Genomic DNA, 461,373 nt, shown 5'->3' on the forward strand with positions numbered 1-461,373 from the left:
TGCAGTCTGTAAATTTAATCCAGGAACCATTCCCTGTAGGGCCTGTCCTAAGTTTTGCACGGGTCTGGATTCGAGTTGCTTTGCGCTTACTGTAGAGACGGAACCGGTTAAATTTATTTTTTTCTGTGTTCCATAGCCGACAACCACGACTTCATCCATGGCTGAAGAGTTTTCTTCCATGATGAAATTCATCTGAGAACCCGCTGGCTTTTCTGAAGTAGTATGGCCTACATAGCTAAAAACGAGTATTGATCTAGCGTCTTTAACAGATAATTTAAAGGTCCCATTTTCACTGGTTGTGGTCGCGTTGCTTGTTCCTTTCTCTTTGACAGTCACACCGGCTAAAGGTTTGTTGTTTGCATCTGTGATACGACCTGAAGCAATGGTTTGCTGTTGAATAGATACAGTTGGCGTTGTCTTTGTGTTTTCGTTTTTTGGCGTGATTAAGAGTGTTTTTCCATTCAATTCGTAATCAAAGGGTTGATTTGCAAATAATAAAGTCATCGCCTGTTGCAACGAAAGCTTGTTGAAGTCGATAGAAATCAGTTTAGCATGATTAATTAATTCGGTATTGTATACCAAGTTATACCCGGTTTGTTTACGGATACTGGATAATATTTCTTTTAAGCGTGCATTTTTTACATTTATGCTAATCTCTTGAGAGAAGACATTAGCAGAGACTTGTAAACCTGCGATAATTAATAAAGTTGTTATTTTCATTTTCAGGAAAAAACCATGACATAATATTGTAGAGATCCGATTCAAAAAAATGAATAACAATTCCCTACAATGCATCAGAATATTCATACATTTGTTCATTAGGTTAGTGATTAGTAGTATTTTAAGTTTGTTTCATTACCCTTTTTGATAGGGTCCAGCTGCATGGCCGTGCGGCTGGATTTCTTTTTTAGATTGTTGTTTAGTTGTTTTTTATCATAAGCTTTTTATTAATTGGTTGAATCGGTTATTGTTTTACAGCATGGATCATCTGCTCATTATACTGAAATGTAACAGGTCCAGTTTTTTCCAACATTTTTAGTACATCTGAAAGTCTTACATGCTTTGATATCTGCAGGGTATAGTGCGTATTGGGAAGTGAGTTGTAATCTACTTGTACATTATACCAGCGCGATATAGCACGTAATATGGTAGACAATTTTTGATCTTCAAAATGAAAATCACCATTTTTCCAAGCCATTATTGCTGCTATATCAGCCTCACTTTGTTTAGAAATACCAGAGGTATTATTGGTCGTTACACTAAAGTTTGGCTTCATCAATATGGTTTGGTTTTTATTATTTAGAGCGCTTATTTCGACCTGACCTTCTAGGAGCGTGGTTTGTGAATAGGCTTCATCTTGATAGGAATTGACATTAAAATGAGTTCCTAATACGCGTATTTCTTGCATTTCGTTCTGTACGATGAAAGGGACAGTTTTCTTTGCGACTTCAAAATAAGCCTCTCCTTTCAAGTGAACTTTTCTTTGTTTTTTAAAGTCGACATTATAGGTTAAAGAGGATTCCGAATTTAACCAAACATGTGTACCGTCAGGAAGTATAACTTGATATTGCCCACCTCGAGGTGTCTCAATCGTATTATTGCCCATAGCATTTGTGTTCTGTTCATTTCCAATGATATAGACAAGCTGTCCACTCTTATTTCTTTGGATCGTCAAACCTTGTTCTCTTGATATGGTGTGTGCATGGATGTCAGCCTCCTCCAAGGAGATAACTTTTCCATTTGCCAATCTTAATATCGCCTTATTTTTACCAGGCAATACATTTTCAGCATTATTCGCGATTTGCTGGTACGTTGTTTCATTCCATCTTTGATAATTATACGTGATACCCGACAGTGTGATCAATACAGCTGCTGCTATGGCCGCCCAGTGCCTCCAGTTGTAAACCTTTACTTGATGAGTTCCGATACGATTTTCTATCTTTGATAAGATTTCAAGCCTAAGATCCTCAGTAAAAAAAGAATCATCCAAATGTTCATGATGGCGATATGTCGCATGAAATTTGGATAATAGTTCCTCCTCTTCAATAGATGTTTCGCCATTGAGGTATTTATCTAATAAGGTTAGAAATTCTTGTTTTCTCAAAATTTAAGGTTATTTATATATAAGAGTAAATAAGGGATGGCTATCCCTAGTCAATTATTTATTTTTTTTATCGATTGATTAAAAAAAGTATAAATAGCTCTATACTGAGTGTTTTTCCCAATTGACTACGCAAGTAAACTAATGCATTGGCAATGTGATATTCGACAGTTTTAGTACTTATAGCCAATTTTTCTGCAATTTCTTTATGAGTGAGATGCTCCAAGCGGCTCAATTTAAATACTTCTTGGCAACGTGAGGGTAGCTCTTCTATGATCTGGTCTATTTGCTGTTGCAATTCTTTATATTCCATGAGTTCCTCATTGGAATTATCTTCCAACGTATCAATAAAATCCAATATATCATCATTAATAACCTGTTTTCTAAGCTGCCGCAGTACTTCATATTTAACAGCTGCATAGAGGTATGATTTTAAAGATAGTTTTATGAAAAGTTTTGAACGGATTTCCCAAAGATTAACAAATACCTCTTGTATGACATCATTGCATTTTTCATGATCTTGGAGTATCCGAAAACTAGATTGATATAGATATTTCCAATACCTATTATAAATTTCAGTAAGTGCCGAATGTTTGCTCTCCCTTAACTGAGCTAATAGCTCGGCATCCCCATTTGGAGTATTTTTCATAAAATTTGGTAGACTAATGGTACAAGATATATAATTACCTTGCTAAAAACAAATTATGTATGACATAAATTGTTTTTAATTTATCTCGGATATCTATTTGATAGTTAGTTTTTTATGGCAGGTTTAGGTTTTTATGGATGATTATAAGATAAGAAGACAGAAAGTTACCTTCAGTAGGATGTGTATTGGTGGGAGAAAGCTGGGAATTGATGGAAGGAGAATATGAGCTTCGGCGTTTAAAAAAGGCCTAATCAATTGATCAGGCCTTTTCTATAGAAGATTAAATTAAGATTAGTTTGCAGTCAATGCTACCGCATTTAATGGTCTTGATGTACCATCGGGACCTACAGCGACGATATTATCAAAGATAACACGGGTGCCCGGTGTGATACCGTTTAAGGCAGATGCCATGCTGGAGCTCAATTGATTGCCTGAAGTAGACAATACAATCGCATCAGCACGAGGCTTTGCGATAATCATCGTAAATTTAGTCACTTTAAAGTTAGCGTCAAAATCAAAATTATCCAATTTTGCAAAGATGGCATTCTGTGCTTTTAGGGCTACGGTAGCCATGGAACCACCGGTTTTGCCTGCAAATTTTGCAATGGGATCGGGGATACGTTTGACACGGAATTCTGTCGTGCTCAAAGTCTGCATCTTACCAGGTGCTACTTCTGCGGCGATCGAGATCCGTGCGGTACCTGGCGATGATACCCGCGCAATGTATTTACCGCCCGATCCAGATAGGCTTCCACCGGTCATACTCACTTTTACTTTATCTGTCGGCGTACCAGCTGCTGAAACCGATAATGGATTGTCCACGCCGATATACAAGACATTCATCTTGTCGGGAGATACCACTGCGGATGGACGTGCGACCTGATAGGTCTGTGTCGCCGTGCGGTACTCTTTCATCGAACCATCCGTCTGTTTCACCTGTATCACGCCTGTCCAAGAAAAGATGCCTTCTTTGCTTGTCGATACATGGTAAACTCCCTTTCCATCGACAATCTGTAATGGCGATCCATTGACACTGATGGCCGGTTGGGATTTGGAATCTGAAGCGGTCAGAAATACTTCAGCTTGATAAGGTTGTCCTTGTACCAAGTAGGAGGTAGGTGCTACTGCAACAGCTGCAAATTTGTCTAAGTTAACAACCGCCTGATCCATTTTTCCCAAGATTAATTTCACCACATCCGATTCCGCATTTTGAGCGTCCGTCTGGATTTTGGTTAAGATCGTCATGGCTGCAGTCAGGGGTGTGCCGCTTCCGAAATTAATCTCTTCCCAAGTTTTCTTGCCATTGACAGATTTTTCAGGATCTTTTGCCTCTAATGAAAAAGAAACACTTTTTTGTTCTTCAGGACTTAATAAGGCCAAGAGTTTTGCCCGGGTCTCATTAATTTTATCCTTAAGCACGGTTCCTTTTTTCTCATTGATCATGAGATTGGGCGATATATCTTCGTTTTCTCTTTTGACAAGATCTCCTTTTTCTGGATCAATGCCGCCACCTTGTTTGGTGAAGTCTTCTTTTAATGCATTGATATAGGTATTCAGCTCACCGATAATGGATTGTGCTTTTTTAGCTTTATCATAGATGGGTTTTGCACGGGCAGGCTCCTCTTTCAATTTGGTACTTTCAAATGCCGCAAACAATTGCTGTACAGCCGTGTTGACATTGGAGCGTGATGTTTCGAGACTATTGTTGATGTTCTTAAATGCATCCAAGATGGTATCGGGTACATTCAATGCAAGTAATGCAAGTAGTACCAGATAAAGAATGCTGATCATTCTCTGTCTTGGAGTTTCTCTTCCTAATGCCATTTTTAGTGATTTATATGATACATGGATGATTAAACTCGTGGCTGGTTCATAGCACTTAACATATTGCCATAGATGGCATTTAAAGCGTTTAGGTTTTTGGCCAACTTGCCCACTTCTTCTTTGAATGCCTTGGAATCATCTAACGATTCATTGAAGTTTTGCATGGTATAATTTAAATTCTCGTAAAATTGGTTCATCGATTTTAAGTGCGAAGCAGAATCTTGAAGTTCGCGCTCGTACATCCCGTTTAACTGCTGCAAATTGGTGGTCAACTTACTCACTTGCTCGTGGTAACTGGTCGTATCTGCAGAAGAATGGGACATCTGTACCAAATTGGCCGATGCCTGCTCAAAAGCGAGACTCATGCTATCAAATTTGGATGTTGCTAATTTCAGTTTTTGAGTAAAATCTTCCGTTGCTAGGGAAACATCAGAAATTTTATTGATCGCCGACATCTTCTCACTGAAATCACGTAATCCTCTTCCTAAATTGCCGATACTGGTCTCGTCAATATTTGCATCTGCAAACATTTTATCCAAAGCGACAGTTGCTGATGGACCGGTAGGGCTATGGACAATCGGGGCACCACGTACTGGAAGTTCTCCCGTATAATTTTCATCCAATTCGGGATAGACGCGGCTCCAGTCTGGTTCTGGTGCAGGTGGATTGAAACCCATTAGAAAAAATAAGATAGCTTCAACTCCCAATCCGATTCCGATCATATAGTTGGCATAAGATCCTCCAATATGCAGGATCTTAAAAAGTACGCCGATGATCACGATACTTGCTCCCCAAGAAATGGCGACGTTCAACCATTTCGAATTGTCTTTTTTCTTACTCATAGTTTTTAATTTTTAAGCTGATTATGCGAAATTGATATTATAAAAGTAACAATTGTTGATGTCATTTGTTAGGGCAATTTTCAAGCCTAAATTGCGGATCCCATAAAAAGTAGATTATTTTTTTATATAAAAATTCTCATATAAGAAGATCTTCCATGATTATTGCTGAATAGGAATGCTTTTATTCAACACAAGTAAGATGGTTAAAAATCTCCGTATAAAGACTTAAAGCTTGACCGGAGACCTATACTAAACACCCCTGATTGATGCGTGACCGGTGTATCATAATGGATCTTTTGATAACGCTGTGTATAGCCGACTTCAAGACGGAGGCTATATTTTGGATTGAGTACATAGGCTGCTTTTGCATCTGCGTATATAACCTGACTTTCTATACCTTGACCAATGTGATTTCCATAACGCTCTGGAAATGTAAGATAGGACTGAAAAATGTTACCTCCCATATTTGTGCCATCTTCAGGGTCTAAACCTTTTTCATTGTAATTAAGCTGCGCTGAAAAGTCAAACCGTTTCCACGAGTAATTCGCAATTCCTATTATTTCTCTAAAATTTGCACCTAAAGGATGTGCTAAAGGTTCTGCATGATTACTGTAATTGGATCCTGTATTAAAATGGGCATAGGTATAAGGCCGAGTAGTATTATATTCTATTAAAAAGTTTAAGTTTTTCACAGCAAATAAATTATGACCTCTCACACCAAATTGTGCGGCCCATTTGTTATGTATATATCCTTTTCCTCCGAAAAATTCCTTAGCGGTGAATTCTCCTAGTAAAAATTGGCCATAAGCTGTAATGTTTTGTAAAACCTTATATTTAGAATTCAATCCTAGAAACATTTTATCCGGAGAACCACTACTATTTGATTCAACAGGACGTAAAAACATCACCGGATTGATGTAGGTGAAATCAAAACCTCGGGTTCCTGCGGCATCACGATTCGTCCAAGTTATGGCTTGGAAAAAACCAATGGATAAGCGATTGGTCGCATTGTAATCAATGTATTGGAAGACACCCCACTTTTTGCCATCACCATACCGATTGGTTGCAAATAGCTCTTCTGGACGTTTATGGGTTGGATCGTTCATATATGCCCATATAGAAGTGTATTGCACATTGCCAATGGTACCACTTAATTTTAAATGGGTATAATTTGTGGAAAAATCGGAAAGTAATAAGGAACGGTATCCGTCACCAATAAAGTTTTTGTCGTATGCAGCAGTAGCCTGAAAATGTTTGCTAAAGGCATAGGTTAGACTTGCAGTGGTATTCCACCAGTCTTTTTTATTTCCAGAACGATCATCAAAGGATCCCTGTCCAGTAACAACTTCACTCTCATTGATATAGTCGTCTAGGTATTGAGGGAATACCGCTTGATTTTTCGTTAAATTGGTATAGAAAGTTAATTTTTTTCCATAGGTAGCTCCAGCTTGAAATCCAAGAGAATTCATCCAAGTGCGACGTTTATCGCCTAAGCGGTCTTTTCCTAACGTGATATCGGGTAAAAAGTCGACGTAAATACTATAATCGTCCTGATCTACCTGCATGAGGTGCTCATTAAAAAGCTTGCGCAACAATAGATTGTCTGATGAAATACGTTGATTGGACTGTATGGAATCAAAGGTGACGAGCAGTTCATCAGTAAAAAGGTAGGGTTTGGAAGATGTATGTAATCTCGTATGTGGTGAATACAGCACAGCATTCATTTTCTGGGAAAATGAATAAGAATAGGGCTGATTCTTTACTTGTGCCTGTACATCATGCTGAATGAATAGGGCTTGTCCGATTAGACCAGCTAATGCGATATATTTTAAAGTACATTTTTGTGTCATGAGCGTTGAAAAACGAGGAATAACAAATTTTATACCACGACTACAAAATAAAGCTTAAAAATTTATATAGTTGAATTTAAAGTTATAATTATATGAATCTATTAGCTTCGATGTAGGGTTTAACATCACTGTTTTAATTTTTATTGAATCATTCCCATCTGTGTACTGTTCATAGAAAGTTTTTGATAATAAACTTTCTAAGGGCTTATTTCTATGGACGCTGTGCTTAGCAACTGTGCTATATACATGAACGAGTTGTTATGATTAGGAACTAGGACTGGAGATGAGCGGTGTTGCACAGGTACAGTATCGTATCATAGTTTCAGAAGATGCGAATATCACCTCGATCGTCTATTGCGACCAGCACCAAACAGAAACATGGACCGGAAATTTTGGTTCTTCATGGACCAGGGAGCTAGTCAGCAACAACGAAGAGCAAACCATCATGCTTGTAAAGGCGGATGGACTATCGGAAGAATCGATGTTAAAATCCCATATGATCAAAGAAGACACAGTGCTCAAAGTGAGTTGCGTGTCTGGTAAATATTTGACTATTTAGCTGGTATTGAAATACTTGTAAGAAGCGTAGATCACTTTTTAGTCCTTTAACTTATTGCTAGGCTTCGAATTACTGCGTATTCTCTTTTTTATGTTTATCCTTACAGTATTTAAAAATTATTAACCTATATAGCCACCACTGCATAAGCTAATTGAAAAGGAGTTTTGCTTAAAACTAAGCTAAAATGATGATAAAAACTGCTCAGTACATATTTGAGTTTTTGCACGCTCTTGATGCTTATTCAACATCTTATTGCTCAATCCGTGCAAGGACTGATCACACCTCTGAATATCTTGATTATTTGAAGGGAAAGAATTGGCATGGTGGTTAATCCTATTTCACGACTCGGATATCAATCACTGTGAATAGTCTGATCGCTCTAGGGATTAATATTGTGAAAGTATTTGGTCCGTAACATGGTTTCCGTGGTGATGCAAAGACTGGATTGATGGAAAGCGAATGGATTTTTCAATAATTATTGGATGTACAGCAATTATGGCTTTAGAAGTTATATACTCAATGTAGAAAAAAAGAAGGCTGAGCATGAAAAAGCGATTGCCGTTGAGTTAGAGTTTAAAAAAATGGGTCTACTTAGCCGATATTGCTCAAGGTACAGGGCTTCCCACTGAAGAAGTCGAAAAATTATAAAATGATGCTATAATATACAGAGAGCCGATTGGGATGACCATTTGGCTTTTTTGCTATAGCTTCATCTGCTTTTTACTTTCATTGGTACCATTTCAACCCTTATCACTCACTTTCATCTCCATGAGCTGGGTTGGGTCATAAGTCAATTACTGGACGATCACCAACTCCCTAGAATTTTTTTTATACGGTCATGATACGGCTTGAAAGCAATTCATCATGTTGATATTATGGTTTTTACAAGCTCTTTCTTACCTTTATTCTGTTCTGCTTGGTCAACCCTCTTTTCTTTCGGAAACGTAACCAAGTTAAGGTTTAAGCCATGCTCCGTGGTCGTCAGAACCATGCCGGGGAGAGTGAGGAAATGATTTTATCTTTTTTAGCCGCTTCATCTTCATGAATGTGCTAATCAATCCCGCACACACGATTTAAATATCTTTTCTCGGCTTCCTTCTTTATATAAAACTATTCGAGTCGAAACTTGGTGATAGGTGCTATGGTCTAAAAGCCAATTGAAATGGCATCTTTTTATTTTGGCATATTAACTCCAATACATGAGCAGCTGCCCTACAGCCTGCTGATGTAAGTTGTTAGGGTTTTTCATTGATTTCGTTGTTAGTGGGTTAGAGCGTTAGATGGTTAGTTATCCACCGATTGTGAATAAATGTTGTGGATTTGTGAGTTGGAGGTTACGGCTATAGGGAAATGTTAATATTTTGTGGATAACTTGTTTATTTATGTGGATAACTATACTGCAACTCATCCAGGTGTATATTGGCATAAATTTAAAATTCTGTTTTTTGTCCAGTTATGAACAATTGATGTGTATTCATAAGCTCCATGTGGAAAAATGGAGTGTTTGTTCTTTTGTGGAATACGTTTTCCACATTTTTTCGTCACTTGTTCATTTCGTCACTTGTCACTCGATTATTAAAAGAAAAATTAGTGTATAATAATAATTGCACGCGGAATAAATAAAAATATTTCTGAATAGGTGTTTTTATAATGCGAACCTAGGCTTTTTAGGAGGTTAAATATTTTAAGGCTTTTTAAAGCTTGTATATCGAGATGTGATGTGTTTTGGGAAATTATTTTCATCAACTGCGATCGTATGTTGAATTTAGGGTAAATGCAAGGGTCCTAAATAAACGATTATCGGCGCCAGATAATCGATGGTATTACTAATTATTAATGAAAAATCATGAAAAAATAGCATGTATCCTGATCCAGATCAACCCACCTAAAGGTATTCCTGATAGGGCTGGCTGATTAATAGTTTTAATTCAAAAGAACGATAAAACTTTTAACGATCCTGATGGCGTAAGTTTTCGATAGATGATGAAAAATATCGACATCGGATCAGTATAAATTTGTATTGATCTAAAAAATAAGTATATTAATGATTTGTTAAGATAATTTCGTGTTGTCTGTAAACCTATTTTAAACTTTTTGTTATGCTCGAAAAACGTATCGTCTATCGCTTTCCCTGGTATGCTGTACTCGTTCTGATAACGGGTTATAGCGCTGTATTCTATCAGGTCAACTGGGATAGCTTTGTTGATCTCCCTTTTCTACAATTTTTGTTTATTGCCATCGGATATAGCGTTATATTTCTAGCGGTCAGGTACTTTATGGTCGACAAGTACGGATATTTTCGGTCTGTTGTACAGATTCTGTGTGCTCTACTTGGCTTATACATACTGTATGTGCTGCTGATCGTGGCGCTATTGTTTTTACTGTCGAGACCATGGACGAGTTCGATCTATAATCCTGACCTCCCTATTTCTCTTGTGCAGGTGGCGCTGGGTGTGGCCGTTTTCTTTTTTAAATATAGTGTGTACGCTTTTATCCTGGTTTGGCTGGAGTCCTTCCAGCATGTTTGGATATGGATGGAAAAGCGGTTGTGCCTGGTGAAAAAGCTGCAGATCCGTAAGACAATATACCGTCGCGATGCCTCTAAAGGGGAGCTGCGTGCACTGGTCCGTGACGAGGTTGCGCACCTGTTGCGCAATTTGCTGCAACAGCTATATGCGTGGAATAACACGGTTTCTCAAACGAAAAAGCAACATGTGGATCGATTGCTGCACTATGTACTCGACGGCTTGTCGGATGAAAGGAATCATGTTGTGACACTGGAACAGGAAATGGAAGCGGTAGAAAGGCTTAACCAGATCTACCCCGGAAAGCAGGTGAGGCTGCAGTACCCGGATCGCTTGGCAGGCCATCTGGTACCCCGATTTATGCTGGTATCCCTTCTGCAAAACTGCCAGAAATATGCTCTGTATGATGGCTCGGCGTTGTTGGAGGTCCAGTTGAGCAGAAGCAGGATGGATATCCGAGTGTATAATAAAATCGCTCCAGCGCAAAATTGGGACAGCATGACGGGTGGAACGGGTATGAACAGGTGGCGCGATATGGTCAAGCATTTTTATGCCGGTGCCGCTGAGGTGGTAAATCAGGTACAGGAAGATCGTTATCTACTGACGATCACGATTGACTACACGAAATAAATTTGATAAATTATGCTGAAGAAAATTAGAGTAGGAATAATCGACGATGATCAAACCGCTATTGATTTTTTAAGTGCCTATATCGCCAAGACCGATGGGCTGGTAAAAGCTTTTGAAACCGTTGATCCACAAAAGGGATTGACAAAGGTGAAGACCGGTACCATCGATCTATTGATCGTGGATATGATGATGGCCAATCTTTCGGGTATAGAATTAATTGCGCAGATCAAAGAACTGCAACGGCCAAGCCGAAAATCCAGCCTAGGGATGCAGGTAATCATCTGCTCGGGCACCAATAAATATGCTGCCGAAAGCTATCATTATAATGTGACGGATTATATGTCCAAACCGGTTGAATATTCACGTTTTATAGAGGCTATTGATAAAGCCAAGCAACATTGGAAAATCAGGCATCCCATGCTGATACGCGATGAGCAGATTTTCCTGGTCAAGGTCGGTCATCAATACCACCAAAAAATGGTACGGATAGATGAAATTATATGTTTGGAAGCGGATGGTATGGATTGTAAGTTGTGGTTTGCAGATGACAAACTGGTCGTCGGAAAGCCCATGTCCTACGTCGTAGAGCGCTTACCTCGTGAACGCTTTATTCGATGTCACCGCTCCTTTGTGGTCAACACGGATTATATCGTTGATATTTTCACCAAGAAAATTAAGATGCGGTATTTGGCAAAGGAGGTGCTGGTCGGTGACCGAAGGATCTATAAGGAATTCAGTTTGTGGGAAATGTCCAATAAATTGTGATGAAACTCAATTCTAGGACAGTTCTTCGAGTGGATACCAGGCTCGTGAAGTCTTCGGATTGAATCGTACTGAAATAGGAGTGTTCAATCTTCACGGTGCGCCCACCAGGGAGTGCCTTAATCGTTTATGTTCTTGTATGATGCCCAGTCGCTATGTCCAAAATCAAGCTTATCGAACAGATGCAGGAGATTATGGCTCAGTATGTACAAGAGCAGCTGCAGGAAGACCTTAAACATTATCCTATTGAAGTTTTGCTGAATGAAATTATTCAACGTTTTCCTTTACAAAAGCACTCCGACGATATACATGCGCTGTTGAAGCAGCTGACTGATATCACGGTCAGATATCTAAACATCCCCGGTGTCATGATCAATGAGGTACCCGAACATGTCGATACAAAATGGGTCATGCAGACCCTGGGCATTACATCTTCCACTTTTTATCGATCGGTCAACAAAATCTTACTTTTTCCGGTCATCACAATCGGAAGCCGCCCGTATTACTTAAAGTCTGATGTCATTTTTCTATTTAACAGATCCAGAGGAAAGGGACCCTATATTTTTGGAAAGTTTGCTCGAATAGCAAGAAAGCAACAGTAGAGGACGATCAAAGTCCACACAATCTGTGATCACTTCTTGTGAATCTGTAGCCACCTCTTTCAAAGAAGGCGTCACTTCTTTGAAAGAGGTGGCTGCTTCTTTGAAATTTAGAGGTACTTCTTTGAAACAAGTGAATGCTGTAGGCTGACTGAATCTATTGCCGCACAAGATGTGACCACATGTTGGCAAGATCAAAGCCCTTCTTGCCAAGATGGGATCACTGCCGGTCAACAAGTCGTTGGTTTTTCCTAACAAGGGACTACTTGTTAGGAAGAAGTAGTCCCTTGTTCAAAAGTTGTTGTCGTAAATGGTCTCGAAGTGGTACCTTGTTTTGCAGAAGTGATCACATGTTCTAAAGATAGGGGCACATGTTTAAAAGACTTGGTGGATGGTTTAAGATATGCAGCACGTGGGACAAACATCTAACTACTTCTTTCCAAGATGTGATCACTTGTTATCAAGATGTGATTACTTGTTTTGATGAAATGATCCAAACTTTAAAAGATGGTCCTCCTGAATATCAAGAAGTGATCCCTGTTTGCTATCAATTTTTAGTTTGATCATCTATTAGCGCTCATTTAAATGCTAAATAAATGAGTATTTTTAATGTTTTCATCTTTATATGTTCCTTATAACCAATACTTAATAATTATGGCAAAGTCAAACCGACATCTCGGGAAATACGTTGACCCCAATACAGACTATTCGTTGACGTTTACTTTTTAATTGTACTCATGAACTCAGCCGACTGATGTCGTCCCCGGTTTTGGGTGGAAATTTTATTTTGGTAGAGAAGAAAACAAAATTTTATTGATTGAATTTCTTAACAGCTTATTCGAAGAACAAAAAAGTAAATTCGTAAAAACGAATAGATGATGAGGCTTTGAGTAAACCAGGACATGCTGTAACTGTAAAAAGTTACAGCGTGTTTTTTAATAATTTGTCATAAAAAAGGCCTTCCCCGGTAAAGGGGAAGGCCCTGTGTATATGAGGTAGGTATTAGTCTCCTTCGGCCAATGAATTGGCCTGTGTGCTCCAGCCCGGATTTTGATAAATAGAAGAACTCTGATAATCACTTGATCCTGGAGTTTCTGTGGTTAATCTAAAATGTGTTGTTGAAATGGGATTCAAATATTTATTTTGATTCCACGTGTAACCATTAAAAGCGATGTTGCCACTATTTACCCGATAGGGAAGTAAATATTTACCATCATTTTTGGAGGATACATTGGCACCATTGTTCCCAAATTCTATTAAATTAACCTTGCCGATACCGTGGCTAGGTTCGGTATATAATTTATAATTTTCATCCCAAAGATTGAATCCTGCAACCATAAATTGTTTGACTCCATCTAATGCCCGCCATCTTTTGAGATCATTCCAGCGCATCGCTTCTGCTGTAAACTCAACTCGTCTTTCGCGACGAATATTGTAAAGCGTAGGAGAGATGAGGGTAGCTGCCGAATATTTAGCCCAATCTTCCTCTTTTGAGAGATCGGTATTGGCAATTGTTTTATTATAGTCAACATCCACGTTACTCCTTTTGCGAACTGCTTGCCAATACTTGGTACTATTGGCATCTAATGAACCGTCCAGTTCATAATTAGCTTCGACATAATTTAAGTACGCTTCTGTTGCTCTGAAGACGACACTGGCTATGGTACTGGTTTTGGTAGGGGGTTTGCGCGGCATCGGGGGTAAGTCCTTTTTTTAGCGAATAACCAGTAGGGTTTCTATTTTCATTTTGACCGATAACAATTGGAGGTCTGTAATAATATCCTTTTCCATCGATACTCCATTCGTTAAATGATGGATCATTGGCTAACAAATCACCGGTTTTTAAAATATTGTACCCTAGTCGAGGGTCTCGATCCTTAAATACAGCTTCGTAAGAGGCATCTCCAGCATACCCTGAATTGGAAGCATAAATAGGAATGCTTTATCCAGATTAGCTAAAATAAAACGTGCGACCTCATTCCTTGGTCTACGTCTGCTGAGTTGTCTAATTTTGTTATAATCTTCAGGAACTTCTTCTGTAATAATGGGGAAATCACCTAATGCAACGAGTTTGTTAAAATATAGATAGGCTCTAAAGAAGTACATCTCACCCAAATAATGTTTGATATGGGTTAAGCTTCCTGTAATTTGTCCGTTTTCTATCCGAGGGGTCACGGTATTGATAAAATAATTGACCGATCTGATTCCTGAAAAGTTCCAATCTCCTCCTGTATCACCAACACGCGTCTTAATTGTTATTGAACAATTTCCGCTTGTTCACTGCTTATGGTAAAGATACGATTTGCAAATTTCCGGATTAACATGTTTCAAATGGGTTCAATTTGACCGTATTGGAACCACGACATAGAAAAATAAGGAGCATAAGTTTTTAAATATCAGATAGCGAAAGTCGTTGGGTAAACCCATCGACTTTTTTGTGTGTAAAACCAAAAATTTAGGCTTCAAAAAAATGTGTCTTTAAGGTATTCAAAAGTTTATTTTTTTTTATATTTATTGTTAAGTTTGAATATATAAACGAAATCATAATAAGCCCTGTGAAGATTACAATATTTGAATATCCTCCGTACTTAAATTATATAAATAATGGCTAAGGGAGATCAATATACGGCGACTAGCAGCATGTGGTTGAGGCAGATCACAAAAGAGAAAAAAGACCTAGCATCAATTTATATTTATGCCATTCTGAGCGGTCTTGTTCAGTTGAGTATTCCACTCGGCATCCAAGCGATCGTCAGTTTTGTTCTGGGAGCTACCATGGTCACATCTTTATACTTACTCATTGGTTTTGTCGTCTTAGCAACTTTTTTGATGGGTGTTTTTCGAATTAAAGTGATGCAGATCATCGAAAAAATACAGCAGAAAATTTTCGTCGAATATGCGATTGCATTTGCACAGAAGCTTCCGAAAATAGACCTCTCCGCAACAAAAAAATACTACCTCCCCGAATTGATAAACCGTTTTTTTGATACTCAGAATTTACAGAAAGGAATTTCTAAAATATTGTTGGAGATACCGACAGCATTGATCCAGATCGTCTTTGGGATTATCCTGTTGTCTTTTTATCACCCTTGGTTTCTGGTATTTGGGGCTGTCGTTATCATCATCGTCGTTAGCATTTTTTATTTTACAATTGATTCTGGCATTCAATCCAGTATTGAGGAAAGTAGTAAAAAATATGAAGTGGCTTCCTGGCTTGAAGATATCGCGGGCGCAATAAAAACATTTAAGATTATTTCAAAAACCAATATGCATCTCGCAGGCGCAGATCAGCGTGTGGTCCAATACCTCAATCATCGGACTTCCCACTTTAAGGTGCTGTTGATTCAATATAAATCGATCATCGGTTTTAATGTGATCATTACTTTGGTGATGTTGGCTATTGGAACCTATTTGCTGGTCAATCAAAAGCTCAATATCGGGGCCTTTGTCGCTACCGAAATTGTGGTCATTATGATCATGTCTGCGGTTGAAAAGTTGATCAAAAGCCTCGAAAGCTATTACGATATGATCGCTTCGCTCGTGAAATTAAATAAAGTAACCGGACTGTTGGAAGAGCCCAATGGAGAAATCATACTAGAGGGGCAAAGCAGTGGTCTTGAGGTGTTGTTTAAAGACGTCAGTTTAAATTTCGGCGATAGCAGACCCATTTTTACAAATCTCAATTTTTATGTTCCATCCAATAGTCTCGCTGTCATATCAGGAAAGGTGGGAGCAGGTAAATCCATGCTTCTGAATATGATCGCCGGATTTTATGACGCAACTTCTGGTAATATACTTTTTGATAAAATACCCATCAAAAATATCGATAAAATCGCCTTGCGTAATCGAATTGGCTTATATATGGAAGATATGACGATCATTAAAGGTACGCTTCATGAAAACCTGGTACTGGGACGTGAAAACATCAGCACTGAGGATATTCTGAGACTTTCTGAAGCCATTGGTATCGAACACCTCTCTGATCAATTTAGCAATGGTTTCTATACTTTATTGAGTGAGACGGATACCGAAATATCTTTTAGTGCAAGAAAAATGATTTTGATGCTCAGAGCGCTTTTGGGTAATAATCGTCTCCTGCTACTGGAAGACCCGCTGGATGGAATGGATGATATATTCAGAACTAAATTGTTGCAATATCTCCATCGGATCAAAGCGCATACAACGATTATTATCGTATCAAAAGAAAGAGATATTATGGAGATTGCCGACCAGCACCTCTACTTACGCAACCGTACGATTGAAATTAAGTAAAGCGACCTTCTACCCATGAAACTAACATCATTCGATAACATATACCATATCCATCAGCAGTCTAATGTAAAGAGATGGTTTGTCATCTTAGCGTTGATCTGCTTGGTCATACTATTTCTCCCCTGGACACAAAATATCAAAGTGAAAGGTACAGTGACAACACTTTATCAGGATCAGCGACCGCAACAGCTTCATTCGCCGATACCGGGTAAGATCATTAAATGGTATGTGAAAAATGGGGATTTTGTACAAAAAGGAGATACCATCCTACAGTTGTCAGAAGTAAAGGAAGACTATATGGATACCTTGCTCGTGCAACGTACGGAGCAACAGGTAAACGCAAAAAAAGGGGTACGCGATTATTACGAAGCTAAAGTGGGGACCACGGCAGACCAGCTGAAGGCACTTGCCTCAGGAAGAGAATTGAAATTGGCTCAACTCAAAGTGAAGGTCAGCCAGTTGAATAATAAGCGACAAGCAGAGGAGGCTGAGCTTCTGGCGATGACCAATGAGCTGCGGTTAAGTGAAGATCAATTTAATCGACAGAAAAAAATGTATGATGAAGGGCTGGTATCACTTACCCAGTTTCAGCAGCGTAATATCGCCTATCAAAACGTGCTGGCTAAAAAAACAGCTATCGATCAAAAATTGGCGCAGACGAGGCAGGAAATCGTAGCGGTGGAGATCGAACAAAATGCCACGATACAGGATTATACGGAAAAATTAAGTAAGACGGAGGGTGATCGATTAACGAGTATGGGACAGATCGAGGGAAGTACGGGAGAAATTGCAAAACTTGAAAATCAGGTCGCCAATTATAAAGCAAGACAAGGGTTATACTATGTGGTCGCTTCACAGCATGGTCAAATTGTGCAACTGAATAAGGGCGGTATCGGAGAGATTTTAAAGGAAACAGAAAGTATTGGTACAATTGTACCGAGTGAGGTCAATTATGCGGTCGAGATTTTTGTTAAGCCTGTAGATCTGCCTTTGCTTAAGGTAGGACAGCGCGTGATGTGTGTGTTTGATGGTTTTCCGGCGATCGTCTTCTCAGGCTGGCCTACAACAAGCTATGGTACATTTGCAGGTCAGGTGATTGCGGTAGAAAGTAATATCAATGCCAGTGGTCTTTTTAGGGCTTTAGTTGTCGAAGCGAAAGGCCAAAAACCATGGCCTCCACAGATCAAGGTGGGAGCAGGGGTGCAGGGGATCGCGATCCTCAATGATGTACCGATTTGGTATGAGCTATGGCGAAATATCAATGGATTTCCGCCCGATTATTATACCGTTAAAAATGAACAAAAAGCAACGACTGATGAGGCGACCAAATAGTTTTATTTTACTATTGATCCTCTGCTGTTTTGGACCTATTTCTTACGGTCAGGATACCTTACGTTTATCGTACAACGAGTTTTTGGCGATTGTCAAAAATTACCATCCTTTAGCTTTTAAATACCGCTTGCAGAATCGAATGGCTGAAACTGATGTCTTGCAGGCGCGAGGAAATTTTGATCCCGTACTGGATGCAAAAATTGGTGACAAAACTATAGATGGTCTCGATTATTATAAACAACGCAACATCAGTTTGGGTATTCCGACTTGGTATGGTATTGAAGTGAATGGTAGTTATAACCATCTGGATGGAGAGAAACTCAATAATAGCGATACCAAAGGTGGATTATACCAGATCGGCGTGACCGTGCCCTTAGCTAAAAATTTATTATACGACAAACGCAGGGCACTTTTAGAACAGGCACAGATTGCCAGACGTATGACCGAAGCTGAGCAACTGTTACTGACCAATGAGCTGCTGATGAACGCGGAGAATACGTATTGGGAATGGGTAAAACACTATGAAAACTATCTCTTGCAGCATGAAACAGTAAATATCAATAAAGAACGTTTAGATCTCGTAATTAAAACTTTTCAACATGGAGAGCAAGCTGCGATAGATACCACCGAAGCATGGTCTCAACTGCAAAGTTTTGAAATGCAGCAACAAGATGCCTTGCTTCAATTTATAGGTGCTACACAGCAACTTTCGATTTATCTTTGGCAGGAAAATCAGCAGCCAATTTCGATTGCAACAGCACTTGTCCCTGCTGAACGATTAGATAAAAATAATCTTTATAGCTCTTATGCAGAAATGCTTGCGGAGGCTGATGGACAGCTTCTACGGGATCATGCCGCATTACGATACTACGATGAAAAGGCGCGAATCCTCGAAAGCGAACGTAGACTGAAACTGCAAAGCCTATTGCCTAAGATTGATTTTACTTATAACTTCTTGCGAAAGGAAGGTTATAGACATCATTATTTCCCACTTTTTGACAATAATTATCAGTATGCTTTAAAACTAGAAATCCCTATTTTTTTAAGACAGGCTAGAGCGGATTATAAAAACGCAAAATTTAAAATTCATCAAAATGATTTAGACCTTAAATTTAAAAGTCAGGAACTCACGACAAAAATTGCTGGTTATAGAAATGAGGTCATCAACTATTGGAGGCAGATCGATATTGCTACAAAAAATATCGATAATTACAGAAAATTACTGCAAGCCGAACAAACCCGATATTTGAACGGAGAAAGTTCGCTCTTCTTGATCAATAGCCGTGAAAATAAGCTCATCGATGCTCAGGAAAAAATATTGGAATTGAGACTCAAATTTCTGAAAAGTTATAGTAAACTAAAATGGACCAATACGAATTTTATGAAGACTGGCGATTAGCCGTTTGAAAGAAGCCCCAAGGCAGTGGAGAGCCCCCCAAAAAGTTTATGATCTAGCAGTTTGATTTGTTATTTTGATGAGCTCGATATGCAATCGGGATCATAACATTTTATGTGTTCTATCCTTTTTTTAGAATTTCTGAAAGGCATTTGAATACCACATTTAGTTATATGTCCAATTTCTAGAATTAAATTGAGGTCTGCTGAATAAACCACTCGATCACTTGCTGCTCAATCAATCCGTTACTCCGTCGATTGTATGATGATCACGGCTTGGAGGATCAGAATGATCTCCGGATCTATAGGACTCGGTAAAACTGCAAGATTTTCCGATAATGGTTATGCTGTATTCGTAGCCTTTGTCACTTGTGAATGAGCAGGTACCAGATGATATATCTTCTGCTGTGAAATGACTTTCGTCTAGCCGCTCACCGTCAGGCCAATGGATCTTGACCAGTTTATCATGTTCAATAGCTACATCTAGCGTATAACAATTACTGCTGGCTGTATTGGGATGATGATACTCAACAGTAGCACAATACGTTCCATTAGGGAAGGTATAGTCCTTTGATTTTGATCCCTTATTTTCATGTGCTGAATCATGCTTATGTTCGTTCTGCTTAGCGGAATGAGCATCGGGATCTCCCGCCTGACAAGAAATGAAGAATACCAGTATGATCATATAGATAACAATTTTCATGATGTTACATTTGATATAGTAAATAACTCTTGGCCCTACGCATGTTTTTGCGATAAAGTTTCATCGATTATGGCAGTATTTTGCTATGCAGTAAGATAACGATTCGTATGAGCATGCGCAATTATAATTTGAAAAATCCTTCTTTTTTTTATTTCCGTAAATAGAATGATCTTCGCATGAACTTATTCCCGTTACTCCCTGAAATTATATTCAAACTAGCGATTTTTGTTTTTATATACATCTAACATCATGAAAATTACCGATATTATGAAATAATGGACAAATGGATGGGATGCTGAAGTCAGAGTTACATTAAAGCGTAGTTAGTTAGTTAGTTAGTTAGTTAGTTAGTTAGTTAGTTAGTTAGTTAGTTAGTTATAGTCGATATGTTGTAGGAAGTGAATAGCTTTTTGATAGTCGCGTTTATTGTAAAATAGATTTCCCAGGTACAGTAAACCAAGGGTGTCTCCAGGTTTTATTGCTAGTGCTCTGCTAAAATCGCCGATCGCTTGATCTATTTGCCTTGATAGGAAATAATTTGACTTATTTTCATATTTATAATTCTATCTTGAAAAATGAGGAATACCACCCCATAAAAAATTCTCAACCGGGCAGTAACGACGTGTAAGTTAGCACATGGTGGATGTTTTGTCTTTAATGGAGCTCCCAGTAAATTTTGATTGATTTTAAATTTCAAAATATAGGGTAAAAATCATGTAAGTGGTAGGTAGGCTGGAACTATTGACCAAGATATCGTGATGCATACATGCCCAATTTGGACCAGCACTAAAATAGAGATATACAAGTACAGTTCAAAATAAGAAAAGCTCTTTCACCTGCTTGAAAGAGCTTTTACAATGAAATATACGCTATAAAGCTAACTATAGCTAATATAAAGATATACTAAATCAATTAGATCTGATCAAGAATATTAAAATTCCGTGTTTCTACCCGAAGTTATCCAGTATTTTGTACGTCAATATGGTGTTCATCATACGTTTTTTAAAAGAGCAAAATAATGAGGAGCCCAGGCTCGCCGATTTCCAGTAACCCTTGTAGCGACTCAATTGGATCCTTTATAATTTAAAATTGTCTATTAAATTTTAATGGTCGTGTTTCGGAAGTGGTGTAACGGGTAGAAGATGATTCATGTATCTATGTGATAAAAGTGCAAATAATGAGGTCAGGTTATTATTTTAACGATTACTGATAAGAGATCCATAAAAACGGCCTGATCATGTGATCAGGCCGTTTCTAGCAATAAGGATATTATTTTATATCCCAGAAGATTCTTCCTTCTGTTTTATTCTGTTCGAGATATAACGGGTTAGCAATCAATTTATTTAAAGCATCATTATAATTATTATTTGCTGCGTTTGGTACTGGTAGGGTAGATCTGCGAGGAATTAAAAATGTAGTGCCTCCAGATTTTATTCTTATTTATAATAGCTGATCTTGCTATAATGGTCGATAGGTATCTTCTTCATAATCAATACTTATAAAAAGGTGCGTTTTCTTGCGTATTTTATTTTTTATGCTTATCCTTACAGTACAATAGAATAGTAAACCATTTATTTTAACAATTATAAACCCTTATAGCCCCATTAAAGTCCTGTTTAAAAACGGACGGAAAGGGTATAACTAAGCTTACATGATGATGAAAACCGGTCAATATATCTTTGGATTTTGCATACTATTGCTGCTTGTCCAACCTCTTTTTGCGCAAATCCGTACAGGTGCGGATCAAACTTCTGAATATCTCGACGATTTGAAAGGGAAAAGAATTGGTATGGTGGTCAATCCTACTTCACGAATCGGAGATCAATCCAGTGTGGATAGTCTGATCGCACTTGGGGTCAATATCGTGAAAGTATTTGGTCCGGAACATGGCTTCCGTGGCGATGTCGGCGCAGGGGTAAAGGTGACAGATGCCATCGATCCGAAGACCGGGGTCAAAATCGTTTCTTTATATGGTAAGACCAATAAGCCGACTAAAGAGATGCTGGAAGATGTGGATCTGATGATTTTTGATATTCAAGATATCGGTGTTCGCTATTTTACGTATATCGGAACCATGCACCGTGTTATGGAAGCTTGCGCCGAGCAGGGGAAAGAGCTGTTGATCTTAGATCGACCTAACCCTAATGGATACTTTATCGACGGACCTATTTTGGATATGGCGTTCAAATCAGGAATCGGCATGCATCCTGTGCCTGTCACCCATGGTATGACCGTCGGGGAATATGCGCAGATGATCAATGGGGAAGGCTGGCTGGCAAATGGCGTGCAGTGCAATATCAAGATTGTGCCAGTGGCAAACTATAGCCACGACACGGAATATATCCCGCCTGTACACATGTCTCCGAATATCAATACCTATCAGGCTGTTTTGTTATATCCGTCGACTTGTTTGTTTGAAGGTACGGTGCTCAGTGAGGGAAGAGGGACTCTATTTCCATTTACCGTTATTGGTGCGCCTGAATTAAAAGGTAAATATAATTTTTCGTTTACGCCAGTCCGTATACCGAATATGAGTGCCACCCCCATTCACCTCAATAAACTATGCTATGGTTTGGATTTAAGAACAGTCGATCTACAAAAATTAAGAGCGTCCAAGCAAATCGACCTTTCGTGGTTGATCGAGACCTATCAGAACTATCCGAATCAAAAAATATTTTTTGATCATAAGCAAAGTAAAGAAATTGTCGTATTTGATAAGTTAGCGGGGGGACCTGCGCTAAGGGAGGCTATTATTGCGGGTCAGTCTGCGGATGAAATTCGTAAAAGCTGGGAACCAGGACTAGCGACCTATAAAGAAATGAGAAAGAAATATTTAATTTATAAGTAATGTTAGCCCTTTACGATACTTGGTCACTTCGTAACTCTGTCACTATTTGTAGAGTTAGTAGGTTAGATAGTGAGTGGGTTTGATAGTTAGTAGGTTAGATAGTTTATGTCAGTTCCAGTTTTAAGATCCTTATGGGTTGGAATAATTGTTTTATTTTGCACACAGCTGTATGGACAGGTGCAGGATAAACGCATTAGTGGAAAGGTTGTTGATGAGAACCGATCGCCTATATCATTGGTTACGATCAGCCTGTATGATCACACTGAAAAGTTAGTTTTGAGTACTGCAACAGATCGTTTGGGGAAATTTCAGATGAAATTTGATCAAACAGGACGCTATTTTGTAAAAGTGAGTCATATGGGCCATCAAGAACAGCAGTCTGCAGTTTTTGATGGGGCAACGATCGATCTGGGGACCATTATGCTTAAGCCAGTGGCCAGTACATTGGCAGAGGTGACTGTGGAAGGAAAGAAAAAACTGATCCAAATCGACGGTGGTACACTTATTTACCATGTCGACGGCACGATTGGAGGACAGGATGTTTCTGTTTTGGAAGCATTGAAAAGAGCTCCAGGTGTCTATGTTGAAAATGAAAGTGACATTACGCTCCATGGAAAAAGTGGGGTGCAGATTTTGTTGGATGGTCGTCAGACTTTTCTTTCTGGAAAAGAATTGACAGATCTGTTAAAATCATTGTCATCCAATAATCTCAAGTCCATTGAAATCATCAATAGCCCAACGGCTAAATACGATGCTACCGGATCAGCAGGTATTATCCATATTAAAACAAAAAAAAATCAAGTAACAGGGCTTAATGGTACGATCAGCAGTACTGTAGCGTATGGTATCAGTGCTAAACAGCTGCAAAATGTCGCGCTCAATTACCGCAAAGACAAATTAAATGTATACGGTAATTATAGCCATACTTTGGGCAATTACAACTATTTATACGGCACAAATCGTCAGCAAAATGGAAAGGCCTATGATAGCCATACGGATGATGTGGATAAACGCCAGAAAATGTCTACGCAGGTGGGGGTGGATTATAATCTGAACGATAAAAATACCATCGGTTTTATGGCAAACGGTAATTTTATCTTTGGAGGGGGGATCACCGATACCCGGACAGCAATCAGTACCCTGCCGTCCTTCGTGATGGAAGAAACCCTAGATGCTATCAATGATTATTATGGACAAGGTACTGCTCGTTATCATGTTAACTTCAACTACAGATACGAAGATACGCTGGGCAGGAGTTTGAATATCGATGCTGATTATGGTTTTTTTGATAAGTGGAATAAAAATTTACAATCCAATACCTACCGCGATGCGCAACAAAGCATTTTTCAGGAAAATCTATATCGGACGCTCAATGGAATCGATATCGATCTAAAAGGAATCAAAATAGACTATGGTACGAAGCTCTGGCAAGGTAAGTTGGAAACAGGTTTGAAGTATTCGAATGTGGGTTCTCGAAACAATTCGAGGTTTTATCATGTAGGTGCTGCCGCTGATAGTTTGGATAATCGACGCTCCAATGATTTTCATTTTGATGAGCATATCTCCAGTGCTTATGTCGATTATAAACGAACGCTAGGAAAATGGTCGCTCCAGGGTGGATTGAGATTAGAAAATTCGCGTTCAACAGGCACGTTATTTTACAAAGAGAACGGTGCGGATCTGGACGATCAAATTAATCGTAATTTTACCAACCTCTTTCCATTTTTTTCTGCTACCAGACCGTTTGGTGAACAGCAGACCCTTTCTTTGTCCTATGCCAAACGGATCGAAAGACCAGCTTATGCCGATTTGAACCCGTTTATCTATATGCTGGACGAATTATCTTTTTGGCAGGGAAATCCGTTTTTAAGTCCATCGCTCACCCATCGCTTTACAGCTTTATACTCTTTAAAAAGTGCCACGGTGATCTCCTTTAATTTTACTTATACGGATCAGTTGAATGCGAAGGTAACGGATACGCTCGATAGCGATAAAATGGTGATGATCAGCAAGAATGTAGGTGCTCAAAAACACTGGTCGCTATCGCTGACACAGAATTTTGCACCTAAACCGTGGTGGGATCTTACTTTTAATGGTCTTTTTTATTATATCCAAAATGATATTTCTTTTGATCAGTATAGAAATCTGAACTTGCAACAGGCAGCAGGTCGTGTGAGTTTAATACAATCTTTTAAGCTGCCTTATAAGATGAAAGCCGAACTGGCGGCTGTCTATCATTCAAGACGTCTCAGTGGTGCCAATACGCTGAGCAGGGCTGTTAGTCAGGTTGATATTGCTTTTCAGAAAACGATGCTACAGGATAAAGCGACGGTCAGGTTTGCGATCAATGACATCTATAAAGGGAATCAAAGTAAGTACACGCAAAATTTCCCTGGATTTGTTTCGAATAGCTATGGTTACTACGAGTCCAGGCAGGTGCGGTTGAGTTTCAGTTATCGATTCAGCAGTGGAACGGCAAAAGCACAACGCGCACGGAAATCGGCATTGGAAAGTGAAAGTGGAAGAATTCCCTAATTATATCACATCAGTTGATGATTTATTCAAGCTATGTTGCTAAATCGATCAAGATAGCACCTATTTTGTTACATTTCTAATTTTTGATATTTTTTAAAAATTTTGACGTTTAATGCCTAATTATACCTGTTTTTCTTACTTTTCATGTACTTTTTAGCTTAAAATTGAAATAACATTTCATTTATTTTTTGTACATTAGTCTAATATGGAATTAGCAAATATTACAAAAGAGCGGCTTGTAGAAGCTCAAAAAAATGGATATACTGCAATTATTACGAAGTACAATTCAAATCCTTTGGATCCCATCTGGATCTTTGAAAAGGTAAAAAAAGATCAATTTTTTCAATTTTCGGAAGACCTTCAGGACACGTATCAACTATGTTACCCCATCTCGGATGCTATTGAAACGGTAGAAGAATATCCGTTTATAGGAAAATTAAAATTACCGGATTAAAGATGGCGCATGAGGTCGGCCTGATATGAGGGGATGATGAGATTAAATCATAAAAAATAATATCAATATCAAGACGACGAACAATAGAATAGCCTTCTAATAAAAAACCCGCAACATCGAGCTGTTACGGGTTTTCTTTATATAAACCCTATTATGAATAGAAAACTATGCATAATGGAAGATAATAAAAAATATGATCACTAGCAAATATAGTGAAACATATTAGGATTTTCGGGTCCTCACAATTGATCTTTTTTGTACGCTGATCTTTTAAATACATGCTCTCTAGCCAGTACTTGACATAAAGCCTTGCTGATGAAAATAGCATAAGTGATTTGAAATGGGGTTGCGAACTTTTGGTTGATGGCAAAGATGATGTTAAAGCGATCGGTGGCTGTGGTTATGTGCCTGGATGAGTCCGAACTACAGAGTTATTTTATAAAACGGATAGCACGATTTTTAGAAACCAACGACCGCAAATTGGTCGGATGGGACAAAATTTTGGAAGGTGGATAGCCTAAAAATACTCGATCAATACCTTAGCGCGGGTATATGCTAATGATCCCTACCCTCGGGCACTGACGGCAGTGCAACGCAAATATGTAAAAGGCATACAGCTGGCGCTGTGGAATGAATTTATTCCAAATCGAAAACAATTGGAATATATGCTGCTGCCGCGGCTTCCGCCCGCAGCGGAAGTGGCGTGGTCAAAACCGGAAAATAAAAATTTCGAAAAATTTATTGAACGCTTGAATCTGGGACATTTTCAGTCTTGGAGCTGGAAAGGTTGCACCCCCATTATTATACACGTTAAATTCGCCTTTTCTCCCATTTCTATTTTGATAAGCGGTGTATTTTTTGTTAATTTTGAGTTGTGTCATACATAACACTAACAACCTAATTTGCTATATATGAAGTATTTTTTATTATTATGTTCCACTTTTTTCATGTTCTGTTTGGGCCACGCGCAGAGCCGTACAGAAATTCTCCTGGATAAAAATTGGAAATTCTCCCGAACTGAAGATCCTACTTTCACACAACCTGCCTTTGATGATCAAAAATGGCAGTCTGTGCGCATTCCTCATGATTGGGCTATTTATGGGCCATTTTCATCAATAAATGACAAGCAAGTCATGGCTATTGCCCAAGATGGACAAAAGGAGGCTTTGGAACACGCTGGACGTACTGGCGGTCTGCCTTTTGTTGGCGTTGGACAATATCGGACGCAATTTAGATCACCTGAATTTACGAAGGGTAAAAGAGCTCAGCTGGTATTTGATGGTGCTATGAGCAATGCCCAGGTATATATCAACGGGCGGAAAGTAGGCTATTGGCCGTATGGCTATAATACTTTCCATTTTGATGTGACGGAATTTCTTTATGCAGACGGTACTGAGAATACATTGGCGGTTCATCTGGAAAATCTCCCCCAATCATCACGTTGGTATCCTGGAGCCGGATTGTACCGCAATGTGCATTTAATCATTACAGACGAAACGCATATCCCGGTGTGGGGTACGCAGGTGACTACTCCTGTTATTAAAAAGGAATATGCCGAAGTACACATCAAAACAAAAATGAAAACGAGTAATCCGCAGACAATTCGTTATGTGCTAAAAACAGCTATATTAAATCCAGATGGTGATACCGTTGGCCGTATTTCAACCGATCTATCGGCCTATGATGATCAGGTTTTTACGCAACAGATCAGAGTCGATCGTCCGTCACTGTGGGATCTAGATCACCCTCATCTGTACCGTGCTGTATCGCAGCTGTATGGTGATGCACAGCTGAAAGATGAAGTGGAGACCCCATTTGGTATCCGTAGTATGGCGATTGTTCCTGATCAGGGCTTTTTCTTAAATGGAAAGCACCTGAAATTTCAAGGGGTATGTAACCACCATGATCTTGGGCCGTTGGGGTCTGCTGTCAATGAAGCTGCCATACGTCGACAAGTGCGTATAATGAAGGATATGGGTGCAAATGCCATTCGAACTTCACATCATATGCCTGCTCCGGAACTGGTTCGTATCTGTGACGAAATGGGCATGATGCTGATGATCGAAACTTTTGACGAATGGAAAATACCGAAAATGAGCAATGGATACAATCGTTATTTTGATGAATGGGCGGAAAAGGATTTAGTAAATGTTATTCATCATTATCGCAATAATCCATCTGTGGTGATGTGGTGCATCGGAAATGAAGTGGAAGAGCAGAGTGTCAAGACGGGGGCTAGAGTGTCGCGTTTCTTGCAGGATATCTGCCACAGAGAAGACCCTACGCGTCCCGTGACAAACGGTATGGATAGACCCGATGGCGTTTTATTTAACGGGATGGCAGCATCTTTGGATGTCGCAGGATTTAATTACCGCCCGCATCGTTATCAGGAAGAATACGAACGTCTCCCGCAGCAGATTATTTTAGGAACAGAAACAGCATCTACCCTGAGTTCAAGAGGAATATATAAGTTTCCTGTACAACGAAGATCGATGGCAAAGTACGATGACCATCAGGCATCTTCCTACGATATGGAGCATTGTGGCTGGTCTAATCTGCCTGAAGATGATTTTATTCAGCACGAAGATCTACCTTATACGATCGGCGAATTTGTTTGGACAGGATTTGATTATCTGGGCGAGCCGACTCCTTATTATACGGACTGGCCAAGCCATAGTTCCTTGTTTGGTATTGTCGATTTGGCCGGTATCCCTAAAGATCGTTATTATTTGTACAGAAGCCATTGGAATAAAACGGCAAATACCTTGCATATACTGCCGCACTGGACATTTCCGGGACGGGAGGGTCAGGTGACCCCTGTATTTGCCTATACCAATTATCCGACAGCTGAACTCTTTATCAATGGGAAAAGTCAAGGTAAAATAAGTAAAGACACTTCGGTCACACTCTTTAATTCAAATGATAAAACTGTTGATAGACAAAAACGGTATCGCTTGATGTGGATGGATTGTAAGTATGAACCAGGCACAATAAAAGTAGTTGCTTATGATCGAGACGGCCGTGTCGCAGAGCAGGTGGTCCATACAGCCGGCAAGCCTCACCGTATTCAGCTCAAGGCAGATCGTAAAAACCTGAAAGCTGATGGAAAGGATTTATCTTTTATTGAGGTCAGTATGGTTGATAAAGATGGAAATTTGTGTCCAGATGAAACACGTGAAATACAATTTAAAGTGAAAGGTTTGGGCCAATTTAAGGCTGCAGCTAATGGAAATCCAGCCAGTCTGGAGTCTTTTCAATCGCCGTTTATGAAATTGTTCAGTGGCCGACTGACAGCTATCGTCGAATCTTCGGAACACCGTGGGAAAATCATCTTCGAAGCCTCTGCGAAGGGTGTTAAATCTGCTAAGCTGGAGCTGATATCCGAATAGATAGATCACCTGCAGTAGCGATTTGAATGGAGGTCAAACCGCAGCGTTCTAGACTTGTGCTCACACTTTTATGCCTACCGAAAGCCTGATTTATTGATCAGGCTTTCGCTTGATAGGAACTGATCACTCCGGCAGTCCCTCATGCGCTGAATAAAGGAATAATGAGCCCATAATCACGATGATGTGCTAAATCAATAAAATATTTCGAAATAGCTGTTTTATACTGCACAAGTAGCTATTTAAACGGTTAACGAATTAATCGTATTTTTTGCAGCTGCCACCGGGCATGCTAATTTGTAGGAAGTAATTATTTTCATCAAGTGCGATCGTATGCTGAAGTTAGCGGGCAACCACTTCACTAAAAGTCTTGATTCAGTGTTCTCGATATGCAACCGCTATGACAAACAAACCCTCTTCTTTCCAAGATGTGATCACTTGTTGTCAAGATGTGATCCAAACGTTAAAAGATAGACCTCCTGAACGTCAATAAGAGATGACTTTATGGCATCAATTTCTGATTTTATAGAAATTGTTGTCCCACATTTGCCGTTTCTTGTCCCACATTTTGATTTGCTTTCCCATTTTGTCCCACATTTCGATTTGTACTCCGATTCGCTTTTATGTTTGCTTCATGATGTTCGTCCGGAAGGGCATCAGTTATCATTTATTTATTCATGGAGCAAGAGCTCAAAAAAGTAATGACTATGAGAAAGAAAAAAGTAATCTTAGACTACTCACAAATTAATGATGATGGGTTTAACACGTTGGTTGGAAAAGTACTGGACTGCCTGAAAGATCATGTGGTCCTGGTTGATTTGCCTGTAAGTTTGGAAGATCTTCAAAGTCAAGCAGATGATTTTAAGGTAAAGTGGCAGAAAGCAAGCCGCGGCGGCAGTGTGTTGGAAATTGCAGAGAAGAATGATAGTAAAAGGATCGTGGCGGATAGTCTTAAAAAGACGGCATTCTACGTTAATATGGTAGCCGATGGATCGCGTTCCATCTTATTGAGTTCGGGTCTTATCTTGGAAAGTGATGCTAAAACAGCACAGATCCCGGTGCAAGTGCAAGGTGCTGCACTTGTCGATGGTAGACAGAGCAATCAAATGCAAGTCAAATTTAAGCCGATCAAAGATGCTTTGTTGTACGAGTACCAGGTGACGAGTGATTTAGATCAGTTTGATCAACCTGTATGGGGGGAAATCTTTCAGACGAGTACGAGCTATGCTAATATTTTCTCTCCGGTAAAGCCAGGTTTTACCTATCATTTAAGGATACGTGCGCGTAATCGAAGAGGTATCGGGGATTGGTGTGAGCCCGTTCGTCTAACAGCACGCTAAACGATTGATATGGCGAAGATGCTGGTCAAGCGAATCAGACAGGGGAACAACAGTACCCTGTCTGAAATCTATGTCGACGATGTGATGATTAGCTATGGTCTAGAAGATGCGGTAAGGGAACGTAAAATAAAAGGTGAGACTGCGATTCCTGCTGGTGAATATCCGCTTATATTAAATACCTATGGCGCCATGAATGCGCGATATAAACGTAAATTTCAGGCCGTACATCAAGGTATGGTGGAGATCAAAGAGATCCCGAATTACAGCTATGTATACATCCATATCGGAAACAATATCGGTGATACGGCAGGTTGTCTGCTGGTCGGACAAAGCTGGGAGTTGATCGAAGGCGATTATGAACTTCGACGTTCAAAAAAAGCCTATATCGCTCTTTATCAAAAGCTGATCAAGCTCATGGCGAAGGAACAGGTTTTTATAGTGATCAGTAACGAAGTGAACAAGTGACGGAGTGATCTATTCATAAACTCCTGCTTAACTATCTAACTATCTAACTATCTAACTATCTAACCCTCTAACTATCTAACCCTCTAACTTTAAAATAACAATGAAAAAAATTATCAAAAAAATAAGTGGAGCTATCCAGGTGATTTTGCTTGCTCCGATCCAATTGCCAGGTAAATTTATCCATATCATCAAGTATATTGGTCTTGGACTTGGTATAATCGAATCGGTCATTACGGACAAAGATGAACAGGTGCAAAATAGCGAGGAACCAGACTGTAAAACTACGCCTGCACAATTGCTTTCTGATGGTGATGATTTAGTGCCTTCTGCTAAGGAGAGTTGCGAATCTAAAAATGTATCCGGTCGTGTGATACGATACGATCTGGAAACTGGCAAGGAGGTGTCGGATGAAACCGAATGATATCCGGCTATCGGCATGGGGAGGTACGATATGCTCCATATGGGGAAGTTTTACTTTTGGCGACCTGTTACAGACCATAATCTTAGCGGCTGTGGGGACGCTCGTTAGTTTTGTGACCAGTCGTTTACTGGGGAAATTGACCAGGCGTAAGTAGCCAATCCATACTTTTGTCGTTAATTTAACTACTCAAGAGCCGTTCTGATAGTGTAACGGCTCTTTTTTGTTGATTCTCATGTGGATGTAATCGATAGATACTCATGGAGATCATCCGCGTAGGAAATATTGGGACTTCTGCGTAACCTTTGTTTTCAAAATATTGGTCGATATCTCCCGACATACGGTGCATAGGAATGTCATAGCAAGCAGCAATCGCTTGCTCTTTTTGTAAGATCGGCTGGAGTCCAGAATTTGTAAAGGAAGTATATTGTGCTGCAATGACGTGGTTCATTTTGGTATTATGGCGTTCGGTCTGGTCGACCCGAACAGCCCATTTTATGCGCAACGCCTGTGGAGGCAGCTGATCGTCTCTAAGAAAGCTAAAGCTATCGAAAATCAATCCTGCTACGGTATGGCTTTTCGTCCAGGAATGTAGTTTTGACCATTCTGAATCCGATAATGGATCAGAAAGTATGAGCGATCCTTAGCTCCATAATCCAATGCGTAATAATGGAAAAAAATGCCTTTAAGTCTATTGTCTATAAATATGAGCGCAGGCTTAATCAAAAATAGTCATTTTTATGAGTATTCAGCCCATCTGTACGGAGGAATGTGTACTGGATCAGCTGATGCTTTCAGTCCATAAAGAAAAGACATGGAATAGTCTGCGTTTTTTTGCTTGTAAACTTAAATCACTACGGCTTTCTTAATAAAATAATCATCATCATATTACAAAATTATGCTTATATTAACGCTACCTTTACCGCAATTTTTATCATCGTTTGATAGTGTTGAATGCAAATCGCTTTTGAAGTGCCACAAGTGAATTAAAACGATTTGTACTTAAAAATAACACTCCATAAAGCTCTTGTGCGATAAGGATTCTTTGATAGATGTTTATTTTTTTTTGATTTATTTTAATTGTTTTATCAATGATCGATCATAACAGCTTTATTCTGTCGGTTCTAGACCATTCGCCGCAAGCAACCGCAATCTATGACCATGCTGACCTAAATATTGCGTATGCCAACCAGGTCATGCTTGAAATTTGGTGTGCTGATACATCCGTGATTGGCACCACTCTGTGCAAAGCTTTCCCCAGTTTTGCACAGGAGGGTTTTTCTTCTATTCTGAAAAATGTCTGGAAGACAGGGATTACATATCGTGCGCAGGATGTAGCAGCGACGATTGTAGCTGGGGACAAACACATAAAACGTTTTTTTGATTTTGAATATAAAGCGATCGTTGATGATGCGGGGCAGACCCATGCCATATTGCACACGGCAAGTGATGTCACGGAACGCAATCTCACTAATAGACGTATGGAAAGGCAGAGGGATGAACTGTCGTTGAGCTATAAACTTGACCGCTTTGCAAATACCTTGGCTCACGATCTCAAGAATCCCTTGTCAGTATTAAAATTAGGGAATGATTTTTTGAGCAGAAATACATATGCCTCTGCTGATGTTACGCAGCGATGGTATAAAAATTTTGCCGAATCGATACAAAATATTGAATCTATTATCAATCAGACGCTCCAGCTTAATGAAGTAAGAGGAGTGAAAAATATAGCTGCACTAGTAGAGATCGATAAAAAGATCGGAGGCTGGATCGATGAGGTAAAGTTGAATTTTCCGGATCAGCAGATGGAATTTAAGTTGGGACAATTATATCCTGTAAGTGCAGATAAAGGCACGGTCTATCAAATTTTTGCGAATCTAATCGGTAACGCTGTTAAATACGCCAAGGAAGCAGATGCTTATCTGCACATCTACAGCGAGTCTACGAACAATGGCATCGTGTATGTTTTTGAAGATAACGGGATCGGTATTCCTGAAGATGAATTAAGTCAAATTTTCCTGATGCAGGTGCGTGGTAGCAATGCGGTACATCGATCAGGGACTGGAATCGGATTGTCGCTGGTCAAAGACCTCATGGAATTTATGGGTGCAACCATCAACCTCTCCAGTGCCTTGGGCAAAGGAACAATCGTCCGATTGTTTTTTCCGCACGGTGTTGAAGAGTGCTAGAAGAAATCGAGCGATTGATGGGTGATGATTAGAGCACAATCTGTCAGGTCTGCAGATACTTGCGGAAATAGAGGATCATCACGTTTGGAACGGCATGAAAAGTAAAATTTTGTACCATGTGCATCTCGGTTATGCGCAAAAAAATGGGGTATTTCATTTAGGATACTATAGGCCATTGCGAAGTGTATTGCTTTGTTGTGGTCAAGAACTGAGAGCACTCCCAATAGCTGCCCTATGACCTGCGCGACAACGCTAAATTTGGGTCGAATATGCGTTCTTCTTCTACGCTTTGCGTCAGCGCTACTGACACTTTCCAGTGGTATAGCGCTCATGTAGGTGTCGATACGCTAGTGAGTTGATACAGATCGTCAATCATTGTGCACTTAAGCGCTAAAACCAACTATTTTCAGCTAAACATGTACTTCATCCTTGCAGACAGGTCAAGTTCAAGCTTTTATTGCGATATATGGTATGAGGTAGTCTGACTGCATGAACTTTCATGATTATAGATCGGCTACTAAAATGATCTAATAAAGTGGTAATAGGGGGGGATTTGTGTCTTTTTTATTCATGGAAGGAATTTAGAACGATGGACTGCTCAAATTTAAAATTTTATTAATATATTCAGCTTGTGCCAATATAAAATAAAGATTAACATTATGTTATGGTTTCTTTTTCACTGAGCCTTTTATGATTTTTGATGCTAATATTTAATATTTTTGGTGCCTTGATCAAGTCGATAAGACTTCGTCTGTGATTTCGTAAATTAAATTTTAATGAAGCAATCATCTATTATTGAATCTCTGCGTCAAGAAAATGAAGACGGCTTGGTCGCCATCTACCGGTTATATAATCGTTCGCTACTTTTTTTTGCTCGTAAATATGGTGCATCTGTGCAGGAAGCAGAAGAGGTGGTGTCCGAAGCTTTTCTAAAAGTTTGGGAAAAAAGGACCGAATTTGAACATCTGGATAAGATCCGCTCTTTTTTGTATGTGGTGGTCAAAAATTTGTGTTTGAACCGCAACAGGAAAAGTAGATTTGTTGTGCAGATCGATGACATCACTGATTATGAAGAGGTGCTTGTGGAAGATACGGATTTTTTGATGCAAATCGTGCGTACAGAGTTACTTGCGCAGATAAATCAAGAGGTGAATCTGCTGCCTGAAAAACAGAAAATGATTTTTGAGATGAGCTTTATGGAAGATTTGACCATCGAGCAGATCAGTGCCAAATTGGCGATGACACCAAATGCGGTGTACGCTAACAAATCCCGTGCTTTGACCACTCTCCGCCAAAAATTGGACCTGAAGAATTCCTGTGTTTTCTTGCTGATATTTAAAGATTTACTCTAATCTTATGCGCTGCTAAGTATGTTTAGGCGGTTTTTTACTTCTGCTGTATAAACTGATGTAAGGTTTTTCAACTTGTTGTGTTATAAGAGTAGGGACTACTTATTATTTATGCAACACATCGATCAGATCGTTTCTTTAATCAAGGATAAACTGCAAGGAACACTGTCTCCGGAAAAAGAACTGATACTAGAAAAAATACTGCTTGACCATCCGAGATTGAAGGAAATCTTTCAAGAATTTGATTCATCGGAGCGGATCCTTCATGCCGTATCGGAGTATCAGCAGTTTCTCCATGTCCATGCTCAGGAACGGGAAGAGGTTTTATTGCACGATCTCTTGATCAAAGTAAAGCAACAAAGACATCATCAGGGCGCTGATACTTTCCGATATCCGATCAAGAGACGTCGTTATTTATATCTTGCAGCTTCCTGTTTTATGATTTTTTTGCTTGCAGGCTATTTGATCTTGGAGCCGCAAAGGAAATCACAATATCTGCACCATAAAATGATCGCTGATTTTGATCCAGGAAAGAAACGTGCTCTGTTAAGCATGGATAATGGTGAAAAGATTGTCTTGAGCGATGCTCATGAGGGTATAAGTCTGATGGGTGCATTAAGCTATACAGATGGCACAGTGCTAGCAGATGAACGCGAAATTGCTGCTAAAGTAATGACTCTTCGTGTTCCTAGAGGTGGCGAATACCAGGTCGTCCTATCCGATGGAACTCATGTATGGCTCAACGCCGATTCTAAATTGATCTATCCCCAATCTTTTGCAAAAAATCAACGCGAAGTAACCTTAGTCGGGGAAGCGTATTTTGAAGTGAGCAGTGACAAGAACCGTCCTTTTATCGTGCATACGGAAGATCAGAAAGTTGAAGTATTGGGTACACACTTTAATATTACAGCTTATCCGGAGGAGGCTGTGTCATTGGTATCACTGGTTGAAGGTAAAGTTAGGGTTTCGCATGAAAACCAGCCTGCGCATCTTTTGATACCGGGGCAGCAGGCAGCCTTTAGGGATGGACAGATACAGGTTTATCCTGTCCATATGGAGGAGTTTACCGCTTGGAAAAAGGGTGAATTTATATTTAATAATGAGCCGCTGTCTACGGTTATTCAAAAATTGGCCCGTTGGTATGATGTAGAACTCATCTTGGACGAAAAACTCAAAAATATGAAAATCTGGGGCTCTATTGGAAGAAATAGCCGTTTTAGTCATGTGCTGCGACTGATCAAAATGACCGATGAAGATATCCACTATAAAATTGAAGGAAGGAGGGTAACATTCATGAAATAAATGTACTCAGGGATGTTGAACAAAATACCGGAATAGCGCTAACTATCCCGGGAATAAAGTTCAAGTGATGATAATCGCATATTGTAGATACTATATTTAAACTTAAACCAGTCAAAGGTAATGAAAAAAAATAATCTCGGAATGGACAAAAGGCTCCATTCCCAGCACTTTAAATACTTCGTCATGATGAAATTTTTGATCCTGTTTATTTTCTGTTCTGTTGTGCAGCTTCAAGCAACTGTACGGGCGCAGACGGTCACGATTAAACAAAAAAATATGCCCTTTGTGAAATTCCTAACGGAATTAAAGAATCAGACGGGTTATCATATTTTATGTAAAAGTGACGTCATCAAAGAGGTGAAAAATCTAAACGTCGATCTGAGCAATCAACCGATAACTGCTGCATTGGATCAATTGTTGGCTACCCGTAATCTCCAGTATACGATCGATCAAAAGTCGATTGTGATTCAAAGAAGAAAGGCGACTGTTCTTCCAGATCGGCGCGCTTCGATGCAGGCGGATGTCGACCAGCAGCAGCATTTTTCTGGACGTATTACGGATGTTGCGGGTGAGGTACTTTCGGGTGTCAGTGTTGTGGTGAAAGGGAAGTCGGCGGGCGGAATTGCTACGGATGCTGAAGGACGCTTTTCGATCTTAGCCCATTCTGGCGATGTCGTGGTGATATCTTTTATAGGATATAAAAAGCAGGAAATTGTGCTTGGTAATCAACAGGTCTTGGAAGTTCAGCTTCAACAGGAAGAGAAGTTGATGGATGAAGTCGTGGTCGTAGGGTATGGCGTACAAAAAAAGATAAATATGACAGGTGCCGTTGCAACCTTGTCTGGCAAGGAATTGGAAAGCCGTCCGATTACCAATGTCGGTAGGGGACTACAGGGACAGCTCCCTGGACTAACGATCCGAAGTCAGAACACAAGTCCGGGAAATGCTGCTCCTGAGATGCGAATCCGTGGTGTAGGGACTTGGGGCGATGCCAATCCGTTGGTGGTGATCGACGGTATACCCGGTGGCAATCTCCATATTTTGAATCCGGACGATATCGAAAACGTGTCGGTGCTGAAAGATGCGGCCTCTTCATCGATATATGGTGTACGCGGAGCAAATGGCGTAATATTAATCACGACTAAAAAGGGAAAGACAGGTACAACGAGTCTCAGTTTCAATAGTTACTATGGACTGCAGACTCCTACTGCTTTACCACATTTTTTAGGTTCTGTAGATTATATGTTGCTGCAGAATGAAGCTAACCGAAATGCCAACCAGGGTCCGACCTACAGTGAACAGGATATCGAAACGGCGCGAAACGGTAGTGACCTTAATTATTTTGCCAATACCGATTGGATCGATGAAGTATATAAAAAGAATGCTGCACAGCAAAATTATAACTTGAGCCTGCAGGGCGGTACAGACAAGAGCAACTACTACGTTTCTTATGGTTACCTAGGCGAGGGGGGACTGGTGGTCGGTGATAATTTTAAAGCGGGACGTCATAATGCGCGTATGCGATTCAATACTGAACTGATCGATCGTATTAAGATCGATGCCAACTTGGGGTACATTGATCGTGGTTATTACGGTTCGGCGTCGGGTACGAGTGCGCTTTCGGGTGCGACTTCCATCCGTCCTTTAGTGCCTGTAAAATTTTCAAATGGAAGCTGGGGCTATCATGGTGGACAAAGTAATCCGGTGGCGGTGGCAACAGATGGCGGTACCAACCGTTTTACTTCGCAAGAAATTACGGCCAATATCGCAGCCACACTTAGCTTGATGAAAGGTTTCGATCTTAGGGGGCAATATGGCTTAGTAAAATATAATTCGAAGCGAAACACGCTTCTGAAGACAATCAATTATTTTAGTCCCGATGATAATAAATTGATCTATCAGACCAATAATCCAAATAGCATCAAGATGGACCATTATTCGGGCACTTATCAAACATTCGTGGGTACGGCCAATTACATAACAAGTATTCAAGATAAACACAACATCACCGGACTGTTGGGGTTTTCAGTAGAAGAGACTGTGGGAAATGACTTTTGGGCTTCAAGACAAAATCTCCCGGTTCAGGAACTGGAATCGCTTGCTGTCGGTACGGACAACCAGTTGAACAGCAGCTCCAGTAACCAGAATGCGTTGATGTCTTTTTTTGGAAGGATTAACTATGACTACAACAGTAAATATCTGCTGGAAGGTAATTTTCGCCGTGACGGTTCCTCGCGATTTCATAAGGATGTGCGATGGAACTGGTTTGGCTCTTTCTCTGCAGGTTGGGTTTTGAGTGAAGAGCAATTCTTTGAAAATATGAAGGGATTCTGGGATCTTGCCAAGATTCGCTTCTCTTATGGTACACAAGGAAATGACAAGGTAGGACGTGATTTCCCGTATATGGCGACCTTAGCTTCTGTACAGATGACCAGTAACAATCCGATCGGCGATGAAGGGCAGGTAGGTTTTAGGCAAACGTTTATTCCTAACCAGTTTATTACCTGGGAATCTGCTGAAAAAACAAATATAGGGGTAGATTTAGCATTTTTAAATAGTCGGTTAAGCTTGACCGGAGAATATTTTATCAATAATACGAATGCGATTATTTTAAATCCGCCGTTGCCCGATGTGATCGGTGTGGGTACTGCTTATCCTGCACAAAATTCGGGATCGGTACAGAATAAAGGATGGGAACTGGTTATGGGCTGGCGTGATCAAATCGGAGATGTTAAATATGCGGCCAATTTTAATCTTTCGGACGTCAAAAATAAGATCACCAAGCTTGAAAATTTCGCGAATAATCTAGGAGATCAAGTTCGATTGGAAGGATATCCATTGGATGCATTTTATGGATTTGTGGCTGATCGAATTGCTCAAGAAAGTGACTTTAATATCGTAGATGGAAAATACGTTCCTAAATTTCCATTCCAAAAGGGTGATCTGGTGGCTCCTGGTGACCTGATTTACAAACCTGCAGATGCGGATGCAACAGAAATAACGGTATTGAAAGATCGTGTAATTCTTGGCAGTGAAATTCCTCGTTATACCTATGGATTTAGAGGTGATCTGGACTATAAGGGGTTTGACTTTAGTTTCTTTCTGCAAGGGGTAGGCAAAGCCGATGGCTATTTGGGCGGCGCTGCACGTCACCCTTTTATTAATAACAGTGCTATGCCTCAAGATGTGCATCTGGATCGCTGGACTCCAGAAAATACCGATGCTTCTTATCCCAGATTGGTTTATATGCGTACTCATAACACACGTCTATCGTCCAAATGGATCGAAGATGCAGCTTACCTGAGGTTAAAAAATCTACAGATTGGATATACTTTTCCAAAAGCGATGATGGAAAGAATCAGGGTTTCCAAGTTGAGAATATATTTCTCTGCGGATAACCTATTGACCAAAACTAATTTCTACAAAGGTTATGATCCGGAAATACCTGCTGGTAATACCGGTGGTTATTATCCGCAAGTGAAAACCTATGTTGTCGGCCTCAATTTTAACCTTAAATAGTCAAGATCATGTTACTTCAAAATTATAAAACCCGTACCTTAAAAATGATGCTGCTCATTGTGGGATTGGCTGCATTGACCAGTTGTACTAAATTTCTGGATCGCTATCCGCAAGATGAAATTGTGGACGATACGTACTGGAAGACACAAGAGCAGTTGGAAATGGCGGTTACAGCGATATACTCGCGTGTAAAAGCGAAGAATATCGTGGATATGGAAAACTTGGCCGAAAATACGATGTGGCCGACCACAACTGAATATAAAGATATTGGATCTGGTGTATTTCCGGTCACTCAGCCTACAGTGGATGCTGAATGGCGCAATATGTATCGTGATATACGAGAATGTAATGTCTTTTTGGAAAAGTACAAAAATGCGGAAGAAACTACTCCAGGTGCTAATGAACAGCTTGCTGCTGAAGTACGCGTGATCAGAGCTTTGGGATACAGTTTTTTGACGTCTTTTTACGGAGATATTCCGTTGTCTTTGGTACCCCTGAACCCAGGTGATCCTGAGCTCTATGATGGTAGAACGGCACAAGCAGAAGTGGTTGATTTCCTATTGGAGGAGCTGGATGAAGCTGCTGCTGTGCTCCCGAAAGCAATTCCAACAGCGAAAAATCTAGGACGTATTAGCAAAGGTACTGCCCTTGCGTTAAAAGCGCGGATTGCGCTGGCATATGGACGATATGAAATCGCTGAAAAGGCGGCCAAAGATGTCATGGATCTAGGTGTATATAGGTTATATACCACTGGTAGTCCCAAAACTGCTTATCAGGAACTGTTTACACGCAATGGCAAAGTGGCCATGGGGAAAAATCAGGAAACGCTGTTTGCCAGATTGCATAAAATGGATATTATTATGCATAATTTAAGTAGGGAAATTCAGGTCCCTGATCAGTTTGCACGTTTTGTGCCAACCAAATCGCTTGTTGATTCTTATTTAGCATCGGATGGTCTACCGATCGATAAATCACCATTGTATAAAGACGATACTTATGAAGATGTTTTCAAAAATAGAGATCCGAGAATGACACAGACGATCTTGGTGCCGGGTGATAAATGGGGTGGACGATATGATGGGAGACCGATTGCGAGCAATCCGGACCCCACGATCTTCCAAGTTCCTAAATTTAGTCAAGATGGCCGTGGATCGGTAACGACAACGGGGTACTATTATAAAAAATATGTGGAGCTATCTGCTGTTCCAAATTATAACAGAGATGATAATGATATTCATCATATCCGGTACGCAGAGGTATTGCTGACCTATGCGGAGGCGCGAATGGAGCAGGGCAAACTGACCCAGGCTGATCTGGACATTTCGATCAATCTGTTGCGTGATCGTGTGGGGATGAAACGTATGGAGCTTAGTTTTTTAGCACAGCACGGTATGGATATCCGTACCGAAATCCGCAGGGAAAGGCGGGTAGAACTGGTGTTGGAGGGACAACGTTATTTTGATGTCCGAAGATGGAAAGAAGGAAACCGTCTAGCGGCTGATATCGAGGGCGTAAAAGCTTCTTGGTTTCCGCAGCTAGCAAGTGCTGCTTATCGTAAAAATAAAGATGGTTTTTTGGTCGTGCAGTGGAACCGTGCTTTTGAAAATCCCAAAAACTACCTGTGGCCTGTGCCGCAGACACAGTGGGAAAGAAATCCAAATCTAGGACAAAACCCGGGTTGGTAATATAGACCAAACTGCTACTCATAATGGTAGTTCTTTAAATAACCTGGGTGGTAACATGCGGAGAAATAATCCTATTATTCTCCGCATGTTGTGTTTCATGTCGCTATGGGTTGTAGGGTATCTTTTTTTATTCTTGCTCTAGCTCTTTATTATCCTTCTTTATTGATCGCCCAATAGCCTCCGCTTTTACGGGTACCACAATATTCGATTTTACCTTGTTCTTGTAGTTCTTGTAATTTGCTTTGCAATAATGTGGCCTTGACGTCAAATACGGTCAAATAAAAGGAGAGACGCTGGTTAGGGTGACCCGCAATCAGCTCATACAATTGATCTAAAGATACCGGATCTTCTATTTGCTCCTGTTGGTCGAGCACTTCGGAACTATATTCATCCCTATTTTTGGTCTTTTTTATGATCACATGATCTTCTGCGTTTTTATTCTTTGCACGTTGTGGTCGAGTTTTAATATACGTAACTGTAGGTTTGTTAGATCGTGTTCCGAGCGCGGTGTACTGGACCGCTTTAATCTTTGTGAGTTCATTATTCGTATATTTTTTCAAATAGGAATAGACATTGCCTACACTTATTGATAGATTATATCGGAGTTTGAGGTCTTCAATAATATCCTTGGGGCTTCGCGGTGTCGAAAAGTAATCTGTATGCTTGACTAGGTCATCAAAAGTTCTACTATGAACCTTCCTTAAGGTGCTGGTCGTCTTGTCCTCTTTAACTATATGATCGTTATCCGTGGATTGATCCATGAACAATACCTCATTTGGCTGCCTATTGATGTCATCTACCAGTTCAAGCTTGAGGACCACTTTCTTTTTTGTACCATCATAAAAATATTCAAATAGTGTACTAGGTGTTATCCCAAATGCGATCGCTAATGAACAGATTTCATAGGCATAAAATTGATCATATGATCTATTAAATAAATCGTTGATGCGAGCTTCACTTAAGCCTGTTGCGGCCGAAACATCGCTTTTACTGTTTAAAAATATGCCAAATAGTTTTTCTAATGGACTGCCAAAGGTCTGTAACCGGGTTGACGGCAGGTTTTTAAAAAACTCATAGCACACTACAGTCAGGTCCAATTTTAAAGCATGGCAGACCCTAAAGAACGATTTTGCGGTCAACTGTTGCTCCTCGTTCTCAAGTAGATGCGCAAGTTGATGTATCGTTTTATTGACAATTGATTTGTCAGGATATACCGAGGAGATTTGTGCTCTCAATAAGATCTCGAAAGCACGTACATCGTATTGTTTTTGGTCAATTTTTTTCATTTTAGGCTGATGCTTTAAGGTTGGTCAATTTAGCATAAATAATTAATTTTTTAGCCATTAGTTTTGACACTGGAATATCTGGATGAAAGGATGGAATAAGCAGTTTTTTACGAGCAGGGTGCCATTCATGATATCCCAATCCAGTAGGTAACTGATAGGGTAGCGGGATGTCCACTTATGTTGTGCTAAAGTCAGCGATTTGATCGTGGTTACTTCATTAAAGACAACTATCAATATTGAAGTACAATGGCGTTGGCTCTTGAGATTTTGAGAAAAAATAAGCACGATAAGTTTGAAGCTTATCGTGCTTGGAATTGGAAAACTAATCGATGTTAATTAAGGTAATAGTACTTGGTCAATGACGTGGATCACGCCATTGGTCGTTAATAAGTTCGCTGGCGATATCGTCGCTGCTGTTGCATTTTTATTTCCTTTTACTTTTGCGCCACCAGATAATGAGATCATGACTTTGCCACCGTTGACAGTCGCTGGCTGTGCAGCTTCGGTCAGATCACTCGATAAAACACGTCCTGAAATGACATGGTAAGTCAGAATGCTGGTCAATACCGCTGGATCGGCAGCTTGAATAGCCGCAACTGTTGCAAATCCTGCCTTTATAAAGGCGTCATTTGTAGGAGCAAATACCGTAAGTGGACCTGTTCCGGATAACACTTGTGCAACATTGGTCGAACCTTGGCTGGCTCTTAATACAGCAGCTACTAAAAAAGTGAAATTCGAATTTGCTTGAGCAACCTGTACAATATTGCCCGTGGGTGGCATCAAAACCGTATTGATCACATGAATCACACCATTAGAAGCCATCACATCAGCTTGTGTTACTGCCGCGCCATTGACAAAAACACCATTGTTGTTTTTAGTAATAAATACATCAGCTTCTGCTTGGGTTTTGACAGCTGTATTGGCTGCATTTGGAAGTGATGAAGAAACCGTCTTTTGACTTAAAACATGATACAATAAGATCTTCTTTAAATCGGCTACTGGTAATGCTTTAATTTTGGTTTCGGAATCCAAGCCTGCAGCCACAAAAGCAGCATTGTTAGGCGCAAATACAGTAAATGGTCCATTTCCTGCTAATACATCAACTAGATCCGCTTGGATCAAGGCAGACTTCAGTAAAGAAAAATCTTTGTTTGTACTAACGATCGCAGAAATAGTGGTTACTTCTTGTTCTGGATGATCATCATCTTTACAAGAGCCCATAAAAATTAACGTTGCTATGCACAGGATAGCAGCTGACTTTTTGAAGAGTGTAAAATTTAATTTTTTCATTATTTAGTATATTTATATACTAAAATTATAACCAAACATCATACCAAAGGGATTAAAATAGACCTTAATTTATTTTGATTTTTATTTCTTCTTTCGATATGGTATATATTAATACTATTTTTAATGCCAATTATGACAGATAATTATAATTATTGAAAAGTTGGATTTTCATTTATTCCTATACAAGATAACTTTACTCCATTATTTTTAAATAGGCAATAAGACGAGACATGGCTTTTACGGGTTTATTTCATTTCTTATTTGGATTGTATCTAAATTAAGTTAAATTTGTCGAGCCAGTGAACGATATGAGCGATCAAAATAAAATATTGTCTTGTAAGTCAATCGATGCCAAGAGCTTCGAACAGATTTATATACGGTATTGGGATCAAGTTTTGCAGTATGCTATCTGTATTGTCCATGATGAATCTTTGGCAAAGGACATGGTGCAGCATGTTTTTGTGTCCCTCTGGGACAAGAGAAAAGAGCGTCAGATTGAACATATCGAAATTTATCTCAAAAGAGCGGTAAAATATGCCGCATTGCACGAAATCAAGAAAAGATTGATTATTGATGATAAAATGGATCTGAATGATGTTGATATCATCTCCGATCAGGAATCCGATCAGGACATGATGTATCAAGATCTTCATCTGGCCATCGATCATATGATGACAAAGCTCCCCTCCAAGAGTAAAGATATGTTTGTGCTTAAATTTAGAGATGGGCTAGACAATAGTGCCATTGCTGATGCGCTAGACCTATCCGAAAAAACGATTCGTAATAAACTCTCTATTTGCCTGAAATCGATTAGAATGAACCTGAAAAAAGTAGGTTTTTAAGACGCTTTATTTCCTTATTTATATTAAGTATAAATAAATCGGGACAATTTCTACAAAAACGACACTATACTCATATAGGGTGTTCGTCAATCACCATCAACAGATATCCTAATTTCCTTATGACAGCATAAGAAGGAATTGCGTCTTGCTCTTTCCACTGATTGGAAAGCGGTGTGCATTCCTGTTATTCTGTGAGGTACCAACAAAATGAGGTGTTTTTTAAAAAGTTGTAAACATTTGGAAAATTTAAAGCGATAATAAATACAATACATGCAGTCTAAACAATTATTTTTAACAGGATTTTTTTTACACATCTCGCTCTTACTGTGTGCACAAAAAATAGAAACGTTTAATCTATCGGGTTACGTAAAAGACACTTTTGGAAAACCTATCGCTGGTGCGACTATCTCGATACAGGAATTGGATTTGGGAACAACCAGTGATGTCGATGGATCCTACCAATTCTTGAAATTAAAGCAGGCACATTTCAATGTGCGCGTATCAAGTGTCGGTTTTCATTCGGACACGAGGAAAATTAATCTGGCAACAAACACCGGTACCTTTTTGGATTTCCAGCTTCGTCGGGATGAAAAATCACTCGATGAGGTCTCTGTTGTTGGGAAAACCTTAAACCAACGTAAGGTGCAGGAAATAAAACAGTCGGGCTATGCGGTCAATGTGATCGATTTAAATACACAGGTGGATAAGGTGGCTGATCTCAATCAGCTATTGAGACGCTCTCCTGGGGTGACCATTCGTGAAGACGGGGGAATGGGGTCTGACTTCTCCTTTAAAATCAATGGCTTGGATGCCAAAATATTTATCGATGCGGTACCCATGGAAAATTACGGGAGCTCCATGACCTTAAATAATATTCCGGTCAATTTAGTTGACCGTATTGAAGTGTATAAGGGAGTTGTGCCCGCTTACCTGCCAACGGACGTGCTGGGTGGTGCTGTCAATATCATCACCAAACGTAGAAATAAACAGTTTTTTGATTTTAGCTATGGTTATGGCTCTTTCAATACCCACCAAGCCTCCTTGATCGCCAATATGCGGGATGCAAAGACCGGATTGATGGTGAAAGCGGATGCGTTTTTCAACCATTCGGACAATAATTATAGGATGTACAGCAATCCGAAGTATGGGATTAATCTCGACGGATACTTCAAATCCTTTGTTGATGAAGAAACAGGGATCGTGCAGAATCAGTTGGTGAAAGTCGATCAAGCGCGACGTTTTCATGATGCTTACACCTCGGGAATGGGAAAAATAGAGGCTGGTTTTGAAAACGTGAAATGGGCAGATCGTCTCCTTTTTGGACTGGGCTATTCGGAAAATAACAAGCAAATCCAAATGGGATCCAATATCAAATCGGTATATGGTGGTCGATGGTCTGAAAATAAATTCCTGACTCCAAGTATCCAGTATCGAAAAAATGGGCTTTTCCTTCCGGATTTATATGTGGATATTTTTGCAAGCTATGGTGATAGCCGGACCGATGTGAGGGATACCGCAAAATATATCTATTACTGGTCTGGGATACCACAAAGTAATGGGACATTTAAGGATGAAGCTTATGATCAGATTGTCAACAAGAGTTATATCGCAAAGACCGATTTTTCTTATAATCTGAATAAACAAAAATCGCAAGTGATCAATTTGAGCTATAACCTCAGTACCAATCAGCAAAAGAATTTTGATCTGATGAAAACCGAGGAGTATCGGGAAATCAACAGCAGGCCCAAACGTCTGAATAAACACCTGATCAACTTGGCTTGGCAGGGACAATGGCTAAATGAAAAACTGAGTTCTGTGGTATTCTTTAAATATTATGGTATGGATAACAGCTATACGGCAGATGAGCGGAAATACGATAGTGAGGGCAATCTGATTGAAGGTGATGTGGTCAAGTATGACAACTATAAAGATTATAAAAGCGGTGGCTTGACTTTAAGATATCTGTTGAAGAAAGATATAGGAATCAAAACATCGATCGAAAAATCGTATAAATTACCTTCGGTAGAACAGCTCTATGGTAACGTTGTCTATGTGTTGCCCAATATTGATCTGAAACCTGAAGAAGCGAATAATGTAAATCTAGGGGTGTTTTATAATGGCTATTTCAGGGATAAACATTTTATCAATTTGGATGTCACTACGTTCTTACGCAACACCAATAATTATATCCAGATGGTCAGTGCTGGTAATTATTATCGCTACTCCAACTTGGATGGAGCACGATTGTATGGGATCGAGTTTGATGCGAAATATGGCTATAAAGATCTATTTCGGGTTAATATAAATGGGAGTTATGATAAAGCAATCGTAAGCAAATTGCAAACCGATGAATCTATTGATCAGGCGGAATCCATCCTGCACAAGCAACTGCCCAATAGACCGTACCTGTATGGAAATGTAGATATTTCAATCGGGAAAAATGACTGGTTGGGAATGGGTACGCGTATTGAACTGACTTATATGAATCAATATACCCATAAATTTTATATGAGCTGGGAGAACTTAGCGTCTCAATCGACCAAGCTTTATATTCCGAATCAAGATGTACATTCTGCAATCTTGTCCTATTCTTGGAAGCATAATAAGTACGGGATTTCTATGGAAGCTAGAAACTTTACCGACGAAAGACTTTACGATAATTTTGGACTGCAAAAAGCAGGTCGTGCGTTCTACACCAAATTGAGAATGTCCATATTTTAATTATTAACAATTATACTATATAACTATGCGTTTTTTTAATACTTATTTTAAAAAATCATGTCTACTGGCCACTGTGGCTTTAAGTTTTGCAGCCTGTAAAAATTCTTCTGATCATCCGGCTCCAGAAGAGATCGCGAAAGACTGGAAGTATGGTGTAACCATACAGGTGGAAGCAGCTGGTGAAAAGCACGATTATATTTTACCTGTAGAGGACCTGGTGAAAGAGGGGTCGGTATCGCCTGTCGGGTTTGGTATTGATGTCACGGGGAAAATAGACCAGACATATGGTGTGCGGGAGGGATCCAATATTTTTATAACGGATGGAAACGCTGTTTTTAAATATTCGGTTGCAACGGGTGATATCGTTGAAAAAGGAAATGCGGTGGTGTCTAATCCGGGAAACTATTTAGGGATGATGAAATCCGCATTTATGGATGGCCGTTTAAACTTTATCAATTGGGCGGCTCAATATAATGCGTCAACGGAAGCTATTGATAAGCGCTTATTTATTATCGATACAGCAACGATGATCGTGAAGGGCGAATCGGCATTAAATTTTAAAGTTCCGGCAATCGCTAAAGCGGGTAAACCAAATGAATTTTATGAAAAATCAACAATCCAGTTGTCTCCAACTAGTTTAGGTATTAGAAATGGGAAGATCTATGTCGGATTTTTATACCTAACACCGGAGTGGGCTGCTCCAGCAAAGCAAGTCGCTTATGTATTGACTGCGGACTATCCAAGTTTGCAAAATCAAAAGATCGCATCTAATGATCAATATGGACATACAACAGGTACTTGGTATCAAACAAAATCAAGTTTTTTTGATGAAAGCGGGAACTATTATTTTACGACGATCCGCGAGGATAAATTCTACACCTTGTTGCGTGTCAAAGCAGGTACTACAGAGATCGATCCGGATTATGCCTTTGATCTGTCCAACTACAGCTTATTCTCGGAAGGATTTATGGGGCAGCAATCGGATCAGCATACTTACCTAAAAGACGGAAAAGCACTATTGGGCGCTTATATTTTTGATATCAACAAGAAGGTGATGGTCAAAAATCTGAATGATTCTGGATTAGGGAAAGTTCAAATTGTACCTTCCAACGGTGTACTAATTGAAGGTAGTAAAGCATATGTTTTTGTTAAAACTGTAGATTCTCAGTGGTATATCGCTTGTTATGATACCGATAAAAATGAATTTAAAAGAGGAATTCAAATCAAAGGTGGTATGACATCGGCATACGGTATCGTTAAATATTAATAAACACGATCAAAAGAGTTTTATGCTTTTTTAGCTATTTAAAGAGGTTATCTTTTTGAGATAACCTCTTTTTATGTTTTATTATAAACGTTTATCAACTGAGGTAGTGTTTTTAATATGATGCTTAATACCGTTTTTAAAAACGGATCATCTTTTTTTTCATATTGGCAATGTGAGCAATTTCTGTTATTCCTCAATCTCCTATTTGTTCAAGGTATTCTAATAGGTTTAGAGTATGTTGTTCCCGACTGATTGGAATTACTTCTGAGTACAATTGGCTGCATGGAAGAAGCCGCTTTATTGAATAACCTAAGATGCATTATTGTACTGTACTGACTCTTAGGTCATAATCCTATATGACTACGCTGTCCATATTCGTAGAATTGAAACATATAGAATCCTTTATACCTTTTATTGACTTGTTTTTTGATGGATGATATACATGCTTTGGCTGTTTGAAGAATAAAAAGCAAATCCATTGGGGGAAATGTAAAATGACGGTCGGAATGTTATTGCGGGATAGGATGATTCTACAATGGTATAAAATCTATTTTTATAATTGTCAAATTTTTCTTTTTCCACCGCAATATGAGGACTGAAAAAATTAAAGTCATTTTCTCCAATTTTTGTTTGAAAAAAAGCTTTACCTCGCCAGTTCGTGACGCTAAACCCCGGACTTCCGCCTCCAATATTATGGCTGTATTTTAATTTTTCTTCTGGATGAAAATGCACAAAATTAACATTTTCGGGTAGATATGGATCTATTTCTCCTGTCCAAAAAACATCCTTTCTGAAGCGATTGGCTGTCTCCTGATCATCAGGACTTTTGTATTCCGATACTTTTTGCCACAACAGGTACCATTGCTTGTTTTCATAATAGAAAAACTGCATATAGTATTGATCATTTTTGGTCACATTTTTTAAAAACCAATATGGTACATTCTTTTTTACCTGTTCAATTTTTTTATTTACTTTTTCTTCGTTCCAATTTAGGTCTTGATTTAAAATTTGAATAGCATGTCTTGAGGTATCGCCATTTTGAGGCCAAGTAGTATAGTAAGATTGATCATCAGTGGTGAAAATTATAAAATCATCAATGAAATCGGGCCAGTATTGATTTAGGTTTAACTGTAAGCTGTCTTCAACAGTCCCGTTGTTTTTTATCTTATAATAAACCATATCACCTTGGGTTTTCACATTTTTTTCGGCATCACAAGAAACAATGAGTTGGTTATTGACGGACTGAAATATGCGTATCGGATTGGGTGAACTTGAACTCGATACTTGGGTTTTACAAAATAATTTTACCTCGAAAATATCAGAACGATAATTTTCATTGATTTCTTGAACAGGTACATATGCGGAATCCAGTGGTTGTTCGTTACGTTCTAAAATACCATGACAGGAATAAGAAAAAATTGAAATGAGTAAAGTGATGAAAGTGGAGGTGTTCACAGATTTATCTTGCATGTGATATGATTAACATCTTGTTTTAGATTATGTAGAGAAATTGTCTTTTAAGCTCCTTCAATCTTCATTAATAAGGCTTATTTAGATAAATATTCAATATTTATTAAAAAAATCTTCACGTTCAACTAAATCTGGGATTAGCTGTAATTTGCTTTTTTCCCAACTCTGAAAAATTTCTTTTGGAATTTTCATTTTTAAGAGACTTATTATGGGGTGTCCTGACTGAATTCCCATTGACCATCTTTTCTGATTTTTTAAGAAACTAGACAAAATAAAATCTGGAATAATATTATCCTTGGTAACAGAAAATCCCCGATCTGAAATGATAACCTTAAATACATAGTCGGAATATAGTTTTTTATTCGTTAATACACCTGCCTGATTCAGAGAATCCAAATAATTAATCCACTGCAATTTGAAATTCTTTATCCCTTTTGGGGGATGAAGAGGAGCTTCAACTGTTTCAAAAACCACGCTTGTTGTATCAATAATTGATTTTTCTTGTGCTTTAATCAATGTGGTACATAGCAAACTGACGAAAATACAGGTAGCAATAATTTTAGTCATAATTTTTTTATTAAATACTTCTTTTTGGATCTATTCGCGACCCAATTTGTTCTTCAATAACAAATTCAAGCTTTTATAGTATTAAGTTTATCTAGCCGTTTTATTTGCTTGAGCTGATTGAGTTAAACCCTATAAGAGGTCGACCGACATCTCCGTATAATATCCTTAAGACAATCCATGATGGTGATTGATAACAAATCAAAATATTATAAACTATTCGACAAGTTGACAGACCAAATATAGCTATTGCTATGCTTTTTTATAAAGGAATATCATTCTATTTGAAGTAGAATGATCATGATTAATGCGTGTGGATTTTTCTCTTTTTATTTCATGATCCACGTATTTGCGGAGTAATTCATAAATACGACCAGATTCGAGGACAAGTTCAAAATCTTTTGCAAAATCGATAGCCATTTCGGCAATTGACCTTGATGTGTTGAAATAATCTGTATGAAAAATAATGTATTTCATCATATCACGTTCCCATTTGTTGCCGGATCCGATGGGTTTGGTAACAAATTTATCTCCCTCATCTTTTAACAGCTTATTTTTGGCAAGCACGTATTTTATTTGAAATTCTTGGGCATGTTTAATGACCTTTGGATTAATGGACAATGCTTGATCGGAATTGAAAAAATCAGTAAGCGTAATTTGATAAGCGTCGCATATCTTTTTCAATGTTTCGACCGAAATTCGAATGGTTCTGCTATGGTAAGTTCTGAAATTACGGTATCCAATCTTTGCATATGCAGCAAATACTTCAAGTTCCAATTCTGTTGCTTTCATCATTTCATTGAAACGGTCTGAAATAAATTTTGCTAACTCTTTATTGACTGTTTTTGCCATTATGTTGTATGTAAAATATTTTTGTTCATTATACTTGTGTATTTCATACAGTTTTATTATGTTTGTATTACAATCAGTTGACTGATTGGAGTCTCGATACCGAAACGGCAAATTTCAATAGACACGAGGCGTAGGGTTTGCAGCCCCCAGACTTTTTGTATTTTTACAAATAGAAGGGGCAAGCTCCCTATTCGAAACTGTGTCTAAGGTTCTTTGCCGTACCAGGTGTCAGTGTAGAGTAGGGGCTTACCTTGTTTATGTAAAGCCTGATTACTCGACTACAGACTCATTTTCATTGAATACATATTTTAACCAATGATATGATGAAAAGAAAAGAGCTTAAAAATCCAATTTTATGGCCGCCGACTCCAGATCGGGAAGGGCATCATGCCACTGATACATTGCTAAAAAACAAGCTTCGAGAACCGGAATAGTTTGCAGATTCTTAAAAACCAAGAAGGACCCATCTACCTGTGTAGGGCGATGAAAGCTGGCGATAATGGTTTGCTGCCATGTTGAGAGCCCTGACCTTGCTGGTTTTGCCGATTCATTTATGCAGTCTCGTATGCTATACCAATCAATTTTTGTTCTTTTATTCTTGACACATTAAAAGTAATGAATTATTTATTGTAAGCAAAGCTACATTTGCTTGTTGTATAGAAATTCTGCATATTTGAATCGGATTTTATTTCAAATACATGCATATAAAAGCGCGATGACCAAGTTAACCCTTGACGAGAACTTAAAAATGTATTTTTTTAATCTTAATGATTAGCCGCAGAGGCTGTCTTGGTGACACGAAGATTTCTTAAGTATTGATCGCAGGACTGCGCCTACTGTAATCTTTAGCATGATGCTCATATTAATAGGGAAAGTTACTCGCGATCATCGATGGAAAAAATATGTTTTTGTGCTTCTTAGGGCGTAAGCTGATCATGGATCAGAATATAAATGATACGTCGCGGTAAATTAATGAAACACCATGCAGCTATGATCCTTGAGATGCTGATCTGTAGGAATATGAAAAATAAGGTTTGAGTGTTTATAAATCCCCTTTCTGCCGAGGGTAAACAAATGACTTTGGGATCGAGTCTCCCTCGGTATGAATGGGTACATTAGAGCTAGCAATCAGATAGATCACGATAATGAGTAAACTTTATACATATATTCCGGTTGATTCATTTAAATGTTATCAAGTCCGGATCTTGAAACAGAAAAGGAGGTCGTGAATGAAATGGAATGATATTCGTCTTTCGTGTGTAGGAGGTACCACCTGTTCGATCGGAGCTAGTTTTTCGTTTTGAAATCTTGCTCAAACAGCGATGATGCCCGCTTTAGGTATGCTGATCAGCTTTGTGACCAGTCGATTCTTTGTCAAGTTGAATAGGAGAGAATGCTAGAAAGGTAATGGAGTAAGACTAACGATTAACGAATAGTGCACTAAATTGGGTATAGCTCAAAGGTTAAAAATATTCCGTTAGGATGTCTCTAATCCAAAAATAACAAATAAGACTGCCCCAACTAAGTAGAGGCAGTCTTTTAACAGGAGATCAGTGGTATGTTAATAATTTTTATTTTGAACTAAACTTCCTTTTCCTGCATCAATGGCACTTTGCGGTATCGGCCAAAGTTCATTTTTACCAGCAGTGAAGGTTCTTTTTTCCACTAGGAATCGATCGGTTAAATTTGTAAAAGTAACTTCACCTGTAGTGGCATTGACGGATCCTTTGGATAGACTTCCGTAGACGGTTGCATTCATCACATCGTTGGCAATACCCCAACGGATAATGTCAAATCTGCGTCTACCTTCACCGGCTAATTCAACTCTAAATTCGCGCCTAACCAGCTCCCTTAACTTGCCTTGAGAGGCATATTCAGATTCATTTACTTTAGGTAAACCTGCTCTTACTCTTACCTTGTTGAGTTGATCGTAAACGGTCGCATTAATTTGATTTAGTTCAATTTTAGCTTCAGCATTTAGCAGTAAAATCTCCGCATATCTCTGTACAATAATATTCACGCCTACATTCCACACATTACTATAAGATGAAGGGTTTTGAAGATATTTACGGTAATTATATCCTGAAGTAGATGCGTTATCTGCACTTGCCGGATGATCTTTGGTATCGCCTAATGGGTCGAAGTATTTTCCAGCATACAATGCTCCTGGGTAGACGATCGTAGCAGCTAGTCTTGGATCTCGATTATCATAAGGTTTAGCAGGGTTGTAAGTCGTAGAGGAAGCAATGGTTTTTCCGTCCTTCGTTTCGTAAGCGTCTACCAGGCTTTGGAGCGGAATAATCGAACTCCAACCTCCAATGGTATTCGGCATCATAATACCCAGCTCGGTATAACCAAATGTATTTTCGATGTACTGGATATCTGAAATGACTTCTAAGTTATTTTCGTTGGCAGCCTCAAACAGATTGGCATAGTCATTAAATAATTGATAATGGTTGAAATCTATGATTTGCTGCGTTGCCTTCAAAACATCAGCATGTTTATTCTGAAAAGCATAAGTTCGAGCTAAAAAACCTAAGGCTGCGCCTTTGGTCATTCTTCCTTTTTCAGCTTGAACGACAGGTAGATCTGCTGCCGCGGCTGTTAATTCATCTTCGATAAATTTAAATACCTCTGCCCTTGGGTTTGCAGGAACTGCGGATTCTTCAATGGTTAAGGTTTTGGTGATTAAAGGCACGTCACCAAAAAGAATAGCTAAATCTAAATAGCGATAAGCGCGCAGTGTTTTGACTTCTGCTATTAATCTTTTCTTTAAATCTGCCGCAATTGGAGCTTGATCAATATGCTCTAAAATCCAGTTTGCCCTTCTAATATGTGTGTAGGTGTATCTGGAACTCGCATTACCTGGGTTTGTCGGGTTGAACGATCCATTACCGATCTGTTGAAAGCCTTCATGTGAAAAATCATTATGTGAATTGTCTGAGGCACAATCCATGTAAAAGATCTGACTTCCGGACTCCCATCCATTATATAATCCCGTTACCGCAAAAAGCGTTTCTTTTTCTGACGTCCAAAACGTTTTTTCACTTAATCGGTCTAATGGCTGTTGGTCTAATGACTCGCAAGAAGCTAATCCTAAGGCACATGCCAATACGATGTATTTATATTTACGTAACATTCTTTTTCTTTTAAAAGTTAACATTCAAACCAAAAATATTGGTCTTTACCTGTGGGTAATAATTTCCTCTTGAATCTGCTGGTGCTTCTGGATCAAATCCATTGGCAAATCCTGTAATTGTCAATAAGTTTTGACCACTGTAGTATACTTTCGCTCCTTTGATACCAATTTTGTTCAATACACTTTGTGGTATATTGTATCCTAATGTGATGTTTTTCAAACGGACATAACTTGCATTTTGAACCCAAAAATCGGAAGGATTTGTGGAGGCCGAATTTTGACTCCATGAAGTTAGCGCACGAGGCATCGATCCATTTGGATTATTGACAATATGGAAACGGTCGGCATAAATTTCTGTTGGTTTATCCGAACCGGTAATGCTACCTAAGGCTTCACCCCAGAGGTATCCTTTTACATCAGCAGCTCCTTGCCAAAACATGTTGAGATCAAAATTTTTGTAGGAGAAATTCGTCGTAAGGCCGAAAATAAATTTAGGATCAGGTGAACCTAAATAAACACGGTCATTTCCATCAATTTTACCATCACCGTTTTGATCTTTGTAGATTAAATCGCCTGCACCAACATCACCCGTTACACCTTTAACTTTTGAATCCACATATTCTTGATCGGAACGGTAGATACCCAATGTCTCATAACCATAAAAGGAACGAAGTGGTAAGCCACGATCACGGACATAAAAAGTAGAATGTGGCTCCGCAGCATCTGATTTCCACTCTAGGATCTCATTCTTAATATAAGATGCATTTGCACCGATGTCAAATTTAAATTCTCCAGCTCTGTTAGCATAATTTGCTTGAACTTCAAGACCTCTATTTCTAACTTTTCCGGCATTTTGAGTCGGAGAAGGAAGTCCAAATTGAATTGGTATAGGTAAAGTTGTATATAAACGATCGGTCGTGCGATTGAAATAATCGATTACAAAACTCCACTTGTTTTTAAAGTTTAAATCTAAACCGATGTTGGAACTGACCGATCTTTCCCACAGCAAAGCTGGATTTGCGGCAACAGAAACGGTGCCTCCAGACGACAAGGCATTGCCAAATGCATAGTTAAAACCAGAGTTGATGGTATAAATGCCTGGATACCACTCGTCGTTGGTCGGGTAAGCGTTTTCGCCTACACCAGTTAACGTTTGATTACCTAAGATACCCCATCCGCCTCTAAGTTTTAATTCAGATATGGAATTTGCTAAACTTGAATTTTGAAAGAAATTTTCTTGTGCTATGCGCCATCCTGCAGAGAATGATGGGAAGGTATTCCACTGATTGCTACTGACAAATCTGGATGAACCATCTCGTCGCACATTGGCTTCAAATAAATACTTATCAGCAAACACATAATTGATACGACCAAAATAGGATCTTAAAATCAATTTTTTAGCTCCACCATTTGCCACTTGTCCAGATGGGTCTCCTAGTACTAATTCTTGCAATTCAGTGCCTAAAAAGTTCTGACGGTATGCACTTGAAAAATCAGCACGTCTGGTTTCGTCCATAAAACCACCTAACACATTAACTTGATGCTTGCCAAAAGTCTTGTCGTAGGTTAGTAAGGATTGAAGCGTCAATAATTCTTCTTGATTGTTATAAACCGTTAAGTTATTTACACCTTGTTTTTGACTGGGCAACCCCGTGGTGTTATCATAGAATTGAATTTCCTTTACAAATTTTGAAGACATATTATCTCTAGGCTGGAAACTCACGACCTGTTTAAATTTAAGCCCTTCTACAATTTGGTACTCAGCGGATACATTGATGTTGGCATGTTTATAGATCATGGCATCAGTCGATTTCATGTCTAACCAGGCAATGGGATTTCCATCGCCATAATAGCCATAATATCCATTGGAGTATTTATAGGGAATAAAAGAGGGGATGCGGTTGGCCTGTCTAAAAATTTGAGCCATATCTCCTGTATATGGATTTACAGGCTCGTTGATTCGTTGATAGTTATAGGATAAGCCTAAATTCATCGAAAGCTTTGATGTAATTTTAGCTCCCAGATTTGTTCTAAAGTTATAACGATCGGACTTAGCGACGTCGATAACACCTTTCTGGTCCATGAAACCCAAAGAAGCCATGTAATTTACTTTTTCGGTAGCACCAGAATACTGCAGATTGTGTGACTGCTGTAGACCGCTTCCAGAATATAATAAATCTAACCAATCGGTATCGGGATATTTGTCGGGATTAGATTTATTTTTGAATCCTTCTAAGTCTGCTTCTGAAAATCGCAGTGCTAATTTTTGATTTGCTAATGCTTCATTCAAGATAACGGCATGATCGTATGATCGCATATATTTGGGTAAGCGTGTCGGATCTTGCCAGCCCGCATAACCGCTATAGGTTAATTGCGGATCGCCCATTTTCCCTTTTTTTGTGGTGATTAAAACAACCCCATTGGCCGCTTTAGATCCATAAATTGCGGCACTAGGACCATCTTTTAGGACAGAGATGTTTTCAATATCATTGGGGTTGATATTGTTCATGGAGCTCTCAACACCATCTACCAAAACTAAAGGGTTGGCATTGTTGGTAGTACCCAGTCCACGGATACGAATCGTTCCGCCGTCTTTGCCGGGTTGTCCCGAGTTTTGAATGATCGTAACCCCCGCAAATTTACCTTGTAATGCCGTTGACACATTGGTTACTGGACGATCTTGTAGATCTTTACTGCTGATTGCTTGTACTGCTCCAGTTAGGTTCACTTTTTTCTGGGTTCCAAAACCAACAACTACAACTTCATTCAACGTTTCGTTGGATTCGGTAAGTTGTACAGACATATTGGCTGATGTGATGACCTGTTCTAATTTTTCAAATCCAACTAAAGAAAAAACTAAGGTTTGGCCCGACTTAGCTTGGATTGAAAATTTTCCTTTATTATCCGTTGAAGTCGCTAATGCAGGATTTTCTTTAACAGTTATCGTGACACCGTTAAGGGGACCGGAACTGGAAGATACTGAGCCCGAGACAGCTTGCTGCTGGTTGAGCTGAGATTGCATACTGTTATTATCTGCATGATTTGCACGTACATGATTGGGCAAAGTCAAAGCCAACATGAGGGCAGATGTCATGGGATAAAAGCTAGTTACAAAAAAAGGTTTAGTAATCTTTTTTATCATAATGTATTAATTAGTGAGTGTGGTTTAGTTATGATTTGACATCATAAGTGTCCAAAATACACCAAAAAAAAATAAAACAAAAGGAGTGCAAAAAGACAATCGATTGCGTAAAATGAGGCGTTCAATATTTACAATTTAAGATTAAAAACATATTCTTACCTGTCTTAGCTTGGGACAAGGATAATCAAAAGCGCCTATATTTTGTTGAGATTTTATTCATGTACGTAGCTTGTTTTAAGACCAAGCAAGCTGTTTTTTTAGGGTAACTAGGTCAGGTACTCCTATCTCCTTGCGCCAATTAATTTGATATACCTGAACATGTGTACACACTGCTCTATGCATAAGCATGGCCTGGGGTAAAAGGTGAAATATAGCTGATGTTGCTAAAGAACAATCAGTCGATGGAATCTGGAATATCGCTGCATCACGCTGTCATTATGATGTTAAAGGGTCACTGTGTTACTATTGTGAGGGCTATTAAGTGAGTAGCAAACGACCTTCTTGGTCTTTTGATGTAACATCTTATTGTTTTGCAATTGAACATGGAGTTGTTACCTTTGTGCGTTTTCAAATGTTGACTCCGAGTTAACCGTTTTTTAAACAAATTAATCCGCTTTTAAATTAAGTACCCATTTCATGACAGTAAGAGTTCTGATTTTTATCGCCCTAGCATTTACTTCCTTTTCATTGGCCGCTCAGGTGACTCCTCGTATTTCAAGTTCCTTAGATTCCAGTAAAGCGACCGGTTCGGGCAAGCCTAGATTGATCTTTCAGCTTGAACATGAAAGTGGTGGCGAATTGAAGATGAATGAACGTACTAAAGAGACACTGGCTGATTCTTATTACAATGGCATCAACTTTCGCATTGGTTTCCAGAGCCAGTATAAAGATTCGGTGCAGAGTGTGTACAATGAATTGTACCATTACCCCATCTATGGTATAGGTGTGTACAGCAGTACCTTTGGTCAGGAGCATCTTGGAGACCCCTTTGCAGTATATGGATTCGTAGCGATTCCGATCGCTCCAAAAGTAAATAGTAAATGGAATTTTAACTATCGCATTGCACTGGGTTTATCGGGTCGATTTAATCCTTATAATGAGGAAGAAAATCCATTGAACTTGATCATTGGAAGTAAAAATAATGTATATATCGATCTGGGGGTACAGGCCAATTATCGATTGAGCTCAAAATTTCAACTGGGTGCTGGACTTGCGTTCCATCACTTTAGCAATGGTGCATTGGCATTGCCCAATACAGGGATCAATTTGTTGCCCTTAAGCCTATCGGTTTCCTATAGTCCATCAAGCCAACCTTTTGATTTTAGAAAATCGGTGATCCGTCCAATGGATGATAAACAGGAGCTTCGCTTTAATTATGCTTTTGGATTTAAGCAGATCGACCGTGAAAATGATAAACAATATTTTAAATCAACACTCGGTGCTTACTACAGCAAACATCTTGGCTATAAGTGGCGCATCGGTGCAGGAATGGATGCTTTCTATTCCGCAAGCGGTCACGACCAAAAAGTGGCGGGAGACAAAACGGGTTCGTTTGGAGCATTGTTCTCGTATGGTCCTGCGTTTTATATCGATCATGTGCTCAACCCCAGATTATATTTAAATGGTAACGTGGGCGCTTATCTGCACCGCAACAAATTTAATGGGGAGAGCAGCCCGATCTACCTCAGGGCAGGGGTGCGGTACAAAGTGTATCGTGATATCTTTACGGGAGTTTCCATTAAAGCACATGCTGGAAAGGCTGATTTTATCGAGTGGACCATGGGGTATGGGCTTCAGTTAAAAAAGAAAAAAAACCAGTAATACGTATTGCTTAATGAAGATGAGTTCATATTCGTGAGTGGATCACTACATGAGGTGTACGGTCAATATGATCATCTGATATATGAAGACATTTAGAATGAATAGGACAGCTTTTAAAGCAGATTCCAGAATATCATGATGATGGAACATATCTTTAAGGAGGATTTCAGAGATTTTCAGACAGCTCTGAATTAAGATGAAGTCAGATCTATTTTAGTTGGTGGGTGTACCGTTATTTTGCATGGTTATTTTCGTACAACTGATGATAAAGAAGGTGCCCTCTTATGGACTGCCCCCAAAATATTGGACAAATTTAGTTAATTAGATTTGTAATAATGAGCTCGATATTCTGTCGGGCTCATTCCATTTAAATTTAGTTTTATCCGTTGATTATTGTAATAGGAGATATAATCTTCTATTTCGCTTTTTAACTTCTCTGTTGATTCGTATTGTTTTAGATAAAACAGTTCTGATTTTAAAATTCCGAAGAAATTTTCAATTACGGCATTATCAAGGCAATTTCCTTTTCTGGACATGCTTTGAGTGATTCCGTTTTCTTTGAGCCACTGTTGATATTTAGGCATTTGGTATTGCCAGCCCTGATCAGAATGTAAAAGCAGTTGTGATGCCCCCCTTGCTTTGGGCAGTGCCTTTTTGAGCATATCCATTACCCCTTTAAAGACCGGCCTGTCAGTAATTTCATAACTTATAACTTCCTGATTAAACAGATCAATTATTGGGGAGAGATACAGCTTTTTTTCCTTGACTTTGAACTCAGTAATATCCGTGGCCCATTTTTGCAAAGGCCCCTCAGCCTGGAATTTCCTGTTGAGGATATTGGGAGCGATCTTGCCCAGTTCACCCCGGTATGACCTGTATTTCTTTATCCTGATCAGACTCTTCAAACCCATTTCCCTCATTAATCTAAGAATGGTCTTATGATTCATATCCACTCCATCCCGTTTGAGCTGCAGGGTAATGCGGCGATAGCCAAAGCGGCCCTTATGTACATGGTAAACTTTGTTGATTTGCGCTTTCACCTGTTCGTATTTATCTGCTTGTCCCTCCTTCTTGGAATGATAATAGAAAGTACTTCTTGCCATTTTAACGCAACTCAGCAGGATATCAAGATCAAATTGATGCCTTAGCTCCATTATGGCTTTCGCTTGTTTTCGGCTTGAGCTAAGGCGCTGAGCTTTTTTAGCAGGGCATTTTCTGCACGTAAATACTCATTCTCCTGCAAAAGTTCCTCTTCACGCGTGAGCGCTTTATTCGTTTTTCTAACTTTTCGCTTGATCTGCGGATTTGCTTTCTTTGTCATCAAGGGTCTCCCTTTTGGCCGTGCCTCCAATCCTTCTGGACCAAACTTGTCCAGCCTTTTCTGCCATTCAATGATATGGGCATCCGAGGAAAGGTCAAAGCGTACACGGGCTTCTTTCAAAGATAAACTTTCTTCTCGGATTGCAGTAAGGACAGAAAGCTTAAAAGAAGCACTAAAGTGTCTTTTCCCTTTCCTGGGAAGTAGCCCCGATTCCCCCTGATACTTATATATTTTGTACCACGTCTCAAACAAAGAATACGTAATCCCGAATTCTTCTCCCAAAGACTTTGCAGAACGATAATGCTCATCCATTTGTCTAACACAGCTCAACTTAAATTCAAAACTGTGCTTGTTTTTCTTATTCATAAAAATGCCCCCAGAAAGTGTCTAACTTTTTGGGGGCACTGCATTATGGCGCACCTTCTTTATCTAAAATAATAGCGCAGTTAAAATGGGGTTATTTTTAAAGGGCTAAACTTGCGTGTTATTATTTTAGAAGTTCTGTTAAAGCTTGATCTAGACTTGCACCACGCATATTATGTTTAATAATTCGACCTTCTGAATCGATCAAAAGTGCATAAGGTATACCTTGTATATCATAGCTTTTGGCAATTTGACTATCGAAACCTTCCCGTGCATTATACTGATTCCAGGTCATATGCTCTTCGGCCATAGCCTTGGTCCAGTCTTTTTCCTTCTCATCCAAGGAGATGCTGACAATATCAAAACCCTTATCTTTCCATTCGTTGTAGGTATGTCTTAAGTGTGGAATTTCTCCGCGACATGGACCGCACCACGATGCCCAGAATTCTAATAAGATGTACTTCTTGTCTTTTGGAAAAATAGAGAGCAACTGTACAGGGTTGCCAGCTTGATCAACCAACGGACCGTCTATGATTTTGGCCCCTATCGCTGTTGCTCTAGCTTTGGAGATCATTTCTTTTAAATCGTTGTACGCTTTTTTGCCATTCCAATGTGGATCAAAAATAGTCAGCAGCTCGTCCATTTGAAGGTTAGAAAGTGTCTCTTCTCCGTAACCCATGATCATGTAAGTCGCTTCATCTAAGGAAACCCGTTCTTGAGGATTGTTTTTAATAAAGTTCCATTTGCGTTCAAAAATTTGTTTTTTAAGTGGATCTATTGCTTTCAAAATAGCGATTCCTCTTTCGGTATTGAACTGTTCTTTTTGAGAAGGACCATAGTATTCGGTCATATAAGCCTGATCGAGAACGTTGATCTCCTTCCTTTCTTTTTGGTTCATGTTGGTCAATTGGTCTGCCATGCTTTGTGCATGTGAACCTTCAACAATAGGCTTGACCTGAGGTAGATTGGGTCTATAATAATAGGAAGGTAAACTGTCGATGTAGCCCGTAAGGCGGATATGGCCTTTGTCCAAATAGAATGTACTGGCCTTCCAGGTGGACTCTTCTGCCGTCGCCGATGGTGCAATCGTCATCCTGATCAATTCAGCCTCCGGAATGTCGCCTGTGATCTGGAACTGATTATTTTTAATAACAGCAGTCCCGATGATTCTCTGATCACTGCCTCCCAATAATTTGACAATTTGACCGTTGGCTTTTTCGCCTTTCATATTTCCGGATAGCGAAAATGGTTTTTGCGCAGTGGAAATAAGGGTGATGCTGCTCAACGCAATGGTGAATAGGATTTTTTTCATTTTTAAAGTGTATAGATAGATGTATCGTTTTATGTGTGCTTATTTATAAAGGATTTTGCGTCAAGAGTGCATTTCCGGCTAATGCCGCTTGAGGAAATGGCAACACCAATTGTGATTCGGCTTTGATCGTGCTTTTGATGGCATTTAAACCGATGTTTTTTGCTTTATAGTACCGTACATAGTCAAACCAGTCTTCTCCATTTTCAGCAAAAAGTTCCAGCACTTTATGGTCAAATATGCTGCGTAATAAGGTCTCACTGGGCAGTTGCGCGACATAATTCATGGGGTAGCCCGCTCGAGAAGCCATTTTTTGGAAACTTTCACGGGCTGCGCTGTCGTGGCCATTGCGGGCGGCAGCTTCGGCATGGATAAAATAGATTTCACCTAGGCGCAAAATCATCTGCGTATTGTGCTTTCCTGTACCATTGGAAGCATACGGATATTTTCCGTTGCCCAGTGCTCCAGCCGATGCGGGATTAAACATCATGTAAAAACGGGGGTCGTATCCTGCTCCGGTAGCGAGATTGCCGTCTGATGCGCCAGCTAGGAGACCATCTGCCATGCGTTTGGTATAATCACTATAGGTTGTTCTGGCGACCTGATCTGATGCTGTTTCCATGGGCCCTGAGGTATAGGTGGCAAAAAGTACTTCAGCAGATTCATAACCCTGTATAAATATATTGCTGAAGTCATCTTCAAGCATATATCCCTTGTTGTCCGCATCTTCGATGACTTCTTGTGCTATCTGTTCTGCTAGTGCATATTTTCCCATGTGCAACAGGACTTTCGCTTTGATGGCTTTAGCAGTCATTTGGGTAACATAATAGTGAAACTCCTGTTGTGCGGGCGCATGAGCAATCGCAAAATCTAAATCTTGTAAGATAAAATCATAACTAGCCTGTACATTGGCGCGAGCTGCAGTTTCAGTACCCTGAAAGGGTTGGTCTCGCAGTACGATCCCATAGTTGGACTGCAGATCAAAGAAGTACCCAAAGTGGCGTAATAACTGGAAGTGTGCTAATGCCCGCTGGATTTTACATTCAGCGATGATTTCGAGGACACGTTGCTCCGGTGTCCCTTTAGCATCGCCCCTTTCCATCAACATGATGAGATTATTGGCGCTATTGATCGTCAGATAACTCCCCTGATAGAGATTGGAAAGGGCTACATTGCTCGCTTGTATGCTGTTGGTGATAAATTCCTGACCACCGGTCAATCCGCCTCCTTTGCTGGCTGTGGTTCCAGAAAGAATGGACATGTAGGGTCTGAAAGAAGATACATTAAAGGTCCGCCAGCTCTTGTAGACTCCACGGAGCACGGATTCGGCAGATTCGGTATTGTACACCACATTATCGGTTTCCATTTTATAATAGGGCTTGATATCATCGATGTCTCCTACCATACTGCATGCACTCATGCTGAGTGTAGCGGCTATATAAATTCCTAAATATTTAATTTTCATATCTTTATAATTTAAAAATTGGCTTTAATACCCATGGAAAATGTTTTGGACATGGGGTAGGCATCATTGCTGGAGGTGCCTGTAATAAGGGAACTACCTACAAATTCGGGATCTAAACCGGGCCATTTTGTGCTGATCCAAAGGTTGGAGGCTGATGCAAAAACGGTTAACTGATTGATCTTCCACCTCTGGATCACCGCTTTGGGTATCGTGTAGCTTAAATTGATGTTTTTTAACCGTAAGAACGATGTTTCGTATACCAGTCGATCTGAGGTTCGCGAGTTGGAAGCCGGATCATAATACGTTATTTTGGCAAAATGTGCATCTGGATTTGTTGGAGACCACATATCGGTATAGATTTCTTGGTTTAAACTTTGACCCAATAATCCAAACAGACTGTTTTGATAGTCATCCATAATGGCTTTAGCACCTTTTGAATATTGGAATACAAAGGACAAGTTTAGATTTTTATAGCGGATACGATTGTAAAAGCCTCCAAAGTATTTGGGTTGGGCAGTTGCTATTACAGTACGGTCATCGGTATTGATGACTCCATCGCCATTGAGATCTTTGTATTTATAGTCACCGATGCCAGTGGCCGAGTTCTGATAGTAACCGGTCGGAGATTGGCTATTCAAAGCATCGATCTCTTCTTGATTGTTGAATATATGGTCTACTAAATATCCTTTTCGTGTACCTGCAGGATAGCCTTCCAAGTAAGAATCTACGGAATAGGGGCTGATATTGGCGCCGTGCAATTTTTCGATTTTATTCTTATTGCGAGCGATATTAAACGATAGGTTCCACGTAAAATCTTGTTTCTTCAGGAGGTCATAAGCCAATTCCAGTTCAAAACCGGTATTGCTCATGTCGATGATATTGGCATAGTAGGTACTTGAGCCTGCTTCAAGAGGTACTGGTGCTGGAGCCAATGCTCCGGTTGTATACCGATCATAGACATCAAAGCTACCTGTAAAACGGTTATTGAATAGGGAGAAATCGAGTCCGGCATTGTACTCCCGGGTTTTTTCCCATTTTACATCGCGATTGGGCAGGTTTGGATCGAGTACAATCGCTGGTTTTTCTCCCCAAAGATCATTTGAGCCCCGAACAAAAAATTGGCGGTATAAGAAATTACTGATATTGGTAGAGCCTGTATTACCCCAGCTCAGGCGCAATTTTAGATCATTGACAGCCGTTGCCGATTGCATAAACTGCTCCTTGTTGATGCGCCAGCCCACAGAAAGGGAAGGGAAGTATGCCCGTTTATTTCCAGGTCCAAATTTGGATGACTCATCGGTCCGGAAATTGGCTTCTGCCAGATAGCGTTCTTGGTAATTATAGCTCAAGCGGCTGTAGATGGAATTCAGTCCTTGTTCTGTACGGTAATACGTGAAATAGGTATCACGAGCCGCGGAACCGGGGTCGGTCAGGATCTCATTGTCCGGAAATTCTTCATACGTATGTGCATCGCCACTATTTTTATAGCGGTCAAATCCCATACCTGCCATTGCATAGAGGTGATGATCGTCTTTTTTCCAGTCATAATCGAACCTAAAATTGAGACTGGTATTGCTGTTGTTGGAGGTATTGGTGTTGAGGTTGGCGTACAGATTCAGACCATAAGCGGAAAAGTCATCCTGAGAATAAGTCGGGGAGAAGATACTTGCTCCGCCCTGATATGCAGCAACACTAATGTCACCGTGAAATTTGAAATTTTTGAAGATTTTATACTCCGTGTAGGCCGATCCCAAGAACTGATGGATATGATTGATTCCCCTATTGTGCAGCTGCGCCAAGGGATTGGCCAAAAGGACCGGTCCGCCATAGATGAGCGATCCATCAATAGCAGTAAACCGGCCGGCGGCGTCGTAAGCAGGTACGTCAGGTCTGACCAGCCATGGTTTAGTCAGGCCGTCGGCAAATAATTGCTGTCCATATTTCAAGGTGCTGTAGGAATAGCTCAATGAAGCTCCGACCGTCAACTTACTGCTGATATCACTATCAAAGGCAAGTCGTCCGTTGTAGCGCTTTAGTCCATTGTTGATATATAATCCTTCTTGGTCAAAGGCATTGAAATTAAAAGCCAAATTACTATTTTCAGATCCTCCGTTTAAAGAAAGGTTAAACTGGGAAGTGCGGGCATCGCTATTGCGGATCAATTTGGTCCAGTCGGTATTGCCTGTATAAAAAGCATCATCACGGAGGCCATCAAAACGATACATCAGGGGTGTGCCAAAACCATCATCTTCCAAAGGAGTTACATGTCCCATGATTTCAATAGCTGGTATCTGATTATAAAAAGCATCGTAGGGATCTATTTGCCCTTTATTGATACCATCAATGGTATTTTGGATAATGATTTTCTGGGCATCTTTAAATTGATCAACCGACAACGGCTTGTATATCTTCGTTGGGTTGCTGATGGAATGGGTATAATCGGCAGATATGCTTAATGGTTTGTTCTTTTTTCCTCTATTTGTTTTGACAATAACGACACCATTAGCCCCTCGGGAGCCGTAGATAGCAGTTGCGGCCGCATCTTTTAAGATATCGATGCTTTCTATTGCCGAAATGGGGATATTAACAAGGGGATTGATCGTTGGAAATTCGCTCGAAGATTCAATAAAAAAAGGTACGCCATCGATCACATAGAGCGGTTCGTTGGAGCTCCCGGATAAAGGCGATGTAATTCCTCTGATATTCAACTTCGCGGTTGCTCCTGGAGCACCTGAGTTCTGAGTCACCATCACGCCCTTTGCTGCACCACCCAATATGGATTCAAAAGTTGCTGCATTATTGCTGAAATCAGCAAGCTGTTCCTGTTTGATCGAGGATACTGAGCTGGTGATGTCTTTCTGTGTTTTCGTTCCGTAACCAATGATGACCACCTGGTCCAACTGCGAATCCGCTATAGTCATGGTCATCTTCTGATGCACGCTAGCTTGGTCCAGGGTAATCAATGATGCCGTCGTCAGATAACCGATATAACTATAGGAGAGCTGGTAGGTACCATAGGGTAAATCGGCAAAGGTAAAATTTCCATCCGCATCCGATACCGAGAGTAAATCGAGACCTTTTCCAACAATTTTTATGGTCACACCACTCATCGGAGCGTGGGTGTTGGATTGTGTGATATTTCCGCGAACAGCTCCCAATTGCTGATCTTTTGATTTGATGATCACGGTCTTACCTTGGATTTGAATGTCCAAAGGTTGCGTTTCAAAAATTTCTTTTACGATATCTTTGAAACCGACGCCATAGCGGTTGATGGTGACGGGTGCTGTATTTTTTAAGATTTCGTCAGCATATAAAAAGCGGTATGCACTCTGCTTTTCGAGTTGCTGAATAATCGATTTTAAACTGCTCTGCTGTGCCTGAATCGTGATTTTTTGACCATAGCTTGCAACGGAAAACTGCGAAAATAGGGCAGTAAGCAGCAATAACGTAAGATAACATCTTACATGGTTGAAGTAATTGTTTTTCATAAGGTTAGCGTTATATTATTTTGCTTTTACATAGATGGTTTGCTGCTCGATAACAAATTTTATTTTATCGGTCATCTCCAATAGATTTAAGACCTGATCGATTTCCTGATGTTTTGAAATGCTTCCAGTAAAGCGGATTTGTGCGAGTTCCCGATTTTCAAATACGACCTCTGCTTGATACCAGCGTGCAATTTTCTGCATGATGCTTCCTAATGGTTGGCTTTGGAAGATAAACAGATTATCTTTCCATGCAGTATTAGAGGCTATCGCTGCGCTGGAAATATGAATTTTTTCACCGTCAAATAGGGACTGCTCTCCTGGTTTAAGGATGATATGTTGCTGACCGGATGTCACTTGGACCTTCCCTTCAAGCAGGGTGGTCGTAATATTTTTATCGTTGCGGTATGCTTCAATATTGAATTTTGTCCCCAAGACTTTGACTTCCTGTTCTTTAGACTGTACAATAAAGGGCTTACTTGAATTTTTTGCAATCTCAAAATACCCCTCACCGATCATTTTAATCCGACGTTCATGTCCATTAAATTGTGAAGGGAACTCGAGCTCGGATTCTGAGTTGACCAAAACGATAGAACTGTCTGCCAATACAATGCGGTATTGGCCGCCACGTGGCACGATGAGTTTATTTGTAAGAGGTGTTGCCTTGCTGGTTGGGTCGATGGCATAGGATATCGTTCCATCTGCCAACTTTTTGATGAGAATCCCATTTGATTCGATAGTCTCTCCAATGATAAGTTGGGTAAGGTCTAAGGAATCTTTTTGCCCCAACACGAGTGTAGCGCGGTTTCCTCCAGGTTTGATCATGGATGTTTCTACTATCAGTTGCTTCCTTTGATTTTGGGAGATCAGATATATCATGGTGCTAAAAGACAAAAGACCGATCAGGATCGCAGCATAGCGCAAATAAGTAGTTTTTTTCTTTTTGATCGGGTTCAGCTGTTTCCATGACCGTTCCTTGGCCGATTCAAATTCTTCGACGGTCAACGTATGTTTATAATCTAACGCGTTGTACCATGCTTCGACAGCCTTTTTTTCAGCTGCTGTACAAATGCCCTCACGGTAACGGTTTAATAAATCGTTTATTTCTTGATCGTTCATGTTTGGTACTTAGGTCTTTTATATACATGACAAGACAAAAGGGGGTAGGGAGTAGATGAAAATCAAAAAAATGTGAAAAGAACGTAATTTATTTTTTTCTTCAAGATTTTGAGCGCATTGGCCACTTGCTTTTTTACCGTCAATTCTGAGATCGCCAATAAGTCTGCAATCTCCTTATGGGAGAGCTCCTGATTTCTGCTCAATAGATAGATCTGTTTCATTTTAAGCGGAAGCGCATCGATCTCCTGTTGAATAATCTGTTCCAGCTCATTTTTATGAATGGTACGATCTGTTGTTTCTTCAAATTGTCCTTTGAAATATTGAAAAAGCTCCTCCCGTTCATCCTGCTTTTTGGTTTTGATATAAAAATTGATCACACTGTTGCGCAGGGAAGCAAATAGGAAGTTGATCACCTGACCCTCGATATTAATCTGGTCACGCTTGGTCCAGATATTCATAAAAAGATCTTGGGTAAGATCTTGGGCGTCTTCTTTGGATTTTACTTTACGAAGAGCCTGTGAAAGGAGTATATAGTATAGGCGGTCATAGAGGTGTTGAAATGCAGTAGCATTTCCAAGCTTAACAAGCTCGAAAAGTTGCTCATCGCTACAGTTCTGGTATTCCGTCAGGTGCATCAACAAATATAATATTAATTTGTATTACATAATGTAGTCTGTTGCGAAGTACAGAATCATTGTTATAAAAATGTAAAGTATTGTAATAATACACCCTCTGAATGTGTGTTTAAAACCTGTTAATGTGGTTTTTTGACAAAATCTTGATGTAGATCAAGATTTTAATCCTATTTAAAAGCGTACGTTTGTTTTAAAAAAGATCATGGTATTGAAAAAATATATGCTATTACTGGCCGCAATGTGCGTGCTTTCTTTTGCTGAAGCCCATAGTCCGGTGCCTGCAGATTCGCTCCGTGCAACAGAGAAAAAAGATCGTTCTGCATATTTGATGGTCAGTCAGCAGTTGACTTTATCTGCGGCGAATGATTTGAGCGCCTTAGTGAGGGCAAAAGCATTGGAGTTGGGCAAACAGGTTTCTGTTGCTGTAGTAGATGTGAATGGTCAGGTTATACTGATCAATAGAGGAGATGGTGTAGGGCCTCATAATTCGGAGGCATCTAGACGGAAGGCTTACACAGCTCTGTCGACCAAAACTGCAACATTGATTTTGGCTAAAAATGCGAAAGCAAATCCGGCAACAGAAAATTTAGCGCATCTTCCGGAATTATTGCTGCTAGGTGGTGGTGTGCCGTTATATTATCAAGGAAATGTTATTGGTGCAATCGGGGTATCGGGTGGCGGAGGTCCAGAAAATGACGATCTGATCGCTCGAGCTGCTCAATTGCTGGAATTTGAGCTTGTTGCCAAGTAGGAATATGTACAAAATGAAATAAATTTTACTCTAAAAAATAATAGCTATGAAAAAAATAATTTTAGCCGCTTTACTGTATCTTACTTGCAGTGCAGCTTTCGTTCAGGCACAGACCTATCAATTGTCAAGCCATATTCTGGATATCTCGACGGGTCTTCCTGCTCCCGAGGTGCCTGTTAAACTGCAGAAGTGGAATGAAAAAGATGATACCTGGACAGTAGTAGATCAAAAAATTACGGATGAAAATGGACGTATTAAAGATTTTTTGGAACAAAAAAATGCGGCAAAAGGAGTTTATAAACTGACCTTTTTAGTTGCCGATTATTTTAAAAGTAAACAGGTAACCAGTTTTTATCCCTTTATAGAAGTGGTTTTTGAAATCAAAGATAATAAGCATTATCATGTGCCGATTACTTTATCTCCTTTTGGATATTCCACCTACAGAGGAAATTAAAAACTGTCCCCTAAAAAGGCAATCATAAAAAAAGAGCATCTTGAATAAGATGCTCTTTTTTTATGTGGAGACTACTGGGTTCGAACCAGTGACCCCTACCTTGTCGAGGTAGTGCTCTAAACCAGCTGAGCTAAGCCTCCATTGCGTATGAACTGGTGCAAATAAAACAATTTTTTTAGAAATAAAGAAACAGTTGAGATAAAAAAGATTAGTGGATTATAATACGATGTGGTTAAGTAGTTGTAGGGTAAGTGGTTATGGAGTTATTAGGTTGGTAGGTTAAGAAGTTAGTAGGTTAGTAGGTTAAGAAGTTAGTAGGTTAAGAAGTTAGTAGGTTAAGAAGTTAGTAGGTTAAGAAGTTAGTAGGTCACTCGGTTACTCACATATTTCGTCACTAAATTTTAAAGTATTTTATTTATTTTTGATGTAACGATCTGCCTGCTAGATCTGTAATGGATTGTGTGCTATGGGCACTTAGCCGTTTTGAAACATGATCAGGCACAGGATTGTTGAATACCTTTAAAACCAATTCAAATGAGCTTGGTGATACCTTATCGTGTTCATCTATACCATTAAACACATGATCGCTATGAAAGATACAGAACTACCCCAAGATATAAAATGGTTCAATGCAGTGGTCTTGGTGATCATGGCATGGGTTACTTTAGTTGCCATTGAGCCTTGGACAGCCTGGCAAATGGATCCCCAGTCGCATGGCTATGGGTGGAATAGATTTAGCTATTTTACGATCCAGAGTAATATGATCGCTACAGCAACGTATGTCATTGCGGCGGTTGCTATATTAAGAAAAAAACAGCTCGGCGAATGGTTTAGGTATCTCCGCGCAGCAGCTGTCCTGTACATGATCGTTACGGGAGTTGTATTTGCCGTATTACTGCGCGATACAGCGGTAGATACCGATCCAAACCATTTCAATTGGAGTAATTTTATCTTACATGAATTTGGACCTTTCTTTATTACGGTCTGGTGGTTATTATGGCCCTCGAAAAAGCCAATAACAGCTGCCAATTCATTTTATTTGTTGATTTTCCCTTTGATCTGGGTGATCTATACATTTGTCCGTGCGGCAATTACAGGTTGGTATCCTTACCCTTTTCTTGATCCAGATGTGTCAGGAGGTATTGCCGGAGTCAGTTGTTACGTATTGGCGATTACCATTTTCTTCTTATTCCTCTGTCAGCTACTTGCTTGGATCAGCTGCGCTCGGGAGAATAATAATACGCTTTATTAAAATCCTATCATGATCGAATAAACGGCTTTATAAAATTTATGTATTTTTGTATCTTGTTTAGAGGTTAAAAAGGTGAGAAGGTTAAGAGGTTAGAAAGTTAAAAGGTTAAGAGGTTAGAAAGTTAAAAGGTGAGAAGGTTAAGAGGTTAGAAAGTTAAAAGGTGAGAAGGTTAAGAGGTTAGAAAGTTAAAAGGTTAAGAGGTTAGAAAGTTAAAAGGTGAGAAGGTTAAGAGGTTAGAAAGTTAAAAGGTGAGGGTTAGAAGGCACTGCGTTACTAATAACTGCGTTACTCATTACAGCGTTACTAAAAAAAAGGAATTTGGAAATATTACTTGTTGAAGATGAACCATCTGTTATATCGTTGATCCAGCGGGGACTCAAAGGGGAAAACCATGTGATCAGTGTCGCCATGGACGGATATACGGGTTTAAAAATGGCGGGTCTCCATCCCTATGACTTGATTATTCTAGATGTCATGCTACCGGGTATGAATGGTTTGGAAATCTGCAGAAATATCCGCAAAACAAATCAAGATGTACCTATCCTTATTTTAAGTGCCCTAAATCAGACGGAGGATATTGTTGAGGCCTTTAATCGGGATGCGGATGATTACCTGACAAAACCTTTTAAGCTGGATGAACTTCGAGCGCGCATCAATCGGCAATCTCGAAAAGCGAGGCAACAAACGATGACAGGCAATACCATCACGATCGATAATCTGGTGATGGACCGAGATAGTAAAAATGTGCAACGTGGAGGTAAATCGGTTATCCTGACGGCTACCGAATACCGACTGCTGGAGTATCTGATGGTCAATAAAAATAAAATTCTTTCTCGTGTCGATATACTCGAAGAAGTATGGGGTATAGACTTCAATATGAGCACCAATGTCGTTGACGTCTATGTCAACTACCTCCGTAAGAAAATTGATTACACGACTGAGAAAAAACTCATTCATACCGTTATTGGAATGGGCTATATCCTAAGAAATGAAAATTAGAACCAAGGTCATAGCACTTTTTTCGGCCATTTCGGTCATTTATATTGTATCTTTTGCTCTATATGTATCTTATTTTACAAAGGATAGCTTACAAACGAAGTTCTACCATCGTCTGGAAGAAAATGCCACTATCGTCGGTAATCATATCGTTCAAAATGATGCCTATAACAACAAAGTTTATTATGAAGTCACCCGTAAATACCTGCGTCAGCTTGCGGAAGGAAAGGATTACCTATTACGTATCGTAAAGGGACATACAGATCTTCGCTATAAACCTGATCTTCCTTTGCCCGACTCCTTCTATGAAGAGGCTATAATAAAAGGAAAAGCACAGTTTTTGCATCAAAAAACATCCTATGTAGGGATGTATTTTATCGATTCCTTACATCAAGAAAATCTATTGGTGATTTCTGAAGGTATCGATGAATATGGACACGATGAACAAAGGATGCTGGATCATACCTTAATGACAGGTGGACTATTTGCGATTATATTGGTTTCCTTACTTTCCTTTTATTTTGCTAATCGGTTATTGGCGCCTATTAAAGCGATTAATAAAGAATTGACTCAGGTCGATATCTCTCATCTGGACAAGCGGGTCAAGAATACTTTTTCGGAGGATGAAGATGAAATCGGTGTCCTAATTGCCAATTTTAATGCGATGATGAGGCGTTTGGATATCTCGGTCAAATCGCAACAGAGCTTTATTGGCAATGCTTCCCATTCCCTGCGCACACCACTCACCATTATCGGTGGAGAAGCCGAATTGGCCCTCCAACTTCTGGATAAAAACCATGAGGCTTATTATTCAGTAGATGCTATTGTCAAACATGCCACAAAGATGAACTTGATCATCAATAACCTCCTGCTCTTATCGAGGAGCGGATTTGATGGTAAAATCGAAAACAAACAGTTAGTTCGAATCGATGAGTTGTTGTACGATGTACAAAAAAGCGAAAAAAGCATGAATCCAGACTGTGAAATCTTTTTGGATTTTTCTCATATTCCTGAAGATAGCAGTGAGATGAATATCTTCGTCAACCTGGATCTATTTTATATTGCCTTTAGTAATATTGTTTCCAATGCCTGTAAATATGGGAACAATAAAACGGTGACTATTTCTTTGGTCTGTCATTTGAATCTTGTAGTTGTCAAAATTTCGGATCATGGCATCGGTATTCCCCTGAACGATCAACCGCATATTTTTGATTCTTTTTATCGGGCATCCAATGTCGGGGCGATCTATGGAAACGGGTTGGGATTAGTGCTTGCCAAGCATATTTTTGAATTACATCAGTCCATCCTCTCGGTATCTTCGATTGAAAATAAAGGTACATCCGTGAGTGTCTATATTCCAAAATAATATTTTCTAATCTCGCTCTAATTTCATTCTTATCACATTATTATCTCTTTGTGATATACTTGTGTCAAATGTGTTGGAAGATGAATCGATCATGTTATGCGGCTGCTTAGGCACGCTGTATCGCCATTCGGATTTCAGCTCCATTCAAAGACAAGTATATTCGAATGAAAAAAGTAACATCCATTGCCGCATCTTTATTTTTAATAGCCTGCATACCACAAAGGGTAGCAGCGCAAGAAAAAGCTGTTGATACCCCACCTCAAATCGATTCGTTATATCAATCGCAGCCGCCGACGTCGAATCTTTTTCACCTGGATGTGCTGTTGCGTGCGGGATTAAATGTCGAATCAATGGGGGCTAGTGAAGCGACCAATAAGATCAATCTGGATGAAGCACGGATCTTACTCCGCGGGGATTATAATGACCAGTTGTCGTACCGTGTTCGATTCCGCCTCAACCGTTCTTTTGCTCCAACGAGTCAGGACAATGCCTCTCGTGCACTGGACATGGCTTATCTCAAATATAAATTTGGGAAGGATCATAAATGGGCGATAACAGCAGGAAAGCAAAGTGCATTCGTCGGAAGTTACGAATTTGAGAATAACCCCATTTACGAATTTAAGTTTACCGATTATGTAGACCGCATCCTGAATCTTTTTGTGGTAGGAGCAACGTTGTCTTATGAGCTTAATCCGGATCACTCCCTTAACCTTCAGGTCTATAATACCATCAACGATAGTTTTGCAGATCTACATAGCAAAAATGGATATACCCTTGGGGATTTAAAAGCTTCGAGTACACCTATTGGTGCTTATGCGACGTGGATCGGGTCGTTTTGGGATAAAAAGATCAGTACTAAATGGTCCTATAATATCTCCCAGCTGGCTGAACATAAAACGAATCATGGTATTTCTTTGGCCAATAAACTAAAAACAGATCGCGATATGCTCTATGTGGATTTGCAATACAGTTATCTGGCGGTAGACTATGCTCTGATTGCTTCGGCAGCGATGAATGATTTTTATGCCAGAACAAACAGCGATCGTGTATTGGCACAGGATGTTACCTATAAATCGATGGTTGCGCGCTATGATCGTATGCTGAGCGATAAGTGGGAATTAGCCCTAAAAGGGGCATATGAAACTGCGGGGATGACGAAAGATACCGATATCGATCGGGATTTTCGTCGCAACTTGACCTACTTTGCAGCTTTACAGCATAAACCGTTTAAGAAACAAGATCTCCGTTTTTATCTGGGCTATGTCGGCAATACCGTCTCTTTTGACAGTCAGTTTAATCTTCCGAAACAACAATTTAATCGGCTGGCACTGGGAACTTATTTTACTATTCCAGCACTATAATTAATCGTTTTTTAACACAGCGTAAATACGCTTTTGGAGGTACTTTTTCCTGCCGTGCAGCCCCAGGTAAGGGGATAGCTGAACAGGCTACAATTTGTCCCTATCCATGACCTTTTATTAAAAAAGCATTGAATTTAAATAGATCATTATGCGTTTAACACCGAGAGAAACAGAGAAGCTATTGCTTCACTTGGCAGGAGAACTTGCTGCCAAGAGATTAAAAAGAGGGGTAAAATTAAACTATCCAGAGTGTATCGCTTACATCAGCGGACAGATTATGGAAGAGGCTCGTGATGGAAAGTCTGTAGCATCATTGATGCAATACGGAACAACCTTATTGAAGCGTTCCCAGGTCATGGAGGGGGTTCCTGAAATGATTCACGATGTGCAAATTGAAGTCACCTTCCCAGATGGAACCAAGTTGGTCACCATTCATAACCCAATCCGTTAATTTAAACAACTATACGATATGGTACCAGGAGAATACATCATCAAAAAAGGAGAACTGAAAGCAAATGTAGGTTATAGAACGGCTAGTGTTACCGTTAAAAATGAAGGCGACCGTCCGATTCAGGTGGGATCGCATTATCATTTTTTTGAAGTGAATAAGATGCTGTCTTTTGATCGGGAAGCGAGTTTTGGAATGCGTTTGAATATTCCGGCGAGTACAGCGGTACGTTTTGAACCAGGAGAACAGAAGAAAGTTATTTTGGTTGAAATGGGCGGAAACAAGGAAATTCATGGATTTAATGGTTTGACCAATGGTAAGTATACCGACGAAAAGGTGAAAAAAGCAGCATTGGAAAAGGCAAAACAACAGCAATTTAAAAGCACGAAATAATTATGGCAGGATGGAATAGAAGAGAGTGGATTAAAGTGGTCGGGCTGGGTACATTGGGTACCGCTACGATGGGACTTGACGCTCTGGGTTTAGATAAATTAGGTTTAGACAAATCATCGGTAAAATATATAGATGGGGAACTGTATATCCCTCGAGATAAATATGCAGCGCTATTTGGACCGACGACAGGAGATAAAGTTCGTCTCGCCGATACCGAGCTTTTTATCGAAATCGAAAAAGACTTTGGGGTCTATGGGGAGGAAAATAAATTTGGTGGTGGAAAAACCATTCGTGATGGGATGGGGCAGTCTGCTCGTGCCATGCGTGATGAAGAGGTCCTGGATTTCTGTATCACCAATGTCATCATCATTGACCATTGGGGTATTGTAAAAGGTGATATTGGTATTAAAGATGGTAAGATTGTCGGTATTGGTAAAGCAGGTAACCCCGACGTGCAGGACGGTATTACGAAAGGCATGGTGATCGGTGGATCTACAGAGGTACATGGTGGTGCAGGATATATCCTGACGGCTGGAGGTATTGATACCCATATTCACTTTATATCACCACAGCAAGTAGAAACGGCACTTTACAGTGGTGTGACGACTTTTATCGGTGGTGGGACAGGTCCGGCAGATGGTACCAATGCGACCACTGTAACTTCAGGTAAATGGTTTATGGAGCGTATGTTTGAGGCTTTTGAAAATTTGCCGATTAACGTCGGTTTTTTTGGGAAAGGCAATGTCTCTACCACAGGACCGATCGAGGAGCAAATCGAAGCAGGGGCATTGGGGGTCAAAATCCACGAAGATTGGGGCGCAACTCCGGCGACCATCGATGCTGCACTTCGGGTGGCGGACAAATACGATGTACAGGTGGCGATCCACACGGATACGTTAAACGAAGCGGGATTCTTAGAAGATACCGTAGCGGCAATTGATGGCCGTGTGATCCACACCTTCCACACCGAAGGGGCTGGTGGTGGCCATGCTCCGGACATCATCAAGATCGCCATGTATCCAAATATCTTGCCTGCATCGACCAATCCGACTAAGCCATTTACGGTCAATACGGTAGAAGAGCATCTGGATATGTTGATGGTATGCCATCACTTGGATAAGAATGTAAAAGAAGATGTGGCTTTTGCAGATTCAAGAATCCGTCCGCAGAGTATCGCTGCTGAAGATATTTTGCAGGATATGGGTGTATTCTCCATTATGAGTTCGGATAGTCAAGCGATGGGCCGTGTAGGTGAAGTGATCTCCCGTACATTCCAGACTGCCCATAAGATGAAGATCCAACGGGGACCTTTGGCGGAGGATAAATCAAACAATAATGACAACTTCAGGGTGAAGCGCTATATTTCAAAATATACCATCAATCCGGCCAAAGCACATGGTATAGATCAATATATCGGTTCGATCGAGCCTGGCAAAATTGCCGATTTAATTTTATGGAAACCGGCCATGTTTGGTGTTAAACCAGAAATGATCATCAAAGGGGGTATGATCGTAGGAGCAAAAATGGGGGATATCAATGCCTCTATTCCTACTCCACAGCCGATTATCTATCGTCCTATGTTTGGTAATTATGGCAAAGCTTTGCAGCGGATCTGTTTCAATTTTGTTTCAAAAATCTCCCTTGAAAATGGGAATATCAAAAAATTGAACTTATCGCGCGTAAGTTTACCGGTGCAGGGCTGTCGTACTGTTCGCAAGAAAGATATGGTGCACAATGATGCAACACCCCATATTGAAGTAAATCCAGAGACGTATGAGGTATCGGTAGATGGTGTATTGGCCGTTTGTGATCCTTTGAAAGAAGTGCCGATGGCACAACGTTTTTTCTTGTTCTAAACTATTGGGGTGATGCTGATCGCAAGAACAATTTTAGGCACTATCGGGAATGAACCACAACCATTGGAGGTCGATTTCCTCCAACTGGAGTGGTTCGATACCACAAAGAGGATTATCAGAGCGATGACGGTGGGAGGACGTGAAATCGGTTTCAAAAATTCAACCAACCGACAGTTGTCGGATGGTGATCTGCTGTATCGCGATCCAGATTTGGAATTCTGTATTGTGGTCAAGATATTGCCTTGTTCTTGCCTTGTTTTTAGAGCTGCTACCCCCAGACAGATGGCCTACGTATGCTTTGAAATTGGAAATCGGCATATCCCCATTTTTATCAATGAGCAGCAAGAAGTCATTACGGCATTTGAAAAGCCGCTGTTTGACTTGTTCATCCGAAGGGGTTTGCAACCTACGATCGAGCATCGGGTGATCGAAAGAACAAGTGCCTGGATGATCCATCCATATAAGCCTGTACAGAAAAAAATTAGTTTACGACTATAACAAGCATATGAATCCACTATTAACGCTGCTCCAGATTAATGATTCGGTATTTCCTATTGGCGGATTTACGCATTCCTATGGATTGGAGACTTACATTACGAAAGAGATTGTCCATGATAGCAAATCGGCAGAAGAATATGCGGTCACGCTACTGGAACATAATTTTTATTACAATGATGCTGCTTTTTTTTCCAAAGCTTGGGAGCTCTGTGCAAAGCGAGCATCTCAAAAGAAAATAGCTGAACTAGACGCTTTGGTCACGGTACTAAAAGCGCCGTATGAAATACGGGAGGCCAGTAGAAAATTAGGGCTTCGTTTTTTGAAGCTAACGGAAAAATTACATCCTATAAAACGTTGTTCTGCTTATCTCAAAGCCATTAGTAGCCATGCCCTTCATGGCCATTATGCTATCGCTTTTGCGATGTATGCACAGGCCCTAAACATCAGTTATCAAGATGCCTTAAGTGCGTTTTATTATAACGCTCTCAATGGTATGGTCACCAATTGTGCTAAGCTTGTGCCTATCAGTCAGATGGATGCGCAGCAGATTCTGTTCAAGCTGCAACCTGTGATCGATCGTTTGGTGGCGGAGCAACCTCATCTGAGCGATGACCTGATCGGAAACTGTTGTGTAGCGCAGGATATACGCTGCATGCAACACGAAAAATTATATACACGAATTTATATTTCTTAATAAAAATGGCAACAAGAAACTACGTTAAGATAGGAGTAGGTGGACCTGTTGGGTCTGGTAAGACAGCGCTGATCGAACGGTTGGTGCGATCGATGTCGGACGACTACAGCATCTGCGTCGTCACCAATGATATTTATACGCGTGAAGATGCTCAATTTCTTCAAAAAAACTCCGCTCTTCCTGCTGATCGGATTATTGGGGTGGAAACCGGTGGTTGTCCGCATACGGCGATACGAGAGGATGCTTCCATGAATATTGAAGCGGTGGAAGAATTGGCAGATCGCTTTCCAGATACGGAAATCATCTTTGTGGAAAGTGGCGGGGACAACCTGACTTCAACCTTTAGTCCTGATCTGGCAGACCTGAGTATTTTTGTGATCGATGTGGGTGAAGGGGAAAAAATGCCACGTAAAGGTGGACCTGGAATAACCCGTTCCGATCTATTGATCATCAATAAGATCGATTTGGCTCCTTATGTGCATGCCGATCTGGAAGTCATGCGTCGGGATACGTTACGTATGCGTGGCGAGCGACCGTTTATTTTTACCAATCTGATGACCTTAGAGGGTTTAGAAGAGGTGAAAAACTGGTTAAAGAAATATGCACTATTAGAAGAATAAGAAGATGGAAAGTGTCATTCAGCTACATGTAGGTAAAGAGGGCAGGTATAGTGTCTTGAAAGAAAGTGGCCACAATGCGCCTTACAAACTCACCCATTATGGGGCGCCTCGGCTCCAGGAGCATCTGGAGATGATCATCATGAGTGCGTCGCCCGGTATTATGGATGACGATACGCTCGACATTGCGATCCAAATGAAACCCGATACGCAGTTAAAGCTGTTTACACAGTCTTTTAATAAATTACATCCCATGAAACGGGGTGCGCGCCAGACAACGGTGGCACATATCGATGATGGAGCTGTTTTTTATTATATCCCTCATCCGGTGACGCCCTTTAAGGACTCCATCTTTAAAACGGACAATAGCCTGTATTTGACTGGTGATGCGGTGTTGATCTGGGCCGATATTATTGCTGCTGGAAGGATTCACATGAAAGAAGCTTTTGTTTTTAACAGCCTCCATAGTACCACAAAAATATACCGCAATAATGTTTTGATCTTAATGGATAACCAGTTTTTATCGCCGACTAAGCAACCGATAAAAAATCTGTTGTTCTTTGAGGGCTATACACATCAAGCGACCTTTCTCTTCTCGGCACCTTTTGCCAAAGAACTAAAAGCCGAATTGGATGAAATCCTGACCCTCGAATACAGCGATATTACCTATGGTTTTACGCAGGCAGCGGATGATATCGTGATGCTGCGTGCTCTAGGACATGATGGTGAATTGCTGTATGATTTTATGGGGATGCTGGGACAGCTGTGCTGGGATTTTACGCAACACATGCAAGAGGAAATGCGACTGAAACAGGAGACAGATCAACATGCGGCTGAAAATTTAGAAAAAGCTGAAGTAACTGCGTCGACAGATTTGAAAATAGAAAATTTGAATGAAGAGCATACTATGCTGTTAACCAAGCCAGCCAAGAAGCGTAAGGTAGCGAAGAAAGGAACTGCTATAGGAAATTCGGTGATCAAAAAAGTTCAGGTGAAGAAAATAGGAGCAGGCCATTAAGATCAGTATGCTTATTATAGAAAGAGATCAAAAACAGATTTCACCATCGAGCTCGGCAGTGATCGATATACTGCATATTGATTGGTATGAAGTCAGCAAGACGGTTCTCAGTCGACAAACGGAAGGAGGGCGTCTTGTTCGCTTATATCGTGCTGGTGCTCCACGACTTGAAAACGGAGAGATTATTTATTCTTCTCCCGAACTTAATATTCAGATACAGATCAAACCCTGTACCTGTATCATCCTTAAAACAGATGACCTCAATACCATTGCTCATTTTTCCTTTGATGTGGGGAATAGACATTTACCGTTATTCTGGTTTGAAGATGAAGTGGTGCTTGCATATGATGGACAGCTATTTCCTGCTTTAAAGGAGCAATATGGTGATCGTGTACTACTCGATATGCGTGTACTTTCGCCAGCTTTTGCTTTGCAGAACTTTGGTCGGACAACCGTTAGGTAAATGATCTGTGCCAGATCCCTCTATAGGTGCTGCTCAGGTATGGGTTATAAAAATAGCTATTAAAACTGATGCTGTTTTTCTTGTTTTTTTTCTTTGAAAATCGATAGGTAGACCATACCTAGGTAAATTTGTTTCATGAGTTTATTTTTTACGTTTGTTACATACGTTGATGTTGTGAATTAATTAATCATTAATTAATTAAAACCCTTTAGTGAGGCTTTTGATTGCATTTAAATCGTGATGTAATGGTATTACGAGTATAAATTCAAAAATCAACTTATTTTTTTCCTTTTTAAATGCTATCTTTAATCAAAAGTATAGGTGTTCAATAGTAAGTTTAAACAACAAGTTTAAATATTGAATATATATGCGCTAACCAGTATCTAACTTAAGCGTAACGTATCATGATAAAAGTGGGCATAATTGATAGTGACGAGCAATCAAGAATAAACATAAAAAAAATCCTAACTGAAAATTGTCTTCATGGTCATTCGGTTTCATTACAAATCTTATTTGATACAGCAGGTGGAGTGATGAAAAGCGTGCATCAGGTCTCGTTACCGGATGTGATTATATTGGATATCGAACATCAGGATGTGACGATCATCGAGCAAGTCAATCGACTGTATCCAAAAACAGAGATTATTGTCTTGACACAATTGGCCGATGTAAAGACCGTTCGTAAGTCTTTTCGAAATGGTGCTGTCAGTTATGTTTTAAAAAACACGTGTATGCCATACTTGATCAATGCAATTGTCATCACGTTAAATCAGGGTTCGTTCGTCAGTCCGACGATCAACAGAGCTTTAATCGAGCAGGCTTTTAGTTCAAAAAAATACGAAGACATGCTGACCGCTCGGGAGCTTCAGATTGCAAATGGTATTGTCGAAGGTTTAAGCTATAAACTGATCGCTCAACAGTACCATATTTCATTGGATACGGTTCGTATCTATATCAAACGGGTTTATCGTAAACTCAATATTAATAGCAAAGGTGAGCTGATCGCTCAATTGTCAGCCTAATGGTCAATTCGTTACATGAAGATGTGACTTGAGTTATTTCTGACTGACCGAATTTAGATTGATTTTTGTTATTATTTGAACCTCCTGATATGCGAATGAAGTGTTTGTGGACTTTCTTGCTTCTGATGTGCTCTTCATTTGTTTTCTTATCCGAAGCGAAAAGTCAGCAAAACTTTGATGTGGAGTATCGTTTGGAACAGGACAGTATAGCCGTGATCCAAAACCACACATTTGCCAACAAGATCTCCATACATAACCGTACCGATAAAACCATTGAACTGATCCCCTTAGCTCAAGGTACCCTATCTTTGTCTGGTTTAATCAAGCTGCCGCAAAAAATCATCTTACAGGCTAACGAAGAAAAAAGTTTTCCGATTAAATATATGGCCGACCGAAATACGTTGAAATTTAATAATCAAGCTTTCACTTTCGGATTTTCAAGCCCCGACAATACGCTCCGAATACCGGATCCTGTTACGTTTTACACCATATTTGATCAGGAACGGTCGCTTATATTACAGGCAGATCAACCAGAATATTATTTGGATCAGGCCACTAATCAGGTGCAGTTTCGGATTCTGGCCTCCAATGCGGGGCTCGTGCCCATTACTTTTAAGCTACTTTTCTCAGGATTTCCGCCAGGTTTTGAAGTGATGGGGGAAATCTTACCGATCACCCTGCAGCCTGGAGGGCAGGTACTGCTCCCTTTTACGGCACGAATGCAATCTAAAAGCAGGTTTGATGATGTGGATATTGCCATGCAGGGACTCGATGAGATGGGCCAAGCATTGACCAGTAGTCGGATTCGTATCCTACAGGTGGGGAGTGTGAAACGGTTTGGAGCTGCTCCAAACTATGGAAATGAAGCTTATAATAATGCCGTCGCATTGCGCTACACCAGTATGGATAAATATAACTCCATCTATCAGCTGCAGGGGTATGGTGATCTTGACATCACTCCAGATAAAAAATTAAATTATCGGCTTAATCTAGATTATTATCAAGATCAAAAAGCTTTTAATAGCTACGATACCTATATCGACTATCAAGCGAAAGATTGGGCCATCAAATTGGGTAATATTTATGAAAATCTGGATCAAACAATCAATGGTAGAGGAGTAAAAGCCAGTTATAAATTGGATAAAAATCGTTCTATTAGCCTTTATGGAGTAGAAAATAACTATATGCTCTTTACACAGCTCAACAATCTGATTCCTGGTGCGCATATTATTGGTGCCAATTATACGATTCGAACCAGTCAAAATCAGGAAAGTAATTTGACTTATCTGCATAGCGACCATGATTATCGTCAGATCAATAGTGATCAGATTAATGGGAAGACGATCATCCCAATCGGTTCAAATCAACAATTATGGGTAGAAGGAGGCTATAGTACGGAACGTGCTGATCAAGGAGGAAGTAAACACGCTGTCGCTGCGGGTGCCAATTACCAGTACCATACAGAACATGTGCAAATCACCAGTATGAATTATTACAGTTCGCCATATTACACGGGGCTGCGTAGGGGATTGATCCAAAGTGATACGCGCATCACTAAAATGCTGCAAGATAACAGCAGTATTGCTGCGCGCGTGAGTTATATGGATAATAATCCAAAATACCAGCGCACAGATCGGGATTATTTTTTTGGTAATCCCAATCGCATCGAGATCTATGAACTGGGCTATCATACCGCAGTTGGAAAATTGCAGTTGGATATTAGACCTTATATCATGTTTCAAGAGGCGACGATTCGCGGGTTGGGCCTCTGGGGGTCGAGACCAGAAAGATGGAAGTCGAGCGCCATTAGAGCGATAGGAGATGTGAGTTATTTTAGCTCCAAGCATCGCTTTTCCTTGAGAACGGATTATGGTTATACTTATCGCAATACATCCAATAAACCGATCAGCCCATTTCATTCTTTAAGATTATCGGGTAGTTACACTAATGCTTATTTGGGTTTTAATACCTATATCCAGATCAATCCTTACTATTTGAATGATCTCATGGCAAGTACGCCAGATGCCAGCTATAGGATCTATTCTTTTGGACCTAACACGCAGTTTACGGCATTTAAGGGAAGTTTGCAGGCACAGTTGTCGACCATGTACAGCTATTACGGATTTTCACGAAGCAACAATTTGTCGCTCAATGGAAATGCGAGGTGGCTGTTTAGGGACAATTGGAGTTTAACGGCAGATGTATTTTATAATATGATCCAAAGTCGTGTTCCCTTATATTTTCAACTAGACCCCTATGCGTATGAAACTTCTTCGTTCAACAATAGGCAGATTCGGTTAGGTATTGAAAAGAAATTTGTGTACTGGAATAACAATAAGGGCCATAAATTGCAGCTGCAGTTTTTTGACGATCATAATCAGAATGGTATTGCGGATGCGGGAGAACTCAAACCTGAGGGTCTTGTGGTTAAGATTGATCAGGATGTGGCGCGTACAGATGCAAAAGGTCAGGTCACATTTTTGAATATGGCGACTGGATCGTATGCTGTTCAAATCGAAAATAATCAGGGATGGGTGGTAAAAGCTCCGATGAATATCATATTGACAAAAAATCAACGTATAGCGGTACCCTTAGTTAAAACTCGAGTGGTAAAGGGTAAGATCACACCGATCGCTGATAAATACTTGCAAACTAGTCCAGAACTCTCTGGAATACGTGTGCATGCCGAAGACCAACAAGGTAACAGCTACCATACCCTCAGCGATGCAAAGGGCAACTATATGTTCTTCTTGCCTGTGGGGCATTATACCGTATCCATTCCAACAGCGGGAATGGCTTTCACGATTGAAAATCCAAGTCAGGAAATTCAATTGACAGATGAACAGGTGATTTATCTGCGGGATTTCAACTATAAAGATGGACGCAGGAAAGTGGAAATCAAACGTTTTTAAGGGGCAATAAAACTAAATATAATGTTGGTCGAATAGATTCCCGATGGTTTGTTCAATAATTTAGAAGTTTCTGATGCGGGAATACTATAACGGATGCTTAACGAGCGGTCGATCGTAGGATCTGCTGCATTGATCAACTGTTGTGCTGTGCTGGATAACGTGACTGTCTGCATGCCTGTTTCTCCCGGCATCGGGCCAATGCGCATGACATTGAGGGGGATGCTGTTGACTCCGGAAGCAAACGATGCCGATGTAGCCCGAACATAGAGATTATAGGGTGTCGTTTTACTGAGTTTCAAATGCGCAGGCATATCGAGGTTGACACCATTTTTATATTGGTTCGCATTGGTGAAAGATAACCCTACCGTTTGTTGATTAGCGATCAATTCGCCGAGATCGCTGACGACAACCTCTAGTGTTCCGACACTTTGGGATTGTAAACTTCCTGTTGGATAGGCTGCGGAAGTTTTGTTCCAGGTATACGTCAGGGGTATGGAATAGGTACCTGCTTGTACAAATCGCGTTTTCAATTGTGCAGCAGTTATGGAAAATGCATAGTTTAGAGCTTGTGAATTGCTTGTGGGTACAACGATACCTGTTGAATTAGTCAGCGGCTGGCTCGTTGCCGATAAAGCAATTGCTGTAGCGGTAGCGATTCCTGTTAAAGTCGTACTAACAGTGGATACGGGTGATAACGGCAATGTGTTGTAAGTCAAGGCTGTTGAAAAGCTGAAATTGCTACCTCCTGTTTGCAAATTGGGAATATAGGGTACAGTATGAGCTAAGGTCATGATTTTATTGGCACTGATCCCGGTTGGAGACCGATAGAAGCTTAGGTTGTTGACTAAGATGCCAGTCGTTCCTGCGGTATTTTGCGCTGTGATAAAAGCGGGAACAACAATACTAAATGCTTGGGTGGCGGGACTCATGGCATTTCCGCCTAGAAGTCCGGGCGCGGTCAGGGCGATATCGGTACTATATGTACCTGCTACCCATGTAAAGCTGGAAGTCGTCAGACGCAAGTTGCTCAGAACAGTTCCTGAAGCGAGGCTGGCAACGGCCACATACAAGGACTGTGTAGCGGTGGTAAGTGAGCGTTCTGTACTGCCGCCCAGCACCGATACGCCACCGATGGTGGAAATTTTAAAGTTGGCTAGCGCTAACGGGGCAGGCCCTACGCCACCTAAGATATTACTTAAAGTCGCATTATTGGATTTAATGCCGATATTGGGCAATAAGGTGATCGCACTGTTAAATTGTCCTAAAGTAATACTTTGTTGATATTCTGTCCTTGCTGTAATATTCGCTTCGGGCAGATTCACCGAAATTTGAGCTTGTACAACCATAGGGCACAAACTGACAGCGATGAAAAGGCTGATCTTAGTATGTAATTTCTTTTTCTGCAATTTTTAGATCGTATTGAGCACCGGCATCTAAGATGGCTACCGCAAGGTAACGGCCTTTGAGGGTTGCCGGTAGATCGAGTTGAATCCATTGTTCTGCGTCCGGTAACATCGCAACAGCAATTGATTTGACCGGAATCTCCTCTCCAGTTTCGATATTGGTCAGTTCAAATCGTACGTAGGCATCTTTATTTATCTGCCCCGTATTTTTTACTTTTACCATCATTTTCCTGACCTGTTGATCGGCTTCTTTGCTGACGATACCTTTATCTTCAAAGGCTAAAAACAGGAGATCTCCTACCGGTAAACCGACGGGAACATGATAGACCTGAATGCCAAATTCTAAAAGTATATTCATATTGACACCTTGTGGTACATCGGCTTTTTGCTCTTTGACCTGAGTGAAAAATAGCATGCTATTGGTCAAGGCTAGCGATTTATTTTCTTTCGGGATGGTCATGGACAGGTTCACGCTTTTTGTTTCTCCAGGAGCTAAGCGGATACTATTGTCGGAAAGAGCAAGCCAGGAGCCATTGGATTGTTTGCGTTGATCTACCGGAAAATATTGTTTGATCCCCAGTGAATCGCGGTCCCAATCTTTGATACTGGCCACAAAGTAAAATGTTGAAGTGGAGGCATTGCTAAATGAAATGGTCTGACTGACTGTTTGCCCTACTTCCCCTTTAAAAAATATACGGGAAGGTGAAACAGAAATACCCTGAGCAAAGGCCAGGGTATTCAGGTATACTAAAATTAGAGATAAATAAAACTTCACAAATTAAAATGGAATATTAAGGTTTTTAATTTTTTTTATAATTGTGTTGCGGTATACGTAACGGTAGTGGTATAGACCTCCTTGGGTAAAGCCACGAGTGTCGTTGCCGTTGGAATGGTATAAACCACATTGTAAACGGCAGTCGTCGTTGGATCAGCTTCTTCGACTAAGGGTTGATCCGTTTGACTAAGGGTTACTGTGCTTAATGTTCCGCCATTGGCAGTTGTAGGATCTACGCTAACATTGACCACGCCCAATGCGGGTAAATTGGTCGTATTAGAGCTGTTGGAAGAAGTGAATAATCCATTGGCCTGTACGGAGATATCGTAAGGCTTATTGCTAATGACCGTCAGATGTGAGGCTTTTGTCACCGACTTTGGTGCGGCATATTCTGCTGCTGTAGCATACACAAAGTTGACGGTTGGAGATGCGTCCAAAGCGATCGAAATAACAGAGGCCTGCAGATCAATGTTAACAGTAACAGGATTTGTACTTGCAGATACCTGTGCTTTTGCTTGATGGCCTAGGCATATTGCTGCTAAGGCAAATAGGGTAAATATTAGGTTTTTTCTCATAATGCTCACAATTTATTAGATGCTTAAAATTAAGCATTAAGAGAGGCATATCCTATGCTGTACAGTCACATAATGATGTTATAAAGAAGGTTAGATGGTTAGGGAGTTAGAAGGTTAGAAGGTTAGGGAGTTAGATGGTTAGATAATTAGGGAGTTAGAGCTATTGGTCACTAGTCACTCCGTTACTCCTTTACTGCGTCACTCTGTTACTCCTTTACTAGTCACTCCGTTACTCCTTTACTGATCACTGCGTCACTCTGTTACTCCGTCACTAGTTCACTGGTCACTAAATCACTAGGTACTTGGTCATCGTACGCTAATGGAAGTGATATATAGACCCTAAGCACATCTGCAGTTGAATTTTCAAACTTAAGACTGCCACCTACTCGCTGTAATAAATCTTTGCACAACGACACTCCAAGACCAGTTCCGGTATGATTTGCTATTTTTTTATATTCCCAGCTGTTTTTATTATTCAGGTTGGATATGGTGGAGTCGGAGATATGGTCTCCTTTATTTTCAATAAATATTCTGAACGCATCTCGTTCACTTTCTACTATACCGATCCTTATTATTCCTCCAGTATGAGAAAATTTGATCGCATTACTCATAATATTCCGGATCACAAAGCAGAAGATGTCTCGACTCATATGCACCTCTAACTGTGTCGGAACAGTGTTGTTGATGATCAAATTTTTCCTATCCAGATTACATTGAAATAAGGATAATATAGTATCGATCTGCTCTAAAATAGAAAAGGTTTCTTTATTTTCTAAATTATCTCTCAGTTGTGATTCTGCCCATAACAAAACTTCGTTCAACATGTTTTTGGATAAGGTTACCTGCTGTCCCAATGCTTCAAAAACTTGTTGCAGTTCGGATTTTGTCATAAGTGATAAGTCTTCCATTTGTAGCAACATATCCATGGATGCAAAGGGGGTGCGCAAATCATGGGAAGCGATGGAAAGTACTTTTGTTTTGAAAAATTCTGACGCCTTTAATTCCTTAATATAACGTATGATTTGGTCTCCTTGTTGCTTAAGCTTAAGATTTGTTTCTAATAATTTTAATTTCTCGTGCTTCAGCATACGATTTTTTTGAATCAAGAAATACAGTAAAATTCCAATAATAATTTTGCTGACAATAATGGCAACAATGAGGAGCTTTATAATGGTTTGATCTTGCATAAATTCCTTTCTAAACGTCATTGATATCACGGATTAGCTCATGAGATAAATGCGAGTTGTATTCAATAAATTAAAAAAATAGATAGGAGTTTGATTGTGTTTTTGTAAAATTAATCAAAATAATCTTAGGGTAAATATAGGGCTTTTGAATTAAATTCGGGAATCCTTTTAATGTGAAAACAAAAATATTTGGAGCGAAATATAATGGGAATTACTTTGTGACTATTTAAGGTTAGAAAGTTAGGAGGTTAGAAAGTTAGGAGGTTAGAAAGTTAGACCGCTTTGTCACTGGTTACTAGGTTACTTCGTTACTAGATCACTTTGCCACTGGTTACTAGGTTACTTCGTTACTAGATCACTTTGTTACTGGTTACTTCGTTACTGATCACTTTGTTACTGGTTACTTCGTTACTGGTCACTAATCACCATAAGTTTCTTGTAGAATAAATTTTATTGCTTCTCTAATGCGGTTCATGCCTTCTTCCTGCGTAAGGTCGATTTCGCAAAATGTACTGTCTGTTGTCTTGGTATGGAGTACTAAGTAATAAATTCCGGCAATCAATAAACTGGTCACAGCTCTTAGATCCACTTGTTTGTCTTTTAATTCTTCATCTGCAAAAGGAAAGAATAATGCGCTTACATCATCTCTTGCTTGCGATAGTTGGGACATCATTTCCGATCGTTCACTGAGTTGCCACAGGATTACCTTTTGCATTTCTTCGTTAGCACTAAATTGTACGATCTGATCCAGTAACATGTGTTCGAGCAAGTGACGTGAGCTTGTTTGCGCATTGTTTTTAAATAATGCTTCAGCACTATCGCTCGCAACGATCCAGTAATCTTTTGTTTTAATATAGGTTGCTATTAAGTGATCAATGTGTCCAAAATATGCTGAAATAAGTTTCCGGTCTACCCCTGCAGCTTTTGCAAGATTGGTGGGCGTTAGACCGGTATAGCCTTTTGCTGCTAATACGGTACCAACAGATTGTATGAGTTTCGACATCGTCCTACTTTTGTCGTTTTTTTCTCCTTGATATGTTTTTCTAACCATTTTAAGTAGTTTCGGATTCTTATGAGCTGCCTGGCGCAAGTTAACTCCATCTATGTAGACAATTGTGTGTACAGACTGTTTTAAAATATCACTGTAAATCACTTAAATATATACGTACAGTTTTATTTTTTTACGAGGTCTAAATGGCGTTGGCAGATATCTAAGTCAAACATATAAAAAATATTTTTCTAATCAACGATAATTATCGCATATTTAGGAAAATTATCATTTTACACCGTCTGAATTAGGCTTAATTGCTTTCCAAATTCATCTGTTTATTCTTTTTATTGAGGGATAATTTTAAAATATAAGATCTGTACGACTAATACAAAAAAGGGAGGGCTGAACGGATATTGTGGAGAGATCATATGCTGGGGCCGACGTTTTTTATTGACTTTAAAATTGGATTTTGTATTTATATTTCCTATTTTCAACTCTACTAAAACCTTTTAATTATGAAAATTGTCTCCTATTTGCTGACAGGTATTACTTTATTTATTGCAGAGGCTGTGTTTGCGCAGAAGAATCCTGTGTTCCCCGGTTGGTACGCTGATCCTGAAGGTATTGTTTACAACAAGGAGTACTGGATCTTTCCAACCTATTCGGCACCATATGAAGATCAAATATTCTTTGATGCATTTTCATCCAAGGATCTCGTGACCTGGAAAAAACATCCCCGAATTATCGATACGGCGGAAGTAAAATGGGCCAAGAAAGCGATGTGGGCACCTAGTGTGTTACAAAAAGATAATCAGTACTATCTATTTTTTGGAGCCAATGATGTACACCAGGGTGAAATTGGAGGAATTGGCGTAGCTGTTGCCGATAAACCTCAAGGACCGTATCAAGATGTACTTGGCAAACCGCTGATCAATGAGATCGTCAATGGTGCTCAACCCATTGATCAGTTTGTCTTTAAAGATAAAGATGGTCAATATTATATGTATTATGGTGGGTGGCAACATTGTAATGTGGTCAAATTAAGTGCTGACTTTAAAAGCTTAGTTCCTTTTGAAGATGGAACAATCTATAAAGAGGTAACACCTGAGAACTATGTCGAAGGACCATTTATGTTTATCCGCAACAATAAATACTATTTCATGTGGTCGGAGGGCGGATGGGGTCTTCCAAATTATAAAGTGGCTTATGCGATCGCTGATTCGCCATTTGGTCCATTCAAACGAATAGGAACGATCTTAGAACAGGATCCCGCTATCGCAACTGGCGCTGGTCATCATTCTGTCATTCAAGTGCCAAACAAAGATCAGTATTATATCGTGTATCACCGGAGACCATTGGGCAAAACAGGTGCAAATGAGCGGGAGACTTGTATTGATGTAATGACATTTGACGAAAATGGATATATTAATCCTGTAAAAATGACTTTTGAAGGGGTAAAACATAAATTGAAATAATACGACATGATCATTTGCTTGCTTTTATGACACCTATAAGCCTTGATGATGATCGCTTAGCTCTAGTATGGCCAATGAACGAGTTATGCACAATATGTTCAAATCAGGCTATATGTTGTGGAAACCAGATTTGTTATGCACAGCGGATTCGACATGTGTTGATAAAATAATAGATAACAGCGTTTCCACATTTGCTTTTGAATTATTTTTCGTCTTTTATTGACAAAATAAGTGTGTTATCCACAAAAATGCTATTTCATGCTGAATATGTACAGGATCGTTTATGCACATATTGTGAATAAACAAAGCTTATTTGTGTATAAACGCTATAGGCTCCTAAAGCGGATCGCGAGTTAAGCATGTATCATGTTATGTAGAGAGATATTGGTGAAAACTTTTATTCATTAGAAAATTGATGAATTTCTCCCTCCAAATTGTTGAATTACCCCCTTCCTTTAATCAGAACTGTTGATTAATATTGGACGATTGATTACCCTTTCGTTATACCTATTAAATAGCTATAACGAAAGGGGTAAATCTTCAGCCATGATAAACGCAATTGGCTTCTTAAATAAGTACTGATCAAAACAAATATATTTTTATGAAAAAAGCACTTTACTTTATTTTTCTATTGCATCTTGTCACGCAGGTAGGGGCGCAACATTTGCCGAAGAAGGGTTATACTTTAGTCTGGTCTGATGAGTTTGATGAAGAGGGATCTGTAAATAATCAAAACTGGCAATTTGAGAAGGGCTTTATGCGTAATCAAGAGCATCAATGGTACCAGCAAGAAAATATATCCTGTAAGGATGGCATATTGAAGATCGAAGCACGCAAAGAGGTTAAACCCAATCCCACTTATAAACCAAATAGTCAAGATTGGGCAACTTCACGTAAAGACATTAGCTATACATCTGCCTCAATCAATACTTCTGGCAAACATAGTTGGAAGTATGGCATATTTGAAATGCGCGCCCGTATTCCAGTAGGGAGTGGGTTGTGGCCGGCATTTTGGACATTAGGTGTAGAAAAAGAATGGCCTTCTAATGGTGAAATTGATATTATGGAATATTATAAGGGTGATATTCTTGCAAATATTGCTTCCGGTACGGATAAAAGATGGCAGGCAAACTGGCATAGCCAAAAAAAAGCGGTTTCCGAGCTGGGCGGAAAAGAATGGGCAATGCAATTTCATGTTTGGAGTATGTATTGGGATGAACATGAAATTGCATTGTATGTCGATGATATCCTGATGAATAAAGTGAAGCTGGATCAATTGGTCAATCGGGACGGGACAGGATTTAACCCTTTTAAACAGCCGCACTATATCTTGCTCAATTTAGCTTTGGGTGGAATGAATGGTGGCATTATTGATGAAAAATTGTTACCTGCAACTTATGAGATCGACTATGTGCGGGTCTATCAAAAGGGAGTTCAAGATCAGGAAAATACAGCATTTGTCCCAGGAAAGCTGTGGTTGGATGATCAAGGTAATTCGATCAATGCCCATGGTGGCGGAATTCTTTACCACAATGGCACCTATTATTGGTACGGTGAAAAAAGAGGGGGAACCGAATCACAGGGGGTCAATGTCTATTCTTCCAAGGATCTCTATCATTGGAAATTTGAAAAATTAGCTTTTTCACCTGCAGATGATCCCGGTAGTGATGTTGCATGGGGATGTATCATCGAACGCCCGAAGGTCATCTACAATAAGAAGACGAAAAAATTTGTGATGTGGTTTCATCTGGAGCTGAAAGATCAAGGTTATGCTGCAGCACGAGCTGCGGTTGCTATTAGCGATGCTCCTGCCGGTCCATTTACGTTGGTGGACAGTTTCAGACCAAATGGTCATATGTCACGAGATATGGGACTCTTTGTGGATGATGATGATGTTGCTTATCATATCTATTCTTCAGATGAAAACTATGAACTGCGTTTGGCAAAGCTTACGCCTGATTATTTAACTCCTACGACCGCGGATACATTATTGTTCAGAAATCATCGAGAAGCTCCGGCTTTGTTCAAATATAATCAGAAATATTATCTCTTTACAAGCGGCTGTACAGGTTGGGCTCCCAACAGGGCGGAACTACATGTAGCGGATCATCTGTTTGGACCTTGGACATCTTTAGGTGATCCGATGCGCGGACCCGACGCGCACATCACTTTTGATGCACAATCTACTTTTGTATTGCCTGTTGTAGGTAAGAAAAATGCTTTTATATTTATGGCTGACCGTTGGAAACCTAAAAACTTGTTGGATAGTCGCTATATCTGGCTCCCGGTTGATCTGCAAGATGGTAAAATAACCGTTCCGTGGAGAGACAAATGGAATCTTGATGGATTTCATTTTTAAATAACGGAGCCTCTAGGAGGTAGAGCGACTCATGGAGATAATGAACCTAACCTATTTTTTGGATCTATACGATCGCTTATCTTTACGCTTAAGAATCTAAACGCACCTCTCATCAATATTTAAATATTGACCCAAGGTATACGAATATGAAGTGAAAGTTGCCTAATATAAATTTCCATGGCGTGATGTATTTAAATTTATTTTAAAATGATTAAATCGTAAGCTATTTATGGATATAAACAAGTATGTAACTTTATATAAAAGGGTACTTATTCTTCTGAACGTGATGGTTCCTTTGTTGATTTTAAGTTGCCATCAAGATGTTAAAAATAAAGAGCGTGCAAGTACGGTTAAAGAAAGTCATGACTATCAGAATCTGATTGCCTGGGATACGCTATCTCCGGAGGATCGCTTGGTACAAATAAAAAATTATTTGACAGTACTGCAGCAAAAACCAAATTTTGCACAACAACCGCAGTACTGGATTTATAAATGTTTTCAGGACAAATCTTTGGGAAAAAGAGATTCCCTGCATATATACCTTTCAAAAATAGATTCGACTCAAAAGGATCGGGATCTGTATGCATTGCGTCAGTATTTAAGTTTGAGTATCAAAAATAGATATGATGAGATCAGTTCAGGAAAGCTCGTGGAGCAGATCATTTTGGAAAGACAGAAAATAGAGAAATCAAATTCAATTTTCTTATACCTCATGGATGATTTATTGGCCATGTCTTTTTACAATAATCATGAGGATCTGAAATCCCTAAAGTACGCTAAGCAATATATGGATAATCATCCATGGAATGCGCACAACCGGTTAAAACAACGCTACTATGATATCCGCTTTATGCTGAGTCAACGGTTAGAAAATACAACGGATATGCAAAATTATCTCGATAGTAGCCGAATGTTGGCGATTAGTATCAACGATAGTTTAGCCTTTATGCGAACAGTGGATTATGAGGCCCAGATGCATTCCGCCATGGGACGACCAGATGCTGCAGTTAAGAGTTTCCGTATTTTTTTTAATTACTTGAATCGCACGAATCGACTGGAATTCTATGTATTCAATAATCTTGCTCGCGCATTTTTAGATTTAAACCTTCCGGACTCGACCATTAAATATGTGCACATGAGCGAAGCATGGAAGGGCTGGAAAAAAGGGAGTTTTACCGCTAAGATTTCCCTATTGGACTTGTTAAGTGAGGCTTATCAAAAGAAAGGTGATTTTAAAAATGCTTATTTAGCGAAGACCAAACAGTATAATGAGTATATGAAGGTCACGACGGAAATGCAGAAGGAGAAAATTGAAGAAATAAGCACGAAGTATGAGACGAGAAAAAAGGATCAGGATATTGTGACGTTGAAAGAAACAAATCTGCTCAACAACAAGCTCTTGGTCCAGCAACGATGGATTTTTGTGATCTTATCCCTGTTTCTGATGATGATCCTATTGTATACCTATAAGTTATACAAACAGAAGTTGTTAAAAGCCAAACATGATCAGTTACTCATTGAAAATAAGCAATATATCTTAGAACAAAAAAATCGTCAGAACCAACTTAATCCTCATTTTATTTACAATGCGATAGCCAATCTACAAGGGCTCATCGGTGCAGATAAAAAGCAGGAAGCAAATACATACCTAGTTGCTTTGACTCGACTGATCCGTGATATTTTAGAGTTAAATCGGCATGATTTTATCACGCTGGAACAAGAAGTACGCAGTTTAAAAAACTATATTATTTTGCAACAGATGCGCTTTCATCATATTTTTGATTCCATCATTGATACGAGTGACCTTGATCTTGAAGATATACTGATCCCACCTATGCTGATACAGCCTTTTGTCGAAAATGCAATCGAGCATGGATTAAAAAATATTGATCATAAGGGATGGGTGAAAATAAGCTTTTATAAGAATAACGACTATCTACATGTGTGTGTAACAGACAATGGCGTGGGACTTAAGGAAAGTGCTGCTCATAAAAAAGACAAGAGATCCCTTTCTCAAGTGATTACCAAAGAACGCTTAGCTTTATTGTATACGGATGTTCAATACCAAGCTTCGTTAAAGATTTGCCCAAACTACAGAACATCAGGTGATGGTTATAAAGTTCAGATCTCACTTCCACTAAAACATGTGTTTTAATTATTATGGCTATGCTAAATGTTTATATCCTCGAGGATGAGTTGAATATTGTGAAATATATCTGGTCTATTTTAGATGAAATTCCATATGTCCGTATTGTTGGACATTCGGGTGAAATGGCCAAGGCTGAGCAGGAAATTTATGAAAAATCCCCTAATTTGATTCTTGCAGATATCCAGTTAAAGGATGGAGTCAGTTTTGAGCTACTGTCCCGATTGAATCTGGATGTACATCTTTTATTTATTACAGCTTATAGCCAGTATGCTATCGAAGCCCTCAATATTGGTGCTATAGGCTACCTTACCAAACCGATCGATGCCATTTGCCTGACGGAAACCATACAGAGATGTTTTGAAAAAACCCAAGAGTTTAAGTTCAATCAAAATCAATTGCTTATGGCAGATCGACATATGAAAACTCCGGCGATACCACAGAAAATTGCTTTAAAAACATTTGAATTTACCCAGATCATCAATATCGACGATATTGTCTATTGCCTAGGAGATAAAGGTTATACCACTTTTTTTATGCGTAGCGGGGATCATCTACTGGTATCAAAAGTGCTCAAGCATTTTGAAGGTATGCTACCCGAATCACAATTTATCAGATGTCATCAATCTTATCTGATCAATACGCATTATATCCATAAGTATTATAAGGATGGACAGTTGGAGATGCAGGATGGTAAGCTGATTCCGGTTTCCAACCGGAAAAGAGATATCATTGCGCAATATATTGATACCTTAAGCTAATCCGCTGTTTGTTTGAGGTTTTAATAGCAATAATATTCTATCGTGTGTTTCTATGTGTCAAATATTTTAAGAGGAGCAACGTTTATTGATGCGTACTTATCGGATTTATATCGGGACGAAAAGTTTAATTTCCAAGTCCGATATTTATGTAAGTTTTATTGACGAGGGGTAGCAAATCTGAAAAGCGCTATCCCTGTAGGCAATGAAAGTAGTGAAATCGGGCATTCAAAGTCTGAAATAATATGCGCAAATCATTTGTTCGCATAGCAAAAATGGACGAAGGTATAGGATGCTCTTGTTTCAGCTTGTTAAGTTCATATTTATACACATTAATAAAAAACACATTTATGAAAAAGCTAGAAAAATTAAACGCAAAAAGAATCGAGCACATTGAACAGGTTTTGGGTGGTAAACTCGCTTTTACATCTGATTTTGCAGTAGCAGATACGGGTGCTGGTGGTGTGCCGACGACAGAGCACAGACCAACAAAAGGACAATTGAGAGAGCATTATACTTGTGATCACACTCCAGATGTGAGTAAATAATTGAACCGATAGGTTTATTTTAGAACAAGTAATTTTTATTTTTTTTATTAACCAAGTTAAAAGAAATTGATAATGAAAAAGTTAGAAAAATTAAATTCCAAAAAAATCAAACAAACTGAAACTATTCAAGGTGGTGCAGGAATATTTGTTGATTTCTCTTTGGATGATAGCGGTAGTGTTCCTACAACAGAACATAGACCAACAAAAGGTAAATTAAAGGAACACTATTCATGTGACCATTCGCCTGATGTCAACTAAGCATTAAACTCTTTAGCTCGATCAGATGGATGAATGCGGTAGGTAGGCATTCATGCGTTCAGTTCATCCATTATGCTGAATGACTTGGCTAATGATCGGGCTTTAAAAGACTTCATTTTTTGAATAACTGATTCAAAAATGAAGTCTTCTTTTCGCTTATCCCATATCCTGCATATACTCAAAAATATGTGCTTCCCTTTCGGATATTGGTTCGCTGTTGACGAATATCAATAGTGCCCGTTATTATAGTAATGATATCTTATTTTCACGTGTTCAAGATGTATGCACCACCTGTATTATTTGATGGAAATAATCAGGATTAATCAGTTTAAATGAGTGGTATATTAATATTAAGTCAAGCGAGCTTGGAGAGTTCTACAGATTATCTCTGTAAATGGTTATTATACTATAAGATACCCTTTCTCCGCTTCAATGGAGAAGATCTATTTGCGCTTAATAGTTTGGTTGAGATACCTGATGATCAAGATTTTAGTATAGCTTGGTACAGGAGGAGAGTCGCTCAGTTTACGGATGTTGATTTAACCTTTAAACAAGAGAATCATGAAGCCAATACCGGCGTAAAGAAATTCTTAAATGATGAATTCAAAGCGTTACATGCTTACATCTTCCATAAGATATCGCTAAAAAAATGGATCAATAACCCATTTACAGTCACCACGCTGAATAAACTGCAAGTACTCAAGCTTGCAGAAAAGCATGGCTTGACGATTCCTTTTACCGAGATGGTCACCAGTCGTGCTGCTGTTGCAGCATTATTGGAAAAATATGAACAGGTGATTGTTAAGCCCTTCAGTGAAGTCATCTTTTTTGATACGACTGATGGTGATCATTTTAATATGTTGACCAAGGTTGTAAATGCCAAAAATATCCGCTATGTCCCCGAGCGTTTTTTTCCCTCGCTTGTGCAGCAGCATATCGTCAAAAAGATGGAGTTGCGGATCTTTTATCTTTTTGGAAAGTTTTACAGTATGACTATTTATTCTCAGAACAATAAAAAGACCCAGGATGATTTTAGAAACTATGACCATGTACGTCCAAATCGTACTGTACCCTATCAGTTGCCGGTAGGGATTGAACTGCAATTGCGTGCGCTTATGGAGGATCTGGAATTTCAAACAGGATCGATCGATATGATTTTAACACCTTCAGGGGAGTATATCTTTTTGGAAATAAATCCAGAAGGTCAGTTTGGGATGGTCTCTTATCCTTGTAATTACTATTTAGAAAAAGAAATGGCATTACGCTTTAAAGATAAAATTTCAGAAGAAATCGACCTGGGCTTAAGTAAGCATTCAAATGAAGTAGCCTGCCAGGATGATCCGGGCTTTAAGTTCAGGTAAAACAATGGATGATATATGAAAAATAGATTTGTAAAAAAATTGAAAAAAATGGACGGTCTGCCTCTTTCCATCTATTTTTTAGAAAAGGATAACAGTGTGGCCGAGAAGGGGGTCTTAAAAATGGATGCGGTACAGCAAATTAATTCGAAAGGATCCTTGTTGGTGAATTATTATAAACCCATTTCAAAATTATAGCATATGCCTTATTTAAATGTATTTTCAAACTGCAAACTCGTGAGGGGAAATGGGATGTCGCTGGTCTGCGATCTGCAGATGCGAAAATACTACCATATCCCAAACGATATGGTAGCAGTACTGGATTACTTGAGTAAGCATCCTGTGGAAGCATGTTATACCGAATTTGGCATCAGCAATAAGTCGACCATCAACTCCTATATTCAGTTTATGATCAAAAATGATCTGGGTTTTTTGGATGATCAGATCATGCCCGAATTAGTACCATTGTCTATGGAATGGGATGCTTTTTCGCCCATCACCAATGTGATCATTGAACTGGATCAAGCGCTCCATTATGAATCTGGGTTTATACAACAGTTGATTCAGTTGAATTTAAGTGCTTTGGAAATCAGATGCTATAACGAGATTACGTTTGAAAAATTAACTTCTTTTTTAACCCTATTCGATGCCAGTACTTTGACCTCCATTAAAATCATTTTAAAGTGGTCCCTCTGGTGTACAGAATCGGTCTTGGAAAAATTAGTGGATCAGTATTTACGTGTCCATCAGATCATGCTCCATACTGCTCCAAAAGATCAGGTTTTTAAATTTTTTGGCGATACAGTTTCTTTAATCTATAGTCAGGCCGTATTAGATTCTTGTTTGCAATGTGGCAATATACAACCGGCTTATTTTATGACCAATGTCGAACTTTTTACTGAGAGCCAACAGCACAATACCTGCCTCAACCGTAAATTGTCGATCGATCGAAACGGCTACATTAAAAATTGTCCCTCTCTGTCCCGTAGTTTTGGACATATTGACGACGCTCAATTGGATGCTGTATTGGCTGATCCTGCGTTTAAAGAGCATTGGTTTACGAAAAAAGATGATATCGCTGTCTGTCGGGATTGTGAATTTAGATATGTATGCACCGATTGCAGGGCATATGTGGAAGATCCTGAGGATCCTTATGCTAAGCCTTTAAAATGTGGTTATGATCCTTATGCCAATGTTTGGGAAGACTGGTCAACAAATCCGCTTAAACAACAGGCTATCGCTTATTATGGGCTGGAAACAAAAGCATTAGATTAAATCGCTATGGCAAGATTTCCATTTTATAAGCAACCGGATTCTAAAGACTGTGGTCCCACCTGTCTTCGTATCATCAGTAAATACTATGGCAAGATCTTACCCTTACAGATGCTTCGTGATTTATCCGAAACGACACGTGAGGGTGCGACATTATTAGGATTGAGTAGGGCCGCTGAAACCATAGGTTTTAAAACACTTTCCGTAAAGATTGATTTTAAAACGCTTGAAGAAGATGTGCCTTTGCCCTGTATTGTCTTTTGGATGAAGCAGCATTTTGTTGTAGTACACAAAATCGAAAAAAGAAAAAATGGGTTTAAAGTACACGTCTCGGACCCTAGCTATGGATTGATCAGCTATTCGCAAGAGGAATTTATCCATAACTGGATCGGAAAGGGAGCTACGGACACGACGGAAGAGGGTATTGTATTGGTGCTCGAAACAACGGCCCGTTTCGATATGCAGACAGAGATCAAGGATAAGGGATTTTCTATTTATCAGTATCTGCGCCATTATTTGGTCAAGTATAAAAAGTTTATTCTTCAGCTCGGTTTTGGATTAATAGCGGGTAGTTTACTTTCCCTTGCTTTTCCATTTCTCACACAAAGTATCGTTGATATTGGTATCCAAAATCAGGATATCCACTTTATCTACCTGATATTATTGGCTCAGGTCATGCTTTATCTCGGTCAGATGGGTATCGATGTGATTCGCGGCTGGATCTTGCTCCACCTTTCTTCACGGATCAATATCTCGATCGTATCCGATTTTTTTATCAAGCTCATGCGTCTGCCCATTAGCTTTTTTGATTCTAAAGTGACTGCGGATATCATGCAGCGCATCGCGGATCATGCGCGTATTGAACAATTACTCACAACCAGCTCCTTACAGACTGTATTTTCAGTCATCAATTTTCTGGTTTTTGGGGTGGTATTATTGATTTACAATTACAAGCTTTTTGTCCTGTATCTCATCGGTGCTATTTTGTATATCGGATGGATTAGCTTTTTCCTAAAAAAAAGACGAGAGCTGGATTATAAACAATTCGCACAATTGGCCGAAGAGCAAGGACAGGTGATGGAGTTGATCAATGGTATGCAGGAGATTAAAATGAACAATGCCGAAACCAATAAGCGATGGCAGTGGGAAGGCATTCAGATCAAAGTATTCCGCATCAAAATTAAAGCATTGAAATTGGAACAGATCCAGACGATCGGTGGGAATATCATCAATCAGTTGAAGGATATTCTGATCAGCTTTGTTGCCGCGAGTTTAGTGGTGGAAGGGCAGCTTTCCTTAGGGATGATGTTGTCGGTGCAGTATATCATCGGACAGCTCAATAGTCCTTTGCTCCAATTGATGAATTTTGTCAGACAGTCACAAGATGCCAAGATTGCGCTGGAGCGCTTGAATGAAATTCATGAAAAAGATGACGAAGAATCGATCGATACGACTTATCTGTCCGAAATACCACAAAAAGATATTGTGGTCTCCAATCTTTCCTTTCGCTATAGAGGAACGACACCATTTGTATTTGAAAATCTGAATCTGGTTATTCCTTATGAAAAGACAACCGCAATCGTCGGTGCAAGCGGCAGCGGGAAGACCACGCTTTTAAAATTATTGACGCAGTTTTATTCCGACTACGAAGGAGAGATCAAGATTGCGCAAGCCAATATTCGCAATATATCGCCGCGGATGTGGCGTGATGTCTGTGGAGTCGTGATGCAAGATGGATATATCTTCAATGAAAGTATCGCCAACAATATCGCACTGGGCAGTGATGTGGTGGATAAGGTCAAATTAAATCATGCTGTAGAAATCGCACATATCAAAGATTTTATCGAAGGATTGCCCTTGAGTTATAATACCAAGATCGGTTACGAAGGGCTGGGGATTAGCGGTGGTCAGCGGCAACGGATGTTGATCGCACGTGCTGTGTATAAATTGCCGCAATATGTTTTTTTTGACGAAGCAACAAGTGCCCTAGATGCCAATACAGAAAAAATAATTACCGACCATCTCAATCACTTTTTGAAAGGTCGTACGGCAGTGATTATTGCACATCGTCTATCTACGGTAAAAAGAGCAGATAAGATTATCGTACTGGACAAAGGGCTTGTAGTCGAAGAAGGTACCCATGATGAGCTAGTCGCTCTACGGGGAGAATATTATCGTTTGGTTAAAAATCAATTGGAACTTGGAAACTAAAAAAAACATATTAGACGATATTCAGCTCCGTTCTGAACAGGTGCAAGAAGTCCTGGAGACGCCGCCCAACTGGTTGATCCGTTGGGGGAGCCTGGTTATATTGGGGGTTATCGTCCTCTTTTTTGCATTAGCCTGTATCATAAAATATCCTGAATTTATCACCTCAACAATTGTGATCACATCGCAGAATCCTGCTGAAAAAATTGAAGTGCGCATCAATACCCGAATAGAAAAAATATTGGTCCAAGATCATCAGGAGGTTAAAAAAGGACAGCTTTTAATGATCTTGGAATCGACAGCCAACCATGCCGATATGTTGCGGCTCAAAAGCTATGTAGACTCGTTTTCTGCACAGAATCTCGCCGATTTCCCACTACAGGAGGTGTCTCGATTTAATTTAGGAGAAGTGCAGGAGGATTATAACGTTTTTGCTAAGGCTTTACAGGATGAACTGCTCTTTCAGCAGCTCAAACCTTATGCAACCGAAGAAATGACAGCTGTCAAAAGTATTGCTGACTATCGCGAGCGTTTGGAAAACCTCAAGCAACAGCATATTCTGGAGTCCAGCAAACTCCAGTTGACGGAAAAAAATTATAAACGATCTGATCAACTGCACCAAGAGGGGGTGATTTCTACTTTGGAATTGGAAAATGAGAAGCTGAAATTATTAGAAGCACAAAAAAACTATAAGAATGTCCAGATCTCTTTAGCGCAAGTGGAGGAGGCAATCCTCAATTTTAATAAAGTAAAAACAGGGGCTGACATCAACTTTATGAAAGAGAAAACAAGTTATTCATCGGCTTCTATTTTGTTGTTGGAGAAACTTCGTAAATCGATCCGACAATGGGAACGCGATCACCTCATGTATGCTTCTATCGATGGAACGCTGAGCTACAATCAGTTTTTAGGAGAAAATCAGTTTGTCAAGACCGGGACTACCTTGTTGAGCATTCTTCCTGATAACAGGCAAAATGCCATCGGTCAGATGTACATCGGAGCTCAAAACCAAGGTAAAATTAAAGAAAAACAAAAAGTATTGATCAAGCTGGATAATTTTAAACACCAAGAGTATGGGATCATAAAAGGGGAGATCAAATCCATCGCGCTCCTTCAGGATAACGACAAGAAATATTACATCGAAGTACGTTTGCCTGAGGGCTTGAAAACGTCTTATCGCAAAACCATTCATTTTGATAAGGAGCTCAGCGGAAATGCAGATATTGTCACGGAAGAGCTGACTTTGGCACAGCGTATCCTACATCAATTGAGAAGTTTACTTAAATATCAAGATCATTCATGATGCTGCCTGTTCGTTCTTTCATCTGTTTGCTCTACCTGCTCTCCATGAGTTTGCAGCAGGTATGGTCGCAAGAAACCTGGGATCTTAAAAAGTGTATTGCCATTGCGTTAGATAAAAACCGATCGCTAGATAAAAGTGAATGGGGATTAAAGAGTAAAGAAGTGGATATCCGCACAGCTAAAAATGAGCGCTTGCCTAACCTGAATGCATATACTAATGTATACACCAATTTTGGTCAGTCACAGGATATCTTTGGTAATGCGGCGCGCAATGATAACTTCAACGGTACATTGGGTTTTTCTTCCAATTATTCTATTTTCAATCATGGGAAAATCAAGCATACCATCAAGAAAGAAGAGTTGTTGCTGGCAGCGGGTCAGGAGGATCTTGCGATATTTAAGCGGGAGATTACGATTCGCGTGATGCAACGTTTTTTGAATACCATGCTGCAGCGGGAGATCAGCCATGCCAAAGATACGGCATTGGTATTTGCAGAGAATCAGCTTCAAAAAGTGCGGAAATCGAATGAGTTGGGAGCAACATCATTAACGATACTTTACGAAGCAGAAGCAAATTATGCCCGAGAAAAAGAAAAAAGCGTACAAGCGCATTATGCAGAAGATAAGGCTATTTTAGAGCTAAAGCAAGCCATGGGACTTGGGGTTGATGTAGAGCTTGTCGTGGAGGACCAATTGGATTTTCCATTTTTAGAAACGTTTGAGACCCATAATAAATCCGCTATTTTTAATCGTTCTTTGGATGCACATCCTGTCCTCAAAAAGTATAATTTTTTGAATGAATCGCTGCTCTTTGATAAAAAATCGATAGCAGCACAACGTTATCCTACCGTGGATGCCAGTCTCGCATTGGGCAGTTTTTACTTTAACAATTTAACCAGCAGAATTGGCAATATTACTTTATTTAGACAATTTCAGGGCAATTTTTCGCAACAGATTGGATTGAGTATCAATTTCCCGATTTTTAACAAACATGCCATCAAACATGCCCTTCAGAAAAATCAAATTCAGCTTCAGGAAAACCTGACACAGCTGGAGATGGAGAAAGAAACGATCAAACAAGAGCTCGAGAAGTACTTGTTGGATCTGGCTAACTTTGAAAATCAATATGTTTCGCTAAGCCAAATAACGGAAATGAGTAAGAAAGCTTTTGCCGTGAGTTTAAAAAGTTATGAAGCAGGGCGCATCAGTATCTATGATCTGCATGTGTCGCGATCCAATCTTTTAGCGGTCGAAAGTGAATGGATTCAAGCTAAATATAATGTGCTTTTTACACAGATTCTCATTCATTACAGCATACACGGAAGTTTGGATTGATCGATAAAACCTGTGGCTAGCCTAAGCTAACCACAGGTTATGTATGTTGTTTAGAAAGAAAGATCGTTTGATCGAGGCTACTTTGTTTTCACGAGTGTCACGCTCGCAGTAGAAGCTGGTATGGTATAGCGATTGAATGGATCTTTTTGGAGTCCTTCAATCACATAGCCACTCTCGGGATTGATATTTAGCAAGATATTTGGCACCCTGTCCGATTGACTGGTATTAAAACTCAACACCACACTTTTATCTTTTTGGTTGTAACGCAGCTTTTCGATTTCTCCGGCATCCGTAGTCAGCCAGAGATGCTCTTTTGCTAGAAAAACACGGCCTCTGGAAGCGGTTGTGATCCTCACTTCGATATTGTTTTTATCTGCTTGAAGATGGCCGCTAAAAGCCAACCAGCCAAATTCTGGATGTTGGATTATATAGGTTCCCGAATTAACGGCGTAACCATAAAATCCGGTACCATAATCACCAGATATGCCATCGTTGGCTAATGTCGAAGGATAGGAGTGAAATGCTGCAGGACCAAAACCATCTGCTGTAACATTGGCCAGTGCACCCATCATACCGGCATGACCGACACGAAGAAGATAGAAATCATCGGGATGGTCACGGTATTCGGTCAGTACAGGGATGGCGTTGAGTGCCGATCCATAATGGTGGAGTTGACGTTCGATGCGGGATAGTTTTCCGCCATATACAAAATCCCAATAACGGCGGGCACTACCGTTGTACCCCCAGTGAGGTACGGTTGGCATATAAGCCAAAATTGCATTTAAGGTGACTTGAGTTTTATCGTCGAAACCAAAGTAGCGCGACCATAAATATACCTCCTCCTGTCCGGTAGAATCCCAGGGCATTTCACTTCCAAAGGGATAATCTAGGCTTTTCCAGTGTTCTGCACGTTTGCGCATCGCGGCTTCCAGCTTATTAGCGGCATCGGTTAGTCCTTCCCGACGAAGATCATGGAGGATCAGCAAAAATATACTGCCTTCCATCTGTCCAAATTGAGCGTAATAAGGTGCTTTCTCGATCATAGCCATGCTGGTTTGAAAAGCCCGATCTAAATACACATCCCAGCTTTCCTCTTGTACAAGATTACGATAGTCGCGAGCCAGTCTGTACATCACCCAATGTGCTGCTGCCACATGGGGGTAGTTGTAGGAACGGCCGATGTTGTCCGCTTCTTTTTTTGGCCATGCTGACCATACTTTCCAATTGATGTCGGCATCGTAAGTGCCTGCTGGCAACGAGTCTGGCTCGTAGTAAAATAAACTTTTGACGACACCATATTTTTGATCCCCTTCTTTATGCTGAATACGGCCATACATCGTTTCGTTGACAAATCGTTTAAGTTTGTTGATCTCTGTAGGATTAGGTTGGACGACTTGCTTCATAATCGCAGCTAGCCAGCTTGCCGCTCCTGCTTCATCACTGAGGCCGGCATACCAAGCGCGTTGTTCTTGGGTGACAAGCTTTTTGTCCTCATAATCGTAGGTGATAACAGATGGAGATCTGCCAAAGCGGTCTTGATCATTTTCGTACCACTGTGCGGTCGTTAAGAAATTTCCCAGATCATTCACCACATCTTTTTCGGATTTGATGACTTTATATTGAATGGTTTGCTCGGCACCATCCTGATAGGTGATGGTCAATCGTGCCCGTCCCCATTGTTGGCCTTTTACTTCATATTGATGCCATTTGTGTGGGGTATCTTGCTGTTTAGTAACGGTTAATGCGCCCTCTGGATAAACTGAGATATGGGCAATGGCTTGATCATGTTTGATAAAAAGTTTGACCGGATTATCTAAAGGAACAACATATCCAGGAGCACCAATAGCAACAGGTCTCTTGTTTTTCAGAAGCGTGTTTTCAATTTCTTTGATACTGGGCGATAGCACAAACTTAAGGGCAAATGTCTTGGATTCTTTTGGCTTCAAAACAGTAGAAGTCGGTGTGTTCCATTGTTCTACTCCTTTCCAGTCGGTTTCTGCAAGTGCCTTGCTGTGGATCATCCATTCGTGGAAACCTTCAAAAGTAATGCTTTTTGGTGTCGGATCACTGTTCAGCGGGTTATAGGCCTCAAATCCTGCATTTGTGTAAGGAAGTACTAATAAGCTCGGACCGTTTCCATGTAAATGGTTGACCTGCATATAGCCTGCATCTTGACCAATATAAGGATCGAAAAATACATTTTGAGCATGGGCTTGATTCAGATTTTTCCAATCCATATTGTTGTTGAAGGGAAGTGGGATGCCCAGAGATCCGATCTCAATAGCTTGATCAGTAGGATTGCTGATTTGAAATTTCAAGATGAGATCGCCATCCACATTCTCCCAGCTACGCACCACTTTTAAGGGGATGTTTTCCAATGTTGGAGTGATATCTGCTGCGGCTAAAGTAGTTTTAGAAGCTGCGATTTCGATTACTTTTTTACGGTCTTTGGCTGATGAATAACTGGACCATTTGGTTTCTCCTTCATATTTCAGGCGGATGTTGATATCGCCGATATGAAAAAAATTGTTACGGTCCCGTTTCGCTAATAGCTCAACAGGTGTATAGTCGAAAGCGGCATCACCGTTCACTTGTTGAAAGGCGGATAACGTTTGGGAGGCGTTGAGAATCTTGATCTTCAATTGGTTTAGCGCAAAGCTTTTGGTCCCTTGTTCTATACCCAATGTCGCCGGCTGGCTTTTGGTCGCCTTCCATACAGGATGCTCATCCTGTTGGCTAAATGCGGGATGGATATAGAATAAGGTTAATAGGAGGTAACAACTTTTCTTTAAATTCATTTGGTAAGATTTAGAGATTATAATACTTCAACACATGATCAAGTGCAACGATTACAAATTTGACTTATTAAGTCCTTTTTTAATTACCACATTTTAACCGAATATACCATGTTATTGATATAAAGTGATAAATATTTGCTTTGTGAACCGCTAAATCCTAAATTTAATGTACTAATGACATTAATCGAAAAACCATTCTATTTATGAAACCAATTCAATACCGAGTTCCTGTTCCCAAGGATAGGACCGTTTTTATTCAGGAGGATTTTTTGGATAAGTTTTATCCCCATATGCATTGTCATGAGGAGTATCAATTAATCTGGATCAAGGAGGGCAATGGACAGTTGTTGGTTGATGATCATGTCCATGATTTTGAGCGCGGGGATATTTTCCTATTGGGATCAAACCAAGCTCATGTCTTTAAAAATGATTTTAGGGTTGGGTATGTGCAATCGGTATCTGTTTTTTTTAATGTGAAGGGGTCCTTGTCCGCGATTTTGAATATGCCTGAATTAAGTATGCTGTTGGATTTTATAGATAAAAATGGTCGCGGTTTTAAAGTTCCTACCATACACTTGGCACAGATCAGTAGAAGGATAGAGGCGCTTAAGAACTCCGATAGCTTAGGTCAGCTTGTCAGTTTTTTTTATTTATTGAAATCTTTGAATCGACTTTCCCTCAAACTTAAACCGCTTTCGGGTGTCACTTCTGTTGATTTTGGTACGGGAGGTTCTTTTCGGATTACGGCCTTATGTGATTTTCTTGAAAATAACTATAAGGAGAATATCGGCTTAAATGAAATCGCCGAAAGGGCAAATCTGACTCCGCAGGCTTTTTGTCGTTATTTCAAAAAAAGTACAGGGAAGACTTTTGTTTCCTATCTGAATGAATTGCGCGTAAGAGAAGCTTGTCGCCTATTGGGAGGTCAAGATTATGATTGTATTTCCATCGTGGCTTATCATTCCGGGTTTAATAGCATCACCAATTTTAATCGGGTTTTTAGAAGCATTGTAGGTATATCGCCTAAAATGTATGTGGCAAATTATAAAAATTTGCTCTATGAGTAGACGGTGCAGGTTAATATCCAATAAGTAATGATTAAAACGCGGTTAGTTTAGTTGTTTAATAGTTCCTTTCTTTGATAAAGAAAATTATAAATTAATTAAGTAAAGAATAACTATGGCTGAATTAAATTGGAAGGGCGTATATCCGGCAGTGCTGACCCCCTTCAAGGAGAATGGTGAGATTGACTTTGATATGTTTGCTAAAAATACGGAAGCTCAGATCGAAGCGGGGGTACATGGTATTATCATTGCAGGATCATTGGGTGATGCAGCGGTGTTGGATACAGATGAAAAATTTGAATTATTGACTTATGCCATTCAGGTGATTGCAGGCCGTGTACCGGTGATCTTGAACATTGCTGAAAATACCACTAAAAATGCCATTAATTTTGCAGTTAAAGCAAAAGAATTAGGTGCAGATGGTTTAATGTTATTGCCGCCAATGCGCTATAAAGCAGATGACCGTGAGGTCGTTACTTATTTTAAAGCCGTGGCAAATGCGACAGACTTGCCTATTTTGATTTATAACAATCCGGTGGATTATTCGATTTTTGTGTCGACAGCTATGTTTGATGAATTGAAAGATTGTCCAACGATTGTGGCGGTTAAGGAGTCAACACGCGATCTGACAAATATAACACGAATGAAAAATAAATTTGGCGACAGATTTCATATCTTAGGTGGTGTAGATACCATCTCTTTGGAGGCGTTGGTTGTGGGTGCAGATGGTTGGGTTTTTGGATTAGTAGACGCTTTTCCAAAGGAGACAGTTGCGATGTATAACCATGCGGTAAATGGTGAATACGATAAAGCTTTGGATATCTATCGCTGGTTTATGCCTTTGTTAGAATTGGATATTCACCCTAAGCTCATTCAATATATTAAGCTGGCTGCAGCTGCCGAAGGAATATGTACGCCGCACCTACGTGCGCCGAGACTGCCATTGGTGGGTGAAGAAGCTGAAAAAATCAATCAGATTATTGCTGATGGTATTGCTAATCGTCCTCAGTTAAATTAAGATCTGCGGATCAAAAATAATTAAGGTACTGTAGGCGATTGGTGGATACTATTCGCCTACAGTTCGTTTTGTAAAGAAAAATTCCGATATATAATGAATCAATCACAAGTATTTTTAGATGAGCGTGTTCGCATAGCGGCAGAAGCATTTCAATTTTTGAAATCCACGACGATCGGTGAGCGTGCCGTATTTATGCATGCTGTTGCGGATAAAATTGAAAAGCTAGGACCGGAGCTGTTGGAGACTGCTCATGCAGAGACCGCACTGCCTTTGGCCCGCCTCACAGGAGAGAAGGCGCGCACAGTAGGACAATGGCGCAGTTATGCCAATGCCGTAGCACTAGGGATTTACACCGAAGCTCGCATTGATTTAGCAAATAGTGAAACAGGTAAAAATGATATTCGGAAATTTAATTTGGGTATAGGTCCAGTAGTTGTATTTGGAGCAAGTAACTTTCCATTTGCCTTTTCTACTGCCGGTGGAGATACCGCAAGTGCCATCGGTGCAGGTTGTCCAGTGATCGTGAAAGGCCATTCGGGACATACCCGTACGTCTACGATAATGGCCGAAGCCATCGCTGCTGTTGTCAAAGAATTCGGCTGGCCAGAGGGGGTGTTTAGCCATATTCTTGGAGCCAATATCGAAGGAACTGATACCAAAATAGGGGCCTATCTCACGGGTCATCCTCTTGTAAAAGCGGTCGGTTTTACAGGATCTTATTGGGGCGGGAAAGCTTTGTTTGATATCGCCAATCAACGCGAAGAACCGATTCCGGTATTTGCCGAAATGGGCAGTATCAATCCGGTGTTTGCCTTTACGCATATGCTGCAAGAGCGTGCCGAAGCATTGGCTAAGGAATACGCGAGTTCACTCACCATGGGTGTGGGACAGTTTTGTACCAATCCAGGTGTATTTATCGCGGTTAAAGGCGATGGCTTAGATCGCTTCAAAAATGCACTGGCGCTAGAAATTGGGGCAATCGCACCAAGTACAATGCTTAATTCGGGTATCTATACGCATTTTGAAAAAAATAAGACAACATTAAGTAACCAAGAAGCGGTCACGGTAATCGCCGAATCGGGGATAGAAGCTAGCCAGGGACAAGGTCGCGCAAGAATCATCAGTACCTCGGCAAGCAATTTTTTGAAAAATCAGGTATTGAGCGAGGAAGTGTTTGGTCCTTTTGCGGTATTGGTGGAAGCGGACAGTGCAAAAGAAGTACTGACTATTGCGCAGGAACTTAAAGGCCAATTGACCATTACCATGGCGGGTACTGCGCAAGATGTGCAGGAGCATCAAGATGTTTTCAATGTCGTGAAAGATAAGGCGGGTCGACTTTTATTTAATGGAATGCCAACTGGAGTAGAGGTGGTTTATGCGATGCAGCATGGCGGTCCTTTTCCTTCCTGTACGGATCCTAGATTTACTTCTGTAGGACCAGATGCGGTGAAGCGTTTTGTCCGCCCTTTATCGTTTCAGAATTGGCCCGATGAATTTTTGCCTGTAGAGCTGAAAAATGAGAATACACTAGGCATTTCACGTATCGTAGATGGTAGTGCGACAAAAACAAGTATTTAGCACATTTTTGTATAGCAATTGATGAAGAAAACATTTTTTTGTATTGACTCCCACACCTGTGGTTGTCCAGTTAGGTTGGTAGCAGGAGGAGGACCGGTGCTGAACGGTCATTCGATGATGGAGCGCCGTCTGCATTTTATGGAAGAATATGACTGGATCCGTAAAGGATTGATGTTTGAACCCCGTGGTCATGATATGATGAGCGGGAGTATTCTTTATCCACCTACAGATCCCAATAATGATACCGGTGTCCTATATATTGAAACAAGCGGATGTCTTCCGATGTGTGGTCATGGTACCATTGGTACCGTGACGATTGCCATTGAAGAAGGATTGGTCATCCCCAAAGTACCGGGAAAGTTACGTCTGGAAACACCAGCCGGATTGATCCTGATCGATTATGTGCAAGAAGGTCCAAAAGTAAAAACGGTCAAGCTGACCAATGTGAAATCTTTTCTTTATAAAGAAGGACTTACGGTGATGTGCCCAGATTTGGGAGAGATTGTAGCAGATGTAGCCTATGGTGGAAATTTCTATGCCATCGTTGATCCACAGAAAAATTTTAGAGATATCAGCGATTTTTCGGCTAGTCAGCTTATCCACTACGGTAAGATTATTCGCCGATTACTCAATGAGCAAACGGAATTTGTTCATCCTGAAAATGAAAATATCTATGGTCTCAGCCATATTCAATGGACGGGAAAACCTACGCATGCTAATTCTACGGGACGCAATGCCGTGTTAGTAGGTGAGAATGCCTTGGATAGATCTCCTTGTGGTACCGGAACTTCTGCTCGTATGGCACAGTGGTATGCCAAAGGGAAGTTGAAAAAAGGCGAAGAGTTTGTGCATGAGAGTTATATCGGTTCGCAATTTGTCGGTCGTATTGAGGACGAAACAGCCATAATCGGACAGCCTGCGATTATTCCTTCGGTAGAGGGATGGGCAAGAATTACGGGATATAGTCAGATCATTATTGACGATGACGACCCATATAAAGAAGGATTTCAAGTTATGTAATTACTATTAAAACATCAAATAACGTGTCAACACATAATAAAGGAAAAGTTGCTATCATAGGAGCTGGTATTGCAGGATTGTCTACCGCTTATTACCTGCTACAAGATGGTTGGGAAGTTCAAATTTTAGAGAAAAGTGACGGGCAGGACAATTGCTCTTATGGCAATGCAGGAATGATCGTTCCTAGTCATTTTACTCCGCTGGCAGCTCCGGGTATCGTAGCGCAGGGGGTAAAATGGATGCTGAACAGTAAGAGCCCATTTTACGTCAGACCCTCCTTGAATTTCTCCTTGATAGACTGGGGACTGAAGTTCTTGAAACATGCCAACGAAAAACATGTTAACCGAAATGCAGCGGCTATACGCGATTTGAATCTGGCGAGTAGCCGGTACTATGATCAACTAGCTCAACAGGAGGGTTTTGATTTCGAACTGAGGCAGAATGGGATCATGATGCTCTACAAATCCAATCATGTGGCGCATGAAGAAATAGAATTGGCAGAAAAGGCTCAAAACTTGGGATTGGATGTGGAGGTTTTTGATCAAGCGGGTATCCAGGCCTTAGAGCCTAATCTCCGAATGGATACAATAGGTGGTATTTTATATAAATGTGATGGTATCCTGTATCCTCCCAAATTGATGAAAACATTAACAGATTACCTGCTCGCTCATGGTGTACAGTTTAACTATCAAACGGAAGTAACGGGATTCAAGTTTTCTGGCAAAAAAGTATCCGAAATCGTTACTTCAAAAGGAGCATTTCATGCGGATGAAGTAGTCGTAACTGGGGGAGCATCTCTACCCGCGTTAGCTTCTAAGTTGCAGTTGAAGTTGCCGTTAATGCCAGGGAAGGGGTATTCGTTCATGCACCATACCACAGACAATAGCCAGATGGTTCATGCAGCCTTGTTGTTGGAAGCACGTGTAGCGGTGACGCCTATGAACAATCAGATTCGCTTTAGTGGAACGATGGAATTAGGCCCTGCTAATGATAAAATATATACCAATCGGGTCAAAGGAATCGTCGAATCTATCCCGAAATATTTCCCTGACCTACAGGTAGACTATCCGCAAGATATCTGGTTTGGCTACCGACCATGTTCGCCAGATGGGCTTCCTTATTTGGGCAGAACTTCAAAATACAGCAATGTTAGCATTGCTGGTGCAGGTGGTATGATGGGATTGAGTTTGGGCCCTGCTTACGGAAAAGCGATCACGGCTCTATTGTCCAATCAACCCACAGAAACGGATATCACAGGATTTAATCCAGATCGATTCCAATAGACCATAATAAACCTAAATGATGAAGAAAAACAACAATAACCCGAACGTAAAGAAATTTATTGTCATTGGCGTACTTTGTATGGCTTCTTCGCTAACAGATGCCCAAGATATGGATTTGTACCAACATACGACACCCATTGAGCCTTATATCATTCAATATCGTCATGACCTGCAGGCTGTCAATTATTTCTACGGTCCAATGCCTAAAAACTGGGGCTTTCAGCAATCAGCAGCCTCACCCGAACAGATCAATCGACTGATATCGATAGATGACGATTATTTGGCGAAACTGAAAAACTTTGATTACAAACGGCTAAATACCAATGGTCAAGTTGATTATATTCTGTTGAACCAAAAAGTGCAGCGACATCAGGAAGAACTCAAAGAATCATTAGCATCTTATAACCACCTGAAGTCTTACTTACCATTTGCTGAAAATATTCTTCAATTTGAACAGAAACGTCGTCGAGGAGCTGCTGTTGTCGGAAAGGATGTCGCCATCGTGTTAGAAAAAACAACCGGTCAGGTCGAGGAAGCGATGCAGAATCTTGAAAATGGATCAGCGATTGAATATGCGGATGTCAATTTTTTGGTCAATATGGTCGAATCATTGCGAACCCGATTGGAAAGTTCATTTGACTTCTATAATGGATATGACCCGATGTTTACGTGGTGGGTGCCTAAATCTTACGAAAGGTTAAACGAAAAACTGATCCAGTACAAAGCTGCTCTGCAAGCGAAGAGCAACTGGAAAGTGTTTAATGATGGCAGCCATATCGGAGGCCACCCTATTGGAAAAGCGGCACTCAATAAAAAGCTGCGGGAAGAAATGATTGCTTATGATGCGGATGAGCTTTTGCGAATTGCTGATCAGGAATGGGAATGGTGTGTGGCGGAGTTATTAAAAGCTTCTCGTGAGATGGGATTTGGAGACGATTGGAAAGCTGCGCAGGAAAAGGTTAAAAACACTTATGTACCGGAAGGTCGACAGCCCGACTTGATCAATGAACTGTACGACAGAGCCCAAACGTTTATCAAGCAGCATGATCTCATCGCGATTCCTGAATTGGCGGATGAGACTTGGGGGATGATTATGATGACTCCTGAACGGCAATTGGTCAATCCTTTTTTTACGGGAGGACGTGAGATCAGTATTTCCTATCCGACCAATACGATGACTTATGAGCAGAAGATGATGAGCATGCGGGGCAATAACCCACACTTTTCATTGGGTACGGTTCAGCACGAACTTAATCCAGGCCATCATTTACAGTATTTTATGAATAAAAGGTATAAGCCTTATCGTGAGCAGAATTTCAATACACCATTCTGGACCGAAGGCTGGACCTTATATTGGGAATTACTTCTGTATAGAATGGGTTTTGCAAAGACTCCGGAAGAACGTATCGGAATGTTATTTTGGAGAATGCATCGCTGTGCGCGGATCACCTTTAGTATTAAATTTCATTTGGGCGAATGGACACCGCAGCAATGTATAGATTACTTAGTCAACAAGGTCGGTCATGAGCCTGCAAATGCACATGGCGAAGTGAAGCGATCTTTTGAAGGTTCTTATGATCCTTTATATCAGTTGGCTTATTTGATCGGTGGTTTACAGTTGCTGAGTATCAGCGATGAATTGGTAGGATCGGGGAAAATGTCCTATACCGAATTTCATGACCGTGTGATCAAGGAGAATTACTTGCCCATGGAGATGCTCAGGGCAATATTGACCAACCAGAAGCTTGAAGCTAACCATCAAGCGAAATGGAAATTTTATAATTTTAAATAACCGCAATCTAACCCTCAATCTATGAGTAGTCAAGAAAATAGTCAAGATTTCAAAAAGTCATTGGGTTTATTGGACGCCACGATGCTGGTTGCCGGAAGTATGATTGGTTCGGGGATCTTTATTGTATCGTCAGATATTGCCCGAAATACAGGTTCTGCTGGATGGTTGATGGTCGTATGGTTGATCTGCGGATTTATGACTTTAGCGGCAGCTTTGAGTTATGGCGAGCTCAGTGCCATGTTTCCGAAAGCTGGTGGTCAGTATGTTTATTTGAAAGAGGCCTATGGACAGGTGGTCAGTTTTACATTTGGATGGACTTTTTTTGCGGTTATCCAGACGGCCACGATTGCAGCTGTGGGGGTTGCTTTCTCTAAGTTTACGGCTTATCTGTTTCCGGTGCTGGATGAAGATGTTTATCTGCTGGTGATCGGAGATTATCATATATCATCTGCTCAGGTGTTGGCTATCGCTGTTATTTTACTGCTCACCTTGATCAATACCGGAGGGGTGAAAAATGGGAAAACGGTACAGACAGTGCTGACGCTGATCAAGATCTTAAGTTTGGTCTTATTGGTCATTTTTGGTTTTGCGGCTTTTGATCTGGAGGTGTGGAATCAAAACTGGTCTTCGGAGCATATGTGGAACCTGCATCGGTTAAATGTGGATGGATCGACAGCTGATTATGCTACGTTTGGTGCGTTTGGTGCGATGTCTGCAGCACTAGTAGGAGCATTATTTAGTAGCGATTCCTGGCACTCTTCTTCCGCTGTAGCGGGAGAAATCAAGAATCCGCAACGCAACATTGGTTTAAGTTTAGCTTTAGGAACCTTGATTGTGACGGTGATCTATATTTTAACCAATTTGATGTATACCGGTGTATTGACGATTGAGCAAATGGCCAGTGCTCCTAAAGATCGCGTGGCGATGCTTGTGGCACAGGAAATCTTTGGTCCCGTTGGAATCGCCATCTTGGCGATCATGATTATGGTCAGCACTTTTGGATGCAACAATGGATTGATTCTGGCTGGTGCAAGGATCTATTATTCGATGGCTAAGGATGGCTTGTTTTTTAAGAAAACGGGAACCTTAAATAAGAATGCCGTACCGGCATATGCCTTGTGGTTGCAGGCAGTAATTGCCTCGATATGGTGCTTGACAGGTAAGTACGGGGATTTGTTGGATATGATTACCTGTGTAGTTGTCATCTTTTATGTGTTGTGCATCATCGGCATATTTTGGTTAAGATATAAACGTCCCGAAGTACCAAGACCTTATAAAGCATTTGGCTACCCATTTATACCGGCGATCTATATCGTGATGGGCTTATCGTTTATTATTTTGTTGGTCATCTATAAACCACAATTTACTTGGCCGGGCATCATCATTACCCTTTTGGGTATTCCGTTATACTATGTTGTGAAACAAAAGGAAGCGAAGACTTAATCTTACTTATTTTCATCATGCCTGATTATGGATAAAGGCATGATCTATACGATATAAAAAAATAATACATATGAAGTTAACATTAACCGCTGCTTTAGTGCTGCTCTTGCAGCTTACGACAATGGCGCAGGGGACATTGGACGATTATAAACGAGCCAAAGACATCAGAAGTTCATTTGCTAAGGTGTACCAAGTACCGCAGCAGATTATCTGGTCTGAAAAAGGAGATAGTTTTTCCTACCGGGTCACGCAGAAAGATGGCAAGAGGAGCTTATATCTGGTCGATGCGCTGAACAAGAAAAAAATAGATACCGATGTTGCCGCGATTGAAAAGCAGCTCTCATCGCAGTTGGGCAAAGAAGTGAAATTAGGCGTTTTGTGGGGGAGAGATCTGAAAGTGCTGACGGCAAACGAGGTGGAGTTTACCGAAGAGAAAGTGGTCTGGAAGTGGAATGCGCAGGAAAATAAACTGAGCAAGTTGCGGGATGTTCCTACAGCAGGTGCTGATCGGAGATCGGATGGCTATTGGGGAGCACGATGGGATGATAGTAAGGGTGAGCCTGTGGATTCTCCCGATAAGGTCTATACCGCATATATTAAAAATAGTAATATTTACATCAGCAAAAAAGGCGATTCGAAAAGCGAGAAACAAATGACCTTTGATGGTAGCCCCGGAGCGTATTACAGTGCTCGTATCCAATGGTCCGATGATTCAAAAAAATTGGCCGCTTCCAAAGTACGAAAGGCAGAAATTAGGCAATTGACTTTATTGGAATCTTCTCCTGTCGATCAATTGCAACCTAAACTACAAACCAGAGACTATAATAAACCTGGAGATGCTTTATCACAATATTATCCTACTATTGTTCATATAGCGGATGGTCGTGTGATATCGGTAGATCCAGCTCAGGTGGACAATCAATTTTCATTATCTGCGATCGCATGGAAGCAGGATAATAGTGGAATCACATTTGAATATAATCAACGTGGTCATCAACGTTATGATGTGATGGAGTTGAGTGCTGTAGACGGAAAAACCAAAGCAATTATTTCTGAGCGCAGCGCTACATTCATTGATTATAGCGGAAAAAAATACCGGAATGATCTCAAAAAAACAGCCGACATCATTTGGGCCTCGGAACGTGATGGATGGAACCATCTGTATCTGTTCGATGCCAGAACTGGAGCATTGAAACATCAGATTACCAAAGGAAACTGGGTGGTGCGTAAAGTCGTTAACGTCGATGAGGATAGCAAAAAAATTATTTTTGAGGCCAGTGGTATGGATAAAGGATCGGATCCCTATTTAATCCGTTATTATTCGATTGGCCTTGACGGTAAGGGAATGAAAGAACTCACCCCCGAACCGGCTAATCACCAAGCAACATTTAATAACGATCAAACCTTATTTGTGGATCTCTATTCTCGTGTTGATCAAGCGCCAAAGACAGTCTTACGACGCGCTGTAGATGGGCAGATCGTCATGGATTTGGAACAAGCTGATATTTCGGATCTGGAAGCTACGGGATGGCGCAAACCAGAGGTATTTAAATCTCTTGCTAGAGATGGTAAAACCGATATTTGGGGGATTATTGTTCGTCCTAGAAATTTTGATCCCAACAAAAAATATCCAGTGATCGAATATATCTATGCTGGTCCGCATAGCTCTTTTGTACCCAAGTCATTTTCCGCTAATCCTTCAGGACTTACTGAACTTGCGGAATTGGGATTTATTGTGGTGCAGATCGACGGAATGGGAACATCCAATCGTTCGAAAGCATTTCAAGATGTCGCTTGGAAAAATCTAAAAGATGCCGGCTTTCCTGATCGTATTGCCTGGATGAAAGCTGCCGCGCTTCAATATCCTTATATGGATATCGAAAAAGTTGGTATTTATGGTACTTCTGCCGGAGGACAATCTTCTGCTGGGGCACTGTTATTTCATCCTGAGTTTTACAAAGTGGGTGTTTCCTCTTGTGGTTGCCATGATAATCGTATGGACAAAATATGGTGGAATGAACAATGGATGGGCTGGCCCATCGGACCTGAATATGCGGCATGTTCCAATATCGAAAATGCGTATAAATTAGAAGGAAAGTTGCTATTGATCGTTGGCGAGTTGGATGATAATGTGGATCCGGCATCGACTTATCAGTTCGTCAATCAGCTAATTAAGCATGGTAAAGATCACGACTTCATTATGGTTCCGGGTATGGGACATGCTTCTGGTGGTGATTTTGGTGAAAAGAAACGTCGCGATTATTTTGTCAAACACTTGCTTGGGGTAGAACCTCCAGCTTGGAACGCTTATTAAAGAAGGTCTAGGATAATCAGGGATTTAAACTGATGTAAATAAAGAATAAACCGAGCTTGCGAGCTCACAAAGTAATGATATACCAATGAAACCATCATGAGCACCCACGCACAAAAAGCGATGAATATTGCTCATGATCGCTTCATTACAGATAAAAAACAATTTATATCCATGAAAAGTTATACAGTTTTTTTACGTTTTATCCTCGTCGCCACAATCCTAACCAAAGGGTTAAGCCCGGTACAGGCGCAAAGTGGTGATCAGATTTTGGATGGAATCGGTGAAACGGGCATGATCGCACGCTATGTATTTAATGGGGATCTGAAAGATTGGTCCCGCAACAATCTGCATGCAACCGCTGGTCGGAATGCGACATTTATCACCGATAAGCGGTTTGGAAAAGTATTGTCGTTGTCTGGCGAAAGCAATGATTTTATCCAGATTCCTGCTGATGCTTTGACCGATATGGAGTCGCTGAGTATTTCGGGCTGGGTGTATCTGCGTTCGGAAAAAAAGGGTCAAGTATTTTTTGACTTTGGAAAGGATGCACGCAAACATTTCTTCGCTGCTCCTGTAGGAACAAAAAGTCAGGTTGGTTTTCAGAGTTTAATTACTTCAGGAAAAAACAACCAAAAAGGAGCAGTTTCTTCAGTGATCACGTTGAATAAATGGGTGTACCTGACTATTGTGGTGGATATCCCTTCCAAAACGATGTTGACTTATGTCGATGCTGTGCCCGTTGGTGAATCCAAACAGATTCCGCGTGAGTTGACGGAGGTTTTTGGATCTGCAGGAGAGAAGAATCAGTTGTATATCGGAAAATCACTTTTTGCAGGATCTCCTACGTTGGATGGGATGTTACATGATTTCCGGATCTATCGCGTTCCGTTGAGTAAAAATCAGCTTACCGGAATTTATACCAATTCACAGCGAGGTAGGAGCAACGTTGCTGTAAATGTAACCAAGGTGGAGGATAACCTGCCCGAGTTTCCTTTAACGCAAGCACAACTCTACAATGCGTACTTAATTGCTGTGCCAGATGTACAGGTGGAAACGGCATTAGGCGATTTGCCGCGGTTACCGAGTTATGTACAAGGAATGTATAAAGAGGATATGGTAGGGCCTAAAGTACGTGTCATTTGGCCTTCGCCAAATGATAATAGTACGGTTCTGGAAGCTGGTCGTTATACCATTACAGGGCGGGTCCCAGGTACAGATTTGCAACCTAAAGCGATCGTGACTGTCAAAACAGGTACTGCAGCAGCGCCAAGCTTAAAATTGGAAAAATTTGATTTAAATCAAGTTTCATTGCAGGCCGATGCGCAGAACCAAGAAACAAAATTCATTGAAAATCGCGATAAATTTATCAGCACATTAGCAGTTACTGATCCTAACTCTTTTCTTTACATGTTTCGTGATGCGTTTGGGCAGCCACAGCCTCCAGGAACTAAACCTTTGGGCGTATGGGATAGTCAGGATACCAAACTCAGAGGACATGCCACAGGTCATTACCTAACTGCTATTGCTCAGGCGTATGCCAGTACAGGATATGATAAAACCTTGCAAGCGAATTTTGCCGAGAAAATGAACTATATGGTGAATACCTTATACGAAATGGCACAATTGTCGGGTAAACCGCAACAAGCTGGAGGTACAGCTGTCGCTGATCCGACAGCAGTGCCTTATGGTCCTGGAAAATCAACCTACGACTCGGATCTGAGTCAGGAAGGTATCCGTACAGACTATTGGAATTGGGGAGTAGGGTATATCAGTGCCTATCCACCGGACCAATTTATCATGTTGGAAAAGGGAGCGAAATACGGGGGACAGAAAACGCAAGTTTGGGCTCCCTATTATACCTTGCATAAAATTTTGGCCGGTTTGATCGATATCTATGAAGTGAGTGGCAATGAAAAGGCACTTCAAGTGGCGACCGGTATGGCAGATTGGGTACATGCACGTCTCAGCCAACTACCTAAGGAAACGCTGATACAAGTGTGGAGTACTTATATTGCCGGAGAATTTGGAGGAATGAATGAGACTATGGCTCACCTCTACCGCATCACGAATAAAGAACACTATTTGAAGACTGCACAACTGTTTGACAACATCGATATGTTCTTTGGAAATGCGCAACATGCGCATGGATTGGCGAAAAATGTCGATACGTTTCGAGGATTGCATGCCAATCAACATATCCCTCAAATTGTAGGTAGCATCGAGATGTATCAAGCTTCCAATCTGCCTGAATACTATCGGGTAGCTGATAACTTTTGGTATAAGGCTGTCAACGATTATATGTATAGTATAGGAGGACTTGCAGGGGCTCGAAATCCGGCTAATGCAGAAGTGTTCACAGCAGAACCTTCGACCCTATATGAAAATGGTTTTTCTGAAGGAGGACAGAATGAAACGTGTGGTACTTATAATATGCTGAAATTAACCAGTAACCTGTTTCTTTTTGATCAACGTGCAGCTTATATGGATTATTACGAACGCGGATTGTACAATCATATTTTGGCTTCTGTTGCTGAAAACTCAGCGGCTAATACCTATCACGTATCGCTAAGACCTGGCGTACAAAAGCAATTTAGCAACGCCAATATGACCGGTTTTACCTGCTGCAATGGTACCGCGATCGAGAGTAGTACCAAATTGCAGAATAGTATTTATTTTAAAAGCAAAGATGATCAGGCTTTATATGTCAATCTATTTATTCCTTCAACTTTGGAATGGACGGAACGTCAGGTGACTGTGGAGCAAAAGACTAGTTTTCCAAAGCAAGACGAGACGGAGCTGACCATAAAAGGGAATGGAATATTTGATCTACATGTGCGTGTGCCCAGCTGGGCAACCAACGGATTTTATGTCAACATCAATGGTCAAGATCAACAAGTGCAGGCTCAACCAGGTACTTATTTGAAATTGAGCCGTAATTGGAAAAATGGGGATCGTATCACCTTAAAAATGCCTTTCCAATTTCATTTAGATCCAGTGATGGATCAACAGAATGTTGCCAGTTTATTCTATGGCCCCATCTTATTAGCTGCTCAAGAACCCGAAGCGAGAAAAGATTGGCGTAAAGTAACTTTAGATGCGAAAGATATCAGCAAATCCATTTCAGGTGATCCACAACGTTTGGAGTTTAAAATCGATGGGGTAGATTTTAAACCATTTTATGAGACCTACGGAAGACACTCGGTTTATCTGGATGTTACATTGAAATAATTGCAATTTATACTGAAAACTTGGAGGGGTACTTTGTTTGTCGAGGTACCCCTCTTTGATACATACTGATCATGAAAAAATTATTCTTTTTAGTACTCTTTGCTTGCTCAATAGGTTCAGTGCCTGCTCAATCGTTGAAAAAGCATGAAATGCCAAATACCTTAAATCCATTATTGCCCGGATATTTTGCAGACCCAACGATAAAAAAAATAGGAGATACCTATTATATCTATGCCACGACAGATGGTAACGGTTGGGGAGCAGGACCATCGCAGGTATGGACTTCCACAGATTTTAAGAATTGGACCATACAACCCATGAACTGGCCCAATACCCATTGGTATTGGGCTCCCGATATGACTAAAGGATACGACGGAAGATATTATTTATATTATAGTCAACCGGTCGAAATATTTGGTGCGGTATCGGAGACACCGATAGGGCCTTGGCAGTCCCTGGCTGATGATCATCAATCGATTATACCCAATTATATGATTCCGGGTGTGATTACCTTGGATGGTCAAACGTTCACCGATCATGACGGACTCATGTATATGTATTGGGGCACCTGGGGGATTTATCCAGACCACGGGTGTGCCGTGGGGTTAATGAATCCGGATATGAAGAGTTTTAAAAAGATCGAATTGATTCCCAATACCGTGGCAAAGGATTTTTTTGAAGCTCCGTATATGTTTGAACGCAATGGTATATATTACCTCATGTATTCTTCTGGTCATTGTGAAGATCATACTTATCGTGTCCAATATGTCAAGAGTACAGTTGGCCCTATGGGACCCTTTGAATATCCTGCTGATAACCCCATCTTAGTAACCAATGAAGATGGTACGATCCATGGACCGGGGCATCATAGTGTGCTGGAGGAGGATGGCCGGTATTATATCGTTTACCACAGGCACAATAATCCGCATTCGGGTGGTGGTTTTCATCGTCAGGTTGCAGTAGATGAATTATTTTTTACTGCTGACGGAAATATTCAAAAAGTAGTTCCCACACATCAAGGGATTGCTGATCTCATCAAACCGAAACCTTATCCCGAAGATCTAGCGTTCGGAAAACCTGTGCAGGTGTCTTCTTCTTATCATGCTGATTTTAGAGCGTCTTTTTTGGTGGATGACAATAACGGAACTTTATGGCGAGCAAAAGAAAACCATCAGCCAGCATGGTTAACGATCGATCTGGAAAAGATAACAGATGTACAAACTGTCGCCATCCAATTTGAATATCCTACTTATGCGTATCAATATCGGATCGAAACATCAACAGATGCTAAAACCTGGACGACATATGATGACCAGTCCAATAATAATCGTTGGGCAAGTCCGGTCTTGGCCCACGGAAAGGTGAAGGCACGCTATGTACGCTTGCATCTCTTGCAGACACAATTGCCGGGGCTACCTCGTGGAGTATGGAATATCAAGGTCTATGGTAAGTCGCTGGACCAGCAAACGGTCTGGTCAGCTCCGCAAATTATGCCTCCTGAAGAAACCATTTTTGGTCCTTTGATCCACATGGATGCGGAGGACTATCAGGAAGGGGAGCGTATCACAACGATTCAGAATAAAGGTTTACTGCAAGGAACCCTAGATAGTGAAAAGCCTATTTATGTGAAAAACTATCAAGGGAAAAAAGCATTTTTCTTGAATGGTTCAGTTTCCCTTCGTTCGACATTTAAAGTGCCCCAATCACTCGCGGGCAACAGCCCCTATACAGTCTCCATGTGGATCAATAATCCACGAATCGATCGTTTTGAAAGTGTGGTTGCTTGGTCTAAAGGTAATCAGGATATCAGCAAAGCGATCGTTGGCTACGGCAAAGATGCGCAGCGAGGAGCTATTACACATGGTGCCTGGCCAGATATGGGTTTTAAGACGCTACCGCAGGAGGATCAATGGCATCATATAATAATCTCATTTGACGGTTATATGGAACGTATATATGTTGACGGAAAGCTGCAACGTGAAGAAAATCGCATGTTATTTGTTCATCCTGCCGATTATTTTGTGGTAGGTGCTTCTGATTTATTGGATCAGCATTTTTCAGGTTATATCGCAGATATTAAGATGGCCAATATCGACTTATCTGCTGATATAATAAATGAAGAAAAGAATTTCTCCAATCCAAAAAAATTATTTTTTGCTATACAGACCGATAATCTTGCTACAGGAAAAATCAGCAAAGTGCGCAATCATGGTGCGATCATGGCTCATGAGGTTGCGGTTGATCGAGGAGAGGTTATCATACAGGGTAACCGTACTGCACTGAAAATGGATACATGGAAAGATCCCATTTTGACCAGCATTCTTACTCAGCCGTCCTACACCTTAGCTTTTGATTGGTTTGATGGCCACCGTTGGAATCATGGTTTGGCACTGTATGATCAGGGCAAGACGGTGTTTTATAAGAACAGTAAGCAAGATCAGGTACAAAATATCAATAAATTACTTCGGATAAAGGATGGTGAAGTTGTTTTTCAGCACGCTTTTCATTTTTTTCGTGCATATCCTAAAAAATTTAATATAGATCAGATAGAGGAAAATTATCAGATCTGGAAAGCAAAAAGTGCAGCTGATTTGAACAGGTATACGCCTAATATCGCGGTGAAGCCGTATTGGATTAACGATGACGATTTCTTTGTCCAGATCCGTGCAGATCAAGCAGACCTGATGTATCTATTTTCGACAGATCAATATGATTCGGGTTGGATTCAAGAGCCTTACTATTTGTTTAATCGTGCGCATTTGGGTAAGACCATTTCGGTTTTTGCGAAAGATGAGTTTGGAAATGTGAGTGAAGCACAGCTGATCGCTGTGCCGAAGCAGAAATCATCTTTACGGGTAAAGGATTTCGATCAAAACTTTACGTTAGGAGAGGAAGAAATTCCGGATTGGGACGGCTATCAAGTCGGTGTATATCCCGATAGTACACATGTGGGGATTAAGGGTGTAGATGGGCAATGGACCTTGAGCTCTAAGCATACAAAATGGGGTGATGCATCCTTGTTACCACCTTTTATATATAAAGAATTGGAGGGGGATTTCACCTTAGAAGTTCAGGTAAAAGATGTCGCGGGATTAACTTCTAAAACCCGCACCTCGAGTGAAGCTGGTATTATGATACAGGCTATAGGAAACCCAAATGCTTACATGAATAATACCGTGTTAACGGGTTGGAATTTGGGTAATCTTGCCAGAAGTATAGGGGATCAGATCCATCAGGAAGGAAATAATGGAACGGGATTGCAGTATTCACCTTATATCCAGGTACAAAAAGTGGGTAGTTATTTCTTCTTGCGCAGTTCTCAGGATGGAATCACATGGATCGATCTTCCGAATACACCCTTTCTGCGTGAAGATCTGAAAGGACAGAAGTTGCGTGTGGGGCTGTATCAGATTGCGACCAATAATCAGGAAGGTTATGGTGTATTTGAGCAGTTCAAGATATGGCAATAATCCGGTGATATCAACGGAAAATATAAACCGTGATCGTCTAATCTTCGGAAGGCGATCACGGTTTTATCTTTAATAAGGGGCTATGATTAAGTATAATACGATTTTTTTTGATCATAATATAAGTGTTATTGGTTAAATTCGGATTGAATTCAAACCTGATTCTCCTTTACCTTCGAGTATCTATTAAACAACTAATATTAACTAACCAAATTAATTAATTTATGAAAAACGTAGGTCTTTTATTAGTCCTCGTGGTTCTCCTTTCGTTTGATGTATTTGCTCAACAGGTAACAGGTGTGGTCCGGGATGTATCGGGAAGTACCATGGTCGGAGCGACGCTGAGAAATTTATCTACCCAGATAAGTGCACAAACCAATAGCAAAGGAGAGTTTACGATGGTCGCAAAGCCGGGAGATATGGTCGAGGCAAGCTTGCTTGGATACGAATCAAAAAGGCTAAAAGTGGAGGCACAGTCGCCGCTCAATTTTGAACTGAATACGACTTTCTCCACTTTAGATGAAACGGTCGTCATCGGTTATCAAAAAATCTCTAGAAAGAAAACTACCGCAGCCATTTCCAGTATTTCGGGTAAAGAATTGGCTAATCTTCCCGCGGCAAGTTTTGATCAATTGCTGCAGGGACGCCTATCGGGTGTAAATGTACAGAATTTTACAGGTGAACCAGGGGCATCTCCTACCGTTCAAGTACGTGGAAATACAAGCTTAAATCGAGAGTATGATGAGTTTAGCGTCGGTAATGCCCCGCTGTATGTTGTAGATGGAGTACCTCAGCCTCCGCAACAATACACTTCTCCAGTGACAGGTACAGGTACAAATTTTATCGCAGGTATTAATCCGCAGGATATTGAAAGTATTGATGTGCTGAAAGATGCTTCTGCTGCCGCTATCTATGGATCGAGAGCATCAAGCGGTGTCATCCTGATCACCACGAAAAAGGGTATCAGTCGTGAACCACAGGTGATGGTTTCGGCATATTCAGGCTTGACACAGCGCCCTGAGTTGCGAGATGTAGCGATAGGAGCTGAAGAGAGACGTCAAAAAATGCGCATTTTAGAAGAATTACAGCAATATCGACCTGATATTGATAATCGAAACATATCTTTTCTGCTTACGGATAGCTTAAATCCAGCTTTTAACGGTGCTACCGATTGGCAGGATATGTACTACCGAAAAGGAATGGTCAATAATGCTGATCTGAGCCTAAGTGGAGGGGGATTTGGGGGATCAAATTATCGTTTCAGTGCCGGCTTATACGACGAGAAAGGAATTGTGAAAGCCACCGGATTTAAGCGCTATTCAACACGGCTAAACTTAATGTCCAAGGCACTGAATGAACGGTTGATGATCAATCCGATTGTTGCTTATTCGCGTACAGAGCGCACGCGAGCTGGTGGTGGCGGAGTGGGGGTAACAGCTAGATACACCCCTGCATCTTATTTCAACCTTAGTGAAACCCGAAAAAATTATCTTTTGGGAATGTATAATGATGATTCGGATGTCAATACCGGTAATCAGTTTACTTTCAACCTGAATCTGGGGTATGATTTTTCAAAAGCGTTAAAATTTACCTCTCAAACTTCTTATATCTATTCCAACAGTAGACGTGATGTGAGTACACCCTCATCAGTGGCTAATTTTACAGGAAACAGACAAGATGTCTTTTCAGATAATCAGGTCAACGTGTTGTCTTCTAATTATTTCAGTTATACTAAAGAATTTAACAAACATAGCCTGAGCATGATCTTGGGAAGTGACCTGGAATATAATCAATACCGGTCAGTGGGGGCGGGTGCTTCGAATGGTTCTTCAGACCAAATCAAAGTCATACAAGGATTTCAGCAACGTTATCTGACGGCTTGGTCCGATTATCAGGCTTATAGTATGGCTTCATTTTATTCGCGACTGGCATATGACTATGATTCTAGGTATCTCGTTTCTGCCAGTATCCGTGGCGATGGATCATCCCGCTTTGGCGTCGGTAATAAATGGGGTTATTTTCCGTCGGCTTCCGTAGCATGGCTCGTTTCGGAAGAATCCTTTATGAAAGACAAAGAGTCTTTGTTTTCGATGTTAAAACTGCGTGCTAGTTTGGGTACAACGGGTGGACTACCCGGGAATAATTACTTGCAATATAATCTTTATCGGGTCAATGCTGGAAATTTCTGGGGAAATAACAATGCAACCTCTTATAATGGTGTCACCGCGATAACGCCCAATCTGGTAGATGGGGTCGCACAGCCTAATATCAGCTGGGAGCGCTCGACACAGTGGAATATTGGTGTGGATGGAGAAATTGCTAATGGTCGTTTTTCTTTTGCACTGGACGTCTTTAACAAGGAAAATAAACAATCCTTGTTTGATGTTGCATTGCCGGTCACAACGGGGTATGATCGCGCATTGACCAATTCGGTGGGCGTAAGGAACTATGGTGCTGAAGTGGTGCTGATGGCTAATCCGCTTCCAAGAACAAGTCCTGTTCAGTGGTTTAGCCGATTGAATGTCTCCTATGTGAAAAATAAAATCATGAATCTGCCTAATTCGGGTCGCGATTTGGTGGTCGCCGGTTCCCGTTTTGATAAAACACATATTCTATCCGTCGGTAGCCCGATCAATACTTTTTACTTGTACCAAACTTTAGGGATTTTCTCAAATCCTAATGAGATTCCAATCAATCCGCTGACAGGTGACCGCTATAATTCTGGAGGAAGCCCCTTTGCTCCGGGTGATATGTGGATCAGAGATGTGGATGGAGACTACATGATTGATCCCTTCAATGATGGCATCAATCCAGACAAGCTTCCGATCGGCGATCCGAATCCTAAATTTACGGGTGGCTGGACAAATAATGTGACTTGGAAGAATTTCAATGTTGGGGTACTCTTCACCTTTTTGTTTGACAGGGATGTGCTCAATCTATATCAATCTGATTTATTTGAGAATGGTGCAGCGACCAATTCAACCGATGGTTTTGCGCAGTATGCGACACCTGATTTTAGTAAGATCAATATCTGGCGTAAACCGGGAGATCGAGCCGATTATCCAGCCTATCCTTTAGGATCTTGGCGCTATTATACCGTTGCTGGTCAAACATTTTTCATGGATAAAGGTGATTATTTCAGAGTGAAGAGTGTGAGTCTTTCTTACAGTCTGCCCAATCGTTTAGTCTCGGGATGGGGGATGAAAAGTATTCGCATGTATGGTATCGTAGATAATTTAATGATGTTCCAGCGTTCGAAAAGATTACCGGATGCCGAGGCTGTAAATTATTACGGTGAATATGAGGGTAATGGTTATCCGATCCCGAGCAAGTTTACTTTTGGTGTTGAATTACAATTTTAATCAGAGCGTCATGAAAATATTATTTATAAGCAATTATTGGAAATGGGTACTTCTTTTAGCTATTGGCATGAGTGCCCTGTCGTGCAACAAATTTTTGCAAGAGGAACCTCAAAATTCCACTTATAAGGAGGTCTACTGGAAAGATCCAAAAGCAGGAGAAACTGCGATCGCTGGTAATTATTCCTTATTGAGAAATGCCTTGATGGACGGTTTTTATGGAGTTGGAAATCGCTATTATATCTATGGGGATATGACTCCTGATATTTATATCGGCATCAATCGGGATAGTTACAGTCATCCCGAAATCGGAAAAGGAAATTGGACCAGCAATTATTTTGCACATTCTTATGGCAATTGGACCGTATTTTATAAAACAATAGCCATGTCCAATATCATTCTCAAAGAAATGCCGTTGGTCTCAAATGATATCTTGATCTTAGAGCAGGCAGATCCAGAAGCTTTCCGTAAAAAAATTATGGGACAAGCTTATTTTATTCGGGCTTTTTCTTATTTCATGTTGACTAAAATATGGGGAGATGTTCCTTTAGTAACAGAGTCTTATGATGATCCGATCAGTGCGCCTCATCTGGGTCGTACTCCTAGAGTTGAGATCATGAAACAGATCGAGGAGGATTGTCGCCATGCGATAAACTTGTTAAGCTGGGGCTATAAAACAGTCGCAGAACGAGCTGTTACAGCAAATAGAGGTTCGGCTTATGCCCTATTGGCACACTTGTATCTTTGGCGTGCGACGACAACTGATCTCTCATCGAACAATCCGATCATGAATGATGTGAGTAGTGCGGATACGACGATCAATACTTTACTCGCTCAAGGGGGGTACACACTTGCAGATACCGCTAAATATGGTGATATTTTTAAAGGAAGATCGAGCGAAGGTATTTTTGAATTGAATGTAAGTGAAAATACATTAGAGGGGTCGAGCGCACATATTGGGATGAAATTTTTGAACAATAGCTATATCCCAACGTATGGTGCAGTGGCCGATTTCTTTACCAAACCAGCGTATTTAAGTAGTCATTTTTACAAGATCGAAGAGAAAGAGGATTGGGTCTGGCATCAAGATATAGGGCAATGGGTCTGGGAAAATGTACAAACTCGGGTGCTTGATACATTGGATGTACGCTTCAAAAATAATTTTGTCAATTATACAACGGATGTACCCGTATGCATTAAATATAGCAATATTGTCTTTAGAAATCCAGGACAGCAACTTGAACCCTATAACAGTAATAACTTAATCTTATTTAGGTTGAGCGATATCAAATTGTTGCAGGCGGAAATAGCGCTCTACCAAAATAATCCGAGTCGGGCGATTACCATTATCAATGCCTCAAGAACGCGATATGGAGGTGATCCGTCGATTTTATTAAAACCGGGTCTAGCAAAAACCGAAGTGATGAAAGAATATATGATCGAACGCGGAAAAGAGCTGTATCTGGAAGGTCATCTATTTTTTGATATGATCCGCACCCGGACCTACTCAGATCATATCGCCTGGTTAAGCGAGGCTCGTTTTAAACAGGGTGGTTTTTTCTGGCCTGTAGATCCTCGTTTATTTAGTGAAAATAGACTTTTGGTACAGACAGAATACTGGCGTGGAAAGATTTAATGACGCATTTAGAAACTTAAATTCTTTAGAAATGATGATTAAAATAATAAAAAAAACTGGTGCATATCTATCATTTGCCTTGTTGTTTTTTCACATATTGACCTCATGCAAGAAAGATGATTATATCAACGATGGCGGTATTCATCAAGCGAAAGTGAATATGACCACCTATGATTTTCTGGCATCGCACCCAAAATTTGATTCTTTGGTGCGGATCATCGATCGGGCTAACTTAAAAGAGCTGGTGAACAGTGACATCACTTTTTATGCAACAACAAATTGGGGCGTAGCAGAATATGTGAGTGCAAAAAAGCAACAGCGTATCGCAGAGGTAGGGGATGAAAATATTTCTTTTACTATTGATGATATTGATCCAAAACGATTGGATTCATTGAAGATCTATATGTTTAAAGGAAAGGTCGAGCGTGATAAGCTGGATATTAATGGCGCATATTTTACTAATTTGTTTGGACCCATTAATGGTGTGCGATTTCAGTTGGGATTGAGGCGAACAAGAGATTATAGCTCATATGTCGATTATGTGGATTATTTATATTACACAAAAGTGAATGGAACGCTGGATTCGGAAGAACCAAACCCAAATGCGATCCCGGAAGCACAACGAGATGCGCGCGTAGATGTACAGACTTCAGGAATTATTACGACTACAGGTATCATACACGTACTGCACGGTGGCCATCGTTTGTTTTTTAATAAAGAAAAAATGGCTGCCAATTAATTTGAAGATCATCTTCAAGATTGGTAGCTTAAAATGCTGTGTTTATAAAATTATGAGGAGTAAAAACTCAACAAAGTGATCTATACTGCTCATGATAGCATTATGACCGATAAAAATAAAATATATTCCAATGAAAAAGAATAATATAACCAGATATACGATCCTTTTATGCGTGATGGCCGGTATGATCCTCTCCTCCTGTTCGAAGATCGAGGAAGGATTTTTGAGTGATACCATTCGGTATCGGGACAGTGTGATTTACTGTAAGCGGGGAATGACACTTACGGTTTCGGACCGCATAAATGCAGATGGATCGACTCCTCCATTTGATTTTAAGATGATCAACCTGCGCAATAAATTGACGGGAGAACCTGCTCCGGCAGAATTTTCAAAGACCTACGAAATTGAAGTTTTTAAAGAAGGAATGACGTTTAATGCTGCCACTGATACCACTGTCGCTCTTCTGAAAGCAAAGCGGGAGTTGAAGCAGGTAACACCAATGGAATTTAACCCGATCAGCGGGCAGATCAGTTTTAATCGCGCATCTGCAAATCTACCTTTAGGGGTCTATACTTTTGATTTGCAGGCAACGAATCGCAAGGGCACCAAAATCTATAAAGCATTTGCCGAGATACATGTGATCGAACCATTTTTCGAGGACGTTTTTGCAATAACGTATGCCTCGCTTACGGGATCAAATGCATCAGAAACTTTTACACCGGCTTATAATAGTAATATCAAATTGACCTGTAAAAAGGTTTCTGATGAAGGTGCACGTGTGATCCTAAAAGTTGTTGATAAAAATGGTCGCGCATGGGACCCAAGTGCGGGACAGGTCATCAAGCGTGGAGATCGTCCTACGTTTGAATCGCACGTTCGTTTCAATCCGGTTGTTGCCACAAACAACGCATTGGTATGTGATTATGAAGTAGCTCCGTTTCCCCTAACAAAATTCAATGATGGGAAGACAAATTGGGAGTACAATATTTATTACCGTATACCGATGCGCTTTGCAGCGATGGATGGACATCCTAACCATAATATCAATCCTGTATTTGGATTTCGTGTTTTGATGGAAGGAACATTTGAAGTGGAAGTGAAGTTAACGAATGTCGCGGCGATCAATTCATCAGGAACGCCTACGACAGGAAATTAAGTCAATCACACATGCTGCGCAGATATAACAATAATGAGAAGTGATGGAGAATGTCTCCAGCATGGTCATCACTAAATAGATCGCATCATATCCAAGAGCTGAGGAAAGTTAATTATTTAACTTCCCTCAGCTCTTTTGGGTAAAAAACGGTTATCAAAAGGTAGTTTACAAGGACTGGACTTCTTTATTTTTAGTTATGTTTAGGGTTTTACCAAATGCTGTGGAACATATGAAAATTATTGAAAAAGAAACGATTGATGCGATACTTAAATACGATAAATTGATTGAAGCGCTGCGCCAGATTTTTCAATCAACATTCACGATGCCAGTTCGGCATCATCACTTTTATCAAAATGCTGAGGGAACTGAAAATACCCTTATTTTAATGCCTTGCTGGACGGACAATTATATTGGAATCAAACAAGTTGTTGTCGCTCCTGATAACCATACCAAACAACTACCGGCTATTCATGCCTTATATACCTTATTGGATGCGGTCACGGGACAACCTTTAGCTCAGATGGATGCTGCAGGGTTGACTTCCCGAAGAACAGCCTGCACTTCTGCTTTAGCGGCATCTTATTTAGCTCGAGAAGATTCAAAAACTCTGTTAATTGTTGGAGGAGGGAAAGTTGCTCAACATCTTTTGCAAGCGCATTCGGCGGTACGTCACTATAGTCAAGTATTTATCTGGACACGTAATCCATCGAAAGGCGCGACATTGGTATCCGACTTGCAAAAGGCAGGATTTGATCACGTGACCTATGTCGATAATTTGAAGGAAGCAGTGGGGCAGGCAGATGTGATCTCCTGCGCTACGCTGAGTCATGAACCTTTGATACTAGGAGAATGGATTAAGGCGGGTGCCCACTTGGATCTAATCGGGTCTCATACGCCTAAAACACGCGAAGTAGATGATACAGCCATTATGAAGAGTAGCATCTTTGTCGATTCGCGAGCAGGTGCGCTTCATGAAACAGGGGAACTAGCGATTCCAATTGCTACAGGAGTATTGGATCCGCAAAGTATAAAAGGGGATATCAAAGAACTCTGCTGTGGGGAGATTAAAGGGAGATCATCATCGACTGAAATTACACTCTTTAAATCGGCGGGACTGGCTATCGAGGATCTCGCGGCGGCTTTGCTCGTGTATCAGTCCGTTGTTTGATCTTCTGGTATCTGAATCATAACGGATGCTGATGCTTGAAAATCGTAGGTCCCTGAATAGCAAGTTTTAATATGAGATGAGTGATTATCTTGGATTGCGGTAGTACCATGGGTCATCATTTTAAAATAAATAGGTTTAATTCCACGGTCGTTCATATCATCGGAATGGATATATTTTTGCTCATTTTTCTTCCTTTTTTAAAATAAAAGAATACTAAAAATACTTCCAAGAGCAAGATAGTTAAAAACGATTGTAAATAAGGCGTTTACAGTCGTTTTTCATTTTTAGGTAGCGAAACAAGAAGCGGCAAAAAGCGATAAAAAGCATAAGTTTAGTTACTAAATCGTTACCTATTCCGATTTTGGTAACGGGTTTACAAGTGTTTGTTTTTCAATATATTGCATCATTCTTCATCTTGATTTCGAACTCACTAAGTTTTAATTTTAACACTAAGTGTAGCGAGTTATGGAGAAGACAAGAAGATCAACGTTTAAGGTATTATTCTACCTTAAAAAAAATGCACCAAAAAAAGATGGAACAGTACCTGTTATGTGCCGGGTTACTGTCAATGGAAAGCAGTCGGCTTTCAGTGCAAAACTGGATGTTTCACCATCCAACTGGGATTTAAAGTTTGGTAGGGTTTCCGGGAAAAGTAAACAAGCCAATAGCCTTAATGCCGAACTTGATAACATCCGTTTGAATCTGGAACAGTGCCACGCCAAACTACTAAAAGAATCGGTAACCCTAAGCAGTGAGAAACTCAAAAATGCCTATCTAGGACTGAGCAGCGACGAGCTGACGTTTTTCAAATTCTTTGACCAGTACAATGCCGATTTTAAGAAAAAAGTAGCTAACGGGATCAGGAGTAGTCAAACGTTAAGCAAGTACGAAGTATTGTTGCGGCATCTTCGATCCTTTGCAAAAAAAAAGTACGGTTGTTCTGATTTAGGCTTTACCGATCTAAGCTGCGATATGGTACAAGAGTTTGATTATTACCTTCGTAACGAGAAAGGTCTACAACCAAACAGCGTTTGGCTGTATATGATTGCTTTTACAACAATATGCCGACTGGCAATCAGTAGAAAGCACCTTGTTTTTAATCCATTTTCCGAGTATAAAAATGCGAAAGAGGATAAAGATCGTGGCTATCTTTTGCGCAGTGAACTGGAAGAAATAATCAGTTACCAATGTAAAAGACGTAACGATATTCTGATGAAAGACCTGTTTCTGTTCAGTTGCTTTACTGGGCTTTCCTATTCGGACATAAAACGTCTGGAACCCGGACATATACAACAGTTCTTTGATGGCAATCAATGGATTATCATTCGCCGAAAAAAAACTACCACATCCTCAAATGTTATGCTGCTGCATATGCCTAAAATGATCTTAGAAAAGTATGCCGGACTGACGCGAAACGGCAGGGTATTTCCCGTACCGTGCAATAAATCTTGTAATGATTTCCTAAAGCGCTTATCCGAAGCTATTCCGTGTCTAAATGGCAAAAAAGTTACGTTCCATTTGGCACGTCACACATTCGGAACATTGTTTTTGAGTGAGGGGGTTCCCCTTGAAAGTCTTAGCAAAATGATGGGACACAAGAACATTGCTACGACACAGATTTACGCAAAGGTTCTTAACGAAAAGGTTGGAAAGGATATGCAGCAAGTTGCGCACAGATTTGAGACAATGGAACGCGCATTTGTACCTACCCTTTAAAATTCAGCTAATGTGCTGCAATGAATTTATGTATTTAATGGGATGTGCTTTATTATTAACTATATTTATGAATTGAAATCGAAAATTAGATTTTAAATCCGTAAATAATCAACTTATGAAGCCAATCATAGAAACGGAGCGATTGATTACGAAGGAGATCTAACCGATTGGTTTGAGTTAAAAAAGCAGACTTGGGAAAATAAAATCTAAATCACTGACTATAAATGATAGTAGCCCATTGGCATAGGCCAATGGGCTTACTTTTAACCGGACAAGCAGGCACGGAGAAACCCTAAAAAAGTTCAACCAATCGCCAAAAAGAAATCACCTCTTATAGTTTTCTTCCAGTACCTTTACTATATCCGTTTCGCGGAACAGGATTTTCCTTTCCAGTTTGATAAACGGGATCAGGCCATCGTCCCGGTACTGTTGCAGTGTACGTCTGCTGATATGCAGCATAGCACACACCTGATCGCCAGTCAGGTAGATTTCTCCCCTTAACAGCGGGTGAAAATTTTCCCGAATAAATAACAGTTCATTTTTGATACGCACCAGTAATTCCAGTAATGCCAGTACATCGTCGTTTGAGTTTCCGATATGTTTCATGGCGTTCACTTTTTTGATGCGGTATCCGACTGCATTAACCTTTCAATATCAGCCATCCGAAAGAAGTTTTTCCGGTTGATCCGGGTAGCTTCGAGAAGTCCTTTTGCACAGTAAGTCTGCACCGTTCTTTTGCTCACACCCAATAGCTGACACACTTCCTGCTGATCCAACCACCTACTTTTTTGTTGTAGCGAGCGGTACGGCCGCGTTATTTCACTGACCAATTCACCCACTGCCTTTAATTCCCTACTCAGTGTACTTATTACCTGAACATCCAAAACCGTTAATTCCATATTTCCTCATTTTAATCCTACTTCGCGTTCTTACTCGATTTTTGGTACATGTTGTGAACCATAAATTTACGTATTAAAAGCGTTGATGACCCATACAAAATATAATGAGGTCATTCTGTCTGCCCATCGGTACAGGTTGGCATCGCTCACGGATCAAAAAAGAAGCTGCTTACCGATGCGGCACGGAAAAGCTTTATCCCGAAAACAGAAAATTGAACTAACCACAATAATTTTATATATTTACCCCGAAGCCAGAAAGAAATGATAACCAATAAGCCACTGAATGATACGGCGCTGCTCTTTGACCTAAAGAACGGCAGCGTAAAGGCTTTTGACGAAATCTACGGCCGTTACAAACGTCCGATTACCATAAACCTTTTTGCCCTTTTAAAAGACCGTGATCTGGTCGAAGAAACCTTGCAGGAATTATTCTGCCGTCTATGGGAAAAGCGCGGGAATATTGATCCGCAGCAATCCGTACAGGCATACCTATACCGCATTGCGGGCAATCTGGTAAACGATCATTTTAGGAACATAGCCAAAAACCGTCGCTTGGCAGCAAGATTCTGGGAAGTCATACAGGCGCAGACACAGAGCCAACCCGAAGCCGACATACAAAAGGCAATGGACGAAGCCCTGTTCAGAACCATCGAACAGCTACCCCCACAATGTCAGCGCGTATTTAAACTTTGCAAGATCGAAGGCAAAAGCTACGAGGAAGTAAGTACGATACTGGGCATTTCCGTTTCCGCGGTCAAGGACAATATCATTCGGGCAAACCGTTTTCTGCACGCCCATTACAGCTACGAAGCGGTTACAGCCGTATTTCTGGTCACTTCATACGTCCTTAAAGACCTGAACTGATCTATATTTTTCAAAAAAAACATTTTCCCACCTGCCCGAAAGCTGACCATGCGCGTATTACGACAAAAAACACACCGTGGCAGAAAAAGAACATATCCAAAAGCTGTTTAACCGATACCTGGCAAACACCATTACACGTGAGGAATACGGCGAACTGCTCAATCATTTTAATATCGATGCCCATGCAGAAGATACCCGCGACCTACTGTTCACGGCCGTCCATGCAGAGGGCTTAAATCCCGGTGTCAGCGAGGATACCATTACCGAGGTCACCGATCTGGTACACGGACGTTTACACGGGCATATAGCCGCGCAGCGTACACGTAGGATCAGACTGTACCGATGGTTGCCCTATGCAGCAGCCGTGGTGCTTATTGTCGCATGGTATGCACTACGTGAAGGTCAAAAAGCCGAAAGCATACAAGAGCCTGTTATAGCAACTACCGATACCAAATCACCACAAGACCTGCCACCCGGAACCAATAGGGCAAGCATCACATTTGACAACGGAAAAAGTATCGCTTTAAACGAAGATGAAAGCGGCATCACCAGTACGGCCGATGGTATAAGCTATGCCGATGGCAAAGAACTGACCAAACTGGACGAAATAAGATACGCAACCCTGATCACGCCACGAGCCGGACAGTACAGCCTGACCCTACCCGATGGCAGTAAGATATGGCTTAATTCGGCATCATCACTACGCTATCCCGTACAGTTCGGCGGAGCGCAGCGAAAGGTCGAACTTACAGGCGAAGCCTATTTTGAAGTCGCCAAAAATACCACGCAGCCCTTTATTGTAGTCTCGGCAACACAACAGGTACAGGTACTCGGTACGCACTTCAATATCAAGAGCTATGGCGACGAGCCGCAGACCATCACCACACTGGCCGAAGGATCGGTAAAGGTAATCCCTAGCCCCGAAAGCCACAGGCAACCGATTATCATAAAGCCCAATGAGCAGGTCATAAACGGCGGAAATACATTCAGAAAGCAGGCCGCCAATATGGGCGTGGCACTGGCATGGAAAAACGATCAGCTCTATTTTGAAGATGCTGACCTATCAAGCGTATTGCGCGAGGTATCACGGTGGTACGATGTGGACATCGAGTATCAGGGCAGCCCGGATGGCGAACGTTTTACCGGAGGGGTAAAACGCCAGTCCAACCTATCGACCATGCTGAAAATACTAAGGCTAAGCGGTGTGGATGCCACGCTGAAAACGGACGGAAACAACCGCAGGCTGATCGTTAAATAACAGAAATATACTAACCCCTAAAAACCAAAATGATATGATGCAAAAGCGAGAATGAAAATAACAGGATAGATGCATTACTACCTATGAATAAAAAGGCCGGCAACGTTGACGGACGTTACCGGCTGAATAGGATTAATGAAACAGAACTATTTGTCTAATTCGATTTATTATTAAACCCACAGCTAAAGTATGATTTTTTTCATAAAAAGCCCGTATGCCCATTGGCGTAGCAGGGCAAGGCATCTGCTTTCTGTTATTGTGCAGCAAGCATTTAAGAACAAGATTATCATGCGCCTGAATATCATTATACTTACGGTCATACTGGCCTGTCTGAATCTAAAGGCAGAAATTTCAAGTGCGCAGACCATTTCACTGACCGTAAAGGACAAGCCCATCACCACGGTATTCAACCAGATCAGGCAGCAGACCGGATATATGTTCTTTTATAAAAATTCGCAGTTGAAAGACGCGGCAAATGTAACACTAGAGATCAAGAATACCCCCTTAAAGGAAGCCCTTGACCGTGTAATGGACAATCAGCCCTTTACCTATGAGATATTGGATAAGACGATCGTTATTAAGGAAAAAGAGAAGGCAACCAGAATACAGCAGGGCATCGATGTACAGGGAACGGTACTCCATGCCAATGGAGAGCCGTTGATCGGCGCGACAATCAGAACCCAAAGCGGTAGCGCTATCACGCAGAGCAATAACAGAGGGCAGTTTACCCTAAAAAATGTAACCGAGGGTGAAACCTTATTTATCGCCTATCTTGGACACACCACGGCCGAGGTTGCAGCAAAGCCTAACATTGGTACAGTACGCTTGCAGCCCACCACGGACGAACTGGAAGCGGTAAACGTCAGTGTTTCCACAGGTTACCAAAGCCTACCCAAAGAACGGGCTACAGGTAGCTTTACGCAGGTGGACAGCAGCCTGCTAAGCCGTACACCCAGTACCAATATCATTGACCGCCTGAACGGTGTTGCAAACGGGCTTTTGATACATAGCGGTCGAAGCTATAATTCTACCGGGATCAGTATCCGTGGGCGTAGTTCTATTTTAGGAAATACAAACCCTTTAATTGTTGTCGATAATTTTCCTTACGGAGGTGATCTGAGTGCCATAAATCCCAATGATGTAGAAACCGTTACACTGCTCAAAGATGCCGCAGCAGCTTCGATCTGGGGTACGCAGGCCGGAAACGGCGTTATCGTCATCACGACCAAAAGTGGAAAATACAATCAAAAAGCGACAATAAACCTGACTAGCAATGTGACCATCGGACAAAAGCCGCGGCTGTTTACCCAACGGCAGATGAGCAGTGCCGAGTATATCGAGGTCGAAACCAAGATGTTCGAGATCGGCAGATATAACTCCGCGATCAATAACGGCTATGCCGCCCTATCGCCCGCAGTCGAAATCCTGTTACAGCACCGGAACAATAAAATAAACCTTGACCGGCGTAACGCTATGCTCGATAGTCTGGCGCAATATGATACGCGCCATGATAGGCTAAAGTACCTGTACCGCGTTCCGATAAACCAACAGTACAACCTCAGTATAAGTGGTGGTACGACCGTACAGAAATACTACCTATCTGCCGGTTACGATAAGAACCTGCTTACCGAGGTCGGCAATAGTTTTGAACGGTTCAGCCTGAACGGGCAGAACACGTTCAATCTGCTCAATGACCGACTACAACTGGTCAGTGGTATGCAGTTCACCGGTAATCAGAATGATGCTTCCAAAGGAGCCAACGCAGCCGCTTATAAATGGCCATATTTAAGACTGGCAGATGATGCTGGAAATGCCCTTCCAGTGGCAAATGATCTGCGTTTCTCCTATATCGAAGCCCAAAACGGCAAAGGGCTTTTGGACTGGTATTACCGCCCTTTGGACGAACTGGAACCCAGTAGTTTTACGAATGGACTTAATTTCAGGTTACAGAATACGCTGAGCTACCGGATCATCCCCCAGTTAAGTATTACCGCTTTCCATACCTACCAAAAGGGCGTGAGCAACACGGATAACTACAATTATGCAAATTCGTATTTCACGCGCAATATGATCAACAGCATCACCAGTATCAACAATACGACAGGTGTGGTCACGCGCCCCATTGCCGAGGGTGACATATTGAACAATAGCCGTAGCACCCTGACCGGGCAGTACGGCAGGTTGCAGGCTGCTTTCGATCAGACCTTTGCGCAAAGGCACAGTATCAACGCCATTGCCGGGGCTGAGATCAGCGAGTTTAAAAGCGATAATGCAGCTTATACCCTGTACGGGTACAATCCTGAAACCGGAGCCAATGCCAATGCAGCCATTAACTATACCCAGAGTTACACCAAATATACCGCAGGTACTTTTATCGTTCCAAATGGAATTAGTAACGGTGGTTTGGTCGATCATAATGTCAGCTACTATGCCAATGGGGCTTATACCTACGACAATCGGTACACCCTATCGGCAAGTGCACGCAAAGACCAGAGCAATATATTTGGTGTGAAGTCCAACCAAAAAGGCGTACCACTATGGAGCGTAGGCGGGCTTTGGCATATCGGGCGCGAATCGTTTTATCAGGTAGACTGGCTGCCTACTTTAGCCCTGCGCAGCACCTATGGGTACAATGGCAATGTAGATAAGGCCACATCGGCTTATTTCACAATGCAACTAATCGGCTTTGCGAACGATTACGGCTTTCCTCAATACTATATAAATACTCCGCCGAACCCTTCCTTACGTTGGGAAAAAGTAAGCAATCTTAATTTTGCGATTGAATTTGCCACCGCTAAAAATCGTTTAAGTGGCAGTATAGAATATTACCAAAAGAACGGAAAGGATCTGATCGGGCTTTCTCCGCTTGCCACTCAAACCGGGGCAAACAGTTACAGGGGCAATAATGCCAACCTGCAAACCCACGGGTTAGATGTGCGACTTACTAGCCAAAACCTCACAGGTTCCGGCCTGCAATGGCAGACCACATTCCTGCTAAACTATGTAAAGGATAAGGTAACGGCGTATATGGCAAAGCCAGGCAGCAATAACGATATTGTAGGTAACAATGCCAATCAAACGCCATTAGAGGGTTATCCCTATAGCGCATGGTTTGCGTACCGATGGGCAGGACTGGACGATACGGGCGCACCGCAAAGTTACCTGAATGGCGAGGTTAGCAAAGATTATGGCGCAATGGTAAGCTCAACCAATAGGGATGACATTCTGTATATGGGTTCCCGTGTACCTACTTTGTTCGGTTCTTTGCTCAATACCTTTACATACAAAAACTGGCAGCTTAGCTGTCTACTTACCTACAAAACAGGATATGTATTTAAAAATTCAAATTCATTGAGTAACTCCAACCTGTATGCAACCAGTAATGTAAGTTATACATTAAGTCCCGACTATGCAAACCGTTGGCAGAACCCCGGTGACGAACTATATACCGATGTCCCGGCATTGATCTATCCAACGAATACCAATAGAGATGTAATTTATACAAATTCCGAACTCCACATTTATAAGGGCGATCATTTTCGTCTGCAAGATGCCCGATTGAGTTACAGCTTACAAAAGAGTGCTTTAAATAAACTTCCTTTTAAGCAGTTAAGTCTTTTTGCTTATGGTAGCAATCTAGGCATACTATGGCAGGCAAATAAAGCAGGGTTTGATCCAGATGGTCTGGCTATACAGCAGACACGAAGTTTAGCTTTTGGTCTTAATGCACAGTTTTAGAAAGGAGAAATACGAGATGAAACAATTTTTTACCCTATTTATAGTACTGACAGCCTTATTATCAGGCTGCAAGGAGGATTTTTTAGACACCAAGCCCAATACCAATCTGGTGATACCCCAACGGGTGGAAGATATAGAGATTCTACTGGACAACACTTCGATAAATAAAACCGGTGGTTTAGGACACATGGGCGCGGATGAATATGTATTTGTAGATTACGCGGCTTGGCAGGGAACATTTACAGCTACAGAGCGTAATGCCTATATCTGGGCAAAAGATATTTATGATGGATTGATGACGGTTAGAGACTGGGAACAGCTTTACCTTTCTATTTCATTTGCCAACAATGCACTAAATAGTTTAGATGATTTAAAGCTACCTGTAAATTCCCGAACCAATAATGCCAAAGGTTGGGCGTTGTTTTTGCGCGCCTATGCCTATGCTGACCTGCTTAAAAATTTCTGTCTGACGTATGATGAAGTAACTGCGCAGACAGACTTAGGCTTGCCTATCCGGTTAAGCCCTGCCATTGACGAGATACAGCCCCGCGCCAATTTAGCGGACACCTACACGCAGGTAATTACTGATCTCAAACAGGCGGCCGCTTTGCTGACATCACAGTTTCCGGAAAAGAACAGAAATCGTCCCTATAAAGGCGCCGCATACGCGATGCTTGCACGGGTATATCTGAGTATGAATAAATACACCGATGCGGAAAAGTATGCGGACAGTGCCTTAAATCTTTACAATAAGTTGATTGATTACAATATGGTTTCAACAACCAGTGCCACACCGTTTACCCGTACAAATGATGAAGCTATATTTCAGACCACCACGGTCGGTTATAACATAGTAGCAAATGCAGTATGGAACACCGAGGTGACGGTAAATCCTGATATTATAAATAGCTACAAACCTAATGATTTGCGTTTACAGATTTTTTTTGCAAAAAATCCACAAGGAAATTATTATGTAAAGACAGGGTATTTTGGTGCGGGAGCCTATCCCTTTTCAGGCTTATCAGTTGACGAGCTATACCTGATCAAAGCGGAGTGCCTGGCACGTGCGGGAAAGACAAGCGATGCTATGCAATGGCTTAATAATTTACTGGTAAAGCGTTTTAAAAATACCGTACCCTACGTGCCGCTAACTGCTACCAATCCCGACCAAGCTTTGCAATTAGTATTAGCCGAGAGAAAGAAGGAATTGATCTGGCGCGGCCAACGTTGGAGCGATATTAAACGCTTAAATAAAATTGGTGCAAATATTACATTAAAAAGAGTATTAAACGGTAAAGAATATTTGTTACCGCCAAATGATCTGCGTTATGCATATCCAATCCCGGCCGATGAGATTACATACAGTAACCTAATACAGAATCCCCGTTAAAACCTAATAACATATGAAACAATATATTGTCATCATACTGTCCATAATTTGGACAGCATTTCTGCACGCGCAGACAGATACCAACTACCTGAATGGTAGAATTACCGGTAAAAAATTTAGCCCCGGTAGCAAAATAGATTTTTTGATTTTTAATCCAAATCATATCAATGTATCTCTCAAACCTGATACAGTTCTTACCACAACGATAGATAGTACGGGTAATTTTAATTTAAAATACATTCCCCCTCAACCATTATTTTATATGGGAATGGATTTTTATAACGGAACAGATAGCTTGTTATCATCTTTAAGAAAGGAATTTTTAATCGATCCCTTTATTTGTCAGTCTGGTGATAGTGTGTCTCTTAGCCTGAAAATAATTTCCACTCAAAATAACGGTGGAGGTTTGAGCAATATTGGATGGTTTAGCGGTAAGGGAGCAGACAAGTATAATGTACAATACCTGATAAACCATTATGAAGAAGCAAGCGAACTAAGTGGCCCATATTATTACTACGGAGCATTAAGTAAGGATGAACCAATATTCAACAAAGAAAAGTTTTATTTATTACAGCAAGAGTACCGTTTACATATAGCAGATGCCTTTAAAGGCCATGTCCCCGATACCATACTGACACGAATAAAACGGAACCTTATAGCGATGTCAAAATATCGGTTTACGAGTACATTCTTACATGGCCGATATTCATGGGGCATTAAGGAACATAAGCAAAAAATCATTGATTTTGTCAATGCAGCTCATAGTAGCAAAAGTTTATTTTCGCGTGATGATGAATTAACAGGATCACGCGGATACGCCGATTTTATTTTATTGGCAGATGAACTACGTTACCGTATAAAACATAATATCAGTTATACTGGCGAGGTTAAGTATCTGCACAATAGTGATTTTGCTTCATGGATGTATAATAATATTAAAACTAACTATAGTGGTTCGTTAAGAGAAATATTACTAACCGAATGGTTCAGCAATGGCTATATGCTTAAATATTTTTTTAAAAAAATGGAACCTTTCTTACAGGAAGCGAAAGCAATGCTAAAGCTGGAGGATAACAGGACATTATTAGATAAAATTGCCGAACAGAGCGAAGGAAAAAAAGCATTTCCTTTTAAATTTATTGATGAGAAGGGTAAGATACACACCTTAGAAGACTATAAGGATAAGATTTATGTATTAGATTTTTGGTACACAGGTTGTTTAGGTTGTACGGGTATTCCACCTGTAATGAAAATTATCATGGAAGAATTTAAAAGCAGAAAGGATGTCGTTTTTTTAAGCATAAGTGTGGATCGCTCTATTAAATGGTGGGAATATGGCTTATCTACCGGACTTTATACACTACCCGGTCAAATCCATTTAAAAACCATAGATAGAGGAAAGAACGATCCTTTTATACTGAATTATCAAATTGGTGGTTATCCCAAAGTTATGGTCATAGGTAAAAATGGAGAGCTATTAGCCGTAAATCCTACTGATCCGAGAATTGATAAAGGGAAGGACATTATTGACATGATAAAGATGGCGCTTAAAAATTAATACATAAAGGGACAGCGAACCGTCCCTTTACTATTTAATACATAAATTAAAGGCCGGTATATTTAGCAGATCCTGAACCGGGTACAGGTGTTGCGTCTGTTGGTTTCTCAGGAGAATTTATACCAAAACCTTCTTCAATCAGTTCGGAAGACATCAATACACAGATATTGGGATCTTCTGTCTGACAGTCCTCAAGATTCACCGGATTGGTAAGTAATTCATAATTCCCACCACCACGGTTACCGTAGTAATAGGTTGTCACTTCTTTTTTCACAGGTTCTTTTTTGTCAAAAGCTGCGTTTACGGTAAAGATACCACCAACACATAAAGTGGTTACGATGGCCATTAGGCCGATAGTCTTTTTGTTCATAATCTTAGTTGCTTTTTACGATTTCAAAAAGCATAAAGTATTAATTAGATGCCTACTCTGATCTGGGGTTTTCGGCTTCTCCCTAACAATATTTCAGGCCTAAAATATATGCGGTATATCGATGGCATTGCTGCCAGTGAAAAGAAAGATAAGTTTGTGCTGTTTTCAGAACCTTTAAAAAAAACGTTCTGTTGTCCGTCGGTATGTAATGATACATTTTTAATAACAGCCCGAAGTTTAAAAAAGAGGATGATAAAGTGCAAAGAAAAAACTATCGGGCTGTTTTGCTAACCAGTCTAAAACTTTATAAAATGAACAATGAAAAATTTTAATTTACTTCTAGCATTCAGTAACATGATAAAGTTAAAATGATTTTCTAATACCAGTCAAGAGGGCTGATTTTCAAAACTGTAAGATAAGTCACCATTTCGGTATAAGTCCGCAATTTTTTGGTATAATTCCGCAAATTTTTGGCCTTATTTTGATAAAATTTATCATAATTTAGAACGGTTCTAAGTGTTTTTTAGCATTATTTATATATTCTCTTGTGATAATTAGTAAGAAATTTCTGTTTTCCCCTATTATGTTTTGATACTTTTTGCGAACTTCCACTAATAAAGTATCACGCTTTTCGCCACTTTTATACCCTTCGATAATTGTTTTATTGATCAAAACACCGGGATTGATCTGTATAAATCCGTATGTCGAATAGCGTATTGCTAGATTACCGATACTGTCATTTGCTTTATAAAGATTACCTTCCATACTATTAAAGTAAACCTGTTTACCTGAACGGAAAAAACAAAGTACATCTTTAGCGACATTGAACCTGATAACATCATCTTTCCATTTTATTTCAAGATCGCCATTATCCAAATTGGGACTGGATTCATCTATTTTGAGATTTTGATGCTCAATTTCCCGGTATATTTCTTTTTCACTAGCCAAAATATAATATAACCAGTAATACACACTTAGCAGCGTAAATAGCCCACCTACGATGGGTAGATCAATCCATACAAAGCCGTTCTCAAATATGCTTTGCCCGTTTTCTTTAAAATAGAAATAGAAAAATAAAGCATCGATAAACGAAGGAAGTATAACGCAAAGTATAAATTGCATATACATACGTTTAATTCGTTGTGTACGCCAGTCACAATGCCTGTCAAGTCGTTTGGTAAAGTAATGTACCAGATAAATCAATCCTAATGCGATCGAAAAACTAAGTGCCAACTGGAAATAAAATTCCGGTGAGGTAAAGGCATCCGCAAAATCGGGCGGACGGCCATGAAAAAGAATATAGAGCGCAGCGAAAAGCGCGGCAAATACCCGGAATTTAAGGTTATGGTAGGAAACTGTTGTCATATGCAATGGTTTTAGGGTTAAGCATGGATCACAGTTCATTCAATTTTGGGATAGTCAAGTTACTGAAACCTGACGTAATGTGCAAAAGGATTTCCGTAATGATCGAAAGGGATTGGTTCGGTGCTTACCAAAAAGGAATACGCAAAAAGGAAAGTAAATTTACTTGGACGGTGCAGGTAAACCGGACAAAAGACTACGCCATAATGGGTTGCTCGTAAACTCACAACCCACCCCGGAGGGGACTTATTGCGTTTCCTTTTGCCGGCCTGCCCCTGTCCAAGTGGTTGAAAAGACTTTCTTTTTCCGTTTTCTTTTGGAAAACAGTTTTTTGTGCTTATACGTTTGGGCATTCAAGCGTTCGTACGTGCAAACGCTGAAACGCACGCGCGTACCTGCACAGGACTACAAAACTGATCAACGGGTTTGAAAGCTACATCACCGCGTAAACGATCCGCCTACAAAGCCCGGTTTTTGTCGAGGTCATTTTTCCCGATCACATCTTCGTAAAAAGCTTGGTGTTAATCCATAAAAAAACGGATCGCTGTCTGTCAATAGTGAGGTCAAGTTGTCCGAACTCAGCTTCCTAAAAAACTGTCGCGTCCGACACCGAAAACAGATTGCCGTCTGTCAATAGCAAGGTGTGTTTTTGTCATACAAAAACCTTTTTGTATGACGAAAACCCTTGCCACTATCGTGGTACAGTTTGGCTCCGAAGTCGCTAACCATATTGGTTTGTAACGTTTTAGTCATCAAGGATACTTACTGTAAGAAAAGTAATATAGTTTATGTACGTATTTACACTGCTTTTTGGGACAAACTGCCTTAATTACGGTTTTACCGTAATGCTGTTGAATTTAACAGGGCAATATTTGCAAACGCATTTTAAGATCAATTATGAAAACAATTTTTAAAGTATGGATTTTTATCATCCTGGTGATGCTTGCTGGTTGTGAGCTTAACGAGGAAGTTATCCGCAATGAAAAATATGCGGAAAAAATCAAAATAAGAGAATCATCGCTAGATGTTTTACTTGGAGAAAATAAGTTTGTAGCTGCCTATAATAAAGTTTATGCTACCCGCGATAAATCGCGTACTGTAATGGAACAACAGTACAATTTTACAATCGTACCATATGGCGCAAAAGTTATAGACGATGGTAATAATACTTCCTATACCTTTAAGATTACACGGGAAATTAATAACCCAGATTATTTTGAGAACCTTGTAATTAACGTAGATAGTTTGGGACAAACAAGTGCTTATATTCTAAAATATACACCAAGTGAACCGTTAGCGCCTGCCGCGCATAATTCTTTTAATTTTAAAGGGCAAGTAAAAATAACACCGATTGTGTACAATACTACGGAAACGGGTAAAACAACAATCTGTGTTACGGCGCAAATTTTGATGTGCGATCAGGCATGGAGTTCAACAAACACCGGTGTACACGTTGCTACCAATGACTGTCAGGATCAAAATCACTTATTTTATTCTCCTGTTACAACCTGTTATACTGTTAATGGAGATATTGGCGGTGGCGATTTTGGTGATGACCCTGTTGTTATTGCTCCAATTGGCGGCGGGGGCGGTGACCCTCCGGCAGAAGGCACACCTCCTAATAATTGTCATCGATGCCCGGTTATTATTACTGCACCTGTAGAGGAATGGGTAGAACCGCCTTTACATTGCGAAAAGTTAAATGAACTCCTTAAAAGCTTTAATTTTAAAGAAGCAATAAAAAAATTAAAAACAGAACAGGCTTTAACCGGCGTTAAAGAGCAAGGGTATAATTTATCATATAATGCAAAAGGAAATTTAGTCGTGTCAGAAGTTCCCGAAGCAAATACAGGTGAAAATAACGTAAATTATTCCACTTTCCCATTAGTTTTTGGCGGCATACATTGTCACCTAAACGGTCATTTCTCATTGTTTTCCGGCGCTGATCTGTTTTTATTGGAAAAATTTTATCAAAGGCATAATTACGTTTCAAACGGCGGTGTTTCCAACCCATTAATACCGGTTCATTTACTTGTTTCTAATATGGGCGTATATGCGATATCTGCCGACAATGTTCAAGCGATGGAAAAACTAAGAGAAATTTATTCAAATAATAAAAAACGTGAAAGCTTTGTGAGAGCGTTAGAAAAAAATTATCAAAAAATTGATAACAGTAGTTTTGCATTAGCAAATTATCAAAAAATATTTTTAGAGTTCCTAAAAGACAATGGTTTACAACTTTCATTGTATAAAGCTGACGATAATCTAACAAAATGGACTAAATTAGCTCTCAACGATAATCCTGAGACTAATACAAACAAACCTATTAATGAAATAACCTGTAACTAATATTGATATGAAAATAATTCTTAAATTTTTCCTGTTAGTAGCTTGCTTATCGTGTAAGGCGCAAGTCATAGTACCAATTGCCAGTGATAGTGATGCAGCATACGGAAACAATACTTATAATAAAGATGTTGATAATGATTTTGCTAAATATATTGGTACATGGAAATACCAAAACGGAAATACATCACTTACAATTTCTTTTGCGAAGAAAACATTCGAGTACTTCGAATATAAAAATTACTATCAGGATTTGTTAATTGGTGAATACAAATACATCAGTAACGGGACTGAAATTATAAATACATTATCATTACTTGCTGATAATTCACTAAGTGGTGACGATCATAATATTTCCGGAAATTTAATTTGGAAAAAAAATACTTACCCGGTATGTAATGATTGTACGCAGAATGAACGCAGAATTAAGCTTTCGTTTTATGATCCAGATAGAAGATATTTAAGCAGCTCTATTATTTTACGATATAAAAATGACAACGGTACCGAAAAAATAATTGTTAAAATATATAAAAGCGATAACTCCATTATGCAACCGGATGGGTCTCCGGATGAAATGCGCCTTCCTTATGGAGAGTACATTTTGACGAAGCAACCTTAGAATATCTTAGGAAGTTTGCCACGTTCCTGCAAACGGCCAGATGTCCGGTTGTATCACAAACCGATTTTTCAAGCCCCCTACTCGAATCTCGTGGGCTTAGCTGAAACAAAGATTTATACCTGCTAACTAGTCCAAAAGTTAGCAGGTATTTTTTATACTACCCCATAAATATCCTTCTTACTGTAAAATATTGAAGTACCCAATTATTACCTTCCATAATAACTAAATAGTAGAATTTTGGTAGATAGATTTTGATTAGGTGAATTAATACATCTTACCAGTTTGCCACGTTCCTGCAAACGGCCAGATGAACGGTTGTATCACAAACCGATTTTTCTAGCCCTTCACTCGTTACTCGTGGGCTTAGTTGAAACAAAGATTTATACCTGCTAACTAGTTCAAAAGTTAGCAGGAATTTTTTATAAAAGGGATTTTGATAAAAGTATTTAAAGTCTCAGTATTTCTCTGGATTTGAGTTGTGCACAACCGATAGATAATTTTTCACTGAGTTCTTTTATCCGTATTGCTTCCCTTATTTAATTGATATGTTGAACCGCTTTAACAAGAAGCTTACCCGTTTCAAAATCTTTAAGTTGAGAAAGTAAAAAGACGTAGAAAATACTTGACGAATTTCATTTAAGCAATAAATATCAGTATTTTCTACAAAATCATAAATAACTAGCTTGTTATACGCTTTATAAAACTCAACTTTAAGGCTTCTAAATATTTTACAGGATAGATTTTGATGATAAATCCTAACTTTTACAGCTTTAATCTATTGTAATACAATGAGTAGGATTAAAATTAAACAATAAATTCCTGACATCATCATTTGGGAATCAAAAAATAGGTTAAACAGAAATCGAATTTTAACTCATCAGATACCTAGGACTAGCTATAATTGATGTTTTTGTTATCTTAGCCGCAAATCTTTTTCTGCTAACAGTAAACATTTTTGAATTAAATATGAAACGCGGCACTTGTAATGGTTGTAATTATGATCAAACGATTTTTGACCTTGCTCCTTTCCCCATGTGGATATATGAGATGGAAACTTTTCGTTTTCTCGCAGTAAACAAAGAAGCGATTCGCCAATATGGTTACAGTGAGAGTGAATTTATGATGATGACAATTAAGGATATTCGTCCGGAAGAAGACATTCCGAAACTTGAAATAGCAGTAAAGAAAGCTAAGACACGTACTGAGATTTATAAGGAAAGTCTTTTTAGACACAAGAAACGTAATGGAGATATCCTTTATGTTCAGATCAAAAGTAATCTTATAAATTTTCGAGGTAAGAAAGCAGAGATCGTCACGGCGATTGACCTCACTGAGCGTTATAAAAAGGAGCGAGAAATTTTGGCTCAACAATATTATCTGAAAGCCATTGGTAATATCAATAAGATATTGCTTAAATCCAATGACTGGATCAGATCACTTAGTACCTGTTTCAAAATCATAGGTAATACAATAGATATAGATCGTATATACTTCTTTCAGAATAACTTAAAGAATAAGACTACTTTTCAAAGGTTAGAATGGAATCGAAATTGTATTGAGTCTCAAATTGATAATCCTATGCTTCAGAGTGTACCTCTTTCTAAATTTCCATTATTCATGAGGCCTCTTAGAAAGAAAAAGCATTTTGAAGCTATAGTCGACGAGCTTCCCCCTTCACCCACCAAAAGTATTCTGGAGTCACAAGACATTCAATCGATACTTGTTTTACCAGTATGGGTAGATGAAGATTTTTATGGTTTTATAGGATTCGATGATTGTAAACAGAGAAAAAAATTTTCAGATAATGAATTTCAATTATTATATGCCTTGACATCCAATCTCGCTCATGTGCTTAAAGAACATAAAGCATATCAGGAATTGTCATTTAGTGAAGGGAGGTATAAATCGTTAATCGAAAATGGCAGAGATCTGGTCGCTATTATAGATGAAAGCGGAAATTACAAATATGTTGCTCCCACTTCAAAAACTGTACTTGGAATCGATTCTGAAGAATTCTTAGGCAAAAATGCTTTTGATTTTATTTATGAAAAAGATATACCTCGCTTAAAACGTCAGTTGGCTAAAATTCAAAATTCAAATTACGTGTCTATTGAACCCTATCGCTTTCCGGATGCCAATGGTAATTTGCGTTGGATACGAACCGAGCTATCAAATCACGTTAACACGCCCTTAATTGAGGGTATTGTAGCTAATACACATGAGGTTACAGCAGAAATAGAGCAAAAAATTGTTAACGAGCTGGTTACAGAAATAACTTTAGCTGTAGCCAGACCTAACTCCTTAGTAGTATGTCTTAATGAAGCATTAAAAAAGTTGGTAAAGCTCCCCAAAATAATTGTAAGCGAAATTTGGTTGTTGGCTCCGGATAGCAGTCACTTAAATCTCGTTTCAAAAGCTTGTAAGGAAATTAGCCTAAATGCTTTTTATCAACATACATTGAACGTAACTTCCTGTAATAAGAAAGAATGTTTACCAGGTACGGTCTGGGATGAAAAAAAAAGCATAATCTGGAAAAACCTTTCTAACCACAAATATTTCGTTCGTGCAGAAGCTGCTAAACCTGTTAAGCTTTCAACTGGTATTGGCCTTCCTATAATTTATGCTGACCAATTTCTCGGCTGCATCGTATGTTTCTCGCAAGATACCGTTGACCAACTTTCCGAACAGATTAACCTACTAACCAATGTCAGCGAAAAGTTGGGGGCTCTTGTTAAGCAAAAGATCACTGAGGAAGAATATCGTAACTTTTTTAATATTTCTCCGGATCCACATTGCATAGTTGGTTTTGATGGCTATATAAAAAAATGTAACAAAGCGTTTATTTCTTTGATTGGGTATCAAAAGAAATATTTGTATACAACATCGATTTTTGATATCATACACAAAGACGATAAAGATAAGGCTGCTAAAAGTTTGATATCATTGATTAATCGCCGTTTGACGGAGCCTTTTAAAGGAAGATTTATGACCTCAAAGGGAGAGGTAAAATGGTTGTTGTGGTCAGCAACAGTTGCTTCCGAATCTAAAACTATAGTTGCTGTTGGAAAGGATATTACCGAACAGACAATAGCTGAGCAGGAATTACAAACAGCATACGAACGTTTAAAGACAGCTCAAAAAATTGCTAAACTGGGTTATTGGTATAGAGACATCAATTCAGATATTTCGATATGGAGTGAGGAAACCTATAAGATTTACGAATGTTCACCAGATACTTTTAAACCTACTATAGAGAATTTAATTCGAACTTTCCAACCGGCCGATAGATTTTTAATTGAGGGTAACCCTACAATGTACCTTATACCCGGAGAAGCAAAGAGCTTTGAGCACGAAATTATGACACTGTCGGGTAAAATGAAATGGGTTCGTCAGGAGGTAAGACTCTTGACAAATGAACACGGAACGCCTGTTCAGATTGAGGGTACAATACAAGATATAACTGAAAGGAAAGGATATGAAAAGCAATTATATTTAAGCAACGAAGTATTTAAACTTGCAATGCAAGCCAGTAATGAAATGATCTGGGATGTAGACCTTATAACTAACCAACTCACCAGAAGAAAGGATCACAATCAGACTTTTGATTGTAATTTAAGTGAAAGGTTTTCCTTAGATAATTCTTGGTTCAGTGCGATAGAACCCGGCGATCGAAAAAAAGTTTGGGATTCTCTTGAAAGATCTCTCGAGGATAGCAATGAAAAATCGTGGCGTGCAGAGTATAGGGTCATATCACAAGATGGAGTTATATCTTATTTTGTAGATAGGTGCAATATATTGAGAGATGAAAAAGGTAAAGCTGTAAGGCTTGTTGGAGCAGCGTTGGATGTCTCAGCTTCGCGTCGGTATATAGAAAGAATTAAGAAGCAAAATGAAAACCTTCGTGAAATTGCCTGGATACAATCTCATGTAATACGTGGGCCGCTTACAAGAATCATGGCTTTAGTTTACCTTTCAAAAGAACTTGGAGGAGGAGGCATGTCCACTGATGAAATAATGGAACTAATTATGGAATCAGCCAACGAGTTAGATAAGGTAATATACCAAATTACGGATAAAACAAACTCGATAAATGATGAAAATGCCAAAGATACTCAATGATTAATACTATTTATTCACGCAGGATAATGCAAAATGTATAATTGTAATTTGTACTTTTATATATGGTGAAAAGAGTTAATAGAAACTGAGACAAAAATTAATTTGTATAAGATTTTTTCATTTGATGTATGCCATAAGAATACATCATGATTACATTTCTTAGTCTCAAAACAGAATTTTGCGACGAGATAATATTATATTTGTAATGAGTTATACGGAAACAGATTGAAGTATAGTGCAATAAGAATCGTTACTAAATCGTTACCTAACTACTTCTCAAGTCAGTATAAGATGTTGATTTTAAATAATAAGCATTTATTAGCAATCTTTTAAAATAAAACAAACGTTACGCTCTGCAGACCGTTATATAGGTAGAGAATAAGAGTGGTTAGCATAAAAAATGAAAAATAATGATGAACGAAGAATTAATTCAACTTTCACAAAAATTTCCCGCCTGGTTATGGAATACAGCATTTATCCTATTTTCTTTTCTGATCGGTATTCTGATAAAAATTCTATTTATCCCCATTTTACGTTATCAGGCAATAGCACAGTCTTCCTACTCTTTATTTCGATCTTTTATACGTCGATTTAACAAGATTTTGAGCCTATTTATTCCGCTCGTTGTCTTTAATGGTCTGTTGCCTTTGAGTCGATTCAATACGTCAACACTTCATATCGTCAGTAAAATTAACGAAATCTTATTGGTCAGTTTTTTTGCTGTAGTTTTGATTCAGGCCATTAAAGTTTTTGAAGATTACCTGTATCATCGCTTCGATATCAATAAGGAGAATAATCTACGTGAACGGAAAATTAGAACGCAGATTGTATTTATCCGAAAGGTTTTTGTTGCGATCATTATTGTCGTATGTTTTGCCATTATCTTATTGAGTTTTGAAAGCATGCAAAAAATCGGAGCTGGATTATTAACAGGTGTTGGTGTTGGAGGTATTATCATCGGTTTTGCTGCACAGAAGTCGCTTGGCAATTTATTGGCAGGTTTTCAAATTGCGTTTACACAACCGATCCGCATGGATGATGTATTGGTGGTAGAAGGGGAGTGGGGCAAAGTGGAAGAGATCAATCTGACCTATGTCGTGGTCAATATTTGGGACAAGCGACGCTTGGTCTTGCCGATCACCTATTTTATTGAAAAGCCTTTCCAAAATTGGACGAGGTCTACCGCGGAGATATTAGGAACTGCTTTTATTTATGTTGATTTTGCTATTCCTGTACAACAGTTGCGGGAGAAATTAACCTCATTGCTTGAGCATCATCCTTTATGGGATGGGAAAGTCAATGTATTGCAGGTGACAGACCTGAAAGAAAAGACGATGGAGATTCGCTGTTTGATGAGCTGTCGCAATTCAGGACAGGCTTTCGATCTGCGTTGTTATATACGCGAAGAGATGATCAACTATATTCGAACAACTTTTCCAGAATGCTTGTCGAAAACGAGAGTGAATTATCAACCGGATGCGATTGGAATAAAATATGAAGTATAATGCTATGCGAATAGGAATAGGTCATTGACCTATTCCTGTATTCTTTTGATCGCTTCTTCGGTGTCTAAGGATTGATGATTTTCGTCATAAAATACCTCAGCAATATCTGCTTTTGAAATCAGAAAGAATTTTTCATTTTTTGAATTGATAAATGTTGTCTTGACCACATTTTGTCCATCTTCCATTAAATTTTCACTAAATGTGGGACTCAGGTCATATGTCTGTTCATTTAAAATATAGAGCATAGTTAAATCGTATAAAATGAATGTTTAAGGTCTCACATTTTTAGCGTAGGCTGAGCTTTTATTCAACCAAACTCGGAACGGGAGATCGACTATTTTTAATGGTGAAATATTTTTCAGGATAAACCCACCCTCTTCTTCTAGGTACGCATCTGGATTTTCGCCGTCTGCAATATGTAATACTTTAAAAATGGCATCTTTGTCCGTTTCATTAATATCCGATTGGAGCAACTTAACATGATTTTCCACTAACCAAATACTTACATCTTTATTGCTGAGTGCCACAACATGTGTAATTTCGGAATCAAAATTAGCTAATTCCTGTGCTGCTTCGTTCGGAAAAAAATCATTTAGGTAATTTTCATAGATCTTTCGGTCTTTATTGCGTAATGCATAATTTTTGATGATCAATCGATGTGGATGTCGATCAAAACTAAAATTTGTTGGATTTTCTAAAAATCCATAATGCTGATTATACAATATAATCCTAGCTTCCATATTATTTTTTTCTTCTTCCATAAGAGTCTTTTTAATCAATAAATTGCTATGAGTGCCTTATAACCAAAGGCTTAATCTGGCATACTTAAATCTAACGATCGGTGCTTTTTTTGTTATGGATACGGCAAGCTATCGTTTTATTTAATCGATGTCTTAATTTTAACAATTTAACTTCCATTAAGTTCAGTTTAGGATGAATATAGATGATGTTTTGATTTCCATTCAAATGTTGTGCAAGTATAGCTTTTGTTCTTAGACATTATGATGATCCAAGAGTGTTTATTCGGAATTATGAGTAGGTATCGTTCTTTTGCCATAGTCCGCATTCACGGTATGCTACTTTTGTTTAACTCATTTTGACTTTTATATAAACAAGATAGGTATATGATGGCGAAGGCAGCTTTTTATACTTAAATCCTAGATAACCATAATGCGCTATGATTTGTAGTTTATTGACTACAAGTATAAAGAATGCCCTTACTCAAAGCAAATTGTATATATTTTTAGAGTAGATTTGAGTATAAATTATAATAGCTAGATAAGAAATTAAAATTAATTCTAGGTTCTGCTATTGGACGAAATTAATCTTAACCTGATTAACATATGTTATTGACCGTTTTCACTTTACTGGTGTTATGCTTAGATACCATTTATATATTTGTAGATCTGAAAAAGGAAAATAGAGCATTTCGTCGGCATCTAAAAATAATACTATTTTTAGGTATAGTACAATTGGTATTTGTATTTATGTCAAGTATGCTTTATTCACATCGGTTTTATCTGATCTTGTCCTTTCCATTTGGTTTACTTTATGGACCGTCACTCTTATTAGCGATAAAACACAGGGGATTAACAAAATCAAGTCTTAATTTTTGGAAACACTGTATCCCATTTTTTTGTTTTTGTTTTGCTTTTATTTTGCTGATATTCAATAATTCTCTACGGTATCAGTATCATCTTGAGTATGTGGTTTTTTTACATTTTTTTACGATTGTCCAGATGATAGGTTATAGTATCTGGGTGTGGACTCTAGTTTCATCGACTTTAATCGGATTATCAAAACAAGGCGGACGAAAGTTATTTTGTTCTGTTTTATTTTGTGTGATGTCGGGTTTATCCATGCGATCATTAATGGAAATGATCGAAAATGGAGCCAATATTAATCTCCATAGTGAAGTAACGATTCTTTTATATCTCATTTTTCTTTTTTTTATTACATTTTTATTGGTCATCTGTAGTCAAGATAAAGGTTATGGTCCAACTCAAATGGAAGGTCATGTAAGTAAACAAAGTCGTATTCTTTCCATTCCAACTCCTTCAAAAAAAAGAACTGTCAGGAGAAAATCAACCGCATTGACAAGAGAACAGCAAATTGCCTATAGGTCTAGTATTGAGTTTTTTATAGAGACATTGGCATTCCTTGATAGTGATATGAATAAAGAAAAGTTTTGTAATGTCGTGGAAATACCTAGTGCGCATGTCGCTTCTTTTTTAAAGCAGGAATTTAATAAGGGTTTTAATGGATTTATTAATCAGTTGCGCTTGAATTATGCTGCTAGACAGTTGAAATCGGATCACTTTATATATACAATAGAAGATCTTTCATTGATATGTGGTTTTAGCTCAAGAGCATCGTTTTATCGAAATTTTCAAACGGAGTTTGGATGTTCTCCACATCAATTCAGATTTGAAAAAAAGCAGGTGATTTAAATCGTTTTTTGAACGGTATGTATCATGCTCTCTGAAAAATTTTTATAAATATTTTTGCTGTTGAATTGATTATTAGAAAAATCTAAAATTATCCTCCACTGCAGGTGTACCTCTTCATGATGTCAATATCGGAATCTTAATGATCTGTTTTTGATCCACGCTTTATAGTGATTTTTGAAGAAGATCATGGTGATCTAATCGAAGGCACTCTCTTGATGCTTGATCTTGTTTTATGCTATTTTTTTAATGTATAAGATAATCTCGTTGTCTTATTTTAGAGATACACTTGTAGTTTATAATTTCAAAAACATTTTCGTTTAATGGTAAAACGTCATTTGATTAATGTTGTGATCGATCTTATTTTATTTGTTAAGTGGTTGATTTTGAGTGTTTTTTTTATTTTTTTTATAATTTGAGATAGTCAAAATAACCTTGTCAGCTTAAATTGAGACATATAAAATCGAAACTAAATATAAACTTTGTCGTAGAGCGCTTCAGGTAAATTTGGCTAACTGCTGAGAGAATCGGATGTGTGATATAACATAAATTTCACCAACTATAAAGATCATTTTATGTACTACGATTATTATCTATATTATTTGAGTTATTTAAACTCCCTGTATAATGGTTATCCTTTGATTGTCAGAATGACCGTATTTATGGTCATGGGCCTGACTTTGATAATCGTTTCTGGTATGCTTCGATTGTTTTATGTGGGGTTAATGATCCATCTGAAATCAAAACGTGTGGCAAAAACGGAAATACATTTTGAGGATAAGCTCCTATTTGTCATGAAAAATAAAGCGAATTATGATGTTGAAGAGATCCAGCAGCTTTTGGAATATGATGCCGCTAACACAAAACGGTGGAAACCTGAAATTGTAACTGATGTCGTTTTGTCGGCCAAGAATCAGCTATTGCAAAGGGGTGAACTTAATGAAATCAATTATAAAAACTGTTTGTTAGCGCTCAATCTGATGGGATTTTGGGAAAAACGAATTCGTACTTCAGGGGTTGAGAAACGAAGAGCTGCTTTGCAGATTGTGGGCGATATGGATAATGGGGTGAATAGTGGTATTCTTTCGAAATCAACTTTTCATAAGAATCGTTATATCCGTAAAACAGCGCGTGATTTATATACCAGTCAAGACACGTATCATCCTTTTCGATTTATGGAAGAGAATTTTGATGATGAATTTACACAGCTGGATAAGCTAAGATTGCATGCTACACTGATCAAAAGGTCCAATGAAGGAAAACTACCCAACCTCATGCGCTGGGTGAATAGCTCGAGAAATCCAAATTATATCATTTTTATATTGAAGGAAATAGGATATTTCAAACAATATGAAGTCGCTGAGACTTTGATGACATTTCTTGAGAAACATGAAAATCGAGAAGTTAGGGCGCAAGCGGTGCTGACTTTAGGAGAACTGAATGATCATGCTTGTGCGTTGGATTTAATTGCAAGATACGCGTTGGAATCTACTGTGGTCAGGATCGCGATCATTAAAACGATGGGTAAATTAAAAAGTAAGGTGACACTGTCATTTCTTGTTGATGCTTATCGAGCAACAGAGGACGCTAATACGAAGCTTCTAATAGCGCGTGCTATTAAAAATCATGATCAAGAAGGAGATCTTGTACTCAGACAGCTGCAAGGAGAATTGCATGGAAATGAAAAGGAGCATGTTCTATTCAATCAGGTCTTGGCCGAGAAAACACTTGTTTCACTCTAAATCTTAATAGAAATGGTTTATTTTTTTACTTATATCATCTATTTTTATGCTACTGCCCTTGCTCTTCTCTACATCTTATTGATGTTTATGAGCTATTATAAAACGAGAAGGTATCGGTATCAATATTCGGCAAGAGAGGAAAATTATCTGAAAAAATTTCCAGATGAAGCTCCTGGAATTTCAATCGTTGCCCCAGCATTTAATGAGGAGGTGATTATATATGATAGTGTTAACTCCCTTTTGAATCTTGATTATCCGAAATTTGAGGTTATCATCGTAAACGATGGTAGCAAGGATAAAACCTTAGATATTTTGATTCAAGAATTTGATTTAGAAGAAGTCCCTTATTATTATGTTTACAAAGTTTACTGTAAGCCTGTTTACCGTGTCTTGCGCTCTACGAATCCGGCTTTCAGTAAGTTGATCGTAGTGGATAAACAAAATGGGGGTACTAAAGCCGATGCCATGAATGCGGGTGTAAATATGGCCCAATATGATTATTTTATCAATACTGATGTAGATTGCATCCTTGCGGAAGATACGCTGTCAAAGATAATACTTCCGGTATTGGACTCAGATAAACAGGTGATTGCGGTGGGAGCGACTATGCGTATGGTCAATAGCTGTACAATAGAACGAGGTCGTATAACCCGTGTAAAACCTCCGAATAGATTAATTCCTCTGTTTCAGGAAACGGAATACCTCCGGTCTTATCTGGTAGCAAAAATGGGCTGGTCTATGATCAATGCAGTACCAAATGTCTCGGGAGGATTTGGACTTTTTGATACTCAAGTAGTAGTTTCTACCGGCGGATTTGACTCTGCTTCCCATGCCGAAGATATGGACATGACCGCTAGAATGGTCGCATTTATGCGGGAAAATAAGCGTGCTTATCGTATTGCGCAATGTCCTTATAGTCTTTGCTGGACAGAAGGGCCACCAAATATAAAAGTATTAAGTAGGCAGCGTACCCGCTGGGGGCGTGGTATGCTGCAATTTATCATCGACCACCGTAAATTTTTTCTGAATAAGGATTATGGAAGGTTAGGATTTTTGGTGATGCCTTACATTGTTTTCTTTGAATTTCTTGCTCCAATAATTGAATTTTTCGGCTTCTTGTTTTTGCTGTTTTTGCTCCTGACAGATCAGGTAAATTATGATACTTTTTGGATGATGCTACTCTACGTTTACTTGCTTGGATTAGCGGTATCAATCATCACCATATCGTATGATCTCATTTTGGAAAAATTATATAAAAACTTTTCCGAGTATTTAAAGTTGGTGTTTTTTGCGGCTTTTGAGGCAATTTTTTATCATCCATTGATCGTTATCTTCACATTAAGGGGATATATTCAATATTTAACTCGGAGAAACTTTAAATGGGGGCAAATGACAAGACAGGGCTTTTCTCCATCCAATAACGCTAATACTGTAAAAAATAATGCTTAAAAGATTTAAATATTTTAGACTACTGATCGTTCTCTTTGGATCTCTATATGTCAGTCAGCCGATCTATGCTCAGCGTGCAGGTACCACAATAGACCGAAATGAGGAGGCTTACCAGATCAATGAGCTTTACAAACAAGGAAAGTGGGAGGAAGGTAAGAAACGCGCTGATGAAACTTTAAAAAAGAATCCAAAGGATGGGGATATGAGAATGCTTGTAGGTAAATACCATCTTCACCATCAGCAATATGAACACGCGCGATATGAATTGGCTAAGTCCTTAATGTATGCTCCTGCTAATGTGGATGCCAAGCATATGTTGATCGCGGTAGAGACGAAAACAAAGCGGTATTCAAGCGCAATCTGCTATATCAATGAACTGTTAGAAATCAATCCTTACTGGAAAGGGTTATGGCGTAAAAAGATCGATCTATACCGAAAAATGGGTAATCATGTTGAGGCAGACCGATTGCTAAAACGCATCGCACAGATTTATCCGGAAGATAAAGAACTAAAAAAAGATCAAATCTATATCGTGGACCAGCGCATTGCTGAGGTGAAAAAATCTGGAAAAATTGATGAGACAATTCAAATATCTAAACAACTAATTGATGATCAACCTCGCCAAACGGAAACTTATTTGTCACTGGTCGATCATTATATTAAAGCGGGTGATTATAACAATGCATTGGTTTATGCTGAAAGAGGATTAAACCAGTTTGCTGGAAATACAAATTTTGTGCAAAAGAAAATTGCCATATTGGATCATCAGCAACGATATTCAGAGCTTCTGAGTTTTTTGGATATGGAAATGAAAAATGGCAGGGCCAGCAATTTGCGCTCCCAGTATAACTATTTTTTATTGGAGGCTGCGCGAAATGCGAAAAATAATGATCCCTTAAATTTATATGGAAAGATATTCATGGGTTCTCCCGGAAATCGGGAAGCATTTGACTATGTGTTTAATGAATTGCTTGCGAAAGAACAATATGAGGAAGCTCTGGCGACTTTAATAAAGCATAGAAGAAGTGTAGGAGCAAGAAAGGATCTGGACATGAAAGAACTCGCTGTTTACCAAAAAATGAATGCGTCGGGTAAAGTGGCCGCATTAACTCGCGAATACATGGTAAAGTATCCGGGTGACTCTGACCTGAAAGAATCTTATGTCAAGATGATGCTCCAGCAGGCAAAAGCCAATATGTTGGATGGAAAAATTTCGTTGGCGATCTCTGATTGGCAGCAAATCTTGCTTTATGGTGATAGGGAAGCGATAGAAATAGCACAACAAGGTCTCTATAATGCCTTTGTGACAGAGAAAAACTATCCGGATGCGCTTACTATTTTGGATGAGATGTTGCTCAATAGTCCAAAAGAAGTGAATCTTATGATAAAAAAAGCGGACTTATATAATAAACAGGAGCGTTATGAGGATGCACTTACTCTATACGAAGAAATCATGGAGACGTCTCAACAGGTAGAAAGGGAGCGACTTATTGGCGGGTATGGTGAAATGATTGCACCATGGATCAAGAAATTTAAAGAGAGCTACAACCTGACGATAGCTAGGAGTTTAACTGAAAGATGGCTTTCTTTGGATGAGAGTAATCAGGATGCCTTAATGTATGGGATCAATCTTGCTGACCAACTAAAGGACTATCATGCCATGTTTAGCTATGCAGAAAAAGGTGTTAAATATCATGAATCGGATCTGACTTTTACCATTAAATTGGCTGAGGCGATGAACCACATGGCAGATAAATTGGGGGATTCTTGGAACTTATTGCACCGTCAAGTCCAACTGAATCCTTTTCATGAACCGTTAGTCAATACGTTTATACATACAACTGAACAATATGCTGGAAGGTTATTGAAAACGAAAGATCATCATAGGGCCTTACTCACCATTGATACGGGACTCCATTATAATGAGAATTATAAAATGTTGAAATATATGAAAGGATTGGCGTATGAGGGACTTAGACAGTATGACTCTGCATATCATTATCAACAATTTTATGAACCTTCGCTTTTGGAATTTAAAGATTTCAAAAGCCATCTAAATTATATTGGGCAAAAATCGCTTCGAAACTATATTGGAATTTCACATTTAAGAGCGAGATTTGGAGATGACTATGTGATATCATCGATCTCAACAGCGGAATATACGAGATTGGCTCGCTCAGGAGCTGCTTATACCGGTAGAATTAACTATGCTGGTAGAGATGAAGGTAAGGGAATTCAAGGTCAAGTAGAATGGTCTAATCCTTGGACTGATAAACTGTCAACTCGAATAGATCTCGCACTTTCAAATAAATTCTTTGCAAAAATAGCGCTTAATGCAGCAGCCCTATACGAATGGAAGCCGACTTGGGAAGGAGAGTTAGGAGTAGGCTATAGACGATTCTTTTCCGATCAGAATTTACTTAATCTGAATGTTGGAATCACCAAAGAAATTGATGATTTCCGATTGGGAGCAAAATTAAGTAATTTTTTTCTTGACAGTGAAGGGGAACGTTTTTACCTCTACAGTGTTGTTGCCAGAGCACAATATCTAATGAATAATCCAAGAAATTATATATTAGTTCTTGGAAGCATTGGCAATTCACCTGATATCGACTTAGTCAATAATCAATTGTATAATAGTTTCAATGTGTTGAATGCGATGGTTGGTGCCGGAATAGGGAGATCGATAACCAAAAATGTGGGAGCAAGTGTGATCGGAACTTGGTATAATTTCCAAACCGACCGATCAGTCATCGCTACCTCGTACCGAAATTTGTATAACCTATATGTTCAGCTTCATGTTTCATTCTAAGATCATCATACTGTTTTTGTTTTTTCACCTTTTTAATAGCTGTGAGAGCAAGGGTTTTGATTTTTCTTCGACACAATTGCTGATCGCTTCTAATGGGGATAAGGAGAGTTCCGAAGCCGCAGATTATTTTCATCAGCACCTTATGAAGCGAAATGTATCTAATAATGGGTTATGGATTGAACGATCTGATGTACAACGTAAGCCTGCATCGGGAACTATCATTTATTTTGAAGTGGTACCAGATTTAGGAAGTGATTATGAAATTATTAATGAGGAGAGAAAGTTATCGTTGTTTGCGCAAGATCGATCAACACTTAGATGGCTGTCTTATCTTCTAATGGATAAATTGGGTAATGAACATCCTATAAATGTGGCTGATCTACCTCCCAACTACCTTGATTTTAAAAGTGGGAAGGTTCATTTTGATATGAAATATCGTGAACCACATCTTCGACCGAACCTAGAAGTTGATTATGCAGGAATTATACTTACGCATAGTATCGAAAAAGATTGGGGATTGTGGGGACATCACTTGGAACGTGTGTTTTTGGAAGGTGTGCCAGAAGAATCTCATGCAGAAGTGCACGGGAAAAGAACGCAAGATCAGTTTTGTTTCACTTCGGATCAAACTTTTAAAGCTATTTGCAATTTTATCATCGATGGATATGGACGTGGTGAAGAAGAATCGAAATGGTTTATGATAAATCCCAATGACAATGATCTGGTCTGCACCTGTGCTACGTGTCGTACGCAGGGAAATGCAGATGGAAACGCTACAGGAGCGATAGCTTATCTATTAAACAAACTTGCGGCTGAATATCCAAGGCATTATTTTTTTACGACTGCTTATAAGACTTCTCGAAAGGCTCCAATGAAAAAACTGGCTACCAATGCAGGTGTATTTGTGAGTACAATTGACCTCCCTAAAAACCCAATGTTGAATAAGAATCAACAGAAGGTCATAGGTTTTACACGTACAGTTAAAGAGTGGAAGGATAAAACGGATCATGTCTATGTATGGGATTATATTTCAAATTTTGACGATTATATCACGCCTGCCCCTGTTCTGCAACGTGTGAAGAAACACATCAATTATTTTTCAGAAATGGGTGTGGACGGAATTTTTTTTAATGGAAGTGGCTATGATTATGCGCCTTTTGATGATATGAAGACGTATGTTCTTAGTGCATTAATGATTGATAATACGCTGGATATACATAAACTGATGGAAGATTATTATAAAAAATTTTATCCCGTCACTGGTCGCCTGATATCATCTTATTTATTGGAGATGGAAGATGTGGCACTACAGAAGAATACTGCTTCTGATGTGTATGTCCCTTTTCGGTCGGCAATTGCAACTTATTTTGATGCGAAAAAGTTTGAGGATTTTTATTCGAAACTTATTAAATCTAAACCTCAGCTGTCTGGGCAAGAAGACGTGAAAATAGATCAACTATTGACAGCTTTGAGTTTTACGCAACTGCAGATTATATATGATCAAGGTTTTTTGAAAAGTGGAGTGAGGAATCGAGCGAATAGTAATAGTCTTGTAATGGAACAAGATCTATTGAGCATATTGGCAAAATATAATAACTATGCAGGGTTATCCAAATATAAAGAGGAGAATGGAAGTTTTGAAACTTACTTATCTGAATGGAAAGCGCTGATAAAAGCTGATTTAAAAACAAATCATTTTATCAATCTAGAGGCAACGGGATTGATGTCTGGAGAAATTTATGCGGATACTAGGTTATTGACTGACAACTTGCCTGGATTTACGAGTGATTTTAATCAAGGTTGGTTTTTAGCAGGTGAAGATATTCAGATAGCAGGTTTAACACATTTGAAAGCTGGAAAATCAGAACGGATTTCCATACGCTTTTTGATCAATGATAAACATCGAATGGCTATTCCTGATCGGGTTGAAATATTTGCAAACGAAAAAAAGATATTGACCTGTAGAGGTGAAGATTTCAGTGTGGGAACAACTACAGCACTGTTGGATAAAAAATTGATCATGCCGGAAAATGCCGCGGTAAAGGTGAGGATTTATAGTAATAAAGTAATAAAAAAATCAGTAATAGCTTGCGATGAAATACAATTATACTAATTACATATTTTTAGCAGGAATAATTTTCCTGTTCGGTTCGTGTTTAGATATTGCCAATAGGAAGACAACTATGGAAATTCAAGATAATCATAGACATTATTTTCCTGTATTGGCGGGACAGGAAAAGGATCTATCTTTTAAATTGAAAAATACGGGTCTTAATCCACTTATGATTACGGATATTATCACTTCATGTGGATGTCTTAAATTGGGGGATGGGGTCGGTACATTCTCGGTTCCGCCAGGAAAAGAAAGAATACTGACCTTGAGCTACAATAGTTCCAAAAATGTCGGATATGTCAAACATTATATAGCGCTTTACGGAAACTTTGAAAAATCGCCCTATCAGGAGATCGTATTTGATATTCATGTAGTACCAAATGCTCTTTATACGCAAGACTATGAAGAACTGTATGCTGATGAAATAAAACGACAGGGGGACTTAAAAGTTCTCGTTGATGGAGCTGAAAACAATAAAGGATATTATATGGATCAAGATTTAAATAAAAACATCGAGTCCGATAAGTAATAGGGGGTAATCGTTACTTTGATATGAATATATTGCGCTGATTATTAATTTGTTATTTTGTTTTATGATTTGTATTATTGAGGGGTAAATATAAAATACGCATATTTAGCAATAGGTTAACAAAACTTAGTTGCTATTATAAATATGATGGATTCGGTATCTTATGACCCAAAAGAACTGTTAATTACGTTGATGGAGATGAAAGAAAAACTTAAATCTACCATTGCAAAACATTGCCCAGATCATGATATGTCCATATGTGATGATTTGGACAAAGCATTGGAAGATTTTTTTCAGCTTCAGCATGTAGGAAATAATGAAATAGGGTATTTATCGTCACAATTGGCACTTCTACATTTATTTAGGGAAGTTGAGAGGACGATGGAAGTTGTGGTCAATACCAATAACCTAAGGGCATACTATGATTTTAAACTAGCGATTGAAGGGGAAAATCGAAAAGCTCCTACTCTGATTCGTCATTGGAAATCGAGCGATTTAATCCTTGCGGCTGTTTTAGGAGGTCTATTGGCAGCAGCTCTTTCATTATTTTTTGTGCTTCCATAAGTTACGCTGAAATTCCTACCTTTTTTCTAAGGCATACTTTCTTTTAAAAAAGATAAGTAGGGCTTATTATTAACCATTTTCTTATGAAATCACTAAGTATTTTTATTTTTATGCTTTTTGTTTTGTGCAAGACGAGCGCTGCACAGAGCGGGAGCAATAGCAATTTTAATAAACGTTACCTTGACGTCGTAGTTTCACTTGTCGCCTCAGATAGGAAAGAAGCTCGTAGAATTGCTGATTCCTTGGCACATGTAGCCAATACTGATGAACAAAAGATCAAAGCTTATATGTTACTGGCCAAGTTGGATGAAAATGCGGGTAATATGAAAGGTTGTATATGGTATGCTATGCGAGCTGATACGATTGCAAATGCTACTTTCAACTTTTCATGGCAGGCTTCTACTGCAGGTTTTTTGGCCACATCTTTTCGACAGTTGGGTTTATTAAAAGTGTCTGAACGATATCTGTCTAAAGCAGAAATCGCAAATGAAAATCAATTGGACGCGCATATGAAAATGCTCACGAAGATTAATATTTTGCATGAACGTGCATTTCATTGTTTTGAACTAGATCACTATACGGATGCAAAAAAATATCTGAATTCGGCAGCCTCGCTAATCCATATAGATGGTAACGAGGATAAGAAAGCGCTACTGATAAAAGCTACTAATGATCAATTGATGGGGATATGTGAATTGAAACTAGGAAATTTAATCAGCGCCGAATCATATCTAGATGCTTCTCTCGAAAAGATAAAAAATGTGGAAAGTAATTTGAAGCCCTACATCATCCGTGCAAAAGCGGAATTAGAGCTGGAAAGAAATAATCTGACTGCAGCTTTTAAGTATCTAAATATGATAAAACCATATCTGATAAATGGCGATGTGGAAGAATTGAAGATGTTGACTTATGAATCTTTGGCAGCATATTATCAGAAGGATGGTGATATGACAAAATTTTTAGAATTCCGTGAGAAAGCTATTGATCTTAAGGCTCATAGAGATGAGGTGGCTAAAGGTATATCGGATGATCTCATTGAAATATTTAATGTAAGGAAGCAATATTATAAAAATAGATATATGCTGTCAATCGGTGTTGTGCTTATGATCGGAATGTTTGCAGCGGTTGGTACATTATATTACTTTCGACTGCAATCTTCTTATAAGAGTCAATATCATGTTCTTACTGATAAACAAGAAGGGGTGACCCCGGTTGTTGCCCCTTTAACTGAAATAAGTGATAATTTTTCAATGGTTATCAATGAGTTGGAAAATAGTAGCGCGATTAAAGCTAAGGGAATTAATATTGCAAAAGATACTGAGGAAAGACTATACCAGGAGTTTGTTAAACAGGAGGAGGCGAATTTCTATTTAGAAAAAAGTGTGACCTTACAGCAACTGGCTACGAATATGGGAACAAACATGCGTTATGCTAGCTATATTCTTCAAAAATTTAGAGGTAAGGACTTCTATGACTATATCCAGTCGAGCCGGATTGAATTTATCATCGCAAAATTAAAAACTTCACCGGAACTTTTCGACTATAAAATTTCATATTTGGCTGAAATGAGCGGATTCTCTTCATTGAGTAGATTTTCTAGCGCTTTTAAAGAAGTTACAGGAATTCCTCCGTCGGCATTTATTCATTTTATGAAAAAAGAAATGAATCAAAAAAGATAATACCATCTCGACTAAAATGAAAAAAAATTTAGTTTAATCGAAAATTGTATTCATTCTTCTAAGAACGCAATGTTGTTCTAACATTCTCTAAAGCGGTATCTTTTACTAAAATCATGATCTATAGTTTATATGCAATACAAATTGAGACAATTTATATGTTTCTGTTTTTAAGTAAAAGTATTTGTTTTGTAAGATCATGAAAGTGAAAATAGGATCATGATCTAAAAACTTAAATGATAAAAAAGTATCTGTAGAAATTGAATGAGGTATTGTTGCTGTGATCGCATGTGTAATGCTGTTGGCGAGGGAAAGTATGCGTCTACATCATTACCCAGATATTCTTGAAAAATCTCATTTTACTTAAGAAGTTTAGTACATGTTGCCATTTAGTGGATAAATAAATTAAAAAATACATATGAAGAAATTCAACGCAATGATTATTGGCTTGTTAATCTGGATGTGTCTGATCTTAGTCCTGTCTTCCTGTACCAAAAAGCCTGTTGATACTACTGAAATTGCTCCTATTGAAGAGCTCCCAATATTAGATGAAAGTGTCAGAGCTTTGGTACCCCATATTTTTATCAATATTGATGATAAACAAGAAGTGATGGATAAAGATGTGTATCTGAGTGCTGAAATATATATTGAGGGAAATGATAAATTTAAGAATGTTGACAAGATAAAAACAAGAATTAAAGGGCGGGGAAATTCGACATGGAGTAAGCCTAAGAAGCCATTTCGATTGAAGTTGGATAAAAAAGCATCACTTTTAAATTTGCCAGATGCAAAAGATTGGGTTCTATTAGCTAATTATAATGACTATACCTTAATGACAAACGCCGTTGCAATGAAAATTGGGAAGCAATTGGGTATGCCTTATACTCACGATATTGTATCTGTGGATTTGACTATAAATGGTGTATATCGAGGAAATTATAATTTGACACAACAAGTTGAAATTCATGAGAATAGAGTAAATGTTGGTGATGATGGTATTTTGTGGGAGCTTGACAGTTACTTTGATGAAGAATGGAAGTTTAAGACAAAATATTTTGATTTGCCTGTTATGTTGAAAGATCCAGATCCTGAATCTGGATTTCAATTTGAAACATGGAAGTTGGATTTTCAAAATTTTGAAAAATTGTTGTATGCTAAAGAATTTCCTAAGAATTCTTATGGTAATATATTTGATAAGCAGCAGTTTGTCAATTTTCTCATTGTAAATATGTTGGTGGCAAACCATGAGGTTTGTCATCCTAAAAGTGTTTATATGCATAAAAGATCGGGCGGGAAATATACAATGGGGCCCATCTGGGATTTTGATTTTGGCTTCGGCTTTAGTGAAGAACATCATCGAACTTACTTCAACAATGTCACACTGGATTTGATTAGAGAGAATGATGACAGAATTGGAGCAGAATTGTACAAGAAAATTCTTAAAGATCCTGAAGTAAGAGTCTTGTTAAATAAAACTTGGCAGGCCTATAAAAGTAATAAGTTTAACGAGCTGATGCAATTTGTTGAAATCTTCGCTGCAGAAATACGTGATTCTCAAAAGCGAGATTTTGAAAAATGGAAAATTGGGAACAATAATTTGGGAGCAAATAAGGCTAGCATGAAAATATTTCTTCGAAGTCGTGCGCAAGTGATAGATCGATTTATTTCAAAATTATAGCACATGATTTCATGCGACGAGATTCTGTAATTGTTTAGATATAATTTAAAGCTTTTGATGAATTATTGCTTTGTGATTACGATAGGTAATTTTCTCTTATAGGCGATTTTATCTCTATCCAGAGAACAGGATCCCCTCATCCTCAGCATTGTTATTAACGGAGATGCTTATGATCGTGATCAATGGATGATCCTTATTTATTTAGACATTTATTCTTTCGCTATCGCGATTCATGTTGATATCCTGGTTTTGTTATTTCCCTAACCGAATAATTAGGCCGTCTTTATTGTATTGTCAGCAACTTTAGGTGGTAAGAAACTTTTCCTTGTATGATTTTTCAAAATAGTTACCTAATGAGCGTGTTCTTTCGGTGTCTACGCTATTAATATAGCGATGAAACATTTGCTCTGTACTGTGTCCCGTAGCCTCCATTAAAAGTGGAGTGGGGATCTTACCGTAGAAATTTGAAGCAAAGCTTCTGCGTCCGATATGGCTTGTAATCGCTTCCCATTTTTGTACCATCATCTCGTATGCTCTGAATCCACAGCGCTTATGTACTTTTACTAAACTTTTTATACCTGCTAAACGTACAACTTCTTTAATCTGATCGTTATATTTCTGAATGGGTAATCGAGCTGGAAATGAATCACTATTTTTTGACATAATTACCAAAGCTGCAGGGTGAAGCGGTAATAGGATATCCTTTTGCGTCTTTTGTTGAACAAATGACATACAGGGTCTTCCATCAAGAATCTCCATCATTGCTATGTTAAAATTCATAAAGTCTGAAACACGCTGACCCGTATAACAACTGATTATAAGCCAGTCTTTTGCTGCTTGCAGTGTGTCAGGAACTTCCATTCTTTTAATTTTGATCAGTTCATCCTCTGTTAAAGTTACGATTTGATGATATTTTTTTTCCTTTGGAAGCTCAAGTTCATACACATACGTGCGTATTCCTCTTTTTTCCAAAAAATTTAAAATGGTACGTACAAAATGTATGGTTCGATATGTGGTGGTTTTGCTGTACTGTTCTAATTCACAGAAGATTAAAAAATCTTTAACAAAAGTTTCATTGACTTCGTTTATATGCAGGTGTTGCATACGGTGGCCTTCAAATCTTTCTAACAATCGAAAGAAAACCATATAGCGCTTGTAGGTTGCAGAGGAGATTATATGGTGTCTATTATTGATGTAAGCCTCCATATGTTTCAATAAACCACCTTCTGGCAAAGCTACATTGCTTAAGGTTGCATTTTTTTTTATAATCCGTCCCAAGGTAGTGATGGAAAATGTACGCTGTTTTGTTTTGATTTCTCTTAGATAGTTGGCAATTCCGATTCGAATCCTATTGAGAAGTAAATGTAGCTTTTTGTATCTTTTTAGATAAATATTGTCAGGACGTTGTTTCTCTTGATCCCATCGGGAAGAGGTAATCCTTAAAGGAGTTTTTATAAGATGCTCATCCTTTTTATCGTCGATAAACCTGATTGCAATAGTAGATGATAAGTTAGCATCCAGTAAAATAAAATTAAAAGTCATAATAGTAACATTTAGCTAATTGTTTGTAGCTAAGTTAGTACTATATCTTGATTAGTCTAATTCAGACTAGTATTGTATCTAGTAAATTTATGAAAAAGATTGGAATTAAGCAATAGCTAATTATCAGACAGCATTTTAAAAGCATAAAGACCACAATGCTCAAATAAATAAAAATTTTAAAAACGTAATATTTACGACAAATAGTAGGTTGATAATTAATGATTTAAATATTTTTTTAAGTCTGAATTAGACTACATTTTATATTTTATTTGGCTTAAAAAGAAAAAATATGAACCAAGATAATAAGCGAAAAAAAAGTACATCCAACCAAAAATTGAAATGATACTGATAGAAATGGAAAACTGCCTAGCAGCAGGACCAATTTGTTTATTTCCTGTTAGCAGTCATGAAAATAAGAATTTAATTGATGAGTTAAAAATCATTAAATAAAAATAACTAAAATTTTATTAAAAAGTAGTCTAGAGACTGCAGTTTATTAATATAATAGCCATGGAGCCCAAACTTAAACTTGTTTTTGCAGATGACTGTGTTTTCCAACAAGCTATGATGAAATTGCTGATCAAAAGAATGGAGATTTTTGATCTTTATTTTACCTGCAATGATGGTGCAGAATTGATCGAAAAACTTGCTGACGCTGAGGTGCTTCCTGAAATTTGCATATTGGACCTCCATATGCCCAATATGGGGGGGATAAGCACTGCTCGTGAAATAGGTGTTAGATTTCCAGAAATCAAAATCTTTGGTTATACAGCCAGTGCAGATGATGAAGAGATTGAAGATTTTAAGCGGCATGGTGCATCTCATGTATTTTCTAAAACAGATCCTGCAGCCATGTTAATCCAAATTAAAACAATCCTTAAACCAGTATTTACACGATAATAATATGAATGTGCCCCCTACTGAATTCAAACTGTTTCCATTAAGTGATTGGAATCGTGAACAGGTTTTTTATTGGTATAAGCCTGTTGATTTTTTTAGTATTGTGAGAGCTTTTGAGCCTTTAGAAATCTCAACTGGAATAGAACAATATAGAGTTGGTCGAGATAAAATGGCGTTTATCGGTTCAGGAAAAGAATATGATATCACTCAAAGTGTAGGGGCTAAAGGGTATATCATCACTTTTACAGCTGCTTTCTACGAAAAATCAATTTCTGATTCTGTACTTCTCAATTCGGAATTATTTTTTGATGCTTTTCAATCGGTGCAGATTACAGACACTCTTGGAGATGAGGAAGATTTTATGAAGCTGATCAACCGTACAGAAAATCTTGTCCATGATGTATCGGATCTTGTGATCCACAATTGTATTGAGTCTTTGTTATTGGAGGGTATGCAGCATATTAAATTCAACTCCTGCTTGCTGGACTACGGGGCAGTTCCAATACGTGGAATGGTAAATGCTTTTTCTATTTTGGTACATAAGCACTTTAAAGAGCAGACCAATGTTCAGTTTTATGCGGAAAAACTGAACGTTACTCCTCGAAAATTAACAGAAATGTGTTTAGCTATATGGGGAAAAACCGCAAAATCAGCGATTTCCGATATTGTACTGAAGGAGGCTTTACGTTATATTAAACATACCGATCTATCGATCTCACAGATTGCTTATGAGATGGGATTTACGGATGAATCCAATTTTAGGCATTTTGTAAAGAAATGTACTGGGAATATTCCGATGAGCTATCGACAGATATACGCACTTTGACGCTGTTATATTTAACATGAGGAATGCTTTTTTTTACAGACTTAGGTTGATCGCTATTCTTTAACTTTATCCATTACACTGGACTATCACCTTAATGATAATATTGACCCTATCATCCTATGAAAAAATATTTGTGCTTGTGTTTATATATTGGGGCAAGCTATCTGCTCTTTGGTGTTGTAGAAACTAAAGCGCAGATAGCGAGCACAGCACTTTCCATCACTCTACGTCCTTTCTTATCATTAAGTGTGAATCCAGTTTATAGTAGAGAAATTGATGCAAGCAAGACCGGAATGCTCGCTCAAGGATCGTATTCCTATCATCAATCCTTTGAACATTTAGCGGTTGTTTCAAATGAAGCATTTGAAATTCGGGTCGATCATATAAATCTTCCTAATAATCAGTCAATACGTCTCGATGTACAGCTCGTAAGGAACTGGGATAATATTGGCGTTGATACACTTTTTTGTAAAAAGGTTGGTTTAAAGGTTCTCGAGGCTAAGTCTGCTGTGAAATTAGTAAATGAGAAACCGAATGACATCGCAACAATAGAAATTTTTAAATATACTTTAACAGCTTTATAAGCATTTAATAGTATATCTATAGATAAATTTGGCTTGGACTTGTTAATTTATTTAAATAAGAAATGGGACGAAATCCCTTCGTCCCATTATTCTAACATTATTGAAGAACAATTATTTTTAATAATAACTGTTACTCAAAGATAACTACACTTTGTAGTCTTTGTTCTGTTAAAAATGGTGGATTTCATGTGTAAAAAACTTGTACATATGTATTAGTTTAAGATTGCATAGCCCCGCTCTGCAGACTGAGGTTTTGCAATCTTAAACTGGATTTTCTTATTGATTTAATTCTTTAGGTATTAATCATGGTGCATAACTCCCGCTATGGCTGGTCATACCATCTTTACGCATGGCTTCAATAATCAAACAGTTATATACGTAGTCCCAACTTGAACTGACCTCGGAATTTTGATTCAGACCATATGGCCACCAATGTTGACTGTCGCCACTTAAGACCGCATTTTGATCCGAATTGATCAATTTTAACATATTATTTCCATTGGTCAATTGATACTTTCCAGCACTTATTGCTTGCTGTGACCACCAGCTTGTTGTACCTGTTCCAAATGTATGATTCATTTCATGTAGCATTGTACGGATATTTTGATAAGAGGTATTTGATCCAAATCGCATCCATCCTTCATTATTGGCATCAGCGGTAGCTACCCCAGGTACATAATTGAGGTATACATGCTTAGTCGCTGATGTATATTGATTCGCATACCAAACGGCACTGTCAATCGCAACCTGCAGGCGGGAGTAGGCTGCGAGTTCTTCAGCTGTAGGACTGCTTGCTTTGTTGAATGTATACGTGACGTTCCCTGTCTTAATCGTTCGAAAGGGAATATTGGTTCCGTAGCTCACTCCGGTTTCATTGATCGCATATGCCCGAAGATGATAATTGGTCTGTGGAGTTAAGTTTGATAATCCGATTCTAAATTTGCCGACACCGTTTGTTCCATGTGCAGCCTTGTTTTGCGCTATTGTCGGATTTTCTGCTGTTCCCCAACAAACACCACGCTCCGTTACTGCTCCGCCGCCACTGCTCAAAATTTCCACGTCATAATAAGCTCGTGATGAACCGATAATAAACATCGGTGTTTGGGCAAAATTGACAGATTGTATATCTGCCGTTTTTAAAATTACCTGATCTCCGTACGCCACTCCACCTTTGTTTTTTGCATAAGGTCGGATGTAATAGGTGGTAGACTGTACAAGGGAGTTGAGCTGAACGCTGAATTCTCCTGATCCTTTGCTGACTGTTGCTTCGTGAGGATTATTTTCAACCGTGGGATTGGGACTCGTGCTCCAGCAAACACCTCGACTGGTGACGAGCGCTCCGCCTTTATGGGACACCATTCCCTTAACCATTGCTCCTGAGGTGGTGATATTGGAAAATGCTAATTTTCCCAAACTGGGCAGAGCAATTCCTTCCGAATTTTCGATTGGCTTTACGGGTAACATATCGGATGTTGATTTGGCGCATGCCTGCAGGGTCAAACTGAGCATAAGCAGATAGAAATATCTTTTTTTCATATTTTCTTTTTTATTGTAAAACTTCAAAAGTCATATTACCTGTTATCTTGATGTATGATCCATCACTCGCTGTTCCAGGCATGTTGCCCAATAGTCCGATAGTGACGGCACTTGCTTCAGACAAATTAAATTCCAATACGGCCTGGGTTCCTGAAATAACCTGATAACCCAAACTTTGAACAGCTAAATGAGCTTGATCAGGTAATTGGGTTCCTTTAGCAGCAACTAAATGTACTGTTCCTGCAGCTCCTTTGTCTAGTTTCGTAATGGTAAACCGATATTTTCCAGGTTGAAGGTTGGTCGTTTGATACATTTTTCCATTGATAATCGGAGCTAAGTTTGGCGATGGTGTAGCCCATTGCCACCATCCTGCTTCGAGGGATAAACAAGCTTGGTTGGAGCGTATCTCTATACCTCCATAGAACTTATTGTCGGTATGTTTAAAGTTTTTTGCGGCATCATTCAATAACCAGTCTGCTGGAGTTCCCCATCTGCTTCCTGCCATGGCAGAAGTCTGGAATGGGAAATTCATATTTTTAAAGTAAATCTCTTTAGGCACTATCTCTGTGACATAGTTGGTGTAAAATGTATCGACACTTAAGGTATCGGGGACAAATAGAGTACGATAACGGTACGGTTTTCCAGGAAGATAGTTTTTTAATATGCTTTCACCGATATGGATCGAATCACGTTGTATGACCAGCTTTCCTGCCGTATTGGTATACTCAACTTCTGTAAATGTTGCTCCACTGGTCAAATCGATACCTCCCCAAGAAATGGTCGTTTTTTGATCGCCGGCAAAATAGCCAGTCGTGTAGTAAGGGCGATTGAGTAATCCAGATCCATACCTTTCGCCATAGGAAATTCCTGTTTTAAAAACGCTGAGTGATTTATTGCCTTGTCCATCAAAGGTGATAAATTCAAAATTATGTACCCCTTCTCGGATGGGTAACGATAACTTTAACGTATCTACATCCTGAGTTCTATTGATGTTGAGCTCGGCGGAGTCCTGTCGATTGTCCCAATAGACTTTTAATCGTTCGATTTTTGGATCAGCCATAAATAGACCGGTAATATATACCCGCTCTTTTCCAGAATAAACTTTTATTGAATCTATTTTTCCTGTGTAGCTTATTTCTCCGTCTTTTAGATATTTTTTATAATCATCACTTTTTGAGCAGCTGAAAAGATGAAGTAGCGCCACGCCAAACAGCATGCTCTTACCTATTATTTTAATGAGTTGTGTTTTCATAATTTTTGTCTTAAAAATAAATGGTGGTCCTCGTTAGCGAGGGTCTCCATATACCTGAACTTCTGCAATTGCCATAAATGAAGAACCTTGCCAGTTTTTTGAAGTTTTTATCCGCAGATAGCGCACCTTTGGAGCACTGACATCAAAATCAAAACTTAGTCCCGAATTGGCGAGTTGGTAATCTTCATCGGTCTGTTGCCCCATCGGTAATCCTGAAGGTTTTTTGCTTTCAAAGGTTCCTAGTAGTTTCCAGTTATTCCAACTTCCATCCGAAGGTGGGTTGTCTGAACCCCAGATTTCGAAATTTTTTACATTCCCACCATAATAATACATACGGCCATTGTTGGTGTATTCTGGATAATTCCAGATGACGATCCTACTCATTTTTGCTAAGGTTCCTGTATCAAAAGTGATCCATTGAGGACCATTGATCGTGACATCCGTGAGGGAGATATTAGGCCAATTGATGATATCGCCATCCCACATTTTTGATAATCCTGTCGACGCATACTGTTGCTTAGCATCAGTAGGTAAACTGATAGCATTATAACGGGATTTTGGTAATGCGGTTTCAAATAAGGGGGTAATGGTGGTCACCATGGTATCCGTAAAATTCATGTATTTATCGCGTATGGTGATCGCAAATTGTTTTGGATTAGGGGCAAATCCTCTAATGGTTCGATTGATCTGTTTTACAGATGTGTAAATATTGTCTACCGATGGCACCCATTCTCCTAAAGAATCTACCATAACCATAATGGTTAAGTTTTTTTCCTTTTCATTATCTGCAGTTATGCGTATTCCTCCAAAAGCACCAATCGCTTCTAAACTTCGAAAAGTATCCCAGATCGGATTTTCCAATGGAGTAACCGATACGGTTACAGGTGTTGAACTCATTTCGCTACGGTTTACGGTAGAGAGTTTAATATCATGAGGTTTCATATCCGCAAATCCTTCTACAAGCAATGAGTTGTTGTAGTAGGAAGATTTTACCTCCATTTCTTGACCAGAGGCCAAAGTGTAGGTTGCCCGAACGTAAAGCAGATCCTGATCCTTAGGCAGTGTGTAATGGATACGAGCTGCTCCCGGTAAATTTTCGATCTGGACATTGCTTACGGGCTGTGGTGCGGTAGTATTAGTTACCTGAGCTGTTTTAAACTCCTCCTTACAACTACTCAATGCCGCTGTTAGCATCAGTATTGTGAAAATATAAAGTTTTGTTTGTTTCATGTTCTTAATAATCTTGTATCATTGATATTAAAATTAGGGCTACCAACCCAAATTTTGCACCAGTGAAGGGTTTACGGTTAATTCTCCTTGTGCGATCGGCCAAAAGTAATCACGTGGTGCGACAAATGTTTGTGCATATAGCGTGCGTAAGCGGTAGTAATCACTGGTCACCTCTTGGTTAACACTCCATCCTGTGATATTTTGGTTGAAATAATTAACCGCCAATTTCCAACGGCGTAGATCCCAATAGCGCTTTCCTTCAAATACTAATTCGATCATGCGTTCACGTTGAATAATTTCGCGTAGTCCATCTTTCGTATTTGGTTTGCTGGGATTGGTAGAAAATGAACTCCAAGATTCGACGATACCGGCCAATCCTGCCCGTTCGCGGATGCGATCCAAATAAGTATATACCTCTGGAGATGGTCCATTGGCTTCATTTAAAGCTTCGGCATACATGAGGTAGATATCACTCAAACGGATCGTTGGCCACGGGTATGATTTGTAACTCACACCACTGCTAGCAAAGGCTTGTTCCCAGTTGACTAGTTTTTTTAAGAAATAACCAGTCTCATTGATCCATCCGTGATTATTAGCCCCTGCAGGTTGATTGAGTTTTGCCTGTACATAATAGGTGTCTTCATCGGATAAGCTTTTCGTGTCAAATTTAAACCAGATACCGCCATCAAAACCTAATGATGCATAAAATCGGGCTTCACGGTCATAATTTAGCCTAGCTGTGGTATATCCTTCTTTTATATGAAAGCGTTCTTCATTCTTAGCGGTCCTTAGCGTAAACCTATTGGTAAAGTCTAAGGTCTTATCCTCATTGATCGGGACGCCATTTTTGGTATAAAACATTTCAGCAATTTTGATTGGAGCGCTTAAATGCTGTCTTGCAGTACCGACTACAGCATCTGTGGTGAGCAAAGGCATCGCATCTCGCTGGATATTCCAAGCTTGGTAATTAGGATTTGCCCAGATGTGCTCAGAAGACCAGCGCTCATTGAAACCTAAGTTTATCCCTAATACTTGTGCAGTTTCATCACTCATTTTGAATTGTCCATATTCCGTTTTGCGGAATGGGAAAAATGCAATACCTGCAGATTCAGCTGATGCAATTGCGTCTTTGGCTGCTTCGGCAGCACGTGTCCATTTGGAAGCATCGTACACGGGATTAAAAAGAGGTTCTCCATCTTTGTTACTCACCGACTGAAAATCTGCATTACCATTGAATAAGGGACTTGCTGCTGTTAGCAAAACTTCGGCTTTTATCGATTGAATAATAGGCTTGGTGACCCTACCTAATTCAGATGCCTGATCCGAAATAATCAAAGGAACAGCACTGTTTGAAGCTGAATCTAACAAGGATACGATGTAATTCACGGCTTCGTCTACGGGACGTTGGGTCACTCGTACTTCTTGTTGGTTTGCATCCAAAGGAATATTGGTGCGCGCCAAGGGTATAGGACCATATTGACGCATCAAAAGATAGTGGTAGTATGCCTTTAGGAACATCACTTCCCCAATCCATCTTGAGCGGTCTTCACTGGATAAATCGGGTACTTTTGATGGATTGGAAACATTTTCTAAAAAAATATTGCAATCACGTATAGCGGTCCACATTCCGCTTCGCCAGATATCTACCAAGGGGTCATTTACATTTTGTCCTCCACGTGCAATACGCCAATTATTCGCAGGATAGATCTCGCGCTGCGCTACAGGAATCCATACTTCATCGCCTGCTAAAAAACCGGTATTGCTCTGTGCATCGGCATTGTTTGGTAGCCATGCATAGCATGTAAATAAGAATTTTTCAGCTTCGTTGCGTAATGAAAACGCATTGTCTATAGTCGCAACATTGTCGGGAACGACATCAATATAATCTGCACATGCGGAAAAACCGATGGTACTTACGGATAGATATATGAGGTACCGTTTTATCTTTTTTATCTTTAAATTTTTCATTTGGATAATTTTTTATAAATAATCATGAGTTGCTTGTTGGCAATCGATATGATTCCGCAGGATTCAACTAACAGGATACCATGCCGCATTTCATGAGTGTTTCATCATTTTGTAATGTTTAAAAACCAAGCTGCAAGCCAATATTATAAGTGGCTTGAATCGGATAACCGATACCTCGTCCTCCCATTTCTACGTCCCACATTTTAAAAGAACTGATCGCGAATAGATTCATTCCATTGGCATAAATCCGTAGATTTTTTGCTTTCAGTCTATTCATTAAACTTTCTTTGAAGGTATAGCCGATTTCAACAGTTTTTAATCTTAAGAATGATCCATTGCGCATCCACCACGTCGATCTTTGGTTGTTGTTGGCAATAATATTTTCACTTAATCTTGGCCAGAAGGCATATAGATCTCGGTTTTCTTCACTCCAGTAACTATCAGCAATCACGTTTAGAAGTCCATTTTGAGAACCTCCGTTGAGATAGAAAGGGGAGATGTTTTCAGGATTGATAAAGAATGAAGATCTTGCAGAACCTTGGAAATAGAAGCTAAAATCTAGACCTTTACCGCCCACTGTGCCTCCAAATCCATAAATCAGTTCGGGTGTCGTTGGGTAACCGATCGCTACACGATCCAGATCGGTAATTTGGCCATCGCCATTGATATCTCTGTACTTGATATCTCCACCTAAATAATCAATGCCAGGTTTACCAAATTGAACAGGAGAATTTAACACTTCTTGATCATCCACAAAAAGTCTTTCAGCGATGTATCCGAACTCTTGTGAGGCTGAGGTTCCGACAGTATAGCGTCCGGGCTCTTGATAAGCTGGTTCATCAACGATTAAGCGTTTACTGACGGCATAGGTTAATGTGCTTCTTCCCTGAAGGTACCAGCCGTTCATGAAGTTTTTATTATAGCTCAATGTGAGATCCACACCCTTGCTTTCTGCTTTATTGGTATTGGCTACGATAGGGGCTCTTAAGCCCATTGTGCTAGGGATATAAGACCGATTGGTGAGAATGTTGCTACGGATTTGTTTGTATATATCGATGTTTAATTCAATAGCATTAAATAGACTCAGATCCATACCCAAGTTGGTTTGGCGAGATCGCTCCCAGGTGATGGCTTCATTGGCATATCGGTTGATTGCAATAGTCGGTCTCTGATATCCCCCCAGTTCTCCGAACGAAATTTCACCGGCATTCATGTTGACTTCTGAAAGATAGAAAAAACGGTCCTGTGCTCGACCGATTTGATCATTTCCGGAATATCCATGGGTGGCCCTTAATTTGAATTTATTGACCACTTCGCGTAGCGGTTCAAAAAACGACTCATTGGAGATATTATAAGATACACCAAATGAAGGGAAGAAACCCATACGTCGTGCTTTAGCAAATCGCTCAGATCCATTATAACCGAAGTTAAATTCGGCAATGTAGCGATCATCAAAATTATAGGTAAATCTACCCGAAAGACCGATATTACGAGCCGGTAAAGATAATTGTAACGAACCAGCATTACCACTCAATGAGTTTTGAATTAATCCAATGAGTGTACCGCCAACATTGTGTTTGCCAAATCCACGATTGTAATTGGCAATAGCATGGGCATAAAACATCGAATTGACCTCTTTGGCAGACTCTGAGTAATCGAGATATTCTGTTCCTACAGGGCCTATTGAACCTTGAGATCCATCGTTCATGACACGCAGTGATAGGTCGCCATCAGCATTTGATGTTGCGGAGTAATAAAATGGATTGTACCTTCTGCTCACTTCAAAATATGCATAGCGTTTTAAGTAGGTCATAGCGGTTAAGTTTAGACCTGGTACGATAGCACTTAGGTCTTGACGTAATTCAATTTGAGGCATAATGGTCGAGGTATTGAATTCCTGATATCCACGTACCATTTCCGCATAAGGATTGACAAACAGTCCTCCGTTGCGATTTAATGCATTGCCAAATAGCGGATGGTTCATATAAGGCATATATGAAGATGGATATAGCGCGGGAAACATCACAGGGTTTGACCATATTGCACGTCTAAAGGTGACCGCACCACCATTGATACGGTTATTATTCTCGTCCAAACCACCAATAGGACCATTGTAATCATCAAATTGGGCGTAGACACGCACAATTCCCGTTGTGGTCGGTGTAAAATTGATATCGACATTGGAACGGACGGAGTAATTTTTCAGCTTAATATTATTATTAAAATTGTTGATGCCATCAACTTTCAGAATCCCGTTGTCGATATTGTAAGTTCCGGCTAAGTAGTACCTTGCTTTTGCACCACCACCTGAAATATTTAAATTGTTTCGTTGATTGAGTGTGTAATCTTTGATCAGCTGATCGATCCAGTTATTATTGGGATAAAATAGCGGATTATCTCCAGCGCGTGTATGATCGATTTTACTTTGCCAATACGGCAACCCCTGACCGCTCGAAGCATCTGCAGGTCGTGTCAGATAAGCTTCATTGGCCATTTCCATATAGCGAATATTATCCGCAAACTGAAAATTTCTGGTGTTGGTGGAAATGTTGTTTTCTGTTCGAAATTCAAACTTTGTTTTTCCATCTGTACCTAATTTGGTCGTAATCAATACGACTCCATTTGCACCGCGAGCACCATACATGGCAGCAGCATTTGCATCACGCAGAACTGAAAAGCTGGAAATATCGTCTGGTTGCAAGCGGGCCATATCGGTTGGGGATGATTCGACATTATCGATCAAAATCAGCGGATCTTGTTTACCGGTACCAAATGTCCCCAGGCCTCTGATGAAAAAGTTGGCATTATCAGATCCTGGTTCTCCGCTGCGCTGAAAAGCAATCATACCAGCTACACGTCCTGCTAGCATGGTCGTCAAGTTACTGGTTGGCCCCTTTAATTCTTTTGGATTGATGGTCGTCACTGATCCTACAACAGAGGTTCTTTTTTCCCGTTGTCCAAAACCCGTAACAACGACATCTTCTATCACATTTTCATTCATCTGGAGTATGACATCCAGTAAGATCATATTATCGGATTCCACTTTTTTTTCCGCTAATGCGATCTCTTGGCGGGCATATCCCACACTTGTAAAAACCAGGGTTGCATTTTTACTGGTACTTATAGCATACATTCCCCGTGCATCTGTAAGAATTTTTGATTCGCTACCTAGGACTCCTACTGTAACCCCTTGAATTGGGACGCCACTACCCGATACCTTTCCGGTCACGCGGACTTGTTGAGCTGTGGCAACATAGCAGCTTACCGTCATTAGAAATATCCAAATTCCAAGACGCTTTTTAAGCACTTTACCTCTTTTCATTAATAATTAGTTTGGTTATAAATTGGTGAGTATTTTTACTCGATATACAATTATCGCAACTATCTTTTGAATAGATTGGGGGGGATTTGGTCAAAAATAAGGGGGGAAATCAGCATAATTGGATTGCTGAGATTTTAATCAAAAGTTTCTATCAATCACAATTTTAAGTGCTAAATGTTTTTTTGGCGTGGTTAGTTGACAAAAGTGGCTTATTTTTATCAAGATGAGATCAAATTCATTTTGTGAATATTAAATGTTAATTTAACACTTGTAAAAAGTCTGCTTTTTACATAGATTTATAGCTATCTAACCAATCATTTTACCGCCAATAATTATGAGGAACAACCTATCATGCCTTCTTGTTTTTTTATTGCTATGCTTTGATGCGCGTGCGCAGTCGTCCATCGCATATTTGGGGATCGATCATGGCCTGTCTAATGATTTTGTGACCGATATCTACCAAGATCAAGATGGATTTATGTGGTTTGGAACTTTTAATGGACTCAATCGTTTTGATGGCTATGAATTTAAGGTTTTTAGAAATAATCCATTAGAAAATAAATCGCTTCCCGACAATCGCATTACGGATATTCTTGAAGATCAAAGGGGTCTTCTTTATATTGCAACCAAGGGCGGAATGTGTGTTTTGGACATGGATCGTAATCATTTTACCCGGATAGATCTAGTTCGGGAAAATTCTGAATTGCAACCGATAGATTTCTCCATCCATCAGCTGGAGAAAGATAACCATGGTCAAATCTTCGCCGCTTCCGGGAAAGCGGGTCTATTGTCGATTACGAAAACAGGAACAGGTCTCACAGCACATACTGTCCCTTTATATATTTCAGGAAGAGTGAGTGATCAGGAGTACAGTGTCAGTTCGATCTGTAAAACTTTTGATGGAAGATTAATGCTGATGGTACAGGGGGTAGGCTTAGCCATGTATGATCGTAAAAATAACTGCATTCAAGTTCTTGTACAGGGAGATTTTAATGCGACATTGATGACTGCGTCAAGCGATGGAGTGATATGGTTTTCAAACAGCTGGGCAGTTACCAGTTATGATCTGCAAACTAAAGCCTTTCAGTATTATAGTTCACAAAATGGCCTAACCAATAAAAGGATTGTGAATCTTTATTTTGGTCAGGACCGTAAAATCTGGGTATGTACCGATGGAGATGGTATACAAAAGATTAATATGGATACCAAAAAAATCGAAAAGAATACGGGTTTTGATGAAAAAAAACTAACCAGTACTGCTGTTGTTGCTATCTACGAAGATGCTCAGCGTCGGAAATGGTTAGGAACGATTCGTGGTGGAGTGAATGTGATCGATCCTCGTAAGGGTAAGTTTCAATTAGTAAAGCATAATTTATTGGACAGGCAGGTAAGCCCTCGGGATTTTATTTCTGTGTTGGAACAAGCAGATCGTGATCATATATGGGTCGGTACGGATGGTTCTGGTCTGTTGAAGTGGAATTTAAAACAACAAGCATTTGTACAGTACCCCATGACCTCCCGATTGCTTCTTGAGCGCGCGTTTGTCACGGGGCTTATTCAGGATGAGAACAATCAATTATGGATTGGGACCTATGATGCTGGTATTTTTAAGTTGGATATGGCTAGCGGTCAGGTCAAGTCCTATACCTGTTATTATCCCAATACGGAATATGTCAATTCAGCAGCTTGGCGTTTGTTTAAAGATAGCCGAAAGCGAATCTGGGCATCGACTTTGGGAGGGGGAGAGGTCTATCTTTTTGATGCGAGGGAAGATCAGTTTAAACCTTTAAACTTGCCCATATATGATGTACTTACTTTTTTTGAGGAAAAGGAAGATGTTCTTTGGATGGGATCTTGGTCTGAATTGATCCGCTTGGACCTGCAAACCAGACGTTTTAAAAAATATGCAGTGGGCACACCTGTCCGTTTTATTAAGCAGGCAGATCGTCATCATTTATGGGTAGGTACGGAAGGGGGAGGATTATTATACTTTAATGCAGTGACGGGTCAATCTAAAAAATATACCGAAAAAGAAGGATTGCCAAGCAATACTTTATTAAATGCATTAAATGATGATTTTGGCAATTTGTGGATATCCACTTATCATGGACTTTCAAAATTTGATACCAAAACGCGTTCATTCCAAAATTTCTATAAATCTGATGGATTGCAGAGCAATCAATTTAATTATAATGCGGCGCTGAAATTGTCAGACGGACATTTGGTTTTTGGAGGTATTCGGGGGTTCAATTTGTTTCAGCCGCGTGACCTATTAGTTCATGCAGTCTTTTCGCCACTGAGACTGACGCAACTCCAGATCAATAATAATCCCTATGGTATTGATAACCGTTATGGTACAGATCCTCTCAATGCCATTAACAACTTGACAATTCCTTATAATCAGGCGGTATTATCTTTTTCCTTTGCCGCATTAGATTATAGTTTTTCTGATCGGATTAAATATGCTTATTTTCTTGAAGGTTGGGACAAGGATTGGAACTATGTGGATAAACAGCGATCAGCTTACTATTCGCATCTTAAAGAAGGAACCTATACTTTAAGAATTAAATCGACGGATGCAAATGGTGATTGGAACCCGACTGAACGTACTATTGTGATTCAGATCTTACCGCCATGGTGGCGTACAGGCTGGGCTTATACAGGCTATGGGATGTGTGTTGCCGCTGCCCTGTATCTTTATTTTCTGTATGTAAGGCATCGAGCGTTGTTGTTGACCAAATTGAAGACTGCTGAATTTGAACGCGATAAGGAAAATGAACTTACAGAGAAAAAAGTCACATTTTTTACGCATATCGTACACGAAATACGTACGCCGCTTACCCTTATTATAAATCCAATAAAAGAATTACTGAAGGCCAACGAAGATGAGGTAAAAGATTATGACGAGCTTCAGGATGTGTACCGTCATTCCAAACGATTGTTAAATCTGGTGGATAAATTATTACTCTTCAGAAAATCCGAAGGAAACTTTGATGAACTATCTCTTGTTCATTTGGATCTAGTGAGTTTGGTTCAGGAAGTTTTTCTATGTTTTCGGCAAATTGCGCACTCGCGAAAGATCAGCTACACATTGGAAACGGAGATCGAAATTTATCCCTATCATGGAGATCTTGAAAAATTGGAAATCTGTTTTTTTAATCTGCTGCAGAATGCCTTAAAATATACACAAGATGGTGGAATGGTGACCGCACATATTAAAAGTACTGGTCAAGGTATTCGCATTGAAATTTCGGATTCGGGCAAGGGTATTCCGACTTTGTTGAAGGAAGATATCTTTAAGCCATTTCAGCGTGATTTATCCTCTTCCAATACTGTTAGGGAGGGTTTTGGAATAGGCTTGTTTCTAGTCAAAAAATTTGTGGATATCCATCATGGTGAAATCACGTATTACTCCAATCCTGATCGCGGGATGACTTTTTGTGTTGACTTGCCACAGCATGCAATTGTCAATGATCAGGATCAAATTTTGCAAGTTGTCCAGCATGCTTCTTCTTCTTTGGAAGCGATGGAACTAGATCGTCCGATGGTAGGGCAAACCTTAGATCCTGAAGTTAACCTTTATAGCGAGGCCTCCGATAGATCAATTGCTCATGAACGCGAGATCATGTTATTGGTGGATGATCATGCTGATATCAGAAATTATCTCTACAAATTGTTTCAAGATCGGTTTCATGTCATACAGGCTGAAAGTGGAGAACAGGCGATAACAATCTTACAAAAAATAGAACCCCATATCATCATTAGTGATATTATGATGGAAGGTGGCTCGGGGATTGATCTATGTCATAAAATAAAGAAAAGTAATCAATGGAGCCATATCCCTTTCATTCTTCTGACAGCAAGTTCTTCATCAGAAATCAAGCTAAAGGGTATTGAAGGAGGGGCAGATGACTACATAACCAAACCTTTTGATAAAGATATGCTGATGGCACGTGTAGACAATCTGATTCAGAATAGGAATCGTCTGCACGAATATTTCCATAGCGAGATCACATTACAGTCCAATGACCATAAAATTCCTGTTGAATATAAAGAGTTTTTGGAAAAGGTGATCCAAGCTGTTGAAGCACACTTGTTGGAAGAAGATTTTACGGTAAAAGTACTGGCTAAAACTATGGGGATGAGCCATTCAAATCTTTATAGACAAATTAAAGCAATATCAGGAAAATCTGCCAATGAATTCATTCGATATATCCGACTTCGTAGGGCCGCACAAATTCTAATTACGACCAAAGCAAATGTCAATGAATCTGCATATCAAGTTGGTTTTCGTGATATTAAACATTTTAGACAACAGTTTACAAAGCTTTTTGGCTGTACACCATCAGAATATCGAAAGCGTTATCCACATTTAAAGAAGCGCTATGCGATAGGTGGACTGATTCCGACTTCCACACTGCAGCAACCAAAGTAAAAATGGGCTGTTGTTTAAGATTGTTTTTTGATCTATTTTTGTATGATATGTTTTGAATTGGAGGTATCTGTACCAACAATAAAAATGCATACGCTACCGCAAGTTGAGATGTGATCGTCTATGATATGTGTCCATGAATATGATGATGGTTTTATGATATGGGCATGGAAAATGTTTATGCTGTCATGCAGCTTTGTTTATATCCGAGTAATTTTTGAATAATTTATATACACCAATGATGGTAAATGATAGCACAATATTGTCTTTACTTAAGCACTCGCCTCTGGCAACGGCTATTTATGACACCTGCGATCTTCATATCGCTTATGCTAATCAGGCCATGCTAGACATGTGGCGCGCGGATGATTCTATCCTTGGTAAAACATTATGTGCATGTTTTCCAAATTTCGAAAGAGAAGGATTCAGTTCTATTTTAAAGAATGTATGGAAGACGGGTATTACTTATCGTGGCCATGCAATGCCTGCCAATATTGTCGATGGTGATAACAAGGTAAAACGTTATTTTGATTTTGAATATCGAGCGATGGTTGATGAAAATGGACTCTGTTATGCCATCTTCCATACCGCTAGTGACGTGACTGATCAAAAACTGGCTTATCATCGAATGGAACGGCAGAGTGAACAGCTTTCTTTTCGTAATAAATTGGATATTTTGGCTAATACACTTTCTCATGATTTGAAAAACCCATTATCTGTTTTAAAATTAGGGAATGATTTTTTGAGTAAGAATGAAAATATTCCAGAGCCAGTAAGTAAACGATGGTATAAAAACTTTTCAGATTCAATCCAGAATATTGAATCCATTATTAACCAAACCTTACAAATCAATACGGTAAGAGGAACTGAAAATAAGTTGGAAGAAATCGCTATGGATCAAAAAATAGCGGAATGGATCAAAGAAGTGAAAATGAATTTTCCTGATCAACAGATTGAATTCAGATTAGAAAATCTGTACGCTCTGTATGCAGATCTTGGTGCAGTCTATCAAATATTTACTAACCTTATCGGGAATGCGGTTAAATATGCAGACAAAACCGACAAAGCTTACTTAAATATCCATAGTGAAATCATTGATCAAGGAATTGTCTACGTGCTTGAGGATAATGGTATCGGTATTCCAGAGGATGAATTAAATAAAATTTTTCATATGCAGGTAAGGGGGAGTAACACATCGTACAGAAAGGGATCTGGTATAGGGCTATCATTGGTAAAAGACTTAATTGAATTTATGGGAGGCAATATTAATCTCTCGAGTCAACTGGGAAAAGGAACTGTAATCCGTCTGTTTTTTCCACTTTTTGAAAAAGAGTAACTGCGTGAAGATAGATTTATATTTTATAAATTTTTTCTGGAATAGAGTATCATAAACTGCTCTTGTATATCATTTGATTTTAATTGAAGCTTTAATATAAGCTAATCCATGGTGCTAGGGAAGTGAAATTGCTTATTCGATTATTTTTACACATCTTGATGTGATAAAGATAGTAAACAAGAGCCATCCTTATAAGTGACGGCTCTTATTTACTTTTTTACAGTTAACTAAACTAATTATTGCCAAGTTCTACACTTCTATCTTAGATAGGGTAAACAGGCATTGGGTTATAACTTGGTTGAGCACTTTTTGCAGCCCAAGTTGCATCACGTACGCAACGTATGTTCATCAATGGTGAGTTGATGACACTTACTGCGCCAAGAAGACCTGCGCTTAAAAGACTTGTTGTTCTATAGGCTTTATAATTACCACCTGTAGTATGTCCTAATTGATATTTCACTCCAAGATTGATAATTGGAGATCCGATTAAGTTTTCACTTGTCCAAAATGCATTGTAACTACCGTAGGTATTTCCTAAATTAAGGGTGATCAAATTATCTAAAGCCCCTAATGTGTTCATGTAGCCATTGTAGTTAAAGCGTAATCTATTTACAGATGATGTTGCTGCTCCATATGCAGAGTTATTGCCTGCTGTAGGTGTAAGTTCTGAATAGGCTGCAGTTGCTGTTGAATTAGTTACTCGGGCAGCTAATGCATCTTGCACAATAACTAACGCATCGATTCCGGCAACATTGGTTAGGCCAAGATCACCAAGTAATCCACCCAGCACACCTCTAGAGGTTACATTGTCCAATTGTGCACCGGTCGGTATTTTCCATAAACCAGCGGGATAAACTAAGGAACAGGCATCTACAGCAGCATTTGCGCTTGCTAACACGCGCGGACGATGCGCACCAAACGAGAAGTAACTATTTGGATCGTTTGTTTGTGGATTGGTATGGTAGAAACGGTATGGTGTCGGATCGTTTGGTTTATAATATAGATTTGATCTGGACCAGTTGACACCTCCATAAGTTAATGCTGATTCGGTGATACCTACTAAGAAACGGTGATTTTTGCCGCGCTCAGGTGTGATCGATTTGCTTTGTGTAAGTGCTGTAACACCAAAGTCGCGTTCAGTATTATTATCAAGTTGAATCTTTAAATTGGATACCGCAACAGTTAAGTTTTGGGCGGTTTGGTCTGCAGTGTAGTAGTATGCAACTTTTCTGCTGGCATTGCCATCTAAATTGGTAAAATTAACCTCTGTTAATGCAGGTACACCTCCGGTCGGTGCTAATGTCAAAACGCCTGATGTCAGATTAAATGTTGCTGCTTTTGCGCTTTGTCCTGTAACTGCTATAGTTGCAGAGTTAATCGGAGCAAACATACCTAAAGTATTGATTTCAATGGCAATTCGAGCGTAAAGACGATTAAAAGTAATGCTTAAGGGAGCTGTATTGCTGTTGATGACAATGTCAGTAGCACCTGAAGTCGCATAAAGAACATCTTTATTCTCTGGCAAAATAAGATTGTTTGAGACATCTGCATCTGGTATAGCATCAGTATTATTGTAGGACAATGCTACCCATTTGTAAGATCCATTAGGGACTTGGATAGGTGTCTCTGCTCCAGGTGTGAATTGCATAGATTTGGTGAACGTGTAGGTGCCACCGTTATTTTTATATAAATATAAGCGATATGTAGTAGTAGATGTCAGGGGCGTAGATGCGGCTTTTAATCCATTTGATGCTCTTAATCCTGCTTGAGAAAGTGTGGTCTCTCCGGCCGAGGGAACGTTATTATCTACTGCAACAATGGCATCGAAACCCTTGGATTGAACTAATTCTACAGAATTAGAGCTGGATTTTTTGCTCGATGTGCTTCCTTTTACATCTTTTGTACTGATGTTTTCACCATCACTGATACCGGAGATGCGGACTACAAGTTGACTACTTCCTTCTGGAATTTCCTGTCCATTTTGGCTATTATCTTTGTTACAGCTAGTAACTGCTAAAGTTCCTAGTGCCAAAAAAGCGGCAAGAGCAAACTTGCTTGCTAAGTTATTATTCATTGTCTTCATAATGTTAAAATTGTTAGTTAGGATAAGTTAATTCTTAAAAGCGATCTACCTCCCAACTACTTCCTCCTGCACCGTCTTCGTCATTAACCGTAGGGGCGCCGGGTTGTGCATTTCCTGATCCTGCAGCAATACCTTGCTCGAGCTCAATTACTAGCTCCTCAATAGTTGGAGCGATGTACATTTTTTTGTTCTTGTTCATAATGTTATTATTTAAATACTTTGTTTATACCATGTTTTATGGTTAAAATAATTTAATATATATATATTAATATCTGTTTTTATCTCTTGAATAATGAGTTAAATTCTTTTTTGATTATTAATCAGTATTTTATGATTTATTGTGTTTTTTTTGATTAATTGTAAAAATATAATGGTGCTATTTTTTAGTTTAATTATCTATTATTAATATAAAATTAGATATCAATATAAACTTTGTGAATAATAATAGTCTTTGTAAAAGTGATATCTTGATTTTCTTAATGAAAATCTATTTCTTTTTATTTGTTATAACATTTTTTTATTTCAAAATACCTATCATATATTTATTTTTTGATAATTATTATCTGCAAATACTTTTATAATTGTATTAGTGTTATTAAAAGCAAAAATATATGTCTTTTATCAATATTCCTAGCTTTTGTTTTCAAATTAATAGAAAATTAACAATTTAAACATTGTTATTATCCCCATAGTTTATTGTTTTGAACTAAATTATTCTTATTAACAGATAAGGTTTCAATTTTGTTTTCTGTTTTTTGTTTTTCGTGAATTTTTTATGTTTCAATATTTTCGTTATGTATTAATTTTATCCATAAGTTTAATGTGCAACTATGCTTTTTGTAATTATTTATGGTGTATGTTGTAACTTGTAATATAATTATATTCCTTTTTAGCGTTTTGATAAAAAAATCAGGGTGCTGTTGTAAAATATTTTCATTTTATTTCTGATTGCGTATGTTTAATTTTGAGTATATATTTTGTCTGAAAATTTGGTTTTGATTATTATTGTTTGATGAAAGCTAAATCGTTCTATTAATTATTGAATCCATTTTTAGAAAAATGGATTCAATAATTAAAATTTCATAAATAGTTTTTTTATTGGAGATATGAGATCAAGCATTATGTTGCTAAATCAGTTCATCTATATGGTTTATTTTTATTTATAAATTTTAGCTGTAGCTATATGTTTACAAAATATTTTATTGCATAAAATTGATGATTTATATTAAACCAAAATTGTTTATGAAATGAATTTAATTGCTTAGTAAACTATACTTGATCAGCGGCAAAAAAATTGAATTAATACGTTATTTTATTCTGTCTTTTAAATCGAAATTTGCATGTAAAAAGGTAAAATATCAACATCATTAATAGTCATGTGGAGATGAACGGGATGACGATAAAATTTTTAAAAAAATATCAAAATCTAGTGTGTTTGGTAACAAGTTTTAGTAAAATTGTATCTGTGGCTAACGAATTTTTCTGTAGGTCATGATTAAAATTGGTTATAAGGCGAATAGCTTCTTAATTGTAGTTGATTATTTACAAAAATTATTTATATAGGTAAGAAGCTGATGTAGCTGATAGATTATTACTTATTTTGGTGCAGTATTTCATATTCGCTGTATTTTTTAAGGGGCCATAATAGGTTAAAAATTGAAAGTGTGGAAATTCAAATAGAAGGATGATTTCCTATAAAATTTTTAAATAACATAAAGAATATTCTCATCTACCTATATAAGAGTACTTTTCCAAAAGAAAGTGCTCTTTTTTTGTTTATGTAATTTCCCTACATTTAGGTTGTCCATCAAATTGGATATGAACCTAAAATGAGCTTTCGCTATGATATAGGCCTATTGAGAGCAATTGCTGTATGCTTTGTTTTATTTTATCATTATCAAATTCCTTTTTTCGAAGGTGGTTATATAGGTGTTGATATTTTTTTCGTCATCTCTGGATTTTTGATGACCAAAATTATATTAGCAGATGTCAAAAATAAGAGCTTTTCTTATCTTGATTTTGTTTGCCGCAGAATAAAGCGAATCGTACCGGCCCAACTTTTTGTAGCGACAGTTATGCTTCTTGTGTTACCGTTATTGTATTTTGATGTTGATCTCAAAATGAATGCGAAATACATCGCAGTAAGTCTTGCATTTATTTCCAATATCTATTATGCCACACTATCGGGTGATTATTTTTCTCCGGAATATCAGGATAATCTATTCTTGCATAGTTGGTCGCTAGCAGTAGAATGGCAATTTTATCTCCTTTATCCCGTTATTTTGTTGCTATTAAGAAGAATGTATTTTTATCGATTTCATCGTTTTCGATATTTCATGATCGGACTTAGTATTTTATCTTTTACGGCTGGGCTGTGGTATCCCTATGCTCAATCTTGGAGTTTTTATATGATGCCTACCCGAGCTTGGGAATTTTTACTTGGGGCTCTAGGATTTTTGTATAGTCGGGAATTGCGATATGCATTCAAATCAATACTTGTTCCTATTACTGTAGGTATGCTAGGTCTTTTGTTTCTTTCGGTAATATTTTTCGATATTGGACATGCTTGGCCTTCAACCATGATCGTAATTCCGGTGATAGCGACTATGATTATACTCGCTTTGGATATTCAATTCTCCTGGTATAAAATTCCTGCCATACAGTTTTTGGGAAAAATATCTTATTCGCTCTATTTATGGCATTGGCCGATATATGTATTATATAAAAAATACGAATTTTTGATGCAATCTCCTTATTGGATTTTTTTGGTGTTCTTTTTATCATTTTTCTTTGCAATAATATCTTATTATCTAGTGGAAAGGAATAAAAATAACCTGAGTGTGAAAAAACTGATGATAGTAGCTTTTTTTCTGATATCCAATTCGATGATTTTATTTATTTGGCCCAAAAATATGATTTGGAATTATGTTCGCAGAATAGATTCATCATACATCCATTATTTCCAATATGAGGAATATCAGCATTTAAACCCGTGTAATTGTTATATCACTCGTAGTGACCGTTATGATAACTATGATCAACCAACCTGTCTAAAGATAGATTCGGCAAAGGAAAATATTTTGTTGATGGGTGATAGCCATGCTGCTCAACTTTCAACGGCTTTGAGAAATGTTTTGACAAAAGAACAACACTTGCTGGAAATGAGTTTAAGTTTAACTTTCCCTTTTCCAAGTCCGAAAGGTTATCAAAAGTCGGTTGATTTATGGCGCTATTTTTATCAAGAATTTTTACCTCAAAATCACGAGCATGTTCATAAGATATTTATTTCTGTGCATTGGTTGATGCATAACGATGATGAAATGAATTATACTCCAGCAGAAATTAAGGCGGGTCTGCAACAGATTATTAATATTTTTGATCACTATGGTATAGACTATTATTTTATTGGTCAGATCGAATATTATCGGATCCCCTATAGACAGATTGCTTTAAAAAAATTGTTCAATCCAGAAATGAATGAATACGAGTACAGTGTCGAGGAGGCAAAGGATGTAAATAATTTTATGAAGCGAATAATACCATCTGGTCATTATATAGATCTATATAAAAATAAAGAAATAGCCCATCATTCGGTTAAAGAACATATGCCTTATATTTATGATAGGCATCATCTGACGGATTTTGGTGCAAGGGAAGTCGTTAATTACCTGACTAGACATGGATATTTGTAATTGGTACAAACATCTATAAATATGATAAAAGGCAATATTGTCAAAAACATTGCCTTTTATCATATTTATCCAGCGATAATATGCTGCCCATTTTCCGTATTAATATGATCCATTAATGTGTGATTGAGGATGTTGCAGGATTTTAACATTTCTCTTACTGGATATTTATCAACAATGTTTTTTAAAGATTGTAAGTGCTTCTCGTGATGGAGATCTGTGCCAACAAAATCATACATACCAGATTTGACTAATGTCATGGCAATCGCTTTTACATCTACACCATAATATCTACTAAGGGACAATAGATTTAATTGTAACAAGCAGCCTGCATCTTTTATTTGCTTATATATACCAAAATTAGTGTGATAGTAATTGTAGCGTTCGGGATGTGCTAAAATTGGTTTATATCCTAATTTCTGTATGTTTAAAATAGTTTGAAATAATGCTTTTGATTCGGATAGATAAGACATCTCTATTAAAACATAGCCTCCTGGGATCAAGGATAAATCATTGTTTTGAATAAGCATATGTAGACCGTCGTCAATCATGTGTTCGGCAGCAGCGAAAATCTCAATATCACTTCCTGCTTTTTTTAAACCTTCGCTCAAGGCGTGATGTGCGTTTCCGATCGTAAATTTGGTGTTAGGATGTACGCCATCCATAATATGGGGTGTACATATGAACTTTTTAAATCCTAAACTGTTAAGTTCCTTAATAAACCCTAATGACTGTTGCACTGAAGTACTGCCATCATCAATCCCTGGAAGTAGATGATTATGCATATCGACTTCTAGAAAATCCAACTGGGTTAACGATCTAACGGAAGTGGAATTTTTCTTTTTTGTAAATAGATTGCTAAAAAAAGCCATTTTTTGATACTAGTAATTGTTTTTCAATAATGTTGATTTAATGCTATTGATAGTCGTCGTGTATAATTTAAAATAAATGTTAATTGTCGGCGATCATGTGTTATTACCACAACATTTTTTTTCATTTCTATTATTGGCTATGTCAAACAACATGCCAAATTTTTTGTAATTCATTTCTTTGTAGCCTTTGTAATATCAGTTCAACTGTTTGAAAAATAGTTGTATTTAGTCTTATTTCTTTGAGAATTATGATGTATTGTAAGATTGTTGTTATTTAATCATAATCGAGATGATTTCTGATAGGGGTCTTTGGTTAAATTACTAATTAATAATATTTTATCAAGTGATGTTTAAATTGTCAAATTTTAATTATCTTAGTATATATCAATTAACATAAAAAAGCATGTGACCTAAAATGTTTCCATGTGTTATGTGATGAACTAACCAGTGCTAAGAACAGAGTATAAATTAATAATTAGGTTATGATTGGTTTTTTAGCTGCTGTCAAGAGCTGCTTACGTAAAGATAATCCTCGGTCGGTCATTTTAATGATCGATATGTGCTTAGTGTTTTTAAGCTATGTCATTTCTATTTATGTTCTATATAATTTAAAGGGATTTTCTAATACATCCTTTGTTTTGAAAAAACTGATCCTAATAGGTCTAGTATATTTCATACTTTTCCTCTATAAAAGTACTTATAAAGGTATTGTTCGTCAAACAGGTATTAGAGATACGGTGAAAATTTTTAAGACCACGGGAACTGCATATATAATTCTGATTGGATTGATGATTATGATCATAGCAGAGGTCGAGAAAGACAGCCTTGCAGGAGAATATTTACGGATCCCATATGGCGTATTGACTATGCAGTTTTGTATTTTGATGTTGCTTATGGTCGGGGCGCGTGTAATTTACCGTACAATTTTTGAATACTTAGTTTTACCACCCAGAAAGATTGAGAATATCTTGATTTTTGGAGCTTCTAGACCTGGTATTTCTACATATTCCATGTTAAATGAAGATTCTGAAGTCAAATACCATGTTGTTGCTTTTGTAGAAGATCAGATATCTCGTGTAGGCAATAGGTTGGCAGGTTTGAAAATTTTAGATATTACAGAGGTTACCCAAGATTTTATCAAAAAAAATCAGATATCTGATGTTGTTATTGCAGTAGAAAATAATGATCCTGAACGTTTACAATATGTGTCTGAATGGTTTCATCAGTTGGGATTAGAACTGAAAATAATGTCTCCTGCACGTATTTTGCCGAATTCAAGTGTCAAGCGTGAAATTCGTCCTTTGGAAATCCATGATCTACTTGGAAGAAAGGCCATTCAATTGGATCGTCAAGAAATCGATGCAGAAATGGATGGGAAAGTCATCCTGATTACAGGTGCTGCTGGTTCTATAGGATCGGAATTGGCTAGACAGATTGCACAGCGTCCATATAAGAGATTGATTTTGGTGGATCAGGCAGAATCTGCTTTATACGATATACAGCAATCAATCCGATGCACAGAGTCAAAAAACTTGCATTGTGTGGTGGCTGATGTTCGAAACTATGCTTTTATGCAAAAAATATTTGCAGATTATCATCCTGATTTAGTCTTCCATGCCGCTGCTTATAAACATGTCCCATTGATGGAGGCAAATCCATACGAATCTATCCAAACCAATGTCTTGGGCAGTAAAAATATTGCAGAATTATCGATGCAATATCAGGTTAAGAAAGTGGTTTTAGTTTCGACAGATAAGGCTGTTAATCCGACGAACGTTATGGGAGCAACTAAGCGTATAGCAGAAATATATATCAGTAGTTGTAGTGGAAAATCCCTTACCCAGTTTATTATTACAAGATTTGGCAATGTCTTGGGATCCAATGGCTCTGTAATTCCTTTATTTGAAAAGCAGATGGCTCAAGGTGGGCCGTTAACTTTAACACATCCAGAAATCACCAGATATTTTATGACTATTCCAGAAGCTTGTTTACTAGTTCAAGAAGCGGGTGTAATGGGTAAAGGAGGGGAGATATTTATATTTGATATGGGAAAGTCAATTCGTATTATTGATCTAGCGAAACGTATGATTAATTTAAAGGGATATCGTTATCCTCAAGATATTGATATTCAAATTGTCGGTCTAAGGCCTGGTGAAAAGATTTATGAAGAACTTTTAGCAAATAATGAGAATACAATTAAAACGCATCACCCTAAAATCATGATTGCTCAGGTGAATCATGATAACTTGAATGGAAAGATGGAGTTAATCAATGATTTATGCCAAATGATTTTACAAGCTCAAATAAATTTGCCCAATTTTATGCATTTGGTCAGGTGTATGAAGAAAATTGTCCCAGAATTTAGATCTCAAAATTCAGAATTTGAGATTCTTGATACTGAATTACGAGGAGAGGATGAAGTGCCGATCTATCCCATAGTTAAGAATGCATAATTTAAATTTGAGTTGTAGTTTACAATCAAGATATCAGTAATCATGACTCAAGTGAACGGAGCATAATGATGACTCTATTTAAATTACTTGATACAATCTGTTTGCATGTAGTGAAGTAACTACAAATTGATGAATACTCCTCTATTTTAGCTGCTTTTAGGATATATGGATGATTAAAATAGTTATTTTTGCTTGTATTTTAAATCACAAATAATTCGGCATTAGGCAAAAATATCTAGGAAGATGTTGGCGTTCATCTGTTAACTGTAAAAATACGAACTCTTGTCCACAGTAAAAAAGAAAAAGACATTCCTGCTCAGGAAAATATTAATAGCAGCACTTATTGCTTCTTTTGCTTACCTCATGACGATATTTATATATCAGTACTTTGAGCAGCAAAAAGTAAAAGAACGGCTTAATGCCGCCTATGCAGCTTTGAATGAGCGATCATCTGGATTATACGGCTTGTTTTCTGTGTATAATGAAGCGGACAACCTTTTTCGATTATATACCGTCAATTTTGATAAAAAAAACTACGATGCTTATAAAAATAAGTTGGACTCGGTCAAATTATTTGTTGATTCATTATCCAAATTAACACTACATGACCACAATTTGGAAGTCAGCGCTGCGGATGTTGCTCATAAAAAGAGATTATCGACAGAATTTGCTTCTCTCAAGCATACGGTCGATCAGCTGATCTTTTTTACCAGTGATTCTTTGTCAACATTATCTTCGGAAACTAAAACATCTTATCGGGAGCCTAAGTTTGAGAAACTGGATTCTATTGTCAATCGGATCATGAGTGATAGCTCTTTCAATACACTCAAACGCGATACGACAATCCGAAAAAAGGAAAAACTATTTAACCGGATTTTTAAAGCTAAAAATGATACACTAGTTGCCAGTACCATCACACAGGATTTTAGCACGATCCAAAGAGATGTGATTTCGCGTAACATCGAATATTTGATCCAACAAAATAGAAAGGTGTACCGCGAGAATTTAAGCGCACTTCAAGAGAAATTTACGGCACTGCAAGATAAAGAAAAGGAACTTATTCAAGCTAATCGTGACTTGTTGGACAATCTGCGAACAGGCATTGATAAAATCAGGGATCAGGAGACGGTACAGCTTCGTCAAGCGCAGGCAAAGGATCTGACGCTCTATCAAGTAAACACGGTTAATTTCAGAAATCAACTGATTGCATCGTTTATTATTATCCTCTTGTTAATTATCATCACCTTTTTCTATCAGTCCAACGCTGTTTCATATGAACGGAAACTACAAGAGGAGCGGGATTATGCCGATAAGGTAGCTGCTGAAAAAACGACCATTTTGGCCAGCGTAAGCCATGAGGTTCGCTCACCGATCAATTCATTGCTCGGTATCATTGATATTTTGAGAAAGAATAATGACAATAAATTGATTCTTCCGGAATATTTGGATTCGGCATCGCATGAAATTGAGGTGATCAATACGACGGTCAATGATATTTTGAATTTGAGTAAATTGGAGGCTGGCGCACTGGAGGTTCAATACGAGTATTTTGCAGCGTATCAATTGCTCTTGGATATCATTAAGGTTCATGAGCATCAGGCTTCAGTAAAAACTATCAGACTCGTGGCTAAAATTGATATTGATCCCACCTTACTCATTTATAGCAGTGCTTTTAGAGTCAAACAAATTGTCTCAAACTTATTGAGCAACGCCATTAAGTACACCCCAAAAGGAGAGGTGTATGTCGCTGCATCCATGAAAATCAAAAATGGTGAATCATTTCTTTCTGTTGAAGTGAAGGATAGTGGTGTCGGTATTTCGGAAAAAGAGCAGGCTCTGGTCTTTAGACAGTATTATATGGCTGGTGCTAAAAATCAGTCGAGTAGCTTTGGTCTTGGTCTGTATATCTCCAAATTATTTGCCGAGCAACTAGCAGGAACCATAGATCTGGTCAGTGTACTGGGAAAAGGATCGACCTTTACACTATCAGTTCCTATCAAGCAGACGAAGAAGATCGAGCAGGTGCCACAAACGTATGTGCTGGAAGATCTTCCTGATATAGATATAGTAATCATTGAAGATAATCGGATCAATATTCTTTATCTGAAACATTATTTTAAGAATTTTCCTAAAATACATATTTTTGAAAAAGGGGAGGCCGCACTAGCCTATATGGAAGAGCAGCCTGTAGAAATTGTGATTACCGATCTGCATATGAACGATATGGACGGCTGGGAAATTCTAAATCGGGTTCGCAATAATCCAGCATGGCAGCATATCCGAGTTTTTGTCTTTACAGCCGATAGTATGTATATGGAGGTAGAACAGCAAAAGCATCAAATTTACTTTGATGCTAAGCTGAAAAAACCGATGGATGCCCATGATCTTGTTTCTTGTATTAAGGATGTAAAGTGATCAGTGTAATTTATTGTTTAATATAAGCTTCATAGGCATGTGTCAGAATCTGACCATCCTCAGTTACGCGATTGAGTGTTCTATTATTCTCCAAAACATAGCGTAAGGAGGTTTTTTGATTGTTTTTCTGCGTATTCAAGATCACATTTTTATTGTCTGCGATCGTGTATGATCCTTCTTCATATATGCTATTGACCTTATCGCCTTTTATACGCACGATTTCATAGGAGTAATCTGGCTTAAAATGTAATTTGAGATAATTATCGCCTCCCCCATAAATGATTTCTGAGGACATATCTTTTCTGAGCCAAACGGTTTGGCTTAAGATATTGATTTCTTCGGGTTCAATGTTTTCTTTTGAACTGCATGCCGCTGAGCACAGTGTAATCGTTAGCAGGACAAGTGCTAAAATCTTTTTCATAAGGGTAATATATGGTTATGTAAAATGACAAACTAAGTGCTCTTTTATAAATGTAATGACCTGTATTCTATTACATTCAACGTTTTATAAAGCAAATATAACAGCACGAGAAGCTTTTATATAGAGACCCTGGGGTTCTATTTGTAATAATTTACCGTTAATATTAAGCTATTTTTTCAAATACTTAAAATCTTATTATTAATGCGCAAAAAAATGATTCAACGTGATCAAAAAGATCGGATGCTTTGCTCATTAATTACAAAATAAAACAAAAGTATGAGCCCTGTTACGAAAATTAAATGCTTCTGTTGGGGTAATGAAAAATTGTGGACAAAGTCTAAAGATTAAAGAAACACCCGATTAGGTGTTGCCCATTACATATAACTGTGTGAGGTCTGGAGTGGGGTTACCGCCTATGGTTTCAAGTGTTATGGCGAAGGCCTGTGCTGCTGGGATCTGGTGCATTATAGTCACCTGGTCGGTTTTGTCCAATGGAAATACACCTGCATCGACAGGTTTGCCATCGACGATTGCCCATAGCTGATACTGCTTGCCTTTTGGTGCAGCAGGTAGATTTTCTAAGCTCAAGTATACATCTGTTGTTTTTGTATTCCAAAAAACATGGGCTTTGAGCTGCGGGTGCTGCTCCACACCGGCCAGAGTCACGGTCTTGATCACGGGGTCTTGCAACAATTTCCATTTCTCTTGGATATGTTGAAGCTTTTGCTCAGTGGACTGGTTTTCTACTAATGCCTGTACTAGCATATCTTGATCATTGACACTTTGATTGTGGTAAAAGATATTGGCACCGATACTGGCCACCAGTAATATCGAAGCTGCAATGGCCCAATTGCGTGCGGCCAATGTGCGTACTGGTCTTTCTGCTGCAGATGATGGTGACGCCATCGGTTTGATGGACGCAAGATCTTGTTGTTGTGGTTCCAATGGACTCGAAGAGGTCGTCTCCTGTTGCGATAGTGTATTCCAGATCGCAGCTTTCAATTCGGGAGGAGGGGACATAGCTTGACGAGTAGCAAGATTTTCTAAGGTCATTTCTGCCTCCAAAATCGCTTGCTCTACTTCAGTATTATGTTGACGTATGCACATCAAGATACTCACCTCTTCTTCACTGGCGAGACCCATCACATACGCTTCTATAATTCCTGACGATATGTATTCTTTAGTATCCACTGTTATTCGTATTCTTTAAGTATTTTTTTTAATTCTAAAAGTGCGCCCCGAGTACGGGTTTTGATCGTCCCTAAAGGAATATTCAATTTCTCGGCAATCTCCTGCTGCGTGTACCCTTCGTAATACGCCATCTCAATAAGCTCTCTCCACTCTGCTCGTAATTCATTCAATACATTTTTAAAACCAATATGATCAACGTGTGTTGAGATGCTAAAGTTATGTCTTTCTTTAACATCTACGATATCTGGAAGAGATTGGTTTTTTTGTTCGTTTTGAACACTCTTAGATTTGACATAATCGATAGCCGAGTTGCGGGCTATATTGATGATCCAAGTATAAAGCTTGCCACGTGCCGCATCAAATGAATCGATATATTTCCATATTTTGACAAATACATCCTGAATTACTTCATCCGCATATTCTTTGAACGACACGATCCGGATCACGATTCCATAGAGCGCCCCTGCATAATGATCGTATAGATAATTAAATGCACGTTGATCCTTCTTTTGCAGTAAGGAAATGAGGGTGTCTTCTTCTAAATGGTGTATCGGGCTCAATCAATTAGTCTTTGAGTTCCAAATATATGTATTTAGATTAATAAATTATGCATCTCTTTAAAAATTTAATGCATTGGTAATGATGCACTAACATCGCAGCTCTTTTTTATCTTTAAAATAGTTGTTGTACATAAAATCCGCTTGCACCATAATGTCGTATATGATAGAAATGACATCTTTAAAAAACTAAGAAATGAAAACAAAATTAAATTTTATGGCACTCAGTCTGTTAGTCGTGGGTGTTTTATGCAGCGGAAATGTACTGGCACAACATGCCGACAAAATGAAAACAGTAATGGTAGGCGGAGCACCTATGTATCCAACTAAAAATATTGTGGAGAATGCGGTCAACTCAAAAGATCATACCACATTGGTCGCTGCTGTCAAAGCTGCCGGACTTGTCGAAACATTATCGTCAAAAGGTCCTTTTACGGTGTTGGCACCTACCAATGAAGCATTCAATTTATTGCCAAAAGGTACGGTGGATAATCTATTGAAGCCAGAAAATAAAAAGATATTGACACAGATCTTGACCTATCATGTATTGGCTGGAAATTTTAATGCTGCTACCATTTTAAAAACAGTAAAAGAAAAAGGTGGTAAAGCTCAGATGGTAACGGTAGAAGGTGGAATGTTAACGTTTTGGATGAAAGGGAAAGATCTGTATATCCGCGATGCAAAAGGAAAGGATGCTAAAGTCACCATAGCTGATGTACAGCAGTCAAATGGTGTAATCCATGTGATCGATCATGTTTTGATGCCTTAAGCAGATCTTGTATTGAAATTCCTATAATTTTTAAATCCATTTTAATCCTTTATAATAGCTGTAATCCGATCTAGAATGGGGTTGCAGCTTTTTTTATACATGAATGTGCATATCGTTGGTGTTTCGAAGTATTAATTCCTTAAGTTTATTTACTGTAATAGCAGGCAAGTTTAATAAATTTTACTGGTTTATTTTATATAAAAAATTTTATAAATTAACATATAGTTCCTGTTTGTTTTATGCAATGGGATCGAATTCTTTCATTATTAATTTAGGTTAATAGTGGACTTGTTTTTATTTTTCATATAAAATATAGTATATTTTTATACCTTTGTTAAGCTTAAGGAATATCACATTCTATAATCATCAACATTATGAATTATAACTTATTAAAAGAAACGATTGACCTGATCGAGCAATTCGAATACGAATGTAAAAAAGGAAATACATATAGCGAAGACAGCAAAGGCCTTCGGAAATACATCGTCGATCACTTTGAAGCAGAACTACTAGCAGAACCCGATTGGGAAGGGAAAGCGGATGGACGCAATGCTGAGAGTGTGATCAGTACGCTAATTGTGCATATGAATCGATATGCCAAGACGTATTCCAAATCGGCTATTCATGATTCGGCGTTTTCTACACAAGAAGAGTTTATTTATTTGATCAATCTCAAGGTTTTTGGAGCCATGATCAAAATGGAACTCATCAAACGTAACATTCATGATAAACCTCTTGGTATGCAAATTATCAATCGGCTTATTCATCAAGGATGGGTAGAACAAAAAAATTCGGAGAAAGATAAAAGGAGTAAAGTCATATCCATAACAGCTGAGGGGTTACGAGTGCTGGAAGATCAAATGCATAAAATTCGTCAAGCAAGCCAAATTGTTACAGGGGATCTGACGCATAAGGAAAAGATGGAATTGATTCGGTTGTTGCAGAAATTAGCACATTTTCATCAATCCATCTATAATCAAAATATTGATGTTGCTGATTTACTGAATTCAGTATCAGAAAATTATCCTTATAGTGATAATTAACGGGTACATACTCTAGATTGTAAAAGAGTCTGCATGATCATAGAGGTGCAGGGTGTCAATTTATGATATTTTGTGTCTTTTAAAAACAAAAAGTGTATAAATGAGGTTATTTATTTACTCTTAAACTAACAAATACCATTAATTTGATTTCAATGAAGATAGCGATTATAGGTTCAGGTTTCTCAGGTCTTTCTGCAGCATGCTATGCGGCTAAAGCTGGTCACGAGGTACATGTTTATGAAAAAAATAGTATCCCGGGTGGACGAGCTAGGCAATTTAAAACAGACAATGGTTATACCTTTGATATGGGGCCTAGCTGGTACTGGATGCCTGATATTATTGCTGATTTTTTTCATGATTTCGGTTATCAACCCGAAGATTTTTATAAGCTTGTAGCTCTTGATCCTCAATTTGAAATGATTTTTTCAGATGGAAATTTTGAAGTTCCAAAAAATTATGATGAGCTGCGCGTGATCTTCGAAGATATAGAAGCAGGAAGTGGCCAAAAACTGGATGAATTTATGGAAGCCGCTCGCTATAAATATGAGGTCGGGATGAAAGAGTTTGTCTATAAACCCTGTCACTCATGGTGGGAATTCTTTTCACCAAAGATTGCCAAGAGTGCCTTTAAGTTGGATTTATTATCTGACTTTAGGTCGTATGTCAAGAAATATTTTACTCATCCCAAACTGATTGCTTTAATGGAGTTTCCTGTCATATTTTTAGGGGCTTCACCGAAAAATATTCCGGCGCTTTATAGCTTGATGAATTATGGAGGGTACGCCTTGGGAACATGGTACCCAATGGGCGGGTTTTATGAAGTGATCAAAGCGATGCATACTGTCGCAGAAAATCAAGGTGTAAAATTTTATTTTAATCATCATGTGGAGCGGATCGATACGCAACATGATCAGGTAAGTACATTGCTGATCAATGGTGTTTCTATGGCATTTGATGCGGTTATCGCCTCATCAGATTACCATCATACCGAAACGCTGTTGGACGAAAAGTATCGCAATTATACCGCTAAGTATTGGGAAGATCGCACATTTGCACCATCGAGTTTAATTTATTATCTTGGATTTAGTGAACCAATACCCAATCTGAAACATCATACCCTGTTCTTTGAGCATGATCTGGATATTCATATCGATGCCATTTATAAGGAAAAAAAATGGCCGGATAATCCCTTGTTCTATAGTTGCTGTCCTTCTAAGACCGATCCTGATGTCGCGCCTGTAGGCCATGAAAATATTTTTCTATTGATGCCATTGGCCATTGGGATTGAGGATGATGAGGCTGTCAGAGAGCGTTATCTGGATCAAATGCTGGCACGATTGGCTAAGCATGTAGGGGTTGAAGATCTTAAATCCAAAATTGATTATAAGAGAAGTTACTGTGTAAGTGACTTTATCGCTGATTATCATGCTTATAAAGGAAATGCATATGGCCTGGCCAATACCTTGGGGCAGACTGCGGTTTGGAAACCGGCTATTAAGAATAAGAAACTAGCTAATTTATATTATACTGGTCAATTGACTGTTCCGGGACCAGGGGTTCCTCCGGCTATTATATCCGGAAAAATAGTTGCAAATGAAGTTCATAAACTTAACCTAAAGCACCATGAAGAAACTGTTTGATGAATTATCTTACGAGGTAAGCAAATCCACGACAAAAAAATACAGTACGAGTTTTTCATTAGGTATTATGGCGCTACATCCCTCCATCAGGCAGGCTATATATGCGATCTATGGCTATGTTAGGCTGGCAGATGAAATTGTAGATAGTTTTCATGGCTATGATAAACGGTTGCTGCTGACCCGTTTTATGGAGCAGACGGATCAAGCGCTCAACGAGCAGATTTCACTTAACCCGATACTGCAATCTTTTCAGGAGACGGTACATCGCTACGCAATAGATCGTAGCTTGGTCGATCAATTTCTGAAAAGTATGGAGATGGATTTGCATCAAGTGACATACGATGAAGATCGGTACAAGGAATATATACTGGGCTCGGCAGAAGTGGTGGGACTGATGTGTTTACATGTTTTTGTGGGTGGATGTAAAGAAGAATACCAAAAATTGAAACCTTATGCCATGAAGCTTGGTTCAGCTTTTCAGAAAATTAATTTTCTCAGAGACCTGAAAGATGATTACCATATCCTGGGGCGTACTTATTTCCCGGATGTCGATATGCGGGGGTTTGATAACCATATTAAATTTGCGATCGAGCAGGATATCGAAAGTGAATTTAGGGAAGCACTAGTCGGAATAAAAAAATTGCCAAGTTCGTCTAAATTCGGAGTTTATCTTGCCTATAAATATTATTGGTCATTATTGAAAAAAATTAAACAGATTCCTGCCCATAGCATATTAAAAGAACGTATTCGTATCCCCAACAGTCAAAAGCTTTCTTTGATGATGAGCTGCTATGTACAATACAAGATGGAGGTGGTGAGACCATTTCGCATATTTGGTCTGTAAGAATACGAACAGTTATAGCAGGTATTTTGGATCCTAACTTAGGCCTCAAGGGTTGATGTTAGCTTAAAATTTATAAATATGATATATCAGATAGAGACGACACAGCAGTTGAATTGCGATATCCAAACGGCTTGGGATTTTTTTTCGTCACCCCATAATTTAGCTAAGATCACCCCTGAAAAGATGAATTTTGTGATTGTCAACCAATTAGCAGATACACCCATCCACCAAGGTCTGATCATCGATTATAAAGTCACGCCTTTGTTGGGCATAAGGATGAAATGGCGAACTAAAATAACGCAGGTAGAAGATTATGTCAGTTTTACGGATGAGCAGTTAAATGGACCTTATACACTATGGCGTCATTTTCATGAATTTACGCCTAATGAGGAAGGGGTAATGATGAGGGATGTCGTGACCTATAAGCTTCCATTGGGATATTTGGGTCGAATCGCGCATAAATTGATGATACGCAACAAACTCGTGGATATTTTTGCTTACCGATATGAAGTATTAGAAAAAATGTTTAACACTAAAAATCAATCTTGATGAATATCTTAATTGTAATAGCGACCTTCTTTTTGATGGAAGGAGCGACTTGGTTGATTCACAAATATGTGATGCACGGATTTCTATGGATGTTGCATAGAGATCATCATGACCACAGTACCGAGGGACATCTGGAAAAAAATGATTATTTCTTTATCATTTTTGCAATACCTGCTATTATACTCATGTATATCGGTAGCCAGCAGGGATATAGTTATATTTTCTACATAGGATTGGGGGTGACGTGCTACGGTCTGGCTTATTTTTTTGTGCACGATATTTTTATTCACCAACGGATCAGTTTTCTAAGCAATACAAAAAACCCCTATTTATTGGCCATAAGGCGTGCGCACAAGCAGCACCATAAACATCTAGGGCGAGAGCAGGGCGAATGTTTTGGATTTCTTTGGGTGCCGGTGAAATATTTTAAAATGTATTTTAAAAAAGATTAAAGATGCAAGCATATACGTATATACTGATCAATTTTTTGACGGTTATCATTTGTTTTATTTTTTCATTTGATCGCAGAATACAGTTCAATAAACATTTTAAAGCATTTCTTAAAGGAAGTATTTTGGTGGCAATTCCATTTATCGCATGGGATATCGCCTTTACTAAAATGGGAGTCTGGTGGTTTAACTCGAGCTATACCATGCCTTTTAGAATCGGTGGTTTACCGATCGAAGAATGGTTGTTTTTTATCTGCATACCGTTTTCATGTGTGTTTACTTATTTCTGTCTGGATAAATTTTTCAACCTCAATTGGGCAAATAGGTTGAATACGATCGTGGTGTGGTTTACCGTGTTGGTGTGCTTACTGGTGGCGGTCTTATTTCACCAAAAAATATATCCTCTGGTTACCGTACTGATCACTGCAGCGACTGTACTTTATCTACATTATATCGCAAAAGTAAGTTGGATAGGAAAGGGATCGTTCGTCTACCTCTGCTTGATGCCGGGTTTCTTTATGGTAAATGGGGTACTGACGGGTACTGGTCTGGAATCGCCAATCGTTAATTACAATGCGGATCAAATATTGAATATCCGTATGCTGACGATTCCAGTAGAAGATGCGGTGTATGGGTATGCACAATTTATGCTCAATATCTACTTTTTTAAACGGTTTCAAAAAAAATAACGATCATGAAAAATCACTACCGCTATATCTGGATAGCTAGCTTTTTGGTGATGCTCCTTTTTTCCTCATGTGCCATGATACCTAAAGGTGTACAGCCTATCCGTGATTTTGATGTAGATCGCTATTTAGGTAAATGGTATGAGATCGCCCGTGTTGACAATCGTTTTGAAAAAAATCTGCAGCGGGTCACTGCTCAATATCATTTGGATGATGATGGTAGCTTAATCGTATTAAATAGGGGCTATGATACCGTAAAAAACGAGTGGAAATCGGCCAAAGGTAAAGCAAAGTTCAGATCTCAGAAAACGACTGCAGCATTGAAAGTTTCCTTTTTTGGACCTTTTTATGGTGGATATAATGTTATTGCATTGGATCCTGCATATCGCTATGCCTTAGTCGCAGGTCAAAATTTTGACTACTTGTGGATCCTTTCTCGCGAGACCACGATTCCGGATGATATAAAAGCTTCCTTTATCAAAACAGCTCAAGCGATTGGTTATGATACAAGTCGATTCGTATGGGTAGCACATGACAAAGAAATAGGAGTTGGCGATGAAGAAAAATAAAGTCGTTATTTTTTGGTTTAGACGAGATCTGCGCTTATCAGATAATAGGGGTCTGCAACAGGCCATTGCTTCTGGATACGCGGTACTGCCTATCTTTATTTTTGACAGCGATATATTGACCCGGCTAGCAACGCGTTATGATAGACGTGTAGATTATATTCATCAAGCATTGCATGCGATGAATGTGACTTTGCAAAAGCATGGCTCTACGCTGCACACCTATTCAGGAGTTCCGTTGGATGTGATAAAAATGATCTGCCAGGAGTATGATGTACAGGGGTTGTATTGCAATGGCGATTATGAACCGCAGGCGATCAAAAGAGATGATGCTGTGCAACGTGATCTAAAAGAGATCGGTATTCCATGCTATGCAAGCAAAGATCAGGTCATATTTGAAAAGTCGGAAGTTGTTAAAGCGGATGGAAGTCCCTATACTGTATATACGCCTTATGCTAAAAAGTGGAAGAGTATGCTGCAGCCTGCACACTACGGGCAGGAGACCATTGCCCTGGAAAATTTTTATAAAGCAGCATTTCAAGATATTATAAGTCTAGAAACATTAGGCTTTCAAAAGACCGACCTCGTATTTGAACAGCCGCAACTGGCGATAGATATCATAAAAGATTATGGAGAAAAGCGTGATTTTCCTGCGCTGGACCATACCACCCGACTGGGTATCGCTTTGCGATTTGGAACGATATCAATCCGAAAATGTGTGGATTTTGCGTTGAAAAATAATGAAACTTGGCTTTCTGAATTGATTTGGCGTGAGTTTTTTATGCAGATCCTGTACCATTTTCCACAGGTCGTGACAGCTAGTTTTAAACCAAAATACGATGCCATCGAATGGCGAAATAATGAGGTGGAATTTGAACGATGGTGTTCCGGAAAAACGGGATATCCGATTGTCGATGCTGGCATGAGGCAGCTCAATGAGACGGGCTTTATGCACAATCGGGTACGGATGGTGGTTGCTAGTTTCTTGTGCAAACATCTTCTCATCGATTGGCGTTGGGGTGAAGCTTATTTTGCACAAAAATTATTAGACTACGATCTTGCTGCAAATAATGGTAATTGGCAGTGGGTAGCGGGTTCAGGATGTGATGCCGCACCCTATTTTCGGATTTTCAACCCTACGGCACAAACATTAAAGTTTGATGAAGATCTCCTATATGTTAAAACTTGGAATCCAGATTATGGACAGCTCTTGGAAGCTCCTATTGTAGGACATGAATTTGCTCGAGCAAGGGCACTTCAAGCATATCGGGCGGCACTGCAAGATAAATAGCAAAAGATAAAATCTTATGGACAGAAATAAAGTTGTATTGGTTGATGAGCAAGATCATGCTCTGGGAGAAATGGATAAGATGGAGGCACACGAAAAAGGAATGTTGCACCGTGCGTTCTCTATATTTATCTTAAATAGTGAGCGACAGATGCTGATCCATCAACGTGCTCAGCACAAGTACCATGGAGGTGGATTGTGGACCAATGCCTGCTGCTCTCATCCACAATGGGGGGAAGAGATTAAAGCGAGTGCATCGCAAAGATTAGCCTATGAAATGGGATTAAAATGTGATATCGATCATCTCTTTTCTTTTATGTACCATACTCCAGTTGAAAATAACTTGATTGAGCATGAATATGATCATGTATTGATCGGATATACCGATGATCAGCCAAACTTCAATCCCGATGAAGTGCAAAATTATCAATGGATCGATAAAGCAGAACTGATGAAACAACTCACGGAGCAACCGGAGAAATTCACATATTGGTTTAGGATGGCTGTACCACAGATTATTGATGAGGTACAAACCTATTAAAAACTGCTCACGGCTATCAGTGCACAGTTCAATCTGGTACAGTTCTACTAATTCATGTTGAGTTTGATACTTCTACTGTTTCAATAAACAGCAACAAATCCTGCTATGCGACGTTTTCCGCTTGATATAGTTGTTGCGCTTGCCGATCTCAAACATCGCTATTTGTACAGATACTAATCTTGGTAGCTCTTGCATAAATCGGCATGCTATATCGGCTCCAGATAGCCGTTTTGTCCCTTTAACAATCCATTTTTATTCCTGTGTAAATCGTTGCCATGCCCTGATGATGACTGCTTATACTATGCAATGGGTACCAGCCTTTTTTTGAGTATTTACCTTGTTTTCTTTCTATTATGATGATTTATTTGAGTTTTCATTGATTGTTATCAATCGCTCTATTCAGGATTTGAGCCATGATTTGCTACATCGTTTTCGTATGATGTGCAATCGTTTGCTTGAATAATGAAATAGGAGCCGTGATTTATTTTTGTTTACAATTGCTGGACTATAACCAAGAGTTACACGAATAAAAACCTAATAATCACGATATGGTTAAACACAATTACTCAAAGCACAGGAGCTGGTCCAGATTATACTGTCAGCTTGCATTTTTAGCACCACTTTCGTTGAGCACACTGCCCAATTTGGCAGGCGCTCATCCCCTGTTTGCGATGGAAAAAGTAGATTCAAAAGGGGTATGGCAACAACAAATTTCAGGAAAAGTAGTTGATGCAACTGGTAGGGGCCTGGGAGGCGTAACGGTCAGAGAAAAAGGTGGCAAGGGTTCTACTTCCACGGATATGAATGGTCAATATACGCTCGCTATCACAACTTCTAATCCGATTTTGATCTTCAGTTCTGTCGGTTATATCCATCAAGAAGTGGTTGCATCTGCGGCATCTGTTGTCCGTTTGGTAGCGCAGGAAGATATGCTTGATGAGGTGGTCGTGGTCGGTTACGGTAGTCAAAAGAAAACCAACCTGACCAGTGCAGTGTCACAGATCGATGCCAAAGTGTTACAGAATCGACCTTCACCAACGGTGGTCAATATGTTGCAGGGGGCAGCTCCGGGCTTAGTGATCAGTCGAAATTCGGGTAGACCGGGGGCGCAAGGATTAAATATGGAGGTTCGTGGCGCTACTTCTGCCAATGGTGGTGTTGCTCCTCTGGTTGTGATTGACGGTGTCATCAGTTCCGAAGGTACGTTTATTGCTTTAAATCCCAATGATATTGAAAATATCAGTGTGCTGAAAGATGGTGGTGCAACAGCTATCTATGGGGCGCAGTCAGCGGGTGGGGTGATATTGGTCACGACAAAAAAAGGCCAAAAAGGAAAATCACGAATTTCATTGATGAGCAATATGGCTTGGCAAATGCCGGCCAATATCCCTAAAAGATTGTCCTTGATTGATGAAATGAATTATGTCAATATCGCACGGGCAAATGCTGGTTTGGCTCCTGAGTATAATGAGGAGGATCTCAACTATGCGGTGAATGGACCTACATTTGTTCTGGGATCGAATGGACAATGGCGGACTTACAATCAGGAAAATCTCATTGACCAGGTTGTGAAGAAGTCTTACACGATGAACAACACCAACTTGCAGTTTTCGGGCGGTAGTGAAAATGTAACGTACATGGCTTCATTGGGCAATATGAGTCAAGCGGGTATGTTTAAGGTCGGTGAAGACCATTTTACGCGATGGAATGCGCGGGCCAATATATCGGCTAAAGTCAATGAATATATCAAATTAGATATCGGGAGTGCTTATATTAATCAAGCTACTGATAATCCACAGGATGGGGGCTATGGACTAGATGGGGGAGGAAATGGTATTTTACGTCAATTTTTCTCTTCCAGAATGCGTTTTCCGCTTTTCAATGAAGATGGCACCTATTACCGAAGTGGTACTTCATCAGCATTTGGGTATGCGCTATTGAAAGATGGTGGATTTAACCGGGACCGTAGTAGTACCTACTTCAATAATGCAACGGCAACCATACACAAGTTGGTGAAAGGTCTGGAGATTAAATTGATGTATAGCCGTGAAGATATTACGAAACAAAATCGCAATTTCAGACGAACAGTGACCTTCTATTCGGGTCCTACAGCCAATACCGCAAGTCAATTGAATAATCCGAATAATTATGCAATCACGGATTATAAAACGTTGAGCCAGAATTATCAAGCTGTGGCAGATTATAACGTTAAAATTGCGGATGATCATCATTTCCATATCATGGGCGGGTATCAGCTCTATGCTTACGACTATCAAACCTTAAGTGCGTCGACAAAGAATTTGTATGTCAACGATAATCCGAGTTTGAACTTTACCTCAGATCCACTCAATAAGTCCAATTCGCAGTCGGCGTCTACAGAGAAAATGCAATCTTACTTTGGTCGTTTCAATTACAATTATAAAGAAAAATACTTATTTGAAGCCACTGTACGTAGTGATGAAAGTTCACGATTGACTCCAGGTGAGCGCGTTAAGGTCTTTCCTTCCTTTTCAGCGGGTTGGAATATGTCGAAGGAAGCCTGGTTTGATGGTTTATCATCTATCGTCAATGAGTTGAAACCACGCGTATCTTGGGGTAAAGTGGGCTCTAAAGTCGGGATAGGGTACTATGATTTTATTGCTCAGCTCTTGACTGGATCAAATGTACTGTTGGGCGATAGTAGACAGACTTATCTCAATCAGGGTATGATTCCGGCAACAAATCTATCTTGGGAAACGATAGAGACCCAAAATTTTGGTTTAGATTTTAGTTTCTTGAATAGAAAGTTGAAAGGTTCATTTGATTATTATAATAAGTACAACAATAATATGTTGGTTCGGGTGAGCTTACCTGCAACTATTGGTATTGATGTTCCTAAATCAAATGTTGGAAAGATGAAAACCTGGGGATGGGAACTCAGCTTGGGTTATCAAGATAAGATCGGTGATGATTTTACTTTTGGGGCATCATTTAACCTGGCGGATAATCAAAATAAATTGGTTAAATATGGTGGTGCTGATAATATAGTTTATTCAGGCGTCAATAATCTAGTAGAAGGCTATGCGCTGAATTCGATCTGGGCCTATAAGACCAATGGCTATTTTCAGACGGAAGAGGATCTAAAAAATGCACCGAGCTATGCGAAATTGATCAATAAAGCGGGCGTACCTGGATTGGGCGATATCCGTTATGTGGATCTGGATGGCAATGGAGAGATCTCTCCGGGTAAAAATGTCCTTGGTGATACCGGTGATTTAGTGTACTTAGGCGACATCAACCCTAGATATCAATACGGTTTCAATTTTAATTTTGGATATAAAAATATCGATTTCAGCATGTTTATTCAGGGGATCGGTAAACGTAAATTCAAACCTAGCAATGAATTGATTCAACCGCAGTTATATTCGTATTATTTACCGATGAATTTTCATATGGATTACTGGACTCCAGAAAACCGCGATGCTGCTTATCCAAGACCTTACTTAGAAGGAACACAAAATTTTCAGAATTCGGATAAATGGTTTATGAACGGGGCTTACGCACGTTTGAAAAATATTCAGTTGGGTTATTCTTTGACCAAGGAAACCATGAAAAAGTTACCATTCTCACGGGTACGCATGTATGTTTCGGGAGAAGATTTATTGACAATTTCCAAATTGGGTATTTATAAAGGTGTGATCGATCCCGAGATGAAGCCTGAGGATGGTAAAGTATCGCCATATCCATTTGCAACATCCATTTCCTTTGGTTTAAATATTGATTTTTAATTAGACAGTGATCATGAAAAAAAGAATTTTATATCTATTAGTAGCTTCTGTATCGTTAGGTTCACTTACTTCTTGCGATATCAATGAAGTGCCTGAAACTGCTATGAGTGATGCCAATTTTTGGAACACTGTGGCAGATGTGCGATTGGCCGCTAATTATTTTTACTCGACAGTACCGGGCTTAACCACTGCGGATGTAACGGTCGATAATTGGTCGACAGATGCATATCCCAATACCTCATCCAATACGATTAGTGATGGTTCTCGTGTTGCTCCTGCAACCAGTAACGATTATAGTTATTATGGGATTTTTCAGGCAAATAAGTTGATTGAAAAGTCCGAAGAGGTGATAAAAAAGGGAGGTGATCAGACACAGATTAACTGGTATGTCGGTGAAGCACGGTTTTTTAGAGCCTGGTATTACTTTGAGATGTTCAAACGTTTTGGAGGCGTACCTTTGATCACCAAAACAATGGCTGTTGATGATCCCGATGTTTTTAAAGAGCGCGCCTCTAGGGAAGAACTGTTGCAGTTTATTTTAGACGATGTTGACTATGCCATATCCGTATTGCGATCGGCAGATGAATTGAATACGGCAAAAGAGTATGGTCGTATTTCTAAAACTGCGGCTTTGGCTTTTAAGTCAAGGATTGCATTATTTGAAGGAACGCGCGAGAAGTTTCATCAATATGGCGATTCAAAGAAACATCTGACTATAGCTAAAGAGGCTGCTGAAGCGGTGATCAATTCCGGAGCACATGCCCTGTTTAGTATGTCGACAACAGGAAGCCAGGGGGAGACCAACAACAATGCGTACTATAATTTATTCCAAGAAGCGGGAGAAGGTCGTGCGAATAAGGAAAATATTATGGTCAAACTTTATGGAGTCAATCGCGAGAATAGTATTATATCTACTCCGGTACAACGCTATTATGAGGGTAACTCTGTGGTGCCCACTCAAAATTTTGTAGACAATTACCTGATGGCTGATGGATTGCCTATTCAAAAATCACCTTTATATCAGAAACCGGACAAGTCCATGACTCATGCACAGTATTTCAATAAGAAAGATCCGCGGATGAGTTTTAGTATCTTTAAGAGAGGGGATGAATTTATCTCCAGTAGTAACTATACGATCCCAAATCCGAGTTATCAGAGGAGTGGATATGGTATTCGAAAATATGCCAAAAAAGATTTTTGGACACTGCAGGCTTCTTACATCGACCGTCCCGTGATTCGTTATGCTGAGGTATTGCTAAATTATGCAGAAGCTATTTATGAATTGGATGAGCAGATAAGTGATGCTGTATTGGATCAAACGATCAATGCATTGAGAGGGCGATTGCCTCAAGTGAATGTGGGGACTGGTGCTGCACCTCAATATGTCGCCATGTCAAAATTGAGTAATGCTTTTGTCAACAGTAATGGGCTCAGTATGCGCGAGGAAATTCGTCGTGAACGGAAAGTAGAGCTGGCTTTTGAAGGACATGGATATTGGGATCTCATCCGTTGGAAAACAGCAGAAGTAGAATTGCCAAAAACATTATTGGGGAGTTATTTATTTACAGAATATCTGACAGCTACGGGTGACAAATGGTCGGACAAAACGGTTGTCAATGATCAGAACTATATTGTCCTACAACCCGCATCGTTACGTAAGTTTGATGTGGAGCGAGATTATCTATGGCCACTACCCACATCGGAAATTGCCAAAAATCCAAAATTGGTGCAAAATCCAAAGTGGTAGATATTGACAAAATATCTCGAGTTGACCTCGGGATATTTTGTTTTTAATTGTAAAAATTAATGAATCTAGCGCTAACTATTTTTTTTCGCTAAGGCAATATCGGATCGCATCATTTCATTTATCAGTTGTGCAAGGTCGTATTTAGGTTTCCATCCCAATTGTGTATTTGACTTTGTTGGATCACCTACCAAAAGATCAACTTCAGTAGGTCTATAATATTGTGGATCTACTTTTACAACTATCTTTCCAATTTCCAATTGATATTCTGGATGATGACAGGCTTTAATTTTGGCAACTTCTGTAGCCTCATTTCCTTCAAAAGCTAATTCAATACCCACTTCGGCAAAAGCCATTCTGACAAACTCTCGAACATAAGTAGTAACTCCTGTTGCTATAACAAAATCTTCGGCGACATCTTGTTGTAACATAAGCCACATTGCTTCAACATAATCTTTTGCGTGGCCCCAATCACGTTGAGCATTAAGATTGCCTAGATATAAGCATTCTTGTTTACCCAGAGCAATAGCTGCAGTGGCCATCGTAATTTTTCGAGTAACAAAAGTTTCTCCTCGGCGTGGAGATTCATGGTTGAATAAAATACCATTACACGCATACATGTGGTAAGCTTCACGGTAATTTTTAGTGATCCAGAACCCATATATTTTAGCAACCCCATAAGGAGATCTTGGATAAAAAGGTGTGGTTTCTTTTTGAGGTACTTCCTGTACTAGACCGTACAGTTCAGATGTGGAAGCTTGATAAATACGTGTCTTTTTTTCTAGTCCTAGAATACGAACTGCTTCTAAGATACGTAATGTACCAATTCCATCGACATTAGCAACGTACTCGGGTGAATCAAAAGATACCTTTACGTGTGACATCGCCCCTAAATTATAAATTTCATCCGGCTGTACTTCTTGGATAATGCGAATTATATTGGTTGAATCAGTTAAATCGCCATAGTGCAACTTAAAGTTTACATGGCTTTCATGTTGATCCATATAAATATGGTCAATACGTTGGGTATTGAAAGAGGAGGCTCTGCGTTTGATGCCATGTACCATATACCCCTTTTCTAATAGTAATTCTGCTAAATAAGAGCCATCTTGTCCTGTGACACCAGTGATTAATGCAATTTTCATTTTATGCTTAATTTATGTAGTATCTAATACTTATAATTTTACTTCTTTATAGTTGTTTTGATTTTTGAGAAACCACTGATATGTGATCTCAATACCTTCTTTCAGTTCGATCTGATGTTTCCAACCCAATGCATGCATTTTGCTGACATCCATTAGCTTACGAGGTGTCCCGTCTGGTTTACTACTATCCCAAATAATATTTCCTTGGTACCCAACTATTGATTGAATAAGATGTGCTAATTCTTTAATGCTCAAATCTATGCCTGTACCAACATTGTATAGGTAATCAGGTAATTGGTTCTCTAAAGCAAAGACTACAGCTTTTGCTAAATCATCTACGAATAAAAATTCACGCATAGGATTACCAGATCCCCATAAAGTTACATAAGTATTCCCTTGAATTTTTGCCTCATGAAATTTACGTATCATCGCTGGTAATACATGAGAACTAGTTAAATCGAAATTGTCATGAGTACCATATAAATTGGTAGGCATTAGGCTGACGTAATCTTTTCCAAACTGGTTACGGATAGCTTGACAAGCTTTTACACCAGTAATCTTAGCTAATGCGTACCATTCATTGGTTGGTTCTAAGCTGTCAGTCAATAGACTAGATTCTTTTAAAGGCTGATCTGCAAATTTGGGATATATACAAGAAGATCCTAAAAAAATAAATTTTTCTACTTTGTTTTCTAGTGATTCGTGAATGAGGTTATTCTGAATCTGCATATTGTCCATTAAAAATTGATATGGATAATTATTATTGGCCAGTATACCTCCGACCTTTGCAGCAGCATCAATAACAATTGCAGGTTTTTCTTGTTTAAAAAACTCCTTTACCTGTAATTGATCTCGTAAATCTAATTCGCTGGAACTGCGGAAAATAAAATTATGATAACCTAAGTCTTCTAATTTTCGTTTTATAGCTGAACCTACCATACCACGGTGTCCTGCTATATATATTTTTTTTTCTTTCATGCTTAATCTTATTGCTTAAAGCATATTTTTAATTCTTGATTTTTTTATCTATAATGTATAGATCAATCTAATGCGTAAGCTTTTTCTTCCTATCCTTGATGCTGGTAAATGCCTAAGTAATCCATTCAGATTACTTAGGCAAATTACGAAAGAATATTTGAAATAATTACAGAATTAATAGTATGATACCAAACTGTTTTGTCTACATCTGTCAATTTACATAGTTGCACAGCTATGGTAATATTCTTAAATTTTCTATCGAATATTGGGGGATTTTTAATGGTAAAAAATAGCCCATGTAATTTTGTTAAGGGCTATTTTTATTTTTTTAGGGATTAAGCTGCAGAATATGATTAAACTTCAGCAATGATTTTTTCTTGAATTTCCTCATCAAGATCTTCAAATATCGAATTTTGAGATTTGAATTCGGGAACTATTTTTTTAAGTTGCTGTACCAATTTCATATCATTTATTTCTCCTTTACCAATCGTAGTGATGTCTTCACTGAGCTTGTGGATCAGATGGCATTTTTCAGCAATATCTTCGCGATTGACCTGTGCTATCATGATCTTTGGATGATGAGTTTTTTGCGTATTTTCATCATTGGCAAGTAATTCCTCAAATATCTTTTCCCCAGGTCTTAATCCAACAATCTTAATATCGATATCTTCAGGATAGCGGTATCCTTTTAATTTGATCATGCGCTTGGCAAGATCTATAATTTTGACTGATTTGCCCATGTCAAAAACAAATATTTCGCCTCCCTTTCCCATTACACCTGCTTCTTGAACCAATAAACAAGCTTCTGGAATCGTCATAAAGTAACGTGTGATATCTTCATGTGTAAGCGTCAATGGTCCACCATGTTCCATTTGTTTTTCAAACAATGGGATTACGGAGCCATTAGATCCGAGGACATTACCAAATCGGGTTACGATAAAATTAGTTTTTCCAAGAGAGCTGCAACTATTGACATAAATTTCTGCAGCACGTTTGGTAGCTCCCATGACATTAGTCGGGTTTACTGCTTTATCTGTAGAGACCATGACAAATTTATGGATACCATAGGCTACCGCAAGATCAGCCATGTTTTTGCTGCCCACCAAATTGGTCCAAATTGCTTCATATGGATTTTGCTCCATCAAAGGAACGTGTTTATATGCTGCTGCATGGAAGATCATCTGTGGACGGTAGCGTTTAAAGATCCGTTCCATAAATACCTTGTCGCGCACATCTCCTACAATACACTTGACACGGTCAGGATGTGACGCTTTTAGCGATTGTTGTAAATCGTACAGCGGTGATTCGGCTTGATCCAATAAAATTAAGTGACGGTAATTGCGTTGTGAAATCTGACGCGACAATTCCCCTCCAATTGAGCCGGCTGCACCGGTGATTAAAATAACCTTATTATCCAATTCTGCATCAATACCTGGATTTTCAATTTTAATGGCTTTTCTTCCTAATAAATCCTCAATCTTTAATGCTCGAATTTCACGCTTCGCGCCCGAATTCAACATAACACGAGAGTTTGGCATTATTTTCAGTTCGACATTCAATTGTTGAAAGTGGTCGGTAACTTGGACTAAACGCTCGGGATCATTGTTTTCGACGGCAATAATGACTTCGGAAATCTTATATTGTTCAATAAAAGCGTGATCTATTTTTTCTAAATATAGAATGCGAAGCCCTGCTATGCGGTTACCAACTCGTGAAACTTTATCTTCAACAAAAGCGACGATGTGATTTTTCACGCGGCGGTCGTCACGTAATAGAGAATAAGCGACTAAACCAGGTCTTGAAGCTCCAAAGATCAGTACATTGCGGTTTTTACGATTGGGTAGAAATAACATTTCATAAATGCTTCTATAGGTTACACGAGCAGCAACCAACATCACCATCGTAAAAAAACTGTGCATAAATAGAATGATATACGACAGACGTAAAAAATCACCAGCTATCGTACCTTTAGGTATATAATAGCGAATAGCTATGGTTGGGATGGCCAATAACATAAAGGCAAGCCATACCGTTTTGAAGATTTTTGTAGCATCTTGAATCCCTGTTTGTCGGATAATGCCTTTATAGGTGCGCATCATCGTAAATGCTAGACTATAAACCACTAGAATGAACACACTCTTTTTAAGCATCATGGCTGTAGAATATTGTTCATGGATGCTATTGAAGATAAAGTTGGAAATAGCATAACATCCAAATACGATCACTAAATCGATCAAAAGTATCACCCAGCGCGGGTTATCTTTCCGTAGTTTTTTCTTTATCAGCGTAATATTAATCATGTTCGTGTTTCAAATATTAGGTAATTACTGATATATGGCTCAAGGAAAAATAGCTTATAGACATCAGATCCCATCGTTACTTTCATTAGCGTGATATAAGTAAAAACCAATTCCCAAATTTTGCTTCCTGTTGAAAAAATCGTGCCAAAAGACATATAATGTCTGATCTTAATCAAGCGAGGGCCTTTAAATAATTTTATAAAAGCGCTCTTCCTATCAGATGATCAAAAAAGCTGTTTTTAGTCATTAAAACAGTTATTTTTTCATTTGTATTCAAATCGCGTAATGTTTACATTATTTATGGTTTTGTAGCTACAAAGCTACAAATTTTATTGTTACCAAGTTGATTTAGTTTCTAAAGTCGCAAATGTCGTTAATTATCTCGTGAAAGAGAAAAAATAATATCAATGATTGACGAATAGTCGATGATGGTTTTGTGTATTCGTTTTTAAGTAGTGAAATTTCTAGGCCCATTATTTTTAGTTGTAAAATTCCAAAAGAATATGAAATTATTGTCATCATGATCTTAATGGTTTAGTTTTGAGGCTATTTTTTCGGGCAGTTATCCAGATATCTGTTTTTTTTTATGGTAGCTTTGTGCCGTTAATATGAATTCAATCATGAAAGATAAGATACAATTTTATAGTTATTTTAAACTTGTGATAGGCAGTATTATTGTCGCTGTGCTGTCGGGGATATTGGCGTATTCTCTTAAACATCTGACCACCTATTTTCAAGATTACCTTTTTGAGCTCGTGCCGGTCCTCCATATATACTTATATCTGATCTTTCCTTCTATAGGAATCACGATTATCTATTTTTTGAGAAAGTCTTTTTTCCAGAACAGGAAGAACAAAGGAATTCGTGAAATTTATCGTTCATTGGATACGCGTCAGGATCATCTTCCTTTTTATAAAATCCCATCACACTATATCAACGGTTTTCTGACAGTTATCTTTGGTGGGTCTACCGGGATAGAGGTTTCTACTGTGGTCGCTACAGCAACTGTTGGCAATCAGTTTAGTGAAAAAGGATGGATGCCTATGAAATATAAGAGAGAGTTAATCTGTGCTGGAGTAACAGCAGGGGTGGCGATTTTATTTGGGTCTGTCCTCGGTGGCTGGTTCTTTGCCATCGAAGTTATTGCAAGGGGATGGAAAAAAACAGTGCTCCTAAGCAGTAGTATAGCTGCAGTTATTGCTTATGTTGGGATATATTATTTTGAAAAAGAAACGTTATTACCCTTCTCTGTTCAAGATTGGCATTGGTACGGTTTGCCATTTATGGCTTTAGTGGCTGTATTGGCAGCTCTATTGGCACTTTATTTTATGAAGCTGGTACTTATTTCTAAAAAACTATTTGCAAGGATTAGTAATAATTTTCTTCGTGTTAATATAGGTGCTATCATGATCGGCACTCTAATTTTGTTTTTCCCAGCATTATATGGCGATAGCTATCATGGGCTTAAAGAAATGATCGGATTGCTTATACAACCTGCTGCATCAGCCGTTATACCATTTTCTTTGCTGCTATTGATTTTATTAAAACCATTTGTTGCTTCTTTGACCTTAGGTGCGGGTGGAGACGGAGGGGTATTTGCACCAAGCATCGTTGCTGGAGCATTTTTAGGAATGGCTACTGCAATCCTTTGTAATCTGATTTTTGGCTTAGATTTGATCGTGCTTAATTTTGCTTTGATCGGTGCTGCTTCGACATTGGCAGCAGCGATACACGGTCGGTTTACTGCCGTTTTTCTAATCTGTAGTATGGTTCCTAATGGCTATAGCTTAGTATTGCCTTTAGCAATGGCAGTTTGGTTGGCCTATGCAGTGGCAAAAAGATTAAATCCTTATCATGTATACACTTCTCCAGAAGTAGCCTAATCATAAAGGCGGCAAATGAATGCTCATGATTTGTAACATAAAAAAAGCAGCTTCCGATGAGGGAAGCTGCTTTGCAAGAAAATATAATAGTAATTAGTTTATTCTTACATTAACGGCATTTAAGCCTTTTTTTCCGTTTTCAATTTCGTAGCTAACGCTATCGCCTTCTCTAACTTGATCTTTTAAGCCTGAAATGTGTACAAATACATCGTCTCCACCATTTTCAGGGGTAATAAAACCAAATCCTTTAGTTTCATTGAAAAACTTTACAGTTCCTTTATTCATTTTATTTAAAAATTATATTGATACAAGGATAGGTTAAATATGTTAATAATTTTCTAGTGATCTTCAAAAAAGACTTTCAGATGACAATTCTAATTGTCTTATACTTCCTTTGTAATAAAGAAGATAGGAATTAATAATTGCTAAATTTTTATTTTCATTTATTGCTAAAAGGTTTTATCTTTATTTTTGTTAAATCAATTATTTCCCTACAATCATGTTGGAAATACCCAATTTATGTCAATTTAATTTACCACATATGATTTTTAAAACCCTAAAATGGGGGATAGCATGGAGTTTAAGCCTATCCTTATTTTGTACAAGTACTGTATCTGCCCAAAAATTAAATGGTAAACCTATCGATCCTGTTGATTTGGTTAATCCTTTAATGGGAACAGATTCAAAACCTTCGCTTTCAAATGGAAACACATACCCGGCAATTGGACTGCCATGGGGCATGAATATGTGGACACCACAAACAGGGAAAAATGGAGATGGTTGGCAGTACACCTATGCTGCTGATAAAATAAGAGGATTGAAACAAACGCATCAACCTTCTCCCTGGATGAACGATTATGGACAATTTTCTTTAATGCCTGTGACGGGTAAAGCGGCTTTTGATCAGGAGGAGCGAGCAAGCTGGTTTTCACATAAGGCGGAGAGAGCAACGCCTTATTATTATTCGGTATACTTAGCCGATCATGATGTAACGGCAGAACTTACACCAACAGAACGTGCAGCTTATTTTAAATTCACATTTAATAAAACGGATTCTGCATTCGTTGTACTTGATGCCTTTGATAAAGGATCTGAAGTACAGATTATTCCTGAAAAAAATATGGTGATCGGTTATTCTACACGTTATTCGCGTGGTAAATTGACCAATTTTAAAAATTATTTTGTTTTAATATTTGATCAACCTTTTGATAATTATTCAACTTGGGAAGGTAAGGAACGTTTCAAAGGCAAATTAAAATCTACGGCAGATCAAACGGGAGCTATACTGGGTTTTAAAGTGAAGGATAAGACTAAACCTGTTCAGGTGCGGGTTGCCTCTTCATTTATCAGTGCCGAACAAGCATTACTTAATCTAAATGAATTGGGGAACCGTAGTTTTGATCAGGTAAAAGCTGATGGAAGAGCCATCTGGAATGAAAAATTGGGACGTCTGGCTGTTGAAGGAGATAATATTGACCAAATGCGTACATTCTACTCGACTTTGTATCGTACTTTATTCTTTCCGAATAAGTTATATGAAATCAATGAATCGGGAGAAAAAGTCCATTACAGCCCATATAATGGAAAAGTACTTCCGGGTTACCTATTCGGTGGCACTGGATTTTGGGATACCTTCAGAGCGCTATATCCATTCTTAAATCTGATGTACCCATCTATCAATGTGGAGATGCAAGAAGGACTTAAAAATGCTTATCTAGAGGGCGGCTTTTTACCAGAATGGAGCAGTCCAGGTTTTGCAGATATCATGGTTGGTAATAACTCTGCTTCTGTAGTGGCTGATGCCTACATAAAAGGATTAAGAGGATACGATATCAATACACTCTATGAAGCGTTGAAGCATGGTGCTAATCATGAAGGACCAATGACTGCAGTGGGCCGTAAAGGAGTTGAATACTATAACAAATTGGGTTATGTGCCTTATGACGTGGGAATCAATGAAAACGCAGCACGTACACTTGAATATGCTTATGATGATTTTACAATTTATCAATTAGCTAAAGCATTAAAAAAGCCGAAAGCAGATATTGAATTATACGCTAAAAGAGCACAAAATTACCGTCATCTATTTGATCCTTCGACCAACTTGATGCGAGGAAAGAATAAAGATGGAAAATTTCAGAGCCCATTCAATCCACTGAAGTGGGGTGATGCGTTTACCGAAGGCAATAGCTGGCATTACTCGTGGAGTGTTTTCCACGATATAGAAGGACTGATTGAATTGATGGGGGGCAATAAACAATTTAATACGATGTTAGATAGTGTATTTACACAGCCACCAGCTTTTGATGATAGTTATTACGGTGGTACGATCCATGAAATCCGTGAAATGCAGATCGCGAATATGGGACAGTATGCACATGGTAATCAACCTATCCAGCATATGATCTACTTGTATAATTACAGTGCGCAGCCTTGGAAAACACAATATTGGGTTCGTCAGGTTTTAGACCGTATGTATCAAGCTACTCCTGATGGTTATTGTGGAGATGAAGATAATGGTCAAACTTCGGCTTGGTACGTTTTCTCTTCGCTTGGATTTTATCCGGTTTGTCCTGCTACCGATGAGTATGTATTGGGAGCTCCTCTTTTTGCAAAAACAACGTTAAAATTGGAAAATGGAAAAACAGTAGAAATCATCGGGAATAAAGCTAGTGCTCAGAATTTTTATGTCAATGATCTAAAAGTAAATGGGAAATCATATACCAAAAATTGGTTGAGTCATCAAGAATTATTAAAAGGGGGTACATTATCATTTGATATGACTTCTAAGCCAAACTACAATCGCGGAGCTACATTAGACGCTGCTCCTTATTCGATGAGTACAGAATTGAAAGCAATCTTTAAAAAATAATAAAAGATGAATTTTATTAAGATAGTGAGTGGTGTCATGGGGTTGATTGCTTGTCAATCAGCCCTTGCTCAAGATAATTGGCAGCATACCGAGCATGATCGCCAGGTGGCAGTTGATACGGATAGCATTACAAAAGGAGGGTATACCTTAATCTGGATCAATAAAGACCAAGATTTTAGCCCTGCATTAAAGGAAAAACTGATCCATACATTTTTTGTTAATTATCCCAAATTGGCGAAGACCTATAATAAGAAGACGATGAAAAAAGTCTCTTTTGTCATTGATCCTGATTATAAAGGTGTCGCTGCAACAGCAGGTGGCATCGTACGTTATAGTCCATCATGGTTTGCCAAAAATCCTGGAGATATCGATGTCGTGACACATGAAGTGATGCATATTGTGCAGGGATATCCGAATGGATCAGGTCCTTGGTGGATTACAGAAGGTATAGCCGATTATGTCCGATTTGTGGATGGTATCGATAATGCTGGAGCAAACTGGAAATTGCCGGAATGGAATGCAAAACAAAACTATTCGGATTCCTACCGCGTGACCGCCCGTTTTTTCTGCTGGATTGAAAAAAAGGTCAAAAAAGGATTTGTTAAAAATCTTGATGCTGCCATGCGCGATAAAACATACACAGAGGGATTTTGGAAAAAACAAACTGGAAAAACAATCGATGAGTTGTGGGATAGCTACAGCAAAAATCCCGCTTTATAAAACCTAAATCCATGATCAATAAACCACTTTTATACTTAGGGCTGTTCTTGTTTCCTAGCCTATTGCAGGCGCAGTCATCTCATTTAATACAATATGTAAAACCGTTAATTGGTACTGCCCGAATGGGACATACATTTCCAGGTGCAACCGTACCTTTTGGCTCTGTACAGTTGAGTCCCGATACCGATACTATTCCTTATTCAGTAAACGGTCAATATAACGGTGATGTTTATAAGTATTGTGCGGGATATCAATATGATGATCCTACAATTGTAGGATTTAGCCATACTCATTTTAGTGGTACTGGACATTCGGATTTGGCAGATATCTTAGTGATGCCTACCCAGGGGAAAGTTCAGCTCAATCCAGGCACGGCAGAACGACCACAAGATGGTTATCGCTCACCCTATTCGCATAGCAATGAAGTTGCTGAGGCTAACTATTACAAAGTGCTATTGGATAAACATCAGATCAAAGCAGAGATGACGACCACGACCCGTGTCGGAATACATCGATATACATTCCCAAAATCGGATGCCTCCCATTTAATCTTGGATCTGACAGCCGGTATCTATAACTACGAAGGGAAAAATGTATGGACTGTAGTGCGGGTTTTGAATGACTCAACATTGGTGGGATATCGCCAGACGAATGGTTGGGCTCGTACGAGAACCGTTTATTTTGCGATTAAAACCTCCAAAGCATTTAAAAATTATGGTGCTAAATATGAAGATGGCAAACAGGTGTATGCTGGTTTTTGGCGTAAATTTGATCAAAAGAATAATTTTCCAGATTTAGCAGCTCATCAAATTAAGATGCACTTAGATTTTGATACGAAGGAGGGAGAAGAAGTCTTGATGAAAGTGGCGTTGAGTCCGGTGAGTATGAAAAATGCGCTCGCCAATATGGAACAAGAGGCGCCACACTGGAATTTTGAAAATTATGTTCAGGCCGGACAGCAGTCTTGGGAACAGGAATTGAACAAAGTTCAAGTGGATATGCTCAATAAGGAAGATTTGGTGAATTTCTATACAGCGATGTACCATGCCAGTTTGATGCCGACGGTATATATGGATGTTAATGGGGAATATAAAGGTTTGGATCAAGAGGTGCACCAAGCAAAGGGATTTACCAATTATACCTCCTTTTCGCTATGGGATACTTTTCGTGCATTTCATCCTTTGATGAATTTGATCAACCCAACACGAAATGCTGATATGGTCGCTTCGATGATGGCACACTATGATCAAAGTGTGTTACATATGTTGCCGATCTGGTCGCATTATGCCAATGATAATTGGTGCATGAGTGGTTATCACTCGGTATCGGTTGTGGTAGACGCAATTTTGAAAGGTGTCTATAAAGGCGATGCACAGGCAGCACTAGCAGCTTGTGTGCAGACGGCAAACGCTCGAAAGTATGAAGGAATTGGACCTTATATCGATATGGGCTATGTCCCTGATGAGTTATCAGGAACTTCAGTTTCCAATACCCTGGAGTATGCTTATGATGATTGGTGTATTGCGCAACTTGCCAAAAAATTAGGGAAAGATGATGTTTATGAGACCTTTATTAAAAGAGCTGCTAACTGGAAAAATGTCTATGACTCCACAATCGGGTTTATGAGACCTAAAGATTCTAAAGGAGTATTTAGAGCAAAATTTGATGCCTTGGAAACTCATGGGCAAGGTTTTATAGAAGGAAATACCTGGAACTATAGTTTATACGTACCGCATCAACCTGCAGCCATGATGGACATGATGGGGGGTAAGAAAAAATTGGAAAATTATCTGGATTCTTTATTTACCATGGAACTGCCGGATAAATATTTTGAGCATACTGAAGATATAACGCGTGATGGGATCATCGGTAATTATGTTCATGGTAATGAACCGTCACACCATGTGGCTTACTTGTATAATTTAACGAATAGTCCTGGGAAAACGCAGGCACGTGTACGCCAGATCATCCGCAATCAATATCATAATGGTCATGCAGGACTTGGTGGCAATGATGACTGTGGACAGATGTCGGCTTGGTACCTATTTACTGCTTTGGGATTTTATCCTGTAGCACCAGGGGAAGATGCTTATTGGATCGGCAGTCCATTGGTCAAATCGGCGAAGATTAACTTAGAGAATGGTAAGACGATTTCAATACAAGTGAAAAATCAATCGGAAAAGAATGTGTATGTGAAAAAAGTAAGTCTAAATGGACAAACTTTATTGGGATTGAAACTTTCTTATGAGGCGATCAAAAATGGTGGAGAACTACAATTTGAGATGGCAAGTAAACCAAGTAAGTAGTAGATTACTTTATACATCAAGCACAGTCGATCAATATCATAGGCAGGACATAGACTAAATAACAGGTTTGAAAAATGTCAATGGTCAAGTATACACCTAAGAAGATAAGTAAAATTAAGATCATACAAGCGGTAGCAATTACCAGTTTTGTGGTCTTAATTTTTCTGCAGCTTCGATTGATATCGAGTGTTTATAAAATCGAACAACTTGATTTTTTAAAAAATGAAAAAGCGGGAATTAAGCTGGAATATGAACAATCGATCATCAATGATAAAGTCTATCGTGGTGGGCAAAAGATCATCGATTCCATCTTGATTCCTCAATACCCTAGGTTGCAAAAGTTAGCGAAAGAAGATCAAAAACTATTTAAACAAAAATTAAATCAATTAGGAGATCAAGTCTTGGTAGCGCTCAAAAAGGGGGCGAACTTTAATGTCGAATTTGACCATATCGTGCGTAAACAAAAGTTGGATCAAGCAGAATATAATTATGCGCTATATATGGACCGACTTAGTCTCACATTTGATGGGAATACCTATTATTCCTTATTTGATATCAGTACAGCAGATAGCAAAGGGTTAATAGATGGTCATCTGGAAGTTGTCCGGCCCCAAAATATTGTCTCCGCAATTACGGTTACGCTACCTTCTGCGTATTCTAATTTAGTAGGTTTTAAACTTTATGTGAGTAAGCATAATCAGGTCAAAAATATCCTGTTGGCTATAGCACCATTTTTACTTTTATCCTGTAGCAGTATTATTGTCATTGTTTTTTTATTTTTCATCACCATGCGCAATTGGATCAGGCAAAAGAAATTGAACGAAATTTCTGCTGACTTTTTCAACCATGTGACACATGAATTCAAAACCCCACTTACCACGATACAAGTGTCCGCCAAAAATCTGAAAGCAGATCTACAAGATAAAAAATGGACAGGTGGTTTTAGAAGTGTTGAGGTCATCAACCGGCAGGTGCAGCGCCTGGACAAATTGGTCAATCAGGCCTTGGAGGTTTCGTCTTTCGACCCGCAGGCAGCACAATTTGATAGACATTTTTTGATCACAGATTTATATGATATCATCCTCGATAGTCAGATCAAGTGGAAAAAAGAAGCCACAATTACCTTGTTTTTTGACGATCACATAGCCGAATTGTGTGCTTATTATGACCACTTTATGTTCACGACATTAATCACAAATTTGATCGAAAATGGATTAAAGTATAATGTAAGCAATGAAAAAAATGTGCGTGTGCAAGTTGTACAGCTATCTACGAAGCTGTTGGAAATTGAAATTCGTGACAATGGTTATGGAATCGAAAAGCGTGACCAAAAGCGTATATTTAATAAGTTTCAAAGGGGTGATCAGCTGAGGTCTATGACAGGACTGGGCTTAGGATTATATTTTGTTCAGAAAATTGTTGAGGTCCATAAATGGAAACTCGATCTGGATAGTACAATAGATGTTGGAACTATTTTTAGAATTACAATTCCAATTATTAAATAGTATGGAAGGTAAAATATTACTGATAGAGGACGACGCAGATTTAGGCTGCGAAGTACAATGGTATCTGGAACGAAGCGGTTTTGAAGTGCACTTGGTCGATGACGGTGATCAAGCATTAGCGCTAAGTAAAAGACAAAATTTTGATTTACTACTTGTTGATGTTCAATTGCCATCTTTTGATGGTTTTGAATTAATTAGGCGTATCAAGCTATTAAAACCAGAATTTCGATTTTTATTTCTGACCGCAAGAAATGCAAAAGAGAGCTGTATCACGGGTTTGAAATTGGGGGCAGATGATTATGTCACTAAGCCATTTGATACGGAGGAACTTTTATGGCGTATGAATAATATTTTAGCACGAGGAAAGGAGAAGAAAGTGGAGGAGTTACAAATTGCGGATGTAACCTTACTCTGTAGCGCTATGGAAGTGCGGGTGAATGGTGGAACCACGCTTCGTTTGACTACCCGTGAATTCGAGCTTTGGAAATACCTACTGCAAAATCTGGATCGTGTATTGACAAGAGAAGAAATATTGAATAAAATATGGGGCGAGTGTGATTATTTTATGGGTAGGAGTTTGGATGTCTTTATTTCTAGGATACGTAAAGTATTACAAAATTCGACTCAATTGAAAATTGAAACCGTGTACAAAGTTGGCTTTATCACACGATTGATCAAGCATGGATAAAAAAAATCGTTGTTAACAATTGATTAACAAGTTTTTGAAATAGGCTTTTCTATATTAGACTACTAATCCGTTTTAGTATATCTAATAAAGCCTATTATGAACAAACTAACCAAATCTAGGCGATTGTTGCTTCTTGTTAGCATACTGTTGTCTTTTAGTGCTTGCCAGAAAACTGAGGTCAAGAGCTATGAATTATTACCTGCGGAAAATGAACCAGAAATGGATATTACCATTTATGGTAAATTGACTGTTAACCATGAAAATAGTAATGGTGTGACTGCAGGTGAAGGTTCTCCAAAAGTTGTCGATGATGACTATTCAACCAAATTTTTAATTAATCCCTATGTAAATGATCTATTTCTACAATTAACTTTCCCTGGTGGGATTGCGGTCACTTCTTATGTATTAGCTTCTGCAAATGATGCTTCAGGAAGAGATCCGAAAGATTGGGACCTCGTTGCTTCCAATGATGGCGAAAATTGGACAACATTGGAGAGCAAAACAGGATATGCTTTTCCCGATCGTAATTTTAAAGTTCGCTTTGACATCTCTAATACAACAAAATATAAGTTTTACAAACTGAATATTAAGGCTATTGCAGGTGGAACAGGCTTGTTTCAATTGGCCGAGTGGCGGTTGATCTCCGATCCTCAAAAAAGTGCTAATCAATAATTAACCTACCAGATGATGAAAAAAATAATCGGAACAATAATCGTTCTTGTCGCTTTTTGCAATAGTTTTTGGGGCAATGAAGCTGTTGCGCAACAGGCAGGACAAGTTCTCGTAAAAGGAGTTGTGCGTGATGAGATGAATGTAAATCTTTCAGGAGTAACTGTCACCAATTTAATGACGAAAACTTCTGCAGCAACAAAAGAAAATGGGCAATTCGAGATCCTTGCCAGCCGAGGAGATTCCTTGACCGTCACCAATGTGGGATATGAACCTTATCGTGTTGCAATCAATAATGCCATCAATTTAAATATTATTTTGAAAGCCATAAATAACGGTATTAATGAAGTCGTAGTTGTAGGTTATGGGCAGCAAAAGAAAATTTCTGTTGTGGGAGCCCAATCCAGTGTGAATGTTGAAGACCTGAAATTGCCGGTAGCCAATCTGAGTACCATGCTGGCAGGACGTATCTCCGGACTTGTTGGAGTACAGCGTTCTGGACTCCCTGGTGCAGACGGTGCCGATCTCTGGATCCGCGGTATTTCAAGTATGTCGGGAAATACAGGACCCTTGGTCGTCGTCGATGGAGTGCAGGGGCGTGATATCAATGGCCTAGATCCAGAGGATATCTCCTCGTTGACGATCCTGAAAGATGCATCAGCGACAGCGGTGTATGGTGTGGCGGGTGCCAATGGTGTGATCTTAATCAGTACCAAAAAAGGTATAACAGGCAAACCTGCTTTAATGTTTAATTACAATCAGGGCTTTACATCATTTACAAAAAGACCCGAACTGACGGACGGAGTGACGTATATGCTCTTGCGCAATGAAGCTCGAATAGCGACGGGTATGCAAAAAGAATATTCCAATAATTATATCAACAATACTATTCTTGGCAATGATCCTTACCTATATCCCAATGTCAATTGGATGGATCAGCTCTTTAAAAATTCGGCAAGCAACCGTCGCGCAAATTTTAGTGCTCGAGGTGGATCTGAATTTGCAAGTTATTATGTGTCTGGAGCGTATTATGATGAGTCAAGTTTGCTCAGGACAGATGATCTGCAAAAATATGATGCTACCACACGATACAAGCGGTATAATTTCACTTCGAATATCTCCATGAACTGGACATCAACAACCAAATTCGAATTGGGGACGCAAGGTAATATCGGTAACATCAATTATCCAGGAGTGAGGCCGGAAGAAGCTTTTGGCAATGTGATGCAAACAAATCCAGTGTTGTATCCTGCTATGTATCCGGGAAATTTTGTTCCTGGAGTGAGTTCAGCCGGAGCACAACCTAATCCGTATGGACAAATAACACAAACGGGTTACCAAAATATATTCAGTAATCAAATCATGACAAATGCTCGATTGACACAAGATCTTTCATTTTGGTTAAAAGGATTGAATTTTTCAGCATTATATTCCTTCGATATCTGGAATGAGCATACCATCAATCGAACCCGAAATCGGAGTACTTATTTGATCAATCGCTTATTCCCATACGATGATCAGGGAAATCCAATCTTGAATATTATTTCCCAAGGGGCAGATGATCTCGCATTTTCAAAATCGAATAATTCCAATAGACAATTTTATACCGAAGCGGCATTGAATTATAATACCGTGATTGCAGAGAAACATCAGCTATCGGCGATGTTATTATATAACCAACGGGAGATCGTGGAAGCCTTTGCAGATAATGTGACATCGTCGCTACCTTTTCGTAATATGGGTACGGCAGGTCGTGTGACCTACTCCTATGACGATAAGTATTTTATTGAAGGTAATTTTGGTTACAATGGCTCGGAAAATTTTGCTCCAGGGATGAAGTTTGGATTTTTCCCTTCATTTGGTGTCGGTTGGGTAGTTTCCAATGAGAAATTTTTTGAACCGGTAAAAAATGGGATTAACTTTTTGAAATTGCGCTATTCTGACGGTAAAGTTGGAGATGGTAGTAATGGCGGAACCCGTCGCTTCGGTTACCTGACTTTAGTGAATACCGGTGCCGGCGGATATACTTTTGGTAACGGTACCAATAATACGGGCTATGGTGGAACTGCGATTTCAGATTATGGTACTAATGTGCAATGGGCTGAGTCCCATAAACAAAATCTAGGTCTTGAAATCAAAACATTGAAAAGTAAATTATCATTAACAGTTGATTTTTTTAAAGAAAAAAGAACAGGTGTATTTTTACAGAGAGCTTCACTTCCTGACTATGTCGGATTGACCAATAATCCTTGGGCAAATTTAGGTATTATTGAAAACAAGGGTATAGACGGAACTCTTGAGTTGGCTCCTTTTCCGGTTGGAAATGTCCATGTAGACATGCGTGCTACTTTTACTTATAACAAAGATAAGATCATTGAGAATGACCAACCTAAACAGCCATTTCCTTATATGGAAAGAAGGGGCAACAATGTGTTGGGGATCTATGGATATCAGGCCGATGGTTTGTTTCAATCGCTAGAAGAGATCCAAAATCATGCTGATCAAAGTGCTTTGGGAGCACAGCGTGTCGGTGATATTCGGTACAAAGATCTAAATGGTGACGGACTGGTAGATGCCAATGATGTTAGCTGGATAGGACATGGTGATGTGCCTAATGCTGTCTTTGGTTTTGGTGTCAATGTTTCCTATAAACAGTTTTATGTTGGCGCATTTTTTCAAGGTACTTCGGGGGCTGAGCGCCTTATTGGTGGAGATGGTATTATACCTTTCAATAACAGCACTGGAGCGGAGAGAAGTAATCTCTATACCATTGCTGAAGATCGCTGGACCGAAGAAAATCCTTTAGAAAACCCCTTTTATCCACGTTTGGCTTATGGTAATGCTGCAAACAAGAACAATTCTGCTGCTTCTACTTGGTGGGTGAAAGATGTGGATTTTCTACGTTTAAAAACAATGGATATCGGCTATAATTTTAAAAAGGACTTTTTGCAGAAGATAAACATGAAAAATGCACGCATCTATATACAAGGCGTAAATCTACTTTATTGGAGTAAATTTAAACTCTGGGATCCTGAATTGAATACAGGAAATGGAACTCGCTATCCAAATGTGCGGACCATATCAATGGGCGTACAGGCCACATTTTAACTTTTAATCTTACAAAAATGAAAATATATAAATATAGCTGGGTGTTAATTGCAGCTTTAGCTTTGGCATCTTTCAATAGTTGTAAAAATTATTTGGATCAGGTACCTGATGATGTTATTACGGTAGAGGATATTTTTAAATCCAAAACGAATACGGATAAGTTTCTCGCCAATATCTATAGTGTTATTCCCAATGAGTTGGTACAGCGATTTACGAATTCGGGCAATGCAGGTCCGTGGACTGCGGCTTCTGATGAAGCCAAATATACCTGGGATTTCAATTATGCCAACAATATGACTTCGAGTGTGTGGAGCAATACCGATGGTGTTGTCGCAGGATTTTGGAACAGTTACTATGAGGGTATTCGCAATGCATCTTATTTTATTCAAAATATCGATAATGCAAATCCTGTTGAGGTGACTTCAGTCATGAAATCGACTTACAAAGCTGAAGCGCGCGCACTTCGGGCACTGTATTACTATTATCTAGTGAAGACCTATGGGGCTGTGCCACTTATTGGAGAGCAAATATTGGATATCAACGCACCCTTAGAAGATCTTAAACTAGCAAGGAGTCCCTTTGATGCCTGTATCGATTATATTGTAACCGAGCTGGATGAAGCTTACCAAGAATTACCTTTTGTACCGAGTAACAATGAATACGGTAGGATCACAAAAGGTGTCGTGAAAGCATACAAATCTGAGGCGCTGTTATTGAAAGCAAGTCCATTATATAATGGTAACGCTGATTTTGCAGCTATTAAAAATGCAGATGGAACAGCATTATACAGTGCAACTGAGGATCGACAAAAGTGGCAAGTAGCAGCAACAGCCTCTAAAGAATTTATAGATGAATTTGTACCAAACTATTATGATCTTTATCAGGAAACCAATGCAGATCCTTTTGTCGCAGCATATTTATCCTGCCGTAATGTGATGACGACAGATTGGAATCAGGAATGGATATTTGCCCGATCGAACAGTGGAAACAATACGCAGTATGATCGTACACCAAAACATGTTGGTTTTCCGTCGGCAGCTCAAGGTGGTGGTGCGCTCGGAGCAACTCAATTCATCGTCGATGCTTATTTTATGAAAAATGGATTGCCTATTTCTGATCCTAAATCAACGTATTCGGAAGAGGGATTTGCCAATTATAAGGCACCGTATGATCCCGCAGAGCGTACCACATACAGGATGTATGTCAATCGCGAACCACGTTTTTATGTCGGGATCACTTACAGTGGAAGCTATTGGTTAAACCAAGCAAATAGTAGTGCTCCGGTTATTTCTTTGTTCAACTATAGTGGTAATTCAGGACGATCGCAAAGTACATCCGATGTAACACCGACAGGTTATACGGTGAGAAAGAATGTGGGATCTAATGGTAATAGCAGAGGAGCGCTATTGTTAAGATTAGCAAATATATATCTGAACTATGCAGAGGCGCTTAATGAATCTTCACCTGGACATGCAGATATCATAAAATATGTCAATCTGATTCGCAAACGTGCGGGTGTACCTGGATACGGCGAAGGAGATGTTGCGCTTCCTGTGGGGCAGGTAGCAATGCGTGAAGCTATTCGAAAGGAACGTCAGGTAGAATTAGCTTTTGAAAATGTGCGTTATTTTGATGCTCGCCGTTGGAAAATTGCTGAAAGTACGGCTACTACTGCTGTGTACGGAATGAATCTCAATGCAGACGGTAATGACTTCTTTAAACGGACCCTTATTGAAACCAGGATATTTAAAAAAAGGGATTATTTATTCCCAATTCCAAATAACGAAGTGTTGAAAAATGAAAAATTAGTACAGAATGCAGGTTGGTAATGTTTGTTTGTAATCGAATCAAGGTCCCAAAAGGGCCTTGATTTATTTATTGCGAGTCATCTTAAATCCTTTGGTATTCATAATAACCAGAGCTTATTTAGGAGTTAACGTGAAGATGTGTAAATTTATAAAAAACTATTTTTAAAGATTAAAGCATGACCTTTGTCTATTTTGATCGAAAAGAAAAACAACATAATGAATTTAAAAAAAATTGTAGGATCGCTTTTTTTCATGTTCTCCATCTGTATAAGTGGAGCACAATCTCTTAGTCCAGTTGATTATGTCAACCCATTGATCGGTACCCAGTCCAAGTACGAATTGTCCAATGGCAATACCTACCCGGCTATTGCTATACCCTGGGGAATGAATTTTTGGACGCCTCAGACCGGTAACATGGGGGATGGTTGGGTATATACCTATACTGCCGATAAAATTAAAGGGTTTAAACAAACCCATCAGCCGAGTCCATGGAATAATGATTATGGACAATTTTCAATCATGCCGACAACAGGTGAACCGGTCTTTGATCAAGAGAAACGTGCAAGCTGGTTTTCGCATAAAGCAGAAATCGTGAAACCTTATTTATACAGCGTTTATTTAGCGGATTGGGATGTAACGACAGAGTTGACGCCATCGCAACGCGGAGCGATATTTCGTTTTACATTTCCTAAGACAGCAGAAGCAAATATCGTTGTCGATGCTTTTGATAAAGGATCTTATGTAAAAATAATTCCAGAGGAAAATAAAATTATAGGATATAATACTCGTAATAGTGGTGGTGTACCAGAAAATTTTAAAAATTATTTTGTAATCGTTTTTGATCGTGCTTTTGATTTTAAAGCTGCGGTCAAAAGTGGTGCGATCAAAAGTAATGTATTGGAATTAGAGGACAATCACGCCGGAGCCATCATCGGATTTAAAAATTTAAAAAGAGGCGAACAAGTTTTAGCTCGAGTAGCATCATCATTTATCAGTTTTGAACAGGCAGAACTCAATCTAAAAGAAGTAAATGGTAAAACATTTGATGAAATTGCAACCGCAGGAAAAGCCAAATGGAATGAGGTATTAGGACGTATTGAGGTCACAGATCCAGATATAGATCGTTTAAAAACTTTTTATTCCTGTTTATACCGTTCGACTTTATTTCCACGTGATTTTTCTGAGATAGACCGTCAAGGCAACCGCGTGCACTATAGCCCTTATAATGGTCAGGTACTTCCTGGTGAGATGTTTACCGACACCGGGTTTTGGGATACATTCAGAAGCTTGTTTCCTCTGTTAAATTTAGTGTATCCCGAGATGAATGATCGGATGCAAGCGGGTTTGGTAAACGCCTATAAGGAAAGTGGATTTCTACCGGAGTGGGCTTCACCAGGACATCGCGAATCGATGATCGGTAATAATTCTGCTTCAATCGTTGCTGATGCTTTTGTGACAGGGAGAAAAGGGTACGATGCCCATTTATTATGGGATGCCGTCGTGCACGGAGCACATCATGCGCATCCTAAAATTTCGGCAACCGGAAGGTTTGGTCATGAGGTCTATAATCAAATGGGTTTTATTCCCGTCGATAAAAATATCGATCAAAATGTGGCAAGAACACTGGAGTATGCATACAACGATTGGAGTATCTATCAATTTGGTAAAGCATTGGGCAAACCAGCATCTGAAATAGACATCTATGCAAAGCGTGCCATGAATTATAAAAATATTTATGATGCCGAGACAAAATTGATGCGAGGTAAAAAATCCGATGGTACTTTTATTGCACCTTTTGATCCAAGCGCTTGGTCAAAAGAATATACCGAGGGAAATGCTTGGCATTGGAGCTTTTGCGTATTTCATGATCCTCAAGGACTGATTGATCTGATGGGAGGTAAACAATCATTTAATGCGATGTTAGATACCGTATTTGTGATCCCAAGTTATGAAGGTATGAAAAGTAGAAGCATGATTCATGAAATGCGTGAAATGCAGATCATGAATATGGGACAGTATGCGCATGGCAACCAACCGATTCAGCATATGCCTTATCTATATAATTATGCTGCTGAACCTTGGAAAGCACAATATTGGGTCCGAAAAATAATGGATAAGCTTTATCTGCCTACTCCAGATGGTTACTGCGGTGATGAGGATAATGGACAGACATCTGCATGGTACGTTTTTTCAGCGTTAGGTTTTTATCCCGTAGCACCAGGATCGGGAGAATATGTACTGGGGTCGCCACAATTTCAATCCGTTAAGTTAAAATTGCAGAATGGGAAAGTATTGACAATTGATGCCACCAATCAAGACAAAGGAAATGTATATGTCAATCAAGTCAAGATCAATGGAAAATCGTATACTAAAAACTTTTTTAGGTATGAGGAACTGATAAAGGGGGCGAAAATACAATTTGATATGTCTGATCAGCCCAATAAAAAAAGAGGAATAAAGGATGAAGATGCTCCTTATTCCTTTAGTAAAATAGAATTAAAGTAATGTAATCATTGTTCATCATCTCCAGATCAAAATTGTACTAGGAGTTGGTATACTGATACACACAATGGCATCAAATGGATGGCACTGTAAAAATGGGGTAGGCAATTTTTTGTCTACCCCATTTTTGTGAATTTAAGGTAAAATATGATATATTTATCGGCAATCACGGGGGGATTTAAATAATGACTAAACGCTTAGCAGTTCTTTTTTTACTTTATTTTTTTGTTTTTACGGGTATTGCCCAAGATTTGAGTGATAGTACAAGTGTCTATCGCAAATTGGAGTATGTCATGGAAAATCAAGAACTTTATGTGAAAAAGAAAGAAGATCAAATCGCCAGACTTAAAAAGGAAGCGGTCATGATCCAACATGATAAAAATTTATATCTGAACAAAAACTACGAAATATTTAAAAGTTACAAAAAATTTCAATCTGATTCGGCTCTCCATTATATCATGCTTTGCAGGAAATTGGCTTTGAACAAATCAGATTCCTTAGCAGTTGTGATTAATCTGGATCTAGCTTGGATCTATTCTTCAATAGGCCGTTATATCGAGGCAGCTCAGGTGTTGGCGCAATTGCAGTCTCAGACTTTACCTCAGGCTCTGTTACCTAAATATTATGAAATTTACAGTGCTTTTTACAGCCATTATGGACAAAGCAATAATCATGATCAATATTATCAGGCAAGTGAACGCTATCGGGATTCCCTCCTCATGGTTCTTGATCCAACATCATCTGCATATAAAAGTACAATTGCCATTAAAACCCTATTTCAGGGAAAGCGAGATGAGGCGAAGGCATTATTTAAGTCCATGTGGATAGATCATGAAGAAAATTTGGAACAAAGAGCTCTTATTGCCTATTTCATGGGATTGATCTATAAGCAAGAAAAGAATATTGTAGCTCAACGCTATTATTTTGCTCGCTCAGCGATTGCTGATATTGAAATTGCCAATCGAGATAATGCTTCTTTACAAGACTTGGCTTTGACTTATTATGAATTACGGGATTTTGATCATGCATTCAAATTTATTGAAAAAGCAATTGATGATGCCATGGGTTGTAATGTTCGTTATCGTATCGTTGAGGGGACCTCTTTTTATCCGATTATCAATGCCGCTTATCAGAAAAAAATTAATACTCAAAATAAGCAATTGCAAATGATGCTCTTTGTGATTAGTTTTTTATCGGTGATTTTGATTATTGGTTTGATATTTATCTTTAGGCAAGTACAGCGATTGCGGCAGACGCGGGAGGAGCTATCGGTGACCAATAGCAATTTGCGAAAGTTGAACGATGAGATCAATCATAAAAATAGTCAACTTTCCGAATCGAATCATATAAAAGAGGAGTATATAGCCCAATTTTTTGATCTCTGCTCCAATTATATTGACAAAATGGAAGACATCCGTAAAGCGCTTCTTAAAAAAGCAAGTGCGCAACAGTGGGATGCGATCAAAGATCAATTGAAATCCACACAGATGGTCGAGCGGGAAGTACAGCAGCTGTATATTAATTTTGATCGTATTTTCTTAAATCTTTATCCTTCATTTGTAGTAGACTTCAATAAACTCCTCGTCCCAGAAGAGCAGATTCTACCCAAAAAAGGTGAATTTTTAAATACCGAACTTCGCATTTTTGCATTGATCCGACTTGGGATTACGGACAGTGTAAAGATTGCCAGTTTTTTACGATACTCGTTGCGCACGGTGTATAACTACCGAACCAAAGTGCGCAATAAAGCGATCGGAAATCGTGATGATTTTGAAGATTTTGTTCGCCAGATAGGCGTAATTGATCGATCTTAACGATCAATTAAGTACTTTTTGACTTATATATATATTTACAAAATCCTCATTTATAATTATTTAAAAAAATAATCCAGTACTTTTTAAGATTGCACCCTTTTATTCCGATTGGGGTTCTAGTAGCTTTGTTTGAGCCACAGAGCGGGGGAACTCTATGGCTATTTGAGTAGTTCTCAAACTAATTCTAGAAACCATTTTATAAATACTTATGATTTTCTTTACTAAGAAAGCAACTCTTTTTATGTGGCTAATTTGTTTCTTTGCGATGATGGGTCCATCTTTTGCTCAGGATAGATTGCAGATCAGTGGGCGTGTCATTGACGCTCAAGATCAGAAACCATTAGGTGGAGTGACGATTGTTCAAAAAGGAACAACAAATGGCGTATCTTCCCAAGAAGATGGACGCTTTCAAATTTCGGTTCCAGCAGGAACGACCCTTTTAGTGACCTATGTCGGTTATGACAGCAAAGAGGTACTAGCAAATACCAGTAATCTTACCGTACAGTTAAGTGCATCGACCAATGTGTTAGACGACGTCGTAGTGATTGGATATGGCTCTGTCAAACGAAAAGATGTCACTACTGCGATCTCATCGGTATCAACCAAAGATCTTGAAAAAAGACCGATCGTCAATGTGGGGCAAGCGATCCAAGGGAAAGCAGCGGGTGTAGCCGTGATGCAACCGAATGGTGCACCAGGAGGTCAGATGAATATCCGTGTACGTGGAACAACTTCTTTTAATGGAAGTAATGATCCGTTGTATGTAGTCGATGGTGTACCTGTGGATAACATCAAATTCCTATCACCCAATGATGTGACCGATATTCAAATTCTCAAAGATGCATCTTCTGCCGCTATTTATGGATCAAGAGCTGCCAATGGCGTCGTTCTGATCACGACTAAAACTGGTAAAGTTGGCGAAGGAAAAATTACATTTGGAGCGCAATTGACATCCAATATCGTGAACAATACCGTGAATGTGTTGAATACGGAACAATATCGAGATCTTCAAAATGAAATTGGTATGGTCAATCTTCCTGTTGGATTGACAGATCAAACCGATTGGTTTAAAGAAACCTATAAAACGGGTATCCAACAAAACTATCAATTGACGATTTCAGATGGTACGGAGAAATTAAGATATTATCTTTCTGGAGGATTCACAGATGACAAAGGAACATTAAAAGGTTCGTTTTTTAAACGTTATAATTTTAAAGCTAATATTGACAATCAAGTCCGTAAATGGTTAAAAGTTAATGCCAATGTTACCTATTCTGATTACAATGATAATGGTATTACATCCGGTTTAGGTTCTAATCGAGGAGGAGTGGTGACTGCTGTGATTACAACACCAACTTATGCACCAATATGGGATCCAACGGATCCGGAGCGTTACTATAATAATTTCTATGGAATCAATAATATCACGAGCCCTATTGAAAATCTAGCGAGAACAAAATATAACAACAATCGCGAAAATAGAATATTAGCATCGGGAAGTGCCTTGATCACCTTTGATCCCAATTTGAATTTTAAATCTTCCTTTACTTTAGATCGTAGAAATGGTTTATTGACTACTTTTTTAGATCCGTTGACAACGACGTGGGGGAGAAATCAATATGGTGAAGCATCAGATATCCGTAATATGAATACGGTATTGACATGGGATAATGTGTTGACCTATAACAAAAGATTTGGAAAGCACCATATCGAAGCTATGGCTGGTTCTTCCTGGACAGATTCAAAGTATACCAATAGCTATATCAATGGATCGCACTATGCAAACGGTTTGATACAAACATTGAATGCAGCAAACATGATTTCTTGGAATGGTACAGGATCTGGCGCTTCCAATTGGGGGATCATGTCCTATTTCGCAAGGGCCATGTACAATTACGATGGTAAATATCTGTTGACAGCAAACATGCGTGCAGATGGTTCTTCCAAATTAAATCCAAATGATCGTTGGGGTTATTTCCCTTCTGTTTCTGCAGCATGGAGACTCTCATCGGAAGATTTCTTGAAAGATGTGGAGTGGATTGATGACTTGAAGATAAGAGGTGGATGGGGACAAACAGGTAATCAATCGGGTCTAGGTGATTATTCTTATTTAGCATTCAACGGAATAGAAAGAATAGAATGGTTTAAAGTGGGGCAAGAACATGCTGTGCCCAATATCACGCAGCCCAACACGTTAAGAGCTAAAGATTTAACTTGGGAAACGACGACACAGGCAAATATAGGAGTGGACGTCGCAGCTTTTCAAAATAGAGTAACCTTAACGTTAGATTATTACCATAAAAAAACAACGAATATGTTGATGGAAGTTTCTCTTCCAGCAGGATCGGCAGCAGCAAGTGTGATCAAACGTAATGAAGGAGAGATGACGAATAAAGGTCTTGAAATTGCGCTAGGATCAAAAAATTTAGTAGGTGAATTGACATGGAACACTGACTTTAATATATCATTCAATAAAAATCGTCTCGATAAACTGGTGCTAAGTCAGCTTTATAATGACGCGATGACCAATGACAATGTGCATGATTATGCTGTTCGAAATGAACCTGGACGTGCACTAGGAGGTTTCTTTGGTTATATCAGCGATGGTGTAAACCCAGAGACCGGTCAGTTGATGTATCGTGATTTGAATGGAGACCAAAAAATATCATCTTCAGATAGAACGTATATTGGTGATCCAAATCCCAAATTTACTTACGGTATGACCAATAGTTTCTCTTGGAAAAACTTTGATCTCAGCATATTTATTCAAGGGACTTACGGCAATGATATCTTTAATGCAAGCCGTATGGAAACCGAAGGCATGTATGATGGCCGTAATCAATCTACAGTGGTATTAGACCGCTGGCGTGTGCCAGAACAGATAACCCATGTACCGAAAGCGGGATTTGATATGAAAAACTCGACTTATTTTGTGGAAGATGGAAGTTATTTGAGATTGAAAAACATCTCATTGGGTTATGCTATTGCTCCAGAACGATTGAAAAGAATGGGTATTCAAAAAATACAACCTTATTTATCTGCTAGCAATTTGTTGACCTGGACGAAATATTCAGGTATGGACCCTGAAGTCAACCAGTATGGAAACTCTGGACGTGTACAGGGTATCGATTGGGGAACTTATCCGCAAAGTAGATCATTTGTGGTTGGGGTAAACGTAGAATTTTAATGGAATAATCATGAAAACAATAGCTATAAAATTATTTTTCAACTTGCTTATCATCACTCTTCTGGCCTCTTCTTGTTCTTTAAATAGAGACCCATTAGATGGTTATTCGGATGATACTCAGGGAAAGACCGAATCAGGAACTCAGATTGTTTTTAAGAACAAGAGTGAAGTGGATAATTTCTTAACGGGGATTTACCAACAGATGCGCGACAGACAAGAACATTGGTATGTAGATTTATTGCTCATCTCCGAATCACATGCAGACAATGCCTATGCAGGAACAACAGGAGCTGAGGTTTTACCTTTTGAAAACAATTCGATTGAAGGATCTAACTCCGTTATCGATCGGGATTGGGGTCGTTATTTAGAAGATATCGCTCGTGCTAACCGATTAATTATTAATATCGATAGTGTAGCAGATAAATCCGTAAGTGATTCGGATATTAAATCATACAAAGCACAAGCTAAAATCTTCCGTGCATTGGCGATGTTTGATATGGTACGTATTTTTGGATCTATTCCGGTCATCACGACGCAAGCTGCAGATATTACAGCTGAAAATATTGAAGAGGTATATCCACAATATTTTCCGTTCCAAAGCACCGAAGAAGAAGCATATCGTCAGATTGAAAAGGATTTAGTGGAAGCATTGGCGGATGCGCCTAATGGATCTGCAACTGATAAAACACGGTTTACAAAATCTGTAGCCAAAGCCATGTTAGCAAAAGTATATGCTGAAAAACCGATTCGTGATTATGCCAAAGTAATCCAATATGTAGATGCACTAACAGCTGATGGCTTTGACTTGAATACCAATTATGCCGATATCTATGCGATGAATGCTGGCAACACTGACCTGGCACAGCGCAATACACGCGAATCCATATTAGAAGCACAATTTATGCCTGGAGCAGGTAATTGGGCGACATGGATGTTTGGTCGTGATCTGGCAAATTATGAAAATAGCTTTACATGGGCTAAGTGGGTCACCCCATCTCGGGATTTGATTCAAACTTATGAAAATGAAGGTGATCAAATTCGAATGAATCAATCCATCGTCTATTATGTAGCCAAATGGAGTAATTACTATCCAGCTTCGCATTATCCATTTATGTTCAAACTGCGATCTTCAATGAGCAGTATGGTTAAATTAAGATATGCTGATTTATTATTACTAAAAGCCGAAGCATTGATTATGCAGGCAAGTCCAAATTTGACTGCTGCTGCTGAAATCATTGATCGTGTCCGTGAAAGAGTAAAACTTCCAAAATTAGATAATGCTACACGAGCAGGCAAAGATCGTATGTTGGAAGCATTACTGAAAGAACGCCGACTGGAATTGGCGTTTGAGGGACAGCGTTGGTTTGACTTAGTTCGATTGGATAAGGTAGAGTCTGTGATGAATGCTGTATATGCTAAAGATTCAGGACGTAAGTCTCAAGTCTATCCATTTAATCAGTATTCATACCGCTTGCCTATACCACAAGCCAAGATCGATCAGAATCCAAATTTGGTACAAAATCTAGGATACTAATTAATTTAAAACTTTATGAAACGTAAAAATAATAATACTATGATATATACACTCTTGTTGTCCTGTTTAATGACGGCAACATCATGTAACCGAGACAGCTATACACCTTCTGCTATAGATGCCCTAAAAGATAATGGCGATATCACCATATATACAACAACAAATACCCGTTCGCAAGATTTTAGTAAAGGGTTTATAGATTTCAGTACAAAATTTAATATGTCGCCCAATACGATCACCTTAGATCCTACTCAAAAGTTTCAGACTATGGATGGTTTTGGTGCAGCAATAACGGGATCTACTTGTTACAATCTGATGAAGATGACTCAAGAAGATCGGACAAAATTTTTAACAGAAACTTTCTCCGATGACAAAGGTATGGGAATGAACTACATTCGCATTGCTATTGGATGTTCGGATTTCTCTCTCAGTGAGTATACCTGTTGGGATAAAGAAGGTAAGGAAAACTTTGCTTTGCAGTCAGAAGAGAAACAATATGTTCTGCCGGTATTGAAAGAAATACTTGCCATCAACCCATCGATCAAAATTATGGGATCTCCTTGGACTGCACCAAAATGGATGAAAGTGAACAATCTAACAGATTTAAAACCTTTCGATTCTTGGACAAGCGGTCAGTTAAATCCTAAATATTACCAAGATTATGGATGGTATTTTGTACAGTGGCTGCAGGCCATGAAAAAAGAAGGAATCCATATTTCTTCGATTACAGTTCAAAATGAACCTTTAAATCGTGGAAATTCGGCTTCGATGTATATGACTTGGCAAGAGCAACAGGCGTTTATTAAACAAGCTTTAGGCCCACAGTTGAAGGCAGCTTCTTTAGATACAAAAATCTATGCCTTTGATCATAATTACAATTATGATAATATCGCTGATCAAAACGATTATCCAGTAAAAATTTATAATGATGCCGGAGCAGCTTCCTTTATTGCTGGTGCAGCATTTCATAATTATGGTGGTGATAAAGCGGAGTTATTGGATATCCATAATCAACGCCCAGATAAAGAATTGGTGTTTACTGAAACATCTATTGGTGAATGGAATGAAGGCCGTAATCTTGAAAAGAGATTGATGGAAGATATGCGTGAGGTCGCTTTAGGAACTGTTAATAATTGGAGTCGAGCAGTCATTGTTTGGAATCTGATGTTGGATAACGATAAAGGTCCGAATCGCGACGGAGGTTGTCAAACCTGTTATGGTGCAGTAGATATCAGTAAATCTAACTTTAAAAAGATTACACGCAATTCCCATTATTACATTGTGGGGCATCTTTCAGCTGTCGTAAAATCTGGAGCGGTGCGCATTGGAGCAAGCGGTTACACGGCGGAAGGCCTGATCTATACGGCATTTAAAAATGTAGATGGTTCGTATGCTCTAGTATTGCTAAATGATGCTAATGAGAATAGAAAAATAACCATACATGATACAAAAAATCACTTTAGCTACGAAGTTCCCGCTAAATCGGTGGTTTCTTATCGTTGGGCTAATTAAAATATGACATTATGAAAAGACTTATTTTAAATTTCCTGTTGGGTACGGCTGCACTAGCAGCTTTGTATTCCTGTAAAAAGGATGAAAAATATGTGTATCAAATAGGAGAACCTAAAATCGAACTGAAATCTGATGTTTCATCGGCTCATTTTGGCGATAGTTTAGTATTTAAACTCCACGCATCGGATCAAGAAATAGCATTGTCAACAGTAAAAGTACAACTGTTTTTTACCGATGATAAAGTGTCTGAAACTATTATTCGCACAAAGGAGAACGGGGAATATAGCGGAAAGATTTTGATACCCTTCTATAAGAATATTCCAAACGGAAAGGCGACATTGAAATTTGTCTTGCAGAATATAAGTCAAAAAACGACTGAGCAAGCTTATGAAATTGAGTTGACTAGACCTGATTTTCCTTACTTAAATTTAGTAACTGACTCTAAATCGTATAAAATGGAAAAAGTAGGGCCAAATGAATATGCTGCGACAGAAAGTTTTCCATCTTCAGTAAAAGGATATATTCATGCTCCTAAGGTAGGGACACAAGGTACTGAAATGAATTTTGGATGGGTAAATAATGCGGTTGATATTGGTTCTATTGCAGAGATTCCATTTACTAATTTAACAACTGGTGTATATAGTATCAAGTTTAACACCTTGACTTATGCAGCATCGCCTTTTATTAATATTTATATGAATGGTACGTTGTTCAGTCGTATCGATGATGATCATTTTAAAGGAGAGATGGAATTGAAAAATGGTGATAAAATTGATTTTGATGGAATTGATGGCTTAGAAAGCTGGTGGATTGATCCCGATTATTTTACTCAAAAATCAGATGGAACAATCAATTTCAATGGTATCAATGGTAAATACCGTGTGACAGCAGATTTTAAAATGAAATATTTTGTTGTAGAAGCGATGGATGGAACAAACTTAGCGACTTTAAAGGCAGATGGTACAGGAGCCATTTGGATTATTGGCGAGGGTATCGGTAAACCAACTATTGCAGTTAACCAAGTCGGGTGGAATCCGGGGAATGCTTTATGTTTAGTACCAATAGGTAATAAAAAGTATCAAATTACGGTTAAAGCGGGTGAGTCTATTCATAAAGACAATATCAACTTTAAGTTTTTCCACCAAAAAAATTGGGGAGGAGAGTTTGGAGCAACAACGATCAGCACTGAAAGTGATTTAATATTCATTGGTACTGGAACAAATGGTCGAGATTCGGGTAACCTCGGTATTGTTGCTGGTAAATCATTTATTGTAGGTGAAAGTTATATCCTAACGGTAGATCTGAGCCAAGGGAATAGCAAAGCAGTGTTGACCGTAGCAAAAAAATAGGTCATCAGTGCATAACAATAAAAGGTAATATTGACCAAATAACCAAGCGATAATATGACATTTCAGACAAAATGTCTATTATCAACGCAACTATTGCAAAGGGCTTGTACAAACATCATTGTACAAGCCCTTTTACATATCTGTAGTTTTTTTGCCCAATAATAATTCTTCATTCGAATCTATAAATCCAACCTTTTGATTTTCCAATGTCAGTTATATATAAGTTTTTATAGCGGATGTGTGACTGATCATTTTGATAAAACCCTATCATTTTGATTGACAATTGTGGACGTAATTTGGCTTGAATTGTAATGAAATTGTTGTTTTAATGTCTGTTTTCATTGTTTTTGTGCTGATGGCACGTTATTCGTAGTAGTGGCAAATAAGTTGGCAAAAGAAGGATAGAAAAAACGAGAAGAATGCCCTGGATCTGGTATGATTTTGATCAATCAATCTTAGAAAAAAATAAATGAGCATAATATATTGGCGAAAAGATCGTAAAAAATAAAGGTACGAGTCAATATGAGATATGTGTTATCGTTTTTGATGGAAGAACCTTTGTTAAAACTTAATAACTAAATCAAGGCAAATAGAAAAAATAATATGGATACAATTAATGAGAATAAAGCAACGGATTATATAACTGCTTATTATAAAGAAATACATGACGAAATACGTCAATTGTCTAGTCGGGAAAACTTCGCAGGCATTCTTCAGGCAGCTGTGAATTTCTTGAAACTTTTACTTACAAACGGGCAAATACAAAAGATTGGAGATCGGATCAAAGTGATGGGATGGTTACATAAACGTGGAAATGACTACGTAAAATTTATCATTGAAAACTTGTTTGTGAGATCATTTGATGGGATGAAAAGAAGATGTACGGCAGTAGAGTGGAATAACTTATACAAAGGTATCCCTGTTGCTTTGAAGAAAGTATATATTGCACAAAAAGCATTGGCATAACCTAGCTTTGTTGTTATATTATTAAAATCAGATTGGGTATCCAGTATATATTGGATACCCAATCTGATTTTAATAACTCCGATGTACTTCGTATAAGCCTAGACCTAATTGCCATACATCTATAGCCCTAAAATAGATTTTAGATCTTTTAATTCCTTTCTAAAAGACCAGCTTACTGCTGATTCTGCTAGAACAAATAAGATGAATACAGTTGTCAAGCTCATGATGATTAAATTTATTTGACTTGGTATCAATATTTCTAATTTATTGATAAGGGATATGAGGGTTATTTTATTGAAGTAACAATAAAGAATGCCAAAACCAGATGCAATAAAAGTTGTGATATAATGAAAGCTTTTGTAATGAGCTAATTCGATACGTAGTTCATGGTAAAACCAGTTTGCATCTTGTATATTTTCAGAATTGATGTTCTCTGCCTTTTTATAAAAGGAATAAAACTTGCTGAGATAATAGATGGCAAAGATGAGCATAATGGTGTAAAAGAAATAGTAGACAAGAGCAAGCTGCTTGGTAAATCCAAAATAGGTGGGTAAAAAAGCCAGAAGGAGCATGCCTAGCACCTGCACTGAAAATTCAATTTTCATTTTCGATTTGACCGACCGGATGATGTTTAAAGTATTCATATTTTTTAGTTTAAAATTGTTATAATTTTTTAATGTATATCCAGTAAGTCATCAGAATTTGCAAACGTTACATTTTTTTTTGATTTTTTTAAAACTCGGATTTAGTACTTATCTATTATGCTAAATTGCTAGCTAACTTTATTTTTATGAATTTATTCAGACAGTTCTGTCTGCGTTGGATTCTTGTATCTTCTTGCTAATTCATACCTTTGTCATTGAAAATGAAGAAAAGTAGATTTTTTATCGAGGTAGCTTATTTTGGAAAGAATTACCATGGATGGCAGGTTCAAAACAACGCCGTTTCTGTTCAAGAAAGATTGAATGATGCATTAGCGATTTTATTGCGTGTGCCTACGGAAACGATTGGAGCAGGAAGAACAGATGCAGGTGTTCATGCAAAACAGTTATTCGTTCATTTTGATGCAGATGCGACAGGAATATTGGCCAAGCCAGAGCGTTTTTTATATGCGTTAAATGGACTTTTGCCTCATGATATTTCCGTTAAATCCGTCGTTGCGACTCATGATGATGCACATGCACGTTTTGATGCGATACGTCGTTCTTATGAGTACCATCTTCACTTTGAGAAAGATCCTTTTAAATATGAATACTCTTCATTTCTAAGGGATACTCCCAATGTTGAAAAAATGAACAAAGCTGCGGAATTTTTGTTAGGAAAAAAGGATTTCAGTTGTTTTAGCAAATCGAATACACAAGTCTTTACCAATATATGTACCATATCAAGAGCGCAATGGATCTGGGAGGACGAAGGAAAACTTGTTTTTCATATTACCGCGGATCGATTCTTGCGTAATATGGTACGTGCTATCGTGGGAACCTTGTTGGAGATCGGAATAAAAGGTAAACCAATTTCATTTATGGAAGAAGTCATCGCGAGTCAGAATCGATCAATGGCAGGAACATCAGTTCCAGCTCATGGCTTATATTTGACGGAAGTGGCCTATCCTTACCCTGTAAACTAGAAAAAGTGAGTCAAGAGAAAATAGTAGGAAAAACTTATGACGTAAATTTGTTGCGTCGGATGGTCAAATATATGAAGCCTTATGGCGGGGTGTTTTGGATATCCGTAGTATTGACGATTTTATTGGCAGCTGTCGCTCCAGCATTACCGATGCTGATCCAGTATACACTGGATAAATACATTTTACAATTTAATACAGCAGGATTGAGTTTGATGTTCATCCTGATGATTGTATTGTTAATTGTACAGACACTAGTACGATATTATCATACTTTAATGACCAATACCTTGGGACAATCTGTGATTCGGGATATTCGGATTGAAGTGTTTAATCATATTACAAAACTTCGTTTAAAATATTTTGATCAGACACCTTTAGGGAAATTGATCACACGTACCATTTCGGATTTAGAGACCATATCAAATATTTTTTCTGAAGGCTTGATCCAAATTATTGGCGATTTATTGCAGCTCATCGTTATTCTAGGGGTCATGTTTTATACGGACTGGAAACTAACATTAATTGTATTGGTACCTATGCCGCTTATGGTCGCTGCAACTTATATTTTTAAAGAGGCCATGAAATCTGCTTTTCAAGATGTTCGTAAATGGGTTTCAAATTTGAATACCTTTTTGCAGGAACATATTTCAGGTATGGGTATTATCAAATACTTTGCTCGGGAAGAACAGGAGATGGATAAATTTAAAGAGATCAACGGTCACCATCGCAATGCTCATATCCGTGCAAATTGGTACTTCTCTATATTTTTCCCTGTTTTAGAGATTATCATGGCCATTTCATTAGGTTTGTTGGTCTGGTTTGGAGCTAAGCAGATTTTGGGAGATGTGATCTCTCCAGGAGTTGTGGTTGCATTTATCATGTATATTAATATGATCTTTCGCCCAATCCGAGAATTGATCGATAAATTCAACACCTTACAAATGGGAATGGTGAGTGCTGAACGTATATTTGAAGTATTGGATACCGATGAACATACTCCTAATTCAGGAACATTAGAACCCGATCATATTCGTGGAGAGATCGAATTTAAAAATGTATGGTTTGCTTACAATGATGAAAACTGGGTGTTGAGAGATGTCAGTTTTAAAGTTGCTCCAGGTGAGACACTAGCTTTAGTCGGTGCGACGGGGGCAGGGAAATCATCGACCATTAATATTCTAAGCCGTTTTTACGAAATCAATAAAGGACAGATCTTATTGGATGGTGTTGATATTCGGCAATATGAGTTAAATTTTCTTAGAAAAACGATAGCAACTGTACTTCAGGATGTATTTTTATTTTCAGATTCCATCTTACACAATATAGATCTGCACGATGAGCATATCACGCGAGAATCCATCATTGCAGCTGCTAAACAGGTCGGTGCACACGATTTTATTATGCGTTTGCCGGGCGGATATGACTATCAGGTTCAAGAAAGAGGAGCCACCTTGTCATCAGGTCAAGCCCAGTTGATTTCATTTATTAGAGCATTGGTGCATGATCCACGTATTTTGGTACTCGATGAAGCCACATCTTCTGTTGATACAGAAACCGAAGAGCTCATCCAACATGCTATAGACAATCTAATGGTAGGAAGAACAGCTATAGTGATTGCACATCGACTCTCTACCATTCAAAGGGCAAATAAAATTATCGTATTGGAAAAAGGAGAGATCATGGAGGTGGGAACCCATCATGAACTACTCAATATCGATGGTTACTATAAGAAATTATACGACCTGCAATTCCATTCTGCAGGTATTTAAAGCATTCCTAAGCCCATCTTCAAATGTGAGATGGGCTTAGGAGTATAAATCTTACGAAGAGCGTTTCGAGATCAGCAAACTATTTTATTTAAAAAATTATTGCACAGGTATTGTGGTTTCGATATAGCTGTCTTTAGCGATAGTTTCTTCTGCTGGTATATGGATATTGGCACTAATCTCGGATCCCCTTCCGATCAGTACATTGCTGCCGATAGTACTATTGGCCCCGATATTGACGAAGTCTTCAATAATTGTATTACTTCCAATGACAGCATTGCTGCTGATGATACAGTGATTGCCGATCTGTACATCTGGTGCTATTGATGCTCCTGGTAAGATAATTGTACCTTTGCCCACTTCTGCTCTTTTTGAGATATTAGCTTTGGGATGTAGTAGCGAGCAGTACGCCCAACTGTGATTTTCTAAAACAATGCGTTGACGTAATCCTGAATCATGAACTGCAATGAAAAATTGTTCATCATCGTTATTGACCTCATGACGAAGTTTAACAGGATAATCAAAAACGGATGCTATTAGCAATGATTTATCAATAAGACCTAATATTCTGATATGTAGTTCTTCGGCAGTTTCAACTGCAACTTTAGCGTGTGCTGTAGCGCCATAAATATATAACATAACACAAAAGTAAAAATAAGCAAATCAAAAGTTCAATTTAATTGTTATTATAGGGAGTGCTGACTATTACTGTGTATTTTGTTATTGTAAAATTGGAAGTTTCTTGCCAACTGATCAAAATAGCAGCGAGAAAACGACCGTGGAGGCCGTTTATATGAAGGATTGAAAGAATCATCGCAGATACGTATCAAAGGCTGATAGGTGTTCTTTAAAATAGCTAATAGCGAACAAATTTGCTTTTGATTATACACTAAATATATTGTGTTTACAATCAAATTTATCTAAGTTTGTCATCAATCAATTTAATATATAAAAATGATTCAACGTATTCAAACCATTTATTTACTCGTTGCTGGACTGATTTTGTTTGGCTTATTTTTGTTTCCTTATGTTCATTATAATGACCTTGTAGGTCTCGGAAAAGACGTTAAAGTTACAGGTGTGTATGGTACATCAGCAGGCCTGCCGACACATGAAACTAGTTTTTGGTATATATTGCAAATCATTGCAACAGTGGTCGTGGGGCTATTGCCGATTTATACCATATTCAAATTTAAAAATCGAAAGACTCAAATCAAATTGATCATACTAGATATTGTTTTGATTATTTTGCTTGCGATCTGGTTATATGCAAGTGCTAGTGGTCATTTGGTTACTGTCAATCAATTTTTAGGTGCTGGAACGATCGGTGTAGGTTTCTTTTTATTGCCAATCTCGATTATCTTTCTTTCCCTAGCCCTTGGAGCAATTCGTAGAGACGAGAAGTTAATTAAATCCGCAGATCGATTGCGATAATATAAAATTTAATATCATATAGCAAGCTATGTACATATTACATAGCTTTTTTTCATTTTAAAAAATGAAACCAGCATAAGCATCACGTTCACAAACAGCAGTGAATATGCTTATACGAGCTTTATTACCGTTAAAAAATAAATTATATTCTAATGAAAATAAGTGTAAAATATTTAGTAATCTTTTGTGCATTTTTATTTTTAGGGCAGTTTGCCTTTGCACAGGTTGGTCAAGTTGAAAAAGATCTACTTGTGGTTGATGAAATTCAAATCGATGTTAAAAGTGTGCAAATTGATGCTAAATCGAATACGGCATCGGTTGAATTGTTTTTGACCTCCTATACTAGAAATGGAAGAGAATTAAAGTTAAATACTTTTGGAACGCAACTCGTGGATATGAAAAATAAAACTTATTTATTTGGAACGATTACGTTGGGCAAGATCATGGTAAAACTGGAGGATAAGCAAAATTATATTAATTATTTAATGAAAACGGATGAACCCGTTTTGCTGAAAGTAACGGTTCCAAATTGGGGAAAAGTGAAACCAAAAGAAATAGTTGTAGTTTTTGAAGATAGTGAAGAAGAAGGGCATTATATAGAAACGGCTGTTCAATTGTAATTGAACAGCCGTTTACTGTTAGTTTTGTTAGCCTTATCTGCTATAACGAATTTGTTGACGATCCATCATACCCATTTGATCTTTCATCATTTTAATCTGATCAGCCAACAATTTGTTTTTATCTGCTTTTTTAGCTTCCTGTAAATATTTCTCTGCCTCACGTTTGTTGCGTTTGGCCATAGAGATACCAGCTAAGCTGAGTTTTGCAAGAGCAATATTGTGATCCATATGAAGACCCAATGTCAATGCTTTTTTGAAATACTTCTCAGCTTGCATAGGAGCACGTTGCGATTCGATCAAGCCGATCAACATATTGTAGTAACCATATTGAGCAGGTATTAGCTGTTTCTCATAGTTTGTGATTTTATTTAACCATTTTTCAGCTTTTGGCATATCTTGTTTGCGAAGAAACCATTGAGCCAACAACATATATTCGTGGAAGAATACCGTTACAAATCCAATAATTGTCAGGAATATCCCTAAAATACCCCATCCCCATTGGCCGAACCAAAATAAAGCAACAGTTCCAACCAATAGCAAACTGCTAATAATAATTCTTACAAGATTTGACATATGTCTATATTTAATGTAAATGTATACCAAGTTTAATTTTGCAAATATCCGTTAAATTGTGCGCTAAAGCAACTTGTTTAGTTGTTATTTTGTAAAATTGTATATTTAAAGTATGGGAAAACGTTTTGATCAATCTTGGGAACCTATTTTAGGTCCACTTTTAGATCAGCATTATATGGCTGAACTATCATTTTTTGTACAGCAGGCGAGAAATCAGGGTCGTGTATTTCCACCTCGAGAATTGGTTTTTAATGCATTTAAGCTAACAGGATTTGATTCTTTAAAAGTCGTTATTTTAGGACAAGATCCTTATCATAATGATGGACAAGCACACGGGTTAGCATTTTCTGTTCCGGATGGTATTGCTTTACCACCATCGTTAAAAAACATATTCAAGGAGTTGGAGACTGATATTCCAGGTTTTAAGACGCCGCGATCTGGAGATTTATCGCACTGGGCAAAGCAAGGGGTACTCTTGTTAAACGCAACATTAACAGTCAATGCCCATCAAGCTGGTTCACATCAAAAAAGAGGATGGGAGCACTTTACTGATCAGGTTATAAAAGCTATTTCCGATCAGAAAGATGCTGTTGTGTTTTTATTTTGGGGTGCATATGCACAAAAGAAAGCAAGTTTAATAGATGGGAGTAAGCATTTAATTTTGAGTACCGTACATCCCTCTCCTTTGTCCGTTTATCGTGGTTTTTTTGGTTGTCGGCATTTTTCGCAAGCAAATTATTTCTTGCAAAAACATGGAGAAAAACCAATCGATTGGAAGCTGGTGTAAATATGTTAAGCAGTCATTTCTTCTTCGAGTAGGGATTGTAGCTCTTGAGTGGAAATATGATGTAGGTGATTTACTTTTAACTTTTTGTGGTGAAGTAGAATATGCGTGACCATGAGATGACTATCATAAGTGACTTTTAGGTCTTTAAGACTTTTTATTCTTTCTTCAGTTTCGCCTATAATGGCATATTCGAAAGTGCCTGTGATGGTAAATCGCTGAATGAGTAGTTGGTTGTTTTTAAGCAAAGTGAAGTCAAACCACGCTCCTTCTCCTACACCGCCAAGATATTGAGCATTTTCTGGGATATGGAGGGGCTTGTGTTTGTGTAGCATACTACCAATAGTAATGTCTTCTGGTAATAAGGCAGCCTGACTGCTATATACATTTTCGCTTAATTTCTTAATCAGGAATAGGAGGGATTGGATGCGTGACATCCTGAAATTAAGTAACCCCTGTTGCGGAGTATAACTGTAAATCATTTTATTTTCGGCCGAATTGACCAAATTACTTATTGGACTTGCTTTAATGGTTTCTGGGAAATTGATCGGATGAATCCAAGAAAATTTTTTGGAAGAAGCAAATAGTAAGCGGGTAATGAAGCGCGAACAGTTGTTGTTGCCTTTTGCTACGGCTCCGTAGGGATAAGAACCTTTTTGAACCCAAGAATCAGCAAATTTTTTTGCCTGTTTAAAGTTTAGACTTTTTACAATAGAAAAATACAACTCTCCGCTACCCTGCATAGCAGGCTTCATACTTTCAAAATGCATTGCTATACTTTCTAAATTGGAAATATCCCCATTGTCAAATGTTGCTTTGATCGCAATGTTTAAAAGGGGATCCGAATCTTTAGATCGTGCTCGACCATATCCCCTGGGTGAAATATAACGTCCGAAATCGTAATATAATAATTCACCTGTGTTGGCGGAAATAAGTACAATACCTGTATGTCCAACTTTAAAATTTAGATTTTTTACAATACCAATTTTTTTGAAAAACATCATCCATTTTTCATCCCCTCTTATTGTGGCGTCTGGCCAAGATAAAATAAGGGCAAAATCATGATATGCTGTTGGTTGATCTCTCATAACTGTCTTGTAAAGGTAATAAATATAATGTACAGACCTGACCTTTTCGATTGCGGTGAGTGCCCATCAGATTATGCGTTTAAAAACTGCTACGAGTAATGGTAGGTATTGGCGTCATCCACGGTATCGCAAACGGTCTAGGGGCTACGGCGGATAAGAATGGAGTGAGTTGAATGTAGCTGAGAAGCTGGTGCTAGGCTGCGATACATCATAATATTGCTTTTGTTGCAAAAGCTTCTCTACGTTTTACATGAAGCAAGATGAGAATGGCAATCACATCTTGCTTTTATATTTCTGATTCAGAATCAGTAGGACATTACAAAAAAAATTAAATGTTCTTTATCAAGAGCGTTCATGAACTATTAACTTGTATTTTAATGATAATCAACATTTCCTCCTGGTTATCTTAACCTAAACCAATACCCTATTTAAATAGTAGCAGTTGCTTTTAAAATTAGTTTTAATATTCCAATGGAATAATGGGCTCTTTCTTGCTGGTGGACATAATCATCATCGTCTGAAAAGTCTTCACAAAAGGAATCTTGGCTATTTTCTCCATGATAACTGCTTCATAAGCTTTGATATCTTTGACATATACCTTAAGCATAAAATCACAGCTACCCGTTACGTGGTGACATTCCGTAACCTCAGGAATCATTTTCACGGCTAAAACAAATTCTGGAATAGCATTATGGGTGTGAAAATCCAAAGATATCTGTATAAACGATTTGATTCCTAAACCTAATTTCTCTTCATCAACAAAAGCATGATAACTTTTAATAAATCCTGAATTTTCAAGTTTTCTAACACGTTCTAAAGTCGGAGCTGGAGAAAGGCCAATACTTGATGCTAATTGCAAATTGGTAATGCGTCCGTTCTCTTGCAATAATTTAAGAATTTTTAAATCTGTTTTATCTGGCAAAAATGGCATATTCAACTATTTTTAATGGTGATATTCTGTAAATATACACAATTGTTCCAAATTTAATTTGGTGATGGTTCGTGTTTTTGGTTTTTAATTTTTTATATAGCTTTTGTTTATAGTTTGAATGCTGTATTATAGATTTTCACTATCTTAAATCATTTATTTGTAAAAAAGTGATATACGTTAAGCTTAGAACGCCTAGAAAGTGACTTTTGTCACTTTTTTAATCAAAATGAGGTTCTAAACTGCTAAAAGTAACGTTTTATTGACAGGTAAATCGTAACTTTGTCGTTCAGAAGATTGTGGGTTTTACCCGAGTGCAATTTTTTAAACCGTGAGAGCGAACTATGAGTACTAAAGACGACGATTTACTAAAAGAGCTAGAGCTCGAAGAATATAAATACGGGTTCACGACAGACATCGAAATGGAATTTGCACCGATTGGTCTTACAGAAGACACCGTGCGTTTTATTTCGGCAAAGAAAAATGAACCTGAATGGTTATTGGAGTGGAGATTGAAAGCATTCCGTCATTTTCAGACCTTAAAAATGCCTAAATGGCAAAATTTTGAAACACCTGAAGTTGATTTTCAAGGTATCTCTTATTATGCGGCACCTAAGGTGAAACCGCAATTAAATAGTTTAGACGAAGTAGACCCAGAATTGTTGTCTACGTTTGCTAAATTGGGGATCCCATTGGATGAACAGAAAATCTTAGCAGGTGTGGTTGCTGTAGATGCTGTATTTGATTCGGTCTCTGTGAAAACGACTTTCCGTGAAAAACTAAAAGAGCAAGGTGTCATCTTTTGTTCTTTTGGAGAAGCTGTTCAAGAGCATCCAGAATTGGTGAAAAAATATTTGGGGACAGTTGTTCCTCAAACTGATAATATTTATGCGGCATTAAATTCTGCTGTATTTTCTGATGGGTCATTTGTATATATTCCGAAAGGCGTTCGTTGTCCGATGGAATTGTCTACTTATTTCCGTATCAATGCGCAAAACACCGGTCAATTTGAGCGTACGTTGATCGTAGCTGAAGAAGGAGCATATGTTTCTTATTTGGAGGGTTGTACTGCACCTATGCGTGATGAAAATCAATTGCACGCAGCAGTGGTAGAATTGATCGCTGAAAAAGACGCAGAAATAAAATATTCTACTGTTCAAAACTGGTATCCTGGTGATAAAGATGGTAAAGGTGGTATTTTTAACTTTGTTACAAAACGAGGAATCTGTAAAGGAGACAATAGTAAGATCTCTTGGACACAGGTGGAGACTGGTTCTGCAATTACATGGAAATATCCAGGTGTAATCTTGAAAGGCGATAACTCAGTTGGTGAGTTTTACTCCGTAGCGATGACCCGTAATATGCAAGTCGCTGATACAGGCACCAAGATGATTCACATCGGAAAGAATACAAAATCAAAAATTATTTCTAAAGGTATTTCTGCTGGTAAAAGCCATAATAGCTATAGAGGTTTGGTGAAAATCGGTCCTCATGCAGACAATGCAAGAAACTTTACACAATGTGATTCTTTACTAATTGGAGACCGTTGTGGTGCACATACTTTTCCTTACATCGAAAATCGTAATAATACAGCAACTTTAGAGCACGAAGCAACTACTTCAAAAATTGGAGAAGATCAAGTCTTTTATCTCAATCAACGGGGTATTGATTCTGAAAAAGCTGTAGGACTTATTGTCAATGGTTACGCCAAAGAAGTGTTAAATCAATTGCCAATGGAGTTTGCAGTAGAAGCTCAAAAATTATTAGCAATCTCATTAGAAGGTTCAGTAGGATAGATATAAAAATATAGTTGCGTAATAAGAGCTAGCTAATAGCACTTGAGGCAATACACAATACTAATAAAGAAATGTTAAGTATAAAAAATTTACACGCGTCTGTAGACGGCAAACAAATTTTAAAAGGTTTAAATCTTGAAGTAAAAGCAGGTGAGATTCATGCCATCATGGGTCCAAATGGCGCTGGTAAAAGTACTTTAGGAAATGTTTTAGCTGGTCGTGATGCGTACGAAGTAACTGAAGGTGAAGCTTTATTGGACAATGTTGATCTATTGGATTTATCTCCTGAGGATCGTGCTCGTGAAGGTCTATTCTTAGCTTTCCAATATCCAATCGAAATACCAGGGGTATCAAACATTAACTTCTTAAAGACAGCGGTTAACGATATTCGTGCATATAAAGGTTTGCCTCCTATGGAAGCAAAGGAGTTCTTAAAAACGGTTAAAGAAAAACAACAATTGGTTGAATTCTCTGCTAACTTAGCGAATCGTTCATTAAATGAAGGATTTTCTGGTGGTGAGAAAAAACGTAATGAAATTTTTCAATTGGCGATGTTAAATCCTAAATTATCTATCTTGGACGAGACAGATTCAGGATTGGATATTGATGCTTTACGTATCGTAGCTAACGGTGTGAATCAATTGCGTTCTAAAGATAATGCTTTTGTAGTGATCACACACTATCAACGTCTTTTAGATTATATCGTGCCTGATGTTGTGCACGTATTATACAACGGACGCATTGTGAAATCTGGTCCTAAAGAACTTGCTTTAGAATTAGAAGAAAAAGGTTACGATTGGTTAAAAGAATTAGACGCACAAAACGCATAATCACCCTAAATCTTGTGAAAGAATAGAGTTTTTTAAGCGATTTGATTAAAATATAAAATGAATACATTAGTTTCAGAATCATTACTTCAACAAGTGTTGAACAGTTTTCAAGAGCAAGTGGCAGAGCCTGCTTTTTTGTCGACGATACGTCAGCAAGCTTTTGATCGCTTTTCGGCAGTTGGCTTTCCTACTGTGAAAGATGAAGAATGGAAATATACCAATATTCATAAACTTATCGATCAATCATATGTATTGAATTCGGATGTGGATATTGAAGGATTAGATTTTAGTGCTGGCGAAATTCCAAACTTGGATGCCCACCGCATCGTATTAGTTAACGGTCAATACATGCTTTCATTTTCTTCGTTGGAAGAGGAAAATGGTCTTATCGTAAAAACTATGGAAGATGCTGTGGAGGAACCTGCTTTTAAAGCTCATTTTGCGCAGCATGCTGATAAAGCCAATAACCCTTTCGTAGCATTAAATACTGCCGGTTATACAAATGGTGTTTTTATTGCACTAGCAAAAAATACAATTTTATCAAAACCAATTCATATTATCCATGTTGCGACAGGCCGTGAAGATTTCTTCTCGCAAACACGTAATCTGATTGTTGTAGATGCCAATGCTGAGTTAGAGATTATTGAGTCCTATATGACAGTGGATGGTGCTGCTAAAAACATTCAAAATAAAGTTTCGGAAATCGTGATCAAGGAGAATGCGAAAATGCAGCACTATTATTTGCAAATCGCAGAAGCGGTCAGTCATTATTTCAATCATACCGAAGTATATCAAGAGAAGTATAGCCTTTATAATAATTATAACTGTAACTTCCCTGGCGCATCTTTTATTAGAAATAATATCAATATACGTCTTGATGCCGAAAATGTAGAGAGTCACTTATATGGTATCAATTTGACAGATGATAAACAGTTGGTGGATAACCATACGGAAGTCGATCATATGAAACCGCATTGTGAATCTTACGAATGGTACAAAAACATTACGCAAGGCGAGTCAACAGCTGTTTTTAACGGTAAAATTTTTGTGCGTGAAGATGCTCAAAAAACCAACGCATTCCAGCAAAATAATAATTTGTTGATTTCAGATCAATCAGCAGTTTATACAAAACCGCAGTTGGAAATTTTCGCTGACGATGTTAAGTGTTCACATGGTTGTACCATAGGACAGTTTGACAATGATGCCTTGTTCTATTTAAGAGCGAGAGGCATAGGAGAACAAGCAGCACGTATTTTATTAGTACATGCATTTGCATTTGATGTAACTAGTCGTTTTTCAAATGATGTTGTTCGTCAATATGTAGAAGAATTAGTTGAAGAAAGTTTAACAAGCAAATAGGTCACTCCCTATTGCTCTATCTATAAAAAAGCGTTTGAACTCTAATTCAAACGCTTTTACTATGAAATAATTTCAATTGCTGGATTTACTTTTAAAATTTCCTGGAGAAAAGTATCCTCGGAATTTGGATTGATAAAGACATCATCATATATATTAAAGTGTACCACCAGCCCCTTTTGATATGGATTAAAAAATGGGTACAGTCCTCTAGTTTGATTTCGTTCAATTTTTCGGATTGAAGGAATTGAAATTGTCTTCTTTTCTAAAAAATGATTCAACTTCAAGGATTTGTCAACAATACTATATTTTGGAAATATAAAAATGATGTACCAGATGGAACCAAGAAATACGGTTGATAACAGTGCACTTAGATAAATTCCATTATTAATACTTCCATAATATTTAAAAATAAGGATAGTTAAGATAATCAGTAACCAAATGTAGGTTCCTCCATTGATTTTTGGTCTATAATTTTTCATAATGAAGTATTTTTGTGGTATTCAATACTTTAAGTTAGTGTTTTTTCTGCTATTTCCATATAAATTTTTCAATATATAGTAATTCATAGGTCATTTGATCTTTTAAATTGGTGAATAGTTGTTTTAATTTTTGATTTTGAATAAATACGTTATGGCTTCAATTTCTTTTACACGCAATAGAATACGCATCTTAGGTCTGGCACTCGTTTTTGTAGTGTCCATATATATCATCATGTTTCGTGTGATAGATCAACGTTTGGAGCGATTGAATAAACGTATTTTAAAGGAGGTATCATTAGAAAAATCAGAGCTTGTTCAAAAAGAATTTGACGATTTTGATCGCATTTTTCACTTAATGGGACTTGCTGCAGATGAAGGTCAGCAAGAGTTTATGAATAAACTCATTGAACAAGACAGCGTTAAACAATTTCTTGTTGCTTATTCCTACTGGAAGTCTGAATCGGGAGTTTATTCAGAAAAATTAACATGGTACAACGATAAAAGTGTTATAGATTCCATTTTTATTCAGACGAAATTATTTGAAGATATCACATCAGCAACCTTTATTCAAGGTAAAAATGGCATGTATTTGCGGATTCATATTAAAACGAATAAAGGTGTTCTACAATTGATTTTAGATCTCTATAAATTCAATACTTATATAGCAAATCAAAACATAGGAATGCGGGCTTATTTTGAACTATATGATGATCATGGGATATGTATTATGCATCCTGATCTAACCCATATCGGGAAAAAAAGAAAAGAAGTTATAATGAGCTATCCAATTAGAGATAGTGTGATCCTCTCGGATCATCTAGGATTAGAGGTGTTGCTGGAAGAATATAAATTAAATGGTATATTTTCAGATAGTAAATTTTTTGTAAACGTCGTTTTGCTTATGACAGCAGATGAAGTTCGCGATATCGGCAATACAGCATTTCTCTTGGGAGCCTTAGGTATTGCTACAATGCTACTTTTTATGTTTTTAATTGATTTGCAAAACAGAAAAGCAAAGCAATTGATGTTAAGGAATTTGGAGTACCAGAAAGAAGATGCTTTGCTGCGATTTGAAAATTTAAAAAGAAAAGTCGATCCTCATTTTTTATTCAATGCATTGGGTTCTTTGCAGCAATTAATAGGTAAAGACCCAATCCAAGCAAAGGCTTTTGTGGGCAAAATGGCGAAGGTATACCGTAAGTTCTTAAGTCGTGATGAAACTGGGTTGACAACAATAAAAGAAGAAATCGTACTAGGAGAAGAATATTTTTTTCTACAAAAGATTCGCTTTGCAGACACCTTAAATCCTTTAGAAATCAATATTTCGACAGAATCGATGGCTTTATATATTCCCCGTTTTAGTTTGCAAATCCTGATCGAAAATGCGATTAAGCATAATGAACTCAATAAGGAAAAACCGCTGTCGATCTCCATTATTGAAACCCACGGCCAGCTTGTTGTGCGAAACACGGTGTTGTTAAAAAATCCAGATGTGGATTCAGCGGGCTATGGAACGCAAATGATCGCACATGTGTATGATTTTTATCATGTCCAAGGTTTTGAAATACAGTATACTGAGGCATATTTTATAGTTTACCTCCCCTTTATTCATATTGATAGTCAATAAAGTTAAAATAATAATTTTATAGCGCTAGACTATTCTTCTAGTATTACTGCGGATTCACTCCTAAAATTAACGCCTTCACTCGGATTCGCTTTTTGGAACGATAATATATTGGCATCTTCACCACCCTATATCTATGAGTCCTATATTAATTTAATACAAATGAATAATCTGCCTTTCAAAAGAAATTCAGCATTAGCAAGCTTAAGTTTCTTTTCCATTTTTATCCTCAATTCTTGTCAGCTGCTCAGTCCATTAGGCTTAGGTAAAAAGAAAGATGTTGTCGCTGATTCCACAAAAAAGGATTCGACTTTGGTATATGATAAGTTTTTAAAAAATGCCAAAATTGATAGCGGAATTTTTAATGTGATTAATAAAGAGAAAGATTTCTTTTTTGAGATACCTGTAGAAAAACTAGATCAAGATTTTTTATTGATCAATAAAATCTCTTCAGTGCCATTAGCATTGAACGAAGCCGGTTTAAACAAAGGCATGAATTATGAGAATAAAGTAATACGTTTCTCCCTAAAGAAAGCGCGTAAAGAAATTTGGGCAAGTGAGATCAAACCTCAGGTAGAAGTTCCCAAAGAAGATGCGATAGCGCGTTCTGTAGCCGACAATTTTACACCTTCTTTTATTGAGTCATTTAAAATCGAAGGGTATAATAAGGATTCTTCTTCGGTCATCATCAAAGTCAATAAAGTATTCGATGGTACAGAAAAAAGTTTTAATGATGTATTTACCAATATTGGTTTAGGCACATCACCAAAGACTGCTTTATCTATTATTGATCAAATGAAATCATTTGATAACAATGTCGTAATTCGTTCGATCTTATCTACACGAGTAACAGAAGGGAATGAATCGATTCCCATTAGTTTGACGATAACAAGTAATATATTAGAATTACCCAAAGATGCGATGAAACCCCGGTTCTCGGATCCAAGGGTCGGTTATTTTACTACTCCGCGCTGGTACTTTTCAGATAAACAGCAGGAATTAGAGAAAAGAGAACTCGTAACGCGTTGGCGTCTAGAACCGCGCGAAGAAGATGTACAACGTTATTTAGCCGGTGAACTGGTTGTTCCAAAGAAACCCATCGTTTTCTATATCGATCCAGCTACTCCACAACAATGGCGTCAGCAAATTATCGAAGGGGTACATGATTGGCAAAAAGCTTTCGAAGAAGCTGGATTTAAAGATGCAATCATCGCAAAAGAAGTTCCCAAAGGAATGGATTTCGATATGGATGATGCAAACACCTCAGCGATCACGTATGCAGCATCTCCACAGGCTAATGCCATGGGACCCTCAGTTGTAGATCCTCGCACTGGTGAAATTCTAGAAGCAGACGTCATTTGGTGGCACAACGTAATGACAGCATTGAACTCATGGATGCGCGTACAGACTGGTATTATTGACCCAACAGTTCGTGGTAATATATTTTCGGACGAAAAAATGGCGCATGCTATTCGTTTTGTGTCTTCTCATGAGATTGGTCACACCTTAGGGCTGAAACATAATATGGGTTCTTCTTTTGGATTTCCTGTAGACTCTTTGCGTTCGGCATCTTTTACACAAAAGATGGGTGGTACAGCAACATCCATTATGGATTATGCTCGTTTTAATTATGTTGCACAGCCTGAAGATCAAGTGCAAGCCATCACACCAGTGATCGGGTTGTATGATAAATATGCGATTGCATGGGCTTATCGTTGGTATCCAAATAAAACAGCTTGGGAAGAACTACCATTGTTGAAAAAAGAAATCGAAGCCAAGCAAGACAATCCTTACTATTGGTATGGAGAACAGCAAGACCCTAAAAATACAATTGACCCAAGATCACAATCTGAGGATTTGGGCGATAATGCGATGCTTGCCGGAACCTATGGTTTGAAAAATTTGAAACGCATCATGCCTCAAATTATTAATTGGACAACGACTTCTGGTCAAGATTATTACAAAGCCGGTAAATTGTATATGGCAGTGATCGGTCAGTGGTATACTTATGCCGATCATGTATCTAATAATATTGGAGGTATCTACTTAAATAATCCTGTTTTGGGAGATGGCAAAGATGCTTATGCAGCAGTACCACGTCAGACACAAATAGAAGCATTAGCTTATTTGAAACAACATGTCTTCACGCTGCCAGAATGGTTGTTCCGTAAGGAATTGATGACAAAAACTTTCCCATTAAAAGATAGTCCAGTAGGATCATTTGAATATGCGCCCTATACATTAAAAAGAGAGTTTCAATACAGTTTGTTGTATAATTTGCTTCAAGACCAACGCTTACTGCGTATGACAGAGATGGAATTATTATTTGGACGTAGCCAAGCTTGGAGTGTAGAAGAATTTTTGAAAGCACTGCGTCAAGATATTTTTGCAAAAACGATAGCAAAGCAAAACTTAGATATCGATGCACGTATGTTGCAGCAAAATTATATCGATATTTTATTGATTACCAATAATAAAAGTATGGATAAGTTAAACACAAAGAAATTATCTTTTGTGGACCAATTTATGCAAACAGCCAAGCCAACTTTTTGTCCGATACACGGCACAACACATGCGGCTACTGATGAATCTCATTTACGTAATGTACATGTTTCGGGTATGAGTAGAACCGCTGAAATGTTGACCGTAAAACGTGCTGAACTCATTCAGATCCAAAAGTTGTTGAAAGCGGCACAATCATCAGGCGATTTTACCACACAAGCACATTATCAAGACCTATTAATGCGAATTAGTAGTACTTTAAATATGAATAAATAACTAAATCTATATATCAAAAACAAATGAACAAATTCTTACTCTTTATTGCGTTTTCTTGTTTCCATCTACTGACTTTTGCCCAAGAGACAGTCACCTTAAAAGGAAAGGTGTTGGATAGCAAGACGCAAGCTCCAATTTCAGGAGCAACTGTATTTATTGAAAGTACAGCAGTAGGGGAATCTACTGGGGTATCTGGCCAAATACAACAATCGGCTTTGGGTGCGGTAACAGATCAAACAGGTAACTTTACGTTAAATGTTCCTACAGATGTAAAGTATTTTACAGTTTCTTTTGTGGGTTATCAGAATAGACAAATCCAGGTTGCCAAAGTATTTAATACGATTTATTTGGAGTCTCTTGAAAATGCCTTACAAGAGGTTATCGTGACTGGATATAATCCAATTGCAAAGAAAAAAAATACTACTGCTTATACTAAACTTAAAGTCGATGATATCAAGCAAACTGGTGTGTCGAGTATTGATCAATTATTAGAAGGTCAGGTAGCTGGGTTACAATTGACCAACTTAACTGGAGGACCAAATTCAGCTCCGCAGATCCGTATTCGCGGTACTGTATCTATCAATGGTACGCAGGATCCACTTTGGGTAATCGATGGTTTGCCCATTGAAGGAACAGCTCTGCCAAACTCCTTTGATAAGGATAACTTAAATAGTTTACAAAATTTACCTATCGCGGGTATCAATCCTGATGATATTGCCGATATCACGGTATTAAAAGATGCAGCGGCAACATCCATCTATGGTGCTAGAGCAGCCAATGGTGTCATCGTCATTACAACAAAAAAAGGTAAGCGTGGTCCTACCCAAGTTGCAGTTTCTGCCAATAGTTTTGTAACTCAAAAACCAGATTTTGATCGCTTGAACTTAATGAATTCGTCGCAGAAAGTTGATTTCGAGTTGGCTATGGCTCAACGTAATGATTTAGATTACAGAGCCGGTAAAGGTGCTATTGCACGTTTATTGAATCAGTCAAATGAGTTGGATCTCTTCCGTCAGAGTGGCTTATCGGCTTTATCTAATAATACGCAAGCTGCTATTCAAAACTTAAGGAATCAAAATCAAAACTGGGGGGATGAATTGTTCCGTGCAGCACTAAACCAACAATATTCAGCATCCATCTCTGGAGGGTCTGATAATCATGATTTCTACCTATCTGGTGGTTTTTATGATGAACAAGCTGCAACAAGGGGAGTAGGGATGCGCCGTTACTCATTGACATTAAATAATAACTTTACCATTAGTAATAAGTTAAAGGCCGGAATTAATTTATTAGGTTCAACAACTGGAAGAAATAACTTTATTCAAGACGCTGATGCGTTTACGAATCCTGTAAATTATATCCGTTCGGTTAACCCATATCTCTCCAAAAGAGATGCACAGGGTAAATTTGTTTATGACCCCGATATTGATGGATATGAAAATGCATATATCCCGTTTAATTCTATTGAGGAACGTCAAAATACAAGCTATAACTTAGATAATAAAGCTTTAAAAGCAATTGCTAACTTATCTTATCAAGTATTGCCTTCCTTATTGTTACGTACTGAATTTGGTCTGCAGTTTGATGAGAACCGTTCAGAGAGATTTGCGGACAAGGAGTCTTACAATACGAGAAAATTAAGAGAGGGTACACGTTACTATGACTCTGTCGCGAAAAAGAATAAGTACTTCTTGCCTGATGGCGGAACCATTCAAAATGATAATCGGAGCATCTTTCAATATAACTGGAAATCCTTTGCACAATATAACCTAACCTTAAATGATAAACACGATTTTGAATTTATGGGTGGTACAGAATTACGTCGATCAAAATCTGTTGGAATTGCTACTAAAGGCTTTGGTTATAACCCAAAAACCTTGACGACTCAAAGTATTCTTTTTCCAAATGCAACGAATATAGATAATCCATTATATCGCCAATATGCCAAAGTAATTGGGGAGACATCTTACGCATCTTTCTATGCGAATGCTTCCTATACCTATAATCAAAAATATAATGTGTACGGAAGTATTCGTTACGATGGTTCAAATATGTTCGGTGTAGATCCCAAATATAGATTTTTACCGATTTGGTCAATCTCTGGTTCATGGAATGCCAGTGAGGAAGATTTTATCAAAGAGCAAACTTGGATTTCGAATTTAAAAGTTAGAGGTTCTTACGGTATTCAAGGAAATATTGATCGGAATACCTATCCTTTCATCATTGGTAATTACAGTACAGGAACAGTATTACCAGGGAATACAGAAGAAACGATTGTGGTTACTACACCGGCAAACGATAAATTGCGTTGGGAGAAAACAAAATCATGGAACCTAGGCGTAGATTTAGCGGTCTTAAAAAATAGACTACAGTTTACAGTAGATTATTACAACCGCAAATCTACAGATCTAATTGGTACAAGTAGTTTACCTTTGGAAAATGGTTTCGAGAATGTACAACGTAACTGGGCTTCAGTAAATAATGATGGTATTGAATTCATGATCAGTAGCCGTAATATTGTACGAGAACATTTTACTTGGTCTACCGATTTTAATATTGCACATAACCGTAGTAAATTGACTCGTGTTATCAGTAACCCGAAGGCTTATTCAGTAGATGTACGTGAAGGAGACCCAATTAATTCTTTATATGTATTAGAAACCGCTGGCTTAGACAAAGACGGTCTACCTCAGTTCTATAATGATAAGAGAGAGGTTGTTTCTTATGAAGACTTTTATGGTTTATATGATGGATGGGCAGATTTTCTACCGGGCTATAATGTGTCAACAAGCCTAACAGAAAAGACATATCAGGAGAAATTTAAATACCAAGGTTCATTGGATCCTAAATTTATTGGAGGTATGACCAATAGATTTCGTTTAGGAGCCTTTGATTTAGCAGTTTCTGCAGTATTTAATGTGGATAAATGGATGCGTCGTACACCAACTTATAATCCATCTATGGTGGATCGTGGGTTTAATTATACTACAGATGTTTTAACAGCGGTACAGGGTGGGGCAGCTGGTATTCCAAAAATTGGCTCTTCAAATTCAGAATTAAATGATCGTTGGATGGCTTATAGCTGGATGATGGACAATGATCCAGTCGGATCGTATAAGAACTTAGATATCTGGTCAAAAAAGATGAGTTATGTGCGCATCAATAGTATTCGTTTAGGGTATACCTTGCCTAAATCTATTGCTAGTAAAGTACAGGCATCAAACATTCGCTTTAATGTCGAAGGACGTAACTTATTGGTATTTGGATCAAGTTATAAAGGTTACTTCGATCCAGAGACTTATGGAAATAGCTACGCGCAACCCATCTCTAAGTCTATTTCCTTTGGTTTAAATGCATCATTTTAATTAAGCTAAATATGAAAAAGAATTTATTATTTATCGGATTACTTGCAGCAGTTTTATTGACCTCTTCTTGTAATAAGTATTTAGATATACAACCCGTAGGAACGGTTATTCCTAAAACAGAATCAGATTTTAGAGCCTTAATGGTTTCGGCATATATCAGTTATCCAGCGCATAAATCGCGACTGAATTTGCGTACAGATGAATTAATTTTGGATGAATATTCAGTAGATATTGGAGAAATAAAAGATTTATATCTTTGGAATGATCAGAATCCAGATGTGAAAACCTTTCCTATGGCTTGGGAGACCATCTATAAGTCAATTTTTTATGCAAACTATGTGATTGCTGAAGGAAAGAATGTGGCTGGAGACTCTGATGAGATGCAACAAATTCGTGCGGAAGCCTATTTAATTCGTGCTTATTCGCATTTCGAATTGTTAAATACCTATTCGGAAAACTTTAATCCGGCTAGTGCAGCAACAGATCGTGGCATACCTATTTCTTTACGTGTTGATTTGGAACAATTGTTTAAACCAGCTTCGGTAGAAGAGGTATATGCACAGGTATTAGCGGATATGAAAGAGGCTGAAGCTTTGTTGCATGTAAGCGATAATGCAAACAATGTAAAATATAGATTTTCCAAAAGAGCATATTATGCTTTTGAAGCTCGTGTACGTTTGTATAGAGGAGAATGGTCCTTAGCAGTGGAAGCCGCAAATAAAGCTTTGTCAATAAATGCTGATCTGGAAAATTTGAATCTGCCGACTTCAAAAATTCCGACAGATTTCGAATCAAAAGAAATGATCCAGGCTTGGGAAAGAGTAGGAGACTCGAAAGTGAGTCGTTCAACTTTTATTAATCCTCAGTTTATGGCAAGTTATTCAAAAGGGGACTTGCGTTTAACTCGTTTCTTCCAAAAATCAGGTCATGATTATGTTTCTGCAAAAGGAACAGATACACGATATAATTCTACGTTTAGAAATGCAGAATTGTATTTGATTAAAGCCGAAAGCGAAGCGCAGTTGGGTAAAAAGGATCAGGCAATAGCTTCGTTATCTACTTTATTGAAAAATAGATTAATCCCAGAGACATACTCAGAAGCAATACAGAGATTGGCAACTTTATCCAATGACGCTTTAAAGGCAGAGATTATTGCCGAAAGAGGACGTGAATTGACTTTAGAAGGTTTACGCTGGTATGATTTAAAACGGAGTACTAGACCCGCGATTGAACACCATTATTTGGATCAAGTTTATCAGTTGCAAAAAAATGACCCCCGTTATGTGATTCGTTATCCAAAAGAATCAATTTCGAATAATCCAGATTTATAAAATTAACGCATTTTTATAAAATTCAATCCTCATTCTGAAAAGAATGGGGATTTTTTTATAAATTCAGCACATGTTTAAAAAGATATTAATCGTAGAGGATGAAAATTGGGCTTCGGAAAGTTTATTGGAGAAATTGAGCCAATTGATTTCCTCAAAGTTTGAATCTACGGTTAAAACGACAGTGCGCGAAGCTGCTGATTGGTTGCTTAAAAATGAGGTCGATCTCATTTTTATGGATGTTCAGCTTGGTGATGGACTCAGCTTTGAGATCTTTGATCAAGTAAAAATCAACGTACCTGTTATCTTTACAACCGCTTTTGAAGATTATGCATTAAAAGCATTTCAACATCAAGGCTATGCCTATCTATTGAAACCTTATGATGAAGACGAGTTACAAGAAGCTCTGAATAAAATTACACCCTTTTTTGCTCAAGAAACCGATGAGGTAAAGTACAAAAGTCGTTTTTTGGTACGCTATGGAATAAGGCTAAAATCTATCCCAACAGTTGATATTGCTTACTTTATGGCTGAAGATAAACTGCTTTATGGATATACCAAAGATGGCGATCAGTTTATTGTGGAAGATACTATTACAGGACTTGGATCAAGGCTAGATCCAGAGTTCTTTTTTCAGATCAATCGCAAATTTATCATACATATTGATTCCATTTCGGATATGTTAAAAGTAGGACGAAACCGTATTCGCCTGCAACTGCAACCAGCTCTGCCGGTAGGAGTTGAAGTCATAGTCAGTGAAGATAAATCATCCGATTTTCAAATGTGGTTGGATCGCTAAATTTTTTCTATTTTTGTGCCATTATGAAAGTCGCTTTATATACAACATTTTATTTCTAATCTGAGGACAATTTCGTTCATTAGGTTTTTTGTTTCATGAGGTCAGTGATATTGTACTATCACTGACAGTTGTATTTTACTGAATTATTTTATGGAAAAGAAAAATTGGTTTCAGACCTATCTTTATATTTGGATTGGACAGTTTGTATCGTTATTGACCAGTTCTGCGGTTAACTTTGCTGTAATTGTGTGGTTAAGTTTAACCCACAAATCTGCAGAAGTATTGGCCTTGGCCGGAATAGCTGGCTTATTGCCTCAAGCATTGATCGGCCCATTTGTTGGTGTTTTTATCGATCGTTGGGACCGCAAAAAGGTGATGATTTTTGCAGATGCTTTTATTGCGCTTTGTACTTTGCTCATGACATTTGTTCTTCAGGGATCAACTGTCGGTTTATCTTTGATCTATCTGTTATTAGCATGTCGCTCTATTGGATCTGCTTTTCATGCTCCTGCGATGCAAGCTATAGCACCATTGATGGTACCCGAGGATAAGCTCTTGCGTGTATCAGGGATCAATCAGATGCTTCAATCGGTGAGCAGTATCGCAGGACCTGCACTAGGTACATTGGCTATTACTTATTTTTCAATTTCACAAGTGCTTTATCTTGATGTTATTGGTGCTGCTGTAGCCATTATATCCTTACTCTTCGTGACCATACCACATCTAGCGGTAGAGTCCACCTTGTCGATTGCACAGGTTTGGGATGATTTGAAACAAGGTATGAAAGCCATCTATCATAATCGTGGATTGAGCCTACTGTTTTTGTATGCCATGATCGCCACTTTTTGTGTAATGCCTATAGCCATCATGTTTCCTTTGCTGACCATTGGTCATTTCAACGGTGGTAAATGGGAGATGAGCGTAATTGAGATTATCTGGGGAGTTGGTATGTTAGTCGGAGGTGGCTTGTTGAGTGCATTTAAAGTTCAGTTCTCGAAAGTGATCATGATTAATACCATGCATATCGTGCTGGGATTGACATTTGCATTTTCAGGCTGGTTTCCTGCTACCTGGTTTATCCCATTTGTCGTAGTGACTGCGATTGGAGGAATGGCGATGTCGCTGTTCTCTGCCTCATTTATGACCACTATACAAGAAGAAGTAGCTCCGCAAATGTTGGGACGTGTGTTTTCCCTTTATTTTAGTCTTGCTATTTTACCAAGTGTCGTTGGACTACTTTTTACCGGTTTTATTGCAGATGTTATTGGAGTTGCTCATGCTTTTGTGATCGCAGGAATACTGATGATGGTGGTAGGCATATTATCCTTTTTTACACCAGCAGTAATGCGCTTAGGAAAGAAATAGTTTAAAATCTCCTGAAAAAAATAAAAGCTTCCAAATTTTGGAAGCTTTTATTTTGAGCGAAAGACGAGATTCGAACTCGCGACCCCAACCTTGGCAAGGTTGTGCTCTACCAACTGAGCTACTTTCGCGTTTGTCTTACAAAAATACGGCTTTATTTGAATTTTTGCAAGACCAATTTAAAAATTTATCAATTTAATTGATCGCATTGGCACAGTTCATACCATCAATAGCTGCAGAAATAATACCGCCAGCAAATCCAGCGCCTTCGGCACATGGATAAAGTCCTTTAATTTCAGGATGTTGTAATGTCGTTTTGTCACGCGGAATGCGAATAGGAGATGATGTCCGAGATTCTACGGCAACTAGGATCGCTTCATTCGTATAATATCCTTTCATCTTTTTCCCAAAAATAGGTAGCGCACCACGTAGCGCCTCATATACAAACTGTGGCAATACTTGAGTTAAATCAGCAGAAATTGTACCCGGTTTGTAAGAGTTTTCAGGGAGATCTTTGGAGATACGTCCTTCTACGAAATCAATCATACGTTGGGCAGGTGCGACCATTTTGCCTCCACCAGCTTCAAAAGCGCGTCTTTCTATTTCACGTTGAAAATCTAATATGGCAAATGGATTACTTTCAGATCCCTCAACATCTTCGAGATTGATTTGAATGACTGTACCTGAATTGGCATGTGGATTATTCCGCTTAGAAGGTGACCAGCCATTGACCACAATTTCATTGTCTGCTGTAGCACAAGGAGCAATAACTCCACCAGGACACATACAAAAAGAAAACACTCCGCGACCATTTACCTGCTCCACGAGACTATAATAAGCCGGTGGAAGATGTTCGCTTCTTATTTCGCAATGGTATTGAGCCTGATCGATAATCTCTTGTGGATGTTCGATGCGTACTCCCAAAGCAAAGGCTTTTGCCTCTAGTAACCAGTTTTTTTTACGGAAGAGTTCAAATATATCACGTGCAGAGTGTCCCGTGGCGACGATGACATGGCTTGCAGTTAATGATGTACCATTGGCAAGTGTAACTCCCGTAACGTGACCGTTTTCCGTATTGATATCGACCACACGCTGTTCAAAAATAACCTCGCCTCCATAAGAAATGATGGTCTCACGAATCGCTTGGATAATATGCGGTAATTTATTAGTGCCAATATGTGGACGTGCATTGACCAGGATATCTTCATTTGCACCGTGAGAGACAAATAGTTTTAATACTTTTTCAACATCACCACGTTTGTCAGAGCGTGTATACAATTTGCCGTCTGAATAAGTTCCAGCACCTCCTTCGCCAAAACAGTAGTTTGAATCTTCATCCACGATACCCTCGCGATTTAACTTGGCAAGATCGCGACGACGGTCCTGTACACATTTGCCACGCTCGATGACGATCGGTTTTAGACCTTTTTCAAGACACTGGAGTGCCGCAAATAAACCCGCTGGCCCAGCACCAATAATTAAAACAGGTTGTGAATCTTGGACAGATTGATAGTTGATCTTAAAACTTTCGGTAATGGGGTGCTCGTCTATAAAAAAGATAATACGAGCTCTAAAAACAACATGACGACTTCGGGCATCTATTGAACGTTTACGGATTTTAAATCCTTTAATCCGTTCAAGTTTTATATTCAAGGATTTGGCACCTTGATTTAAAATGTAAGTATCGTCTTCCATTCGTTCTGGAGCGATAGCCAATTCAATTTCTTTCTGCATAAATTTCTTGCTGGGTTTTTATCCCAAAAACAGGTCAAAGTTAAGGATATCTACTGTATTTTTTTAGTGATTAGTAGGTGTGCACCTAAAATTATTCTTATATTCGTGGGAGTGGTATAAGCTTTGTAGTAAGCATATCATTAAAATTTATTTGAAATATATTAATTCAACGAAAAAATGAAAAGATTATTAGTCGCATTCTTTGGTTTAATGGTCGCATTATCTTTCAGTTCATGTGGGTACAATACAATGGTATCGCAGGACGAAAATGTAAAAGGTAAATGGGCTCAGGTTGAAAATGCATATCAGAGACGTGCAGATTTAGTTCCTAATTTGGTCAATACCGTTAAAGGAGCTGCAAAGCACGAAGAAAGTACATTAACAGCTGTTGTTGAAGCTCGTGCAAAAGCGACTTCTATTACGGTAGATCCTACTAATTTGAATGAAGAAACGATTGCACAATATCAAAAGGTACAAGATCAATTTTCTGGTTCTTTGAGTAAATTGATGGCGACAGTAGAAGCTTATCCTGATTTGAAAGCAAATCAAAACTTTTTAGAACTGCAAGCACAATTAGAGGGCACTGAAAACAGAATTTCAACAGAGCGTAGAGCGTATAATGAAGCTGTACAGCAGTTTAATACTACGGTAAGAAGCTTTCCTAATAATTTGATGGCAGGTATGTTTGGCTTCAAAGCGAAAGGAACCTTTACAGCACAAGAAGGTGCAGATAAAGCACCAGCAGTATCTTTCTAAATATACCACAATAGTTTACTAGAAAAGATGAATGATGGGCTTATCTTGTGCACACATTCATCTTTTTTTATTTTTATAAGACTTTAGTAATGGGAACATTTTCATCAGAACAGCAGGAAAAAGTGGTGCATGCCATCAGTATAGCGGAGAATAAAACTTCGGGTGAGATACGAGTGGTGGTTGAAAAACACTGTCCTGGAGAAGTTTTTGATCGGGCAACATATTATTTTGAGAAATTGGCGATGCATAAAACTGCTTTAAGAAATGGAGTTTTAATTTATCTGGCGCATGAAGATCATAAGTTTTCGATCATTGGAGACGCTGGTATTCATAAGAAAGTAGCGGACGATTTCTGGGAGTGTACAAAAGAAATTATGGTACAAGAATTTCGAAAAGAACAGTTTGTAGAAGGATTGATTCAAGGAATTGTGCATGCTGGAGGCCAATTGGCAAAATTTTATCCGAGAGAAGAGGATGATATAAATGAATTACCGAATGATATTGTTTTTGGCGATAGATAAAAATGAATAAACTGAAGGAATATAGGTCATTGACCAAAATTAGATTTTCAAGCATCAATATTTTTGCACTGACGATTGCTATGCTGTGCAGTGTGGTCAGTTTGCTTGCTCAGGATTTTCCGGCTGTACCAAACCGATTGGTTAATGATTATACAAAAACATTGACAGCAAGTCAGGTGGATCAACTGGAACAAAAGCTCCTAGCTTTTGAAGACTCAACTTCTATACAGATTGCCGTAGTGCTGATGAATTCGACAGGATCTTATGATATTAGTGATTATGCAGTACGACTTGCTCAACAATGGGGCGTTGGAAATAAAAAGTACAACAATGGTATCATGCTCCTTGCAGCAATTGGAGATCGGGCAGTTACTATTCAAACTGGATATGGTATAGAAGGATCTGTCCCCGATGCGATCGCACATCGAATCATTGAAAATGAAATAAAGCCCGCCTTTCGAGCGCAAGATTATTATACAGGAGTAAACCGTGCGACAGATGCATTGATTTCATATACTAAAGGAGAATATAAAGCAGACCCGAAGCAACCAGAAGGAAAAGGTGGTGGTTCAAAAATGTTGATCATCATTGTGGTTGTCATGATTGTTATTGCTCTAATCTCACGCAAAGGGGGCAATGGCGGTAACGGCGGTGGTAAAGTAATGAATGGTAGAGGAACTTCTGATTTGTTTTGGTGGACTTTACTTAATAGTCTAGGTCGAGGTGGATCTGGCGGCGGCGGCTTCGGCGGCGGTGGCGATGGAGGTGGCTTCGGCGGTTTTGGTGGTGGCGGCTTTGGCGGAGGCGGTGCCAGCGGCAGATGGTAACAGATAACAATTAGAGAATAGCAAAGGATAAATAAATTTTTAAGATAACGAAGCCATCATGAGCAAGTGTGATCAAACACGGATGAATTTTGCTCATAATAGCTTCATAATAGATCAAAAACAAATTATATACTGATGAAAAAAGGAATATTATTGGGATTAAGTTGTATCCCAGCTTTAATTTTTGCACAAGAAAACTTCACCTTAACAGGTAAGGTAAAAGGTGCTTCGGATAAAGCAAAAGTTTTTATGCAATATGTTGAAAATAATGCACGTAAAATTGATTCTACGACTATAACTGGAGGACAGTTTAAGTTTAATGGTTCAGTTGCTGGACCAGTAAAAGCTTATGTAATACTTTCTGCCGATGGCACATCCATCAAAGAAATTCAAAACCCTGATCTCACACAAGTTTATTTGTCAAGTGGTGTCATTAAGGTAGACACTGATGGCGAAATGAAAAATGCTATTATTTCAGGTAATGCTATTAATACTGATTTTGCAAAATATCAAGCAGCAACCAAGTCTTATACAGATGCATTTCAGGGTTTAAATAAACGCTATGCTGAAGCTACGGATGAGCAACGTAATGATCAAACTTTTATAGCAGGTTTACAGAAAGAAGCAGGTGAGATCAATGAGAAACAAGAAGTAGCGGACGAACAATTTATTAAGGATAATAAATCAAGCTTTATTACATTGGATCTACTTTCTGATAAGTTAGATGGTGAAAATGTCAATTCGTTAATTATTCCAAGTTATCAAGCACTTTCTGCTGATCTGAAAAATAGTAAAAAGGGTAAAGAATTAGCGGCTAGAATTGAGAAATTGAAGGCAGTTGCTATCGGTTCAATGGCACCCGATTTTTCACTGCCAGATACTGCCGGAAATGAAATCGCATTGTCTTCTTTAAGAGGTAAGTATGTGTTATTAGATTTTTGGGCGAGTTGGTGTGGACCATGTCGTCATGAAAACCCCAATGTAGTAGCTGCATTTAACAAATTTAAAGACAAAAACTTTACTGTATTTGGTGTCTCATTGGACAACCCGGGTAAAAAGGATGCTTGGATGAAAGCAATCGCTGACGATCAGTTGGGACAATGGCCACATGTATCAGATTTGCAAGGTTGGAAATCAGCACCAGTAGGATTATATGAAGTACGTGGTATTCCACAAAACTTTTTAATTGATCCGACTGGTAAAATTATTGCTTCAAATCTCCGTGGAGAAGAACTACAAGCTAAATTGGCAGAATTGCTAAAGTAATAGCAGTGTAAGGATACTATTTAAAGGGCTTTTCGATTCGTCAAAAAGCCCTTTTATTTTTACTATTGTAAATGCGTATTTTTTTTTACCTGATATGGGCAACGGTTTTAGTGACCAGTTGCCACAACAAACAAGAAGCGGGAGTACCGATTCTTAATCTAGCGGCTTTATCCGCCATTCCTTTGGAAAAGCCAATCGATAGTTTGGCAAAGGGCGATACCTTTATTGATGTTCAACTGCCTGTAGGAGCACGTATTGAAGAGTTATCTAAAGATGATTTAGGTCTATTGAAAGCTGCGGCCTATCGTTTTTTTGGTAAAGTTAAATTAGTCGACAATCAATATGTTGCAGATATTAAAGATGGAAAAGAAATTGAAGTTTCAGATGCTGTTGTTTCTGCATATTTGAAGGCCATATCCAGTACAAATGCTTTTGCAGATTCCCTTAAAAAGGAAGGACAAGAGATTCAATTGCCCGCTATCACGGATGAATACCGAAATGCTTTATTGAAATAACGGTAAACAGGCGTGTCAAATTAACGATTGCCCCAATGACTACTTAATTTTTAGAAGCGTCGATTGAAATAAAAAAAGGAAAACCAACGCTATAAATTTTGGTTTTCCTTTTTTTTAATTAAAATGATTTGATCGTGTACTACAACGTTTAAAATTATAAGTTTCACACTATTTTCCTGTTTTTTTTACTTTACTTCATCGTGTAAACAGAACTATACTTCGATAATTTTTCCGTACTTCTGATATTGGAAGGTTCGCTTTCGTTTTTCATACGGTCGAGTGCTGTCACAAAATAATAATACTGCTCTTTTGGATTGATATCAATATCGGTATACTGCAGATCATCTTCATGATAAGTAATGTGGATGATCTTGCTGCTATTGTTTAAGTCTAGTTTTTCCCCCTCCTTGAAACGATATACCACATAGCCATAAGCTGACTCACCATCTGCAGCACGATCAGGTTTTTGCCATACGAGATTATTCATTCTTTTATTATCTGATGGTTTTAGTTGTAATCCAAAAGGAGCATGCGGTGGAATGCTATCGATCCATGGCATAGTTGGTGGTAAAGAAGATGCGTGATACAAATTACGTTGAAGCGAATCTTGTAATCCAGCAAGATTATCGGTTAATGATTTGGAACTAAAGAAAATACTGCCTTGGACATTTGGCTGTTCGCGTAGATAACGAATTTGCCGCGGAATTTGGCTCCGGTCGGTCCATCCTGGTTTTTTTTCATTTACCCGGTACGCTCCATGTCCGATATAAAAATGACGGCCATAAGTATGATTTTGCCACCATGCTACTAATATTTCATAGGCTGCAGCGCGGTTTTGAAATGGAAAATAAATCTGAGGATTGATATAATCGATCCATCCCTCTTTGATCCACTTTACACCATCGGCAAAAAGAGTTCGGTAACCGCTTAGACCATGGGTATTAGAACCATCTCTATTTGCATCTTTATTGTCCCAAATACCAAATGGACTAACGCCATATTTGATGTAGGGCTTCTTGGCCTTAATCGCAATTCCTAGATCACGTATGAGTATATCTACATTGTTTCTTCTCCAATCATCGATATTCGAAAAATTGTTGGCATATTGCCCGAATGTGATGCGATCAGGTATCGGAGTGTTACGACTATCAGGATAGGGGTAGAAATAATCATCAAAGTGTATTCCATCAATGTCATAATTATTGACCACGTCCATGATGACACCAATTATATATTCACGAACCTCAGGAATACCTGGATTGAATAGTTTTTTGCCTGCATAAGTAAAAAACCATTCAGGTTTCTTTTTGGTAATATGATCTTCAGAAAAATGATTGGGATTGAGTGTTGTAGATGCACGATAAGGATTAATCCATGCATGTAATTCCATTCCTCTTTTGTGACACTCGTCGATAATGAAATCCAAAGGATCATAGAATGGATCGGGAGCTTTTCCTTGTTTACCTGTTAAATAACGACTCCATCCCTCTCTTCCACGACCGTAAAAAGCATCTGCCGATGGTCGTATCTGAAAAAGAATGGTATTCATACCTGATTTTTTGTGCTCATCCAAAATATGAATAAGTTCTTGCTTTTGTTTTTCAACATTGGTGCCTGTGGCCAGTGTAGGCCAATCAATATTTCCGACAGTGGCAATCCAAACACCACGAACTTCTCGTTTGGGGCTAGGTTGGGCGCATAAAAGTTGTGCTGTTAGTGCGATTAGAAAAAATACTCCAAGTAAGTGCAGAACGTGTTTAAATCTCATTTGTTTAATGATAAGTTAACAAAGATAATTAAGCTTTATTGATAAAGTATTAAATCTTTGTAAGAACTTTGTTGTTGTTTTATATTCTGTAAATTGCAATGTTTTTGGACTGTCCTAAAAACATGATTTTGATAGCGCTTTATAACTATAGAATGAGCAAAGAACAAATTTCCGTTTTTGATATGTTTAAAATTGGTATAGGACCTTCCAGTTCGCATACCTTAGGCCCATGGCGAGCTGCACAGCAATTTACGAAAGTATTGCATGATAAAGCTGTGCTCGATATGGTGGAGTCTGTCAAAATTTTACTCTATGGTTCTTTAGCGAAAACAGGGACAGGACACGGAACAGATATTGCAGTCCTTTTGGGATTAAGTGGAGATGATCCCGTTACTTTTGATGTCAATCAAGTAACTCCAAAAGTAGAACATATCAAATCTGTACATGAATTGAGATTGGCAGGTACCCATCTAATCTCTTTCTCCTATCAGGAAGACTTACTTTTTCTTTATAGCGAAAGTTTACCCTATCATCCTAATGCAGTTACTTTTCAGGCTTTTTTAAAAGATGGTAAAGCACTTAGTGAGACCTATTATTCGATTGGCGGTGGATTTGTGGTACAGGAGAATGAAACAAGTAACACTTCTACAGAGGTTGATTTGCCTTTTCCAGTTGAAACCGCGCAGGACTTATTGCACTGGTGCCGGAAGACTGGATTGAAAATATCTGAACTCGTTTTAGAAAACGAACATGCTTGGCGTGAAGAAGCAGAAACGCGTGCTGGTGTTTTAAATATATATAAAACAATCTATGAGTGTATATATCGAGGCTGTCATACCTCTGGTACTCTTCCTGGGGGGTTAAATGTTGAAAGGAGAGCTGCAAAGCTAAATCATCGATTGCTTAAGGATCGTACTTATCATGATTATGACAGTTGGATCGCTGCTATAAAAGCCGGTGGAGAAAATTTTCAGTATATCTTGGATTGGGTAAGTTGTTTTGCTTTGGCTGTTAATGAGGAAAATGCTTCTTTTGGTCGAGTTGTGACCGCACCAACGAATGGTGCTTCAGGTGTTATTCCTGCAGTATTACAATATTATATCACCTTTCATCATGGTGGTTCTGAGGATAAAATCATTCAGTTTATATTAACAGCATCAGAGATTGGGTCAATCTTTAAAAAAGGAGCTACGATTTCCGCTGCTATGGGTGGTTGCCAGGCAGAGATTGGAGTCTCATCAGCAATGGCTGCAGGTGCATTGACAGAATGTCTTGGAGGGTCTCAAAGACAGGTGCTAATGGCAGCAGAAATAGCGATGGAACATCATTTAGGTTTGACGTGCGATCCGATCGGTGGATTGGTTCAGATTCCTTGTATTGAGCGTAATACAATGGGAGCGATCAAAGCCATTACAGCTGCACAATTGGCTTTACAGTCCAATCCTGATAAAGCTAAAGTAAGTTTGGATGCGGTCGTAAAGACCATGTGGGAAACGGCTTTAGATATGAATGTTAAATATAAAGAAACAGCAGATGGTGGATTGGCTGTACAAATACCACTAAGTTTACCCGAATGTTAATTTTTCAGATTGTTATCGCGCCATATTCAGCTACTCGGTTGGCAGAAATACAGGGTGAATATGAGCCACGATCTTTAAAGAATAAATAGTAATATATATGAAATATTGTGCTATTGCCTCTGGCAGTAATGGAAATTGTTATTATGTCGCTAAAGGCGATACGGCTATTTTAATTGATGCTGGCATACACAGTAAGCACATACATCTGCGTATGTATAACTTGGGCATATTGCCTACACAAATTAAAGCCGTATTCATCACACATGAGCACAGCGATCATATTCGTGGTTTATCTGTCTTTGTCAAAAAGTATAATATACCTGTATATATCACAAATGGAAGTTATGAAGGTACACGCTTGCATCTTCCATCACATTTGGTTCATATCATCGCACCAGATGCGGTGACAGAAATTGGTGACATGAAAATTTATGGTATTCCAAAGTACCATGATGCTAAAGAGCCATGCAGTTTTTTGGTTTCAGACGGAGCGCATAATATTGGAATTTTAACCGATATCGGACGCCCTTGCAAAAATGTTGAACATGTGATTAAGCATGTTGATGTGCTGTTATTAGAATCTAATTTTGACGAAGAGATGCTGAAAAATGGTCGTTACTCTTACTTTTTAAAAAATAGAATTAGTAGTGGTTGGGGTCACCTTTCCAATACTGTCGCTCTAGATTTGTTTAACACACATCGTACATCCAGATTAAAGCACTTGATGTTAACCCATCTTTCTGGCGAAAATAATAGCGTAGAACTTGTTCACGAAACTTTTAGATCGCACTGTGAAGATATTTTACTTTCAGTGGCAACTCGCTATGAGGAAACCGAAGTTTTTGATGTAATCAATTTGAATACCCTTCAACATGATATGAGATCAAGTATGTGTGGTTAATAAATGGTTTTTGGTTAGATACTCACTCATCATTTTTGTACTCCCGTACTTCGTGTTGTGAATTGTTGTTCAAGATGAAATAGTAGTCTATTTACTTTATTATTCCGAATAACTAATGTTGATTTTAAAATGTTAAAAAACATTTGTTTTTGTTAATTTCTTTTAATTTTCATAATTGGTTGCATAAATTATTAATGTTTAAATTTCATGTAGAGAATTATCTTGTTTTTAAAGCAAAATACCTTCTTCAAACTCTATAAAGTCAAATTTAATACAAATTATATCTTGAATTATTTTCTTAAATTTTCCTGATAATAGGAAAAAAAATTGTATATTTTACGCAAACGTATGCGTGAAAATTGAACAATCGTTTGCGATGCAACAAAGTTAATTCTTTTGTTTACAATGAAAATTACGACCATGTAAATTTTGTGTTACCATCTCAATTGCTGTAAATTACACTTGATTTTACTAACCAAATCAATTGTTATGAAGAGAATTCTACCTTTAATTCTCCTCTTTTTTATATCGTGTAATTTATTGTTTGCACAGGTAACTAATATTGCCGGCACAATAAGAGATGAAAAAGGAGGAACATTACCTGGAATTACGGTATCCGAAAAAGGAACCAATAATCAGGCAGCCACCAGCAATGATGGCGTATTTTCATTGAAAGTACAAAAACTACCTACTACCCTCGTTATTCGTGGAATTGGATTTAAATCCAAAGAACAACAAATCCAGACGGATAAGGGAATCAATATTGTATTGGTTTCTGATAATTCGGCTTTGGATGAAGTCGTAGTTGTAGGATACCAAAGGCAATCGGCAAAAAAATCAACCGGTGCTGTACAGGTTATTTCTGGGAAAACGATCGAAGATCTCCCTGCTCCAAGTTTTGAAAGTTTATTACAAGGCCGCGTGGCAGGAGTAAATATTCAGAATTTTACAGGTGAACCAGGCGCACGTAATACGTTTACTGTCAGAGGTAACTCGACCATTTCTCCAGACTTAAATGCAGAAGTTGATTTAGCTAATACGATGAGCTCACCCTTGTACATTATTGACGGGATGCCATTATCAGTAACCGATTTAGCTAATTCTGGTGCTACAGGGACTAACTATGTAGCAGGTATCAATGTCAATGATATCGAAAGTATTGTGATTCAGAAAGATGCGGCAGGTACGGCTGTGTGGGGATCTCGTGGAGCTAACGGTGTTATTGTAATCACAACAAAAAGAGGTAGGTTGGGTAAGCCACAGGCTCGTGTTTCTTATTACAAAGGAATTACAGAGCGCCCGCAATTGCAGCGTACCTTGGGAGGTTCCGCAGAGCGTCGTGCAAAAATGGATATTCTCTCTCAATATGCTAATTGGACTCAAATGAGAAGTTTCAATCAGCCTTTGACCGATAGTTTAAACCCGAGCTATAATAATGCAACTGATTGGCAAGATTTGTTTTATACTACAGGAAATATTGATAATGCAGATGCCAGTATTTCAGGAGGTAATGAATCTGTGAATTATCGCTTATCGGCTGGTTATTACAATGAAGATGGTGTAGTACGCAATACGGGTTTTAAACGGTATTCATTACGTGGTAACTTTGGGTTTACTATTTCTCCAATCATAAAATCTGATTTTATGATTTCAACTGCTCGTATCAATAGAAAACGCGGTTTAGGAAGGGGAATTGATGAAGTGGTTCCAATTAATCAAGGTGCAATGCCATCTTCTTTTGTTGGGCTAGGTGAATCAGATTATGATTTTTATTATGGTCAGTTTGACAAATTAAAAGATGATAATCAAACTGATAATATCAATATTTTTTCAAAAACTTATGTTGATATTATCAAGGGTTTGCAATACTCGCTTGAAGCTTCTGCTCAGGTCAATATGGATAAACGGACACAATTTCAACCTAAAGAGTTGAATAATGGTGTTAACTATGCCGCATCTAATGGTCGGAATGCCTATACCTATAATTTAGCGAATGTTTTAAACTACAATAAAACCTTCAATGAAAAGCATAATATAATATTAACAGCAATGCAGTCATTCCAATATGATAAGCAATTGACAGACAATATTACAGCATATAATCTGCCTACAGATGATATCAAAGTAATACAAGGGGTGGCTCAAAAAGATTTGACAGCTAGTTCTAATATTCTTGAGGCAGGTCTATTATCTTATTTAGTGCAGGTTTCTTATGATTATAAATCTAAATATATCATCAATGCTTCGTGGAGAGCTGATGCTTCTTCACGTTTTGGTAAAGATACCAAATGGGGCTATTTTCCAGCAGTTTCTGGAGCTTGGATAGCTTCGGATGAAAATTTTCTGAAAAATATATCATGGATCAATTTGTTAAAACTGAGAGGAAGCTGGGGATTGTCTGGTGTATTGCCTACGGATTTTTATGCGCCATTTAATATGTGGACTACATCTTCCAATACCTATAATGGAAATACCTTTTCTTATCCATCATTTACAAAACCATTGACATTAAACACCCTGACCTGGAATAAATCTGAGCAAACCAATATTGGTTTTGATTTATTTACTTTGGATAACCGCTTGAACATCACATTTGATGCCTACCGGAAAATCACAAAGGATCCGATCATGGCTTTCCCATTTCCTTATTATACAGGTTATACATCATTATCATTTAATGTTCCGATGACTGTATATAATGAAGGAATAGATTTGACGATTGCGACACACAATCTTTCTAAAGGAAGCAAATTGCAATGGAATACAAATTTCAATTTAACGTATAACAGAAACCGTATTGGGTCATTGCCTTTTGGTGACCGTAGTTTTTATGCTGACTCAAGGGGGTACAATCAACAGCTCATGTATGCTGTAGGAAGTCCAATATATCAATGGGCACAGATGAAATACCAGGGAGTATATGAAAACCAAGATCAAATCCCTGTTAACCCTGTGACAGGTAAACCACTTACTTATTTTAAAGGGAATTATGTGGTAAAACCAGGATATCCGATCTGGAATGATGTCAATCAAGATTGGGATGTTTGGAGTGATGAAGATAAAGGAGCAGCGGATGGCGATTTAGTTCTTACCGGTAATCCAAATCCAAAATTCACAGGAGGATTATACAATGAGTTTATTTATAAAAATTTCTCTTTCAGTATGTTGAATACCTTCACTATTGGACGAGATATCATCAACAATTTGAAAAGCAATCAATTTAATACGATCGGTGGTAGTTTAACAAACTTTACGAATAACCGTTTACCTGACTTGGAAGGGGTGAACTACTGGACACCGGAGAAAGCAAAAGATCCAAACTACGTAGCCGATTTTCCTTCGATAGCACCATTTGGTGGATATTTCTATCAATTTTTGCCTTTCAGTACCATGTTCAATGAGAACGGGTCATACTTTAAGATCAAAACCCTCTCCATGGGATATACTGTTCCTAAGAAGATCGTAGATCGTATGAAACTGGGCGCGCGTACAATTCGTTTTTATGCGATGTTGGATAATGTGCATACTTTTCAGAAAGCTTCTGTTCCCGATGCGGAATTGGTATCACCACAAGGAGAATACAGTGGTGGTGCTTATCCACTTCCTAAGAAGTACACGATCGGTCTAGAAGTAAATTTTTAAAATCTTGAAATATGAAATTTAAACATATATTATCAGTTATTGGAATTTCTAGTGCATTATTGCTGGGATCTTCCTGTGGAAAATATCTCAATCTGTCTCCTCAAGGTAGTACCTACGATGAGGTATTCTGGGTTGATGGCGCAAACGTAGAAAAGGCAACTTTAGGCGCATACGCGTTGTTACGTGATGCTATTCGTAATGAAAGGTCATATTTTATTTTTGGTGATATTGCTTCAGGCATATTAAAAACTGGAGCTGATTATTGGAATTATACTGACCTTTCAAAAGGTGGAGGTTATAAGTTTAGTTATGCCCCATATCTCGAGGGTAGTCTCTGGAATTGGACTCGTTTTTACAAAATCATCAATCAATGCAATTTGATTATTGAGCATACAGAAGAAATGAATGTTAGTCTATTCGAGGGCGGAGAAGATGAGAAAAAACAATATATAGGAAATGCAAAATTTTTGCGAGCCTATACTTACTTCTACATGCAGCGTGTTTGGGGCGATGTCTTATTAGTCAAAGAAACGTTCAAGGATCCACAAAATATTCCGGATATGGCAAGAAGTCCTGAATCGGAAACATTGGCGTTCTGTAAAGATGATCTGGTTTATGCAGCCACAAATTTGGGACAAGGAGCGACAAAGAGCTTTGCTACAAAGGGTTCAGCCAATGCGCTTTTAGCACAGGTATATGCTTGGGAGCATGATTATGTCAATGCCGTGAAATACATTGGAGAGTCCTTAAAAGGAGGGTATGCATTAGAAAATATAAAAGATTATAAAAAAATCTGGCAAGGTGATTCCAAAGAATCCATTTTCGAAATCAGTATGATGTATAATGAAACTGGTGGTGAATGGAGTAACGATTTCTTCAATGTATTTTTGACGAGTGCGAATGTTCCTGGTAAAGGAAGTGCATCAGTTTGGGAAATTGATCCTGAGTTTTTAGCAGAATCTGAAGGAATGAAGGATGGGTCTGTCCGCTATGATTCGATAACGGCACCATTTCCCGATAATCCTGCCAAAAGAGTGATAACGAAATACAGTAATCTCGAACATTATAATCCAAATGATACTAAGTTGTATGCGACAAATAACAATTTGGTTTTGATTCGATTAGCAGATATATTACTACTTCGTGCAGAAGCGTATTTTAAAAATGGAAAAGAGAATCTAGCATTAGAGGATTTGAACACCATCAGGAGAAGAGCAGGCCTTCAAAATATAACATTATCAGGAAATGAGCTTTTTAAAGAAATTTTCAGAGAAAGGAGAAGAGAATTAATTGGAGAAGGAATTATTCAATTTGATTTAATTCGAATGAATCTGTTTACGCAATTTGACGATTATTCAGCATACTATACAGAAGAAAGATTAGCTAAACAAGGCTATTACTGGCCTTTGAATATGCGGACTCTTTTACCTCAGAACGAATCGTTAACACAAAATCCGTATTGGATGAATCATTAATATGAAAATTATGAAAAAAATAGCTTTAAATATATTGATTCTTTTAGGAATCGTATCAGGGATAAGTTCTTGTAAAAAAGACGATTATTTTGTCGGGGGAGAATTGCATAATCCAAAAATCAATATGACCACCTACGATTGGATGAAAAGTAATCAATACGGCGTATTTGATACTGTGCTTATGCTGATCGATAAAGCAGGAGTAAAGGATAAGATCAATGCTCCAGGTATCACATTTTTTGCACCAACGGATTATGATGTGTACAATTACGTACAAGCAAGGACTGCTGCTGTGCAGAAAGTTGATCCCAAAAAGATGTGGACTGTAGATTCAATTATAAAATATGAATTGAACAAATTTAGAGATTCAATCGATATTTATATTACTAAGGAAAACCTTTTAAATACCGTTTTAACAGAAAAGGGTAAGAAATATAAAAATGCAAAAGGGGGAGATTTTTTTGCTTCCTATGAAGAGACGAGGGACCCTGCATTGGGCTATAATCCTAATTCAACTGTAATTCCGAAGGTGGTTATGTTTACGTATTTGTTCAAGCCGGTTGCGGATGATGTTAATATCACAAGTATTGTTCCTCCGGTGGGAAGCAGAGTGTTGATTCAGACTTCAAATGCGCAGACAACGACAGGGGTGGTACATGTTTTAAGTAACAGCCATGTTTTATTCTTTTATAGATAATCAAAATGAAAAAGAGTTTAATATATACACTAGCTATCGGAATATTAGCAGTGTCGGCATGTAAAAAATTGCCAGATGGAAATCTTAGTGATATTATTCGTTATGAAGTATTACCGATGCAGATTAAAAAGGGTAGAGCAGAGGTGTCAACAGCGATAAATCCAGCAGGTTCTTCAAAACCAACAGAATATAAATTAATAAAAATTTATGAAAAGGATAGTGGAAAAGATGTAACTGATATTTTTCTAAAAACATATCCAATAAAAATCTGGACAAGATTGTACGATTCAAAAGTGGACAACACCATTGAAAAAATTGATGCCAAAAGAAAGGATACTGTCATGACGGCATTATCAATTAATAAGTTTTCAGGTGCAATTGAGTCCAATGAAAATACATTACAGTTACCTTCTGGAAATTATCTATTTGATCTGGAAATAAAAAATAGCAATGGTACTCGAGTTTATCCTAAAATAGGTGAATTTGCACTAGTAGATGCACCTCTTTATGAAGTGCCTGCTGTTAGATCTACTGTAGCAATGAAAGTTGGCGCTGAAACAACAACAAAATCAATATCGAGTAATGCAAGCCATATCAAAGTAGAGAAATTGGCAGCGAAGGAAAATAAGATTATTGTCAGAATTGTGGATAAAAATGGTGAACCTTTTAATCCCAAATCTGGTGAAGTTGATAGAAGACCACTTTCGGGAACAGCTGTTGGTTTTTTACAGACTATGCAGGATTATGCTTTAACAACAACATTATTTGATGATCGTATGGAATTTACTTATGGTGTGGTCCCTTTTCCTTTGGTTTCTTTAGGAAATGGATTTAATTACTACTACAGGATACCAGCAAAGTATGTCAAATTTGATGATAGCTTAGCTTTGCCATATAATACTTATTCATGTAATGCACGGTTTTCTTTTCAAGCATTTGTAGGCGGAACATATCAGATCGATGTGATTGTACCTCAAGTGACACGAGTTAAGCTGTAGAAGCTTATCAAATAGAACATGGAAAGCACTTAACGGATAATAGTTAAGTGCTTTTTTTGATGCTTGCAACGTGCAGGTACTCTTTCTTTTTTTAGTAGTTTTTTTAATCTAATAATAGTCTGCATGTTGATTTTTATTCGACTGCCGTTAGACCAAGGTTGTGGACTAATTAGGCTGTTGTTTTGTACATAATCAGTTTCGAGGTAAGCTAGAATCGATAGCCTTTCGCTAAGACGTAAGGTTATTATTAAAATGCATTGCAACCACATATCTGTGGGCGATGAAAATATAGTTGAAGTAAATTTTAGTAAAGAAATTGGTGATAACAGAAGTTGATAATATCAATTCGCACTCTGTTTATTTTGCTTTAAAAAATAGTGCAAATGTAGTCGTGTTCGGCAACAGCTTGTATTTGGTTGCAATGGGTGCATAGTAAAGAGGAGGCTCTGTCTTCCGATAGTAAACTTATGACTGCTGAAATATTTGATGCGTTAGTAATTCGCGATGGTCAGCTTTATCATTACGAAGAATAGAATTTTCTGATGTGAAACCTGCTGAATTCCAGATTTTGATGATGAGGGGGATTGGGTATAATAAGTTTTTGATGGGAGTCGTATTTTTTTAAGGGCGTGTATTCTATTTGTCGATTTTTAAGGCAGGAAAATCTAATAGGGAGTCTGAAAGGCTATATCAAGTAGTTGGTGAGTTCATTTGCTACATTTTTGAGGTGTGTTGTCCCGTTTTACTATGGTGTATCAGTAGATACTGAGATTAAATGTAACATGGTATTCAGACGCCTTATTATTGCGGGTTTTCTTATCGCATACGCGTTCTATTATTGTTGCGCTATGGTAGATTTTATATGCGCATATGCAGGTAGAGGTAAGGTAATACCGTCATTTTCGTATATGTAATATAATGCATGCGCCAAACAGATGAGAAACTCGCGAATAGCAATAATCTTATCTCCAAATTGTGCATTGTCTAGAGATCTCTTCAAAGTTAGTTGTTCCATTAATTCATCCATGATCTTATACCATTTTCTTAATGAATGATAAGAGAAAAACTTACAAATCAAATCGTAGGGATTTTTTTTGTCATTACAGGTGAATTTAGGTCCATACGAGTAGTTGAAGTAATCGTTTCTTGTCGCGAATAATTTTAAAGGATTCTGGTGTTTCGTGAGGCCACATTGTTTGAAAATGACATAGGCAACTTCAATCTGTTTGATCATTTGATTACAATTGTAACCATTTTCGGGATGACCTCCAGTGGACATTGCAGGATAGGCCCCACTTATAACAAAGAGATGGATATCATTTTGCCAGTTAATGAGATCGGTTTGGTTGCGGAAAAAATCATGGATGTAGAGCATCGGATTATCGATAATCTCCTTAGTTAAGTAGCGAAAATTTTTCGCTTTTAGTTTCTTTTGTGTATTTTTCATAATCATTAGTTAAGTTATGCTTCTGGTAGAAGCTATTATATTATAGTTGTTTGTTAAAAATAGGATATTATAATATCTTTTACAAATTAAATTAAAAATAATGTCTGGTATTAAAGAACGTGTCCTGTTAATCGCGGAAAGTAAAGGGATCAATAAAGCAGTTTTCTTTGAAGAATTAGGGCTTTCATATGCTAACTTTAAAGGTGTGCAAAAATATTCCGCACTAAGTTCAGATACGATGGTCATTATTTTAAATAAGTATGTCGATATAAGCCCTGTATGGCTCTTGATGGGGATTGGGGAAATGTATAAGAATGATTTTGGTAATATGAGAGATCATGCAATCCCTTATCAACAGACCGTTGCTTCGCAAGATAAAGATAGTCTGATGGTCGATTCTTTGAATAAAGTGATCAATGCGCTAGAGCAGACAATACGTAGTCAAGAGAAAACAATTCTTGCTCTTGAAAAACAAATAAGTTTTTTAGAGAAAAAATGATTTTGGATATTATTTTATCCTTTTTGTTTTAACACACTTAAACATAGCTATTGCACTTACAAACTTATCTACCATTATATTCAATAATAATTTAAAAAAATAACGGATTAAAAGAAATTTATTGCTGAGATTTTAGCTTATTTTGTTTAATGAAGGTATTCTGTTTATAAAGTACTGTCCTTCTTGAAATCTTTTAATATCTACTAATACTGCGTTTATGTTGCAAAGACTATATTTTTTGTTTACTGTATTAATTTGTTTTATTACTCTGGATACTTTTGCTCAATCGGCCGGTGATCGTCCTGTCTATACATCAGAATGGGGGCATCTTTATCGTGCTGAAGATAATGAAAGAGATTTATTGGGTATTTTTTCTACGGAAGCGCCGATTTACGTTTTGGATTCTAATCAGACACAGTATAAGGTGAAAGTGAGTAATGGAGATATTGGTTTTATCAAAAAGCAACCACTTCAAAAGGCGATGTCTGGGAAGAGATCGGAGGGTGAACCTGCTCAATATTTTTATCGAGGTAGTCAAGGAAGTCAATGTCCTCATTTTTTTGTTCAGGTATCTGAATTACGGGTGCGAAAAGCTCCAAATGTGGCTAGTATAGCTGTTAGAAGAGCCAGATTGAATGAATTGATTTGTGTGGATTACATTCCGCTTTATTCGGACGGTTGGGTATATATTGGTGATCATTTTCATGAAAAACCTGAATTCATTCAGGCTAAATTTTTAGGTACTGAATTAACTTACGCTAAAGTGTTGAAGGATTATCTTGAGGTAAGAGGTAAAGACCAAAAGCAAGAAATGGTATTGGCAGGAAGGCTGCGGGAAATCGCTTGGACTGATGATAAAAAATTAAAAGAGGCTCTGACTTTTTGGAAACAATCATTTGAAAATGCTGGTGTAAAAGATCCAAAAATAGATATAGATTTTGAATTGCTTGTCGCGGAAAGGTTTCAAAATAGACCAACATTTGATGCTATCATGAGTCAAGTAGAGGCACTTCTTGTGCACTTCGATTGGAAGGGAATGCTTCTTTATGATGGAAAGATAACGGACAATCAGATGAAACAATTGGGTATGAAAAGGGTGGAAGAGATTCCTAATATGCCCGAATGTGGATGGGAACCGAAATATTATTATCAATCTCCATCATCTATTGTCGCATTTGAAGAAAATAACAAGGGTAAGTTAGTCGGGTCTGTCTATCAAACCTCCTTCCTGGAAGGTGTAGTATTACGGATTGGTCAGGAACGTGTGGATGCTAACTATGATGAACGGGAATTTGTTGAAAAATTCGGACACTTATTGACCGTCACCTGGATAGATACTCCGCATGTCTATCATATCCCAAATGGCGACGCCGGCCTCTTTATCATTACTTTTGAAAATGGAAAAGCTGTTCGATATGAATGTATGTTTTATTGTTAGGAAGGTTAGATGTTGAACATGTTCGATCATTAAAAAGGTTAGGTAAATATTGAAAATAAAGGGCCTACAGTTTGTAAGTCCTTTATTTTTTAAACCAGTTCCATAGCGAATAGATTGGCAATATGTCTTTTTAATTTGTCTTTTACTTCATTTATATTGGGTTTATAGCCCAACTCTCTTTCCATAGAAGTGACATCTTTGTCATCAATACCACAAGGTACGATATTTCCAAAATAGCTTAAATCTGCATTTACATTAAATGCAAATCCATGCATAGTGACCCATCGGCTTGCTCTGACACCCATTGCACATATTTTACGTGCTTTTTCGTTATCAGCATCTATCCATACACCTGTGAAACTCGGATATCTTCCTGCTTGAATACCGTAGTCTTGCAAAGTCAGGATAATAGCTTCTTCTAATGTGCGCAGATATAAATGGATATCTGTAAAGAAATTATCTAAGTCGAGTATGGGATATCCTACGATCTGTCCAGGACCATGATAGGTAATATCTCCTCCGCGATTAATTTTGTAATAGCGAGCTTCTTTTTCTTCTAATGCTTTTTGATCGAGTAATAAATGTTCTGGTTTCCCCGATTTCCCTAAGGTGTAAACATGGGGATGCTCGTTAAAAATTAAAAAGTTTTCCGTTGACAATTCGGTGTTGTTAACACGATTATCATGCTTTATTGCTAAGGTTTTCTTAAAAATCTCTTCTTGTCTATCCCAAGCTTCTTGATAGTCTACTAAGCCCCAGTCGATAAATGTAACTTTCTTATTTTGCATATTGATATGGCTTTATGCCATTTATACTTTTGTAAAGAATTAAAATACACTTGGTTATTGTCTTCAATGCGATGTTATCCAAGCGTATTTTAGATATAAAAATTTAAATTAGTAAAGCAGATTATTGTAAGGATAGCGCGCATTGTGCATATCTACAATGATTTCGTAAAGCTTCTGTTTGAACTCTTCCAAATGTGTTTTGTTTGTTGCGGAAATAAAAATAGCAGGATCAGCATTTTTTGCCATCCAACTGTTTTCAAAATCTTCTAATGTAACAGTACGTTCGCCGTCTTCTCCTTCTTCAACTGTGGGAACAAATGCATCTATTTTGTTAAAGACGGTAATAACGGGCTTATCCAATGCGCCTATATCTTTTAATGTTTCATTTACTGCTTGTATATGATCCTCAAAATTGGGATGCGAAATATCTACTACATGGATCAAAACATCTGCTTCGCGAACTTCATCTAAAGTGGATTTGAAACATTCTACCAAATGATGCGGTAGTTTGCGAATGAATCCAACTGTATCCGATAATAGGAAAGGTAAATTGTCGATAACGACTTTACGCACTGTTGTATCTAAAGTAGCAAATAACTTATTTTCAATCAATACATCTGATTTTGAAATCATATTCATGATGGTAGATTTCCCAACGTTGGTATAACCCACTAATGCAACACGGATCATGTCGCCACGATTCTTACGTTGGGTTTCATTTTGTTTGTCAATGGTTTCTAATCGATCTTTGAAAACACTGATTTTGTTAAGGATAATCCTTCTATCCGTTTCAATCTGACTTTCACCCGGGCCACGCATACCGATACCACCGCGTTGACGCTCTAAGTGGGTCCACATACGAGTTAACCTTGGTAAAAGATATTGCAATTGCGCCAATTCTACTTGTGTCTTTGCTTGCGCACTTTTTGCGTGGCTAGCAAAAATATCCAAGATGAGGTTGGAACGATCTAATATTTTGACTTTGAGCTCACGCTCGATATTTCGAAGTTGTGAAGGTGTCAATTCATCATCAAACACCACCATGTCAATTTCTTCGGCGATGACAAAAGCTTGGATTTCTTCCAATTTTCCACTGCCCACAAATGTTGCTCGGTCTGGATAGGCCAGTTTTTGTGTAAAAATGCCTTTTGTGACGCCGCCTGCTGTTTGCACTAAAAATTCAAGTTCCTCTAGGTATTCTTGAGCCTTTGTTTCAGCTACTCCCTGTGGAATAACGCTCACGAGAATTGCGGTTTCTGGTTTTACTGCGGTATCGTATATTTTGATTTTTGCCATTATTTTCTGTTATAGTTTTGTATTGTATATTAAACTTGTGGAAATGTTAGCCTCAAGGCTTGACAAATAGGGGATGAAAGGATCAGTTTTCATATCACGAAGTCTTAATAATAATACAAAGATAATCGTTTTTAGTTTAATTGTTTTATCACGAAAGCTTATCCTTTCATTTTATTAAGAGCGCTTATAGGCTGTCTTAGAAAGAAATAGCAAGCGCGCGAATGATTACGAAATTTTATCCCAAGTGATACCGTCCGATTTTTTTGCGAGGTACTGTCTGAGTAATGCATGCCGTTCTTCGATCATTTCGGGATCTTCTTTGAAGATGTCTATGACTGAGTTTCGTGCTTCGGATAACAGTTGTTGGTCAGTAGCGAGGTTTGCTAACTTTAATTCTAATACACCTGACTGTTGCGTGCCAGAGATATCGCCCGGGCCCCGAAGTTCTAGATCTACTTCTGCAATTTCAAATCCATCATTGGTACGTACCATGGTATTCAACCTTAATTTTCCTTCTTTACTAAGCTTATTTCCTGACATCAGTACGCAAAAGGACTGCTCTGCTCCCCGACCTACACGTCCTCTTAATTGGTGGAGTTGTGAGAGACCAAAACGTTCCGAATTTTCAATCACCATAACGGATGCATTGGGCACATTGACCCCGACTTCGATAACGGTGGTTGCAACCATGATCTGGGTTTCATGTTTTACAAAACGTTGCATTTCAAAATCTTTGTCCTTGACTGGCATTTTGCCATGTACAATACTAATTTTATAATCAGGAAGTGGAAATTCACGTTGTATATTTTCCAATCCTGCCTCTAAGTATAATAGATCTAGTTTTTCACTTTCTTTGATCAGTGGAAATACAACATAAACTTGTCGGCCTTTTGCGATCTCTTCACGCATGAGGCCAAACATGCGTAGTCGGGAGCTTTCGAAAAAATGTACGGTCTTGATGGGTTTTCTTCCTGCCGGAAGTTCGTCTATAACAGAAATATCCAAATCGCCATACATGGTCATGGCCAGCGTGCGGGGTATTGGTGTTGCAGTCATCACGAGCATATGTGGTGGGATACTATTTTTACGCCACAATTTAGCCCGCTGTTCTACGCCAAAGCGATGTTGTTCATCGATGACGACAAAACCCAGATTCTTGAATTGTACTTTATCTTCGATTAAGGCGTGGGTTCCGATGAGAATATCTAAAGTACCATTTTCTAATTCTTCATGGATGACACGACGCTGTTTTGTTGTGGTTGAGCCAGTTAATAATTTGATGTTGCAGATGTCCTCACCGAGTAATTCTTTCAATCCGGTAAAGTGTTGTGTCGCTAATATCTCCGTTGGTGCCATCATGCAGGCTTGAAAACCGTTGTCGATAGCTAAGAGCATGGTCAAGAGTGCAACCACCGTTTTTCCGGATCCTACATCTCCCTGTACTAAACGGTTCATTTGCGCTCCAGTCACGGTATCTTGTCGAATTTCTTTAACGACACGTTTTTGTGCATTTGTTAATGGAAATGGGATACGTTCTTTGAAAAATGTATTAAACTTGTCACCTACTTTAGAGAAAATCTGCCCTCTGAATTTTTTAGTGTTGAGCTGTTTGTTTTTTAGTAATTTGAGTTGAATATAGAATAATTCATCAAATTTGATCCGCTTGATTGCTTGAGTCAGTTCTTCCTGGCTCTGTGGAAAATGAATAGCAATGGTTGCCCGGGCTTGATCCATCAATTGATGTTTTTCCAATAGGTATGCCGGCATTTGCTCGGGAAGTTGACGAAATACAGTTTCTAATGCTGTTTGCTGTAGTTTTTGAATTCCTTTACTGTCTAAATTGAATTTTTTAAGTTTTTCAGTGGAAGAATAGACCGGCTGTAGCGTCATGTTCCCTAAGTTCTTTGCTTGGGCTTGATATGGCTCCATTTCGGGATGTGTGATGGATATTTGTCCGTTAAAAACGGATGGTTTTCCATACATCACATATACTGCACCTACTTTTAACGATTTCTGGAGCCAGGTAATGGACTGAAACCATACTAACTCGATGCTTCCAGTTTCATCTTTGAATTGTCCAACTAATCTTTTGCCTTTTTTCTCTCCAACTTCTTTAAGTCCAATAAGTCTTCCTAATACCTGAGCAGAGTACATATCGGCATCAAGCTGTCTTATTTTATGAAAGACAGTACGGTCAATGTAGCGAAAAGGATAGTAGCTGAGCAGATCACCAATAGTGAAAACCTGCAATTCTTTCTTAATTACATCAGCTTTCTGAGGTCCTACGCCTTTCAGATATTCTATGGGGGTTATTAAAGATAAATCAGCCATTCTTCTAATTCGCTAATTTAAGGAATTTACTTAAAATTTTAGCAGAATACTGTAGGTGATCGCTAAAGTTGTCATGTCTGGTGATGAAAAAGGTGTATTTCGTATTCTGATTTAGAGTCAAATATTTTTTTGCATAATAATAAAAAAGGCTGTCCTTTTATGGACTGCCCCCAAAATATTGGACAAATTTAGTTAATTAGATTTGTAATAATGAGCTCGATATTCTGTCGGGCTCATTCCATTTAAATTTAGTTTTATCCGTTGATTATTGTAATAGGAGATATAATCTTCTATTTCGCTTTTTAACTTCTCTGTTGATTCGTATTGTTTTAGATAAAACAGTTCTGATTTTAAAATTCCGAAGAAATTTTCAATTACGGCATTATCAAGGCAATTTCCTTTTCTGGACATGCTTTGAGTGATTCCGTTTTCTTTGAGCCACTGTTGATATTTAGGCATTTGGTATTGCCAGCCCTGATCAGAATGTAAAAGCAGTTGTGATGCCCCCCTTGCTTTGGGCAGTGCCTTTTTGAGCATATCCATTACCCCTTTAAAGACCGGCCTGTCAGTAATTTCATAACTTATAACTTCCTGATTAAACAGATCAATTATTGGGGAGAGATACAGCTTTTTTTCCTTGACTTTGAACTCAGTAATATCCGTGGCCCATTTTTGCAAAGGCCCCTCAGCCTGGAATTTCCTGTTGAGGATATTGGGAGCGATCTTGCCCAGTTCACCCCGGTATGACCTGTATTTCTTTATCCTGATCAGACTCTTCAAACCCATTTCCCTCATTAATCTAAGAATGGTCTTATGATTCATATCCACTCCATCCCGTTTGAGCTGCAGGGTAATGCGGCGATAGCCAAAGCGGCCCTTATGTACATGGTAAACTTTGTTGATTTGCGCTTTCACCTGTTCGTATTTATCTGCTTGTCCCTCCTTCTTGGAATGATAATAGAAAGTACTTCTTGCCATTTTAACGCAACTCAGCAGGATATCAAGATCAAATTGATGCCTTAGCTCCATTATGGCTTTCGCTTGTTTTCGGCTTGAGCTAAGGCGCTGAGCTTTTTTAGCAGGGCATTTTCTGCACGTAAATACTCATTCTCCTGCAAAAGTTCCTCTTCACGCGTGAGCGCTTTATTCGTTTTTCTAACTTTTCGCTTGATCTGCGGATTTGCTTTCTTTGTCATCAAGGGTCTCCCTTTTGGCCGTGCCTCCAATCCTTCTGGACCAAACTTGTCCAGCCTTTTCTGCCATTCAATGATATGGGCATCCGAGGAAAGGTCAAAGCGTACACGGGCTTCTTTCAAAGATAAACTTTCTTCTCGGATTGCAGTAAGGACAGAAAGCTTAAAAGAAGCACTAAAGTGTCTTTTCCCTTTCCTGGGAAGTAGCCCCGATTCCCCCTGATACTTATATATTTTGTACCACGTCTCAAACAAAGAATACGTAATCCCGAATTCTTCTCCCAAAGACTTTGCAGAACGATAATGCTCATCCATTTGTCTAACACAGCTCAACTTAAATTCAAAACTGTGCTTGTTTTTCTTATTCATAAAAATACCCCCAGAAAGTGTCTAACTTTTTGGGGGCACTGCATTAATTGAAGTGACAGCCTTTTAAAAATAATAGTGTATTCTATGGTTTGTCCCACCAAACGCGAGATGTCATCTGATCTCCTTTATCCAAGCGACTAACAGCCTGTAAATAATTAGCTGCATTGACCGTTCCTTCTTCTGTTGGATACGTAAATCGTCTCGGAATGGTGCCGTTTGTCGCATTGCCAATATAATTGACCTGCTTTAATACCGGATATCCTGACCTTCTCCAGTTAGCAAAGGATTCATACTCATCTGAAAATGTATTGATATAGTATTGCGTATTAATCTGTTCTAATGCTTTTGATTCATTGAATGGATTTTGCATTAAATAGCGCTCTATTGCTCCATCATTTATACCAGCAATACCAAACTGAGCAAATTGTTTCATAGCAGCTTTCACTCCTGCTTCATAATAGCTTTTAGCCGATCCGGATATCCAACCTCTGTGTGCGGCTTCCGCTAGTAAAAACTGATTCTCAGCATAAGTGACTAAAAACGATGGTGCATCTATACGAGCATACGTATATCTATTGACAACAGAATATTTGTTCATCGCTCCAGGATATAGCGGATAGTCTTCGATGAAAGTCGAACCTCCATCTATTTGATCATAACCATTTGGCATTCCCAATTGTTTACTGGCTGCTGTATCTCCTCTTGACCATCTGGAATCATCAATTTTAATAGAAGGATCTGCTACTACTGTTGCCAGGAAGCTTAATCTTGGATCATTCGTGTTTTTTAACAAATTGATAAATGATTCGCCCATGCGATATGCATTGGGATCTTCGTGAGCATAAATTTTAGCAAAGGGCTCTGCACTATTGTTGGCTGTCACTGCTGCTGGATGTTGCACAAGGGCACTTTCGTCGTTACTAGTAAAAAGACCTCCCGAAACTGCTGTATTGATCCAAGTTTTTGCCAATTCTGGATTTACTTTTGAGAGACGCATTCCTAAACGCAACATCATGGAGTATGCAAATTTTTGCCACTTGACCACGTCACCTTTATATATGATGTCCGATTGTCCGATAGTCGAAGTTTTGCCATTCAAATTAGTTGCTGCTTCCTTAAGCTCTTTTAGCATATCTAAGTAAATAGATTCCTGGGTATCATATACAGGATATCCCTTTTCTTTATAATAAGCCTGTCCTGCCTCAGAGTAAGGGACATCGCCATAAAGATCAGTCATTCTGTGAAAGATAAGAACTCGCATAATCCGAGCCATTTGGTATTCTGGATAAAACGTTTCATTGTCTTTCCAGTTCTCCATTAAATCTACTACGTCACGCACACCATTTGGATACATGCGATCCCAGAATGCTGCGTTATAGCCAGCGTTGTAGGTGTATTTATCTCCACTCCAATAACTTTCCACAGATGCTGTATGTTGGAGCATTGTGCTGATATAAATCAATCCATTGCGCCAAGCTTCATACTCGGTACCATAGCCGTATTGTTGTACGTTGGTAAAAAGCAATTTATAATCCATATTGTCTTTTCCTATTGCTTCGGGATCGACATTCACGTCTCCAAATTTACTACAAGAGGACAATCCAAGTCCAATTACGGCACAGAGGTATAATATTTTAGTTTTCATTTTTTTCTTTCTTTTTCCTGTTACTAATTTTCAATCTGATCGTTTAGCAAATTGCTAAATAACTCTTTTTAGAATTTTAGATTAAGGTTAAAACCGACATTCCGTGTCATTGGATAACCATTTAATTCAAGCCCTTGCGCATTACTGTTGTTATAAGCAGATTCTGGATCTATATTGGGAGTGTTTTTATGGATTGTCCATAAATTGCGCCCTACTAAAGATAATGAAGCACTTCTAAAAGGTGTTTTTGATAAAATTGAACTTGGTAATTTGTATCCAAAAGATATTTCTCTTAATTTAACAAAACCAGCATCATACACAAACTCTTCGGTAAAAGATTGATCTACAATATATTTCCAGTAAGTTTCTGCATCGACGGCAGTTGTGTTGGTTGCGCCTGCTAAGTTGACTCCTTTGCCAATAATATTACCTTCTCGGCCTTCTAAAGTTGCTTTATGCAAACCGGAGCCATAAAGGTTCAGGTTGGTTCCTGAAAAGATTTTTGCACCTAATTTGACATCAAGCAAAACACCTAAACTAAAGTTCTTATAAGTAAAATCATTTCTAAATCCGCCGGTAAAGCGATACACCCCAGTACCAAGTACATCAACAGCATCAGAGCGTACCGGAAGACCTTTGTCATCAAAAATGCGATTTCCTGAAGCATCTGTTTTGTATCTGTAACCAACAATCTGTCCATAAGATTCACCTACAATATTTTGTACAGAAGCATTTCCTGATCGTGAAACTCCACCTTCAAAACTTAGGCTTTTCTGATCGCCAAGACTAAGCACCTTACTATCATTGAAAGCAAAGTTAATGGAGCTCTTCCATTTAAAATCAGTAGCGCGGATGATATCACCATATAACAATACTTCAATACCTTTATTGCGCAACTCACCTATATTTTGAATCGCTGTGGAATAACCCGAAGCAGTACTTGTAGTCACTTGAACGATATCATCATTTGTTGTTTTTTGATAAACAGCCAAATCTAAGCCCATTCTATTTCCCAAAAATTCGAGATTTGCTCCAGCCTCCCATTCACTTATTCGAACGGGCTTTAAATTGGCATTTGGAACAGTAGAATTTTTAATTGTTCCGATAGGTTGACCCTGGATTTCGAATGATTGAGTTTGATATGCTAATGCCGTTTGATAAGCTTTAGTACCATTCGATGCTGCAGCTCGAGACAATCTTAATTTACCCATATTGATCCAATCTGGTAACTGAAGATGATCGGTAAAGACATAACTTAAACTAGCGGATGGATATAGGTAACCATTCTTGTCTGGATTAAGTGTTGAATACCAGTCGTTACGAGCTGATAAGTTTAAAAATAAAAAATCTTTATAACCAAAATCAGCAGTACCATAAAGAGACTTTACTCTATATTCACCATATAACTTCTTAAAAGTACGTGTACCAGCAGCCACATTTCCTGTCGAATAAACTCCATCTACTATGAAAGGACGAATGCCGCCATCAGTTCCCCAAGTTTCGGTACGAGTCTTTTGATCATTACCACCAACTGTTGCAGAGATAGAAAAATCACCTAGCTTTTTCTTTGCCCCAACTAGGAAGTTGAAATTTGTTTCTTCAAACTCATTATTATACTCATTAATATATCCATTTGGATCGGCAGAAGCTCCCTTCGGCTGAATCTGTTTGAAAGCAAGATTGAAACCATCACGAGTGACAGCACCTTGAGCATATAACCAATCGGTAATATCATAACGCAGGTTGAATCCACCAGTAAGTCTTTTTTTAGTTGACTTGTTAGATTTGCGGTATTGTAAAAAATAAGGGTTATTAAAATAAACGTTGTTACCTGGTTGTAACTCTTTTCCGAATTCATCTACCTCAGCTTCCAGCCAACGGACATCATAGCTATTAGCCAGGTACAGAAGGCTAGCATTAGTGTTACCATTACCATCCGAAAGATTTGACCGATTATCGACAAATTCAAACATATAATTGGCATTGATACCCAATTGCACCTTCGGTGTAATTTTATAGGTTGTATTTAAATTAGCTCCTCGTTGATTTGATTTTGCATTAGGTAGGATCGACCCTTCGTACATATTGTTGAGACCAAGACGAAAAGTTGATTTTTCATCACTACCACTAACAGCTACAGAAGTTTGATTGCTTAAACCTGTTCGATAGAAATTCTTCCAATTGTCAATCGGTGAGTAAGCGTAAGTATTTCCAAATTTATTGACCGCCTGACTTCCGTCCATTTTAGCTCCCCAACTTTGATTGTAGGTATCGTTTGCGGCCCCAGCAGCGGTTGGTTTGATTCCTTGCCTGCCCTGTCCATAGGTTTCCTGAAAATCACGATAATCATAGATGGTATTGACGGTCATATTATTATTTAATTCGACGCCTATACCTTGGGTTCCTTTTCCAGATTTGGTAGTTATCATAATAACACCATTTCCTCCTCTATATCCATATAGCGCTGATGCCGCAGCACCTTTTAATACTTGAATATTCTCAATATCATCCGCATTAATGCTATTTAGACCATCGCCTATGTCCATACCACCGTACTGTCCAGCAGAACCTTGATTGTCATTAGTGAGCGGAATACCATCAACAACATATAATGGCATGTTGTTGCCCGTCATTGAAGCTGCTCCACGGATGACAACACGGCTACTTCCACCCAGTCCGGTTGAATTACCAGCGACACTCACGCCAGCGACTTTACCACTCAATGCATTACCTAAATTAGGGTCACGAGCAACAGTAAAATCCTCCCCTTTGACAGAAGTAGTTGAATAACCCAATGATTTCTTTTCGCGTTTGATACCCAATGCTGTAACGACTACACTTTCGAGTTGTTGTGTCTGCGGCACTAGACTTACGGTTACAGTAGTCTCATTTGGAGCAAGTGTTACGGTTTTGGTTTCATACCCAATAACACTGATGCTCAAAATACGATTTTTATCGTCAACGTTCACTTGGAAAACACCGCTAGCATCTGATGAGCTGGCTTTAGATGTTCCCAAAACTTTAATAGTAGCTCCCGCTATTGGTGAATTAGACTGGCCATCCACAATAGTACCCTTCACCTGCGTGTTTTGGGCAAGAAGTAAAGATGCTGAAAAGAGCATTGTTGGAACAATACCCAAGATCTTCAATGTTGTTTGTAATTTACTATTCATGTAGTAATATGTGTTATGATCTAATTATGTCTTTACACATTTCATAAGAATTGATTTATAAGCAATGGCTAATTCAATTTAGCTCATTGGTTAGTTAGGTGTCTTATATTGAATATAGGAGGGTACGTATCAGATAGACGTAAAATAAAATCAATATAATTTATTAGCGAGACGGTTTTTTCTCGTAATGGGAATCTAAAGTACTATTGTTCTGGAAATTTTGAAAGGATTTTATAACAAATGTGATACAGTATTTCTGTTTATCTTACCTATCTATCTGTTTTACAGTTGATTTATTTTTTGTCATATTTTTTAGATATTTGTTATTATGTATCATAAGGTTCTTCTTATTTCAGAAATCACTATTTTCTATCTGGGAAGAATTTAGTGTAAGAAGACAGCCATGCTACTAAGCTATGACTGCCTTTTATTAAATAACGGTTGTGTTAATTACTTAGAGAGTTCGACGACAGGTTTATTATTGACACATTTTACGCCTGTCGGATACATATATTCACCCACTGGGCAATTTGGTTTTTCACCTTCAAGGATATTCTTTTTTAAAGAATTGTAAAGTGCAATATCTTTTTTTATTTCAATTAGGTTAGCTGTCGTTAAATAAGGGATATAATCAATTCCACAATCTTTTAAAAGTAAAGTAGTCGTCCAATTATTTGTTCCGTCGCACTTAAGATTATTTAGATAATCGTCTATCCTAGTTTTTACAGGAATTATTTGTGCTTTGCTATCGGCTAAACTAAGATCTTTCATATATAATAGCTTGGCTTTTCCATTTTCACAGATAAGTTGAATAGGGGCAGAAACATGCCAAATGCCTTCTTCACAGGGTTCGTAGATAATTCCTTCTCGGATTCCTGCATCTATTCCTTTAGATTCAAGTTCACGATATTCATTCCAAAGTTTTTCAAATTGTGTTTTAATACGTTTGTGCACAGGGAAATAGCTGTGTCCACACCAATAATTTGCCGCCCTTTCAATGGTCCAATCGTTTAGGTTCTCGCATTTTTCTGAAGCAATGAGCTGCTCAATGGCTTCTCTTTTTTCTTTGGCTAGTTCACCCCATTGCTGTGAAGTTGTTTCATCTTTTTTACATGCGCTAACAAGTAAAATAAATAACGTAAGATAGCTAAGCTGTTTGATCATGTTCATAAAGGTTATAGATTTAAAATATAAGAATTGGACAGAGTATCAGTATTAAAGTACTAATCCTAAAAATTTGGCAAATTCTCATCACAGATATAAGGTTTAGATGATTAATAATTGATTATTAACCATCTAAACGCATTAAGAAATTGAAATGCTACAAATAATTTTTCCTTTTGAAGAGAATTTTTAATTTATCGAAATTAAAAATAATAATGGCAGTGAAAATCAGAGTATATGCCCAGTATTTATATGGATCTACCTGTTCTTGAAAATAGGTAACAGCTAGTGTAAATGCAATGATTGGGTTGATGTATAACATGATGCCAAGTGTCGAAGAAGATATTTTCTTTAACGCATACATGCTTGAAAATAATGGTATTATGGTAAATAGTAATGCTATGATTAATATAATGCTCCAGAATGTGCCTTCTTGAGGTATTGGACTTTGATCCATTATCATTTGGGGTATAATAAATAAAGTACACATGGCTAGTTGTATCGCTAGCATATTGAGTTTGTCAAAACCTTGTATGATACGCTGTAAGACCAGATAGAAGGCATATAGTGAACCAATCGTTAAGGACCATAATACTTCTGTCAGAGACCCCGTTGCTAGCATGAATACGCCAGTTGTAGCAATAATTAAAGATAGTTTTTGAGTGGTATTTAAGTTTTCTTTTAAAATGAAATAACCACCTGCAGTAGTAATCAATGGGCATAGAATATAAGCGAACGCACCCGCTTGTACGCTAATACTGTTGATGCAATAGATATAGGTGTACCAATTTGCAAATAGTAGAATAGCTGATGCAAGTGTAAGATAAACGATTTTAATTCTTTTATTCTTAGGAAGTAGTTGAAAACTGCGATAGTCTTTTTTAAGATCTTTTTTTCTGAAAATAAAGTTGAAGAGCCAAAGAAGTGAAACGGCTAATATGATGCGGTAATGCAGAATATCCTCTGCTGACCAATTTTTTAACAAGCGAATAGGGATAGCCATAAATCCCCAAATTAAAGGACCTAAAAAAGCCGCTAAGAAATACTTTCCGCGGCCTTCAGTATCTTGTTCTTTGGTTATCATTAATCTTTCCAAGCAATCACGGAAATTTCTACATTTACATTTTTTGGTAGTGTCTTAACAGCAACACATTCACGTGCCGGTTGTACAGTGGTGAAATATTGTGCATATACTTCATTGACTGTCGCGAAGTCATCCATATTGCTTAAGAAAATGGATGCTTTAACAACATCTTCAAATCCATAACCTGCGTTTTTTAAAATAGCATCTACATTTTTTAAAACTTGATGAGCTTCATCTGCAACTCCTGTTGTGATTAATTCCATCGTTTCCGGAACTAAAGGAATCTGTCCAGATACATATAATGTTTTATCGGCTTTTATTGCCTGGTTGTATGGACCGATTGCTGCGGGTGCTTTTTCTGTATTTAAAATAATTTTTTGAGACATATGTTGGTATTTATGATGCAAGGAATATTTTATAGATCAACGCTAATATAAAAACACTGATAGCTATGGCATTGATGATATGCATAGCTTTTAGATTGCCGTTGGTGGGGCGATTGGGGTCTTTTTTTCTAAAAAAGTACATGGAACGAAGTTACGCTTGTAAATTGATAATCGCAATGATTATCTTTAAACAATCAAAAATAAAAGATAATGAATAAACTTGCTATAGTTGGTGGCAAAATCTTCTCAGATTATGATCTGATTGAACACAAAGCTCTACTCGTTGAAAATGGAATAATTACAGCTATCGTAGATCCAAAAGAAATTCCAACTGATTGGGAGCAATTGGACGTCAAAGGTGCGAATATTTGTGCTGGTTTAATTGATTTACAATTATATGGCGATGGCGATGACTTGTTTTCCGCTGAATTGACAGCAGCGTCTTTGCAGCGAATTTCGGATGGACTAGTTCGTAAGGGAACGACTTCTTATATGATGACTTTGGCAACAAATACATTTCATGTTTTTCAACAGGCTATTCAAGTTGCTGGTCATTTTAAGCATGACGCATTATTGGGATTACATTTGGAGGGACCATTTCTGAATAGTAAAAAGCGTGGTGCCCACCCTGCTGAATTGATTGTAAAACCTACGAAAGAGAATATCAAAGAACTGCTAGGCGATCATCCTTCTGTCGTGAAAATGATGACCATTGCTCCAGAGTGTATAGATGACGATGTGCTTGAATATTTACAATCTTATGGACTTTTGTTAAGCGCAGGTCATAGTGATGCTACATGTAAGGAAGGCACGAAGGGATTCGATCTAGGTATTCTTACAGGAACTCATTTATTCAATGCGATGTCAGCTTTGCACCATCGAGAGGTGGGAATGGTAGGAGCAATCTTTAATCATCCTACAGTATGCTCTAGTATTATTTTAGATGGGCATCATGTGAGTTTTGAAGCTGTTAAAATTGCAAAAAAACAGATGGGTGAACGTTTATTTTTAATTACAGATGCTGTAGCAGCTTGTTCGAAAGGGATCTATCAGCATGTCTTGAATGATGGTTACTATTCGCTGCCAGATGGTACGATATCAGGTGCTGCTGTCTCTTTATTTGAGTCGGTTAGAAATGCTGTACAGCAAGTCGGTATCCCATTGGATGAAGCAATCCGTATGGCGACTACATATCCTGCTCGATTGTTGAAGCGAACAGATATTGGTAATCTAAATCTGGGTAGTATTGCTAATCTTTTAATCTTCTCTGCGGATTATAAACTTCAGGAAGTGTTGGTTAAAGGAAAGTTAATATCGAAGTAGTTCTGTCGATACAAAATCATAATCCGTACATTTGTAGCTTATTTTGAAACAACACATTAACATTTTTGAATGAAACATCACTTATTAATACTATCAGTTGCTTTATTTTTATTTTCATGTTCTTCCAAAAAGAATAGAAAACAAGAGCAGGTAAAGGGTACTACTGAAGTTAAATTGCAACATCCGGATGCAAAAGATAAGCCTCAACGTGAGAAAGTAAAAAATAATATTGAAGATAAAAAGGCTGAAGAGAAAAAAGAGGTTGTAGTTGAGCTTCCTGAAGTGCAACGTGAATTTCGTGCTGCATGGATCGCTACTGTAGCGAATATCAATTGGCCAAGTAAGAATTTCTTGTCTACTGATGAACAAAAGCAAGAGGCTATCCAAATCTTGGATTTTTTGAAGAATAACAATTTTAATGCAGCTATTTTTCAGGTTCGTCCATCATCTGATGCTTTGTATCAAAGTGATTTGGAACCTTGGTCTTATTTCCTAACAGGAGAACAAGGAAAAGCTCCTTTTCCATATTATGATCCATTAGAATTTTGGGTTGAAGAGGCACATAAAAGAGGTATTGAGTTACATGTTTGGTTAAATCCATATCGTGCGCACCATACTTCCGGAGGTAAGCTGACAGAATCTTCCATGGCTAAAAAGATGGGTAATTCTGTCGTTCGCTTGAAACAGGGATGGTATTGGTTTGACCCATCGAAACAATCAACGCAAGATCATGCATCACGTGTTGTGATGGATATTGTAAAACGTTATAATATTGATGGGGTACACTTTGACGATTATTTCTATCCTTACGCAGAATATAACGGTGGTCAAGATTTTCCTGATAGTGATAGTTGGAATGAATATAAGAAAAGTGGTGGTACATTGACACGTGCTGATTGGAGAAGAAATAGTGTGAATACATTTGTAGAACGTATTTATAAAGAAATTAAAGCAGAGAAAAATTTTGTGAAATTTGGTATCAGTCCTTTTGGAATTTGGAAGCCAGGTTATCCAGCAGGTATTCAAGGGTCAAGTCAATATGATCAATTGTATGCGGATGCAAAATTATGGCTGAATAAAGGTTGGGTGGATTACTATACGCCACAATTATATTGGCCTATTCAGCCGGCCAAACAGAGTTTTACGACTTTGCTAAAATGGTGGGAGAGTGAAAATACGATGCGCAGGCATTTGTGGCCCGGCATTAATACTGTGGGTAAACGTACGGCAGAATATTCTACTGAGATCGTCAATCAAATTGCGGCAATGCGCAACATTGTTCCGGATAGCAAAGGTATTGTTCATTGGAGTTTAGCAGGTTTGACCAAAAATCCTAGTATGGCAAAAGCTATTTTTGAAGGTCCATACCAAAATAAGGTGTTGATTCCTAGGACACCTTGGCTGAATGCAAATCCGATGTTGAAACCAACTTTGTTGTTGACTTCAGAGAAAGATTTTATGTTTGCAAAATGGCAACACAAGCAGATTGACCAAGTGTTTCATTGGGTTCTTTATACCAATTATGGAGGAGAATGGTCTTATGATATTCTAGATCCATCGGTAACAGCTCGAGAGCTTCCGAAAACTAAGAATGGCAAAAAGCTGCAATATGTTGCGGTTAAAGCGGTGGATAGATTGAGTAATGAAAGTCCATATATTGCTGAAAAGACTAAGTAATCTAAAAAATATTAAAAAAAGGGTTATCCAACTTGGATAACCCTTTTTTTGTAAAGTATGATTTTGGTCGATCATGTCGTCTATGAATGGAAGTCATGGATGTAATTGCTTGAGCGCGATCGATTAGGAATTGATTTTTTTCTAAAGTATATTTAATTATATGGAAGAAATTTATAAAAAAGCTGGTGAATCTGTTATACGGATGTCTCAGTTAATGTTACCCTCCAATGCTAATTTTGGAGGTAAAATTCATGGAGGATATGTGCTTTCTTTGATGGATCAAATAGCTTTTGCTGTGGCCTCAAAGTTTTCTGGACATTATTGTGTGACAGCATCGGTGGGAAAAGTTAATTTTTTAAAACCGATTGAAGTCGGGGAATTGATTACGCTCATAGCTTCGGTCAATTATGTTGGCAATACTTCTATGGAAGTCGGTATTCGTGTTGAATCCATGAATATTCAATCTGGTGAAATAAAGCATTGCAACTCTTCTTATTTTACAATGGTGGCAAAAGATGAGCATGGAAATTCTGTTCGTGTTCCGCGTTTGATATTATCGAATGAAAAAGAGGTGTTTCGGTTTTATAAAAGTATCATTAAAATTGAGATCGATAAAGAAAGGGAGCGCGCAATACTTGATTTGGAATCTGATTCGGAGGAACAGTTAAATTATATCAGGGAACGCTATGATGTTAAGATCACGTTGTGATGATTTTTCTTTTTTATGTTCAAATTGTGCGTATTTCTGCATTTTGTTTTTTTAATTTTTGCTCGATTTAATCGATTGTGTTACAAAGAGATGATTTAGGGTTGTGTTTTAAGGCATATTATTAAAATAATTACGCATAATCTTGCAAAGCTTGGAACCTTTTTATACTATTGTAGTGTAATGATCGTAAACCAGTCGGGGAAAACCACCCGATTTTAACAATTGCAACTAACTAAATTATTATTATGAATAAAAAATTACTCTTATTCTGTTCGGGAGTGATGTTATCTACCAGCTTGTGGGCGCAAACGAAAACTATTTCGGGCAAAGTGACCAATGCATCTGATGGAACATCCCTGTCGAATGTGACTGTCAGTATTAAAGGTAAAGCAGTCAGTACACAAACTAATCCAGATGGAAGTTTTACAATAAAAGCTGAACCTGGAGACGTCCTCATCTTTAGTGCTATTGGTTCTAAGTCAACACAGCAAACCATTGGTTCTAGTTCTACCATCAATATTGCGCTTTCTGGAAGTGAAGAAGCCTTGGGCGAGGTAGTTGTCACAGCTATGGGGATAAAGCAGCAGGCTAGAAGCCTAGGTTTCGCAGTTCAAAATGTGAGCTCGAAAGAAATATCTGAATCTAACCAGGCAAATGTCGTTAATGCCATTCAGGGAAAGGTGGCGGGGGTACAGGTTACAAATTCAGGTGGATCACCTGGTGCATCTGCTAATATTATGATTCGTGGGGGGAGCTCGTTAAGTGGAAATAATCAACCTTTATTTGTTGTAGATGGGATACCTATTGATAATACTACTCCTGTCTCTCAGGGCGGGTTGGGGGCTGGTACCGCACCAGCTTCTAATCGTGGGGTAGATATTAATCCTGAAGATATTGCAAGTATTTCGATATTAAAGGGGCCCGCGGCAGCGGCTCTTTATGGTATAAGAGCTGCTAGCGGAGCTGTCGTAATCACAACAAAAAAAGGATCTTCAGGAAAAGGTGTAATCACTTACGGAACAACTTTTTCTATTGATAATGTAAATAAGTTGCCCAAATTACAGTCAATTTATAAACAGGGACTCCAAGGCAAATATGACCCGCAAAGCTATTTGTCTTGGGGGCCACAATTTGATCAGTCAGATAAGATTTATGATAACTTAGGTGAATTCTTTCAAACGTCAGTTTCTCAAGTGCACGATTTGACAGCAGGAGGAAGTACAGAAAGATCATCTTTTTATGCTTCTGCTTCTTTGTTGGATCAGAATGGAATTGTCAAAAATATGGATTTCGACAGAAAATCATTTCGGTTAAACGCTGATCACAAGATGCTTGATAACTTGAAAATTGGGGCGAATATGAACTATATAAATTCTGGAAGAACATATTTTTCTCAAGGGAGTGCTAATGGTGTTATGGGGGCAATATACTGGCCACTGAATGTTGATATGAAAGATTATGTCAATGATGATGGAACCCAAAAATTATTAAGTCAGAATTCGGACGGTGCTGTAGATAACGCTTATTGGACAATAAATAAGAAACCAATAACAAATAAAGTGAACCGTTTTATGGCAGTTGGCGATGTTTCGTATGATCCACTAAGCTGGTTGAATTTAACTTATCGTATAGGTACAGATTATTATACTGAGAATTTCCAGAGCGTAACTGCTCCTACTTCCCAAACAAGTGTAACAGGTTATTTAGCTGAATCGACAGCTACTAATCAAATTACGACTTCAACGTTTTTGGCAAATGCGAAGCGTAGTTATGGTGATTTCAACTTTAATTTGACAGTAGGACATAATTTGGAATCCACCTATAGACAAACAACCACTTCAACAGCTATTAATTTTATTGATCCAGATTTTGTCGGAATTAATAATAGTATCCAGAGCGATCGTACGGTTTCTAAATCTATCAATCGAAGAAGAATAATGGGGGTCTTTGGAGATCTAAATATGGATTGGAAGAATATTGTTTATTTGAACTTTAGAGGTAGAAACGATTGGTCATCTACTTTGCCAAAGTCGAATAATTCATTTTTCTATCCTTCTATTAGTACATCTGTTGTGCTTACTGATCTTGTTAAAGAAATTAACGGAAGTGAATCTACGGGTGTTTTATCTTATGCAAAGGTTCGTGGAGCCTGGGCCCAGGTTGGAAAAGATGCTCCTGCTCACGTTTTACAAACGACTTTGGGGACTTATATAAATGATTTTACAATAAATCCTAGGGGATTCATTACGAATATTACAGATTATTTTGGTAATCCTAATTTGAAACCAGAGTTCACAAACTCTTATGAAGTAGGAGCAGATTTGAGATTTATAAATAATCGTGTGGGAATTGATGTAACTTGGTATAAAACTAAATCTGATGATCAGATTTTAGGTACAAGGACGCCGCCGTCTTCAGGTTCATTTCTCGCTTATCTCAATGGTGGAGCAATAGAAAACAAAGGATGGGAGGGTATAATCAATATTCAGGCAATAAAAAAAGAAAATTTTCAATGGTCTTTTGATTTAAATTTTAGCGCAAATAGGGCTAAAGTCTTGAGTTTGCCCGGTAGTTTGGACCGAGTAGAGTTGTCTGACGCCTGGGTGACGGATAATGCCGCGCAGGCTGCAGCTTTTTTGAATGGTACAGTCTTTGGCATAAATGGTAATGTCTGGAAAACTAATGATCAGGGGCAGTATTTATTAGATAATAATGGTCGTCCTCAAATTGCATCTTCTATGCAATTGGTTGGAGATCGTAATCCCGATTGGATAGCGGGAATTACAAATACATTTAAGTATAAAGATTTTGGTTTGTCGTTTATGTGGGATTTCCGTCAAGGAGGTGATGTTTTTAATGCAACTGCTTATACTTTAGTGAATTCTGGTTTGAGTCCATTGACTCAAAATCGAGGAAATATTGTGATTCCAGGAATAATAGAGTCTACTGGGCAAATTAATAATTTGGAGATTCCAATGAACCAGGATTATTATCAGACCTTATATGCAAAAAATTCCAAAAATTTTGTTGAAGATGGTAGTTGGGTGCGTTTGCGTTACGTCAGTTTAAATTATAAAGCTCCATCTTCATTGGTTAAGAAATTGAGATTACAGAATTTGCAATTTACATTGACAGGAAGAAATTTATTATTATTCACAGATTATTCGGGTGTCGATCCTGAAGTCTCAGGTAGTGGTGCGGGAGTCGGTGGCTCCGGTTCATTTGGTTTTGATAACCTTGGTGTTCCTGCGACAAGAGGTATTGATTTAGGTTTGAAATTTTCCTTTTAAAGCTTATGAAAAATAGATTAAAAAAATATAGCATTTTTTGCATAATTACAGTTGGGATGGGATTCTCATCATGTAGTAAGTATTTGGATGTCAATGAAGATCCAAATAATCCTGCTAGAGTAGAGGCTGCCAGTCGTTTGGCAGGTGCAATAACAACATCAAGTGGAGCGGCTCAATGGCGAGGGACGAGGGAGTTGGCAGGGGTTATGCAATACGGAGGGCTTCAAGCTGCAAGTTCTGGAGGGTATGCTGCGACAAATTGGAGATTTACGGCTTCTTACTTCTTGTGGCAAAATGCCTATGTGAATACAATGCCTAATTGTGTGGATATAATTAATTTAGGTGAAGAAGAAGGAAATCCTCATTTTGTCGGTGTGGGGAAAATATTGCTAGCATTAAATTTTGGGCTGCTGACGAGCCAGTATGGCGATATCGTGGTGGATGATTATTATAACGGTAAGGATCAAGTCGTATTAAAGCCTAAATTTAATACACAAAAAGAGGTTTATGAGCGGATTCAAAAACTCCTTGATGAGGCTATTGCTGCTCTTGAAAACCCCAATAATAAGAGAGGGTTAGATGCGAAAAAAGGTGATCTGTTGTATCAAGGAGATGTTTCAAAATGGATTAAGTTTGCTTGGTCATTAAAAGCAAGATATTATAATCATCTAAGTAAAAAGTCTTCTATTTACAATGCTGATGAAATTATTGCCGCTTGTGCCAAAGGTTTTAATGGGGATGGTATGGATGCTGAATTTCCATATTTAAATGGAGGTCAATTGATTGATGAGAACCCATGGTCGAGCTGGGGGGGATTTGAAAGTGAAGCGAATCCACGATATTTTGCTTGGACACAATTCTTTGTTAATATGTTAACAGCGTTTCCTGTCTCTAATAAATTGTATGAAGATCCCAGAATAAGCAAAATAATGAAGGGAGCCGCATCTGACGGAAAATATAGAGGGCCTGGGGCTGGTGATTATATAAGCAATGGCCAAGGAGTTCTTGCTAACGGTACTCAAGGTGATAAAACTAAAGTAAAACCGGAAGATTATGGAAGATTTAGTAAAAGTGGATATTATACAAGTACAACATCTCCTTTTGGTTTCATTACCTATTCGGAGGTAAAGTTAATTGAAGCGGAAGCAAAGTTGAGAAAAGGGGACTCTAATGGTGCATTGGTTTCTTACGAAGAAGGTGTCAAATCTAATATGCGAAAATTGGGTGTTTCTGCATCTGATATTTCTAATTACTGGAATGCTCAGGTGGCAGATGGTCTTTCTCAACATTTTAGTACAGTCGATGGGGGGTTAAGTCATATTATGAGGCAAAAGTATATTTCACTTTGTTTGAACCCTGAAACTTGGGTAGATATGAGGCGGATGGATTATAGTGCGAATATTTATGGGCCAAGTTTAAAAAGACCTACAAATTTAAACACGACAATTTTTGATATAAATAATCAAAATCAATGGATTCAAGCAATGGTTTATGAAACTAATGAACAGACTAGGAATCCCGATGCTGTTGGAAATAACACAGAAAAATATCGATTGCTTACTCCGTTATGGTTCAATGTTAAAGAATAGATAATAAGGGGGGCTCCCCCTTATTATCTATAAAAGCAAAATCTTGTAATATAAAGGTAGATCTTAGTTATATTTGGTTATTTATGAGAAAAATAGTTTTATTAAGCCAATTGTTGTGGCTGTCATGCCTTTGTGCACAAACACCTGTTATTATCCAAAAACCTATTCTTTGGAATGCAGAGCGGGAGCAGCTCTCTTTGGATTATCTTAAAAGTAGGCATGGTATTGTGCAGCAAAAGGCTGTGATCAAACCAACAATGGTCGTCGTGCATTGGACAGCAAATAATAGTGTACAAGCAACTTTTAATACGTTTAATCCCGTATTATTGCCTGGGAGGCCAGAATTGACTAAAGCAAGCCCGTTAAATGTTTCGTCGCAATATGTGATCGATAGAGATGGTACGATTTATCAATTTTTGCCTGATACTGTATTCGCTAGACATACCATTGGTTTGAATTATTGTGCGATCGGTATTGAAAATATTGGTGGTGATAAGTATCCACTTACCGAAAAGCAGCTGTTGGCGAATGAGGCGCTCATTAGGCAGTTAAAAAGCAAGTATCCAATAAATTTTGTAATTGGTCATCACGAATATAAGACCTTTCGTAATACAAAATATTGGAAAGAAACGAATTCAAATTATATCACTTCAAAGTCAGATCCTGGAGATGATTTTATGATCAAATTAAGGAGAAGGTTGATTGATTTGAATCTATTATCCTTATAACAGATTTATAAAAAACAAAAAGGGAGTTCTTATGAACTCCTTTTTTGTTTTTGTATTTTTTCATCTGATTTCTTGAAATGTGGATGTTTTTTTAATCATATTACTATCTCTTCTAAAATGTTTGATGTAATTTTTTGAAAAATCATTAATTGCTGTTTTATGCCGCAGTTCATATTTGTAATAATAATGTTACAAATATGTGTATTAGTTACACTAATTATGCTTTTGTATTTCTTAATTATTGTTAATATGTTTTTGATATTCAGGTATTTGTCATGTTTATTGAATGTTTTTTGTTAAATAATGTTAAATAACAATTAATGGTGTGTATAGAAAATAAAAGTGACTACTTACTTTGTTTTGCGTTTTTGTGAGTGATTTAGTTAAAAAAACGAAAACATCTACTTACATTTATTCACGAATTATCATCTATTTGCCAGTATGATAGACATGCTACCATTAATTTTTAATAAAATATGAAAAGACTATTTGGATTCCTTTTATTAATGAGTTTTCTTACTTTCACTTCATGTGCTAGTAAATCAGTAGTCGTAAATCAGACTTCATTTACTTCTCCAAATAAAAATGCGCAAATTTTAACCGGTGCAGATCAGCTTTCATCTTACTTGCGTATGTTAAAAGGTAAGAAAGTAGGTGTTATGGGAAACCAAACTTCTATCGTAGGGGCATCTAAGGAGCATCTAGTAGATGTGTTATTGCGCGAAAAAGTGGATTTAAAATTTGCCTTTGCGCCTGAGCATGGTTTTAGAGGGGATGTGGAGCGTGGAGAGAAATTTGGTAATGATGTTGATTCAAAAACAGGATTGCCATTATATACTTTATATGGAGGTAATCAAAAACAAGACTCTATTGTAAATGCAATTGATGTCATGATTTTTGATCTTCAAGATGTTGGCGCGCGTTTTTATACCTATATCACTTCCTTGCATCGGGTGATGGAATTATGTGCAAAACACAATAAAAAACTTATTGTATTGGATCGTCCAAATCCGAATGGTGATCAGGTGGATGGTCCGGTAAGACATGATGATAAGTTTAAATCAGATGTTTCTTGGCATAAAATAGCGATGATCCATGGTTTGACCATTGGTGAATTGGCTAAGATGATCAATGGTGAAAAATGGTTAGAAAATGGCAAACAATGCGATGTGACAATTGTACCTGTTAAAGGATATGACCATAAGATGATGTATGATCTTCCTGTTATTCCTTCGCCTAGTTTGCCTAATCCTCTTTCAGTCAGACTTTATTTGTCATTGTGCCTTTTCGAGGGGACAGATATTTCTGTAGGACGTGGAACGGATTGGCCTTTTCAAATTATTGGTTATACCAATCCAGTGTATGGCTCATTTACTTTTACTCCTGGTGAACGTCACGGTATGACTAAGCATGTAGAAGGTAAAGGTGCTATTAATTATGGGATTGACCTTCGAAGTGTAGTTCCTTCTGAACATAAATTTACCTTAAAATACGTATTGGATTTTTACAAGAAAACTCCAGATAAATCTACTTTTTTCGCTCGACCTGCATTTTTTGATAAACTTGCTGGGACTGATCAATTGAGGCTGCAGATTCTTGCTGGAAAATCGGAACAGGAGATAAGAGCTTCGTGGGCAGCTGATTTAGCTGCATATAAAGTGATGCGCAAGAAGTATTTATTATACCCAGATTTTGAATAAAACAAACTAACTAAATTTCAATATAAAAATTCATTTATTATAAAACGCTACGATACAATGAGAAAATTTATACTATTTTCTGTTGCTGTGGGTCTGAGTGTGCCTTCTAAGTCTTTCAGTAATGTGAGCAAAGAAGGAGTGCTGAATAGCCCTAATGTAACACAGTCACTTTTAGCTTCATCCAAAGCTGTGCTTCAAAATGCAGTTCAGGGGGTGGTGACAGGGCCAGATGGGCCAATGGCGGAAGTAAGTGTAGTTGTTGTCGGAGGGACAGCCTCTACAAAAACAGATACTCAAGGACGTTTCAAGATTACGGCTCCTATCGGGAGTAAGTTGAGATTTACGTCCATTGGTTATGCTACAAAAGAGGCAACGGTAAGTTCTAACACTGTGAACGTTACTTTAGAATCAAGTAATGAATCTTTGGAAGAAGTGGTAGTTGTTGGTTACGGTACACAGAAAAAAGGCAATGTAACAGGTGCTGTATCGACTATCAATGTAAAAGAAAATTTACAGAGTAGACCTATTGCAGATGTTGGTCGTGCTATCCAAGGTACAACACCCGGATTGAGTGTTACAATACCAAGTGGAGAAGTAGGTTCTGATCCAAAAATTAGAATTCGGGGCGCAATTTCTTCTATCCAAGGAACATCTAATCCTCTTATTTTATTAGACAATGTTGAAATACCAAGTATTCAATATGTCAATCCTGAGGATGTTGAATCTATTACAGTTTTAAAGGATGCTGCGGCCTCTTCGATATATGGTGCTAAAGCAGCTTTTGGCGTTATTTTGATCACAAGTAAGACGGGAAGTTCAACTGAAAAAATCAATGTTAATTACTCTAATAACTTCTCCTTTCAGAATCCTTTTAAAAGATATGAAATGGGTCGTCTTAATGCATTGAAATATACGGTAGACGCTATGGATAGGGTTGGAGAAACGGAAACTGGAGCTTTTTATAAAATAAATAGAGAGAGTTACGAAAAAGCTGTTGATTGGGATAAAAAATATGGTTCTACGATAGGATCAGATGACCCTACGGTCTATGGGAGAGATTGGTATGTGAATCCTACAGCGCCAACTAAAAAATTTGGTATTCGTACTTATGATCCCTATGATTATATGATTAAGGAATGGGCGCCTACTCAGACCCATAATCTATCGTTAAATGGTAGCATTAACAAAACAAAATATACGGCTTCATTTGGATCCTTGAACCAAAGTGGTATGTTGAAACCTGGTGATGCAGATAAGTTTACAAGATATAATGCTGCTTTACGACTAAGTACAGAACTTAATAAGTTCATTACTGTTCGTGGTGGAGCCATGTTTGCTCAGCGAAATAAGACATATCCATATGCGACAAACTCAACTACAGCAGATCCATGGTTATACATGTATAGATGGAGTTCATTGTATCCAATGGGAAATGACGAAAATGGAAATCCAATCAGAAGTCCTTGGAGTGAAAACAATGCGGCAAATGATGCATCGATGTTACGTAACTACATTAATTTAAATGCGGGTGCGACAGTTAATATTAAGAAAAACTGGAGAGTAGATATTGATTACAATTTTACGAATGAAGATTTTTCTTGGAGAAAAAATGGTACGAGATATACCGCTGCAAACTCTTGGGTTGCTGCAAAGCAAAGACTAGATGCGAATGGCAAACCTGTTTTTGTTAATAGTGATGGTCAGGTAGTTTCTTCAACTGATGCGGGAGCAATACGGGCTTATGATTTGTCCAATGACATGTATACCGCAAATGGTTCTGCACAGGATCATATTTACATGCGATCTGAAAATGAACAAAAACATACTTTTAATGCATATACGACCTATGATTTAAATTTAAATGATGATCATGTATTTAAATTTATGCTAGGTATGAATCGAGTGGCTTCTGCTGGTCAGTATCATTGGACGCAAAGAGCTGATTTAATTGATATTACAAATCCTCAATTTGATCTTGCTGTTGGAACAATAACGGGTAGTGGAGGTGAGTATTGGGAATCTCAGTTAGGATACTTTGGTCGGGTTAACTATGCTTATAAAAATAAATATTTGTTAGAGGCAAATCTTCGATATGATGGATCATCTAAATTTCCTACAGATTTGAAATGGAGATGGTTCCCATCATTCTCAGCGGGCTGGGTAGCATCAGAAGAGAGTTTTATGGAATGGGCGAAGCCAACGTTGAACCAATTAAAATTTAGAGGTTCATGGGGTATCATCGGTAATCAAACTGTGCCTTCTGATTTGTATATTTCCAACATGTCTGCAGGTCAAACAAGCTGGGTAATCGATGGAACATTAACAAATTCTGTTGGATCTCCAAAATTGAATGTTCCGAATGTAAGCTGGGAAGATTTGGAAACTTTGGATATCGGTATGGATGCCAGATTTTTCAAAAGTAAGTTGGGGCTTACCGTTGATTGGTATCAGAAGAAAACAAACAATATGTTTGCTCCTTTAGAAGGTACTACTTGGACTTTAGGTGCGCCAGCTCCTATAGGTAATTATGGTACTTTGACTACTCGAGGTCTTGAAGTTGCAGTAGATTTTAATCATAGATTTGAAAATGGTCTTGGAATAAATTTGAGAGCTAATATTGATGATGCTAAGTCGGTCTTCAATGGTTATACGGAGTCAAGAACGACTGGTGTAAATTATAATGGACGTGTATATGGAGATATCTGGGGCTTTGAAACAGATCGATTATATCAATATGATGATTTTGTTTTAGATGGAAATGGAAAAGCGCAGTTAGTGGATCTGAATGCAGATATGTCAAAATACTATCTGAGTGGAGGTAAGAAGGCTTATCTTTTGAAAGACGGGCCAAATGGAGAGAAACCAGTATACCAACCTCGATATCAAAATTCATCTAACTTTTACTATGGACCAGGCGATGTTAAATTTAAGGATTTAAATGGCGATGGAGAAATCGATAATGGCGATGGTACAATCGATAATCCTGGAGATATGAAAATTATTGGAAACTCTACGCCTAGATACCAATATGGATTTAGAATAGGTGCTGATTTTAAGGGCTTTGATGTTTCAGCATTCTTTCAAGGAGTTGGTCAACGTAAGGTATGGGGTACTGGATTTTTGGCTATCCCTGGTTTTAATGTCTCTGATGGCGCTATGCCAGCAAGTTTTGTTAATGATTATTGGACTCCAGAAAATCAGGATGCATTTTACCCAGCCGCATTCAATAATGCTGGTGGTACCAATGTAAACAATATGCAGATTCAATCTCGTTATCTATTGGATATGTCTTATTTGAGAATTAAAAATCTGACAATGGGGTATACGATTCCAAAACATATATTGGATCGTGCAAAAATTAATAATTTAAGAGTGTATGTATCATTAGAAAATTTCTTTACTTGGGATAAATTAAATGGCCTGCCGGTAGATCCAGAGGAGGTTGAAGGAGAATCGATTTTTAATGCCACCAACTATAATGGCGGTCGTACAGGTGTTGGTACTCCAACATTCAAAAGTGCATCATTTGGTGTTCAGTTAAACTTTTAATATTTGAAAAATGAAATTAAATAAACATATTATAGCAGTTTTACTGTCTACGGCAGGTTTAGTTTCTTGTAATAAGGACTTATTAGATCGCTCAGAGACAACGAAAGTGATTGATGCTGAATTTTGGAGAAATCAAAGCGATATCAGATTGTACGCAAATGATTTTTATACAAACTTTTTTGTAGGGTATAATTCAGGATTTGGCGTTGCTTTTGCTCCGCTTAGAGGGTATAACTGGGCGGATGATTTTACATCTGAAGGGACGCAAGCAAGTTTTGAATCCACAGTACCTACAACGCGAGGTTCTTCTTCTGCTACTACTGAAATGTTAACTCAATATGCAGGGCCTTCTTGGAACTTCTATTGGGTTCGTAAAGCAAATGTGATGTTGAATCGCATAGAAAATAAAGCAAAACCTAATTTATCTCCAGAAGAGTATAACCATTGGACAGCAGTTGCTAAATTTTTCAGAGCTTTTGAATATTCTCGTTTAGTTGGAGTATTTGGAGATGTTCCTTATTTTGATGCGGAAGTCGATCCAAAGGATTTTGATACCATGTACAAAGCTCGTACGCCAAGAACGGAGGTGATGGATAAAGTGTATGATGACTGCAAGTATGTATTGGAGAATATGCGCATAGATGATGGTAAAGGGTATGTGGGTCGTTATACAGCTGCTGCTTTAATCTCAAATTGGATGTTATTTGAAGGTACTTGGGAACATTACCACAATGTGGATAAAACGAGAGCAAAAAAGTTTTTAGAGTTAGCAGTTGAAGCTTCTCAATATGTGATGAATTCTGGTAAATATTCTTTTGGTAGTGATTTCAAAAGTTTATTTGCATCGGAGGATTTGAGTAGTAATCCTGAGGTGATTTTCTTTAGAGCTTATAATGATGCCGTAAAGGTGACACATGCAATTGGTTCTTATAGTAATGGCAATGAAGGACAAGATAAAGCTTCAAACCTGAATCTATTAAAATCTTTTATTTGTAATGATGGTCAAGTTTGGCAAAACTCCACAACTGCTAAAGCCGGTGACTTTTCATTAAAAGCATTAGCATCTTCTAGAGATCCAAGATTTGAGGCAACTTTTATGGATACGGTCAATACCGCTGCTGTAACTTTAGCCTATGTTCATAAATTTTCAGGAAGAGATGCCTTGACTTATATTGGTAAAACCTATCCTGCGAAATGGACAAGTAATACCAATACAAATGATGCTCCTGTAGCGCGTTTAGCTGAGGTAGTATTGAATTGGATTGAGGCTAAACAAGTATTAGCGGAAAATTATGGCGGTGCTGCTGTAGGTCAAAATGACTTGGATAAATCTATTAATGCAATCAGGAATAGACCTTTAGATGCTGATGCAACTAGAAAAGGTATTAAGAAAACAGCGCCATTACTATTATCTGCTATTCCAAACGATCCTACTCGTGATGGTGATGTGTCTCCATTGATGTGGGAAATACGTCGTGAACGTCGTATGGAATTTGTATACGAAGGATCTCGTCTGAATGATATCAGACGCTGGAAGAAATTGGATTATATGAATTTTAACAAGCCTGATTATACTGCAGGTCCATGGATCAATGCTCTGAAAGATTTACCTAAAAATGCTGCAGGTACTAATTTGGCAGATTCTTATAAGAATAAGTTAAAAGTTATGAAGGCAGATGGTACCGTTGTTACATTTAATGGTACAAATGCTAGTGATTTAGTTGGTTACTATGTTGTTGCAAATTTTGCAAATCGTGTAGCATTTACAGAGCGTTCATATATGTCTCCAGTTGGACTTAATCAGGTTCAGCAATATGTGGATAGAGGATATACATTAACACAAACAGTAGGTTGGTAATTATCGACTACTGAGTTAATAAAGAGCCACTTCATTTTGAAGTGGCTCTTTTTATATAACACAAATTTCATAATTTCTGCATACTTTTCATGCCGATCTAAATACCTGTTTTTAATAATTCTATCGGTATACTCACTCTCCCTCTTCTTAAATATATGATTACAATATTCTACAGGATTATTATGATATAACTCCTGTCAAATATGTATATAATGGATTTTATTTAATACACGATGATAGAGTTTTTATCACAAATTGAATTCCACTTTCATAATGGAATGCTAGGCTTATCTGCCCCATTATTCAAAACAAATTTTATCTTGCTTTTTTATGCGTTAGTAATATTTTATTTCACGCTAAAAAACGTATAAAAACGCAATAAAATTTTATATTTAATATTATAAGCTTATATTAGTATATATTTATGCGTTTTTCAGACATTTCCAAGTGTTGAAACATGCATAATCTAACCAAAAAAAGTAAAACCAATTTTTTAAATTATTATTCCGATTATGAGAAAATCTCTATTATTCTCAGTTGCTGCAGGTTTAATTAGTTATCCCGATGCTCATGCGAGTGGCGTATCTAAAATTACTAATCTTGCAGCTACTACCTCTGAATTTTCAAGTAGAATCTTTCAAAATACGGTACAAGGTAAAGTTTTGGGACCTTCTGGTCCTATTGCTGGAGCTACTGTAACTGTTGTTGGTACAAAGAATTCTACAATGACTGATTTAGAAGGCAATTTTAAAATTGTAGCTCCCATAGGAGCTACTCTTCGCATATCTATTGTTGGATACAAGTCTAGGGATATTAATGTCACATCAAATACGCTGTCTACGGCATTGGAAATTAATGAAAGTGCTTTGGATGAAGTTGTTGTAGTTGGCTATGGTTCTCAAAAGAAATCAAATTTAACAGGCGCAGTTTCAACTGTAAATGTTGAAAAAGTTTTGGGAAGTAGACCTATTCCTGATGTAGCAAGAGGTTTGCAAGGGACAATTCCAGGTCTTTCTATTGTTGTTCCATCTGGAGAAGTTGGCTCCGATCCAATAATGAAAATTCGTGGTCAAATTGCTTCGATAAATGGATCAAGTAATCCTCTTATTTTAGTAGATAATGTCGAAATTCCTAGTGTCAATCTTATTAATCCGAATGATATTGAATCGGTCACTGTACTAAAAGATGCAGCTTCAAGTTCAATTTATGGAGCAAAGGCAGCCTTTGGTGTGATATTGATCACGACAAAAAAAGGTGCTAACACAGACTCGAATGTGGTCACTTATTCTACAAACTTATCTTTGCAATCTCCGTTTAAGCCTATTGAAATTGCAGGAATTGACGGTTTAGAATATACATTGGAAGCGCATGAAAACATGAAAGCAAGTGGACCTGCTGGTGGATTTTGGCGTGTAAGTAGAGAAAGTTTTGAAAAAGTTAAAGAATGGCAGCAAAAATATGGCAGTACTGTCGGTAATTATGACCCGGTTCTGTATGGCCGTGATTGGTACTATGAAGGTGGAGAAAAATATGGCTTAAGGTTGTATGATCCTGCGGCAGTGATGATTAAGGATAATGCTTTTTCTCAAATTCATAATTTGGGATTGAATGGGAAAAGTAATAAAACAACCTATAATTTAAGTTCAGGGTACCTTGGTCAGCAAGGAATGATGAAACCTGCTCAACATGATGACTATACTCGTTTTAATGCAACATTAAATCTCTCGACAAAAGTAAGCGATTTTTTGACGGTTAGAGGTGGGGCAATGTATTCAGATGGAACTAAGCGATTTCCTAATTCGACTACTGGATTTACATCTGATCCTTGGCTCTATTTATATAGATGGAGCCGGTTATTTCCAATAGCAGCACAACAAAATGGTGTGGATGTGAGGGATCCTTATTTTGACACAAAGAATGCACATGATGCTATTAGAACCAATCGATATCTGAATCTGAATTTGGGATCGACTTTAAATGTGACAAAAAATTGGGACATCCAATTGGACTATGCATACAGTACTCAAAATAATACGGATAAATCTTCGATGCCTACATCTACCGGGGCATGGCATTGGTATGCTCCAATTGCAAGTGTTGATGCTGACGGCTGGCCGATTTATGTCGATGAGGATGGTGTAGCGACAGATACTGGAGGCATTCCCTCTTATCAGTTTCCTGTAGAACAATATATAGGAAAAGATCAAACCTATATATCCAGATCAAATTACTTTTCAAAAAAACATACGTTCAATGCCTTTTCAACCTATAATTTGAACATTCAATATAAGCATGATTTTAAGTTTATGGTTGGGACAAATATTGTATCCAATTTATGGGAGAGTAATTATGCAAAAAGAACCAATTTAATGAATGAGCAAAATCCGCAATTCAATTTTGCTGTAGGTACTGAGACTTCTGGTGGTGATAAATATTGGGAATCACAAGCAGGATTTTTTGGACGCTTAAATTATGCATATGATAATAAATATTTGCTTGAAGCTAATTTGAGATATGATGGTGCTTCCAAATTTCCCAAACATCTACGCTGGAGATGGTTCCCTTCATTTTCTGCTGGCTGGGTAATTTCAAATGAACGCTTTATGGAGCCATTGAACCCCGTACTAAGCTTTGCTAAATTCCGTGGTTCTTGGGGAAGTATTGGTGATCAGTCTATAAGTAATGCCATGTATGTTCCCACTATGGCCATAGCGAAAAATAGCTGGCTAACGAGTTCTGGAAATCAATTTTTTCAGCTTGGGACACCCTTAGCTATTTCTGATGCAATTATGTGGCAGGATATTGAACATATTAATCTTGGTGCCGATTTGCGATTTTTTAATAATAAGTTGGGGCTTGTCATGGAATTGTATGAGCGTAGCACAAAAAATATGATCGTAGGCGGTGATGCTTTGCCTGCAACATTTGGTACTGGGGCTCCACAAGGAAATTATGGAAATTTAAGAACAAGAGGTTGGGAACTTTCCGCAGATTACAGTCACAAATTTAAAAATGGTTTACGATTAAATTTTAATGCCAATATTGCTGATGCAATTTCTGTAGTGACAAAAGGGGTCGACTGGAAAGATAATTGGGAAGATAGGAGATTGTCCACCAGTTATTCAACAGGAAGAAGATACGGGGATATTTATGGTTTCGTGACTGATCGCTTGTATCAAAAGGAAGATTTTATGTATGATGAGCAAGGGAAGTTTATGCAAACTACAATTGTTAGAGACGGTTCATCAAAAGTTACTAATATGCTGGCAGGCAATAATCCTGTTTATCAAACATATTTTGAAGATGGTAATCAAATCCTACTGATGAGCCCAGGTGATGTGAAATTTGTTGACGTTAATGGTGACGGATATATTGATGCAGGAAAAGGGGTGAACGGTGATACTGGTGATATGGTTGTTATTGGAAATTCTACGCCTAGATATGATTTTGGGTTTAGGGTGGGTGCGGAATATAGAGGATTTGATTTGTCTTTGTTTTTTCAGGGAATCGGAAAAAGAAGTATCTGGGGTGACGGTCAATTGGCTATTCCGGGCTATCATGTTAAAGACGGAGCCATGCCTCAAGCAATTGCTGAGGATTTTTGGAAAGAGGATCGTACAGATGCATTCTATCCAAGAGCATGGAATCTTAATGGATCTAATTCTGGCTACGTGATGAGACCGCAGACTCGGTATATGTTGGATATGTCCTATTTCAAAATTAAAAATATAACGTTAGGATACGCTGTTTCACAGACGGCATTAAGGAAAATTCACTTAAAAAATGCTCGTATTTATGTCTCACTTGAGAATTTTTTCACTTTCGATAATTTAAGAGGCCTTCCAATCGATCCTGAAACTATCTCTGGAAATTCTATGTTACAGTCTGGTGGAAATTATAATCTAGGGCGTACTGGGGCTGGTAACCCTTCTTTTAAATCTGCATCAATGGGTATTCAAATAGGTTTGTAATAAAAATGAAAAATAACATGAAAATCAAATATAATTTTATTTTAATCCTCCTTTCGCTTTCATTTTCGGGATGTGAAAAATTCTTAGACCGACCTCAGTTAACAAGTGAAAATGATGAAACTGCCTGGAGATCGGAGGATAATGTCCGTCTATATGCCAATAAATACTATACAGATTTCTTTACTGGATATGGTGTAGGGTTTGATAATGGTGGAGCATTATTAGCTGGATATACTTTCAGTGATGATATTTTGTTACTAGGTAATCAAACCAATTTTACAAGATCGATACCAAACAGTCAAATTTGGAGCTATACGACTATTCGATCAGTAAATGTTATGTTAAATCGAATTGAAAATAGGATGTCTAAAATTTTAAGTTCGGAAGCTTTTAATCACTGGAAGGGTATTGGGAAATTTTTCAGGGCTATGCGTTACTCGGAGTTGGTGGGGACATACGGAGATGTTCCCTATTATGATGACATCGCAAGTGATGTAGATTTTGACAATCTTTATAAACCTCGTACACCTAGAAATGAGGTGATGGATGCTGTTTATGAGGATTTGAAATTTGCTTTGGCAAACGTCCGGTTGAATGATGGAGATCAATTTGTCAATCGTTATGTCGTTGCTGGGTTTGTTTCTAGATTGGCCATGACCGAAGGATCTTGGCAAAAGTATTACTATAAGAATCAGGATCGTGCCAAGAAGTTCTATGAACTAGCTCTGGAAGCTGCAAACTTTGTTATTTCGAGTGGAAAATATGATATCGTTTCTGATTATAGGTCAATTTTTACATCTAATGATTTGAAGGGCAATAAAGATGTGATTCTATATAGACATTATGATGCAGCTGTCAATGTAAGGCATTCTATAGTTTCGATACATAATTTATCAGAGTCAGTCACTTATGGACCAACAACATCTTTAATTAAATCATTTGTATGTAGTAAAGATGGTCAGCCATGGCAGAATTCGGTGGAGAAAAATGCTCATAATTTTTCGTTAGATAGTTTAATTGCTAAGCGTGATTCTAGGTTTGAAGCTTCTTTTCATTATAAAAATACCATAAAAAACAAAGCTTCTTTCTTATATATAACTAAGTTTTTGCCACGATCGGTACAAGCTACTGTAGCTGCGGGAGGTGCTCCAGGTATTGATTATTCGGGTTCTAATAATGTGACGGATGCTCCTGTTTTACGATATGCAGAGGTTTTGTTGAATTGGATCGAAACAAAAGCTGAGTTAGCTTCTTTGGGCGGAGTCGCAGTTGATCAATCAGATATTGATAGGACAATAAATAAATTGAGAGATCGACCACTAGCAGCAGAGGCAGCATCTAGAGGTGTAAAGAAAACTGCTCGATTGCAATTGACTAATTTACCTGTTGATCCTGCTCGAGATGTTCAAGTTTCAAGTTTGCTCTGGGAGATTCGAAGGGAACGTAGGATGGAATTGACATTTGAAGAATCTCGCTTGTCAGATTTAAAGAGATGGTCAAAATTAGAATACATGGACACGGATTTGAATAAAGATCTACTCTCTGGTGGTTGGGTAAATTTCCCTCAAGAAGTGCCAGCGGAAATTAAAGCTGGTATTTCTGTAGTTAAATTGGACGGACAAGTTGTTGTTTTTAATCCTGCTGATGCATCAAGTAGTGCCAAGATGACTGGGTTTTATCGTTATACCTTGAATAATGGTAGACAGCCTTTTCTAAACCTATCCAATATTAATCCTTATTTAGCTCCTGTTGGTAGAGTTCAAATTGATGAATATGCTGCAAAGGGGTATGTGTTAAAACAAACGGAAGGCTGGCCTCAAAATTAAGATGCCAAATACTTGTAGTTTATTAATAAGAAAGAGATGAAAATTATACATAATATTTCAAAAATGGGTTTATGGGCAGCATGTGTCTGTTTCGCTACTCTAACGGTCTTGTCTTCATGTAAGGATGATTTTCCTGTAAATGTTGAATCTGATAAAATAACTGTTTTAAAATCTATAAAAATTGTAAATGCTGGAAAACAGGGTAATGAAATTGTAGAGGGAGTAGTAAATGAAAATAATAAAACAGTATCATTTCCTCGTATTGATCCAGAAACAGATCTGTCTGCCATTCAATTTGAAGCAACCACATCGGATGGAGCGATCTTAGAAAAAAATACTTATGCATTGCTATTTAAGGATGGGGAAAGTGAGAGCACAGTGGTTCTCAAGGTGACAAATAGCCCTAGATATCGAGAGTATTTGGCTAAGGTAAGATTGAAAATTCCTGTTTATGGTGCTGATTTTACGAAACCGATTATTTATGATTATACAAATAATGAACTGGGTAATCCAATTTATGAAACATTCACCGGGGCTCTCACTCGTGGGACGGGTTTTGATGGTGAACATGTGCTTATTGTCACTAGACATGCTGCAGGTTCTCATTTATTAAAGGTCACTGATCTGAAGAAGAATGTCATTAACAGGATCCCTTTAAATTTGACAGGAGTGACTTTAGGAACTTTCGTGGTTAATGTGGGAGATATTGTAAATGGTCATACGTATATCGCAAATCTGTCAGGTGCTAGTGCTGCAAGCCCTATAAAAATTTATCATTGGACTGATCCTACTGCTGCACCCCAAATTGTAGCAAATATTGATGTCAGTAAAATTGTAGGCGCAGGGGTTCGACATGGTGATAATATGTCTGTCAATTTAGATAAGAATGGTAACGGGTTTATTTTTTTAGGAGATAATGCTGGAACTAAAGTGTTGAGATTAAAAGTTTCTAATTATACGAATATTGGAGATCCATTTGTCATTGCTTCAACAGTGAATGTGGGATCATGGAGTTCTTTTAACCAGATTGGGGAGACAGATGATTATTTGTTTACTGGACACGATGCGCCCATCATGGCTGTTAATAGTGGTGGTTCTATTTCTTATACATTATCTCGTACATCAATTCCAATTAGAAGTTCTGATAGTAGAGTTGTTGAATTCAATGGTGAGCGATATTTATTAACGACCACAGCAGCGCGCACGGGGTCTGAACCCACTGTACTTTCTTTGTATAATATAACTAAGGGTAATAATATTATTGATGCTTTAACTGCTTTTGAGCAATCTGACAGAAAGCCAGTTTATGAATATTCTTTATTGGGTCCTGTTAATACGTCGCCTGCGACACAAACGGGATGGTCTGTACTTAAAGACGGGAATGGTCAGGATAAGTCTTTATTAATCTATTCTGCCGCAAGTGATGCTGGGTTTGTACTCATCGACGTGCCTAAGAAAGAACTTGAAGATTAGTGTAAAGTTGAATGCGAATCGACAAATTAATAGCTTCGATTCGTATTCATTAATTTATGATTTTAAAGTTGTATGTAACCAATAATTGATTATGAAAAAAAATTCTATATATGCATTGATGTTGTTGTGCTTTACAGCATTACTATTTAGTTGTTCCAAGGATTCGGACAATACTATTGAACCAATCGAACCACCTATTGAACAAGGACCTATTTTTCCAAGAAAAGAAATGAGAGCTGTTTGGATGACGACTGCCTGGGGTTTAGATTGGCCTCAGAGTATTTATTCAGAGTCTGCTCAAAAATCGCAATATATTGCTTATTTGGATAAGTTCAAAGCATTAAATATCAATACGATTTACTTTCAAGTAAAAGGAATGGGAGATTCTTTTTATGCCTCTACTTATGAGCCATGGAGCGCAGCTATTACTGGAACTAGAGGTAAAGATCCCGGCTATGACGTGTTGAAATTTTTGATTGATGAAGCTCATGCTAGAAATATGGAGTTTCATGCATGGATGAACCCTTATCGTATAGGTACTAGGACTGGAGTTTCTCAATCTTATGCTCCGCTTCATCAGTCTATTAATCCTGAGTGGGTAGTTAGTCATGAGAAAATTCAAATCTATAATCCAGCTTTGCCTGAAGTGAGACAGCGATTATCTGACCTCGTAAAGGAACTTATTTCGAAGTATGATGTTGATGGAATTCATTTTGATGATTATTTTTATCCAGATCCTTCTAGTGCTGGAACAATGATTTCTGATGAAAATGATTTTGATTTATATGGGGCTGGATATAAGACCATCGGTGATTTTAGGAGAGGAAATGTTGATCAAGCAATTAAATCGGTTTATGATGTAATTGTTCTGACCAAACCAGGAGTAGCTTTTTCGGTGTCGCCTGCGCCAAGTAATGCCTACAATATGAATACGCTTTATGCAAATGTCACCAAATGGTGTCAAGAGGGTTGGGTAGATATTGTTATACCGCAACTATATCAAGAAATAGGTAATGCTTCTAATGACTTTAAAACTAACTTAGGTTTTTGGCATCAGTTTAATTACAAAGCTGCTTTAGTAATTGGACACGGATTTTATAAGTTTGGCGATGCAACAAATCCAATAGCTTTCCAATCTACCGCCGAGCTGCAAAAGCAATTTGACTTGACGAAAACTAGAAAAAAAGTCGTTGGTAATGCTATGTATAGTGCAAAGTATATTATGAATAATAGTATAGGAATAACAGATAAATTGGCTGAAATATATAAAAATCCTGCTTTAAGACCGTTTGTCGGCAGAGCGGTTGCACCTTTGCCTGCAGAACCGCAAAATGTAAGAATTGAAGATGGAGTACTGAAGTGGATGGTGTCTGGTGATGTTAAATCTGTTGTTTATTATTTCGAAAATTTAAAAACAGAAGGAAAAATTGTAACGATTACAAAAGAAAATAATCAAGCGATTGCTGAAGGTGGTTTTTATTGTATTGCTACTTTTAATTCTGATAATCAGGAAAGTAAGTTTTCAAATTTTGTGGAGAAAAAATAAAGTAGTGATGAAAATATGATTAACAACCCAAAATCCATTGTATAAAATGCGGTTTTGGGTTTGTTGATTTTTATTTGTTGCATAAAAACGCATTATTTTATTTTTTATGACTATCTTTACAATACGAATTAATTCCTATGATGATAAAAAGAACCTATAGTATTATTTGCATGTTGATTTTTGCATTTAATATATTGAATGCACAATCTTTCAAATTTGCTCATGTCACCGATACACATGTTGGGGGAGCGACAGGTGAAGAAGATTTGCGTCGTACAGTAAAAGATCTGAATACTTTAAAAGATATTGATTTTGTTATCCTTTCAGGTGATATAACCGAATTTGGTGCCGATCATGAATTGATACTGGCTAAACAAATATTGGATAGCTTGTCTTTGCCTTGGTATGTAATTCCTGGTAATCATGATGGCAACTGGTCTGAAAATGGGGCCAATACTTTTCGACGTGTTTTTGGAGGTGAAACTTTCTTTTTTAAACATAAAGGTTTCATGTTTTTAGGGACTAATTCAGGGCCAAATATGCGGATGAGTCCAGGACAAATTCCGCGTGAAAATCTTGTTTGGATGGATTCAATTTTTAATGCTAATCCCGACAGTAAGATGCCTTTGATATACATTAATCATTATCCACAGGATTCTTCTTTAAATAATTGGTTTGAAGCTTTGGATCGAGTAAAGTCAAGGAATGTGCAATTGGCTTTTTGCGGACATGGTCATGTAAACAAATTATACGATTGGGAAGGTATACCCGGGATAATGGGGAGATCAAATCTCCGTGCAAAGAATGAATATGGTGGTTATAATATTGTAACGATCGACCAGGGTAAGGCTACTTATCAAGAACGTACATCTGATGGACGCTATTTGGATCCTTGGGCAGTGGTCACATTAGAAAATCATCATTTTGAATTGGATAAAAAGAAATATCCGCGACCTAGTTACACCGTTAATGATAAATATGCGTCTCGAGTCTCTGTAGCTTGGGAGTTTCAAGATGCAAGTGATATTGGTGCTGGAATGTCCTTATATAAAGATTGCATTATTACGGCCAATACCTCAGGTGATATTTTTGCGTTGGATCGCAAAACAGGCAAAAAGAAGTGGTCATTCAAAACGGGAGGTAAAGTATATTCAACACCTGCGGCATGGAAAGGTGTTGTAGTAGTAGGCTCTTCTGATCATTATATTTATGGTATAGATGCAGAGAATGGTATGTTGAGATGGAAAGTGAAAACAGAAAAAGCTGTTCTCGGCTCACCTTTGATTTATAAGGGTATAGCATATATGGGTGGATCTGATGGAGTTTTTAGAGCATTGGATGTATTGACGGGAAAACAAAAATGGAATTTTAATGGGGTGAAAGGATATGTTTCTACTCTTCCGACATACTATCAAGATCTCCTAATTTTCGGTTCATGGGGAAATGGCTTTTATGCTTTAAATGCAAAGTCGGGTGCTTTGGAATGGGAGTGGAATAATGGACATGCTAATCGCATGTTTTCTGCAGCAGCTTGTTACCCTGTTGGAGTGAATAATACCATTTTTGTAGTGGCACCAGATCGTTATATGACGGCATTAAATGCAGAAGATGGACAAGTTATTTGGAGAGAGAAAAAAGATACAATTCGTGTTAGGGAATCCATGGGACTTTCTGCTGACCATAAATATGTTTATGTCAAAACAATGGATGGCGATTTACTTGGAGTTTCCACAAAAGGTAATCAAATGGATGTCGCCTGGAAATCTAATTTGAAACTTCCTTATGAATTAGCTCCTTCTGCTATAAATACTAATGATAAAATTGTTTTTGTACCGAGTCATTCTGGATTATTGTCTGCAGTAGATGCTAAGTCAGGTCATGTGCTTTGGCAATATAAAATTTCAAACGGTATGGTTAATCCAACATTAGTTTTGGATAATAATGAGCTTGTTTGCAGCACAATGGATGGTAAGATTGTTAAACTAAAATTTTAACTTTATAAAAGTTCTAAATTATGAAATTAAATACACAAAACTTATTACATTTACTGCGTATTTTTATGCTTGTTTTTGCATGTTTTGTTTTTAACTTTGCGAAAGCGCAAAAACAAGCATGGATTAGAGTGAACCAATTAGGTTATACACCTACAGGTATAAAGGTTGCGGTATTTGGAGGAAAGGTAAAAGGAAATTATACTGAATTTGAATTGATAGAGGTGAAAACAACAAAACGCGTGTTCTCTAATACTATTGGTAAAGATTATGGTTCATATGGACCTTTTGTTCAGAGCTATAGATTTGATTTTTCAGCATTCCGTGATACAGGTTCTTATTATTTAAAGGTTGGAGAGGTGAAATCACCTGTCTTTAAGATTGGAAAAGATGTTTATAAAGGGGCTGCAGATTTTGCGCTCCGTTATATGCGTCAACAAAGAACACTGTTTAATCCATATCTACAAGATAGTTGTCATACACACGATGGTTTTGTATTACATGCAAATAAGGTTGGTATTGCTGATAGTACGCGTATTGATGCTGGTGGAGGTTGGCACGATGCTTCTGACTATTTGCAATATTCTACGACCTCAGCAAATGCAACTTATCACCTTTTGGCTGCTTATCGGGATTTCCCAAAAGTATTTGGTGACCAAAAGCAGGCAAATGGATTGGATGGAAAAAATGGTCGTGCTGATGTGCTTGATGAGGCTAAATGGGGATTGGATTGGTTGATCAAGATGCATCCTGCTCCGAATTTAATGTTTAACCAAATTGCAGATGATCGCGATCATACCAATATGAGAATGCCTGGTGAAGATCCTTTTTATGGAAGAGGATTTGAAAGACCAGTGTATTTTATTGATGGCGAACCACAGCAACGTGGTAAATTTATGAATAATACGACGGGAACAAGTTCTACAGCAGCTAAATTCTCAAGTGCTTTTCATCTGGGTAGTTCTTTGTTTCAAAATGATGATCGTAGATATGCAAAAATCTTGGCCAAAAAAGCAAAAACTGCCTATAGCTTTGCATTGATAAAGCCAGGAGTAACGCAAACGGTATCGGTAAAATCGCCCTATATCTATGCTGAGGATAATTGGGTAGATGATATGGAGTTGGCAGGTGCAATGTTTTATGGGGCGACTAACAAAAAGAAGTTTTTAAAGGAGTCTATGGAATATGCTCGACAGGAAAAGATTACGCCTTGGATGACAAGCGATACTGCGGCACATTATCAGTGGTATCCATTCATTAATCTTGGTCATTATGAATTAGGAAAACAATTAAAAGGCAATGATCGCGAGGAGATTGTCTCATACTATAAGTCTGGAATAGATGCTGTCTTAGCTAGAGCTCAAACTAATGCCTTCTATCGAGGAGTACCTTTTATTTGGTGCAGTAACAATTTGACTGTATCCTTTGCTATTCAGTGTTTATGGTACAAAGAATTGACACAAGATATAAGATATGATGAATTGGCGCAGTCAAATATAGATTGGCTGTTTGGGACTAATCCTTGGGGGACTAGCATGGTTTATGGCTTACCTTCTTGGGGCGATACACCGGTTAATCCACATTCTGCTTTTACCCATTTAAAGAATTTTCCAATTGATGGTGGATTGGTCGATGGTCCTATTATGACTTCGACATATCGTAATCTGATTGGTATCAAGTTGTTGAATGAGGATCCGTATGCAGCTTTTCAAAGTGATTTAGTTGTTTATCATGATGATTACGGGGACTATAGTACGAATGAACCTACAATGGATGGTACCGCTTCTTTGATATATCTGTTGGCTTCTCAAGAGCAAAAGGCATTGGAGGAGCCTCCGGTAAAAAAGTAGTGTTGGATTCTTATGGAGCGATCATAAGAGGTGATAGTCTGCAAAAAAGGCTTGCACTTGTTTTTACGGGACACGATTTGGCTGAGGGAGGATTGAAAGTACTGAAGATATTAAAGCAAAAGTCTATAAAAGGATCATTTTTTTTAACAGGAGATTTTTTGAGGACACCAAAATTTCATTCTGTTATAGATGAGATTAAAAAGAATAAACATTATCTTTCTGCACATTCTGATAAACATCTGTTGTTTAGTGATTGGAGTAATAGAAATGGATTATTAGTAACAAAAGATTCATTCATGCACGATTTGGAGATGAATTTTAGAGAACTTGATAAATTGGGTTTTCGAAGTGATAATAAATATTTTATTCCATCGTATGAATGGTATAATAAAGAGATTGTGACTTGGAGTAAGGAGATGGGGTATATTCCCATTAATTATACACCAGGATTGCGAACAGCGGCAGATTATAGTTATCCAGAAATGGGAAAACGATATTTATCTTCTGATGATATCGAAATGGGAATATGGAAAGAGAGTAAACAGCCTAATGGTTTAAATGGATTTATCGTGCTTGTACATATGGGTACAGATGTACGTCGGAAAGATAAATTTTATGATCGCTTGGGAAAAATAGTAGATCAGTTAAAGAAAGAAGGATATCAATTTGTAGATATTCGTGAGTTAGTACAATAGAATAAAGGACAATATAGAAGATAGGATGATAAATACAACCGAAAAAGAATCGCACTACCAGGATTTAGAAAAAATGACTGTTTTGGAGTTGTTAACGAATATTAATAACGAAGATAAGACCGTCCCAATGGCTGTTGAGAAAGCTATTCCTCAGATTGAGGCTTTAGTGAATGAGTGTGTTACTAAGATGAAAAACGGGGGTCGCGTTTTTTATATTGGGGCTGGTACAAGTGGACGATTAGGTATTTTAGATGCTTCTGAATGTCCACCGACATATGGGGTTCCTTTTGATTGGATTATCGGAATGATTGCAGGAGGAGATACGGCTATTCGTAAAGCTGTAGAGTTTGCCGAGGACGATACGGAGCAAGCGTGGAAAGATTTAGCTGAATATAGTATTAATGAGACAGATGTGGTGATTGGTATTGCTGCTTCGGGAACGACTCCATATGTAATAGGTGGTTTAAAGGCTGCTAATGCAGCGGGATTAGCAACAGGTTGTATCGTATGTAATGGTGGCTCTCCTATCGCAAAAGAAGCACAATTACCAGTAGAGGTTGTAGTAGGACCTGAATTTGTGACAGGCTCCACTCGTATGAAAGCTGGTACTGCTCAAAAATTAGTATTGAACATGTTGAGTACCTCAATTATGATTCGATTGGGTCGTGTACAAGGAAATAAAATGGTGGATATGCAACTGTCAAATCATAAACTTGTCGCGCGCGGAGTACGTATTATTATGGATGAAACGGATGCTACTGAAGCAGAAGCGACCGAATTGTTGGAAAAATTTGGTCATGTACGTCAAGCGATAGAAGCGTACCAAGAAACACATTAAACATCAATCACCTATTATAAAACAAACTTATGTCACCAATAATTTTATTGTCCTTTTTGGTTATCTACTTTGCTGTTTTACTTGCTGTAGCGCATTTTACATCAAAGGGGTCTTCGGATAACTCCACATTCTTTGTCGCAAATCGTAATTCAAAATGGTACATGGTTGCTTTTGGAATGATCGGTACCGCGTTATCTGGGGTGACTTTTATTTCTGTCCCTGGAGCAGTTGGAGCTTCAGAATTTAGCTACTTTCAATTTGTATTGGGAAATGCGGTAGGATTTGTTATCATCGCTTATGTATTACTTCCTTTATATTATAGAATGAATCTTACTTCTATCTATACCTATTTAGAAGAGCGATTTGGACATACAACTTATAAGACCGGTGCTGCTATTTTTCTTATTTCCAGAACAATTGGTTCTGCATTTCGCCTTTATTTAGTTGCTATTGTATTGCAACATTTTATATTTGATGCTTGGAATATACCTTTTGTTGTTACAGTTGTTATTTGTTTATTACTGATTTGGTTATATACGAATAAGGGAGGTTTGAAAACTATTATCGTAACCGATACACTGCAGACAACGTTTTTGATAACAGCTGTTATTTTATCCATCTACTTTATGGCAAAGGGTTTGAATTTTGGAATTGTGGACACCTTTGAGGCCGTGAAGGAAAGTAGCTATTCTAAAATATTCTTTTGGGATGATTTTGTTGGAAGCAAAGCTAATTTCTGGAAACAATTTTTAGGAGGTATTTTTGTAACAATTGCTATGACTGGGTTAGATCAGGATCTAATGCAAAAAAATCTTTCGATGGGAACGATCAAAGAGGCCCAAAAGAATATGATTACCTTTACAAGTGTATTTGTCGTGATTAATATCTTCTTTTTGGCTGTTGGAGCATTGTTATATATCTATGCGGAGAAAAATGGTATTAATATAAGTCAGTTGGCGACTCGTGATTATCTATATCCAGAAATTGCTTTAAATCATTTAGCACTTCTTCCTGCAATTATATTTATGATGGGATTGACAGCGGCTACTTTCGCTACTACAGATTCAGCTCTGACTGCCTTGACGACTTCTTATTGTATAGATTTTTTGAATTTTAATAAAAAAGAGAATCCAAATGACCCGTTATTGGTAAAACAACGAAATTATGTCCATTTTGGTTTTTCAATTGTAATGCTGTTGGTGATCTTAGTTTTTAAATTGATTAATGATGATTCTGTTGTAAATGCCATCTTTACTGCCGCAAGCTATACTTATGGACCATTATTGGGACTATTTGTTGTAGGTATCGCTACCAAATATGCTGTTAAAGACAAACTTGTACCCTTTATCTGTGTGATATCTCCTGTTATTTTATATATTTTGAAGACTTATGTTATTGAGGTTTATACACCATATGTTATTGGGTTGGATTTAATTATCATTAATGGATTTATTACCTTTTTATTGTTGATCCTTACCTCTCCAGGTAAAGCCTCTGTTCAAGAGCTTTCACATAATTAAAAAAAGTTAAGTGATTTGTACGTGCAAAAAAATTAAGTTAAGTTTGATTAAATTAGTTTTTTTGTACGTATGTATCAATTGATAGAAGAAACAGCAGGATTTATCCGCAAAAAAATAGGCGATTTTCAGCCTGAATTTGGAATAATACTAGGTACTGGCTTAGGTAAATTGGTCGATGAGATCGAAGTGCAGTTTTCTTTAATGTATTCCAATATCCCCAACTTTCCAATCTCTACAGTAGAATTTCATTCTGGTAAATTGATATTTGGCACTCTTAATGGTCGTAAAGTTATAGCGATGCAGGGGAGGCTACATTATTATGAGGGATATAATATGAACGAAATTACTTTTCCGATCCGTGTCATGAAAGTATTAGGTATTCAGAAATTGTTTGTTTCAAATGCCTCAGGGTCTTTAAATCCTGCTATTCTTAAGGGTGATCTGGGAATTATCTCTGATCATATTAATCTTTTACCTGATAATCCTTTACGTGGTTCTAATTTAGCAGCGTTTGGACCTCGTTTTCCAGACATGAGTCAACCCTATAATCGGGAGATGATCAAGCTTGGATTGGAGATTGCCAAAGAGAAGGGGATTCGTGCACATCAGGTAGTTTACGTAGCCGCACCAGGTCCAAATTTAGAGACTAAAGCAGAGTATCGTTACATGAGCATTATCGGCGGTGATATTGTTGGTATGAGTACGGTGCCAGAAGTTATTGTTGCAAATCATATGAATTTGCCTGTGTTTGCGATCTCTGTGATTACTGATGAAGGTTTTCATGAAGATTTGACACCTGTTTCTTTGCAAGATATCGTAGATGTCGCAGCAAAAGCTGAACCAAAGATGACGTTAATTTTGAAAGAATTAATAGCTTTGCAATAGTTTTCAACAATGCTAGTTCAAATATAAATGAAGGTGACCTTGCGCTTATTAGCGATTTTTTGTTGTATTATTGGTTTTATAAATCAAGTTCATGCACAAAGTAATGATGAATGGAGTAGTGCTATAGACTCTGCTAGGGCAAAAGAGGATTCGAAAAAAGATTCTGTGATTTTGTCTGCTAAATATATTCGTTATACCACATTGGATATGATGAAGAAAGGCACTTATACTGTTCAAATCGATACTTCGCACCGTAATTTTCAGTATTATAATAAACAGAATTTGCCTTGGAATCCGAGTATCAATTTGGGTTCTTATGGTCTTGCAACACGCGATTTGTTATTTCAACCTACTAAAACTATCGGTTTTCAAAGTGGTTTTCATAGCTTGGAACGGACGTTATATCGCCCAGATTCTATCCAATATTTTAGAGCCCGAGCTCGATTTTCTGAACTTTACTCTGTTGGATTTTTCTTTAATGATCAAGTATTTCGTGCTCGACTTGCACAAAATATAAATCCAAGACTTAATATTGGTGGCGAATTTCATGCTACAAAGGCAGATGGATATTACACCAATCAGAAGTATTCTGATATTAAATCAGCTTTGTTTGCATGGTATGAATCCGAAAATCATCGCTATAATTTATTGTCGAATCTAATTTTTAATAAATTAGATGCAACGGAGAATGGTTCTATTTTGGCAGATAATATTTTTAAGGATGCTGAAAAACAATCGGCAGACCGATATCCTGTGCGTTTACAGGGATTAGGGGATAATAGACCTCGAAACGAATGGCAGGATAATTCATTTTTTATTCGTCAATCGATGTTTTTGGGGCATATTGATACCGTTGATGCCGGTAAACCTACGATGCAAATTTATCCTACTAATAGCATTGCTCATAACAGCTCAATTCGTCTTCAGAAATTTAACTTTTTTAAGAACGAGACTGATGCTAATGGTGCTTTCCCATATGGGCCTTCTCAATTGAGCAAGGATACAACAGAGATTACTTCGATTTCAAATGAATTTGAATATAGTTTTTATTTACGGGGGAAATCTATTTTTAAAAATGAAGCGAAATTGAATGTAGGATTTCAACATGATATGTACTGGTATACAGATAGCGGAATTAATAACCGATTCTATCAAAATGGAATGTTGAAAGGAGAGCTGGGCTATAAATTTTCTGACCGAATCAATATTACGGGTAAGGTGAATCAGATCGTGATGGGACACAATTTTGGAGATTATCTATATGAGGCAAAAGCAGATTTTTTGTTAAGCTCTAATGTGGGTAAAATAACGGTCTCAGCCTATTCTCAAAATAAGTCTCCAGAGATGGTATTTAATCGGATGAATTATACGTACCATCAATGGGATCTGGATCTTGACAAAACCAAGACCCAGAATTTAGCCTTCCATTATAGTAATCCAAAAATTGGTTTTAACGGTAAAGTTGAATACTTTTTGATGGACAACTATCTTTATTTTAGAGAGATAGATAATCCACAAAATGATGCGCGCTTATCAAAAATAATCGAACCTGCACAACTGAGCTCTGCTAATCTTTTGAAAATATCTGTTGGACAAAAGTTTAAGTTTAGAAGATTTACACTGGACAATCTGATTGTCTATCAAAAAACGGATCAGCAGACGGTTCTTGCCACACCAGAAATATATACATGGCACAGTTTGTATTATAGTAATGTCCTTTATAAAGTTGTTGATTTTAATATCGGTGTTGATGCACGTTTTAATTCCCCATTTACAACACCATCTTATTCGATAAATGCCAGTCAGTTTTATAATGATAATGCTGGAATTAAATTTTCTACTTATCCGATATTTGACGCTTGGGCTACTGCAAACATTCAACGCGTCACATTATTCATTAGTTGTAATTTTGTAAATCAATATTTGGGACTGCCAAAAGGTTATTATACTGTTCGTCGTTATCCGATGAATGACGCTAATATTCGATTTGGAGTTTCTTGGAAATTCTATGATTAAAAATATTGAAAATTATGTGGGTGGCTTCTAGTGGATTGCGTTTTTAAGCGTAAAAAACTTTTGAAATAATTTTGAGAGTCGAAATTTTGCTGTACATTTGCATACGCAATTAGGGAAAGATATTAAGTATCGATAACTAAAAAGGAGAATTAGCTCAGCTGGTTCAGAGCATCTGCCTTACAAGCAGAGGGTCACTGGTTCGAACCCAGTATTCTCCACAAAAAAAACAGAGGTGTTTTAAAATACTGAAAAGGAGAATTAGCTCAGCTGGTTCAGAGCATCTGCCTTACAAGCAGAGGGTCACTGGTTCGAACCCAGTATTCTCCACAAAAAACAGAGGTGTTTTAAAATACTGAAAAGGAGAATTAGCTCAGCTGGTTCAGAGCATCTGCCTTACAAGCAGAGGGTCACTGGTTCGAACCCAGTATTCTCCACTTTAAAGCATCGATTTTATCGATGCTTTTTTTGTTTAAGTCTATTTTTATCTATTTCCTATATACTTTATATTCCGTATCACATAGCTGTTTTTAATTGATCTTGGGAAAAAATAACTTCAACTCATCCAAAAGATTATGATTTTAAAGATGCGGGAAGACTGCGAATTATCCTTGAAACATTTATATATTTGATTGTATTTTATAAACTTATTATAAATGAATTTAAAATTTATTTCGGTAATAGCTTTTGTGTTCTTATCTAGCGTAACAACTTTTGCACAGTTGAAAAAGTATGATTGGAAAGAGGCACGTGAAGAAGGCTATACGTATCGTTACGTAACTAACGACCCTACAAATTCTCGTTTTTATACATTGAAAAACGGTTTAACAGTGATTTTGAGCCCTTCAAAAAAGGTTCCTCGTATTCAGGCATATATTGCTACTAAAGCTGGTAGTAAAACAGATCCAGCAGATCACACGGGTTTAGCGCATTATCTTGAACATATGCTTTTCAAGGGGACTGATAAATTTGGGTCTAAAGATTGGGCGAAGGAAAAACCATTACTTGATCAGATTGATGGGTTGTATGAACAATACAATTCAACAAAAGACGAATCTAAACGTAAAGAAATCTATAAACAAATCGATCAGGTATCTGGTGAGGCTGCTAAATATGCAATCGCAAATGAATACGATAAGCTGATGAGTGAAATGGGTGCCGAGGGAACCAATGCCTTCACTTCTTTTGAACAGACCGTTTATACTGAGGATATTCCAAACAATGTCATCGATAAATTTCTTGCTGTACAAGCCGAACGTTTTCGTAATCCCATATTAAGATTGTTTCATACAGAACTAGAGGCTGTTTACGAAGAGAAAAATAGGGGGCTCGATAATGATGGACGTAAATCTGTTGAGGCTATGTTTGAAGCGATGTTTCCTAATAACAATTATGGAAAACAAACAACTATCGGCACGGTAGAACATTTAAAAAATCCTTCATTAAAAGCAATACGTGAATATTTTCATACTTACTATGTTCCGAACAACATGGGGGTAATTATGTCCGGTGATTTCGATCCAAATGAGGTTGTGAAGAAAATTGATCAAGCATTCAGTTATATGCAACCAAAGGAAATTCCAGTTTATAAATTTGACCCTGAACAGGATATTAAGCAGCCTATAGTTAGAGAAGTTAAAGGCCCCGAGTCTGAATTCTTGTTTTTAGGATTTCGCTTTCCTGGAGCATCTACTAAAGATGCACAAATGTTGAATCTGCTTGGAAATATGTTGACAAATGGTTCCGCAGGCCTAATCGATCTGGATCTGGTGAAATCTCAAAAATTATTGGGTGCAGGTGCATTCCCTTATGTTCTGAAAGATTATTCAATGTTGATTATGCAAGCAAATCCTAGCCAAGGGCAATCCTTAGATGATGTCAAATCTTTGATTTTAGCAGAACTTGAGAAACTTCGCAAAGGAGATTTTTCTGATGATTTGATTACTTCAATTGTAAACAACGAAAAGAAATCGGAGATTTCAAGAAATGAAAGCTATAGTAATCGTGCTGAGGAATTGATGGATGCTTTTACTTCTGGTGCAGATTGGACTACAGAATTGAGTTATTCGGATAACTTAACTAAAATTACCAAAAAAGATATCATGGATTTTGCATCTAAATATCTGAATGATAATAATTATGTGGTAGTCTATAAGCGTAAGGGTGTTGATGATAATGTTGTAAGAGTGGAGAAACCACCGATTACGCCTGTAGTTGTAAACCGTGATGACCAGTCTGCTTTTCTCAAATCTATTGCAAAAATGCCAGAAAGTAAAATTTCACCAGTTTGGTTAGATTATGCCAAAGATATCCAAAAGGGTTCCTTAAAAGGTGTTGATGTGATTGCTGTTCAAAATAAGGATAACGCTTTATTTAGTTTGACCTATCGCTATGATATTGGAAAATGGAATAATAAGTTATTGGCTATTGCGGCAGATTATCTAGAGTTTTTGGGAACTAAAAACAAATCAAGTGAAGATTTTAGTAAAGCATTTTATAAGTTGGCATCTGATTTCTCGGTGACTTCTGGAAATGAAGAAACGCGGATTAATATTTCAGGATTAAATGAAAATTTTGAACAAACAGTCGCATTAATCCAAGATTTACTGAAGAATAGTGTAGGTGATGAGGAAGCCCTAAAAGCTTATATCGGGCGTTTGAAAAAATCAAGGACAAATGCAAAAGAGAATAAGGCTTTAATTATGGAAGGACTAAAATCGTATGCAAAATATGGTTCTAAAAATCCTTTTAATAATGTGCTTACGGATGAGGAGCTAAATTCAATTAAAGCATCCGATTTAGTTGGTATTTTACATGAGCTGGCGAATATGAAACATCAGATTTTGTATTACGGCCCTAAAACAACGAGTGAGCTTGTTGCCGTATTGAAGCCTTTAAATACAAATACCAATTTTACTAAGGTTCAGAAAGCGAATAATTTTGCAGAGTTGCCTACCCCTAAAAATCAAGTGTTATTTGCTAATTTTGACATGAAACAAGCGGAAGTGTTCTGGTTTAGAAATTCAGAATTGTATAATTCGAAATACAGTCCTACTGTAGCTTTATTTAATATGTATTTTGGTGGTGGCATGGGAAGTATCGTCTTTCAGACAATTAGAGAATCTAAAGCACTAGCTTATTCTACTTATGCCAATTTTGCTTCTCCTGCAAAGAAAGAAAATCATTATTCTGTTGGTGCTTACGTGGGTACACAAGCAGATAAATTTAATGAAGCCGTTGTAGGAATGAATGAATTGTTAAATGATTTACCTGATGCTCCGAAAGCCTTGGAAATTGCTAAAGTAAGTTTAGTTAAATCGTTGGCAAGTGATCGCATTACAAATGCAAATATTTTATCAAATTATTTAAATGCTCAACGATTAGGACTTGTCTCAGATATTCGTAAAGATATATATGAGCAAGCGCCTCAATTAACTTTTGCAGATTTAAAAACTTTTCACAATAAAGAAATGAGTCGTAGACCATACGTTTACTGTATTGTCGCAAAAGACGAAAATATGAAAATGGAAGATCTGCAAAAGCTCGGAGAAGTTAAGAAATTAACTTTAGAAGAGTTATTTGGATACTAATTGTGAAGGAATTAGAAAGAGCAGGAAAAATCCTGCTCTTTCTATTTACAATACTTTTATTTTGATATTGCGGAAAGAAACTTCATCTGTATGGTTTTGCAACGCAATTTTTCCTTTTTGAAATGTACCAAAGTCAGGATAGTTTTTCATATTGGTATTGGCGACCATATCTATCCATGCTTGTGTATTGGTGCTGTCTTCGAATGTCAATTTGCCATTTAGCCAAAAACTAACTTTGCCTTTATCTTGGATGATTCGTGATGCATTCCATTCATTGAAAGGGTTAGGTTTCGAATTTGTTCCAATAACCTTTACAGAGTAAAGAGATCCTGCCCAATGTGTAGAATCTACTTGATGACGTGGTTCGGAATTGGCATTATCCAAAAGTTGCATTTCAAGACCTGTCACAAATGTCGCATCATATTTTGGATCTTCTTGCACATCGATAAACACACCGCTATTTCCTCCTTTAGCAACTTTCCATTCAAATTTTAAATCAAAATTTTCATAGGTTTCATTGGTAACTAAGTCTCCAAATATTCCCGTTTTTACTGTGGGATCACATAATATTGCCCCATCTTTTACAATCCATTTGGAAGGTTGGTTTCCCTGATTGTAAATGTGCCAATTATTGATGTCTTTTCCATTAAAGAGTAATTGCCATCCTTCTTTCTCTTCTGTTGAAGTTAAGATGTTATTTTCATGAATTTGCCTGCAAGAAGTTAATAATGCAAGTGATAATATGAGATATGATAACTTTAATTTCATATGCTTTGGTTTTTGAAACAAAATACGAAAATTTGGAATGTAATTCGAGTTAAATGAAATAGCCAATGTGAGTGGCATTGGCTATTTTAATTTCTTCTATTTTTTAAAAGTGGATAAGCTCTTCAATTTGCTCATCTATGGCTCTAATTGTTTCATCATGAATAAAAGTGTATTCCTCATTAATTTCATTTTGGATTTGTGGTAAAAATATTTTCAAAGGTAAGACATGCATCCGTAAGTAATTACAAATCCCTGTGAGGTGATCTATTCCTCTCAAATTGCCGTATCGCCCAGATGAAATGCCTACTAATGCCGCTTTTTTATGATAAAAACTAATTGGAAAACTACATGCATCTATAAAAATCTTAAGTACTCCAGGAATACTTCCATTATACTCTGGCGTGATAAAAATAAATTTATCTGCATCGGAGACAAGTTGTTGTATCTTTTGAAATTCGTCGCTTCTCTGACCATACAAATCAGAAACAATAACATCTGCAGGCAGATCTGTTAAAGGTAATATTTGACAGTTTTCGCCACTTTTTTTTAACTGCTTCTGATAGTATTGTGCAATTTTTAGTGTCTTACTTTTGGGACGATTCGTTCCCGAAATTATTAAAATCATTGTCTAGTTGTAACTTATAAAAACCCGCCGAACAAAGTGGATGTATATCCTGATTTTTTGTATCTTAGCATCTTGAGGATCTATTCCTTTAGATACTTTCAAAAGTAATAAATAAGCACCATTTAAGTGTTTTTTACAAGGAAGAATTTATGAATGAACAGAATAATCCTTTTTTGTGACTTTAGATTCACAAAATAATATTTTATAAAGAAAGAATTTCATTCGAAATGGGTAAAATTATATCAATTGCAAATCAAAAGGGTGGTGTTGGTAAAACGACAACATCAATCAATTTGGCGGCTAGTTTAGCTGTTTTAGAATATAAAACCTTATTGGTTGACGCTGATCCGCAAGCAAACTCTACTTCTGGAATTGGATTTGATCCAAGAACGATTAAGGAAAGTATATATGAATGTTTGGTAAATGATTTGGATCCTCGCGATGCAATTCAAGCTACAGAGACCCCTAACCTAGATTTATTACCCGCTCATATTGATTTGGTTGGTGCTGAAATTGAAATGATCAATATGCACGAACGTGAATATAAGATGAAAAAAATCTTAGATCAGGTTAAAGATGATTATGATTTTATCATTATTGATTGTTCTCCTTCTCTCGGTTTGATTACCATTAACGCATTATCCGCATCTAATTCGGTTGTGATACCAGTACAGTGTGAGTATTTTGCACTTGAGGGATTAGGCAAATTATTGAATACGATTAAAATCGTTCAGACACGTTTAAATACCAGTTTGGAAATTGAAGGTATTTTGCTGACGATGTACGATGTACGTCTTCGTTTATCCAACCAAGTGGTAGAAGAGGTCAAAACACACTTTACGGATTTAGTATTTGATACAATCATTCAGCGTAATACGCGATTGAGTGAAGCCCCAAGTTTTGGTATTTCTGTTATAATGCACGATGCATCGTGCAAAGGAGCTATCAACTATTTAAATTTGGCTAGAGAAATTTTACATAAGAACGGACATCTAAAAGAATTAGATTCAACAGTTACACTATAATATGGCAGCACAACAGCGAAAAACAGGTCTAGGAAGAGGATTAGGTGCCTTATTAAATGATAGTACCGATCTGCCTGAACGGAATTCAGATGCGGAAATATCTCGAATAGAGGCTCCAAAAAAATCAAAAGAATCTGGGAATATTAGTACGGTAAATGTGGATACTATTGAAATGAACCCATTTCAGCCCCGTACTGATTTTGACCCCCAAGCATTGCAAGAACTTTCTGAATCGATCCTACTGCAAGGTTTGATTCAACCCATTACTGTTCGGAAAATCGGTGAAAATAGTTATCAGTTAATTTCGGGAGAGCGTCGTTACAGGGCTTCAAAATTGGCAGGTATCACTGAAATTCCTGCTTATATCCGGACAGCTAATGACCAACAAATGTTGGAAATGGCTTTGATCGAAAATATTCAACGTGAAAATCTGAACGCTATCGAGGTGGCTTTGAGTTTTCAACGTATGATCGAAGAGTGTAATTTGAAACAAGAGGAATTGGGGGAACGGGTAAGTAAAAACCGCTCTACTGTAACTAACTATCTGCGCCTATTAAAATTACCGCCAGTCATTCAAGCGGCTATCCGCGACGGAGAATTGACAATGGGACACGCTCGTGCACTTATTAATGTTGCAGAGGTTGATAAACAATTGTATATTTTCAAATTAATTGTTGATTTAGGGCTGTCTGTACGTAAGGCAGAAGAACTTGTTCGCGAGATTCAAAACGGAAATAAAAAGAAAACACAAAAGGATAAAAATGCACCTAAATCTTTTCAATTTCAAAAAATTGAAGATGATTTGGCATCTAAGTTTTCATCTCGGGTCAAGTTAAATCTGAAGAGTGCAAAAGGAAAGGGAGCAATTGAAATTCCTTTTGAATCCGAAGATGATCTGAGTCGTATTTTGGAATTATTAGACTGGTAAGATGTATAGAGCGATCAGTTTATTGTTTTCAATTTTTATATTTTTTGTGGCACAAGCACAGAAAGTTGATTCTAAAGGAAAAGTGGCTTTAAAAACTATTGCTGTATCAGATTCAACTAAAAAGGTTTCAGCCGTACAGGATACAATAAAAAAAGAAAGCCGTAGAGAAAGAAAGCGGAGAGAAAGAGCCGAAGAAGAAGCAAAAACTCCAAAAATTTTTAAGGATTCTACACGTCTTGCTATTGAAGCAAAAACTGCGACAGCTTGGAAACGATCTTTGATCCTTCCTGGATGGGGACAGTATACAAACAAAGGTCTGTGGTGGATTAAAATACCAATCATCTACGGAGGATTTGTATCTACAGCGCTTGTATTTGATTTTAATAATCGTTACTATAAAGAACTTATTGCAGAACTAGATTACCGTTATAAAAATAATAATGCGGTAAATAATCCCGCATATGCAGGAGCTCAAACCCAAGGTCTTATCAGTGCAAAGGATTATGCTCGCCGTAATCGTGACCTCATGGTGCTTTTGACCGTGGGTTTATACGGATTAAATGTTGCTGAAGCTTATGTAGATTCCATGATTAAAAATCGTTGGAGCATTAACTCTGAAAAGTTAACATTTACAATTAGGCCTACAGTTTTACAGGGACCCTCGACAAATTTTGCTTATAATGCTGTTCCAAATATTGGATTGAAATTATCCATGAAAATAAAATAAAAATATATAACTTAAATTTGTATTCAAGCATGACTGCAACATACTAATTTGGTCTTCTTTATTAAATATGATCTGAAAAAGATATGAAAATTGTATTATTCGGCTACGGCAAAATGGGCCAAATTATTGAGAAATTTGCTCAGAAGAGAGGGCATGAGATTCATTTGATTGTCAATAGTGAAAATCGTAACCTAATTACGGTGGCTAATTTAGTAGGCGCGGACGTTGCGATTGACTTTGGTGTACCTCAGGCTGCATTATCGAATATGGAGTTGTGTTTAGAAGCTAATCTTCCTATCGTGATGGGAACAACTGGCTGGTATGAACATCTTGATGCGATTAAAGAGAGATGTCTATCTGTTGATGGTTCGATTTTATATGGATCTAATTTTTCGATTGGTGTAAATATTTTTTTTCACATCAATAAAATGTTAGCCAAAGCAATTCAGCCTTATAAAGCATACGATGTGCAAGTAGAAGAAATTCATCATATCCATAAATTAGATGCTCCAAGCGGAACTGCTATTACAATAGCTGAAGGAATTTTGAATAATAGTGATGTTAAAACAGCTTGGGTCAATTCTTTAGTAGGCGATGGCGAAGAGGAGATCATCCCTAAAGCAAACGAATTATTGATAGAAAGTCACCGGATTGAAGAGGTACCAGGAACACATACGGTTGTGTATAGTTCGGAAGTTGATCAGATCGAATTTAAACATATGGCACATAATCGCGATGGTTTTGCTTTAGGTTCTGTGATTGCCGCTGAATGGTTATTTGGAAAACAAGGATTCTATCAAGTAACAGAAATGTTTGATTTTAATAGGTAATGCAATTCGCTTTTTAACGTTAAAATTACGTGGTTCTGTAACGAACCTAATAGGTATGATACTAATTGAAATATTACGTTATTAAAAAATAAAACTTAGAGAAACTTATGTGGTATATTATTTTTGCCGTCTTAACAGTTGTAGCCCATTATGGGCTTTGGAAATTATTTGTTAAAGCAGGCAGACAGGGGTGGGAAGCACTAGTTCCATTTTATCGTGAGTATGTAATGGCTCAATTGACTGGTCGTGCAAAATGGATAGTAATCTTATTACTAGTACCGATTGTAAATATCTTTATATTTTATGGTCTATACCTAGATTTGATAAAGGCATTTGGGAAAAGACGATTTTGGGAAAATGCTGCGGCTGTTTTAGTTCCATTTATCGTATTGCCCATATGGGCTAATGATCCTTTAGTCAAGTACTTAGGAAATCCTAATTCTGAAGAGTTTAAAAAGAAATATTTTTATAAAAAATCAATGGCTCGAGAATGGGCTGATGCAATTGTTTTTGCAACTGTAGCCGCTTCTTTGATTCGTGGTTTCTTGATTGAAGCTTATATGATTCCAACAGGTTCAATGGAACGTACGTTGCTAGTTGGTGACTTTTTGTTTGTCAGTAAGCTAAACTATGGGCCACGTGTCCCGATGACGCCATTGGCATTTCCTTTTGCGCACCATACGATGCCATTGACAGGTGGAAAAGCTTATTCTGAATTAATCGAACTACCTTATAAACGTTTGCCTGGATTTCAGGACATCAAAAGAAATGATGTTGTTGTATTTAATTATCCTATGGAAGCAGATGCTCCTTATAACAGACCTGTTGATAAACGTGAGAATTATATCAAGCGTTGTGTAGGTATGCCAGGTGATGAAGTTTCCATGTCAAATGCGGTATTATATGTGAATGGTAAACCTGGCTTTAATCCTCCAGAGGGACAATTGGACTATATCGTGGTAACAGATCAAACGGGATTAGATATGCGCGTCATGAGAGATAAACGATTAGAAACAGTAGACACCGGTCAACCTAATATTTATCAGGTTTTTATGACAGCAGATGAAGCTGCAATGGTTAAAGGCTGGATGAATGTCAAAGAAGTGGTACCAAATATTCGTAAAGCTGGTGAGAATGAAGATGGAACATTTCCACATGTATCTGCTCTGAACTGGAACTTTGATAACTTTGGCCCAATTAAAATTCCTAGCAAAGGCTGGACAGTACAATTAGATAGTGCAACCATGCCACTTTATGAGCGTGCAATTACTGTATATGAAGGAAATAAGTTAGAGAATAAGACCGATGGGATTTATATCAATGGGGTTAAAGCTAATTCATATACCTTTAAAATGAATTATTATTGGATGATGGGTGACAATAGACACAATTCATTAGATTCACGTGGATGGGGTTTTGTTCCAGAGGATCATATAGTCGGTAAAGCATTATTTACTTGGTTGAGTCTTGATGAATTAGGTTCTGGATTATCTAAAATAAGATGGAATAGGATATTCAAAGGAATAGAATAACATAGCATCATAAAAAAGAAAGGGCTTTACACTGTGTAAAGCCCTTTCTTTTTTATTTCAATGCATTTAGGTATCTTTTTATAGTTTCCTCCAATCCAAGGTAAAGTGCGTCTGCGACAAGTGCATGCCCAATGCTAACTTCTAGTAATCCTGGAATATGCTGATTAAAATAGGTTAAATTGTTTAAATCAAGATCGTGTCCGGCGTTAATTCCTAATCCTACTTCTCTAGCTTTTAAAGCTGCATGAAAATAAGGTCTAATGGCTTCATCTCTTTCTTCTAAAAATGCTTGTGCGTACGATTCGGTATATAGTTCAATTCGATCTGTACCTGTTTCAGCAGCAGCCTCTACCATATCTTCATCTGGGTCAACAAATATGGATACTCGAATGCCCTGATCTTTAAAAAGTTTACACATATCACTTAAATAAGCCTTATGTTTAATCGTATCCCACCCATGATTTGAAGTAATCTGACCCTCTACATCTGGTACTAATGTCACTTGTGCGGGTTTGTTGGCTAGGACGAGGTCAATAAATTTCTGTTCTTGACAATTGCCTTCGATGTTTAATTCTGTTTGAATATTGGCTTTCAAATCAAAAACATCTGTATAACGAATATGACGTTCGTCCGGTCTTGGATGAACAGTGATTCCATTTGCACCAAAGCGTTCGCAGGCTAAAGCTGCAGCTAATACATTTGGGTTGTTTCCTCCCCGTGAATTACGGAGAGTAGCTATTTTATTGATGTTTACAGATAGTGCGGTCATGTTTATTCCAATCTTTTAAGTAAAAATACAAAACTATTTGAATGCATGCTTATATTAACACTAATTTGCTTGATAAAGAGCATATTCTTTATTTGATTTTTTTTAACTTGCATCAATATGGAAGGATTTGATTATAGTCTGTTTAGAGGTTTCCGTTTATTGGATGTCATTGATATTATTTTAGTAGCGATTATTATTTACTATGTGTATAGTTTAATCCGTGGCACCATCGCTGTTAACATTTTAATTGGTGTTGCTTTATTTTACGGTATCTATATTATTGTTAAGCAAATGCACATGCGTTTGTTGACCGAGATATTTGGTGGATTTATTTCTGTGGGATCAATCGCTTTGATTGTGGTCTTTCAACAAGAAATCCGGCGATTCTTATTGCATATCGGAAAGAATATCTCGATGAAACGAAAGAAAATTTTATGGTCATTTTTGGTAAGTAAACGCACTGTTGCGAAAGATAATTCTGAACATCTTAAACCTATTATTGAATCTTGTCGTAGTATGTCGAAGTCTCGTACAGGTGCTTTATTAGTCTTTTCTAAATACTTTGATGAGGAATATTACCAAAGCAGTGGTGAATATATTGATGCACATATCTCTAAGCGTTTAATAGAAAGTATTTTTAATAAAAATAGCCCTTTACATGATGGAGCTGTTGTTGTAGTAGATTTTAAAATTATGTCAGCTTCTTGTATTTTACCTTTATCAGATAGCGAAGATCTACCTTTGCAGTTTGGCTTGCGCCATCGCGCTGCTATTGGAGTAACAGAGGTTTCGGATGCTGTTGCTGTTATTGTATCGGAGGAAACAGGTGAAATATCATTTGCTAAAGATGGTAATGTCAATATGAATATTACGCATGAGGAATTGGCCGAATTACTTAAAGAAGAATTATAAATGCCCTTTTTCCAAAAAAAAGGCATTTATAACTTAATCCTATTTACTGGCTTCTTGAATAACCTGTGTATTTAATTTAACGTATTCTGTGTTGTTTTCTTTTTGAGCAATTTCTAGTCCTTTTTTTGCAGTAGCAATAGCACCTTTTTTATCACCAGCTTTTAACTGGATCTTTGCCTTCCAATAACGAATGTAAGGAGCTTCAGGATTTCCCTTTTCAGCTTCATTAGCCCACACCAATGCTTTATTGAGATCAAGATTGTTAGTTAGATAAAATTGTGCGGCTTGTAGATAAGGTTTTTTATCCCCTTTCATCGCTTCATCAATGTTTGCTAAGATTTCTTTAGTTTGATCTACTTTTATCGTAAACTTGGTATATGTATTTTCCCAAGCTAATGATAATGTCGCGGCATTAGTCGTTACATTCTCAAACTGCATGGTAAATGTTTCTACTTTGTTGGAAAGTTTTGTAGACTTAACATTAAAACGGAGCAAATCGTCTTTTTTATCGTATGTATAAGCTCCCCATTGATTACTATTTTTAGTGAGGATGATCGTCCATTCTCCTTGAGTAGGAATGGTTAAGATACCATATGTACCAGCAGGAACTTTATTTCCTTCTATTGTAACTTCTTCTTCGAATTTAATAACAGGAATGTTGTTTGCTCCAGTCCTCCAAACTTCATTATAAGGAACTAAACCACCGAATATAACACGTCCATTAATATTTGGTCTTTGATAAGAAAGTGATAGATTTTTAATTCCTAATCCTTGTGTGATGGAAGTAGTGCTACTAGCTTGTGGTAGTTTTACTTGAGCAAAAGAAGTCGAAGATAGACTAAATGTAAGTAAAGTTGCTGCACACAGTGTTAAAATAGATTTTTTCATTCTGAAAATGTTTAATTTTCACTAAAATACTGGTAAATAATCAGAATAAAGAATTTTTGATTTTAAAAAACAAAGACCGTTAAAATGATTTTATCGGTCTTTGTTTCATCGTTCTATAAGCTGTTTAATATTGCTTTAGCTTCTTTAATTTGCTTCGGAATTGCGTTTTGAATAATATTTTTATTCGTAAATCCTGCAATTGCTTTATTTAATTTTTCTAATTGAGCAGGGGTTAATTGATCTCTTAAAATTCTTATTTTTTCAGCATCTTGAATACCTTCAATTAACTTTTCAAAACGAATAGATGTCATGTTGTTCGGATATACAAAATAAGTGTCGCCACCTAACCAGGTTCCATAACGAGTGTCTTGATTCGGATTTGTATTCCAACAGTCAAATGCCCATCTTAAGTAGCCATCAAAACCCCTTTGCACACTGTGCCAAGCTAACCAAGTTGCTTCTTGATAACCAGAATTGGTAAATGTATTTGGGAAAATTTCAGAACAACAAGTATAGACAGTTGTTTTGTATCCTTTGTCTTTACGTGCTTTTAAAACTTCTGGAGCCATATCTTCTCCTAAGGTGATACTATAATCTGCAAAATTATCTGAAATCTCTGGATGATATGCACCTGCAAGGGATGATTTGAACTGTGGATCAGCTTCTTTAATGATTGCTATTGCGCGTTTCATATCTTCAAGTGGTCTTTCATCCATTGCGATTGTAGTCCATTCAAAATATCCTTTTTGTTTTAGGTGCCTTGCAAAATCTTTTAATAAGGGTAACCAGTGTTCTCTATATTTTGGATCATCTGTTTTAACTTTGAGAATTTGGTAATTACCCGATGTTTCATCAAAATATTGAAAATTCATATTCCATGGAATCATACTATAACAATTGATATATTCTGAAATACCAATTTCACGCATGAAACTTACCCATTTATCAAAAATGCTATAATCGTATGACCAAGAACCATCCCTCTTTTTTGTCCATTTGATCATAGCTTGGTATTTATCATAAGTTTGTCCGTTCCAAGGGTCATTGATGATACTTGCAGTGATGTTTTTTTGGCCAGCGTCCCGTAACCTTTCATAATATGGTTTCATGGCATTGAAGTGTGCTGAAGACCATAGCTCGACTTTATGTTGTCTCGCAATAGAGTAAGGGTTTTGCCAAAGATCTAAGTGATACGCCCAATTTTTTGCTTCTGGAAGTACATGTGTCAATACTTCTACTGTGTAGGGAATGGTTGTATTATAATTTGTACCTTTTAGTGTAATTGAACCTTTATAGATTCCCGCCGCTGCGTCACGAGGAACTTGGATACTTAACCAGAGGGGTCTGGTTGTATTTTTATCATATTCAAAAGTTGATTGATTGGTAATACGGTCTGCAACTAAAGCCGAATCTAATACCTGGCTAATACCACAACCATTTTTTAGATCTCCTGCTAAATCTGTCATCACATATGAAATATATCCAATGGCAATATCTTTTGTTCCGATTTCTTGCGCTTCATTATTTCTTAATGGTGAAGAACTCACTTCAATTTTATCATGATTTTGGTTGCTCCAAAAAACCAGTTGTGTATGCACTTTTTCGCCCTTCCAAGCTTTTGTATTCCATGATTTACTCCATGTTTCAACCGTAGGCGGGTTTGTTTTAGAATAACTGTAATTAGCTGTGCTAAAAGCGAAATTACTTTTCTCTTTTAAATTGTTCCACTTTTCAGTTGTTTGAGGAGCTTTAGGGTCTTTTAACTCATTTATTCTTTGGGAATAGCCCAGTTGGGCATAAATGAATAGACCAAATAGTAAACAATAAAACGATTTTTTCATATTTAGGGTATAAGAAAATAGCGATTATTTTCAAGAAATAATCGCTATTTGATTGTAATTAGTATTTTTTATTTCTGCCCGACTCTGTGACCTTTAGTTGCAAAGTATAAGATGTATAGATAAGCAGGAACCATGGCATAAAGAAATGCATGTTGAAAATCAACATGTAAATTGTCTTTTAAATAACCATATATCAAAGGCCAAATAGCTCCACCTGCAATACCCATAATCATAATCGCAGAACCTGTTTTAGTGAAACGACCTAGACCTTTAATACCAAGTGGAAAAATTGCTGGCCACATCAATGAATTGGCAATACCTAATAAGGCTACAAATATAAAGGATGTAATTCCTGTAGTAAATACGGAAATAACGGTAAATAAAATACCCACCATGGTACAGATACGTAGTGCTAATTGTTGAGAAACAAATTTTGGTATAGCAATAATACCAACAATATAACCTAACAGCATGCAGCCCAACGTAAATGTCGTCGCATAGGTAACTAATGCTCCATGAATATTCAATTCTCTCGCATAAACGCCAATAATATCACCCGCCATTACTTCTACTGCAACACAGAAAAATATAGCTAATGAACCTAGGAATAAATGTGGGAATTGGAATACGCTTGTTTTCTTCTCTTTGATAACAACAGCACCGTGTTCATCTGTATGTTCTTCTTCTGCGTTAACATCTACTTCTGGTAAATGTGTTATTTTAATAACGATAGCAAATAGAACAAATATGACTGCTAGTGTGATATAAGGGGTATGGACACGTTGTAGTAAAGAATCTAAGATGGCATTTTTTGCGTCCATATCAACCGCAGCTTCTAGTTTTGCTGTGACTGCAGAGGAATCTTTTAAGAATAGAGTTCCGAAAATTAAGGGAACAATGATACCTGCTGATTTGTTGAAGAAACCAGCAATTGATATTCTTTGCGCTGCGCTATCAATTGGGCCAATGATACTTAAATAGGGGTTTACAGCAGTTTGAAGTAATGCCATTGCTGAACCTTGAACAAAAATACCTGTTAAGAATAGAATATAGCTTCTGCTATCAGCTGCTGGTATAAAAATTAGAGAGCCTACGCCAAGAAGAACTAAACTAAGAACAAGACCATTTTTGAAGCCAATTTTTTTCAAAATCCAAGAACTTGGGATTGCTAAAAAGAAGTAAGCGATGTAAGAAGCAAATGTTACAAAAAAGGCTTGTAAATCTGTTTCTAAATTACAGGCAATCTTTAAGAATGGGATAAGAGTTCCATTTGCCCAAGTGACAAATCCTAAAATGAAGAATAAGGCGCAACACATTGCCATGGGGCGAAATGCTGTTTTTCCTGAATTTGGTTGAGAATTCATTTTTTTAGTATCAATTAATTGTTTTTTTAGATTAAAAATTAGAAAATGTTGATTTTTTTTTGTCTCTATTCAAAATGTGCTTACACAATCGATTGATATTGGTTTATAATAAAAAATCAATTCTTTTCATTACAAGACTAATTAAATAAATTCAATATTGGAAATAAAAAAGGGGGATTTTGAGATTATTTAGTAATATTTTTAATAGAAAAAGGGAGTTTCATGCCTAGTACGAACCTCCCTTTTTTAAAACCGTATTAGCAAACCAAATTCAGTTGGTTTTCTTTATACGAAGACAACTGAAGAAGCCATTTGTTTTTAAAATAAAATTATTTTGGTATAATGGCAACCGTTAATCTGGATATACAATTGAGATTTCCAGATTCATCTGAGATGCGGACATCCCAGATATGTGTTTGCTTTCCAATATGTACAGCAGTACAAACAGCTGTCACGAATCCTGTTGCTACAGGACGTAAATGATTGGCATTAATTTCGAGTCCAACTCCCTTTTGTACATTTGGGTCAAGAATTAGATTAGAAGCGATACTACCGATAGATTCTGCCAATACTACAGAAGCTCCTCCATGTAAAATTCCAAATGGTTGTCTTGTCTTATTATTGACAGGCATTGTTGCTGTAATTGAATTATCGTCAATCGCTACAGCCTTAATTTCAAGCAAGCCTGTCATATATTGATCAAGGATGCTATTTATTTGTTCAGTGCTGTAATTCTGAAACCAGATCATGGACATTGTTGGAATTAAAATAACGTTCTTGAATGATGATACGATGGTGATTCAAATGTCCTGCAATAACATATAATAAAGCTTTGACACTTGTTAGTCTTTCTGATGCCATTCCTTTTCTTTCCAATTCCGGTTCACTGAAATTTTCAAAAAGAAACATATTTGCTTTTCTGAGATGTACAAATTCTTTACTCAAGGAGGCTAATGTACGTTCGCCATATCTGGAGTTTTGGATAAAATACTCTTGATCATATCCTAAAAGTTCTTTCATATCATTTCGAGAAAACCTCAGAGCACGATAAGCCATGATCCGTTCGTTATCCAAAATATGTCCAATAACTTCTTTGATTGACCATTTATCTTCAGCATAACGATAATCGCCTTTTTCTTCGGGTATGGTATCGAGGAACGCTGGAAAAGATAAAATTTGCTCTTCCAGTACTTCCATGACATCGCCAACTACGGTCTCAATGTACGTGGAATACACCGCTGGGTATTCATCAGATTTCAGTGGGTTCATATGTTAGATTACTTTTTAATATTATTCTAAATGTTGTTCCTTTACCAATTTCAGAATCTTTTACAAAAATATGTCCTTGGTGATAATGTACCATTCTTTTGGTTAGACTCAGCCCCAATCCCCACCCACGTTTACGGGTAGTGAAACCTGGTTGAAATACCGTTTCAAAATTTGATCTTGGAATTCCTTTGCCGGTATCACTAATGTCAATAAAAATTTCCTCTTTCGCAATATTTTCGGATATTTTAACAGTTATTTTACCTTCTGATGCAATTGCATTAACTGCATTTTTTAATAAATTTTCAATAATCCAATCAAAAAGAGGAATATTGAGCTTTGCTTCGACATGTTTATCTCCTACAAGCTCGAAGATAATTTTGTCACTTGTTCTAACTTTAAAATACCGAATGTAGGATGCAATCACTTCATATACATTCGCATTGTGAAGAACAGGTGTTGACCCAATTTTAGAAAACCGATCTGCAACGATTTCGAGTCGCTTGATGTCATTTTCCATTTCGTTTAGGGTTTCATCGTTCTCCGCATCAAATTTTAATTTGATCAATTCTACCCAACCCATTAAGGAAGATATTGGAGTCCCTAATTGATGAGCGGCTTCTTTGGTTAATCCCACCCAAACGAGATTTTGTTCTGATTTTCGAATAGAATTGAATACAGTATAACCAATTATCAGAAAAATGGCTATTAACGATAGTTGAATATAAGGAAATACTCTGAGCTGTTGAAGAAACCACGAATCTTTGTAATACACCATCCATTTCGCTCCATTATCTAATTTTAAAATAATGGGAGCATGGCTTTTTTTCATAAAGTTCAATTGCTTCTCAAAATAGTGAGGATCATACTCCAAATGATGATTTGTACTGTCTTTGCTAGTGGTTTTAATGTTAGTTTTAGTGGAATCTAAATCTCTCCAGAAAACAATATTTTCTTTTTCATCTGTGATGATTGCTGGCACAGCCAGGCTATCTCTTACAGAATAGACAAACGTAATAAATTCATCGTCCACATCAGGCATTGTCATAATGCTTTTTGTACTCATAGCCCACACCTCTGCTTTTGTACGCTCTACTTTAGATAGATTTTTGACCAGATAATTGGTATACAAAAGAGAGGCCGCCGCAATAATTGCGGCGAATATAAGTAAGAAAAATTTCCAACGTTGTTGATTGTATTGATACGGATTCATATAAGCCAATGAGGAATCTTGTTTTTGCAAATTAAGGAATTAATTGAAATTAATCTTTGTCGACAACATATATCTAATGATAAACTGTTAGTTTTATTATTTTATTGTGGTTATCAATGTTATAGTTTCATTGAAATGAAAATTTTGTGGTAATTTTGTGTCATGAGTTCTGAAAGAAAAGTAAGGGTGCGCTTTGCACCAAGTCCTACAGGTGGGTTACACCTTGGAGGAGTTCGTACAGCTTTATTTAATTATTTGTACGCACGCAAACATCAAGGTGATTTTATTTTGCGTGTTGAAGATACAGACCAGACACGTTTTGTTGCTGGAGCAGAAGAATATATTAATGAGTGCTTAGCTTGGTGTGGTTTGACACCAGATGAGAGTCCATTAAAAGGAGGACCTTTTGGACCGTATCGTCAAAGTGAACGTAAACCTTCTTATCGTCAATTTGCTGAGCAATTAATCGAGAAAGGATATGCCTATTATGCCTTTGATACAGCAGCGGAGCTCGAGGAACAACGGAAAGATCAACCAAATTTTCGCTATAGCCAAGAGAATAGATTAAATTTAAGAAACTCATTAAGCCTATCGAACGAGGAAACTCAGGAGTTGCTATCAGCAGGTATTCCACATACTATTCGTATTAAAGTTCCTACGGATGAAACAGTTTCTTTTACAGATATGATTCGTGGTCAAGTGAGTTTTGATACAAATCTGATTGATGATAAGGTACTATTAAAAGCTGATGGTATGCCTACCTATCACTTAGCAGTTGTTGTTGATGATAAAGCAATGGAGATTTCCCATGTTTTTCGTGGCGAAGAATGGTTGCCTTCCGCTCCAATACATATTCTGCTTTGGGAATATTTAGGATGGAATGAATACATGCCCAAATGGGCACATTTACCCCTAATTTTAAAACCTGATGGAAATGGTAAATTGAGTAAACGCGATGGAGATCGATTAGGGTTCCCAGTGTATGCCATGAATTGGAAAGATGCTCAATCTGATACAGTGACAAAAGGATTTCGCGAAATGGGATTTTTACCAGAAGCTTTTGTCAACATGTTGGGAGTACTTGGATGGAACGATGGAACTGAGCAGGAACTTTTCTCATTAGAGGAATTGATTGAAAAGTTCTCGGTTGAGCGTATAAGCAAAGCTGGGGCTAAATTTGACTTTGAAAAAGCTAAATGGTTCAATCATGAATGGATTAAGAAAACATCAAATGAAGCTTTACTACCGCAGATTAAAGATGTATTGGCAACACATCAAGTTGAAAATGTTTCGGATCACTATATTTCCGAAGTTTTGAGCATCGTAAAAGAACGCTTAACCTTTATTTCTGATTTTTGGGAGCAAGCATCATTTTTCTTTATACAGCCTGATAATTATGATTTAACAGCTGTCAAGCCGAAGTGGTCTGTGGAGAAAACGACTTTCTTTCAAGAAGTTAATGTCGAATTTTCTAAATTTGACTCTTGGGATGCTTCAGTTTTGGAGACATTCTTTAAAGGGGCAATTCAAGCTTCAGGGATGAAAATGGGGGAATTGATGATGCCTTTCCGGATTATGTTGGTAGGAGGTAAATTTGGACCAGATGTATTTCAAATTGTTTCATTGTTAGGAAAAGAAGAGGTTATTGCTCGTGTTGATAAAGCGCTAATAGCTTTTTCTGCAGAGTAATAGATCTTATATAAATTAAAAGCAGGGAGCCCTATGCAATGCATAGGGCTCCCTGCTTTAGATATTAGCCGAGAAGCTCTTGTATGTCTTCTGCGGATAGTGATTTGATAAAACTTTCTTCAGTCGTGATTAGACTTTGAGCAATAGAACGCTTTCTATTTTGCATCGCAAGTATTTTTTCTTCAACAGTATCTTTAGATATGAATTTATAGATAAAAACATTCTTGGTTTGTCCAATACGATGGGATCTATCTACAGCTTGTTGTTCAACAGCTGGGTTCCACCAAGGATCAAGAATAAATACATAATCGGCTTCAATAAGATTGAGACCAACACCACCTGCTTTGATTGATATTAAAAAGAGTTTGGTATCTTTATCTTCTCTAAATTGACTTACAGCTTCATCTCTATTTTTAGTACTTCCATCTAAATATGCGTAATTGATATTCTTTTTATCAAAATAGCTTCTGAAAATATTCAATTGTTTTACAAACTGAGAAAATATTAACACTTTATTGCCATTTTGCAACACTTTTTCCAGTGTTTCAATGACCGTGTCAAATTTTCCTGAATTGCCGGTATAATCTTGATCAACCATCTTAGGATGGTTGGCCAGTTGTCGTAATTTGATTAAACCTTGTAATAGCGCAATTTGATTAGATTTTGCTTTTCCTGTAAGTTGATTATCTAAAATTGCATTGCGATACTCGGATTTTATTTTTTCATACAGTTCATGCTGTTTTTCAGACATTTCACAGTAGAGTACTTGCTCCGTTTTCGGCGGTAATTCTGTTGCAACCTGATCTTTAGTTCGACGTAAGATAAATGGTTTGACGATCGTTTGGAGTCTTTTTGCCTTCTCTTCATCTTTCTTTTTTTCGATAGGCTGAACAAATTCTTTTTGAAAATAGTTGTAACTACCCAAAAGACCTGGATTTGTAAAATGCATCTGTGTCCATAGATCAGAAACGGAGTTTTCTACAGGAGTTCCGCTTAACGCGAGTTTATGTTGACTTTTTAAGCTTTTAATTGCCTTAAAAGATTTTGATGTTGGGTTTTTTATATTTTGACTTTCATCTAGAATGATGTAGTTAAAATAAAATTGACTTAAGAATTCCTCATCAATACGGGTAATGCCATAGGTGGTAATGACCAAATCATAAGAGGTGAGTAATTCTGGGTTTTTTATTCTATTATTACCAGTATGTAGATATATCTGTAAATCTGGAGCAAATTTGTTTGCCTCATTTTGCCAGTTATAAATAAGTGAGGTCGGTAAAATTAATAGTGAAGTTTTAACAGCATGATCTGTTGTCAGGATTTCTTTTTGACGCTGTAATAGGGCTAATGTCTGAACAGTTTTCCCTAGACCCATATCATCTGCAAGGCATCCCCCAAATTTATATTGTTGCAGAAAATTAAACCAATTGTATCCAGCTTGTTGATAAGGACGCAATTGCCCTAAGAAATTTTTGGGTAGAGGTGCATTCGCAATTTCTTCAAATTCAGCTAACTTTTTTAATTTGCGACTGAAGGTAAGTTCGGTATGCTCATTAATTTCCAATAAAAGACCAAGATGAATTTTATTTAATTTTAATTCATTTTTATCTTTAGAAAATTGAAACAAGTGATTGTATTGTGCAAACCACTCTTCGGGGATCATCGCTATTTCTCCGTTTGGTAAAGTAAATTCTTTAATATTATGAAGAATATGATGTCTCAATTGAATAAAAGGAATTTCAAAAGGACCAAATTTTGCAATTGCTTTAATATCAAACCAGTCGTTGTCTTCATTGATTGAAATATCAATAGAGGTCTGACCAATGAAAAACCTCTTTTCAGCTAGATCTTGTATAATTTCAAACCCTTTCTCTTTCAAAACCGTATCATTTTGACTTATCCAGTCAAAAATAGACGATCGCTTTCCCAGTATTTCTTTTGGTATTAAATCATTCGAATATTGGTGGGTTCTCTCTAGCCCAAGATCAGTTATAATCTGCGCTTGTTTTTCTTCCCAGACAACAGATCGCTTGATACGGTGAAAGGTATAAAGATCTTGTTCTTCATTGTACTCCATTCGTACATTGACTTTATTATCTTTACCTGAAGAAAATATATACGGACCATATTGAAATTGTAACTGTACATGATAATCACCTTCTTCATGATAATTTAACTTCAATATTGGATTGGCATTATGTTGATGGTTTTTTATTTCAAAACCCTCCGCGTAGACGTGATACTTTTCTATCAAGCTACAGACAAATGTTTCAAAATATTTTTTCTCTGTACTGCGTGATACGGATATGAATCTTTTGTTTAAAAATGGACTCAGTTTCTTTCCCTCTAATTGTTGATCGAAGTGGAATAGTGTATTGTTCAGTAGCATCCAAGCTTGTTCATTGACGATTACCTGGGCATTCTTGAACATGAACTCCATGCGATGGTCTTCATACTTAATGGTTGGAAAGTATCGTGTTTCTTCTTCAGTTCTTCTAAAATGAAAAAGAACTGAAGCAGGCTGCGAAGCAATCTGAACTTTTTGATCAGCAGGATAACCATCTTTACTCATTAAGAAGATCGGTTTTTCTCCTACAATTTCAAAAAATTGAATAAGTACCTGATCAATTTTTGTTCTCAAGACTTCATACAGATTTTTGTCAAATACCTTTGAGAAGAAATCAACGGGTCTAATAACTTTGTTATGATGCTTTTTGATGAGGCTAGTTTGCTCGATCTGGTCAAGTAATCGAATTAATTTATAGTCCAATTCCTCAACAGCTTGAGCATATTCATTTACCGTATTGCTAAATACGCGTTTATATCGAAGTGAATAAGATCCATTGGGATTTAACTTGACCGCATGCGGTTCAATTAAATAACCCAAATAGGGATGTTCACAGATGGAATAAACAATTCGGTATGATGAAGATAACTTTGTTTGTTGCATTAAATATATTCGTACCCTCTAAAAAGGTTTCTAATATACAGATTAATCTATATGATGTGGCTAATATTTGTTAATAATTTATACTGAATGGGCATAAACAGCGATTTTGTTTATGCCCATTCAGTGATATTGATTTTGATGCAGTTACAATTATAATCCTCGAATTAAATTGTTCCCTCAAAAACAAATGTTGCAGGGCCTTTTAAGTAAACTTCGGTAAAAGTGAAATCTTCTTTAAAAAATGAGATGTATAATTGTCCTCCTAACACGCGAATGGGTATGGTTATCTGTCCATTTCTATTTTCATGTAATGCTATTGTCATTGCTGCAGCTGTTGCTCCAGTACCACAAGCAAAAGTTTCATCTTCTACACCTCGTTCAAATGTACGTAAGAAATAACCCGATTCACCTTCTTTTTCAATAAAGTTCACATTAATGCCTTCATCTTTATAGGTGGTATTGTTCCGAATTTTATAACCAGCACTGAAAACATCTAAATCAGAAAGGTTATTTTCAAATATAATATAGTGAGGTGAGCCTGTATTGATGACATAAGCATCTCCATCACGATTTATCTCATGAACATCAATCATTTGAAGGTCAATTAATTTATCGTCTAAGTTCGCTTTGTGAATGCCGTCAACTGCCAAAAAGGCAGTATTGTCACGAATGATTCCTAAATCTCTTGCATAAGCTACAATACAACGTCCTCCATTACCACACATTGTGCCTTGTCTTCCGTCGGCGTTATAATAAATCATCTCAAAATCAAAATTTTCTTTTTCTTGCAATAACATGAGACCATCTGCGCCAATACCAAATCTTCGGTCGCAAAGCTTATGGATTAAATCTTCATTTTTGCTATCGAAATGCAGATTTCTATTGTCGATTAGAATGAAGTCATTGCCAGCGCCTTGATATTTTGAAAATTTAATTTTTGATTCCATTTGAGTGATTCTATCTAGCAAAATTAACTTTTCTGTTACATATAACATAACGAAAGTTAAGTTTTGTTAAAACGATGTTTTAAAGACTCCAATTAACATTTTTTAACGTGCCTAATTAGCAGAGAAATTTGAAATGGTATTACATTTGAAAAGGAACTACTATATTTATGTAGAATAGTTTTTCGGGGTAAATATTGAGTTTAGAATATCATATTTAATAAAAATTTTAGAAGCTATAGTTTATGAACAAAGTAGGTTTAACTTTATTAACAGCAGTCTTCGGAGGAGCCGTAGCCCTTGGGGGGTATAAGCTTTTTGAAAGTAAAAAGTTTGAAGGAATGTCTATCGAAGACAAACAAAAGGTATATTTTGCGAACAACCCAACTGGAGTGATTTCTTCAACAGGAAATCCAGATTTTACACAAGCAGCTGCAATTGTGTCTCCAGGCGTTGTTCATATCAAGACAACATATACAAGACAAGCATCTCAAGGAGGAGGATCAGGTTCGCCGTTTGATATGTTTGAAGAGTTTTTTGGAACACCACAAGGACGTGGCCGTCAACAAAGACAAGCACAACCCGTACAGGCCTCAGGCTCTGGGGTAATCATAACGGAAGATGGATATATCGTAACCAATAACCACGTTGTGGAAGATGCAGATAAAATTGAGGTTGTTCTTACGGATAAACGTTCCTTTGAAGCTAAAGTAATTGGTCGTGATCCAAATACCGATTTAGCACTTTTAAAAGTAACCGCTAAGGGATTGCCTGTCGTAAAATTGGGTAATTCAGATAACGTCAATATTGGAGAATGGGTATTGGCAGTTGGATATCCTCTGGGCTTACAATCTACAGTAACTGCAGGTATTGTGAGTGCTAAAGGCCGTCAGATCGGTATATTAGGAGAAAGCCAACAACAACCTCGTGGTTATGGAGGTCAAGAGCAGCCGGTCGCTAATTCTTCAATTGAATCATTTATTCAAACAGATGCCGTTATCAACAGAGGAAATAGTGGTGGTGCACTTGTAAACGCTCAAGGCGAATTAATAGGTATTAATTCTGCAATAGCTTCCCCAACGGGAGTGTATGCTGGATACGGGTTTGCAATACCAGTAAATCTAGTTAAAAAAATCGTTGACGATTTTAAAGAATTCGGAAATGTGAAACGTGGATATATTGGTATTACTTTTACAGAAATTAATCCTGAATTAGCAAAAGAAAAAGGCTTTACAGATGTCAATGGATTATATGTTCAGGATGTCGTTAAAGGCGGCGCAGCAGAATCTGCAGGAATTCAGAAGGCCGATCTAATTACAAAGATCAATGGTAGAGTAATCACTTCTTCTCCAGTTTTACAAGAAACTATTGGTCGATTACGTCCAGGAGATAAAGTAAAATTGACTTTCAAGCGTGATGGTAAAGAGCGAGAAGTAACGGTGGCCTTAAAGGGAGAAGAGGTAAACAAAGCTGCAGAAGCAGGAAAGTCAAGTAAAAGTGCTACAGAAATCTATAATAAATTAGGCGCAAGTTTCCTACCTGCTTCTTCTGAAAAGAAAAAAGAACTGGGTGTTAATTCAGGCGTTGTCGTGACACAAGTTAATAAAGGTGGAGTTTTTGAATATTTTGGAGTAGAGAGAGGACTAGTAATTACTGAAGTGAATGGTGTACCTGTTAATAATGTTGACGAGATTGAGGCAGCATTAGCTAAAACAAAGCGTAATATTGTTAGCTTAAAAGGTGTTCCAGAACGAGGAAGTACAGTAGTGATCAATGTTCCTATCGAATATTAAAAATATTTAGGTTGGTTATGAAGGTGGTTTCGATTTCGAAATCACCTTTTTTACTTTAATATGGGTGTGTACTCTCAATATTATCACTATTTTTAGGCATGAAAATTTTAATGGTTTGTTTAGGTAATATTTGTCGTTCGCCATTGGCACATGGTATTTTAAATCATTTAGCAGAAGAGGAAGGATTGGATTGGACAATTGAGTCTGCTGGTACCGGAGATTGGCATGTTGGTCAAAGTCCAGATCATAGATCTATTGCTGTTGCTCAAAAATACAAAGTAGATATTTCACAACAAAAAGCGATGCACTTTAAGCCTAGTCTATTTGAAATATATGATCATATCCTAGTAATGGATCATCAAAACTATAAAGATGTAATGGCACAAGCATCGTCAAAAGAAGAAAAGAAGAAAGTATCCTTATTTTTAGTTGATGATATTGTACCAGATCCGTATTTTGACGAACGTTTATTTGAACCTGTCTACCAGATGATCGAAACCCGATGTAAAGAATTAATTCAAGAATGGAGGTAGTTTTTCAGATCTTTTAAAATCTCTCAGTACTATTTTCAAGTTAGTAGATAGTTTACACACTTGAGAAGTGTCAGGTGTTGTACATGAAATTTAATAATCTGAATGTACTATGTTTCATATTCACTCTGGATATATTAGTATATAAAATACAATTTATCTAAGTTTGTGTCTATATCTATAGTTGTATTTATATGAATGCCTCAGAAGTAAATAAAAAATGGGTGATTTTGCAACATGAGATTGCTCAATCATTTGATATGGATTTACCCGATTTAAAAGTATTTTTATTTTTGATTGGTGTCCAGGAATTAGGGAAAGGTCCGCAGACTTTTTCGAAGAGAGAAAAAGAGGAATTGATGCATATCGCAAATTGCCGTCTTTTTAGCGCGATGGGCTTTTATGAACTTAAAGGATTGGATGAACAAGGTTGGCCACATTGGGAGCTAGTTAAACCAATTCCTAATTATACTTTATTAGAACAGGAGTTGATCATCAAGTCTTTGATCATAGATTATTTCCAAGAGCTAAATGTCATTTAATAGATTATAATGAAAAGGATTATTTTAAGTGTATTTTTTTGTGCTTTATCGATCGCACTATTTGCAGCGAAGCCTGCTTATAAATATGTGCGTATCCAAACGGGTAAAGGGACAGTTGTTTTGAAGCTTTATAATGAGACACCTAAACACCGGGACAATTTTATCAAATTGGTGAAGGAAAATTATTTTGATAGCTTGCTTTTTCATCGGGTGATACATAATTTTATGATTCAGGGGGGGGATCCTGATTCTAAAAATGCAAAGCCAGGTCAACAACTGGGAGAAGGTGGGCCAAGTTATACCATTCCTTCTGAAATTCAATCAGGATTATTTCATAAAAAAGGAACTCTAGGAGCTGCACGTGATGATAATCCTGCAAAAGCTTCTTCAGCATCACAATTCTATATTGTCCAAGGGAAAAAGTTTACAAATGCAGGTTTGGATAGTTTAGAAACTTTGCGAATGAAAGGTGTCAAATTTACGGAAGCACAACGTGCTGCCTATACAACAGTAGGAGGAACACCACACTTAGATGGCAATTATACTGTATTTGGCGAGTTGATCAATGGAATAGAAGTGATTGATGCGATTGCTGCTGTGAAGACGGACAAAAATGATCGCCCTATAACGGACGAACGAATGTATGTTAAGTTATTGACGAAGAGAGAAGCAATTAATTTGGAACGTGAATTAAAAGGATTAAAACCTAAAAATGGTTTATTCACTAAGATTGCTGATATGTTTTCTTCTTCTAATTATTAATTTCCAAATAGATTTTTGCTTTGAAAATAGTTACATATAATGTGAATGGTCTGCGTGCAGCGATTAAAAAAGATTGGCTAGGTTGGTTAAAAGAAGTCAATGCAGATGTTGTCTGCTTGCAAGAAATAAAAGCTACTCCAGATCAGATCCCTGAAATAGCGTTATTAGAGCAGCTAGGATATGAACATTACTGGTATCCTGCTCAGAAAAAAGGATATAGTGGAACGGCTATATTTACTCGAATAACACCTAAACATGTTGAATACGGTTGTGGACATGAAGATTATGATTTTGAGGGACGAATCATTCGTGCCGATTTTGATGATTTATCTATTATGAGTACCTATTTTCCATCTGGCACTACTGGTGATACTCGTCAAGATTTTAAATATCGATTTTTAGCTGATTTTCAGAATTACTCCAATCAGCTTTTATTAGAGAGACCAAATTTGATTGTGTGCGGAGATTATAATATCTGTCACCGTCCTATTGATATTCACAATCCGAAGTCAAATGCTAACTCTTCAGGTTTTTTACCAGAAGAAAGAGAATGGATGGAAAATTTTATAAACTCAGGTTATATTGACTCTTTCCGTCACTTAAATCCAGATCCGCATCACTACAGCTGGTGGAGTTATCGCGCAGGAGCACGTGCTAGAAATTTGGGTTGGCGTATTGATTATAATATGGTATCAACTGCTTTAGCAGATAGAATTGAATCCGCTACAATATTAAATCAGGCGGTACATTCTGATCACTGTCCAGTTGTCCTTAACTTAAAATAATATCTAAGTTGAAGTGAAGTATTCGATTTTAACGATCGAATAAAGATCAAAAATAAAGGGTCTCATTGTAGAATGAGACCCTTTATTTTTGATATGATGTCAACAGCTATCTTACGGCTTGTATGATAGACAATTGTTGCGCTACTTTTTCAGCGATTGTAATAAATGCCCTTGTTGTTGGATCTTCTGCATCTATGGCAGTTGGAAAGCCATTATCACCCGCATCAGATATTCCTTTTAATAATGGAATTTCACCCAAGAAAGGTATTTTGTATTCTTCGGCCAATCGCATTCCACCACCTTTGCCAAAAATATAATATTTGTTTTCAGGTAATTCGGCAGGAGTAAAATATGCCATATTTTCAACAATACCTAATAATGGTATATTTATGGAATCCATCAAGAACATACCCATGCCCTTAATAGCATCTGCTAAAGCAACCTGTTGTGGTGTAGTTACAATAACCGCACCTGCTATAGGGTAGTTTTGAGCAACAGTTATATGGATGTCCCCTGTGCCTGGGGGCATATCGATTACTAAATAGTCTAGATCTCCCCAGTCTGTATCATTTAACAATTGTTTGATAGCAGATGTCGCCATAGGCCCTCTCCATGGAATAGGTTGATTTGGATCCGTAAAAAATCCAATAGATAATAACTTGATTCCAAATTTTTCTATTGGCTGTATTTTGACAGTGCCATCTTCATGTTGCACTGACTGAGGTTTTTCACCCTCAAGCCCAAACATAATAGGAAGTGATGGCCCATAGATGTCTGCATCTAAAAGTCCAGTCTTTGCCCCTTTAGCATGTAATGATAAAGCAAGATTTGCTGCAACAGTAGATTTGCCCACACCACCCTTTCCAGAAGAAACGAGTATGATGTTTTTGATTCCTAAAAGTTGATTTCCCTCTTTACCCAGCACGCGTGATGTCATATGAACATCTACTGCAATGTTCTTGTCAATAAAATGTGCGATTGCATTTCGACAGGCATGTTCAATATGATCTTTAAGCGGGCATGCCGGTGTCGTTAAAACAACTTCAAAAGATACTTTTTGATCTTCAATTACAATATTTTGAATCATATTGAGTGTAACCAAATCTTTTTTCAAATCTGGTTCCTCTACATATGATAATGCTTCTAGTACTTGTTCTTTGGTTATCATCTGATATATGGATGCATGTATATTAAACCACAAATTTACTGAATGATAAATTAAAACTTGTCATAAAGATGTTTTTAATGATATTAAGATTTAATTTTTACATTTGGATATTCAAACCCGAGTGTCATACGTTTTTATAATATGTCCAATAATCTTAAGACTCTTCTTCGCTCCAAAAAAATGCGAATCTTGTACATCGTACTGGGAGTTATTTCTATATTTATAGTTGCAGGAGGTGTTTTTGCATACCAAAAAAGGGATGGCCTGTTGCTGTCTGCTATTAACAAGGCAAAGGAAAAGCTTGCAACTAAATATGATTTAGATCTCAAAATTCAATATTATTCTTTCAAGGGGCTATCTTCTGTACAATTCCAAAATATCATCTTACAACCTAAGGGAAAAGAACAATTAGCCCATATACAAGATCTGACGGTCTCTGTTCGTATATTTCCTTTATTATTTGGAGATGTTAAGTTAGGTCAAATAATAATGAATAATAGTGCTGTTACATTAATCAAAAAGGACTCTACGAGTAATTATGATTTTCTGTTTAAGAAAAAAAATAGGGATAGCACGACAAATGATAAAATCGAAACTAATTTTGCAGATTTGGCAGATCGTATGTTGAAAAGTATATTCTTTAAGATTCCAAAGAATATGGATATGCAAAATTTTGAACTTTCATATCAGGATGATAGCACTTCGCAACGGATTTCAATTCCTGAAGCTGAAATTTCTGGTGGAGATCTGAAAACAAAATTTTTACTAAATGAGCATGAAGCCGTGTGGAATTTAGAGGGTACTGTAGATCCCGATGGTAAAGAATTGTATGTCCGTTTATTCTCAGATGCTAAAGATGTCGAACTACCTTTACTAAGGCGTAAGTTTGGGTTAAAAGCAAGTTTTGATGCCATTTCCTTTCGTCTGAATAAGGTCAATCGTAAAAATAAAGAACTTTTATCCTTATCAGGTGAGTGGGGTTTTGAAAATTTAAAACTTAATCATTGGAGAATTTCTGATAAAGATGTTTTATTCCCTGAGGGGTTGATGAGTGGTACATTAAATATTGGGAAGAATTATCTGGAGGTAGATAAGGAAAGTAAAGTTAAAGTAAAAGAATTTGAGTTCAATCCATATGTAAAATATGTCCATAAACCCAGTAAACAATTGGCACTTGCTATACATACTGATCGTATTGAAGCTCAGAAATTTTTTGATGCGATTCCACAGGGTTTGTTTCATTCATTAGAAGGAATACACGTTTCTGGACACATGCAATACGATCTAAATTTTGCGTTGGATTTCAAAAAACCAAATGAAGTTGTCTTTACTTCAAAAATGGATGACAAAGATCTAAAAGTAGAAAAATGGGGTAATGCTAATATCCAAGAATTAAATACAGCTTTTACTTATACTGCTTATGAAAAGGGAGAACCCATGCGTACAATTATATTGGGGCCTCAAAACAAAGATTTTACACCGTTGGGACAGATTTCAAAGTATATGCAAATATCATTAATCAATACGGAGGATCCTTTCTTTTTTTCGCACAATGGTTTTCAAGAAGAAGCATTTCGTCTATCTATAGCAACAAATTTGAAAGAAAAAAAATTTAAGCGAGGAGCAAGCACAATCTCGATGCAACTGGTGAAGAATGTTTTTTTAAATCGTAATAAAACCGTTGTACGTAAAGTAGAAGAAATTATATTAGTCTGGTTGATGGAATCATCCAAACAAGTGAACAAAAAGAGACTTTATGAAGTGTATCTGAATGTAATTGAGTGGGGTAATAATGTTTATGGTATTACGGAGGCTGCGCGCTATTACTTTGGTAAGAAACCCGCAGATTTAAATTTAGGAGAAAGTATCTTTTTATCAAGTATTGTTCCTAGACCTAAGACCGGGATATATTCCTTTGATTGGACAGGACATCTGAAGTCAAATATTCTTCGCTATTTTAATACCTATGGTCATATCATGGTCAAGACGAAGCAGATTAGCGTAGATTCCACAATGTCAAATTATGGTTTTTATCAAGTACAGTTAGTGCCACATCTGCGTTCTGCAAGACCTGCTTTTGTAGACTCATTGCAAGCTGACTCGTTAGATATAGGAGTAGGGGAAGACAGTTTTTTAGACTTGGACGAGACAACTGATGCGCACAAACGCTCTATTTTTGATAAATTGATAGGGCGAAATAAAGAAGAAAAATAAATGAAGCAGATAAAGATAGATCAGTTACATTTTGAATTGATGATTGATGACAATCAAATTCAGAAACGGATACGTTTGATCGGCGTTGATATTAATCATCGTTATGAGAATAAAAATCCGGTATTTATTGGAGTATTAAATGGTTGTTTCATGTTTATGAGCGATTTACTAAAGCAGGTTGTAATTCCATGTGAAATGTCTTTTGTAAAGCTGTCGTCTTACCATGGAACCAATCAGGGTGATATGCATGAACTCATCGGATTAGGTATAGATCTTAAAGGAAGAGATGTTATTATTGTCGAAGATATTGTTGACTCGGGGAACTCTTTAAAATATACAATCGCAGCTATTGAGAAAATGTTGCCCGCTAGCGTTGTTGTGTGCACTTTATTATTAAAACCTGAATGTTTACAATACGATTTTGAAAACATTCAGTATGTAGGTTTTGAAATTGAGAAGGAATTTGTCGTCGGTTACGGTATGGATTATAACGGCCTCGGACGTAATATTCCAGATATTTATAAAAACGTTCCTGCTTAATTCCTAAATGAACAAGAATTAAGGTGATCATTGACCATTCCTACAGCTTGCATATAGGCGTAACAAATGGTTGATCCGAAAAATTTGATACCTCTTTTTTTTAGATCTTTAGAAATTGAATCAGATTCTGCAGATGTAATCGCTACATCTTTTTGTGTGGCAATACTATGCTCTATAGGTTCCTGATTAGGCATAAAACTATAAAGATATTGGTAAAAGCTACCAAATTCCTCCTGTATCTTGATAAAAATCTGAGCATTCGTTATAGAAGTTTCAATTTTTCTTCTATGGCGAATGACTCCAGAATTTGTCAAGATATCTTCCACTTTTTCTGATGTGAATTTTGAAACTGCTTGTACATCAAAGTCGGCAAATGCTTCTTTGTATTGCTCTCTTCTTTTTAAAATAGTAATCCAGCTAAGTCCAGCCTGAGCAGATTCTAGAATCAAGAATTCAAAAAGAGTTTTATCATCTTTGACTTGTTTACCCCATTCTAAATCATGGTATTCCATATAAAGCGGATCATTCCCGCACCATAAACATCTCGTTGTTGACATTGGCTATCGTTTAATTTTTTGATGAAGTTAAGAAAAGCATTTGTAATGTTTTTTTTCTAAGCCAAATTTTATCCTAACTTTACAACTCTTAAGAATTTCAAATCAATGCAGGTGAGGTTAAGCTACGTTATTCAGTTTATTTTTTTCTTTTTTATGTTGTTTGTTCAACAGGCAAAAGGACAGGAGCTGACCGATTCAATGGCTGTGCTTTCGACTGATTCAACGGCAGTACAAGATACATTAGCTCAAGTTATGGTTCCAAAAGGGCAAGAATTGCTTCATCTTTCTGTTGCTAAACCTTATCGCATATTGGACATTGTTGGAGATGAGATTGTGCTTCATAATTTGAATTCTTATGCTGTAACACAGTATTTTATAACAAGTGACCTTCAGGGTAAGGATAAAGTGCATGTTGGAGTTTTAAAATATGAGCGTAAAAGATGGGTGCTATTTACCAGTTTATTTCTCTTCTTGGCATTTGCTATTGTTCGTTTTTTCTTTTCTTCAGATGTCAAATTAATAGTTTCCGCCTATTTTAACGAACGTATAATTGTACAGGTCAGTAAGGAAGATACCATTCTCACATCTTGGCCTTTTATTTTTTTATATCTTCTTTTCTCTTTAGCCCTTAGTCTTTTTGTCTGTATATTTTATGCTTATATCTTACAGCGGTTTGATTTCCTGTCATTTACCAATTATTTAAAAGTTTCAGCGATAATTGCAATTATATTTGCTTTGAAAATAGGGTTTATTCGATTTATCGCATTTGTTTTTGAAATACAGCGTTTGGTGAAAGAATATGTTACAATCTTATATTTAATTTACTTTAATTCATTGTTATTTTTACTGCCGATTGTACTTGTCGTAAGTCTTGTCCCACTCAGTTATCTGTCTTATATCTTTAGTTTCACTGTAATTGTAGGTATTTTATTGTTTTCATATCGCTTTTTACGGACAGCTCTGAACGTGGTATCTCAACAGCAGTTTTCAGTTTTTTATTTAATTTTGTATCTTTGCTGCCTAGAAATAGCACCTATTTTAATATTGGTACGACTACTAAGCTAATTAAATGATAATATGCAAACTTCCGACGTAGAAAGAGCAAAAAAGGTAAAAAGTATATTGGTAACCTTGCCAAAGCCTGAAAATGATAAGTCACCATATGCTGCATTAGCACTGAAGTATAATTTAAAACTTGATTTTAGAGGTTTCATCCACGTAGAGGGTGTTCCAGCTCGTGATGTTCGAAAAGATAAAGTAAATCTTGCTGATTTTACGGCTGTTATTTTTACAAGCAGAAATGCTGTAGATCATTTCTTTAGAGTCTGCGAAGAAATGCGATTTGAAGTATCCTCAGAATTGAAATATTTCTGTATTTCTGAGACGATAGCATTGTATCTTCAAAAGTATATTCAATATCGCAAGCGTAAAATTTTCTTTGGTAAACAAACGGCTAAAGATCTGGAAGATGTACTGAAGAAACATAAAGATGAAAACTTTTTATTCCCTTGTTCGGATGTTGCTAATGAAGAAACAAGTAATTGGTTAAAGATTAATGGTTATAAGTTTACACCTGCAGTTTTATTTAAAACAGTTGTGAGTGACTTATCTGATTTGAAAGATGTATTCTATGATATCATCGTTTTCTTTAGCCCTTCTAGTGTACAATCTCTTTATGAGAATTTTCCCGATTTTAAGCAAAACAAGACGAGAATTGCTGCATTTGGAGCAAGTACGCAACAAGCATTATTAGAACATGGATTAGTTTTAGATATTCCTGCACCGACACCCAAAGCCCCAAGTATGACAATGGCTGTCGAGGAGTATGTAAAGATGGTAAATAAGTAAAAATCTCTACATTTGAATTATTCCTTACGCGATTGATCGTCAGAATAATTCTCTGGTCTGTTTCATCTAGATGGATGTAAAACGCTGTAGGAAAGAAGGATTTTTAGATACGGTAAGAGAGGTTAATAAATAGGCTTAAAAGGGACTTAACAGTCGTTGCTGTAGCATAAATATTATTTTGGATCACCATAAATAAAATATAAAATACGATATAATGACATGTGTCATTTAGTTATTTAGAATATTTCTACTAACTTATGTGCTAAATTAGTACTTTAGCGATAGTGATTGTTTTTAATCGCGGCATAAGTTTAAGTAGAAATATTTTTTTTAAGTTTGTAGTAGTTGTAAAAACAGATAGCTTGTGAAATTAAAACCAGTTGATAGTATCTCAGGAATAACTCCAAAAGAATTTGTGAAAGATTACTTAAAAAAAGGTCAGCCTGTAATTATTAAAGACTTTATAAGTAAGGAGAGTGCATGTTGGAATAAATGGAGTTACGATTATTTCAAGAAAATTGCGGGTCAAGAGCAAGTAGATGTATATGGACGTGAAGAAGATTCTCAAAATCATGCAGCGAGTCCTCCCGTTGGAAAAATGACTTTAGCTGAATACCTTGATAAAATAAGTGCAGAGCCGACTGAGTTGCGTTTATTCCTTTTTAATCTTCTTAAAATAAGGCCAGAACTTAAAAAGGATGTTACCTACAATGACGTTACCGGTGGTAAAGTGATACAATGGCTTCCCTACTTGTTTTTTGGAGGTGAGGGGTCATCAACTCGTAATCACTTTGATATTGACATGTCCCATGTATTTATATCACAATTTCAAGGCTCTAAGCGAATTTGGTTATTCCCAAATGATCAATCTGACTTATTATATAAATTGCCCTATAACTTTCATAGTATTGCCAATCCTAAAAAAAGTACTGAAGAAGAATATCCAGGATTGAAATATATTGAAGGTTATGAAGCTGTAATTAATCCAGGTGATACACTTTATATGCCAGCTGGATGGTGGCATTATATTCAATATGATACAGAAGGATACTCCATTTCTGTTCGAGCGCTGGCAAATACGTTCTCTGAAAAATTGAAAGGTGCACGTAATTTATTTATAACTCGTTACTTTGATGATGCGATGCGTAAAATATTTAAAAAGAAATGGCTAGATTATAAGATTGAGATGGCTAAAAAAAGAGCACAGCGAGCCATTAGAAAAATAAAATAATATCAATTTTAGTAGATATAGAAAAGCTCCGTCTGTTTTAACAGATGGAGCTTTTCATATTATTCATATGTTATTCTTCATTTTCTTCGTTGATCGCATTTTTGTAAAATAGGATGTAGGGATCAGAGTCGTATATTTTTGCATTCGGGTCATGTTTGAAAGGAATTTCTGAATTGAATATTTCCTCTAAAATGGTTTTCAAAAATGCTATAAATTCTTTTTTTACTTCATCTAAATATATGAACTCTAAGATTTCGGATTTCGCATAAAATAAAGTTCCTTCTTCTCTCATCTTTCGCGCAACATATAGATTTGGTTCAATACCGACTCGACCAGTAACCTGTTCATAGACATAGGTGTAAAATAAGGTTTGAACAAGTGCCTTGTTTTCTGTATTCTTGATGAATACTTTATCCAATCCTTTAAAATTTACTTCATCAGCTCCTGTTTTATAATCAACGATTCGAACTTTGACCGTTTTATCTTTTAAAAGAACCTCATCTACACGGTCAATTATGCCATATATGCAGACCTGTTCTTCTTTTCCCTGTACTTCAATTGGAAAATTCATCACATAATCTTTATCGTTCTCTAATTCTATAATTTTGATACCGATAAAATGATCGACATCATGTTGAATAAGTAGCCTCACATATTCGGAAGCAATTTTATGCATAATACGCTGAAGGCTGTTTAATGAGTTTAAACCTGTTCCTTCCAGTTGATACAATTCGATAATTTCAGAAACTATCAAATCATCAATTGTGATTAATGATTTCTCCAATTCCTGTATGGGTACAAACTGCTCAGCACCTTTAAATGGCAGGTAGACTTTTTCCATCACATTGTGTATAACAGTACCCAAATTATTCATTTCAAATTCTTGTGTAATACTGGGAGGTTCTTTGATTTCTGCTACGTATTTCAAAAAGAACTGTAATGGAGATTGTAAGTAAGTTGTGAGTGCTGTTGCAGAAATCTTCTTTTTCTTTTCGATAAAATCAACGTATAATTTATCCCATATTGCACCTCTCTTTTCCACTGTCAACTCTTCTAGATCTGGTAAAAACGTAATATTCTGCTGTTGATTATGTTTTAAAAATTTGAAATTACTTTCAAACTCCAACTGCTTGATAAAACGACTTTCTTCACCAGAGGAGCTTTCACTAACAATGCCGTTATAAAGAAGATGAATGCCTTCACTGTATTGAAAGTGACGATAAAATAAGTAAGCAGACAGAGCATCCTGATTTTCTAGAATTGGCAATCCGTAAGCTTGTCTTAATGAATTAGGAATAAATGTTGGGGAGCTTGAGGTTTTGGGTAATATGCCCTCATTGGCACCTAAGACATATACATGGTCAAAATTAAGACAGCGGCTCTCTAATAGACCCATGATCTGTAACCCTTCGAGCGGGTTTCCTTCAATAGCCGAATTGATATTGGCAATTGCTTTACTGATCAGTCCCAATTGAAAAGGTAAGCTCAGCGGTTGAAGCGATTCTAAGCCAAGATTGAGCTGGTTTAATGTCTTTCTTACCTCGATCAACAAGTTGCTGTCAATTTGTTTTATACGGTCTTCTTGAGCAAGATTAGCAAGTAAATTGTCAACGATATGAATGAGTATAGCAATAGTTTCTTCGATTCGGATAATCGGGTGGAAAAAATGTACCAAACTTGAACTTTTGAATACAAGTTCTTTAACTTCCACTTCAAAGAGCTGTTTATCAGAAATTAATTTTTGAATGGATTGTTTTTCCTCTTTTGAAATGTTAGTCAATGGATGATTAACGAATGTTTCAATAAGTGTATAAGGTATCTTTGTTTTTTTCTGATGGGTGATCAAGTGTTGGACTTCCATCCACAATTCAATAATGCCATAGATGGGCGATTGCGTTAAGGGAAAACCTGTTGTAATGTTTGGTTTTACATCAGGCAGACTTTGTAATAAAGAAACCAATAATGATTCGTCAGCAAGAAGAATGGCCGAAGATTTACCATCCTTTTCATTATTTTCTAAGATATCATGTAGTAGTTTTGTCTGGGATACATTACCCGTTGCTGAGTATAGATGAACTTCGGATTGACGAGTACCAATTACATTGGAGCTATCGCCTAAGGCATTTATCAAACCGGTTTGATAAATATTCCGACGGATGAATAGACCCGCTTCCTGTTGTTGATCATCTAGATAATAGGCATCTGCATCAAAGTAGAAGAGCGCTAATCCCTCATCTTGCCATTTTTTAAATAGAGTAGCTTCTGTTTTGCTCAGAGCATTGAATCCAACAAATATGATCGTTTTATAATTTTTATGGAATTCTTGATTTTTTGCTTTCCCATCCACAATATCCCGATAGATTGTTGGCATATTTGTCATTCTCTTCGCTTTTAATTGTTCTTTAAAAGCGCGATATAAGACCGGAAGGCGTCGCCATAGTTTTAAAAACCTTTCTTGTACTGCAGAGTGTCCTGCGATGGAGAAAGATTGCCAAAATTGACGTATAAAGTCCTGTTGTTCTGAAGTAAAATGTTGAAATTGCAAATCAATCTGTGTATTGTCAAACAATTCCATAAAGATTTCATCAATATCAACTAAATCATAGTCAATTTGTGAGAAGTCACCTAATATAGTTTCTGCGATCGGATAAAATTCTTCTAAAGTCTCGGCTTCATGACCTTCCTTGGATAATAGGTCGTTATGCAAATGATAAAGAATGAAAAACTGTGCAATAGGAGTTGCTTCTGCCAAGTGGGTTGACAAACGGAAAAATTCTTGTATTGTGAAAAATTGTGGTGACCAAATTGCTTGTCCATACACTTCAGCTAGATGTTGTTTAAGATAAGTGATCGGCCTTTTGTTGTTAAATATAATAGCAGTTTCGTGTAGATCCGCTCCGAAACGATTCTTTAAATCGATAGCGACGTCTTTTAAAAATGGATTCATTTTCTAATTTTTTGCATGTAATAAAACCTCTACTAAATCATTTGACTTGGCATAAAATAAGAATCCTTTTACATTCTTATAGCCTAATTCCTCCAGTGTTCTGACATATTGCTTCACCTGCTTTTGATGGGACATCGCTTCACTTTGGGTAAATTTAAAGTCGAGTACAATCGTCTCTTTTTCGCTAGTAAATACTTTGTCGGGGCGTAAGGTTTCACCTTTAGCAGTGATGATGGCCGATTCATTCCAAATTTTAAAATCACCAGTCAGCCACATATTGATTTGTTGGTGTTGCCATATTTGATTGACCTCATGAAGAATTGCAGATTTCTCAGCCGGTGTAAATATGCCTTCTGAAATATATTGATTAATGATGGTTTCAATTTCCTCTTGTGTAGTTACAATGGACATGATTTCATGCGCCATGACACCGTATTGCGAGGCTTTGTCAAGTAATAAGATGCTGTTAATGGTACGTTGTGAGGATTTATCAAAAGCCTTATCCAATTCTTTTGAAACGGGATAGTGTTCCAGAGCGATTTTTCCTATTTCAACCTGATCACTTTTTTGTCGAGGTATGATATGATCGATGTTTATTTCATTATTTACTAAAGTAAAGTCTCCTCTATGATTATCCAATACTTGATAGACGATATCACTGATTAAATCATTCTTTACGTCCACGCCTATAATTTCTCCTGTTTTTTTGTCGATGAGCTGTTTAAAAGCAGGTGCGGATATATAAAGATGTTCTATTGCTCGAGTGGTTGCAACATAGAACGTATTGAGTGCATCCATATAATTAAAAACCATCTCTTCATAGTACTTCTGATATAGGGTAGATTGTCCTAGAGAAGAAGTATACTTAATCGGTGCTTTCCCTATGGCTTCAAGAGCTGTTCCTTCGGTATCTATCCAGAAGTTGCCATTGACCATGCCATCTAAAGTCCAATTGCAAAATGGAATCATAACCACATCATAAGCTAATCCCTTTGATTTGTGTACTGTGGTCACTTCAATAGCATCTACTTTACCAGAAGAGGGTAATACCGATTTTATACCATCTTCTTCCCAAAAGATCAAAAATTGATTAATCCCGCGCTCTCCATTTGCCGAAAAATTAGCAATCATATCTTTAAAGGCCAATATATAAGGCAGATGGGCATTATGTAAAGAAGTCAATCCGTAAGCTTCTATCAACTTTTCAACCAGATGGACCAAAGGAAGTTTCTGCCAGTGCTCCCAGTTTTCCAGCAGTTCTTTTGGTAGCTCTCCTTGCAAACTATGAACATCATTTTCTTTAAATTTTAACCAGACATCTGCACTAAAACTTTTCCCTTTTTGAATAATATGATAAAGATGTGTGAGTTTTGCTTTATATAATACATGTTTATCACTATTGAATACAAAAGCCTTAAGTGTTTCAATCAGTAATTGTATCCCCTCATTTGCCTCTAATGCAAGTGCATCTCCAGATATAACTTCAAATTGTAGCTGTTTTTCATTTCTATAATTCATCAGTTCATGGATGATCAATCTTGCCTGCTTATTTGATCGTACAAGAATTCCAATCTGATTTGCGCGATATCTGCCCGATGTAATCCACTCTTCAATTTGTTGACATAAGGAGCTCACAGCAAGTTCCTCCACCTGTGAGCTTCTTCTTACATTGTTTTCTACTTCCAGATATTTGACAGTAATAGAACCTTGTTGTAACTTATCTTGGAGTTTGGACTTTGGTACTTGTTGTGAAGCGCCTTCGTAAGCTTTTATAATCATATGGTTATAACCCATTTCATTCCACCAAGATTGTCCTTCATCGCTAAGATCAGCTGCAATATGCTCGTTTAATAGTTTTTGAATATGACTTGGGATAGTCTCAAATAAATAGTTGTTAAAATGGATAATATTGGGCAGACTTCTATAGTTGACATCCAAGGAGCCATTTTCTATCAATTCTTTTAGGTCTTCTTCATTTGAAATATGAAAGGCTTGGGCGACTTGTTTTTCTGCTTGTTGCAGTAAGATGCGCCAATCACCATTTCTCCAACGGTAGATACTTTGTTTGACATCTCCAACAATTAAATGCTCTGAAATATTTCCAGAAGCATTTCCAAGTGCGTTGATTAATAATGGGCTGTAATTTTTCCACTGGATACGTGAAGTATCTTGAAACTCATCAAAAAGAAAATATTGGTAACGGTTTCCGATTTTTTCCCAAATAAAAGTAGGATCTCCATGTTGATCTAATCCCAGTTTATTCAATTGAATTTGAGCATCTGAAATTAATTGAGCATTGTTTTCCTTACGCCACTGTGCCAATAGGTCACTCATCTCTTTCATAAGACGGAGATAGTAAAAATTTTTTTGGAATGCTTCGTAAGTGATATAAGTACTGAATTTATCTTGTAATATTTTAAAGTTTTTTAGAAGTGGGAATAAGGCTTGCTTCAAAGCGTAATTGATTTCTTTCTTACCGTTTAAAAAAGCATCCTCCTTATCCATTAAATCAACATATTTAGTAATAATCTCATGGAGTTTAGACGTACTTTGTTTGAACACATTGATCGTTGCATTGGATAACGAATAAATAGGATTTCTGCTTTTTCCCTTTAACTCCGCAGGATCAATGTTTAAGGATTTAAATGTGGTTGTAAAACTTTTGATCTCTTCGTTTAGGGCTTCTAAGAATACTTGAGTAAAATTTTCTATTTCCTTATTTAAGGTATTAAATACTTTATCCGAATTTTGTGATAAAAGATGTTTGTCAAATTCTTTGAAGTTTTCTGAAAAGATTTCATTTGCCAAGTTAGTTAATTCTCTACGGTAGTTCCAATTTTCATTATTTGATATCTTTTTTTCGGCAAATTCAATGATCCATTCCAGTAGATCCGGACGCTTATCCAAAAGTTGGTTTAACATGACAGTAAGCTCTTGTCGCACCCTACTGGTATTCATTTCTATTTTATATGCTGCATCCAAATTGAGCTCATATGTAAAACTTCGAATAACTTTTTGAGAAAATCCATCAATAGTACTAATGGTAAAGTGACTATAATCATGTAAAATCTTGCGATAGACCCGGTACGCCTTTTCTTGAATGAAGCTTGTATTCCATTGTGAAAATTGTGTCAACAATAAACTTCTATAATCCTGTATTTTTCTACTTTGATCACCCAAGGCCAAACCCTTCAATACGGATAAAATTCTTTCTTTCATCTCAGCCGTTGCTTTATTTGTAAAAGTGACAGCTAATATTTCTCGATAACTGTTTTCTTTTGAAAGTAATAGCGTTAGGTAATGTACAGTTAAGCTGAACGTTTTACCAGAACCTGCAGAGGCTTTTAATATTTTTAATGGAGCTATTAATGACATGAATTCAATTTGATTTGGAAGGATGAAAATACGCTTATTAATTTGAATAGACAAAACTGTATGTATGTCTATTATTTAACAATAGACGTAAAATTACAAATAAATTTCTCGAATTAAATTCCATTATTTTTCTGTTATGAAGCCAGATTATATTCTTTAAAACGGATGATTTTTAAATCATTCTACGGTTCAAAATGGATGCTAAGGTAGCATCTTTCTTATTACTTGGAAGTTGACTCTTATATTTAGCTTTTTACTTTCACAAATCCTTTGTATCTTTGCGTCCCCTCTTACATGAAGTACGGGGGATATGTTGAATACATAAATAACAAGAAAACATGGCAACTAAAATCAGATTGCAAAGACATGGTAAAAAAGGACGTCCTTTTTACCACTTAGTAGTAGCAGATGCACGTGCTCCACGTGATGGTAAATTCATCGACCGTATTGGTTCTTACAACCCGAACACAAATCCAGCGACTATCGTTTTGGATTTTGAAAAAGCTTTGGATTGGATGAATAAAGGTGCTCAACCTACTGACACAGCTCGTACTATCCTTTCGGATAAAGGTGTTTTATACAAAAAACACTTATTAGGCGGTGTTAAAAAAGGTGCATTTGATGAGGCTGCTGCTGATGCTAAATTTGTTGCTTGGACTGAAGCTAATGATGCAAGAATCGCTGGTAAAAAAGACGGTTTAGCTAATACAAAAGCTGAAACTAAGAAAATTGCATTAGCTGCTGAAGCTAAGAAAAAAGAAGAAAAAGCTGCTGCTATTGCTGCTAAAAATGCTCCAGTTGCAGAGGAAACTCCTGCAGAAGAAACTGAAGCTCCTGCTGCAGAAGAAACTGAAGGATAATTTTTCTTTCATACAGTATCAAGAAAGCCGGTTCGACATGATCCGGCTTTTTTTTTAAAAGAAAATAACTCCTATTTCCAAAGTAGTACTGCAATTTTGTATTTATATTTTTAAATTTGCCCTTTCAAATTAGAACATGACCATAGAAGAAAGTTTTTACATCGGTTATATTAGTAAAACACGAGGATTAAAAGGAGAGCTGCAGCTTTTTTTCGAATTTGAAGATTATCAAGATCTAGATTTTGATGTCTTATTTGTTGAAGTCAATAAAAAATTAGTTCCTTATTTTGTTGCTAATATTAAATACCAAACCAATAGTACCGCTTATTTGAATTTGGAAGATGTAGATCATATCGATAAAGCACAGCCCTTAGTCCGTAAGAAGGTATATCTGCCTAATGATAAAATGCCTGAACGTGATCCTGATGATTTCAGATATACGGATTTAATTGGGTATCTAGTGATTGATGAGGTACATGGAGAACTTGGAGAAATTACACATGTGCAAGAAATGCCACAACAATTTATAGCCACCGTTGATTTCAATGGCAAGGAGCTTATGTTCCCATTAAATGATGATTTAATGCTCGGTATTGATTCAGAAGATCAAGTATTGGAGGTTGATTTGCCCGAAGGCTTAGTTGAGTTGTATAAAGAAATTTAACATCTTCACTATCGAACATGAAGAAATATAAGCCACTACACATCTTTGTGTAGTGGCTTATTTATTTTATCTGATCTTGTTTTTATAGCGCCATAAGCGTATAATTTTTTGAGCAAGCTTCTAATATTATTTTGATTATAAATTTCTATTACCGATATTAGCCGATGCTTATAGAGAAAGGCAGAGGGACTAGACCCAATGAAGCCTTAGCAACCTGTTATTTTATAAGGTGCTACATTCTACCCCAACTCAGAGATGGGAAAGATAAGTTGAAACAAGTTTACTTGTGCATTTCGATGTAAGCCAACCAAAATCATATTTAAAAAAAATTAATGAAAATCGTTGATCATATCAGTAATGCCAAAGGAAAAACTTTGTTTTCTTTTGAATTGTTGCCTCCAGCCAAGGGGCAAGGTATCCAGAGTATTTTTAAAACAATGGATGCACTTATGGAATTCAAGCCTCCCTTTATCGATGTGACTTATCATAGAGAAGACTATATGTATAAGAAACACGAAAGCGGTTTATTAGAGCGTGTGGCTTATCGTAAACGTCCAGGAACAGTTGCTATCTGTGCCGCTATTATGAATAAGTATAAAGTGGATGCTGTTCCTCATCTTATATGTGGAGGATTTACGAAAGAAGAAACGGAGAATGCATTAATTGATCTAAATTTCTTAGGTATTGATAATGTACTGGTACTAAGGGGAGATGCACGAAAAGGTGATTCTGATTTTATTCCAACAGATGGTGGACATGCATTTGCAACGGATTTATTGCAACAGGTCGTTGATATGAATCAGGGACAATATCTCCATGAAGATATTGCTATATCTGAAAAAACAAACTTTTGTATTGGTGTCGCGGGTTATCCAGAGAAACATTTTGAAGCGCCAAACTTCAATACAGATTTCAAATGGTTAAAAAAGAAAGTAGAAATGGGAGCAGAATTTATCGTGACCCAAATGTTTTTTAATGTAGAAAAATACAAAGAGTTTGTTACAAAATGTAGAGAAAATGGTATTCATGTTCCTATTATACCCGGATTGAAACCGTTGACAACTAAAAAGCAATTGATTACCCTACCTAAGATTTTCCATTTGGATATTCCCGAAGAATTGAGTGAAGCGGTCTCCGCATGTAAAAGTAATGCTGATGTAAGACAAGTGGGAGAAGAATGGCTAGTACAGCAGTGTAAAGAATTAATCGATTTCGGGGCTCCCGTTTTACATTTTTACACCATGAGTAATCCTGGGCCGACAAAAAGTATTGTAGAAAAGTTATTCTAAATCAACCTATTTAACGATCAGCCTGCCACGTAAATGTAGCGGGCTTTTTTATAGGCTGTATTTTTTTGTTAAAAAAAGTTAATCTAGTTCAATTGAAATCTTCTTTCATTATATTTAATTGATTATATATCATCAATTAAACCTGGATCATTCATGAGCTATCAGAAAGTGAACAATATGTTAGGCTGGCTATGTGCCATCATAGCAACAGTAGTTTTTATTATTACGGCTGAGCGGACAACAAGCTGGTGGGACACCGGTGAGTTTATTGCTTCAGCTTATAAACTCCAGATTGTTCATCAGCCAGGAGCACCATTGTTTCTGATGATACAGAATATCTTTTCAAATTTTGCATTAGGCAATGTGGCTCAGATTGCCTTTTGGATGAATATCGGATCTGCTGTATGCAGTGGTTTGACAGTATTATTTTTATTTTGGACCATTACAGCGTTAGGAAAAAAGATCAGTCATTCTGATGATAAACCAATTCATAGAAATCAAGTTATTAAAATTATGGGAGCAGGTCTTGTCGGTGCCTTAGCCTATAGTTTCTCCGATACATTTTGGTATTCAGCAGTAGAATCAGAGGTCTACGCGATGTCCTCCTTGTGTACTGCAGTAGTATTTTGGGCGATATTAAAGTGGGAAGCTCGCGCAAATAAACCACAAGCAGATCGATGGCTTATCGTTATCGCTTATATCATCGGACTATCAATTGGGGTTCATTTATTGAACTTATTGGTGATTCCAGCTATAGCTCTTATCATCTATTTCAAGAAAACAGACCGGACAACTTTATGGGGAATCAGTAAAGCAATGATAATTGGACTCGGAGTACTGGCATTAATTCTTTGGGGCGTGATTCAGTATCTCATTAAGTATGCCGCCAAATTTGATTTATTTTTTGTCAACACTCTCGGGCTGGCATTTGGGTCAGGGATATTGGTTTTTGTAGCGTTGATTCTATCAACATTAATTTATGGTATCTATTACTCCATAAGAAAGGGGAAAGTTGTGTTAAATACGGCATTACTAGCAACCTGCTTTATTCTTTTGGGATACAGTTCCTTTACCATGGTTCTGATTCGAGCGAATGCCAATCCTTCCCTAAACAATAATGACCCTAAAAATGTTTTTTCTTTCTTAGGTTATTTAAGTCGAGAACAGTACGAATCAGAACCATTGATAAAAGGTCCATATTTTGATGCAAATCCAACTGGAGTCAATGAACGTGTTGATTATAGAAAAGACAGTCATCAATATGCCGCAATAAAAAGGTCGTCCAGTTATCAATTTGATCGAGAAACCATATTTCCAAGGATTTATAGTCAGAAACCCTATCATCAATATTTTTATAAAGGCTATTTAGGAATTGAAGAAGGCCGAAAAGCCAATTTTGCTGATAATTTAAAATTCTTTTTTAATTATCAGATTGGACATATGTATGCGCGATATTTTCTATGGAATTTTGTTGGTCGCCAAAATGACCAACAAGGAAATGGTTCATTAACAGAAGGAAATTGGTTATCAGGTATTAAAGCTATTGACAATCTACATCTTGGAGGCCAATCCAAATTGTCTGATGAAATGATTCATAATCCAACTAGAAATACTTACTTTTTTCTTCCTTTATTGATAGGACTCGCTGGTGCATTTTGGCATTTTAAGAGGAATAAGAAGGATGCTATTGTCGTGGGACTATTATTTGTTTTTACAGGTTTGGCTATTGTTATATATTTAAATCAATCTCCATTACAACCACGTGAACGGGATTATGCTTATGCAGGATCATTTTATGCCTTTGCCATTTGGATTGGTTTAGGGGTATTTGCTATTTCAGAACTATTAAAAAAATATGCAAACGAAAGAAATACAGCCCTGTTCGCAACATCACTGTGTCTATTTGCTGCGCCAGTAATACTTATTAATCAAAATTGGGATGATCATAATCGATCTGAAAAATCCTTAGCAAGGGATGTTGCAAAAAATTATTTAGAAACTTGTGCTCCCAATGCAATTTTATTTACTTATGGTGATCATGATACTTTTCCATTATGGTATTTGCAAGAAGTAGAGGGTGTACGTCGAGATGTCAGGATAGTGGTCATTAGTTATTTGACTTCTGATTGGTACTTTCGGCAGGTGAAAAATGCAACTTATCAAGCTGCCGGATTACCGATAACCATTCCAAATGAAAAGGTGGCAAAAGGTATTCGAGAATCTTTGCCTTATCATGAACTGAATTTAGTAGGATCTACAGATATTAAATTATTGTTAGATTTCTTACTATCCGACAGTAATGATCATAAACTACAAATGAGAGATGGAGAATATGAAAACTTCTTGCCCACAAAACAACTTAGGCTTGCTGTCAATAAATCTGAGGTAATCAAAAATCGAGTAGTGCCGCAGGAATGGGAAAATGAAATATCAAATCAATTGGAGTGGACTTTTGGAAATGATTATGTAACACGGGCAGACCTAGGGCTGATGTCAGTTCTTGCCAATAACAATTGGCAAAGACCAATTTATTTTTCAAGCATGGTGCCTAGTGAAAACCTCATGGGATTGGACAAATACATGGTCGATGAGGGATTTGCCAAACGTCTGATGCCTATTGATGCAAAACTTTCAGAAGGGGAATCCCTAATAAATATAGATAAATTATACAAAAATATTGTTGAAAAATATGCTTGGGGAAATATAAACCAAGCAACTTATATTGATACAGATTCCTTCAGATTTGCAGGTATGTATGCAGAAGAAATCTTTGGAAAAGCAGCAAGAACTTTGTTTGCACAGGGTAAAACAGAACAAGCAAGACAAGTTGCTGTAAAAGCATTTAATGAGCTACCACAGCGTCTATACAGTATAGCTGATGTGACAAGTTATGTAGATGTTATTGATACTCTTTATAAAACTGGAGAAAGTAAATTTGCTAATCAACTTGTTGATCGTAATCTCAAATTTTTAACAGAACATATGGATTATTATCAACAATTGGCTACAGATAAACCCGAAACAGGACTAGAAGTTCAAAATATAAAAATTGCTCTTGACTCTGTTGATAGGTATGAACGGATACTCGCAAATACGAAAGAAAAAGGTCGGTATGCTTATGTTGCTGATCTGAGCAGAAAATATAAAATGATCTATCTAAGAGATTGATTCATACAATGAATGAGACCAGTAATTATATCAAAGTACTGGTCTCTTTTCGTTTTAAAATATAAGGTAAACATTTCTTTACAAGGTCTGTCGACTCTTTCTAAAATCTTACCCCTAGACCAAAACCTAGAAGAAAGGGATTTATGCTCACCTTTGCAGGAATATTTAATCCAGTTGCAAGGTTACTTGCATCCACATTGACATCTGTTTTCAGAAAGATGTGTTTCACATCAAGATTTACAAAGAAATTTTTCGAAATGTTAATGTCAACACCCAACTGAGTTGCTAACCCAAAGGCATTATCATATTTTACGTTTTTAACTATATTTCCAGCATCTTCATTGTAAAATATAGTATAGTTAGCCCCAACACCGACATATGGTTTAATAGATGGACTAGGATAGAAATGATATTGAACAGTTAAAGTTGGTGGCAACAACCAAACACTCCCCAAGTCAATATTATTATTCGTGCTACCACCAATAGCCGATAAATCCGAATTTGTAGTGGATACTTTGTGTTTCGTGGTTCCTAGAATCAATTCTGCCGCGATGTTTTTGTTAAAAAAGTAAGTGAAATCCAGTTCAGGAATAAACTGACTTGAAATAGAAACATTTCCGCCGATCGTGGATACATCAGCATTTTCGATAGGGACAACTCCTACACCTCTAAGACGTATCTGCCATCTATCAAAGTCTTTAGTTTCTTGTGCCTGACTTATTCCTAATCCGGATAATAAACATACAGCAGTTGCAAATAATAACTTTTTCATATTTGAATGTGTTAATTGTGATTATTCAAATATAAAGAGGTCGCAGCTTTAAATATGTGACAAAAATCAAGAGTAGTTTTGAAGGTAATTACTTTCTAGATCGAGTAAACTATCGATATTTATCATCAGTGATTCTATTTTTTTTGAAGAGGATGACGTAAAAAAAGGGAAGCTATTGCCTCCCTTTTTATTGTTATTATTGACCTTTTTTCACTTCTTTGGCCCAAGAATCTTTTAGCCCAACTGTACGGTTGAAGACCAAATGATCTGGTGACGAAGAGGTATCTAAAGTGAAATATCCCAGTCGGATGAATTGATATCCTTTTCCCGGTATCGCATTTAACAAATCAGGTTCTATATATGCTTTGCTAATTTTTAAACTATCGGGATTAATCGATTCTTTAAAATTTTCAGATGCAGCAGGGTTTTCATCGTTAAATAAACGATCATATAATCTAATTTCAGTTTCCTTAGCATGTGGAACAGAAACCCAGTGAATGGTACCTTTTACCTTCATCCCGGAAGTATCTTCTCCAGATTTTGAATTAGGGACATAGGTACAATGAACCTCAATTACTTGACCATTTGCGTCTTTGACGAAGTCATGGCAGGTTACGATATAGGCATTTTTTAAACGTACAGATAGACCAGGGCCTAAACGGAAAAATTTCTTTGGAGCATCTTCCATAAAGTCATCACGTTCGATCCATAATTCATTTGAAAAAGGGATCATACGTGAACCTTCGCCACCTTCAACCTCAGGGTTATTTTCACCATGTAACTCTTCTATATGGTCGGTCGGGAGATTAGTAATCACTAATTTAATAGGATCCAAGACAGCCATTCTTCTCCATGCTGTTTTATTCAAATCCTCACGAATACAGAATTCTAACAAACTTACATCAATCATGTTTTCGCGTTTAGCGACACCGATTTTATCACAGAATGCACGAATACTCGCCGGTGTATAACCTCTTCTACGCAGACCAGAAATTGTCGGCATACGCGGATCGTCCCAACTTTCGACAAATTTATCATTGACCAATTGCAATAGCTTACGCTTACTCATCACAGTATAAGTCATGTTAAGGCGAGCAAATTCATATTGTTTAGAAGGGTAAATCTCTAGTTTTTCAATACACCAATCATATAGCGCACGGTGTGGAATAAATTCCAGTGTACAAATGGAATGTGTGATTTTTTCAATGGAATCTGATTGTCCGTGAGCAAAATCATACATAGGATAGATGCACCATTTGTTACCAGTGCGGTGGTGATGTGCATGCTTGATGCGGTATAATAAAGGATCACGCAAGTGCATATTTGGATTGGCAAGATCTATTTTAGCACGCAATACTTTTTCACCATCTTGGTATTTACCATCTTTCATTTCTTGAAAAAGAACCAAGCTCTCTTCAATACTACGACTACGATTCGGGGTAGGAACTCCAGGCTCAGTTGGTGTACCTTTTGCTGCCGCAATTTCTTCGGCAGTACTATCATCTACATACGCCAGATCTTTTTTGATTAAGTCTACAGCATATTGATATAAAGTATCAAAATAATCCGAAGTATATAATTCCTGTGCCCAGCTAAAGCCAAGCCATTGAATGTCGTTTTTAATGCTTTCAACGTATTCTGTATCCTCTGTAACAGGGTTAGTGTCGTCAAAACGTAAGTTAGTCTTGCCATTGTATTTCTGACCTAAACCAAAGTTTAAGCAAATAGATTTAGCATGACCGATGTGAAGATAGCCGTTTGGCTCGGGAGGGAAACGTGTTAATACACGTCCATCATGTGCCCCATTACGAAGATCCTCTTCGATAATTTCTTCAATAAAATTTAATGATTTCTCCTCGTTTATCATAATACAAAGTTAAGTATTACTTCGAATTATCCGTAGTAGTTCTTACATTTTAAAGTAAGTTGTTTTAAGAGAAAAAATACTGTAATAAAGAGTGTAATAGTACTAACAGTATAAGGAAGGAAAATGAATTTTTTAAATAGTAAAAGGGTCGGTTGCCCGACCCTTTTATATCCTATCTATAAGAAAATACATCTCCAAGATCTTCATTACTAGTAAAAGTACAATTAAGATCTGTCAATGCTCCGGTACCGATATTAATGACCATTCCATGTACAGCCAGATCATTTCTATCTTTCCAAGCATTTTGGATAATGGAAGTTGTACACAAATTGAATACCTGCTCTTGTACATTTAGCTCAATTAATCTGTCTACTTTTTTCTCATGATCCTCTATAGCGTCTATTTCAGCCGCATGTAAACGATATACATCTTTGATATGGCACAACCAGTTATCAATAATACCAAATTGATTGCGACTCAATGATGCAGCAACACCACCACATCCATAGTGACCAGCGATTATGATTTGTTTTACTTTTAAAACATTGACCGCATAATCCAGTACAGATAGCATACTCATGTCTGAATGCACACACATGTTTGCAATATTACGGTGTACAAATACTTCTCCAGGTTTAGTACCTGTGATTTCATTTGCTGGCACACGACTATCTGCACAACCAATCCATAAAATTTCTGGATTTTGACCTTTTGCTAATTGTTGAAAACGACCTGATGTATCATTCTTAACAAAGTCCATCCATTCACGATTTCCGTCTAAAATTTTTTTAAATCCTAATTCTAAATCTTTTTCCATTTTATATATATATTAATACAGTTCATATGTAATTGAGCTGCATGTTTTATCCCTGATAGGATACAAATCTCGTTAATTAATTGTTTTTATTTTATTATTTTTTCTTGTATTCAACATCTGTCAGTTCAATACGCTTTCCTTTGGTCAATGCATTTTGTTGAAAATCTTTAATGACCTCAATGACATCCTTATCAATGAATTTACTTGCTGTACCATTGATAACAATCAAACCAACAGATTTAGGTAAGCTATAAAGCTTTTGCTGTATAGGTGCTTTATTTAAAAAAGATACCTCCTCTGCCAGCGTGATGACAGCTTTATCGTAGTCATCTTGTTTTACAATATCAAATTTAAAAGCATTTTGCATATTCGCTTTTAAAATATAAAAAGTAGCTACCACAAGTCCAATACCCACACCCATGAGTAAGTCTGTCAATACAATGGCTACAATTGTTGCAAAGAAAGGAATGAATTGATCAAGTCCTTTTTTATACATGGAAGTAAATAAAGCGGGTTTGGCTAATTTAAATCCAGTTTGCAATAAAATAGCCGCTAGACAGGATAATGGAATAAAGTTTAAAACATTAGGGATGATTAGAATTGCTAATAGTAACCAAATACCATGAAGTAATGCCGATTGTCTAGTTCTTCCGCCAGCGTTCACATTGGCTGATGAGCGTACAATAACTGACGTCATTGGTAAACCTCCCAATAAACCACTTGTTATATTGCCGACACCCTGAGCGATAAGTTCACGATTAGTGGGTGTATTTCTTTTGAATGGATCAATTTTATCAACCGCCTCGATACTTAATAGAGTCTCTAAACTGGCAATAATTGCAATGGTGAAAGCGACTATCCAGACCTCTTTATTGATGATTTGCGTGAAATCTGGAAGTGTAAATAGCCCTGTGAATTCAGCAAAGGAATTGACAATGGGTACAAGTACAAATTGTGACTCTGCTAATTGAAAACGTGTACCATTAAAAGCAAACGATAAGCCTATTCCAAGAGCAACTACAATTAATGGAGCTGGGATCTTGTTTAGCTTTGGAATTTTAGACCAATAGATTAAGACAATCAATGAAAGTATACAAATTATCAAAGCACCGGGGCCAATTGAAGACATCAATGTGTCTGTAAATGCGCCGATTCCATGGCCATTATCAAGCTCAAAAGCATGAGTTTCCATCATACCAAGTGCCAACGGAATTTGCTTCAATATGATGGTGATCCCAATTGCAGCAAGCATTCCGACGATCACAGAAGAAGGGAAATAATTTCCTATCATGCCGGCTTTAACGACTCCAAGAATCAATTGGATAACACCTGCAATAACTACAGCTAATAAAAAAGTTTCATAGGCACCGAGGCTCTGAATAGCGCCCAAAACAATGACCGTAAGACCAGCTGCAGGGCCACTGACGCTCAAAGGTGATTTACTGATAGAAGAGACGACGACACCGCCAATCACTCCTGTTAACAATCCTGCAAACAATGGCGCACCAGAGGCCATTGCAATACCCAAACATAGTGGGAGTGCTACTAAAAACACCACAACACTAGCGGGTACATCATATTTTAAGTCTCTTTTCGATAGTTTTAGAAAAGCAGACATACGAGTTCCAAACATTAGTTTTTGTCTAAAATTTTACCTGATATTTTACAATATTTTGCTCTAATCAGACGTGATTAAAGTTTATTTCATGCACGAAGGCACAGAAAGGGAAAATTAACAGTTAGGAGGCGGCGTAGGAACAGAAGGGTGGAATGCGCGAATACTTTTTTCATTTTTCAAGTAATGCTTTTGATTCCCATGATTATCAGTAATGATGGCTAAGAAATAGGATTCTTCCGTTTTAGCATTAAAAAACTTTGAACCAGATTCATTACTATCACTGTGTGCACCATTGTTGTTTTCAATTTCTAATTGGAGCACAATTTGAAGAATTGTGTTTTGATCTAATAAAGAAGAAAATATAGGCGTTATCGATATGCTCATCTTTACGAAAAAGATTAAAGCACATAATAGAGCTGCGATATTTCTAATTTTTTTATTAAACATTTTTTTTCAAAGCTGTATCTGTTCCCTTTTTTAGAGTACGTAAAAATACATTTTTCATGTTAAAAAATTATTAATTTTTTGAAAAAAAGTCCTTGCTGACAAAAAAATTACAAAGACTCAATATTTCGTTCTATATTTAATGTAAGAAATATAATTTGTAAAAGGTGGAGGTATTTTTAAGATAAGGACTGGTTCCTTTATAAAACTAGTATATTAAAGAATGGAAGATCAAGCATTATTTATTGAAAAAGTAATAGCATCCTATAATCCTAAAGGTGCCTACATTTATTTAGGAGCCGGTATTTTAGAGGGGAATATCCTTGCTGATGCTCAAGTTAATTTAGCTTTAAAAATGATGAACCGCCATGGTTTGATTGCTGGGGCAACGGGTACAGGTAAAACGCGAACCTTACAATTGATTGCTGAACAGTTGTCCGACAGTGGTGTTCCTGTTTTCATGTTGGATGTCAAAGGTGACTTGTCAGGTCTAGCTCTAGAGGGCCAAACCAATCAAGCGCTGATCGATAGAGGTAATGCCGTTGGTGTTCCATTTCAGCCCGCTAGTTTTCCTGTTGAATTGTTTTCATTGACTGGGAATAAGGGAACCACTATGCGGATTAAAGTATCCGATGTTGGTCCGATTCTATTAGCACGAATTTTGGAATTGAATGATACGCAAACTGGAGTTTTAGCCGCAATATTTAAATATGCGCAAGATCACAATATGCCTTTAGTCGATTTTAATGATGTTAAAAAATTATTAAGTTATCTGGCCGATGGTCCAGGCAGTGAAGAGATTAAAGATGATTATGGTAAAATAAGTACATCAAGTTCTGGAACTATTTTACGTAAAATAGTGGCTATAGAGCAACAAGGAGTCGCGCATATATTTGGCGAGAAGGAATTTGATATCCGAGATTTGTTTCAAAAAGTAGATGGTAAGGGAGTTATAAGTTTATTGAATATTTCGGATGTTCAAGACCAACCAGTGCTATTTTCAACTTTTTTATTAAGTATTTTAGCACAATTATTTAAAAATTTACCTGAGGTAGGAGACTTAGATAAACCAAAATTGGTTTTCTTTTTTGATGAAGCTCACTTGCTGTTTAAAGATGCTTCAAAGACATTCATGACACAAGTCGAGCAAATTGTTAGATTGATTCGTTCCAAAGGGGTTGGTATTTTCTTCTGTACTCAATCTCCAACAGATGTTCCAGAATCTGTTTTAGCCCAATTGGGAAATCGTATTCAGCACGCGTTACGTGCTTTTACGCCAAATGACACCGAGAACTTAAGAAAGACCGTCAAGACTTATCCAAAATCGGATTTTTATGCAATTGATCAAATTCTGACATCATTGGGCACCGGGCAAGCATTGATTACGGTGTTAAATGATAAAGGAATTCCTACAGAAGTCGTGGCTACACATCTTGTACCCGCTCGAGCTGTAATGGGACCAGCAGATACGACGACTTATGATGACCTCATAACGCGTTCAGATCTGTATACCAAATATCAGCAGCGCGAAGAGAATCGCTCCGCAGCAGAGATCATCGATGAGAAAATGGAAATTGCTGCACATCAACAAGAGCAATTGACCCGTGCCAAAGAAGAAGAAAAGCGTTCAAAAAGCACTTCAAGAAGACAGACCCCATTAGAAGCTGCACAGAAAACGGCAACAACAACCTTAGCTAGGGAAGGGGTCAAGCTGTTAGGAAAATTAGCAAGTGGTTTGTTAACAGCATTCTTTAAGAAAAAGTAATCTAATATGTATATATTTGCAAAAATTTAAACTAGAAACGACCTAGAAATTGGATATGAGTAAACCAACTTTATTAATTTTGGCAGCAGGTATGGCTAGCCGTTACGGATCATTGAAACAGATCGATGCTTTTGGGCCTCACGGCGAAACTATTATTGATTATTCTATCTATGATGCTATCAATGCTGGGTTTGGCAAAGTAGTATTTATAATTCGTGAAGAATTTTTAGATAAAATGAAAGAGGTCTTTGACGAAAAATTGAAAGGAAAGATCGAAGTAGATTATGCTTTCCAAGATTTTGATTTGAAGAAATATGGCATTGACCGTGAAATAGAGCGTGCTAAACCTTGGGGTACTGCACATGCGGTATTGAGTGCTAAAAATAATGTCAATGAACCTTTTTGTGTAATCAATGCTGATGATTTTTATGGAACAGACTCCTACCAAAAAATGGCGAAATTCTTAACAACAGAAGTATCAGATGAGCAAATGGCGTTAATGGGATTTCAAGTAGGCAATACGCTATCCGATTATGGTTATGTATCTAGAGGTGTTTGTGAAGTAAGTCCTTCTGGACATATGGAAAGTGTAACAGAACGCACTAAAATTTATTATAAAGAACTTGACGGTGAGAAAAAGATTGTCTTTGAAGAAGGCGATGTCATTACTGAATTGGATCCAAAAAGCCGTGTATCAATGAATTTTTGGGGTTTCACTCCTAAGGTTTTTGAAGTTGCTGAAGGTATGTTCAAAGATTTTGTTGAAAAAAATGCAGAAGACCCTAAATCCGAGTTTTTTATACCTTCTGTAGCAGATTATTTGGTGCAAACTAAGCAAGCCGATTTTAAAGTTATCCCGACATCATCAAAATGGTTCGGTGTTACCTATAAAGAAGATAAGGAAATTGTACAGGCATCTATTTTAAAATTAATCGCCGATGGAGCTTATCCAGAAAAATTATTTTAAGATATAATCATAGTATTTTCTTAAACCCGTCACATTTGTTACGGGTTTTTTTTATGTTTGAATAGTAGGAAGTATTTTCATCCTAGTATTCAAGTCCATTATAAACATGAAAAAAATATTGAAAGTGTTATTATATATCCTAATCAGCATAATCGTGATCGTTTTTGTGTATTGGTTGTCAGAGCGCATTCTTTCACGCATAAGTGCACATAGGGAGCCCTCTATACTGCCGAAAGAGGTTGCCGTGTATATTATGTCCAATGGTGTTCATACTGATCTGGTAGTACCTGTTAGAACCAGTCAGATGGAGTGGTCCACGTTATTTCCCTTTCAAAATAACAAGGCAAAAGAAACAGATTATAGTTATGTGGGAGTAGGCTGGGGTGATAAGGGTTTTTATTTAAATACTCCAGAATGGAAAGATTTAAAAGCTTCTACTGCATTTGTTGCTGCAACTGGTATTGGCGAGACAGCACTTCACGTAACTTATCATAAAGAAATAACCGAAAGCGAGCTATGTTTTAAGTACATGATTGATACGGTACAATATCAAACCCTTATTGATTTTGTGAAATCATCGTTGGAATATGATACTGAAAATAAACCCATTGTAATTAATACCAGTGCACAGTATGGAGATTCAGATGCTTTTTATGAAGCAAAGGGATCATATAGTATGTTTTACTCATGTAATACTTGGACAAATGAAGCCTTAAAAAAAGCAAATATGCCAGCAGGTATTTGGGCAACATTAGACAAAGGGATATTGAGTCATTACAAAAAGTAATCGTATCGATCTAAAGACCATTTGGCAGTTGGCTGAAACCTCTATGGTCGTGCTGTAATATCAGATATTGATAGATGTATATTCCAGTAGAACAAAAGTATGGTTTTGATAAAATAAGTGAAAAAAAAGCCCGAAGACAAATCTTCGAGCTTTTTTATTTGAGGAGGAGTTAGATTACTTAACTTCTTCGTATTCTACGTCAGTTACATCATCACCACCTTGGTTACCTTTGTTAGCTTGACCAGCATCACCTTGAGGTTGTGAACCGCCTTGTGAAGCAGCATACATCTCTTCAGAAGCAGCATTCCAAGCATTGTTTACTTCCGCAGAAGCTGAATCGATATCAGCAAAACTTCTTGCTTCAAAAGCAGCTTTCAATTTTACTAAACCAGCTTCGATAGCCGCTTTTTTATCTGCTGAAATTTTATCTCCGTATTCTTTTAATTGTTTTTCAGTTGAGAAAATCAAAGCATCAGCACCATTGATTTTGTCTGCTTCTTCTTTCATTTTTTGATCTGCTTCAGCATTTGCTTCAGCTTCCTCTTTCATTTTTTTGATTTCTTCGTCAGATAAACCAGATGAAGCTTCGATACGAATATTTTGCTCTTTTCCAGTTGCTTTATCTTTAGCAGAAACTTTGATGATACCATTTGCATCGATGTCAAATGTTACTTCAATTTGAGGAACACCACGAGGAGCTGAAGGGATATCATTTAAGTGGAAACGGCCAATCGTACGGTTTTGAGCTGCCATTGGACGCTCACCTTGTAAGATGTGGATTTCAACAGATGGTTGATTATCAGAAGCAGTTGAAAACGTTTCCGACTTTTTAGTAGGAATAGTTGTATTTGCTTCAATTAACTTAGTCATTACACCACCCATAGTTTCGATACCCAATGATAAAGGAGTAACGTCTAATAATAATACGTCTTTCACTTCACCAGTTAATACACCACCTTGGATAGCAGCACCTAATGCAACAACTTCATCAGGGTTAACACCTTTAGAAGGCTCTTTTCCGAAGAATGCTTTTACTGCATCAACGATTGCAGGGATACGTGTAGAACCACCAACTAAGATGATCTCATCGATATCACCTGTACTGAATCCAGCATTTTTCAATGCAGAACGACAAGGATCGATTGTGCGTTTGATCAAGTCAGCAGCTAAGCTCTCAAATTTAGCACGTGATAAAGGACGAACTAAGTGTTTCGGTCCTGTTGCATCAGCAGTGATGTATGGCAAATTGATTTCAGTCGAAGTTGTGCTTGATAACTCAATTTTAGCTTTCTCAGCAGCTTCTTTCAAACGTTGCAACGCCATTGGATCTTTTTTCAAGTCAAAGCCATTGTTTTCGTTTTTAAACTCATCATTCAACCAGTTGATGATTACGTTATCAAAGTCATCACCACCTAAGTGAGTATCACCGTCAGTAGATTTTACTTCAAATACACCATCACCTAATTCTAATACAGAAACGTCATGTGTACCACCACCACAGTCAAAAACAACAATTTTCATGTCTTTGTGTGCTTTATCTAGACCGTAAGCTAAAGCTGCAGCTGTTGGCTCGTTGATGATACGTTTAACTGTTAGACCAGCGATTTCACCAGCTTCTTTAGTTGCTTGGCGTTGTGCATCATTAAAGTATGCAGGTACTGTAATAACAGCTTCAGTTACTTCTTGACCTAAGAAATCTTCTGCAGTTTTCTTCATTTTTTGAAGAATCATAGCCGAAATTTCTTGAGGCGTATATTTACGGTCGTCAATTTCTACACGAGGTGTATTATTGTCGCCTTTTACTACATTGTAAGGTACATGTTGCGCTTCTTTTACAGACTCATCATATGATAAACCCATAAAGCGTTTAATAGAATAAATAGTTTTAGTTGGGTTTGTGATCGCTTGACGTTTTGCTGGATCACCAACCTTACGTTCTCCACCTTCAACAAAAGCAACGATAGAAGGAGTTGTACGTTTACCTTCATTGTTAGCAATAACTACCGGCTCGTTACCTTCCATTACAGCAACACATGAATTGGTCGTACCTAAGTCGATTCCTATTATTTTAGACATATTATATATATTTATTTTTTACTAATCTGTTTGTATATCTACCCTAATCAACCCTTGTGCCAATCATTTTGTTTGCATGAAATTGGATGAAATTAGTAATGTAACGTCAGTATTGGTGACAAACTGTCATTTCTGTGTTTATTTATTATGTCTGAATTGTACAAATGGCAAAATTTTGTCATATTGTGTTCCTAAATAAAAAAGCTATTTTATGCAGTTCGACGAATACATATCTTATTTTCAAACCATATTAGATGATCCACAGCAATATGAAGTTTATCAAGATGAAGAAATTTTAAGCTATACGAAGCTAAATTGGTCACGTATGAACCGTTGGTTGAAAAAATTCCAGCCAAATGCTGAAACCACTTCTTTTATAAATGGAATATCAATCAAGCAACATTGGATTTTGATTACAGAACCTTGGTGTGGAGATGCAGCACATTCTGTACCCATGATTTACCAGTTGGTCAAAAACAATCCAGCTATTGTATTGGATATTCAGCTCCGTGATTCGGAACCTTATATCATTGAACAATACTTGACCAATGGTGGCAAATCTATTCCTAAATTAATCATTCGCAACGAACAAGATGAAGATATTGCCGTTTGGGGGCCACGCCCTCAAGGTTGTACAGATTTATTTGTTATGATGAAGGAGAAGGGAGCTGAATTTCATGAGATAAAAGAAGAAATTCAAAAATGGTATAATCATGATAAAGGAGTTGCTATACAACAAGAAATAGTAAGCCTACTATCCTGATAAATATTAGAACAGATGATTTAGTAGATAATCTGTTCTAATATTTGTCTTTTTTGCTCAGATTCATTTCCTCCTCTACCTCTAAATATACTGCCAGAAAGCAATTTGAAAAAATCATTAGCCGTCATTTCTTTCGCTTTTTTATCTCTCCACGAATTTGAAATTTCATCATTCGTAAACTTGACTTCTGTAGCCCAGTAATTAATATGCATTTCAGGAATTACAAGTCCTAATATCATACCAGGCAATCCATTAGTTAAAACAGGACCTGCAGAAATTGGAATCTCTTCCGAATAAAATGCAATAAGATATAATGAATCTTTTGTTGCTCCGTTGACACGTCTACACTCGTAACCAGCAATGGTTCTAAACTCATCCGTAAATCGCCAAGTAACTTGTTGAAGACTGTCCTTGATCAGGATTTTTTCATCTATTTGTAATTGGACCTCCGAAGTTCTGGATCTGAGATTTTGAACATATATTTTCTCACCCATCTTATTATTTACTCTCATCATTCCCCCCATACGATTTCCTCCATTATTATTTCTTTGCGAGCCACCTGCACCTGCACCTCCGCGAGAACCTCCCCCTGAGGAACGACCACCTTTTGTAATACCAGGAGCTGTCATTGTTGATTTTACTGGTGTACTCGTATCGCTAGGAGACATGACAGTTTGATTCTCATCAAATTGTAATACGAAGTTTGAGGTCGAACTTTCAGGCATCTCATCGATATTTCCCATATACATCATACCCCTATTATTACCTCCATATTTTGCCATTATATCTCGCATTCGTGCTTTTGTATACACGACTTTCTCATATTGGATGCTACCTTTCGTTGCAAAATATGCATGCTGGGCAAATGAGTTCATCCCGCTTAATAAAAGCATAAAACCTATTAATAATCTAGTCATTTTTCTTTCCTAAGTTTTTGTTAAAATCCCATTTCAATCCGACCATGAAGTATTGCGTTAAGAGCTGTTGCTGTGATTCAGAAAAATTACTGCTATCAAATGATCGATTAATAGTATTAAATGTTTTAAAAATATCAAAAGCTTTTAAACTCAATTGAAGATTATTGCTCATCAATTTTTTATTTAATTCGAGGTTCATATAAAATTGGTGAATAGCCTTTGTGAACACTTTATTTTTACCTGTATAACCATAGTTAACCACCTGCACTAAATCAAATTTGTAAGGGAGGAAATATTTAATATCAGCATTAAAATTAGTTCTTAAGCTGTTGTTATTTAATTCAGGTTTTAAAAGAGTTTCTTGTCGGTCGATGCCGATATTACTAAAAAAGTTGAAATCAATCACTTTAGAATTTTGTTTATTTAATCCAAAGCCTATACTCGCATTGTAATTTTTAGAATTGTTTAATTCACCATTGATAAAATCGTAACTATTACCATAACTTAGATTTGCATTGGGATTGAACTGAAGTAAATTATTGAATATTGGCTTGCTATACCCTGAATAAACTCGCGCAGACCAATTGACTTTATCACTAATATTTACATAATTACTAGTCGTAACACCAAGTGTATCGAGCACCCTTTTGTTTGCAATCGGGTTATGAGTAGTACTAATTCCTGCATTAATATTGAAACTAGAACTTCTTAAAATACTAAAACTGTTGAAATTGAAGTTATAAGAATTTTCGGTCGATTTTTTTAAATCAGGATTTCCCAATTGTATAAATAATGGATTCGTTAATGGTTGTAAAGATTGCAATTGTCCAAACGTTGGAATCTTATTAGATGTACTGTAACTGACCATCAAATTTTTATTTAATGTTAATTTATAATTGATGTTCATATTTAGGTTATTATCCCAAAAGTTACGCTTTAGGTCAATATCGCGATATGTATCGATTAATTTTTGATTTTTATAGCTTATCGTATTTGAAATAGTGACGTTTATTTTGTCTTTAAGATTATAGTTTATTTGAATATTAGCCCCTTGATTGAAATTTCTATTTTCTTCATTTTTTGAATATAGAGAATCCAATTTGGTGTATTTTCCCAATTCATCTATATTAGACGAATTATTAAGACTTTTGGAAATATTGGTATTCATCGTATACCCTAAGGTCAAATATAGATCCTGAAACACTTTTTCATTAAGATTTAAAGAAGCACCGATTCGATTGCTGGTGCTGGAGTTAACACGCTGCTGATCCAGCACCACGCTATCAACTACGTTTTCTTTATAATAATTTGTCGTAGAGTTTACCTGTGCAATAGATTTGTTTTGCGATATCTGGGTATTGAACTGTGCATTTAACGATCTACCGTTGTTATTTAATCTTCTTCTATAATTAATGCGAAAATCCGCGTTATCGTTATTGCCATTAGAATTATTTCTTTCTTTAAAAGTATTTGTTAGCGTAGTATCGTTATTCGTTATAGTGCGATTTGAGGTACTTTTACTTTGAGAATTTGATTTACCCGCATTGAATTGAACATCCAAATTCTGGATAGAATCAATTTTGAATCGAACTTGTGTTCGGAAATTATTATTTTTAGTATCATCATCTGAAGTGCTGTAGCCCGTAGTTTCTCGCGTTTTATCTGGAAAAATCTCTTTACTGTAGGATTGCCTCTCATTAGAAGCGCTATTATTATTAAAATTGTAACTAGAGTTTAAGGACAATCTTTTCTTTAAAAACACGTTATCATAATTAATACCAATATTTTTGTATTCTGGTTTGCCTTGTATGCTCGAATTGGATCTGATTCGAGAATCATTTCCGCCACCCATGTTATTCCAATTGCCAGTCAATCCGATACGTTCCGTCCTGTTGAATTTAGCAGCAAATAGTGCTGCGTCAAATAAACCTTTTGTTCCTAGAGCAGCATTTGCATTTCCAAAAATTCCCTTTCGCGCTTCCTCTTTCAGTACTACATTGACGGTTTTGATACGTACTCCATCATCAACTCCAGTTAATTCAGCCTCATCAGATTTTTTCTCGTATACCTGTACTTTGTCAATAGCATCTGCTCTAACATTGCGAATCGCAATTTTAGGGTCATAACCAAAAAATTCTTCACCATCTATCAATACCTTTGATACGGTTTTCCCTTGAGCAGTAATAGTTCCGTCCGAAGACACAGTCATTCCCGGTAATCTTCTTAATAAATCTTCAAGCTTGGCATTTTTTTCAGTTTCAAAACTACCCGCATTATACTCTATCGTATCACCCTTTATTTTTATAGGTAGTTTTTGTGTGATTACAACTTCCTCAAGAACATGGGCTCTAGAACTGATTTTAATATCATGTAAATCTATCTTTGTATCTTCTACAGTGATGAGGTCACTAAATAGTTCAAATTTTGGATAAGTTACAAGTACGCGATAATTACCTTTTTCTAGAGGTTGAATAGAAAAGTTGCCTTCCTCATTTGTACGAGTAAATACTTTTAATATAGAATCCTGTGCAGATAGTAAAATCACAGAAGCATTCATGAGGGGTTTGTTTTCACCTTTATCTAAGACCTTACCTTTAATAGAGGATTGACCATAGCTCAATGTTGTACAAAAAAATAAAACCAGAAAAAGTATCCTGTTCATCATAGTATTTAGGTGAAGTTATGTCGCAAATATAGAATATTAAGTGGGTCCGAATATTTCTGTAATCACAATGTTATAAAAACAAACAACTATTAACAATAATTAACAATAGACGTTGTTTTTACAACTAGAATAGACAACAGTATAGTTTGCAAATAATAAATATTTCTTAGCTTTAAAAAAAATAGCCTGTATGAATATCGAAGAGCTACGTGAATATTGTATAGCTAAGCCTGCAGTTACAGAAGAGCTTCCTTTTGGACCAGATACTTTGGTTTTTAAAGTTGCCGCTAAGGTTTTCCTGTTAGTTGGTTTAGATCAATTGGATAGTTTATCTTTTAATGTCAAATGTGATCCAGAGTATGCCATTACACTGAGACAAGAGTATGGACAGACCGTATTTCCTGGTTATCATATGAATAAGAAGCACTGGAACACTGTGCATGCAAATCGCGAATTGACAGATCAGAAGTTATTGGAATTAATTGATCATAGTTATGATCTTGTGTTTGCATCATTGCCTAAAAAGATAAAAGAAAATCTTTAATAACAGTTGAATTTCCTTTAATTGTCAAGTTTTAGAGACAAGGGGCTTTTTTCTCCGCTAAATTTAAGTTGTTACCCCAACAATCTTAACTTTGCGCCACGTTAATAATTCTCAATATACATTAACGATATTTTACACTAAAATATTAATTTATTATGGAACAAAAACGAATTCTCTCGTTTATGATTTGTATGATACTGCTTTTTGGATTGAATAGCTGTATTAAAGAAGAAGCACTGAATACAGAGGCTGATATAGAGCAAGCGAGCATTCCTAACGATGATTTAATGCTGAGTACAGCACCTTCTATTGGTAATAATACGATTATTTTCAAATTAAAACGTTTTTCAGGTACTTATCTTCATGCACCAGAATTTGTGGTAACGTCAGGGGCGAGCATCTTACCTGAAAGCGGTACAGAACTTGATTTTTCAGTACCACAGCAATATATTGTTACTTCTCAAGATGGTGCCTGGTCAAAAACTTATACAGTCTCATTTGTCGTCGACGAAGGAGCAGATTTTTATGCTGCATTTGAAAATGCACAAGTTGTTGACACGGACAATCCTGTTGGTCATTATCATCAGTTTTTTGAATTGACAGCACAAGGTCAGAAAAAGTTCATATGGGAAACCGCAAATGAAGGCTATAATATTCTTGCTGGGACACTTGTTGGAGATGAAAAGGATCTTGTGCCATCTTTTTATCCAACTTCGCAGGTTACAGATGGTTATTTAGGTAAGGCCGCTAAATTAATGACGAAAGATACCGGTCCATTGGGTGGGATGTTCGGTTCACCATTGGCTGCTGGTAATTTGTTCGTTGGAGAGTTTAGGTTGACTTTTCCTACGGTAAATTCTACTCGATTTGGTATTCCTTACAATAGCGATACTAATCCCATAGCATTAAAGGGCTTTTTTAAATACAAAGCTGGAGAAAAATTCCTAAATAACTCCAAAACATCACAGCTTACTCAAGACACCTGGGATGGATATGCAATTTTGTTTGAGAAGACAGCTGATTTAAATAAAAATTTCTTAACAGGTACACATGGTTTTAAAGATGCCCGTATTGTCAGCGTGGCTAGAATTGGTTCCAAAGAACAAATTGAAACGGATAAATGGACCGCATTTAATGTGCCTTTTTCTTTTGTGGATGGCAAAACTTTTGACCCAGCTAAAGAATATATGTATACTATAGTATTTAGTTCAAGTATAGAAGGAGATATTTTTAATGGTGCTGTAGGAAGTACTTTATTTATTGATGAGGTAGAGCTTGTTACAGGTCAAAAAAAATAATGATGAATATAAATAATAAAACTATTGTAATGAACAGAATACTCTATGTTGTAGCTATTTGTTTAATGGTTACCCAATATGCCCAGGCGCAAGACAGTACAGCTAACCGTGGTGCAAATTTTTTTAATACAAATATTGATTACGCAGTACAGGCTCAATTTAGTGTAGGCGGTAGTAGTCCATTGGGTATGCCTCGTGAAATAAGAAAGATTGAAAGTTTTAATCCCGGGTTTAGTTTTGGTTTAGAAGCAAACGCTACTAAATGGATACATGAAAATGGAAAATGGGGAGTGCGATTAGGACTTCGCTTTGAAGAAAAAGGAATGAAGACCAATGCCCGTGTTAAGAATTATCTAACAGAAGTGGTTAAGGATAATTCAAAAGTAAGAGGTTACTATACTGGAAAAGTACAGACAAATGTGAGTAATACATATTTTACTATACCTGTTTTGGCTGTTTATAAACTTTCGGATAAATGGAATTTATATGGAGGTCTCTATTTTTCAAGATTGATTGACAATACATTTGATGGATATGTATCGGATGGTTATTTAAGACAAAATAAGCCAACAGGAACAAAAATATCGTTTGAAGACGGAAGTCAGGCCACATATGATTTCTCGGACAATGTTCGGAAATTTCAATGGGGTACCCAACTTGGGACAGAATGGAAAATGAATAAACATTTTAAATTATTGACAGACCTTACATATAGCTTCAATAATATTTTAGAAAAAGATTTCAACTCGATCGATTTCAGTATGCATAATATTTACCTTAACGTAGGTTTTGGTTATTCTTTTTAAACAGATTGAGATGGATTTCCTGATTGATCATTGTCAAAAGAGAAATCAAGATTTTAATGATGTTAAAAATTAAAAATGGCCTATTAAATTTTTAACAGGCCATTTTTAATTTCGGATTAACAGTTTGTTTGAAAGATTGATCTTCCTTTTGGAAAAGATAACTTACATCTTCAAACCAATCTCTCGCAAACGTTCATCTAAATATTCACCTGCAGTATAATCAGGATAAGCCTTTGGATAGGTTTCGCTGATACAAGAATCTAAACAAGCTAAGCTCATTGATGCTTTAGGATGTAAGAAGAAAGGAATAGAGAAACGCGAATTACCCATTAATTCACGCGGTGGATTAACGACACGGTGTGTAGTCGACTTTAACTTGTTATTTGTTAAGCGCTGCAACATGTCACCAACATTGATAACGATATCTTCGCCTTTGGCTTTAATAGGAAACCATTCACCATCCTTTGTCATAACCTCAAGTCCGTCAGCACTCGCGCCAATTAATAAAGTAATTAAATTGATATCTTCGTGTGCTCCGGCACGAACAGCATCAGGTGCTAATTCATCTGGATTTTGGATCGGAAAGTAATGGATTGCCCGTAAAATAGAGTTACCGTTTATAACGAATTTTTCGAAATAATCTTCTTCTAGTTCCAAATAAGTTGCAATTGCTTTTAATAGCTCGCGACCAGTATCTTCTAGTTTTTTATATACTTCGGCGGTGATCTCACTGAATCGAGGTAATTCGGCAACTTCCGGATTATCAGGGAAATCAGTTTTACTATATTCTTCTCCAACGATTGTTTGTCCTCTTTGCCAAAATTCTTTCAAATCTGGAGTCGTCGAATCTTTTGCTTTTTCACGACCTTTTGTTGTATACCCTCTTTGTCCGGCAAGTTCAGGAAACTCATATTTCAATTTTGTTTCTGTCGGTAATGAGAAGAATGCAGGTACGATTTGATACAATTCGTCTATTAATTCTTTTGATAGACCATGATTAGCAATAGTAACGAAACCAGTTTCGTTAAAAGCTTTTCCAATGTCTTGGATAAATTGACCGCGTTGTTCTGAATTCCCCTCAGTAAAGTTTAACAAGTCAAGTCTCGGTATATTAACTAAAGCCATACGTTTATGTTTGTTTGTACAAAGGTAACCGATTTAATTTTGAATATAAAAACACAAATGTGAATAACTGTAAGGGTGTTTTGTTTAAGTTGTTGGTTTATAGTTGTTAAAAGTTTTCCACATTTTGATAATGTGGCATATTGTCAATTATAATCGGTATTTTAATAACTTGGTAAGGCACTATTCATTTCCGTCAAATATTTATTAAAAATTTAATATTAACTATTTGAAATCCAAAAAAAATAAATTAGATTTGTTATGCTTGCATAGTAAATAACAAAGCGGATTATGAGTCAAAATAAAACTATCGATTATTTTTTAAAAACAGGTTGGCAGACGATTGCTAATAAGTATAATCAAATTGCTACGCAATATGGTTTTACACAAGCAGCTGGCTATATTTTAATAAATATTCATAAAGAAGGCACTCCAGTGTCACAAATAGCAAATCTAACAGGAGTGAAAACAACCAGTTTGTCTCGTGTGTTAAATAATTTAGAGAAGCTAGGATTTATTTATAGAGAAGCAAGTGCATCTGATAAACGATCAGTCAAAGTTTATCTAACAGAATTAGGCAAAGAAAAGAGAGAAGTTGCAAAAAATGTCGTGCGTAATTTTAATCAATATTTAGAAGATAACTTATCAGAGAAAGAGCGAGTTCAACTGATGAAATCTTTAACCAAATTAAATGAATTAGCGACTGCTTATCAAGAAGAAAACAGTACCATCGATCAATAGTAGACAACCATTATTGATAATAAAACAATTAAATAAATGAGTAGAAACATTAGAAAAGTAGCAGTATTAGGTTCTGGAGTAATGGGCTCTAGAATCGCTTGCCATTTTGCTAACATTGGTGCAGAAGTATTACTCTTGGACATTGCTCCAAAAGAATTACTACCAGCCGAGACAGCAAAAGGACTTACTTTGGAAAGTAAGATCGTGCGCAATCGAATTGTCAATCAGTCTTTAGAAACGGCTGTCAAATCTAATCCATCTCCTATTTATAGTAAATCTTTTGTAAAAAGGATTGCAACAGGAAATTTTGATGATAATATGTCAGAGATCGCTTCTTGTGATTGGATTATTGAGGTTGTCGTGGAAAGATTGGATATTAAAAAATCTGTATTTGAACGTGTCGAGCAATACCGTAAACCCGGTACTTTAATTACATCAAATACGTCAGGTATTCCGATACATTTAATGACAGAAGGTCGTTCAGAAGATTTTAAAGATCATTTTTGCGGAACTCACTTTTTCAATCCTCCACGTTATTTACCATTATTAGAAATCATTCCTACGCCACATACCAAGGTAGAAGTAGTTGATTTCTTATTAGAATTTGGAGATAAAATGCTAGGTAAAACAGTTGTATTGTGTAAAGATACTCCTGCATTTATCGGTAATAGGATTGGTGTCTATTCCATGTTAGCATTGACACATTTAGTTGAACCGCTTGGTTTGACTGTGGAAGAAGTAGACAAATACACTGGACCAGCAATGGGGCATCCTAAGTCCGCTACTTTTCGTACCGCTGATGTTGTTGGTTTGGATACTTTAGTAAATGTTGCCAATGGACTTGCTCAAAATGCTCCCGATGATGAAGCCAAAGGTGTCTTTCAATTACCATCTTTCATAACCCAAATGGTTGAAAATAAATGGTTAGGTGAAAAAACTAAAAAAGGATTCTACGAAAAAGTAAAAGATGCTTCCGGAAATTCGGAGATTCAATCTCTAAATCTCAAAACATTAGCATTTGGACCACAAGAAAAAGTAAAATCAGCAACTCTTGAAGCAACAAAACAGGTAGAAGATATCCGCAAGCGAATGAAGGTATATGAACAAGGTAAAGATAAAGCAGGAGAATTATTTCGTGCCATGCATTACCCTTTGTTTGAATATGTTTCCAATCGTGTACCGGAGATTACGGATGATTTTTTCCGTATTGATGATGCCATGCGCGCCGGATTTGGCTGGGAGATAGGTCCTTTTGAAGTCTGGGATGCCTTAGGAGTTAGAGAGACTATTGAGAAAATAAAATCAGAAGAAAAGCGCCTCCCTGGTCAACGTGGACAAGTAGCACCATGGGTTCATGATATGTTAGCCAGTGGTTGCGAGTCATTTTATAAGATTCAAAATGGTGTACGCCACTATTATGATATTACCTCCAAATCATATAAACCTATTCCAGGAACAGAAGATCTGATTGTTTTAGATCACATTCGCGATAGTAAGACTATTTGGAAAAACTCAGGAGTTTCTATTATTGACTTAGGCGATGGTATTATCAATTGCGAATTCCATACCAAGATGAATACTATAGGTGGCGATGTGATTCAGGGAGTCAATAAAGCAATTGATTTGGCAGAAAAAGAATACCGTGGATTGGTCATTTCTAATGAAGGGAAGAATTTTTCTGCAGGAGCAAATATCGGCATGATCTTCATGATGGCCGCTGAGCAAGATTACGATGAGCTCAATATGGCTGTTCGTGCCTTCCAAAATACCTCGATGCGTCTCCGCTATTCTTCCATTCCAGTAGTTGTAGCACCATTTCAAATGACATTAGGTGGTGGTTGTGAATTTTCTATGCATGCTGATTTTGTACAGGCGCATGCTGAAACCTATATGGGCTTAGTGGAGTTTGGTGTAGGTGTAATACCAGGAGGGGGCGGTACTAAAGAATTTGCTTTGCATGCTTCAGATGAATATAAAGACGATCAAATAGTTCAAAATACATTAAAAGATCGCTTTTTGACCATTGGAACAGCAAAGGTGTCAACCTCTGCTGTAGAAGCTTATGAACTAGGTTATTTACAAAAAGGTAAATATGCCATCACGATGAACAAAGCAAGGCTCATTGCTGATGCCAAAGAAAAAGCCTTAGAATTAGCTAATGCCGGATATATTCAACCTGCGCAACGGGCAGATATTAAAGTGTTGGGAAAACAAGGTTTAGGTATTGTATATGTAGGAGCAAGTTCAATGCGTGCAGGTAATTATATTTCAGATCATGATAAAAAGATTTCCGAAAAATTAGGAACTGTTTTATGTGGTGGTGAATTGTCGGAACCAACAGAAGTGTCTGAGCAATATTTGCTCGATCTTGAGCGTAAAGCTTTCTTAGAATTATGTGCCGAACGTAAAACCCTCGAACGCATCCAATTTATGTTAACAAAAGGAAAACCGTTGCGAAATTAAAATTTAAATCTCACATCTAAAAAAATTATGGAAGCATACATTGTAGCAGGATATCGTACAGCAGTCGGGAAAGCTCCTCGTGGAGGATTTCGCTTTATGCGTGCAGATGATTTGGCCGCGGATGTAATCAAACATTTGGTCGCATCAGTTCCAAATTTAAATAAAGAAGAAATTGACGATGTAATCGTTGGTAACGCAATGCCAGAAGCAGAACAGGGATTAAACGTAGGACGTTTAATCTCCTTAATGGGCTTAGAGACAGATAAAGTTCCAGGAGTGACTGTGAATCGTTACTGTGCATCAGGACTGGAGACCATAGCTACGGCAGTAGCAAAAATAAAAGCTGGTATGGCTGATTGTATTATTGCAGGCGGTGTTGAAGTGATGTCTGGAATGCCTTTTGGAGGATGGAAAATTGTTCCAAATCCACAAGTGGCCAAAGAAAACCCAGATTGGTATTGGGGAATGGGACTCACTGCTGAAGCAGTTGCCAAAGAGTACCATGTCTCAAGAGAAGATCAAGATGCGTTTTCTTTAAAGTCACATCAAAAAGCAATTGAAGCAATAAAAAATGGACACTTAAAAGATGGTATAGTTCCGATCACAGTAAAAGAAAACTATCTGAAAGATGGCAAAAAACTAGAAACAAGAGAATATATTGTCGATACAGACGAAGGCCCTCGTGCGGACTCTTCGATTGAAGCATTATCTAAGTTACGTCCTGTTTTTGCTGCTGATGGTGTTGTCACAGCCGGTAATTCATCCCAAACCTCAGATGGAGCCGCTTTCGTCTTGGTTGTTTCTGAGAAAAAAATGAAAGAATTAAATCTAAAGCCTATCGCTCGTCTAGTTAGTTATGCCGTGGCAGGTGTTTCCCCAAGAATTATGGGGATTGGACCTATTTTTGCGATACCAAAAGCCTTGGAAATGGCGGGGTTGAACAAAGAGGATATTGATCTATTTGAATTGAATGAAGCATTCGCCTCACAGTCTTTAGCAGTAATTCGTGAATTAGGGCTCGATGAGGAAAAAGTCAATGTCAATGGTGGTGCCATTGCATTAGGGCACCCACTTGGTTGTACGGGAGCAAAATTGACTGTTCAAGTGTTGAATGAGCTGAAGCGTAGAAATAAGAAATATGGTATGGTTACTATGTGTGTAGGAACTGGACAGGGAGCCGCCGGTATTTTCGAATTACTGTAGACCAACAAAAATCAATAGAACCATAGTACGCATGCAGCAGCTTGTTAAAGATGGGATGGATTACAGATCTCAGCATCGATTCAAATAAGTTATTGACAGAATAAGTAAATTCAACAAGAGTAAAAACATTTTTTTAAAAATAGAAGCAAAGAAAGAGGATCAAGTTCTTTAACCTTTGCTCTTTAATCAGAAAAATTATGAGTAACACAATTAAAGGCGGAGAATTTGTCATCAAAGAAACCTCTTACAACGATATTTTTATACCAGAAGAATTTGACGAAGAAGCAAAGATGATCCGTCAGACCTGTATTGATTTTTTAGATACAGAAGTTTTAAATAAATTGGACCGTATCGATGCTCAAGAAGAGGGTTTGATGCCAAGTTTGATGGATAAAGCGGGCGCACTAGGTATGCTAGGTGTATCCATTCCAGAAGAATACGGTGGCTTTGGCAAAAATTTTAATACTTCGATGCTGGTAGCAGATGCAGTAGGAGGAGGGTTCTCTTTTGCAGTAGCATTATCTGCACATACAGGTATTGGCACACTCCCTATTCTATATTATGGTAATGCCGAGCAAAAAGCAAAGTATATTCCTAAATTGACTACAGGAGAGTGGAAAGCTTCCTATTGTTTAACAGAACCTAATTCTGGTTCAGATGCCAATTCGGGTCGTACAGCAGCAAAGTTAAATGCTGCAGGTACCCATTATGTCATCAATGGTCAAAAGATGTGGATTACAAATGGTGGCTTTGCTGATATTTTTATTGTCTTTGCAAAAATTGATGATGATAAAAATTTGACAGCCTTTATTGTAGAGAAAGATTTCGGAGGGATCAGTATGAATCCTGAAGAACATAAATTAGGGATTAAAGGGTCTTCTACCCGTCAGGTTTTTTTCAACGATTGTGAGGTCCCTGTTGAAAATATGTTATCCGAACGCGAGAATGGATTTAAAATTGCCGTCAATATCCTAAATATTGGTCGTATAAAATTAGGAGCAGCAACGATTGGCTCATCTCGAATGGTGATCACGCAAGCTGTTAAATATGCCAATGAACGTGTACAGTTTAATTTGCCTATCTCAAAATTTGGAGCCATTCGTTATAAGTTAGCCGAAATGGCCACCCGCTTATTTGCTACCGAATCAGCAGCATATCGTGCAGGACAGAATATTGATGATGCTTACGAAACTTTAGTTGCCGGGGGTATGGATGAAGCGAAAGCAAAGTTAAAATCGGTAGAACAGTTTGCTATTGAATGTGCTATTATTAAAGTATGGTGTTCAGAGATGTTAGATTATGTTGTAGATGAAGGAGTACAAATATATGGAGGAATGGGATATTCAGCTGAGGCTCCTATGGAACGAGCTTATCGTGACTCCCGGATCAATCGTATTTTTGAAGGTACAAACGAAGTAAATCGATTATTGGTCGTTGATATGCTTTTGAAACGTGCCATGAAAGGTGAAATAGATCTAATGGGACCAGCAACAGCTGTTGCTTCAGAATTGTTGGCTATCCCTGATTTTGGAGAAGAAGATGAAACAGCATTTGCTGCAGAGAAAAAAATTATTGCGAATCTGAAAAAAGCAGGATTATTGATCGCAGGTGCTGCGGTTCAAAAATTAATGATGTCTTTATCTAAAGAGCAGGAGATTTTAATGAATATTGCCGATGTGATTGGTTATGTATATATCGCTGAATCGGCCTTATTAAGGGCAGAGAAATTGTATCATACAAAGGGATCAGAAGTAAGTGCTGATGCTACCGATATGGCTAAGATTTACTTGTATTCAACGGTAGATAAAGTCAATGTAGCAGCTAAAGAAGCACTAAATTCTTTTGCTGAAGGTGACGAATTAAAAATGATGCTAGTAGGACTACGCCGTTTTACTAAGTCGGAACCATTTAATGTGAAAGATGCTCGTCAACGTATCGCTAAGAAATTGATCGATGCAAATAAATATTGTTTTTAGGTTAAACATATGATTATAGGTTTGCAAGTCGTGGTATTTTTACCACGGCTTTTTTATTTGGTAACTTTTTCGTTTGTCTGTTGCCCACAAGGATAATATTTCTAAATTTGGGGTTTCAATATTAAAACCTATTTACATGTCATCTTCGAAATCATTCTCCTTAGCTGAGGATTGGGTAGTTGTTATTTTAGGCTTAGGAATTATTTTCTTAGCTATCTTTGGAGTTATTGTACCCCAACCAAGCTTTAGCTGGAGCAATTTTTCAGAACTTAAAGATCTCGTATTTTCAAATCATAACCTGCAAGCAATTGCTACACAATTTGGACTTGTTTTTATAGTGGCTATTCTGGGAGCGACATTATTAGGTAAATCAGTGAAAAATTTATTGATCGTATTTCCTACCGTTTATATCTTGACTATGCTAGCATTGATCCTCGCAGGGAATGCATTTGTCAAAGATTATAACCTAGAAGCAGTTATTTTTAGTTTAGCCATAGGATTAGCGATCAGCAATTTGTTTAATCTTCCAGATTGGTTTAAGAATGCGTTAAGTACGGAGCTTTATGTCAAGATCGGTTTGATCTTACTCGGCACTACCGTCATTTTTGGAGATATATTGAAAGCAGGTTTTTTAGGACTGATTCAAGCATTAGTCGTTGTGATATCGGTCTGGTATTTTGCTTTTTGGATTTGTAAAAAACTAAAAATTGATAAAGAAATGTCTTTGATGTTATCGAGTGCTGTATCCATTTGTGGTGTTTCAGCGGCTATTGCAACCTCTGGAGCAATTAAAGGAGATAGTAAAAAACTTTCCTATGTCATTTCACTTGTTTTGATCACTGCGATTCCGATGATGATTTTTATGCCTTATCTAGCCGAGCTGATGGGACTATCACAGCAGGTGACCGGTGCATGGCTTGGGGGATCTATTGATACCTCAGGTGCTGTCGCAGCATCAGGTAGTCTAGTTGGAGAAGAAGCTTTAAAAATAAGTACGATAGTAAAATTCTCCCAAAATGTTTTGCTAGGGATTGCTGCATTTGCCATTAGTATTTATTGGAGTTATTCCAAATCTGTCGATGACGAAACCAAAAAAGAAAAACCAACATTGAAAATTATTTGGGAAAGATTCCCAAAGTTTGTGCTCGGTTTTATTTTCGCATCCCTGCTTTTTTCCTTTTTAATCTCTCCCGAAACTAATGCCGAGATTAAAGGAAGTTTAAAATTTATTCAAGGACTTTGGTTTACACTAGCATTTACATCCATTGGATTAGAAACGAATTTCAAAGATCTCTTCCAGCAAGATAATAAAAAGCCCCTCTATGCATTTTTGATAGCGCAAACTTTTAATGTTATTGTTACGCTCATTATTGCACTCCTGTTATTTCAATAAGGCAGATTGAAAAATAGTTTTTAAGATTTATAAAGAAAAAGGAGAACCGACATTCAAGTTATCCTTTTCTATACCTTTAAATCATGTCAACTTATTCACCGTCTTATTGAATTTCTTTACTAAAACATGTAATGACAAGCGAAATAAGACGAATTGTTCAAAAATAAAGATGAATATATTGTTGATGGCTCACCGATATATCAATTCAGAATTATTTATTTTTTAAATTATGATATTTTGTAGTCCAGTTAGACAATATAATTTGGAATGTTTTCTTAATTTTTTATGGAATTCAGTATCTTCAAGCATCAATTTATCAAAGTAATATCCCAAGTATGAGTGAAAAGGAATTATTAATACAATATCGTATAACAGGAGATTTGGATCTTCTGGGAAAATTGTATGCTCCTTATATGTCATTATTGTATGGGGTATGTTTTAAGTATCTGCAAGATGTAGACAAAAGTCAAGATGCAGTTATGCAAATTTTTGAAGAGTTGATTCGAAAATTGCGTATTCATGAAGTTGATAATTTTAAAAGTTGGTTATACACCTTCTCAAAAAATTTCTGTTTAATGCAGTTACGCAAAGGAAAAGGAACTCACTATGTTGACATCGATGAACAAGTTGCAATTGGCAATGATTATTTAGATGAATCAGATCCTAAAGAATGGAGTGAAAGTCAATTTGAAAAATTAGAAAGTTGCATGCTGACTTTAAAACCTGAACAGGAGCGTTGCATCCGTTTGTTTTACTTGGAACAAAAGTGTTATAAAGATATTGTCGCTTTGACGGGCCTCGACATGAATCAAGTGAAAAGCTATATTCAGAATGGAAAGCGAAATCTGAAAATTTGTATGGAGAATAAGTAAAATGGAAAATAATTATCAATTATCCAGAATTCAGAACTACATCAGTGGTTTGATGAATAAAGAGGAAATGTTTCAATTAGAAAAAGAAGCATTAGAAGATCCTTTTTTGCAGGATGCCATTGAAGGTTATCGCATGCAAAAGGGAGTAGATGTGCGACAATTGAGTTTATTGCAGCAGAGACTAAACCGTCGCGTTGAACAAACTAAATCTACACGCAATGCTCAGTTTTACACTTGGCAACGATTGGCTATTGGATCCGCTGCGGGCGTCATTTTTGTCGTATTGATCGCATTTATCTATTTTAGAAATTTTACTTCACCTAGCAGTCGTACGACTGAGGTCGAATTAATCAACCCAGAAAATAAGATTGCTATTGAACCGTTGTTAACTGGTGGAGATGCCTCTCCGATAGGAGGATGGAATGCATTTGAACAGTACCTGCAAAAAAATACACAGGTAAAGGATCTGGGTGGAAAGATTGTAGTTCAATTTAGTGTTGATAAAAATGGAAAACTTACGAATTTTATTTTTGATGGACAGCCAAATGAAACTTTAAAGAAAGAAGTATTAAGGTTGATCGAGCAGGGGCCTAAATGGCAAGGTAATCAAGGGAAATTAATTATTCTTTTTCCTGCTGATGAGCATAATTTCAGTCAAGTCATAAAACCGCCACACTGCTTCGGTGTAAAAGAGGAAAGCAAGTAATATCGAAATTTTAACAAAGGTTGAAGAAGATAGTTTTTTATATCACGAAAAAGGAAAACATTTTTTTTAGGATATTAAAAAACTATCTTTTTATTGTTGTACTAACGGTTTTATTCTTCCCAACGTATTTTATCAGCAATAGGAGATCGAATAGGTTCTCTAGCTTCCGTTTCGTGGTGGCCTAAATAGAATAACCCAATGCATTTTTGATGTTCTTCCAACTTTAGGAAGTTTCCTAAATGATTGATGAGCCCCGGAGTTGCCCAATATCCACCTAAGCCCAAGGAATGTGCTGCTAGCCACATATTCTCAATAGCACAGGCCGTAGCAGCCAATTCTTCCCATTCAGGCACATCGCCAGTATAATTAACGATCAATGCAATAGCAACTTTTGATTGTGTAGCCTTCTCACCCATGGTGATTTCTGTTTTTTCCAAGTATTTTTCTGCGGGTGTGACCGCCTTATAAATACGCGAAAGTTCAGTGCCTAGACGAACAAGACCTTCGCCCTTGAAAATAGTAAAACGCCAAGGTTGCGTTCTTTTATGAGTAGGAGCAGCATTCGCCGCGTCTAAAATCGTTAAGATATCTTCTTTATTAACATCTTGATCCGTAAAATTAGCTTGAAAAACAGATCGTCGACTTTGTATTGCTTTTAAAACTTCATTTGATTGCATATATATTATTTTCTTAAGCTTCTGATATGAGTATCAAGTTAATTATTATTTTTCTTCCCAAAGAGCGGCAACATGTAATATTGTTAAAACTGCTTTTTCCATATCTTGTTCCGACACCCACTCTTGTTTTCCATGAAACGCATGTCCACCTGCGAAAATATTAGGACATGGCAATCCCATAAAAGATAAGCGTGAACCATCAGTACCACCGCGTATGCTTCTGCGTTCTGCTCTCATACCCGCTCTCGTAATTGCCTCTATTCCAATTTCCATGATTTGAGGAAATTGATCCAAGATCTCTTTCATATTGCGGTATTGCTCCTTTATTTCAAAAGTATAGCTACAGTTTGGATATTGTTCAACTATATTTTTCGCGATAGATTCCAATTCCGCTTCATGTTTTTGTAAATTTGAGGTTTTGTGATCTCGAATGATAAAGTGGATTTCTGCTTTTTCAACTGTACCAGAGATATTTGTAGGATGCACAAATCCATCTTTCTTGTTGGTACTTTCTGGGGAAAGGCGATCTTGAGGCAAGGCAGCTATAACGGCACTTGCAATTTTTATAGCGCTTTGCATTTTGCCTTTAGCAAATCCTGGATGTACTGAGACGCCATGAATAGTCAATATTGCTCCATCTGCAGAAAATGTCTCATCTTCTATTGTACCTGCTTTCTCACCATCCATTGTATAAGCAAAATCTGCGGCTAATCGTTTCAAATCGGCTTTATCAACACCTCTTCCAATTTCTTCGTCAGGAGTAAATAAAATTTTGATATCACCATGCTTGATTTCGGGATGTTGCATCAATAACCGAGCAGCATCCATGATTTCAGCAATTCCTGCTTTATCATCAGCACCTAATAAGGTTGTACCACTTGCCGTGATGATGTTATTGCCAATTTGATTAGCTAAATCAGGATGATCAGCATATTTGATTATGATGTTATTGTCATCTGGTAATACCAGATCCTGACCTTGGTAGTTTCGGTGAACTAAGGGTTTTACATCTTTCCCCGAAGAGTCCGGCGATGTGTCCATATGCGAACAGAAACATATCGTCGGTACTTTTTTATCTGTATTAGAAGGTATAGTTGCGTAGATATAACCATTATCATCCATTGCAGCATCTACAATACCTAAAGCTAACAATTCTTCAACAAGCAATTTGCCTAGGTTTTTCTGCTTCGCTGTTGATGGACAAGTAGGTGAACTTGCATCTGATTGTGTATCTATTTGAACATAACGTTGAAATCTTTCAGATACTGAAAAATCGTTGATGTTGTTGATCTCGAAGTTACTCATATACTTTTATTTCATTAATGTGATCGTACTGTACAAAATTACAAAAAATGTAACCATTAGCGAATTTTGACTTTTATAGTTTAGCATTTGTTAAATCATAATTTATTTTGTAAATTTATAAAACTTAAATTTTGATTTTCAGTATGTTGCGTTTGTTAAGAGCAATGTTTCTTCTCCTCGTTATTGTGCAGTTATTTTTACTCTTGAGTATAGATGATTCCTATCGGGAATTGGTCTATATTGGTCAATTGATTTACTTATTTATTCCCTTATGGGCATTTAGAACATCAAAAAACCGAAGATTTATGAAGAAATCCTTTCAGATATATGTAATTTTTTGTGGGCTTTACAATGTTTTCTTTGCCTTGGTCTTAATGGCAAAACATGTGCAGATAACTCCCTACTTCGGAGCAAATTTGCTCATAAAGTCTATCCTGCTAATGATTGGACTCGTCAGCATATATCAGTACAAAAATTGGTCTAGACTATTTTTTAGTTACATCAATCAAAGACATTTAAAAATGTAAGCAGAACGTAGTGTTCTGCTTCATCTTACTTTTGATTATCTGCCCAGCCAAATACTTTTGACAATAAATCTGTACTTCTAGATCCACCAATATTTTCTCTGATTTGCAGTTCTTGATCCGCTACTTTTACAAATAAGCCATCAATTGCTTTTTGTGTCACGTAACTCGTCAAATCAGTTTCTACTTTTTTCGAAAATGGAAGGTTATTATAAGCACTAGTCAATTGATTCCAATATCCGGATACATTATTGGCGCCCATTGCTTTGTCGATAACCGGTGAAAATTTTGAAGTTAATTCATTAGATGTATTCGTTTTGAAAAATGTTGTCGCCGCATTTTGATTGCCACTCAATAAGATGTTGTAAGCATCTGTTATGGTCATTTTTGATAGGGAATTAGCAAAAACAGTACCCGCTTCACTTACAGCTGTTTCTGCAGCTCTATTCATGCTGCTTATAAATTGATCACACAAGGAACCCATACCGACTGCTCGCAGTGCTTTTTCAACTTTTTGTGCCTCCGATGGCATTAATATTCTAACAGCAGCATCACCCAAAAAACCATCCTTTGCAGACAAAATATTTACACTATTTTTCAAGCCCTTGCTCAATGCTTCTTTAACACCTAAAGTAGCTTCTTTTTTAGTAATATTTATTGGAGCATTTGCTGTAGTTGTTTTGGTAGTTGTACTATCTGTAGATTTTTTATTTTGATCAGTTATAGCACTTAGGCTTTTTTTTAATTTCGAAAGCCCCTTCGATTGTGCTTGAGAGTGAGTCGCAAATAATAACCCTGAGGCAATCAAGGCGTATGATAAGATATTCTTCATGTCTATTTTTTTTGTAAACTTACAAATTAGAACCTGAAATGACTCAAACGTTTAATAAGGAGACTTATTATTTATATTAACGCTTATCAATAGCAAGCTGGAATAAAACCAAATGTAACTTTAAAAGGAAAGGTAAGTAGCCACCAAAGTGTCAAATTGTGTCAGGTTTTAATCTGACACAATTCAAATCATTTATAATATCAGATCAATCGTCACAGGAAAGTGATCCGACGGAAATTTTCCTTGATAGGTATCCGTCAGTATAGCATAGTCTAAAACCTTTATTTGAGGTACAACAAAGATATGGTCAATGCGTTCTTTAGGTTTGATGCTTTTACCCCAACCATTAAAAGACGAGCTAGGTTCGTAACGACGAGGGCTCACGGTATAGCTATCAACAACTGTTTTACTGTTTGCCAACGTGAAATAGGCTTCATTATGTTCATCAACATTAAAATCTCCGGTTAAGATCAGTGGCAGATTTCCTGCCAACTCTTTTGCTTTAGCCAAGATTAATTTAGCACTTTCTTTTCTCGCTTCTATACCTACATGGTCAAAGTGGGTATTCATAAAAATAAATGATTTTCCACTTTTTTTATCTTTCAAGACCACCCAAGTACAGATCCGTGGTAATGCGGCATCCCATCCTTTATTCGGTTGCTTAGTATCAGTAGCTGACAACCAAAAGGTACCACTCTTCTTTGCTTCAAAGCGATTTTGATTATAAAATATAGAAGAGTGTTCTCCTTTTTCCGCACCATCGTCACGACCAACACCCACAGATTTAAAATCCGGTAGACGATCCTGTAGGTCCTTTACTTGTTCTATAAATGCCTCCTGTATTCCAAAAATTTCAAACTGATGATATTTGATCAGATTGGCAACAGCATCTTTACGCTCATCCCACATATTTCCGGTATCATGATCATTTTTCTGTCTGATATTATAGGTAGCTACACGCATTTGTTGTGCGATGGAATAGGATAAACCTGTAATTAAGATAAAGAATGTAAAAATAAGTTTTTTCATTAGCATATAGTTTTATGTGTGTAAAGGTCAGGAGTATTTTTATAAACATTTACACGAAGGTTATTATTCAGAAGTTGCGGTCAAGGCATGATAATTAGCCTCAGTCCATTTTAAGCAATGAATGGATCATAGTCAGAATTCATTATTATAAGTTAATGACTATGATCCTTTATACATATTACTTCAGTAAAGTCTTTAACAATTCAGGCTCGTTGGTCGTGATATAATCAATCTTTTGGTCAAGTAGTGATTTCATATCAGATTCCGCATTGACTGTCCAAGCGTTAGTGGTTAATTTCAATGCCTTTGCCTCTTGCAACCAAGTTGGATGTTTCGTGAACACACTCAGGTGATAGTCGATACCTGTCAGCCCATCTTTTTTGATTTGGTCAGGAGCAATATCGCCATTTAAATAGGATACTTTAGCTTTCGGATCCAATTCATGAATCTTTTTACAGGCATCATAACTGAACGCAATATATTCTGTTACTTTTTCAGCTTTTAATTCTTTTACTAACGCAACAGCTTTTTCAGTAGCTTCCAGTGTACGCTCTAACCCTAATTTGTTTGTTTTTAATTCCAAGATTAATTTTAGTCCCTTAAGTTTTAAACCTGCCTTAATAAATTCTTCAAGCGTAGGGATTTTTTCACCATTCGGATGTGTTTTAGCTAATAAATCTTGATATGTGGATGTGGCTATATCAATTCCATAAAAATCGTTGTCATGATTGACCACGAGAATATTATCTTTTGTTAAGTGTACATCGTATTCAGATCCCCAAAGATTAAGCTCTTTAGCTGCCTTTAAAGAAGCGATCGAGTTCTCTGGTAGCTTAGTGTTTTTAAATGCTCCACGGTGAGCAATAATTTTTGTTTGTGCTGTTAATTCGGAAATTCCCATAACGGCCATAGCGGCAAGGATTACTAAAACTTTTTTTTTCATCAGATATATTACTTCGTGAGCCCGTAAGCTCGGTTTGTGACTTAAAAAGGAACGATCATGTGTCTTTTATTTATCTAGACCTTTAAGCGTGATTAGCTCATGATGGTTTCATGCTATAAATCATTTGGCTATTGCCATAATGTTAAATCATGCACCATTCATGACAGATTAAGCAGATTTTTAGTTTGAAATCTCTCCAGTTTCTGGTGAACACTCTTACTTTATAGATTTTTGAAAATTAAATTTAAACAAAAAAAATGGTACCTAGATAATGATCAATTCAATCATCTAAAGTACCATTTTTTTATAATCTCCTAATTAAGGAAATATTAAGTTTTATGTATCTTATCTTTTACCTTCCCACTCCGCGTAAAACTCATCTAAAAAAGAAAGCATAAATGCATGTCTTTTTTCGGCAATTGCTTGAGCAGCTTTTGTATTCATTTTATCCTTTAGCAATAAAAGTTTCTCATGAAAATGATTGATTGTAGGTGCTTCAGAATGTTTGTAGCTTTCTTTATCCTGATATTCTTGAACAGCAATATTAGGGTTGTACATTTCTCTGTTTTTGTGTCCGCCATAATTAAACGCTCTGGCAACACCAATTGCACCGATTGCATCTAGGCGATCAGCATCTTGAACGATTTCAAGTTCCTTTGAGTGGAAAGCGATTTCTCCTAGACTTGCTTTAAATGACATGTTTAAAATAATTTTTTGAACATGGTCAATAACCTCCTTATCTAGATCCAATGATGATAAAAATTCACCGGCAACACGCGGACCAATGGATTCATCTCCATCATGGAATTTACTATCCGCGATATCATGAAGTAGAGCAGCTAATTCACAAATTTGGTAATCCGCATCTTCCGTTTGAAGAATTAATTTTGTGTTGTTCCATACGCGTTGGATATGAGACCAATCATGACCAGATTCAGCAAATTTTAATCTGTCCTGTACAAATGCAACCGTACTTTCAATAATCTTATTCATAAATTACTTTTGGTTTTTCTCGAGTTCCCTCGTACAATTCGTATTCTAATAGACGACAATCCAGTTTACCGTTATAAAATTCTACCTTTCTGGAAGCACGTAATCCAATTTTCTTTGCAAGATCAGGATTTCCAGTAAAAATATAACCTCTATAACCCTTGCAGTTTTGTTTTAGAAAGTCACCTACACGTTTATATGTTAATTCCAGTTGACTATGATTACCAAGGCGTTCACCATATTCTGGGTTAAATATAGCAATTCCTTTTTCTTCTTGCGGTACAGTTGTATCTGCAAAATCACAAACTTGAAAATCAATCAGCTGATCTACACCCGCTGTCTTGGCATTCATGATCGCAATATCTACTGCCTGCTGCGAAAGATCCGAAGCTACAATTTTTGGATTTGCTTTTTTGTTGACCTGTTCTTTCAGATTTCTTCTCTCTTGAAAAAACACCTCTTCGTCATACCCTATAAAGTGCATAAACGAATAGTTCATGCGGTAAAGGCCTGGACGACGATTGGTCGCGATCAATGCCGCTTCGATTGCCAAAGTACCTGAACCGCACATTGGATTGACAAAAGACGACTGACCATCCCATTTAGAAGCTAAAATTGTGCCAGCAGCTAATGCTTCTAGCATCGGTGCTTTTCCGGGATGTTTACGGTAGCCATGCTTTGCTAATGTTTCACCAGATGAATCGATGAAAACCTCGGCACGATCATCTTTCCAATACAAATGCACAACAGCTTTATTACTGTCAGAACCTGAGTTAGGACGGATGTCTTTCTTTTCTTTGATACGATCTACAATAGCATCCTTAACCTTCAAATTTGCAAATAATGGCGTAGTGATTGTTTCATTATCCACATTCGAAGTCACAGAGAAATATCCATCAAAAGCAATCAGTTCTTCCCAAGCGATGTTTTTCAATTCATCGTATAGCTCTTGAGGGTTTGATGCCTTAAATTCTTTGATAGAATATAAGATCTGCGAAGCCGTACGCAAGTTTAAATTTAATTTAATCGTTTCATTCAAAGTGTTAAATAATTCTACACCAGTAGAGAATGAACGTTTGATCTCGAAGCCAAGTTCTTCGACTTCTTGTTGCAAATAAGGAGAAAGTCTCTTATTGCAAGTGATGATGATTTTATTGGGGGTGTTGAAAACTTCCATAATATTTGTACAAAGTTAGTTAATCTCTTACTCAAAAAATGCTTATTTTTACGGTTTAATATTTTTGATTATGGAAATTAGAGGAAAAGTACACGAAATAGGTGCTACGCAACAAGTAACAGAGTCATTTAAAAAGCGTGATATAATCGTGGCTTACGCTGAGAATCCGCAGTTTGTTGAATATATTCGCTTTGAAGCTACTCAAGATAGAACATCAATTTTTGATGGTTTAACAGTAGGTGAAGAAATTGAAGTTTCTTTCAATTTACGTGGTCGTCCTTGGACAAATAAAGAAGGTGTAACAACATACTTCAATTCATTAGTTGCTTGGAGAGTTACAAAATTGGCCAATACTGCCGCTTCAGCTCCTGCTCCAGGTTATGCTGAAATGCCAGCTCCAGTTGACTTGTCAGGTTCAAATGACGATGATGATTTACCTTTCTAGTCCTGCGACAATCTAAAATATAAAAAAGCTTCAATTGATTCAATTGAAGCTTTTTTATTAGCCTGAAACGTATTTACCTAGCGGTATCTTACGAATACTATAAGTGAGTAGTATACTGATTAAAAGTGTAATAAAAGTCGCTAATGGAATCTTTAAAAACGTTCCAACTGGTAATATCGGATGTACATAATTTAGTATAAGAATATGACAGAGGTATATACCAAAGCTATATTGGTCGATCCAAATGGCCCATTTAGGAAGTGTCCTACTTTTTGATACGGATTTGATAAAAATAAATAAACTAGCTGCTATAAGAACAGTATTAGGTGATAAGTACCCATATAAAAGAGGGCGAAACTCATGCGCATTCAAACTCATTGTATAGGTAAAATAGGAAGTACCCCATGCGGTAATGATAAAAATACCCAAAAACCACCATTTCAAGGAACCAAAATCTTTTATGTTCAAATAATAACCTAAAATTAAGTATCCCGTGTAGCTAGAGAAAAATGTGAGATCTAATTTAGGCAGATAAGTAGGTAAGTTTTTATTAAAAATAAACAAGGAGACAAACCATAAGATCAGAAATATTTCCAGTTCTTTTGTTGTTGCATGTTGCACTATTTTTTGAAGAAAAGGAATTGCCAGATAAAGACCTATGATCATGTATAGATACCACAAATGTGCATTTGCACCATTTTTAAGTCTATAGACAATCGTTTCAATCAATTCATCTTTCCCTAAATGAATTACATCCGTATTGTAAAAGATGTAAATTATAGTCCAGAAAATAAATGGATAGCAGAGTTTAAGTAATCTTTTTTTATAAAATTCACTTGTATTTTCCTCCTTTGTCAATAGGAGAGCCCCTGAGAGCATCACAAAAACAGGGACAGAAAAGCGTGTAAAACTATTGATTAGGTTGGCATATTTCCAATCAAAACCAGCTATATCAGAGCCATTGAGATAACCCGATGAGGCATGTATCGCAATAACTGCAATAGTTGCAATAATACGTAGGATGCTGATATAGCTGAGTTTGTGTGGCATCTTATCCGTTAGTCTGCAATTGGAATACGATTCTTTTGCACATACTGTACCAAAAATACCAAAGTAAGTAAAGCGCCAATTGTCGCCATACCAACACCTACCAAAGAGGGTGTATTGTAAGCCAGTCCATAGACAATCGGAATACCCCCTAAATAGGCACCTAAAGTATTTCCTAAATTAAAGGCAGCCTGACCACCTGCAGCAGCCAATGTTTCTGCTCCTTTAGCAGTTCTAATTAACATCATCTGCGTTGGAGGACCAATAGTAAAGGAAACTAAGCCAGTAATAAAGGCCATGATATACGCAGACCATTGAAATGGAGAGATAAAAAAAACAATGACTAGACATATTGCCATGGAACTAAAACTAGCAATGGCCGCTTTTGTTGGAGAAATGGTATCTGCCAATTTTCCACCTAGAAGATTGCCAAAGAACATGCCAATACCAATTAAAACCATTATGAGTGGTACCCGATTCGCTTCAAGTCCAGATACATTGGTAACTAATGGAGCGATATAGCTGATCCAGGCAAAAAGTCCTCCAGTCCCGATGGAAATAATAGCCATCAGCAACCAAGCCTCACTCTTTTTAAAAAAACTGAGTTGTGCGATGATGTCATTGTGTTTAGAAGATTCAATTTTTGGCAACCACAGATATATCATCATAAATGTAAGCAGACCAAGAGCACTGATGACACCATAAGTAATGCGCCATGAGTAATGATGACCGATATATGTTCCGAGCGGTACACCAGCCAAGTTTGCAATGGTCATTCCCGTAAACATGATCGATATAGCTTGAGCCTCTTTTCCTTTTGGAGCTAGTCTTGCAGCAACCACAGAACCCACACCAAAGAAAGCTCCATGTGGTAATCCCGACATAAACCTAGAGAGTTGAATCGTAAAGTGAGTCGGTGAAATGGCAAATAATCCATTAAAAATGAAAAATAGCACCATTAAAAATAGCAATACATTCTTAGGTGGGTATTTTCCTGATAACAATACTAACGTTGGAGCTCCAACAACAACTCCTATAGCATACAATGCTATTAAGTGGGCAGCGGTTGGAATGTCGATGCTCAAATCTTTTGCTATATCAGGCAAGATTCCCATCATCGAGAATTCTGTCATTCCTATAGCAAGACCTCCAAAGGCCAATGCAATAATTCCTTTATTCATATTTTTTGCTCAGATAGTGACGAGCGCGTCATTAATGATAGAAAAAGCCATTTAATGATTAAATGGCTATGTCATGTTTAGTTTGTTTTTATTGCCAGCGCTTTTGTGGGACACAAATTACGTCTTTTGTTTTCCGTAAAATGATAGGGCGCTGATCATATTTATTTTCTAATACCAAAGAGTCCTTTGAATGGAAAGCAACTTTAAATCGGGGTAAATACTGCCCCTGACGGTAGCAGCCCGATAATTTTTGTTTTCCATTTTCTTTGACATATATACCATCTACGATGACACTGTCACCGCGGACAACGTAGAGGCCTTTAGCATATTCAATCCAAGAACCATTATTGTAACAACTATCTGCGATTTGTTTTGTTTTCGAATGAACATACATACGGGCATAGATCGAATCACAAGTGAAACGAAATTCAGTAAGTGTATATTGCAGCATTTTGTCCTGATGAGGAATACTATCTTGCTTCCATTCTCCTTGCAGATAGCTTGCACCTTCACTCTGCATTTCCGAATTAAACTTACAGCTTCCAAACAGCAAAAGCATACCTATTGTAACGAATAGGTATGCTTTTATATCTTTAAATTTAGTTAGATAGGACATCATAAGCTTATTTTAAGCTCCCGACCATATCTTCAGGTTTTACCCACTCATCAAATTCAGCAGCAGTTACATAACCCAATGCGATGGCTGTTTCTTTTAATGTCGAATTATTTTTATGTGCGGTCTGAGCAATCTCTGCAGACTTATAATAGCCAATTTTAGTATTTAAAGCCGTTACCAACATTAAAGAGTTATCTACTAATTCTTTAATACGAGCGTAGTTTGGTTCGATACCGCTAGCACAGTGCTCTTCAAATGATATACATGCATCACCGATTAAGCGAGCAGATTGTAAAAAGTTAGCAGCCATCAATGGTTTGAAAACATTCAGTTCATAATGACCCTGAGTACCACCTATTGTGATCGCAACATCATTGCCCATTACTTGTGCAGCAACCATAGTTAAAGCCTCACACTGAGTTGGATTTACTTTTCCAGGCATGATAGAAGAACCCGGTTCATTTTCAGGGATGATGATCTCACCAATACCCGAGCGTGGACCAGAAGCCAACATGCGGATATCATTAGCAATTTTATTTAAGGAAACAGCTAATTGTTTCAATGCGCCATGAGATTCAATGATGGCATCATGAGCAGCTAAAGCTTCAAATTTATTCTCAGCCGTAATGAAAGGATGGCCTGTAAATTGTGCAATATATTTCGCTACTAGTACATCATATCCAGCAGGCGTGTTTAATCCAGTGCCAACTGCAGTACCACCCAAAGCCAATTCAGATAAATGCGCTAACGTATTTTTAACAGCTTTAATACCGTAGCTCAATTGAGCAACATAGCCTGATAATTCTTGACCTAATGTCAAAGGGGTAGCATCCATTAAGTGCGTACGGCCAATTTTGACAACTTTCATAAACTCAGCAGATTTCTTTGCTAAGGTATCACGAAGTTTTTCAACACCTGGTATGGTCACCTCAACTACAGCTTTATAGGCTGCGATGTGCATACCAGTAGGATAAGTATCATTTGAAGATTGTGATTTATTTACATCATCATTCGCTTTTAAAACAGGCTCACCTTCTCCAATTTTGAATCCAGCTAATACCTGAGCACGATTTGCAATGACTTCATTTAAATTCATGTTCGATTGCGTACCCGAACCTGTTTGCCAGATTACCAATGGAAATTGATCATCCAATTGACCAGCTAAGATCTCATCACAAACAGCTGCGATAGCATCACGTTTCTCAATAGGTAATACACCTAATTCAGCATTAGCATAAGCTGCAGCTTTTTTTAAGTAAGCAAAACCTTCGATAATTTCATGAGGCATAGATGCTGCAGGACCGATTTTGAAGTTGTTGCGTGAACGTTCTGTTTGAGCTCCCCAGTATTTATCTGCTGGAACTTGAACTTCACCCATGGTATCTTTTTCTATTCTAAATGACATAGCGTTTGATTTTTTTGATGTAACAAAGTTAAGTAAAAATATAGAGAACAGCCATTCAAAGAGTTCATCTTAATTGAATTTGAATGTCATAATTTCTTCAAATCTCCCTAACCATTCAATCGTTTTGTTAATTGTTCATTGATATGGTGAAAAATTTGAATGGGTTTTAAAGTGCGCCAAGGAAGATCATTAAGATGTACGCCGAAATTGATATAATAGTCGATGTTATTTTGCATAAATTCCGTAACAACATGCTGTCTAAAATTGACAGCAGCTATCCAGCCATCCTCAATATCCTGAAACCACTCTTCATAATAAGTGTCATCAGAAGCATGGAAATTAAGTAGATTTTCACCTATCAATATAAAATGATTGATTCCCTCGGCGATCATTAAATCAATCAATTCACGTTTCAAGATCATGATATCGTTGTCAATTGCATCATTCCATTCGCCGATAAGCTCGATGATACCATACTGCTTCTCATAGTCCACAAATAGTACTTTTAAATACAGCGTATGTGAACCAAAATCATCCCATTGGGGATGTAAAAGGAAATTATAAATCTGTTTATCGTATTCAAATTCATTATATATTGTTCCATAAAAAGGAGATTGTTCATCTTCCGATGCAATATAATCATGTCTCCAATTGTAAAAAGGTTCAATTTCGTGCATTTTGGCAGATTATTTGATTGTTACAAAGACAAAGTTGAGAAAACTTTCAGATATTAACCACTTTTAATAACTTTTGTTTTAACATAAAAATCACGTCATTTATTGTGGTATTAATGAATAAAACTTAGTATTTTTGAAGCATCTTTTCATATGCAAGGAAGTATAAAACGGAATATTTTTGTAGCAGCAACATACGCAGGAGTTTTACTCGTGGGTCTATTGCTTGGGCAGAAATATGCCGATGAACAAGGTAATAAACAATCGACTTCTATTCTAGCCGGTGGATTAACTGGAAATTCTGAGAAAGTTCAATATTTAGTTAACTTAATTTCAGATAATTATGTGGATAAGGTGAGCCTAGATACCATTCAAGATGAAGCCATTCAACATATCATCACCCGATTAGATCCGTTTTCTACATATCTTAAACCCAACGAACGTTTAGCGCAAGCAGAAGCCCTTGAAGGAACCTTTGATGGTATTGGTGTTGAATATTTTAATCTCAACGATACACTGCTAGTTGTGGGTATGATCGCTGGTGGTCCAGCAGAAAAATCAGGAATGAAAATTGGCGATCGTTTAATTAAAATAGCCAATCGAAATATTGCCGGTGTTCGTGTTACCGAGCACGTGGTCGATAAATTAATTCGTGGTAAGAAGGGTTCTACCGTTGATATCATGATCAAACGTAATGATGAAATTCTAACTACACCTTTAAAAGTTGTACGTGATCAAGTATCCGTAAGTACATTAGATGCCTCCTACATGATAGCACCTAAAATTGCTTATGTAAAAATCCGACGCTTTGGGCATCAGACTTCCGAAGATTTTAAAATTAAATTGCGTGACCTGAAAAAAAGTGGCGCCCAAGATCTGATTTTAGACCTTAGAGGTAATGGTGGTGGTTATGTACATACCGCCATTGAAATGGCCAGCATGTTTTTCAAAGAGAAACGCCTGTTGATGTATACTGAAGGAGCAAACGAGTTACGTCGTGACTACTTCTCTACCGAGCCGGGCAACTTTAGTGACGGTCGTATTGTTGTTCTTATTAATGAAGAAACAGCCTCGGCAAGTGAAATTGTGACCGGAGCTCTACAGGATTTGGATAGAGGTACCGTAGTCGGTCGCAGATCTTATGGAAAAGGATTGGTTCAAGAGCAGTTTGACTTTGCAGATGGATCTGCAGTCAACCTGACTGTTGCTCGCTATTACACGCCATTAGGACGGTGTATTCAAAGAAAGTATACTCGGGCAAATTATGATCAGTCTAAATATATGACCACATTTGATCTTTGGACATTGGATACAGAGTATAATACACATGAAATGTATACCACTAGCAAAGGCAAAATGTTATTTGGAGGAGGAGGTATACAGCCTGATATTGTAATCCCTATAGACTCCAATGAAATAAGTGCCAAGTATAGAGAGATTTATCATTCCAATAGTATACAAGAGTTTGTCTATGATCGTTTTACAAAGAAATTGCCAGCATACTCAATAGAAAATTTCTTAAGTGGTTATAATTTACCAGATCAAGAATTTAATGATTTTATTTCCTTTTTATCTAGAAAAGGTATTGCGGTCAATAAGTTAGAGGCAGATCGCCTTCATCAGATCATTCAGTCTGACATCGAAGCTTTGGTCGGGCGGTATTATTTTGGTAGAGAAGCTTATTTTAAGATCAAGAACAGGAAAGATCAATTTGTTGCAAGTGCCTTACGTGCATTAGGTATTCAGATCAGCTAGTTTTTCAATTTTAGATCACTCCAGATCGGATAGTGATCAGATAGCTTTCTTTTGACCACGTGATAATTTAATACCTCAAATGCAGGGCTGGCAAAAATATAATCAATCTGAAAGATCGGCAACATTTCATAATGTGTGACTCCCCAGCCGGCACCTTTTTCTTTAAAGGCATTATGAAGACCTTTGCTCACTAGATTTACAGAATAACTCATTGGTGTATCATTAAAATCTCCCATCACGATGTACGGAGAAGTACAGGCGTTCATATGTCTTTTTAAAGAACTAGCTTGCTCACTTCTGAATTCAAAAGCATTTTTTAGCTTTCTGCCCAAACGTCTTGAAGCTTGATTGTGGGTTTCATTTTTACTTGATGGATTTTGAATAAATTCTTTATCTTCATTTTGAAGCGCAAATGATCTGAGATGAACATTGTATACGCGAATTGTACTGTCATTTTTCTTAATATCAGCATAAGAAATTCGATTGATACCATAGTCATTGTCTAAAATATTTCCTGAATTCACAATCGGATATTTCGAAAAAATAGTCATACCATAAGCCTCATAATCATTCTTAGAACTTTCAGCAAAATAATGATAGTCATACCCCAGTTTGATTTTAAATTCATTGGAGATGACGTATTTTCCTTTTATTTTACTGTAATATTCCTGAAAACATACGATGTCAGGTTTGATACTATCCAATATTGTCAAGGCATCATTTTTAAAGTTTTTCTTAGCATCGTGTATATCCTTAAAAAGATGAGCATTGAAACTTAAAACACGAATATAATCTGTTGTTTTTGCAGTAATTGGAGCGGTGGACCTGGGGTTCCAATGTTTGGTTAATAAAGGCCATCCGATTAGGATGGTCAGCAAAGAAAAGATTAGCATTTTTGGCTTTCGTAATAACCAATAAGCAATAAAACCGATGTTTATAAGGAGAATAGGCAGGTATCCTAGACCAAAAAAAGCAATTGGCCAAAATGTTTTAGGATTGATGAAAGCGGCTGAATAACTAATCAATAAGGCAACAATGGCAAGAATGTTGAAAATGAAAACCGTCCTGCTCAAATAACCCAATCTTTTTTTTACGAGTGCCCGCCTAGCCATCTATCTTATTGTTATTGCTTGCTTTAAATAGAATTTCTTTTTCGTGAGTACTTAAACTATCGTATCCGGATAAAGATATCTTATCCAATATTTGGTCGATCTGATCCTGATTGGGTAAATCATATCGGTGTTGAGGCATTGATCGTTCACCATGTCCGACTACTACTTTTAGTTTTGAACGTTTTTTATCTTTCTTTTTAAATATTTTAGACCAATCCATACCAGATTGCAATGCATAAGTGTACCCCATGCCAAATATAACAGCGCAAAAATAACTGATAGCAGCTGGTTTATTTGTCAGTATGAAGAATAAGAATTGTATGGCAAAATACACAATAGCAATGGTCTTTAATTTTACATTTCCAAATAATAGAAGCCTCAGTTCATACTTAGGAACTAAAGTCGCTATTGATGCTAAAATGGCCGCAATAGTGATCGAACCTGTATTTAAATAAGGATTAGGTAAATTAGAAAAAAGTGCAAGATGTGAAAAGATCAAAAAGATCAGTCCCGCAAGCAACCCAGAAAAGATATAAATAAACAGAAATTGTCGTTTACTTAGAAAATTGAAGAAAATATTCCCTAACCAATAGAGCCATAAACAATCAAAAGCAACATTAAATAGTCCCGTATAAAGAAAATTGTAAGTCAGTAGAGACCAAGGCTGTTGAATAAAAGCTTGAAAATTTGTTGGTAAACTTAATTGATCGACCGTCCATTGAAAAAGAGGTATAGGTATAATCTTCAATTCAAAAAGAATATCAAAAAGATAGATCAAGATAAACAGAGCAACATTTCCACTGATAATAAATGGAATAGGGGATCCTGAACCGAAGGTTGTCCTGATAAAGTTTTTGAACGAATTTTCCCTCATGTTATAAAGATAATTAATATATTCCTTTTTTAATACCCCAAGCTTTTAGCAATAGGTAACCAAATAATGCTCCTCCAACGTGCGCTAAATGGGCAATAGACCCTCCTGAATTTGAAAATCCTAAATAGATTTCAATCAAGATCATGATTGGGATAAAATATTTCGCCTTTATCGGTACAGGTATAAAGATAAGTGCAAGCTTGAGATTGGGGAATAAGTAGGCAAAAGCTAACAACAAACCATAAATAGCACCAGAAGCACCTACCAATGGCGTATTATAGATTGAAACTAAAGTTCCTAAACCTGCCTGAGATATATTAGGGCTGTCGCTATATACCATGCCCGAGATCATATCAAACTTTAGACTACTGCCTGGATTAACTACACCAGCGATTTGATACACTTCAAATGCCTGAACGCCAAATTGAAGAACCAGAGCTCCAATTCCAGTTAATAAATAAAAATTTAGAAAACGCTTTGATCCCAATACCTGTTCGATGATCGGACCAAACATCACTAGTGAAAACATATTAAAGAAAATATGTGTAAAACCTCCATGCATAAACATATAGGTAATGATTTGCCACACATTGAAAAAAGGAGAGTCAGGATAATAGACCCCAAAAAGTCTCGTTGAGTTTTCAAAGATCATCGAACCAACAAAACAAACCACATTTATGATAAGTAAGTTTTTAGTTACTGTAGGTAAATTTGAAAGAGGGTTAGCGCTATTCATAAATTTAAATTAGTTTTTACTAAACTTTTCTAGGAGTTCCTGTAAGGTAATGGTAATAACGATTGGTTTTCCGAAAATAGAAATATTTGGAGATTCGCAAGCAAATAATTGATCAATAAGTTCTGATATCGCATTGTTATCCAAGAAAGTTCCTGGTTTTATTGCAGCATTGCGTGCTAGGCTTTTCGCTAAATTTTCGCGTTTTTCAATTTTAAAATCGCTCAAATTGTTTTTATAGTCTTCTAAAATCTGTTCAATGATTTTACGTTCATCAATTCCAGTCCCTAGATCTGCAGGAATACCGTCAATAATGTAACTATTTTTACCAAATGAACGAATTTGAAACCCTAAACTTTGGATATCTTCCAAAAGATCTTGCATCAATTCATTATCTGATGGATTTAAGTCAATACTTTGTGGGAATAAACTTTGTTGGCTCAATCCTTTGTGTTGGTCGAGCTGTGATTTGAATTGTTCAAACAAAATACGTTCGTGTGCCGCCTGTTGATCGATGAGCATGACTCCAGAATGAATCTGCGAGACAATAAATCTATTGTGGATTTGAAAAAACTGCTTGGTAGTTACTTGACTATTAACCCCGGGTAGTTGATGAATAGAACGCTCTTGCTGCTCATGTTCAAGCGGCAACTGCATGGATTCATCTCGCTCTGTGATTTGATATAAAGTATCCCAATTTTGTGGAATGGCCGATTTTTTCTCAAAACCTGCCATATAGTTATCAGCACGTGAAAATGTTGTTTTAGTGACTTGATCCGGTTCAAAAGGATTAAAATCAGGGTTGAAACTAACGGTAGGCACAATGATTTCATCCAAAGGTTTTGGAGTAATCATGTTCGAAAAACCTGTTTCTTGCTCAAAATCCAGCGATGGTGCAATGTTATAGCGACCGAGGGATCTTTTGACAGCAGATCGGATGATGGCATAAATCGCTTTTTCATCTTCATATTTAATCTCGGTCTTCGTTGGATGAACATTAATATCGATTTTTGAAGGATCAATATCAATAAATAATACATACAAAGGAAAGGTCTCTGCAGGAAGAATTTCCTCAAAGGCATTCATAACAGCATGATTCAGATAATGATCTCTGATAAATCTTTTGTTGACAAAGAAAAATTGCTCACCCCTTGTTTTTTTAGCAAATTGAGGCTTACCGACAAAGCCATTCACCTTAATAATAGAAGTATCCTCTTCCACAGGTACTAATCGCTGATTGTATGTATTCCCAAAAAGATGAACAATACGCTGTTTTAAGGTCTCCGCTGGTAAATGAAACATTTCATTTCCATCACTATGTAGAGTCAAAAAGATCTCCGGATTAGCTAATGCTATCCGTTGAAATTCTTCTATAATATGGCGCATTTCTACCGAGTTACTTTTTAAAAAGTTACGGCGTGCGGGTATATTGAAAAAAAGATTTTTAATAGAAATATTGGTGCCTGCAGCTACTGCTTCAGGAGCTTGAGTGATGATTTTTGAACCTTCGATCTCGACAACAGTACCCAATTCATCCTCAAATCGACGTGTTTTCAATGTCACATGTGCAATGGCTGCGATAGAAGCCATCGCTTCTCCACGAAATCCCATTGTACGAATGGCAAACAAGTCTTCTGCTTTACGAATTTTGGAAGTAGCATGTCGTTCAAAACAAAGACGTGCATCCGTCACGCTCATTCCACAACCATTATCAATCACTTGAATTAATGATTTTCCAGCATCTTTGATGATCAATTGTATCTTGTCAGCTCCAGCATCTATAGCATTTTCAATCAATTCTTTAATAGCAGCGGCAGGTCTTTGTACGACTTCACCTGCTGCAATCTGATTGGCAACATTATCTGGTAGTAATTGAATAATATCCGACATATGATGCGAAGTTACGAAATTAATGAGGAATGATTTTAATTCCGTTAGAAAGTTGTCGTATAAATTACATTACTTATCAACTTTCATGCTTTAAATTTGATACACCAACTAGGTGTATCAAATTTAATCTGGATTATTTCATTTCCAACTTTAGGAATCGGGCCGTTTCGCTATCCTTATTTTTGATTAAGCCTTCTGGTGTACCAGAAAATAATACTTTACCACCATCTTTACCTCCTTCAGGACCAATATCGATGACCCAGTCGGCGCACTTGATCACATCTAAATTATGCTCAATGATCAAGATGGTATTACCACGGTCAACCAAGCGGTTGATCACACCCATCAACACATTCACGTCTTCAAAGTGTAAACCAGTTGTTGGCTCATCCAAGATATAGAAGGTGTTACCGGTATCTTTTTTAGAGAGCTCAGTAGCCAATTTAATCCGTTGAGCTTCACCTCCAGATAGCGTTGTCGATGACTGTCCCAATGTAATATATCCTAAGCCAACATCCTGCAATGTTTTTATTTTACGATAGATAGAAGGGATGTTTTCGAAGAAAACAACAGCCTCATCCACACTCATGTCCAATACATCGGATATGGATTTACTTCTGAAGCGTACTTCCAAAGTTTCTCTGTTATAGCGTTTTCCATGACATGTTTCACAAGGAACCTGAACATCAGGTAGAAAGTTCATTTCAACGACTTTCATTCCCCCACCTTGGCAGGTTTCACAGCGTCCACCCTTGACATTAAAGGAGAATCTTCCGGGTTTATAGCCTCTTATTTTCGCTTCAGGTAGTTGAACAAACAAGGTTCTGATATCTGAAAATACACCTGTATAAGTAGAAGGATTTGATCGTGGTGTACGACCGATTGGACTTTGGTCGATTTCAATAACCTTATCAATATGCTCTAATCCATCAATACTCTTATAAGGAAGAGGAATACCTTTTGCGCGGAAAAAATGTTTATTTAAGATCGGATATAATGTACCTGTAATCAGACTTGATTTTCCAGAACCGGAAACACCTGATACTAAAATCAATTTTCCTAATGGAAAATCAACAGAAACATTTTTTAAATTATTTCCTGTAGCTCCTTTTAGCGATAATGTTTTTCCATTACCAGTTCTTCTTTCAGAAGGGATGGCAACCTCTTTTTTACCGTTTAAATAAGCAGCTGTCAACGATTTTGATTTTAAAATATCTTTTGGTTTGCCCTCAGCCACCACCTGACCACCATTTACACCAGCAGCAGGTCCCATATCGATGACATAGTCGGCATTCAAAATCATATCTTTATCATGTTCAACAACTAATACCGAGTTGCCAATATCACGTAAATTTTTTAAAGAATTGATCAGTCTTTCATTATCTCTTTGATGGAGACCAATACTCGGTTCATCCAAGATATACAAGACATTGACGAGCTGAGAACCGATTTGTGTCGCAAGTCGGATACGTTGAGCTTCTCCTCCAGAAAGTGATTTTGAAGAACGATCTATAGTCAGGTAGTTTAATCCCACATCCAATAAAAATCCTAAGCGCGACTGTATTTCTTTTAATATTTCAGTTGCGATGATCTGTTGGCGTTCATCCAAAGAAGCATTTACATTTGAAAACCATTCGTACAGGGATTTGATATCCATATGCGCCAGTTCATAGATGTTTTTACCTGCAAATTTAAAATGCAACGATTCTTTCTTCAATCGTGCTCCTTGACAAGTTGGACAGACTATTTTTGATCGGAAATCATCTAAAGAAGACATATCGTCGCTAGATTTGCCTGATTGCTCTTCAAGCATTTTGAAAATACCTGAAAATTCGATCCGATAATCGCGTACATCATAACTACCATATGAAACAGCTACTGAAATAGGTTCCTCAGCACCAAATAGTAACGTGTCGAGTTGTTCTTCTGTTAATTTCTCTAAAGGAGTGCTCAGAGAAAAATCAAGTTTTTTAGCAACCGCTTTTAAAACTTGGAAATTCCAAGTTTCCTTTGCAGGGCCTAGTGGCGCTAAACCTCCTTTTTGAATACTTAATTTACGATCAGGAATAACGGTGTTTTTATCAATTTCAAAGATATAACCTAGACCATCACATTTTGGACAAGCTCCATATGGCGAATTAAAAGAGAAGGTATTCGGTTGTGGCTCATCATAAGAAATACCCGATTCAGCATCCATTAAGTAGCGGCTGAAAAATTGTTCATCATTTTCCTGATTAGCCACTTTGATAATTCCTTTCGCTGTTTTCATCGCTTGCATAACAGATGTCTGCAGGCGCTTTTTATCATCGGCAGTTACTTTAAGTCGGTCTACTACAATCTCAATATCATGTATTTTATACCGATCCACCTGCATTTTTGGCGTGAGATCTACGATTTCACCATCTACACGGACTTTTACATAACCCTGCTTACGGATTTGTTCAAATAATTCGCGGTAATGACCTTTACGGCCCTTAATAACAGGAGCCAAAATATTTAGTGCTTGCCCATCAAAATCAGTCAGAATGCGATCCACAATTTGATCATCAGACATGCGCTGCATGCGATTGCCCGTTATATAAGAAAATGCCTCACTCGCACGTGCAAATAGCAGACGCATAAAATCATAAACCTCAGTAATGGTACCGACTGTCGAACGCGGATTTTTGCTCGTCGTTTTTTGTTCAATAGAAATAACAGGGCTCAATCCGGAAATTTTATCGACATCAGGTCGCTCCATGCCACCCAAAAACTGACGGCTGTATGCACTAAATGTCTCCATATACCGCCTTTGACCCTCTGCATAGATCGTGTCAAAAGCTAATGACGATTTACCACTACCACTTAGTCCCGTGATAACAACCAATTCGTTTCTAGGAAATGAAATGTCAATATTCTTGAGATTGTGTACACGTGCTCCAAATACTTGAACTTCATTTTGTTCACCTAAATCTGGTGTGATTTTCTTTGTCATGTAACCCCTGTTTTCTTCCAAACGCAGATGAATTTCTGCAAACATGCAAAATTACTTATTTTTAATGAACTTTAACAGTGCTCATATCTTTATTATTGTCACGACATTGCAAATCTATAGCTTAAATAATGGGTATAATTTGTACTTTGCCATTTCACAACTTATATGAAGAAATTAGACGTAACTAAACAAGAAAAAGAATCCTTAGAAGAAGCGATACAATTTTGGGAAAAGGAGAAAATAATCGATGCATCAACCGCTAGTGCTATGGTCAATAGTATTGATGTAAAAAGCTTTGATTGGAAACGCTTAGCACGCTATGCTTTTTGGGTTGCGCTGGCTTCTTTGGTGTTTGCCGTATTTTCTTTGATGACAGATACAGCCTTTCTCAAATTTGTCGATACACTTTATGAAGCACCAAATATTTTGTTTTGCTTATTCTTTGCTGCACTAGGCGTTTTATTTTATACATTAGGATTTCGTTACAAAACAAAATTTCCCAATAAAAATCTATCTATTGAAACCATGATGCTCATCGGAGTATTCGCAACAGCAGCATGTATTGGGTTTTTAGGTAAAGTGCTGGACAAAAATAGCATGCATTATTCTTTACTATTTTTATTGTCGGTACTCATCTATGGATACCTCGCCAATCGCCTTAAGTCAAAACTGATATGGGTTTTTATGCTCATCGCTTTAGGGATTTGGTTTGCAACAGAAACAGCCTACCATAGCGATTGGGGATTTAAGTTCTGGGGAATGAATTATCCATTGCGTTTTACCATTTTTGGTTTTGTCTTAACATTAGTAGCTATATACATACAACCACGATTTAAGCAATTGATGGAATTTCAGTCCCTCAGCTATCTCATTGGGTTATTGTATCTGATGGTTTCATTGTGGTCCCTTTCTATTTTTGGCAACTATTCGGATTTTTATGAGTGGACATTAGTACGACAATATCATATATTCTACTGGGGATTATTATCTACTGCAGTATCGGCAGGTTTAGTGATCTATGGTTTAAAGATGAAAGATAATACCACCAGGGAAATCGGTTTCGTATTTTTTGTATTGAATGTCTATACCCGTTATGTCGAGTATCTATGGGATAATATCAATCGTGCTATCTTCTTCCTCATCTTGGCGATCTCCTTTTGGTTTGTGGGCCGTTGGGCAGAGAAATTGTGGCAAAAACGCGAAGAAGGTATTGATGGATAGGTACACTAATTTTTGATCGACCCAAGGGCAATCCCATCAGAATGAAATTGTAAATCCAACTCCTCGGGAAGAAGTTATTTGCAAGCTTACATCATGTTTGAGGTATTTTCGAAGCCGTGTAATAAACACATCCATGCTACGGCCATTGAAAAAATCACTGGTGCCCCACACTTCTTGTAAAATTTCTTCCCGTGTCACAAGAGAACCCGAGCGCTTACTTAGAAATAATAAGAGCTTGGCCTCCCTTTCTGTTAATTTAAATTGTTCGAAAGGATGAGACAAGATTAAGCGTTGTGGAAAAAACTGATAACTGCCCAATGTTATCGAGATCGTGAGCTCTTTCTTTTTATTCCGCTTTAAGATATTTTGGATACGCAATACCAACTCTTCTGGATCACAGGGTTTTGTGATGTAGTCATCGGCACCTATTTTTAGACCGGTTAATTTGTCAATTTTTTGCTCTTTGGCAGTTAAGAAAATAAAAGGAAACTCAGGGAAACGTTCCTTTATTTCTTGCGCTAATGTAAACCCACTTTTAAGAGGCAACATTACATCAATGATTAACAAATCATAAGGAAGTGTATTTTCATACAGCGAAAATTCAGCAGGACTTTGCATCCAATGAACTTCATATCCCGAAAGTTGTAGATAATGCTGCAGCATAAAGCCAAAATCAGGATCATCCTCGATTAACAAAAGCTTAGTTTTCATGTGGTATCGAAATATTAAATGTGGTTCCTTGATTCTGTTTACTACTGACTTGAATATTTCCTTGGTGGCGGTTCACGATATTGTTGATTAGATATAAACCCAATCCTAAACCTTTAGTATCATGAATGTTATTTTTTTGTATGCGGTAGAATTTTTCAAAAATATGAGGAATCTCCTTCTGAATTATCCCAATTCCATTATCACGCACTTGAATCTTGCATAGGTTCTGATCATTTGTGATGGATATATGCAATTGCGTAGCACCATACTTGATACTATTATCCATCAGATTCACCAATATGGTGTTAAAATCAACATCATTGAGCGGAACAGCCACCTTTGTAATATCGTTCATTTCAAAGTGGATATCAGGATGTGCTAGCTTAAAATCGGATAGCAATGTTGCTATCTGATGATTAGCGATCACGATATTAGAAATTTCTTTTTTTGGTTCATTCAGGGGTTCTAAAGTCTGTTCTAGGCGCTCCAATTGTCTGGTCATGACTGCTATTATAGTAGGGTCGGGATGTTTTTCTAAAGTTTTTAAAGCGACTTTTAGGGTTGCAATAGGTGTTTTAAGTTCATGCGAAATATTGTCAACAGTGTCATGTAACTGCCCAATTTTCTTCTGTTGCTTTTTAAGATTTTGATAGGTCTTATAAAATAAGAACAGTAGGGCTATTAGGATCAAAAGTGTATTCAATAGTAGGAATGCCAATTCTTTGAAAACAACCCAATTGATATTAACAACTTCAAAAGTTGATTTTCGAAGCACAAGAAAACTATATGGTTTATCCTCTTGTTCAACGGTTATTGTCGATTCCTCTTTTGTCAATTGTTTCACCGTTCTTTCCGTAGCCCATGTTCCCGAAGATAGCTCTAATGGATGCATGAGATTTCCGTTCGTTTTATACACCACAATCGGATTATTCAATAGCTTTTGCTCGGTGTTTTTGAAAGTGATCTGTAGAATTTCTTTTTGTAATTTTACTTCAAGACCTAATGGAGAGAATATACTATCCACATAATGAGTCAGTACATGTTGAGCCCGCTTTGCTTTTTCTGAATAACTGTTTTCTAGTTGAGCAAGTGTAATGTTCCCTTGGACCAAATTGATATAATGAGCCGTAGCATCTTGGTTATTTAATAGATCGTTATCAAATAATGCATCTGTATCATCAATTTGTCCTAATTTTTCTTTTGTCTTTGAATAGATTTCCCGTTTCTTCAAATGAAAAGAATTCATTAATAAATATGTCTGGATACCAATGAGGACTAGAAAGAGTATAACGAAAATATAAATATAGTTTTTAGACTTCAGTTCCATATACAAATATAAGTTCCGCTTTTGAATAAATGGAACCTTAACCTTCCATTAACCCTTCATTAACCGAAGTTTTCCCTGACATGAGACACTTTTGTACCATCAATTAAAAAAGCATGAAGTTTCTTATTATTTTTTTATTATTACCTTTTATTGGACAGGCTCAAGGGAAGCGTTTAGCTGTTAAAGTCTGTGATCAAAGCGAACGTGCATTGACAGATGTTACCGTTGTACTATTAGATAGTGCAGGGAAATTAATATACACGTCCCAGGTAGATACAGCAGGTAGATTCGACTATACTATTGCAGAGAAAAATCTATACAGGCTGGCAATATCTCACTTAAACTACGAAAATCAAGAACTCTACTTTCGTTCCGATACCGTGCAAAAATTGGTGTTGATCAAGCTCAGTCCAAATGAAACCAAACTTGAAGAAGCACAAGTGACCGGCAAGCGTCCTCGAGTCATTCGAAAGATTGATCGATTGGAGTTTAATGTCCAAGGCAGTAATTTATCCGGATTGAATAGTTGGGATATTTTAAAGCGGACACCTATGGTGATGCTCACGGGGAGTAATATTGCTGTCCGTGGAGATAAGAAAGTAGCAGTCATGATCAATGAAAGAAAGTTGATGCTGACAGGAGAAGAGCTGAAGACACTCTTAGAGAATACTGCGGGATCAGATGTGCAAGCTATTGAGGTCATCACCAATCCACCTGCAAAATATGAGGCAGAAGGGAGCACAATCATCAATATCAAAATGACCAAATCACAACTTTATGGATACCGGGGAGTGGTGTTGGCTTTGGCAGAGCAAAGTAACTATGCAAAACAGCTCTTTGGACTGACCCAATATTATAAAAATGAAAAAATTAATCTGCGTGCTACCTACAATTATGGTAGAGGGACATATGCACGATATGGGACTGATTTTGTATACTATCCCAATGAACAAACATCATGGGAAAGTATCATGACTCGCATCGATAAAAATAATAGTCAAAACAGTTATGTGTTCTCTTTCGATTATACACCTGATACCTCTTTGACTATCGCTATAGGATTAAATGGTTATTACGGACCCAAGTCTGCTGGAGTATATCGCGTACCGACTTCTATCTATAATAAGGATGGTCAACTGGAGTCTTCTTATTTAACGAAGAATGACCATGTAGATTCTCGGAAAACCAATAACCTGTATTTACAGGTTAACAAAAAGATAAATTCCAATTGGAATGCGAATTGGTCGTCATATTTTACAACAAATCGAAGATCTAATCTGCAAGATGTATGGACCGATTTAAATTTTAAAGACCAGGAACCGACAAGCACCCGGTTTGTAAGTGATAATGCGAGTCAAAATCAGCTGTTATCCACACAACTCGATTTTTCCGCAAATTTAAATAAGGTCGCTCTAGAATTTGGAGGAAAATTTAGTACTGTAAAAACAAAAAGTACTTTATTGTTTTTCGATGATGAACGAGGTAGTTTTCAGGAAAGAGCTGATAAGAGTAATGTTTTTGATTACGATGAGCAGCAATTTGCCGCTTATGCGTCAATGGAATATAAATGGGGTAAATGGAGCTGGAAAGGAGGATTACGTTTGGAAAATACGGCATTGAATGGTATCGTTTCTGAACCTGCAGACCGCAATCATCAAAATTATTGGGCACTCTTTCCAACATTCTATGCCCAATATCATACAGATCAGGAATATCAGTGGGGATTTTCCTATGGCAAACGAATCAGCAGACCAGCATACTCCTGGTTAAATCCTGCGAAGTCTTATTATAATTTGTTTTCTTACTTTCAGGGAGATCCACGGTTGCGAGCCACAATTATTCACAATCTTAATATCATGTTTACAAAAGAGAACTGGAATGTGGACTTGTTCTATCGTTATGAGCAGTGGCCATCCATGGAGATTTCTATTCAGGATAATATCAATCATCAATTGATCTATCAGTATACAAATATTAAAAAAGGGCAAGGTGCCGGTGTAGATTTGAGTAAAAGTTTCCAGCTGTTGAAAAACTGGAGTTTAAATACACAATTGGAAGGAATGTATAATGTAAACTACTATCAAGGAAGAGATCTTGAGTTATACCGCAATCAGGTGTGGATGGCCAATGGTAATGTCAGCTCAACTTTCCTGCTGAATAAAAATGTCGATTGGAATTTGGAAATTGGCAATACCTTTGAGTCGCCTACCATACAGGGGCCTTTTAAGATTTCTGGTTACTCAAGTACCTACCTATTGACCAATCGGAAGTTTTTTAATAAAAAATTTGAAGTAAACTTTTCCTTTATGGATATTTTTAAAACTGAAAAGCAGCGAGTATCATCACAATATGCTGACCAGAATAATTATTATAACGATTATCGCGATACACGTAAAGTAAATGTAACACTTCGTTATCATTTTGGTAATCAAAAAATTAAAAATAGTGCCAATGTGCCGAAAAAAACAGAGGAACAAGGGAGGTTATAAGATAAATGAGTAAATATTAAAACCCAGATTTGCACAGAAATCTGGGTTTTAATATCGCTGAAAACACTTTAATTTATTTTCAGGGAATAGGTGATATCAATACCACCTGCCGCAAGCATGTCATGCACGGAACAGTATTTTTTAACCGCTAATTCTGCTGCTTTTTGGGCTTTGATCTCGTCAATATTACCTTTTAAATAGAAGCTAATGTGAATATCCGTAAAGATATTTGGAATTTCTTCTCTTCGTTTTCCTTCGACTTCCACTTGTATATCTTCAATCTCTTGACGTTGTTTGGTCAAGATCGACGAAAGGTCAAATACACTACATGAACCTAAAGCCATTAAGACTAACTCCATTGGCCGCACGCCTTTTCCTTCACCTCCAATAGCTTCTGAGCCATCTATATGAACTTTGACATTAGACAATTCACTTGCGGCTTCAAAGTGTACCGCTTTGTTTTGGCGATTTAATGTTACTTTCATGTTTCTGTACCTCGTTGTATACACAAACTTAGCTAATTTTGCGTTGATTAACAATATAATCGCATGGATTACAAAAACCAATTTATATGCTTTTAACGTGAGCTATATCAGCTTCATCGTCATATTCTTTTCCATATTTTCTTGTGTTTAGTGCTATCGAGTTGATAGGATCTATAGGCGATTGATAAACAATAAAAAGGGTGATCATAATTATGATACACCCTTTTACCAAACCATTTAGTATTAATATTATGGAAGTTTTACACCTCTAAAGTCAGAAATATTCAACCTGGGAACCTGAGCTCCATATGTTTTGTTTATAGCTTCAATAAATACATTTGCCATCAATGCATTTCCAATGGGAGTTAAATGTATACCATCCAGAGAAAAACCGTTACCAGTAATGTATTTTGCACTTACAGCAAGACCATCGATCCTAATCCCGTTTTTTACTGAAGTTAAGAACGCATTGACATCTGCCACAGCTAATCCTTTAGATGCAGCTACTGATTTAATTGTCTTATTGAAATCATTGACACGAGCTACGACTTCTGCCGCTTCTTTGGTATCTAAAACATATTTATCTTCAACTGGGTTAAGCGGATGTAAACCGTAAGGAATTTTATTTGCGTTTGGTACACCTAATAAACCTGCAGATGAAAAAGGTAAGACAAAGAAATCTTGATCAGTAGCAGCTCGAGGACCAGTCTTAGTTGCGATGTAAATATCGGTTACCTTCGTTGTACTTGCCGCGTTTACTGCTGCCAAGAGTACTTGACGTGTCACTGTTGTAAAATAAGGGACAGATGTCACATCTGGGATTGTAGCTAATACCCCTTTTTGACCTTTGGCAGTTAAGGTGCCTACATAATTATTCAATAGTGTATTGAACAATGCTGTGGAAGTCAATGTTGTCGTAGGGCCTTCGTTAACAGCTCCATTTGTTGCATATCCCAATACGTCATTATTTCCAAGAGAAAAAGTGAAAAATGTATGATTTTGCGTTGTAGAGTAGGTGAAATAATTCATCGTTGGTGGAGTACCATCTGGCAGTAGACGTTCGAAGTACATATTTCCTGCAGCGGTACCTATACCTGGTGCAAAAGCCATATCCATACGCATGCCCGGTACACCTAAGTTATTGATAGGCTCTGTATATTTTATTAATAATTTGGGGGTCGCCGAACGATAAGCTAATTTATCCGCAACCTGTTCCGTAACTGGCTGGCCATTCACGAGTGCTTTTAGACGGATATAACCTGAACCATTGGACTGCTCTTCACTAAAAAATGGAGACTTAAACTCTCCGCCACCAACTTTTTGAAGTTGCTCAGCAATAAGTAAAGGGAAAGCTACTTTTTGCCCCTCTAGATATAAGCCTCCATCAGCAAATCCCGCAGATAGCGAGTTTCCAATAGCAATATATTTGCTAAAATCAGCTTTTGTTCCTGCAGAGGGAGTAAATTCGTCTAGAGTTGGTTTACATGCTGTGATACTCAGTATAGCTAATGCAACTCCTATATATAGATTTCTTCTTTTCATGATCATAACATTTTAGTATAAATGCTTAAAATTTGTAAGTCAAACCAATGCCTGGTGCGTAGATATTCGTTGTATACGTTCCCGATAGATGGCTGTCGACATTATTCGCTTCACGGGGTAATATTCTTTGGTATGCAAATGAACCTGTCAAATCAAATTTAGGCGACATTTTGTAGGTGAAACCACCAGCTACCAATATGCGGTTATTATCTGGAGTTTCTGGATATACATAATCTTTCCTTACAGGAGTTGCAATATATCCACCACCTATCCGAAGTTGTAATTTCTCTGATGGTAGGTATTCAATACCCGCTTTTATAGAACCTGCCTTTGTATAATTCTTTGGAGAATGTGTATCTGGAGTATTTGCTCCGCTATAATCAAAATTTAGTTCCTTATAGACGTCATAATTGATCACAGTTCCATCTACAGCCATTTTCACCTTCTCACTGATAGGGAAAGTTACACCTACGGCAAAAGTAGAAGGAAGAGGAAGTTCTGCACTAAATTTGCTATCTCGCGGAAATGTTCCTTCTGCCGCTTCAGGTACAGTGAATTTTGCATCGCCATCTTTTAGTTTTGTCAACACTTTCGAACGGTAGCTCATCGAGATCGCAAATTCTTCATTTAAATTATAATGCACCCCGACATTATAGCCTGTACCAGTTCCCGTTCCCTTTAATTCTGCTAATCCAGATGTTCCATCTTGGAAATAAACAGGAATAGCACTTTGTAAATCGACAGATCCAATATTGTAAACAAATCCACCACCAATACTAAAGTTGTCCGTTAATTTGAAACTCACAGTTGGTTGTATATAGATCGCACGTAATGATAAACTTACTAAACTGTATTTACCTGTCCATTCTGTTCCCCAATCCACTGCACCACCGTAAGGTGTATAGATACCTATACCAGCTTTCCACCAAGTGTTTTTAGGACCTACTGTCGCAAATACAGAAAAGGGAGGTGTGATCTGATTTCTAGTGTGATCAACTACTGAACTTCCTGTTGCTTGAAAAGCAGATTTGAACATAACACCATTTCCGTTAACAGAGATAGCATTGTGACTCATTTTTGAAAGTGCTCCTGGACTATAAAAAATAGAAGATTCATCTATAAAGTAGGCAGAGCCTGCACCGCCCATACCCACAGATTTTGGACTCTGAAGATTAACTTGAGATCCCTGTGCAAAAAGTAAGGAGGGGGATGCACAAAGTAGGGTAATTAGTAACTTCTTCATATACATCATATTTGGTTTATCGTTTGTGTTTCAATTACAATGCTAACATAGTAATTTTTTGTGGTTTTTTGATATTTTTTTGGCAAATATTGATAAATATTTATTTTGAATGAAAGACCACTAATTATTGTGATTTTTGTGGCAACATTAGACATAAATCATTAAATTGCTAAAAAATTAATTATGGCAACAGTAACATTCAAAGGCGGAGCAGTAAATACAGTTGGAAATTTACCTGCAGTAGGAAGTCAAGCTCCAGATTTTAAATTAACAGCAGGTGATTTATCCGATAAGTCATTGGCAGATTATAAAGGAAAGAAAGTAGTATTAAATATTTTTCCAAGTGTCGATACCGGAACATGTGCAGCGTCAGTTCGTGCGTTTAATCAAGCAGCGTCAGGTTTAGAAAATACCGTTGTATTGTGTATTTCTAAAGATTTACCATTCGCTCAAGGCCGTTTCTGTGCGGCAGAAGGTTTGAATAATGTAGTTACATTATCAGAGTATAAAGACAATAATTTTTCAGAAAACTATCAATTACGCTTTTCTGATGGTCCTTTAGCAGGATTATTAAGCCGTGTAGTCATTACATTGGATGAAAATGGAAAAGTATTGTACGAAGAGCAAGTTGCAGAAGTGACAGAAGAACCAAATTACGAAGCAGCATTAGCTTCATTGAAGTAGTCGTATCCATAAAATAAAGAGATGGCAGGTGAAACATTCTCTTTTGTAAAATTACAATAACAATAAAGGGTGATCACCATGATCACCCTTTTATTGTTATTTTGTTTTTTCTAATGCTTGCAATATATCTTGGATAATATCTTCTTGATCTTCTAAACCAACAGACAAGCGTACGCTGCCAGGTTTAATTCCGAGATTTAAACGTTCATCCTCCGTTAACTTAGAATGTGTGGTTGATGCGGGATGAGTAGCAATTGATCTTGCATCTCCTAAATTAGAAGTATATAAGATCATGTTTAATTCATCTAAGAATCTAAATGCCCTTTCTTTTCCACCTGCAACCACAAATGTGACAATGCCACCTCCAGCTTTCATTTGCTTCTTCGCTAATTCATATTGTGGATGTGAAGGAAGAAAAGGATATTTAACATCTTCAATTTCAGGATGTGTCTCCAAAACAGTCGCCAAGGCGAGCGCATTGCTACAATGTCTATCCATACGTAATCCCAATGTATCTAAACTTTTGGAGATGACCCATGCATTGAAAGGTGATAGGGAAGGTCCTGTATGACGGATGAAAAACATTAATTTATCGATCAATTCCTGTTTACCGACTACCAATCCACCAAGTACGCGGCCTTGACCATCCATGTACTTGGTTGCCGAATGAATGGATAAGTCAAAACCATACTTTAAAGGCTTTTGTAAATACGGCGTTGCAAAGCAGTTGTCAATGGCCAATATAATATGGGGATACTTTTTCTTCAAAGAACCTAACCACTCCAGATCAACCAATTCAAGACCTGGATTAGATGGTGATTCTAAGAATATAATTTTTGTATTCGGTCGAATTGCTTTTTCCCACTCTTCAGGATCGACTGCATCCACATAGGTTGTTGTCACTCCCCAACGTGGAAACAATTGTGTAAACAATTGATGTGTGGAACCAAAAATAGCACGAGAAGAAACAATATGGTCTCCACTTTCAATAATGCCCGCAAAAGAAGCAAACACAGCTGCCATTCCCGAAGAAAAAGATAGGCCTGCCTCTGCACCCTCTAGGATACAAACTTTATTAATAAGTTCAGAAGTATTAGGATTTGCATAACGTGAATACACCATTCCTTGCTCTTCTTCAGCAAAAATAGCTCTTCCCTGCTCAGCACTATCAAAGATAAAACTTGAGGTTAAATATAGGGGTACCGAATGCTCACGTGTTGCAGAACGATCGGCTTGTTCGCGTATGATTTTAGATTGATCTTTGTTCATGATAACGTAAAGGTACAAGTTGTAAATTTTATTTTTTATATTTAATCCAATAAAATTGTATAAAAAATAATCATCAGAACAACTGAAGTTTTTAAATTATTTCAGATTGTAATCTGAAATAATTGCCTATCATACAGTTAAATCGATTGACGTGCTATTTATGTTCATTTATCTAAAATCGGTGAAGTCTAAATTAATACTATTAAAAAGCTAGGATAAGTATGATTTGTAATAGAAGATGGGAGTATTTATGTTTTATTATGGATATTAAAGAAGCGGAAATGTGCGGTCACCGTTCCGCTTCTTTAATCTGGATCATCTCATTTTTTATTTCTGCGGCATATGTTTAGCCATTTGATCCATAGAAAATCCTAGACCTTTAGCAATACCAAGACCAAGATTCATATCAGCTCTAAACCAATGGCACAACTGGCGCATGATAATTTCATCTCTTTTTGGACCTTCGATTCCAGACATTGCACCAACAATATTTTCAATAAGATGTTGTTTTTGCTCTTCATCTAATAAACGGTACAGATCACCTGGTTGCGTATAGTGATCGTCTTCACCAGGGGCGTTGCGGTCATAATGATCGGCCACGACACTATCCAATTGTAATGCAGGCTCTTTGTAAGCTTGATCTTGGTAGTTGCTATCAAAACTGTTGGGATAATAATTTGGAGCAGAGCCTTGATTTCCATTGACAGTCATCTGACCATCACGTTGATAATTATTGGTCATAAAAGGACATTGGTTTACCGGAATTTGCTCATAATTACCCCCCAAACGGTAACGTTGTGCATCAGGATAAGATAGAATGCGACCCTGCAGCATTTTATCTGGAGAAAAACTAATACCATCTACCACATGTGCTGGAGCAAAAGCAACTTGTTCCACATGAGCAAAGTAATTATTAGGGTTTTGGTTTAGTTCCATTTCTCCAACTTCAATAAGTGGATACTCTTTTTGCGACCATACTTTTGTTAAGTCAAATGGATTCCAGCGGAAAGTTTTAGTTTCCGATTCGGTCATGACTTGGATATAAAGCTTCCATTTTGGAAAATCTCCCTTTTCAATTGCTGTATGTAGATCGCGTTGTGCATAGTCCATATCTTTTGCACGCATTTCATCGGCCTCAGCGGCAGTCAGGTTTTTGATGCCCTGTTGTGTTCTAAAATGAAATTTAACATATACCAATTCATTCTGTGCGTTGATCATGGAATAGGTATGACTTCCGTAGCCATGCATATGTCTATAGCCGAATGGTGTACCACGGTCCGACATCAAGGTCGTCACTTGGTGGAGAGATTCAGGATTTAATGACCAAAAGTCCCACATCATGGTTGGCGATTTGCAATTTGTATAAGGATCTCTTTTTTGAGTATGGATAAAATCAGGAAATTTTTTTGCGTCTTTTATAAAGAAGACCGGTGTGTTGTTGCCTACTAAATCATAATTTCCATCTTCTGTATAGAACTTTATAGCAAACCCCCGTGGATCGCGTTCCGAATCTGCAGAGCCTCTTTCTCCACCTACAGTAGAGAAACGAATAAACAACTTCGTTTGCTTTCCGATTCCATTAAAGAGTTTTGCTCTTGTGTATTGGGAGATATCATGGGTTACTGTAAATGTGCCATATGCGCCAGAACCTTTGGCATGTACAATTCTTTCTGGAATACGCTCTCTATTAAAATGCGCTAATTTTTCATGCAGAAAATAATCTTGTAATAGTACAGGACCTCTAGGTCCAACCGTCATCGTGTCTTCATAGTTGACAACAGGAGCCCCTGATGCTGTTGTAATTTTTTTGTGGCTGTTATTTTCCATTGCTCGTATTATTAGTTTCTATCTCTTTGTTGTTAGACAAATTTAGACGAAATGGACGGGCTTATCTTATTGATAATCTTGATGACGTATCAATATTAATGATCAATGAATTATTTTTTAAATTACTTTAATCAATCGATTGCTTAGCAAAAATGGTTTTATCAAATTTTTATTACTCCAAAATAAAACTATATTTAAGATTTAAAACCTATTCTCTAGATATATGTTAACATTTCTTTTCTCTAGTTTACTCTTTGTACATGGTAGTATTTTGCCATCTGAACCTGTAAATCCTCCGAAACCATATGGGGCTATACCTTCCGAACGACAACTGAAATGGCATGAAATGGAGACTTACTGCCTAATTCATTATACACCAACTACCTTTCAAAATAAGGAGTGGGGATACGGTGATGCCGATCCGGCTATCTTTAATCCAACTCAATTTGATTCGAATCAAATTGCAAGAGCAGCAGCTTCCGCTGGTTTTAAGGGCTTGATTTCTGTTGCTAAGCATCATGATGGCTTTTGTCTGTGGCCCACCGCAACCACAACATATAGTGTGGCAGCTTCACCTTGGAAACAAGGTAAAGGTGATATGGTCAAAGATTTTATGTTAGCAACGCATGCCAATAAGATGAAATTTGGTGTATATCTTTCCGCATGGGATCGCAACGATATGCGCTATGGTACTGCTGAATATGCGGAGGCTTATCGGGCACAACTGACGGAATTGATGTCTAATTATGGAGAATTGTTTACTTCATGGCACGACGGAGCCAATGGAGGTGATGGTTATTATGGTGGATTGAAAGAGAAAAGAACCATCGATCGCAATACCTATTATGCATGGGAAGAAAAAACTTGGCCTATCGTACGCAAGTTGCAGCCCATGGCCATGATCTTTAGTGATGTTGGTCCCGATATGCGATGGGTCGGAAATGAAAAGGGATTTGCAGGAGAAACCTCATGGGCAACTTTTACACCAGAAGGCTTAGATGGGAAAAAAGCAGTTCCCGGATTAGTTAATGAAAAAACATTGACATCTGGAGTTCGAAATGGAAAATATTGGATTCCTGCTGAATGTGATGTTCCGCAAAGACCAGGCTGGTTTTATCATGCAGAACAAGATGCTCAGGTGAAAACACCAAATCAGCTATTTGAAATCTATTTAAAATCTGTCGGGCGTGGTGCGAATATGAATCTTGGGCTGGCTCCTATGCCATCAGGTCAATTGCATGACAATGATGTCAAATCTTTGGCGGCATTTGGAAAAAAGGTCGATAAAACTTTTAAAACCAATTTAGCAAAAGATGCTCAAATTAAAGCATCTACTATTCGTGAGCACTCCATTCAAGAGTATGGAACATCGTATATCCTCGATGATGATCGCTATAGCTATTGGGCGACAAACGATGATGAGCATCAAGCTTCATTAGAAATAAAGTTGAATGGTAAACAAACCTTTGATATTATTCAGATACGAGAAAATATTAAACTCGGTCAACGACTTGATAGTGTTTTGGTAGAGCAAAAAGTGAATGGCCAATGGGTGATATTGACAAAGGCTACAAGTATTGGCGCTAATCGATTGATGAAATTGGAAAATCCGGTTACGACCGATGAACTGCGGGTTCAGTTGTTTGCTCCAGTCGCTATTACGGTAAGTGATTTTGGATTATATAAAGAGTATAATGAAGACTTTGAATTTGAAGGTGCAGGATTTAAAAAATTAAATGCAAGGGAGTTTACAGTTAATTCTTTTTCCCAATCAGCAAAGGCACTTGATGGTAAGAGCGAAACTTTTGCCTCCGTACAAGCATATAAAAAGGGATTTGTTTTCGAATTGAAAAGTGATGTCTTAGGACTCGGTTACTTACCGCGTCAAGATGGACAAACAGCGGGTACAGCGACCAAGTATAAGATCTATACCAGTCACAACAAGCAACAATGGGAAATGGTGAAAGAGGGTGAGTTTTCCAACATTAAAGCAAATCCCATTTTACAACAGATCATTTTTGATGATGTCTTAAAGGCAAAATACATCAAATTTGTTCCAACTGAAACGTTAACGAAAGATGTCTTCACAGTAGCAGAATTTGAATTATATTCTAAATAAAAAATGAAATTTACAACTAAATCAACCTTATTGGCTCTGTTATCGATCACTTCTCTCCAAGCGTATGCACAAAAAAGAGATGGTCTAACGATGTGGTACGATAAACCAGCTACTCGATGGGAAGAAACGCTGCCATTAGGAAATGGATTGATAGGAATGATGCCAGATGGTGGAATTATGTCCGAATCCTTGGTGTTAAATGAGATTTCTATGTGGTCGGGCTCAGCTGAAGATCCCAATAATTATGATGCATATAAAAGTGTTAGCGAGATTCAAAAATTATTGATAGCAGGGAAGAATAAAGAGGCTGAGGATCTGGTGAATAAGAACTTTGTCTGTAACGGACAGGGGTCTGCTTTTGGAGCAGGTGCGAATGCACCATATGGTTGTTATCAGAATTTTGGATTTTTAAAATTTAATTTTGAAGTGGATGCACAGCATATTTCTAATTATGAACGATCATTAAATATTGGAAACGCTACTGTACACACTTCTTTCACTTCTTCGGGAGTAGACTACAAGAGAACTTATTACACTTCTTTTGATCAAAATGTAGGCGTGATACATTTAACTGCTTCTCAGAAAAAAAGTATCAGTTTTGCTGTTGCTCTGGAAAGATCGGAAAATATTGATTCTTATGAGATTAAAAATGGTGAAATTGTTTTATTAGGTTCTTTACCAGATGGTAAAGGAAGCAAAAACTTACAGTTTGCCGGTAAGGTTAAGATCAGCTTTAAGGGAGGGAGATTGACGGATAATGGAAAACAGTTAATTTTGACAGGTGCTGATGAAGCTACAGTCCTTTTCGCAGCAAGTACAAATTATTATGGTACCAATCCACAAACGGTTGTCGGTAAGGATATCTTAGCTGTTGAAAAAAAAGCTAATAGTACACTATATAGCAATCATAAAAAAGCTTATGCAAAGAAATTTGATCGTGTTACTTTAAACATTGCAGATCATCAGCTTAAGGTCGATACGCCGACTCCGCAACGTTTACATCAATTTTTTGAAAATCCAGCTTTGGATAATGGATTGGCGGCATTGTACTTTCAGTTTGGTCGTTATTTGAGTATTTCAAGCACAGCTCCAGATCACAAAAATGCATTACCTCCAAATTTACAGGGGTTATGGGCGCATCAGATCCAAACACCTTGGAATGGAGATTATCACTTAAATATCAATGCACAAATGAATCACTGGGGAGTTGAAGTCAGTAATCTTTCTGAATATCATAAACCCTTTATAGCAATGATCAAACGTATTGCAAAGACAGGTGAAAAAACAGCTAAAGCTTATTACAATGCACCAGGATGGGTTGTTTATATGATGACAAACGTCTGGGGTTACTCAGCTCCAGGAGAAAATGCATCTTGGGGATCGAGTACAGCTTCAGGATGGTTGTGTAATCATCTTTGGGAACACTACCTATTTACGCAGGATAAAGCCTATTTAAAAGAAGTATATCCTGTATTAAAAGGAGCAGCTGAATTTTACGATTATATCTTAGTGAAAGATCCAAAGACAGGCTGGCTGGTTACTTCACCGTCCGTTTCTCCAGAAAATGGATTCCGTCTTCCTAATGGTGAAGTCGCTTCCGTAGTAATGGGGCCTACGATCGATAATCAGATTGTTAGAGAGCTGTATGGTAATTTAATTCAGGCAGATAGTTTGTTACAGATGAACGATCCTTTTATCCACAAGTTAAAGGAAAAATTAAGTCAAATTCCACCAGCGGTAGTGGTGAGCAAAAGCGGCCGTGTTCAAGAATGGTTAGCCGATTACGAAGAAGTAGAGCCACAGCATCGTCATGTATCACATTTGTATGGCCTGTATCCGGCTAATTTTATCTCGCCTCAAAAAGATAAATCTTGGGCAGACGCAGCTCGTAAGACGCTAGAAGTAAGAGGAGATCAAGGCACAGGATGGTCACGCGCTTGGAAGATTTTATTTTGGGCGAGATTGCAGGATGGCGATCATTCCCTAGAGATATTAAGACAATTGCTAAAACCCGCATTTGTTAATGAAACGACTTACCAAGGAGTTGGAGCAGGTACTTACCCAAATTTGTTCTGTGCACATCCTCCATTTCAAATAGATGGTAATTTTGGAGGTTCAGCAGGAATTGCTGAGATGCTTCTTCAAAGCCACGCAGGCTTTATTCATTTACTACCTGCTCTACCCAAAGCGTGGAAAGATGGAGCTGTAAAAGGATTAAAGGCTAGAGGTAACTATACGGTGGATATGACATGGAAAGATGGCAAGGTGATCCACTATGAGATTGCTGGACCCAAAAATACGGTCCTTAAAGTATTAAATGGTTCAGAATATCAAAATTATACAATAAAATAATTAGTAAATAAATTTATGTAAATTGGTTGTAGATTTAAGTGTAATCTACAACCAATTTTTTTATGAACCTATCCGTTTTTCGTTGCATTATTTTTTTTATCATCTTTTTGGGTGCTTGTGACTTAGATACAAAACAAGTACAAAAGAAAAAAGGTGGTGTGATCTCCAAGAACATCCTTACTTTCAAGCAGCACTAAATAAAGTGGAACACGTGAAAAATTTCTATGAAAACATGCCCGTTTTTCCCGAAATAACGCCACGGAATTTAAAAGGTGATTCACTAAAATTTGATCAATTTCTTGATGGAAAGATGATTATTGTTGCGATCTGGTCGAGTAAGGGTAAGAATTCGAAAATGGATTTGCCAGTTTTGTTAAAAAAAGAAGCTGCATGAAGTAAAATGGGGGTGCAGGTTGTTTATTTGACCGATGATGAAGATGATGAACGTTGGCGAAAAAGTAACCATCTTATAGGACTTGGGTCAAACAGCTATTTGTTAAATGTGACGGATCGTGATTTTATTAAAAACAGCTATGACGTTGTTGCTACACCTCGTTATTTGTGGATAGATCCCAAAACACGAGCGATTATTGAGCTGGTCGGGGCAGATCCAACTTTGCCTGATTTCATGAAAAAACTAAAAAATAAATTATAAATGGATTTACGATTATTGTCTATTATATTGTTTAAATTTGAATAATTAAACAATATCTGTTTTTTTTTAGTTTTTTTTGATCATGAAAGTTGTTCAATTTACCGTTCCTGTTCCAAATCAGGGCTCTGTTTGTGTACAAGAGGATCTATTGGTGGAGTTCTACAGTAACTATCATCGGCATAAAGAAATTCAACTCACATACATCTTAAAAGGAGAGGGTACTTTTTTGATTGGCAATTTTACGCATCAATTCAAACAAGATGAAATTTATATTGTTGATGCCAATGAACCACATATGTTTCAACGTTCGGAATTGATCCCAGATCCCTTATTAAAAGAACAAATTCATGCCATTCATATTTTCTTCGATTACAACAGATTCAGAGATTTTTTGCAATTACCAGAATTGGAAGAAGTTCGTTTCTTTCTGGAAAATATCAATGTAAGTAAAAAGTTAGATGCAGGATCAAACCCTGCGATCAAACGAAAATTCTTACAGATTAATGAAGCAGACGGAGTAGAACGGTTAACTGCATTTGTCAGTTTAATCGATTACCTTACTGAAAAAGTAGATCTTTGGACATCGCTATATACTGGGATTCCACAGAAAAAGTATTCTGATGCAGAAGGGATACGTATTAATGAGATTTTTC

Annotated in this window: 336 protein-coding genes, 5 tRNA genes, 3 pseudogenes and 1 riboswitch (2 of these 345 cut by a window edge); of the genes and pseudogenes, 221 read left to right on the forward strand and 123 right to left on the reverse strand. The window is 37.7% G+C overall.

The window, feature by feature from the left end; genetic code table 11:
• The 6 genes from MUB18_RS06165 to MUB18_RS06190 all read right to left on the reverse strand — a co-directional run.
• A protein-coding gene (locus MUB18_RS06165; protein WP_248755305.1) for a TonB-dependent receptor crosses the window boundary here: on the reverse strand, nucleotides 1–720 show its start. It extends 2,703 nt beyond the left edge of the window; the window shows 720 of its 3,423 coding nt (coding positions 1–720); it begins with the start codon at nucleotides 718–720; its stop codon lies off the left edge, out of view.
• A 244-nt stretch (nucleotides 721–964) separates the two neighbouring features.
• Nucleotides 965–2,104, reverse strand: coding sequence for a FecR family protein (locus MUB18_RS06170; RefSeq protein ID WP_248755306.1), 1,140 nt, complete (start codon nucleotides 2,102–2,104; stop codon nucleotides 965–967).
• 67 nt (nucleotides 2,105–2,171) lie between these two features.
• Nucleotides 2,172–2,750: an RNA polymerase sigma-70 factor gene (locus tag MUB18_RS06175; protein WP_248755307.1), complete on the reverse strand. Its 579-nt coding sequence runs from the start codon at nucleotides 2,748–2,750 to the stop codon at nucleotides 2,172–2,174.
• A 291-nt stretch (nucleotides 2,751–3,041) separates the two neighbouring features.
• Entirely contained in the window at nucleotides 3,042–4,574 is a 1,533-nt protein-coding gene (gene gldM / locus MUB18_RS06180; RefSeq protein ID WP_248755308.1) for a gliding motility protein GldM, read from the reverse strand.
• Between the two features lie 29 nt (nucleotides 4,575–4,603).
• Complete coding sequence (gene gldL / locus MUB18_RS06185; RefSeq protein ID WP_248755309.1) at nucleotides 4,604–5,416, reverse strand: gliding motility protein GldL; 813 nt, start codon at nucleotides 5,414–5,416, stop codon at nucleotides 4,604–4,606.
• A 203-nt stretch (nucleotides 5,417–5,619) separates the two neighbouring features.
• The gene (locus MUB18_RS06190) at nucleotides 5,620–7,266 is read right to left on the reverse strand and encodes a gliding motility protein RemB (RefSeq protein WP_248755310.1); all 1,647 of its coding nucleotides are present in this window, start codon (nucleotides 7,264–7,266) and stop codon (nucleotides 5,620–5,622) included.
• Nucleotides 7,267–7,549: 283 nt separating this feature from the next.
• Between MUB18_RS06190 and MUB18_RS06195 the strand changes: the two genes are divergently transcribed.
• The 6 genes from MUB18_RS06195 to MUB18_RS06215 all read left to right on the forward strand — a co-directional run bounded on the left by MUB18_RS06195 (nucleotide 7,550) and on the right by MUB18_RS06215 (nucleotide 12,904).
• Nucleotides 7,550–7,825: a hypothetical protein gene (locus MUB18_RS06195; protein WP_248755311.1), complete on the forward strand. Its 276-nt coding sequence runs from the start codon at nucleotides 7,550–7,552 to the stop codon at nucleotides 7,823–7,825.
• 2,099 nt (nucleotides 7,826–9,924) lie between these two features.
• On the forward strand, nucleotides 9,925–10,980 hold the full coding sequence (locus MUB18_RS06200) for a hypothetical protein (protein ID WP_248755312.1): 1,056 nt from the start codon (nucleotides 9,925–9,927) through the stop codon (nucleotides 10,978–10,980).
• A 12-nt stretch (nucleotides 10,981–10,992) separates the two neighbouring features.
• Nucleotides 10,993–11,745, forward strand: coding sequence for a LytR/AlgR family response regulator transcription factor (locus MUB18_RS06205; RefSeq protein ID WP_248755313.1), 753 nt, complete (start codon nucleotides 10,993–10,995; stop codon nucleotides 11,743–11,745).
• Nucleotides 11,746–11,897: 152 nt separating this feature from the next.
• Nucleotides 11,898–12,344 carry a hypothetical protein gene (locus MUB18_RS06210; protein WP_045752262.1) on the forward strand — a complete coding sequence of 149 codons (447 nt, stop codon included), beginning with the start codon at nucleotides 11,898–11,900 and terminating at the stop codon, nucleotides 12,342–12,344.
• A 25-nt stretch (nucleotides 12,345–12,369) separates the two neighbouring features.
• Nucleotides 12,370–12,492, forward strand: coding sequence for a hypothetical protein (locus tag MUB18_RS21840; RefSeq protein WP_262917513.1), 123 nt, complete (start codon nucleotides 12,370–12,372; stop codon nucleotides 12,490–12,492).
• A 220-nt stretch (nucleotides 12,493–12,712) separates the two neighbouring features.
• Complete coding sequence (locus MUB18_RS06215) at nucleotides 12,713–12,904, forward strand: hypothetical protein (protein WP_248755314.1); 192 nt, start codon at nucleotides 12,713–12,715, stop codon at nucleotides 12,902–12,904.
• Nucleotides 12,905–13,343: 439 nt separating this feature from the next.
• Here the strand turns inward: MUB18_RS06215 and MUB18_RS06220 are convergent, their stop codons facing one another.
• Entirely contained in the window at nucleotides 13,344–14,036 is a 693-nt protein-coding gene (locus MUB18_RS06220) for a RagB/SusD family nutrient uptake outer membrane protein (protein WP_248755315.1), read from the reverse strand.
• A 162-nt stretch (nucleotides 14,037–14,198) separates the two neighbouring features.
• On the reverse strand, nucleotides 14,199–14,516 hold the full coding sequence (locus MUB18_RS06225; protein WP_248755316.1) for a RagB/SusD family nutrient uptake outer membrane protein: 318 nt from the start codon (nucleotides 14,514–14,516) through the stop codon (nucleotides 14,199–14,201).
• Nucleotides 14,517–14,945: 429 nt separating this feature from the next.
• Here MUB18_RS06225 and MUB18_RS06230 point away from each other — a divergent pair, with 429 nt between their 5' ends.
• The 3 genes from MUB18_RS06230 to MUB18_RS06240 are packed head-to-tail and all read left to right on the forward strand — an operon-like array spanning nucleotide 14,946 to nucleotide 19,344.
• Nucleotides 14,946–16,613, forward strand: coding sequence for an ABC transporter ATP-binding protein (locus MUB18_RS06230; RefSeq protein ID WP_248755317.1), 1,668 nt, complete (start codon nucleotides 14,946–14,948; stop codon nucleotides 16,611–16,613).
• A 15-nt stretch (nucleotides 16,614–16,628) separates the two neighbouring features.
• On the forward strand, nucleotides 16,629–17,945 hold the full coding sequence (locus MUB18_RS06235; RefSeq protein WP_248755318.1) for an HlyD family secretion protein: 1,317 nt from the start codon (nucleotides 16,629–16,631) through the stop codon (nucleotides 17,943–17,945).
• The gene (locus tag MUB18_RS06240; RefSeq protein WP_248755319.1) at nucleotides 17,908–19,344 is read left to right on the forward strand and encodes a TolC family protein; all 1,437 of its coding nucleotides are present in this window, start codon (nucleotides 17,908–17,910) and stop codon (nucleotides 19,342–19,344) included. Before MUB18_RS06235 ends, MUB18_RS06240 begins: the two co-directional genes overlap by 38 nt.
• Before the next feature lie 234 nt (nucleotides 19,345–19,578).
• Here MUB18_RS06240 and MUB18_RS06245 read toward each other — a convergent pair whose 3' ends face one another.
• Nucleotides 19,579–20,043, reverse strand: coding sequence for a hypothetical protein (locus MUB18_RS06245; RefSeq protein ID WP_052627433.1), 465 nt, complete (start codon nucleotides 20,041–20,043; stop codon nucleotides 19,579–19,581).
• A 1,654-nt stretch (nucleotides 20,044–21,697) separates the two neighbouring features.
• Here MUB18_RS06245 and MUB18_RS06250 point away from each other — a divergent pair.
• The 6 genes from MUB18_RS06250 to MUB18_RS06270 all read left to right on the forward strand — a co-directional run bounded on the left by MUB18_RS06250 (nucleotide 21,698) and on the right by MUB18_RS06270 (nucleotide 29,269).
• Nucleotides 21,698–22,891, forward strand: a complete 1,194-nt coding sequence (locus MUB18_RS06250) for an exo-beta-N-acetylmuramidase NamZ domain-containing protein (protein WP_084405453.1) — start codon at nucleotides 21,698–21,700, stop codon at nucleotides 22,889–22,891.
• Between the two features lie 105 nt (nucleotides 22,892–22,996).
• Nucleotides 22,997–25,426, forward strand: a complete 2,430-nt coding sequence (locus tag MUB18_RS06255) for an outer membrane beta-barrel protein (protein WP_094773095.1) — start codon at nucleotides 22,997–22,999, stop codon at nucleotides 25,424–25,426.
• A gap of 205 nt (nucleotides 25,427–25,631) precedes the next feature.
• On the forward strand, nucleotides 25,632–25,880 hold the full coding sequence (locus MUB18_RS06260) for a hypothetical protein (protein ID WP_045753003.1): 249 nt from the start codon (nucleotides 25,632–25,634) through the stop codon (nucleotides 25,878–25,880).
• A gap of 363 nt (nucleotides 25,881–26,243) precedes the next feature.
• Nucleotides 26,244–26,396 carry a hypothetical protein gene (locus MUB18_RS06265; RefSeq protein ID WP_248755321.1) on the forward strand — a complete coding sequence of 51 codons (153 nt, stop codon included), beginning with the start codon at nucleotides 26,244–26,246 and terminating at the stop codon, nucleotides 26,394–26,396.
• 14 nt (nucleotides 26,397–26,410) lie between these two features.
• Nucleotides 26,411–26,767 carry a family 20 glycosylhydrolase gene (locus MUB18_RS21940; RefSeq protein ID WP_411028117.1) on the forward strand — a complete coding sequence of 119 codons (357 nt, stop codon included), beginning with the start codon at nucleotides 26,411–26,413 and terminating at the stop codon, nucleotides 26,765–26,767.
• Between the two features lie 24 nt (nucleotides 26,768–26,791).
• Nucleotides 26,792–29,269, forward strand: coding sequence for a glycoside hydrolase family 2 TIM barrel-domain containing protein (locus tag MUB18_RS06270; protein WP_248755322.1), 2,478 nt, complete (start codon nucleotides 26,792–26,794; stop codon nucleotides 29,267–29,269).
• 520 nt (nucleotides 29,270–29,789) lie between these two features.
• On the opposite strand, the gene MUB18_RS06275 is transcribed toward MUB18_RS06270, so the two are convergent.
• Nucleotides 29,790–29,933 (reverse strand): hypothetical protein, encoded by a 144-nt coding sequence (locus MUB18_RS06275; protein ID WP_248755323.1) that lies wholly within the window; start codon nucleotides 29,931–29,933, stop codon nucleotides 29,790–29,792.
• A 40-nt stretch (nucleotides 29,934–29,973) separates the two neighbouring features.
• On the opposite strand from MUB18_RS06275, the gene MUB18_RS06280 reads away from it, so the two are divergent.
• From MUB18_RS06280 to MUB18_RS06290, 3 genes are all read left to right on the forward strand, one after another.
• Nucleotides 29,974–30,606, forward strand: coding sequence for a fibronectin type III domain-containing protein (locus MUB18_RS06280; protein WP_248755324.1), 633 nt, complete (start codon nucleotides 29,974–29,976; stop codon nucleotides 30,604–30,606).
• Between the two features lie 9 nt (nucleotides 30,607–30,615).
• Entirely contained in the window at nucleotides 30,616–31,071 is a 456-nt protein-coding gene (locus MUB18_RS06285) for a DUF5675 family protein (protein WP_248755325.1), read from the forward strand.
• Between the two features lie 100 nt (nucleotides 31,072–31,171).
• Nucleotides 31,172–31,492 carry a hypothetical protein gene (locus MUB18_RS06290; RefSeq protein WP_248755326.1) on the forward strand — a complete coding sequence of 107 codons (321 nt, stop codon included), beginning with the start codon at nucleotides 31,172–31,174 and terminating at the stop codon, nucleotides 31,490–31,492.
• Nucleotides 31,493–31,670: 178 nt separating this feature from the next.
• Here the strand turns inward: MUB18_RS06290 and MUB18_RS06295 are convergent, their stop codons facing one another.
• Nucleotides 31,671–32,123: a nucleotidyltransferase family protein gene (locus tag MUB18_RS06295; RefSeq protein WP_262917524.1), complete on the reverse strand. Its 453-nt coding sequence runs from the start codon at nucleotides 32,121–32,123 to the stop codon at nucleotides 31,671–31,673.
• A gap of 457 nt (nucleotides 32,124–32,580) precedes the next feature.
• On the opposite strand from MUB18_RS06295, the gene MUB18_RS06300 reads away from it, so the two are divergent.
• The gene (locus MUB18_RS06300) at nucleotides 32,581–33,678 is read left to right on the forward strand and encodes a PAS domain-containing sensor histidine kinase (protein WP_248755328.1); all 1,098 of its coding nucleotides are present in this window, start codon (nucleotides 32,581–32,583) and stop codon (nucleotides 33,676–33,678) included.
• Here MUB18_RS06300 and MUB18_RS06305 read toward each other — a convergent pair.
• Complete coding sequence (locus tag MUB18_RS06305) at nucleotides 33,675–34,010, reverse strand: hypothetical protein (RefSeq protein ID WP_248755329.1); 336 nt, start codon at nucleotides 34,008–34,010, stop codon at nucleotides 33,675–33,677. The two genes, MUB18_RS06300 and MUB18_RS06305, sit on opposite strands and share 4 nt — an antisense overlap.
• Nucleotides 34,011–34,454: 444 nt before the next feature.
• Between MUB18_RS06305 and MUB18_RS06310 the strand changes: the two genes are divergently transcribed.
• The 4 genes from MUB18_RS06310 (at nucleotide 34,455) to MUB18_RS06325 (ending at nucleotide 41,533) form a co-directional block, all read left to right on the forward strand.
• The gene (locus MUB18_RS06310; RefSeq protein ID WP_094773101.1) at nucleotides 34,455–35,030 is read left to right on the forward strand and encodes an RNA polymerase sigma factor; all 576 of its coding nucleotides are present in this window, start codon (nucleotides 34,455–34,457) and stop codon (nucleotides 35,028–35,030) included.
• A gap of 108 nt (nucleotides 35,031–35,138) precedes the next feature.
• The gene (locus MUB18_RS06315) at nucleotides 35,139–36,329 is read left to right on the forward strand and encodes a FecR family protein (protein ID WP_248755330.1); all 1,191 of its coding nucleotides are present in this window, start codon (nucleotides 35,139–35,141) and stop codon (nucleotides 36,327–36,329) included.
• 183 nt (nucleotides 36,330–36,512) lie between these two features.
• Entirely contained in the window at nucleotides 36,513–39,848 is a 3,336-nt protein-coding gene (locus MUB18_RS06320; protein WP_248755331.1) for a TonB-dependent receptor, read from the forward strand.
• An 8-nt stretch (nucleotides 39,849–39,856) separates the two neighbouring features.
• Entirely contained in the window at nucleotides 39,857–41,533 is a 1,677-nt protein-coding gene (locus MUB18_RS06325; protein ID WP_248755332.1) for a RagB/SusD family nutrient uptake outer membrane protein, read from the forward strand.
• Between the two features lie 149 nt (nucleotides 41,534–41,682).
• Here the strand turns inward: MUB18_RS06325 and MUB18_RS06330 are convergent, their stop codons facing one another.
• The 3 genes from MUB18_RS06330 to MUB18_RS06340 form a co-directional block, all read right to left on the reverse strand.
• On the reverse strand, nucleotides 41,683–42,819 hold the full coding sequence (locus tag MUB18_RS06330; protein ID WP_248755333.1) for a helix-turn-helix domain-containing protein: 1,137 nt from the start codon (nucleotides 42,817–42,819) through the stop codon (nucleotides 41,683–41,685).
• A 1-nt stretch (nucleotide 42,820) separates the two neighbouring features.
• Entirely contained in the window at nucleotides 42,821–42,994 is a 174-nt protein-coding gene (locus MUB18_RS06335) for a hypothetical protein (protein WP_248755334.1), read from the reverse strand.
• Nucleotides 42,995–43,155: 161 nt separating this feature from the next.
• Nucleotides 43,156–44,109 (reverse strand): fasciclin domain-containing protein, encoded by a 954-nt coding sequence (locus MUB18_RS06340; protein ID WP_248755335.1) that lies wholly within the window; start codon nucleotides 44,107–44,109, stop codon nucleotides 43,156–43,158.
• Nucleotides 44,110–44,417: 308 nt separating this feature from the next.
• Between MUB18_RS06340 and MUB18_RS06345 the strand changes: the two genes are divergently transcribed.
• The 3 genes from MUB18_RS06345 to MUB18_RS06355 all read left to right on the forward strand — a co-directional run bounded on the left by MUB18_RS06345 (nucleotide 44,418) and on the right by MUB18_RS06355 (nucleotide 48,939).
• Nucleotides 44,418–44,951: an RNA polymerase sigma factor gene (locus MUB18_RS06345; RefSeq protein WP_248755336.1), complete on the forward strand. Its 534-nt coding sequence runs from the start codon at nucleotides 44,418–44,420 to the stop codon at nucleotides 44,949–44,951.
• A gap of 270 nt (nucleotides 44,952–45,221) precedes the next feature.
• Nucleotides 45,222–47,672 carry a TonB-dependent receptor gene (locus tag MUB18_RS06350; RefSeq protein WP_248755337.1) on the forward strand — a complete coding sequence of 817 codons (2,451 nt, stop codon included), beginning with the start codon at nucleotides 45,222–45,224 and terminating at the stop codon, nucleotides 47,670–47,672.
• A 25-nt stretch (nucleotides 47,673–47,697) separates the two neighbouring features.
• Nucleotides 47,698–48,939 carry a hypothetical protein gene (locus MUB18_RS06355; RefSeq protein ID WP_248755338.1) on the forward strand — a complete coding sequence of 414 codons (1,242 nt, stop codon included), beginning with the start codon at nucleotides 47,698–47,700 and terminating at the stop codon, nucleotides 48,937–48,939.
• Nucleotides 48,940–49,350: 411 nt separating this feature from the next.
• Here MUB18_RS06355 and MUB18_RS06360 read toward each other — a convergent pair whose 3' ends face one another.
• From MUB18_RS06360 to MUB18_RS06380, 5 genes are all read right to left on the reverse strand, one after another.
• Nucleotides 49,351–50,409, reverse strand: a complete 1,059-nt coding sequence (locus MUB18_RS06360; RefSeq protein WP_248755339.1) for a hypothetical protein — start codon at nucleotides 50,407–50,409, stop codon at nucleotides 49,351–49,353.
• A gap of 93 nt (nucleotides 50,410–50,502) precedes the next feature.
• The gene (locus MUB18_RS06365; RefSeq protein WP_248755340.1) at nucleotides 50,503–50,976 is read right to left on the reverse strand and encodes a hypothetical protein; all 474 of its coding nucleotides are present in this window, start codon (nucleotides 50,974–50,976) and stop codon (nucleotides 50,503–50,505) included.
• 249 nt (nucleotides 50,977–51,225) lie between these two features.
• Nucleotides 51,226–51,825: a helix-turn-helix domain-containing protein gene (locus MUB18_RS06370; RefSeq protein ID WP_248755341.1), complete on the reverse strand. Its 600-nt coding sequence runs from the start codon at nucleotides 51,823–51,825 to the stop codon at nucleotides 51,226–51,228.
• Between the two features lie 1,561 nt (nucleotides 51,826–53,386).
• The gene (locus tag MUB18_RS06375) at nucleotides 53,387–54,964 is read right to left on the reverse strand and encodes a RagB/SusD family nutrient uptake outer membrane protein (RefSeq protein ID WP_248755342.1); all 1,578 of its coding nucleotides are present in this window, start codon (nucleotides 54,962–54,964) and stop codon (nucleotides 53,387–53,389) included.
• Between the two features lie 10 nt (nucleotides 54,965–54,974).
• Nucleotides 54,975–58,106, reverse strand: coding sequence for a SusC/RagA family TonB-linked outer membrane protein (locus MUB18_RS06380; RefSeq protein ID WP_045752990.1), 3,132 nt, complete (start codon nucleotides 58,104–58,106; stop codon nucleotides 54,975–54,977).
• Between the two features lie 636 nt (nucleotides 58,107–58,742).
• Here MUB18_RS06380 and MUB18_RS06385 point away from each other — a divergent pair.
• Nucleotides 58,743–59,927, forward strand: coding sequence for an acyloxyacyl hydrolase (locus tag MUB18_RS06385; protein WP_248755343.1), 1,185 nt, complete (start codon nucleotides 58,743–58,745; stop codon nucleotides 59,925–59,927).
• 317 nt (nucleotides 59,928–60,244) lie between these two features.
• Here MUB18_RS06385 and MUB18_RS21945 read toward each other — a convergent pair.
• The 6 genes and pseudogenes from MUB18_RS21945 to MUB18_RS06420 form a co-directional block, all read right to left on the reverse strand.
• Nucleotides 60,245–61,614: pseudogene (locus MUB18_RS21945) on the reverse strand (IS3 family transposase).
• Between the two features lie 121 nt (nucleotides 61,615–61,735).
• The gene (locus tag MUB18_RS06400; RefSeq protein WP_248755344.1) at nucleotides 61,736–62,923 is read right to left on the reverse strand and encodes a TlpA disulfide reductase family protein; all 1,188 of its coding nucleotides are present in this window, start codon (nucleotides 62,921–62,923) and stop codon (nucleotides 61,736–61,738) included.
• A 43-nt stretch (nucleotides 62,924–62,966) separates the two neighbouring features.
• Entirely contained in the window at nucleotides 62,967–64,385 is a 1,419-nt protein-coding gene (locus MUB18_RS06405; RefSeq protein WP_248755345.1) for a RagB/SusD family nutrient uptake outer membrane protein, read from the reverse strand.
• An 11-nt stretch (nucleotides 64,386–64,396) separates the two neighbouring features.
• Nucleotides 64,397–67,873 carry a SusC/RagA family TonB-linked outer membrane protein gene (locus MUB18_RS06410; RefSeq protein ID WP_248755346.1) on the reverse strand — a complete coding sequence of 1,159 codons (3,477 nt, stop codon included), beginning with the start codon at nucleotides 67,871–67,873 and terminating at the stop codon, nucleotides 64,397–64,399.
• Nucleotides 67,874–67,888: 15 nt separating this feature from the next.
• The gene (locus tag MUB18_RS06415) at nucleotides 67,889–68,989 is read right to left on the reverse strand and encodes a FecR family protein (protein ID WP_248755347.1); all 1,101 of its coding nucleotides are present in this window, start codon (nucleotides 68,987–68,989) and stop codon (nucleotides 67,889–67,891) included.
• Between the two features lie 62 nt (nucleotides 68,990–69,051).
• Nucleotides 69,052–69,624: an RNA polymerase sigma factor gene (locus MUB18_RS06420; RefSeq protein ID WP_248755348.1), complete on the reverse strand. Its 573-nt coding sequence runs from the start codon at nucleotides 69,622–69,624 to the stop codon at nucleotides 69,052–69,054.
• A gap of 202 nt (nucleotides 69,625–69,826) precedes the next feature.
• On the opposite strand from MUB18_RS06420, the gene MUB18_RS06425 reads away from it, so the two are divergent.
• Both MUB18_RS06425 and uraH read left to right on the forward strand, forming a co-directional pair.
• Nucleotides 69,827–70,375 carry a heme-binding protein gene (locus tag MUB18_RS06425; RefSeq protein WP_248755349.1) on the forward strand — a complete coding sequence of 183 codons (549 nt, stop codon included), beginning with the start codon at nucleotides 69,827–69,829 and terminating at the stop codon, nucleotides 70,373–70,375.
• A gap of 46 nt (nucleotides 70,376–70,421) precedes the next feature.
• Nucleotides 70,422–70,829, forward strand: a complete 408-nt coding sequence (gene uraH / locus MUB18_RS06430; protein WP_248755350.1) for a hydroxyisourate hydrolase — start codon at nucleotides 70,422–70,424, stop codon at nucleotides 70,827–70,829.
• A gap of 65 nt (nucleotides 70,830–70,894) precedes the next feature.
• On the opposite strand, the gene MUB18_RS06435 is transcribed toward uraH, so the two are convergent.
• A tRNA-Val gene (locus MUB18_RS06435) sits at nucleotides 70,895–70,969 on the reverse strand.
• A 449-nt stretch (nucleotides 70,970–71,418) separates the two neighbouring features.
• Between MUB18_RS06435 and MUB18_RS06440 the strand changes: the two genes are divergently transcribed.
• The 14 genes and pseudogenes from MUB18_RS06440 (at nucleotide 71,419) to MUB18_RS06505 (ending at nucleotide 85,725) form a co-directional block, all read left to right on the forward strand.
• On the forward strand, nucleotides 71,419–72,081 hold the full coding sequence (locus MUB18_RS06440; protein ID WP_248755351.1) for a Pr6Pr family membrane protein: 663 nt from the start codon (nucleotides 71,419–71,421) through the stop codon (nucleotides 72,079–72,081).
• Nucleotides 72,082–72,399: 318 nt separating this feature from the next.
• The gene (locus tag MUB18_RS06445) at nucleotides 72,400–73,080 is read left to right on the forward strand and encodes a response regulator transcription factor (protein ID WP_248755352.1); all 681 of its coding nucleotides are present in this window, start codon (nucleotides 72,400–72,402) and stop codon (nucleotides 73,078–73,080) included.
• A complete protein-coding gene (locus MUB18_RS06450) occupies nucleotides 73,070–74,443 on the forward strand; it encodes a sensor histidine kinase (protein WP_248755353.1) in 1,374 nt (457 codons plus the stop codon). The genes MUB18_RS06445 and MUB18_RS06450 overlap by 11 nt, the downstream gene beginning before the upstream one ends.
• 164 nt (nucleotides 74,444–74,607) lie before the next feature.
• Nucleotides 74,608–75,804, forward strand: coding sequence for a porin (locus MUB18_RS06455; RefSeq protein WP_248755354.1), 1,197 nt, complete (start codon nucleotides 74,608–74,610; stop codon nucleotides 75,802–75,804).
• A 148-nt stretch (nucleotides 75,805–75,952) separates the two neighbouring features.
• A complete protein-coding gene (gene ureA / locus MUB18_RS06460; RefSeq protein ID WP_108158013.1) occupies nucleotides 75,953–76,255 on the forward strand; it encodes an urease subunit gamma in 303 nt (100 codons plus the stop codon).
• 18 nt (nucleotides 76,256–76,273) lie between these two features.
• A pseudogene (gene ureB, locus MUB18_RS06465) lies at nucleotides 76,274–76,570 on the forward strand (urease subunit beta); the annotation flags it as partial.
• Between the two features lie 77 nt (nucleotides 76,571–76,647).
• The gene (gene ureC / locus MUB18_RS06470) at nucleotides 76,648–78,501 is read left to right on the forward strand and encodes an urease subunit alpha (RefSeq protein WP_248755355.1); all 1,854 of its coding nucleotides are present in this window, start codon (nucleotides 76,648–76,650) and stop codon (nucleotides 78,499–78,501) included.
• 12 nt (nucleotides 78,502–78,513) lie between these two features.
• On the forward strand, nucleotides 78,514–78,999 hold the full coding sequence (locus MUB18_RS06475) for an urease accessory protein UreE (RefSeq protein WP_248755356.1): 486 nt from the start codon (nucleotides 78,514–78,516) through the stop codon (nucleotides 78,997–78,999).
• Between the two features lie 7 nt (nucleotides 79,000–79,006).
• Nucleotides 79,007–79,693: an urease accessory protein UreF gene (locus MUB18_RS06480; protein WP_248755357.1), complete on the forward strand. Its 687-nt coding sequence runs from the start codon at nucleotides 79,007–79,009 to the stop codon at nucleotides 79,691–79,693.
• A 5-nt stretch (nucleotides 79,694–79,698) separates the two neighbouring features.
• Complete coding sequence (ureG, locus tag MUB18_RS06485) at nucleotides 79,699–80,313, forward strand: urease accessory protein UreG (protein ID WP_248755358.1); 615 nt, start codon at nucleotides 79,699–79,701, stop codon at nucleotides 80,311–80,313.
• 4 nt (nucleotides 80,314–80,317) lie between these two features.
• On the forward strand, nucleotides 80,318–81,328 hold the full coding sequence (locus tag MUB18_RS06490; RefSeq protein WP_248755359.1) for an urease accessory protein UreD: 1,011 nt from the start codon (nucleotides 80,318–80,320) through the stop codon (nucleotides 81,326–81,328).
• Nucleotides 81,329–81,335: 7 nt separating this feature from the next.
• Entirely contained in the window at nucleotides 81,336–81,791 is a 456-nt protein-coding gene (locus MUB18_RS06495; protein ID WP_248755360.1) for a hypothetical protein, read from the forward strand.
• A gap of 404 nt (nucleotides 81,792–82,195) precedes the next feature.
• Entirely contained in the window at nucleotides 82,196–82,813 is a 618-nt protein-coding gene (locus MUB18_RS06500; protein WP_248755361.1) for a LuxR C-terminal-related transcriptional regulator, read from the forward strand.
• Between the two features lie 89 nt (nucleotides 82,814–82,902).
• Nucleotides 82,903–85,725, forward strand: a complete 2,823-nt coding sequence (locus MUB18_RS06505) for a hypothetical protein (protein ID WP_248755362.1) — start codon at nucleotides 82,903–82,905, stop codon at nucleotides 85,723–85,725.
• Here the strand turns inward: MUB18_RS06505 and MUB18_RS06510 are convergent.
• The 5 genes from MUB18_RS06510 to MUB18_RS06530 all read right to left on the reverse strand — a co-directional run bounded on the left by MUB18_RS06510 (nucleotide 85,722) and on the right by MUB18_RS06530 (nucleotide 90,668).
• Nucleotides 85,722–87,131 carry a hypothetical protein gene (locus tag MUB18_RS06510; RefSeq protein WP_248755363.1) on the reverse strand — a complete coding sequence of 470 codons (1,410 nt, stop codon included), beginning with the start codon at nucleotides 87,129–87,131 and terminating at the stop codon, nucleotides 85,722–85,724. The genes MUB18_RS06505 and MUB18_RS06510 overlap by 4 nt on opposite strands.
• Complete coding sequence (locus tag MUB18_RS06515; protein WP_248755364.1) at nucleotides 87,106–87,903, reverse strand: hypothetical protein; 798 nt, start codon at nucleotides 87,901–87,903, stop codon at nucleotides 87,106–87,108. Before MUB18_RS06515 ends, MUB18_RS06510 begins: the two co-directional genes overlap by 26 nt.
• Before the next feature lie 35 nt (nucleotides 87,904–87,938).
• On the reverse strand, nucleotides 87,939–88,478 hold the full coding sequence (locus tag MUB18_RS06520; protein WP_248755365.1) for a hypothetical protein: 540 nt from the start codon (nucleotides 88,476–88,478) through the stop codon (nucleotides 87,939–87,941).
• 260 nt (nucleotides 88,479–88,738) lie between these two features.
• On the reverse strand, nucleotides 88,739–89,686 hold the full coding sequence (locus tag MUB18_RS06525) for a sensor histidine kinase (protein WP_248755366.1): 948 nt from the start codon (nucleotides 89,684–89,686) through the stop codon (nucleotides 88,739–88,741).
• A 397-nt stretch (nucleotides 89,687–90,083) separates the two neighbouring features.
• On the reverse strand, nucleotides 90,084–90,668 hold the full coding sequence (locus tag MUB18_RS06530) for a TetR/AcrR family transcriptional regulator (RefSeq protein ID WP_248755367.1): 585 nt from the start codon (nucleotides 90,666–90,668) through the stop codon (nucleotides 90,084–90,086).
• Between the two features lie 503 nt (nucleotides 90,669–91,171).
• Here MUB18_RS06530 and MUB18_RS06535 point away from each other — a divergent pair.
• From MUB18_RS06535 to MUB18_RS06590, 12 genes are all read left to right on the forward strand, one after another.
• Complete coding sequence (locus tag MUB18_RS06535) at nucleotides 91,172–92,131, forward strand: glycoside hydrolase family 43 protein (protein WP_045752771.1); 960 nt, start codon at nucleotides 91,172–91,174, stop codon at nucleotides 92,129–92,131.
• A gap of 601 nt (nucleotides 92,132–92,732) precedes the next feature.
• Nucleotides 92,733–94,490 (forward strand): family 16 glycosylhydrolase, encoded by a 1,758-nt coding sequence (locus tag MUB18_RS06540; protein ID WP_248755368.1) that lies wholly within the window; start codon nucleotides 92,733–92,735, stop codon nucleotides 94,488–94,490.
• 229 nt (nucleotides 94,491–94,719) lie between these two features.
• Nucleotides 94,720–96,645 (forward strand): sensor histidine kinase, encoded by a 1,926-nt coding sequence (locus MUB18_RS06545; RefSeq protein WP_248755369.1) that lies wholly within the window; start codon nucleotides 94,720–94,722, stop codon nucleotides 96,643–96,645.
• 5 nt (nucleotides 96,646–96,650) lie between these two features.
• Nucleotides 96,651–97,397, forward strand: a complete 747-nt coding sequence (locus MUB18_RS06550) for a LytR/AlgR family response regulator transcription factor (RefSeq protein WP_248755370.1) — start codon at nucleotides 96,651–96,653, stop codon at nucleotides 97,395–97,397.
• Between the two features lie 347 nt (nucleotides 97,398–97,744).
• The gene (locus tag MUB18_RS06555; RefSeq protein WP_108158032.1) at nucleotides 97,745–97,942 is read left to right on the forward strand and encodes a hypothetical protein; all 198 of its coding nucleotides are present in this window, start codon (nucleotides 97,745–97,747) and stop codon (nucleotides 97,940–97,942) included.
• Nucleotides 97,943–98,014: 72 nt separating this feature from the next.
• Nucleotides 98,015–98,200, forward strand: coding sequence for a hypothetical protein (locus tag MUB18_RS06560; RefSeq protein WP_094773116.1), 186 nt, complete (start codon nucleotides 98,015–98,017; stop codon nucleotides 98,198–98,200).
• Nucleotides 98,201–98,532: 332 nt separating this feature from the next.
• Nucleotides 98,533–99,561 carry a grasp-with-spasm system ATP-grasp peptide maturase gene (gene gwsG / locus MUB18_RS06565; RefSeq protein ID WP_248755371.1) on the forward strand — a complete coding sequence of 343 codons (1,029 nt, stop codon included), beginning with the start codon at nucleotides 98,533–98,535 and terminating at the stop codon, nucleotides 99,559–99,561.
• A gap of 15 nt (nucleotides 99,562–99,576) precedes the next feature.
• A complete protein-coding gene (locus tag MUB18_RS06570) occupies nucleotides 99,577–99,756 on the forward strand; it encodes a hypothetical protein (protein WP_094773118.1) in 180 nt (59 codons plus the stop codon).
• A 3-nt stretch (nucleotides 99,757–99,759) separates the two neighbouring features.
• Entirely contained in the window at nucleotides 99,760–100,833 is a 1,074-nt protein-coding gene (gene gwsS / locus MUB18_RS06575) for a grasp-with-spasm system SPASM domain peptide maturase (RefSeq protein ID WP_248755372.1), read from the forward strand.
• A 6-nt stretch (nucleotides 100,834–100,839) separates the two neighbouring features.
• The gene (locus tag MUB18_RS06580; protein WP_248755373.1) at nucleotides 100,840–103,041 is read left to right on the forward strand and encodes a peptidase domain-containing ABC transporter; all 2,202 of its coding nucleotides are present in this window, start codon (nucleotides 100,840–100,842) and stop codon (nucleotides 103,039–103,041) included.
• Nucleotides 103,031–104,341 carry an HlyD family secretion protein gene (locus MUB18_RS06585; protein ID WP_248755374.1) on the forward strand — a complete coding sequence of 437 codons (1,311 nt, stop codon included), beginning with the start codon at nucleotides 103,031–103,033 and terminating at the stop codon, nucleotides 104,339–104,341. Before MUB18_RS06580 ends, MUB18_RS06585 begins: the two co-directional genes overlap by 11 nt.
• Nucleotides 104,338–105,675 (forward strand): TolC family protein, encoded by a 1,338-nt coding sequence (locus tag MUB18_RS06590; RefSeq protein ID WP_248755375.1) that lies wholly within the window; start codon nucleotides 104,338–104,340, stop codon nucleotides 105,673–105,675. Before MUB18_RS06585 ends, MUB18_RS06590 begins: the two co-directional genes overlap by 4 nt.
• A gap of 77 nt (nucleotides 105,676–105,752) precedes the next feature.
• On the opposite strand, the gene MUB18_RS06595 is transcribed toward MUB18_RS06590, so the two are convergent.
• Entirely contained in the window at nucleotides 105,753–108,473 is a 2,721-nt protein-coding gene (locus MUB18_RS06595; RefSeq protein ID WP_248755376.1) for a DUF5695 domain-containing protein, read from the reverse strand.
• Between the two features lie 203 nt (nucleotides 108,474–108,676).
• On the opposite strand from MUB18_RS06595, the gene MUB18_RS06600 reads away from it, so the two are divergent.
• The 16 genes from MUB18_RS06600 to MUB18_RS06675 all read left to right on the forward strand — a co-directional run bounded on the left by MUB18_RS06600 (nucleotide 108,677) and on the right by MUB18_RS06675 (nucleotide 136,454).
• The gene (locus tag MUB18_RS06600; protein WP_248755377.1) at nucleotides 108,677–109,540 is read left to right on the forward strand and encodes an AraC family transcriptional regulator; all 864 of its coding nucleotides are present in this window, start codon (nucleotides 108,677–108,679) and stop codon (nucleotides 109,538–109,540) included.
• Between the two features lie 112 nt (nucleotides 109,541–109,652).
• Nucleotides 109,653–110,555, forward strand: coding sequence for a dihydrodipicolinate synthase family protein (locus tag MUB18_RS06605; protein WP_248755378.1), 903 nt, complete (start codon nucleotides 109,653–109,655; stop codon nucleotides 110,553–110,555).
• Nucleotides 110,556–110,648: 93 nt separating this feature from the next.
• The gene (locus MUB18_RS06610) at nucleotides 110,649–112,133 is read left to right on the forward strand and encodes an aldehyde dehydrogenase (NADP(+)) (RefSeq protein WP_248755379.1); all 1,485 of its coding nucleotides are present in this window, start codon (nucleotides 110,649–110,651) and stop codon (nucleotides 112,131–112,133) included.
• Nucleotides 112,134–112,154: 21 nt separating this feature from the next.
• Nucleotides 112,155–113,153, forward strand: a complete 999-nt coding sequence (locus MUB18_RS06615) for a 4-hydroxyproline epimerase (protein WP_248755380.1) — start codon at nucleotides 112,155–112,157, stop codon at nucleotides 113,151–113,153.
• A gap of 23 nt (nucleotides 113,154–113,176) precedes the next feature.
• Nucleotides 113,177–114,436 (forward strand): NAD(P)/FAD-dependent oxidoreductase, encoded by a 1,260-nt coding sequence (locus MUB18_RS06620; RefSeq protein ID WP_248755381.1) that lies wholly within the window; start codon nucleotides 113,177–113,179, stop codon nucleotides 114,434–114,436.
• A 16-nt stretch (nucleotides 114,437–114,452) separates the two neighbouring features.
• A complete protein-coding gene (locus tag MUB18_RS06625) occupies nucleotides 114,453–116,228 on the forward strand; it encodes a DUF885 family protein (RefSeq protein ID WP_248755382.1) in 1,776 nt (591 codons plus the stop codon).
• Between the two features lie 21 nt (nucleotides 116,229–116,249).
• Entirely contained in the window at nucleotides 116,250–117,671 is a 1,422-nt protein-coding gene (locus tag MUB18_RS06630) for an APC family permease (protein WP_248755383.1), read from the forward strand.
• Between the two features lie 70 nt (nucleotides 117,672–117,741).
• A complete protein-coding gene (locus MUB18_RS06635) occupies nucleotides 117,742–119,985 on the forward strand; it encodes a S9 family peptidase (protein ID WP_248755384.1) in 2,244 nt (747 codons plus the stop codon).
• A gap of 96 nt (nucleotides 119,986–120,081) precedes the next feature.
• Entirely contained in the window at nucleotides 120,082–123,213 is a 3,132-nt protein-coding gene (locus tag MUB18_RS06640) for a beta-L-arabinofuranosidase domain-containing protein (RefSeq protein ID WP_248755385.1), read from the forward strand.
• Between the two features lie 71 nt (nucleotides 123,214–123,284).
• On the forward strand, nucleotides 123,285–126,683 hold the full coding sequence (locus MUB18_RS06645; protein WP_248755386.1) for a family 43 glycosylhydrolase: 3,399 nt from the start codon (nucleotides 123,285–123,287) through the stop codon (nucleotides 126,681–126,683).
• A 221-nt stretch (nucleotides 126,684–126,904) separates the two neighbouring features.
• On the forward strand, nucleotides 126,905–130,042 hold the full coding sequence (locus tag MUB18_RS06650; RefSeq protein WP_248755387.1) for a SusC/RagA family TonB-linked outer membrane protein: 3,138 nt from the start codon (nucleotides 126,905–126,907) through the stop codon (nucleotides 130,040–130,042).
• Nucleotides 130,043–130,052: 10 nt separating this feature from the next.
• Entirely contained in the window at nucleotides 130,053–131,675 is a 1,623-nt protein-coding gene (locus tag MUB18_RS06655) for a RagB/SusD family nutrient uptake outer membrane protein (RefSeq protein ID WP_248755388.1), read from the forward strand.
• A gap of 31 nt (nucleotides 131,676–131,706) precedes the next feature.
• Nucleotides 131,707–132,414 (forward strand): hypothetical protein, encoded by a 708-nt coding sequence (locus tag MUB18_RS06660; RefSeq protein WP_248755389.1) that lies wholly within the window; start codon nucleotides 131,707–131,709, stop codon nucleotides 132,412–132,414.
• A 130-nt stretch (nucleotides 132,415–132,544) separates the two neighbouring features.
• Complete coding sequence (locus MUB18_RS06665; RefSeq protein WP_248755390.1) at nucleotides 132,545–133,570, forward strand: DUF5007 domain-containing protein; 1,026 nt, start codon at nucleotides 132,545–132,547, stop codon at nucleotides 133,568–133,570.
• Nucleotides 133,571–133,799: 229 nt separating this feature from the next.
• Entirely contained in the window at nucleotides 133,800–134,738 is a 939-nt protein-coding gene (locus MUB18_RS06670; protein ID WP_248755391.1) for an ornithine cyclodeaminase family protein, read from the forward strand.
• A gap of 465 nt (nucleotides 134,739–135,203) precedes the next feature.
• Nucleotides 135,204–136,454: a site-specific integrase gene (locus MUB18_RS06675; protein WP_248755392.1), complete on the forward strand. Its 1,251-nt coding sequence runs from the start codon at nucleotides 135,204–135,206 to the stop codon at nucleotides 136,452–136,454.
• A 324-nt stretch (nucleotides 136,455–136,778) separates the two neighbouring features.
• On the opposite strand, the gene MUB18_RS06680 is transcribed toward MUB18_RS06675, so the two are convergent.
• Together MUB18_RS06680 and MUB18_RS06685 are read right to left on the reverse strand one after the other, a co-directional pair.
• The gene (locus MUB18_RS06680) at nucleotides 136,779–137,060 is read right to left on the reverse strand and encodes a helix-turn-helix domain-containing protein (protein WP_248755393.1); all 282 of its coding nucleotides are present in this window, start codon (nucleotides 137,058–137,060) and stop codon (nucleotides 136,779–136,781) included.
• Nucleotides 137,061–137,065: 5 nt separating this feature from the next.
• Nucleotides 137,066–137,353, reverse strand: coding sequence for a helix-turn-helix domain-containing protein (locus MUB18_RS06685; RefSeq protein WP_248755394.1), 288 nt, complete (start codon nucleotides 137,351–137,353; stop codon nucleotides 137,066–137,068).
• A gap of 261 nt (nucleotides 137,354–137,614) precedes the next feature.
• Here MUB18_RS06685 and MUB18_RS06690 point away from each other — a divergent pair, with 261 nt between their 5' ends.
• The 5 genes from MUB18_RS06690 to MUB18_RS06710 all read left to right on the forward strand — a co-directional run bounded on the left by MUB18_RS06690 (nucleotide 137,615) and on the right by MUB18_RS06710 (nucleotide 146,161).
• Complete coding sequence (locus MUB18_RS06690) at nucleotides 137,615–138,217, forward strand: RNA polymerase sigma factor (RefSeq protein ID WP_248755395.1); 603 nt, start codon at nucleotides 137,615–137,617, stop codon at nucleotides 138,215–138,217.
• 76 nt (nucleotides 138,218–138,293) lie between these two features.
• Nucleotides 138,294–139,475 carry a FecR family protein gene (locus MUB18_RS06695; protein ID WP_248755396.1) on the forward strand — a complete coding sequence of 394 codons (1,182 nt, stop codon included), beginning with the start codon at nucleotides 138,294–138,296 and terminating at the stop codon, nucleotides 139,473–139,475.
• Between the two features lie 189 nt (nucleotides 139,476–139,664).
• Nucleotides 139,665–143,213: a SusC/RagA family TonB-linked outer membrane protein gene (locus MUB18_RS06700; protein ID WP_248755397.1), complete on the forward strand. Its 3,549-nt coding sequence runs from the start codon at nucleotides 139,665–139,667 to the stop codon at nucleotides 143,211–143,213.
• Entirely contained in the window at nucleotides 143,200–144,603 is a 1,404-nt protein-coding gene (locus tag MUB18_RS06705; RefSeq protein WP_248755398.1) for a RagB/SusD family nutrient uptake outer membrane protein, read from the forward strand. Before MUB18_RS06700 ends, MUB18_RS06705 begins: the two co-directional genes overlap by 14 nt.
• Nucleotides 144,604–144,616: 13 nt before the next feature.
• On the forward strand, nucleotides 144,617–146,161 hold the full coding sequence (locus MUB18_RS06710; RefSeq protein ID WP_248755399.1) for a TlpA family protein disulfide reductase: 1,545 nt from the start codon (nucleotides 144,617–144,619) through the stop codon (nucleotides 146,159–146,161).
• Nucleotides 146,162–146,207: 46 nt separating this feature from the next.
• On the opposite strand, the gene MUB18_RS06715 is transcribed toward MUB18_RS06710, so the two are convergent.
• Both MUB18_RS06715 and MUB18_RS06720 read right to left on the reverse strand, forming a co-directional pair.
• On the reverse strand, nucleotides 146,208–146,531 hold the full coding sequence (locus tag MUB18_RS06715; protein ID WP_248755400.1) for a hypothetical protein: 324 nt from the start codon (nucleotides 146,529–146,531) through the stop codon (nucleotides 146,208–146,210).
• A gap of 501 nt (nucleotides 146,532–147,032) precedes the next feature.
• Nucleotides 147,033–147,896, reverse strand: coding sequence for a hypothetical protein (locus MUB18_RS06720; RefSeq protein WP_248755401.1), 864 nt, complete (start codon nucleotides 147,894–147,896; stop codon nucleotides 147,033–147,035).
• An 894-nt stretch (nucleotides 147,897–148,790) separates the two neighbouring features.
• Between MUB18_RS06720 and MUB18_RS06725 the strand changes: the two genes are divergently transcribed.
• The 4 genes from MUB18_RS06725 (at nucleotide 148,791) to MUB18_RS06740 (ending at nucleotide 156,482) form a co-directional block, all read left to right on the forward strand.
• On the forward strand, nucleotides 148,791–150,242 hold the full coding sequence (locus MUB18_RS06725; RefSeq protein ID WP_248755402.1) for a hypothetical protein: 1,452 nt from the start codon (nucleotides 148,791–148,793) through the stop codon (nucleotides 150,240–150,242).
• Between the two features lie 7 nt (nucleotides 150,243–150,249).
• Entirely contained in the window at nucleotides 150,250–150,858 is a 609-nt protein-coding gene (locus tag MUB18_RS06730) for a DUF6705 family protein (protein WP_248755403.1), read from the forward strand.
• 966 nt (nucleotides 150,859–151,824) lie between these two features.
• A complete protein-coding gene (locus MUB18_RS06735; RefSeq protein ID WP_248755404.1) occupies nucleotides 151,825–154,977 on the forward strand; it encodes a PAS domain S-box protein in 3,153 nt (1,050 codons plus the stop codon).
• Nucleotides 154,978–155,387: 410 nt separating this feature from the next.
• Entirely contained in the window at nucleotides 155,388–156,482 is a 1,095-nt protein-coding gene (locus MUB18_RS06740) for a mechanosensitive ion channel family protein (RefSeq protein ID WP_248755405.1), read from the forward strand.
• 29 nt (nucleotides 156,483–156,511) lie between these two features.
• On the opposite strand, the gene MUB18_RS06745 is transcribed toward MUB18_RS06740, so the two are convergent.
• Together MUB18_RS06745 and MUB18_RS06750 are read right to left on the reverse strand one after the other, a co-directional pair.
• The gene (locus tag MUB18_RS06745) at nucleotides 156,512–156,727 is read right to left on the reverse strand and encodes a hypothetical protein (protein WP_045753582.1); all 216 of its coding nucleotides are present in this window, start codon (nucleotides 156,725–156,727) and stop codon (nucleotides 156,512–156,514) included.
• Nucleotides 156,728–156,751: 24 nt separating this feature from the next.
• Entirely contained in the window at nucleotides 156,752–157,243 is a 492-nt protein-coding gene (locus tag MUB18_RS06750; protein ID WP_248755406.1) for a hypothetical protein, read from the reverse strand.
• A 978-nt stretch (nucleotides 157,244–158,221) separates the two neighbouring features.
• On the opposite strand from MUB18_RS06750, the gene MUB18_RS06755 reads away from it, so the two are divergent.
• The 9 genes from MUB18_RS06755 (at nucleotide 158,222) to MUB18_RS06795 (ending at nucleotide 171,492) form a co-directional block, all read left to right on the forward strand.
• The gene (locus tag MUB18_RS06755; RefSeq protein WP_248755407.1) at nucleotides 158,222–158,932 is read left to right on the forward strand and encodes a helix-turn-helix transcriptional regulator; all 711 of its coding nucleotides are present in this window, start codon (nucleotides 158,222–158,224) and stop codon (nucleotides 158,930–158,932) included.
• Nucleotides 158,933–159,504: 572 nt separating this feature from the next.
• The gene (locus MUB18_RS06760) at nucleotides 159,505–160,671 is read left to right on the forward strand and encodes a HEAT repeat domain-containing protein (RefSeq protein WP_248755408.1); all 1,167 of its coding nucleotides are present in this window, start codon (nucleotides 159,505–159,507) and stop codon (nucleotides 160,669–160,671) included.
• 12 nt (nucleotides 160,672–160,683) lie between these two features.
• The gene (locus MUB18_RS06765; RefSeq protein WP_248755409.1) at nucleotides 160,684–162,120 is read left to right on the forward strand and encodes a glycosyltransferase family 2 protein; all 1,437 of its coding nucleotides are present in this window, start codon (nucleotides 160,684–160,686) and stop codon (nucleotides 162,118–162,120) included.
• On the forward strand, nucleotides 162,113–164,932 hold the full coding sequence (locus MUB18_RS06770) for a tetratricopeptide repeat protein (protein ID WP_248755410.1): 2,820 nt from the start codon (nucleotides 162,113–162,115) through the stop codon (nucleotides 164,930–164,932). The genes MUB18_RS06765 and MUB18_RS06770 overlap by 8 nt, the downstream gene beginning before the upstream one ends.
• Nucleotides 164,919–167,045, forward strand: coding sequence for a DUF4838 domain-containing protein (locus MUB18_RS06775; RefSeq protein ID WP_248755411.1), 2,127 nt, complete (start codon nucleotides 164,919–164,921; stop codon nucleotides 167,043–167,045). The genes MUB18_RS06770 and MUB18_RS06775 overlap by 14 nt, the downstream gene beginning before the upstream one ends.
• Nucleotides 167,046–167,115: 70 nt before the next feature.
• Nucleotides 167,116–167,574 (forward strand): DUF1573 domain-containing protein, encoded by a 459-nt coding sequence (locus MUB18_RS06780; protein ID WP_248755412.1) that lies wholly within the window; start codon nucleotides 167,116–167,118, stop codon nucleotides 167,572–167,574.
• 144 nt (nucleotides 167,575–167,718) lie between these two features.
• Nucleotides 167,719–168,138: a hypothetical protein gene (locus tag MUB18_RS06785; protein ID WP_248755413.1), complete on the forward strand. Its 420-nt coding sequence runs from the start codon at nucleotides 167,719–167,721 to the stop codon at nucleotides 168,136–168,138.
• Nucleotides 168,139–168,221: 83 nt separating this feature from the next.
• On the forward strand, nucleotides 168,222–169,817 hold the full coding sequence (locus MUB18_RS06790; RefSeq protein ID WP_248755414.1) for a helix-turn-helix domain-containing protein: 1,596 nt from the start codon (nucleotides 168,222–168,224) through the stop codon (nucleotides 169,815–169,817).
• 415 nt (nucleotides 169,818–170,232) lie between these two features.
• A complete protein-coding gene (locus MUB18_RS06795; protein ID WP_248755415.1) occupies nucleotides 170,233–171,492 on the forward strand; it encodes a CotH kinase family protein in 1,260 nt (419 codons plus the stop codon).
• Nucleotides 171,493–171,795: 303 nt separating this feature from the next.
• On the opposite strand, the gene MUB18_RS06800 is transcribed toward MUB18_RS06795, so the two are convergent.
• Nucleotides 171,796–173,034: a phage integrase SAM-like domain-containing protein gene (locus tag MUB18_RS06800; protein ID WP_248755416.1), complete on the reverse strand. Its 1,239-nt coding sequence runs from the start codon at nucleotides 173,032–173,034 to the stop codon at nucleotides 171,796–171,798.
• Between the two features lie 510 nt (nucleotides 173,035–173,544).
• On the opposite strand from MUB18_RS06800, the gene MUB18_RS06805 reads away from it, so the two are divergent.
• From MUB18_RS06805 to MUB18_RS06815, 3 genes are all read left to right on the forward strand, one after another.
• Nucleotides 173,545–173,934 carry a response regulator gene (locus tag MUB18_RS06805; protein WP_248755417.1) on the forward strand — a complete coding sequence of 130 codons (390 nt, stop codon included), beginning with the start codon at nucleotides 173,545–173,547 and terminating at the stop codon, nucleotides 173,932–173,934.
• Nucleotides 173,935–173,938: 4 nt separating this feature from the next.
• Nucleotides 173,939–174,760, forward strand: a complete 822-nt coding sequence (locus MUB18_RS06810; protein ID WP_248755418.1) for a helix-turn-helix domain-containing protein — start codon at nucleotides 173,939–173,941, stop codon at nucleotides 174,758–174,760.
• Between the two features lie 119 nt (nucleotides 174,761–174,879).
• Nucleotides 174,880–175,344, forward strand: a complete 465-nt coding sequence (locus MUB18_RS06815) for a hypothetical protein (RefSeq protein ID WP_248755419.1) — start codon at nucleotides 174,880–174,882, stop codon at nucleotides 175,342–175,344.
• 303 nt (nucleotides 175,345–175,647) lie between these two features.
• Here the strand turns inward: MUB18_RS06815 and MUB18_RS06820 are convergent, their stop codons facing one another.
• From MUB18_RS06820 to MUB18_RS06840, 5 genes are all read right to left on the reverse strand, one after another.
• Nucleotides 175,648–176,880: a hypothetical protein gene (locus MUB18_RS06820; protein ID WP_248755420.1), complete on the reverse strand. Its 1,233-nt coding sequence runs from the start codon at nucleotides 176,878–176,880 to the stop codon at nucleotides 175,648–175,650.
• A 10-nt stretch (nucleotides 176,881–176,890) separates the two neighbouring features.
• A complete protein-coding gene (locus MUB18_RS06825) occupies nucleotides 176,891–178,132 on the reverse strand; it encodes a DUF4998 domain-containing protein (RefSeq protein ID WP_248755421.1) in 1,242 nt (413 codons plus the stop codon).
• A gap of 33 nt (nucleotides 178,133–178,165) precedes the next feature.
• Nucleotides 178,166–179,362 (reverse strand): DUF5000 domain-containing lipoprotein, encoded by a 1,197-nt coding sequence (locus MUB18_RS06830; protein ID WP_248755422.1) that lies wholly within the window; start codon nucleotides 179,360–179,362, stop codon nucleotides 178,166–178,168.
• 39 nt (nucleotides 179,363–179,401) lie between these two features.
• On the reverse strand, nucleotides 179,402–181,330 hold the full coding sequence (locus MUB18_RS06835; protein ID WP_248755423.1) for a RagB/SusD family nutrient uptake outer membrane protein: 1,929 nt from the start codon (nucleotides 181,328–181,330) through the stop codon (nucleotides 179,402–179,404).
• A 118-nt stretch (nucleotides 181,331–181,448) separates the two neighbouring features.
• Nucleotides 181,449–184,652: a SusC/RagA family TonB-linked outer membrane protein gene (locus MUB18_RS06840; protein ID WP_248755424.1), complete on the reverse strand. Its 3,204-nt coding sequence runs from the start codon at nucleotides 184,650–184,652 to the stop codon at nucleotides 181,449–181,451.
• 334 nt (nucleotides 184,653–184,986) lie between these two features.
• Between MUB18_RS06840 and MUB18_RS06845 the strand changes: the two genes are divergently transcribed.
• Together MUB18_RS06845 and MUB18_RS06850 are read left to right on the forward strand one after the other, a co-directional pair.
• Nucleotides 184,987–189,087, forward strand: coding sequence for a two-component regulator propeller domain-containing protein (locus tag MUB18_RS06845; RefSeq protein WP_248755425.1), 4,101 nt, complete (start codon nucleotides 184,987–184,989; stop codon nucleotides 189,085–189,087).
• Nucleotides 189,088–189,322: 235 nt separating this feature from the next.
• Nucleotides 189,323–190,420, forward strand: coding sequence for a PAS domain-containing sensor histidine kinase (locus MUB18_RS06850; RefSeq protein ID WP_248755426.1), 1,098 nt, complete (start codon nucleotides 189,323–189,325; stop codon nucleotides 190,418–190,420).
• 262 nt (nucleotides 190,421–190,682) lie between these two features.
• Here the strand turns inward: MUB18_RS06850 and MUB18_RS06855 are convergent, their stop codons facing one another.
• Together MUB18_RS06855 and MUB18_RS06860 are read right to left on the reverse strand one after the other, a co-directional pair.
• Nucleotides 190,683–192,503: a hypothetical protein gene (locus MUB18_RS06855; RefSeq protein ID WP_248755427.1), complete on the reverse strand. Its 1,821-nt coding sequence runs from the start codon at nucleotides 192,501–192,503 to the stop codon at nucleotides 190,683–190,685.
• A gap of 34 nt (nucleotides 192,504–192,537) precedes the next feature.
• Nucleotides 192,538–192,702, reverse strand: coding sequence for a hypothetical protein (locus tag MUB18_RS06860; RefSeq protein ID WP_248755428.1), 165 nt, complete (start codon nucleotides 192,700–192,702; stop codon nucleotides 192,538–192,540).
• A gap of 1,630 nt (nucleotides 192,703–194,332) precedes the next feature.
• Here MUB18_RS06860 and MUB18_RS06865 point away from each other — a divergent pair.
• A complete protein-coding gene (locus MUB18_RS06865; RefSeq protein WP_248755429.1) occupies nucleotides 194,333–196,195 on the forward strand; it encodes an acyltransferase family protein in 1,863 nt (620 codons plus the stop codon).
• 65 nt (nucleotides 196,196–196,260) lie between these two features.
• Here the strand turns inward: MUB18_RS06865 and MUB18_RS06870 are convergent, their stop codons facing one another.
• A complete protein-coding gene (locus MUB18_RS06870) occupies nucleotides 196,261–197,064 on the reverse strand; it encodes a tyrosine-protein phosphatase (RefSeq protein ID WP_248755430.1) in 804 nt (267 codons plus the stop codon).
• Nucleotides 197,065–197,546: 482 nt separating this feature from the next.
• Here MUB18_RS06870 and MUB18_RS06875 point away from each other — a divergent pair, with 482 nt between their 5' ends.
• Together MUB18_RS06875 and MUB18_RS06880 are read left to right on the forward strand one after the other, a co-directional pair.
• On the forward strand, nucleotides 197,547–199,517 hold the full coding sequence (locus MUB18_RS06875; protein WP_248755431.1) for a polysaccharide biosynthesis protein: 1,971 nt from the start codon (nucleotides 197,547–197,549) through the stop codon (nucleotides 199,515–199,517).
• Between the two features lie 282 nt (nucleotides 199,518–199,799).
• The gene (locus MUB18_RS06880) at nucleotides 199,800–201,932 is read left to right on the forward strand and encodes a hybrid sensor histidine kinase/response regulator (protein ID WP_248755432.1); all 2,133 of its coding nucleotides are present in this window, start codon (nucleotides 199,800–199,802) and stop codon (nucleotides 201,930–201,932) included.
• Between the two features lie 10 nt (nucleotides 201,933–201,942).
• On the opposite strand, the gene MUB18_RS06885 is transcribed toward MUB18_RS06880, so the two are convergent.
• From MUB18_RS06885 to MUB18_RS06895, 3 genes are all read right to left on the reverse strand, one after another.
• Entirely contained in the window at nucleotides 201,943–202,353 is a 411-nt protein-coding gene (locus tag MUB18_RS06885; protein WP_045753577.1) for a hypothetical protein, read from the reverse strand.
• Between the two features lie 360 nt (nucleotides 202,354–202,713).
• Nucleotides 202,714–203,544 carry an anti-sigma factor domain-containing protein gene (locus MUB18_RS06890; RefSeq protein WP_248755433.1) on the reverse strand — a complete coding sequence of 277 codons (831 nt, stop codon included), beginning with the start codon at nucleotides 203,542–203,544 and terminating at the stop codon, nucleotides 202,714–202,716.
• A 2-nt stretch (nucleotides 203,545–203,546) separates the two neighbouring features.
• Entirely contained in the window at nucleotides 203,547–204,104 is a 558-nt protein-coding gene (locus MUB18_RS06895) for an RNA polymerase sigma factor (protein WP_045753575.1), read from the reverse strand.
• 193 nt (nucleotides 204,105–204,297) lie between these two features.
• Here MUB18_RS06895 and MUB18_RS06900 point away from each other — a divergent pair, with 193 nt between their 5' ends.
• From MUB18_RS06900 to MUB18_RS06955, 12 genes are all read left to right on the forward strand, one after another.
• Nucleotides 204,298–204,870: a fasciclin domain-containing protein gene (locus tag MUB18_RS06900; RefSeq protein ID WP_248755434.1), complete on the forward strand. Its 573-nt coding sequence runs from the start codon at nucleotides 204,298–204,300 to the stop codon at nucleotides 204,868–204,870.
• 374 nt (nucleotides 204,871–205,244) lie between these two features.
• Nucleotides 205,245–205,913 (forward strand): MarR family winged helix-turn-helix transcriptional regulator, encoded by a 669-nt coding sequence (locus tag MUB18_RS06905; protein ID WP_248755435.1) that lies wholly within the window; start codon nucleotides 205,245–205,247, stop codon nucleotides 205,911–205,913.
• A 152-nt stretch (nucleotides 205,914–206,065) separates the two neighbouring features.
• Nucleotides 206,066–207,553, forward strand: coding sequence for a phytoene desaturase family protein (locus MUB18_RS06910; protein ID WP_248755436.1), 1,488 nt, complete (start codon nucleotides 206,066–206,068; stop codon nucleotides 207,551–207,553).
• Nucleotides 207,537–208,397: a phytoene/squalene synthase family protein gene (locus MUB18_RS06915; protein ID WP_248755437.1), complete on the forward strand. Its 861-nt coding sequence runs from the start codon at nucleotides 207,537–207,539 to the stop codon at nucleotides 208,395–208,397. Before MUB18_RS06910 ends, MUB18_RS06915 begins: the two co-directional genes overlap by 17 nt.
• 78 nt (nucleotides 208,398–208,475) lie before the next feature.
• Entirely contained in the window at nucleotides 208,476–208,946 is a 471-nt protein-coding gene (locus tag MUB18_RS06920) for an SRPBCC family protein (RefSeq protein ID WP_248755438.1), read from the forward strand.
• Nucleotides 208,946–209,398: a sterol desaturase family protein gene (locus tag MUB18_RS06925; RefSeq protein ID WP_084405312.1), complete on the forward strand. Its 453-nt coding sequence runs from the start codon at nucleotides 208,946–208,948 to the stop codon at nucleotides 209,396–209,398. Before MUB18_RS06920 ends, MUB18_RS06925 begins: the two co-directional genes overlap by 1 nt.
• Before the next feature lie 2 nt (nucleotides 209,399–209,400).
• Nucleotides 209,401–210,084, forward strand: a complete 684-nt coding sequence (locus MUB18_RS06930) for a lycopene cyclase domain-containing protein (protein ID WP_248755439.1) — start codon at nucleotides 209,401–209,403, stop codon at nucleotides 210,082–210,084.
• 5 nt (nucleotides 210,085–210,089) lie between these two features.
• Nucleotides 210,090–210,650, forward strand: coding sequence for a lipocalin family protein (locus MUB18_RS06935; protein WP_248755440.1), 561 nt, complete (start codon nucleotides 210,090–210,092; stop codon nucleotides 210,648–210,650).
• Complete coding sequence (locus MUB18_RS06940; RefSeq protein WP_248755441.1) at nucleotides 210,637–211,938, forward strand: cryptochrome/photolyase family protein; 1,302 nt, start codon at nucleotides 210,637–210,639, stop codon at nucleotides 211,936–211,938. The genes MUB18_RS06935 and MUB18_RS06940 overlap by 14 nt, the downstream gene beginning before the upstream one ends.
• A 16-nt stretch (nucleotides 211,939–211,954) precedes the next feature.
• Complete coding sequence (idi, locus tag MUB18_RS06945) at nucleotides 211,955–212,476, forward strand: isopentenyl-diphosphate Delta-isomerase (RefSeq protein ID WP_248755442.1); 522 nt, start codon at nucleotides 211,955–211,957, stop codon at nucleotides 212,474–212,476.
• Nucleotides 212,477–213,024: 548 nt separating this feature from the next.
• Nucleotides 213,025–216,243 (forward strand): SusC/RagA family TonB-linked outer membrane protein, encoded by a 3,219-nt coding sequence (locus tag MUB18_RS06950; RefSeq protein ID WP_248755443.1) that lies wholly within the window; start codon nucleotides 213,025–213,027, stop codon nucleotides 216,241–216,243.
• Between the two features lie 13 nt (nucleotides 216,244–216,256).
• Nucleotides 216,257–217,990, forward strand: a complete 1,734-nt coding sequence (locus tag MUB18_RS06955) for a RagB/SusD family nutrient uptake outer membrane protein (RefSeq protein WP_248755444.1) — start codon at nucleotides 216,257–216,259, stop codon at nucleotides 217,988–217,990.
• 71 nt (nucleotides 217,991–218,061) lie between these two features.
• Here MUB18_RS06955 and gmd read toward each other — a convergent pair whose 3' ends face one another.
• The 3 genes from gmd to MUB18_RS06970 form a co-directional block, all read right to left on the reverse strand.
• Nucleotides 218,062–219,132, reverse strand: coding sequence for a GDP-mannose 4,6-dehydratase (gmd, locus tag MUB18_RS06960; protein ID WP_248755445.1), 1,071 nt, complete (start codon nucleotides 219,130–219,132; stop codon nucleotides 218,062–218,064).
• A gap of 30 nt (nucleotides 219,133–219,162) precedes the next feature.
• Complete coding sequence (locus MUB18_RS06965) at nucleotides 219,163–220,110, reverse strand: GDP-L-fucose synthase family protein (protein ID WP_248755446.1); 948 nt, start codon at nucleotides 220,108–220,110, stop codon at nucleotides 219,163–219,165.
• Between the two features lie 353 nt (nucleotides 220,111–220,463).
• On the reverse strand, nucleotides 220,464–222,410 hold the full coding sequence (locus MUB18_RS06970; protein ID WP_248755447.1) for a polysaccharide biosynthesis protein: 1,947 nt from the start codon (nucleotides 222,408–222,410) through the stop codon (nucleotides 220,464–220,466).
• A 620-nt stretch (nucleotides 222,411–223,030) separates the two neighbouring features.
• On the opposite strand from MUB18_RS06970, the gene MUB18_RS06975 reads away from it, so the two are divergent.
• A complete protein-coding gene (locus MUB18_RS06975) occupies nucleotides 223,031–224,293 on the forward strand; it encodes a chloride channel protein (RefSeq protein ID WP_248755448.1) in 1,263 nt (420 codons plus the stop codon).
• 93 nt (nucleotides 224,294–224,386) lie between these two features.
• On the opposite strand, the gene MUB18_RS06980 is transcribed toward MUB18_RS06975, so the two are convergent.
• On the reverse strand, nucleotides 224,387–224,578 hold the full coding sequence (locus tag MUB18_RS06980) for a cold-shock protein (protein WP_021190047.1): 192 nt from the start codon (nucleotides 224,576–224,578) through the stop codon (nucleotides 224,387–224,389).
• 256 nt (nucleotides 224,579–224,834) lie between these two features.
• Here MUB18_RS06980 and MUB18_RS06985 point away from each other — a divergent pair, with 256 nt between their 5' ends.
• The 15 genes from MUB18_RS06985 to MUB18_RS07055 all read left to right on the forward strand — a co-directional run bounded on the left by MUB18_RS06985 (nucleotide 224,835) and on the right by MUB18_RS07055 (nucleotide 250,833).
• The gene (locus tag MUB18_RS06985) at nucleotides 224,835–227,165 is read left to right on the forward strand and encodes a GH92 family glycosyl hydrolase (RefSeq protein ID WP_248755449.1); all 2,331 of its coding nucleotides are present in this window, start codon (nucleotides 224,835–224,837) and stop codon (nucleotides 227,163–227,165) included.
• Between the two features lie 6 nt (nucleotides 227,166–227,171).
• Complete coding sequence (locus tag MUB18_RS06990; protein WP_248755450.1) at nucleotides 227,172–227,885, forward strand: basic secretory family protein; 714 nt, start codon at nucleotides 227,172–227,174, stop codon at nucleotides 227,883–227,885.
• An 11-nt stretch (nucleotides 227,886–227,896) separates the two neighbouring features.
• Nucleotides 227,897–230,191 carry a GH92 family glycosyl hydrolase gene (locus MUB18_RS06995; protein ID WP_248755451.1) on the forward strand — a complete coding sequence of 765 codons (2,295 nt, stop codon included), beginning with the start codon at nucleotides 227,897–227,899 and terminating at the stop codon, nucleotides 230,189–230,191.
• Between the two features lie 80 nt (nucleotides 230,192–230,271).
• The gene (locus tag MUB18_RS07000; RefSeq protein ID WP_248755452.1) at nucleotides 230,272–231,696 is read left to right on the forward strand and encodes a sensor histidine kinase; all 1,425 of its coding nucleotides are present in this window, start codon (nucleotides 230,272–230,274) and stop codon (nucleotides 231,694–231,696) included.
• A gap of 1 nt (nucleotide 231,697) precedes the next feature.
• Nucleotides 231,698–232,384 carry a response regulator transcription factor gene (locus MUB18_RS07005; RefSeq protein WP_248755453.1) on the forward strand — a complete coding sequence of 229 codons (687 nt, stop codon included), beginning with the start codon at nucleotides 231,698–231,700 and terminating at the stop codon, nucleotides 232,382–232,384.
• 96 nt (nucleotides 232,385–232,480) lie between these two features.
• Complete coding sequence (locus MUB18_RS07010) at nucleotides 232,481–233,056, forward strand: discoidin domain-containing protein (RefSeq protein ID WP_094773145.1); 576 nt, start codon at nucleotides 232,481–232,483, stop codon at nucleotides 233,054–233,056.
• Between the two features lie 12 nt (nucleotides 233,057–233,068).
• Entirely contained in the window at nucleotides 233,069–236,161 is a 3,093-nt protein-coding gene (locus MUB18_RS07015) for a SusC/RagA family TonB-linked outer membrane protein (protein WP_248755454.1), read from the forward strand.
• A 17-nt stretch (nucleotides 236,162–236,178) separates the two neighbouring features.
• Nucleotides 236,179–237,990: a RagB/SusD family nutrient uptake outer membrane protein gene (locus MUB18_RS07020; RefSeq protein ID WP_248755455.1), complete on the forward strand. Its 1,812-nt coding sequence runs from the start codon at nucleotides 236,179–236,181 to the stop codon at nucleotides 237,988–237,990.
• Between the two features lie 195 nt (nucleotides 237,991–238,185).
• On the forward strand, nucleotides 238,186–240,474 hold the full coding sequence (locus MUB18_RS07025; RefSeq protein ID WP_248755456.1) for a GH92 family glycosyl hydrolase: 2,289 nt from the start codon (nucleotides 238,186–238,188) through the stop codon (nucleotides 240,472–240,474).
• Nucleotides 240,475–240,656: 182 nt separating this feature from the next.
• The gene (locus tag MUB18_RS07030; protein WP_248755457.1) at nucleotides 240,657–242,285 is read left to right on the forward strand and encodes a DUF6377 domain-containing protein; all 1,629 of its coding nucleotides are present in this window, start codon (nucleotides 240,657–240,659) and stop codon (nucleotides 242,283–242,285) included.
• A gap of 208 nt (nucleotides 242,286–242,493) precedes the next feature.
• On the forward strand, nucleotides 242,494–245,472 hold the full coding sequence (locus tag MUB18_RS07035; protein WP_248755458.1) for a SusC/RagA family TonB-linked outer membrane protein: 2,979 nt from the start codon (nucleotides 242,494–242,496) through the stop codon (nucleotides 245,470–245,472).
• 10 nt (nucleotides 245,473–245,482) lie between these two features.
• The gene (locus MUB18_RS07040; protein WP_248755459.1) at nucleotides 245,483–247,006 is read left to right on the forward strand and encodes a RagB/SusD family nutrient uptake outer membrane protein; all 1,524 of its coding nucleotides are present in this window, start codon (nucleotides 245,483–245,485) and stop codon (nucleotides 247,004–247,006) included.
• A gap of 39 nt (nucleotides 247,007–247,045) precedes the next feature.
• The gene (locus tag MUB18_RS07045; protein ID WP_248755460.1) at nucleotides 247,046–248,518 is read left to right on the forward strand and encodes a glycoside hydrolase family 30 protein; all 1,473 of its coding nucleotides are present in this window, start codon (nucleotides 247,046–247,048) and stop codon (nucleotides 248,516–248,518) included.
• A gap of 11 nt (nucleotides 248,519–248,529) precedes the next feature.
• Entirely contained in the window at nucleotides 248,530–249,867 is a 1,338-nt protein-coding gene (locus MUB18_RS07050) for a DUF5125 domain-containing protein (RefSeq protein ID WP_248755461.1), read from the forward strand.
• A gap of 603 nt (nucleotides 249,868–250,470) precedes the next feature.
• Nucleotides 250,471–250,833: a hypothetical protein gene (locus MUB18_RS07055; RefSeq protein WP_153195441.1), complete on the forward strand. Its 363-nt coding sequence runs from the start codon at nucleotides 250,471–250,473 to the stop codon at nucleotides 250,831–250,833.
• A gap of 119 nt (nucleotides 250,834–250,952) precedes the next feature.
• Here the strand turns inward: MUB18_RS07055 and MUB18_RS07060 are convergent, their stop codons facing one another.
• Nucleotides 250,953–251,477: a hypothetical protein gene (locus MUB18_RS07060; protein ID WP_248755462.1), complete on the reverse strand. Its 525-nt coding sequence runs from the start codon at nucleotides 251,475–251,477 to the stop codon at nucleotides 250,953–250,955.
• Nucleotides 251,478–251,698: 221 nt separating this feature from the next.
• On the opposite strand from MUB18_RS07060, the gene truA reads away from it, so the two are divergent.
• Nucleotides 251,699–252,460 (forward strand): tRNA pseudouridine(38-40) synthase TruA, encoded by a 762-nt coding sequence (truA, locus tag MUB18_RS07065; protein WP_248755463.1) that lies wholly within the window; start codon nucleotides 251,699–251,701, stop codon nucleotides 252,458–252,460.
• 5 nt (nucleotides 252,461–252,465) lie between these two features.
• On the forward strand, nucleotides 252,466–254,229 hold the full coding sequence (locus tag MUB18_RS07070) for an ABC transporter ATP-binding protein (protein ID WP_045753402.1): 1,764 nt from the start codon (nucleotides 252,466–252,468) through the stop codon (nucleotides 254,227–254,229).
• A 96-nt stretch (nucleotides 254,230–254,325) separates the two neighbouring features.
• On the opposite strand, the gene MUB18_RS07075 is transcribed toward MUB18_RS07070, so the two are convergent.
• Nucleotides 254,326–254,865, reverse strand: a complete 540-nt coding sequence (locus tag MUB18_RS07075; protein WP_052627540.1) for a hypothetical protein — start codon at nucleotides 254,863–254,865, stop codon at nucleotides 254,326–254,328.
• Between the two features lie 315 nt (nucleotides 254,866–255,180).
• Between MUB18_RS07075 and MUB18_RS07080 the strand changes: the two genes are divergently transcribed.
• Nucleotides 255,181–255,660 (forward strand): DUF4293 domain-containing protein, encoded by a 480-nt coding sequence (locus tag MUB18_RS07080; protein WP_045753403.1) that lies wholly within the window; start codon nucleotides 255,181–255,183, stop codon nucleotides 255,658–255,660.
• Nucleotides 255,661–255,812: 152 nt separating this feature from the next.
• Nucleotides 255,813–256,280 (forward strand): hypothetical protein, encoded by a 468-nt coding sequence (locus tag MUB18_RS07085; RefSeq protein ID WP_248755464.1) that lies wholly within the window; start codon nucleotides 255,813–255,815, stop codon nucleotides 256,278–256,280.
• A gap of 33 nt (nucleotides 256,281–256,313) precedes the next feature.
• On the opposite strand, the gene MUB18_RS07090 is transcribed toward MUB18_RS07085, so the two are convergent.
• Entirely contained in the window at nucleotides 256,314–256,853 is a 540-nt protein-coding gene (locus tag MUB18_RS07090) for a tetratricopeptide repeat protein (RefSeq protein ID WP_045753404.1), read from the reverse strand.
• A gap of 112 nt (nucleotides 256,854–256,965) precedes the next feature.
• Between MUB18_RS07090 and ung the strand changes: the two genes are divergently transcribed.
• Nucleotides 256,966–257,640 (forward strand): uracil-DNA glycosylase, encoded by a 675-nt coding sequence (gene ung, locus MUB18_RS07095; RefSeq protein WP_248755465.1) that lies wholly within the window; start codon nucleotides 256,966–256,968, stop codon nucleotides 257,638–257,640.
• 5 nt (nucleotides 257,641–257,645) lie between these two features.
• Here ung and MUB18_RS07100 read toward each other — a convergent pair whose 3' ends face one another.
• A complete protein-coding gene (locus MUB18_RS07100) occupies nucleotides 257,646–258,725 on the reverse strand; it encodes a DUF6695 family protein (RefSeq protein ID WP_248755466.1) in 1,080 nt (359 codons plus the stop codon).
• A gap of 460 nt (nucleotides 258,726–259,185) precedes the next feature.
• Complete coding sequence (locus MUB18_RS07105) at nucleotides 259,186–259,656, reverse strand: Lrp/AsnC family transcriptional regulator (protein WP_045753407.1); 471 nt, start codon at nucleotides 259,654–259,656, stop codon at nucleotides 259,186–259,188.
• A gap of 341 nt (nucleotides 259,657–259,997) precedes the next feature.
• On the opposite strand from MUB18_RS07105, the gene sufB reads away from it, so the two are divergent.
• From sufB to sufD, 3 genes are all read left to right on the forward strand, one after another.
• Nucleotides 259,998–261,449 carry a Fe-S cluster assembly protein SufB gene (gene sufB, locus MUB18_RS07110; RefSeq protein WP_045753408.1) on the forward strand — a complete coding sequence of 484 codons (1,452 nt, stop codon included), beginning with the start codon at nucleotides 259,998–260,000 and terminating at the stop codon, nucleotides 261,447–261,449.
• A gap of 71 nt (nucleotides 261,450–261,520) precedes the next feature.
• A complete protein-coding gene (gene sufC / locus MUB18_RS07115) occupies nucleotides 261,521–262,279 on the forward strand; it encodes a Fe-S cluster assembly ATPase SufC (RefSeq protein ID WP_021192429.1) in 759 nt (252 codons plus the stop codon).
• A gap of 57 nt (nucleotides 262,280–262,336) precedes the next feature.
• A complete protein-coding gene (gene sufD, locus MUB18_RS07120; RefSeq protein WP_045753409.1) occupies nucleotides 262,337–263,638 on the forward strand; it encodes a Fe-S cluster assembly protein SufD in 1,302 nt (433 codons plus the stop codon).
• A 59-nt stretch (nucleotides 263,639–263,697) separates the two neighbouring features.
• Here sufD and MUB18_RS07125 read toward each other — a convergent pair whose 3' ends face one another.
• The gene (locus MUB18_RS07125; RefSeq protein WP_045753410.1) at nucleotides 263,698–264,117 is read right to left on the reverse strand and encodes a PH domain-containing protein; all 420 of its coding nucleotides are present in this window, start codon (nucleotides 264,115–264,117) and stop codon (nucleotides 263,698–263,700) included.
• Between the two features lie 151 nt (nucleotides 264,118–264,268).
• On the opposite strand from MUB18_RS07125, the gene MUB18_RS07130 reads away from it, so the two are divergent.
• From MUB18_RS07130 to MUB18_RS07155, 6 genes are all read left to right on the forward strand, one after another.
• The gene (locus MUB18_RS07130) at nucleotides 264,269–265,744 is read left to right on the forward strand and encodes a sensor histidine kinase (RefSeq protein WP_248755467.1); all 1,476 of its coding nucleotides are present in this window, start codon (nucleotides 264,269–264,271) and stop codon (nucleotides 265,742–265,744) included.
• Between the two features lie 159 nt (nucleotides 265,745–265,903).
• Nucleotides 265,904–268,519: a zinc-dependent metalloprotease gene (locus MUB18_RS07135; RefSeq protein ID WP_248755468.1), complete on the forward strand. Its 2,616-nt coding sequence runs from the start codon at nucleotides 265,904–265,906 to the stop codon at nucleotides 268,517–268,519.
• Between the two features lie 23 nt (nucleotides 268,520–268,542).
• Complete coding sequence (locus tag MUB18_RS07140) at nucleotides 268,543–271,884, forward strand: SusC/RagA family TonB-linked outer membrane protein (RefSeq protein WP_248755469.1); 3,342 nt, start codon at nucleotides 268,543–268,545, stop codon at nucleotides 271,882–271,884.
• 11 nt (nucleotides 271,885–271,895) lie between these two features.
• Nucleotides 271,896–273,215 carry a RagB/SusD family nutrient uptake outer membrane protein gene (locus MUB18_RS07145; RefSeq protein ID WP_248755470.1) on the forward strand — a complete coding sequence of 440 codons (1,320 nt, stop codon included), beginning with the start codon at nucleotides 271,896–271,898 and terminating at the stop codon, nucleotides 273,213–273,215.
• A 70-nt stretch (nucleotides 273,216–273,285) separates the two neighbouring features.
• The gene (locus tag MUB18_RS07150) at nucleotides 273,286–274,011 is read left to right on the forward strand and encodes a LytR/AlgR family response regulator transcription factor (protein WP_094773157.1); all 726 of its coding nucleotides are present in this window, start codon (nucleotides 273,286–273,288) and stop codon (nucleotides 274,009–274,011) included.
• Between the two features lie 150 nt (nucleotides 274,012–274,161).
• Nucleotides 274,162–275,376, forward strand: coding sequence for an MFS transporter (locus MUB18_RS07155; protein WP_045753415.1), 1,215 nt, complete (start codon nucleotides 274,162–274,164; stop codon nucleotides 275,374–275,376).
• Nucleotides 275,377–275,431: 55 nt separating this feature from the next.
• Here MUB18_RS07155 and MUB18_RS07160 read toward each other — a convergent pair.
• Both MUB18_RS07160 and MUB18_RS07165 read right to left on the reverse strand, forming a co-directional pair.
• Nucleotides 275,432–275,504 (reverse strand) — tRNA-Gly (locus MUB18_RS07160).
• A gap of 64 nt (nucleotides 275,505–275,568) precedes the next feature.
• A complete protein-coding gene (locus MUB18_RS07165; protein ID WP_248755471.1) occupies nucleotides 275,569–277,107 on the reverse strand; it encodes an NAD(P)/FAD-dependent oxidoreductase in 1,539 nt (512 codons plus the stop codon).
• A 177-nt stretch (nucleotides 277,108–277,284) separates the two neighbouring features.
• Between MUB18_RS07165 and MUB18_RS07170 the strand changes: the two genes are divergently transcribed.
• The 5 genes from MUB18_RS07170 (at nucleotide 277,285) to MUB18_RS07190 (ending at nucleotide 280,992) form a co-directional block, all read left to right on the forward strand.
• On the forward strand, nucleotides 277,285–277,863 hold the full coding sequence (locus MUB18_RS07170; RefSeq protein WP_021188860.1) for a LemA family protein: 579 nt from the start codon (nucleotides 277,285–277,287) through the stop codon (nucleotides 277,861–277,863).
• Between the two features lie 89 nt (nucleotides 277,864–277,952).
• Nucleotides 277,953–278,384: a TPM domain-containing protein gene (locus tag MUB18_RS07175; RefSeq protein ID WP_248755472.1), complete on the forward strand. Its 432-nt coding sequence runs from the start codon at nucleotides 277,953–277,955 to the stop codon at nucleotides 278,382–278,384.
• An 80-nt stretch (nucleotides 278,385–278,464) separates the two neighbouring features.
• Complete coding sequence (locus tag MUB18_RS07180; protein WP_084405451.1) at nucleotides 278,465–279,211, forward strand: TPM domain-containing protein; 747 nt, start codon at nucleotides 278,465–278,467, stop codon at nucleotides 279,209–279,211.
• A gap of 135 nt (nucleotides 279,212–279,346) precedes the next feature.
• Nucleotides 279,347–280,477, forward strand: coding sequence for a TlpA disulfide reductase family protein (locus tag MUB18_RS07185; RefSeq protein ID WP_045756233.1), 1,131 nt, complete (start codon nucleotides 279,347–279,349; stop codon nucleotides 280,475–280,477).
• 71 nt (nucleotides 280,478–280,548) lie between these two features.
• Nucleotides 280,549–280,992, forward strand: coding sequence for a hypothetical protein (locus tag MUB18_RS07190; RefSeq protein ID WP_248755473.1), 444 nt, complete (start codon nucleotides 280,549–280,551; stop codon nucleotides 280,990–280,992).
• Between the two features lie 190 nt (nucleotides 280,993–281,182).
• Here MUB18_RS07190 and MUB18_RS07195 read toward each other — a convergent pair whose 3' ends face one another.
• Nucleotides 281,183–282,760, reverse strand: a complete 1,578-nt coding sequence (locus tag MUB18_RS07195; RefSeq protein ID WP_248755474.1) for a glycoside hydrolase family 10 protein — start codon at nucleotides 282,758–282,760, stop codon at nucleotides 281,183–281,185.
• A gap of 152 nt (nucleotides 282,761–282,912) precedes the next feature.
• On the opposite strand from MUB18_RS07195, the gene MUB18_RS07200 reads away from it, so the two are divergent.
• From MUB18_RS07200 to MUB18_RS07225, 6 genes are all read left to right on the forward strand, one after another.
• Complete coding sequence (locus MUB18_RS07200) at nucleotides 282,913–284,340, forward strand: L-serine ammonia-lyase (RefSeq protein WP_248755475.1); 1,428 nt, start codon at nucleotides 282,913–282,915, stop codon at nucleotides 284,338–284,340.
• 97 nt (nucleotides 284,341–284,437) lie between these two features.
• A complete protein-coding gene (locus MUB18_RS07205) occupies nucleotides 284,438–285,241 on the forward strand; it encodes an MBL fold metallo-hydrolase (protein WP_248755476.1) in 804 nt (267 codons plus the stop codon).
• Between the two features lie 489 nt (nucleotides 285,242–285,730).
• Entirely contained in the window at nucleotides 285,731–288,883 is a 3,153-nt protein-coding gene (locus MUB18_RS07210; protein ID WP_248755477.1) for a SusC/RagA family TonB-linked outer membrane protein, read from the forward strand.
• Between the two features lie 11 nt (nucleotides 288,884–288,894).
• A complete protein-coding gene (locus MUB18_RS07215) occupies nucleotides 288,895–290,358 on the forward strand; it encodes a RagB/SusD family nutrient uptake outer membrane protein (protein WP_248755478.1) in 1,464 nt (487 codons plus the stop codon).
• 10 nt (nucleotides 290,359–290,368) lie between these two features.
• Nucleotides 290,369–291,055: a hypothetical protein gene (locus MUB18_RS07220; protein WP_248755479.1), complete on the forward strand. Its 687-nt coding sequence runs from the start codon at nucleotides 290,369–290,371 to the stop codon at nucleotides 291,053–291,055.
• Nucleotides 291,056–291,060: 5 nt separating this feature from the next.
• Nucleotides 291,061–292,053, forward strand: coding sequence for a DUF5007 domain-containing protein (locus tag MUB18_RS07225; RefSeq protein WP_248755480.1), 993 nt, complete (start codon nucleotides 291,061–291,063; stop codon nucleotides 292,051–292,053).
• 835 nt (nucleotides 292,054–292,888) lie between these two features.
• Here MUB18_RS07225 and MUB18_RS07230 read toward each other — a convergent pair.
• Nucleotides 292,889–293,500, reverse strand: coding sequence for a hypothetical protein (locus MUB18_RS07230; protein ID WP_248755481.1), 612 nt, complete (start codon nucleotides 293,498–293,500; stop codon nucleotides 292,889–292,891).
• Nucleotides 293,501–293,600: 100 nt separating this feature from the next.
• Between MUB18_RS07230 and MUB18_RS07235 the strand changes: the two genes are divergently transcribed.
• Together MUB18_RS07235 and MUB18_RS07240 are read left to right on the forward strand one after the other, a co-directional pair.
• The gene (locus MUB18_RS07235) at nucleotides 293,601–293,999 is read left to right on the forward strand and encodes a hypothetical protein (RefSeq protein WP_045753082.1); all 399 of its coding nucleotides are present in this window, start codon (nucleotides 293,601–293,603) and stop codon (nucleotides 293,997–293,999) included.
• A 217-nt stretch (nucleotides 294,000–294,216) separates the two neighbouring features.
• Nucleotides 294,217–295,437, forward strand: a complete 1,221-nt coding sequence (locus tag MUB18_RS07240; RefSeq protein ID WP_248755482.1) for a hypothetical protein — start codon at nucleotides 294,217–294,219, stop codon at nucleotides 295,435–295,437.
• Between the two features lie 89 nt (nucleotides 295,438–295,526).
• Here MUB18_RS07240 and lipB read toward each other — a convergent pair whose 3' ends face one another.
• The 10 genes and pseudogenes from lipB to MUB18_RS21910 all read right to left on the reverse strand — a co-directional run bounded on the left by lipB (nucleotide 295,527) and on the right by MUB18_RS21910 (nucleotide 309,008).
• Entirely contained in the window at nucleotides 295,527–296,225 is a 699-nt protein-coding gene (lipB, locus tag MUB18_RS07245; RefSeq protein WP_045753084.1) for a lipoyl(octanoyl) transferase LipB, read from the reverse strand.
• Nucleotides 296,226–296,333: 108 nt separating this feature from the next.
• Entirely contained in the window at nucleotides 296,334–297,521 is a 1,188-nt protein-coding gene (hflX, locus tag MUB18_RS07250; RefSeq protein WP_108158136.1) for a GTPase HflX, read from the reverse strand.
• Between the two features lie 225 nt (nucleotides 297,522–297,746).
• Entirely contained in the window at nucleotides 297,747–299,852 is a 2,106-nt protein-coding gene (gene recG, locus MUB18_RS07255; protein ID WP_248755483.1) for an ATP-dependent DNA helicase RecG, read from the reverse strand.
• Between the two features lie 192 nt (nucleotides 299,853–300,044).
• A pseudogene (locus tag MUB18_RS21950) lies at nucleotides 300,045–301,414 on the reverse strand (IS3 family transposase).
• A gap of 82 nt (nucleotides 301,415–301,496) precedes the next feature.
• Nucleotides 301,497–303,059 carry a SusD/RagB family nutrient-binding outer membrane lipoprotein gene (locus tag MUB18_RS07270; protein ID WP_248755484.1) on the reverse strand — a complete coding sequence of 521 codons (1,563 nt, stop codon included), beginning with the start codon at nucleotides 303,057–303,059 and terminating at the stop codon, nucleotides 301,497–301,499.
• Nucleotides 303,060–303,127: 68 nt separating this feature from the next.
• Nucleotides 303,128–306,232 carry a SusC/RagA family TonB-linked outer membrane protein gene (locus MUB18_RS07275; protein WP_248755485.1) on the reverse strand — a complete coding sequence of 1,035 codons (3,105 nt, stop codon included), beginning with the start codon at nucleotides 306,230–306,232 and terminating at the stop codon, nucleotides 303,128–303,130.
• Nucleotides 306,233–306,682: 450 nt separating this feature from the next.
• A complete protein-coding gene (locus tag MUB18_RS07280; RefSeq protein WP_248755486.1) occupies nucleotides 306,683–307,396 on the reverse strand; it encodes a hypothetical protein in 714 nt (237 codons plus the stop codon).
• Between the two features lie 157 nt (nucleotides 307,397–307,553).
• Nucleotides 307,554–308,480: an EamA family transporter gene (locus tag MUB18_RS07285; protein WP_248755487.1), complete on the reverse strand. Its 927-nt coding sequence runs from the start codon at nucleotides 308,478–308,480 to the stop codon at nucleotides 307,554–307,556.
• On the reverse strand, nucleotides 308,480–308,866 hold the full coding sequence (locus tag MUB18_RS07290) for a RidA family protein (protein WP_045753091.1): 387 nt from the start codon (nucleotides 308,864–308,866) through the stop codon (nucleotides 308,480–308,482). The genes MUB18_RS07285 and MUB18_RS07290 overlap by 1 nt, the downstream gene beginning before the upstream one ends.
• A 10-nt stretch (nucleotides 308,867–308,876) precedes the next feature.
• On the reverse strand, nucleotides 308,877–309,008 hold the full coding sequence (locus MUB18_RS21910) for a DUF6728 family protein (RefSeq protein ID WP_317233181.1): 132 nt from the start codon (nucleotides 309,006–309,008) through the stop codon (nucleotides 308,877–308,879).
• Between the two features lie 68 nt (nucleotides 309,009–309,076).
• Here MUB18_RS21910 and nagA point away from each other — a divergent pair, with 68 nt between their 5' ends.
• The 24 genes from nagA to MUB18_RS07410 all read left to right on the forward strand — a co-directional run bounded on the left by nagA (nucleotide 309,077) and on the right by MUB18_RS07410 (nucleotide 347,487).
• A complete protein-coding gene (nagA, locus tag MUB18_RS07295; RefSeq protein WP_248755488.1) occupies nucleotides 309,077–310,189 on the forward strand; it encodes an N-acetylglucosamine-6-phosphate deacetylase in 1,113 nt (370 codons plus the stop codon).
• A gap of 69 nt (nucleotides 310,190–310,258) precedes the next feature.
• Nucleotides 310,259–311,866: a glycoside hydrolase family 10 protein gene (locus MUB18_RS07300; protein WP_248755489.1), complete on the forward strand. Its 1,608-nt coding sequence runs from the start codon at nucleotides 310,259–310,261 to the stop codon at nucleotides 311,864–311,866.
• 160 nt (nucleotides 311,867–312,026) lie between these two features.
• Complete coding sequence (locus tag MUB18_RS07305; RefSeq protein WP_248755490.1) at nucleotides 312,027–312,575, forward strand: acyl-CoA thioesterase; 549 nt, start codon at nucleotides 312,027–312,029, stop codon at nucleotides 312,573–312,575.
• A gap of 245 nt (nucleotides 312,576–312,820) precedes the next feature.
• Entirely contained in the window at nucleotides 312,821–315,865 is a 3,045-nt protein-coding gene (locus MUB18_RS07310) for a SusC/RagA family TonB-linked outer membrane protein (RefSeq protein ID WP_248755491.1), read from the forward strand.
• Nucleotides 315,866–315,921: 56 nt separating this feature from the next.
• Complete coding sequence (locus MUB18_RS07315; RefSeq protein ID WP_248755492.1) at nucleotides 315,922–317,454, forward strand: SusD/RagB family nutrient-binding outer membrane lipoprotein; 1,533 nt, start codon at nucleotides 315,922–315,924, stop codon at nucleotides 317,452–317,454.
• 83 nt (nucleotides 317,455–317,537) lie between these two features.
• Nucleotides 317,538–318,182: an N-acetylmuramoyl-L-alanine amidase gene (locus MUB18_RS07320; protein WP_248755493.1), complete on the forward strand. Its 645-nt coding sequence runs from the start codon at nucleotides 317,538–317,540 to the stop codon at nucleotides 318,180–318,182.
• A 476-nt stretch (nucleotides 318,183–318,658) separates the two neighbouring features.
• Entirely contained in the window at nucleotides 318,659–319,882 is a 1,224-nt protein-coding gene (locus MUB18_RS07325) for an exo-beta-N-acetylmuramidase NamZ domain-containing protein (protein ID WP_248755494.1), read from the forward strand.
• A gap of 57 nt (nucleotides 319,883–319,939) precedes the next feature.
• The gene (locus MUB18_RS07330) at nucleotides 319,940–323,431 is read left to right on the forward strand and encodes a SusC/RagA family TonB-linked outer membrane protein (RefSeq protein ID WP_248755495.1); all 3,492 of its coding nucleotides are present in this window, start codon (nucleotides 319,940–319,942) and stop codon (nucleotides 323,429–323,431) included.
• A 10-nt stretch (nucleotides 323,432–323,441) separates the two neighbouring features.
• Nucleotides 323,442–325,289, forward strand: a complete 1,848-nt coding sequence (locus MUB18_RS07335; protein WP_248755496.1) for a RagB/SusD family nutrient uptake outer membrane protein — start codon at nucleotides 323,442–323,444, stop codon at nucleotides 325,287–325,289.
• Nucleotides 325,290–325,801: 512 nt separating this feature from the next.
• Nucleotides 325,802–329,260: a SusC/RagA family TonB-linked outer membrane protein gene (locus MUB18_RS07340; RefSeq protein WP_248755497.1), complete on the forward strand. Its 3,459-nt coding sequence runs from the start codon at nucleotides 325,802–325,804 to the stop codon at nucleotides 329,258–329,260.
• 17 nt (nucleotides 329,261–329,277) lie between these two features.
• Nucleotides 329,278–331,086 carry a RagB/SusD family nutrient uptake outer membrane protein gene (locus MUB18_RS07345; RefSeq protein ID WP_248755498.1) on the forward strand — a complete coding sequence of 603 codons (1,809 nt, stop codon included), beginning with the start codon at nucleotides 329,278–329,280 and terminating at the stop codon, nucleotides 331,084–331,086.
• Between the two features lie 36 nt (nucleotides 331,087–331,122).
• Entirely contained in the window at nucleotides 331,123–332,559 is a 1,437-nt protein-coding gene (locus MUB18_RS07350; protein ID WP_248755499.1) for a DUF4623 domain-containing protein, read from the forward strand.
• 91 nt (nucleotides 332,560–332,650) lie between these two features.
• Nucleotides 332,651–334,105, forward strand: coding sequence for a glycoside hydrolase family 10 protein (locus MUB18_RS07355; RefSeq protein ID WP_248755500.1), 1,455 nt, complete (start codon nucleotides 332,651–332,653; stop codon nucleotides 334,103–334,105).
• Between the two features lie 137 nt (nucleotides 334,106–334,242).
• Nucleotides 334,243–336,099 carry a PQQ-binding-like beta-propeller repeat protein gene (locus tag MUB18_RS07360; RefSeq protein WP_248755501.1) on the forward strand — a complete coding sequence of 619 codons (1,857 nt, stop codon included), beginning with the start codon at nucleotides 334,243–334,245 and terminating at the stop codon, nucleotides 336,097–336,099.
• 20 nt (nucleotides 336,100–336,119) lie between these two features.
• Complete coding sequence (locus MUB18_RS07365) at nucleotides 336,120–337,946, forward strand: glycoside hydrolase family 9 protein (RefSeq protein WP_248755502.1); 1,827 nt, start codon at nucleotides 336,120–336,122, stop codon at nucleotides 337,944–337,946.
• Complete coding sequence (locus MUB18_RS07370; RefSeq protein WP_248755503.1) at nucleotides 337,946–338,641, forward strand: polysaccharide deacetylase family protein; 696 nt, start codon at nucleotides 337,946–337,948, stop codon at nucleotides 338,639–338,641. The genes MUB18_RS07365 and MUB18_RS07370 overlap by 1 nt, the downstream gene beginning before the upstream one ends.
• A 25-nt stretch (nucleotides 338,642–338,666) precedes the next feature.
• Entirely contained in the window at nucleotides 338,667–339,479 is an 813-nt protein-coding gene (gene murQ, locus MUB18_RS07375) for an N-acetylmuramic acid 6-phosphate etherase (protein WP_045753101.1), read from the forward strand.
• Nucleotides 339,480–339,508: 29 nt separating this feature from the next.
• On the forward strand, nucleotides 339,509–340,999 hold the full coding sequence (locus MUB18_RS07380) for a sodium:solute symporter (protein WP_045753102.1): 1,491 nt from the start codon (nucleotides 339,509–339,511) through the stop codon (nucleotides 340,997–340,999).
• Nucleotides 341,000–341,068: 69 nt separating this feature from the next.
• Complete coding sequence (locus MUB18_RS07385) at nucleotides 341,069–341,884, forward strand: purine-nucleoside phosphorylase (RefSeq protein WP_248755504.1); 816 nt, start codon at nucleotides 341,069–341,071, stop codon at nucleotides 341,882–341,884.
• A 27-nt stretch (nucleotides 341,885–341,911) separates the two neighbouring features.
• Nucleotides 341,912–343,900: a putative porin gene (locus tag MUB18_RS07390; RefSeq protein WP_045753104.1), complete on the forward strand. Its 1,989-nt coding sequence runs from the start codon at nucleotides 341,912–341,914 to the stop codon at nucleotides 343,898–343,900.
• 143 nt (nucleotides 343,901–344,043) lie between these two features.
• Nucleotides 344,044–344,118, forward strand: a tRNA-Val gene (locus MUB18_RS07395).
• A gap of 34 nt (nucleotides 344,119–344,152) precedes the next feature.
• Nucleotides 344,153–344,227, forward strand: a tRNA-Val gene (locus MUB18_RS07400).
• A gap of 32 nt (nucleotides 344,228–344,259) precedes the next feature.
• Nucleotides 344,260–344,334: transfer RNA gene (locus MUB18_RS07405), tRNA-Val, on the forward strand.
• 219 nt (nucleotides 344,335–344,553) lie between these two features.
• Nucleotides 344,554–347,487, forward strand: a complete 2,934-nt coding sequence (locus MUB18_RS07410; protein WP_248755505.1) for a M16 family metallopeptidase — start codon at nucleotides 344,554–344,556, stop codon at nucleotides 347,485–347,487.
• A 45-nt stretch (nucleotides 347,488–347,532) separates the two neighbouring features.
• On the opposite strand, the gene MUB18_RS07415 is transcribed toward MUB18_RS07410, so the two are convergent.
• Both MUB18_RS07415 and MUB18_RS07420 read right to left on the reverse strand, forming a co-directional pair.
• Nucleotides 347,533–348,255 (reverse strand): DUF1080 domain-containing protein, encoded by a 723-nt coding sequence (locus MUB18_RS07415; RefSeq protein ID WP_066852787.1) that lies wholly within the window; start codon nucleotides 348,253–348,255, stop codon nucleotides 347,533–347,535.
• Nucleotides 348,256–348,358: 103 nt separating this feature from the next.
• Nucleotides 348,359–348,880, reverse strand: coding sequence for an NADPH-dependent FMN reductase (locus MUB18_RS07420; RefSeq protein WP_045755798.1), 522 nt, complete (start codon nucleotides 348,878–348,880; stop codon nucleotides 348,359–348,361).
• Between the two features lie 227 nt (nucleotides 348,881–349,107).
• Between MUB18_RS07420 and MUB18_RS07425 the strand changes: the two genes are divergently transcribed.
• From MUB18_RS07425 to lepB, 5 genes are all read left to right on the forward strand, one after another.
• Nucleotides 349,108–349,905 carry a ParA family protein gene (locus tag MUB18_RS07425; protein WP_045755797.1) on the forward strand — a complete coding sequence of 266 codons (798 nt, stop codon included), beginning with the start codon at nucleotides 349,108–349,110 and terminating at the stop codon, nucleotides 349,903–349,905.
• A gap of 1 nt (nucleotide 349,906) precedes the next feature.
• Nucleotides 349,907–350,833 carry a ParB/RepB/Spo0J family partition protein gene (locus tag MUB18_RS07430; protein ID WP_248755506.1) on the forward strand — a complete coding sequence of 309 codons (927 nt, stop codon included), beginning with the start codon at nucleotides 349,907–349,909 and terminating at the stop codon, nucleotides 350,831–350,833.
• A 1-nt stretch (nucleotide 350,834) separates the two neighbouring features.
• Complete coding sequence (locus tag MUB18_RS07435) at nucleotides 350,835–351,560, forward strand: DUF5683 domain-containing protein (protein WP_248755507.1); 726 nt, start codon at nucleotides 350,835–350,837, stop codon at nucleotides 351,558–351,560.
• A gap of 83 nt (nucleotides 351,561–351,643) precedes the next feature.
• Nucleotides 351,644–352,390 carry a 4-hydroxy-tetrahydrodipicolinate reductase gene (gene dapB, locus MUB18_RS07440; RefSeq protein WP_248755508.1) on the forward strand — a complete coding sequence of 249 codons (747 nt, stop codon included), beginning with the start codon at nucleotides 351,644–351,646 and terminating at the stop codon, nucleotides 352,388–352,390.
• 107 nt (nucleotides 352,391–352,497) lie between these two features.
• Nucleotides 352,498–353,922, forward strand: a complete 1,425-nt coding sequence (gene lepB, locus MUB18_RS07445) for a signal peptidase I (RefSeq protein WP_045755793.1) — start codon at nucleotides 352,498–352,500, stop codon at nucleotides 353,920–353,922.
• Between the two features lie 52 nt (nucleotides 353,923–353,974).
• Here lepB and MUB18_RS07450 read toward each other — a convergent pair whose 3' ends face one another.
• Complete coding sequence (locus MUB18_RS07450; protein ID WP_045755792.1) at nucleotides 353,975–354,691, reverse strand: pyridoxine 5'-phosphate synthase; 717 nt, start codon at nucleotides 354,689–354,691, stop codon at nucleotides 353,975–353,977.
• 117 nt (nucleotides 354,692–354,808) lie between these two features.
• Here MUB18_RS07450 and cdaA point away from each other — a divergent pair, with 117 nt between their 5' ends.
• Entirely contained in the window at nucleotides 354,809–355,603 is a 795-nt protein-coding gene (gene cdaA, locus MUB18_RS07455) for a diadenylate cyclase CdaA (RefSeq protein WP_045755791.1), read from the forward strand.
• Nucleotides 355,604–355,642: 39 nt separating this feature from the next.
• Here the strand turns inward: cdaA and MUB18_RS07460 are convergent, their stop codons facing one another.
• The 6 genes from MUB18_RS07460 to MUB18_RS07485 form a co-directional block, all read right to left on the reverse strand.
• Nucleotides 355,643–356,491: a DUF2911 domain-containing protein gene (locus MUB18_RS07460; RefSeq protein WP_248755509.1), complete on the reverse strand. Its 849-nt coding sequence runs from the start codon at nucleotides 356,489–356,491 to the stop codon at nucleotides 355,643–355,645.
• 113 nt (nucleotides 356,492–356,604) lie between these two features.
• Nucleotides 356,605–358,332, reverse strand: a complete 1,728-nt coding sequence (locus tag MUB18_RS07465) for a DUF4091 domain-containing protein (RefSeq protein ID WP_248755510.1) — start codon at nucleotides 358,330–358,332, stop codon at nucleotides 356,605–356,607.
• A gap of 68 nt (nucleotides 358,333–358,400) precedes the next feature.
• Nucleotides 358,401–359,696, reverse strand: coding sequence for a sugar MFS transporter (locus tag MUB18_RS07470; protein ID WP_248755511.1), 1,296 nt, complete (start codon nucleotides 359,694–359,696; stop codon nucleotides 358,401–358,403).
• A gap of 329 nt (nucleotides 359,697–360,025) precedes the next feature.
• Nucleotides 360,026–360,445 (reverse strand): hotdog fold thioesterase, encoded by a 420-nt coding sequence (locus MUB18_RS07475; RefSeq protein WP_045752895.1) that lies wholly within the window; start codon nucleotides 360,443–360,445, stop codon nucleotides 360,026–360,028.
• Nucleotides 360,417–360,965 (reverse strand): DinB family protein, encoded by a 549-nt coding sequence (locus MUB18_RS07480; RefSeq protein WP_045752896.1) that lies wholly within the window; start codon nucleotides 360,963–360,965, stop codon nucleotides 360,417–360,419. Before MUB18_RS07480 ends, MUB18_RS07475 begins: the two co-directional genes overlap by 29 nt.
• The gene (locus MUB18_RS07485) at nucleotides 360,946–362,175 is read right to left on the reverse strand and encodes a sensor histidine kinase (protein WP_045752897.1); all 1,230 of its coding nucleotides are present in this window, start codon (nucleotides 362,173–362,175) and stop codon (nucleotides 360,946–360,948) included. The genes MUB18_RS07480 and MUB18_RS07485 overlap by 20 nt, the downstream gene beginning before the upstream one ends.
• A 162-nt stretch (nucleotides 362,176–362,337) precedes the next feature.
• Here MUB18_RS07485 and gltX point away from each other — a divergent pair, with 162 nt between their 5' ends.
• Nucleotides 362,338–363,864 carry a glutamate--tRNA ligase gene (gene gltX, locus MUB18_RS07490; RefSeq protein ID WP_248755513.1) on the forward strand — a complete coding sequence of 509 codons (1,527 nt, stop codon included), beginning with the start codon at nucleotides 362,338–362,340 and terminating at the stop codon, nucleotides 363,862–363,864.
• A 64-nt stretch (nucleotides 363,865–363,928) separates the two neighbouring features.
• Here the strand turns inward: gltX and MUB18_RS07495 are convergent, their stop codons facing one another.
• Together MUB18_RS07495 and dapF are read right to left on the reverse strand one after the other, a co-directional pair.
• Nucleotides 363,929–366,814, reverse strand: a complete 2,886-nt coding sequence (locus MUB18_RS07495; RefSeq protein ID WP_248755514.1) for a DEAD/DEAH box helicase — start codon at nucleotides 366,812–366,814, stop codon at nucleotides 363,929–363,931.
• A 164-nt stretch (nucleotides 366,815–366,978) separates the two neighbouring features.
• The gene (gene dapF / locus MUB18_RS07500) at nucleotides 366,979–367,761 is read right to left on the reverse strand and encodes a diaminopimelate epimerase (RefSeq protein WP_094773320.1); all 783 of its coding nucleotides are present in this window, start codon (nucleotides 367,759–367,761) and stop codon (nucleotides 366,979–366,981) included.
• A 242-nt stretch (nucleotides 367,762–368,003) separates the two neighbouring features.
• On the opposite strand from dapF, the gene MUB18_RS07505 reads away from it, so the two are divergent.
• The 5 genes from MUB18_RS07505 to MUB18_RS07525 all read left to right on the forward strand — a co-directional run bounded on the left by MUB18_RS07505 (nucleotide 368,004) and on the right by MUB18_RS07525 (nucleotide 372,170).
• Entirely contained in the window at nucleotides 368,004–369,551 is a 1,548-nt protein-coding gene (locus MUB18_RS07505; protein ID WP_248755515.1) for a Do family serine endopeptidase, read from the forward strand.
• A 98-nt stretch (nucleotides 369,552–369,649) separates the two neighbouring features.
• Nucleotides 369,650–370,084: a low molecular weight protein-tyrosine-phosphatase gene (locus MUB18_RS07510; RefSeq protein WP_248755516.1), complete on the forward strand. Its 435-nt coding sequence runs from the start codon at nucleotides 369,650–369,652 to the stop codon at nucleotides 370,082–370,084.
• Nucleotides 370,085–370,275: 191 nt separating this feature from the next.
• On the forward strand, nucleotides 370,276–370,623 hold the full coding sequence (locus MUB18_RS07515; protein WP_045752903.1) for a hypothetical protein: 348 nt from the start codon (nucleotides 370,276–370,278) through the stop codon (nucleotides 370,621–370,623).
• Between the two features lie 9 nt (nucleotides 370,624–370,632).
• The gene (locus MUB18_RS07520) at nucleotides 370,633–371,385 is read left to right on the forward strand and encodes a peptidylprolyl isomerase (protein WP_248755517.1); all 753 of its coding nucleotides are present in this window, start codon (nucleotides 370,633–370,635) and stop codon (nucleotides 371,383–371,385) included.
• 20 nt (nucleotides 371,386–371,405) lie between these two features.
• Nucleotides 371,406–372,170 carry an exodeoxyribonuclease III gene (locus MUB18_RS07525; RefSeq protein ID WP_045752905.1) on the forward strand — a complete coding sequence of 255 codons (765 nt, stop codon included), beginning with the start codon at nucleotides 371,406–371,408 and terminating at the stop codon, nucleotides 372,168–372,170.
• A gap of 106 nt (nucleotides 372,171–372,276) precedes the next feature.
• On the opposite strand, the gene MUB18_RS07530 is transcribed toward MUB18_RS07525, so the two are convergent.
• Nucleotides 372,277–373,338 carry an Mrp/NBP35 family ATP-binding protein gene (locus MUB18_RS07530; protein ID WP_094773193.1) on the reverse strand — a complete coding sequence of 354 codons (1,062 nt, stop codon included), beginning with the start codon at nucleotides 373,336–373,338 and terminating at the stop codon, nucleotides 372,277–372,279.
• 180 nt (nucleotides 373,339–373,518) lie between these two features.
• Between MUB18_RS07530 and MUB18_RS07535 the strand changes: the two genes are divergently transcribed.
• Nucleotides 373,519–375,552: a transglycosylase domain-containing protein gene (locus MUB18_RS07535; RefSeq protein WP_248755518.1), complete on the forward strand. Its 2,034-nt coding sequence runs from the start codon at nucleotides 373,519–373,521 to the stop codon at nucleotides 375,550–375,552.
• Nucleotides 375,553–376,092 (forward strand): hypoxanthine phosphoribosyltransferase, encoded by a 540-nt coding sequence (hpt, locus tag MUB18_RS07540; protein WP_045752908.1) that lies wholly within the window; start codon nucleotides 375,553–375,555, stop codon nucleotides 376,090–376,092.
• Here hpt and MUB18_RS07545 read toward each other — a convergent pair.
• Nucleotides 376,089–376,649, reverse strand: coding sequence for a DNA-3-methyladenine glycosylase I (locus MUB18_RS07545; protein ID WP_248755519.1), 561 nt, complete (start codon nucleotides 376,647–376,649; stop codon nucleotides 376,089–376,091). The two genes, hpt and MUB18_RS07545, sit on opposite strands and share 4 nt — an antisense overlap.
• A 105-nt stretch (nucleotides 376,650–376,754) precedes the next feature.
• Here MUB18_RS07545 and MUB18_RS07550 point away from each other — a divergent pair, with 105 nt between their 5' ends.
• The 3 genes from MUB18_RS07550 (at nucleotide 376,755) to MUB18_RS07560 (ending at nucleotide 379,728) form a co-directional block, all read left to right on the forward strand.
• The gene (locus MUB18_RS07550; RefSeq protein WP_084405282.1) at nucleotides 376,755–377,714 is read left to right on the forward strand and encodes a DUF4271 domain-containing protein; all 960 of its coding nucleotides are present in this window, start codon (nucleotides 376,755–376,757) and stop codon (nucleotides 377,712–377,714) included.
• Nucleotides 377,715–377,726: 12 nt separating this feature from the next.
• The gene (locus MUB18_RS07555) at nucleotides 377,727–378,497 is read left to right on the forward strand and encodes a uroporphyrinogen-III synthase (RefSeq protein ID WP_045752911.1); all 771 of its coding nucleotides are present in this window, start codon (nucleotides 377,727–377,729) and stop codon (nucleotides 378,495–378,497) included.
• A gap of 364 nt (nucleotides 378,498–378,861) precedes the next feature.
• Nucleotides 378,862–379,728: a cupin-like domain-containing protein gene (locus MUB18_RS07560; protein ID WP_094773197.1), complete on the forward strand. Its 867-nt coding sequence runs from the start codon at nucleotides 378,862–378,864 to the stop codon at nucleotides 379,726–379,728.
• Between the two features lie 70 nt (nucleotides 379,729–379,798).
• Here MUB18_RS07560 and MUB18_RS07565 read toward each other — a convergent pair whose 3' ends face one another.
• Both MUB18_RS07565 and MUB18_RS07570 read right to left on the reverse strand, forming a co-directional pair.
• Entirely contained in the window at nucleotides 379,799–382,675 is a 2,877-nt protein-coding gene (locus MUB18_RS07565; RefSeq protein ID WP_248755520.1) for a PD-(D/E)XK nuclease family protein, read from the reverse strand.
• 3 nt (nucleotides 382,676–382,678) lie between these two features.
• Nucleotides 382,679–386,050 (reverse strand): UvrD-helicase domain-containing protein, encoded by a 3,372-nt coding sequence (locus MUB18_RS07570; protein ID WP_248755521.1) that lies wholly within the window; start codon nucleotides 386,048–386,050, stop codon nucleotides 382,679–382,681.
• 338 nt (nucleotides 386,051–386,388) lie between these two features.
• On the opposite strand from MUB18_RS07570, the gene MUB18_RS07575 reads away from it, so the two are divergent.
• The 4 genes from MUB18_RS07575 (at nucleotide 386,389) to MUB18_RS07590 (ending at nucleotide 392,031) form a co-directional block, all read left to right on the forward strand.
• Complete coding sequence (locus MUB18_RS07575; RefSeq protein WP_094773200.1) at nucleotides 386,389–386,910, forward strand: 30S ribosomal protein S16; 522 nt, start codon at nucleotides 386,389–386,391, stop codon at nucleotides 386,908–386,910.
• Nucleotides 386,911–387,046: 136 nt separating this feature from the next.
• A complete protein-coding gene (rimM, locus tag MUB18_RS07580; protein ID WP_094773201.1) occupies nucleotides 387,047–387,574 on the forward strand; it encodes a ribosome maturation factor RimM in 528 nt (175 codons plus the stop codon).
• Nucleotides 387,575–387,739: 165 nt separating this feature from the next.
• Nucleotides 387,740–387,845: riboswitch (SAM riboswitch) on the forward strand.
• Nucleotides 387,846–387,906: 61 nt separating this feature from the next.
• Nucleotides 387,907–388,863 carry a methylenetetrahydrofolate reductase gene (locus MUB18_RS07585; RefSeq protein ID WP_045752422.1) on the forward strand — a complete coding sequence of 319 codons (957 nt, stop codon included), beginning with the start codon at nucleotides 387,907–387,909 and terminating at the stop codon, nucleotides 388,861–388,863.
• A gap of 153 nt (nucleotides 388,864–389,016) precedes the next feature.
• Entirely contained in the window at nucleotides 389,017–392,031 is a 3,015-nt protein-coding gene (locus MUB18_RS07590) for a DUF2723 domain-containing protein (protein ID WP_248755522.1), read from the forward strand.
• 100 nt (nucleotides 392,032–392,131) lie between these two features.
• On the opposite strand, the gene MUB18_RS07595 is transcribed toward MUB18_RS07590, so the two are convergent.
• The 5 genes from MUB18_RS07595 to MUB18_RS07615 all read right to left on the reverse strand — a co-directional run bounded on the left by MUB18_RS07595 (nucleotide 392,132) and on the right by MUB18_RS07615 (nucleotide 397,552).
• The gene (locus MUB18_RS07595) at nucleotides 392,132–392,803 is read right to left on the reverse strand and encodes an OmpW/AlkL family protein (RefSeq protein ID WP_248755523.1); all 672 of its coding nucleotides are present in this window, start codon (nucleotides 392,801–392,803) and stop codon (nucleotides 392,132–392,134) included.
• Nucleotides 392,804–392,999: 196 nt separating this feature from the next.
• A complete protein-coding gene (locus tag MUB18_RS07600) occupies nucleotides 393,000–394,670 on the reverse strand; it encodes a glutamine--tRNA ligase/YqeY domain fusion protein (protein ID WP_248755524.1) in 1,671 nt (556 codons plus the stop codon).
• A 172-nt stretch (nucleotides 394,671–394,842) separates the two neighbouring features.
• The gene (locus tag MUB18_RS07605) at nucleotides 394,843–395,487 is read right to left on the reverse strand and encodes a carbonic anhydrase (protein ID WP_045752419.1); all 645 of its coding nucleotides are present in this window, start codon (nucleotides 395,485–395,487) and stop codon (nucleotides 394,843–394,845) included.
• Between the two features lie 94 nt (nucleotides 395,488–395,581).
• The gene (locus MUB18_RS07610) at nucleotides 395,582–397,120 is read right to left on the reverse strand and encodes a SulP family inorganic anion transporter (protein ID WP_045752418.1); all 1,539 of its coding nucleotides are present in this window, start codon (nucleotides 397,118–397,120) and stop codon (nucleotides 395,582–395,584) included.
• 99 nt (nucleotides 397,121–397,219) lie between these two features.
• A complete protein-coding gene (locus MUB18_RS07615) occupies nucleotides 397,220–397,552 on the reverse strand; it encodes a hypothetical protein (RefSeq protein WP_248755525.1) in 333 nt (110 codons plus the stop codon).
• Nucleotides 397,553–397,772: 220 nt separating this feature from the next.
• Between MUB18_RS07615 and MUB18_RS07620 the strand changes: the two genes are divergently transcribed.
• The 3 genes from MUB18_RS07620 (at nucleotide 397,773) to MUB18_RS07630 (ending at nucleotide 401,068) form a co-directional block, all read left to right on the forward strand.
• Entirely contained in the window at nucleotides 397,773–399,314 is a 1,542-nt protein-coding gene (locus MUB18_RS07620) for a helicase HerA-like domain-containing protein (RefSeq protein ID WP_248755526.1), read from the forward strand.
• A 55-nt stretch (nucleotides 399,315–399,369) separates the two neighbouring features.
• Nucleotides 399,370–400,281 (forward strand): NDP-sugar synthase, encoded by a 912-nt coding sequence (locus tag MUB18_RS07625; RefSeq protein ID WP_094773205.1) that lies wholly within the window; start codon nucleotides 399,370–399,372, stop codon nucleotides 400,279–400,281.
• 106 nt (nucleotides 400,282–400,387) lie between these two features.
• Nucleotides 400,388–401,068, forward strand: coding sequence for a TIGR02117 family protein (locus MUB18_RS07630; RefSeq protein ID WP_248755527.1), 681 nt, complete (start codon nucleotides 400,388–400,390; stop codon nucleotides 401,066–401,068).
• 174 nt (nucleotides 401,069–401,242) lie between these two features.
• Here MUB18_RS07630 and dnaK read toward each other — a convergent pair whose 3' ends face one another.
• Complete coding sequence (gene dnaK, locus MUB18_RS07635; protein ID WP_045752415.1) at nucleotides 401,243–403,144, reverse strand: molecular chaperone DnaK; 1,902 nt, start codon at nucleotides 403,142–403,144, stop codon at nucleotides 401,243–401,245.
• A 211-nt stretch (nucleotides 403,145–403,355) separates the two neighbouring features.
• On the opposite strand from dnaK, the gene MUB18_RS07640 reads away from it, so the two are divergent.
• A complete protein-coding gene (locus tag MUB18_RS07640) occupies nucleotides 403,356–403,907 on the forward strand; it encodes a thioredoxin family protein (RefSeq protein ID WP_248755528.1) in 552 nt (183 codons plus the stop codon).
• A gap of 20 nt (nucleotides 403,908–403,927) precedes the next feature.
• Here MUB18_RS07640 and MUB18_RS07645 read toward each other — a convergent pair whose 3' ends face one another.
• Together MUB18_RS07645 and MUB18_RS07650 are read right to left on the reverse strand one after the other, a co-directional pair.
• On the reverse strand, nucleotides 403,928–404,824 hold the full coding sequence (locus MUB18_RS07645; RefSeq protein WP_248755529.1) for a GLPGLI family protein: 897 nt from the start codon (nucleotides 404,822–404,824) through the stop codon (nucleotides 403,928–403,930).
• On the reverse strand, nucleotides 404,817–407,489 hold the full coding sequence (locus MUB18_RS07650; protein WP_248755530.1) for an outer membrane beta-barrel protein: 2,673 nt from the start codon (nucleotides 407,487–407,489) through the stop codon (nucleotides 404,817–404,819). Before MUB18_RS07650 ends, MUB18_RS07645 begins: the two co-directional genes overlap by 8 nt.
• Before the next feature lie 190 nt (nucleotides 407,490–407,679).
• Here MUB18_RS07650 and MUB18_RS07655 point away from each other — a divergent pair, with 190 nt between their 5' ends.
• From MUB18_RS07655 to MUB18_RS07665, 3 genes are all read left to right on the forward strand, one after another.
• The gene (locus MUB18_RS07655) at nucleotides 407,680–408,033 is read left to right on the forward strand and encodes an MmcQ/YjbR family DNA-binding protein (protein ID WP_094773210.1); all 354 of its coding nucleotides are present in this window, start codon (nucleotides 407,680–407,682) and stop codon (nucleotides 408,031–408,033) included.
• Nucleotides 408,034–408,188: 155 nt separating this feature from the next.
• Entirely contained in the window at nucleotides 408,189–409,331 is a 1,143-nt protein-coding gene (locus tag MUB18_RS07660) for a PCMD domain-containing protein (protein WP_248755531.1), read from the forward strand.
• A 29-nt stretch (nucleotides 409,332–409,360) separates the two neighbouring features.
• Nucleotides 409,361–410,137, forward strand: a complete 777-nt coding sequence (locus tag MUB18_RS07665) for a porin family protein (protein WP_248755532.1) — start codon at nucleotides 409,361–409,363, stop codon at nucleotides 410,135–410,137.
• A gap of 162 nt (nucleotides 410,138–410,299) precedes the next feature.
• Here the strand turns inward: MUB18_RS07665 and MUB18_RS07670 are convergent, their stop codons facing one another.
• The gene (locus MUB18_RS07670; protein ID WP_045752411.1) at nucleotides 410,300–411,262 is read right to left on the reverse strand and encodes an isopenicillin N synthase family dioxygenase; all 963 of its coding nucleotides are present in this window, start codon (nucleotides 411,260–411,262) and stop codon (nucleotides 410,300–410,302) included.
• Nucleotides 411,263–411,550: 288 nt separating this feature from the next.
• Here MUB18_RS07670 and MUB18_RS07675 point away from each other — a divergent pair, with 288 nt between their 5' ends.
• The 7 genes from MUB18_RS07675 to MUB18_RS07705 all read left to right on the forward strand — a co-directional run bounded on the left by MUB18_RS07675 (nucleotide 411,551) and on the right by MUB18_RS07705 (nucleotide 420,613).
• Nucleotides 411,551–412,000, forward strand: a complete 450-nt coding sequence (locus tag MUB18_RS07675) for a MarR family winged helix-turn-helix transcriptional regulator (RefSeq protein ID WP_045752410.1) — start codon at nucleotides 411,551–411,553, stop codon at nucleotides 411,998–412,000.
• Between the two features lie 36 nt (nucleotides 412,001–412,036).
• The gene (locus tag MUB18_RS07680; RefSeq protein ID WP_248755533.1) at nucleotides 412,037–414,463 is read left to right on the forward strand and encodes a 3-hydroxyacyl-CoA dehydrogenase/enoyl-CoA hydratase family protein; all 2,427 of its coding nucleotides are present in this window, start codon (nucleotides 412,037–412,039) and stop codon (nucleotides 414,461–414,463) included.
• A 27-nt stretch (nucleotides 414,464–414,490) separates the two neighbouring features.
• On the forward strand, nucleotides 414,491–415,666 hold the full coding sequence (locus tag MUB18_RS07685) for an acetyl-CoA C-acyltransferase (protein WP_248755534.1): 1,176 nt from the start codon (nucleotides 414,491–414,493) through the stop codon (nucleotides 415,664–415,666).
• 197 nt (nucleotides 415,667–415,863) lie between these two features.
• Nucleotides 415,864–417,642 carry an acyl-CoA dehydrogenase family protein gene (locus tag MUB18_RS07690; protein ID WP_094773215.1) on the forward strand — a complete coding sequence of 593 codons (1,779 nt, stop codon included), beginning with the start codon at nucleotides 415,864–415,866 and terminating at the stop codon, nucleotides 417,640–417,642.
• Between the two features lie 136 nt (nucleotides 417,643–417,778).
• The gene (locus MUB18_RS07695; RefSeq protein WP_248755535.1) at nucleotides 417,779–419,035 is read left to right on the forward strand and encodes a YeiH family protein; all 1,257 of its coding nucleotides are present in this window, start codon (nucleotides 417,779–417,781) and stop codon (nucleotides 419,033–419,035) included.
• A gap of 335 nt (nucleotides 419,036–419,370) precedes the next feature.
• The gene (locus tag MUB18_RS07700; RefSeq protein WP_045755211.1) at nucleotides 419,371–419,907 is read left to right on the forward strand and encodes an RNA polymerase sigma factor; all 537 of its coding nucleotides are present in this window, start codon (nucleotides 419,371–419,373) and stop codon (nucleotides 419,905–419,907) included.
• A gap of 1 nt (nucleotide 419,908) precedes the next feature.
• Nucleotides 419,909–420,613: a hypothetical protein gene (locus MUB18_RS07705; RefSeq protein WP_248755536.1), complete on the forward strand. Its 705-nt coding sequence runs from the start codon at nucleotides 419,909–419,911 to the stop codon at nucleotides 420,611–420,613.
• Between the two features lie 110 nt (nucleotides 420,614–420,723).
• On the opposite strand, the gene MUB18_RS07710 is transcribed toward MUB18_RS07705, so the two are convergent.
• The 7 genes from MUB18_RS07710 to MUB18_RS07740 all read right to left on the reverse strand — a co-directional run bounded on the left by MUB18_RS07710 (nucleotide 420,724) and on the right by MUB18_RS07740 (nucleotide 428,090).
• On the reverse strand, nucleotides 420,724–421,290 hold the full coding sequence (locus MUB18_RS07710) for a nitroreductase (RefSeq protein ID WP_248755537.1): 567 nt from the start codon (nucleotides 421,288–421,290) through the stop codon (nucleotides 420,724–420,726).
• Between the two features lie 45 nt (nucleotides 421,291–421,335).
• The gene (pepT, locus tag MUB18_RS07715; protein ID WP_094773218.1) at nucleotides 421,336–422,595 is read right to left on the reverse strand and encodes a peptidase T; all 1,260 of its coding nucleotides are present in this window, start codon (nucleotides 422,593–422,595) and stop codon (nucleotides 421,336–421,338) included.
• 552 nt (nucleotides 422,596–423,147) lie between these two features.
• Nucleotides 423,148–423,951 (reverse strand): DUF4197 domain-containing protein, encoded by an 804-nt coding sequence (locus MUB18_RS07720; protein WP_248755538.1) that lies wholly within the window; start codon nucleotides 423,949–423,951, stop codon nucleotides 423,148–423,150.
• A 192-nt stretch (nucleotides 423,952–424,143) separates the two neighbouring features.
• Entirely contained in the window at nucleotides 424,144–424,980 is an 837-nt protein-coding gene (locus MUB18_RS07725) for an endonuclease/exonuclease/phosphatase family protein (RefSeq protein ID WP_045752401.1), read from the reverse strand.
• 178 nt (nucleotides 424,981–425,158) lie between these two features.
• Nucleotides 425,159–425,923, reverse strand: coding sequence for a glycerophosphodiester phosphodiesterase (locus tag MUB18_RS07730; RefSeq protein WP_094773220.1), 765 nt, complete (start codon nucleotides 425,921–425,923; stop codon nucleotides 425,159–425,161).
• 345 nt (nucleotides 425,924–426,268) lie between these two features.
• The gene (locus MUB18_RS07735) at nucleotides 426,269–426,916 is read right to left on the reverse strand and encodes an HD domain-containing protein (protein ID WP_045753849.1); all 648 of its coding nucleotides are present in this window, start codon (nucleotides 426,914–426,916) and stop codon (nucleotides 426,269–426,271) included.
• Nucleotides 426,909–428,090, reverse strand: a complete 1,182-nt coding sequence (locus tag MUB18_RS07740; RefSeq protein ID WP_045753848.1) for a class I SAM-dependent RNA methyltransferase — start codon at nucleotides 428,088–428,090, stop codon at nucleotides 426,909–426,911. Before MUB18_RS07740 ends, MUB18_RS07735 begins: the two co-directional genes overlap by 8 nt.
• 70 nt (nucleotides 428,091–428,160) lie before the next feature.
• On the opposite strand from MUB18_RS07740, the gene MUB18_RS07745 reads away from it, so the two are divergent.
• Entirely contained in the window at nucleotides 428,161–428,535 is a 375-nt protein-coding gene (locus tag MUB18_RS07745) for a DUF3127 domain-containing protein (protein ID WP_021187916.1), read from the forward strand.
• A 57-nt stretch (nucleotides 428,536–428,592) separates the two neighbouring features.
• On the opposite strand, the gene MUB18_RS07750 is transcribed toward MUB18_RS07745, so the two are convergent.
• The 5 genes from MUB18_RS07750 to MUB18_RS07770 form a co-directional block, all read right to left on the reverse strand.
• On the reverse strand, nucleotides 428,593–429,585 hold the full coding sequence (locus tag MUB18_RS07750) for an acyltransferase (protein WP_094773221.1): 993 nt from the start codon (nucleotides 429,583–429,585) through the stop codon (nucleotides 428,593–428,595).
• Nucleotides 429,586–429,593: 8 nt separating this feature from the next.
• Nucleotides 429,594–430,763, reverse strand: coding sequence for an MFS transporter (locus MUB18_RS07755; RefSeq protein ID WP_248755539.1), 1,170 nt, complete (start codon nucleotides 430,761–430,763; stop codon nucleotides 429,594–429,596).
• An 88-nt stretch (nucleotides 430,764–430,851) separates the two neighbouring features.
• On the reverse strand, nucleotides 430,852–431,382 hold the full coding sequence (locus tag MUB18_RS07760; RefSeq protein ID WP_248755540.1) for a fumarate hydratase: 531 nt from the start codon (nucleotides 431,380–431,382) through the stop codon (nucleotides 430,852–430,854).
• Nucleotides 431,383–431,386: 4 nt separating this feature from the next.
• Entirely contained in the window at nucleotides 431,387–432,784 is a 1,398-nt protein-coding gene (gene fumC, locus MUB18_RS07765) for a class II fumarate hydratase (protein WP_094773224.1), read from the reverse strand.
• Nucleotides 432,785–432,891: 107 nt separating this feature from the next.
• The gene (locus tag MUB18_RS07770) at nucleotides 432,892–433,461 is read right to left on the reverse strand and encodes a hypothetical protein (RefSeq protein ID WP_248755541.1); all 570 of its coding nucleotides are present in this window, start codon (nucleotides 433,459–433,461) and stop codon (nucleotides 432,892–432,894) included.
• Nucleotides 433,462–433,611: 150 nt separating this feature from the next.
• On the opposite strand from MUB18_RS07770, the gene MUB18_RS07775 reads away from it, so the two are divergent.
• Nucleotides 433,612–435,213 (forward strand): S41 family peptidase, encoded by a 1,602-nt coding sequence (locus MUB18_RS07775; RefSeq protein ID WP_045753842.1) that lies wholly within the window; start codon nucleotides 433,612–433,614, stop codon nucleotides 435,211–435,213.
• On the opposite strand, the gene MUB18_RS07780 is transcribed toward MUB18_RS07775, so the two are convergent.
• From MUB18_RS07780 to uvrA, 5 genes are all read right to left on the reverse strand, one after another.
• Nucleotides 435,210–436,325 carry an endonuclease/exonuclease/phosphatase family protein gene (locus tag MUB18_RS07780; protein ID WP_045753841.1) on the reverse strand — a complete coding sequence of 372 codons (1,116 nt, stop codon included), beginning with the start codon at nucleotides 436,323–436,325 and terminating at the stop codon, nucleotides 435,210–435,212. The genes MUB18_RS07775 and MUB18_RS07780 overlap by 4 nt on opposite strands.
• On the reverse strand, nucleotides 436,318–437,199 hold the full coding sequence (locus MUB18_RS07785; RefSeq protein WP_248755542.1) for a rhomboid family intramembrane serine protease: 882 nt from the start codon (nucleotides 437,197–437,199) through the stop codon (nucleotides 436,318–436,320). Before MUB18_RS07785 ends, MUB18_RS07780 begins: the two co-directional genes overlap by 8 nt.
• Before the next feature lie 13 nt (nucleotides 437,200–437,212).
• On the reverse strand, nucleotides 437,213–437,935 hold the full coding sequence (locus MUB18_RS07790) for a rhomboid family intramembrane serine protease (protein WP_045753839.1): 723 nt from the start codon (nucleotides 437,933–437,935) through the stop codon (nucleotides 437,213–437,215).
• A 9-nt stretch (nucleotides 437,936–437,944) separates the two neighbouring features.
• Nucleotides 437,945–439,822, reverse strand: coding sequence for a DNA mismatch repair endonuclease MutL (gene mutL, locus MUB18_RS07795; RefSeq protein ID WP_045753838.1), 1,878 nt, complete (start codon nucleotides 439,820–439,822; stop codon nucleotides 437,945–437,947).
• A gap of 133 nt (nucleotides 439,823–439,955) precedes the next feature.
• Entirely contained in the window at nucleotides 439,956–442,796 is a 2,841-nt protein-coding gene (gene uvrA / locus MUB18_RS07800) for an excinuclease ABC subunit UvrA (RefSeq protein WP_248755543.1), read from the reverse strand.
• A 165-nt stretch (nucleotides 442,797–442,961) separates the two neighbouring features.
• On the opposite strand from uvrA, the gene MUB18_RS07805 reads away from it, so the two are divergent.
• A complete protein-coding gene (locus MUB18_RS07805; RefSeq protein ID WP_248755544.1) occupies nucleotides 442,962–444,017 on the forward strand; it encodes a DUF2157 domain-containing protein in 1,056 nt (351 codons plus the stop codon).
• 36 nt (nucleotides 444,018–444,053) lie between these two features.
• Here MUB18_RS07805 and MUB18_RS07810 read toward each other — a convergent pair whose 3' ends face one another.
• Nucleotides 444,054–444,728 (reverse strand): response regulator transcription factor, encoded by a 675-nt coding sequence (locus tag MUB18_RS07810; RefSeq protein WP_248755545.1) that lies wholly within the window; start codon nucleotides 444,726–444,728, stop codon nucleotides 444,054–444,056.
• Nucleotides 444,718–445,959, reverse strand: coding sequence for a sensor histidine kinase (locus tag MUB18_RS07815; protein ID WP_248755546.1), 1,242 nt, complete (start codon nucleotides 445,957–445,959; stop codon nucleotides 444,718–444,720). Before MUB18_RS07815 ends, MUB18_RS07810 begins: the two co-directional genes overlap by 11 nt.
• 209 nt (nucleotides 445,960–446,168) lie before the next feature.
• Here MUB18_RS07815 and MUB18_RS07820 point away from each other — a divergent pair, with 209 nt between their 5' ends.
• A complete protein-coding gene (locus tag MUB18_RS07820; RefSeq protein ID WP_248755547.1) occupies nucleotides 446,169–448,544 on the forward strand; it encodes an outer membrane beta-barrel family protein in 2,376 nt (791 codons plus the stop codon).
• Between the two features lie 68 nt (nucleotides 448,545–448,612).
• Here MUB18_RS07820 and MUB18_RS07825 read toward each other — a convergent pair whose 3' ends face one another.
• The 3 genes from MUB18_RS07825 to MUB18_RS07835 all read right to left on the reverse strand — a co-directional run bounded on the left by MUB18_RS07825 (nucleotide 448,613) and on the right by MUB18_RS07835 (nucleotide 451,814).
• A complete protein-coding gene (locus MUB18_RS07825; protein ID WP_045753833.1) occupies nucleotides 448,613–449,029 on the reverse strand; it encodes an OsmC family protein in 417 nt (138 codons plus the stop codon).
• Nucleotides 449,030–449,278: 249 nt separating this feature from the next.
• On the reverse strand, nucleotides 449,279–450,571 hold the full coding sequence (locus MUB18_RS07830; protein WP_094773324.1) for a G-D-S-L family lipolytic protein: 1,293 nt from the start codon (nucleotides 450,569–450,571) through the stop codon (nucleotides 449,279–449,281).
• Nucleotides 450,572–450,596: 25 nt separating this feature from the next.
• Nucleotides 450,597–451,814: an OmpP1/FadL family transporter gene (locus tag MUB18_RS07835; RefSeq protein WP_094773325.1), complete on the reverse strand. Its 1,218-nt coding sequence runs from the start codon at nucleotides 451,812–451,814 to the stop codon at nucleotides 450,597–450,599.
• Nucleotides 451,815–451,997: 183 nt separating this feature from the next.
• Here MUB18_RS07835 and tpx point away from each other — a divergent pair, with 183 nt between their 5' ends.
• Nucleotides 451,998–452,498: a thiol peroxidase gene (gene tpx / locus MUB18_RS07840; protein ID WP_248755548.1), complete on the forward strand. Its 501-nt coding sequence runs from the start codon at nucleotides 451,998–452,000 to the stop codon at nucleotides 452,496–452,498.
• A 96-nt stretch (nucleotides 452,499–452,594) separates the two neighbouring features.
• Here tpx and MUB18_RS07845 read toward each other — a convergent pair whose 3' ends face one another.
• Together MUB18_RS07845 and MUB18_RS07850 are read right to left on the reverse strand one after the other, a co-directional pair.
• Nucleotides 452,595–453,767: a trans-sulfuration enzyme family protein gene (locus MUB18_RS07845; protein WP_094773228.1), complete on the reverse strand. Its 1,173-nt coding sequence runs from the start codon at nucleotides 453,765–453,767 to the stop codon at nucleotides 452,595–452,597.
• A gap of 327 nt (nucleotides 453,768–454,094) precedes the next feature.
• A complete protein-coding gene (locus tag MUB18_RS07850; RefSeq protein WP_248755549.1) occupies nucleotides 454,095–455,594 on the reverse strand; it encodes a catalase in 1,500 nt (499 codons plus the stop codon).
• A gap of 223 nt (nucleotides 455,595–455,817) precedes the next feature.
• Here MUB18_RS07850 and MUB18_RS07855 point away from each other — a divergent pair, with 223 nt between their 5' ends.
• The 5 genes from MUB18_RS07855 to MUB18_RS07875 form a co-directional block, all read left to right on the forward strand.
• Nucleotides 455,818–457,713, forward strand: coding sequence for an alpha-L-fucosidase (locus MUB18_RS07855; protein WP_248755550.1), 1,896 nt, complete (start codon nucleotides 455,818–455,820; stop codon nucleotides 457,711–457,713).
• 3 nt (nucleotides 457,714–457,716) lie between these two features.
• A complete protein-coding gene (locus tag MUB18_RS07860; protein WP_248755551.1) occupies nucleotides 457,717–460,065 on the forward strand; it encodes a glycosyl hydrolase family 95 catalytic domain-containing protein in 2,349 nt (782 codons plus the stop codon).
• 211 nt (nucleotides 460,066–460,276) lie between these two features.
• Nucleotides 460,277–460,459, forward strand: a complete 183-nt coding sequence (locus MUB18_RS07865) for a hypothetical protein (protein ID WP_094773232.1) — start codon at nucleotides 460,277–460,279, stop codon at nucleotides 460,457–460,459.
• A 12-nt stretch (nucleotides 460,460–460,471) separates the two neighbouring features.
• On the forward strand, nucleotides 460,472–460,720 hold the full coding sequence (locus tag MUB18_RS07870; RefSeq protein WP_248755552.1) for a hypothetical protein: 249 nt from the start codon (nucleotides 460,472–460,474) through the stop codon (nucleotides 460,718–460,720).
• An 82-nt stretch (nucleotides 460,721–460,802) separates the two neighbouring features.
• A protein-coding gene (locus MUB18_RS07875) for an AraC family transcriptional regulator (RefSeq protein ID WP_045754457.1) crosses the window boundary here: on the forward strand, nucleotides 460,803–461,373 show its 5' portion. 311 nt of this gene lie beyond the right edge of the window; 571 of the gene's 882 nt are visible here — the first part of the coding sequence; its start codon is at nucleotides 460,803–460,805; its stop codon lies off the right edge, out of view.

Origin of the sequence: Sphingobacterium sp. PCS056, from assembly GCF_023273895.1 — a bacterium.
Classification (GTDB): domain Bacteria; phylum Bacteroidota; class Bacteroidia; order Sphingobacteriales; family Sphingobacteriaceae; genus Sphingobacterium.

Bases quoted from the DNA above. Each gene is read 5' to 3' on its own strand.
- MUB18_RS07325 (WP_248755494.1), top strand. From the start codon at position 318,659: ATGAAAAGACTATTTGGATTCCTTTTATTAATGAGTTTTCTTACTTTC.
- MUB18_RS06270 (WP_248755322.1), top strand. From the start codon at position 26,792: ATGAAGTATTTTTTATTATTATGTTCCACTTTTTTCATGTTCTGTTTG.
- MUB18_RS07845 (WP_094773228.1), bottom strand. From the start codon at position 453,767: ATGAACAAAGATCAATCTAAAATCATACGCGAACAAGCCGATCGTTCT.
- MUB18_RS06275 (WP_248755323.1), bottom strand. From the start codon at position 29,933: ATGATAACTGATGCCCTTCCGGACGAACATCATGAAGCAAACATAAAA.
- MUB18_RS07610 (WP_045752418.1), bottom strand. From the start codon at position 397,120: ATGTTTGGAACTCGTATGTCTGCTTTTCTAAAACTATCGAAAAGAGAC.
- MUB18_RS06220 (WP_248755315.1), bottom strand. From the start codon at position 14,036: ATGCCGCGCAAACCCCCTACCAAAACCAGTACCATAGCCAGTGTCGTC.
- MUB18_RS07060 (WP_248755462.1), bottom strand. From the start codon at position 251,477: ATGAATACTTTAAACATCATCCGGTCGGTCAAATCGAAAATGAAAATT.
- MUB18_RS06340 (WP_248755335.1), bottom strand. From the start codon at position 44,109: ATGAAAAAATTAAATTTTACACTCTTCAAAAAGTCAGCTGCTATCCTG.
- MUB18_RS06860 (WP_248755428.1), bottom strand. From the start codon at position 192,702: ATGAACAAGAACAAAAAAATGTACATCGCTCCAACTATTGAGGAGCTA.
- MUB18_RS06615 (WP_248755380.1), top strand. From the start codon at position 112,155: ATGAAGAAAACATTTTTTTGTATTGACTCCCACACCTGTGGTTGTCCA.
- MUB18_RS07205 (WP_248755476.1), top strand. From the start codon at position 284,438: ATGAAATATTGTGCTATTGCCTCTGGCAGTAATGGAAATTGTTATTAT.
- MUB18_RS07860 (WP_248755551.1), top strand. From the start codon at position 457,717: ATGAAATTTACAACTAAATCAACCTTATTGGCTCTGTTATCGATCACT.
- MUB18_RS06490 (WP_248755359.1), top strand. From the start codon at position 80,318: ATGGAAAGTGTCATTCAGCTACATGTAGGTAAAGAGGGCAGGTATAGT.
- MUB18_RS07585 (WP_045752422.1), top strand. From the start codon at position 387,907: ATGAAAATCGTTGATCATATCAGTAATGCCAAAGGAAAAACTTTGTTT.
- MUB18_RS06930 (WP_248755439.1), top strand. From the start codon at position 209,401: ATGCAAGCATATACGTATATACTGATCAATTTTTTGACGGTTATCATT.
- MUB18_RS06690 (WP_248755395.1), top strand. From the start codon at position 137,615: ATGATAACCAATAAGCCACTGAATGATACGGCGCTGCTCTTTGACCTA.
- MUB18_RS07740 (WP_045753848.1), bottom strand. From the start codon at position 428,090: ATGGAAGTTTTCAACACCCCCAATAAAATCATCATCACTTGCAATAAG.
- MUB18_RS07210 (WP_248755477.1), top strand. From the start codon at position 285,731: ATGAAGAGAATTCTACCTTTAATTCTCCTCTTTTTTATATCGTGTAAT.
- lepB (WP_045755793.1), top strand. From the start codon at position 352,498: ATGTGGTATATTATTTTTGCCGTCTTAACAGTTGTAGCCCATTATGGG.
- MUB18_RS07545 (WP_248755519.1), bottom strand. From the start codon at position 376,649: ATGTCAACAACGAGATGTTTATGGTGCGGGAATGATCCGCTTTATATG.
- MUB18_RS07035 (WP_248755458.1), top strand. From the start codon at position 242,494: ATGATTTTCTTTACTAAGAAAGCAACTCTTTTTATGTGGCTAATTTGT.
- MUB18_RS06970 (WP_248755447.1), bottom strand. From the start codon at position 222,410: ATGATTAATATTACGCTGATAAAGAAAAAACTACGGAAAGATAACCCG.
- MUB18_RS07570 (WP_248755521.1), bottom strand. From the start codon at position 386,050: ATGTCATTAATAGCTCCATTAAAAATATTAAAAGCCTCTGCAGGTTCT.
- MUB18_RS07780 (WP_045753841.1), bottom strand. From the start codon at position 436,325: ATGGCTAGGCGGGCACTCGTAAAAAAAAGATTGGGTTATTTGAGCAGG.
- MUB18_RS06885 (WP_045753577.1), bottom strand. From the start codon at position 202,353: ATGAAAAAGATTTTAGCACTTGTCCTGCTAACGATTACACTGTGCTCA.
- MUB18_RS06700 (WP_248755397.1), top strand. From the start codon at position 139,665: ATGATTTTTTTCATAAAAAGCCCGTATGCCCATTGGCGTAGCAGGGCA.
- tpx (WP_248755548.1), top strand. From the start codon at position 451,998: ATGGCAACAGTAACATTCAAAGGCGGAGCAGTAAATACAGTTGGAAAT.
- MUB18_RS07185 (WP_045756233.1), top strand. From the start codon at position 279,347: ATGAAAAAAGGAATATTATTGGGATTAAGTTGTATCCCAGCTTTAATT.
- MUB18_RS06370 (WP_248755341.1), bottom strand. From the start codon at position 51,825: ATGGCAAAAACAGTCAATAAAGAGTTAGCAAAATTTATTTCAGACCGT.
- MUB18_RS06210 (WP_045752262.1), top strand. From the start codon at position 11,898: ATGTCCAAAATCAAGCTTATCGAACAGATGCAGGAGATTATGGCTCAG.
- MUB18_RS06965 (WP_248755446.1), bottom strand. From the start codon at position 220,110: ATGAAAGAAAAAAAAATATATATAGCAGGACACCGTGGTATGGTAGGT.
- MUB18_RS06305 (WP_248755329.1), bottom strand. From the start codon at position 34,010: ATGAGCGCTATACCACTGGAAAGTGTCAGTAGCGCTGACGCAAAGCGT.
- MUB18_RS07595 (WP_248755523.1), bottom strand. From the start codon at position 392,803: ATGAAAAAGTTATTATTTGCAACTGCTGTATGTTTATTATCCGGATTA.
- MUB18_RS07460 (WP_248755509.1), bottom strand. From the start codon at position 356,491: ATGAAAAAATCTATTTTAACACTGTGTGCAGCAACTTTACTTACATTT.
- MUB18_RS06255 (WP_094773095.1), top strand. From the start codon at position 22,997: ATGTCAGTTCCAGTTTTAAGATCCTTATGGGTTGGAATAATTGTTTTA.
- MUB18_RS07550 (WP_084405282.1), top strand. From the start codon at position 376,755: ATGCAGGTGAGGTTAAGCTACGTTATTCAGTTTATTTTTTTCTTTTTT.
- MUB18_RS07215 (WP_248755478.1), top strand. From the start codon at position 288,895: ATGAAATTTAAACATATATTATCAGTTATTGGAATTTCTAGTGCATTA.
- MUB18_RS06630 (WP_248755383.1), top strand. From the start codon at position 116,250: ATGAGTAGTCAAGAAAATAGTCAAGATTTCAAAAAGTCATTGGGTTTA.
- MUB18_RS06190 (WP_248755310.1), bottom strand. From the start codon at position 7,266: ATGACACAAAAATGTACTTTAAAATATATCGCATTAGCTGGTCTAATC.
- MUB18_RS06625 (WP_248755382.1), top strand. From the start codon at position 114,453: ATGATGAAGAAAAACAACAATAACCCGAACGTAAAGAAATTTATTGTC.
- MUB18_RS06425 (WP_248755349.1), top strand. From the start codon at position 69,827: ATGGTATTGAAAAAATATATGCTATTACTGGCCGCAATGTGCGTGCTT.
- MUB18_RS07850 (WP_248755549.1), bottom strand. From the start codon at position 455,594: ATGGAAAATAACAGCCACAAAAAAATTACAACAGCATCAGGGGCTCCT.
- MUB18_RS06240 (WP_248755319.1), top strand. From the start codon at position 17,908: ATGAACAAAAAGCAACGACTGATGAGGCGACCAAATAGTTTTATTTTA.
- MUB18_RS06670 (WP_248755391.1), top strand. From the start codon at position 133,800: ATGAAAATTATTGAAAAAGAAACGATTGATGCGATACTTAAATACGAT.
- MUB18_RS07575 (WP_094773200.1), top strand. From the start codon at position 386,389: ATGGCAACTAAAATCAGATTGCAAAGACATGGTAAAAAAGGACGTCCT.
- MUB18_RS07465 (WP_248755510.1), bottom strand. From the start codon at position 358,332: ATGAAAAAATCGTTTTATTGTTTACTATTTGGTCTATTCATTTATGCC.
- MUB18_RS06865 (WP_248755429.1), top strand. From the start codon at position 194,333: ATGAGCTTTCGCTATGATATAGGCCTATTGAGAGCAATTGCTGTATGC.
- MUB18_RS06285 (WP_248755325.1), top strand. From the start codon at position 30,616: ATGGCGAAGATGCTGGTCAAGCGAATCAGACAGGGGAACAACAGTACC.
- MUB18_RS06725 (WP_248755402.1), top strand. From the start codon at position 148,791: ATGAAAACAATTTTTAAAGTATGGATTTTTATCATCCTGGTGATGCTT.
- MUB18_RS06235 (WP_248755318.1), top strand. From the start codon at position 16,629: ATGAAACTAACATCATTCGATAACATATACCATATCCATCAGCAGTCT.
- MUB18_RS06735 (WP_248755404.1), top strand. From the start codon at position 151,825: ATGAAACGCGGCACTTGTAATGGTTGTAATTATGATCAAACGATTTTT.
- MUB18_RS07555 (WP_045752911.1), top strand. From the start codon at position 377,727: ATGCAAACTTCCGACGTAGAAAGAGCAAAAAAGGTAAAAAGTATATTG.
- MUB18_RS06415 (WP_248755347.1), bottom strand. From the start codon at position 68,989: ATGAACGATCAAGAAATAAACGATTTATTAAACCGTTACCGTGAGGGC.
- MUB18_RS07680 (WP_248755533.1), top strand. From the start codon at position 412,037: ATGAGTAGAAACATTAGAAAAGTAGCAGTATTAGGTTCTGGAGTAATG.
- MUB18_RS06480 (WP_248755357.1), top strand. From the start codon at position 79,007: ATGAATCCACTATTAACGCTGCTCCAGATTAATGATTCGGTATTTCCT.
- MUB18_RS06290 (WP_248755326.1), top strand. From the start codon at position 31,172: ATGAAAAAAATTATCAAAAAAATAAGTGGAGCTATCCAGGTGATTTTG.
- MUB18_RS07485 (WP_045752897.1), bottom strand. From the start codon at position 362,175: ATGAATCCGTATCAATACAATCAACAACGTTGGAAATTTTTCTTACTT.
- cdaA (WP_045755791.1), top strand. From the start codon at position 354,809: ATGGAAGGATTTGATTATAGTCTGTTTAGAGGTTTCCGTTTATTGGAT.
- MUB18_RS07600 (WP_248755524.1), bottom strand. From the start codon at position 394,670: ATGATAAACGAGGAGAAATCATTAAATTTTATTGAAGAAATTATCGAA.
- MUB18_RS07520 (WP_248755517.1), top strand. From the start codon at position 370,633: ATGAAAAGGATTATTTTAAGTGTATTTTTTTGTGCTTTATCGATCGCA.
- MUB18_RS06660 (WP_248755389.1), top strand. From the start codon at position 131,707: ATGATGATTAAAATAATAAAAAAAACTGGTGCATATCTATCATTTGCC.
- hpt (WP_045752908.1), top strand. From the start codon at position 375,553: ATGAAGCAGATAAAGATAGATCAGTTACATTTTGAATTGATGATTGAT.
- MUB18_RS07855 (WP_248755550.1), top strand. From the start codon at position 455,818: ATGTTAACATTTCTTTTCTCTAGTTTACTCTTTGTACATGGTAGTATT.
- MUB18_RS07005 (WP_248755453.1), top strand. From the start codon at position 231,698: ATGGAAGGTAAAATATTACTGATAGAGGACGACGCAGATTTAGGCTGC.
- MUB18_RS07620 (WP_248755526.1), top strand. From the start codon at position 397,773: ATGGAAGATCAAGCATTATTTATTGAAAAAGTAATAGCATCCTATAAT.
- MUB18_RS06935 (WP_248755440.1), top strand. From the start codon at position 210,090: ATGAAAAATCACTACCGCTATATCTGGATAGCTAGCTTTTTGGTGATG.
- MUB18_RS06740 (WP_248755405.1), top strand. From the start codon at position 155,388: ATGATGAACGAAGAATTAATTCAACTTTCACAAAAATTTCCCGCCTGG.
- fumC (WP_094773224.1), bottom strand. From the start codon at position 432,784: ATGTCATTTAGAATAGAAAAAGATACCATGGGTGAAGTTCAAGTTCCA.
- MUB18_RS06980 (WP_021190047.1), bottom strand. From the start codon at position 224,578: ATGAATAAAGGAACTGTAAAGTTTTTCAATGAAACTAAAGGATTTGGT.
- MUB18_RS07200 (WP_248755475.1), top strand. From the start codon at position 282,913: ATGAGCAAAGAACAAATTTCCGTTTTTGATATGTTTAAAATTGGTATA.
- MUB18_RS07450 (WP_045755792.1), bottom strand. From the start codon at position 354,691: ATGACCGCACTATCTGTAAACATCAATAAAATAGCTACTCTCCGTAAT.
- MUB18_RS06840 (WP_248755424.1), bottom strand. From the start codon at position 184,652: ATGAAAAGAGGTAAAGTGCTTAAAAAGCGTCTTGGAATTTGGATATTT.
- MUB18_RS06570 (WP_094773118.1), top strand. From the start codon at position 99,577: ATGAAAAATAGATTTGTAAAAAAATTGAAAAAAATGGACGGTCTGCCT.
- MUB18_RS06325 (WP_248755332.1), top strand. From the start codon at position 39,857: ATGTTACTTCAAAATTATAAAACCCGTACCTTAAAAATGATGCTGCTC.
- MUB18_RS07220 (WP_248755479.1), top strand. From the start codon at position 290,369: ATGAAAAAAATAGCTTTAAATATATTGATTCTTTTAGGAATCGTATCA.
- MUB18_RS06715 (WP_248755400.1), bottom strand. From the start codon at position 146,531: ATGAACAAAAAGACTATCGGCCTAATGGCCATCGTAACCACTTTATGT.
- MUB18_RS07280 (WP_248755486.1), bottom strand. From the start codon at position 307,396: ATGATCAAACAGCTTAGCTATCTTACGTTATTTATTTTACTTGTTAGC.
- MUB18_RS06260 (WP_045753003.1), top strand. From the start codon at position 25,632: ATGGAATTAGCAAATATTACAAAAGAGCGGCTTGTAGAAGCTCAAAAA.
- gmd (WP_248755445.1), bottom strand. From the start codon at position 219,132: ATGAAAATTGCATTAATCACTGGTGTCACAGGACAAGATGGCTCTTAT.
- MUB18_RS07660 (WP_248755531.1), top strand. From the start codon at position 408,189: ATGGAACAAAAACGAATTCTCTCGTTTATGATTTGTATGATACTGCTT.
- MUB18_RS07340 (WP_248755497.1), top strand. From the start codon at position 325,802: ATGAGAAAATCTCTATTATTCTCAGTTGCTGCAGGTTTAATTAGTTAT.
- MUB18_RS06730 (WP_248755403.1), top strand. From the start codon at position 150,250: ATGAAAATAATTCTTAAATTTTTCCTGTTAGTAGCTTGCTTATCGTGT.
- MUB18_RS06800 (WP_248755416.1), bottom strand. From the start codon at position 173,034: ATGACTTTTAATTTTATTTTACTGGATGCTAACTTATCATCTACTATT.
- MUB18_RS07025 (WP_248755456.1), top strand. From the start codon at position 238,186: ATGAATTTAAAAAAAATTGTAGGATCGCTTTTTTTCATGTTCTCCATC.
- MUB18_RS06205 (WP_248755313.1), top strand. From the start codon at position 10,993: ATGCTGAAGAAAATTAGAGTAGGAATAATCGACGATGATCAAACCGCT.
- MUB18_RS06790 (WP_248755414.1), top strand. From the start codon at position 168,222: ATGAAATCACTAAGTATTTTTATTTTTATGCTTTTTGTTTTGTGCAAG.
- rimM (WP_094773201.1), top strand. From the start codon at position 387,047: ATGACCATAGAAGAAAGTTTTTACATCGGTTATATTAGTAAAACACGA.
- MUB18_RS07835 (WP_094773325.1), bottom strand. From the start codon at position 451,814: ATGAAGAAGTTACTAATTACCCTACTTTGTGCATCCCCCTCCTTACTT.
- MUB18_RS07330 (WP_248755495.1), top strand. From the start codon at position 319,940: ATGAGAAAATTTATACTATTTTCTGTTGCTGTGGGTCTGAGTGTGCCT.
- MUB18_RS06455 (WP_248755354.1), top strand. From the start codon at position 74,608: ATGAAAAAAGTAACATCCATTGCCGCATCTTTATTTTTAATAGCCTGC.
- MUB18_RS06705 (WP_248755398.1), top strand. From the start codon at position 143,200: ATGCACAGTTTTAGAAAGGAGAAATACGAGATGAAACAATTTTTTACC.
- MUB18_RS06330 (WP_248755333.1), bottom strand. From the start codon at position 42,819: ATGAAAAAAATTGACCAAAAACAATACGATGTACGTGCTTTCGAGATC.
- mutL (WP_045753838.1), bottom strand. From the start codon at position 439,822: ATGTCGGATATTATTCAATTACTACCAGATAATGTTGCCAATCAGATT.
- MUB18_RS07495 (WP_248755514.1), bottom strand. From the start codon at position 366,814: ATGCAACAAACAAAGTTATCTTCATCATACCGAATTGTTTATTCCATC.
- MUB18_RS06475 (WP_248755356.1), top strand. From the start codon at position 78,514: ATGCTGATCGCAAGAACAATTTTAGGCACTATCGGGAATGAACCACAA.
- MUB18_RS06595 (WP_248755376.1), bottom strand. From the start codon at position 108,473: ATGAATTTAAAGAAAAGTTGTTACCTCCTATTAACCTTATTCTATATC.
- MUB18_RS06645 (WP_248755386.1), top strand. From the start codon at position 123,285: ATGAAAAAATTATTCTTTTTAGTACTCTTTGCTTGCTCAATAGGTTCA.
- MUB18_RS06920 (WP_248755438.1), top strand. From the start codon at position 208,476: ATGATATATCAGATAGAGACGACACAGCAGTTGAATTGCGATATCCAA.
- MUB18_RS06355 (WP_248755338.1), top strand. From the start codon at position 47,698: ATGCGTTTTTTTAATACTTATTTTAAAAAATCATGTCTACTGGCCACT.
- MUB18_RS06215 (WP_248755314.1), top strand. From the start codon at position 12,713: ATGTTTAAAAGACTTGGTGGATGGTTTAAGATATGCAGCACGTGGGAC.
- MUB18_RS07685 (WP_248755534.1), top strand. From the start codon at position 414,491: ATGGAAGCATACATTGTAGCAGGATATCGTACAGCAGTCGGGAAAGCT.
- MUB18_RS07225 (WP_248755480.1), top strand. From the start codon at position 291,061: ATGAAAAAGAGTTTAATATATACACTAGCTATCGGAATATTAGCAGTG.
- MUB18_RS06410 (WP_248755346.1), bottom strand. From the start codon at position 67,873: ATGAAAAACAATTACTTCAACCATGTAAGATGTTATCTTACGTTATTG.
- MUB18_RS07695 (WP_248755535.1), top strand. From the start codon at position 417,779: ATGTCATCTTCGAAATCATTCTCCTTAGCTGAGGATTGGGTAGTTGTT.
- MUB18_RS07630 (WP_248755527.1), top strand. From the start codon at position 400,388: ATGAAAAAAATATTGAAAGTGTTATTATATATCCTAATCAGCATAATC.
- MUB18_RS07285 (WP_248755487.1), bottom strand. From the start codon at position 308,480: ATGATAACCAAAGAACAAGATACTGAAGGCCGCGGAAAGTATTTCTTA.
- MUB18_RS06720 (WP_248755401.1), bottom strand. From the start codon at position 147,896: ATGACAACAGTTTCCTACCATAACCTTAAATTCCGGGTATTTGCCGCG.
- MUB18_RS07080 (WP_045753403.1), top strand. From the start codon at position 255,181: ATGATTCAACGTATTCAAACCATTTATTTACTCGTTGCTGGACTGATT.
- sufC (WP_021192429.1), top strand. From the start codon at position 261,521: ATGTTAAGTATAAAAAATTTACACGCGTCTGTAGACGGCAAACAAATT.
- MUB18_RS07515 (WP_045752903.1), top strand. From the start codon at position 370,276: ATGAATGCCTCAGAAGTAAATAAAAAATGGGTGATTTTGCAACATGAG.
- MUB18_RS06440 (WP_248755351.1), top strand. From the start codon at position 71,419: ATGAAAGATACAGAACTACCCCAAGATATAAAATGGTTCAATGCAGTG.
- MUB18_RS06900 (WP_248755434.1), top strand. From the start codon at position 204,298: ATGAAAACAAAATTAAATTTTATGGCACTCAGTCTGTTAGTCGTGGGT.
- MUB18_RS06905 (WP_248755435.1), top strand. From the start codon at position 205,245: ATGAATTATAACTTATTAAAAGAAACGATTGACCTGATCGAGCAATTC.
- MUB18_RS07655 (WP_094773210.1), top strand. From the start codon at position 407,680: ATGAATATCGAAGAGCTACGTGAATATTGTATAGCTAAGCCTGCAGTT.
- MUB18_RS07300 (WP_248755489.1), top strand. From the start codon at position 310,259: ATGAAACATCACTTATTAATACTATCAGTTGCTTTATTTTTATTTTCA.
- MUB18_RS06655 (WP_248755388.1), top strand. From the start codon at position 130,053: ATGAAAATATTATTTATAAGCAATTATTGGAAATGGGTACTTCTTTTA.
- MUB18_RS06420 (WP_248755348.1), bottom strand. From the start codon at position 69,624: ATGCACCTGACGGAATACCAGAACTGTAGCGATGAGCAACTTTTCGAG.
- MUB18_RS06750 (WP_248755406.1), bottom strand. From the start codon at position 157,243: ATGGAAGAAGAAAAAAATAATATGGAAGCTAGGATTATATTGTATAAT.
- MUB18_RS06350 (WP_248755337.1), top strand. From the start codon at position 45,222: ATGCAGTCTAAACAATTATTTTTAACAGGATTTTTTTTACACATCTCG.
- MUB18_RS07315 (WP_248755492.1), top strand. From the start codon at position 315,922: ATGGGATTCTCATCATGTAGTAAGTATTTGGATGTCAATGAAGATCCA.
- MUB18_RS07415 (WP_066852787.1), bottom strand. From the start codon at position 348,255: ATGAAATTAAAGTTATCATATCTCATATTATCACTTGCATTATTAACT.
- MUB18_RS06855 (WP_248755427.1), bottom strand. From the start codon at position 192,503: ATGAAGACAATGAATAATAACTTAGCAAGCAAGTTTGCTCTTGCCGCT.
- MUB18_RS07290 (WP_045753091.1), bottom strand. From the start codon at position 308,866: ATGTCTCAAAAAATTATTTTAAATACAGAAAAAGCACCCGCAGCAATC.
- MUB18_RS07140 (WP_248755469.1), top strand. From the start codon at position 268,543: ATGAACAAATTCTTACTCTTTATTGCGTTTTCTTGTTTCCATCTACTG.
- MUB18_RS06250 (WP_084405453.1), top strand. From the start codon at position 21,698: ATGATGAAAACCGGTCAATATATCTTTGGATTTTGCATACTATTGCTG.
- MUB18_RS07190 (WP_248755473.1), top strand. From the start codon at position 280,549: ATGCGTATTTTTTTTTACCTGATATGGGCAACGGTTTTAGTGACCAGT.
- MUB18_RS06400 (WP_248755344.1), bottom strand. From the start codon at position 62,923: ATGAAAAAAATCCTATTCACCATTGCGTTGAGCAGCATCACCCTTATT.
- MUB18_RS06520 (WP_248755365.1), bottom strand. From the start codon at position 88,478: ATGAGAAAAAACCTAATATTTACCCTATTTGCCTTAGCAGCAATATGC.
- MUB18_RS07825 (WP_045753833.1), bottom strand. From the start codon at position 449,029: ATGAAAGTAACATTAAATCGCCAAAACAAAGCGGTACACTTTGAAGCC.
- MUB18_RS07770 (WP_248755541.1), bottom strand. From the start codon at position 433,461: ATGCACGAAATTGAACCTTTTTACAATTGGAGACATGATTATATTGCA.
- MUB18_RS07055 (WP_153195441.1), top strand. From the start codon at position 250,471: ATGGATACAATTAATGAGAATAAAGCAACGGATTATATAACTGCTTAT.
- MUB18_RS07310 (WP_248755491.1), top strand. From the start codon at position 312,821: ATGAATAAAAAATTACTCTTATTCTGTTCGGGAGTGATGTTATCTACC.
- MUB18_RS07195 (WP_248755474.1), bottom strand. From the start codon at position 282,760: ATGAGATTTAAACACGTTCTGCACTTACTTGGAGTATTTTTTCTAATC.
- MUB18_RS06550 (WP_248755370.1), top strand. From the start codon at position 96,651: ATGGCTATGCTAAATGTTTATATCCTCGAGGATGAGTTGAATATTGTG.
- MUB18_RS07475 (WP_045752895.1), bottom strand. From the start codon at position 360,445: ATGATCTGGTTTCAGAATTACAGCACTGAACAAATAAATAGCATCCTT.
- MUB18_RS06850 (WP_248755426.1), top strand. From the start codon at position 189,323: ATGATGGTAAATGATAGCACAATATTGTCTTTACTTAAGCACTCGCCT.
- MUB18_RS06650 (WP_248755387.1), top strand. From the start codon at position 126,905: ATGAAAAACGTAGGTCTTTTATTAGTCCTCGTGGTTCTCCTTTCGTTT.
- MUB18_RS07640 (WP_248755528.1), top strand. From the start codon at position 403,356: ATGCAGTTCGACGAATACATATCTTATTTTCAAACCATATTAGATGAT.
- MUB18_RS06345 (WP_248755336.1), top strand. From the start codon at position 44,418: ATGAGCGATCAAAATAAAATATTGTCTTGTAAGTCAATCGATGCCAAG.
- MUB18_RS06760 (WP_248755408.1), top strand. From the start codon at position 159,505: ATGTACTACGATTATTATCTATATTATTTGAGTTATTTAAACTCCCTG.
- MUB18_RS06580 (WP_248755373.1), top strand. From the start codon at position 100,840: ATGGCAAGATTTCCATTTTATAAGCAACCGGATTCTAAAGACTGTGGT.
- MUB18_RS06505 (WP_248755362.1), top strand. From the start codon at position 82,903: ATGCGAATGAAGTGTTTGTGGACTTTCTTGCTTCTGATGTGCTCTTCA.
- MUB18_RS06405 (WP_248755345.1), bottom strand. From the start codon at position 64,385: ATGAAAATTAAATATTTAGGAATTTATATAGCCGCTACACTCAGCATG.
- MUB18_RS06805 (WP_248755417.1), top strand. From the start codon at position 173,545: ATGGAGCCCAAACTTAAACTTGTTTTTGCAGATGACTGTGTTTTCCAA.
- MUB18_RS07710 (WP_248755537.1), bottom strand. From the start codon at position 421,290: ATGCAATCAAATGAAGTTTTAAAAGCAATACAAAGTCGACGATCTGTT.
- MUB18_RS07105 (WP_045753407.1), bottom strand. From the start codon at position 259,656: ATGCCATTTTTGCCAGATAAAACAGATTTAAAAATTCTTAAATTATTG.
- MUB18_RS07365 (WP_248755502.1), top strand. From the start codon at position 336,120: ATGAAATTAAATACACAAAACTTATTACATTTACTGCGTATTTTTATG.
- MUB18_RS06915 (WP_248755437.1), top strand. From the start codon at position 207,537: ATGAAGAAACTGTTTGATGAATTATCTTACGAGGTAAGCAAATCCACG.
- MUB18_RS07615 (WP_248755525.1), bottom strand. From the start codon at position 397,552: ATGTTTAATAAAAAAATTAGAAATATCGCAGCTCTATTATGTGCTTTA.
- MUB18_RS07590 (WP_248755522.1), top strand. From the start codon at position 389,017: ATGAGCTATCAGAAAGTGAACAATATGTTAGGCTGGCTATGTGCCATC.
- MUB18_RS07480 (WP_045752896.1), bottom strand. From the start codon at position 360,965: ATGAACCCACTGAAATCTGATGAATACCCAGCGGTGTATTCCACGTAC.
- MUB18_RS06365 (WP_248755340.1), bottom strand. From the start codon at position 50,976: ATGACTAAAATTATTGCTACCTGTATTTTCGTCAGTTTGCTATGTACC.
- sufB (WP_045753408.1), top strand. From the start codon at position 259,998: ATGAGTACTAAAGACGACGATTTACTAAAAGAGCTAGAGCTCGAAGAA.
- MUB18_RS06560 (WP_094773116.1), top strand. From the start codon at position 98,015: ATGAAAAAGTTAGAAAAATTAAATTCCAAAAAAATCAAACAAACTGAA.
- MUB18_RS07700 (WP_045755211.1), top strand. From the start codon at position 419,371: ATGAGTGAAAAGGAATTATTAATACAATATCGTATAACAGGAGATTTG.
- MUB18_RS07000 (WP_248755452.1), top strand. From the start codon at position 230,272: ATGGTCAAGTATACACCTAAGAAGATAAGTAAAATTAAGATCATACAA.
- MUB18_RS06685 (WP_248755394.1), bottom strand. From the start codon at position 137,353: ATGGAATTAACGGTTTTGGATGTTCAGGTAATAAGTACACTGAGTAGG.
- MUB18_RS07305 (WP_248755490.1), top strand. From the start codon at position 312,027: ATGGAAGAAATTTATAAAAAAGCTGGTGAATCTGTTATACGGATGTCT.
- MUB18_RS06775 (WP_248755411.1), top strand. From the start codon at position 164,919: ATGTTTCATTCTAAGATCATCATACTGTTTTTGTTTTTTCACCTTTTT.
- murQ (WP_045753101.1), top strand. From the start codon at position 338,667: ATGATAAATACAACCGAAAAAGAATCGCACTACCAGGATTTAGAAAAA.
- dapB (WP_248755508.1), top strand. From the start codon at position 351,644: ATGAAAATTGTATTATTCGGCTACGGCAAAATGGGCCAAATTATTGAG.
- MUB18_RS07235 (WP_045753082.1), top strand. From the start codon at position 293,601: ATGTCTGGTATTAAAGAACGTGTCCTGTTAATCGCGGAAAGTAAAGGG.
- MUB18_RS07705 (WP_248755536.1), top strand. From the start codon at position 419,909: ATGGAAAATAATTATCAATTATCCAGAATTCAGAACTACATCAGTGGT.
- pepT (WP_094773218.1), bottom strand. From the start codon at position 422,595: ATGAGTAACTTCGAGATCAACAACATCAACGATTTTTCAGTATCTGAA.
- MUB18_RS07320 (WP_248755493.1), top strand. From the start codon at position 317,538: ATGAGAAAAATAGTTTTATTAAGCCAATTGTTGTGGCTGTCATGCCTT.
- gldL (WP_248755309.1), bottom strand. From the start codon at position 5,416: ATGAGTAAGAAAAAAGACAATTCGAAATGGTTGAACGTCGCCATTTCT.
- MUB18_RS07040 (WP_248755459.1), top strand. From the start codon at position 245,483: ATGAAAACAATAGCTATAAAATTATTTTTCAACTTGCTTATCATCACT.
- MUB18_RS06200 (WP_248755312.1), top strand. From the start codon at position 9,925: ATGCTCGAAAAACGTATCGTCTATCGCTTTCCCTGGTATGCTGTACTC.
- MUB18_RS06530 (WP_248755367.1), bottom strand. From the start codon at position 90,668: ATGTCGAAACTCATACAATCTGTTGGTACCGTATTAGCAGCAAAAGGC.
- MUB18_RS06810 (WP_248755418.1), top strand. From the start codon at position 173,939: ATGAATGTGCCCCCTACTGAATTCAAACTGTTTCCATTAAGTGATTGG.
- nagA (WP_248755488.1), top strand. From the start codon at position 309,077: ATGAATAAACTTGCTATAGTTGGTGGCAAAATCTTCTCAGATTATGAT.
- MUB18_RS07155 (WP_045753415.1), top strand. From the start codon at position 274,162: ATGGAAAAGAAAAATTGGTTTCAGACCTATCTTTATATTTGGATTGGA.
- ureG (WP_248755358.1), top strand. From the start codon at position 79,699: ATGGCAACAAGAAACTACGTTAAGATAGGAGTAGGTGGACCTGTTGGG.
- MUB18_RS07670 (WP_045752411.1), bottom strand. From the start codon at position 411,262: ATGGCTTTAGTTAATATACCGAGACTTGACTTGTTAAACTTTACTGAG.
- MUB18_RS06640 (WP_248755385.1), top strand. From the start codon at position 120,082: ATGAGCACCCACGCACAAAAAGCGATGAATATTGCTCATGATCGCTTC.
- MUB18_RS07435 (WP_248755507.1), top strand. From the start codon at position 350,835: ATGTATAGAGCGATCAGTTTATTGTTTTCAATTTTTATATTTTTTGTG.
- MUB18_RS07020 (WP_248755455.1), top strand. From the start codon at position 236,179: ATGAAAATATATAAATATAGCTGGGTGTTAATTGCAGCTTTAGCTTTG.
- MUB18_RS07650 (WP_248755530.1), bottom strand. From the start codon at position 407,489: ATGATGAACAGGATACTTTTTCTGGTTTTATTTTTTTGTACAACATTG.
- gwsG (WP_248755371.1), top strand. From the start codon at position 98,533: ATGAGTGGTATATTAATATTAAGTCAAGCGAGCTTGGAGAGTTCTACA.
- sufD (WP_045753409.1), top strand. From the start codon at position 262,337: ATGAATACATTAGTTTCAGAATCATTACTTCAACAAGTGTTGAACAGT.
- MUB18_RS06940 (WP_248755441.1), top strand. From the start codon at position 210,637: ATGAAGAAAAATAAAGTCGTTATTTTTTGGTTTAGACGAGATCTGCGC.
- MUB18_RS06555 (WP_108158032.1), top strand. From the start codon at position 97,745: ATGAAAAAGCTAGAAAAATTAAACGCAAAAAGAATCGAGCACATTGAA.
- MUB18_RS06385 (WP_248755343.1), top strand. From the start codon at position 58,743: ATGACAGTAAGAGTTCTGATTTTTATCGCCCTAGCATTTACTTCCTTT.
- MUB18_RS06675 (WP_248755392.1), top strand. From the start codon at position 135,204: ATGGAGAAGACAAGAAGATCAACGTTTAAGGTATTATTCTACCTTAAA.
- MUB18_RS07085 (WP_248755464.1), top strand. From the start codon at position 255,813: ATGAAAATAAGTGTAAAATATTTAGTAATCTTTTGTGCATTTTTATTT.
- MUB18_RS07690 (WP_094773215.1), top strand. From the start codon at position 415,864: ATGAGTAACACAATTAAAGGCGGAGAATTTGTCATCAAAGAAACCTCT.
- MUB18_RS07390 (WP_045753104.1), top strand. From the start codon at position 341,912: ATGAAGGTGACCTTGCGCTTATTAGCGATTTTTTGTTGTATTATTGGT.
- MUB18_RS07270 (WP_248755484.1), bottom strand. From the start codon at position 303,059: ATGAAAACTAAAATATTATACCTCTGTGCCGTAATTGGACTTGGATTG.
- MUB18_RS07725 (WP_045752401.1), bottom strand. From the start codon at position 424,980: ATGAAAAAACTTATTTTTACATTCTTTATCTTAATTACAGGTTTATCC.
- MUB18_RS06835 (WP_248755423.1), bottom strand. From the start codon at position 181,330: ATGAAAAATTTAAAGATAAAAAAGATAAAACGGTACCTCATATATCTA.
- MUB18_RS06495 (WP_248755360.1), top strand. From the start codon at position 81,336: ATGCTTATTATAGAAAGAGATCAAAAACAGATTTCACCATCGAGCTCG.
- MUB18_RS07420 (WP_045755798.1), bottom strand. From the start codon at position 348,880: ATGATTTTAATAATTTCGGGAACGAATCGTCCCAAAAGTAAGACACTA.
- MUB18_RS06795 (WP_248755415.1), top strand. From the start codon at position 170,233: ATGAAGAAATTCAACGCAATGATTATTGGCTTGTTAATCTGGATGTGT.
- MUB18_RS07775 (WP_045753842.1), top strand. From the start codon at position 433,612: ATGCAAGGAAGTATAAAACGGAATATTTTTGTAGCAGCAACATACGCA.
- MUB18_RS07430 (WP_248755506.1), top strand. From the start codon at position 349,907: ATGGCAGCACAACAGCGAAAAACAGGTCTAGGAAGAGGATTAGGTGCC.
- MUB18_RS06830 (WP_248755422.1), bottom strand. From the start codon at position 179,362: ATGAAACAAACAAAACTTTATATTTTCACAATACTGATGCTAACAGCG.
- MUB18_RS06500 (WP_248755361.1), top strand. From the start codon at position 82,196: ATGATAAAAGTGGGCATAATTGATAGTGACGAGCAATCAAGAATAAAC.
- MUB18_RS06710 (WP_248755399.1), top strand. From the start codon at position 144,617: ATGAAACAATATATTGTCATCATACTGTCCATAATTTGGACAGCATTT.
- gltX (WP_248755513.1), top strand. From the start codon at position 362,338: ATGAGTTCTGAAAGAAAAGTAAGGGTGCGCTTTGCACCAAGTCCTACA.
- MUB18_RS07175 (WP_248755472.1), top strand. From the start codon at position 277,953: ATGGGAACATTTTCATCAGAACAGCAGGAAAAAGTGGTGCATGCCATC.
- MUB18_RS07665 (WP_248755532.1), top strand. From the start codon at position 409,361: ATGAACAGAATACTCTATGTTGTAGCTATTTGTTTAATGGTTACCCAA.
- MUB18_RS06635 (WP_248755384.1), top strand. From the start codon at position 117,742: ATGAAGTTAACATTAACCGCTGCTTTAGTGCTGCTCTTGCAGCTTACG.
- lipB (WP_045753084.1), bottom strand. From the start codon at position 296,225: ATGCAAAATAAGAAAGTTACATTTATCGACTGGGGCTTAGTAGACTAT.
- MUB18_RS07045 (WP_248755460.1), top strand. From the start codon at position 247,046: ATGATATATACACTCTTGTTGTCCTGTTTAATGACGGCAACATCATGT.
- MUB18_RS06450 (WP_248755353.1), top strand. From the start codon at position 73,070: ATGAAAATTAGAACCAAGGTCATAGCACTTTTTTCGGCCATTTCGGTC.
- MUB18_RS06315 (WP_248755330.1), top strand. From the start codon at position 35,139: ATGCAACACATCGATCAGATCGTTTCTTTAATCAAGGATAAACTGCAA.
- MUB18_RS07805 (WP_248755544.1), top strand. From the start codon at position 442,962: ATGAAGAAATTAGACGTAACTAAACAAGAAAAAGAATCCTTAGAAGAA.
- MUB18_RS07760 (WP_248755540.1), bottom strand. From the start codon at position 431,382: ATGATGTCCTATCTAACTAAATTTAAAGATATAAAAGCATACCTATTC.
- MUB18_RS07345 (WP_248755498.1), top strand. From the start codon at position 329,278: ATGAAAATCAAATATAATTTTATTTTAATCCTCCTTTCGCTTTCATTT.
- MUB18_RS07810 (WP_248755545.1), bottom strand. From the start codon at position 444,728: ATGAAAACTAAGCTTTTGTTAATCGAGGATGATCCTGATTTTGGCTTT.
- MUB18_RS07605 (WP_045752419.1), bottom strand. From the start codon at position 395,487: ATGGAAAAAGATTTAGAATTAGGATTTAAAAAAATTTTAGACGGAAAT.
- MUB18_RS07820 (WP_248755547.1), top strand. From the start codon at position 446,169: ATGAAGTTTCTTATTATTTTTTTATTATTACCTTTTATTGGACAGGCT.
- MUB18_RS07530 (WP_094773193.1), bottom strand. From the start codon at position 373,338: ATGATAACCAAAGAACAAGTACTAGAAGCATTATCATATGTAGAGGAA.
- MUB18_RS07745 (WP_021187916.1), top strand. From the start codon at position 428,161: ATGGAAATTAGAGGAAAAGTACACGAAATAGGTGCTACGCAACAAGTA.
- MUB18_RS07230 (WP_248755481.1), bottom strand. From the start codon at position 293,500: ATGAAAAATACACAAAAGAAACTAAAAGCGAAAAATTTTCGCTACTTA.
- MUB18_RS06825 (WP_248755421.1), bottom strand. From the start codon at position 178,132: ATGAAAACACAACTCATTAAAATAATAGGTAAGAGCATGCTGTTTGGC.
- MUB18_RS07165 (WP_248755471.1), bottom strand. From the start codon at position 277,107: ATGCAGAAAGAAATTGAATTGGCTATCGCTCCAGAACGAATGGAAGAC.
- hflX (WP_108158136.1), bottom strand. From the start codon at position 297,521: ATGGCAAAAATCAAAATATACGATACCGCAGTAAAACCAGAAACCGCA.
- MUB18_RS06545 (WP_248755369.1), top strand. From the start codon at position 94,720: ATGGATATAAACAAGTATGTAACTTTATATAAAAGGGTACTTATTCTT.
- MUB18_RS07350 (WP_248755499.1), top strand. From the start codon at position 331,123: ATGAAAATTATACATAATATTTCAAAAATGGGTTTATGGGCAGCATGT.
- MUB18_RS06755 (WP_248755407.1), top strand. From the start codon at position 158,222: ATGATAGGTTATAGTATCTGGGTGTGGACTCTAGTTTCATCGACTTTA.
- MUB18_RS07755 (WP_248755539.1), bottom strand. From the start codon at position 430,763: ATGAATAAAGGAATTATTGCATTGGCCTTTGGAGGTCTTGCTATAGGA.
- MUB18_RS07275 (WP_248755485.1), bottom strand. From the start codon at position 306,232: ATGAATAGTAAATTACAAACAACATTGAAGATCTTGGGTATTGTTCCA.
- dapF (WP_094773320.1), bottom strand. From the start codon at position 367,761: ATGGAATCAAAAATTAAATTTTCAAAATATCAAGGCGCTGGCAATGAC.
- MUB18_RS06875 (WP_248755431.1), top strand. From the start codon at position 197,547: ATGATTGGTTTTTTAGCTGCTGTCAAGAGCTGCTTACGTAAAGATAAT.
- MUB18_RS06540 (WP_248755368.1), top strand. From the start codon at position 92,733: ATGAAAAAAGCACTTTACTTTATTTTTCTATTGCATCTTGTCACGCAG.
- MUB18_RS06310 (WP_094773101.1), top strand. From the start codon at position 34,455: ATGAAGCAATCATCTATTATTGAATCTCTGCGTCAAGAAAATGAAGAC.
- MUB18_RS06600 (WP_248755377.1), top strand. From the start codon at position 108,677: ATGAAACCAATTCAATACCGAGTTCCTGTTCCCAAGGATAGGACCGTT.
- MUB18_RS06375 (WP_248755342.1), bottom strand. From the start codon at position 54,964: ATGTTACGTAAATATAAATACATCGTATTGGCATGTGCCTTAGGATTA.
- truA (WP_248755463.1), top strand. From the start codon at position 251,699: ATGAAGAAAAGTAGATTTTTTATCGAGGTAGCTTATTTTGGAAAGAAT.
- MUB18_RS07785 (WP_248755542.1), bottom strand. From the start codon at position 437,199: ATGAGGGAAAATTCGTTCAAAAACTTTATCAGGACAACCTTCGGTTCA.
- MUB18_RS06175 (WP_248755307.1), bottom strand. From the start codon at position 2,750: ATGAAAAATACTCCAAATGGGGATGCCGAGCTATTAGCTCAGTTAAGG.
- MUB18_RS06950 (WP_248755443.1), top strand. From the start codon at position 213,025: ATGGTTAAACACAATTACTCAAAGCACAGGAGCTGGTCCAGATTATAC.
- MUB18_RS06780 (WP_248755412.1), top strand. From the start codon at position 167,116: ATGGAAATTCAAGATAATCATAGACATTATTTTCCTGTATTGGCGGGA.
- MUB18_RS07355 (WP_248755500.1), top strand. From the start codon at position 332,651: ATGAAAAAAAATTCTATATATGCATTGATGTTGTTGTGCTTTACAGCA.
- MUB18_RS06195 (WP_248755311.1), top strand. From the start codon at position 7,550: ATGAGCGGTGTTGCACAGGTACAGTATCGTATCATAGTTTCAGAAGAT.
- dnaK (WP_045752415.1), bottom strand. From the start codon at position 403,144: ATGTCTAAAATAATAGGAATCGACTTAGGTACGACCAATTCATGTGTT.
- recG (WP_248755483.1), bottom strand. From the start codon at position 299,852: ATGGCTGATTTATCTTTAATAACCCCCATAGAATATCTGAAAGGCGTA.
- MUB18_RS06360 (WP_248755339.1), bottom strand. From the start codon at position 50,409: ATGCAAGATAAATCTGTGAACACCTCCACTTTCATCACTTTACTCATT.
- gldM (WP_248755308.1), bottom strand. From the start codon at position 4,574: ATGGCATTAGGAAGAGAAACTCCAAGACAGAGAATGATCAGCATTCTT.
- MUB18_RS07100 (WP_248755466.1), bottom strand. From the start codon at position 258,725: ATGAGAGATCAACCAACAGCATATCATGATTTTGCCCTTATTTTATCT.
- MUB18_RS07645 (WP_248755529.1), bottom strand. From the start codon at position 404,824: ATGACTAGATTATTAATAGGTTTTATGCTTTTATTAAGCGGGATGAAC.
- MUB18_RS06995 (WP_248755451.1), top strand. From the start codon at position 227,897: ATGATCAATAAACCACTTTTATACTTAGGGCTGTTCTTGTTTCCTAGC.
- MUB18_RS06820 (WP_248755420.1), bottom strand. From the start codon at position 176,880: ATGAAAAAAAGATATTTCTATCTGCTTATGCTCAGTTTGACCCTGCAG.
- MUB18_RS07625 (WP_094773205.1), top strand. From the start codon at position 399,370: ATGAGTAAACCAACTTTATTAATTTTGGCAGCAGGTATGGCTAGCCGT.
- MUB18_RS06985 (WP_248755449.1), top strand. From the start codon at position 224,835: ATGATTTTTAAAACCCTAAAATGGGGGATAGCATGGAGTTTAAGCCTA.
- MUB18_RS07150 (WP_094773157.1), top strand. From the start codon at position 273,286: ATGTTTAAAAAGATATTAATCGTAGAGGATGAAAATTGGGCTTCGGAA.
- MUB18_RS06785 (WP_248755413.1), top strand. From the start codon at position 167,719: ATGATGGATTCGGTATCTTATGACCCAAAAGAACTGTTAATTACGTTG.
- MUB18_RS07380 (WP_045753102.1), top strand. From the start codon at position 339,509: ATGTCACCAATAATTTTATTGTCCTTTTTGGTTATCTACTTTGCTGTT.
- MUB18_RS07750 (WP_094773221.1), bottom strand. From the start codon at position 429,585: ATGCCACACAAACTCAGCTATATCAGCATCCTACGTATTATTGCAACT.
- MUB18_RS06380 (WP_045752990.1), bottom strand. From the start codon at position 58,106: ATGATAAAAAAGATTACTAAACCTTTTTTTGTAACTAGCTTTTATCCC.
- MUB18_RS06765 (WP_248755409.1), top strand. From the start codon at position 160,684: ATGGTTTATTTTTTTACTTATATCATCTATTTTTATGCTACTGCCCTT.
- idi (WP_248755442.1), top strand. From the start codon at position 211,955: ATGGACAGAAATAAAGTTGTATTGGTTGATGAGCAAGATCATGCTCTG.
- MUB18_RS06990 (WP_248755450.1), top strand. From the start codon at position 227,172: ATGAATTTTATTAAGATAGTGAGTGGTGTCATGGGGTTGATTGCTTGT.
- MUB18_RS07125 (WP_045753410.1), bottom strand. From the start codon at position 264,117: ATGAAAAATTATAGACCAAAAATCAATGGAGGAACCTACATTTGGTTA.
- gwsS (WP_248755372.1), top strand. From the start codon at position 99,760: ATGCCTTATTTAAATGTATTTTCAAACTGCAAACTCGTGAGGGGAAAT.
- MUB18_RS07565 (WP_248755520.1), bottom strand. From the start codon at position 382,675: ATGAATCCATTTTTAAAAGACGTCGCTATCGATTTAAAGAATCGTTTC.
- MUB18_RS07010 (WP_094773145.1), top strand. From the start codon at position 232,481: ATGAACAAACTAACCAAATCTAGGCGATTGTTGCTTCTTGTTAGCATA.
- MUB18_RS07170 (WP_021188860.1), top strand. From the start codon at position 277,285: ATGAAAAGATTATTAGTCGCATTCTTTGGTTTAATGGTCGCATTATCT.
- MUB18_RS07385 (WP_248755504.1), top strand. From the start codon at position 341,069: ATGTATCAATTGATAGAAGAAACAGCAGGATTTATCCGCAAAAAAATA.
- MUB18_RS07505 (WP_248755515.1), top strand. From the start codon at position 368,004: ATGAACAAAGTAGGTTTAACTTTATTAACAGCAGTCTTCGGAGGAGCC.
- MUB18_RS07425 (WP_045755797.1), top strand. From the start codon at position 349,108: ATGGGTAAAATTATATCAATTGCAAATCAAAAGGGTGGTGTTGGTAAA.
- MUB18_RS07030 (WP_248755457.1), top strand. From the start codon at position 240,657: ATGACTAAACGCTTAGCAGTTCTTTTTTTACTTTATTTTTTTGTTTTT.
- MUB18_RS06815 (WP_248755419.1), top strand. From the start codon at position 174,880: ATGAAAAAATATTTGTGCTTGTGTTTATATATTGGGGCAAGCTATCTG.
- MUB18_RS06975 (WP_248755448.1), top strand. From the start codon at position 223,031: ATGAAAGATAAGATACAATTTTATAGTTATTTTAAACTTGTGATAGGC.
- ureC (WP_248755355.1), top strand. From the start codon at position 76,648: ATGGCAGGATGGAATAGAAGAGAGTGGATTAAAGTGGTCGGGCTGGGT.
- MUB18_RS07470 (WP_248755511.1), bottom strand. From the start codon at position 359,696: ATGAATTCTCAACCAAATTCAGGAAAAACAGCATTTCGCCCCATGGCA.
- MUB18_RS07720 (WP_248755538.1), bottom strand. From the start codon at position 423,951: ATGAAGAATATCTTATCATACGCCTTGATTGCCTCAGGGTTATTATTT.
- MUB18_RS07675 (WP_045752410.1), top strand. From the start codon at position 411,551: ATGAGTCAAAATAAAACTATCGATTATTTTTTAAAAACAGGTTGGCAG.
- MUB18_RS06605 (WP_248755378.1), top strand. From the start codon at position 109,653: ATGGCTGAATTAAATTGGAAGGGCGTATATCCGGCAGTGCTGACCCCC.
- MUB18_RS06680 (WP_248755393.1), bottom strand. From the start codon at position 137,060: ATGAAACATATCGGAAACTCAAACGACGATGTACTGGCATTACTGGAA.
- MUB18_RS06845 (WP_248755425.1), top strand. From the start codon at position 184,987: ATGAGGAACAACCTATCATGCCTTCTTGTTTTTTTATTGCTATGCTTT.
- MUB18_RS07830 (WP_094773324.1), bottom strand. From the start codon at position 450,571: ATGAAAAGAAGAAATCTATATATAGGAGTTGCATTAGCTATACTGAGT.
- MUB18_RS06320 (WP_248755331.1), top strand. From the start codon at position 36,513: ATGATGAAATTTTTGATCCTGTTTATTTTCTGTTCTGTTGTGCAGCTT.
- MUB18_RS06770 (WP_248755410.1), top strand. From the start codon at position 162,113: ATGCTTAAAAGATTTAAATATTTTAGACTACTGATCGTTCTCTTTGGA.
- MUB18_RS06265 (WP_248755321.1), top strand. From the start codon at position 26,244: ATGGCAAAGATGATGTTAAAGCGATCGGTGGCTGTGGTTATGTGCCTG.
- MUB18_RS07075 (WP_052627540.1), bottom strand. From the start codon at position 254,865: ATGTTATATATTTATGGCGCTACAGCACACGCTAAAGTTGCAGTTGAA.
- MUB18_RS07360 (WP_248755501.1), top strand. From the start codon at position 334,243: ATGATGATAAAAAGAACCTATAGTATTATTTGCATGTTGATTTTTGCA.
- MUB18_RS07735 (WP_045753849.1), bottom strand. From the start codon at position 426,916: ATGAATAAGATTATTGAAAGTACGGTTGCATTTGTACAGGACAGATTA.
- MUB18_RS06610 (WP_248755379.1), top strand. From the start codon at position 110,649: ATGAATCAATCACAAGTATTTTTAGATGAGCGTGTTCGCATAGCGGCA.
- MUB18_RS07145 (WP_248755470.1), top strand. From the start codon at position 271,896: ATGAAAAAGAATTTATTATTTATCGGATTACTTGCAGCAGTTTTATTG.
- MUB18_RS07335 (WP_248755496.1), top strand. From the start codon at position 323,442: ATGAAATTAAATAAACATATTATAGCAGTTTTACTGTCTACGGCAGGT.
- MUB18_RS06665 (WP_248755390.1), top strand. From the start codon at position 132,545: ATGAAAAAGAATAATATAACCAGATATACGATCCTTTTATGCGTGATG.
- MUB18_RS06955 (WP_248755444.1), top strand. From the start codon at position 216,257: ATGAAAAAAAGAATTTTATATCTATTAGTAGCTTCTGTATCGTTAGGT.
- MUB18_RS07015 (WP_248755454.1), top strand. From the start codon at position 233,069: ATGATGAAAAAAATAATCGGAACAATAATCGTTCTTGTCGCTTTTTGC.
- MUB18_RS07135 (WP_248755468.1), top strand. From the start codon at position 265,904: ATGAATAATCTGCCTTTCAAAAGAAATTCAGCATTAGCAAGCTTAAGT.
- MUB18_RS07180 (WP_084405451.1), top strand. From the start codon at position 278,465: ATGCTGTGCAGTGTGGTCAGTTTGCTTGCTCAGGATTTTCCGGCTGTA.
- MUB18_RS07240 (WP_248755482.1), top strand. From the start codon at position 294,217: ATGTTGCAAAGACTATATTTTTTGTTTACTGTATTAATTTGTTTTATT.
- MUB18_RS06910 (WP_248755436.1), top strand. From the start codon at position 206,066: ATGAAGATAGCGATTATAGGTTCAGGTTTCTCAGGTCTTTCTGCAGCA.
- MUB18_RS06925 (WP_084405312.1), top strand. From the start codon at position 208,946: ATGAATATCTTAATTGTAATAGCGACCTTCTTTTTGATGGAAGGAGCG.
- MUB18_RS07130 (WP_248755467.1), top strand. From the start codon at position 264,269: ATGGCTTCAATTTCTTTTACACGCAATAGAATACGCATCTTAGGTCTG.
- MUB18_RS07730 (WP_094773220.1), bottom strand. From the start codon at position 425,923: ATGAAAAAAAAAGTTTTAGTAATCCTTGCCGCTATGGCCGTTATGGGA.
- MUB18_RS06300 (WP_248755328.1), top strand. From the start codon at position 32,581: ATGATCGATCATAACAGCTTTATTCTGTCGGTTCTAGACCATTCGCCG.
- MUB18_RS06535 (WP_045752771.1), top strand. From the start codon at position 91,172: ATGAAAATTGTCTCCTATTTGCTGACAGGTATTACTTTATTTATTGCA.
- MUB18_RS06870 (WP_248755430.1), bottom strand. From the start codon at position 197,064: ATGGCTTTTTTTAGCAATCTATTTACAAAAAAGAAAAATTCCACTTCC.
- MUB18_RS06525 (WP_248755366.1), bottom strand. From the start codon at position 89,686: ATGACGTTTAGAAAGGAATTTATGCAAGATCAAACCATTATAAAGCTC.
- MUB18_RS07510 (WP_248755516.1), top strand. From the start codon at position 369,650: ATGAAAATTTTAATGGTTTGTTTAGGTAATATTTGTCGTTCGCCATTG.
- MUB18_RS06245 (WP_052627433.1), bottom strand. From the start codon at position 20,043: ATGAAAATTGTTATCTATATGATCATACTGGTATTCTTCATTTCTTGT.
- MUB18_RS06590 (WP_248755375.1), top strand. From the start codon at position 104,338: ATGATGCTGCCTGTTCGTTCTTTCATCTGTTTGCTCTACCTGCTCTCC.
- uvrA (WP_248755543.1), bottom strand. From the start codon at position 442,796: ATGACAAAGAAAATCACACCAGATTTAGGTGAACAAAATGAAGTTCAA.
- MUB18_RS06745 (WP_045753582.1), bottom strand. From the start codon at position 156,727: ATGCTCTATATTTTAAATGAACAGACATATGACCTGAGTCCCACATTT.
- MUB18_RS07090 (WP_045753404.1), bottom strand. From the start codon at position 256,853: ATGTCAAATCTTGTAAGAATTATTATTAGCAGTTTGCTATTGGTTGGA.
- MUB18_RS07790 (WP_045753839.1), bottom strand. From the start codon at position 437,935: ATGAATAGCGCTAACCCTCTTTCAAATTTACCTACAGTAACTAAAAAC.
- MUB18_RS06280 (WP_248755324.1), top strand. From the start codon at position 29,974: ATGAGAAAGAAAAAAGTAATCTTAGACTACTCACAAATTAATGATGAT.
- ung (WP_248755465.1), top strand. From the start codon at position 256,966: ATGGGAAAACGTTTTGATCAATCTTGGGAACCTATTTTAGGTCCACTT.
- MUB18_RS07050 (WP_248755461.1), top strand. From the start codon at position 248,530: ATGAAAAGACTTATTTTAAATTTCCTGTTGGGTACGGCTGCACTAGCA.
- MUB18_RS21910 (WP_317233181.1), bottom strand. From the start codon at position 309,008: ATGTACTTTTTTAGAAAAAAAGACCCCAATCGCCCCACCAACGGCAAT.
- MUB18_RS07535 (WP_248755518.1), top strand. From the start codon at position 373,519: ATGCGAATCTTGTACATCGTACTGGGAGTTATTTCTATATTTATAGTT.
- MUB18_RS06230 (WP_248755317.1), top strand. From the start codon at position 14,946: ATGGCTAAGGGAGATCAATATACGGCGACTAGCAGCATGTGGTTGAGG.
- ureA (WP_108158013.1), top strand. From the start codon at position 75,953: ATGCGTTTAACACCGAGAGAAACAGAGAAGCTATTGCTTCACTTGGCA.
- uraH (WP_248755350.1), top strand. From the start codon at position 70,422: ATGAAAAAAATAATTTTAGCCGCTTTACTGTATCTTACTTGCAGTGCA.
- MUB18_RS07410 (WP_248755505.1), top strand. From the start codon at position 344,554: ATGAATTTAAAATTTATTTCGGTAATAGCTTTTGTGTTCTTATCTAGC.